The sequence below is a fragment of the Kitasatospora sp. Ki12 genome (assembly GCF_054601375.1).
In genome coordinates, this window is the sequence record NZ_BAAIHT010000004.1 from 1 (window position 1) to 337,118 (window position 337,118).

Annotated in this window: 315 protein-coding genes, 5 tRNA genes and 4 pseudogenes; 190 read left to right on the forward strand and 134 right to left on the reverse strand. The window is 73.7% G+C overall.

What is annotated here, in order from left to right; translation table 11 throughout:
• On the reverse strand, positions 1–256 hold a 256-nt coding region (locus ACYP53_RS39500), incomplete at its 3' end, for a hypothetical protein (RefSeq protein WP_459650983.1).
• Here ACYP53_RS39500 and ACYP53_RS39505 point away from each other — a divergent pair.
• From ACYP53_RS39505 to ACYP53_RS39530, 6 genes and pseudogenes are all read left to right on the forward strand, one after another.
• Complete coding sequence (locus tag ACYP53_RS39505; protein WP_459650984.1) at positions 257–421, forward strand: SRPBCC family protein; 165 nt, start codon at positions 257–259, stop codon at positions 419–421. It begins immediately after the preceding gene.
• 56 nt (positions 422–477) lie between these two features.
• Positions 478–1,827: a carotenoid oxygenase family protein gene (locus tag ACYP53_RS39510; RefSeq protein WP_459650985.1), complete on the forward strand. Its 1,350-nt coding sequence runs from the start codon at positions 478–480 to the stop codon at positions 1,825–1,827.
• A 264-nt stretch (positions 1,828–2,091) separates the two neighbouring features.
• On the forward strand, positions 2,092–3,357 hold the full coding sequence (locus ACYP53_RS39515; protein WP_459651203.1) for an NAD(P)/FAD-dependent oxidoreductase: 1,266 nt from the start codon (positions 2,092–2,094) through the stop codon (positions 3,355–3,357).
• Positions 3,358–3,642: 285 nt separating this feature from the next.
• Positions 3,643–4,179, forward strand: a pseudogene (locus tag ACYP53_RS39520) (sigma-70 family RNA polymerase sigma factor); the annotation flags it as partial.
• A 131-nt stretch (positions 4,180–4,310) separates the two neighbouring features.
• Positions 4,311–5,312, forward strand: a complete 1,002-nt coding sequence (locus ACYP53_RS39525; RefSeq protein WP_459650986.1) for a MerR family transcriptional regulator — start codon at positions 4,311–4,313, stop codon at positions 5,310–5,312.
• Between the two features lie 96 nt (positions 5,313–5,408).
• Positions 5,409–6,911, forward strand: a complete 1,503-nt coding sequence (locus tag ACYP53_RS39530) for an SDR family oxidoreductase (RefSeq protein WP_459650987.1) — start codon at positions 5,409–5,411, stop codon at positions 6,909–6,911.
• Here ACYP53_RS39530 and ACYP53_RS39535 read toward each other — a convergent pair.
• Both ACYP53_RS39535 and ACYP53_RS39540 read right to left on the reverse strand, forming a co-directional pair.
• Positions 6,874–7,176: a hypothetical protein gene (locus ACYP53_RS39535; RefSeq protein ID WP_189924448.1), complete on the reverse strand. Its 303-nt coding sequence runs from the start codon at positions 7,174–7,176 to the stop codon at positions 6,874–6,876. The genes ACYP53_RS39530 and ACYP53_RS39535 overlap by 38 nt on opposite strands.
• 241 nt (positions 7,177–7,417) lie before the next feature.
• On the reverse strand, positions 7,418–7,801 hold the full coding sequence (locus ACYP53_RS39540) for a hypothetical protein (RefSeq protein ID WP_459650988.1): 384 nt from the start codon (positions 7,799–7,801) through the stop codon (positions 7,418–7,420).
• A gap of 240 nt (positions 7,802–8,041) precedes the next feature.
• Here ACYP53_RS39540 and ACYP53_RS39545 point away from each other — a divergent pair, with 240 nt between their 5' ends.
• The 6 genes from ACYP53_RS39545 to ACYP53_RS39570 all read left to right on the forward strand — a co-directional run bounded on the left by ACYP53_RS39545 (position 8,042) and on the right by ACYP53_RS39570 (position 16,058).
• Positions 8,042–8,884, forward strand: a complete 843-nt coding sequence (locus ACYP53_RS39545; protein ID WP_459650989.1) for a GNAT family N-acetyltransferase — start codon at positions 8,042–8,044, stop codon at positions 8,882–8,884.
• Between the two features lie 118 nt (positions 8,885–9,002).
• Positions 9,003–9,227, forward strand: coding sequence for a translation initiation factor IF-1 (gene infA, locus ACYP53_RS39550; protein ID WP_189924455.1), 225 nt, complete (start codon positions 9,003–9,005; stop codon positions 9,225–9,227).
• Between the two features lie 151 nt (positions 9,228–9,378).
• Positions 9,379–10,431 carry an alpha/beta fold hydrolase gene (locus ACYP53_RS39555; RefSeq protein ID WP_459650990.1) on the forward strand — a complete coding sequence of 351 codons (1,053 nt, stop codon included), beginning with the start codon at positions 9,379–9,381 and terminating at the stop codon, positions 10,429–10,431.
• 283 nt (positions 10,432–10,714) lie between these two features.
• Complete coding sequence (locus ACYP53_RS39560; RefSeq protein ID WP_189924459.1) at positions 10,715–11,893, forward strand: hypothetical protein; 1,179 nt, start codon at positions 10,715–10,717, stop codon at positions 11,891–11,893.
• 66 nt (positions 11,894–11,959) lie between these two features.
• On the forward strand, positions 11,960–14,908 hold the full coding sequence (locus ACYP53_RS39565; protein ID WP_459650991.1) for a protein kinase domain-containing protein: 2,949 nt from the start codon (positions 11,960–11,962) through the stop codon (positions 14,906–14,908).
• Positions 14,909–15,032: 124 nt separating this feature from the next.
• Entirely contained in the window at positions 15,033–16,058 is a 1,026-nt protein-coding gene (locus tag ACYP53_RS39570) for a DUF4232 domain-containing protein (protein WP_459650992.1), read from the forward strand.
• Between the two features lie 51 nt (positions 16,059–16,109).
• Here ACYP53_RS39570 and ACYP53_RS39575 read toward each other — a convergent pair whose 3' ends face one another.
• Positions 16,110–18,176, reverse strand: coding sequence for a WD40 repeat domain-containing protein (locus tag ACYP53_RS39575; protein WP_459650993.1), 2,067 nt, complete (start codon positions 18,174–18,176; stop codon positions 16,110–16,112).
• Between the two features lie 308 nt (positions 18,177–18,484).
• Here ACYP53_RS39575 and ACYP53_RS39580 point away from each other — a divergent pair, with 308 nt between their 5' ends.
• From ACYP53_RS39580 to ACYP53_RS39595, 4 genes are all read left to right on the forward strand, one after another.
• Entirely contained in the window at positions 18,485–19,663 is a 1,179-nt protein-coding gene (locus ACYP53_RS39580) for an RNA-guided endonuclease InsQ/TnpB family protein (RefSeq protein WP_459650994.1), read from the forward strand.
• A 544-nt stretch (positions 19,664–20,207) separates the two neighbouring features.
• Complete coding sequence (locus ACYP53_RS39585) at positions 20,208–21,002, forward strand: glycoside hydrolase family 25 protein (protein ID WP_459650995.1); 795 nt, start codon at positions 20,208–20,210, stop codon at positions 21,000–21,002.
• 51 nt (positions 21,003–21,053) lie between these two features.
• A complete protein-coding gene (locus ACYP53_RS39590; protein WP_189924472.1) occupies positions 21,054–21,620 on the forward strand; it encodes a C40 family peptidase in 567 nt (188 codons plus the stop codon).
• 339 nt (positions 21,621–21,959) lie between these two features.
• Positions 21,960–22,310, forward strand: a complete 351-nt coding sequence (locus ACYP53_RS39595; RefSeq protein WP_189924474.1) for a hypothetical protein — start codon at positions 21,960–21,962, stop codon at positions 22,308–22,310.
• Positions 22,311–22,463: 153 nt separating this feature from the next.
• Here ACYP53_RS39595 and ACYP53_RS39600 read toward each other — a convergent pair whose 3' ends face one another.
• Positions 22,464–23,468, reverse strand: coding sequence for a helix-turn-helix domain-containing protein (locus tag ACYP53_RS39600; protein ID WP_459650996.1), 1,005 nt, complete (start codon positions 23,466–23,468; stop codon positions 22,464–22,466).
• 134 nt (positions 23,469–23,602) lie between these two features.
• Between ACYP53_RS39600 and ACYP53_RS39605 the strand changes: the two genes are divergently transcribed.
• Positions 23,603–23,674, forward strand: a tRNA-Glu gene (locus ACYP53_RS39605).
• Between the two features lie 100 nt (positions 23,675–23,774).
• Here the strand turns inward: ACYP53_RS39605 and ACYP53_RS39610 are convergent.
• The 3 genes from ACYP53_RS39610 to ACYP53_RS39620 all read right to left on the reverse strand — a co-directional run bounded on the left by ACYP53_RS39610 (position 23,775) and on the right by ACYP53_RS39620 (position 26,803).
• Positions 23,775–24,776 carry a tyrosinase family protein gene (locus tag ACYP53_RS39610; protein ID WP_459650997.1) on the reverse strand — a complete coding sequence of 334 codons (1,002 nt, stop codon included), beginning with the start codon at positions 24,774–24,776 and terminating at the stop codon, positions 23,775–23,777.
• 1 nt (position 24,777) lies between these two features.
• Complete coding sequence (locus tag ACYP53_RS39615; RefSeq protein WP_459650998.1) at positions 24,778–25,191, reverse strand: hypothetical protein; 414 nt, start codon at positions 25,189–25,191, stop codon at positions 24,778–24,780.
• Between the two features lie 205 nt (positions 25,192–25,396).
• A complete protein-coding gene (locus tag ACYP53_RS39620; RefSeq protein WP_459650999.1) occupies positions 25,397–26,803 on the reverse strand; it encodes an aminotransferase-like domain-containing protein in 1,407 nt (468 codons plus the stop codon).
• Here ACYP53_RS39620 and ACYP53_RS39625 point away from each other — a divergent pair.
• A complete protein-coding gene (locus ACYP53_RS39625; protein WP_459651000.1) occupies positions 26,802–28,082 on the forward strand; it encodes an aminotransferase class V-fold PLP-dependent enzyme in 1,281 nt (426 codons plus the stop codon). The two genes, ACYP53_RS39620 and ACYP53_RS39625, sit on opposite strands and share 2 nt — an antisense overlap.
• Positions 28,079–29,365 (forward strand): MFS transporter, encoded by a 1,287-nt coding sequence (locus tag ACYP53_RS39630; RefSeq protein WP_459651001.1) that lies wholly within the window; start codon positions 28,079–28,081, stop codon positions 29,363–29,365. Before ACYP53_RS39625 ends, ACYP53_RS39630 begins: the two co-directional genes overlap by 4 nt.
• Before the next feature lie 185 nt (positions 29,366–29,550).
• Here ACYP53_RS39630 and ACYP53_RS39635 read toward each other — a convergent pair whose 3' ends face one another.
• Together ACYP53_RS39635 and ACYP53_RS39640 are read right to left on the reverse strand one after the other, a co-directional pair.
• Positions 29,551–30,744, reverse strand: coding sequence for a serine hydrolase domain-containing protein (locus ACYP53_RS39635; protein ID WP_459651002.1), 1,194 nt, complete (start codon positions 30,742–30,744; stop codon positions 29,551–29,553).
• Positions 30,745–30,928: 184 nt separating this feature from the next.
• Entirely contained in the window at positions 30,929–31,693 is a 765-nt protein-coding gene (locus tag ACYP53_RS39640) for a GntR family transcriptional regulator (protein ID WP_459651003.1), read from the reverse strand.
• A 243-nt stretch (positions 31,694–31,936) separates the two neighbouring features.
• Here ACYP53_RS39640 and ACYP53_RS39645 point away from each other — a divergent pair, with 243 nt between their 5' ends.
• Positions 31,937–33,502, forward strand: coding sequence for an alkaline phosphatase family protein (locus ACYP53_RS39645; protein ID WP_459651004.1), 1,566 nt, complete (start codon positions 31,937–31,939; stop codon positions 33,500–33,502).
• Positions 33,503–33,587: 85 nt separating this feature from the next.
• Here ACYP53_RS39645 and ACYP53_RS39650 read toward each other — a convergent pair whose 3' ends face one another.
• The 5 genes from ACYP53_RS39650 to ACYP53_RS39670 all read right to left on the reverse strand — a co-directional run bounded on the left by ACYP53_RS39650 (position 33,588) and on the right by ACYP53_RS39670 (position 36,636).
• Positions 33,588–33,800, reverse strand: a complete 213-nt coding sequence (locus tag ACYP53_RS39650; protein ID WP_459651005.1) for a hypothetical protein — start codon at positions 33,798–33,800, stop codon at positions 33,588–33,590.
• A gap of 150 nt (positions 33,801–33,950) precedes the next feature.
• Positions 33,951–34,367, reverse strand: a complete 417-nt coding sequence (locus ACYP53_RS39655) for a hypothetical protein (protein WP_459651006.1) — start codon at positions 34,365–34,367, stop codon at positions 33,951–33,953.
• Entirely contained in the window at positions 34,364–35,113 is a 750-nt protein-coding gene (locus tag ACYP53_RS39660) for a Type 1 glutamine amidotransferase-like domain-containing protein (protein ID WP_459651007.1), read from the reverse strand. The genes ACYP53_RS39655 and ACYP53_RS39660 overlap by 4 nt, the downstream gene beginning before the upstream one ends.
• Before the next feature lie 27 nt (positions 35,114–35,140).
• Positions 35,141–36,001: an MFS transporter gene (locus ACYP53_RS39665; protein WP_459651008.1), complete on the reverse strand. Its 861-nt coding sequence runs from the start codon at positions 35,999–36,001 to the stop codon at positions 35,141–35,143.
• A gap of 11 nt (positions 36,002–36,012) precedes the next feature.
• Positions 36,013–36,636: a YqcI/YcgG family protein gene (locus tag ACYP53_RS39670; protein ID WP_459651009.1), complete on the reverse strand. Its 624-nt coding sequence runs from the start codon at positions 36,634–36,636 to the stop codon at positions 36,013–36,015.
• A 1,541-nt stretch (positions 36,637–38,177) separates the two neighbouring features.
• Between ACYP53_RS39670 and ACYP53_RS39675 the strand changes: the two genes are divergently transcribed.
• Entirely contained in the window at positions 38,178–38,921 is a 744-nt protein-coding gene (locus ACYP53_RS39675; protein ID WP_459651010.1) for a hypothetical protein, read from the forward strand.
• 31 nt (positions 38,922–38,952) lie between these two features.
• Here the strand turns inward: ACYP53_RS39675 and ligA are convergent, their stop codons facing one another.
• On the reverse strand, positions 38,953–41,046 hold the full coding sequence (ligA, locus tag ACYP53_RS39680) for an NAD-dependent DNA ligase LigA (RefSeq protein WP_459651204.1): 2,094 nt from the start codon (positions 41,044–41,046) through the stop codon (positions 38,953–38,955).
• Positions 41,047–41,380: 334 nt separating this feature from the next.
• On the opposite strand from ligA, the gene ACYP53_RS39685 reads away from it, so the two are divergent.
• Positions 41,381–41,866, forward strand: a complete 486-nt coding sequence (locus ACYP53_RS39685) for a hypothetical protein (RefSeq protein ID WP_459651011.1) — start codon at positions 41,381–41,383, stop codon at positions 41,864–41,866.
• 111 nt (positions 41,867–41,977) lie between these two features.
• Here the strand turns inward: ACYP53_RS39685 and ACYP53_RS39690 are convergent, their stop codons facing one another.
• Complete coding sequence (locus tag ACYP53_RS39690) at positions 41,978–42,181, reverse strand: hypothetical protein (RefSeq protein WP_373313956.1); 204 nt, start codon at positions 42,179–42,181, stop codon at positions 41,978–41,980.
• A gap of 228 nt (positions 42,182–42,409) precedes the next feature.
• On the opposite strand from ACYP53_RS39690, the gene ACYP53_RS39695 reads away from it, so the two are divergent.
• Both ACYP53_RS39695 and ACYP53_RS39700 read left to right on the forward strand, forming a co-directional pair.
• Entirely contained in the window at positions 42,410–43,024 is a 615-nt protein-coding gene (locus ACYP53_RS39695) for a TetR/AcrR family transcriptional regulator (RefSeq protein WP_229929278.1), read from the forward strand.
• Positions 43,021–43,974: an SDR family oxidoreductase gene (locus ACYP53_RS39700; RefSeq protein WP_459651012.1), complete on the forward strand. Its 954-nt coding sequence runs from the start codon at positions 43,021–43,023 to the stop codon at positions 43,972–43,974. Before ACYP53_RS39695 ends, ACYP53_RS39700 begins: the two co-directional genes overlap by 4 nt.
• 74 nt (positions 43,975–44,048) lie before the next feature.
• Here ACYP53_RS39700 and ACYP53_RS39705 read toward each other — a convergent pair whose 3' ends face one another.
• From ACYP53_RS39705 to ACYP53_RS39715, 3 genes are all read right to left on the reverse strand, one after another.
• The gene (locus ACYP53_RS39705) at positions 44,049–45,206 is read right to left on the reverse strand and encodes an RNA-guided endonuclease InsQ/TnpB family protein (RefSeq protein ID WP_459651013.1); all 1,158 of its coding nucleotides are present in this window, start codon (positions 45,204–45,206) and stop codon (positions 44,049–44,051) included.
• A gap of 182 nt (positions 45,207–45,388) precedes the next feature.
• Positions 45,389–46,207, reverse strand: coding sequence for a methyltransferase domain-containing protein (locus ACYP53_RS39710; RefSeq protein WP_459651014.1), 819 nt, complete (start codon positions 46,205–46,207; stop codon positions 45,389–45,391).
• A gap of 144 nt (positions 46,208–46,351) precedes the next feature.
• Positions 46,352–48,052, reverse strand: coding sequence for an FAD-dependent monooxygenase (locus tag ACYP53_RS39715; protein ID WP_459651015.1), 1,701 nt, complete (start codon positions 48,050–48,052; stop codon positions 46,352–46,354).
• 348 nt (positions 48,053–48,400) lie between these two features.
• Between ACYP53_RS39715 and ACYP53_RS39720 the strand changes: the two genes are divergently transcribed.
• Together ACYP53_RS39720 and ACYP53_RS39725 are read left to right on the forward strand one after the other, a co-directional pair.
• A complete protein-coding gene (locus tag ACYP53_RS39720; RefSeq protein ID WP_189926282.1) occupies positions 48,401–49,432 on the forward strand; it encodes a glycosyltransferase family 2 protein in 1,032 nt (343 codons plus the stop codon).
• A gap of 70 nt (positions 49,433–49,502) precedes the next feature.
• Positions 49,503–49,901: a nuclear transport factor 2 family protein gene (locus tag ACYP53_RS39725; RefSeq protein ID WP_459651016.1), complete on the forward strand. Its 399-nt coding sequence runs from the start codon at positions 49,503–49,505 to the stop codon at positions 49,899–49,901.
• A gap of 19 nt (positions 49,902–49,920) precedes the next feature.
• Here the strand turns inward: ACYP53_RS39725 and ACYP53_RS39730 are convergent, their stop codons facing one another.
• Positions 49,921–50,643, reverse strand: coding sequence for a TetR/AcrR family transcriptional regulator (locus tag ACYP53_RS39730; RefSeq protein WP_459651017.1), 723 nt, complete (start codon positions 50,641–50,643; stop codon positions 49,921–49,923).
• Positions 50,644–50,696: 53 nt separating this feature from the next.
• On the opposite strand from ACYP53_RS39730, the gene ACYP53_RS39735 reads away from it, so the two are divergent.
• Positions 50,697–52,286 carry an FAD-dependent monooxygenase gene (locus ACYP53_RS39735; protein WP_459651018.1) on the forward strand — a complete coding sequence of 530 codons (1,590 nt, stop codon included), beginning with the start codon at positions 50,697–50,699 and terminating at the stop codon, positions 52,284–52,286.
• Positions 52,287–52,344: 58 nt separating this feature from the next.
• On the opposite strand, the gene ACYP53_RS39740 is transcribed toward ACYP53_RS39735, so the two are convergent.
• Positions 52,345–52,617, reverse strand: coding sequence for a hypothetical protein (locus ACYP53_RS39740; RefSeq protein ID WP_189926274.1), 273 nt, complete (start codon positions 52,615–52,617; stop codon positions 52,345–52,347).
• A gap of 95 nt (positions 52,618–52,712) precedes the next feature.
• Here ACYP53_RS39740 and ACYP53_RS39745 point away from each other — a divergent pair, with 95 nt between their 5' ends.
• The gene (locus tag ACYP53_RS39745) at positions 52,713–53,387 is read left to right on the forward strand and encodes a hypothetical protein (RefSeq protein ID WP_459651019.1); all 675 of its coding nucleotides are present in this window, start codon (positions 52,713–52,715) and stop codon (positions 53,385–53,387) included.
• 724 nt (positions 53,388–54,111) lie between these two features.
• Here ACYP53_RS39745 and ACYP53_RS39750 read toward each other — a convergent pair.
• Entirely contained in the window at positions 54,112–54,594 is a 483-nt protein-coding gene (locus ACYP53_RS39750) for a PH domain-containing protein (protein ID WP_189926271.1), read from the reverse strand.
• Between the two features lie 337 nt (positions 54,595–54,931).
• Between ACYP53_RS39750 and ACYP53_RS39755 the strand changes: the two genes are divergently transcribed.
• The 5 genes from ACYP53_RS39755 to ACYP53_RS39775 all read left to right on the forward strand — a co-directional run bounded on the left by ACYP53_RS39755 (position 54,932) and on the right by ACYP53_RS39775 (position 60,522).
• Positions 54,932–56,335, forward strand: coding sequence for a hypothetical protein (locus tag ACYP53_RS39755; protein ID WP_459651020.1), 1,404 nt, complete (start codon positions 54,932–54,934; stop codon positions 56,333–56,335).
• Between the two features lie 766 nt (positions 56,336–57,101).
• Positions 57,102–57,782 (forward strand): hypothetical protein, encoded by a 681-nt coding sequence (locus ACYP53_RS39760; RefSeq protein WP_229929276.1) that lies wholly within the window; start codon positions 57,102–57,104, stop codon positions 57,780–57,782.
• 293 nt (positions 57,783–58,075) lie between these two features.
• Positions 58,076–59,038, forward strand: coding sequence for a hypothetical protein (locus ACYP53_RS39765; RefSeq protein WP_459651021.1), 963 nt, complete (start codon positions 58,076–58,078; stop codon positions 59,036–59,038).
• A gap of 211 nt (positions 59,039–59,249) precedes the next feature.
• Positions 59,250–60,260: an aldo/keto reductase gene (locus tag ACYP53_RS39770; RefSeq protein WP_189926262.1), complete on the forward strand. Its 1,011-nt coding sequence runs from the start codon at positions 59,250–59,252 to the stop codon at positions 60,258–60,260.
• Complete coding sequence (locus ACYP53_RS39775; RefSeq protein ID WP_459651205.1) at positions 60,205–60,522, forward strand: SRPBCC family protein; 318 nt, start codon at positions 60,205–60,207, stop codon at positions 60,520–60,522. The genes ACYP53_RS39770 and ACYP53_RS39775 overlap by 56 nt, the downstream gene beginning before the upstream one ends.
• Before the next feature lie 29 nt (positions 60,523–60,551).
• On the opposite strand, the gene ACYP53_RS39780 is transcribed toward ACYP53_RS39775, so the two are convergent.
• Complete coding sequence (locus tag ACYP53_RS39780) at positions 60,552–61,226, reverse strand: response regulator transcription factor (protein WP_189926314.1); 675 nt, start codon at positions 61,224–61,226, stop codon at positions 60,552–60,554.
• Positions 61,227–61,297: 71 nt separating this feature from the next.
• Positions 61,298–62,560, reverse strand: a complete 1,263-nt coding sequence (locus tag ACYP53_RS39785) for a sensor histidine kinase (protein WP_189926260.1) — start codon at positions 62,558–62,560, stop codon at positions 61,298–61,300.
• Positions 62,561–62,914: 354 nt separating this feature from the next.
• Between ACYP53_RS39785 and ACYP53_RS39790 the strand changes: the two genes are divergently transcribed.
• Entirely contained in the window at positions 62,915–65,110 is a 2,196-nt protein-coding gene (locus ACYP53_RS39790; RefSeq protein ID WP_459651022.1) for an MMPL family transporter, read from the forward strand.
• A gap of 90 nt (positions 65,111–65,200) precedes the next feature.
• On the opposite strand, the gene ACYP53_RS39795 is transcribed toward ACYP53_RS39790, so the two are convergent.
• Positions 65,201–65,653 carry an iron chaperone gene (locus ACYP53_RS39795; protein ID WP_189926256.1) on the reverse strand — a complete coding sequence of 151 codons (453 nt, stop codon included), beginning with the start codon at positions 65,651–65,653 and terminating at the stop codon, positions 65,201–65,203.
• A 220-nt stretch (positions 65,654–65,873) separates the two neighbouring features.
• Between ACYP53_RS39795 and ACYP53_RS39800 the strand changes: the two genes are divergently transcribed.
• Positions 65,874–66,284, forward strand: a complete 411-nt coding sequence (locus ACYP53_RS39800; RefSeq protein WP_189926254.1) for a PPOX class F420-dependent oxidoreductase — start codon at positions 65,874–65,876, stop codon at positions 66,282–66,284.
• A 59-nt stretch (positions 66,285–66,343) separates the two neighbouring features.
• On the opposite strand, the gene ACYP53_RS39805 is transcribed toward ACYP53_RS39800, so the two are convergent.
• Positions 66,344–67,288, reverse strand: coding sequence for an AraC family transcriptional regulator (locus ACYP53_RS39805; RefSeq protein ID WP_459651023.1), 945 nt, complete (start codon positions 67,286–67,288; stop codon positions 66,344–66,346).
• A gap of 182 nt (positions 67,289–67,470) precedes the next feature.
• Here ACYP53_RS39805 and ACYP53_RS39810 point away from each other — a divergent pair, with 182 nt between their 5' ends.
• Positions 67,471–68,391, forward strand: a complete 921-nt coding sequence (locus ACYP53_RS39810; protein WP_459651024.1) for an MBL fold metallo-hydrolase — start codon at positions 67,471–67,473, stop codon at positions 68,389–68,391.
• Between the two features lie 78 nt (positions 68,392–68,469).
• On the opposite strand, the gene ACYP53_RS39815 is transcribed toward ACYP53_RS39810, so the two are convergent.
• The 3 genes from ACYP53_RS39815 to ACYP53_RS39825 form a co-directional block, all read right to left on the reverse strand.
• The gene (locus ACYP53_RS39815) at positions 68,470–69,084 is read right to left on the reverse strand and encodes an FMN reductase (RefSeq protein WP_459651025.1); all 615 of its coding nucleotides are present in this window, start codon (positions 69,082–69,084) and stop codon (positions 68,470–68,472) included.
• On the reverse strand, positions 69,081–70,199 hold the full coding sequence (locus ACYP53_RS39820; RefSeq protein ID WP_459651026.1) for an LLM class flavin-dependent oxidoreductase: 1,119 nt from the start codon (positions 70,197–70,199) through the stop codon (positions 69,081–69,083). The genes ACYP53_RS39815 and ACYP53_RS39820 overlap by 4 nt, the downstream gene beginning before the upstream one ends.
• 145 nt (positions 70,200–70,344) lie before the next feature.
• A complete protein-coding gene (locus ACYP53_RS39825; RefSeq protein WP_459651027.1) occupies positions 70,345–70,941 on the reverse strand; it encodes a Dps family protein in 597 nt (198 codons plus the stop codon).
• Between the two features lie 293 nt (positions 70,942–71,234).
• Between ACYP53_RS39825 and ACYP53_RS39830 the strand changes: the two genes are divergently transcribed.
• From ACYP53_RS39830 to ACYP53_RS39855, 6 genes are all read left to right on the forward strand, one after another.
• Positions 71,235–72,422, forward strand: a complete 1,188-nt coding sequence (locus ACYP53_RS39830) for a low temperature requirement protein A (RefSeq protein ID WP_459651028.1) — start codon at positions 71,235–71,237, stop codon at positions 72,420–72,422.
• A 360-nt stretch (positions 72,423–72,782) separates the two neighbouring features.
• On the forward strand, positions 72,783–74,669 hold the full coding sequence (locus ACYP53_RS39835) for an amidohydrolase (protein ID WP_459651029.1): 1,887 nt from the start codon (positions 72,783–72,785) through the stop codon (positions 74,667–74,669).
• 129 nt (positions 74,670–74,798) lie between these two features.
• Positions 74,799–75,461, forward strand: a complete 663-nt coding sequence (locus tag ACYP53_RS39840; protein WP_459651030.1) for a hydrolase — start codon at positions 74,799–74,801, stop codon at positions 75,459–75,461.
• A 53-nt stretch (positions 75,462–75,514) separates the two neighbouring features.
• Positions 75,515–76,039, forward strand: coding sequence for a DoxX family protein (locus ACYP53_RS39845; protein WP_459651031.1), 525 nt, complete (start codon positions 75,515–75,517; stop codon positions 76,037–76,039).
• On the forward strand, positions 76,020–76,757 hold the full coding sequence (locus ACYP53_RS39850; RefSeq protein ID WP_459651032.1) for a YoaK family protein: 738 nt from the start codon (positions 76,020–76,022) through the stop codon (positions 76,755–76,757). The genes ACYP53_RS39845 and ACYP53_RS39850 overlap by 20 nt, the downstream gene beginning before the upstream one ends.
• Positions 76,758–76,892: 135 nt before the next feature.
• The gene (locus ACYP53_RS39855; RefSeq protein WP_459651033.1) at positions 76,893–77,168 is read left to right on the forward strand and encodes a hypothetical protein; all 276 of its coding nucleotides are present in this window, start codon (positions 76,893–76,895) and stop codon (positions 77,166–77,168) included.
• A 100-nt stretch (positions 77,169–77,268) separates the two neighbouring features.
• On the opposite strand, the gene ACYP53_RS39860 is transcribed toward ACYP53_RS39855, so the two are convergent.
• From ACYP53_RS39860 to ACYP53_RS39915, 12 genes are all read right to left on the reverse strand, one after another.
• A complete protein-coding gene (locus ACYP53_RS39860) occupies positions 77,269–77,673 on the reverse strand; it encodes an Orn/Lys/Arg family decarboxylase (RefSeq protein ID WP_459651034.1) in 405 nt (134 codons plus the stop codon).
• Positions 77,639–79,315 carry an ATP-binding cassette domain-containing protein gene (locus ACYP53_RS39865; RefSeq protein WP_459651035.1) on the reverse strand — a complete coding sequence of 559 codons (1,677 nt, stop codon included), beginning with the start codon at positions 79,313–79,315 and terminating at the stop codon, positions 77,639–77,641. The genes ACYP53_RS39860 and ACYP53_RS39865 overlap by 35 nt, the downstream gene beginning before the upstream one ends.
• Positions 79,312–81,099 (reverse strand): ABC transporter ATP-binding protein/permease, encoded by a 1,788-nt coding sequence (locus ACYP53_RS39870; RefSeq protein ID WP_459651036.1) that lies wholly within the window; start codon positions 81,097–81,099, stop codon positions 79,312–79,314. Before ACYP53_RS39870 ends, ACYP53_RS39865 begins: the two co-directional genes overlap by 4 nt.
• Positions 81,096–82,349 (reverse strand): cytochrome d ubiquinol oxidase subunit II, encoded by a 1,254-nt coding sequence (locus tag ACYP53_RS39875; protein WP_459651037.1) that lies wholly within the window; start codon positions 82,347–82,349, stop codon positions 81,096–81,098. The genes ACYP53_RS39870 and ACYP53_RS39875 overlap by 4 nt, the downstream gene beginning before the upstream one ends.
• Positions 82,342–83,706, reverse strand: a complete 1,365-nt coding sequence (locus ACYP53_RS39880) for a cytochrome ubiquinol oxidase subunit I (RefSeq protein ID WP_459651038.1) — start codon at positions 83,704–83,706, stop codon at positions 82,342–82,344. The genes ACYP53_RS39875 and ACYP53_RS39880 overlap by 8 nt, the downstream gene beginning before the upstream one ends.
• Before the next feature lie 136 nt (positions 83,707–83,842).
• Complete coding sequence (locus ACYP53_RS39885; protein WP_459651039.1) at positions 83,843–84,268, reverse strand: SsgA family sporulation/cell division regulator; 426 nt, start codon at positions 84,266–84,268, stop codon at positions 83,843–83,845.
• A gap of 112 nt (positions 84,269–84,380) precedes the next feature.
• Positions 84,381–85,373: a helix-turn-helix domain-containing protein gene (locus ACYP53_RS39890; protein WP_459651040.1), complete on the reverse strand. Its 993-nt coding sequence runs from the start codon at positions 85,371–85,373 to the stop codon at positions 84,381–84,383.
• 109 nt (positions 85,374–85,482) lie between these two features.
• Positions 85,483–86,298, reverse strand: coding sequence for a carbohydrate ABC transporter permease (locus ACYP53_RS39895; protein WP_459651041.1), 816 nt, complete (start codon positions 86,296–86,298; stop codon positions 85,483–85,485).
• Complete coding sequence (locus ACYP53_RS39900) at positions 86,295–87,203, reverse strand: carbohydrate ABC transporter permease (RefSeq protein WP_459651042.1); 909 nt, start codon at positions 87,201–87,203, stop codon at positions 86,295–86,297. Before ACYP53_RS39900 ends, ACYP53_RS39895 begins: the two co-directional genes overlap by 4 nt.
• The gene (locus ACYP53_RS39905; RefSeq protein WP_459651043.1) at positions 87,196–88,443 is read right to left on the reverse strand and encodes an ABC transporter substrate-binding protein; all 1,248 of its coding nucleotides are present in this window, start codon (positions 88,441–88,443) and stop codon (positions 87,196–87,198) included. The genes ACYP53_RS39900 and ACYP53_RS39905 overlap by 8 nt, the downstream gene beginning before the upstream one ends.
• Before the next feature lie 127 nt (positions 88,444–88,570).
• On the reverse strand, positions 88,571–89,335 hold the full coding sequence (locus tag ACYP53_RS39910) for an alpha/beta fold hydrolase (RefSeq protein ID WP_459651044.1): 765 nt from the start codon (positions 89,333–89,335) through the stop codon (positions 88,571–88,573).
• A gap of 91 nt (positions 89,336–89,426) precedes the next feature.
• Positions 89,427–92,174, reverse strand: a complete 2,748-nt coding sequence (locus ACYP53_RS39915; protein WP_459651045.1) for an ATP-binding protein — start codon at positions 92,172–92,174, stop codon at positions 89,427–89,429.
• A 365-nt stretch (positions 92,175–92,539) separates the two neighbouring features.
• Between ACYP53_RS39915 and ACYP53_RS39920 the strand changes: the two genes are divergently transcribed.
• From ACYP53_RS39920 to ACYP53_RS39930, 3 genes are all read left to right on the forward strand, one after another.
• Complete coding sequence (locus tag ACYP53_RS39920; RefSeq protein WP_459651046.1) at positions 92,540–93,376, forward strand: alpha/beta fold hydrolase; 837 nt, start codon at positions 92,540–92,542, stop codon at positions 93,374–93,376.
• 195 nt (positions 93,377–93,571) lie between these two features.
• On the forward strand, positions 93,572–94,171 hold the full coding sequence (locus ACYP53_RS39925) for a TetR/AcrR family transcriptional regulator (RefSeq protein ID WP_189926243.1): 600 nt from the start codon (positions 93,572–93,574) through the stop codon (positions 94,169–94,171).
• Between the two features lie 46 nt (positions 94,172–94,217).
• Positions 94,218–94,991: a VC0807 family protein gene (locus ACYP53_RS39930; protein WP_459651047.1), complete on the forward strand. Its 774-nt coding sequence runs from the start codon at positions 94,218–94,220 to the stop codon at positions 94,989–94,991.
• A gap of 299 nt (positions 94,992–95,290) precedes the next feature.
• On the opposite strand, the gene ACYP53_RS39935 is transcribed toward ACYP53_RS39930, so the two are convergent.
• Positions 95,291–95,560, reverse strand: a complete 270-nt coding sequence (locus tag ACYP53_RS39935) for a hypothetical protein (RefSeq protein ID WP_189925807.1) — start codon at positions 95,558–95,560, stop codon at positions 95,291–95,293.
• Between the two features lie 349 nt (positions 95,561–95,909).
• Here ACYP53_RS39935 and ACYP53_RS39940 point away from each other — a divergent pair, with 349 nt between their 5' ends.
• A complete protein-coding gene (locus tag ACYP53_RS39940) occupies positions 95,910–96,497 on the forward strand; it encodes a DUF4262 domain-containing protein (protein ID WP_189925809.1) in 588 nt (195 codons plus the stop codon).
• A 67-nt stretch (positions 96,498–96,564) separates the two neighbouring features.
• Here ACYP53_RS39940 and ACYP53_RS39945 read toward each other — a convergent pair whose 3' ends face one another.
• The 4 genes from ACYP53_RS39945 to ACYP53_RS39960 form a co-directional block, all read right to left on the reverse strand.
• A complete protein-coding gene (locus ACYP53_RS39945; protein WP_189925811.1) occupies positions 96,565–96,780 on the reverse strand; it encodes a cold-shock protein in 216 nt (71 codons plus the stop codon).
• Positions 96,781–96,958: 178 nt separating this feature from the next.
• Positions 96,959–97,324 (reverse strand): peptidoglycan-binding domain-containing protein, encoded by a 366-nt coding sequence (locus ACYP53_RS39950; protein ID WP_189925818.1) that lies wholly within the window; start codon positions 97,322–97,324, stop codon positions 96,959–96,961.
• A 153-nt stretch (positions 97,325–97,477) separates the two neighbouring features.
• A complete protein-coding gene (locus ACYP53_RS39955; RefSeq protein ID WP_459651048.1) occupies positions 97,478–98,134 on the reverse strand; it encodes a GOLPH3/VPS74 family protein in 657 nt (218 codons plus the stop codon).
• Positions 98,135–98,176: 42 nt separating this feature from the next.
• Positions 98,177–98,968, reverse strand: coding sequence for a GntR family transcriptional regulator (locus ACYP53_RS39960; protein WP_459651049.1), 792 nt, complete (start codon positions 98,966–98,968; stop codon positions 98,177–98,179).
• A gap of 46 nt (positions 98,969–99,014) precedes the next feature.
• Here ACYP53_RS39960 and ACYP53_RS39965 point away from each other — a divergent pair, with 46 nt between their 5' ends.
• Together ACYP53_RS39965 and ACYP53_RS39970 are read left to right on the forward strand one after the other, a co-directional pair.
• Positions 99,015–99,437, forward strand: coding sequence for a VOC family protein (locus ACYP53_RS39965; protein ID WP_189925825.1), 423 nt, complete (start codon positions 99,015–99,017; stop codon positions 99,435–99,437).
• Positions 99,434–100,195, forward strand: a complete 762-nt coding sequence (locus ACYP53_RS39970) for an SDR family NAD(P)-dependent oxidoreductase (RefSeq protein ID WP_459651050.1) — start codon at positions 99,434–99,436, stop codon at positions 100,193–100,195. Before ACYP53_RS39965 ends, ACYP53_RS39970 begins: the two co-directional genes overlap by 4 nt.
• Positions 100,196–100,219: 24 nt before the next feature.
• On the opposite strand, the gene ACYP53_RS39975 is transcribed toward ACYP53_RS39970, so the two are convergent.
• The 3 genes from ACYP53_RS39975 to ACYP53_RS39985 form a co-directional block, all read right to left on the reverse strand.
• Positions 100,220–101,158, reverse strand: coding sequence for an NAD(+)/NADH kinase (locus tag ACYP53_RS39975; RefSeq protein WP_459651051.1), 939 nt, complete (start codon positions 101,156–101,158; stop codon positions 100,220–100,222).
• Positions 101,155–102,222: an SPFH domain-containing protein gene (locus tag ACYP53_RS39980; protein WP_459651052.1), complete on the reverse strand. Its 1,068-nt coding sequence runs from the start codon at positions 102,220–102,222 to the stop codon at positions 101,155–101,157. The genes ACYP53_RS39975 and ACYP53_RS39980 overlap by 4 nt, the downstream gene beginning before the upstream one ends.
• 97 nt (positions 102,223–102,319) lie before the next feature.
• Positions 102,320–102,739, reverse strand: coding sequence for a MarR family winged helix-turn-helix transcriptional regulator (locus ACYP53_RS39985; protein WP_189925833.1), 420 nt, complete (start codon positions 102,737–102,739; stop codon positions 102,320–102,322).
• A 99-nt stretch (positions 102,740–102,838) separates the two neighbouring features.
• Here ACYP53_RS39985 and ACYP53_RS39990 point away from each other — a divergent pair, with 99 nt between their 5' ends.
• The 4 genes from ACYP53_RS39990 to ACYP53_RS40005 all read left to right on the forward strand — a co-directional run bounded on the left by ACYP53_RS39990 (position 102,839) and on the right by ACYP53_RS40005 (position 105,908).
• Positions 102,839–103,690: an SDR family oxidoreductase gene (locus ACYP53_RS39990; protein WP_459651053.1), complete on the forward strand. Its 852-nt coding sequence runs from the start codon at positions 102,839–102,841 to the stop codon at positions 103,688–103,690.
• Between the two features lie 196 nt (positions 103,691–103,886).
• Positions 103,887–104,297 (forward strand): RidA family protein, encoded by a 411-nt coding sequence (locus ACYP53_RS39995; protein WP_459651054.1) that lies wholly within the window; start codon positions 103,887–103,889, stop codon positions 104,295–104,297.
• A gap of 208 nt (positions 104,298–104,505) precedes the next feature.
• A complete protein-coding gene (locus ACYP53_RS40000) occupies positions 104,506–105,270 on the forward strand; it encodes a VOC family protein (protein WP_229929241.1) in 765 nt (254 codons plus the stop codon).
• 98 nt (positions 105,271–105,368) lie between these two features.
• Positions 105,369–105,908, forward strand: coding sequence for a hypothetical protein (locus ACYP53_RS40005; protein WP_459651055.1), 540 nt, complete (start codon positions 105,369–105,371; stop codon positions 105,906–105,908).
• 55 nt (positions 105,909–105,963) lie between these two features.
• Here ACYP53_RS40005 and ACYP53_RS40010 read toward each other — a convergent pair whose 3' ends face one another.
• Positions 105,964–106,425: a MarR family winged helix-turn-helix transcriptional regulator gene (locus ACYP53_RS40010; protein WP_189925841.1), complete on the reverse strand. Its 462-nt coding sequence runs from the start codon at positions 106,423–106,425 to the stop codon at positions 105,964–105,966.
• A gap of 64 nt (positions 106,426–106,489) precedes the next feature.
• Between ACYP53_RS40010 and ACYP53_RS40015 the strand changes: the two genes are divergently transcribed.
• A complete protein-coding gene (locus tag ACYP53_RS40015; RefSeq protein WP_189925843.1) occupies positions 106,490–106,858 on the forward strand; it encodes a VOC family protein in 369 nt (122 codons plus the stop codon).
• 265 nt (positions 106,859–107,123) lie between these two features.
• Positions 107,124–108,215, forward strand: a complete 1,092-nt coding sequence (locus tag ACYP53_RS40020) for a VWA domain-containing protein (RefSeq protein ID WP_459651056.1) — start codon at positions 107,124–107,126, stop codon at positions 108,213–108,215.
• Positions 108,216–108,288: 73 nt separating this feature from the next.
• On the opposite strand, the gene ACYP53_RS40025 is transcribed toward ACYP53_RS40020, so the two are convergent.
• Both ACYP53_RS40025 and ACYP53_RS40030 read right to left on the reverse strand, forming a co-directional pair.
• Positions 108,289–109,161 (reverse strand): DUF3592 domain-containing protein, encoded by an 873-nt coding sequence (locus ACYP53_RS40025; protein WP_459651057.1) that lies wholly within the window; start codon positions 109,159–109,161, stop codon positions 108,289–108,291.
• A 103-nt stretch (positions 109,162–109,264) separates the two neighbouring features.
• A complete protein-coding gene (locus tag ACYP53_RS40030) occupies positions 109,265–110,365 on the reverse strand; it encodes a hypothetical protein (RefSeq protein ID WP_459651058.1) in 1,101 nt (366 codons plus the stop codon).
• A gap of 196 nt (positions 110,366–110,561) precedes the next feature.
• On the opposite strand from ACYP53_RS40030, the gene ACYP53_RS40035 reads away from it, so the two are divergent.
• Complete coding sequence (locus tag ACYP53_RS40035) at positions 110,562–111,005, forward strand: VOC family protein (RefSeq protein WP_189925851.1); 444 nt, start codon at positions 110,562–110,564, stop codon at positions 111,003–111,005.
• Between the two features lie 91 nt (positions 111,006–111,096).
• A complete protein-coding gene (locus tag ACYP53_RS40040; RefSeq protein ID WP_459651059.1) occupies positions 111,097–111,921 on the forward strand; it encodes an alpha/beta fold hydrolase in 825 nt (274 codons plus the stop codon).
• A 63-nt stretch (positions 111,922–111,984) separates the two neighbouring features.
• Here ACYP53_RS40040 and ACYP53_RS40045 read toward each other — a convergent pair whose 3' ends face one another.
• Positions 111,985–112,518: a nuclear transport factor 2 family protein gene (locus ACYP53_RS40045; protein WP_459651060.1), complete on the reverse strand. Its 534-nt coding sequence runs from the start codon at positions 112,516–112,518 to the stop codon at positions 111,985–111,987.
• 131 nt (positions 112,519–112,649) lie between these two features.
• Here ACYP53_RS40045 and ACYP53_RS40050 point away from each other — a divergent pair, with 131 nt between their 5' ends.
• Positions 112,650–113,516: a LysR family transcriptional regulator gene (locus ACYP53_RS40050; RefSeq protein ID WP_459651061.1), complete on the forward strand. Its 867-nt coding sequence runs from the start codon at positions 112,650–112,652 to the stop codon at positions 113,514–113,516.
• Positions 113,517–113,537: 21 nt separating this feature from the next.
• Here the strand turns inward: ACYP53_RS40050 and ACYP53_RS40055 are convergent, their stop codons facing one another.
• Positions 113,538–114,047 (reverse strand): SRPBCC family protein, encoded by a 510-nt coding sequence (locus ACYP53_RS40055; RefSeq protein ID WP_459651062.1) that lies wholly within the window; start codon positions 114,045–114,047, stop codon positions 113,538–113,540.
• Between the two features lie 63 nt (positions 114,048–114,110).
• On the opposite strand from ACYP53_RS40055, the gene ACYP53_RS40060 reads away from it, so the two are divergent.
• Positions 114,111–114,719 (forward strand): TetR/AcrR family transcriptional regulator, encoded by a 609-nt coding sequence (locus ACYP53_RS40060; RefSeq protein WP_459651063.1) that lies wholly within the window; start codon positions 114,111–114,113, stop codon positions 114,717–114,719.
• A 221-nt stretch (positions 114,720–114,940) separates the two neighbouring features.
• On the forward strand, positions 114,941–115,447 hold the full coding sequence (locus ACYP53_RS40065; RefSeq protein WP_459651064.1) for a hypothetical protein: 507 nt from the start codon (positions 114,941–114,943) through the stop codon (positions 115,445–115,447).
• Between the two features lie 13 nt (positions 115,448–115,460).
• Here the strand turns inward: ACYP53_RS40065 and ACYP53_RS40070 are convergent, their stop codons facing one another.
• A complete protein-coding gene (locus ACYP53_RS40070) occupies positions 115,461–116,036 on the reverse strand; it encodes a hypothetical protein (RefSeq protein WP_229929242.1) in 576 nt (191 codons plus the stop codon).
• Between the two features lie 164 nt (positions 116,037–116,200).
• On the opposite strand from ACYP53_RS40070, the gene ACYP53_RS40075 reads away from it, so the two are divergent.
• The 5 genes from ACYP53_RS40075 (at position 116,201) to ACYP53_RS40095 (ending at position 119,265) form a co-directional block, all read left to right on the forward strand.
• Entirely contained in the window at positions 116,201–116,779 is a 579-nt protein-coding gene (locus tag ACYP53_RS40075; RefSeq protein WP_459651065.1) for a maleylpyruvate isomerase N-terminal domain-containing protein, read from the forward strand.
• A complete protein-coding gene (locus ACYP53_RS40080; protein WP_459651066.1) occupies positions 116,776–117,057 on the forward strand; it encodes an SCP2 sterol-binding domain-containing protein in 282 nt (93 codons plus the stop codon). Before ACYP53_RS40075 ends, ACYP53_RS40080 begins: the two co-directional genes overlap by 4 nt.
• A 173-nt stretch (positions 117,058–117,230) precedes the next feature.
• Entirely contained in the window at positions 117,231–117,890 is a 660-nt protein-coding gene (locus ACYP53_RS40085) for a lysophospholipid acyltransferase family protein (RefSeq protein WP_459651067.1), read from the forward strand.
• Positions 117,891–118,022: 132 nt separating this feature from the next.
• On the forward strand, positions 118,023–118,661 hold the full coding sequence (locus ACYP53_RS40090; RefSeq protein WP_189925869.1) for a ClpP family protease: 639 nt from the start codon (positions 118,023–118,025) through the stop codon (positions 118,659–118,661).
• Position 118,662: 1 nt separating this feature from the next.
• Positions 118,663–119,265, forward strand: a complete 603-nt coding sequence (locus ACYP53_RS40095; RefSeq protein WP_189925871.1) for a ClpP family protease — start codon at positions 118,663–118,665, stop codon at positions 119,263–119,265.
• 112 nt (positions 119,266–119,377) lie between these two features.
• Here the strand turns inward: ACYP53_RS40095 and ACYP53_RS40100 are convergent, their stop codons facing one another.
• The 5 genes from ACYP53_RS40100 to ACYP53_RS40120 form a co-directional block, all read right to left on the reverse strand.
• Positions 119,378–119,833 (reverse strand): helix-turn-helix domain-containing protein, encoded by a 456-nt coding sequence (locus ACYP53_RS40100; RefSeq protein ID WP_459651068.1) that lies wholly within the window; start codon positions 119,831–119,833, stop codon positions 119,378–119,380.
• A 176-nt stretch (positions 119,834–120,009) separates the two neighbouring features.
• Positions 120,010–120,807, reverse strand: a complete 798-nt coding sequence (locus ACYP53_RS40105; RefSeq protein WP_459651069.1) for a DUF1963 domain-containing protein — start codon at positions 120,805–120,807, stop codon at positions 120,010–120,012.
• 89 nt (positions 120,808–120,896) lie between these two features.
• On the reverse strand, positions 120,897–122,396 hold the full coding sequence (locus ACYP53_RS40110) for an FAD-binding oxidoreductase (RefSeq protein WP_459651070.1): 1,500 nt from the start codon (positions 122,394–122,396) through the stop codon (positions 120,897–120,899).
• Positions 122,397–122,570: 174 nt separating this feature from the next.
• Entirely contained in the window at positions 122,571–123,299 is a 729-nt protein-coding gene (locus ACYP53_RS40115; protein WP_189925879.1) for a DUF2278 family protein, read from the reverse strand.
• Positions 123,300–123,484: 185 nt separating this feature from the next.
• The gene (locus ACYP53_RS40120; protein WP_459651071.1) at positions 123,485–124,744 is read right to left on the reverse strand and encodes an MFS transporter; all 1,260 of its coding nucleotides are present in this window, start codon (positions 124,742–124,744) and stop codon (positions 123,485–123,487) included.
• Positions 124,745–124,818: 74 nt separating this feature from the next.
• Between ACYP53_RS40120 and ACYP53_RS40125 the strand changes: the two genes are divergently transcribed.
• Entirely contained in the window at positions 124,819–125,415 is a 597-nt protein-coding gene (locus tag ACYP53_RS40125) for a MarR family winged helix-turn-helix transcriptional regulator (RefSeq protein WP_459651072.1), read from the forward strand.
• Positions 125,416–125,530: 115 nt separating this feature from the next.
• On the opposite strand, the gene ACYP53_RS40130 is transcribed toward ACYP53_RS40125, so the two are convergent.
• Complete coding sequence (locus ACYP53_RS40130) at positions 125,531–125,794, reverse strand: hypothetical protein (protein ID WP_459651073.1); 264 nt, start codon at positions 125,792–125,794, stop codon at positions 125,531–125,533.
• A gap of 243 nt (positions 125,795–126,037) precedes the next feature.
• Here ACYP53_RS40130 and ACYP53_RS40135 point away from each other — a divergent pair, with 243 nt between their 5' ends.
• The 9 genes from ACYP53_RS40135 (at position 126,038) to ACYP53_RS40175 (ending at position 135,458) form a co-directional block, all read left to right on the forward strand.
• Positions 126,038–126,388, forward strand: coding sequence for a PadR family transcriptional regulator (locus ACYP53_RS40135; RefSeq protein WP_459651074.1), 351 nt, complete (start codon positions 126,038–126,040; stop codon positions 126,386–126,388).
• Positions 126,385–127,314, forward strand: coding sequence for a hypothetical protein (locus ACYP53_RS40140; protein WP_459651075.1), 930 nt, complete (start codon positions 126,385–126,387; stop codon positions 127,312–127,314). Before ACYP53_RS40135 ends, ACYP53_RS40140 begins: the two co-directional genes overlap by 4 nt.
• Before the next feature lie 263 nt (positions 127,315–127,577).
• Positions 127,578–128,531, forward strand: coding sequence for a carbohydrate ABC transporter permease (locus ACYP53_RS40145; protein ID WP_189925889.1), 954 nt, complete (start codon positions 127,578–127,580; stop codon positions 128,529–128,531).
• A gap of 122 nt (positions 128,532–128,653) precedes the next feature.
• The gene (locus ACYP53_RS40150) at positions 128,654–129,970 is read left to right on the forward strand and encodes an extracellular solute-binding protein (protein ID WP_459651076.1); all 1,317 of its coding nucleotides are present in this window, start codon (positions 128,654–128,656) and stop codon (positions 129,968–129,970) included.
• Positions 129,971–129,977: 7 nt separating this feature from the next.
• Positions 129,978–130,859 (forward strand): carbohydrate ABC transporter permease, encoded by an 882-nt coding sequence (locus ACYP53_RS40155; protein ID WP_189925893.1) that lies wholly within the window; start codon positions 129,978–129,980, stop codon positions 130,857–130,859.
• A complete protein-coding gene (locus tag ACYP53_RS40160) occupies positions 130,852–131,595 on the forward strand; it encodes an HAD family hydrolase (RefSeq protein WP_459651077.1) in 744 nt (247 codons plus the stop codon). Before ACYP53_RS40155 ends, ACYP53_RS40160 begins: the two co-directional genes overlap by 8 nt.
• Positions 131,596–131,610: 15 nt before the next feature.
• Positions 131,611–132,885 (forward strand): MBL fold metallo-hydrolase, encoded by a 1,275-nt coding sequence (locus ACYP53_RS40165; RefSeq protein ID WP_459651078.1) that lies wholly within the window; start codon positions 131,611–131,613, stop codon positions 132,883–132,885.
• Between the two features lie 268 nt (positions 132,886–133,153).
• Positions 133,154–134,845 (forward strand): Ig domain-containing protein, encoded by a 1,692-nt coding sequence (locus ACYP53_RS40170; protein WP_459651206.1) that lies wholly within the window; start codon positions 133,154–133,156, stop codon positions 134,843–134,845.
• 178 nt (positions 134,846–135,023) lie between these two features.
• Positions 135,024–135,458: a hypothetical protein gene (locus ACYP53_RS40175; RefSeq protein WP_189925899.1), complete on the forward strand. Its 435-nt coding sequence runs from the start codon at positions 135,024–135,026 to the stop codon at positions 135,456–135,458.
• Positions 135,459–135,494: 36 nt separating this feature from the next.
• On the opposite strand, the gene ACYP53_RS40180 is transcribed toward ACYP53_RS40175, so the two are convergent.
• Positions 135,495–136,307, reverse strand: a complete 813-nt coding sequence (locus tag ACYP53_RS40180; RefSeq protein WP_459651079.1) for an NAD-dependent epimerase/dehydratase family protein — start codon at positions 136,305–136,307, stop codon at positions 135,495–135,497.
• 356 nt (positions 136,308–136,663) lie between these two features.
• On the opposite strand from ACYP53_RS40180, the gene ACYP53_RS40185 reads away from it, so the two are divergent.
• Both ACYP53_RS40185 and ACYP53_RS40190 read left to right on the forward strand, forming a co-directional pair.
• Positions 136,664–137,221, forward strand: a complete 558-nt coding sequence (locus ACYP53_RS40185) for an RICIN domain-containing protein (RefSeq protein ID WP_229929244.1) — start codon at positions 136,664–136,666, stop codon at positions 137,219–137,221.
• A gap of 329 nt (positions 137,222–137,550) precedes the next feature.
• A complete protein-coding gene (locus ACYP53_RS40190) occupies positions 137,551–138,108 on the forward strand; it encodes a YceI family protein (protein ID WP_459651080.1) in 558 nt (185 codons plus the stop codon).
• Positions 138,109–138,241: 133 nt separating this feature from the next.
• On the opposite strand, the gene ACYP53_RS40195 is transcribed toward ACYP53_RS40190, so the two are convergent.
• The 4 genes from ACYP53_RS40195 to ACYP53_RS40210 all read right to left on the reverse strand — a co-directional run bounded on the left by ACYP53_RS40195 (position 138,242) and on the right by ACYP53_RS40210 (position 142,799).
• On the reverse strand, positions 138,242–139,063 hold the full coding sequence (locus ACYP53_RS40195; RefSeq protein WP_459651081.1) for a hypothetical protein: 822 nt from the start codon (positions 139,061–139,063) through the stop codon (positions 138,242–138,244).
• A 63-nt stretch (positions 139,064–139,126) separates the two neighbouring features.
• Positions 139,127–139,957: a hypothetical protein gene (locus ACYP53_RS40200; RefSeq protein WP_459651082.1), complete on the reverse strand. Its 831-nt coding sequence runs from the start codon at positions 139,955–139,957 to the stop codon at positions 139,127–139,129.
• A 414-nt stretch (positions 139,958–140,371) separates the two neighbouring features.
• On the reverse strand, positions 140,372–141,625 hold the full coding sequence (locus ACYP53_RS40205; protein WP_459651083.1) for an RNA-guided endonuclease InsQ/TnpB family protein: 1,254 nt from the start codon (positions 141,623–141,625) through the stop codon (positions 140,372–140,374).
• Between the two features lie 580 nt (positions 141,626–142,205).
• Positions 142,206–142,799 carry an isochorismatase family protein gene (locus ACYP53_RS40210; protein ID WP_189925913.1) on the reverse strand — a complete coding sequence of 198 codons (594 nt, stop codon included), beginning with the start codon at positions 142,797–142,799 and terminating at the stop codon, positions 142,206–142,208.
• A 349-nt stretch (positions 142,800–143,148) separates the two neighbouring features.
• Between ACYP53_RS40210 and ACYP53_RS40215 the strand changes: the two genes are divergently transcribed.
• Positions 143,149–143,820 (forward strand): DUF4097 family beta strand repeat-containing protein, encoded by a 672-nt coding sequence (locus tag ACYP53_RS40215; RefSeq protein WP_459651084.1) that lies wholly within the window; start codon positions 143,149–143,151, stop codon positions 143,818–143,820.
• Between the two features lie 38 nt (positions 143,821–143,858).
• Entirely contained in the window at positions 143,859–144,983 is a 1,125-nt protein-coding gene (locus ACYP53_RS40220; protein WP_189925916.1) for a serine hydrolase domain-containing protein, read from the forward strand.
• An 87-nt stretch (positions 144,984–145,070) separates the two neighbouring features.
• On the opposite strand, the gene ACYP53_RS40225 is transcribed toward ACYP53_RS40220, so the two are convergent.
• A complete protein-coding gene (locus tag ACYP53_RS40225; RefSeq protein ID WP_189925918.1) occupies positions 145,071–145,601 on the reverse strand; it encodes a MarR family winged helix-turn-helix transcriptional regulator in 531 nt (176 codons plus the stop codon).
• A 107-nt stretch (positions 145,602–145,708) separates the two neighbouring features.
• Here ACYP53_RS40225 and ACYP53_RS40230 point away from each other — a divergent pair, with 107 nt between their 5' ends.
• Positions 145,709–146,599: an NAD-dependent epimerase/dehydratase family protein gene (locus ACYP53_RS40230; RefSeq protein ID WP_189925920.1), complete on the forward strand. Its 891-nt coding sequence runs from the start codon at positions 145,709–145,711 to the stop codon at positions 146,597–146,599.
• A 474-nt stretch (positions 146,600–147,073) separates the two neighbouring features.
• Here ACYP53_RS40230 and ACYP53_RS40235 read toward each other — a convergent pair whose 3' ends face one another.
• The gene (locus ACYP53_RS40235) at positions 147,074–148,000 is read right to left on the reverse strand and encodes an AraC family transcriptional regulator (RefSeq protein ID WP_189923428.1); all 927 of its coding nucleotides are present in this window, start codon (positions 147,998–148,000) and stop codon (positions 147,074–147,076) included.
• A gap of 97 nt (positions 148,001–148,097) precedes the next feature.
• On the opposite strand from ACYP53_RS40235, the gene ACYP53_RS40240 reads away from it, so the two are divergent.
• The 6 genes from ACYP53_RS40240 (at position 148,098) to ACYP53_RS40265 (ending at position 153,376) form a co-directional block, all read left to right on the forward strand.
• On the forward strand, positions 148,098–148,970 hold the full coding sequence (locus tag ACYP53_RS40240; protein WP_189923247.1) for an NAD(P)H-binding protein: 873 nt from the start codon (positions 148,098–148,100) through the stop codon (positions 148,968–148,970).
• Between the two features lie 108 nt (positions 148,971–149,078).
• Positions 149,079–149,846 (forward strand): protein kinase domain-containing protein, encoded by a 768-nt coding sequence (locus ACYP53_RS40245; RefSeq protein ID WP_459651085.1) that lies wholly within the window; start codon positions 149,079–149,081, stop codon positions 149,844–149,846.
• Between the two features lie 64 nt (positions 149,847–149,910).
• Entirely contained in the window at positions 149,911–150,924 is a 1,014-nt protein-coding gene (locus ACYP53_RS40250) for a hypothetical protein (RefSeq protein ID WP_459651086.1), read from the forward strand.
• 271 nt (positions 150,925–151,195) lie between these two features.
• On the forward strand, positions 151,196–151,942 hold the full coding sequence (locus tag ACYP53_RS40255) for a DUF4232 domain-containing protein (protein WP_459651087.1): 747 nt from the start codon (positions 151,196–151,198) through the stop codon (positions 151,940–151,942).
• A 188-nt stretch (positions 151,943–152,130) separates the two neighbouring features.
• Positions 152,131–152,667 (forward strand): hypothetical protein, encoded by a 537-nt coding sequence (locus ACYP53_RS40260; protein WP_459651088.1) that lies wholly within the window; start codon positions 152,131–152,133, stop codon positions 152,665–152,667.
• Positions 152,668–152,866: 199 nt separating this feature from the next.
• A complete protein-coding gene (locus ACYP53_RS40265; protein ID WP_189923257.1) occupies positions 152,867–153,376 on the forward strand; it encodes a transglycosylase SLT domain-containing protein in 510 nt (169 codons plus the stop codon).
• A gap of 103 nt (positions 153,377–153,479) precedes the next feature.
• On the opposite strand, the gene ACYP53_RS40270 is transcribed toward ACYP53_RS40265, so the two are convergent.
• Complete coding sequence (locus ACYP53_RS40270) at positions 153,480–154,067, reverse strand: TetR/AcrR family transcriptional regulator (RefSeq protein WP_308437632.1); 588 nt, start codon at positions 154,065–154,067, stop codon at positions 153,480–153,482.
• Between the two features lie 119 nt (positions 154,068–154,186).
• Here ACYP53_RS40270 and ACYP53_RS40275 point away from each other — a divergent pair, with 119 nt between their 5' ends.
• Positions 154,187–155,149, forward strand: coding sequence for an NmrA/HSCARG family protein (locus ACYP53_RS40275; protein ID WP_459651089.1), 963 nt, complete (start codon positions 154,187–154,189; stop codon positions 155,147–155,149).
• Positions 155,146–156,027: a TIGR03620 family F420-dependent LLM class oxidoreductase gene (locus tag ACYP53_RS40280; protein ID WP_459651090.1), complete on the forward strand. Its 882-nt coding sequence runs from the start codon at positions 155,146–155,148 to the stop codon at positions 156,025–156,027. Before ACYP53_RS40275 ends, ACYP53_RS40280 begins: the two co-directional genes overlap by 4 nt.
• An 83-nt stretch (positions 156,028–156,110) precedes the next feature.
• On the opposite strand, the gene ACYP53_RS40285 is transcribed toward ACYP53_RS40280, so the two are convergent.
• The 3 genes from ACYP53_RS40285 to ACYP53_RS40295 all read right to left on the reverse strand — a co-directional run bounded on the left by ACYP53_RS40285 (position 156,111) and on the right by ACYP53_RS40295 (position 158,686).
• The gene (locus tag ACYP53_RS40285; RefSeq protein ID WP_459651091.1) at positions 156,111–156,311 is read right to left on the reverse strand and encodes a hypothetical protein; all 201 of its coding nucleotides are present in this window, start codon (positions 156,309–156,311) and stop codon (positions 156,111–156,113) included.
• A 108-nt stretch (positions 156,312–156,419) separates the two neighbouring features.
• On the reverse strand, positions 156,420–157,598 hold the full coding sequence (locus ACYP53_RS40290; protein WP_459651092.1) for an ATP-binding protein: 1,179 nt from the start codon (positions 157,596–157,598) through the stop codon (positions 156,420–156,422).
• A 380-nt stretch (positions 157,599–157,978) separates the two neighbouring features.
• Positions 157,979–158,686, reverse strand: coding sequence for an SDR family oxidoreductase (locus ACYP53_RS40295; RefSeq protein ID WP_459651207.1), 708 nt, complete (start codon positions 158,684–158,686; stop codon positions 157,979–157,981).
• A 385-nt stretch (positions 158,687–159,071) separates the two neighbouring features.
• Here ACYP53_RS40295 and ACYP53_RS40300 point away from each other — a divergent pair.
• From ACYP53_RS40300 to ACYP53_RS40320, 5 genes are all read left to right on the forward strand, one after another.
• A tRNA-Gln gene (locus tag ACYP53_RS40300) sits at positions 159,072–159,143 on the forward strand.
• Between the two features lie 10 nt (positions 159,144–159,153).
• Positions 159,154–159,238 (forward strand) — tRNA-Ser (locus tag ACYP53_RS40305).
• A gap of 21 nt (positions 159,239–159,259) precedes the next feature.
• A tRNA-Ser gene (locus tag ACYP53_RS40310) sits at positions 159,260–159,354 on the forward strand.
• A 1-nt stretch (position 159,355) separates the two neighbouring features.
• A tRNA-Tyr gene (locus tag ACYP53_RS40315) sits at positions 159,356–159,435 on the forward strand.
• Positions 159,436–159,611: 176 nt separating this feature from the next.
• The gene (locus ACYP53_RS40320) at positions 159,612–160,136 is read left to right on the forward strand and encodes a hypothetical protein (protein ID WP_459651093.1); all 525 of its coding nucleotides are present in this window, start codon (positions 159,612–159,614) and stop codon (positions 160,134–160,136) included.
• 36 nt (positions 160,137–160,172) lie between these two features.
• On the opposite strand, the gene ACYP53_RS40325 is transcribed toward ACYP53_RS40320, so the two are convergent.
• Positions 160,173–162,287 (reverse strand): NACHT domain-containing protein, encoded by a 2,115-nt coding sequence (locus ACYP53_RS40325; protein ID WP_459651094.1) that lies wholly within the window; start codon positions 162,285–162,287, stop codon positions 160,173–160,175.
• A gap of 733 nt (positions 162,288–163,020) precedes the next feature.
• Between ACYP53_RS40325 and ACYP53_RS40330 the strand changes: the two genes are divergently transcribed.
• The 4 genes from ACYP53_RS40330 (at position 163,021) to ACYP53_RS40345 (ending at position 165,993) form a co-directional block, all read left to right on the forward strand.
• Positions 163,021–163,422 carry a DoxX-like family protein gene (locus tag ACYP53_RS40330; RefSeq protein ID WP_459651095.1) on the forward strand — a complete coding sequence of 134 codons (402 nt, stop codon included), beginning with the start codon at positions 163,021–163,023 and terminating at the stop codon, positions 163,420–163,422.
• Positions 163,419–164,336, forward strand: coding sequence for a DUF3419 family protein (locus tag ACYP53_RS40335; RefSeq protein WP_459651096.1), 918 nt, complete (start codon positions 163,419–163,421; stop codon positions 164,334–164,336). Before ACYP53_RS40330 ends, ACYP53_RS40335 begins: the two co-directional genes overlap by 4 nt.
• Positions 164,337–164,452: 116 nt before the next feature.
• Positions 164,453–165,232, forward strand: coding sequence for a DUF2071 domain-containing protein (locus tag ACYP53_RS40340; RefSeq protein ID WP_229929080.1), 780 nt, complete (start codon positions 164,453–164,455; stop codon positions 165,230–165,232).
• Entirely contained in the window at positions 165,229–165,993 is a 765-nt protein-coding gene (locus ACYP53_RS40345; RefSeq protein WP_459651097.1) for a class I SAM-dependent methyltransferase, read from the forward strand. The genes ACYP53_RS40340 and ACYP53_RS40345 overlap by 4 nt, the downstream gene beginning before the upstream one ends.
• Before the next feature lie 68 nt (positions 165,994–166,061).
• On the opposite strand, the gene ACYP53_RS40350 is transcribed toward ACYP53_RS40345, so the two are convergent.
• Positions 166,062–166,427 (reverse strand): hypothetical protein, encoded by a 366-nt coding sequence (locus ACYP53_RS40350; RefSeq protein ID WP_459651098.1) that lies wholly within the window; start codon positions 166,425–166,427, stop codon positions 166,062–166,064.
• Positions 166,428–166,653: 226 nt separating this feature from the next.
• Here ACYP53_RS40350 and ACYP53_RS40355 point away from each other — a divergent pair.
• A pseudogene (locus ACYP53_RS40355) lies at positions 166,654–167,078 on the forward strand (glycosyltransferase family 2 protein); the annotation flags it as partial.
• Between the two features lie 4 nt (positions 167,079–167,082).
• Here the strand turns inward: ACYP53_RS40355 and ACYP53_RS40360 are convergent.
• The 3 genes from ACYP53_RS40360 to ACYP53_RS40370 form a co-directional block, all read right to left on the reverse strand.
• Entirely contained in the window at positions 167,083–167,784 is a 702-nt protein-coding gene (locus tag ACYP53_RS40360) for a hypothetical protein (protein WP_459651099.1), read from the reverse strand.
• 220 nt (positions 167,785–168,004) lie between these two features.
• Positions 168,005–170,575 carry an FtsX-like permease family protein gene (locus tag ACYP53_RS40365; RefSeq protein ID WP_459651100.1) on the reverse strand — a complete coding sequence of 857 codons (2,571 nt, stop codon included), beginning with the start codon at positions 170,573–170,575 and terminating at the stop codon, positions 168,005–168,007.
• Entirely contained in the window at positions 170,572–171,306 is a 735-nt protein-coding gene (locus ACYP53_RS40370; RefSeq protein ID WP_459651101.1) for an ABC transporter ATP-binding protein, read from the reverse strand. The genes ACYP53_RS40365 and ACYP53_RS40370 overlap by 4 nt, the downstream gene beginning before the upstream one ends.
• A gap of 86 nt (positions 171,307–171,392) precedes the next feature.
• On the opposite strand from ACYP53_RS40370, the gene ACYP53_RS40375 reads away from it, so the two are divergent.
• On the forward strand, positions 171,393–172,007 hold the full coding sequence (locus ACYP53_RS40375; RefSeq protein WP_189923273.1) for a response regulator transcription factor: 615 nt from the start codon (positions 171,393–171,395) through the stop codon (positions 172,005–172,007).
• Between the two features lie 34 nt (positions 172,008–172,041).
• Here ACYP53_RS40375 and ACYP53_RS40380 read toward each other — a convergent pair whose 3' ends face one another.
• A complete protein-coding gene (locus tag ACYP53_RS40380) occupies positions 172,042–174,246 on the reverse strand; it encodes a sensor histidine kinase (RefSeq protein WP_459651102.1) in 2,205 nt (734 codons plus the stop codon).
• Between the two features lie 205 nt (positions 174,247–174,451).
• A complete protein-coding gene (locus tag ACYP53_RS40385) occupies positions 174,452–174,844 on the reverse strand; it encodes a nuclear transport factor 2 family protein (protein WP_459651103.1) in 393 nt (130 codons plus the stop codon).
• Between the two features lie 147 nt (positions 174,845–174,991).
• On the opposite strand from ACYP53_RS40385, the gene ACYP53_RS40390 reads away from it, so the two are divergent.
• The 3 genes from ACYP53_RS40390 (at position 174,992) to ACYP53_RS40400 (ending at position 177,158) form a co-directional block, all read left to right on the forward strand.
• Positions 174,992–175,447, forward strand: coding sequence for a MarR family winged helix-turn-helix transcriptional regulator (locus tag ACYP53_RS40390; RefSeq protein ID WP_459651104.1), 456 nt, complete (start codon positions 174,992–174,994; stop codon positions 175,445–175,447).
• A gap of 229 nt (positions 175,448–175,676) precedes the next feature.
• Positions 175,677–175,976, forward strand: a complete 300-nt coding sequence (locus ACYP53_RS40395; protein WP_189923281.1) for a DUF4193 domain-containing protein — start codon at positions 175,677–175,679, stop codon at positions 175,974–175,976.
• 213 nt (positions 175,977–176,189) lie between these two features.
• Positions 176,190–177,158: an SDR family NAD(P)-dependent oxidoreductase gene (locus ACYP53_RS40400; protein ID WP_459651105.1), complete on the forward strand. Its 969-nt coding sequence runs from the start codon at positions 176,190–176,192 to the stop codon at positions 177,156–177,158.
• Positions 177,159–177,736: 578 nt separating this feature from the next.
• Here ACYP53_RS40400 and ACYP53_RS40405 read toward each other — a convergent pair.
• Positions 177,737–178,639, reverse strand: a complete 903-nt coding sequence (locus ACYP53_RS40405; RefSeq protein WP_189923286.1) for an NAD(P)H-binding protein — start codon at positions 178,637–178,639, stop codon at positions 177,737–177,739.
• Positions 178,640–178,707: 68 nt separating this feature from the next.
• Here ACYP53_RS40405 and ACYP53_RS40410 point away from each other — a divergent pair, with 68 nt between their 5' ends.
• From ACYP53_RS40410 to ACYP53_RS40435, 6 genes are all read left to right on the forward strand, one after another.
• On the forward strand, positions 178,708–179,517 hold the full coding sequence (locus tag ACYP53_RS40410) for a LysR family transcriptional regulator (protein WP_189923288.1): 810 nt from the start codon (positions 178,708–178,710) through the stop codon (positions 179,515–179,517).
• Between the two features lie 223 nt (positions 179,518–179,740).
• On the forward strand, positions 179,741–180,226 hold the full coding sequence (locus ACYP53_RS40415; protein WP_459651106.1) for a rhodanese-like domain-containing protein: 486 nt from the start codon (positions 179,741–179,743) through the stop codon (positions 180,224–180,226).
• Between the two features lie 284 nt (positions 180,227–180,510).
• The gene (locus ACYP53_RS40420; RefSeq protein WP_189923292.1) at positions 180,511–180,714 is read left to right on the forward strand and encodes a cold-shock protein; all 204 of its coding nucleotides are present in this window, start codon (positions 180,511–180,513) and stop codon (positions 180,712–180,714) included.
• A 334-nt stretch (positions 180,715–181,048) separates the two neighbouring features.
• Positions 181,049–181,807: a S1 family peptidase gene (locus ACYP53_RS40425; RefSeq protein WP_459651107.1), complete on the forward strand. Its 759-nt coding sequence runs from the start codon at positions 181,049–181,051 to the stop codon at positions 181,805–181,807.
• Between the two features lie 65 nt (positions 181,808–181,872).
• The gene (locus ACYP53_RS40430; RefSeq protein ID WP_459651108.1) at positions 181,873–182,445 is read left to right on the forward strand and encodes a MepB family protein; all 573 of its coding nucleotides are present in this window, start codon (positions 181,873–181,875) and stop codon (positions 182,443–182,445) included.
• A gap of 94 nt (positions 182,446–182,539) precedes the next feature.
• On the forward strand, positions 182,540–183,712 hold the full coding sequence (locus tag ACYP53_RS40435) for a DUF6183 family protein (RefSeq protein WP_459651109.1): 1,173 nt from the start codon (positions 182,540–182,542) through the stop codon (positions 183,710–183,712).
• 111 nt (positions 183,713–183,823) lie between these two features.
• Here the strand turns inward: ACYP53_RS40435 and ACYP53_RS40440 are convergent, their stop codons facing one another.
• Entirely contained in the window at positions 183,824–184,813 is a 990-nt protein-coding gene (locus tag ACYP53_RS40440) for an alpha/beta fold hydrolase (protein WP_459651110.1), read from the reverse strand.
• Positions 184,814–184,992: 179 nt separating this feature from the next.
• On the opposite strand from ACYP53_RS40440, the gene ACYP53_RS40445 reads away from it, so the two are divergent.
• Positions 184,993–185,589 carry a helix-turn-helix domain-containing protein gene (locus ACYP53_RS40445; RefSeq protein WP_459651208.1) on the forward strand — a complete coding sequence of 199 codons (597 nt, stop codon included), beginning with the start codon at positions 184,993–184,995 and terminating at the stop codon, positions 185,587–185,589.
• A gap of 75 nt (positions 185,590–185,664) precedes the next feature.
• On the opposite strand, the gene ACYP53_RS40450 is transcribed toward ACYP53_RS40445, so the two are convergent.
• Positions 185,665–186,243, reverse strand: a complete 579-nt coding sequence (locus ACYP53_RS40450; protein WP_459651111.1) for a TetR/AcrR family transcriptional regulator — start codon at positions 186,241–186,243, stop codon at positions 185,665–185,667.
• A gap of 85 nt (positions 186,244–186,328) precedes the next feature.
• Here ACYP53_RS40450 and ACYP53_RS40455 point away from each other — a divergent pair, with 85 nt between their 5' ends.
• Positions 186,329–187,210: an SDR family oxidoreductase gene (locus ACYP53_RS40455; protein ID WP_459651112.1), complete on the forward strand. Its 882-nt coding sequence runs from the start codon at positions 186,329–186,331 to the stop codon at positions 187,208–187,210.
• 107 nt (positions 187,211–187,317) lie between these two features.
• Positions 187,318–188,175, forward strand: a complete 858-nt coding sequence (locus ACYP53_RS40460; RefSeq protein WP_459651113.1) for an SDR family oxidoreductase — start codon at positions 187,318–187,320, stop codon at positions 188,173–188,175.
• 148 nt (positions 188,176–188,323) lie between these two features.
• Here the strand turns inward: ACYP53_RS40460 and ACYP53_RS40465 are convergent, their stop codons facing one another.
• Complete coding sequence (locus ACYP53_RS40465) at positions 188,324–188,701, reverse strand: ArsR/SmtB family transcription factor (protein ID WP_268256652.1); 378 nt, start codon at positions 188,699–188,701, stop codon at positions 188,324–188,326.
• Positions 188,698–189,159 carry an SRPBCC family protein gene (locus tag ACYP53_RS40470; RefSeq protein ID WP_189923309.1) on the reverse strand — a complete coding sequence of 154 codons (462 nt, stop codon included), beginning with the start codon at positions 189,157–189,159 and terminating at the stop codon, positions 188,698–188,700. Before ACYP53_RS40470 ends, ACYP53_RS40465 begins: the two co-directional genes overlap by 4 nt.
• Before the next feature lie 189 nt (positions 189,160–189,348).
• Here ACYP53_RS40470 and ACYP53_RS40475 point away from each other — a divergent pair, with 189 nt between their 5' ends.
• The 3 genes from ACYP53_RS40475 to ACYP53_RS40485 all read left to right on the forward strand — a co-directional run bounded on the left by ACYP53_RS40475 (position 189,349) and on the right by ACYP53_RS40485 (position 191,825).
• Positions 189,349–190,506, forward strand: coding sequence for a toll/interleukin-1 receptor domain-containing protein (locus tag ACYP53_RS40475; RefSeq protein ID WP_459651114.1), 1,158 nt, complete (start codon positions 189,349–189,351; stop codon positions 190,504–190,506).
• Between the two features lie 395 nt (positions 190,507–190,901).
• A complete protein-coding gene (locus ACYP53_RS40480; RefSeq protein WP_189923314.1) occupies positions 190,902–191,393 on the forward strand; it encodes a DUF5994 family protein in 492 nt (163 codons plus the stop codon).
• A gap of 180 nt (positions 191,394–191,573) precedes the next feature.
• Entirely contained in the window at positions 191,574–191,825 is a 252-nt protein-coding gene (locus ACYP53_RS40485; protein ID WP_189923316.1) for a hypothetical protein, read from the forward strand.
• Positions 191,826–191,909: 84 nt separating this feature from the next.
• Here the strand turns inward: ACYP53_RS40485 and ACYP53_RS40490 are convergent, their stop codons facing one another.
• The 4 genes from ACYP53_RS40490 to ACYP53_RS40505 all read right to left on the reverse strand — a co-directional run bounded on the left by ACYP53_RS40490 (position 191,910) and on the right by ACYP53_RS40505 (position 195,454).
• Positions 191,910–192,281, reverse strand: a complete 372-nt coding sequence (locus ACYP53_RS40490; protein ID WP_189923318.1) for a thiol-disulfide oxidoreductase DCC family protein — start codon at positions 192,279–192,281, stop codon at positions 191,910–191,912.
• Between the two features lie 34 nt (positions 192,282–192,315).
• Entirely contained in the window at positions 192,316–193,452 is a 1,137-nt protein-coding gene (locus ACYP53_RS40495) for an HTTM domain-containing protein (RefSeq protein WP_459651115.1), read from the reverse strand.
• Positions 193,442–194,146, reverse strand: coding sequence for a DUF5819 family protein (locus tag ACYP53_RS40500; RefSeq protein WP_308437634.1), 705 nt, complete (start codon positions 194,144–194,146; stop codon positions 193,442–193,444). The genes ACYP53_RS40495 and ACYP53_RS40500 overlap by 11 nt, the downstream gene beginning before the upstream one ends.
• A gap of 201 nt (positions 194,147–194,347) precedes the next feature.
• Positions 194,348–195,454: an ice-binding family protein gene (locus tag ACYP53_RS40505; protein ID WP_308437635.1), complete on the reverse strand. Its 1,107-nt coding sequence runs from the start codon at positions 195,452–195,454 to the stop codon at positions 194,348–194,350.
• A gap of 470 nt (positions 195,455–195,924) precedes the next feature.
• On the opposite strand from ACYP53_RS40505, the gene ACYP53_RS40510 reads away from it, so the two are divergent.
• Positions 195,925–196,089, forward strand: coding sequence for a hypothetical protein (locus tag ACYP53_RS40510; protein WP_189923323.1), 165 nt, complete (start codon positions 195,925–195,927; stop codon positions 196,087–196,089).
• Between the two features lie 115 nt (positions 196,090–196,204).
• Here the strand turns inward: ACYP53_RS40510 and ACYP53_RS40515 are convergent, their stop codons facing one another.
• Positions 196,205–196,567, reverse strand: coding sequence for a hypothetical protein (locus tag ACYP53_RS40515; protein WP_189923325.1), 363 nt, complete (start codon positions 196,565–196,567; stop codon positions 196,205–196,207).
• Positions 196,568–196,809: 242 nt separating this feature from the next.
• On the opposite strand from ACYP53_RS40515, the gene ACYP53_RS40520 reads away from it, so the two are divergent.
• Entirely contained in the window at positions 196,810–199,542 is a 2,733-nt protein-coding gene (locus tag ACYP53_RS40520) for an AAA family ATPase (RefSeq protein WP_459651116.1), read from the forward strand.
• A gap of 53 nt (positions 199,543–199,595) precedes the next feature.
• Here ACYP53_RS40520 and ACYP53_RS40525 read toward each other — a convergent pair whose 3' ends face one another.
• Positions 199,596–201,122, reverse strand: coding sequence for a hypothetical protein (locus ACYP53_RS40525; protein ID WP_459651117.1), 1,527 nt, complete (start codon positions 201,120–201,122; stop codon positions 199,596–199,598).
• Between the two features lie 356 nt (positions 201,123–201,478).
• Here ACYP53_RS40525 and ACYP53_RS40530 point away from each other — a divergent pair, with 356 nt between their 5' ends.
• Both ACYP53_RS40530 and ACYP53_RS40535 read left to right on the forward strand, forming a co-directional pair.
• Positions 201,479–202,342 (forward strand): DUF4328 domain-containing protein, encoded by an 864-nt coding sequence (locus tag ACYP53_RS40530; protein ID WP_459651118.1) that lies wholly within the window; start codon positions 201,479–201,481, stop codon positions 202,340–202,342.
• Positions 202,343–202,765: 423 nt separating this feature from the next.
• On the forward strand, positions 202,766–203,125 hold the full coding sequence (locus ACYP53_RS40535) for a hypothetical protein (protein WP_459651119.1): 360 nt from the start codon (positions 202,766–202,768) through the stop codon (positions 203,123–203,125).
• Between the two features lie 68 nt (positions 203,126–203,193).
• Here the strand turns inward: ACYP53_RS40535 and ACYP53_RS40540 are convergent, their stop codons facing one another.
• The 3 genes from ACYP53_RS40540 to ACYP53_RS40550 all read right to left on the reverse strand — a co-directional run bounded on the left by ACYP53_RS40540 (position 203,194) and on the right by ACYP53_RS40550 (position 205,158).
• Positions 203,194–204,036, reverse strand: coding sequence for an alpha/beta fold hydrolase (locus ACYP53_RS40540; protein ID WP_459651120.1), 843 nt, complete (start codon positions 204,034–204,036; stop codon positions 203,194–203,196).
• Between the two features lie 5 nt (positions 204,037–204,041).
• On the reverse strand, positions 204,042–204,683 hold the full coding sequence (locus tag ACYP53_RS40545; protein WP_459651121.1) for a dihydrofolate reductase family protein: 642 nt from the start codon (positions 204,681–204,683) through the stop codon (positions 204,042–204,044).
• A gap of 151 nt (positions 204,684–204,834) precedes the next feature.
• Positions 204,835–205,158: a hypothetical protein gene (locus ACYP53_RS40550; protein ID WP_459651122.1), complete on the reverse strand. Its 324-nt coding sequence runs from the start codon at positions 205,156–205,158 to the stop codon at positions 204,835–204,837.
• Positions 205,159–205,301: 143 nt separating this feature from the next.
• On the opposite strand from ACYP53_RS40550, the gene ACYP53_RS40555 reads away from it, so the two are divergent.
• From ACYP53_RS40555 to ACYP53_RS40575, 5 genes are all read left to right on the forward strand, one after another.
• Complete coding sequence (locus ACYP53_RS40555) at positions 205,302–205,943, forward strand: DedA family protein (RefSeq protein ID WP_459651123.1); 642 nt, start codon at positions 205,302–205,304, stop codon at positions 205,941–205,943.
• A 116-nt stretch (positions 205,944–206,059) separates the two neighbouring features.
• On the forward strand, positions 206,060–209,398 hold the full coding sequence (locus ACYP53_RS40560; RefSeq protein WP_459651124.1) for a hypothetical protein: 3,339 nt from the start codon (positions 206,060–206,062) through the stop codon (positions 209,396–209,398).
• 216 nt (positions 209,399–209,614) lie between these two features.
• Positions 209,615–209,770, forward strand: a complete 156-nt coding sequence (locus ACYP53_RS40565; RefSeq protein WP_459651125.1) for a hypothetical protein — start codon at positions 209,615–209,617, stop codon at positions 209,768–209,770.
• A gap of 288 nt (positions 209,771–210,058) precedes the next feature.
• Positions 210,059–211,807: a serine/threonine-protein kinase gene (locus ACYP53_RS40570; protein ID WP_459651126.1), complete on the forward strand. Its 1,749-nt coding sequence runs from the start codon at positions 210,059–210,061 to the stop codon at positions 211,805–211,807.
• 135 nt (positions 211,808–211,942) lie between these two features.
• On the forward strand, positions 211,943–213,610 hold the full coding sequence (locus ACYP53_RS40575) for an immunity 49 family protein (RefSeq protein WP_459651127.1): 1,668 nt from the start codon (positions 211,943–211,945) through the stop codon (positions 213,608–213,610).
• A 111-nt stretch (positions 213,611–213,721) separates the two neighbouring features.
• Here ACYP53_RS40575 and ACYP53_RS40580 read toward each other — a convergent pair whose 3' ends face one another.
• On the reverse strand, positions 213,722–214,870 hold the full coding sequence (locus tag ACYP53_RS40580; RefSeq protein ID WP_459651128.1) for a nucleotide disphospho-sugar-binding domain-containing protein: 1,149 nt from the start codon (positions 214,868–214,870) through the stop codon (positions 213,722–213,724).
• Between the two features lie 453 nt (positions 214,871–215,323).
• Positions 215,324–215,956, reverse strand: a complete 633-nt coding sequence (locus ACYP53_RS40585; protein WP_459651129.1) for a CGNR zinc finger domain-containing protein — start codon at positions 215,954–215,956, stop codon at positions 215,324–215,326.
• A 153-nt stretch (positions 215,957–216,109) separates the two neighbouring features.
• Here ACYP53_RS40585 and ACYP53_RS40590 point away from each other — a divergent pair, with 153 nt between their 5' ends.
• From ACYP53_RS40590 to ACYP53_RS40605, 4 genes are all read left to right on the forward strand, one after another.
• Positions 216,110–217,177 carry an alcohol dehydrogenase catalytic domain-containing protein gene (locus ACYP53_RS40590; RefSeq protein WP_189923374.1) on the forward strand — a complete coding sequence of 356 codons (1,068 nt, stop codon included), beginning with the start codon at positions 216,110–216,112 and terminating at the stop codon, positions 217,175–217,177.
• 85 nt (positions 217,178–217,262) lie between these two features.
• Positions 217,263–218,264, forward strand: a complete 1,002-nt coding sequence (locus ACYP53_RS40595; RefSeq protein ID WP_459651130.1) for an alpha/beta hydrolase — start codon at positions 217,263–217,265, stop codon at positions 218,262–218,264.
• A gap of 50 nt (positions 218,265–218,314) precedes the next feature.
• Complete coding sequence (locus ACYP53_RS40600; protein ID WP_189923378.1) at positions 218,315–218,665, forward strand: hypothetical protein; 351 nt, start codon at positions 218,315–218,317, stop codon at positions 218,663–218,665.
• A 417-nt stretch (positions 218,666–219,082) separates the two neighbouring features.
• Entirely contained in the window at positions 219,083–219,676 is a 594-nt protein-coding gene (locus ACYP53_RS40605) for a DUF6461 domain-containing protein (RefSeq protein WP_459651131.1), read from the forward strand.
• Between the two features lie 40 nt (positions 219,677–219,716).
• Here the strand turns inward: ACYP53_RS40605 and ACYP53_RS40610 are convergent, their stop codons facing one another.
• The gene (locus ACYP53_RS40610; protein ID WP_459651132.1) at positions 219,717–221,111 is read right to left on the reverse strand and encodes an alpha/beta fold hydrolase; all 1,395 of its coding nucleotides are present in this window, start codon (positions 221,109–221,111) and stop codon (positions 219,717–219,719) included.
• Positions 221,112–221,354: 243 nt separating this feature from the next.
• Complete coding sequence (locus ACYP53_RS40615) at positions 221,355–221,963, reverse strand: hypothetical protein (RefSeq protein WP_189923384.1); 609 nt, start codon at positions 221,961–221,963, stop codon at positions 221,355–221,357.
• 484 nt (positions 221,964–222,447) lie between these two features.
• Here ACYP53_RS40615 and ACYP53_RS40620 point away from each other — a divergent pair, with 484 nt between their 5' ends.
• The 3 genes from ACYP53_RS40620 (at position 222,448) to ACYP53_RS40630 (ending at position 224,278) form a co-directional block, all read left to right on the forward strand.
• Positions 222,448–223,437 carry a DUF2278 family protein gene (locus tag ACYP53_RS40620; RefSeq protein WP_459651133.1) on the forward strand — a complete coding sequence of 330 codons (990 nt, stop codon included), beginning with the start codon at positions 222,448–222,450 and terminating at the stop codon, positions 223,435–223,437.
• 12 nt (positions 223,438–223,449) lie between these two features.
• A complete protein-coding gene (locus ACYP53_RS40625; RefSeq protein ID WP_459651134.1) occupies positions 223,450–223,656 on the forward strand; it encodes a hypothetical protein in 207 nt (68 codons plus the stop codon).
• 184 nt (positions 223,657–223,840) lie between these two features.
• Positions 223,841–224,278 carry a hypothetical protein gene (locus ACYP53_RS40630; RefSeq protein WP_459651135.1) on the forward strand — a complete coding sequence of 146 codons (438 nt, stop codon included), beginning with the start codon at positions 223,841–223,843 and terminating at the stop codon, positions 224,276–224,278.
• A 93-nt stretch (positions 224,279–224,371) separates the two neighbouring features.
• On the opposite strand, the gene ACYP53_RS40635 is transcribed toward ACYP53_RS40630, so the two are convergent.
• On the reverse strand, positions 224,372–224,782 hold the full coding sequence (locus ACYP53_RS40635; RefSeq protein ID WP_189923391.1) for a hypothetical protein: 411 nt from the start codon (positions 224,780–224,782) through the stop codon (positions 224,372–224,374).
• Positions 224,783–225,412: 630 nt separating this feature from the next.
• On the opposite strand from ACYP53_RS40635, the gene ACYP53_RS40640 reads away from it, so the two are divergent.
• Positions 225,413–229,306 carry a hypothetical protein gene (locus ACYP53_RS40640; protein ID WP_459651136.1) on the forward strand — a complete coding sequence of 1,298 codons (3,894 nt, stop codon included), beginning with the start codon at positions 225,413–225,415 and terminating at the stop codon, positions 229,304–229,306.
• A gap of 148 nt (positions 229,307–229,454) precedes the next feature.
• Here the strand turns inward: ACYP53_RS40640 and ACYP53_RS40645 are convergent, their stop codons facing one another.
• The 4 genes from ACYP53_RS40645 to ACYP53_RS40660 form a co-directional block, all read right to left on the reverse strand.
• Entirely contained in the window at positions 229,455–230,090 is a 636-nt protein-coding gene (locus ACYP53_RS40645; protein WP_459651137.1) for a hypothetical protein, read from the reverse strand.
• Positions 230,090–234,655, reverse strand: a complete 4,566-nt coding sequence (locus ACYP53_RS40650) for a polymorphic toxin-type HINT domain-containing protein (protein ID WP_459651138.1) — start codon at positions 234,653–234,655, stop codon at positions 230,090–230,092. The genes ACYP53_RS40645 and ACYP53_RS40650 overlap by 1 nt, the downstream gene beginning before the upstream one ends.
• 270 nt (positions 234,656–234,925) lie before the next feature.
• The gene (locus ACYP53_RS40655) at positions 234,926–236,830 is read right to left on the reverse strand and encodes a trypsin-like serine protease (RefSeq protein ID WP_459651139.1); all 1,905 of its coding nucleotides are present in this window, start codon (positions 236,828–236,830) and stop codon (positions 234,926–234,928) included.
• Positions 236,831–237,443: 613 nt separating this feature from the next.
• Positions 237,444–237,827 carry a winged helix-turn-helix transcriptional regulator gene (locus tag ACYP53_RS40660; RefSeq protein WP_459651140.1) on the reverse strand — a complete coding sequence of 128 codons (384 nt, stop codon included), beginning with the start codon at positions 237,825–237,827 and terminating at the stop codon, positions 237,444–237,446.
• A gap of 87 nt (positions 237,828–237,914) precedes the next feature.
• Between ACYP53_RS40660 and ACYP53_RS40665 the strand changes: the two genes are divergently transcribed.
• Positions 237,915–238,841 carry an NADP-dependent oxidoreductase gene (locus ACYP53_RS40665; RefSeq protein WP_459651141.1) on the forward strand — a complete coding sequence of 309 codons (927 nt, stop codon included), beginning with the start codon at positions 237,915–237,917 and terminating at the stop codon, positions 238,839–238,841.
• 118 nt (positions 238,842–238,959) lie between these two features.
• Here the strand turns inward: ACYP53_RS40665 and ACYP53_RS40670 are convergent, their stop codons facing one another.
• On the reverse strand, positions 238,960–239,865 hold the full coding sequence (locus ACYP53_RS40670; RefSeq protein ID WP_459651142.1) for a WD40 repeat domain-containing protein: 906 nt from the start codon (positions 239,863–239,865) through the stop codon (positions 238,960–238,962).
• Positions 239,866–240,370: 505 nt separating this feature from the next.
• A complete protein-coding gene (locus ACYP53_RS40675) occupies positions 240,371–241,045 on the reverse strand; it encodes a hypothetical protein (protein ID WP_459651143.1) in 675 nt (224 codons plus the stop codon).
• Positions 241,046–241,251: 206 nt separating this feature from the next.
• Between ACYP53_RS40675 and ACYP53_RS40680 the strand changes: the two genes are divergently transcribed.
• Entirely contained in the window at positions 241,252–241,926 is a 675-nt protein-coding gene (locus ACYP53_RS40680) for a hypothetical protein (protein ID WP_459651144.1), read from the forward strand.
• A gap of 48 nt (positions 241,927–241,974) precedes the next feature.
• Here ACYP53_RS40680 and ACYP53_RS40685 read toward each other — a convergent pair whose 3' ends face one another.
• Positions 241,975–242,952: a GlxA family transcriptional regulator gene (locus ACYP53_RS40685; RefSeq protein ID WP_459651145.1), complete on the reverse strand. Its 978-nt coding sequence runs from the start codon at positions 242,950–242,952 to the stop codon at positions 241,975–241,977.
• A 71-nt stretch (positions 242,953–243,023) separates the two neighbouring features.
• Here ACYP53_RS40685 and ACYP53_RS40690 point away from each other — a divergent pair, with 71 nt between their 5' ends.
• From ACYP53_RS40690 to ACYP53_RS40700, 3 genes are all read left to right on the forward strand, one after another.
• Entirely contained in the window at positions 243,024–243,701 is a 678-nt protein-coding gene (locus ACYP53_RS40690; protein ID WP_459651146.1) for an HD domain-containing protein, read from the forward strand.
• Between the two features lie 85 nt (positions 243,702–243,786).
• Positions 243,787–247,461 carry a hypothetical protein gene (locus ACYP53_RS40695; protein WP_459651147.1) on the forward strand — a complete coding sequence of 1,225 codons (3,675 nt, stop codon included), beginning with the start codon at positions 243,787–243,789 and terminating at the stop codon, positions 247,459–247,461.
• 10 nt (positions 247,462–247,471) lie between these two features.
• Positions 247,472–248,194: an LURP-one-related/scramblase family protein gene (locus tag ACYP53_RS40700; RefSeq protein ID WP_189923414.1), complete on the forward strand. Its 723-nt coding sequence runs from the start codon at positions 247,472–247,474 to the stop codon at positions 248,192–248,194.
• A 124-nt stretch (positions 248,195–248,318) separates the two neighbouring features.
• Here the strand turns inward: ACYP53_RS40700 and ACYP53_RS40705 are convergent, their stop codons facing one another.
• Positions 248,319–248,564 carry a hypothetical protein gene (locus tag ACYP53_RS40705; RefSeq protein WP_459651148.1) on the reverse strand — a complete coding sequence of 82 codons (246 nt, stop codon included), beginning with the start codon at positions 248,562–248,564 and terminating at the stop codon, positions 248,319–248,321.
• Positions 248,565–248,767: 203 nt separating this feature from the next.
• Between ACYP53_RS40705 and ACYP53_RS40710 the strand changes: the two genes are divergently transcribed.
• Positions 248,768–249,172, forward strand: coding sequence for a hypothetical protein (locus ACYP53_RS40710; RefSeq protein WP_189923418.1), 405 nt, complete (start codon positions 248,768–248,770; stop codon positions 249,170–249,172).
• A gap of 117 nt (positions 249,173–249,289) precedes the next feature.
• Positions 249,290–250,072 carry a hypothetical protein gene (locus ACYP53_RS40715; protein ID WP_459651149.1) on the forward strand — a complete coding sequence of 261 codons (783 nt, stop codon included), beginning with the start codon at positions 249,290–249,292 and terminating at the stop codon, positions 250,070–250,072.
• Between the two features lie 228 nt (positions 250,073–250,300).
• On the opposite strand, the gene ACYP53_RS40720 is transcribed toward ACYP53_RS40715, so the two are convergent.
• Positions 250,301–251,245, reverse strand: coding sequence for a LysR family transcriptional regulator (locus tag ACYP53_RS40720; RefSeq protein ID WP_459651150.1), 945 nt, complete (start codon positions 251,243–251,245; stop codon positions 250,301–250,303).
• A 115-nt stretch (positions 251,246–251,360) separates the two neighbouring features.
• Between ACYP53_RS40720 and ACYP53_RS40725 the strand changes: the two genes are divergently transcribed.
• Together ACYP53_RS40725 and ACYP53_RS40730 are read left to right on the forward strand one after the other, a co-directional pair.
• Complete coding sequence (locus tag ACYP53_RS40725; protein ID WP_459651151.1) at positions 251,361–252,173, forward strand: inositol monophosphatase family protein; 813 nt, start codon at positions 251,361–251,363, stop codon at positions 252,171–252,173.
• Between the two features lie 48 nt (positions 252,174–252,221).
• On the forward strand, positions 252,222–252,866 hold the full coding sequence (locus ACYP53_RS40730) for an NADPH-dependent F420 reductase (RefSeq protein ID WP_459651152.1): 645 nt from the start codon (positions 252,222–252,224) through the stop codon (positions 252,864–252,866).
• Positions 252,867–252,939: 73 nt separating this feature from the next.
• Here ACYP53_RS40730 and ACYP53_RS40735 read toward each other — a convergent pair whose 3' ends face one another.
• Positions 252,940–253,512 carry a dihydrofolate reductase family protein gene (locus ACYP53_RS40735; protein ID WP_459649666.1) on the reverse strand — a complete coding sequence of 191 codons (573 nt, stop codon included), beginning with the start codon at positions 253,510–253,512 and terminating at the stop codon, positions 252,940–252,942.
• Between the two features lie 165 nt (positions 253,513–253,677).
• Between ACYP53_RS40735 and ACYP53_RS40740 the strand changes: the two genes are divergently transcribed.
• Complete coding sequence (locus ACYP53_RS40740; RefSeq protein ID WP_459651153.1) at positions 253,678–254,349, forward strand: winged helix-turn-helix transcriptional regulator; 672 nt, start codon at positions 253,678–253,680, stop codon at positions 254,347–254,349.
• A gap of 50 nt (positions 254,350–254,399) precedes the next feature.
• Here the strand turns inward: ACYP53_RS40740 and ACYP53_RS40745 are convergent, their stop codons facing one another.
• Positions 254,400–255,050, reverse strand: coding sequence for a response regulator (locus ACYP53_RS40745; protein ID WP_459651154.1), 651 nt, complete (start codon positions 255,048–255,050; stop codon positions 254,400–254,402).
• The gene (locus ACYP53_RS40750; RefSeq protein ID WP_459651155.1) at positions 255,047–256,276 is read right to left on the reverse strand and encodes a sensor histidine kinase; all 1,230 of its coding nucleotides are present in this window, start codon (positions 256,274–256,276) and stop codon (positions 255,047–255,049) included. Before ACYP53_RS40750 ends, ACYP53_RS40745 begins: the two co-directional genes overlap by 4 nt.
• Before the next feature lie 153 nt (positions 256,277–256,429).
• Here ACYP53_RS40750 and ACYP53_RS40755 point away from each other — a divergent pair, with 153 nt between their 5' ends.
• From ACYP53_RS40755 to ACYP53_RS40790, 8 genes are all read left to right on the forward strand, one after another.
• Positions 256,430–256,882 (forward strand): hypothetical protein, encoded by a 453-nt coding sequence (locus ACYP53_RS40755; protein ID WP_459651156.1) that lies wholly within the window; start codon positions 256,430–256,432, stop codon positions 256,880–256,882.
• A 60-nt stretch (positions 256,883–256,942) separates the two neighbouring features.
• Positions 256,943–259,135: an MMPL family transporter gene (locus ACYP53_RS40760; RefSeq protein ID WP_459651157.1), complete on the forward strand. Its 2,193-nt coding sequence runs from the start codon at positions 256,943–256,945 to the stop codon at positions 259,133–259,135.
• A 108-nt stretch (positions 259,136–259,243) separates the two neighbouring features.
• Positions 259,244–260,359: a glycosyltransferase gene (locus ACYP53_RS40765; RefSeq protein WP_459651158.1), complete on the forward strand. Its 1,116-nt coding sequence runs from the start codon at positions 259,244–259,246 to the stop codon at positions 260,357–260,359.
• A gap of 440 nt (positions 260,360–260,799) precedes the next feature.
• Positions 260,800–261,936, forward strand: coding sequence for an eCIS core domain-containing protein (locus ACYP53_RS40770; RefSeq protein ID WP_189922756.1), 1,137 nt, complete (start codon positions 260,800–260,802; stop codon positions 261,934–261,936).
• A 46-nt stretch (positions 261,937–261,982) separates the two neighbouring features.
• Complete coding sequence (locus tag ACYP53_RS40775) at positions 261,983–262,594, forward strand: hypothetical protein (protein WP_189922758.1); 612 nt, start codon at positions 261,983–261,985, stop codon at positions 262,592–262,594.
• Between the two features lie 100 nt (positions 262,595–262,694).
• Positions 262,695–263,186, forward strand: a complete 492-nt coding sequence (locus ACYP53_RS40780; protein ID WP_189922760.1) for a DUF2975 domain-containing protein — start codon at positions 262,695–262,697, stop codon at positions 263,184–263,186.
• Entirely contained in the window at positions 263,186–263,407 is a 222-nt protein-coding gene (locus tag ACYP53_RS40785) for a helix-turn-helix domain-containing protein (protein ID WP_336004421.1), read from the forward strand. The genes ACYP53_RS40780 and ACYP53_RS40785 overlap by 1 nt, the downstream gene beginning before the upstream one ends.
• Before the next feature lie 206 nt (positions 263,408–263,613).
• The gene (locus ACYP53_RS40790; RefSeq protein WP_268256644.1) at positions 263,614–263,748 is read left to right on the forward strand and encodes a hypothetical protein; all 135 of its coding nucleotides are present in this window, start codon (positions 263,614–263,616) and stop codon (positions 263,746–263,748) included.
• 36 nt (positions 263,749–263,784) lie between these two features.
• On the opposite strand, the gene ACYP53_RS40795 is transcribed toward ACYP53_RS40790, so the two are convergent.
• Both ACYP53_RS40795 and ACYP53_RS40800 read right to left on the reverse strand, forming a co-directional pair.
• Positions 263,785–264,150, reverse strand: coding sequence for a nuclear transport factor 2 family protein (locus ACYP53_RS40795; RefSeq protein WP_189922764.1), 366 nt, complete (start codon positions 264,148–264,150; stop codon positions 263,785–263,787).
• 129 nt (positions 264,151–264,279) lie between these two features.
• On the reverse strand, positions 264,280–264,873 hold the full coding sequence (locus ACYP53_RS40800) for a TetR/AcrR family transcriptional regulator (RefSeq protein WP_229929051.1): 594 nt from the start codon (positions 264,871–264,873) through the stop codon (positions 264,280–264,282).
• A gap of 104 nt (positions 264,874–264,977) precedes the next feature.
• On the opposite strand from ACYP53_RS40800, the gene ACYP53_RS40805 reads away from it, so the two are divergent.
• Entirely contained in the window at positions 264,978–266,213 is a 1,236-nt protein-coding gene (locus ACYP53_RS40805) for an alpha/beta hydrolase family protein (RefSeq protein ID WP_189922767.1), read from the forward strand.
• Here the strand turns inward: ACYP53_RS40805 and ACYP53_RS40810 are convergent.
• The 3 genes from ACYP53_RS40810 to ACYP53_RS40820 form a co-directional block, all read right to left on the reverse strand.
• Positions 266,159–268,492, reverse strand: coding sequence for an alpha-N-acetylglucosaminidase (locus tag ACYP53_RS40810; RefSeq protein WP_459651159.1), 2,334 nt, complete (start codon positions 268,490–268,492; stop codon positions 266,159–266,161). The two genes, ACYP53_RS40805 and ACYP53_RS40810, sit on opposite strands and share 55 nt — an antisense overlap.
• A 118-nt stretch (positions 268,493–268,610) precedes the next feature.
• The gene (locus ACYP53_RS40815; protein ID WP_189922769.1) at positions 268,611–268,760 is read right to left on the reverse strand and encodes a hypothetical protein; all 150 of its coding nucleotides are present in this window, start codon (positions 268,758–268,760) and stop codon (positions 268,611–268,613) included.
• 107 nt (positions 268,761–268,867) lie between these two features.
• The gene (locus tag ACYP53_RS40820) at positions 268,868–269,956 is read right to left on the reverse strand and encodes a glycoside hydrolase family 16 protein (RefSeq protein ID WP_459651160.1); all 1,089 of its coding nucleotides are present in this window, start codon (positions 269,954–269,956) and stop codon (positions 268,868–268,870) included.
• A gap of 515 nt (positions 269,957–270,471) precedes the next feature.
• Here ACYP53_RS40820 and ACYP53_RS40825 point away from each other — a divergent pair.
• Positions 270,472–270,945: a DIP1984 family protein gene (locus ACYP53_RS40825; RefSeq protein ID WP_459651161.1), complete on the forward strand. Its 474-nt coding sequence runs from the start codon at positions 270,472–270,474 to the stop codon at positions 270,943–270,945.
• A 561-nt stretch (positions 270,946–271,506) separates the two neighbouring features.
• On the opposite strand, the gene ACYP53_RS40830 is transcribed toward ACYP53_RS40825, so the two are convergent.
• The gene (locus ACYP53_RS40830; RefSeq protein WP_459651162.1) at positions 271,507–272,076 is read right to left on the reverse strand and encodes an NADPH-dependent FMN reductase; all 570 of its coding nucleotides are present in this window, start codon (positions 272,074–272,076) and stop codon (positions 271,507–271,509) included.
• A 177-nt stretch (positions 272,077–272,253) separates the two neighbouring features.
• Between ACYP53_RS40830 and ACYP53_RS40835 the strand changes: the two genes are divergently transcribed.
• The 3 genes from ACYP53_RS40835 (at position 272,254) to ACYP53_RS40845 (ending at position 275,174) form a co-directional block, all read left to right on the forward strand.
• The gene (locus tag ACYP53_RS40835; protein ID WP_459651163.1) at positions 272,254–273,147 is read left to right on the forward strand and encodes a pirin family protein; all 894 of its coding nucleotides are present in this window, start codon (positions 272,254–272,256) and stop codon (positions 273,145–273,147) included.
• A complete protein-coding gene (locus ACYP53_RS40840; RefSeq protein WP_459651164.1) occupies positions 273,144–274,397 on the forward strand; it encodes an MFS transporter in 1,254 nt (417 codons plus the stop codon). Before ACYP53_RS40835 ends, ACYP53_RS40840 begins: the two co-directional genes overlap by 4 nt.
• A gap of 102 nt (positions 274,398–274,499) precedes the next feature.
• Positions 274,500–275,174 carry a TetR/AcrR family transcriptional regulator gene (locus tag ACYP53_RS40845; protein ID WP_459651165.1) on the forward strand — a complete coding sequence of 225 codons (675 nt, stop codon included), beginning with the start codon at positions 274,500–274,502 and terminating at the stop codon, positions 275,172–275,174.
• Here the strand turns inward: ACYP53_RS40845 and ACYP53_RS40850 are convergent.
• Complete coding sequence (locus ACYP53_RS40850) at positions 275,125–276,621, reverse strand: amino acid permease (RefSeq protein ID WP_459651166.1); 1,497 nt, start codon at positions 276,619–276,621, stop codon at positions 275,125–275,127. The genes ACYP53_RS40845 and ACYP53_RS40850 overlap by 50 nt on opposite strands.
• A 167-nt stretch (positions 276,622–276,788) precedes the next feature.
• On the opposite strand from ACYP53_RS40850, the gene ACYP53_RS40855 reads away from it, so the two are divergent.
• Both ACYP53_RS40855 and ACYP53_RS40860 read left to right on the forward strand, forming a co-directional pair.
• Positions 276,789–277,121 (forward strand): metalloregulator ArsR/SmtB family transcription factor, encoded by a 333-nt coding sequence (locus ACYP53_RS40855; protein WP_189922786.1) that lies wholly within the window; start codon positions 276,789–276,791, stop codon positions 277,119–277,121.
• Positions 277,118–277,864 carry a DUF2071 domain-containing protein gene (locus tag ACYP53_RS40860; RefSeq protein ID WP_459651167.1) on the forward strand — a complete coding sequence of 249 codons (747 nt, stop codon included), beginning with the start codon at positions 277,118–277,120 and terminating at the stop codon, positions 277,862–277,864. Before ACYP53_RS40855 ends, ACYP53_RS40860 begins: the two co-directional genes overlap by 4 nt.
• 66 nt (positions 277,865–277,930) lie before the next feature.
• Here the strand turns inward: ACYP53_RS40860 and ACYP53_RS40865 are convergent, their stop codons facing one another.
• Positions 277,931–278,611, reverse strand: a complete 681-nt coding sequence (locus ACYP53_RS40865) for an HAD family hydrolase (protein WP_459651168.1) — start codon at positions 278,609–278,611, stop codon at positions 277,931–277,933.
• A gap of 210 nt (positions 278,612–278,821) precedes the next feature.
• On the opposite strand from ACYP53_RS40865, the gene ACYP53_RS40870 reads away from it, so the two are divergent.
• From ACYP53_RS40870 to ACYP53_RS40905, 8 genes are all read left to right on the forward strand, one after another.
• The gene (locus tag ACYP53_RS40870) at positions 278,822–279,133 is read left to right on the forward strand and encodes a hypothetical protein (RefSeq protein ID WP_459651209.1); all 312 of its coding nucleotides are present in this window, start codon (positions 278,822–278,824) and stop codon (positions 279,131–279,133) included.
• 204 nt (positions 279,134–279,337) lie between these two features.
• Positions 279,338–279,838, forward strand: coding sequence for a hypothetical protein (locus ACYP53_RS40875; RefSeq protein WP_459651169.1), 501 nt, complete (start codon positions 279,338–279,340; stop codon positions 279,836–279,838).
• A gap of 146 nt (positions 279,839–279,984) precedes the next feature.
• Complete coding sequence (locus ACYP53_RS40880) at positions 279,985–280,200, forward strand: hypothetical protein (protein ID WP_459651170.1); 216 nt, start codon at positions 279,985–279,987, stop codon at positions 280,198–280,200.
• A gap of 304 nt (positions 280,201–280,504) precedes the next feature.
• Positions 280,505–280,846: a hypothetical protein gene (locus ACYP53_RS40885; RefSeq protein ID WP_459651171.1), complete on the forward strand. Its 342-nt coding sequence runs from the start codon at positions 280,505–280,507 to the stop codon at positions 280,844–280,846.
• A 133-nt stretch (positions 280,847–280,979) separates the two neighbouring features.
• Positions 280,980–281,963 carry a prolyl aminopeptidase gene (pip, locus tag ACYP53_RS40890; RefSeq protein WP_459651172.1) on the forward strand — a complete coding sequence of 328 codons (984 nt, stop codon included), beginning with the start codon at positions 280,980–280,982 and terminating at the stop codon, positions 281,961–281,963.
• 55 nt (positions 281,964–282,018) lie between these two features.
• Entirely contained in the window at positions 282,019–282,708 is a 690-nt protein-coding gene (locus ACYP53_RS40895; protein WP_459651173.1) for an SMI1/KNR4 family protein, read from the forward strand.
• 524 nt (positions 282,709–283,232) lie between these two features.
• Positions 283,233–284,021: a hypothetical protein gene (locus tag ACYP53_RS40900; protein ID WP_459651174.1), complete on the forward strand. Its 789-nt coding sequence runs from the start codon at positions 283,233–283,235 to the stop codon at positions 284,019–284,021.
• A gap of 192 nt (positions 284,022–284,213) precedes the next feature.
• The gene (locus ACYP53_RS40905; protein ID WP_459651175.1) at positions 284,214–284,696 is read left to right on the forward strand and encodes a nuclear transport factor 2 family protein; all 483 of its coding nucleotides are present in this window, start codon (positions 284,214–284,216) and stop codon (positions 284,694–284,696) included.
• A gap of 107 nt (positions 284,697–284,803) precedes the next feature.
• Here ACYP53_RS40905 and ACYP53_RS40910 read toward each other — a convergent pair whose 3' ends face one another.
• Positions 284,804–285,208, reverse strand: a complete 405-nt coding sequence (locus ACYP53_RS40910; RefSeq protein ID WP_189922812.1) for a DoxX family protein — start codon at positions 285,206–285,208, stop codon at positions 284,804–284,806.
• A 168-nt stretch (positions 285,209–285,376) separates the two neighbouring features.
• Between ACYP53_RS40910 and ACYP53_RS40915 the strand changes: the two genes are divergently transcribed.
• The 6 genes from ACYP53_RS40915 to ACYP53_RS40940 all read left to right on the forward strand — a co-directional run bounded on the left by ACYP53_RS40915 (position 285,377) and on the right by ACYP53_RS40940 (position 290,714).
• A complete protein-coding gene (locus ACYP53_RS40915; RefSeq protein ID WP_459651176.1) occupies positions 285,377–285,898 on the forward strand; it encodes a hypothetical protein in 522 nt (173 codons plus the stop codon).
• Between the two features lie 408 nt (positions 285,899–286,306).
• The gene (locus ACYP53_RS40920) at positions 286,307–286,906 is read left to right on the forward strand and encodes a hypothetical protein (RefSeq protein ID WP_459651177.1); all 600 of its coding nucleotides are present in this window, start codon (positions 286,307–286,309) and stop codon (positions 286,904–286,906) included.
• A gap of 67 nt (positions 286,907–286,973) precedes the next feature.
• Entirely contained in the window at positions 286,974–287,390 is a 417-nt protein-coding gene (locus ACYP53_RS40925; protein WP_189922818.1) for a hypothetical protein, read from the forward strand.
• A gap of 11 nt (positions 287,391–287,401) precedes the next feature.
• On the forward strand, positions 287,402–287,800 hold the full coding sequence (locus tag ACYP53_RS40930; RefSeq protein WP_189922820.1) for a hypothetical protein: 399 nt from the start codon (positions 287,402–287,404) through the stop codon (positions 287,798–287,800).
• A gap of 1,241 nt (positions 287,801–289,041) precedes the next feature.
• Positions 289,042–289,758, forward strand: a complete 717-nt coding sequence (locus ACYP53_RS40935; RefSeq protein ID WP_459651178.1) for a hypothetical protein — start codon at positions 289,042–289,044, stop codon at positions 289,756–289,758.
• A 293-nt stretch (positions 289,759–290,051) separates the two neighbouring features.
• Positions 290,052–290,714 carry a hypothetical protein gene (locus ACYP53_RS40940; RefSeq protein WP_459651179.1) on the forward strand — a complete coding sequence of 221 codons (663 nt, stop codon included), beginning with the start codon at positions 290,052–290,054 and terminating at the stop codon, positions 290,712–290,714.
• Positions 290,715–290,808: 94 nt separating this feature from the next.
• Here ACYP53_RS40940 and ACYP53_RS40945 read toward each other — a convergent pair whose 3' ends face one another.
• Together ACYP53_RS40945 and ACYP53_RS40950 are read right to left on the reverse strand one after the other, a co-directional pair.
• The gene (locus ACYP53_RS40945) at positions 290,809–291,057 is read right to left on the reverse strand and encodes a hypothetical protein (protein WP_189922826.1); all 249 of its coding nucleotides are present in this window, start codon (positions 291,055–291,057) and stop codon (positions 290,809–290,811) included.
• The gene (locus tag ACYP53_RS40950) at positions 291,032–291,721 is read right to left on the reverse strand and encodes a type III effector protein (protein ID WP_189922828.1); all 690 of its coding nucleotides are present in this window, start codon (positions 291,719–291,721) and stop codon (positions 291,032–291,034) included. The genes ACYP53_RS40945 and ACYP53_RS40950 overlap by 26 nt, the downstream gene beginning before the upstream one ends.
• A gap of 109 nt (positions 291,722–291,830) precedes the next feature.
• Here ACYP53_RS40950 and ACYP53_RS40955 point away from each other — a divergent pair, with 109 nt between their 5' ends.
• The 7 genes and pseudogenes from ACYP53_RS40955 to ACYP53_RS40985 all read left to right on the forward strand — a co-directional run.
• Positions 291,831–292,265, forward strand: coding sequence for an Hsp20/alpha crystallin family protein (locus ACYP53_RS40955; RefSeq protein WP_354644735.1), 435 nt, complete (start codon positions 291,831–291,833; stop codon positions 292,263–292,265).
• A 123-nt stretch (positions 292,266–292,388) separates the two neighbouring features.
• Positions 292,389–292,682 (forward strand): STAS domain-containing protein, encoded by a 294-nt coding sequence (locus tag ACYP53_RS40960; protein WP_459651180.1) that lies wholly within the window; start codon positions 292,389–292,391, stop codon positions 292,680–292,682.
• Positions 292,683–292,728: 46 nt separating this feature from the next.
• Entirely contained in the window at positions 292,729–293,133 is a 405-nt protein-coding gene (locus ACYP53_RS40965) for a DUF2267 domain-containing protein (RefSeq protein WP_459651181.1), read from the forward strand.
• Positions 293,134–293,192: 59 nt separating this feature from the next.
• A complete protein-coding gene (locus tag ACYP53_RS40970) occupies positions 293,193–293,591 on the forward strand; it encodes a DUF2267 domain-containing protein (protein ID WP_459651182.1) in 399 nt (132 codons plus the stop codon).
• Between the two features lie 716 nt (positions 293,592–294,307).
• Positions 294,308–294,664 carry a MerR family transcriptional regulator gene (locus ACYP53_RS40975; protein ID WP_189922845.1) on the forward strand — a complete coding sequence of 119 codons (357 nt, stop codon included), beginning with the start codon at positions 294,308–294,310 and terminating at the stop codon, positions 294,662–294,664.
• Positions 294,665–294,949: 285 nt separating this feature from the next.
• Positions 294,950–295,783, forward strand: a complete 834-nt coding sequence (locus tag ACYP53_RS40980; protein WP_459651183.1) for a YhjD/YihY/BrkB family envelope integrity protein — start codon at positions 294,950–294,952, stop codon at positions 295,781–295,783.
• Positions 295,784–296,084: 301 nt separating this feature from the next.
• Positions 296,085–296,798 (forward strand): annotated as a pseudogene (locus tag ACYP53_RS40985) (reverse transcriptase domain-containing protein); the annotation flags it as partial.
• 252 nt (positions 296,799–297,050) lie between these two features.
• Here the strand turns inward: ACYP53_RS40985 and ACYP53_RS40990 are convergent.
• The gene (locus tag ACYP53_RS40990) at positions 297,051–297,467 is read right to left on the reverse strand and encodes a peptidase inhibitor family I36 protein (RefSeq protein ID WP_189922847.1); all 417 of its coding nucleotides are present in this window, start codon (positions 297,465–297,467) and stop codon (positions 297,051–297,053) included.
• A gap of 1,482 nt (positions 297,468–298,949) precedes the next feature.
• On the opposite strand from ACYP53_RS40990, the gene ACYP53_RS40995 reads away from it, so the two are divergent.
• The 3 genes from ACYP53_RS40995 to ACYP53_RS41005 all read left to right on the forward strand — a co-directional run bounded on the left by ACYP53_RS40995 (position 298,950) and on the right by ACYP53_RS41005 (position 301,220).
• Positions 298,950–299,660 carry a helix-turn-helix transcriptional regulator gene (locus ACYP53_RS40995; protein WP_459651184.1) on the forward strand — a complete coding sequence of 237 codons (711 nt, stop codon included), beginning with the start codon at positions 298,950–298,952 and terminating at the stop codon, positions 299,658–299,660.
• A 260-nt stretch (positions 299,661–299,920) separates the two neighbouring features.
• Positions 299,921–300,304, forward strand: a complete 384-nt coding sequence (locus ACYP53_RS41000; protein WP_229929053.1) for a peptidase inhibitor family I36 protein — start codon at positions 299,921–299,923, stop codon at positions 300,302–300,304.
• Positions 300,305–300,311: 7 nt separating this feature from the next.
• Positions 300,312–301,220, forward strand: coding sequence for a hypothetical protein (locus ACYP53_RS41005; protein ID WP_459651185.1), 909 nt, complete (start codon positions 300,312–300,314; stop codon positions 301,218–301,220).
• Between the two features lie 220 nt (positions 301,221–301,440).
• Here the strand turns inward: ACYP53_RS41005 and ACYP53_RS41010 are convergent, their stop codons facing one another.
• Entirely contained in the window at positions 301,441–302,349 is a 909-nt protein-coding gene (locus ACYP53_RS41010; protein ID WP_459651186.1) for a hypothetical protein, read from the reverse strand.
• 98 nt (positions 302,350–302,447) lie between these two features.
• Positions 302,448–302,807 carry a hypothetical protein gene (locus tag ACYP53_RS41015; RefSeq protein WP_459651187.1) on the reverse strand — a complete coding sequence of 120 codons (360 nt, stop codon included), beginning with the start codon at positions 302,805–302,807 and terminating at the stop codon, positions 302,448–302,450.
• A gap of 585 nt (positions 302,808–303,392) precedes the next feature.
• On the opposite strand from ACYP53_RS41015, the gene ACYP53_RS41020 reads away from it, so the two are divergent.
• The gene (locus ACYP53_RS41020) at positions 303,393–305,882 is read left to right on the forward strand and encodes an OmpL47-type beta-barrel domain-containing protein (protein ID WP_459651188.1); all 2,490 of its coding nucleotides are present in this window, start codon (positions 303,393–303,395) and stop codon (positions 305,880–305,882) included.
• A 257-nt stretch (positions 305,883–306,139) separates the two neighbouring features.
• Positions 306,140–306,232: pseudogene (locus ACYP53_RS41025) on the forward strand (APH(3'') family aminoglycoside O-phosphotransferase); the annotation flags it as partial.
• Between the two features lie 185 nt (positions 306,233–306,417).
• Here the strand turns inward: ACYP53_RS41025 and ACYP53_RS41030 are convergent.
• Positions 306,418–308,115 carry a rhamnogalacturonan lyase B N-terminal domain-containing protein gene (locus ACYP53_RS41030; RefSeq protein ID WP_459651189.1) on the reverse strand — a complete coding sequence of 566 codons (1,698 nt, stop codon included), beginning with the start codon at positions 308,113–308,115 and terminating at the stop codon, positions 306,418–306,420.
• Between the two features lie 427 nt (positions 308,116–308,542).
• Here ACYP53_RS41030 and ACYP53_RS41035 point away from each other — a divergent pair, with 427 nt between their 5' ends.
• A complete protein-coding gene (locus ACYP53_RS41035) occupies positions 308,543–308,806 on the forward strand; it encodes a hypothetical protein (RefSeq protein WP_459651190.1) in 264 nt (87 codons plus the stop codon).
• A 318-nt stretch (positions 308,807–309,124) separates the two neighbouring features.
• On the opposite strand, the gene ACYP53_RS41040 is transcribed toward ACYP53_RS41035, so the two are convergent.
• Entirely contained in the window at positions 309,125–309,589 is a 465-nt protein-coding gene (locus tag ACYP53_RS41040) for a hypothetical protein (RefSeq protein ID WP_459651191.1), read from the reverse strand.
• A 296-nt stretch (positions 309,590–309,885) separates the two neighbouring features.
• Here ACYP53_RS41040 and ACYP53_RS41045 point away from each other — a divergent pair, with 296 nt between their 5' ends.
• Positions 309,886–310,113 (forward strand): hypothetical protein, encoded by a 228-nt coding sequence (locus ACYP53_RS41045; RefSeq protein ID WP_189922889.1) that lies wholly within the window; start codon positions 309,886–309,888, stop codon positions 310,111–310,113.
• Between the two features lie 48 nt (positions 310,114–310,161).
• On the opposite strand, the gene ACYP53_RS41050 is transcribed toward ACYP53_RS41045, so the two are convergent.
• Complete coding sequence (locus ACYP53_RS41050) at positions 310,162–310,575, reverse strand: hypothetical protein (protein WP_189922891.1); 414 nt, start codon at positions 310,573–310,575, stop codon at positions 310,162–310,164.
• A gap of 135 nt (positions 310,576–310,710) precedes the next feature.
• On the opposite strand from ACYP53_RS41050, the gene ACYP53_RS41055 reads away from it, so the two are divergent.
• Entirely contained in the window at positions 310,711–313,143 is a 2,433-nt protein-coding gene (locus ACYP53_RS41055; protein WP_459651192.1) for a hypothetical protein, read from the forward strand.
• Between the two features lie 485 nt (positions 313,144–313,628).
• Complete coding sequence (locus ACYP53_RS41060; protein WP_459651193.1) at positions 313,629–316,853, forward strand: BTAD domain-containing putative transcriptional regulator; 3,225 nt, start codon at positions 313,629–313,631, stop codon at positions 316,851–316,853.
• Between the two features lie 32 nt (positions 316,854–316,885).
• Here the strand turns inward: ACYP53_RS41060 and ACYP53_RS41065 are convergent, their stop codons facing one another.
• The 3 genes from ACYP53_RS41065 to ACYP53_RS41075 all read right to left on the reverse strand — a co-directional run bounded on the left by ACYP53_RS41065 (position 316,886) and on the right by ACYP53_RS41075 (position 319,825).
• Positions 316,886–318,511: an alpha/beta hydrolase gene (locus ACYP53_RS41065; protein ID WP_189922897.1), complete on the reverse strand. Its 1,626-nt coding sequence runs from the start codon at positions 318,509–318,511 to the stop codon at positions 316,886–316,888.
• Between the two features lie 628 nt (positions 318,512–319,139).
• Entirely contained in the window at positions 319,140–319,313 is a 174-nt protein-coding gene (locus tag ACYP53_RS41070; RefSeq protein WP_189922899.1) for a hypothetical protein, read from the reverse strand.
• 8 nt (positions 319,314–319,321) lie between these two features.
• Complete coding sequence (locus ACYP53_RS41075) at positions 319,322–319,825, reverse strand: hypothetical protein (protein ID WP_459651194.1); 504 nt, start codon at positions 319,823–319,825, stop codon at positions 319,322–319,324.
• A gap of 701 nt (positions 319,826–320,526) precedes the next feature.
• Between ACYP53_RS41075 and ACYP53_RS41080 the strand changes: the two genes are divergently transcribed.
• Positions 320,527–321,891, forward strand: a complete 1,365-nt coding sequence (locus ACYP53_RS41080; protein WP_459651195.1) for a thioester domain-containing protein — start codon at positions 320,527–320,529, stop codon at positions 321,889–321,891.
• 2,379 nt (positions 321,892–324,270) lie between these two features.
• Here the strand turns inward: ACYP53_RS41080 and recD2 are convergent.
• Both recD2 and ACYP53_RS41090 read right to left on the reverse strand, forming a co-directional pair.
• The gene (gene recD2, locus ACYP53_RS41085; protein WP_459651196.1) at positions 324,271–326,580 is read right to left on the reverse strand and encodes an SF1B family DNA helicase RecD2; all 2,310 of its coding nucleotides are present in this window, start codon (positions 326,578–326,580) and stop codon (positions 324,271–324,273) included.
• A gap of 118 nt (positions 326,581–326,698) precedes the next feature.
• The gene (locus ACYP53_RS41090; protein ID WP_459651197.1) at positions 326,699–326,884 is read right to left on the reverse strand and encodes a hypothetical protein; all 186 of its coding nucleotides are present in this window, start codon (positions 326,882–326,884) and stop codon (positions 326,699–326,701) included.
• A 1,040-nt stretch (positions 326,885–327,924) separates the two neighbouring features.
• On the opposite strand from ACYP53_RS41090, the gene ACYP53_RS41095 reads away from it, so the two are divergent.
• Positions 327,925–328,248, forward strand: coding sequence for a CU044_2847 family protein (locus ACYP53_RS41095; RefSeq protein WP_459651198.1), 324 nt, complete (start codon positions 327,925–327,927; stop codon positions 328,246–328,248).
• A 2-nt stretch (positions 328,249–328,250) separates the two neighbouring features.
• The gene (locus ACYP53_RS41100; protein ID WP_459651199.1) at positions 328,251–331,802 is read left to right on the forward strand and encodes an nSTAND1 domain-containing NTPase; all 3,552 of its coding nucleotides are present in this window, start codon (positions 328,251–328,253) and stop codon (positions 331,800–331,802) included.
• Positions 331,803–332,246: 444 nt separating this feature from the next.
• On the opposite strand, the gene ACYP53_RS41105 is transcribed toward ACYP53_RS41100, so the two are convergent.
• Complete coding sequence (locus ACYP53_RS41105) at positions 332,247–332,582, reverse strand: hypothetical protein (protein ID WP_459651200.1); 336 nt, start codon at positions 332,580–332,582, stop codon at positions 332,247–332,249.
• 517 nt (positions 332,583–333,099) lie between these two features.
• On the opposite strand from ACYP53_RS41105, the gene ACYP53_RS41110 reads away from it, so the two are divergent.
• Both ACYP53_RS41110 and casA read left to right on the forward strand, forming a co-directional pair.
• On the forward strand, positions 333,100–335,994 hold the full coding sequence (locus ACYP53_RS41110; RefSeq protein WP_459651201.1) for a CRISPR-associated endonuclease Cas3'': 2,895 nt from the start codon (positions 333,100–333,102) through the stop codon (positions 335,992–335,994).
• 475 nt (positions 335,995–336,469) lie between these two features.
• Positions 336,470–337,118 (forward strand): type I-E CRISPR-associated protein Cse1/CasA (casA, locus tag ACYP53_RS41115; RefSeq protein ID WP_459651202.1); only part of this gene is annotated, 649 nt, incomplete at its 3' end.

The window sequence follows — 337,118 nt, forward strand, 5'->3', positions numbered from 1 at the left end:
CCGCCCCCGTCATCGCCCGCCTGTCCACCGTCATCGACGCGCCCCTGGACACCGTCTGGGCCCTGCACACCGGCATCGGCGACTGGCCCGTCTGGAACACCGACATCGACCAGGCCCGCCTCCACAGCCCGCTCGCCGAGGGCGCCGTCTTCACCTGGCGCACCCACGGGCTGACCATCACCTCGACCGTCCGCGAGCTGGTGCCCGCGCCCGGATCGTCTGGGGCGGCCCCGCCAACGGCATCGACGGCGTCCACGTGTGGACCTTCGAGCAGACCGGCGACCAGGTCACCGTCCACACCGAGGAGTCCTGGAGCGGCGAGCCCGTCGACGCCATGCCGGAGGAACTCGGCCAGGCCCTGCGCACCTCCCTGGAGAGCTGGCTCACCTGCCTCAAGAACCGCGCCGAGAAGCGCGCCTGACCGCCGAGCCACCCAAGCCACCCGAGCCACCCCACCGAGACAGCGAGGACCCGACCATGACCGCCGCCAAGCCCTACCTGACCGGCCACTACACCCCGGCCGTCGACGAGATCACCGCCACCGGGCTGACCGTCGAGGGCACCCTGCCCCCGGAGCTCACCGGCCGGCTCGTCCGCAACAGCCACAACCCCAAGCCCGGCATCACGCCCACCCACTGGTTCAAGGGCAGCGGCATGGTCCACGGCATCCGGCTGCGCGACGGACGCGCCGAGTGGTACCGCAACCGCTGGGTGCGCACCCCCGCCCTGGACGGCGCCCCCTACCTCACCGAACACGGCCCCGACCTGACCGCCAGCACCGCCGGCACCCACGTCATCGAGCACGCCGGACGCCTGCTCGCGCTCAGCGAGGCCAACCTGCCCTTCGAGCTCACCCCCGAACTGGAGACCGTCGGCGCCTACGACTTCGCCGGCACGCTGCGCACCGCGATGACCGCCCACCCCAAGGTCGACCCCGCCACCGGCGAACTGCACTTCTTCGGCTCCTCGCCCCTCCCGCCCTACCTCACCCACCACGTCGCCGACGCGAGCGGCGCGATCGTCCACAGCGCCGAGGTCCCCGGCGCGAGCGCCGCCCTCAAGCACGACTTCGCGATCACCCGCCACCACGTGGTGTTCGTCGAGGGCTCCGTCACCTTCGACCCCGCCGAACACTCCGGCATCCCGTACGGCTGGGACGACGAGCAGCCCGCCCGGATCGGCGTGATGCCGCGCGGCGCGGACGGCGCCGGACGGATCCGCTGGTACCCGGTCGAGCCCGGCTCCCTGCTGCACGCCGCCAACGCCTACGAGGACGAGCGGGGCCGGATCGTCCTGGAGGGCCCGGCCGTCGACCGGGAGGGCTTCGTCCTGTCCTGGAACTGGTGGGTCGGCGCCCCCGGCCGCGGCACCGAGCCCACCACCGCCTCGCGCACCCGCCGTTGGGTGATCGACCCGGCGGCCGGCACCGTCGCCGAGTACACCGTGGACGACCTCGCCACCGAGTTCCCCACCATCAACGAGGACCTGCTCGGCGCCGAGCACCGCTACCAGTACGCCGTCTCCTTCCCCGACTCCGACGGCCTCGGCGGCTACGGCGTCGTCAAGTACGACCGCACCACCGGGGAACGCCGCATCCACGAGGTCGGCGACGCCCGGATGCCCAGCGAGGCCGTCTTCGTCCCCGCCGCCGGCGCCACCCGCGAGGACGACGGCTACCTGCTCACCGTCGTCTCCGACCTCAAGCAGGACGCCTCCCGGCTGCTCGTCCTGGACGCCTCCGGCCTCGGACAGCTGGCCGCCGTCCACCTGCCGCGCCGCGTCACGGCCGGCATCCACGGCTCCTGGATCCCGGACACCGCCCACTGAACCCCGGCCCGGCCGCCGTACGGGCCCTGCCCGGCCTCCCGGCGCACGGAACCGGGAGGCCCGTCCAATCCGCCGCCCCGCCCGCTCCGAACAACGGACGCGGCCCCCACGGGCGTTGCCCAGCCGCACGCGCACCGCACCGCACCGCACCGGGCCGATCGGAAGGGACCCCCGTTGACCGCCGCCCCCACCGCCGCCACCCCCGCACCCCCGAGCGGACGACCCGCCCCCCGGCGCGCCCCGCGCACCCCCGGCCGCCGCCGGATCGCCGTCGTCGGCGCGGGCGTGGCCGGCCTCACCGCGGCCTGGGAACTGCGGCGCGCCGGCGCCGAGGTCGAACTCTTCGAAGCCGGCGGACGGCTCGGCGGCCACGCCCGCACCCAGCACGTCACCACCCCCGACGGCCGCGAACTCGCCCTGGACACCGGCTTCCTGATCCACGACGAGCACACCTGCCCCCACCTGGTACGGCTCCTGCGCGACCTCGCCGTCCCCACCCGGGACGCCGACGCGGCCATCGCCGTGCACTGCGAGGGCTGCGGCCTCGAGTACGCCGGCACCGACGGACCGGCCGGACTCCTCGCCCGTCCCGAACCGCTGCTGCGCCCCCGCTACCTGCGCCTGCTCGCCGACATCCCGCGCTTCCGCGCCCGCGCCCGCCGCCTGCTCACCCACCCCGGCGCCGGCGACCCCACCCTGCGCGACTTCCTCCTCGACGAATGCTTCTCCGGCTACTTCGCCCACCACTACCTGGCCCCCCTCGTCGCCGCCGCCCGCCCCTGCACCGCCCCCGACCCGGCCGGCGACCACCCCGCCCGCCACCTGTTCACCCTCCTCGACCGGCACGGCCTGCTCTCGGACTCCCGCCCGCCCGCCTGGCGCACCGTCACCGGCGGATCCGCCGCGTACGTGCGGCGCATCGCCGACCGCCTCACCGCCGTCCACCGCCACACCCCCGTCCGGGCGGTCCACCGCCACCTCGACGGCATCACCCTCACCACCGCGGACGGCCGCCGCGCCGAGGCCGACGCCGTCGTCGTCGCCACCCACGCCGGCCAGGCCCTGGACCTGCTCGCCGACCCCACCCGCGCCGAACGCGAGGTCCTCGCCGCCTTCCGCTACACCCGCACCCCGACCGTCCTGCACCGCGACACCTCCGTCCTGCCCGGCACCCGGTGGGCCCGCGGCTCCTGGAACTACCGCATGCCCCACTGCACCGCCCCGGCCGGCACCGCGCGGATCAGCCATCACCTCAACCGGCTGCTGCGCCTGGACACCGCCGAGGACTACCTGGTCACCCGCAACGAGGCGCCCCACGACCCCGTCCCCGAGCACCTGGTGATCTCCCGCGCCGTCCACGAGCACCCCGTCCACACCGCCGAGACCGTCGCCGCCCAGCGCCGGCTGCCCGGACTCAGCACCGGACGCACCGCGTTCGCCGGAGCCCACCACGGCTGGGGCTCCCCCGAGGACGGCTGCCGCTCCGGCCTGGCCGCCGCCCGCGCCCTGCTCGGCGCCGGCGCCCCCTGACACCCGCCGGTACGACCTGACGCCCGCCGGTACGACCTGACGCCCGCCGGGCCCCGGCCACTGGCACAAAACGCTGCGCAAACGCTGCGAGTACCCGGACGGGCCGGCCCTGCGCGACGGTCGGAGGGTGCCGGCGACGATCGACCGGGCACCCGGCGGGCCCGCCCCCGAGGCGCCCGCCCCCCACGCACCCGGCGCCGGGCCGCCAACCCCCGAGGCACCCGGCGCCGGGCCGCCGACCCCGAGGCACCCGCCGACCGGGGAAGCGCCGACCGGCGGGCCGGGCTGCGCGCGCTGGTGGCCCGGACCGCCCGCGGCGACGAACGGGCCTTCGAGGACCTCTACGGCGCCACCGCCGCGGCCGTCCTCGCCCTGGTCCTGCGCGTGCTGCGGGACCGCGCCCAGGCCGAGGAGGTGACCCAGGAGGTGTTCTGGCAGGTGTGGCGGGAGGCGCCGCGCTACCGCCCCGAGCGCGGCGAGGTCCTGCCCTGGCTGCTCACCCTGGCCCACCGGCGAGCCGTCGACCGGGTCCGCTCCGCCCGCGCCGCCGCCGACCGCGACCGCGCCGCCGCCCTGCGCGCCTACACCCCGGACTTCGACCAGGTCGCCGACCAGGCCATCGACCGGGTCGAGGGCCGGCGGGAACGCGACCGGCTCCGGCGCGCCCTGGCCACGCTGAGCGAGGTCCAGCGCGAGTGCCTGCTCCTGGTCTACGTCGGCGGCTGCACCCAGGCCCAGGCCGCCGCCCGGACCGGGGCGCCGCTGGGCACCGTCAAGACCCGCATCCGCGACGCCCTGCGCCACCTGCGCGGCCACCTCGGCGACGGCCCCGACGGCCCCGGTGCCCCCGACGGCCCTGGTGCCCCCAGCGGCTCCGGTGCCCCCGGCGTCCGGGCGTGGCGGTCCGCGCGTCCGCCCGGCACCGCGCCCCGCCCCGCCGTAGGCTCGCCGCCGTGACCGCCCCCGCCGCCGCGGCCGCCGCCGCCCTGACCACCGGCGCCCTCGCCCGACGGCTCGGTGTCTCGCCCACCACCGTCCGCTCCTGGGAGAGCCGCTACGGCATCGGCCCGGCCCACCGCGACCCCGGACGCCACCGCCGGTGGGGGCCGCAGGACGTGGCCGTGCTGGAGGAGATGTGCCGCCTCACCGCCCGCGGCGTCGCCCCCGCCGAAGCCGCGCGCGCCGCCCTGGCCACCCGTACCGGACCGGCCGGCGGTACGGCGGCCCCGCTCCCGCGCCAGGCCCCGGCCGTGCCCGCCCCCGGCGGCAACACCCTGCCGGTGGGCACCGTCCGCCCCGAGTGCCGGGGACTGGCCCGCGCCGCCGTACGCCTCGACGCGCCCGAGATGGCCCGCATCCTGCGCCGCTCCATCGACGACCTCGGCGCGGTCACCGCCTGGGCCGAGGTCATGACCCCGGCCCTGCGGGCGGCCGGCCGCAAGTGGGCCGCCGAGGGCGAACGCTGCGTCGAGGTGGAACACCTGCTCTCCTGGCACGTCGCCGCCGCCCTGCGCCGGGCCGCCGACCGGGCCGCCGACCGGACCCGCGACGGGGCCGGGGACCCGGACGACGTGCCGCCGGGACCGGCCGCGCTGCTGGCCGGCATGCCCACCGAACTGCACTCCCTGCCGCTGGAGGCGGTCGCCGCGGGGCTGGCCGAACGCGGGCTGCCGTTCCGGATGTTCGGCGCCGCCCTGCCCACCGAGGCGCTCCTGGAGGCGGTGCGCCGCACCGGCCCGCCTGCCGTCCTACTCTGGTCCCAGGTCGCCCGCACCGCCGACCGGGCGCTGGCCCACCGCGTCGCCCGCACCACCTGGGGCCCGCACGGCGCGCGCACCGGCCCCGTCGTGCTGGCCGCCGGCCCCGGCTGGGCCGGCCCCCGCCGCCCGCCCGGCACCCTGAGACCCCGTGACCTGGCCACCGCCCTCGACCAGTTGGAGCGACTGCTGCGCTGACCGGCCCGCCCCGGCCCGGCCACGGTCCGGCGGTGTCGAAAGGACACCGAGAGGACGTCGAGAGGACAGCGAGAGGACGTCGAAAGGAGACGGACGATGGACGAGCGACCCCCGACCGGGCGGCACTGCCTGGTCACCGGAGCCACCGGCTACATCGGCGGCCGCCTGGTACCCGAACTCCTCGCCGCCGGGCACCGGGTGCGCTGCCTGGCCCGCGACCCCGGACGGCTGCGCGACCAGCCGTGGCGCGCCGGCGTCGAGGCGGTGGCCGGCGACGTCACCCGGCCCGGGACCCTGGCCGGCGCCTTCGACGGCGTCGACGTCGCGTACTACCTCGTCCACTCGCTCGGCACCGGCCCGCACTTCGACACCACCGACCGGCACGCCGCCCGCGCCTTCGCCCGGGCCGCCGCCGCGGCCGGGGTGGCCCGCATCGTCTACCTCAGCGGGCTGCTGCCCGCCGGCGTCCCCGAACCCGAACTCTCCGCGCACCTGCGCTCGCGCGCCGAGGTCGGCCGCGTCCTGCGCTCCACCGGGGTGCCCACCACCGAACTGCGGGCCGCGGTCATCATCGGCTCCGGCTCCGCCTCCTTCGAGATGCTCCGCTACCTCACCGAGCGCCTGCCCGTCATGGTCACCCCCCGCTGGGTCGACACCCGCATCCAGCCCATCGCCGTCCGCGACGTACTGGCCTACCTGGTCGGCGCCGCCGGTCTGCCGCCCCAGGCCGACCGGCCCTTCGACATCGGCGGACCGGACGTCCTCACCTACCGCCTGATGATGCACCGCTACGCCGAGGCGGCCGGCCTGCACCGGCGGCTGATCCTGCCCGTGCCCGTCCTGACCCCGGCCCTGTCCAGCCACTGGGTCGGCCTGGTCACCCCCGTCCCCGGCCCGCTCGCCCGCCCGCTGGTGGAATCCCTGCGCCACGAGGTGGTCTGCCACGAGCACGACATCGCCCGCTGGATCCCCGACCCGCCCGGCGGCCTCACCGGCTTCGACCGCGCCGTCGAACTCGCCCTGCGCCGCGTCCGGGACGCCCGCGTCGACACCCGCTGGTCCTCCGCCTCCCTGCCCGGCGCCCCCAGCGACCCGCTGCCCACCGACCCCGACTGGGCCGGCGGCAGCCTCTACCAGGACTTGCGCGAACGGCATGTGGCCGCCGACCCGGCGGCCCTGTGGCGGGTCGTCGAGGGCATCGGCGGTGACAACGGCTGGTACTCCCTGCCCTTCGCCTGGGCCCTGCGCGGCACCCTCGACCGCCTGGCCGGCGGCGTCGGCCTGCGCCGCGGCCGCCGCGACCGCCACCGCCTGCGGGTCGGCGACGCCCTCGACTTCTGGCGGGTGGAGGAGATCGAACCCGGCCGCCTGCTGCGCCTGCGGGCCGAGATGCGGCTGCCCGGCCTGGCCTGGCTCGAACTGCGGGTCGCCCCCGACGGGGACGGCGGCGCGCGCTACCGCCAGCGCGCCCTGTTCCACCCGCACGGCCTGGCCGGACACGCCTACTGGTGGGCGATGGCGCCCTTCCACGGCCCGGTGTTCGGCGCCATGGCGCGCAACATCACCGACCGCGCCCGCCGACCGGGCCCGCCTCCCTGACCGCGCCGGCCTCTTCGGCGGGGCCGCTGCCCTCGGCGGGGCCGGCCGGCTCCAGGGCCACGTCGAGCACATCCACCATCCGGCGCAGCTTCTGCTGCACCCGCACCGCCTCCGGCCGCGGCACCCGCACCACCGCCCGGGCCGGGGCCGGCGCCGCGGTGCTGAAGGCGAGGTCCAGCACGCGGTGGTTGTTGAGGGTGGAGGCGAGCCGCGCCAGCGTCCCCGTGGTGGGGCGCAGGGTGACGGTGAGCCGGGCGTGTTCCATGGCGACGGTCCTGTCTGTGGGTGGGACTGGCGGGCCGGAAAAGCAGAAAGACCCCTCGCGGAGTGCGAGAGGTCTGCGTGCGGGCGGTGGGCCGGGGAGGGTCACTCCTCCCGGCACGGTGCCGGCACGCCGCGGCTGATAATCAGCTGCTGCTGCATGCCCCGCATGCTGGCAGAAACCCGCGGGGGTGGGACGGGCCGTCTCACCCTGCGGGACACCGGGGGCGATACCGCAGTCGCGCTCAGTCGTAGACGTGCCCGGGCGACACGCGCCGGGGCAGGGGCAGTCGCCAGTCGCCCTCCCGGGCGGTGAGGACCCGACGGGCCGAGGCCCGCATCCCGTCCCAGCGCGCCTCGGCGGCCAGGGCGTCGGCCCACCGGCCGGTGGCCGTCCCGCCGAAGAGCCGGTGGATGGTCCTGACGTCCTCCAGGACCTCCGGTGCGAGGGTTCCCCGCTCCGCCATGGCCTCGGCCAGTTGCAGGACGAGCTCGATGTCATCGGTCAGGGCGGCGGTCCGCACCCGGTGCTCACGGGCCCAGGCCAGCTGGTCGGCGGGGTCGGCCGCGAGGACGGCCAGCAACCGCCTCGTCCAGCGCTGCCCGAGGTCGTTGTCGTCAGGGTTCATCGGAGCAGGGTCGCACCGGACCGTCCCGGCCCGCCCGCCCGGGGCTCCGGCGGTGAAACCGGTTGGTCCGGTCGGCTCCGGGCTGCTACGGTCTGCGAAGCCGTGATGACGACGCGAGGAGGTGAGACCCATGAAGGCGGTAACCGCGTGGGTGCTCCCCCTCTTCACCACGGCGGGCGATTGACGTTCATGTCGCCCGGGAGAGCGCCTCGTACCAGGCACTCCCGAAAGGCAACACCCATGAACGTCTCGCACCCCGCCCCGGACCACTCCGCCCAGGGCCATTCCACCCCGGACCTTTCCCTCCCGGCCGCCGACGGCCGCGCGCTCGTGGTCACCCGGATCTCGGACACCCAGTGGCAGGCCGTGGAGGACGACCGCGTGGTCGGCAGCGGCGACACCTCGCGCCGGCCCGACGGACGGCTGTTCGTCAGCGTCGACGCCTGGCAGGGCCCGGTCTTCGACCGCATCGCCCGCACCATGCTGACCGACCTGCCCGAACCGCTGCACACCGTCACCGACGAGGCCGACCAGGAGGCGACCGCCGCCTGGCAGCGCGTCGGCTTCGCGGTCGTACGCCGCGAGTGGGGCTACACCGTGCCCACCGACCCGCGCACCACCGGCCTCGGCCCGGTACGGCCCCCGGCGGGCGTGACCGTCCTGGCGCCCGGCGAGGCGCGGGAGGAGCCGCTGCGCGACCTGGACCGGGCCATCCACCGGGAGGTCGAGGCCGGCGCCGGCTGGTCGGCGATGCCCGCCCAGATCCTGCCCCGCCCGGCGGGCACCACCGTGGTCCACCCCGTGAAGTACACCGTGGCCCACGAGGACGGCCGCTACGTCGGGCTGCTGCGGACCGCGCCGCTGCCGCGCCGGCCGCGGATCGGCCTGCTCGCCGTGCGCGCCGACCACCAGCGCCGCGGCATCGCCCGCGCACTGCTGGCCCACGCACTGGACTCGCTGCACCGCGACGGCGTCACCACGGCCTGGGCCGAGGTGGCGGAGACCAACGCGGCCGCCACCGCCCTGTTCGAGGGCATCGGCGCCCGCCGCGCGGGCAGCACCCTCGAACTCGTCCGACACTGACGCCAACCGGCACCACCACGGACACCACGGACACCACCGGCGCCACCCGGCGCCACCGACAGCACCGCCACCACGGCGCCGCCCCGGCGCCCCATCACCGAACGGAGAGGTGAGAGACATGGCCAAGACAGCAGACGGCATCGAAGTCGAAGGCACCGTCACCGAGTGCCTGCGCAACGCCACCTTCAGGGTGGAACTGTCCAACGGGCACATCGTGCTCGCCCACATCAGCGGCAAGGTCCGCAAGAACCACATCAAGATCCTCCCGCACGACCGGGTGCTCGTGGAGCTCAGCCCCTACGACCTCACCCGCGGCCGGATCCGCTACCGCTACCGCTCATAGCGGTTCTCGGTACGGTCATCCTTCCGTGACTCCGTCCGGTGACTCAGCGTCATGTGACTGATGTGCGTGAGCGCTTCGCGGCTCACAGTGGGTGGGGCCGGCCGCCGGATCCCGGCGCCGGCCGACACCACCGCACCACGGAGGAACGAGCATGATCGACAGGCGCACCTTCACCAAGGCCGTCGGGTTCGGGGCGGGCGCGAGCGCCCTGTCCCTGGCGGCCCTGCCCCAGACCGCCCCGGCCGCGCCCGCAGCACCCGCCCCGGGAGCCGCCGGGTCCGCCGGGTCCGCCGGGCGGACCGGGTTCGCCCGGACGGCGCAGGTCCGCGCCGGGGTGCTGGACGTCGGCTACGCCGAGGACGGCCCGGCGGACGGTCCCGTGGTCATCTGCCTGCACGGCTGGCCGTACGACATCCACAGCTACGTGGACGTGGCACCGCTGCTCGCCGCGCAGGGCTACCGGGTGATCGTGCCCTACCTGCGCGGGCACGGCACGACGCGCTTCCTGTCCGCCCGCACGCCCCGCAACGCCCAGCAGGCGGCGGTCGCGTTGGACGTCGTCGCGCTGATGGACGCGCTGGGGATCGAACGGGCGGTGCTGGCCGGCTTCGACTGGGGCTCGCGCACCGCCGACATCGTCGCCGCGCTGTGGCCCGAGCGGGTCAAGGCGCTGGTGTCGGTCAGCGGATACCTGATCACCGACGTGGCGAAGCAGCGGGAGCCGCTGGCGGCCGCCGCCGAGCACACCTGGTGGTACCAGTTCTACTTCGCCACCGAGCGCGGCCGCCTGGCCATGGAGGACCGGGACAAGCGGCGCGCCCTGTGCCGCCTGGTCTGGGAGAACGTCTCACCGACCTGGGCCTTCGACGACGCCGTGTTCGAGCGCACCGCCGTCGCCTTCGACAACCCCGACTACCCGGCGATCGTCATCCACAACTACCGCTGGCGGCTGGGCCTTGCCGAGGGCGAGCACCGCTACGACCGGCTGGAGCAGCGGCTCGCCGCCCGGCCCCGGATCGCCGTGCCCACCGTCACCCTCGACCCCGGGCGCGACCCCTTCACCGCCCCCGGAGACGGCACCGGCTACCGCCAGTACTTCACCGGCCCCTACCTCCACCGCACCCTCGCGGACGTCGGCCACAACCTGCCGCAGGAGGCGCCGGACGCCTTCGTCCGGGCCGTCCTGGACGCCGACCGCCTCTGACGGCCCGGCCTGCCGGGGGTCTGCCGACGGGTCAGCCGGGGGTCGGCGCTTCGCGGACCCGGCCGGGAGCTACCGTCCGCGGCGTCGACGGCCCCGGGCTCCCCGCGACACCACGCGGGGGGCCCGGAGCCGTTCACCTGTTCATCCTCCCGACCGCTCGCCCGCGAACTTCCCGATCGCGTAACGGGACTGACGTATCGTCCGGGACACCCGGCGCGACACCCCCCGAGGTCGCTAGCCTCTACACCGGAACAAGGGGCGGGCGAACGGCGTGGGGTGGGGCGTGGCGAGCGACCTGGCGGCGTTGCGCCGCATGGAACGCCATCTGCGGGGCCGCCCCGAGCGGGCCGACTTCCTGCTCGACCTCTCCAACATCGTCCGCGAACGCGGCCTGGGCGGCGGCACCCCCCGGGCGCTGGACCGGCTGCGCCTGGTCCTGGCGGCGCTGCGCGCCTTCGAACAGGACCGGGAGGTCACCGTCCACGCCATCGCCGACGACAGCCTGCTGCGCCCCGAGTACGACGCGCTCTACCCCGACCCCGCCGAGCCCGCCCTGCTGCGGCAATGGCGCGACCACGGCCTGATCACCTCCCGCGAGAGCGCCGACCCCGACCTGCTCGACCACGCCCGGTCGCTCGGCACCCCCGTCATCAGCAGCGACCTCTACACCGGCCACCGCGGCCGCCACCCCTGGATCCAGGGCGACCGCGAGCGGTTCCTCGCCCCCGCATGGGGCGGCGGCCGCCCGGTGCGCCTGGTCCGCCGCGACATGCGGGTGTTCGCCGACCGGGTCGTCTCCCGGGAACGCGAGATCGACGACCTGCGGGCGAGCAACCTGCTGGTCCGCGGCCGGCCCCGCGCCGAGATCCTGGAACGCTCCTGGCGGTGCCCGGTCGACGGCTGCCACCCCGCCCCCGCCGTGCGGCGCGACAAGGTGGTCTGCCGCGCGCACGGCACCCTGCTGAAGGACACCGGCCCCCGGCGTCGCCGCGCCCAGCTCAAGGTCCTGGTCGACGGGGAGTGCCGCGCCTGGGAGAACCTCACCGAGGACGACCGCACCGAATTCGTCCTCGGCCGGGCCAACCTCGCCCGCATCGAGGACCGGCACCTCGACGAGGACCGGCGCCTGGCCGTCTCCCGCCGGCACCTGCTGATCGTCTCCCGCCGCGGCACGCTGCGGGCACTCGACACCAGCGGCAAGGCCGTCAGCAGGATCCGCACGATCCGCCCCGGACAGGACCCCACCCCCTGGAAACCGCTCCCGCACCTGCGGGAAGCCTGCGAACAGCGGCCCCGCGAACGGCTGTTCCACGCCTTCGGCCCGGACGACGAGATCGAGGTCCAACCCGGGATCGTCCTGCGCCGCAGCGGCCAGCGCTGGCCCGGCGAACGCGCCGAGGGCGTGCGCGCCAAACCGCCCAGGCGCCCGCCGGACGGCGACGAGCCGACGCGCCAGGGCTGACGCGCCGGGCGCGCTGGGACCGACGGACCACCGGGAACGCCCGCGACGCCTCCGGGCGGTGCTCCGGTGAGGAACAGTGAGGGGATCACGGTGGAGTACCTGGAGGACGACGATCCCGAGACGATCGGCCCGTACCGGCTCTTCGGCCGGCTCGGCCGGGGCGGCTGGGGCAACGTCTACTACGCCCGGCGCACCGGCCACGACGTACGGTTCGGGCGCGGCGTGGCGCTCAAGACCATCCGCCCCGACCGGCTCGCGCGCGACCCCGAGCTCTTCCGCCGCCGCTTCGACCGCGAGGTCGTGGCCGCCCGCGCGGTCGACAGCGCCTACACCGCCGAGGTGGTCGACGCCGACACCGGCGCCGCCGAACCCTGGTTCGCCACCTGCTACATCCGCGGCGTCGACCTGGCCACCGCCCTGGAGGTCTGCGGCGGCCCGCTGCCACTGCGCACCTGGCGGGTGCTCGCCACCGGCCTGGTCAACGCGCTGGACGCCATCCACGCGGCCGGCCTGGTCCACCGCGACCTCAAACTCGGCAACGTCCTGCTGGCCGGCGCCGGACCGCGGGTCATCGACTTCGGCATCGCCCGCCACCTCGACCCCGCCGACGAGACCGTGCTGACAGGTACCCAGGTTCCCGCGACGATCACCTTCGCCGCGCCCGAGCAACTGCTCTACCAGGAGGTCGGCCCGGCCTGCGACGTCTTCGCGCTGGGCCTGGTCCTCGCCTCCGTCGCCCTCAACGGCAACCCCTTCGGCCCGGGGATCCCCAGGCAGATCGCCTCCAACATCCTCAACGGACGGCCGCGGCTGGACGGGCTGCCGCCGGAGGTGGACCGGGTGGTCCGCCCCTGCCTGGAACCGCACCCGGACGACCGCCCCAGGCTCGCCGACCTCGCGGCCCTGCTGCCGGACGCCCCGCCCAAGGCACGCGACTGGTTCCCGCCGGCGCTCTGGGCGGCGGTCGAGGAACGCTCCGGCCTGGCCGTCGACCTGGAGGAACCCCTGCGCCGCCGCCCGGCAGCGGCGGCGGCGCAGCCACGGCCCGGTGCGGCGTCCGGGGCCGAGCCGACCCGGGTCGACCCGCTCGCCGAAGCGCCGATCGAAGCGCCGACCGAATCGCTCGCCGCGTTCGGCGCCCGGCTGCGGCTGGAACACGACCTGGGGCCCACACCGACCACCGCGCAGGGCGGCCAGGGCACCACCCTGCCGCCGCCCCGGCCTTCCGCGCCTTCCGCGCCTTCCGTCCCTCCCGCGCCTCCCGTGCTTCCCCGGCGGCCGGAGGAGCGGCAGCCGCCCGGATCGGAGCAGACGGCCGTCCTGTCCCGGCCCACCCCCGCCGCTTCGCCCGCGCCCACGCCGCCGCTCCGGAGCGGCGTTCCCGGTGCCAAGTACCGGGCCGGCGCGCGGGCCGGGGACCCCGAGGCCATGCACCGGCTCGCCGCCAGCCACCGCAGCGCTCGGGACTGGGGCGCGGCCTTGTGGTGGTACCGGAAGGCCGCCGAGGCGGGCCGGGCCGGGGCGGCCGGCGAGGCCGCCGGGATGATCGAACGCCACCTCCCCGAGCGCCGCGAGCAACTCCTCGCCTTCCACCGGATGGCGGCCGAGGCCGGGGACACCGCGTCGATGATGCGGCTGGGCGAACTGCTGCGGGAGGGCGAGGGAGTGACCGGGCCGATGGAGGCCATCGCCTGGTACGAGCGCGCGGCGGCCCGCCGGCACGAGGGCGCATCCGGGGCAGCGGCCAGGGTCCGCGCCGCCCTGGTCGAACGGTTCGGCCCGCTGACCGAGGAACAGCTGGCGGTGCTGCGGCGCCACGAACTCGCCGCGGCCGAACGGAAGGTCACGGCGATGCTGGCGCTCGGCACCTGGCACCAGGGCCGCAAGCGCGACGAGCAGGCCCTCGGCTGGTTCCTGCGGGCCGCCGCCGAGGGCAGCCCGCACGGCATGACGATGGCCGCCAACCTGCTCAACCGGGATCCCGCCCGGCAGACCGAGGCGGCCGAGTGGTACCACCGGGCGGCCCGGCTCGGCAGCGTGGACGCCGCGCTGTGGGTGGGCCGCCGGACCCGCGACGAGGGCCGGCTCCCCGAGGCCCTGGAACAGCTGCGCCCGGCCGCGGAGAAGGGCCATGTGCCGTCCCTGAAGGACATGGGGGAGATCCTGGAACGGCTCGGCCGGCCGCGGGAGGCACTGGAGCACTACGCCCGGGCCGGCACGAAGGGGGACGTCCAGGCCAAGAAGGAGGCCCGCCGGGTCCGCCGCGCCCTGGGCCTGGCGGACACCACGCCGCAGGACCCCGCGCCGCAGGACCCCGCGCCGGCGGAACCCTCGCCCGCGCCCGTACCGCCGGCTGCGCCCCTGCCCGTACCCCCGCCCCCGCCCGTACCGCCGGCTGCGCCCCTGCCCGTACCGCCTGCGCCCGTACCGCCCCTGCCCGTACCGCCTGCGCCCGTACCGCCCGCGCCGCGGGCCGAGGCGGAGGCCCACGAGCGGGAGGGCCGGACGGCGGAGGCGCTGGAGGCCTTCACCCGGGCCGAGGTCGCGGGCGACCCGGACGCCAAGCACGACGTGGCCCGGCTCTGCCTGCTGCTGCGCGAGGACTCCACCGACCGGCTCGAACGCCGGCGCCTGCGCAAGCGCGCGCTCAAGCGCTACCGCGACCTCGCCGAGGCGGGGGACCTCGGGGCGGTGGCGGTCCTGGTCGACCTCGACGCCGTCAACGCGCACCACTGGCTGCTGCTGGCCGCCATGGCCGGGGAGGTCACCGCCATGCGCCGGGTGGCCCGGATCCGCCTGGAGGACCGCGACCACTGGACCGCCCTCGCCTGGCTGCGGCGGGCCGCCGAAGCCGGCGACACCGGGGCCTGGACGGAGGGCGCCGAGATCCACGAACAGCGCGGCGGTCACCGCCAGGCGCTCGCCTGGTACCGCTGGGCGCAGGAGCACGGCGACATCGACGCGCAGCGGCAGATCGCCCGCCTGGAGGCCGCGCACCCGGAGGCCGCGGACTGAGACGGAACGGCGGGGCGCGGCGGGGCGGGGCGAACCGGGCACGGGCGGGACCATTGCAGAGCTGTTGCACGGGGAGTGGCCCGGCTCACAGCCGTTCGGGTGCGGAGCATGATCGACTCGTCCGATGCACCAGTTCGAGAAGTCCAGCCGTCCGCTGACGGGCCGTCGGCCGGGAGCGGCCGCCGCGGCGGTCGCCGCCGTCCTGCTCACCGGCTGCGGGTCCCAGGTCACCGGGGCGGGCGGCACCCTGGCGCCGTCCGGCAGCGCCGGGCCGTGCGGGGTGGCGCTGCCGTCGCCCACCGCCGGCGCCCAGGTGCCGTCCGCGCTCGCCCGGGACGGGGTGCGGATCACCGCCGTCAACGCGGCCTGCGCGGAGTACGAGGTGACCAACCGGGGCACCGAACCGTCCGACGTCACGGTGCAGTTCGGCCTGTTCTCCCCGGCCGGCGCCGTGAAGGACTACGTGACGGAGACCGTCGCCGCGGTCGCCCCCGGGGCCACCGTGAAGCAGCGGCTCGACCTGAACGGGACCACGCCGACGGCCGGGCCGGGGTCCGGCGCGGCGTTCCCGCCGATCGAACCGGTCCAGCCGACGCGTCCGGGCACCGGCCCGGCCGCGCCGGGCGCCGCACCGCAGCTGAAGATCACCAAGGTCCGCAGCGTGCCCACCGCCGAGGCCCCGCGGCCCGACGGCCCCTGCCCCGCCTCCGGCCTGCGGCTGTACGCCGACGAGGGCGACGCCGCGATGGGCCTGCGCGTGCTCGGCCTGCACCTGCGCAACTGCGGCACGGCCACGGTCGACCTCGACGGCTACCCGACCCTGCAACTCCTCGACCTGGAGCACCGGCCCGTCGACGGGGTGCGGCTGCTGTCCGGCGGCGCCGAGATCGCCACCGGCACCGGCGCCGACAACCCGCCGCAGAAGATCGCGCTGCGCCCGGGCGAGGGCGCCCGCGCCACCCTGGTGTGGCGCAACACCACCCTGGACGGCGCCCCGGAGAACGTCCCCTACGTCAGGGTCCGCGCCACCCCGGACGCGGCCCCCGTGACGGTCACCCCCGAACTCGACCTGGGCACCACCGGCCGCCTGGGCATCGGCGCCTGGGCCCGGGAGTCCGGCGACCCGCGCCCCGCGACCAGGCCGTCCTGACACCCCGCCGTCCTGACACCCCGCTGTCCTGACACCCCGCCGGCCCACCGCTCAGCCGCAGCCCGGACGGTAGGGGACGGCGGGCAGCAGCCGGGACCACTCCTCGCGGGGCAGCGGCGCGCGCAGCACGGCGCAGGCCCGGGCGGCGGCGGTGCCCGGGGCGAGGGTCCACAGCGCGGCGGCGCCGTCGTCGCCGCCGACCAGGGCGCGCCCGTCGGGCAGGAAGGCCAGGGCCTCCAGCGACTGCCCCGGGCCGGTGACGGTGGCCGGGGCGGAGGCGGCGGCCGGGTTCCACAGCCGCAGCCGGCCGCCGCGGCCGACGCCGGCCACGGCGCGGCCGTCGGGGGTGAAGGCGAGGGCCTGGACGGTGTCGTCGCCCACCGGGTGCTCGCCGACGTCCAGCCGCCGGCCGGTGCGGGTGTCCCAGACGTGGACGAGCCGGTCGTTGCCGGTGGTGGCGAGCTGCCGGCCGTCCGCGCTGACGGCGATCCGGCGCACCAGGTCGTCGTGCCGGAACGGGCTCTGCCGCACCTCGTCGGCCGGGTCGGCGACGGCGAGCAGGTGGACGTACTGGGAGTCGTGGGCGAAGGCCAGTTCGGCGCCGTCGCCGAGGAAGGCGAGCGACAGGACGCGGTCCTTGTCGTCGTGCCGGCGCGGGCGCAGCGGTGAGCCGTCCGGGGCGCCGGTGAGCAGCCGTCCGTCCGCGGTGGCCGCCGCCAGGAGCGAGCCGTCGGGGCTGAGGGCGACGGCCGTGGGCTCGTCGCCGATGCCGGCCGAGGCGCGCGGCGACCCGTCCACGGCGCTGTACACGCGCAGGGAGCCGTCGGCGCCGGCGCTCACCAGGGTGCGGCCGGCCCGGTCGAAGGCCAGGGCGGTGACGGCCCTGCCGGTCGGCGCGGTGACGGTGACCAGGCGGGGCGCCGGTCCGGCCACGTCCCACAGCGCGGTGCGGCCGTCGGCGGTGGCGACCGCCGCCCGGTCCCCGGCCGAGGCGACGGCGGTGACCGGCGGACGGTCCGGGCCCGGTGCCAGGTCGGTGCCGCGCCGCAGGTCCCAGACCAGCACGCTGCCGGACGGCGAGCTGATCCCGGCCGAGGTGACGACGGTGCGGTTGTCGCCGCCGACGGCGACACCGAGGACGAAGGTGGGGTGGCCGCGCAGCTCGGCGGTGACCCGCCGGGTGGGCAGGTCCCAGACCAGGGCGCTGCGGTCGGCGCCGCCGGAGACCAGGGCGGTGCCGTCGGGGGTGAGGCCGAGCGCGTTGACCGAGCCGAGGTGACGGGCCGGCAGGTCGGTGACCGGCCAGTCCTGCAGCTCGTCCTCCTCCCCGGTGGCCGCGCTCCCGGCGCTACCGATGTCGCCGCCCGCCGCGCCGCCCGCCGGGGGCCGCCACAGCCGGATGCCGCCCTGCTCGTCGCCGACCGCCAGCAGCCCCCCGTCGGCCGCGAAGGCCAGCGAGCGCGGGGACGGCGAACGCCCCGAGAACACCACCGGCGCCCCGCCGTCCGCCCGCGCCGGCGCGTCCAGGTCCCGCACCAGCACCGTGCCGTCGGTGGCCGCCGAGGCGATCCGGTGCCCCGCGCCGAAGCCGAGGCCCTGGATCACCCCGGCGTGGTCGACCAGGGTGCGCACCGGCGGGGCGGCGCCCGCGTCGGTGCGCCACACCCACACCCGCCCCGGCAGGTCGGCGTCGCTGGTGCCCGCCGCGAGCAGCGCGCCGTCCCGGCTGAACGCCAGCCGCTTGGCGACGGTGGACGCGCCGGTGGCGCTCGGCGGCATCACCGGGGAGGGCAGCCGCTGCCGGTCGGCCACCCGCCACAGCAGCACCCGCCGCTGCGGGTCACGGGTGAGCGCGGCCGCCAGCAGCCGCCCGTCCGGGCTGAACTCCACGTCCTGCACGGGATGGCCCACCTCTCCCTGCAGTTCGGCGACCAGGGCGGTGGTGGCGGTGTCCCACAGCGCCACCCGGCCCCGCGAGTCGCCGGTGGCGACCAGCCGGCCGTCGGGGCTGAGCGCCAGCGCGTTGACGCCCCACCGGAAACCGGGGATCCGCCCGGCCAGGTACTGGGTCTGGGTGCTCAGCACCGCGTCGTCCGCGCTGCGGCGCAGCTCCGGCACCCCGGCCGCGGCGACCCGGCGGATGACAACGAGGACTCGGCAGATCCGGAGAGCCCGACGAAGGCTGATCCGTTGTGCTCCGTCAGCCCTTTGGCCGAGCAGATCTGCCCAGGTCCAGTTTGGGCCATGAGACCGACCTTCCTCCTCCGCGTTGGTGGCCGCGAGCCCGGTATGGACACCGGCGGCGGGTAGCCGGCTCGATCGGGGCGGTCGCCGGTGCCCAGCACCTGACCAGAGCGGCGGAGACCGCCGCGTTGTCAGAGCTGCGCGCTAGGTTGACCACGACGATCGGAGGGAGGTGTTCCACGATGTTGTCCGGTCGTAAGTATCGGCTTGAACTCGATCAGGCACAGGCTGAGTTGTGTGAGACCTTCGGCAACATCTGCCGCGACGTGTGGAATACCGCTCTTGAACAGCGTCGGGAGTACCGACGCCGTGGGGCATGGATGAACTACGTCCCGCAAGCTGCCGAGTTGGTCGACGCGAAGAAGGACTTCCCCTGGCTCAAGGATGCCCCCTCGCACGTGTTGCAGCAGACCCTTCGCGATCTGGACCGAGCGTGCCGGGAACATGGCATATTCAAGGTCAGGTGGCGTTCCAGGACCCGCTGGTCTCCGTCGTTCCGCTTCCCGGCCGGGAACCTGATCACTGTGGAGCGGATCGGCCGTAAGTGGGGCCGCGCGAAGCTGCCGAAGCTCGGATGGGTTCGGTTTCGCTGGTCCCGCCCGCTCGGCGGCGAGGTCCGTTCGGCCACGGTCACTCGCCAGAGGCAGCACTGGTTTGTCTCCTTTCTGGTGGAAACTGGCACGACCACCCCGGAGCAACACGCCATGCCGAACACGGCCGTGGGCGTGGACCGTGGCGTGAAGGTCGCGGTGACGACCAGCGACGGAGACTTCCGCGACCGGGCATATGCCACCCCCGGTGAGGCCGCCAGACTGCGTCGGCTGCAGCAGCGACTTGCGCGCTCCAGGCGAGGCAGCAACCGCCGCAAAGCCGTGTTGGCGAAGATCAACGTCATCACCGGGCGCGTCCGCAACCGGCGTGTCGAGTTCTGCGCACATACCGCATCCGAGCTGGCCACCCGAAATGCGGTTGTGGTGTTGGAAGACCTCCGCATCCGGTCGATGACCGCCTCAGCGGTTGGCACAGCGGAACAGCCTGGCAGGAACGTCCGAGCCAAAGCCGGGCTGAACCGGGCCATCCTCGACAAGGGATGGCACATGCTCGAACTCGCGCTGCGCAACGCGGCGCGCACCACCGGAACCAGCGTGGTTCTAGTCAACCCCGCGTACACGTCACAGACCTGCAACGCCTGCAAGCACGTGGACTCGAAGTCGCGTAAGAGCCAAGCCGACTTCCGATGCACCGCCTGTGGACACCAGGAGCACGCTGACGTGAACGCCGCGAAGAACATCCTCAACGCCGCAGGGCATGCGGTGTCAGGGCGTGGAGACCTCGGCTTTGGCCGGTCTGTGAAGCGCTAACCACCGGCGCCGCACGTGCGACCGGAATCCCGGCCCCTCGGGGCCGGGAGGAAGCCAAGTGGGACTTGTCGTAGTGCACCCGGTGGGCCAGCTCGGACTGCGAGAAACCCGCCGCCCGGCGTCGCTCGCGCAGCGCCGTCCCGAAACCCGGCTCCGGCCCGGGCGCGCCGTCCTCCGCCGGGCCCGGCGGCCGCTGCCCCGGCCCCTGCTGTCCCGGGCCTTGTTGCCCTGGCACCCGCCCGCGCTTGCCCTCCGTGTCCACCCGCCGCCCCCGATCCGGTCGTGTCCCAACCGTCCAACGAGCCCGCCCGGGGCGGGTCACGGGGTGTCGCGGCGACCCCTCGTACGAGTGGAACGGCAGGTCAGCGGGGTTGTCGAGATGCCCGCACCGGGCGACAACAGGCAACCGGTGCAAGGCCGGCGGCCGCTGGACGAAGCTCTCGGTGGCAGCAGATCCGACCGGACCGCCACCACCCCGGGGACGACGCACCGTCACCACCCCCGTCGTCACCACCCCCCAGCCGCACGCAGAGGAGAACCGCCGATGAACCCCGTCCCCCGCCGCACGATCCGGGGCCTGCTCCGGGGCACGGCCCGGGCGGCCGCCGTGACCGCCCTCGCCCTGTCCGCCCTCGGCGCGACGGCACTCGGCCCGGCCGCGAGCGCCGACGCCGGCCCGCAGGCGTACTCCGTACGCGGCTTCGACAGCTCCCACCACAGCCACGACACCGGCCACGGCGACCAGGCCTACGACTGGCCGGCCATCGCCCGCGGCGGCCAGTCCTTCGTCTACCTCAAGGCCACCGACGGCCTCACCTTCGACGACGGCTGGTTCACCCGCGACCTCGCCGGCGCCCGCTCGGTGAACCTCATCCACGGCGCCTACCACTTCTTCCGCCCCGACGGCGACGGCACCGCCCAGGCCGACCACTTCCTCGACGTCACCCGCCGCGCCGGCCACACCGGCACCAAGGCGGGCGAACTGCCACCCGCCCTCGACCTGGAACAGTGCACCCGCGACGGCCACCGCCTCCAGCTCGCCCAGGTCAAGGCCTTCCTGAAGCGGGTCGAACAGGCCACCGGCACCGCGCCGATCGTCTACACCCGCCGCGACATCGTCGACGACTGCCTCGGCGGCACCAAGGAACTGAGCGGCCACCACACCTGGCTCGCCCGCTACGGCACCACCGAACCCCGCCCGCTGCCCGGCGCCACCGGCTGGGACTTCTGGCAGTACAGCGAGCAGGCCACGGTGCCCGGCACCGCCGGCCACCCGATGGACGCCGACGTCTTCCACGGCGACCGCGCCGCGCTGCGCCGCCTCGCCCACCTGAACTGACCGAACCCCCGCCCGCAAGAACCGCGATTCCCTCGGAAAGGAAACACCGTCATGAACCGCATCCGCCGCTGGACCGTCCCCGCCCTCGCCGCCACCGCCCTGCTCGGCTCGCTCACCCTCACCGCGCCCGCCGTCGCCGCGACCGGCACCGACACCGTCGCCCAGGCGCAGGACCAGCGGGCCGCCGCGCCGAAGATCACCCGCGCCGAGGAGATCCGCCGGGCCACGCGCTGGCTGACCGCCGACGCCGGCAAGCCCGTCCCGTACAGCCAGCACAAGACCTGGAAGGACGGCTACCGCCAGGACTGCTCCGGCTACGCCTCGATGGCGCTCAACCTGCCCAAGCCGGCGCCCAACACCGTCGCGCTGAAGAACAACGGCTGGACCAAGCCCATCAAGATGTCCGAGCTGCGCCAGGGCGACCTGGTCATCAAGGCGAACAGCAACGACCCCGACCACCGCCACGTCGTCGTCTTCGACCACTGGGACAGCGGCAAGCACTCCTACCAGGCCTACGAGCAGGCCGGCCACGTCGGCACCCGGCACACCTCGCACAGCTACGGCCTCAAGGACGGCGACGGCTACCACGCCTACCGCCCGGTCAACCTGGCCGACTGACCCACCGCCACCACCGAGCGGGGGAGGGGGAGGGCCCCGGACGGCACCGCGCCGTCCGGGGCCCCGGCGCGTTCCTGACCTCGGAATTCCCGGTGGAAGGAACGCCTTTTCCGGGCCGTACGATTCAGCTCCCGGTAAAACCGTCCTCAAATGCCGCTCATGCACCGGCTGGGGTCCGCACGGGGGTCGCACGGGTTCCGCTCTCCGCGCGTTGCGCCGTTCCGCGATCGTTGAAAACCTTTGGGACGTACCCGGTCGAGGGGAATTTCCGGGGATTTCAAAGTGCGGGGCGAATTCGGTCGTCCCGGGCTTCGGGGAAATGCTGAGAGGGGAATAGAAATGCGCAGGATCATGCGGAACTCGGTCGTTTCCGTCGCCATCGCCGCCGCCGCGGTGGTGGGCCTGGCGACGACGGCCAGCGCGCAGAACTACGTCATCACGGGCGCCTACGGCTACTACGACCCCAACAAGCACATGTTCGGCATCGGCGACACCGAGGCCGACGGCCAGTACCCGTACGTGCAGTGGAAGATCAACGGCGTCAGCCAGGGGGACCTCGTCAACTACAACGGCAACGGCAGCTGGCGGGACGTCACCATCTCCTCCGGCAAGTGGGGCCAGAGCCTGGCGTGGCGGATCTGCCGCTCGGGCGGCGGCGGTTGCTCGCCCTGGCTCTACGAGACCGCCTGACCCGTCCCGACCCGCGTCGCGGCAGGACCGGCGGCCCGGCACGCTCCCCCGTGGCGTGCCGGGCCGCCGGTGTCCAGGTGGACGATGCCAGTGCGCGGGCCGGCCGTGTTGGCGCTGCGTCGACAGGTCGTTGGCAGTGCGTCGACGGGTCGGTCATCCGTCCGTGCCGCCGGCCAGTGCCAGGCGGCGGTACTCGCCGGGCGGCAGGCCGTACGCGGTGCGGAAGGCGCGGCTGAAGTCGGAGGGGCCGGGGATGCCGCAGCGGGCGGCGACGGCGTGGACCGGCAGGGTGCGCAGCGCGGGGTCGGCCAGGTCGCGGTGCGCCCGCTCCAGCCGCCGGCGGCGGATCCAGGCGGCGACCGTCTCGCCCTCGGAGTGCTGGGTGAACAGGCGGTGCAGGTAGCTGACGGAGATGTGGTGGGCGGCGGCGATCGCGGCGGGTGTCAGTTCGGGGTCGTGGAGGTTGCGCCGGATGAAGGCGTGGACGTTCTCCACGAGGGCGCGCCGGCGGGTGTCGTCGGGCAGCGCGGTCTCGGTGTCGAGCTCCCGGGCCAGCCAGGCGGCGATCAGGTCGACCACGACCGTGCCCAGGCGGGGCGCTTCGGCGGGTCCGAGGAGGGCGGCCTGCCGGTCCAGGCCGACGAGGAAGTCCGCGAGCAGCGCGCCGGTGCCCTCCCGGCCGGAGAACCCCCGGCCCAGGACGGTGCGCAGCCGCTGCGGCGGGATCGGCAGCAGGGCGGTGGGGAAGTCGACGCCGACGGCCTCGACTCGGCGTTCGGCCCGGTCGGGGGCGGAGGAGGGTGCGGAGGCGGGGGAGGCGAAGGCCCGCAGGTCGAAGGGGTCCGAGCCGTCGAGCAGGTGCAGGTCGCCGGCGGCGAAGGCCTCCGTGGGGTGCCGGGTGTCGCGGCTCAGGGCCATGTCGCCGTCGAGCAGCAGCGTCAGGTGGTGCACCCCGGCGTCCGAGCGCCGGGCCATGCGCTCGGTCCGCCAGAACCGCGCGGAGGGGAACGAGGTGCGCAGGAGGGTCACCGGACCGAGCTCCAGGCGCCGCATCTCGGCGCGGAAGTCGTCGGCGTGGGCGCTGGCCACCTCGCTGGCCCGGGTGCGCCCGATCAGTTCCCGCCAGTGGTCGAACCGTTCCCTCGCGGTCGCGTTCACCGCCGCTCCTTCGTGTTCCGCCCCGCCGGCGGCGGGGGAGTCCTGCCGATTTTCCTCTCCCGATCATCAGCTGGTAACTTCTTCCTCGTCGGCGGGACAGGATCGCGGAAGCGGTCGAAGACCCGGCCGGACAGGCGTCGGTGGTGCAGCGGTAGCACGCCCACTTTCAGTGGGAGGGGTTCGTTCGATTCGGGCCCGGCGCTCCAACGGGCAGGGGCGGAAGTCGTTTTCGACTTCCGCCCCTGCTGCTTTTCCGGTGACCGCTTTTCGGTCCCGCTGTTTCGCCGCTTTCTCGGTGACGCTCCCTCAGGGCAGCCGGTCGTAGGTGTAGACCGCGGAGATGTCGAGGACGGAGCCCGGGGTCGCGGTGGCGCCGAGCGGGGAGACGATCGGGTCGCCGATCCGCTCGCCCTGGTAGGTGGCCGCGGGGGCGCTCATGCCGGGCGCGTAGACCCGGCCGTAGCGGGTCATCCAGCCTTCCCAGATCCGGTCGACGTTGCAGTGGTGGAGGAAGAACACCGGGTCGTTGGGGGAGGTGCCGGGCGCCATGTCGCCGCCGATCCAGACGTGGACCTGGTTGTGCGCGTGGACCGGGCGGGCGAGGTCGCGCGGGATCCAGCCCTCCAGCAGGTTGCGGAAGCCCTGCGAGGAGCTGTCGAAGGCGGTGGTGTCGTAGCGGTCGGCCGGATCGGTGCCGGCGGCCGGGGGCTTGTGGGCGAGCACCGTCTTGACCTCGTCGGTGGTCGGCAGGGTGGGCCAGTCCCGGGCGAAGGAGCGGCGCAGGCCGCGCGGCGGGACGGTCTGGACCGGCATCCCGTTGAGGTCGCTCTCGATGCGGACGGTGAAGGACGTCGGATCGGCCGGGCGATGGGCGAACGGGCCGGTGTGCACCGGATCGCCGTCCCCGCCGAGGTAGTCCGCGGTGAAGACGGTGGCGGTGGTGGGCGAGCCGAGGTCGCCGTCGGCCGCCCAGTCCCAGTAGGGCAGGGCGAAGTCCGGCTTGCCCAGGACCTGTTGGATCCTGGTCTCCAGCAGGGCGAGCATCACGCGGTGCCAGGGCAGGAAGATCGGTCCTCGGTGGGCGGCGTTGCGCTTGCGCGGGCTGCCGCCCGGCGGGATGGGGGTCATCATCGTCCAGCAGTGCCAGATGACGAACTGGTCGTAGGTGAACACCGGGGCGGGCGGCCCGGGGACGCCGAGCTGCTCGGTGGTGAAGGCGGTGCGCTCCTGCTTGAGCGCGAGGACACCGGCGAGGTAGTCGTCGCGCGCGGTCGCGTCGTCGAGGATGTTCCTCCGGAGGACGGGCATCTCAGCCGCCCTGTCCGGTGTGGTCCGGCCCGGTGTGGCCTTGTCCGGGGTTCTGTCCGGTCTGGTCCTGTCCGGGGTGGTCCGGCCCGAACCGGCCGGGGAAGGAGCGGATCAGTGCCTTGACGGTGTCCACCGCGGAGAAGAACTGGTAGGCGGGCAGGCCGTGGCAGGTCAGCACGCCGTCGTCGTCCACGTCGAGCCCGGCCGGCAGCGGACGGTCGTCCACGGTGATGTCGTAGGTGGTGACGATCCTGATCCGGTGGCCCTCGTACTCGGCGGTGCGTACGGAGGTGGAGCGGCCCGGGTGGCCCGTGTCCATGTGGCCGTGCGCGGGCTTGATGCCCGCCAGGTAGGTGCCGAAGGTGTGCGGGTCGGCGGCGGTGGCCAGGTCCGCCGGGGTGATGCTCGGGTCCATGACTGCGTCCCGGGGTCGCGGTGGCGGCGCGCCGCCGGGCTGCGGGCGCCGTCCGTCTTCCAGCGTCGCGCCGCGCGGCGGCCCGTGCAGCTCGGGCTGCCGGGCGGGTACGCAGCGCGACGGGGAAGGCCGGTGAACGGCGGCGGCGCGTACGCACGGTGACTGCGGGACGGGGGCCGGGGCACGTACGGGCAGCGCTGTCGGCTCAGCCGGCGCGGGTGGCGGCGGCCAGGCGAGCGGCGGCCTCGGCGAGGTCGGCGGGCTCGGCCGCGGCGGCGAAGCCGAGCCGCAGGTGGGCGGCGGGCGCCTCGGCCGGGAAGTGCGGCCGGCCGGGGTTGACGGACACCCGGTGGGCCGGTGCCGCGTTCGCGACCTCCGTCTCGGTCAGGTGGGCGGGCAGCCGCAGCCACAGGTGCAGGCCGCCCTCCGGGATCCGGTGCAGGTCCCAGTCGGGCAGCTCCCGGGCCAGCGCGTCGGCCAGGACGGCGCAGCGGTGCCGCAGAGAGGTGGCCAGGGTGCGCAGGTGGCGGTCCCACGCGGGGGTGCTGAGCAGTTCGACGGCCGCCTCCTGGAGGGGGCGGGCGATGAAGAAGTCGTCGACGCGCCGCATTCCGAGCAGCCGCCGCATGACCGGGCCCCGGGCGGTGACGGCGCCGATCCGCAGGCTGGGCGAGGCGGGCTTGGTGAGCGAGTTGAGGTGGATGACGGTGCCGTCGCGGTCGTCGGCGGCCAGCGGGCGCGGCACGGGCCGGCCGTGGCCGAGCAGGCGGGCGAAGTCGTCCTCGACGAGGAAGGCTCCGGCGGCGCGCGCCACGTCGACGACCTGTCGGCGCCGTTCGGGGGCGAGGACGGTGCCGGTGGGGTTGTGGAAGGTGGGCTGGCAGTAGAGCAGGCGGGCGCCGGTCATGGCGAAGGCGTCGGCGAGCAGGTCCGGGCGCAGCCCGTGCTCGTCCATCGGGACGGGCACCGGCCGCAGTCCGGCGGCGCGGGCGGCGGCCAGCGCGCCGGGGTAGGTCGGGGACTCGACCAGCACCGGGTCGCCGGGCGCGGCGACGGCGCGGAACAGCATGGACAGCGCCCCCTGTCCGCCGCCGGTCACCAGGACGTCCTCGGGGCCGACGTCGCCGCCGACCTGCCGGGCGAAGAGTGTGCGCAGCGTCGAGAGCCCGGCCGCCGGGGCGCGGTGCCAGGCGTCCGGGCGGCGGGCGGCCCGGGCCAGGGCGCCGCCGAGCAGCCGGGTGGGCTGGAGGCTCTCGTGCAGGTAGCCGCCGGACAGGGCGACGGTGCCGGCCGGCAGGCGTTCGGGCTGCTCGTCGGGCGTCTCCGGCGGGACGTGCCGGCCGGCCAGGGCCACCGCCTGCCAGGAGGTGTCCGGCTCGCCGCCGGCGACGGGGCTCGGCCGGCGCGCGGAGACGTAGGTGCCGCTGCCGGGGCGGGTGACGACGGCGCCCTCGGCGGCGAGCAGGGCGATGGCGCGGGAGACCGTGACCGGGCCGACGCCGTGACGCGCGATCAGGTCCCGGCTGCTGGGCAGGCGGTCGCCGGGGGACAGGCGGGCGACCTCCGCGCGGAGGAGCGCCACCAACGTCTCGATACTGCTACCGTCAGACATGAAGGATGACAATAGCGCTTTCGTCGACAGTCCGGAACCGCTCCTCGGTTCAGAACCGCCCCTCGACGCCGGCGGCCCGGATCGGCCCCTCGACCTCGCCGCCCTGCGGGCCGACACCCCCGGGTGCGAGACGGTGATCCACTTCAACAACGCCGGCTGCGGACTGATGGCCCGTCCGGTGCTCCAGGCGATGCTCGACCACCTGCACCTGGAAGCGGCCATCGGCGGCTACGAGGCCCACGCCGCCCGCACCACCGAGATCGCCGACTTCCACGCCTCGCTCGCCGAACTCCTGCACACCCGCCCCGGCAACATCGCCTTCGCCGCCAGCGCCACCCACGCCTACACCAAGGCCCTCTCCGCGATCGACTTCCGCCCCGGCGACACCATCCTCACCACCCGCAACGACTTCGTCTCCAACCAGATCGCCTTCCTCTCCCTGCGCAAGCGCCACGGCGTTCGGATCGTCCACGCCCCCGACCACCCCGACGGCAGCGGCGTCGACGTCGACGCCATGGCCGCCCTGATGCGCGCCCACCGCCCGCGCCTGGTCGCCGCCACCCACGTGCCCACCAACTCCGGGCTCGTCCAGCCGGTCGCCGAGATCGGGCGCCACTGCCGCGAACTCGACCTGCTCTACCTCGTCGACGCCTGCCAGTCGGTCGGCCAGTACCCCGTCGACGTCGAGGAGATCGGCTGCGACCTGCTCACCGCCACCTGCCGCAAGTTCCTGCGCGGCCCGCGCGGCTCCGGCTTCCTGTACGTCTCCGACCGGGTGCTCGCGGCCGGCCACGAACCCCTGCACATCGACATGCACGGCGCCCGCTGGGTCGCCCCCGGCCACTACCGCCCGGTCGACACCGCCGCCCGCTTCGAGGAGTGGGAGTTCCCGTACGCAACCGTGCTCGGCTGCGCCGCCGCCGTCCGCTACGCCCTGCGGGTCGGACCACGGGCCGTCGCCCGGCGGACCCCGGCCCTGGCCGCGCGGCTGCGCGAGCAACTGGCCGCCCTGCCCGGCGTCCGCACCCTCGACGGCGGGCCCGCCCCGGCCGCGCTGGTCACCTTCGCCATCGAGGGCTGGCAGGCGCGGCCGTTCAAGGCCGCGCTGGACGCCCGCGGCGTCAACTCGGCCCTGAGCTACCGGGAGTTCGCCCAGTACGACTTCGCCGACAAGGAGGTGGAGTGGTGCCTGCGGCTGTCGCCGCACTACTACAACACCGAGGAGGAGGTCGACGCGGTGGCCGCGGCCGTCGCCGAGCTCGCCGGGAGCGCCCGGTGACCGAGACCTCCACCCCGACCGGCGCGCCCGTCGTCACCGAGGCCCCGCCGCCGGGCCTGTGGCGCAACGCGGACTTCCTGCGGTTCTGGCTGGGCGAGACCGTCTCGCTGCTCGGCACCCAGGTCACCAACCTCGCGCTCCCGCTCACCGCCATCGGCGCCTTCGGCGCGAGCGACGAACAGGTCGGCCTGCTGCGCTTCCTCCAGCTCGTCCCCTACCTCGGGCTCGCCCTGCTGATCGGCGTCTGGACCGACCGCGCCCGGCGCCGGCCGGTCATGCTCGGCGCCAACCTGGTCCGGCTGCTCCTGCTCGCCCTCGTCCCGCTGCTGTACTGGTGGCACGCGCTCACCCTGCCCGTGCTGATGGCGATCGCCTGCACGGTCGGCATCGCCTCGGTGGTGTTCGACGTCAGCTGGATGTCGTACGTGCCGGTGCTGGTCAGGAGCCGCGAGCACTACGTCGAGGCCAGCGCGAAGATGGGCGCCAGCTCCTCCGCCGCCGACGTGGCCGGGCCCGGACTGGCGGGCGTCCTGGTGTCGGCGCTCGGCGCCCCGGTGGCCCTGGTCGTCGACGCCTGCTCCTACGCGGTGTCCGTCCTGTCGCTGCTGCTGATCCGCACACCCGAGCCGCGCCCCGAACCGGTGGCCGAACGGCACCTGTGGCGCGAACTGCGCGAGGGCCTCGGCTGGGTGCTCAAGGACCGGGTGCTCCGGGCCCTCGCCCTGATCGGCTTCTGCTGCAACTTCTCGATGATCACGGTGTGGACGATGTTCCTGCTCTACGGCACCCACGACCTGCACCTCGGCTCGACCGCCCTCGGCGGCGTCCTCGCGACGGCCTCCGTCGGCGGCCTGATCGGCGCCCTGGTCTCGCGCCGGGTGATCGCGCGCTTCCCGCTCGGCCGGGTCTACCTTGTCGCCCAGACCGCCCTGCTGCTCGGCCCGGCCCTGATCCCGGCCGCCGCCGGACCGCGACCGGTGATGGTCGCGCTGTTCGTCCTGTCCTTCTTCACCACCTACCTGGGCCTCGGCGTGGCCGGGGTCGTCATCGTCAGCCTCCGCCAGGCCGTCACCCCGCAGGCGATGATGGGCCGGATGACCGCGGCCTTCCGCACCCTGCTGTACGGCGGCGGCGCGCTCGGCGGGCTGTCGGCCGGCGTGCTCACCGGCTGGCTGGGCGCCCGGGGCGCCCTGACGGTGGCCGCCGCCGGCTCCGCGGCCGTCGTGGTCGGCCTGGTGCTCTCGCCGGTCAGCCGGCTGCGGGCCCTGCCGACCGGGCCCTGAGCGGTCTCCGCACGGTCCCGGGGCGGCCGGTCGTGCACCGGCCGCCCCGGGACGGTGCTCAGGCCGGCCGGTCCAGGCAGAGCTCGGACAGCTGCCCGCCCAGGTAGGCGCCGGCGTGGACGTGCATCCGGCGCAGGTAGGTGCCGGTCCCGACAGTTGACGCCCGCGGCTCCGGGCCCCCGGCCTCAGTCGGTCAGCAGCGCGCAGACGAAGTCCTCCTCGACGTCCCGCAGGTGCGCCAGCAGGTCCGGGTTGCCGCGCTGGTTGACCTGCGTGGTGACGGAGACGGTCAGGCTGCGGCGGCCGTCCGGGGTGCCCGCGCCGAGCTGGGTGTAGCCCGCGGTGTTGCCCGTGTGCCCGTACACCACGCCGCACCGGGTGCGGTACTCGAAGATCGCCAGTCCGGCGCGGTTGGCCCCCGGGCCGGCCGGCTCGGAGGCGCCCGCGACGAAGTCCCGTTGCTGGCGGCGGGTCGCGTCGTCGATCAGCGGGCCGCCCGCGTACCCGGCCGCGAACGCGCTGAAGTCCCTCGGGGTGGACACCAGGCCGCCCGACGCCCAGGAGCCCGAGGCGCCGAACCGGGTGCTGACGTCCTCCGGCGGGTCGGGCGGCTGGACGTCGTAGCCGTGCAGGTACGGCGCGGGCAGCTGGTAGCCGGAGGGCAGGCTGGTCCGGGTGAGCCCGAGCGGCCGGTAGACCTGCGAGTCCAGCAGGTCCTCGTAGCGCTGGCCGGTCGCGGCCTCGGCCATCAGGGCGACGGCGATGTTGTCGGAGTTGGAGTACTGGTAGCGGGAGCCGGGGGCGAACTCCAGCTCCCGGTCGGCGACGAAGTCCAGCAGGTGCCGGGAGTCGAACACATGGTGCGGGTCGGCGCGGATCACGTCGAGGAAGTCCGGCGCCGCGCTGTAGTCCGGCAGCCCGCTGGTGTGGTTCAGCAGCTGGCGCAGGGTCACCGCGCCCCAGGCGGCGGGCAGCGCGGGCAGCCGGCCGGCGACCGTGTCGTCCAGCCCGAGCAGCCCGCAGTCGACCAGGCGCAGCGCGACCGCGCCGCTGAACGCCTTCGCCGCGCTGGCCAGGCGCATGTGGTCGTCGGTGCGGGGCGGACGGCCGGTGCCGGCCTCGGCGACCCCGGCCCGGAACACCCGCACCCGCTCGCCCTCGCGCAGCACCGCGATCGCGCCGGGCGGCCCGTCCGGACGGTCGACCAGCTCCTGCAGCCGGGCACGCAGCGCGAGGTCACCGTCGTCGTGGGGCGTGGCCGCGGCTGCCGATGCCGCGGCGGGCCCGGCGGGCGCCAGCGCCAGCGCGGCGGCGAGCAGGACGGCGGCCGCGCGGCCGGGGCGGTGGGGGTGCGGGGACGGGCGGGGGTGCAGGGACACGGCGGGGCCTCCGGACGACGGCTCGGGGTGCTCAGGGTGACTCGGCGGCGGGCGTCGGACCGCCGCTCCGGCCGCAAAGGATCACCCGCCGGCAGCCCAGGGAAACCGTCGCGGGCCCGCCATGACCCACCCAGCCGAGCACCCCGCCCCGAGCACCCCGTCCGGGCCGGCCCGCCGCGGGTCCTCAGGCGGGCGGGGCGCCCAGGGCCAGGGTGAAGCTGAAGCGGTCGCCGCGGTACAGGGTGCGGACCTGTTCCAGCGGGCGGCCGTCGGCGTCCAGGCTGCGGCGGTGGAGCAGGAGCATCGGCAGGGCGGGCGGGGTGCCGATGAGCAGGGCCTCGCGCGGGGTGGCGAGCACGGTCTCGATGCGTTCCTCGGCGGCCCCCAGGTGCACGCCGTGGTCGCGCAGGTAGCCGTAGAAGGAGCCCTCGGGGTCGAAGTCGCCCGCCAGGTCGGGCACCCGGGCGACGGGCACGTAGGTGGACTCCAGCCCGACCCGCTCCTCGTCGGCGCGCAGCACGCGCTCCAGGTGCCACAGCGGCTCGCCCTCGGCCACGTCCAGGCGCCCGGCCATCGCCGGGTCGGCGGGCAGGCGGTCCAGGCCGATCAGGGTGCGGCCGGGGCGCAGGCCCTGGCGGGTGACGCCCTCGGTGTAGCTGGTGAGGGAGAGCGGCTGCTCGATCTTGGGCCCGGCGACGACCGTGCCCCGGCCCTGGCGGCGCAGCCGGCCCTCCAGGAGCAGTTCGCGCAGCGCCTGGCGGACGGTGGCCCGGGCGACGCCGTGACGCTGGGCCAGGTCGGCCTCGGTGGGCAGGCGCCCGCCCGGGCCCAGGTCGCCGATGAGGTCCTCGAGCCGGGACTTGACCAGGTAGTACTTCGGCACCCGGCCGTGCTCGGGGACGCCGGCGCGGGCGGGCTCGGGGCCGGCCGGGGGGATGGGGTGGATCACCGGGCAAGCCTACCGAGCGGGCCCGGACGGGAAGCGGGCGCGGAGGGAGCGGACCCGGAGGTGTGGGCGGGAAGCGGGCCCGGGGGAGCGGACCCAAAGGTCACGGAACGATAACCAGTCTGGACTGAATTTCGGCGGTTGTTCATACAACCGTGGATTCGCCGAGGGCCCGTCCTCGCCCGGCCGCCCCATCCTCGGTGCCGGTGCAACTGCACCGCGCCGCCGCCCCGTTGGGAGCCCCCCTTGCGTACCTCCCGGTCCGCCCGCACCGTCGCCCTCGCCACCGCGACCGCCGCCGCCACCGCCGCCGCGCTGATCCCGCTGTCCTCCGCGGCCGCCTCCGCGGCCACCGCCACCGCCACCGCTGACGCCACCGCCACCGCCGACGGCTCGTACCAGGGCCTGCCGAACGGCACCAAGCGGGCCAAGACCCTGGTCATCGGCGTCGACGGCACCCGCTACGACAAGCTGCTCACCGCCGACGCGCCCAACCTCAAGGCCCTGATGGCCGGCGGCCTGACCGCCACCAGCAACCTCTACGCCAACCCGCTGGCACCCACCCTGTCCGGCCCCGGCTGGTCGACCATCGCCACCGGCGCCTGGCCCGACAAGCACCAGGTCAAGGACAACGCCTTCACCGGCGCCCGCTTCGACCTGTTCCCCGACTTCGCCACCCGCCTGGAGAACGCCGACCCCACCAACTCCACGCTGGTCATCGGCTCCTGGAACCCGATCACCGCCAACGTCTTCAACGGCCGCGCCGACCTGCGCATCCCGGAGAGCGAGAACGACACCAAGACCGCCACCGACGCCGCCGACTACCTCGCCCACGGCAACCCGGACACCACCTTCCTGCACTTCGACGAGGTCGACGAGGCCGGCCACGCCCACGGCGGCACCAGCCCCGAGTACGCGGCCGCCATCCACTCCGTCGACGCCCTCGTCGGCCAGGTCGTCCAGGCCGTCAAGTCCCGCCCCACGTACGGCTCCGAGGACTGGCTGATCGTCGTCACCACCGACCACGGCCACACCGACGCCGGCGGCCACGGCGGCAACAGCGCCAACGAGCGGCAGACCTTCCTGATCGCCGACGGCACCGGCTACACCCCCGGCTCGCGCCGCTACGACGTCAAGCCGGTCGACATCGCCCCCACCGTCCTCAAGCACCAGGGCGTCCCCGTCGACCCCGCCTGGAAGCTCGACGGGCAGCCGATCGACGAGATCACCCCCGACGCCTTCGACGCGCTGCGCCCGAGCCTGCAGACCCGCGTCGACGAGACCGGCATCCCCGCCGCCGTGAAGGGCTGGACGCACACCCCGCCGGCCGGCTGGAGCATCGACAACTCCCGGATGCCCAGCGGCGGCGTCACCGAGTGGCGCGGCTGGGCCTTCGCCACCGACGAGTTCTGGACCGCCACCCAGCTCGGCCAGTCCCGCGAGACCAACGTGCGCGCCCGCAACGTGTTCGCCGTCGCCGACTCCGACGAGTGGGACGACAAGGCCCACGGCGCCGGTCAGTTCGACTCCACCCTGGTCAGCCCGGCCTACCCGGTGACCGGCCGCAGCCGCGGCACGCTCTCCTTCGCGACGAACTACAAGATCGACGGCCCGCAGACCGGCGACCTGTACGTGGTCTTCGACAACGGCGCCCCGCAGCTGGTGAAGTCCTACCGCAGCGACCTCAACACCGTCGAGCAGCTGCCCGTCACCATCCCGGCGGCCGCCGCCACCGCCCGCTTCCAGTTCCGCTACACCGGCACCAACAGCGCCTTCTGGACCGTCGACCAGGTCGCCTTCACCACCTCCTGACACCGGTCACCGCCCACGGGCACGACGGGGCCCCGCACCGGCGTCCGGTGCGGGGCCCCGTCGTCGAGCGTGTGGTGCGGCGGCCCTACAGCAGGCCGTACTCGACGGTCGTCGCGTCCGTGCCGGCGGTCAGCAGCAGGCCGTACTCCGTCGCGGACGCGTCCGAGCCCGCCGCGAAGTACGTCGGCGCGTTCTGCGCGGCGGAGGCGGTGCCGACGCCGCTGCCCCCGGCACCGGCGGACAGCAGAATGGCGACGAGCAGACCGGTGCCGAGCATGGCGGAAGTGCGGAGCTTCATCGGTTCCCCCGTGGATGAGTTGGGCTCAGGATGCGCGAAGCCTATTGTCTGCCAAGGGAGTTGACCACTCATTACTCGGCGGTCGGGGTTCGGGTGTGTCCCATCGGCGGGCAATGGGCAGTGTGGGACGACCGGGTGGTCACCGGTGCATCATCCGGTCTTCACCGCTATCCAGCCCGCGAAGTTCATCCATCTCCAGAAGCAGTCGACCCGCTGGAACCCGGCCTGCCCCAGGAGCTCCACGTTCTCGTGTTCCAGTCCGATCATGTCGTAGTACAGCAGGTGCCGGGCGTAGCGGCCGTCGCTCGGAATGGGTGCACCGACGATCTCGGCGTCTACGAGCTGGTCGATGAGTTCTTCCGCGGCCTCTGCCGTCAGGCCGGCCGTCTCGGCGAGGTACCCCACTGCGGTGCCGCGTTCGGTGGGGGCGGACAACATGGCGATCAGCCCGGTGAGGAAGCCGGGTGCGTCGAGGATCTCCGTACCACTGGGCGGGACATGGCCGATCCGCAGCGTGGTACCGAGCTTGCGGGCCTCCAGGTAGGGCTTGAGCTGCAGTAGGTTCATGGTCGTTCGGCCTCCAGGCGGCGGGATGCGGGAAGGCTCGCGGGGAATCGCGTTTCAACGGCGTCGGGAGCGGCCGACCGTACGGCGTCGACGCCCCGGGCTACCTGGTAGAGCGCGGAGTCCGGGGTTCTTGAGACGATGTCCGCGAGGCGTCCGTCCGCGAACAGTGCGGCGACGCCGTCGTCCAGGGCCCAGCCCTCCGGCAGTGCCCCGCTTGCCACGGCGGAGAGATATGCCGCTCTGCGTTCGGCCTCGCTGTCGTAGTGCGGGCACATGCTGCCGGGCAGGATCCCCAGGCCCCCGGTGAGCGGGGCGAGAGGACCGAAGGAGTCGGTGAGGCAGGCCTCGAACCAGCAGGCGGCCCCCGCACTGATTCCGCAGAGCAACGTCCCGTTCGCGTAGGCCTCACGCAGGATGTCGTCCACGCCGTGCTCCCGCCACACGGCGAGCATGTTCGCGGTGTTGCCTCCCCCGACGTACACGATGTCCTGGCCGAGCAGGAACGCGCGGAGGTCGTGGTGCGTACGTCGGAACAAGGGCAGATGGGCCGGTTCGCAGTCGTCGCGTTCGCCGAACGCGGCGTGGAAGCGTCGGACGTAGCCGTCGGAGTCGCCACTCGCGGTGGGCAGGAAGCAGATCTTCGGCCGCTTGCTTCTCGCGTGGCTCAGAACGAAGTCGTCGAGCAGGGTGTCCGGATCATCAGAGAATCCGCCGCCGAGCAGCACGATCTTCCGGGGTGTGGTCATTGAAGTGCTCTTCCTCCGCAAGAGGGGTCAGGAGGTTTTCTCCGCCGGTTGTGCGTGCGGCGCCTCCGGCGTGTTCGTGAGGCGCCGCACTCGGGGTACGAACGCGAGGATCGCGGGCACGGTCAGGGCCAACAGGACGCTCGCCTCGAGCAGGGTCACGTTCCGGCCGACGGCCGCGGCCGCGCTGCCGGCCAGCAGATATCCGAACGGGCGAAGGGCGGAGGATCCGAGGCGGTCGAAGGCGGCCACCCGTCCGAGCCGGTCCGGTGGTGTCTCCCGCTGGAGCGTGGTCTCCCAGAACGTGTCCGCCGCGGCAAAGCCCGCCCCGGCGAGCGCCGTGGCGACCAGGAGCAGCGGCAGTACGCCGGTTTGAGACAGCGCGGCCAGGGCCGGGGCCGCAGCCAGCATGGACAGTTGCACGGCCACCAGGGGGCGTGTCGGCGTGAACCGCAGGGACAGCAGGCCGCCGATGAGCGATCCGGCACCGAAGGCCGTCACCAGCGCCCCCCAGGCTCCCGCACCGCCCAGCGAGGATCTCGCGGTCACTGGTCCCAGCGTGAAGAACACCGCAAAGCCTGCCTGGAAGACCAGGAACTGAGCGATACCCGCCACCATCCACGAACGGGACCGCACCTCGTGCCGGCCGTCGGGGAGTTCCCCCATGACACTTCGCGGGACCCCGCCCACCTTGGGATCGCCCCCGCTGTGATGGCGCATGGGGAGCAGGAGAAGTGCTGAGACGAGGAAAGTCGCGGAATCGATGAGCAGGGACCAGCCGGGGCCGGCGTACACGACGAGGAGACCGGCTATGGCGGGTCCCAGCAGGCCGGCTCCGTTGCCCACCAGACCGAGCAGGGCGTTCGCGCGTTGAAGCTCGTCGGCCGGCACGGTTGCCGGAGTCAGGCCCGTCGCCGCCGGGGCGAAGAACCCCGAACGCCGCCGACGGATTCCCACCAGCGAACCGGCGGATCTCCCAGAGCGGCAGGCTTCACGAATCGGTGAGCCTCACAGGGGGAGAGCGTGATCGAGACGTCGCAAGGACGGCCGTGCCGCGCGTACAGCTCCCTGATCCGTGAGCGCACCGCACCGGATATGAGGCCGTCGCTTCCGGGGCTGACTGCCCGTTCGAAAGCGCTGTCGGGCTGGAGGAGAAGGAAAGTGAAGGGTTCCCCGAAAGTGTGGCGCGCATGATCTGGCGAATAGCAGGACGCCATGGCGATCACAAACATCCGCTCGCCGGCGAAACTGAAATACCAGCCTTCACGCTCCGGCGACCTCGCATCGCCACGACCGCGCGGGTCCCGGGCGGCCAGCCCCTCCACGATCTGACGGGTGGTGTAGGCCAGCCCGTTCACAGTGGCGCCGAAGGAGGAGGGGAGGGACATGAGGACGCCGTCGAGAGCCTCGCGCCGACACGCCTCCGCGAAGCCGGCCAGCGCCCGGCTCCAGGGATCCATCGCGTCGGCGAGGGTGCTGCCGTTCCAGTCGGGTGCCGCCCAGATCGTCGAGCGCTGGGCGAACACGCAGTGGGTCTGCTGGAGGATGCGCTTGAACGATGAGAATCCGGCGCCGTCGAAGGGCGACCAGTCACGGTCGAGTCGGAGGCCCCGTGGGATCGCCGCTCGGCCTGCAGGCATGGTCGGTGGGCGGACTTGACCCGCCCCCCGAAGAGCCTGGAGATGAGGGGAAACCTCTTGCAGGAGGGAGGTGACTGAGGAATTCCTGAGTTGAATACGCTGCCAGCGAGTCAGTTGTCGCACGCCGGCATAGATGTCGACCAGTTGCGTGATGCGTGACGCGCCGGAAAGAAGCTGTCGAGCAATCTGAGGAGTTCACAACGAAGGGAAGGAAGCTGCGACAGGGTGTAGTGCAAAGAACTTCCCTAACGCTGACACGGCTTTCTCGGCCCGGGCGATGGCGGAATCGTCATGCGGCATTGAGCAGGCCGTGGAAACCGTGTCTTCGAGAAGGCTTGCGGCGGCCCTCATACCGATGCCAGGTGGAGGCGTTGCCATACTCTTCACATCCCCCACCTGATGCCGGACGGATCGCTGACCGGCAAGGCGACCGGTAATCGTGATGACCTGCGGCGCCGCGCGCCTTCGTCGCCAGTGCTCGTGCGCCGGACCGGCGCTCCCGAGACAAGGCAGAAGAGAGGATCCGAGAAGAGGCACGGACCCGCGACGGTGACGACGCCGGGCGATCGGGGGATGGCCGCGTCCGTGACGGACGACCGCCGAGTGTCGTCGACCGCGTACACGGCCGCGCGCACCGAGCAAGGAGAGCCGCTTCCGCACGTCTCCGTCGACTGGGCGGGAAGCATGGTGGGCCGGGGCGGCGCAACGGCCAGTGCCGTCTGCAGCCTCCTGAGCTTCCCAGCGGCAGCGCCGACGGAAGACCGCTCGACAGCCTCCACCGCCGCCCCGCCTCCCAGACAGGCATCCGCAGGCATGATCCCCCCTTCCTGTGACAGGAGTTGAGCTTCTGTCAGAACGAGGCCACTGTCAACACGTGACGCGTGACGGGTGACGGGTGACATTTCACTGCTCGTCTGACGGTCTGCGACTGCGGCCCGGACGGAGGAGGCTCCTCACGGCCCGGCTGGACGGCCTGGCCGCTCGTCGACCAGGGGTGCCTCGACGCGCGGGACGACGTCGCCGGGTATCGCTGCACAGGGCGTGTCCCCGCAGCGGCCATGTCTCGTTGGGCGGCAGCTCTCCGAGTCGGAAGCGGATCGATGGCTTCCTGCCGGTATCGTCTTCTGGCTGGATGCTCACGGTGACTGAGTGTTCGAGGCCACACGCCTGCGATTCGCCGGCCCCGCATCCGACATCTGGTCGAAGGCGCGGGCGGGGCCGGAACCGGTGGGCGCTCGCCGGCAAGGCTCCCGTGCGGCACGTCCACGGTGGAGGGCGGGGCGCGGTACCCGCCCGCACGGTCGTGTGACAGAACCGCGACGGACCTGTGCTTCTGGTCGTTCCGAGGCCGCCCCTACCATGATGCATCGTCAATTCCGCTACATGCCGCAGGAATTCATGTCGATCATCGATCGGAAGTGGGGACTGTGCCGGGGAGTCGGAGTGTCGAGGAGTCGGAACGGCAGATCGCGTCGTGGGACGACCGGGTGGTCGCCGGGATGTGCATCGTCGCCTGCGGCGCGTCGGCTGTGGCGGGGGTGTTCGGAGTCTCGCTCGCCTGGCAGATGCCGTTCCTGTTCCTCGCGATCTACGTGATCATGCGGGCGCTGGTGCCGCTGCGGAAGTCGAAGGACGAGCTCGCCCGGATGCGCGACGAGCTCCGGTCCCTGCGCGAGAGCGTCGACCGGTCGGCGCCGAGCCGGATCGAGCACTACCCCAACGCCGCCGCCTTCTACGGGGCGGCGACCGCCTACCTGCTCCAGCGCGGGGTGCGCAACCTCGACACCTGGTACGTCCGGACCGGCACCCCGGACGACTTCAGCCAGTCGACCCAGGAGTTCGCCGACTACTTCGGCCGAGTGCTGGACTGGGCCCGCGCCGGCGGCTCGGTGCGGCGGCTGTTCTGCTCCGGCTCGTCCACCGAGTTCGCCGACTGGACCGCCCGGCACCGGGCCGAGACCCGGGACCTGACCCGCTACGAGATCAGGGACGTGCGCTGGTCCATCCGGGCGGACCTGCTGAGCATGGCCATCATGGACGACCGGGCGGTCTTCCTGGCCTTCACCGTCGGCGCCCGGGTCTCCGGCATGCGCCTGGAGGGCCCGGAGGCGGCGAAGTACTTCAAGGAGTACTTCGACCGCCACTGGGAGAACGCCGACGTCGTGCGCTGACGCCGGCGTTCGGCCCGCTTGCCCGGGGCCGTCAGGCCTGGGGCAGGTGGGCGGCGACCAGGGCGGCGAACTCGTCGGGGGTGAGGATGCGGATGCCGAGGTCTTCGGCCTTGGCGCGCTTGGAGCCGGCCTTCTCTCCGGCGACGAGGAGGGTGGTGCGCTTGGAGACGGAGGAGGAGGCCTTGCCGCCGGCGCGCTCGATGAGCTCGTTCACCTCGTTGCGGGAGAGCGTGGCGAGGGGGCCGGTCATGCTGCCGGTGACGACGACGGCTTCGCCTGCGAGCGGGCCGGTGCCCTCTATGGTCGGCTCCTCGGCGCTGGCGGGGGCGGGTGCCTGCGGCGCGGTGACGGCGGTGCCCACGCCGCGGTCGGCGAGGCGGTCCAACAGGGGTGAGAGGTCGGCGAGTTCGGCGACGATGACGCGGGCCTTCTCGGTGCCGATGCCGTCGACCTGCGCCAGCGTCTCGGCGTCGGCGGCGCGGATCGCGGCCATCGAACCGAAGTGGGCCGTGATCCGGCGGGACATGGTGCGCCCGGTGCCGCGCACGCCGAGCGCGCAGAAGACCCGGTTGAGCGGGCGGCTGCGGGCGGTCTCGATCGCGGCGAGCAGGTTGTCGGTGCTGGTGTCGCCCATGCGCTCCAGGGCGAGCAGCTGCTCACGGGTGAGGGCCCACAGGTCGGCGAGGTCGCTCACCAGGCCGGCTTCGACCAACTGGACGGCGCGGGTGCCGCCCAGGCCCTCGATGTCCAGCTGGTCGCGGCCGACGGCGTAGCTGATGGACGCCACGAGCTGGCAGTTACGGCCCCGGACGCAGCGCCAGCGCTGCTCCTCCCGGTCGATGGCGTCGCCGCAGCGCGGGCAGACCTCGGGGAAGGCGATCGGCCGCTCCTCGCCGGTGCGTTCGTCGACCAGCGGCGCCTCGACGCGCGGGATGACGTCACCGGCCCGGTAGACGAAGACCCGGTCGCCGAGCATCAGGCCGCGCCGGGTGATGTCGGCGGGGTTGTGGAGCGTGGCGTAGGTGACGGTGACCCCGTCGATGACGACCGGCTCCAGGACGGCGCGCGGGGCGATGATGCCGGTGCGCCCGACGTTCCACTCCACGTCGAGCAGCCGGGTGACCTTGTGCTCGGCGGCGAGCTTGCGGGCCACGGCCCAGCGCGGCGCGCGCGAGCCGGAGCCGGCCTCCCGCTGGTCGGCCGCGGAGTCGGCCTTGACCACCACGCCGTCGATGCCGAACGGCAGCTCGGAGCGGAGCGCGGCGATCTCGTCGACCCGCTGCTGGGCCTCCTCCAGCGTCGCGCAGCGCAGCGGGTGGGCGGCCGTGGTGGCGGCGGTGTTGGCCCCCAGGGCGGCCAGGCGCTCCAGCAGGGCGCTGTGGGTGAGGCCTTCGCCTTCGCCGGGCCCGTCGCCGATTCCCCCGTCGGGGCTTTCGTCGAGGCCGACCGCGCCGTAGCCGAAGAAGGTCAGCTCGACCCGGTAGGGGCGGTCCTTGGCGCGCAGAGTGCCGGCCGCGCCGTTGCGGGGGTTGGCGAACGGGACGGCGCCGTGGGCGGTGCGCACCTCGTTGGCGTGCTCGAACTGCTCGCGGGTGAGCAGGACTTCACCGCGCAGCTCGACGTCGACCGGCTCGGCGAGCACGGCGGGCAGGCCCAGGACGGCGTCGGCGGCGTGGCTGATGTCCTCGCCGGCCAGGCCGTCGCCGCGGGTGATCAGCTGGTGCAGCCGCCCGGCGCGGTAGCGGGCGGCCACCGCCAGCCCGTCCAGCTTGGGCTCCACGCACCAGGCGTCCACCGGGCGGCCCAGGCGGCGCTCCAGCCCGGCCGCCCAGTCCGCGAGCTCCTCGGCCGAGAAGACGTTGTCCAGCGACAGCATCGGCACGCTGTGCGGCACGTCGCCCCCGACCGCGCCGCCGGCGACCTTCCCGGTGGGGGAGTCCGGCAGCACCTCCTGCGGGTGCGCCTGCTCGTAGGCCGCGACGTCGCGCAGCAGGGCGTCGTACTCGTCGTCGCCCAGCGGGGTGGCGCCGTCGGTGTAGTAGGCGGCGGCGGCCCGTACGGCGGTGGCAACGGCATCGGCGTAGTCGCCGGGGGTGAGCAGAGCGGCGTCGTTCATAGGCAGCATCATCGCCACTGGCACTGACATTCGACCGGTCGGACCGCGCCGGGGTCACGTCGGGGGCCGCGCCGGTCGGGTCCGCCGGGGCGGGCCGGGCGTACCACCGGCGCGCGGGCGGGCGCGCCCCGCTTCCGTCGGGGTGGCGGTGCGCGCGGTCTGCCCCCGGCCGGGGGCGGCCGGCGTTGACGGCCGGTCACGCCGGGGTGGAGCGTGGCCGGTGACGGGGCGCCGCCCGCCGGGCCGGTCCGGTCCGGCCCGTGACGATCAGCGCCCCGTCCTCGTCCTCTCCCCTCTCTCCTGTTCGCGTCCGTGGTCCCGCCCCGAGCATCGAGGAGTCCCCATGCGCTCCAGCGCGTCCGTCCGAAGAACCCCCGTCCTGGCCGCCTGCGTGCTCGCGGCGGCCGCCCTGCTGTGGCCGGCGGCGACCGCGGGTGCGGCCGCCGCCGCGAACCCGCCGTTCGGGACGCAGACCAAGATCGGCCTGTACGCCCCCGTCCCGGCGGGCTGGGCGGCGATCGCCCAGGACCAGGCGGCCGGTCAGAAGACCATCGAGTACCTCGGCGGAGCGCCCTACCTGGCCCGGGTCGGCGTCCTGGCCAACACCACCGTGCCCGCCGGCTGGGTGCTGGTGGGGGTGTCCCTCGACGCCCGGACCTCCTCCGTCGCCTACCTCGGTGGCGCGCCGCACGGCGCCGTGGTCAGGACCGACGTCGGCTGCACGATGCCCGGCGGCCGGGTCTACGGCTACCCCGTGCCGGCCGGCTGGACGATCGCGGGCAGGGGCACCGACTCCTCCTGCTCGTGGCAGGACCTGCGCTTCCCCTGAGACCCGCCCGGGTCCGGTCCGGCGGTCCGGTTCGGCGGCCTGGCTCAGCGGTCCGGCTCAACGGCCTGGCTCGGCGGTCCGGTGGCGGCACCACCGCCGGACCGCCTCCGCTCAGGGGAGGTAGCGCTCCAGTGCGGCGGCGCCCTTCTGCTCGATCTCCTGGCGCGCCCACTCCAGACGCCCGGGGGTGACGTCGCGGCCCGACGCCATCACGAGGTCCTCGGGGTCGAAGGGGCGCTCGCCCCCGCTGTAGAGCTGCCGCCGCATCCCGGACGCCGACTCCGGCACGCCGCCCTCGGTCATCGGTTCGCGCATGTCCATCACCTCATCGCCTGGTGGCCCGTACGCACGGTCCTTCGATGGTCGTTCCGACGGCCGGACCATGACGGGTGGAGTACGACCAAGTTACTCCGTCCGGGTGAATGTGCCTCCTGTTCGCGATGTGTCGCCCGCCGTGTGTCCTCCGGCCGGGGCGGGTGGCCGGAGGGCGGCTCCGCCTGCTTTAATAAATGAACAGGCATTTATTAATGGGAGGTGGTGGCGATGGCCGGACGCCCCCGCGGGGTCGACGACCTGGCGATCCTGCGCGCGACGGCGCGGGTCATGGGGCAGGTGGGGCCCGCCGGGCTCACCCTGGCCGTGGTGGCGCGCGAGGCCGGCGTCGTGCCGGGCACCCTCGTGCAGCGGTTCGGCTCCAAGCGGGGCCTGCTCCTGGCCCTCGCCGACCGGTCCGTCCAGGACGCCGACGAGCTGATCCGACGGGTGCGCCGCGCCCACGACAGCGCTGTCGAGGCCCTGGCGGCACTGCTGACGGAGACGGTGGCGGTGATGGCCACGCCGGAGGCGTTCGCCAACCACCTGGCCTTCCTGTGCGCGGACCTCGCCGACCCGCAGCTCCACGAGCGCGCCCTGGCCGTCCACCGCGCCCAGGCCCGGGCGGTCGCCGAGCTGCTGGCGCAGGCCGCCGACGCCGGCGAACTGCGTGCCGGGACCGACGTCGCCGCGCTGACCCGCACCGTGCAGGCGGTCACCGTCGGAGCGGGCCTGACCTGGGCCCTGGAGCGCGAAGGCGCCCTCGGCGAGCGGCTGCGCGGCGAACTCGACGCGGTGCTCCGCCCCCACCTCCCGCCCGCCGACACCCCGGAGGAACAGCGATGACTGACGTGACGACCGACGCGACCACTGACGCGACCGCCGACAAGTACCGCCCGCTGGCCGGGAAGGTGGCCCTGGTCGCCGGCGGCACCCGGGGCGGAGGGCGGGGCATCGCCGTCGCGCTCGGCGCCGCCGGTGCCACGGTGTACGTCACCGGCCGCAGCAGCGCCGGCGGCCGCTCCGAGCTGGACCGCCCGGAGACCATCGAGGGCACCGCCGAGCAGGTCACCGCCGCCGGCGGCCGGGGCATCCCCGTCCGCACCGACCACAGCCGCCCCGAGGAGGTCCGGGACCTGGTGGGCAGGATCGCGGCCGAACAGGACGGACGGCTCGACCTCCTGGTCAACTCCGTCTGGGGCGGGGACCCGCTCACCGACTGGGAACACCCCCTGTGGGAACAGGACCTCGACACCGGCCTGCGGCTGCTGCGGCAGGCGGTGGAGACCCACGTGATCACCAGCCGGTACGCGCTGCCGCTCATGGTCGCCCGCGGGAGCGGCCTGGTCGTGGAGGTCACCGACGGCAACACCGCCCGCTACCGCGGCTCCTTCTTCTACGACCTGGCGAAGTCGGCGGTCATCCGCCTCGCCGTCGCCCAGGCCGCCGAACTCCGGCCGCACGGCGTCGCCGCCGTCGCGCTCACGCCCGGATTCCTGCGCTCGGAGGCGTTGCTGGAGCACTTCGGCGTCACCGAGGACGACTGGCGCAAGGGCGCCGAACAGGACCCGAACTTCGCCCACTCCGAGAGCCCCGCCTACCTGGGCCGGGCGGTGGCCGCACTGGCCGCGGACCCGGACGTCATGGCCAAGACCGGGCGGGCACTGGCGACCTGGGGCCTGTACCGGGAGTACGGGTTCACCGACGCCGACGGCAGCCGGCCGGACTTCGCCGCGCACTGGGCCGCGAACCTGGAGGAGCAGTACGGGCCCCTGGGCGAACCGCTGTCAACTTGACCCGGCCCTGAAGGACCAGGCTTGGAGGTAGGGCGTGGCTGGCTGCCACGTGGCCTCCTCCGTCCGGACACCCCTTATGGGGTGGCTGGGACGCGTGACTCACGCCCCGAGGTCCACGCGGTCTCGCCCCTGCGGGCGATGTTGTGGGACGCGTTGTCGTCCGCGTGCAGCAGGGTGCCGCAGGCGCGGCACGCGAACGTTGCCTGATCGACACGGTTCTTCCGGTCGATGTGGTGGCACTGGGAGCATTCCTGGCTGGTGTACGCCGGATCGACGTACACCAGCGGAACCCCGGCGCGCTTCGCCTTGTACTCCACGAAGGTGGCGAGCTGGTGGAAGCTCCACGAGTGCAGAGTGGTCCGCTGGTCCTTGCGGAGCCGTACCCGGCTGCGGATGCCCGTGAGGTCCTCCAGGGCGATCCCGCGTCCGGTGCGTTCAGCGGTCGTGACGATGGTCTTGGAGACGACGTGGTTGACGTTGGCCGTGTGCCGGGCTTCCTTGCGGGCGCGCTTCTTCAGCAGGCGCTTCGCGGACTTGGTTCCCTTGGCCTGCAACTTCTTCCGCAGGTCGAGCTGCCGCTCGCGGTGCCGGTTCAGGCCGCGCCCGGCCGCCCGGTAGCCGGTGGAGGTGGTGGCGATGTTGGCGATGCCCAGGTCCACACCGACGAACCCGGCAGGCTCGTACACCTGCGGCTCGGGGATGTCGCAGGTGGCGATCAGGTAGAACACGCCGTCACGTTCGATCAGGTCGCTCTCGCCCTTGCGGTCCTCGCGGAGCATCGTGAGCGCGTCCGGCGAGCACACGAACCGCACACCCTTGAGCCGCCCGGCGACGGTCCAGATCGACACCGTCCGCTGGTCGTACTGCCAGGACAGGCACCGGTCGTCGTACGGCTGCGCGGCATCCAGCCGGAAGGCGACGGGCCTGGACTCGGCCCTGGCCCGGCGCTTCGAACCCGGCTTGCCCAGATTCCCGGCCTTGAGGTTGCCCTTGAGCGTGGTGTAAGCATCGCGGACCTTCTTGATGACGTGCTGCGCGGCCTGCGCCCCCAGTCCGCGCGCCTTCAACTCGGCGTAGGTGTGCTTGCGCAACTCGTACTCACGCGGAACCCCGCGCTCGAACGCCACCACTGATACCCAGTTCGCCGACTTGTTGACCGTGCGCAGGGTCGCCCGGAGCGCGGCGGCCTGGTCGGCCTCCGGCATCAGCTTCACCTGCGTCACGAGCTTCACACCACCGACGCTACAGCGGGGGTCTGACAACGCACTTGGCTCCGGCGCTCCGCCCCTCCTGGCCAAGGACGCGATTCCTCCCGGGCGTAAACGCCCGGGGCTCCTCGCAAGATCATGCTGACGCCTGCTCGGGCGCCCGGTCTGGCGCCTGGTCGGGGCAGGTGGGCGGGCCCGCCGGGTGGTCAGCGGGGCCGGTGGGCGACGGCGGCGAACATCGTCACCGACAGGTGGAACGCGCCCCGCCCGGCGGCCTCGTCGAGACCGGCCAGGAGCCGGTCGCGCTGCTCCTCGGTGATCAGGTCCTTGGCGCGGGCCGCGGCGGCGATCCCCTGCACGATCGGCCGGCTGACGGTGCGCGGGTCGTGCAGCAGGACGTCGGAGCCGAGCCTGTCGACGCTCAGACCGGCCCCGGCCAGCCAGCCCGTCAGCCGGCGCCCGGCGTCCGGCGTCGCGGCGGCGGCCCGGACGGCGGTGGACAGTGCGGGGCGGATCTCCGGGTCGGCCGGGTGCAGGATGAAGGTGGCCCAGTCGGTGTCGAGCAGGGCGACCCGGCCGCCCGGGCGCAGCACCCGGGCGATCTCGGCGACGGCCCGCGCCGGGTCGTCCAGGTGCTGGAGGACGCGCTCGCACCAGACCACGTCGACGCCGGCGTCGGGCAGCGGCAGCGCGAGCGCGTCGCCGTCCAGGAACCGGGCCGGGCTGCCGGCCTCGGCGGCGCGCCGTTCGGCCACGGCGCGCAGTCCCGGGTGGGGTTCGACGCCGGTCGCGCCGCCGTCCGGGGCCACCGCGTCGGCGAGCACCCGGGTCTCCGAGCCGGTGCCGCAGCCGACGTCCAGCGCCCGCTCGCCGGGGCGCGCGGCCAGCCGCTCGTGCGCCCACGCGCGCAGCCGCCGCACACCCGGATTGGCGGCCTGGACGTCCAGCGCGGCGGTCAGCCGGTCGGTGGCCGCGGGGTCGACGTTGGCCGTGTGGAAGGCCGAGGTGGGGCGCGGGTCGCTCATGGCGCCCAACTATAGGCAGCGGTTCGGGCACCACCGGTCGCCGGTTGCGGGGCGTGGTGGCCGACTGACCGTCAACTCTGCTGTTTGGTATGGCGGTTGTCGCTCCAGGGCGGGAGGTGACGCAACGTCAGGGTCGGTGGGCGGTCAGGCCGGGGCGAAGGTGCGGCGCAGGTGGGCCACCAGGCGGGCCGGGTCGGCGGCGGCCAGGCGGGCGGCGAGGTAGCCGTCGGGCCGGATGAGCAGGGCCTCGCCGTCGCCGGGCCGGTAGGCGGCGCGGTAGGCGGCGCCGGTGTCGCGGAGGACGGGCAGGCGTAGGCCGTCCGGAGCGCCGGGGGAGTGGGCGGAGTCAGGGGACTCCGCGGGGAGCACGGCGTACGCGTCGAGCAGGCCGTGGGCGGCGGCGTGGGCGGCCGCCGCGCAGGCGTGCAGGGTCGGCGCGTCGGTGGCGGGGCCCGCGGCCAGCAGCAGGACGTGGTGGGTGCCGCGCAGCAGTTCGTGCAGGCGCTGCGGGTAGGCGGTCAGGGGTCGGGTGAGGCCGGGGCAGTCGGGGGCGCGGTCGCCGGGGGCCGGGTCGGTGCCCGGGGCGGGCTCGGTCAGCGGGCCGTCGCGGTAGCCGACCAGGAGCTGGGCCTCGCGCAGCAGCGGGGTGGCCGGGTCCGCGGGGTCGGTGTCGAAGCCCGCGCGGGCGTGGCGCACGGTGCGGGAGACGACCTCCTCGCCGACCGGGTGGCGTTCGGCGTGGTAGCTGTCGAGCAGGTCCGCGGTGGCGGCGCCGTGCACGGTGAGGGCGAGCTTCCAGGCGAGGTTCCAGGCGTCCTGGATGCCGGTGTTCATGCCCTGGGCGCCGGTCGGCGGGTGGATGTGGGCGGCGTCGCCGGCCAGCAGCAGCCGGCCGGCGCGGTAGTGCTCGGCGAGGCGGTGGCTGATCCGGAAGACCGAGGACCAGCGCAGCGCGGACGCGGTGACGGGCCGGGGCGACAGCCGGTCCAGGGCCTGCTGGAGGTGCCGCAGTTCGGGGGCGCGGCCGCCCTCCAGGCCGTGCGCGACCCCGCGCACCGGGTCGGCGTCGGTGGCGAGTTCGGGCGGGACCGTCATGGACACCCGGTAGCGGCGCCGCCCCGGCAGCGGCACGCACACCAGCGTCTCCCCGGGGGTGCCGGCGGTTCCGTCGGCGGTGCCGCGGGCTCCGTCGCGGGCTCCGCGGGCCCCGTCGCGCGTTCCGCCGCGGGTGGCCCGCACCGCGTAGCCGGGCGGCAGGTCCCAGTCCAGCTCGACGTCCCCGAGCATGAACTGCTCGGGGAAGGCGGAGCCGCCGAAGCCGATCCCGGCGGCGTGGCGCACCGTGCTGTGGGCGCCGTCGCAGCCCACCACCCAGCGGGCGGACAGCTCGCGCGGACCCCCGGGGGTGGCCAGGGTGACGCGCACGCCGTCCGCGTCCTGCGTCAGGCCGAGCACCTCGGTGCCGCGCTCCACGACGGCGCCGCGGCCGGCCAGGTGCTCGGCGAGCAGCCGTTCGGTGGCGTTCTGGGGCAGCGCGGCGAAGCGGTACGGCACCTCGGCGGGCAGGTCGAGTCCGAGCGTCGGTCCGGGGGCGCCGTCGACGAAGGAGAGCTGGCCGAGCAGGGGCACCGCCTCGTCCAGGACCCGGCGCACCAGCCCCATGGCGTCCCAGACCTCCAGGGTGCGGGGCTGGATCCCGACCGCCTTGGCGTACGGCTGCGGGGCGTCCAGCCGGTCGACGATCCGGCACCGCACGCCGCGGCGGCACAGCTCGGCGGCGGCGGTCAGGCCCACCGGTCCGGCCCCCACGACCAGGACGTCGGTGTCGGTTTCGGTGTCGCCCATGCCCGCTCCTCGGCCGACCGGCACCGGCGGTGCCGCCGTACTCCCAGGCTGCCCTCCGCTGCCCCGTACCGCCCGGCGGGGAATGGCGTACGGTGTCGGCTTCAGAGGGTGGTGTCAACGGTCGGCGTCAAGGGTTCGCGGGCTGCTCCCTCGTCCGGGGCGCTAGTGTTTGCGACCGGCTGACCCCGGGCACGCCTGCTCCATTGATCCGCAGCTTCCACCTCACCACCCGTTAACCCAGCAGCCTTGTGCGGTCCCTACATTCGGGCCACTGCCGGTGGTCGGCCGCCGTCGGTGCGTGCCCGTCCGGTCCGCCCGGCCCGTCCGCACCTGAGCGAAAGGCCCCCGATGGCCCCCCGCCTGTCCGTCGTCGTCCCGATCTACAACGTCGAGCGCTACCTCCGGGAGTGCCTGGACTCGATCGCGGCCCAGACCTTCGAGGACTTCGAATGCGTCCTGGTCGACGACGGCTCGACCGACGACGGCCCCGTCATCGCCAAGGAGTACGCCGCCCGGGACCGGCGCTTCCGGCTGGTCCAGCAGGAGAACAAGGGCCTCGGCGCCGCCCGTAACACCGGCTGGCGCCACCTCACCCCCGGCACCGAGTACCTGGCCTTCGTCGACAGCGACGACACCCTGCCCGCGCACGCCTACCAGCTGATGATCAGCACGCTGGACGAGACCGGATCCGACTTCTGCACCGGCAACGCGCTGCGCCTGCGCACCACCGGCCTCACCCCCTCGCACGGCCACCGCCGCGCCTTCCGCGAGACCCGGCTGCGCACCCACGTCAGCGAACTGCCCGCCCTGGTCACCGACCGCACCGCCTGGAACAAGGTCTACCGGCGCTCCTTCTTCGACACCGCCGGCATCCTCTACCCCGAGGGCATCCTGTACGAGGACGCCCCGGTCAGCGTGCCCCACCACTTCCTCGCCGAACGGGTGGACGTGCTCTCCGAGCCCGTCTACCACTGGCGGGTGCGCGAGGACGGCAACCTGTCCATCACCCAGAAGAAGACCGACCCGCGCGGCCTGGTCGACCGGGTCCGCTCGATGGAGCTCGTCCGGGAATGGCTGCTCGCCCGCCCCGAGCCGGTGTTCGCCGACCACCTGAGCGCCTACGACCGCAACTGCCTGGTCGAAGAGATCCCGATGTTCTTCTGGTCCGTCCCGGACGGCGACCGCGCCTACCGCGAGGCCTACCAGCAGCACGTCAGCCGGCTGCTGACGGCCATCGGCCCCCAGCGGATCGCCGGGCTGAGCAGCCAGCTGCGGCTCAAGTACCGCCTGACACTGGCCGACCGGATGCACCGCTTCGTCGCCGTCCAGCGCCTGCACCGCCTCGCCCGCCGCACCCGCCAGGCCGCCGCCCGCGGCTGAGCCCGGGGCCGGGGAGCGGCGAGGACCCGGGAGACGGGCCGGGGCGGGCGGGGCGGCGCATCATGGAGGCATGACCGACCACGACGACTTCCTGCGCTGGGTCGGGACCGACCTGCGCGCGGCGGAGGTGGCCCTGCACAACGGTGACGCGGGCCCGCGCCGGGCCCTGTGGTCCCGCAGGGAACCGGTGAGCCTGTTCGGGGCGTGGCGCAACGCCACCGGCCGGCAGGAGGTCGACGACCTCTTCACTTTCCTGGAGGAGAGCTTCTCCCACGGCACCTCGTACGCCTTCGACCTGCTGGCGGCCGACGTGGTGGGCGACATGGCCCACACCGTCGCCCTGGAGCACGTCACGGTGTCCGTCGACGGGCGCCCGCGCAGCTACACGCTGCGGGCCACCCAGGTCTACCGCCGCGAGGACGGGCAGTGGCGGGTGGTGCACCGCCACGGGGACACCGTGACGCCCTGAGGCGCTTTGAGGACGGGCCCTAACGGGAGGCGAGGCCGTCGATCATCAGGCCGAGGGTGAAGTCGAAGCGGTCGTGGCCCTCGCCCGCGGTGAGTTCGGCGGCGAGGCGGGTGGTGTGGGGGAAGGCCGCGGCGGGCAGCGCGGTGACGCGGCGCAGCAGTTCGTCGCGGTCGACGACCCAGGCGGTGTCCTCGTGCGCCGCGCGCTGGTGCGCGATCGACAGTTCGAGGCAGTAGGCGGCCACGTACAGCAGGAGGGCGTCGACGGCCCAGGCGGCGGCCTGCGGGGCGACGCCGCCGGTGAGCAGGATCGCCAGCAGGCCCTCGCCGACGCGCAGGATCTCGACGTCGGTGGGCGCCGCGGCGAGCGTGGCGCGGGAGATGCCGGGATACCGGAGGTACTGGTCGCGCATCCCGGCGCACACGTCGCGCAGCTGTTCGCGCCAGGCCGCCGGGTCGGGTTCGGGCAGGGCGAGTTCGGCGAACAGCCGTCCGATGAGCAGCTCGTCGAGGTCGGCCTTGTTGACCACGTGGGCGTAGAGCGAGGCGGGGCCGGTGTCGAGCTCGCCGGCCAGTCGACGCATGGTCAGTGCCTCGTAGCCCTCGGTGGCGATGACGCCGAGCGCGGTGTCGACGACCTGTTCCACGGTGATCGGGGCCTTGCGGCGGCGTGGCCTGGGGGCGGTTCCGGCCTCGGGGTTCGGTGGCTGGTGGCGGGCCTCGCGTCGCTCTCTCGGGTTCACCCGGCCATCATAGCTCGATGCGAACGCCGTTCGTTTATGGAACACTGTTCGTTATGGATGTGGGCCAGGACGTGGAGCAGGGTGTGGACGTGGCGGAGACGAACGCGGACGTGACGGTGGTCGGGGCCGGACCGGTGGGCCTCGTGCTCGCCGCGGAACTGGCGCTCTGCGGCGTACGGGTGCAGATGCTCGAACGGCTGACCGAGCCGGAGACGGGGATGAAGGCGGGCGGGATCAACGTGCCGACGGCCGAGGCGCTCGACCGCCGAGGCCTGCTGCCGGCCGCCGAACGGGTGCAGCGGGACCTGCTGGAGCGGTTCGGGCCCCTCGTCCGCACCCCCGAGGACCGCCAAGGCGACCGGCCGGCGCGCGAGTCGCGCTTCACCGGGCACTTCGCCGGGATGGTCCTCGACCCCGCCCTGGTCGACTGGTCCGACCCCGACCTCGCCGCCCACACCGCCGTCGACGGAGCGCGGATGGTGCCGCAGCGCGAACTGGAGGAACTGCTCGCCGCCCACGTCGCGCGGCTCGGCGTACCGGTGCGCCGCGGGGTGGAGGTCACCGGGCTCCGGGACACCGGCGACGGCGTGCTCGTCGACACCACCGCCGGCCCGCTGCGCACCGGCTGGCTGGTCGGCTGCGACGGCGGACGCAGCACCGTGCGCCGCCTCGCGGGCATCGGCTTCCCCGGCACCGACCCCGAACTCACCGGGCGCATGGCCGTCGCCGACATCGCCGAACCGCACAAACTCGCCGACGGATGGACCTGGACGACCGGCGGGGCCTACCGCTGCGGGCCGCAGCCCGGCCGGGTGGTCACCGTCGAGTTCGACGGCGCCCCCGCCGACCGCTCGACACCCGTCACCCTCGACGAGGTGCAGGCCAGCCTGCGCCGGGTCTCGGGCACCGACGTCACCCTGACCGCGCTGCGCGCCCCCGCGAGCCGCTGGAGCGACAACGCCCGCCAGGCCGCGGCCTACCGCGCCGGCCGGGTGCTGCTGGCCGGCGACGCCGCGCACGTGCACTCGCCGTTCGGCGGCCAGGGGCTCAACCTCGGCGTCGGCGACGCGATGAACCTCGGCTGGAAGCTCGGCGCAGTGGTCGCCGGGTGGGCGCCCGAAGGACTGCTCGACACCTACGACGCCGAACGCCGCCCCCTCGGCGCCTGGGTGCTGGACTGGACCCGGGCCCAGACCGGGGTGCTGCGCGGGGACGCCAAGTCGGCCGCGCTGCGCGAGGTCCTCGCCGACCTGCTGGCCACCCGGGACGGCGCGACCCACGCGGTCAAGAAGATCTCCGGCGTCACCCAGCGCCTCGACCTGCCCGGCGACCACCCGCTGACCGGCCGCGCCGCCCCCGACCTGCCGCTCGCCGACGGCTCCCGCCTGGCCGACCACGGCCACGACGGCGGCTTCCTGCTCCTCGACCGCACCCCGGACGGCGCCTTCGCCCGCCTCGCCGCGCCCTGGTCCGGGCGGGTGCGCGCCGTGACCGACAGCGGCCGGGCGACGCCGACGGGGGTGCTGGTCCGCCCGGACGGCGTGGTCGCGTGGGCCTGCGACAGTGCCGACACCGCCGGCCTCGAAGACGCGCTGCGCTGCTGGGCCGGTGCGCCCTCATCCCTGTACCAGCCGGCAGGCTGACCCCCCGGCCCGCCCGTCGGCCTCAGCCCGCCCGTCGGCCTCAGCCGGCCCGTCGGCCTCAGCCGGCGCCCGGCCGGACGGCCTGTGGCCCGGCGCCGTCGAGCGCGGCGAGCAGGCGGGCGCGGACGTCGGCGGCGGCCTCGCGGGTTACCTGGTCCGCGCTCTCCAGCTGCGGGGCGATCAGTTCCACGGCCGCGGCCAGGAGCGGGAGGGGCACCTCCACGGTCCGCAGGTGGAGGAGCTGCGACGCCGCCCGCTCACCGGGTGTGGCGGTGGTGGGGGCGCTGGGAATCAGGGCGGTGATGCCTCGGGGGAGCTGACTGCCGGTCACCCGTCCATTCTCCCGCGTCCGGACCGTGGTGATCACCACGGCTGTCCGTCGGAGGAGGTTTCCCCCGGGCGGCCCGAGGCGGAAGGATGGCCGTCATGAGTGCGATCATCAGCTTGGACCTGGCCGGCTTCGTCCCGCGAGAGGACGAGGACGGCGCCGGGAGCGCGGACCGGGTGTGGGACGACGAGCGGGGAGTCGTCCTGTCCGTCCACGACTTCGCGATCGTCCCGGACCTGGTGGCCCCGCTCGACGCGGGCGAGCGGCTGCTGCGCGAACTGGCCCGCTACACCGCGCGGAGCGGGGCCGCCCTGATCGAGGCCGAGGTGCGCGAACTGGGCGGCGTGCCGGGACTGTGGCAGCTCATCAAGATCCCCAGGCCGTCCGGCCCCGGGCAGATCTTCGTCGGAGCATGGACGGTGCCGCGCGACCGGTGCAGCGTCGTCCTGAAGGTGCAGGCCGCCGAGGGAGCGGTCAGCGGCATGCGGGAGGCGGTCGTCGCCGACCGGGTCGGCTTCGACACCTACTTCCGCCCCCACCCCTACGACCCGCAACTGAGCGCCCCGCTCCCGTACCACGTCGCCGACCTCCCCGAATGGGACGCCCACTTCCCCACCCACCCGCTGACCCTGGTACGGCAGACCCTCGCCCGGGTCGGCGCGACCGCCGTCCTGGACGACCGCTTCCGTGCCCTGCCCCCCTTCACCGGCCCCGCACCCGACGGCACGGCCCCGGCCGAGGCACCGCGCCGCCGGTGGTGGCAGAAGCGCTGACCGGACGTCGGCCCCGTCAGCCCTGTCGGCCCCGTCGGCCCCGTGGTGCCCGGCCGGGCCGGGGGCAACAGTCGCACCCGGTTACCGCGTTGGCTGGGCAGTGGGCAGTGGGCAGTGGGCAGTGGGCAGTGGGCGGCGGGCCAGTACACGGACGCGCAGGGCCCGGGATCGACGGGGGAGCCGTCGCCGGGCAGCGTGCGCCGGCACCAGCCACACCGGACGGCGGCCGGCACGCCGGCCATGGGCACGCCGTCCACCGGAGGGTCGTCCACGGGCACGCCATCCAGCAGCTGCCGGCTGCGCCACAGGCTCAGCCCGGTGACGGCGCGGACGGCCTTGAGCGCTTCCGCGCCGCCGGGGGAGGGGGTGGGCAGCAGGACGGTGAACTGCGGGTCCTCCACGGGATCCTCCCCGTCGGGTCGGCGCCGTGTCCGCCGCTCGCCGCCGGTCAAGCCTCCCGGCGGGACGGCGGCCATCGGTTCTCGCGGCCCGTCCCCTGACCGGCCGGGGGCGACGGCACCCGGCCGGGCCGCCGGTCCCACCGCGTCAATCCCGAGCGATCCGAAGGAGCGGACCCATGCGCGTCGTCGGCAAGACGGGCGTCCTGGTGGCCACCTACCGCCGCCGCTCCGGCGCCTGACGACCCGCCGGAGCCGCGCGGTCCGCGCAGCCCGCGCAGGGAGTCGGCCCGTCCGACTTTCCGTGCGGCGGCCAGTGGGTCCGGTTACACGGGGGCGGCGTGCGCGCAGTCCGCGCAGCCCGTCCGGTGGGCGGCGAGCACGGCCTCGATCCGGGCCCGCGTCCGCTCCAGCCGGGCGGCTCCGTCGGTCGTCGCGTAGCCGGCCAGGCTGTCCAGGACGATCCGTTCGCCGCCCTCCGTCGTGAGGGCCAGGGTGGTCGAGGGGGCGGCGGACCCGGCGCGGGCCGGCTCGACCGAGGCGATGTCGCACCAGGGGATCCGCCGGGTGCGTTCCAGCGAGCGGTTGGTGATCCCACCGTCGTCGACGACCACCCCCAGCCGCGGCGACCGGTAGATCATCACCACCGAGGGCACCCCGATCGCCACACCGAGGATCCTGGCGCCCCACGCCCCGATGGTGAGCTCGACGACCGCGAGGAGGAGGAAGACCGCCCCGACCACGGTCAGGATGACACGCTGCCAGAAGCCGGTGGGGATGCGGATCACAGAGCCGGGGCCATCAGTCACCTCGCGATGCTGGCACCGGCGCCGCCCGGCCGTCAACCGTCGCACCATCAACCGTCATACCGTCCTACCGTCATGCCGTCATGCCGTCACATCGTGCGGACGCCGACCGGCCCGTCCCGCGGCGTACGACAGGCGCCGCACGCCTGACGACCCGCCGGGCCCGCGCACAGGAAGTCGGCCCGTCCGACTTCCCGCGCGCGGACCCGGCGGGCCGGCCGGAACCCGGAGCGGGGGAGGGGCGTTCGGGTGGGAGAACGCCGCGTCCCCGGCTCGGAAGGAACCGTGTGACCACCATGTGCGAAGCCCCGTCCGACCACGCCCCGCAGGGGCTGCTCGGATGAGGCGGGAACCGGTCACCGCCGAGACGGTCGCCCGCTGCCGGGAGGCGGCGCGCACCGACCCGGCCACGGGGCTGCCCGCGCTGGCACGGGCGCTGCGGGGCCTGGCGGTCCGCCCCGGAGTCCGCCCCGGGCGGGCCGTCCGCCTCATGGAGGAGGCCGCCGACATCTACCGCGCCCTGGTCGCCGACGGCGCGGTCGAACACCTGGGCCCCGCCTCCTCCGCCGTGTCCTCCCTCGCCCACGCGTACTCCCGCACCGGCGCCCACGACCTCGCCCTCGCCGCCCGGTACGAGGCGTCCGACCTGGCCCGGCGCGCCGAGGAGGCCCGGCCGGTGGCGGACCTCGGCCGGGCCGCCGTCCTGCGCGCCGAACTCTCCCACGCCCTCGCCGAGGCAGGACGGTTCGACGAGGCCGTGGACGCCGCCCGCGCGGTGGCCGACCGCTCCCGGGCCGTGACCGGGGAAGGCGGAAGCGACCTGATGTGGCGGCTGCTCGACCTCACGGTGCTGCTCCGCCTCGCCGGCCGCGCCGAGGAAGCCATGGCCGTCGAACACGCGGCCCTCGAAGGCGAGTTCCTTGAAGGCGAGGCCGTCGTCCGCCGGCGCGGCGGGCAGGCGCGGCGCGCCCCCAGCCCCGTCACGGCCCTGCGGACGGCCGGTGCCGCGCTGTGGTTTGACGACCTCGGCCACCCCGCGCGGGTCCACCCCCTGCTCGCGGAGGCCGCACGGGCCGCCGAGAACCTGCCCGCCCGGGGGGAGAGCGGCGACTTCGGTTTCCACGAAGCCGTCCGGGCCGCGCTGTTCGCCCGTTCCGGGGGACGGGACGAGCAGGCGGCGGCCGACTCGCCGGAACCGCTCGGCGTCGACCCGGGCCAACGCCTCCAGCCGCTGCTGGGTGTGAGCATCCACCACTGGTCGTTCGGCCCGCGCACCTCCTTCGAGGCGGGACTGGGCGCCCTCGTCGGGGCCGTCGAGGCCATCACCGGCAGGTCCGAGCGCACCGCCGCCGCGCGCACGCCGCTGCCGCAGGACCGTGACCTGCTCGCCGCCCTCGGCACCCTCACCCGGCGGTGCGACCTGCGCCGCGCCGTCCTGGGCGAGCGCCCGCACACCTACACCCGCACCACGATCCCCCGGCTGCGGCGCAGCGTCGACATCGAACGGCGCCTCCACGCGACGGACCCCGCGGCCGGTGCCCGTCGCCTGGTCAGGGCCCTCACCGACCTGGCCATGGCAGAGCTCGTCGACAACGACAACGCCGCCGCGGCCGGCACCCTGCACGAGGCCCACGCGCTCTCCGCGACCGCCCCGGACGTCCTCCCGCAGCGGAGTCCGGCGGAGCACGTGGCCGAGGGCCGGGGCCGTCAGACGCCGAGGCTCGACCACGACGCCCCCGTGTAACCGGGCCCACTGGCCGTCGCACGGAAAGTCGGACGGGCCGACTTCCTGCGCAGGCCGTGCGAACCGCGCAGCTCCGGCGGGTCGTCAGGCGCCGGAGCGGCTGCGCCTCGCCCAGCCGGGCGTCCGCCGGGTCGAGGGTGGGGGAGGGCTCGCCCGCCAACTCCCAGTAGCCGGATGGCGGGCGGGCGGTTCGCGCCGGCGGTGGGAGCGCGAGTGCGCCGCGACGAAGCAGTCGAGCGCCGTTCCCCCCGACGGCGGGCGGTGCCCCGCCGCGAGGGCCGGGGCGGCCGGCGCGTACGCCTCGCGCAGACCGTCGCAGAGCAACTCCGGCCTGGCGATGGCCGGTCGGTGCACGGCCGGGCACCCGGTCGTCCGCCGCACGGGTCAGTTCGTGCTTCCGGTCGGCGCCGACGCCAGCGGGGGCCGGGTGGACCGGGAGGTCCGGAGGTGGCCGGGGCAGTGGACGGGTTCCTGGCCGCCGCACGGACGCACGGACGCACGGCACGCCGGTGCGGCTGGTCGACATGCCGCAGGGCGTCCACGGCTTCGACCGCGACGAGCCGACCGAGGGGGCCCGTGCCGTCCGCGGGCATGAGGCGATCGCGGCTTCGTCCCGGGTGTTCTGCCCTGCCGATCGGCAGGGCAGAACACCCGGGAGAGCAGGACTTTTATGCCGATCGGCACATGTGCGGGAGGGGGCGCGACGGCCACTCTTGGGGCATCGAGACGGCGGCCGCCCGGGCCGCCGGGAGGAGGGAAGCCCACCATGTTCCGCATCCGTACCAGTGCCCGCGTCAGCGTCCGTGCCGCCCGGGGTGCCGCCGCTGCCGGGCTGGCCCTCGCGGCGCTCACGGCGCTCACGGGGATCGCCCCGGCCTCGGCCACCGACACCTCCGGTACCTCCGGCCCTTCCGCACAGCAGGACGGGCGTCCGGGGCGTCCGGCGAGCGTCAGCGGCACCGCCCGGATCTCGTACGCCTTCTCCCCGAACGACGAGATCTGGTTCACCGTCGACGCCCAGGCGGTCCCGTACACCCACCGCTTCCCGGGCACCAAGGCGGCCGAGGGGCTGCCCACCGACGCCCGGGGCTCGGTCCGCTACTCGCACCGCGACAGCAGCACGGGGAAGACCTACAGCGCCGAGGCGGAGGTGGACTGCCTGAGCACCGGCGGCCCGGTCGCCACGCTGACGGCCGTCGTCACCAGGTCGGACGTGGGCAACGTCGGCGAGCGAATAGGCCTGAGCGTCTACCAGGGCGGTGGGCGCGAAGGCGGCCGGCTCGGGTTCTCCTGGGGCGTGGGCAACCTGGACGTGGGCGCCGACGGCAAGCTGTACCAGCCGGTGGTCGGCACCTGCATGGCGCCGGCCCCGTTCGCCCCGGTCCTGCGGGGCGGCTTCACCGTCCACCACACCGAGCTGGAGGTGCCGAAGACGGCCGGCCAGTAGGGGGCGCGGCCTGCCCCGCCCTGCCCGCCTGCTCGGTGCGCCGCCGACGCGCCGTCCGGCACGGTCTCGTCTCGGGCCTGTCCGCTCGGTGCGCCCGGTGCGCCGCCGTGCCGTCGTCGGGGCGCATCCTGGCCCGGGCGCGGCGGGGGCCGCCGTGCGACGGTGAATGCAGGACCGGATGCGGGACCGGACACAGGACCGCGGCTCCGGGCGGGTGTGCCGTCACCGTGTGCCGTCATCGGTGTGACGGGCCCGGTCGGCCGCGAGTCCGCGCGGTCATCGGAGGATGCACCATGCGCGCGAGGGACAGGACATCGGGAGAGCCGGACGATGGGCACGGCGCCGAGCCCGAGCCCGCGGCCGGGCCCGGAGCGGAACGCCCGGAGTCGGCCGGCCGGGCGGGCGGGAGGGCGCCCGGGCGGGCGGGCGGGCGGCGGGCCCGGCGGGCGGCCGAGTGGGGGCAGGCCAGGTACTCCGGCTCCTGGGCCGAGAACCTGTGGCGCCGGCTGGACGCGGTGGACTTCCTCAGCCAGGCCATGGTGCTGGCCGCCACGCTGCTGCTGTGCGCGGTCCCGTTCCTGCTCGTCGTGTCCGCCCTGGCCGGGCGGTCGGCGGTGGCCGGGCTGACCCGGCGGCTGGGTCTGAGCCCGCAGGCGGCCGCCGACATCGGGCACCTGTTCGCCTCCTCCGCGACGACCTCGTCGGCGGTCACCGGCCTGTCGTGGGTCTTCTTCGTCCTGGGCGGCCTGGCCACCGCCGTCTCGATCCAGCAGCTGTACCAGCGGGTGTTCCAGCTGCCCGGGCAGCCCTGGGACCGGCTGCGGGCGCTGGTCTGGCTGGCCCTGGTGGTGGGCTGGATCGCCCTGGGCACCGTCGCAGGGCGCCGGTTCCACGCGAACCTGCCGGTGCTGTGGTGGATCACCACCGTCGTCGCGTGCGTCGGCTTCTGGTGGTTCACCATGTGGTTCCTGCTGGCCGGGCGGGTCGCCTGGCGCCGGCTGGTGCCGTGCGCGGTCGCCACCGCCGCGTTCTGGACCGGCATGCTGGTCGTCTTCCACTTCACCTTCTCCGACATGGTCGTCGGCAACGAGGACGAGTACGGGCCGATCGGGGTGGTCTTCTCCCTGATGTCGTTCTTCATCGCGATCGGCGTGGTGATCATCCTGGGCGCGTCCACGGGCATGATGTGGCGCGACCGAGGCATGTCCTTCAGGGCGGCGCTCCGGAGGCTGAGCCGGCCACGCGGGGCGCGGTAGCCCCCGGCCCTCAGCCCTCAGCCCTCAGCTCACCCCTTGCTCCCGGCTTCCCCTCCCGCCCCTCCGCTCCCCTCCGTCTGCCTCCGGGCGCTTATAGTCGGCCTTTGCATTAGTCTGCGCATGCAAGTACTGTCGTGTGCAAGCAAGGCTGCGCAAAGGCGTGGGGGGAGACGCCGAGCGGCTCACCACACCGCACGAAAGGGAGCTCCTAATGAGCCTCCACCACCTGCTTCCCGGCCGGCTCGGCTTCGGTACCGCTCCGCTCGGCAACATGTTCCGCGCGATCCCCGACGTCGAGGCCCTCGCCACCGTCGAGGCCGCCTGGGACCACGGGATCCGCTACTACGACACCGCCCCCTTCTACGGGGCCGGCCTCGCCGAGGAGCGTCTGGGCGAGGTGCTCTCCGCCAAGCCCCGCGACTCCTACGTGCTGTCCACCAAGGTCGGCCGGGTCGTCCTCGACGAGCACGAGACCGCCGCCCGCGAACTCGGCGAGAAGGGCGGCCTGTTCGAGCACGGCAACCCGAACAGGATGATCCACGAGTGGACCGCCGAGGCCACCGAGCGCTCCGTCGAGGACAGCCTCAAACGGCTGGGCACCGACCGCCTGGACATCGTCTGGGTCCACGACATCGCCCAGGACTTCCACGGCGACGCGTGGCTGCAGAAGTTCGAGGAGGCCCGCACCGGCGCCTTCCGCGTCCTGTCCCGGCTGCGCGAGGAGGGCGTCATCAAGGCCTGGGGCCTGGGCGTCAACAAGACCGAGCCGATCGAGCTGACCCTGGCCCTGGACGAGCCGCGCCCCGACGGCTTCCTGCTCGCCGGCCGCTACACCCTCCTCGACCACGAGCACGCCCTGCAGCGCCTGCTGCCGACGGCCCGGGAGCAGGGCGTCGACATGGTCGTCGGCGGCCCCTACAGCTCCGGCGTCCTCGCCGGCGGCGCCCACTTCGAGTACCAGCAGGCCCCGGCGCACATCGTCGAGCGGGTCGGCAGGATCAAGGCCCTGGCCGCGCGGCACGGCGTCTCCACCAAGGCCGCCGCGCTGCAGTTCTCCCTCGCCCACCCGGCCGCCGTCGCGGTCGTCCCCGGCGCCACCCGTCCGAGCCGGATCGCCGAGGACACCGCCGCGCTGAACGAGGCCGTCCCGGCCGCGTTCTGGCAGGATCTGCGCGCGGCCGGCCTGGTCAGCCCGGCCGCCCCGCTCCCCGACGGCGCCTGAGCACCGCCCCGCCCTCACCCGCGGAAGAACCCGGGAGACCGGGCGCGACTACGGCTACGCCATCCTCCGGGCCCCGTTCCCGGTGGCGGGCTACGTCTCCACCCTGCGGGTCCACACCGTCCCCGGCCGCGGCGGCGTCGCCGAGGTCCAGTGGTCCGGCCGCTTCAACCCCGAGGGCGCCACCGAGCAGGAGGCCGTCGACCCGTTCACCGGCATCTACGCCGACGGCCTCGACGCCCTGCACGAGACGCTGTCCGCCTGACCGCGCGGACTGCGGCCGCAGGGGCCCCGCTACCCGCCTCCCGTGCGGGCGGTGACCAGGCCGGACTCGTAGGCGGCGATGACCGCCTGGGCGCGGTCCCGGACGTCGAGCTTGCCGAAGATGCTGGTGATGTAGTTCTTCACCGTCGACAGGCTGATGTCCAGAGCCTGGGCGATCTCGGTGTTGTCGAGGCCGGTGGCCATCAGCCGCCACACCTCGACCTCCCGGGGCGTCAGCCCGCCGGTGTCGGTGACCGGCGGCGGGGCGCCGAGCGGGGCCCGGACGTAGGTGGAGATCAGCCGGGTGAGCAGGCGAGGGGCGACCACCGCCTCGCCGGCGTGGACGGTGCGGATCGCCGCGCCCAGCTCCTCGGGCGAGACGTCCTTGGGCAGGAACCCGTGGGCGCCGGCGCGCAGCGCGGCCACCACGTACTCGTCCATGTCGAAGGTGCTGAGGGCGAGGACCCGGCAGGAGGGGAGGGCGCGGGCCAGCTCCAGGGTCGCGTCGACCCCGTCGAGCACGGGCATCCGGATGTCCATCACCACGACGTCGGGGCGCAGCAGGCGGGCGGCGGTGACGGCCTGCTCCCCGTTCTCGGCCTCGCCCACCACTTCGATGGACGGGTCGGGGGACAGGATCAGGGACAGGCCGCGCCGCACCAGCGGCTGGTCGTCCGCGATGAGGACCCGGATGCCCGGTGCCACCCCGCCCGCCGGGCCACCGTCCTTCCGGCCGTCCCCGCCCGCCGGGCCACCGTCGTTCCGGCTGTACGCGCTCACCGGGCCGCCGCCGTTCCGTGCTGGACGGCCGCGTCGGCCGTCTCCTCCGGTGCCAGCGGCAGGTCGGCCAGGACGGCGAAGCCGCCCTCCGGGCGCGGTCCGGTCCGCAGGGTGCCGCCGTGCAGGGCGACGCGCTCGCGCATGCCGATCAGGCCGTACCCGCTGCGGCCGCCGGCCGGCGCCGCCTCCTGCGGCGCGGTGGCGCCCGTGCCCGCCGTACCCCCGTCGTCGCGCACCTCGACGGTGACCCGGTCCGGACCGTACGTCAGGGTGACGGCCGCGCGGGCGGGCCCGGCGTGCTTGCGGGCGTTGGTGAGGCCCTCCTGGACGATCCGGAACACGGTGAGGCCGACGGTGGGCGGCAGCGGGCGGCGGGGCCCGTGGACGCCGAAGTCGGTCGGCAGGCCGGCCACCCGGGACTCGTCCACCAGCCGCCCGAGGTCCTCGGCCCCGGGCTGGGGCGAGGGCGGGGCGGTGTCCGGTTCGTCGCCGACCCGCAGGACGTCCAGGAGCTGGCGCATCTCCCGCAGGGCCAGTCGCCCGGAGGACTCCAGGGTGACCAGGGCCTCCCGGACCACCTCCGGGTGGGCGAGGTTGGCCCGGGCGCCGCCGGCCATCAGCTGCATGGTGGTGATGTGGTGCGCCACGATGTCGTGCAACTCCCGTGCGATGCGCCGGCGTTCGTCGGCCACCGCGCGGTCGGCCAGCAGTGTGCGGTTGGCCGCCACCTCCCGCTGCCAGCGCGCCACGGCGAGCCCGGCGCCGGCCACGAGCAGGGCGGAGACGGGGGCGCTGACGGCCGCCTGCCAGGCGGGCATCCGCAGGTGGCTCTGGCTCAGCAGGGTCAGCACCGACGTCACCGCCGAGGCCGCCGCCGTCTCCGGGACGGTGCGGGCCCTGGCCACCGAGTACAGGGCGACCACCAGCGCGGCGCCGAAGTGGGGGCTCGCCGGCGCGGACAGGTCGGCCGCCGACTGGAGCGCCAGGACGCCGGCCAGCGTCGCGACCGGGCGGCTGCGCCGGGCGAGCAGCGGCAGGGCCGACAGCGTGACCAGGAGGAAGCCCGTCAGGCTCGCCCCGTGGTCACCGGCCTCCCCGGTGAACACCAGGTAGCCGAGCAGGTCGATGGTGCAGGCGCCGACGGCCAGCAGCGCGTCGGCGCGCGTCCACGGCGCACCCTCGGCGTCCGCCGGGTCCTCCGGGGCCGTCGCCTCCGCCCCGAGTGCCGCGTCCGCCACGGGATGCTGACGCCCGCCCATGTCCGTTCCCCTCTGTGCCCGGCTCCGCGCCGCGCCCCACCGATGAGCCCGGATGAGCCCCGATGAGCCCCGATCAGGCCCCGATCAACCGTCATCGGCCCTGAACAGGCCTGATGACTCCATTCTGGCATCGGCCCGCCCCGCCCCGGCATGGTCCCCGCGGCCGATCGCAGCGGCCCGGACCAGGACCACGGTCCCGGGTCCGGGCCCCGGCCGAGGAGCAGGGGCCCCGGTGCGGATCGTCCGTCGCAGGGACGTCCGCGGCCCACCCCGGGTGATGGTCTGGAACCCGGCCGGGAACCCCCGGAGCCGAGACCGACCTTGCGGACGCTCGCGTCCACCGCCGGAGGAAACGTGATCCGCGCACTGACCGGATACTCCACCAGGAACCCGTGGAAGGTGATCGCCCTCTGGGTGGTCCTGGGGATGTCCCTGGCCGTGCTGAGCCCGATGCTGCTCTCCCGCGTCACCCAGTCCCAGAGCGGGGACTTCCTGCCCAGGAGCTACGACTCGGCCGCCGCGCTGCGGATCGCCGAGGAGAACTTCGGGATGAGGCCCGACGCCACCACGGTCACGGTGCTGGTCGCCAGGACCGACGGCCAGGCGCTCACCGCCGCCGACCAGCAGCGGGTCGAGGCCGAGGCGGCGAAGCTCGCCCAGCGCCGGGTGGCCATGCCCAGGAAGGACGACGCGCCGGCCTTCCTCGTCCCCGACCGGTCCCAGACCCCCCGGGTCGCCCCGGCCATGGTGGCGCCCGACCGGAGCTTCGAACTGCTCTCCGTCGAACTGACCGGCAGCGCCGCGGACGAGGGCGTCCAGGGCGTCTACCGGACGTTCCGGGACGCCACCCGGGTCCAGTTCGCCGAGGCCGGGATGCGCACCGGGTTCACCGGGGGACTGGCCGACGCCGTGGACACCGCCGACTCCCACCACACCGCCGCGACGGTCGGCAACGCGCTCGTCATGGGGCTGATCGTCCTGCTCAACGTGCTGGTGTTCCGCAGCGTGGCGGCGGCCCTGCTGCCGCTGCTCGCCGTCGCCGTGATCGGCGGCGCGGCCGGCGGAGCCGTGGCCGTCGCCGCGACGCTGACCGGCCTCAAGCTCGACGCCGGCACCCCCGGGCTGGTCTCCGTCGTCCTGCTCGGCATCGGCGTCGACTACCTGCTCTTCCTGCTCTTCCGCTTCCGCGAACACCTGCGGGCCCGGCCCGAGCAGCCCGCCCGCGAGGCCGCCGCCCAGGTGACCGCCCGGGTCGGCACCGCGATCACCTCGGCCGCGCTGACCATCGTCGCCGCCTTCGCCACCCTGGGCGTGGCCAGCTTCGGCCAGTTCCGCTCGCTCGGCCCGGCCATCGCCGTCGCCGTCCTGGTCATGCTGCTGGGCAGCCTCACCCTGATGCCCGCCCTGCTCGCCGCCTGCGGCCGCGGCATGTTCTGGCCCTCCCGCAGCCTGCGCCGCCGGCCGCGCGAGGGCTTCGCCGCCCGCTTCGGCGCGCTCGTCGCCCGCCGGCCGCTGCCGATGCTGCTCGCCGCCGTCGCCCTGCTCGGCGCCCTGGCCGCCGGGATGACCGGGATCCGGATGGACTACGGCCGGGGCGGCGCCGACGACCGGACCCCGGCCGCCGCCACCGCCGCCGAGATCTCCCGCACCCTGCCGGCCGGCGTCTCCGACCCGACGAGCGTCTACGTCGTCACCACGGACGGCACCACCCTCACCCCCGGCCGGCTCGACGGCCTCTCCCACGCCCTCGCCCAGGTCGACGGCGTCGGCAAGACGGGCGCCACCGTCCTCGACGGGGACCGGCGCGCCGCCCGGATCGACCTCTACCTGACCGCCGACCCGCAGAGTCAGCGGGCCCGCGACCTGGCCTCCGGCCCGGTCCGTGCCGCGGTCGCCGCCCACACGCCCGCCGGGACCAGCACCCACGTGGGCGGCACGGCGGCGATCTTCGCGGACATCTCCACCGCCGTCGACCACGACCTGGCGATCGTCTTCCCGGTCGCGGCCGCCCTGATCGCCCTGATCCTGCTGCTGCTCCTGCGCAGCCTGCTCGCCCCGCTGGTCCTGATGCTCTCGGTCGGGCTCGGCTTCGCCGCCACCCTCGGCGCCGCGACCCTGCTGTTCCAGCACGGGCTGGGCGAACCGGGCGTCAGCTTCACCCTCCCGCTGGTGCTGTTCCTGTTCGTCGTGGCACTGGGCACCGACTACAACATCCTGATCACCGACCGGATCCGCGAGGAGATGCACCGCCCCGGCCCGCCCCGCGCCGCCGTCGCCCGCGCCGTGCGGCACACCATGCCCGCCGTCGCCACGGCCGGCCTGGTCCTCGCCGGGTCCTTCGCGACGCTCGCCGCCACCCCGGGCAGCGAACAGGTCGCCTTCGCGCTGACGCTCGGCATCCTGCTCTCCGCCGTCGTCCTGTCCCTGGTCCTGGTGCCCGCCGTCGCCGCCCTGCTCGGCCGCGCCCTCTGGTGGCCGCTCCGCCCGGCCCGCCACCACCACCGGGCCGAACCGACGGCCCCGGAGCCGTACCGCGTCCCGGTGCCCTGACCCGGCGAACGGGGGGCGGGCCCTGCGCCCGCCCCGCCGCCGGGGCGGCCGAACCCGCCCCGGCGGCAGGGCCGTTCAGCCCGAGGCCGTTCAGGCGACGGCGCGCTTGACCAGGTCGGCGATGCGCTCCTCCACGTCCGCCGTGATCTCGGCCAGCGCGAAGTAGGTCGGCCACATCGGGCCCTCGTCCAGCCGCGCCTGGTCGCTGAAACCCAGCATGGCGTAGCGGGACTTGAACTTCTCGGCGCTCTGGAAGAAGCAGACGACCTTGCCGTCCAGCGCGTAGGCGGGCATCCCGTACCAGAGCTTGGGTTCGAGAACCGGGGCGGCGGCGGTCACCACGGCGTGCACCCGCTCCGCCGGCACCCGGTCGCCGTCCTGCATCTCGGCGATCTTCGCCAGTACGTCCCGCAGCGCCTCGGCGGCCTTCTCCTCCTTGGAGGCCTTGCGCGCGGCGGCCTTCAACTCCTGCGCGTGGTCCTTCATCGCGGCCCGCTCCTCGGCGGAGAAGCCCTCGTGCCTGGTGCCCGTGCTGCCGGTCATGGTCCACCCCTGTCGTCCTGAGTCCCGATCGGCCCCGGCCTGCGCGGCCGGCCCCGATCGCCGTGGTCACATCGTGCCCCACCCGCCCCACGCGCCGCTTCCGTATCGACCACGGAAGCACCACGGATCACGGACCCGGGATCACGAACTCCGCACCCCGCACCCCGGATCACTGACCCCGGATCACGGACCCCGACTCCGGGGCGGATAGCCTCGCCCGATGACAGCCACCCTGAACGACGCCGTCCGCGCCCTGCTCGACGCGCCCATTCCCGCCGTCCTCGCCACCCTCAACCCGGACGGCGGCCCGCAGACCTCGGTGGTCTGGGTCGGCCGCGACGGGGACGACGTGCTCCTGTCCACCGCCGCGGGCCGCCGCAAGGAACGCAACCTGCACCGCGACCCCCGCGCCAGCCTCACCGTCTACGACCCCGCCGACCCGCTGCGCTACGTCGAGATCCGCGGCCTCGCCACCGTCACCGAGGACGCCGGCCGCGCCTTCGCGGCCGCCCTCGCCGAGCAGTACGAGGGCCCCGGCGCCGGCCAGGAGTACCTCGACCTGCCCCCCGAGGTCACCCGCGTCGTCGTCCGGATCACCCCCACCCGCGTGATCGGCACCGCGGCGGCCTGACCCCCCGCCACCGGAGGCACCGTCACCACCCCGCCCGCCGTGCACCGCCAGCCCCCCGGTCAGGCGACCAGGGCGGCGCGGGTGGTGCGGTAGCGGCCCGGGGTGGTGCCGAACTGGCGGGCGAAGGCGTGCGAGAGCGCGTACGGGCTGGCGTAGCCGACCTTGCGGGCGACGGCCTCCAGCGGCTCGGCGGTGCTGCGCAGCAGGCCCGCGGCCCGGGTCATCCGCCACCAGGTGAGGTAGGCCATCGGCGGGCGGCCGGTGAGGGCGGTGAAGCGGCGGGTGAGGGTGGCGCGGGAGACTCCGGCGCGGGCGGCCAGGGTCTCGGCCGTCCAGGGGTGGGCCGGGTCCTCGTGGACGGCGGCGAGGGCGGTGGCCACCACCGGGTCGGTCAGGGCGGCGCCCCAGCCGTCGGCGCCGCGCCGGGTGGTCCAGGCCCGGACCAGGTAGACCAGCAGCAGGTCGATCAGTCCGGGTACGGCGAGTTCGCCGCCGGGGCGTTCGGCGGCCAGTTCGGCGCTCAACAGGTCGACGGCGGCGCGCAGTTCGGGATGCTCGCCGGTCCGGGTGGGCAGGTGGACGACCTGGGGCAGCTCGCGCATGAGCGGGTGGCCGAGCCCGTGGTCGAGGCGGTACTTGCCGCACAGCAGGTCGGCCGTGCCCGAGGCGCCCACGTCCACGGCCGCGTCGACGGCGGCGGCCGGGCGCCGGTGCGCGCCGAGCAGGGCGTCGAGGTCGGGCAGGCGCGCCGCCCGGGAGGCCGTCAGCTCCCCGTCGGACAGGGCGTGCCCGCTGCCGTGCGGCAGCAGCACCGCGTCGCCGACCGTCAGGCGCAGCGGTTCGCCGCCGTCGGCGAGCAGCCAGCAGCCGCCGGCGAGCACCACGTGGAAGCCGGCGCCCGCGTAGGAGGGGATCCGGGCGCCCCAACGCCCCGTCACCCGCAGCCGGTTGGAGGAGGGCCGGCCCGCCCGTACGGCGGCGATCGCGTCGCTGACCACGTCCATCCGGCCATCGTAGCCCTCCGGTACGACGACGCCGGAGCGCTGCCGCCGTACCGGGCCCAACGCCGCGGGTGAGCCGTTCGCGTATCCAGACGAGCTGTCGGCGCATTGGACGGCTCACTTCCGCCTCCTACGATCAAGGAGCGGACAGCGAAGCGACGGACGAGCGAGTGGGAGGACGAACCGTGGAGCGGATCGTGCTGGGGGACGTGGAGATCATCCGGGTCGTGGAGTACCAGGGGCCGTTCGTGCCGGCCGAGAGGATCGTGCCCGGCCTGGCGGAGTCGGCCTGGACCGGCGCCGGCGCCGACGGCGCCCCGGCCCTGGCGCCCGAGCACTACGACCCGGACTCCGGCGCCTACATCGGGGCGCTGCAGACCTGGGTGGTGCGCAGCGGCGGCCGGACGGTACTGGTGGACACCGGCGTGGGCAACGGCCGCGAGCGGCCCTCGACCCCGATGTTCCACCGCCGCGAGGGGCGCTTCCCGGAGCTGCTGGCGGCGGCTGGGGTGCGGCCGGAGGAGGTGGACGTGGTGGTCAACACCCACCTGCACGCCGACCACGTGGGGTGGAACACCACGGAGCGGGACGGCGGTTGGGTGCCGATGTTCCCGAACGCGGAGTACTACCTGCCGGCGGCGGACCGGGCCTTCTTCGACCCGGCCGCCGAGCACCCGGCCCGCGACGGCGGAGCGGTGGACCCGCAGCGCTGGGCGGAGTGGGACCTGGTCTTCGAGGACAGCGTGGCCCCGGTGCTGGCGGCCGGGCAGGCGGTGGAGTGGTCGGGCTCGCTGCGCCTGGACTCGGCGCTGGTGCTGGAGGAGGCGCCGGGCCACACCCCGGGCTCGTCGGTGCTGCGGGTCGACTCCGGCGGTGAACGGGCGGTGTTCGTGGGGGACTTGATGCACTCGCCGGTCCAGCTGGCGCACCCCTCGTGCAGCAGCTGCTTCTGCCTGGACCAGGCGCAGGCGGCGGCGAGCCGGCTGCGGATCCTGGAACGGGCGGCGGCGGAGCGGGAGTTGGTGATCCCGGCGCACTTCGCGGGGGCGGGGGCGGCACGGGTCAGCCGGCGGGGCGCGGGGTTCGCCGCCGACTGGGTGCGGTGAGGAAGCTCCGCCCCGCCCCTCCCGCGCCGGGAGGAGGCGGGGCGCGGGCCGGCCGTGACGGCCGGGGGCCGAGTGCGCTCAGTCCAGGCGCAGATCGGAGAGGTGCGACCTGGACCCGGTGAGGTCCTCCCCGGGCCGGAGGCCGGCCGCCCCGGCGGCCAGGACCGAGGCCATCTCCCGGCCCGCCCGGTGGATGCGTGCGGGCAGGTCCTCGGTGTGCGCGTCGCCGGCCGAACCCCAGTCCTCCGACGCCGCGTACACGCCGGTCGGGACGACCACGGTCCGCAGGTAGGCGAAGAGCGGGCGCAGCGCGTGGTCCAGGACGAGGGAGTGGCGGGCGGTGCCTCCGGTCGCTCCGATCAGGACCGGCTTGCCGGCGAGGGCGCCCGGATCGATCAGGTCGAAGAAGGACTTGAACAGTCCGCTGTAGGAGGCGCTGAACACCGGTGTCACGGTGACCAGGCCGTCGGCGCCCGTCACCGCTTCGATCGCGCGGGCCAGCTGCGGTGGGGGGAATCCGGTGACGAGGTGGTTGGCGACGGCGACGGCCAGGGCGCGCAACTCGACGACGTCCACCTCCGTCCCGTGCCCTCGGCCGGCGAGCTCCTCGCGGACCGTGTCGGTGAGACGGTCCGTCAGCAGGCGGGTGGACGAGGGGGCGCTCAGCCCCGCGGACACGGCGACGAGCCTCATGCGGCCACCCCTTCCCCGGAGGCGGCGGAGGCCCCGGAGGCCCCGGAAGCGGCGGCGAGCAGGGACCGGTGGGTCGGCGCCCCGGGTACGTCGGCCGGCCGGCCCTTCGCGAACTCCTCGCGCAGCACCGGGACGACCTCCTCACCCAGCAGGTCGAGCTGCTCCAGGACGGTCTTCAGCGGCAGTCCCGCGTGGTCCATGAGGAACAGCTGGCGCTGGTAGTCACCGGCGTACTCGCGGAACGACAGGGTCTTCTCGACGACCTGCTGCGGTGAGCCGACGGTCAGCGGGGTCTGGTCGGTGAACTCCTCCAGCGAGGGCCCGTGCCCGTACACCGGCGCGACGTCGAAGTACGGCCGGAACTCGCGCACCGCGTCCTGGGAGTTCTTCCGCATGAAGACCTGGCCGCCCAGGCCCACGATCGCCTGCTCCGGCGTGCCGTGCCCGTAGTGGGCGTAGCGCGTCCGGTACAGCTCGACCATGCGCTTGGTGTGGTCGGCGGGCCAGAAGATGTTGTTGTGGAAGAAGCCGTCGCCGTGGAACGCGGCCAGCTCGGCTATCTCGGGGCTGCGGATCGAGCCGTGCCAGACGAAGGGCGGTACGCCGTCCAGCGGGCGCGGGGTGGAGGTGAAGCCCTGCAGCGGGGTGCGGAACTTCCCCTCCCAGTCCACCACCTCCTCGCGCCACATCCGGTGCAGCAGGCCGTAGTGCTCGACGGCGAGGTCGAGGCCCTTGCGGATGTCCTGGCCGAACCACGGGTACACCGGGCCGGTGTTGCCGCGGCCCAGCATCAGGTCGACGCGGCCGTCGGCCAGGTGCTGGAGCATGGCGAAGTCCTCGGCGATCTTCACCGGGTCGCCGGTGGTGATGAGGGTGGTGGCGGTGGAGAGGACCAGCCGGTCCGTCCTGGCCGCGATGTAGCCGAGCATCGTGGTCGGCGAGGACGGCACGAACGGCGGGTTGTGGTGCTCGCCGGTCGCGAAGACGTCGAGGCCGACCTCCTCGGCCTTCAGTGCGATGGCGACCATGGCCTTGACGCGCTCGTGCTCGGTCGGGGTGCGCCCGGTGGTGGGGTCGGGTGTGACGTCTCCGACGCTGAAGATTCCGAACTGCATGGGTTCCTCCGGATGACGGGTGGTTCGGTGGCTCTCGAACGGTAGGAGTCCGCCGCGCGGCCGGGATGACGGTGCGGCCACGGGACGTGGTGGTCCCACGCACCGGGGCCGCGGTTCGGGGCCGCGGCCCGGGCGCGGGCGTGCCTCAGGCGCGGACCAGCGGGGTGTCGACCAGGTGCTCGGCCAGGAACCACGCCTGCCGTTCGCCGGCCCGGATCACCTGGGAGACCAGCAGGTCGTTGGTGCCGTCGTCACCGAGCTCCGCGGTCCGGGCGGCGGCGTCGTGGGCGTCGATGAGGATGGTCTCGTGGGCCGCCAGCAGCCGGGACAGCATGGCGGGCACCTCCTCCACCCCGTCCGGGGGCCGCGGGATCGAGGTGATCTCGGCGACGTGCCGGGGGTCGCCCACCGCCACGCCGCCCAGCGACTGGACGCGTTCGGCGATGGTGTCGATGATTGCGAGCTGTTCGCCCGCGTGCTTGTCCAGGACCAGGTGCAGCTGGTAGAAGGTCGCGCCGCGCATCAGCCAGTGGTGCTTCTTGTAGAGGCCGTAGAGGATCTGGGTGTCCGCGAGGGCCCTGTTCAGGCGCTGGCAGGAGTACATCCGCGTCTCGAAGGACAGGGCGACCGGGAACTGCTTGACGGTCCCGAACTCCTGGATCACCTCGCCCTTCTGGTGCAGCCAGGGCTGGCTGCTGTGGCTGTGGCTGCTGCCGTGGGCGGACGGGGGGTTGGCGGTCATGACGGCCTCCTGGGGTGCCGGGTCGTGCGTACTGCGGCGACGCTAGGCGCCCGGTCGGGGCACCGCTTGACCCGCAGCGCATGCGCCGCTGCCCGCCAGCGCACGGGGGCCGCCGCCCGCCAGCGCACGGGGGCCGCCGCCCGTACCGGGTGTTCGCTCCCGGTCAAGTCCCCGTGCACGGGCGGACTCGGGCCGCTCCCCGGCAGCCCTAGCGTCGCGGGGACCGGCCGCGCCCGGAGCGCCGGCACAACGGCACGCGCCGGCACAACGGCGCCGGCACCACGAGGAGAGCCATGAGGACCAACGAGCGGACGCCCCCGGGCGCCGGGCGCCGCCGCACCATGGTGGGCCGCAACCCCGGCGAGCCGCACCGGTCCGCCACCTCGCTGGAGCTGTTCTTCGACCTGTGCTTCGTCGTCGCGGTGGCGCAGGCCTCCGCGAGCCTGCACGGCGCGCTGACCGGAGGGGACCCGGCCGGCGGTGTGCTGCGCTTCGCGCTGGTCTTCTTCACCATCTGGTGGGCCTGGATGAACTTCACCTGGTTCGCCTCCGCCTACGACCCGGACGGCGTCACCTACCGGCTGACGGTGCTGGTGCAGATCACCGGATCGCTGGTCCTCGCCGCCGGCGTGCGCCGCGCGTTCGAGGACGGGGACCTGTACGTCATCACGCTCGGGTACGTCGTGCTGCGGACGGCGCTGGCCGCCCTGTGGGTGCGTGCCGCACTGTCCGATCCCGCCCGGCGCAGGACCGCACTGCGCTTCGCCGCCGGGGTGACGGCCTGTCAGATCGGCTGGGTGGGGCTGCTCGTCGTCCCGGCGCCGCTGCGGCTGCCGGGCATCGCGGTGATGATTCTGGCCGAGGTGTCCGTTCCGGTGTGGGCGCAGTCCGCCGGGATGACGCCCTGGCACCCGCACCACATCGCCGAGCGCTACGAACAGTTCACCCTCATCGTGCTCGGCGAGTCCGTCGCGGCCGCCACCCTCGCCGTGCGCAGCGCCTTCGACCGGCACCAGGGCACCGGTTCGCTGTACGCGCTGGCGGCCGGCGGCCTGCTGACGGCCTACGCCATGTGGTGGCTGTACTTCGCCCGGTCGGCGCGCACGCTGCTCGCCACGACGCACCGGGCCCACCGCAGGAGGTTCCCCTGGGCCTACGGCCACTACCTGGTCTTCGCCTCGGCGACGGCCGAGGGCGCGGGCCTGGCCGCGTACGCCGATCACCTCACGCGCCACCCCGCGGGCCCGTCGGTCGCCGCCGGCGCCGCGGTCACCGTTCCGGCGGCCGTCTTCCTGGTCGCGGTCTGGACGGTGCACCTGCGGCCGCACCAGAGGAGCACGGCCGAGCGGATCTCGTTCCCCCTCACCGCGGCCGGTGTCCTGGCGGCCGCCGCGTCCCCGGCACCCGCGCTGCTGGCCGGTGTGCTGCTGGCGGGCCTGGTCGTGGTGGTCACGGTACGGGAGCGCGCCGCGCGGCCGTGACACCGCCGACCGCCGGAGGCGACCGTGATCTCCCGCCCACACACCGGAGTCGACCTCGCGACAGGACACGGACAGGGGCAGTACACGGTCGGAACGCAGTCAGTGCACTGCCGGGAAACACGGACACTTCGGCCCGAAATAGCCTGACGGAACAGCAGTCGACGTCCGCTGGGGCCGGGCCCGTGCGCCGCACGGAAGACCGGCCCGGAACGCGGACCGGTTCGGCCCGGGCGCAGTGACCGCGCATTTGCGGGTGAGCCCCCGGCCGCCGCCGTCGACGCACAAGGAAGCCGGTGCAGACGCATTCGGAGCCGTTCATCCCTGGTTCATCGCCGTTCATCCCGAAGGAGGTCGTCGAAGGTGTCCACGATGCCGGTCGGTGGGCTGGTCCCCCGCGCCACCGACAACGCCGCGGACCTGGTGGTCCGCAACGCCAAGATCCACACCGGAGACCCGGTCCGTCCCCAGGCCGGGGCGATCGCCATCCGGGACGGTGTCATCACCGTCGTCGGTGACGACAACGACGTCGCCCCCCACGTCGGTCCGGACACGAAGGTGGTCGACGCCCTCGGCCGCCGGATGGTCCCGGGCCTCAACGACGCACACCTGCACGTCATCCGGGGCGGTCTCAACTACGTACTGGAGTTGCGCTGGGACGGTGTCCCCACCCTGCGCCAGGGCCTGGCCATGCTGCGCGAGCAGGCAGCCCGCACCCCCAAGGGCCAGTGGGTCCGGGTGGTGGGCGGATGGTCGGCCGAACAGTTCGCCGAACGGCGACTGCCGACCGTCGCCGAACTGAACGCCACCGCCCCCGACACCCCGGTGTTCGTCCTGCACCTGTACCAGTCGGCGGTGCTCAACCGGGCGGCCCTCAAGGCCGCCGGATTCACCCGGGACACCCCCGACCCCAAGGGCGGCCAGATCGTACGGGGCCGGGACGGCGAGCCCACCGGGATGCTGCTGGCCGCCCCCAGCGCCCTGATCCTCTACGCGACCCTGGCCAAGGCCCCGGTGCTGGAGGGCGAGGACAGGAAGACCTCCACCCGTCACTTCCTGCGGGAACTGAACAGGTTCGGCCTCACGTCGGCGATCGACGCGGCCGGAGGGTTCCAGAACTTCCCCGACAACTACAGCACGGTCGTCGAACTGGCGAAGGCCGGCCGACTCTCGCTGCGCATCGCCTACCACCTCTTCCCGCAGACCGCCGGGCAGGAGATCGACGACCTCACCCGCTGGATCGAGATGGCCCGCCCCGAGGACGGGGACGAATGGCTCCGCCTCAACGGCGCCGGCGAGAACCTCACCTGGGCGGCCGCGGACTTCGAGAACTTCGCCCAGCCGCGCCCGGACCACCCCCCCTACGAGGCCGAATTCGAGAAGGCCGTACGCCTGCTCATGGAGAACGGCTGGGGATTCCGGCTGCACGCCACCTACGACGAGACCATCCGCCGGGACCTCGCGGTGTTCGAGAAGCTCGCCGCGGAAGGACTCTTCCCGGCCGGCAACCGGTGGCTGTTCGACCACGCGGAGACCGTCTCCGCAGACAGCCTCGACCGCATCGCCGCCCTCGGCGGCGCCATGTCCGTGCAGAACCGGCTGTCCTTCCAGGGCGAGGCGTTCCTGGCCCGCTACGGCCCCGGCGCCGCCGCCGACGCCCCGCCGATCCGGGCCATGCTGGAGCGCGGCCTGACCGTCGGCGCCGGCACCGACGCCACCCGGGTCTCCACCTACAACCCGTGGGTGGCCCTGCACTGGCTCATCACCGGCCGCACCGTCGGCGACCTGGTCCTGCGCCCCCCGCACAACCGGGTCGACCGCCGGACCGCACTGGCGATGTTCACCGAGGCGGGTGCCGCACTGACCGGGGAGGAGCACGTCAAGGGCGTCCTGCGCCCGGGCTTCCTCGGCGACCTGGCCGTCCTGTCCGAGGACTACTTCACCGTGCCCGAGCAGGAGATCGCCCACATCGAGTCCCTGCTGACGGTCGTCGGCGGCCGGATCGTCTACGCGACCGCCGAGTACGAGGGCCTGGACGAGGAACTGCCGCCGGTCAGCCCCGAGTGGAGCCCGGTAGCGCACTTCGGCGGCTACCAGGCCATGCCCGGCACGGGCCTGTCGGGCGCCCGCCAGGCGGAGTTGCTCGGCCAGGCCGTCGCCGAGTCGGAACAGCACCGCCAGTGGCGCGTCCGACGCGGCCAGGCCTCGGAGGCGGCGGGCGAGTTCTTCGACCCCTGCTTCTCCCTCTGACCTCCCGGGCGGGGTCCGGTCACGAGCCGCCCCGTCCGGGACACCGACCGACCCGCGCCACCCGGCGCGCGATCGCCACCGACAGCGGACACCCGTCCGCGATGACGACACACCTGGAAAGGCAGTCCCATGGTCAACATCTCCGCAGTCACCGCGGCCCCCAGCCCCGACCTGCTCACCCCCGACAACTGCGCGGTGCTGTTCATCGACCACCAGCCGCAGATGTTCTTCGGCACCGGCAGCGGAGACCGCACCGCGATCATCAACGCGACCGCCGGCCTGGCGAAGGCCGCCAAGGCCTTCGACGTGCCGGTCGTGCTGAGCACCGTGGCCGCCGAGTCCTTCTCCGGCCCGATCATCCCGCAGCTGTCCGGGGTCTTCCCCGGCCAGAAGGTCGTCGACCGCACCACCATGAACGCCTGGGAGGACGTCGACTTCGTGGAGGCCGTCAAGGCGACCGGCCGCCAGAAGCTCGTCATCGCCGGCCTGTGGACCGAGGTGTGCGTCGTGCTGCCCGTGCTCTCCGCCATCGCCCAGGGCTACGACGTCTACGTGGTGACCGACGCGTCCGGCGGCGTCAGTCCGCAGGCCCACGAACACGCCGTCCAGCGCATGGTCCGGGGCGGCGCCGTCCCGGTGACCTGGGTGCAGGTGCTGCTGGAGCTCCAGCGTGACTGGGCCCGCAGCGAGACCTACACGTCGGTCATGGACATCGTGCAGGAGCACGGCGGTACCTACGGCCTCGGCGTGGTCTACGCCCAGGCCTTCATCGGGGACCACGCCGCCGGCTGATCACATCCCCAGCAGAACGGGGCAAGGACCGAGTCAGGAACAGGCGGGAATCGATGAACGCTGGACTGCTGGTCCTACGGGTGGTGGTGGGACTCCTCATCGCCGGCCACGGGATCCAGAAGGTGAGCTTCCGGCTCGGAGGCCACGGCCTGGCGGGCGGCACCGAGGAGTTCCGCCACGACGGGTTCCGCGGCGGCCGGTTGACCGCGATCGCCGCGGGAGCCGGCCAGATCGGTTCCGGCCTGTTCCTGACCGCCGGACTGCTCACCCCCCTGGCGGCGATGGTGGCCATGGGGGTGATGACCGTCGCGGGCACCGTGAAACGGCCCAACGGCCTGTGGGTGCAGAACGACGGCTATGAGTACCCGCTGGTCCTCGTCGCCGTCGCGGCGGCACTGGCCCTCACCGGGCCCGGCCGGTGGTCGCTCGACCACGCCCTGGGCGTCACGTCCTGGCCGCTGTGGGTCGTCCTGCCCGCGATCGTGCTCGGCCCGGTGAGCGGATTCCTCACCCGCGCCGTACTGCACCGTCCGCCCACCACAACGGAGAGGAAGCGGCATGCGCAGGCTGCTGAATGACGCCGCACGTACGCTCGTACCGACCGGAGAGGACCGCCACGGCCCGCTGCCGCCCCTGATGCTGACCCTGACGGCGGTCACCGGACTGGTCGACGCGGTGAGCTATCTCGCGCTCGGGCACGTCTTCGTCGCCAACATGACGGGCAACGTGGTGTTCATGGGGTTCGCCCTGTCCGGCGCCGCGAAACTGTCCGTGCTCGCCTCGGTCGTCGCACTGGTGGCGTTCCTCGTCGGCGCGTTCACCGGGGGCAGGCTCGGCAGCCGGTTCGCGACGCACCGCGGAGAGCTGCTGAAGACGGCCACCGCCCTGCAGGCCGTGCTGGTCGCGGTCACCGTGGCCGCCGCCGCGCTCACCGACGGCCGGGTCACCACGGGCGTCCAGTACACCCTGATCGTGTTCCTCGGGATCGCCATGGGCCTGCAGAACGCGGTCGCCCGGCGCCTCGCCGTCCCGGACCTCACCACGACCGTACTGACCCTGACCCTGACCGGGCTGGCCGCGGACTCCACCCCGGCCGGCGGCCGGGCGCCGCGCCCCGGCCGCCGCATCCTGTCCGCGCTGGCGATGCTCCTCGGCGCCTTCGCCGGGGCCCAACTGGTGCTGCACGGCCACCTCCTGCTCACCCTGGGCCTGATCCTGCTGCTCCTCGCCCTCGTCGCCGCGGCCACCCACCGCCTCTCGGCCGGCGACCCGGCCTGGACCCGGCCACCGTCCTGACCGTGTGCGCCGGTTCAGCAGTATCTTGCGAGGAACCCCGGGCGTTTGCGCCCGGGAGGAATCGCATCCCTGGCCCGGAGACGCGGAGTGCCGGAGCCAACTGTGTTGTCAGACCGGCGCTGTAGGGTCGGCGACATGAAGCTCGTAACGCGGGTGAAGCTCGTTGCGGAGGCCGGGCAGGCCGACGTGCTGCGTTCCACCCCGCGCACGGTCAACGAGGCCGCGAACTGGGTGTCGGCGGTGGCGTTCGAGCGCGGTGTGCCGCGTGAGTACGAGCTGCGCAAGCACACCTACGCCGAGTTGAAGGCGCGCGGTCTGGGGGCGCAGGCCGCCCAGCACACCATCAAGAAGACCCGCGACGCCTGCACCGCGCTGAAGGCGAACGTCCGCGCCGGGAACCGCGGGGCGTGAGTCACGCGTCCCAGCCACCGCGACATAGGTGGCTCAGACGTGGGAGGCCACGCGGCAGCCAGCCGCGCCCTACCTCCAAGCCCGGTCCTTCAGGGCCGGGTCACGTTGACGCCTCCGGTCGGCGGACGCACTCGACCAGGTAGTCCCCGGTGGCGACGGTGACGCCGTGCGCCTCGCTGCGGAAGCCGGGGAAGGCCCTGTCGAAGGACTCCGGAGCGCGCAGGCAGCGCAGGAGCGGCCCGTCGGGGGCACCGGTCGACTCACCGGGCATCAGCACCGGGATGCCCGGAGGCGTCACCGTGACCATGGCGGCCGCGACCCGGTCGGCGGCCGCGCTCAGGCGTACGCGTTCGGTGCCCCCTCGGATCAGCCGCTGGTAGCAGCGCCGGGGAGGTTCCACCGGCTCGGGGAGCTGCTGGAAGCACAGTCCCGTCCGGCCGGGGCACGTCAACGGCGGTATGCGCCCCGCTTCACCCGAAGGAGGTAGCGCCTGACGGCGTTCCATGGGGTGAGGGGTCCAGCCGCAGGGTGTGGGTGGCGGCGAAGGGCAGCAGGTCGTCGTGCCGGTCCGGCAAGGCGATCACCAGGGCGCTGTCCGGCAGGGCGCGGCGCACACCCGTCAGCATCCGCACCGCCGTACGGTCGTCGAGGCCGGCCGTCGGTTCGTCGAGCAGGAGCACCGCGGGTGCCCGCAGCAGTGCTCTCGCGATCACCAGGCGGCGCCGCTGGCCCTGCGAGAGCGCACCGCCCAGCGGGCCCGTCGGGGTGTCGAGGGGCAGTTGCTCCAGGGCCGCGGCCGCGAGCGCGGCCCGGAGGGCGTCGTCGTCCGCGCCCGGGGCGGCCTGGCGCAGGTTCTCGGCGACGGTCGCGTCGGCGATCCAGTCCTCCGCCTCGACGAGGGTGAGCGCATCGGCGAGCGCACGGGCGGGCAGGGAGTCGACGGGTACGCCGTCGAGCAGCACCGACCGGGGTGCGGTGGGGCGGACGCGTCCCGCCAGTGTCTCCAACAGGGTGCTCTTGCCACTGCCGTTGGGCCCGGTGACCAGGACGACGGCGCCGGGACCGATCGCCGCGGACCAGCGGGTGCGGGCGTCGCCGACGCCCACGGGCACGTGGCGGGCCACCAGGGTCGTTCCCCCGACGCCGGTGGGCGGCGGCGTCGACGCGGCCGGCGGCCCGTCCGGGAGGGCACGGTTCGCCAGATCCTTCAGCCGCAGGGCGGCGTCGGAGGCGAGGCCGTGGTCGCGGAGCACCTGGGGGAGCGTCTCCATCAGCTCGTACGCGGCCGCGACGAGCAGCACCTCGCCGATGGCGTCGGCAGCCGGCTGGGTGAAGGCGGGACCGGACAGCGCCAGGACCAGGACGGTCGTCTGGCCGGCCACGGCGAGCAGCCGCAGGAGCAGCCTGGACCGGCGCATCACCGACTCCGCCTCAGCCTCGGCCCGCCGGGCCCGGCCGACCGCGTCCGCGACCCGGTCGCGGACGGGCCCGACCGCGTCCAGGCAGCGCAGTTCCGCCAGCGCGGAGCGCGCGCTGAGCAGCCCGGTGCGGGCGGCGGCCCACGCTTGTGCCGCTGTCCGCCGGTGGCCGCGGGTCCGTCGTTCGCCGGCCACGGCCGTGGCCGTGGAGAGCGCGAGCAGCAGCAGTTCGGCCGCACCCGACGGCGGACTCGCCGCCGTCAGCAGAGCGACGACGACGGCGGCGGTCAGGCCGATCCCGGCCAGCGGCGGGACGACCCGGGCGGCCGAGCCGCCCACCGCGCCGACGTCGCCGGTGAGCCGGGCCATCAGGGCGCCGTCCCGGTGGTCGCGCAGTTCGCGCGCCGGCACGGTGGTCGCGGCGCGGACCAGCCGTGAGCGCAGCGAGACGGTCGCGCCGAGCAGAGCGCCGTGGCTGACCAGGCGCTCCCCGTAGCGCAGACCGGTGCGGCCCAGGGCGAGCGCGCGGACGGTCCCCGAGGGGTACATCCACGACCAGGTGGTGTTCGCCTGCGCGGTGACCACCGCGCAGGAGGCCAGGAACCAGCCGGACACCCCCAGCAAACCGGCGGCACACAGTTCGGCGGTACCCGCGAGCAGCACGGCGAACAGCAGGTCGCGGCGCGCCCGCCGGTCCGCCGAGGTCCACAGCAGCCCGAACGCGGTCACAGTGCCTCCCTGATGCGGGACACCCGTCCCCGGCTCAACCGCACGACGTCGTCGGCGATGTCGAGCAGCGCCGGGCTGTGCGTCGTCAGCAGCACGGTGCGGGTGCGCGCGAGCGTGCGGACGGCGCCGATGACCCGGGCCTCGCCGTCCGGGTCCAGATGGGCGGTGGGTTCGTCCAGGCACAGCAGCGGGGCGTCGCGCAGCAGGGCCCGGACCAGCACCAGTTGCTGCGTCTGCCCGGAGGACAGGCCCAGGCCCCGCTCCCCGATCCGGGTCGCCAGCCCCCGGGGCAGTGCGGCCAGCAGGTCCTCGAAGCCCAGTGCCGCGAAGGCCGCGGTCAGCTCGTCGTCGTCGGCGTCGCGCCGGGCCAGCAGCAGGTTGTCGCGCAGCGTGCCCGGGAGGAGGTAGGAGGGCTGCCCGGCCCATGCCGTCCCGGCCGGCGAGGCGGGCAGGGCCACGGAACGGACGGAGTGCAGGCACCGCCCGCGGTCCGGTGCGCGCAGACCCGCCGCCACGGAGAGCAGGGTGGTCTTCCCGGCGCCGCTGGGCCCGCCGACGGCCACGACCGCACCCGGTGGCACGGTCAGCGTGACGTCGTCCAGAGCCACGTCGTGGCGGCCCGGGTACCGGACCGTCACCCCCTCCAGGACCACACCGGCCGGGCGCGGCGGGCGCGGCGGGCTCGAAGGGCCGGCGGGCACACGGGCCGCGCGCCCGCCGGCCGGTACGGCCGGTACGGCCGGAGCCCGCTCGATGATCCCCGCGATCAGCTCGGCCGCCGCAGACGCCTCGGCACGGGCGTGGTAGCCGCGTGCGAGCTCCCGGGCGGGCGCGAAGTACGCCGGGGTCAGCACTAGGACGAACAGTGCGGTGCCCAGGCTCATGGTGGACGGGACCACCGGCAGGTCGAGGTACCCGAGCAGGGCGAGCCCGCAGTAGGTGGCGACGACCGCCATCGCCACGGTGATGAGCAGCTCGATCCAGGCGGTCGAGAGGAAGGCCACCCGCAGGACGGCGTTGGTGCGCCCGGCCAGTTCCCGGTCGGCCGCCTCGGTCGCGCGCACCGCTTCCTCACCGGCTCCGAGGCCGATGAGCGTGGGCAGTCCGCGCAGCTGGTCCAGCAGGTGGGTGCTCAGCTGCCGGGTGGAGGTGAGCTGGGCGTGCACGGCGGCGCGGGTACCCATGCCGATCACCTTGAGGTTGAACGGCAGCAGCGGGGTCGCCAGCACCAGCATCAGCGCGACGGCCCAACTGCCGGCGAGGACGGCGGCCAGGACGATGCCGCTTCCCAGCAGCATCGTCCGCCGGGCCGGGACGTACGTCGTCAGCCACGGGCCGAGCCGGCCCACCTCGTTCTCCAGCGCCTCGCCGAGAGCGGCGTCGGGCACCTCCTCCGGTGGCGTGCCCGTGGACGGGAGCGCGGCCAGGAGCAGACGGGCGCGCAGGTGGTCCCGGACGGCGGCCGCCCCGCCGTCGGCGACCCGGTCGGCCGCCGTGAGCAGGACCGCGCGCAGCAGCAGTCCGGCGGCGACCAGGGCCGCACCGGAGAGCACCGGAGCCAGGGCCACACCCCCGTGCGGGGACCGCAGGGCGGCCTGGGCCGCCCGGCCCAGGCCCGCCGCCCACAGCACATGGCCCGCGGCCGCCAGCCCGCGCAGCGTACCGGCTCGCCGGAACGCCGGTTCGGCGGCCGCCGCCCATCGGGCGAGCAGCCCCGCTGCCCGGCGGGCGCCGTCCTCGTCGTCGCGGCCGAGCCGGGCGAGGTGGTCGGGGATGTCGTTCACTTGTCGGCGGCCCGGAGGTCGAAGTCGCCGGCGGCCGCCGAGCGGCGGTCGGACCGGATCCACACGGCGAGCGCGGTCACGGCGAACACGGCGACACCGGCCGGGCCGATCCACACCCGCACGCCGCCGAAGACGTCCTGCGAGACGGCGGCCGCCGCCACGGCCAGGAAGGTCAGGAGTACCCGCCGGACGACGACGACCGCCCACCGGCCGTCACCCGCGGCCGCCGCAGCCGCGGAGCCGGGCGGACCGGCCGGGACGGAGGCGGCCGGTGGCCGGGAGAACTTCCCGCGGAAGATCCACCACGCGTAGACGTTGTAGGCCAGGACGACCGGCATGCACCCGCCGACCCCGATGAGCAGGAACAGCTGCGAGCCGTGCGGGCCGGCGGCCGCGTGCACGGTCAGGTCGGGCGGGACGACGACGGGCGCGGTGGCGGCGACGAGCGCGAGCAGGCCCGCGGCCTCCGCACCGGCCACGGCGGCGAACGGACGCCAGTCGGGTCGGCGCCCGAAGCCGTGCCAGGCGATCGCCGCGCAGACCGCGGCCGCGGCCACCGCGAGGCCGAACAGGGCCGCGCGCAGCGGCTGGTCGAAGCGCAGGGGCTGCGGGTCGGCGAACCGGAGCCCGAATCCCAGGACCAGGCCGGCCGCCGCGACCGCCAGGACCAGCGGTCGGCCCAGCCGGCCCGCCCATGAGTGGGCGGTCCCCGTGGTCTTGTCCTGCAGCCAGGCGGCCCCTGCCAGCAGGTAGAGGGCCACCAGCCCCAGGGCGCACAGCACGCTGTAGGGCGTCAACCAGTCCCAGGCGCCCCCGGTGAACGCCCCGCCGGAGTGGGGCGGCCCGGACAGCACGGCCCCGGCCACGAGGCCCTGGCACACCGTGGCCACCAGCGAGGCGAGCCCGAAGACGAGGCCCCAGCCGCGCCGGTAGCCGGGGACGGCGCTCTGCAGCTCGATGGCGGTGCCGCGCAGCACGACGGCGAGCAGCATGACGACGAGCGGCAGGTAGACGCCGGGCAGCACGGTGGAGTAGACGTCGGGCAGGCCCGCCCACAGCGCGACACCCGCCAGGACGATCCAGCTCTCGTTGGCGTCCCAGGCGGTCGCGATCAGCTCGTTGTACTCCTTGCGCCGCCGGTCGCTGCGGTCGAACAGGCTCAGGATGCCGATGCCCAGGTCGTAGCCGTCGAGCAGGACGTAGGCGCCGAGTGCGAGCAGGACCAGGGCGTATGACGCGTACTCAAGCATGGCTGATCTCCGTGGAGTGGGCGGTGGTGCCCGCGTCGGTCACCAGGTGCTCGGGGCCGGTCCGTACCGTGCGGACGATGTAGCGGATCCACAGCCCGAGCAGCAGCGCGTAGACGGCGACGAAGCCGGTGAGGCTGGCGACCGCCGCGCCGAGGGAGAGGTGGGAGACGGCGTCGCTGGTGCGGATCAGGCCGTAGACGACCCAGGGCTGCCGGCCGGCCTCCGCCGTGATCCAGCCGCCGCTGATGGCCACGACGCCGGCCGGCGTCATCCACACCATCAGCCGCAGGAACCGCCGGGCCGTGTACAGCCTGCCGCGCAGCCGCAGCACCAGTCCGGCGAAGGCCATGGCGAACATCGCCAGGGCGGTGAAGTACATCGCCCGGAAGCCGTAGAAGGCGGCCCACATGTCGGGGCGCTCGTCCTCGGGCGTCTGCAGCAGTCCGGGGACGTGCGCCTGCCCGGACAGGTCCTTGCCGATGACGGCGCCCAGGTGCGGGATCCCGACCTGGACCCTGTTCTCGCCCTTGCCGGTGTCGGGCACCACGAACAGGTTGTAGCCGTTGTTGTCGCTCTTCCAGTTGCCTTCGAAGGCCTCCAGTTTCGCCGGCTGGTGCGCACCCATGAACGCGGCGGTGGCGTCGCCCACGTACAGCTGTACGGGCATCAGGATCGCCAGCACTCCCAGGGCGATGGACAGGGTGCGGCGCGCGAAGGGCAGCGCCCGCCGCTTGACCAGGTACCAGGCGGCGATGCCGCCGATGAACCAGCCGGCGCTGATCAGCACCGCGAGCAGGATGTGCGGGTACCGGTAGGAGAACGCCGGATTGAACAGCACGTGCCACCAGTTGCGCGCCCGGAACTGGCCGTCGACCTCGGTGAAGCCGGCCGGGTCCTGCATCCAGCTGTTGGCGGACAGGATCCAGGTCGTGGATAGCAGGGTGCCGACGACGAGCATCCAGCAGGCGAGCGCCATGGTCCGGGGGCGTACCCGGCCGTCGCCGTAGAGCATGATGCCGATGAACCCGGCCTCCAGGAAGAAGGCCGTGATGACCTCCATACCGATCGTGACACCGAGGATCGGGCCGACCGCGTGGGCGTACCGTCCCCAGTTGAGGCCGAACTCGAAGGTCATGACGGTTCCGGCGACCACGCCGAGGCCGAATCCGACCGCGAATATCTTCTTCCAGAAACGGAACATCTGGAGGTACAGCGGATTCCCGGTCCTGAGGTGGAGCGTGTACGTCACGGCCAGGAAGACGGAGAGTCCGACGGTCAGTGCGGGAAAACTCATGTGGAAGACCGCGGTGACGGCGAACTGCCATCGCGATATCTCCACCACTGCGGGCGATCCCACGGTGTCTCCTCTCGGTCGAACGACTCCTGGGGGCACCGTAGGACCGGTCGGCCGGCGCCCGTTGCCCCTCGGCGCACGGCCCGTGTCCCGACAGCGCAACGCACCGCGGGCCACGGGCCCGCGGGGGCGGACCGGTTCAGTCCCACCGGCCGGTGAGCTCGGCGAGGGCCCGGTCGATGTCGATGTGAAGGCTCTCCGTCCCCGGCGGCACGAGCGCGTTCGTCCGCCGCAGGAACGCCGCGACGGCCGACTCCGCGATGTCGATCAGCGCCGTGCCGGTGGGGGACCTCAGGACGACGCGCACGGAGCGCGGACGGCAGCGGGGCAAGGGTGCCACCAGCACGTCCCCGGTGCCGGCGGGTCCGCGCAGGCCCTCGGTGAGCAGCGAGCGGGCGAACACCCATTCCACCGGGCCGGCCGAGGGCGCGCCCAGGGAGAGGCGGACGGCGTAGGGGTCGGCCGGGTCGTAGCGCAGTTCCGCGGGCAGTGGGGTCGGCGGCTCGTCCGGGACGCTGACGTGCACGGACACCGGGCAGCTGACCGGGGAGGGAGGCTGGATCATTTCATTCCCCAACAAAGACGGTAGGGCCGGATTTCCTTGGTGTGACCCTAAAATCCCGCGGTGCGGGAATATTGTCGCGGAATGCATGGAATGTGGTACGAGAAAGAACCCGCTACAGTGCCGTGCCCCGGGTGCCGCGCCATTCGCGGGGCGCCATCCCGTAGGTGGCCCGGAACGCCCGGCTGAAATGCGCGGCACTGGTGAAACCCCAGCGGTGCGCCACCGCGGCGATCGTGGTGCCGTTCCCGCGCGCCAGCTCGCGCCGGCACTCCTCCAGGCGGCGCCGCTGGATCCACCGGCCGACGGTGGCGTCCTCGTTCTCGAACAGCTTGTGCAGGTAGCGCAGCGATATGTGGTGGGCGCGGGCGATGATCTGCGGGGTCAGCTCGGGGTCCGCGAGATGCCGGTCGATGAACGCCTGGACCCGCAGCAGCAGCGCCCGGTTCCCGCCGGGCGTGTCCGCGCCGGAGCGGCCGAGGATCTCGTCGGCCAGCACGCCGAGCAGGTCCACGACGTTCCGGGCCATCAGCTCGCTGGCACGTGGCGGGTAGGTTCCCACGCCGTCCACGAGCCCGGCCAGGAAGGGCGAGAGCAGACCGCCGAGGGGCGTGTAGGGGCAGAGCGGGAAGCCCGTGACATGAGCCATGTCGGACTCGCTCAGGCCCAGGACGTCTCTCGGCAGGACGAGAGACTTCGTCCGGAAGGACTGGGGGAGGTTCAGCAGGCCGGGACGCGCCATGTCGTAGACGTAGATGTCGCCCGGTCCGAGGAGCGTTTCCCGGCCGCCCTGCTCCAGGCGGGCTACTCCTCTGTCCAGCTGCTTGACGACCACGTACTCGTCTTCGCCGCTCTGCGCGACGTGCCGGCGCGTTCGCAGGACGGACAGGCTGTCGCCGTCCACGGTGACGGCCTGGAGCCGGCCGAGCCGTGTCGCACGGATCGTGCCGGAATACACCTCGTCGGGGACGGTGATGTCCACGGTGCCGAACGTCTGGGACAGGGCGTCGCGCCAGTACTGCCGCCGGTGGTCGACGGGCAGCGAATCGGTGGTGTGGAAGCCGCCGGGGGCGGCGCTTCGTTCCTGGACCAGGGTGTCAGGTGCCATCAGATCCGTCCCTTTTCGACCGGTGCGCCTTCGCGTACACCGTGCCAGGGACCCGGGTGGCGGCACATCGCGTGAATCCGCTAGATCGCAGGTGGGGCCGGGGGCGGCCTCATTCGACGGTGCCGCCGGAGGCGCCGGCGGTGACGTGGCGCTGGGCGACGACGAGCAGGACGGCGGCGGGGACGGAGGCCAGGACCGCGGTGGCCATGATGGCGTTCCACTGGTTCGTGTGGGCGCCGATGTACCGGTAGATGCCCAGGGTGATCGGCCGGACGTCGTCCGTGGTGGTCAGGGTGAGGGCGAAGAGGAAGTCGCTCCAGCTGAAGAGGAAGGTGAAGACGCCCGCCGTGATCAGCGCGTTGCGGCTCATCGGGAGCACCACGGAGCGGAAGACGCGCAGGCTCCCGGCGCCGTCCACCCGCGCGGCCTCGACGACCTCCCCGGGAATGCCCAGCATGAACGCGCGCAGGACGATGATCGCGAAGGGGACCCCGGCGGTGGAGTCGGCGAGGATCAGCCCGGCGTAGGAGTTCAGGAGCCCCAGGTCGACGTAGGCGCCGTAGAGCGCGTCGGCCACCACGATGCCCGGCACCGTCTGGGTGACCAGGATGCCGAAGAGCACGAGGCCGGCTCCGCGGACGCGCGACCGGGCCAGCGCGTAGGCCGCCGGCGCGGCGAGTCCGAGGCTGAGGGCGACGCTGCCGAGGGCCACGATGAGGCTGGTGAGGAGGTTGTGTCCCTGGTCGCGCAGCGCGGTGGCGTACCCGCCGAGGTCGGGGCGGGAGGGGAACCAGCCCCCCCGCAGGATGGTGCCCGCCGGCTGGAGGGAGGCGTTCACCATCCAGTAGACGGGGAACAGCATCAGCGCGACCAGGACGATCCCGACGACGGTGGACACCCGGCCGCGGCCCGGTGCGCGCCTCACCCGGCCTCCTCCCGGACGCCGCGGGCGCGCCGGCCGGCGCGCAGGTACCCGAGCGCGAAGGCGAGCGAGATGAGGACGAGGATGTTGCCCATCGCGGCTCCGCGCCCGAACTCGAGCTGCCGGAAGGACAGTTCGTAGGCCCGGGTGGCGAGGGTCTCGGTGGCGTCGGCCGGTCCTCCGCCCGTCACCACGAGGATGATGTCCACCACCTTGACCGTGTAGACCGCGCCCAGCACCAGCACGACGCCCACCACGGGCCGCAGCAGGGGCCAGGTGACGTGGCGGAACGACCGCACCGGGCCCGCGCCGTCCAGCGCCGCCGCCTCGTACAGGTACGGGGGGATGTCCTGGAGGCCGCCGTACAGGATCGCGGTGTTGAAGGGGATCCCGACCCAGACGTTGACGAGGATCACCGACACCAGCGCCTGCGAGGTGCCGGTGAGCCAGGGGACCCCGGACGACGAGAGGTGCAGGCCGCGCAGCACCGCGTTGACGACCCCGGTGTCGGGGTCGAGCATCCACCTCCACGTCGCCCCGGAGACGACCAGCGGCAGCAGCCACGGCAGCAGCAGCAGCGAGCGCAGGACGCCGCCGAGCGGGAAGCGGCGCCGGAAGAACAGGGCGAGGCCCAGGCCGGCGACGAACTGCCCGCACAGCGAGCCGGCGGTGAACAGGACCGTCGTCAGCAGGGCCCTGGGGAACAGGTCCGAGGACAGGACCTCGGCGTAGTTGCGCAGCCCCACGAACGGCGCGGAACCGGTGTAGAACGTCGTGGCCGTGTACCGCTGGAAGCTCGTCACGACGTTCTTGACGACCGGGTAGCCGAAGAACAGCAGCAGGTACACCGCGGCCGGCGCCAGGAACAGCCACCGGGCCGCCCGCTCCCGGGAGCGCGGGTCAGCCACCGGTCGCGATCCGCTGCGCGTGCCTGAGGGCTTCCTCCGGTGTCTGCTCGCCCGTCAGCGCGGACTGGATCGCGGTGTAGATGCCGGTCGCCGCCTGGGGCCACCGGGCGCCGAGTTCGCCGGTACGGGCCCGGGCCGTCGCCGCGCTCTCGACGAAGACGGCCATCGACGGGACCTGCCGGGCGTACCGGGCGGCCACCTCGGTGCGCGAGGGCACGGTGGAGTGCTGCTGGGCCAGGGTGAGCATGGTCGAGGGGCTGTTCAGGCAGGCGAGCACCCGGGCGGCCTTGTCCTGGCGGGCCTTGGAGGCGTTCTGCGGGACCGTCCACACCTCACCGCCGAGGGGTGTGACGGGGGTCTGTCCCGCCCGGGGGACGGGGACGGGGGCCACCGCCCAGTGCAGGGCCTTGTCCTGGTCCAGGGCGGGGATCCGCCAGGGGCCGTTGATCATCATGGCGGCCCGGCCGGCCGCGAACTGGTCGTGGACGTCGGCCTGGGTCCAGTTCAGCACCGACTTCGACATGGATCCGCTCTTCACCAGGTCGACCCAGAGCTGGAGCGCCTGTGCCGCCTGCGGGGTGTCCAGCTGCTTCTCGTCGCCGCCGTTGGACCACAGGAAGGGCAGGAACTGCCAGGTGCCCTCGAAGGTGGCGTTCGCGTCGAGCGCCAGGCCGTAGCGCCCGGGGCGGGTCAGCCGGGCCGCGGCCGCCTTCAGCTCGTCCCAGGTCCTCGGCACCGCGACACCGGCCTGGGCGAGCATGTCCTCGTTGTAGAAGAGGGCGACCGTGCTGACGTAGGGCGCCAGCCCGTACACCTTCCCGTCGTAGGTGCCGGTCGACAGGATGCCCGGGGCGAAGCCGCCGGAGTCGATGCCGTACCGGTCCAGCGGGGTCAGCGCGCCGGTTTGCGCGATCTGCTGCAGGTCGGGGTTGTCCAGCATCAGCAGGTCGGGGAGGGTCCGTGACGACGCCTGCCGCAGGACCTGGGGGATGAGTGAGGCCCCCGGGACGCTGGTCTGCTCGACCCGCACCCCGGCGGCCCTGCCGCAGTCGGAGAGCGTCCCGGCCCACTGGGTGTGCTCGGGTTCGTCGGTGTAGTAGTCGAGCGCGGTGATGGAGGTGACCTCGCCCGGGGCGGGCCCGGTCGTGCCCCCGCACCCGGCGGCGGTCAGCAGCAGGGCGGTGGTTCCGGCCAGGAGGGCGGTGGTCCGTCGCGCCGGGGGACCGGCCGGTGAGCTCATGCTGGTGCCTTTGCCGAGGGGCGGGACGTCTGCGGGCCGGGCCGGCCGGTGTCACGAGGGCGGGCGGACCCCGGGGCGCCGTCGGGACGGTCCGTACCGGCATCTTCCGTCATGGGGTTCCACGCGCTCAGAAGGCGTGCCGGGGCACGGCGCCGGCGTCGCGGCCGCTGCCCCGTTCAGCGGCCTCCCGGATCATCGCCGCCACGCCGGCGGGCTGCGACAGCAGCACGGCGTGCGAGCCGTCCAGCACGTGTTCGGTGGCGGCCATGCGCTGGGCCATGAAGCGCTGGGCGGTGGGGCTGAGCAGCCGGTCGGCGGTCGCGATGGCGTACCAGGACGGCTTGGAGGCCCAGGCGGGCGGGCCCGATCTGGAGGTCAGCGCCCGCTGGGCGATCGGGCGCTGGGCCACGGACATCACGTCCGCCACGTGGGGCGGCAGGTCGGCGGCGTACACCTGCGGGAAGCGGTCCCGGCGGATGTAGAGCTCCTCGTCCGGGCCGCCGGGGGCGTGGGCGGGGAGGGCGGCGGCGACGGTCGCGTCGGCCACCGGCACGGGGGCGAAGCGCCGCGTGATGTCCAGGACGCACTCGCCGGCGTCGAGGCCGAACCCGGCGACGTAGCACAGCGCCACGACGTCGTCGGCGTCGGTGGCGGCGTGGGTGATGACCGCGCCGCCGTAGTCGTGGCCGACCAGGACGACGGGCCCGCCGATGTCGCGCACCACGCCCCGGACGTGGGCGGCGTCCTGCGCCAGGCCGCGCAGCGGGTTCGCCGGGGCGCGCACGGTCAGCCCGGCGGCATGGAGGTGGCCGATGACCCCGGCCCAGGACGAGGCGTCGGTGAACGCCCCGTGCACGAGCACGACGGCCGGCGGCGGGGGGACAGGTGGCATGGCGGTGCCCTCCGATCGGGTCGGTTCCCAGCCAAGCGGGTCCGGACGCGAGGGGCATCGCGCGAACGTACCAACCACCCGCGGGCGGGGCTCAGTCGTCGGGCAGGGCCGTGACCAGGTTGGCGAGCTGGACCCGGGAGTTCACCGCCAGCTTGCGGAAGACGGCGGTCAGGTGGGTGTTCACGGTGTGCGGGGAGACGACCAGGGCGTCGGCGGCCGACCGGTTGGTGTGGCCCTCGGCGATCAGGCGCGCGACCTTCCGCTCCGAGGCGGTGAGGGACTCCCATCCCTGGACGGGGCGCCGCGCGGTCGCCGCCCCGCGGCCGCCGGCCCCCGCGGCGTCCAGGTCGCGCTGGAGGCGTGCCGCCGCCGCGTGGGCGCCCGTCTCGGTGTACGTGTTCCGGGCACGCGTCAGGGCCTCCAGCGCCCGGGGCCCGCGGTCCGCCGCCAGCAGCGCGTGTCCGAGGTCGGCGTGGGCGGCGGCCCGGACCAGCGGGCGGGGGCTCGCCGCGAGGAGTTCCACGGAGTGTTCGAGCAGGGCGGGATCGTTCCGCACGAGCCCGAGGGCCTGCGCCGCGATGCCCGTGGCGGTGGGCACGGCGGGATTGCGTTCGGCGTGGGCCCCGGCCTGTGCCGCCAGGTCCTCGGCGAGCTCGCGGTCCGCGCCGCGCAGGGCCGCGCGGACCGCGGCGTCGACCCAGTCGCGCAACAGCCGCCAGCGCATGAAGGGACCTTCCCGCTGGACCTGGCGGATCCGGTCGACGGCGAGCCCGGTGTCCCCGTCGGCCTCCGCGTGGACGGCTTCCAGGAAGCGCACCGCGGCCGTGTTGCCCTGGTTCGGTTTGACCGCCAGCCGCTCCCGCGCGGCGGCCAGGTGCTCCCGGGCCGCTTCCCGGTCGCCGCGCAGCAGGGCGATCCGGGAGCGGATCACCCGGCCGTTCACCTGCTGGACGGGTGCCCGCACGTCGTCCTCCAGGCGCTCCATGGTGGCGAAGTCGGCGTCGGCGTCGTCGAGCCGGCCGATCCCCAGGTCGTGCTGGCCCTGGGCCCACAGCAGCATCGCCTGACGCGTCGGCCCGGCGTCGTCCGCGGCCCGCAGGAGCAGTCGCCGCCCGGCCGCGAAGTCGTCCATGTGCAGGTGCGCGACGATCTCCTCGGGCAGGAAGGCGGGATCGACGGCGCGCAGCGCGGTGAAGCGCTCCAGCGCGACCGCGTTCTCACCCGCGTTCTGCGCGATCTCGCCGAGCCCGGACAGCGCCAGGACGTGCGCCTCCCGGTCACCGGTCGCGGTGGCGGCGCGCAGCGCGTCCTCGCCGGCCTCGCGCGCCGCGACGAGGTCCTCGCCCCGGGACAGGGCCAGCGCCCGCAGGGCGGACAGCCTCGCCCCCACCTCCGGGGCGACGCCCCCGAGCGCGAGGGCCGACTCGGTCCGGCGGAGCAGCTCCCCGGCCAGGTCCAGGTTCCACAGCGCCCCGCCGAGGGCGGCCTGCAGCCGGCCGACCACCGCCAGCGGCGGCCGGCCGGCCAGCAGCCGGTCGCCGGCCGCCAGCGCTTCCCGGTTCCGGCCGGCCCGGGTCAGGGCGAGGATCGCCTGTTCACCCGTGTCGAACCGCAGCGGCCGTGCGGAGGGGACCAGGTCCAGGGCGCGCGTCATGAGGTCGGCCGCCAGGCCCGGCGTGACCGGAAGCACGTCCTCGGCGGCCCGCCGCAGCAGCGCCACGCACTCCTCGTCCCCGGGCAGGGCGCCCCTGAGGATGTGCGGCACCGCGTCGACCGGCCGGCGGCCCGTGGCGACGAGGTGGCCGGCGGCCTCCCGGTGCAGGGCCTTGCGGGCCGACGGCGGGATGTCGACGTAGACGGCCTGGCGCAGCAGGTCGTGCCGGAAGACCAGCTCCTCGCCGTCGTCGTCCAGGAGTCCGGCGCGCACCGCCTCCTCCAGCGCCGGGACCAGCGCGGCGGGCGGCCGGCCGGACAGCGCGGCCGCGTCGTGGAAGCCGAACCTGCGTCCCAGTACGGCCCCCATCTGCAGGAAGCGCAGGGTGTCGGGCCGCAGGGACCCGAGCCTGCCGCGCACGCCCACCACGAGCGTGGCGGGCACCGGGTCGCCCGGGGCCCCGGCGCCGCCCAGTCCGGCGAGCATCTCGACCGCGAGGAACGGGTTCCCCCCGGCGCCGTCGAGCAGCTCCCGCACCCGTTCGTCGACGGCCGGCCCCAGGGTGTCGTCGGCCAGTCGGCCGATGGCGGCGCCGGACAGCGGCCCCAGGGGCACGGTGACCGTCGGGAGCTGGCCGGCCGCGGCCGCGACGATCTCCTCGGCCGGCCCGGCGGGGTCCGGCCGTCCGGCCAGCAGCCACAGGACCGGCGAGGTCCGCAGGCGTACGGGCAGCTGCTGCAGGGCGAACCGGCTCAGCGGGTCGGCCCACTGCACGTCGTCCAGGGCGATCAGCACCGGCGTGCGGCCGGCTCGGTCCTCGATCGCCTCCGCGAGGCGCTCCACCAGCCAGATCCGCTGGTCCTGGTTCCGGGCGAGAGCGGCGAAGGCCTCGCCGGACAGCAGCGGCCGGTCGCCGTGCAGGACGCTGGTCGCCAACGAGGACAGCGGCACGATGTGGTGCAGCTCGTCGGCCTTGCCGAGGCCGACCGAGAATCCCGCCGTCCTGGCCCGGGCGACGGCCTCGGTGAGCAGCGTGGTCTTGCCGATGCCCGGTTCCCCCCGGAGCAGGGCCAGGGCGCCGCTCCCGGTGCGGGCCACCGAGGTGATCAGCGCCCGGAGTCCTTCGAGTTCGGCTTCCCGCCCCCGCAGACCGCAACGGGTCAGCGGTTCGTCCGGCCCCGCCACTTCTGCCCCTTCCCGCAGTGGACCGACGGTGGGCGCACGGTCCCGTCGGCGGGGAACCGCACGGGGCGGGGGCGCGGCCCCACGGGTCGCGGTCCCAGGGGTCGCGGTCCCAGGGGTCGCGGTCCCACGGGTCGCGGTTCCCGGTGGGAACACCGTGCGTGGCCGCCCCGCCCAGGTCAAGCCTCCCTCTTCGGGCGGTTTCGCACCCCCGCGCGGCGGTGCGCCGGGACGCTTCCCCTCCTGACGCTTCCAGGCAAGAAGCGATGCGCTGGGGGACAACAGGCGGCGGGACGTCCGTCCTAGCGTGACGACATCCAGTGCCGCGCATCCGCCGCGTCAGCCACTCCGGACGAAGGAACGACACCATGCCGTACATCACCGTGGGCCAGGAGAACTCCACCCCCATCGACCTCTACTACGAGGACCACGGCACCGGGCAGCCGGTCGTCCTGATCCACGGTTTCCCGCTGGACGGGCACTCCTGGGAGCGGCAGAGCGCCGTGCTGCTCGACGCCGGCTACCGCGTCATCACCTACGACCGCCGGGGCTTCGGCCAGTCGTCCCAGCCGACGACCGGCTACGACTACGACACCTTCGCGGCCGACCTGAACACCGTGCTGGAGACCCTGGACCTGCGGGACGCGGTGCTGGTCGGCTTCTCGATGGGCACCGGCGAGGTCGCCCGGTACGTGTCCGCCTACGGCTCGGCCCGGGTCGCCAAGGTCGCGTTCCTGGCCTCGCTGGAGCCCTGCCTGCTCAAGTCCGACGACAACCCGGACGGGGTCGCGCCGAAGGAGTTCTTCGACGGCATCGTCGCGGCGGTGAAGGCGGACCGCTACGCGTACTACACCGAGTTCTACAAGGACTTCTACAACCTGGACGAGAACCTGGGCACCCGGATCAGCGAGGAGGCCGTGCGCAACAGCTGGAGCGTCGCGGCGGGCGGCGGCTTCTTCGCCGCGGCGGCCGCGCCATCGACCTGGTACACCGACTTCCGGGCCGACATCCCGGCCGTCGACGTGCCGGCCCTGATCCTGCACGGGACGGGCGACCGCATCCTGCCCGTCGACAACACCGCCCGGCCGTTCCACCGGGCGCTGCCCGCCGCCGACTACGTGGAGATCGAGGGCGCCCCGCACGGCCTGCTGTGGACCCACGCGGAGGAGGTCAACACGGCGCTCCTCGCCTTCCTGGCGAAGTGACCTCCCGGCCGCGGCCCCGCCCGCCGGGCCCGCGGACCGAGGCCCCGGGCGGCCGCTGACCGGCTGCCCGGGGCCTCCCCGCGCCTCAGCCCACTTTTTGCTCGCCCAAGCAAGTTCTTGCTTGGGCGAGCAAAACGCTCTACAGTTTTGCTCGGGCAAGCAAGAAACTGCTTGAGCGAGCAAGGAGGCGTGGGGATGGGGCGGACGTTCACCGAATCGGGGCGCCGGGCGCAGATCGTCCGGGCCGCCATCGAGGTGGTCGCCGAACTGGGGTACGCGAAGGCCTCGTTCAGCCGGATCGCGAAGCAGGCCGGGCTGAGCAGCACCGGGATGATCTCGTACCACTTCGCCGGCAAGGACGACCTGATGCACGAGGTCGTCGCCGAGGTGACCAGGGTGACCGGCGCGTTCATGGCGCCCAGGGTGGGCGCGGCCGAGGGCGCGCGCGCCCGGCTGCGGGTGTTCATCGAGTCCAACATCGAGCTGCTCGCGCTCTGGCCCGGGCACCTGAAGGCGCTGATCGAGGTGCTGCCCAACCTCGGCGGGGACGACCCGGCGACGGTCGGCTACCAGGCCTCTATGCAGGCGCTGATGGAGGGCCAGGAGCAGGCGGTCCGCGCGGCGCAGGAGGCGGGCGAGTTCCGGGAGTTCGACGCCCGGCTGATGCTCGTCGCGCTGCGCGGGGCGATCGACGCCGTGGTGATGCGCTGGGTGGGCGACCCGGACTTCGACGTCGCCGAGGCCGGCCGCGAGCTGGCCGACATCTTCGACCGGGCGACCCGGGCCGAATCGTAGCGGGGCCGCCCGGCGGCGGGGCGCACAGGACAGGGGAGAGGCAGTCATGCGAGGGGCGAGTGTGATGGGGGAGACCATGGGCGAGCAGGCCGGGCGGGTCGCGGGACAGGACACCGGGCGGGAGAGCGGTCAGGAGAACGGTCAGGAGCGCGGTCTCGACACCGGGCCGCAGGGCGGGGCCGCGCCGGGCGAGCGGCAGAAGGCCCGCGCCGCCAAGCGGGCGCTGGTGAAGTCGCTGGTCTTCGAACTGGCGCTGCCGCTCGGCGGGTTCTACCTGCTGCACGGCCTGGGGATGAGCCAGTGGGCGGCGCTGCTGATCAGCGGTCTGCTGCTGGTGCCGTGGCTGGTGCTGGGGATGGTGCGCAGCCGCCGGATCGAGGCGATGCCGGCCTTCACCCTGCTGATGGTCGCCGTCGGCGCGCTGATGTCGATGGTCAGCGGCAGCCCCCGGGTGCTGCTGGTGCGCGACAGCTGGGTGTTCGGCGCGCTCGGGATCTGGGTGCTGGGCACCTTGGCGACGCGGCGCCCGTTCATGCTGACCGCGGCGCGCTCGATCGTCGCCGCCAAGGTCGGTGAGGCGGGAGCCGCGGAGTGGGTGGGGCGCTGGGACCACGACGCGGTCTTCCGCCGCCACCTGCGCCTGCTCACCGCCGTGTGGGGCCTCGGGTTCGCCGTGGACGCCGGGATCCGGGTCACGCTGGCCTGCACCCTGCCGGTGGACCTGGTGCCGCTGGTGAACTCGCTGCAGTGGCTGGCCGTGCTGGGCGGGCTGTTCGGCTTCCACTACTGGTACGTCAGCCGCCACGGCCTGAAGGTCTGACACCACGGCCTGAGGGTCTGACACCACGGCGGCCACGATCGCCACGACCGCCACGGCACCCCCCGCTACGGGGGTACGGGGGGCTGGACGGGGGCGGGGACGGCGGGAGGCGGCGCGCGGATTCACCCCAGGGGGTGCCGCGCGCCGCCTCCCGCCGTTGTCCCGGTGGACGCGGCGGCCGCGTCGTCACGCCGGCCCCGTCCACCACGCCCGCGGTCCGTCCGCCCGGCGCCCGCACGGGCCGGGTCCGGTCCGGTGGGGCGGCGGCCGGTCCCGGGCCGTCGGCGGTGCGGGCTCCGTCAGTCGTTGTTCCAGCTGGCGCCCGAGCCCACGAAGGAGCCGGAGACGCCGTTCTCGTCCGCCCAGATGAAGAACTCGGCGTGGGCGATCCCGTCGGGGGAGACGGAGGATTCGAGCGCCCCGACACCGGCACCGTTCTGGTTCGCGACGAACGCGCCCTTGCCGTAGTCCGCGCTCAGGCCCTCCTGGGCCGAGGCCAGGCCGGCACAGCCCATCACGAGCGGGGCGGTGAGAGCGGCAACGGTCAGGACACGCTTGAAAGCACGCATGGAAATCTCCTCCACGGAGTTCAGGGGTTGGAAGGGGCGGCGCCGAATCGGCCCGCCGCGACTTCAGACAGCCACGCGCCGCGACCCCCCGCAAGTGCTGCCGCCGCCCGCCGGACCTCACGACTCGTCAGACACACCGAGCTGACCTGCGGGAATGCCGATCGTATGCTGACTTCCCGGGATCAGTCGGGCGGAGCAGGCCGGGGGGTCCTTCCACGCACCGGGGGCGGGCCGCCCGAACCGGCGCCGCGCCGGGCCGCGCGGAGCCCGTACCGGGTGGTCCGTCCGGGCACCCCGCGGCCGCCGCGCGCGAGCGTGGACACCGCCCCTGATCTGCTTGGATGTCCCGGTGACCGACTCGACCGCACCCCCCGTCTGCCCCTGCGTGCTCTGCGACCCCGCGGCCTCCGCGACCATCCTCGCCCGCCGGCGGCTGGCCAGGCACTGGTCCGCCGAGACGGCGCACGTCCGCGAGTACGGCTGGCACGTGGTCGGCGTGGGCGGGGGAGGGGAGGTCCCGGACTGGGCGTTCACCGTCGGCCTGTGGCACTCCTACCGGATGCCGGAGGTCGCCATGTTCGGCCTGGAGGTGCGCGGGCTGATGCACTGGGTCGGCGAGGCCGCCGCCCGGCTGCGGGACGGGGCGCCGACGGAGCCCGGCACGCTGCTGCCCGGCGTCATCGAGGACTACGAGGTCCGGCTCGAACCGGTGGACGGCAGCTGGCACCGCCCCCTGTTCGGCACGGCCGTCGGCTTCTACCGGCGCACCCCGGTCCCCGTCGTCCAGCTGGTCTGGCCCGACCGGGAGCGCCGCTGGCCCTCGGACGAGCACGCCACCCCGGGCTGCCGCGCCCAGCCCAGCCTGTGGCTGCCGGTCGGCGAACACCCGCCGGGCGTCTGGACCGAGGAGGCCGCGGAGGCCGCGGCGGCCGGATGAGCGGTGGGCCGGAAGGCGGGCCGGCGCCCGGCGGCGGGCCCGCCGGGCACCGCCGCCGGGCCGGCGCCTACTGGTCCTCGACGCGCACCTTGTCGGCCTGCATGCCCTTCTGGCCCTGGACGGCCTCGAAGCTGACCTTCTGCCCCTCCACCAGGGACTTGAAGCCTTGGCTCTCGATCGCGCGGAAGTGGACGAACAGGTCGGGGCCGGACTCCGGGGTGATGAACCCGTACCCCTTCTCGTCGTTGAACCACTTGACCGTGCCATTCTGACGATCCGTCATGTGCTGTCCCCTGGTTGATGCGAACCGTTGTCGACCGAGATCATTTCACGTTGCGTGAGGAATCGAGCGCCAAACGTCACACGCGTCACGGGAGCGGGTCGGGGGGTGGATCGGGGACGCGCCGGGGACGCGCCGGGGGGCGGGGCATCCGGCGATACCCCGCCCCCCGGCGTCGTTCCTAGTGGCAGTTGGGGTAGGTGTTCACAGAGCTCCACCAGTCCAGCGCGCCCCAGGTCTGCGGGCCGACGTCGCCGTCCACCTGGAGGTACCCCATACAGGCCTGGAAGTAGCGGACGGAGTCCAGGGTGGCCTGGCCGAACACCCCGTCGACGGTGATCTTGGCGCGGGTGTCGGGGTTGATCGAGTAGTTCAGCTCGCACTGGAGCTCCCGTACGGCGTCGCCGGTGGCGCCGTACTTCAGCAGCGGCTCGCTGGTGCTCCAGTCGCCGCAGCGCGACCCCGCGGCGTTGGCGGTGCCGGCGGTGGCGACGGTGCCGGCGAGGAGCAGGCCGGTGGCGGCCAGCCCGATGACGATCTTGCGCAAGGTGGTTCCCTCCCGTTGGCGTGCGCCGTAACGGCGGCGCAGCGTGTGCCTCGACACTAGTCAGGGCGCATGCCCCAGAGGGGTATCCAATTGAGCGCCGTTTCCGTGGGCCAATCGACAGACGGCCTCGGGGTGTTCGGGGCCTCGGGGCGGTCAGCCGCCGCCCAGGCCGCCCTGGGCGGCGATCATGGTCAGCCCCAGCCCGTGTACCGCCCGGGCCAGCCCCGGCGTCCGGTCGTCGAGCCGGCCGGTGAGCGCGGCGATCCGCTCGGCGTGGGCGCCGCGGTCGTGGCGCGAGAGCACCAGCCGCAGGTGCCCGTGGGCGGCCAGTGCCGCCAGGACCGCGTCGGCGAACGGCACCGCGGCGACCGGGGTGTCACCGCGTACGAGCGCGGCCACCCGTGCCTGGAGGTCCAGGGCCTCGCGCGGGTCCTCCATCGCCACCGTCCGCCGCGGCGCGACCGGGCCGTAGGGGTCGCGGTCCGCCATGGTCACCACGCCGAGCACCGCGAGCCGCTCCTCGACGGCCTCCAGGGTGTCCTCGCGGCCGCGCCTGATCCACGTCTTCCAGCCGTGCGGGCGGGCGTCGCCCAGCTCGGCGAGCAGCGCGTCCAGGACCGGGTCCCCGGTGGCGGCGCCGGAGGCGACCCGCACCCGGCCCGCCCCGTCCTCCGCGACGGCGCCCCGGTGGGCGAGCTCGGCCAGGGCGGCGGCGCGCACCAGGAACCCGGCGCGGGCGCGGTCCTGCAGGGACTGGGCCCGGGTGTCGAAGGCCAGCAGATAGGTGTCCAGATGCAGTCCTCGGCTCATGGCACCGACGATAGGGCGCCACGCGGGGCCGCCGCTCAGCGCTCACCCCGCGGCGGTCGTGCCGTCCGGGTCCGTGCCGGCCGGGCCTGTGCCGGCCGTGTCCGTGCCGTCCGTGTCCGTGCCGTCCGTGTCCGTGCCGTCCGTGTCCGTGCCGTCCGGGTCGGGGAGGAGGGCGAGCAGGCTGCGGCGGGCGGTGTCGACGTGTTCGGCGGCGAGCCGGTCGAGGTGGTGCTCGTCGCCGCCCGCCCGCAGCAGCCGGGCGAGTTCGCGGTGTTCGGCGACGACCAGCGCGCGGTACTGGCCGCGGGCGAGCGAGACCCGCTGCAGCTGGAACAGGAACACCTGGGACCGTACGGCCTGCCAGGCCGCGGTGAGCCGGCCATTGCCGGCGGCCCGGTAGATCCGGTCGTGGAAGGCCATGTCCAGGGCGAGCAGGCGCGGCACCCCGGCGCCGGCGGCCAGTTCGGCGGCCATCTCGTCGACGAGCCGGTCGAGTTCGTCGAGGTCCCGCGGTGTCGCCCGGCGCAGCGCGGTGACGGCGGCGAGCCGGTCGAGGGCGGCGCGCACCCGGTAGACCTCCTCCACGTCGGCGGCGGTCGCCGCCACGACGGTGGTCGGCCGGTGCCAGCCGGTGCGGATCAGCCCTTCGCGCTGCAGCCGGGCGAGCCCTTCGCGCACGGCCCCGCGGCTGACGCCCAGTGACTCGGCGAGCTCGACCTCCCGCAGCGGGGCGCCGGGCGGGAAGCGTCCGGCGAAGACGGCGTCGCGGACCCGGTCGGCGACCTCGTCGGCCAGTCCGCGCCGGACCGCCTTCGGCAGGGGTTCATCGTCCATGTCCGAATGTTGACATCAGGTCGTGCCGGGGATCAAGGTGAGGGACATGACCCGTCCTGCCTTTCATCTCGCCGTCCCCGTCGACGACTTGGTCCGTGCCCGCGCGTTCTACGGCGGTGTGCTCGGGCTCCCGGAGGGCCGGTCGGCCGACGGCTGGGTCGACTGGGACTTCCACGGCCACCAGCTGGTGACGCACCTGGTCGCCGGTCCCCGGCCGGACGCCGCCGGACACGGCACCGTGGACGGCCACGCCGTGCCGGTGCCGCACTTCGGGCTGGTGCTGGACGTCGACGCCTTCCACGCCCTGGCCGGGCGGCTGGCCGACGCCGGTACCGGGTTCGTCATCGCGCCGACCCTGCGCTTCGCCGGGCAGCCGGCCGAGCAGTGGACGATGTTCCTGCACGACCCGGCCGGCAACGCCCTGGAGTTCAAGGCGTTCCGGGACGAGACCCGGCTGTTCGCCCGGTGAGGGGCGTCCTGGTCACCGGGGCCTCCCGGGGCATCGGCCGGGCCGTGGCGCGGGCCTTCGCCGCCCGCGGCGACCGCGTCGCCGTGCACTACGCCTCCAGCCGGGCCCAGGCCGAGCGGACCCTGGCCGAACTGCCCGGCGAGGGGCACGTCCTGGTGGACGGAGACCTCGGCGACCCGGCCGCGGCCGAGCGCATCGCCCAGGCGGCGGAGGAACGGCTCGGCGGGGTGGACGTCCTGGTCAACAACGCCGCCGTGGCCACCTCGGCGGCCAACGCCCACCCGGTGGCCGAGGTGTCGTACGAGGACTGGCAGCGGGTCTGGCGCGAGATGGTCGACGTCAACCTGCTCGGCGCGGCGAACCTCAGCTACTGCGTGGCCCGGCGCCTGATCGCCCGCGGCGCCCCCGGCCGGATCGTCCACATCGGCTCGCGCGGCGCCTTCCGCGGCGAGCCGGACCACCCCGCGTACGGCGCGAGCAAGGCCGCGCTGCACGCCCTCGGCCAGTCCCTGGCCGTCGCCCTGGCCCCGCACGGGATCTCGGTGACCTCGGTGGCCCCGGGCTTCACCGCCACCGACCGGGTCGCCGACCGGCTGACCGGCGCGTCGGGGCTGGCCCTGCGCGAGCAGAGCCCGTTCGGCCGGGTCGGCACCCCGGAGGAGGTCGCCGCGGCCGTGCTCTACCTGGCCTCCCCCGAGGCGACCTGGGCCTCCGGCACCGTCCTGGACCTCAACGGGGCCTCCCACCTGCGCCTTTGACGATCCATCAGATCAGCGCCGGGCTCAGCCCAGCAGGCGCAGCCGGGTCGCGGAGACGCCGAGGCGCACGCTCTGGCCCCAGGTGAGGTCCAGGGCGTCCGCCTCGATCCCGTCGCCGAACGCGACCAGGCGCTCGGACTCGACGGTGAGCACCAGCCGCTGCCCGGCCTCCAGCAGGCCGTGCACCCGGCTGGTCCCGGTGGTGGGGGAGGGCCAGGCCTCGCGGACGAACCAGGCCAGCGCCGACGCGTCCGGGCCGGGCAGGGCGGGCAGGCAGGCCGGGCCGCCGCGCTCCAGCCAGGCCGAGCGGCACCAGCCGGTGGCGCCGGTGCCGGTGGAGACCAGGACGCCCGAGGAGGCCTGGGCCTCCACCGGCCCGGTGGCGTCGGGACCCTCAGAGGCATCGGGGGTGCCGGCGGTGCCCAGTCGGTAGCGCGCCGTCTGGTGGCCGGCCTGCCCGACGTACACCTCGTTCAGCGCGAGCAGCCGCTGGCCGTCGTCCGCGACGGCCTCGACCATCGTCCGCTCCTCCAGCGCCCCCGCGCCGCCCGCCGCCGCGGCCCGCAGCAGCGCCGGCAGGGCCTCCACCCGGTGCCGCACCAGCACACCGGGGTTGCGGCCCGGGTCGGCGTCCACGCCGACCACCGGCTGACCGTCCAGGTACTTGGCGACGTTGGCCACCAGACCGTCCTGGCCGACCACGGCCACCACGTCCCCGGGCTCGAACAGGAAACGCGGCAGGTCCGACCGCTCGACCCGGCTGCGCCGCCAGTCCAGCGGCACGGCCGCCGCCGCCCCGGCGAGCGCCGCCGCCTGCCGGTGGTGGCGCCCCTCCACCTCCCGCGCCGAACGCCCCCGGGAGGCGAGGAAGAACGCGGCCTGCCCGGGCGTGCCGTGCCGGGCCACCAGCTCCTCGTACTCGGTGCGCCGGTGCACCAGCACCACCCGCGGGGCGAGGCTCACCGCTGCGCCCCGGGAGCCTGTGCCCCGGGAGCCTGCGCCCCGGAAGCCTGACCCCCGGGGGCCTGCGCCCCCGGGCCGCCGAGGCGGGCCAGCAGGCCGGTGAGCACGTCCGGGGTGAGCGTCACGCTGTCGATCCGCGGCAGGTGCTCGGCCAGCCGCATCAGCGCCAGCGCCCGCAGCACCGCCGGATCGGCCTGCTGGTGGGCCGTCAGCCAGGCGGCCTCCGCCGCCGCCCGGGCCTCGCCCAGCTCACGGGCGGCCTGCGCGTCGGCGCCGGCCAGCCGGGTGCGGCGCTGCGCCTCGGCGTCGGTGCGCACCCGGTCGGCGACGGCCTCCTCCTCCGCCTGGAGCCGCTGGTTGGCGCCCTGCTGGGCGAGCAACTGCTCCTCGCGGCGGGCGAGTTCGATGCGGTTGGCGAGCTCGTTCTCGGCGATGCCGCGCTCGTGCTCGACGGCCACCGCGCGGCGCTCGAAGGTCGCCCGGTCGGCCTCCTGCTGGACCAGTTCGCGGGCGGGGGTGCGCAGCGCCCGCTCGACCTCCGGCTCGGGCCGCAGCGCCACCACCCGGACGGCGATCACGGCCAGGCCGGTCTCGGTGATCCGGGGCTCGTCGGCGAGGCCCTCGGCCATCCGGGCGCGCACCGCGCTCACCCCGTCGGCGAGGGCGTCGGCGAGCGGGGTGCGGGCGAGCAGGCCGAGCGCGTGCTGCTGGGCGGTCTCGGTGAGCAGGGTGGCGAGCTGGTCGAGCGGGGCCGCGCGCCAGGCGCCGGTGTCCGGGTCGATCCCGAAGTCGACGCGGGTGGCGGCGGTGGCCGGGTCGGTGACCCGGTAGGTGAGCGTCGCCTGGACGGTGACGTCCTGGAAGTCGGAGGTGCGGGCGTGGAAGAGCATGGCGAGCTCGCGGTCGTCCACCGGGACCTCGGAGATCGCGGCGGTCAGCGGCCGGAACCAGAACGCCAGCCCGGTCCCGTCGTGGGCGACCTTCCCGCGCCGCAGGTGGCGGATGTGCGCGGTGGGGACGGCGCGCAGGTGGCGCCGCCCGAATCGTCTGGTGATGTCGGCCATCGGAGAACCCCTTTTCGTCATGACGACGATATGAGGCGACCCCCTTTTTCGTCAAGATGACGAAAAAGGGGGTGCGGGGTCGGCGGGCCTGCCGCGCTCAGGCCTCCAGGACCAGCCGCAGGAGCTCGCACAGGGCCTCGCGCTGCGGTGCGGTGAGCCGGGCCAGCGGGTCGGCGGCGAAGGGCGTCCGGGCGCGCAGGTCCGCAGCGACGGCGCGCCCGGCCTCGGTGGCGGCGACACGCTTGATCCGCCGGTCGTTCTCGTCGAGGCTGCGCTCGACCAGGCCGCGCGCCTCCAGCCGGTCGATGATCACGGTCACGTTGGACGGCTCCGCGTGCAGCCGTTCGGCGACGCGGCGCATCGGCACCGGGCTCTCGGCCGCGAGCAGCGCCTTGGCCTGCAGTGGGGTCAGGTCGTGGGCCGCGGCGGCGGCCTCGGACTCCTGGGTGTAGCGGCGGTTGACGGCCGCGAAGAGGCCGACGACCTCCCCGGTGAGCTCATCCGATGGGTTGGACATGGGGCCAGCGTAACGAGGTGCTTGACAGGGTGGAATGTCGGCTCGCATAGTTATGGTTCATATTGGTTATGAAGCATAAGCATGTGAGGGGTCACCGCGATGAGCACCGAGCGCACCGAGAACACCATGGGTGCCAAGACCGTCCTGATCACCGGCACGTCCACCGGCATCGGCCTGGCGACCGCCGTCGCCGCCGCCCGCGCCGGCTGGCACGTGATCGCCACGATGCGCGACACCGCCAAGGCCGGCGCCCTGCTGGCGGCGGCCGAACAGGCCGGCACCACCGTCGAGGTCCGGGCGCTGGACGTCACCGACCCCGCCTCCGTCGCCGCCTGCCTGGCCGGCCTCGACCGGCTCGACGCGCTGGTCAACAACGCCGGCGCCGGCCACGTCGGCACCCTCGAACAGGAGAGCGTCGAGGAGGTGCGCGCCGTCATGGAGGTCAACTTCTTCGGCGTCCTGCACGTCACCAAGGCCGCCCTGCCCCTGCTGCGGGCGAGCCGGGGCCGGGTGCTGACCGTCACCAGCGTCGGCGGCGTCATCGGCCAGCCCTTCAACGAGGCCTACTGCGCCGCCAAGTTCGCCGTCGAAGGCTTCATGGAGTCCCTCGCCCCGGTCGCGGCCACCACGGGCGTGACCGTCGCCGTCGTCGAACCGGGCGCGGTGGCCAGCGAGTTCGTCGCCAACGTCGGCCTGCCGGACGACGCCCTGGAGCAGGCCGGACCGTACGCCCCGGCCCTCGCCGCCTACCTGGAGCGCACCCGCGGCGCCTTCGCCAACGCCCAGAGCCCGCAGGACGTGGCCGGCCTCATCGTCGACGGCCTCACCGCCGAACACCCCGCCTTCCGGCTGCTCACCTCCGAGGCCGCGCGCGCCTTCGCCGGCGCCAAGCTCAAGGACCTCGACGGATCGGCCGTCCAGACCCTGACCGGCGCCTGGGTCGCCGGCTAGGGCCGGTCCTGCGGATCGCGCCTGGGCTGCGGCGCGCTCGCGTAGGCGGGCGGCGGTGACCGTCACCTGAGCTGTGCCGAGGCGGACTTGCATGCCCTCGGGAATGAATCCCAGGGTCGCGTGGCTGTCGATCAAGCCGAGGTGATCACAGCTGCCCGGCTCCGTGTGTGTGCGGTTTTGAGGGAGTGTCAGCAGTATGTCCGTTGCACAGCCTGCCGTGGAGCGTGTGCGCGTCTCCGCGGAACCCGACTGGTACGAGTCGGCCGGTATCTCGCTCGGCGTCCGGGTCGGGAACTTGGTCTTCACGTCAGGGCAGGCGCCGATCGATGCCCAGGGGGCCACGGTCGGCGCCGGGGACTTCGAGACGCAAGCCCGTCAGGCGCTCGCGAATCTGTCGACGGTCCTCACGAACGCGGGCTCCAGCCTCGCCGACGTCGTCAAGGCGACCGTGTTCGTCACGGACATCGCGCAGCAGGACATCTTCGCGAAGTTGCGCGCGGAACACTTCCCGGACAAGCCCCACCTCGCGGAGTCGTTCGTAGAGGTCTCCTCACTCGCGAACCCTGAGTGGATGATCGAGATCGAGGCCATCGGACTCGTCCGGTGACGCGGGGTACTCACGAGCAACATGATCGGCCGGACGGAACCCAGACGGCTCCAGCGGATATGCGCCCAGGGCCCGGCGGTCGCGCCCGCGAGGCGCCGGGCTGAGGGGGCGTCAGCCCGCTAGGCTCGCCACCGACCACCTGACCTGCGGAAACGTCGAACGGCCACCGCAGTGTCAGGACACCGCGTCGAGAGGCAGTGCGTTGAAGGTGACCGAGATCCGCCCTGGTTCCCCGTGCTGGGCACAGCTGAGCGCCCGCGACCTCCCCGCCGCCCAGCGGTTCTACGGGGAACTGTTCGGCTGGACCGCCGAGACCGACCCGGACCCGCAGTACGGCGGCTACACCACCTTCTCCCACGACGGCGCACCCGCCGCGGCCGTGGCCCCGCTGATGAACCCGCAGCAGCCGGTGATGTGGCTGATGTCCTTCGCGGCCGACGACGTCGACCAGGCCTGCGCGGCCGCCAAGGCGGCGGGCGCCCAGGTGTGGATGGAGCCGATGGAGGTCGGCGACCTCGGACGCTGGGCCCTGCTCAGCGACCCGACCGGCGCGCCGTTCGCCGTCTGGCAGGCCCGCCGCTTCGACGGCTTCGGCGTGGTCGACGAGCCGAACGCCTTCGGCTGGACCGACCTGTCCACCCGGGACAAGGACGCCGCGCTCGCCTTCTACCCGGGCGTCTTCGGCTGGCGGGTCTGGCCGGACGACACCTACCCGATGGTCGGCCTCGGCGAGCGGATGTTCGGCGGCGTGATGGCAATGGACGCCTCCGTGCCGCCGGAGGTCCCCTCCCACTGGAGCCCCTTCTTCCTGGTCGCCGACGTGGACGCGGCCGCGGCGACCGCGGGCCGCCTCGGGGCCGAGGTCCTGCACGGACCCGTCGACGTGGAGATGGAGAACGGCCCACGGATCGCCGTGATCCGCGACCCGCAGGGCGCCACCTTCGGCGTCTTCGCCCCCCGCGCCGACGGCTGACCCGGCCCACCGCCCGGCCGGTACGGTTCCCAGCACCCAGGCCGGGCCCCGGGACCCGTCCTGCGGGCCCCGGCCGCCCGGCGGGTAGGGTCCGGACCATGTACGCAGACACCGCCGCCCCCTGGTACCGGATGGCCGACCTCCTCCCCGAGGCCGCCGCGCAGCACGTCAAGGACTGCTGGGACACCGGGGAGCAGGAGAGCGGGCTCGGTCTGCTGGTCGAGGGCCTGCTCGCCCGCCAGGTCCCGGTCGGCGGGGCGGACCGGGCGCTGCTCTCGGTGCTCGCCGAGCAGTGGGGCCTGCGCGAGCGGCTCACCCCCGGCATCCTGCGCTGCCTGGGCGACGGCGGGCCCGCCCCGGTGCGGCTGCTCGACGACGACGCCGACGGGGCCGAGCCGGTGACCGGCCTGGGCGGGCCCGAGCTCGCGGGCCTGGTGCTGGCGCCGTGGATCGGCTGCAACCGCTGCGGCCGGCTCCTGCTGCGCGCCCACACCTGGGAGCCCTGGGACGACTTCTCCCACCGCGCCGAGCACTACGTGATCGCCACGCCGGGCCGCGACCGGGTGCTGCGGGTCCTGCCCGCCGACGCCGCCGGCGAGGCCTTCGCCGAACTCCTCGACGGCTGCCCCGGGGTCTGACCGGGAATCCGGTCCGGCGGCCGGGGGCGCGGCGAGGCCGCGACTTCCGGAGCGGTCACGTCGCCGACGCGGGCGGTCGGGTCAGTGCGGCGGTGCACGTGGTGAGCAGGCGCCGCATCTGATCCTGTTGGCCGGCGTCCAGATCGGCCAGCATGGCCTGCTCGACGCGGCGGACCGCCGCGCTGGCCGTCTCGAGCTGGCGGCGCCCGAGGGCGGTCAGCTCGGTGGGCAGGGCCCTGCCCACGGGTGCCCGCGCCGGGCGGATGACGAGTCCCTGGCGTTCGAGGGCCTGCAGGAGCACGTTCATCGACTGCCGGGTGACGAAGGCGCCGCGGGCGAGCTCGGAGTTCGACAGACCCGGTCGCTGGGCGAGCAGCTCCAGGCAGGAGTAGTGGGTGATCGTCATGCCGAGCGGACTCAGCACGGCCTCCAGGGCTGAGTGCAGGGCGCTCGAGGCCGCCTTCAGCATGTAGCCCAGCGATGTGTCCAGCTCGATTCCGGGTTCACCTTGACTCATGTCAGAAGTCTGACATACGGTGATGCATGTCAGAAGACTGACATGCGACGAGGAGGCAAGGATCGTGGCCGTCACCGGACCCGACTTCATTTCACTGCAGGTGCGCGACCTGGAGCGCTCCGCCGTTTTCTACGAGCGCTACCTGGGGCTGAAGCGCTCCGACGCGGGACCGCCGCACGCCGTCGTGTTCGACACCAAGCCGATCGCGTTCGCCGTCCGCGACGTCGTCGCGGGCGTCGACCTGGACGCGATCGCGCAGCCGGGCCAGGGGATGGCGCTGTGGCTGCACGCACCCGACGCGCAGGACATCCACGACGCCCTCGCCGCCGCCGGCACGACGATCGTCTCGGCGCCCGTCGACGGGCCGTTCGGCCGCACGTTCACGTTCGCGGACCCCGACGGCTACCAGGTGACCCTCCACGACCGCGGCTGAGCCGGGCGGAAACCCGTCCCGGAATCCCGTCCCGGAACCCCTTCCGGAACCCCCTTCCGGAATCCCGTCCCGGCATCCCCTTCCGACGCCCCCTGGATTGCCGGCGAAATCCTTTCCCCGTCCGGGGTCCCGCCTGACCACCCCTCACGAAGCCCCAGGTCAGGGCCGATTGTCAGTGCCTCACCGTAGTGTGGAACCAACGTCGGAGGGGGCGCCGGAAAGGCGCCGAAAAGGCGTTGGAAAACACGCCGGAAAAGGGTGGGGCATGTCTGCGAACAGGATCAAGCACAAGGTCAACCACGTCTCGCTCGTGGTCGACAATTCCGGTTCGATGCGCCAGCACGCGGAGCAGCTCGTCCGCGTCGTCGACGAGTTCGTGAAGGGCCTCCAGGAGGAGTCCGACCGGCTCGGCCACGAGACCCGCATCAGCCTCTACGCCTTCGACCACAAGGTGCAGAACCTCGTCTGGGACATGGACGTCAAGCACCTGCCGTCCCTGCGGGGCCTGTACAAGGTCGAGGGCGGGGCGACGGCGCTGATCGAGGCGGCCGTGAAGTCCGTCGACGACCTGAAGAACATCTGGGAGGGGTACGGGGAGCACTCCTTCCTCCAGGTCGTCGTCACCGACGGCGAGGAGAACGCCTCCGGCTGGGCGCAGAGCGGCCGGATGCACACCACCATGAGCGCCGGCTCGGGCAAGGCCGTCCTGAAGGACTGGATGGGCCGCATCAAGGGCGCCATGGACGGCCTCCCCGACCACTGGACCTCGGCCATCCTCGTCCCCAACTCCCTGGCCAAGCGCACCGCCCAGGAGTACGGCTTCCCCGCCGGCAACATCGCGATCTGGGACGCCGACTCCAGCAAGGGCGTCGAGGAGGCCATCGGCACCGTCAAGAAGGCCGCCACCAGCTTCCTGCGCGGCCGCGAGCAGGGCGTGCGCGGCACCCGCAACCTCTTCACCATGGGCCAGGACCTCAACACCGCCGAGGTGAAGGCCAACCTGGAGGCCCTGGACACCGGCAAGTACGTCCTGGTCCCGGTCGACGAGCAGGCGCCGATCCGCGACTTCGTCACCCGCACCGGACACACCTACACGACCGGCTGCGCCTACTACGAGCTGTCCAAGCGCGAGAAGATCCAGGGCGGCAAGCAGCTCGCCGTGGCGGAGAAGGACCCGGCCACCGGCCGGATGACGGGCAAGGTGTTCTCGGGCCCGGCGGCCCGCAGCCTCCTCGGCCTGCCCGCCGCCGAGGCCACCGTCAAGCCCGGCGACAACCCGGCCTACACCGTGTTCGTCCAGTCGACCTCCGTCAACCGGAAGCTGGTGCCGGGCACCAAGCTGCTGGTCATGCTCTAGCCGGGTCAGGGCGGGCCCCGCCGGCTGCGGCGGGCCCGCCCCGGTTCACCAGTCCCGGTTCACCTGTTCCGGGTCAGAGCAGGACGACGCCGACGACGGCCGCCGCCGTGACGACGACCAGGGTCACCACGGTGACCGCGATGTCCGACCGCGCGGAGCGCTGCCTGGCCGCGTGGTCCAGGACGAACCCGGCCGGGTCGTCCTGCGGGTAGTGGACCGTCACCTCCCGGCCGTACGCCCCGGCCGGATCCGCCACCCCCGACCCGCAGTGGGCGGTGACATCCACGCCCTCGCGGGTGGTGAACGCCACGACCGGCGTGATGGTCCTGGAGACGCCGCCCTCCGCGTCGGAGCTGACGTCCGTGAGCACCGCGACGATCCGGCCCGGCACGTCGGCCATCGCCGCCAGCCTCTCCCGGCGGCGCCGGACGTCGCGCACGTGCCCGGGCAGGTAGCAGACGCCGATCAGGGCCCACGGCCCGCAGACGCCGATCAGCGCCCACGGCCAGTCCCAGTCGATCGAGGCGACGACCACCAGCCCGACGTAGATCAGGAAGAGCGCCGTGGTCGGCCAGCCGAGCCCACGGCCGCCCGCCGCCTCCGGGTCATCGCTGAACCGGTAGGCGTGCGGCCTCCCGCGCGGGTAGTGGACCCCGATCTCCCGGCCCGTCCACGCGGCGGTGATCGTCTCGCCGCGCTCGCCGTCGTTCGTCACGACGACCTCCTCACCGGTGGACGGCTCGCGGTACGAGACCACCACCGATATCCCGCCCCGCCCCGAGCCGCCGTTCCGGGGCGCCCGCACCTCCTCGATCCGCCCCCGCACCCGCACCGACCGCTGCGCCCGGGTCACCCCGGCCAGCGACCGCCCGTAGCCCACCAGCACCACCACACCCAACACCGCGAACCCAAGCGCCAGATATGCGTGCCAATCCGTCCAATCCACGCGCCCTCCTCCTGATCGTTACCGGGACCGAATCCACGGCGGCGAACGGCCCCGACGGCCCCGGGGCGCCGTGACCGCCCGGAGCCGTACGCACGGGGCGCCCTCAGCGGGCCGGGCTGCGCCGCACGACCACGCCCTGCCCGTCCGCCTCCAGCGAGGCCGAGCCGCCCACGCCGGTCACGCTGACCCGGATCGTCAGGGAGCCGGTCACCCGGTCCGCGGAGAGCTGCCAGGTCTGCGGCGAGTCGACGCCGAGCGTGGTTCCGGCCTCCTCGACCAGCGCGGGCACCCGGTCGAAGGGCAGCGACCGCGGGTCGAACGCCGGGGCGTCCACGCCGGCGGGGGAGAACACCACCGTCAGCAGCTGCTCCCGCACGACGACGGTGAGCGCCTGCTTGCCGTCCCCGCCCTCGGTGAGCGACTCGACGGCCTCCCGCAGCGCGCCCCGGTCCAGCATCGACCGGCCCGGGCCGAAGGAGACCGTGCCGGTGGCCGAGGTCGTGACCACGCTCGTGCTCGAGCTCGACGAGGTGACGGAGACGGACTGCTCGGGGGGAGCCGGCTGCGCGTCGGCACTTCCCCCGAACAGCTCGGCGCGGAAGAACAGCACCACGGCGGCCGCGCCCAGCAGCAGACCGAGGAGCGTGACGAAGCCCCAGGCGCAGCCCTCCGCCCGGTCGCCCGCCACGGCCGGCCCGGGCGCCGAGTCGATGGCGGCGCCGGCGGCCCGCTCCTCCCAGGCGGGGGTCGGCCGCTTCACGATCCGCAGCCGCCACGGCCGGTCGGGCGGGTACTGGACCACCAGGACCCGGCCCGGGCGGTAGTCGGGCAGCTCGGAGACGTGGACGCCCTCGGATATCCGGATGCGGAAGGCGGAGGCGTCCTCCGGCGCGACGGTGAGGTCGAAGCGCACCGGGACGTCCGTCTCCTCGCCCTGCTTGGCCTCCATGCCCTCGATCAGCGCGAGCGCCGTGCGGGGCGCCAGGGCCGCCTCCCGGGCCCGGCGCGGCGCACCGGCGAGGAAGAACAGCAGGCCGTAGACCGCGAGCAGGGCCAGCGCCCCGACGATCAGCGGCGGCTTCCCGAGGGCGCAGCCGACGATGAAGGCGGTGAGCGACACCCCGATCACACCACCCGTCAGGAATCCCCGGGCGAGGTCGACGGGAGTGGCGCCTGTGGGCGGCGCGACCGTGGTGGTTGTCATACGGGTGATTCTGTCGGTCCTGGGCGGCGGCCGAACAGGGGTCGGTGTGTGGTCGGTGGATTTCCCCGGCCTCCCGTATTTCTGACGATCCATCAGATACTGCTGCGCCCCGCCGAGAGGCTGCGGCGCTGAGACCCGCGGTGCGGTCCCCGCGTCGTACCCGGCCGGTGTCACCGGCACCCACTACGGTCCTGGCATGGCAGCCAGAATCGACCTGACCCTCGACTGCGCGAACGCGACCCTCCTCGCCGCGTTCTGGAAGACGGCCCTCGGGTACGTGGACGAGCCGCCGCCCCCGCCGTTCCGGACCCGCGAGGAGTGGCTCGCGCAGTTCGACCTCCCGGAGGACGAGGGCGCGGACGACGGCGCCTGGCTCTGCGACCCCGACGGCGCCGGGCCCCGGCTGTCGATCCTCAAGGTCCCCGAGCCGAAGACCGCGAAGAACCGGCTCCACCTCGACATCCGGGTGCCCGGCCACGGCAGCCCGGCCGAGCGGTGGGCGCGGATCAGGGCGGAGGCCCAGCGGCTGGTGGCGGCGGGCGGCGCCGTCCTGGCCGAGTTCGACGGGCACCACGTCGTGATGGCCGACCCGGAGGGCAACGAGTTCTGCGTCGCGGCCGGCCCGGCGCCCGGGCCCTGACGGCACTTTTCAGGCCCTCGCGGACCCGGTGTCAGCGGCCTGACAGCGCCCCGCCGGTGGGATGCGGGCGCCCGGGGGCACGCTGGTGCCCATGAGCGAACTGCGCACACCCTCCCGCGACGGCCGGCCCGTCACCGCCCTGGACGACGGCGCCGGACCGGCCCTGCTGGTGGTCCACCCCGGCGGCGGGGACGCGACGTCCTGGGACGGCGTCACCGCCCACCTCACCGGCGACCACCGCGTCGTCAGGATCCACCGGCGCCTCTACGCCCCCGGCGCGGCCCCCGTCCTGCCGCACACGATGGCCGTCGAGGCGGCCGACGTCCTCGCCGTCGCCGGCCTGCTGGAGCCGCCGGTGGTCCTCGTCGGCCACTCCTCGGGCGCCGTGGCCGCACTGGAGGCCGCCCGGCTCGCCCCGACGGCCTTCGCCGGACTCGTCCTCTACGAACCGCCGCTGCCCACCCGGGAGTTGGTCGCCGGAGCGGCGGGAGCGCGGGCCCGGGCGGCGATCGAGGCCGGCGACCCGGTCGAGGCGATGCGGATCCACCTGCGGGACATCGTGCGCGTCCCCGGACACCTGGTCGACGGCATGCTCGCCGACCCGCACCTGCGGTCCCTGGTGTGCGCCCACGCGGCGGCGCAGATCGCGGACGACGAGGCCCTCGACGCCCTCGGCGTCGGCACCGGCCGCTACGCCGCGCTCGCCGTCCCGACCACCCTGATCGAGGGCGACCTCAGCCCCGCCCACCTGCGCGAGCGCCTCGCCGACCTGGCCGCCGTCCTGCCCGACGCCCGGACCGTCACCCTCACCGGCCAGGGCCACGCCGCCCACCTCACCGCCCCGCACACCCCGGCCGCCGCCGTCCGCGACGCGGCGGCCGGGATCCTCGCCCCGGGTGCGGCAGGAGGCCGGTGACCTGCGGGAAGGTGCGGGCGGGTCGTCCGCGTGGAAGGTGCGGCCGGGCGGTCAGGCAGGCGGTCAGGCGCCGAAGATCGCCGTCGGGTCGCCGGTGAACCAGGTGTTGTCGATGCGCATCCGCCGGATGAGCCAGCGGTCGCCGTCGCGCACCAGGTCGACGGTGTAGGGGTTCTTGAGCAGGGCGTGGGTGGCCGGGGCGGCGGTGAGCAGGTGCTGGGCCTCGACCAGCGCGGTGAGGCGGGCGGTGTCCCCGTCGACCCGCACACGCGGGTTGGTGACCTGGTGGGTGGTGTCGACCCGGCCGGTGAACATGGCCAGGATGGCGTCGACGATGGCGTCCCGGCCGGTCATCAGGGGCGGCTCGGCGCCCCAACGGGCGGCCGCCGGACGGAAGTCCAGCTCCGCGTCGGCGGTGAAGGCCGAGGCGAAGAGCGCGCGGTCCTTCAGGTCCTGGCCGAGGGCGAACCGGTAGAGGGCGTCGGTGATCTCGGCGCGGTCGCGCAGTTCGGCGACGACCGCGGCGGTGTCGTCGGGCTTCGCGGCCAGGGCCTGCGGGAGGTGGGCCGGGGCGGCCTGCGGGGCGTGGGTCGTCATGGTGTTCTCCGTGGGACGGGATCGAGCGGGAGGGTCGGTTGCGACGTCCCCCACTCTGCTGCCGTGCTCGTTGGCGAACAACGCCGCTCTGCGCAATGATCGTGAACTCGGGCTTAACGACGGGGTGGCGTGTGATCGAGCGGTACGAGGTGGAGTCGTTTCTGGCCCTCGCGGAGGAACTGCATTTCGGGCGCACCGCCGAGCGGCTGCGGGTGTCCACCGCACGGGTCAGCCAGACCATCCGCAAGCTGGAGCGGCGGGTGGGGGCGGCACTGTTCGAGCGCACCAGCCGCCGCGTCGAACTCACCCCGCTCGGGCGTAAGTTGGCGGAGGAACTGAGGCCGGCCTGGGCGGCCGTCGGCGCGGCACTGCAAGGAGCCGTCGACGCCGGGCGGGGCCTGTCCGGCAGCCTGCGGGTCGCCTACGTCGGCGCCGCCGCCGGACAACTCCTCATCGGGGTCAACGAGTTGTTCCGGGAGCGGGCCCCCGACTGCGAGGTGCGGCTCAAGGAGGCCCGGCCGACGGAGGCGGTCCGCTGGCTGCGGGACGGCGACGCCGACCTGTGCCTCGGCCCCCTCCCGGTGCACGAGCCCGACATCGTCTGCGGCCCCGTCCTGGTACGCGAGGCGCGGATGCTCGCCGTCCCCGCCGGCCACCCCCTCGACCGCCCGGGCGGCGCCTCGGCCGAGGACCTGGCGGGCGTGCCGGTGGTACGGCTGCCGGAGGGCATGGCCGTGCCGCCGCGCCGGGCGGACCGGGTGCCAGGCCCGGCGGCCGAGAGCGTCCAGGAGGCACTCACCCACGTCGGGGCCGGGCAGGGGGTCCTGCCCGTCGGCGCCCACGCCCGGCGCTACTACCCGCGCCCCGACGTCGCCTACGTCCCCCTCGACGGCGCGCCGCCGCTCGAATGGGGCCTGGTCTGGCCGCGCGGGCACGCCACCGCCCGCGTCCGGGCCTTCGCCGAGGCCGCGGCCTACCTGGCCGGCGACGAGCGGTAGGGGCCTGTCTGGGGTGTTCCGTCAGGCGCTCTGCCCGACGGCGGCGCGGAGCCGGCCGAGGGTGACGCGCATGCCGTCGCGGTTGCGTTCGGCGCGCAGGGCGGCAGGGGTCCCGGTGCAGAGCAGTCCGAGCGTCTCGGCGATCCGTCGGCGCCAGCCGTGCCGGCGGTGGTCGTGCCAGTACTCGGTGACCAGCGTCCCCTCGGCCGTCGGCGCCATCCGGTAGCCCCAGCGGGCGATCGGGAGGCCGAAACCGGTGACGTCGAAGGCGAACTCCCGGCCGGGGTCGGCGATGACGATCCGGCAGCCGGTGAACCAGACCCAGCCGCCCCGCCGGTTGAAGCCCGTGAAGCGGCGGCCGCGGCGCCACGTCCAGATCACCTCCGGGCTCCACTCCTTCATCCGGCGGACGTCCGCGACGGCCGCGTAGACGACGTCCGGCGGGACGGGCATCTCCAGGGACTCCGCCAGGTCCCAGATCCGGGCGGTCGGTGCCGAACGGGCGTGCGGCGCGGGCTCTTCGGGCTTCATACGGGTCAGGCTAACACGCAAACGCAACGCACCGTTGCGTTGTGCCGGTGTTAGCCTGGCCCCATGTCCAAGGAGCAGCAGGAGGCGCGGCGCGGCACCGGCCCGCGCAGGTCGCAGGAGATCTTCGATGCCACCCTCGACCTGCTCGCGGAGCGGGGGTACGAAGGGCTGACCATCGAAGGGGTCGCCGAGCGCTCCGGGGTCAACAAGACCACCATCTACCGCTGGTGGTCCTCCAAGGGGGCCCTGCTCGGCGCCGCGCTGATCGGCGGCCGCCACCTCGACCTCGTCCCGCCCGACACCGGCAGCCTCCGCGGCGACCTGGAGGCCCTGCTGCGATCCCTGACGGCCCTGCTCACCGTGTCGCCGGCCGCCGAGGTCGCCGTCGCCACGCTGGGAGCGGTCACCCACAGCGGCGAACTGGCGGGCCACGTCCGCGAGTTCTTCGCCGACCGGCTCGCCCGCGAACAGCCGGTCTTCGAACGCGCCGTCGCCCGCGGCGAACTCCCCCCGGACGCGGACCCGATGCTCCTGGTCGACCTCCTGGCCGGAGCCGCCTGGATCCGGATCGTGTTCCGCCGCCTCCCGGTCGAGGAGGACTTCGTGACGCGCGCCGTCGCCACCGTCCTGAGCGGAGCGGCCCCGGCGCTCCGGACGGCGGCCGGCTCCTGAACGTCCGGACTGCCTGACGGTCCAGAAGCGACCCCGCGAGCGACCGCGCCCGCGGGACGGCGGCGCAGCGGGAACCGGAGCTCCGGGTCACGGGGTGTGGCTGACCCAGCCCTTGGTGACGGTGGTGTTCGGCGGGCAGTACAGGAGGACGTCGACGAACTCGGTCCTGGACCCGGGCACGGGTGGTCGCCACGGAAGCCGCCGCTGCTCGTTGAACCGTCGTGGCGAGCGAGACGGACGACGGCGGGGCCCGGGGGCCGGTGGTGTGGGCGCTGGCCGTCCGCGAGATGAGGCAGGGGCCGCCGGTCGCGGAACTGATCGTGGAGGTCGGCGCCGGCCTCCACGCCGATCTGCTGGAGGCCGCGGTCGACAGCGGCTTCACGGTCGCCGCCGGCGAACCCCCGGAGACCACCGGCGCCGTAGAGGTCGCCGACGGCCGGGTGCGACGGCTCGTCCTGGTCGGCGGCCGTCAGGGCTGGGAGCCGGGCTCACCGGTCGAGGCGTCACCCGGCTGGCTGGCGGCGGCCGGGCAGCGGGGCCGGGCCGTGGTGACCATCCTGCCGCCGCACACCCGGCCGCCCGTACCCGGACCTGTACCCGGACCGGCCGAGCAGGACGCCGAGGCGCGCATCGAGGCGCGCATCGAGGAGTTCACCCGCCGGCTCGAACGGGAGCAGCGGGAGGGCCGGGTGCTGCACGGCACGGTGGCGGTCCACGGCACGCGGTGACCCCCGTACGGCCCTACCCGACGTCCGCGAGCACCGGCTCCGACCCCGGGCAGCACGGGGTGTCCTCGTCGGCGACCACGGTGAGGCAGCCTCCGCAGAGCCACGCCGTCTCCGGATCCACGGGCTCGGACGCGGACACCGCGTTGTCGCGCACCGTCAGCTGCCAGGTGTCCCAGGGCTCCTCGCCCTGCGCGTCGATTACGCCGTTGAGCACGTGGTCGAAGGTGAAGGCCTCGAACCCGGCCTCGCCCCGGGCGTGCCCGCCGGGCTTCAGGAAGTGGTCGACCAGGTAGGCCATCCACTCGGGGGCGCCGTAGAACTTCTCCTGGCCGTTCCATTCGATCGCGGCCCCGTCATCCGTGGGCTCCCACTTGCACCACAGGCCGGGCTGGCCCGCCGGGGGCTCGTTGAACGCGCGGATGTCCGCGTCGTGGCCCTGTCCCGCGAAGCCGGTGCCGTCGACGTAGTAGGGGCCGTTGGCACGGTCCATGCGCCTGGTGCCGGCGAACTTTCGCAGGTAGGCGATCTCCTGCTCGTTGAGCGGCGGATCGACGGCGATCCGGCCGGTGAATTCCGTGGTGTAGCCCATGCCGGGCATCGTAGCGACGCCCTCCGACACCCCAGGCCGCCCAGCCGGAGTGCCCAGCCGGAGGGCCCAGCCGGGCCGCCCAACCGGGCCGGCGGGCGTCGGCGCGGACCCGGCCCGTCGCGGGTCTGGACAGCGGGTACGGGAGTCGGCCAGTGTGCACGACCATGAATCTCCCTCTCCCCGAGCCCGGCGCCGCCGCCCCGGACGCCGCCGCCCCGGACGCCGCCGCCCTGGACGCCGCCGCTCGCACCGCGCTCTTCGCGGCCGTCACCGCGGTCGGCGACGAGGCCGTCGCCCTGCTCGCAGGCTGTCGCGGCGACACCCCGATAGCCGGCGCCGAGTGGACGGTCGCGGAGGCCGCCGCCCACCTGGCGATGGCCAACGAGCTGATGGCCGCTCTGGCCGCCGGCGAGCAACGGCCGTACGGGGACGGCACCGTGGCCTCGCTGGCGGCGGCGAACGCGGCCTCGCTGGCCGCCCGGCCGGAGCGGGACCCGGCCGTGCTCGCCGAGCAGATCGCCCGGTGGGCACGGGAGTTCACGGCGGCCGCCGGCCCGCGGGCCGGCACCGAGCCGGTGCGCACCCCGCTCGGCCCGATGGACCTGGACACCCTCGGCGCCTACCTGCTGACCCACATGCTGGGCCACCTCTACGACATCGCCGTCAGGGCCGGCCGCATCCGATCGACCGCCACCGCGTCGCGCTGGCGATGCCGTTCCTGCGCACGGCCATGCCCCGGGTGACCGACGCCCGCGCCGCGGCCGGCCACAACGCCTGCTACCGGCTGCGGGTGCGCGGCCTGGGCGGGTTCGCGGTGACCTTCACGGACGGCGCCGCCACGGTGAGCCAGGAACCGCCGCGCCGCCCGGACTGCACGATCCTCACCGAGCCGGTGGCGTTCTTCCTCATCGCGCTGGGCCGCTCCACCGCCGTCGGCTCCCTCCTCCGCGGCAAGGTCCTCGCCTGGGGCCGCCGGCCGTGGCTGGCCCCGGCCTTCCCGGGGCTGTTCGCCGCCCCCTGAGCCGGGCGCCTTGAGCCGGGCGTCCTGAGCCGGGCGCCCCTGAACACAGCAGCCGACCGGCCCGTACCCGGCCCGGATTGAGTACGGCCACTCAGGCGGCCGCCGGCGGCGCTGCGCCACGATGGCGGGACGGAGAGCGGGACCAGCCCGCCGAACGCCCGGAGGGACCCGTCATGCTCAGCCGGATCGCCGGCACCCTGGTGCCCGTCCTCGGCCGCCTGTCCGTCACCTCCGAGGTGGCGGGCCCGGTCGCCCCGGGCAGCATCGTCGCGGCCAACCACAGCTCGCTCGCCGACCCGGGCGTGGTGCTGGCCGCACTGCGCCGCCTGGGCACCGAACCGGTCGTGATGGCGACCGCCGGCCTGTGGCGGGTGCCCGTGCTCGGCCGGGTGCTGCGCACCGGCGGGCACATCCCCGTCCACCGCGGCACGGCCCGGGCGGCCGGCGCCCTCGACTCGGCCGCCGCGGCGCTCGCGGCCGGCCGGGTCGTCCTGATCTACGGCGAGGGCGGCCTGCCGAAGCACCGGGACTCCCGCGACACCGAACCCGGCGCCTTCCGCACCGGCCTGGCCCGGCTCGCCGCGGCCAGCGGCGCCCCGGTGGTCCCGCTCGGCCAGTGCGGCGCCCGCCGCCTGAGCTCGGGCGGCGCCGCCAAACAGCTCGCCGGCTTCGCCACCGCCCCGCTGCGCCGCCCCGCCCTGCACGTCCACCTCGGCGCCCCGCTCCACCTGGCCGGCGACACCGGCGAGGCGACGGCCACCGCCCGCCACGCCGTCACCGCCGCCTGGCGCACCGCGGAACGCCACTGCGGCGGGTGCGACCAGCAGCGTTGACGGCATGACGGGCGGGTTCCCGGGGTGCTCTGCCCGTGGCGAATCTGCGGGGGGCAGAGAAACCGGGGCCGGGGGTCCTCCGGGGGCAAGAGTGGGAGTCGACGGCACCACCGCCCCGACGAGGAGGCCCCGATGACTGCCCGCACCACGCTCCCGCCCCGCGCGGGGGAGGGCGACACCCCGCCCAGCGCCTTCGACGACCAGCTCGCGGCGCAGCTGCTCGCGCAGCGGATCGTCCTGCTCGGCACCCAGGTCGACGACGTGTCGGCCAACCGGGTGTGCGCGCAGCTGCTGCTGCTGTCGGCGGAGGACCCGCACACCGACATCTGCCTCTACATCAACAGCCCCGGCGGGTCGGTCACCGCGGGCCTCGCGATCTACGACACCATGCGGCTCGTCCCCAACGACGTGTCCACGCTGGCGATGGGGTTCGCCGCCAGCATGGGCCAGTTCCTGCTCACCGTGGGGGCGCGCGGCAAGCGGTTCGCGCTGCCGAACGCGCGGATCATGATGCACCAGCCGTCGGCGGGCATCGGCGGCACCGCCGCGGACATCGTGATCCAGGCGGAGAACCTGCAGTTCACCAAGGAGGCCATCGAGCGGATCACCGCCGAGCACACCGGGCAGAGCGAGGAGACCATCGCGCGCGACGGCGACCGGGACCGCTGGTTCACGGCCGAACAGGCCAGGGAGTACGGGATCGTGGACCGGGTGGTGGAGTCGCTCGCCGACATCCGCCCGGCCTCGACGCGTCGACGGATGGGGCTGTGACATGGGGTCGTACACGGTTCCCTACGTCATCGAGCGCACCGCGCAGGGCGAGCGCTCCTACGACGTCTTCAGCCGGCTGCTGAACGAGCGGATCATCTTCCTCGGCACCGAGATCGACGACGGCGTCGCCAACGTGGTCATCGCCCAACTCCTGCACCTGGAGTCGGAGAACCCGGAGCGGGAGATCTCGATCTACCTCAACTCGCCCGGCGGATCGTTCACTTCACTGATGGCGATCTACGACACGATGACCTTCGTGCAGGCCCCGATCTCCACCTTCTGCGTCGGCCAGGCGGCGTCGACGGCCGCCGTGCTGCTGGCCGGCGGGGACCCCGGGCGGCGCTTCGTGCTCCAGCACGCCCGGGTGCTGCTCGGCCAGCCCGCCAGCGGCGGCCGGCAGGGGACGGTCTCCGACCTCAGCCTCGCGGCCAAGGAGATGGTCCGCATCCGCTCGCAGGTGGAGGAGGTCCTGTCCCGGCACACCCGGCACGACGTGGCCACGCTGCGCGCGGACATGGACCGGGACAAGGTGCTGAGCGCCGAGGAGGCCGTCGCCTACGGGATCGCCGACGAGGTGCTGAGCCGGCGGCTCCCCTTCGCCTGAGCCTGAGCCTGAGCCTGAGCCTGAGCCTGAGCGCGCGCCCGTGGCGGATGGCCGGGCCGGCGGCCGGTACCACGGGGGTGTACCGGCCGCCGGCCCGGTCAGGCGGCGAAGCTCAGGCGGCGAGGCAGAGCCCGTCGTACCGTGCCGTGGGCGCCGTGCCGCTGCGGCGCACCTGGCCGGCCCGGCCCGCCCGGCCGACCTGGCTCCGGCCGTACCGGGCCAGTTCGTCCTGGGCGAGCGAGATCAGGTCGCCGAGGCCGAGGCCGAGCGCCCGGGCGGCGGCCGCGAGCACCTCGGAGGAGGCCTCCTTGCGCCCGCGCTCCAGCTCCGACAGGTACGGCATCGAGATCCGGGCCTCCTCCGCGACGTCCTTCAGCGTGCGCTCCTGGGCGAGCCGCTCGCGCCGCAGCGCGTCGCCGACGAGGTCGCGCCACAGGGGCTCGCGCGGGGCGGGTGCCGGCGGGGCGGCGGCCGGCCGCTGCTGGGGGCGGGCCCCGCCGTCCGCGGGCGGAACGGCCTGCGGGCGAAGGGGGATGACGCGGGCTTCGTTCGGCGCTTGAGTGCTCACTCCTTCAGCCTAGGGATCCGGGGCGCCGGGGGAAGGGAGCGGCGTTCTGCCCTGGGAGAAGCCGCGCGGGCGGAAGGCACCGCGCGCCGCCTCGATACGCACCGGGATCAGGCCACCAACTCCCTTGCCGTACCCGGAAAAGGACGGCCGGCCCGGCGCGCAGCCGGCCGCCGGTTTCAGCAGCAGAGGCCGGTCGCCACGGCCTTGCCGAAGTCGCCCGCCGCGAGCGCCCCGGCGGGGATGGTGAAGTACACCGTCCCGGCGTCGCCCCAGCCCCATCCGAGGTCGGTGTCCTCGGCGAGCTGGAGCAGGTGGACGGCGGGGCCGTCGTCGTCGCGGGTGGTCACCCGCACCGTGTACGAGGTGTCGGGCCAGCCGAAGGCGCGGTGGTGGCCGGTGGTGTTCCCGTTGAGGTCGTCCATCTCGCCGAGGATGAGCGAGGGCGCGCCCCAGTGCCGGTCCTCGTCGTACGTGAGGTCGTCGTCCTCGACGTCCCAGCAGTCGGGGAGCATGGTCACCTCGGCCGCGTGGACGGGCCGTGCCGGGTAGCGGCGGGCGGGCTCGGGGGCGGTCACGGCGACCGCCCGCGCGGGATCGGCGGGAACCACCCGCCCGGCACCGGGACCGTACATGTCCAGCTCGCGGTACTCCTCGTACGGCACGTCCGGGTCGAGGTAGAAGAAGTTCAGCAGGCCCGGCCGGACGGGCAGTCGCTCCCCGAGCCACCCGGCGAGCGCGTCGGTGTCGAGCACGGCGTGCAGGGACAGCGGGACGCCCGTCGACTCCGGCCACGGGGTGCCCGGTTCGAGCAGCGCGGGCCCGCCGAGCCGGGACCGGCCGGCGGCGGGCGCCTCCTGCGAGGCCGGGACCAGCCGGAAGCCGGGCCGGGCCAGTGCCGCGAACTGCCGCCCGGCCTCCGGGCCGAGCCGCTCCCCGCACAGTCGGCGCATGACGGCCGGATCGTCGAATTCCATGAGGCGATCCTCTCAACCCGCCCCGTCCGACTCCGCACGGCCCCGCCCCGCACGGCCCCGCCCTTGTCCGGAGGCGGCCTCAGGCCGGCTCAGGCGGCCGTCACGGACTGGGGGAAGGCGAAGACGCCGTCCGGGTCGTAGCGGCGGGCCACCTCCTTCAGCCGGGGCAGGTTCGCGCCGTAGTAGGCGCGGCCCCAGTCGGGCAGGGTGTCGTCGATGTAGTTGACGTACGCGCCGCGCGCGCCGAGCCCGGCCAGCCCGTCGCGGATCGCGTCCACGGTGGCGCGCGCCCGGTCCTCGCTGAGCGGCGTGGCGCTCGCGTAGACCTGGGCGCTGGCGAGGGAGTCGCGGTGCGGGAAGGCGGTGTCGTCCGGGGCGGGTCGGCCGACCGCGCCGCCCAGCGAGTCGAGCAGCAGGTCGACACCGCTGCGCCCGGCCATCAGCCCGGTGACCTTCGCCGGGTCCAGCGGCGCCGGGCCCAGCATCCGGGAGACGGCGACGAAGCCCGCCCGGGGCAGGACGCCGCCCTCCCAGGTGGGGTGGCACTGGGCGATGGTGTCGTTCGAGCAGCCCGCCATGAACCTCATCGCGCCCAGGTAGTCCTTGGCGGTGACGGTGCGCGAGCCCGGGGTGGTGCCGGCCGCCCGCACCAGCCGGTCGAGCAGCGGGTTCACGCCGCCCGGGTCGCCCACCCAGCAGCCGACGACCCGGCAGGACGGCGGGCTGCCGCCGGAGACCTGGCAGCTGGCCCACAGCTCGTACGGGGCCCCGGCCACCCACTGCTGCCAGGCCCCGAGCACCTGGGTCACCGAGCCGGCCGGGAAGGCGAGCACGAAGACCGTCAGGCCGGGCGCGGGCGCGGTGGCGAAGGCGAACCGGGTGACCACGCCGAAGTTGCCGCCACCGCCGCCGCGCAGCGCCCAGTACAGGCCGGGCTCCTCGGTGGGCGAGGCGGTGAGCGCGCGCGAGTCGGCGGTCACCAGCTCGGCCGAGGCCAGCCGGTCGCAGGTGAGCCCGTACGCGCGGGCCAGCACGCCGATGCCGCCGCCCAGGGTCAGGCCGCTGATCCCGACGGTCGGGCAGCTGCCGCCCGGGAGCAGCCGGCCCGCCTGGGCGAGCGCCGCGTACACCTCGATCAGCCGGGCGCCGGCCCCGACCTCGGCGGTGCCGTCGGGGCGCACCACGACGTCGGCCATGCCGCGCAGGTCGATCACCAGGCCCCGGTCGGGGACGCTGTAGCCCAGGTAGCCGTGGCCGCCGCTGCGGGCCGCGATCGGGATCCCGTGGCCGCGCGCCACGTCCAGGCAGGCCCGGACGTCGTCGGCCGACACGCACCGGGCGACCGCGGCCGGCAGCTGACCGTCGTTCAGCTTGTTGTACCCGAGCCGGGCGGTTCCGTAGCCGGGGTCGGCGGGGAGCACCAGCCGGCCGCCCAGCCGCTGCCGCAGCGCCTGCCAGTCGGGGGGCGCGTCCGCCCAGACGCGGTCGCGGGGCGGGAAGGCGGTCAGGGCGCGGGCGGGAGCGGCGCGGACGGCCAGCGCGGTGGCGGCCCCGAGGGTGGCCAGGAAACGGCGTCGGTCGATGGTCATGGCGAGCCCTTCTGCCGGCGGCCGGCGCACGGACCGCCGTCCTGCCGTCCTGCCGATCGTCACGCAGCCGTGCCCCGGGGGCCCGCCGGACTGCGCCTTCCGGCGCCCGGCCGTGGTGTCGCCGCGGGGCCTCCAGCCTCGCCCGCGCTCAACGGGTCGGGGCGGCCGCCGGGTTCAGCGGGGGTGGCCGGCGTCGTCCGTGGTCAGGACCTGGGTGTCGAACTTGATCTGCCAGACCACCACTCGCCCGTCGGAGTGCTCGCACACCACGGCGCCGTCCTGCCAGATCCCGTTGTCCGGGTACCAGGGGCTGTCGACCGGGTCGCCCTGGTTGAGGTGGACGTCGTGGACGCCGAGCCCGTGGTCGAAGCGCTGCCCGAAGACGTAGATCCGGCTCGCGGCCCGGACGTGCGGGAGCAGGACGTCCAGCGCGTTGTCGCCGTTGCTGCGCACCCAGGGGAAGGCGCGGGCCGTGCGCTCCGGCAGCCGGGCGGCCAGCCGGTCGGCGAGGTCCGGGCCGAACGCGGGGGAGCCGGGCGCGGGGCGGGTCACGGCGAGGCGGACCCTGCGGAACAGCGCGGCGGCCGCGGCGAGCCAGGCCGTGTCCTGGAGCATGGGGCTGCGCGCGTAGTCGAGCGCGCCGGAGGCCGGGGTGGAGGCCAGCGGGTGGAACCCGTCGGGCAGGGCCCGGACGGCGGCGATGTGCTCCACCGTCAGGTCGTCGACCACCCGGTAGGCGACGCCCGTGTCGCGCGGCGCGTCGACGTCGAGGGCCGAGGCGCAGGGGCCGTCGGGCGTGGCGAGGGTGAGGTGGCCGTGGTACCAGTGCCCGAAGTCGTGGGACGGGTCGCGGGTGAAGGAGTGGAAGGTGCCGGCGGCCACACCGTAGCGGGGGAGGGGCATGCCACCAGCATCCGGCGCGGGGTCGGGCCCGCCAGCCGCCGACGGCCGCGCGTGTGACGCCGGTGCCGTCGGGCGGGCCTCTGCTCGACGGGGTTCTGCCCGACAGGTCTCCGCCCCCGCCTGGCCGGTCGTGGTGTGGACGACCGGCCAGGCGGGGGCGGAGGGGGAGGGCCTTGCGTCCGGGCTCAGGCCGCGGTGGTCAGGTCGTCCTGCCGGGCTCCGGGGCGGACGGCCCGGGCCGGGAGGCGGCGCTCCAGGCGGAGCAGGAGGCCGGCGCCGGCCAGTCCGGTGGCGGCCAGGACGAGCCAGGGCAGTCGGCTGTCGAGCGTCAGCAGGCCGGTGAGCAGCGAGGGGGCGAGGGCGGCGGACAGCGACCAGGAGAGCTGGTAGGCGGCCATGTAGCGGCCGCGGACGGCGGCCGGGGCGGTGTCGGTGACCAGGGCCGCGGCGGCGGGGTTGTGGACGATCTCGCCGAGGGTGATCACGACGACCACGGCCAGCAGTCCGGCGGTGGTGAAGCCTCCGGCGGCGGGCACCAGCAGGGCCTGGGCGAGGAACCCGGCGGCGAACAGCGCGGCGCCGGTGGCGGCGGCCCGGTTGCGGGTGGTGAAGCGGCGCACGGCGAGGCCGGCGGGGACGCCGAGGGCGGCGCAGAGCACGGTGTTGACGGCGAAGGCGAGGCCGGCCAGCGAGGCGGAGGCGTGCAGGACGCTCGTCACGTACACCGGGAGCAGGACCGCGAGCGCGGCGTAGCCGAGGGAGATCAGCAGGTTGGCGGTGGCCAGGCCGAGGAAGGGCCGGTCGGCCAGGACCGCGCGGTAGCCGATCTGTCCGGTGCCGCTCGGGGCCGGGCCGGCGGCGGCCTCGGCGCGGCCGTCCGGGACGCGGCGGACCAGGGCGGCGGCGGCCAGGAAGCTGACGGCGTTGAGCAGGGCGGCGACGGTGTAGCCGCCGTCGCCGGCCAGGCCGACCAGCAGGGCGGCGAGCATGCTGCCGGCGCCGAGGCCGGCGTTGGCGAGGCTGCGGCCGAGGGCGTTGACGCGCTCCAGGGCGGTGCCGGAGGCGAGTTCGCCGATCCTGGCCTGCTGGACGGCCGGGTAGCCGCGGGTCGCCACGGCGGTGACCAGGGTGACGGCGACGAAGGCGGGCAGCGACGAGGCGAAGGGGTAGACGGCGAACCCGGCGGCCCGGACCAGGTGGAGGGCGATCTGCATGCGGCGGGCGCCGAAGCGGTCCACGGCGGTGCCGACCAGGGGCAGCGCGACCATCGCGAGCAGGCCGGTGGCGGTGAGGACCAGTCCGATGACGGTCAGCGGCAGGCCGGTGACGTGGCGGAAGAAGACCAGGCTGAACGGCACGTACATGCCGTTGCCGAGGGCGTCGATGGCCAGGGCCGTCATCAGGCTGCGTTCGCCGGGGAAGCCCGGGCTCCTTTTCGAAAGCATGTGAGTAACTTAGCAGTAAGCTAATTGCTGTCAAGCTTCTTTCCGGCAAGTGACCCTGTGCCACACTTGACCGCATGACCGACAGCGCCGACCCCACCCCGAGCCCGCACCCCGCCCCGGGCTTCCACACCGCCCAGGGTTTCCACCCCGCCCCGGACCCGCACCGCGTCACCGTCACCCCGGACGCGGTGGACGCGATCGCCGCCCAGTGGCGCCGGGAGCGGCCCGACCTGACGGAGTGCCTGCACGCCATGGAGACCTTCGGGCGGATCTTCCGGCTCTCCCGCGGCATGGGCGACCGGATGGAGCGCGCGTACGCCCCGTTCGGCATCGGCCGCGGCGAGTTCGACGTGCTGGCCACCCTGCGCCGCTCCGGTGAGCCGTTCTCGCTCTCGCCGCGCGAGCTGACCGCCACCCTGATGCTGACCACCGGCGGCATGACCGGCCGTCTGGACAAACTGGAGCGGGCCGGCCTGGTCACCCGTTCCCCCGACCCGAACGACCGCCGCGGCCTGCGGATCAACCTCACCCCCGAGGGCCGGTCCACCATCGACGGAGCGGTGAGCGCCGGACTCGCCGCCCAGCGCCGCGTCGTGGACGCCCTCGGCCCCGAGCGGGCCGCCCAGCTCAACGACCTGCTGCGCGACCTGCTGGGCGCGATCGACGACTGAACCCGCTTCCCCCGCACCCGGGCGTCGCCCGAACCGCCCCCGCGCCTGAGCGACTTCAGGGTCGCCCGGCTCGGGGGCAGTCGCGTCGGGGGCACCCGGGTCGGGGTCGTCCGGGTCAGGCCACCCAGAGGTCGTCCAGCCAGGTGTTGCCCCATTGGTTGACGGCTCGCACGCACGAGAACTGCGAGTACCGGTGGCTGTCGACGGCCTCCTGCCCGTGCTTGTAGCAGTCCGGTTCCGAGAACCGGCCGAGGTTGACACCGCCGCCCCCGGTGGGGCCCGAGGTGGCGCTCGCGGCGCCGGCGGACAGAACGGTCGCGGACGCGGCGAGGACGCCCATCGCGACCAGGCGGGCCATGCGGGTCCCGGGCTTCATCATCGTCTTCCTCCTCCGGCGGCCGTCCTCGCCGCCATTCGCGGGCCGCCGCGCGGTGGCGGCGCCTCTGCTCCCATCCTCGCCGCGGCGGGTGCCCGCGGGCCACGACGTTGCCCCGACGTTGACCCGACACTTGGCGGGGCGCGACGCCGGAGCCGGCCTCGGTCCGCGACGTTCCAGCGGTCGTTGACGACGGGTCAGCCGCCCCTTGCCAGACACTACGGTGACCGTACTATGGTGATCGGCATGACGAAGAAACGCTCCATGCAGGAGCCAACCTTCCTCCTGCTGACCGCCCTCGCCGACCAGCCGCGGCACGGCTACGCCCTCGGCGACGAGGTCGCCGCGATCTCCGGCGGCCGGGTACGGCTCGGCGCCGGCACCCTGTACGGCACCCTCGACCGGCTGCTGGCCGAGGGGCTGATCAGGGTCGAGAGGGAGGAGACCGTCGACGGGCGCCCCCGGCGCGTCTTCGCCCTCACCCCGGCCGGCACCCAGGCCCTCACCGACGAGAGCGAGCGGCTGCGGGCCGCCCTCCGCGAAGCCGACCGGCGCCTGGCGACCACCCGCAACCGACTCGCCGGAGGCACGGCATGACCCCGGACCGGACCACCCTGAACACCCGGCTGCTGCGCCGGGCCCTCACCCTCTACCCGGCCTCCTACGGCACCCACGGGCTGGCCGAACTCGCCGACCACGCCGAACGCCGCGTCCGCGCCGCGCGCCCGCTGGCCGGGTTACGCGAGGTCGCCGACGTGGCGGGACACGGCGCCCGGGTCCGGCTCGGCCTGGTCTCCCACCGGCCGATGGGCCGGGCGCTGGCCACCGCCGCCCCGCTCGCCGCGGTACTGGCCGGCACCTACGCCGCCTGGCACCTCTGGTACACCGTCCAGCTGGTCCTCGGCCCCGGGGCCGAGGAGCTGGGGCCCTCCGATGCCCGGGCGGTCGCCGTCACCGCGCTGGCGGTCACCCCGGCGGCGCTGATGGCGGTCGCGGTGCTGGCCGGACGCTGGACGGCGGCGAGGGCCCTGGCCCTGGTCACCGTGGTGGCCACGCCGTTGCTCGCGACCCTGCACAGCACCGAACTGCGCGACTCCCAGACCGTACTGCTCGCGTTCAACGCCCTGGTCCTGCTGGTCGCCCCGCCGGACCGCACGTCGCACCCGCGCCCGGTCGCGCCGTGGGCGGTGGCCGTCTCGATCACCGTCGCGGAGGTCACCCTGACGCTGGCCGACGGCTACTTCGGAGAGCGGGCCGCCCACACCGGTTTCGATTTCGCCGCCCCGGTGGCCGTCGGCGTGGCCATCGCCTGCACCGCGCGCACGGTGGGGCGTGCGGCCCTGGCCACGGCGGTCCTGGCCGGGCCGCCGCTGCTCTGGCCCGTGCTGGTGGACGTCCAAGCGGACGCCCTGCCGTTCGTCCTGCGGCCGGTGGTGCTGTTCGCCGCCGGGTACGCGATCGCGTTCGCCGCGGTGCGGCTGTCGGACCGGTCCGCCCACCGGGCCGACCCGCAGCACCCCTGAGCGTCCCGGCTCCACGTGCAGGCCCCTTCCGCAGGCCCCTTCCGCCGGCGGAAGGGGCCTGCGGTTTCTGTGGGCCGGCACGTGTCCTGACGGTGCGACAGGTTGCTCGCCGGGAGGCGGGCGCGGGTCGGCGGGGGGCGAGTCGGTTGTACGAGTGCCAAGCCTTTCAGGATATCTCAAGTAGCCAATAAGCGCGGTGAACGTAGTCAATTGTTCATCAATACTTGGTCCTGCGGAAACCGATGCTCGCCACAGTTCTCGGCGTGACCGCAACGACCACCGCCCGGCCGCTCGCCGTGCCGGGCCGTCCCGCCCGCCGCCGGAACCAGGCCCGTGACTTCCGCACCACCCGATGGGGCTGGGCCTACTCGGCCCCGGCGGTGCTGATCTTCGCCACCTTCGTCATCGTTCCGACCGGCTACACGTTCTACGTCTCGCTCTGGAAGTGGAACGCGCTCAATCCGGCGATGTCCACCTTCAAGGGAGTGGGCAACTACCAGCGCCTGTTCGCCGCCACCCAGCCGACCTTCCTGTCCAGCGTGTGGCACTCGCTGTACTTCAGCGGGGCGATGGTGATCGGCGGGACCGCCGTCTCGCTGGCCATGGCGCTGCTGCTGCAGCGCGGCGGCGTGCTGCTGAACGCCTCCCGGGTGGCGCTGTTCGTGCCGCACGCCACCCCGGTGATCGCCACCTCGATGATCTGGGTCTGGATCTTCAACCCGCGCTTCGGGCTGGCCGACTGGGTGCTGCACAGCCTCCACCTGCCGACCTCGGACTGGCTGCAGTCGTCCGGCTCCTCGATGCCGGCGGTGATCATCTACAGCCTGTGGCACGAGGTCGGCTTCACCACCGTGGTCTTCCTCGGCGGGCTCGCCACCCTGCCGAACGAGCTGAGCGAGGCGGCCCGGGTGGACGGCTGCTCGGCCTGGCAGGAGTTCTGGTACATCACCTGGCACCAGCTGCGGCCGGTCACCACCTTCGTGGTCGCGATCACCGCGATCACCTCGCTGCAGGCGTTCACCCAGTTCTACGCGCTGTCCGGCGGCGGTCCGGTCTACGCCACCACGACCCTGAGCTACCTGGTCTACCAGGAGGCCTTCGTGCTGAGCGACACCGGCTACGGAGCCGCGCTGGCCGTGGTCCTGTTCGCCGTCACCGTGCTGTTCACCCTGGTCCGCCGGCGCACCGCCGCCGGTTCGGAGTCCTCGCTCGTCTGAGCCCCGCCGTCCGTCCCCGCCCGTGCGAGCTCCCGCCGCGCGTCCCCACGCGCGTGAGCTCCGCCGCTCGTCCCCGCCCGACCCGTACTGCCCCACACAGAACAAGAAACGGACACCCTCCCATGCGCGTGCGCACCGCCGCCGTCGCCGCCGTCGCGGCCCTCAGCCTCTCCGCCTGCGCCGGGGGCGGCACCCCCGCCGGCTCCAGCTCCGCGGCCGCCCCCTCGGGCCACGAACTGGCCGTCCCCACCACCCCGGTGACCATCACCTTCGAGGAGGCGATGACCATCGGCACGCTGAAGCCGGCGATGGACAAGCTGGTCGCGGACTTCCAGGCCAAGTACCCGAACATCACCGTCAAGCTCCAGGGCGACCCGGACTACGCGACGATGTACACCAAGGAGAAGGCCGAGGTCCAGGCGGGCAACGCGCCGACCATCGGCCAGGTCTACGAGAGCTGGGCGTCCTACTTCCAGTCCGGCGGCGCGATCACCCCGATCAGCGAACTGGCGGGCACCGACACCCCGCCGCAGCTGGCCGGCTTCTACAAGGGCGTCCAGAAGGACCTGGCGCTGGGCGACGGCAAGAACTGGATGTGGCCGTTCAACAAGAGCGTGCTGATCCTGTTCTACAACGCCGACATGCTCAAGGCGGCCGGCCAGAGCGAGCCGAAGACCTGGGACGACTACGCCACCGCGATGAAGGCGGTCTCCACCAACGGCGTCACCGGCTCGACCATCGACCCGGGTACGGCCGCCGGCGCCGCCTTCGGCACCCAGTGGTTCGAGATCCTGACCAAGGCCGACGGCGGCGCCCTGTACGACGCGGACGGCACCCCGCACCTGAACGACGCCGGCGCGGTCAAGGCGATGACCTACCTGAAGTCGCTCAAGGACGCGCACGCGCTGGCCACCGGCAAGAACTACCCGGGCGAGACCGCGCTCGGCGCGCTCAAGGGCGCCTTCGACATCTCCTCCGCGGCCGGCTACGGCTTCGAGAAGAAGACCGTCGGCGACAAGCTCACCCTCGGCATCTCCGCCCTGCCGTCCGGCCCGCAGGGCGCGGTCAACGAGCTGACCGGCACCAACATGGTGGTCTTCAAGAACGCCACCGCCGACCAGAAGGCCGCCGCCTGGGCGTTCATGAAGTTCATCACCGGCCCGGAGGAGCAGGCCGGCTGGGCCGCCGCCTCCGGCTACCTGCCGGTCACCCCGCAGGCGCTGCCGCAGATGCAGGACTTCATCGCCCAGAACCCCTACGAGACCGCCGCGGTCTCCCAGCTCGACACCGCCTTCGCGCTGCCCCCGTACAACTGGATCTTCAAGTGCCAGGGCTACGAGGCGACCGCGATCCAGGACGTGCTGGACAACGGGGCGGCGCCCGCCGACGCCCTGAAGACCGCGCAGGACGCCTGCGCCACCGCCAAGACCCAGGGCTGATGATCCGATGAAGACCGCCTCCCGCAAGGGAAGGAGGCCGGCCTTCGGTGGAGCCGGCCGAGCCGGGCACTACGCCCGGCTCGCGCTGGCCCTGCTGATCGGCGCCGCGTTCGTCTTCCCCTTCTACTGGACCGTCGTGATCTCCCTCGGGAAGCCCGGCGAGTTCAGCAACTTCCCGCCGGCGCTGTGGCCGCACTGGCAGTGGTCCAACTGGTCGCGCGCCTGGAACGCGGCGCCGTGGGTGCGCCTGTTCGCCAACACGGTGCTGATCGCCTCCGGCACGGTGCTGCTCTGCCTGGTCACCTCGCTGCTGGCCGGCTTCGCCTTCGGCGTGCTGCGCTTCCCCGGACGCAAGGCGCTGACCCTGCTGGTGCTCTCGGTGCTGATGATGCCCGGCACGGTGCTGATCATCCCGGACTACGTACTGGCCAACGACCTGCACCTGCTGAACACCTACTGGATCCAGATCATCCCCTGGGGCGCCAGCGTCTTCGGGATCTTCCTGGTCCGGCAGTTCTTCCTGGCGATCCCGCAGGAGATCCTGGACGCGGCCGCGCTGGACGGCGCCTCCCGGCTGCGGGTGCTGCGCTCGATCGGCATGCCGATGGTCCGCCCGGCGCTGCTCATCATCGCCGTCAACGTCTTCCTCGGCTCGTGGAACTCCTTCCTGTGGCCGGTCATCATGACCAGCAGCACCATGGACTCCTCGAACACCGTGCAGCCGGTCGAGGTCGGCCTGTCGATCTTCTCCTCCGCCGAGGGCACCGACTTCCCCGGCCTGGCCGCGGCGGTCACCTTCACCACACTGCCCGTGATGGTGTTCTTCCTGGTGCTGCAGCGGCAGTTCATCCGCGGCGCCCTGTCCGCCGCCGGAGGCGTCCGTGGCTGAGCGTCAACAACCCGTCATCGTCTCCGACTTCGACGGCACGGTGTACCGCAGCGACGACCCGATCCGCTTCTACGCGCGCCAGGTCGCCGGAGCCCTGGACCGCGCCGAGGCGGTACGGTTCCTGGACGTCTTCGAGCGCTACCTGGCCGAGGGCACCGCCGCCGCCGACGGCAGCGAGGACCCGGCCGAGGCCGCACTGCTGCGCGCCGCCGAGGACGGCTGGAGCGTGGTCCAGGCGCTCGCCGACGGCCACCGCATCGACCCCGCCACCGTGCAGCGGGCCTTCCTGGCCAGCCGGGTCCACATGCTCGACGAGGCCTGCTCGCTGGACCCGGTCGAACCGCTCATCGACCTGTACGCGCAGCTGCGCGGCGAGGTGCGGATCGTCCTCGCCACCAACAGCCCCGCCGAGGGACTGGCCCCGCTGCTGGCCCGGATGGGCCTGGCCGACGCCTTCGACGAGGTCGTCCCCGGCGCCGCCAAGCCGGCCGGCCTGAGCCGGTGGATCGGGGCGAACCTGGCCGACCGCCCGGCCGAACTGCTCCTCTCGATCGGCGACCACTACCGCAACGACATCGAACCGGCCGCCGCGGTCGGCGCCGCCACCGGCTACATCGACCGGTTCGGCCGCGCCGACGGCCCCGCCACCGCGACCGCAGACCGCGCCGAGGACCTGCTGCCCGCCCTGACCGCTTGGGCGCACCGGGCCACCTCCCGCACCGCACCATCCATTTAGGAAGAGACGTTTCTTTTGAGCACTGTTGAATTCTGGGGCGGCGTAGGCGTCATCGGCTCCAGCAAGATCATCGTCACCGACGGCGGCCACCGGGTCATGCTCGACTTCGGCATGGACGTGCCCGCCGGAGCCGACCTGTTCCGCGCCCCGGTCGCGGTGCGGCCCGAGCGCCACCTCGCGCAGCGCCTGCGGATGGGCGCCGCGCCGCGGATCGGCGGCGTCTACGACCCGGCCCTGCTGGACGACGGCGACCCGCTGGCCGCCGAGGTGATGCCGACCGCGCTGTTCCTGACCCACGGCCACATCGACCACTGCGGCCTGGCCGGCTTCGTCCGCCCCGAGGTCCCGGTGCACGCCTCGCCCGAGACCGTCGCGCTGCTGACCGCGCTCGCCGAGGCCGGCGACGGCCTGCCCGGCGGCGACCCGCTCTGGCACCCGGTGGCGGCGGAAACCCCGGTGACGGTGGGCCCGATGACGGTCGAGCGGATCGACGTCGACCACGACACCCCGGGAGCCAGTGGCTACCTGGTCACCACCAGCGACGGCGTCCTCGCCTTCACCGGCGACATCCGCTTCCACGGGCGGGCCCCCGAGCGCTCCTGGCACTTCGCCGACCGCGCCGCCGGCTGCGACCTGCTGATCACCGAGGGCACCGCGCTGGGCCTGGGCCTGCCGGCCGGCCCGCCGCGCAACGAGGACGACGTGGCCGGCGACTTCGCCGCCGCGCTCACAGAGGCCGGCCAGGACCTGCTGCTGCTCGGCCTCTACCCCCGGGACCTGGAGCGAGTCGAAGAGTTCCTGAAGATCGCCGGCGCGGCCGGACGCCGCATCGTCTGGGGCGACCGGGTCGCGGCCTTCCTGCGCGCCACCGGCATCGAAGGCGTGCTGTCCTGGAGCGAACTCGGCCTTGCGGCCCTGCGCGCCGAACCCGGCGCCTTCGTCTACCAGCCGGACATGGGCACCCTGAGCGACATCGCCGAGCTGGCCGACCTGCCGATCGGGCCCGGCACGGTCTGGCTGCACGCCAACGGCGAGCCGCTCGGCCCGTTCGAGTCGCGCTGGCAGCTGTTCACCGAGTGGCTGGACGGGCTGGGCGTGCCGCTGCGCCGGATCGGTTCCTTCGGCCACGCCACCGCCGACGACCTGCACGCCCTGGTGCACCGGGTGGCGCCGAAGACAGTGGTGCCGATCCACACCCAGGCGCCCGACCTGCTGCACCCGACCGGCACCACCACCCGGCTGATCCCGCGGTTCGCCCAGAAGTACCGGATGGACGGCCGCGAGGCCTGACCGACCGTCATCTCCCGGTGCCACCCCGGTTCGTAGCCACCAGACGGCGAACCGGGGTGGTGCCGGGAGGTTGCGACCGGTCGCAACCGGCGGGCCGACCTCCGGCCGGACTTCCGCTCCCCGTACGGGACCCGGAGCCGGAAAGCCGCGCGCGTGAGCCGAGCGCGCAGGCCATGCACGTCTGTTCCTCCTCCCCACACAAGGAGTTTGACGCATGCTCAGGATCGACAGGGGCACCAGGATCCACAGCGGTGCCCGACCGGTCGCCATGGCGGCGGCCGCCGTCGTGCTGGCCGCGGTGACCGGCAGCGGTGTGCTGCCCGCGGCCGCCGCCACGGGCAGCACCGCCGCCCCGGCCACCGCCGCCCCGGCCGCCGGCCCGGCGAAGCACCGGGTGCTGTTCGACGCGAGCCACGCCGAGACCGCCGGAAACGCGGACTGGGTGATCAGCACCGGCCAGCCCGACCCGCTGGCGGAGAACGCCGACCCGCAGACCGAGACGGACTGGACCGGGGCGATCTCGGCCTGGGGCGTCGCCCTGCAGAAGACCGGCAACTACAGCCTGAAGACGCTGCCGGCCGGGAACACCATCACCTACGGCACGGGCGGGGCGCTGGACCTGGCGAACTTCGACGAGTTCGTGCTGCCGGAGCCGAACATCCGGCTCACCGACGCCGAGAAGACCGCGCTGATGCTGTTCGTGCAGAACGGCGGCGGCCTCTTCCTGATCTCCGACCACACCAAGAGCGACCGCAACAACGACGGCTGGGACTCCCCGGCCATCATCAACGACCTGCTGACCACCAACTCGGTGAACAGCAACGACCCGTTCGGGTTCTCGGTCGACCTGCTGAACATCCAGACCGACAACCCGCGGGCGATCAGCGTCAGCACCGACCCGGTGCTCAACGGCCCCTTCGGGACGGTGACCGGCTCGATCCTGCGCAACGGCACCACCTTCACCCTCAACCCCGCCGACAACCCGTCGGTCAAGGGCCTGGTCTACCGGACCGGCTCCAGCGGCAACACCGGCGCCTTCTTCGCGACCAGCGGCTTCGGCAAGGGCCGGGTGGCCATCTGGGGCGACAGCTCGACCGTCGACGACGGCACCGGCTCGCCGGGCAACACGCTCTTCGACGGCTGGGACGACCCCGCGGGCACCGACGCGGCGCTGGCACTGAACGCGACCCAGTGGCTGGCCGGCGGCGGCACCGGAGGCACCAGCGGCACGGTCAGCGTGACCAACCCGGGCGCCCAGTCGACGGCGGCGGGCTCCGCCGCCTCGCTGCAGCCGACCGCGAACGACACCGCGGGCGGCACCCTGACCTGGTCGGCCGGCGGCCTGCCGGCCGGACTGTCGATCAACGCCGCGACCGGGCTGATCAGCGGCACCCCGACCACCGCCGGGACCTCCTCGGTCACCGTCACCGCCACCGACTCCACCGGCGTCAGCGGCACCGCCGCCTTCACCTGGACGGTGACCCCGACCGGCGGCACCGGCTGCACGGCGGCCCAACTGCTCGGCAACCCCGGCTTCGAGACCGGCACCGCCGCGCCCTGGACCGCCTCCAGCGGCGTGGTCAGCAACTCCGGCAGCGAGAGCGCGCACACCGGCAACTGGAACGCCTGGCTGGACGGCTACGGCTCGCCCACCACCGACACCCTCTCCCAGACCGTCACTCTGCCGGCCGGCTGCACCAGCTACAAGCTGACCTACTGGCTGCACATCGACACCGCGGAGACCACCACCACGACGGCCTACGACAAGCTGGTCCTCACCGCCAACGGCACCACCCTGGCCGGCTACTCCAACCTCGACCACAACACCGGCTACACCCAGAAGACCGTCGACCTGTCGGCCTACGCCGGTACGTCGGTCACCCTGACCTTCACCGGCACCGAGGGCTCCCAGAAGCAGACCTCGTTCGTCATCGACGACACCGCCCTGAACGTCAGCTGACGCCGAGCGACGCGGGCCTCCGGGACCCGTCCCGGAGGCCCGCGTCCCGCTGTCGACGGCCTTCGCCCCCGGTCCGTCCCCCCACTCCGTTCCCCCCCCGGTCCGGCGGGCCGGGCTGCGGGCCCCTACGCTGGCGCCGGGCATCCGGCCCGCCGCGCACAGACCCCGGGGGGACCGCGTGATACGCGTACAGCAGCGCAGCCACACCCTGATCGCCTGGCCCTGGAGCGTCATGCGCTGGGCGCAGGTGCCCGAAGGGCTCGACTTCACCCTGTACGACGTCGTCCAGCCGACGGTCCGCGGCGTCGACGTCCCCGGCACCCCGCAGGACGCCGCCCGCTGGAAGACGGCCCACGACGCCTACCAGGACCTGCTGCGCCACGCCGAGAGCACCGTGCGCCACGCCCACGGGGTGCGCAGCAGGCCCGGGTTGATGGTGGACGTCCGCACGGTGCGCCTGCGCCGCTACGACCTGCTGCCCGGCCGAAAGGCCCGCTCCCGGCGGCTGTTCGCCGAGTGCCGGGCCCTGATGCGGGCGGCCGAGGAGGCCTACCGGCCGGTCCTCGAGGAGATCGAGGCCCGCCTCGCGCACACCCCCGACGGCCCGGCCTGAGGCGGTCCTTGTCCCTTACCCTGTCCTCGCCTCCGTTCAGCGACCGGTCTGGGTGAACCGGCCGCCGAGGTAGCGGAACTCCGGGTCGTCGGCCGGGAGTTCGCCGAGCTCGGCGAGCAGTTCGGCGGCGTAGTCCTCGGCGTCGTCCAGCGGCTGGTAGCCGAGCGCCCGGGCCGAGGAGAGGTCCCACCAGGCCCTGGTGTTGGCGGAGATGCCGTACGCCACGGTGTGGCCGTCCACCGGACCGGTGAGCGCGGCGTGCACCAGCCGGGCGCAGTCGCCCGGGCTCAGCCAGGTGCCGAGCATCCGGACGCCGCGGGGCTCGGGGGTGAAGGAGCCGATCCGCAGCGAGACCGTCTCCAGGCCGTGCCGGTCGGCGTACAGCGAGGCCAGGTTCTCGCCGAAGCACTTGGAGAGCCCGTAGTAGGTGTCGGGCCGCTGCGGGGTGTCCACCGGCACGGTGCCGCCGTCGGCGGGCCGCTCGGTGAAGCCCACCGCGTGGTTGCTGCTGGCGTTCACGATCCGCCGCACGCCCGCCGCCCGGGCGGCGTCGTAGAGCCGGTAGGTGCCGTCGATGTTGGCGGCCAGGATGTCGGCGAACGGCGCCTCCCCGGGGATCCCCGCCAGGTGCACCACGGCGTCGACGCCCTCCATCGCCGCCGCGAGCGCCTCCGCGTCCCGCAGCTCGGCGGTGATCGCCCCGGGCTCGCCCGGCACCGGCAGCCGGTCGAAGGACCGCAGCCGGTACCCGTAGGCGGGCAGCAACTCCCGCAGGCAGGTCCCGATCCGGCCGGCAGCACCGGTGAGCAGGACCAGAGCGGGCTGGTCGGGCTTCTGTCGCGTCTCCATGGATGTCCCCCGCGGGCTCGTCGAACGGTCAGGCCGGATCCGGCGTCGTGTGACGATACCTGACGGATCACCAGTTCTCACTCAGGTATCCCGAGCCCCGTACGTTCCCACCCGCACCACCGCCGCCGGCGGCCGGCGGTGGGGGCGGCCGGGTGGAAGTGTCGGGCGAACGTCGGGTCAACGTCGTGGCCGGGGGTGTCCGGCGGCGGTGAGGATGAGCCCTGTCAGCCGGTCGGTCGGCTGGCACGGCGAGCGTCGTGAGACCCGTACCGCCGGAACGCCCGTGGGGCTCGGGCCCCGGATCGCGCACGGTGCTCCGTCCGTTCGTCCGTTCCCTCATGTCACGAGGAGCTCCCATGCGTAAGCAGATCTGCACCGGCCTCGGAATCCTGGCCCTGGTCACGGCCGCCCTCGGCGCGGGAGCCGGGTCGGCCTCGGCCGCCACCGGTGGCCCGAGCGCGAAGCCCGCCGCGGTCCGCGGCCTGGCCGCCCTGAACTACGTGGGCCAGTACCGGTTCCACAGCAACTACAACGGCAAGTGCCTGGACGCGGACCTGAACACCATCGGCGCCAACGGCACCAAGGTCCAGCTCTGGGACTGCAACGGCTGGACCAACCAGAACTGGACGATCTGGACGGACGGCAACATCGACTACATCCAGAGCAACTACAGCGGCCGCTACCTCGACGCGGACCTCAACACGATCGGCGCCAACGGCACCAAGGTCCAGCTGTGGGACTTCAACGGCTGGACCAACCAGCGCTGGAACGCCGCCAGTTACGGGTGGGTCAACGGCTACAACGGCCGGGTCCTGGACGCTGACCTGAACACCATCGGTGCCAACGGCACCAAGGTCCAGCTCTGGGACAGCAACAGCTGGAGCAACCAGGGCTGGTGGCTCGAGGCGATCTGACCCTCCCGGGCCGCTCCGGGCGGCCTGCCCCACCAGGACCTGCCCGGAGGCGGTGGCGCCGGCTCACCCCGAGCCGGTGCCACCGCCGCTTCGGTGCCGCCGCCGCTTCGGCGCCGACGGGCACGGTTGGGCGGGGCCCGGGGCCCGGGGTCCGGGCTCGGGCAGCGGGCAGACAAGATCACGATTCAGGCCGGCGGCGGGCCGGTCGGGGTGGACTCGGCCGGCGTTCCGCGCGTTCGGCGGCGGTGGGGGCGGGCCGAGGCCTAGCGTGGCGGGGGAACGATCCGGGCGGCGGGCCGTCGTCGGGATCCCGACCTTACGGAGGCACCTTGACCACGTCCACCGACCTCGCCGAGCTCACCGGGGACTACGTCCTCGACCCCGCCCACACCCGGATCGGCTTTGTCGCCCGCCACGCGATGGTGACCAAGGTCCGCGGCGCGTTCCACCAGTTCGAGGGCACCGCCCACCTGGACGGGTCCGATCCGGCCGGCTCCACCGGCCAGGTGGTGATCAAGAGCGAGAGCATCGACACCGGCGTCGAGCAGCGCGACCAGCACCTGCGCGCCAACGACTTCCTCGACGCCCCCAACTTCCCCGAGATCACCTTCCGCAGCACCAAGGTCGAGTCGCTCTCCGACACCGAGTACCGCGTCACCGGCGACCTCACCATCAAGGACACCACCAAGCCGGTCTCCATCGACTTCGAGTACACCGGCAACGCCGTCGACCCGTACGGCAACCTGCGGGTGGGGCTGGAGGGTTCGGTGACCATCTCCCGCAAGGAGTTCGGCGTGACCTGGAACGCGGCGCTGGAGGGCGGCGGCGTCCTGGTCGGCGACAAGGTCGTCCTGGAGTTCGACATCTCCGCGATCAAGCAGGGTTAGCGGCGTCCCGCGGGTGCGGGGCCGCCGGTCCGCGGCCCCGCACCCGCGGGGTTCCGGGGCACCGCCCCGCCCGGCCCGACTCGCGGGCGACCTTGCGGGGCGACCTCGTGGGCACGGCCCGGACCGGGCGGTCTCAGGCGCAGCGGTAGGTGAAGGAGGCGCCGGCGCTGCGGGTGCCGGGGGCGATGAGCCGCAGGGTGGCGGTGGCCTGGAGCGAGCCCTGGCCCTCGAAGCTCCAGCGCAGCACCAGGTCGGTGCGGTGCGCGCCGGAGCGCACGTCCTGGACGAGCTCGTCCGAGGTGGTGCCGTCGCTGCGCAGCCAGCGGTAACGCAGGGTGCCGGAACCGCCGTTGGTCTCCACGGCGGCGGTGACCACCGCGGTGCCCGCGCAGCCGGGGCCCGCCGGATCGGTGGTCACGGTGACGCCGGTGACGGCCAGGGCCGGGGTGCGCAGGTGGCGCCAGAACAGGAAGGCCGCGAGGGCCAGGAGGACGGCGACCAGCGGTACCAGCCACCGCCGCACCCGGCGGGGCGGCCGGGGCCGCCCGCTCTCCGGCACCGTCTCGCCGTGCCAGGCGGCGGCGGCCCGGGGCGGGACGCCGGGGCCGAAGCGGCGCAACTCGCCCGGGGCGAGGGGGCGTTCCTCCGGCGGGGCGGAGCCGGCGGATACGGATACGGATGCGGATGCGGACGCGGCGGCGGATGTGGCGGGGCCGGTTGTCGGCGCGGGGTCGGTGAGGGTGGTGGTCTCCCCGCTCGGCGCCGCACCGCCCCAGACGCGCGGGTCGAGGAAGGTCGCGCTCTCCGCCTCCTCGGCCTCCTCGGGCGCTGCCGCCCCGCGGGGCAGCCGGACGGTCTCCTCTCCCGGGCGCGGGCCCGGGTTCGCGCCGGCGCCGAGCACGACGGTCTCCGCCGCGCCCGGCGCGGGCGCGGAGTCGGGGCGGGGCGTGGACATGTGGCTTCTCCAGGGCAGGGCGGGACGGGAACAGGCGTCAGGGCAAGCGGAGTTGACGGTCCGTCAGCGCGGCGGGTCGCAGAGGAAGGCGGCCGTCTCGGCGGACGTCTTGCCCGGCTTGGCCGCGGCCGGGGTGGTGCCGACCCGTACGCCCCAGGTGGTGAAGTTGTCGGCCGAGCCGAAGTCGTGGGCGCGGGTGACGGTGGCGGTGCCGTTCTGGACCGGCACGGTGTCGGTCGCGACGGTGACCGCGCGGCCGCCCGAGCTGTGGTACCAGCTGAACGTCAGCGTCCCGCTGCCGGTGCCCTGGGCGGTCACCGTGACCGTGGCAGTCAGGCTCCAACGTCCGCTACACGTCAGTGAGTTCAGGTTGACCGAGCTCACCGTCAGGGTGGCGGGGGCGACCGTCGGGCTCGGGCTGGGGCTGGGGCTCGGGCTCGGCGGGGCGGTGGTGGCGGCCGGTACGGCGGGGGCGGACGGTGCCGGGGGCCGGCCGGGGGAGGAGGGGGCCGGGCCCGCCGGTGCGGTGGAGGCCCCGGTGGTCGGCGCGCCGGGGGAGGTCGGGGTGGCGCCGGGCGTGCTCGGGGTGGCCGTGGGCGTGGCCGTCGGGGCGGACGGCGTCGGGCCGGCCGTGGTGCTGTCGCCGCTCGGGGTGGGGGAGGTGCCGCCGCCGGTCGGCTGCGGCGGGCCGAGGGAGGTGGTGGCCTCCGGGGAGGCGGCGCCGACGACGGTGTGGCCGCCGCCGTCGGTGGCTCCCGCGACCGCCAGGCCGGCCAGTGTGGCCAGGGTGAGGGCACCGGCGGCGACACCGGTCAGCGCCTTGCCCCGGTTGCGGAGGAGCGCGCCGCGGCCGGCCGGGTCCCGGCGCGGGACCCCCGGGGCCGGGTCCGCCACGGCACCGAGCGCGCCACCGAGCGCGCCGGTCGCGGCCTGCGAACCGAGCGCGCCCTGGGCCCCGAGGGAGGTGTGGGCCAGCGAGGTGGAGCCGCCGGCCGCGCCGGCACCGGGCAGCAGGCCCGCCAGCAGGGCGAGCAGAGCCAGCAGGTCGAGGCGGCCCCGCTCCTCCCAGCGCGGCCCGTAGCCGGTCGTCGCGACCGCCTCCAGCTCGCGGACGAACGCGGCCGCGCTGTCGGGACGGGCCCCGGGGTCCTTCGCCAGACCCGCCAGGATCAGCGGCCGGACGAGGTCGGGCGCCAGGTCGGCGGGGATCGGCGCCTCGGCGTGCTGGACGGCGAGCTCGGCGATCGTGACGCCGTCGTAGGGGCGGGCACCGGTGAGGCACTCGAAGAACTTGACATCCTCCCCGTCCTAGCGGACGGGGATTCCTCCCGCGCCCGTGGCACGGATGCCCGTGCGTGGCTGGTCGCCGAGGTGGGTTCCCCGTTCGACGGGCCGTGCCTGGCGTGGGATCGCCACGCCTGGTCTTGCCGGCCCTCCAGGGGCGTTTAACCTGTCCGCCTGCCCGGCGGCCAGGATGTTGCGAGCAGCATTGAGGTCCCGGTCATGCAGCACGCCACACGCACCACAGGCCCACTCGCGGATCGCGAGGGGTTTGGGGCCGTCACGGTGCCCGCATTCCGAGCAGAGCTGGGAGGACGGGAACGCGCGGGGCACGATGCCGACGGCGCGCCCGTACCGGGCCGCTTTCTCTTCGAGCAGGCGCCGGAAGGTGGACCATCCGGCGTCGTGGACGGACTTGGCGAGTCGGCCCCGGGCGAGGCCGCGCACATTCAGATCCTCCAGGTACACCGCTTGGGTTTCGCCGATCAACTTGGTGGTCTGTTTGTGCAGCCAGTCCATGCGGGTGTCGGCCACCTTGGCGTACGCCCTGGCGACCTTGCGCCGGGCCTTGGCCCGGTTCTTGCTGCCCTTGGCCTTGCGGGACAGTTCCCGCTGCGCGGCCTTGAGCTTCTTCTCCGCCTTGCGCAGGAAGCGCGGGTTGTCGATGACGCGGCCGTCGGAGAGGACGGCGTAGGTGGTCAGTCCGAGGTCGATGCCGACCTCGGCATCGACCTCGGGCAGGTGCTCGGGCTCCACATCCACGACGAAGCTGACGTGGTACCTGCCGGCCGGGTCGAGAATCACCGTCGCCGACGACGGGTCCGCGGGCAGTGCCCGCGACCACTTCACCCGCACGTCGCCGATCTTCGCCAGGTTCAGCTTCCCGTTGCCCCGGATGCGGAACCCGTTGCGGGTGTAGCGCAGCGTTTGCCGAGCGTCGCGCTTCGACTTGAACCGGGGCAGGCCGACCGGGCGCCCCTGCCGGTTGCCGGACACCGAGTCGAAGAAGTTCCGGTACGCGGTGTCCAGATCCCGAAGGGACTGGATCAACGGATCGACGCCGACCGAAGCGAGCCACGCCCGTTCAGCGGTCTTCTTCGCCCCGGTGATCACCAGCTTCTGCAGATCCGCGCTCTTGGGGTACGGCCGCCCGGCCTTCCGGGCCTCCTTCCGTACCGCGAGAGCGTCGTTGTACACCACCCGGGCACACCCGAACGTCCGGGCCAGCAAAGCGCGCTGACCAGCCGTCGGGTAGATGCGATACGAGTACCGAAGGTGCACACGACCAACCTACCGAAAGGCACTGACAACGCCTCACATCAGAACCTTCGGAGATCACTCCGCGGCTACGCGGCTCCGAACCAAGCCCCCGTTCCTCCCCGGCCCGAAGGCCGGGGCATCCTGGGAGATCCAAGGCGAAGGTGGCGGCGTAGACGGTCCCCGGCCGGGGACACCGGGCGGCCCGCCCACTGCTCGGGCGGCATGTAGGCGGGGGTGCCGGAGACGTCGTGCTCGTCGCCGTCCTCGACCGGCGGTATGGGAGCGTCCGCGGTCGGCGGTGCGGGGGAGTCCTCGCCCCCGCCGGGTCTGTCGCCCTGCTGCGTCCGGTCGTCCATGTGTCCGGTGCTCCCTGCTCCTGTCGTGCCCGCCGTCCCCGGCCGCCGGCCGCGCCGATGCGGACGCGCCGTGCCTGCCGGCGCGGCACCCTACGGCACGACGACCGACGACGAGGACGCACCCCGTGGACAGCGGGTTCCCGGCCCCCGGGGGCGGGCGGTCGCGGCACCGGTGCTTCGCACAGCGTGCCAACCATTCGGCGGCGCCCCGGCCCGGCCGGGTAGCAGGGCAGTGGGGCAGCCGGTCAGGCGAGGACGACGGGGTTGCCGGTGAGGTGGACGCCGGCCTGGCGCAGTTCGTGGAGGGCCGCGGTGGTGGTGTCGGTGGCGACGCCGGCGGTGTAGTCGAGCAGGACGCGGACGGTGAAGCCGGCCCGTGCGCCGTCGAGGGCGGTGGCCTTGACGCAGTGGTCGGTGGCGATGCCGACGACGTCGAGGTCGCTGACGTCCCGGGCGCGCAGCCAGTCGGCGAGCGGGGTGCCGGCCGCGGTGAAGCCTTCGAAGCCGCTCTTGGAGGCGGAGTGGGCGCCCTTGTAGAAGACCTCGTCGACGGCCTCGGACGCGGCGGTGGGGGCGAAGTGCGGGTGGAACTCGCTGCCGTCGCTGCCGGCGACGCAGTGCACGGGGAAGGAGTCGCGGAAGTCCGGGTGGTCGGAGAAGTGTCCGCCGGGGTCGAGGTGGTGGTCGCGGGTGGCGACGATGTGCGCGTACTTGCTGCCGGCGCCGCGCCGGGCGAGGCCGGCGATGGCGCGGGCCCGGTCGGCTCCGCCCTTGACCGGGACGCTGCCGCCCTCGCAGAAGTCCTTCTGTACGTCGACGACGATCAGTGCGCGGCGCATGGTGTGGCCCTTTCCGGCGGGGGATCCGTGTCCCTGATCCCGTGTCCCTGATCCGTGCCCGCCGACGGCAGGGCGGTCGCGTTCCGGGGGCGCGGTTCACCCGGCCGCCGGGTCCCGGGGCGCGCCGCGTCGCCTCCGTTGCCTCCGCGTAGCGTTCACCGTCAGTCCATTGCAATGGAACGGTAGCTGTCGTTGCGTTAGATTTACGCTCGCTGCAACGATTTAAGGCAGATGACCTGCTGTGATGTCACTTTCGCGCAATGAGTTGCTTGTTGAGATTTGGAAAGCAACGTAGCTTTTCCGTTGTCAGAAACGCGAAGCGCAAGTCCGCAGGAGCAGGAGAGAGACCATGCAGAAGTTCGACACCACCGCCCCGATCACCGCGGCCCTGGACCTCCCGGCGGGCCTGATCCGGTTCGTCGCCGACGAGCGGAGCGACACCACGGTCGAGGTCCTCCCGGCGGACGCCTCGAAGAACCGCGACGTGAAGGCGGCCGAGCAGATCCGGGTCGCCTACGCCGACGGCCTGCTGCGGATCGAGGCCCCGGCGGCGAAGAACCGGATCCTCGGCGACTCCGGGCGGGTCGAGGTGACCGTCCGACTGCCCGCCGGCTCCCGCGTCGAGGCGAAGGCCGCCCTCGCCGAACTGCACGGCACCGGCCGCCTCGGCGACGTCACCTTCGAAGGCGCGCAGGCCACGGTCACGCTCGAGGAGACCGCGGGCGCCCGCCTCACCGTCCAGGCCGGCGACATCCACCTCGGCCGCCTGAACGGCCCGGCGCAGCTCAGCACCCGGAAGGGGAACCTGCGGATCGACGAGGCCACCGGCGGCACCCTGGCGCTGCGCACCGAGCACGGCGACATCTCGGTCGTCGCCGCCCGCGGCGTCTCGGCCACCCTCGACGCCGGCACCTCCTACGGCCGGGTCCGCAACGCCCTGACCAACACCGAGGGCGTCGCCGTCGGCCTGGCCGTCACCGCGACCACCGCCTACGGCGACATCACCGCCCGCAGCCTCTGAGCACCACCGCGCACACCCACCACGAGACAGGAATCATCATGAGCGAGTCCCTGAACACCGTCGAGCGCCCCGTCGGCCCCGACCGTCCCGAACTGCAGCGGGCCATCGAGGAGTTCGTCGCCGCCGGCTTCGCCGGGATACAGCTGCGGGTCAACGACGAGCACGGCGAATGGACCGGCAGCGCCGGGGTGCGCGACCTCGGCGAGAGCGCCAAGCCGGCGACGGACGGGCGGTTCTGGGCGGGCAGCGTCGTCAAGACCTTCACCGCGACCGCGGTGCTGCAACTGGTGGCCGAGGAACGGATCGGCCTGGACAGCCCGGTGGCCGAGCACCTGCCCGAACTCGGGCTGGACGAGCGGATCACGGTGCGGATGCTGCTGCGGCACACCAGCGGGCTGTTCAACTACACCGGCGAGTACTACGAGGACGGGACGGTCGTGCCGGGCATCCCCGCCACCGGCAAGGACTGGGTGGACAACCGGCTGCGCGCCTACCGGCCGCAGGAGCTGGTCGAGTTGGCGCTGTCCAAGCCGGCGCGGTTCGAACCGGGAGCGGGCTTCAGCTACTCCAACACCAACTACACGCTGGCCGCGCTGCTGATCGAGCGGGTCGCCGGCCGCCCGTACGGCGAGGAGATGGGCCGGCGGATCCTGGAGCCGCTCGGACTGCGGGACACCGTCCTGGCGGGCGATGTCACGGACCTGCCCGAGCCGCACGCCCACGGCTACTACCGCTACCAGGACGGCGACGAGTGGAAGGCCGTCGACGTCTCCCGCCAGAACCTCTCCATGCTGCTCGGCGCCGGCGGCATGATCTCGACCACCCGGGACCTCCACACCTTCGTCTCCGCGCTGAACGCCGGCACGCTCCTGCCGGCGCCGCTGCTGGCCGAGATGCGCACGCCGCACGGCGAACTCGGTTACGGCTTCGGGCTGTTCGTGCAGGACCTGGGCCCGGACCGCGGCACCGTCTACCACCACAACGGCGGCGCGCCGGGCGGCTACGGGGCGCTGATGTACAGCTCGCCGGACGGCCGAAGGACCCTGACCGCCGGACTGACCACCGGGGACGCCGAGATGAACCCCGCGGAGGTGTTCCCGGTGGCCCTGGACAGGCTCGTCAAGGCTGTGTTCACCGTCCACGGCCCGGCGGCCGGCGCGTAGCGGACGGCCCTGCGGCCCCGCCCGGAGCCCGCGTCCGGCGGGGGCGCCGCCCTGAGGCTGCTGTCCGGAGGCTGCTGCCCGGCGGGGTCATCGACCGGCGGGGTCCCCGGTGTGGTCGCCGAGGGTGAGCAGGACGCGGCGCAGCAGGCCGGCGAGCTGGTCGCGTTCGTCGGCGGTGAGCCCGGCGAGCTGGTGCTCCTCGCCGGTGAGGTGGTGCTCGACGAGGCGGTTGGCCAGTTCCCGGCCGGTGTCGGTCAGGGAGATCAGCACCCGGCGGCGGTGGGCGGGGTCGACGGCCCGCTCGACCAGGCCCTTCTGTTCGAGGTGGTCGATGCGGTTGGTGAGCGCCGCGGAGCTGACCATCGCGGCCGAGCTGAGCTCGCCGGCGGTGAGGACGTGCGGGGCGCCGGAGCGCAGCAGGGTGGCCAGGACGTCGAACTCCCAGGGTTCGATGCCGTGGACGGTCAGGTTCTCCTTGATCCCGCGCTCCAGCAGGCGCGAGGCGCGGGAGATGCGGCCGATCACGGCCATGGGGGAGGTGTCCAGGTCGGGGCGGACCGCACGCCACTGTGCGGTGATGCGGTCGACACCGTCGTGCTGCGGCTGCTGTTCCGTCATGCCCCGGAGTCTAACATTTCGATGTGGAAATGTTTGACATCGCGGATCGAGCTTGCCTATAATTTCGACATCGAAATTTTCGACACCTTCGACATGGGGGAACCGTCATGAAGGTCCTGCTCACCGGCGCCACCGGCTACATCGGCTCCGCCGTCACCGAACACCTCGTCGCCGCCGGCCACCAGGTCGTCGCGCTCACCCGCAGCGCCGAGCCCCAGCCCGGCCGGGCCTGGCACGCCCAGCTGGTCGGCGACACCGCCGACCCGGCCTCGCTGGCCGGCGCCGTCACCCCGGACATCGAGGCCGTGATCCACCTGGCGCCCCCGAGCGGCGACGCCGACGTCGACACCGCCGTCATCGAAGCCCTCGCCACCCCACTGCGCGGCACCGGCCGCCCCCTCGTCTACACCAGCGGCGTCTGGGTGCTCGGCGCCACCGGCGAGGCCCAGGAGGTCGGCGAGCAGGCCCCGACCAACCCGATCGACATCGTCGGCTACCGCCCGCGGATCGAGCAGCGGGTCCTGGCCGAGGCCGGCGAGGGCGTGCGCGCGGTCGTCGTCCGGCCCGGCATCGTGTACGGCCGCGGCGGCGGCATCCCCGCCATCCTGGTCGACCGGGCCCGCACGCAGGGGGCACCCGAGTACTACGGCGAGAAGGACGTGCGCTGGCCCACCGTCCACGTCGACGACCTCGCCGACCTGTTCGTCACCGCCGTCGAGCGGGCCGAGGCCGGCACCGTCTGGCACGGCGTCGGCGAATCCGCCGTCCCGGTCCGCGACCTCGCCCGGGCCGCCGGCCACGCCGCCGGAGTACCCGCCGACCCGCACCCGGTGCCGGTGGACCAGGCCGCCGAGGTCTTCGGCCCGCTCTTCGCCGACGCGCTCGCCCTCGACCAGAGCGTCAGCGGCGCCGCCGCCCGTACCGCCCTCGACTGGCAGCCGACCCGGCCGGGCGTGGTCGCCGAGCTGGAGTCGGGCTCCTACCGGCAGGCCGACTGACCACCCGTACCCCCACCGCACCCCCCACCCGGTCGGCCCGGGGGCACACCAGCCCCCGGGCCGGCGCGGGGCGCGCGGGCCCGCACGGGGGTGTCGGGCAGGGACGGGAAGAGCAGGCCGGCGAGTGGCACCCCGGGTGGCCGGAGCCCGTCGGCCGGACGGCTGCCTTGCCCCCCACGACGGCGTCGCCCACCGGCACGACGGCCGCTGCGCCCACGGTTTGCGGGCGGAGGGCAGCCTCCTCTAGGCGAAGTCGAGGAGGCGGCCCCCCGGGTTTCCTCAGGGTGCGGCGAGCGTAACCCGGGCCACTGACAACAGCCCCGGCCGTCGGCCCGGCGCACGAAGCTCGACGGGGGCGCGGTGACCGTTCTCGACGTGGCGTGAGGCGTCGACCGTGAGCCCCCGGCCCACCTCGGCCGGGGGCTCACGTCGTCGTGGGCCGCGCCGATGTCCTCCGGTCGTCTGCCGGTCGGGTCAGGCGGAGGCGCTGCGGTAGCGTCCCGGGGCGAGGCCGTGGTGGCGCTTGAAGGCGTGTGAGAAGGCGAACTCCGAGGTGTAGCCGACCCGGGCGGCGAGCACGCCGAGCGGCAGGTCGGAGTCGCGCAGCAGGCGGGTGGCCAGCGCCATCCGCCACCAGGTGACGTACCCGAGGGGCGGCCGACCGACCGCGGCGGTGAAGCGGCGGGCGAAGGCCGCGCGGGAGAGGCCGGCCTCGGCCGCCAGCGTCCCGACCGTCCAGCTCCGGCCCGGTTCGGCGTGGACGGCCTGCAGGGCGCGTCCCAGCGCGGGATCGGCCAGGGCCGCCGCCCAGCCGTGCTCCGGCCCGTCCGCCGACCGCTCGGACCAGGCCCGCAGGATGAACATCAGCAGCGTGTCGAGCAGTGCAGGGACGACGGCGGCCGCGCCCGGGCGCGGGGACTCCAGCTCGCCGGCGAGGAGTCCGACGGCCGCGCGGAGCTCCGGGTGCCGGCCGGGCCGGGCGGCCAGGTGCAGGACGTCCGGGACGTCCCGGAGCAGCGGGTGGGCGTGTACCGGGTCGAGCTGGTACGCACCGCAGAGGGTGACGGTGTCCGGCTCCGCCCGCGCTCCCGTCTCCGCTCCCGTGTACGGACCCGTGTACGGCCCCGCCAGCGGCTCGCAGCGCGGCTCGGCGAGCGGTGTGCCGGGGTGGTCGGCGAGGGCGTGCCCGTGGCCGCGCGGCAGGAACAGCACGTCCCCCGCGGCCAGTCGGAGCGGCTCGCCGCTGTCCGGGACCAGCCAGCAGGAGCCGCGCAGGATCACCTGGAAGCCCGCCCCCGGCGCCCCCGGGAAGCGCTGGCCCCACGGCGCCCGCCAGGCCACCCGGGCCGAGCGCGGTTCCCCCGTCCGCAGCGTCGCGACCACGTCGCTCAATACGTCCACGCTCAATACGTCCACCCGCACGAAGGTAGACGATCACGCAGGAACGGAAGACCCGTACGCATGGGCCGCCCGGGCCTGCGAACCTACGGTCGTAGGCATGACGGACACACGAACTGACGCATCGCCCGAGGTCCTCGTGACCGGCGCCTCGGGGACGGTCGGCCGCCACCTGGTGCCCCGGCTCACGGCCGCCGCGGTGCGGGTACGGGCCCTGACCAGGGACCCGGAGCGGGCAAAGGAGCAGGCGGGGGAGCTCGTCCGGGGGGACCTGCGCGACCCGGAGTCGGTGGCGGCGGCCGCGCGGGGCGCGACGGCGGCGTTCCTCGTCTGGCCGTTCCCGACCGTCGACGGCGCGGAGGAGACGGTGGCGGCACTGGCCGGACAGGTCGGCCGGGTGGTGTACCTGTCCTCGGCGGCCGTCCGGGACGTCCCAGGGGCCGGGCCGCAGTCGCCGGGGCGGCCGGACGGCGAGATCGAGGCGATGCTCGTCCGCAGCCGTGTGCGGCACACCGTGCTGCGGCCGTACGGCTTCGCCGCCAACGCGCTGCGCTGGGCCGCGGAGATCCGCGCCGAGGGAGTGGTGCGGGACTACGGCGGGGCGGCCGGGCTCAATCCCGTCGACGAGCGGGACATCGCCGAGGTCGCCGCCCGGGTCCTCACCGGGGACGGCCACGACGGCGCCCGCTACGTCCTCACCGGGCCGGAGGCGCTCACCCGGGCCGAACAGGTCCGGATCATCGGCGAGGCGGCGGGACGGCCGACCCGCTGGGAGGAGATCCCGCGCGGGGCCGCCCGGGAACGGATGCTGGCCGACGGGTGGCCGGCCTCGATCGCCGACGGGGCGCTCGACTTCCTGCACGCCCGGATCGGCGATCCGGAGCCGGTCACCGACACCGTCCGCCGGGTCACCGGGCGCCGGCCCCGTGGCTTCCGGGACTGGGCGGCCGAGCACGCGGCGCGGTTCCGCTGAGAGGCGGGCACGTCGCGGGTACGTCCGGGTGCCGCACACTGGTCGCCGCGGTTCCGTACGGACTCCCGGAGGAGGGGGCCAAGGGGCCGAGTCGGCGAGGGGCCGGGAGTGGCTGGGGGCGGCGTGGAGATCGGCAGCGTGGTCGGCGGGCGGTACCGGATCGAGGTCGGCGGGGCGGGGGAGGTCCGGTACGCGCGGGACACCGCGTCGGGACGGCCGGTGGCGGTGAAGACGCCCGCCCGGGCGCCGGGACCGGCCGTCCGGCTGCGCCACCCGGGGATCGTCACGGTGCTCGACGCGGGCGAGCACGAGGGCCGGCCCTTCCTCGTCATGGAGCGGCTCGACGGGTACACGCTGGACGGCCACCTGCTGGACGGCGGCTACCGGGCGGCCCAGGTCGCCGAGTTCGGGGCCCAGGTCGCGGAGGCCCTGGCGGTCGCGCACCGGGCCGGGATGACGCACGGCGGGATCGACCCCGCCCGCCTGCTGCTCACCCCGGCCGGAGTCGTGAAGATCCTCGGCTTCGGCACCCTCGCCCCGGCCCGGACGCCCGACCTGTCCGCGCTCGGCGCCACACTGCACCAGCTGCTCGCACACCCGGCGCCGCCCGGCCCACCGGACGGGCTCGGCGCGCTGCTCTCGGAACTGCGGGACGCACCGCCCGAGTCGGACCCGCGGCTGACCGAGGAGTTCGCCGCCCGCTTGCGCCGGCTGGCGCAGGAACCGGCCGAGCCGGAGCCGACCGAGGCGGCTGAGGCGGCCGAGCCGGCTGAGCGGCCCTGGCAGCAGCGGCTGCTGCTGGAGTGGGTGCCGGCCGTGGTGATCTGTGCCGGGCTGCTCGCGGTGACGGCGTACGCGATCGCGGTGACCGTCTGACGGACCGCCCGCCCCGCCGCCGCGCCCCCGCCGGGCGTCGGTGGGGTCGCCTACCCTCTCCGGCATGAGCACGGAACAGCAGGCGGACGCGGTGAACGAACTGAAGGAACTGGACGAGCTGGCCGGTCGGCTGGGCCACCCGCAACCCCCGGTGCGCGGTGCCGCGCTCCACGCCCTGGCCGGACTGGGGCCGGCCGCCGCGCCCGCCGTACGGGCCGTCCTGCCGCTGCTCGGCGACCGGGGAGCGTCCACCTCGGCCGAGCGGGCCGTGCGGGCGATGGGGGAGGAGGCCGTCCCGGAGCTGCTGGCCGTCCGGGCGGCGGGCCCGGGCCGGCTGCGCCGCCACGCCCTGCACGCCCTCGCCGTGCTCGGCGCCTGCGACCGGCTGGCGGAGGGTGACCGGTCGGCGCTGGAACGCCTGGTGCGGATCAAGCTGATCACCGACCGGTGCCCGGAGCCGGACTGGGACTTCCACTGGATCGCGCTGCCGGGCGACACGTACGAGGGCGCGTTCGAGGTGCTGGGGCTGCACGACCGGATCCCCGCCACCCTGGCGATGGGCCAGTCCGGCCGGATCCACGACGAGGCGGTCGTGCCGGGCCCGGACGGCACCGCGCTGACGGTGCACCGGGTGTTCGTCACGCCCGAGATCGCGGGCTGGCGGCTGCTGTTCGGCACGGTCCTCGTGAGCTGCCCGGACACGGGAGCGCTGGAGCAACTCGCCGAACGCTGCGGCCGGGCGCTCTACTTCGGCCGGGACGGCTACGAGGACGAGCACACCTGGGCGATCGCCGAGCGCGGCCGCGGCATCGTCCGCTCCTACTCGACGTACCGCGAACCCGCCTGGACGGGCGAGCCGCTCCCCTGGGAGGAGCCGCAGACGGCCGACCCGCGGTGGGAGCCCGGCCTGTACGAGCCCAACGCGTCGCTGGAATTGGATGCCCAGGCAGTGGCGGCCACGCTCGCCGTCGACCCCGACGACATCGACGCCGACACCCCGATGACCGGGCACGGCTGGTTCGCGCTGACCGCGCCCGGCGTCGGGCACGGGGTCTTCCCCGGGGCGCTCTCCCTCTGACCGGCGGGCGCCGGGTGCCCGCGCCGCCACGGCCTGGGTGCCCGCGCCCGCCACAGCGTCCCACGGCGCCACCACGGCCGGGTGCCCGCGCGCCGTTGTCCGCGGACAGGGGGAGCCCTGCGTCAAGTCCACCGCACCCGACCGAATGTCACAGTCCCATCCCTGTCATGTCCTGACGATTGTGACGCCCCGTCTGCCACCGGATCCCGCCCTCCGGCCGTCCTGTGCTGTGTCCGAACAGTCAGCACGCAACCGCCACCGGGGAGCCACCATGTCCGTCCGCCACCGTCGTTCGCTGCTCGCCTCCGCCGCCCTCGTCGTCGGGGCGGGGCTCGCGCTGACCGCGTGCGGGCCCGACAACGCCGACCCGGCCGGCGGCTCGGCGGCCCCCGCGCCCGCGACGGCGGCCGCCACGCCCTCGGCGGGTGCCCCGGCCCCCGCCGCTCCCACCGCGAACACCCCGGCCACCGCGGGGACTTCGCACACCGCCGCGCCCGCCCCGCACACGCCGTCCGGCGCGAGCCCGTCCGGCGGCACCCGCCCCGACGGCGGGGGCGCCGGCTCCACCGCCCGCCCGTGCGACATCCAGAACCTCGCGATCAACGCGGCGGCCCGCGCCGGGGCCCCCAACCAGTGGGTGATAGAGGTGCACAACACCGGTGCGGCCGCCTGCAGCCTGAGCTCCTCCCCGGGGGTCGACCTGGGCAACTCCACCGCCCGCGACCAGAGCAAGAACATCAAGCCGATCCTCGCCAGCGGCACGCTGCGCGTTCCGGTCGCGGCGGGCCAGAAGGCCTACGCGGTGATCGACCTCGACCCGAGCGGCGCCACCACCGGAACCGCCCCCGGCATCAACGAAATCAACGTGCTGGTCGACGACGAGGGCACCAACATGCCCCTCGCGAACACCCGCAACTTCCCGCTGCCCGGCGGCGCACACGTCCTCAACCCGCAGATGGGGCTTTACCGCCCCACCGTCGCCGAGGCCGTCACCTCCATGGCCGGCGCCGGCAAGTAGGCCCCGCCGCACGGCCGTCGCGTTCCGGCCCCGGGGTCCCGGTTCCGGGGTTCCAGCTCCGGGGGTCCCGGCTCCGGGTCCCGGCCCCCGGGCCGGTCGGACGGGCGGTCAGCCCCCTGTGCTGTACTACGTGCTCGTCCCGTCGTCCCTTCGTGCACGCCGTGCATCGCCTCCGGAGCCACCACCCGATGAGCCCCACCTGCCCGACGTGCGCCGCGGCGGACGAAACCGTCGCCGTACGGAAAGCCCTGCTGGACTCCGACCGCCCCCTCGACCCGCCGACGCGGGAACTGCTGTCGCTGCCACCCGAGCCCGGGGGCACGACCGGAGCCGCGATCACCCTCTTCGTCCTCGCCGGCCTCCTCGCCCTGCTGGGCCTGCACACGCTCCTCTCCGGCGACGGCGGCGGCAGCTCCGACCCCGCCTACCGGATCGGCTACCGCTACGGCGTGTTCCTCGTCGCCGCGATCCTGCTGGGGATCTGGCTCGCCGTCCAGTCCGGCCACCGGAGCCGCCGCGGCGACACGGCGGACCAGTGGCCCCGGACCTACGAGCAGTGGCAGCAGCTCCAACAGGTGTGGCGGGAAACCTGGTTGTGCCGCCGCTGCCGCGTCGCCTTCCTCCCCGCCACCTCGCCCGCGATACCCCTGGAGCGGTTCCCCCAGTGGACGGAGGCCGTCGCCCGCCAAGGCGACCGCCCCGGCACCCCGACCACCTCGGACTGACCACACCACCGGGCCCCCGGCGGCGGGCGTCGGCCTCGGCGACGGGTTTTACTGTGACGATCCGTCACCTCGACCGGTAGCACCGGCCCATGGGTGGTGACGGTCCGCGCTCGCGCGTTGACCGTTTGTCTACCAACGCTGCCTAGCGTCCTTCCTCGTAACGGCCCGACCCCGGGCCGTCGTCGAAGGGAGAACTCCCGTGCTGAGCAAGACCCGTGCCCTGCTGACCGGTTCGGTCGCCGTCCTGGCCCTCTGCCTCACCTCGACCACCTTCACCGCCGAGGCCGCAGGCGACCAGAGCGGCATCGACGCCTGCGCCCGCGAAGCCCAGTTGGCGGGCTTCGCGAAGGACAAGTCCGGCGAGGGCCGCAACGACGACGCGATCTACGCCGTGGCGATCGCCATGGCCGAGTCCGGCTGCGACCGCCTGGCCGTCCACACCAACCTGCCCACCGACCCCGACCCGGGCACCAAGGACCTCGGCGCCTGGCAGATCAACGAGCGCTGGTACCCCGAGGTCCACTACCACGACGCCGAGGTCGTCACCGCCGAGAACTGGCAGGACATGGGCTGGTCGGCCCGCAAGGCCTACAGGATCGACAACGACGGCACCGGCCGCGGCTGGGCCTCCTGGGCGGCCTGGAACCTGGGCACCTACCAGAAGTACCTCGGCCCGGCGCGCGAGGCCGTCTACCGCGTCTGGAGCTGACCCCCGCGGCGGGTGACCACCTCGGACACCCGCACCGCCGGCACCCGCGTCACCTCTCCCCAGCCGGGCAGCCGGGGAGAGGTGACGCGGGCCCGGCGGACCGTCAGCGCGCGCGTACGCCGTCGATGGCGATCGTGAGCAGGAGGTCGGCCTCGGCCGGGCCGTCGCTGTCCTGTTCGGTGGCCAGGGCGATGGCTCCGACGAGTCTCAGCAGCCGGGTGGTGGTGATCCCGGGGCGGACGGCGTCCGCCGCCCGGGCGCGCGCGAGGAGGGCGTCTCCGGCGTCGGTGATCATGTCGTGGCAGGTCTCGCCCAGTGCCGGGTCCGCGTCGCGCATCAGGGACGCCCCCAGGCCCCGGTTGGCGACGGCGTGTGCGCCGACGGCGCGCAGCCAGGTGGACAGGGCGTGGCCGGGGTCGGGGTCGGTGAGCAGATCGCGGGCCCTCGCGCACAGGGCTTCCACCCGGTCCTTGAAGACCGCCTCCAGGAGCGCCTGCCGGGAGGGGAAGTGGCGGTGCAGGGTGGCCGAGCCGACTCCGGCGCGGCGGGCGACTTCCTCCAGGGAGGCGTCGGCGCCGTGCTCGGCGATGAGGGCCCCGGCGGCGGCCACGATCTTCTCGGCGTTGCGGCGGGCGTCGGCGCGCATCGGCCGCATCGGCCGGTTCGGCGGGGTGGCGGCGTCCTTGGGCACGGGCGTTCCTGACGGCTTGAAAAACGGGGTGGTCCTCCATATCGTAGCGAACGAGAAACGGAGGGACACCCCACTTATGGGGCGGCTCCCCTTCCGCACGGAAGCGATGGAGAAGAGACGTGGAACCGCCGCAGAAGACCGTCGTGGTGACGGGAGCGACCGGCCCGCAGGGCACGGCCGTGACGCGTCACCTGCTCCGCGACGGCTGGCAGGTGCGCGCACTGACGCGCGACCCGAACGGGCCCGGTGCCGTGGCGCTGGCACGGGCCGGAGCGCGGGTGGTGCGGGCACGGATGGAGGACGTCGACTCCCTGACCGCCGCGGCCGAGGGCGCCTGGGGCCTGTTCAGCGTCCAGCCCACCGTCGGCTCGCCCGGCACCGCACCGGACTTCACCGCCGAGGACGAGGTGCGCTGGGGCATGAACGTCGCCGAGGCCGCGCACGCCGCCGGCGTCGGGCACCTGGTCTTCACCTCGGTCGCCGGAGCGGACCGCCACCCCGAGGAGAAGGTCCCGGCGAACCTGGTCAGCAAGTGGCGGATCGAGCGGCACATCGCTGCGCTCGGCCTGCCCGCGACGATCCTGCGGCCGGTCTCCTTCATGGAGAACTTCATCGGCGGATACGCGCTGCGGGACGGGACGTTGTCCACCGGGCTCGCACCGGACGTCCCCCAGCAGGTCATGGCCGTCGACGACGTCGGCGCCGTCACCGCGCTGGCGTTCTCCCGGCCGCAGGAGTGGATCGGCCGGGCGGTCGCCCTGGCCGGGGACGAACTCACGCCGGTCCGGATCGCCGCGGCCATCGGGGAGGCGCTCGGCATACCGCTGCCCTACGTCCGGATCCCGATCGACGCGATCCGGGCCCTGAGCGAGGACTTCGCCTACGCCAACGAGTGGCTCAACACGCTCGGCTACCGCGCCGACCTCCCCGCCACCCGGAGGATCCACCCCGCCGTGATGGACTTCGGCACCTGGCTGGAGCGCACCGGCGCGTCCCGGATCGCGGCGTTCCTGGACTCCGCCAGAGACTCTGCCCCGGGCTCCGCCCCGGACTCCGCGCGCGCCGCGGGGCAGGAAGCGTGAGCGCCCGCCCCCACGGCCTCGGGCGGATCGGGATCTGGGCGGGGGACCTCGACCACCTCCCCGCCGCCGGGGTCCGGGAGGCCGCCGCCGCGGTCGAGGACCTCGGCTACGGCACCCTGTGGTTCGCCGAGACCACCGGACGGGAGGCCGTCGCGCAGGCCGCGATCCTCCTGACGGCGACCCGGCACCTCACCGTGGCCGCCGGCATGACCGACATCTACGCCCGCGACCCCGTCACGGCCGCCGCCGCGCAGCGCACCCTGGACGAGGCGTTCCCCGGACGGTTCCTGCTCGGCCTGTGGGACAGCCACCCGAGCCTCGCCGAGGACGTCCGCGGCCACCGCTTCGGGCCGCCCGTGGCCACCATGCGCTCCTACCTCGACGCACTGGACACCGCCCCGTTCGGGCCACCCGGCACGGCCTCCTCGCCCAGCCGCGTACTCGCCGCGCTGACACCCGACATGCTCGCCCTCGCCGCCGAACGCGCGCGGGGCGCAACGATGTTGGGTATGCCGGTCGAGTACACCCGCACCGCCAGGACCGTCCTCGGGAACGAGGCCCTGCTGGCCGTCACCCAGCTGTGCGTGCTCGGCCACGACCGCGCGGACAGCGCCGACCTGGCCCGCACCGCGGCCGCGGCCGCCCTGCCGAACCGTCGCGAACTGCTGCGAGGGCTCGGGCACGAGGACCCGGACGCGCTCGACGGCCGGCTGGTCGACGCACTGGTGGCCCACGGCCGCGCCGAGGACATCGCCCACCGCGTCCTGGAGCACCTCGACGCCGGAGCCGACCACGTCAGCCTCCACCTCGTCACCACCACGCCCGACTCCCCGCCCGTACGGCAGTGGGAGCGGCTCGCCCGGCGCCTCCCCGTCTGACCGGGCCCCCGGGAACGACATGCGCTGGGAGACACGGGCGACGGCTCCCCCGGCCGTACCGGGGGAGCCGTCGCCACTTCCCGTCAGTGCCCCTGGTTCTGCCTGTCCGTCACCGGGTGCACGGGAGCGGCGGTGTCGGCGGCCGCGTGGGTCTCGTGGGCGGCGGCGGATACCGGCGCCTGCGGTGCGGCGGCGTGCGACGGTGCCGCGAGGCCGAGCGCGGCGGATGCCACGACGGCGCTCATGACGGTCATCTTCGCGAGCCCGCCGGTCATCTCCGGCATGTGATACCTCCCCCGTTCATCACCCGCCCCACCGGCGGGAGTTGATGCTCTCAGCAAAGCACCGGCCGGAGGCGGTGGACAACCCTCCGGGCCGGCGGTGTGCCGCCGTCAGCGGCGGGTGGCCGTCGGGATCCGGGTGAGGACGGCCGTCGCCTGTGCCGGTTCGGCGCGGAGCCAGGCGGCCAGGTGCTCCCGGACGGCCTCGGCGACGCAGGCGCGGACGGGCGTGTTGCCCAGCCGCTCGCGCATGCAGCCCTCGAACTCGGGGCGGTCGAGCTTCACCGAGACGACCGCCGTCAGGCCCGCGCCGAGTCGGGCGGGGGTGAGGTCGGGGTCGGACGGGGCGAGCAGCCGCTGCTCGCGGGCGTGGGCGGTGAGTGCGGCCGCCAGGCCGTCGCGGAGGCCGAGTTCGTGGGTGCCGCCGGCGGTCGGCCGGCTGTTGGCGTAGCTCGTGACCCGTTCCCCGGGGGAGTCGCACCAGCGCAGGGCGACCTCGACGGTGCCCTCCATGCCGGGGCACTCGCGCTCGAAGGCGATCACGTCCGGGTGGAGCGGGCCGCCCTGCTCGGCGAGGTGGTCCCGCAGCCCGCCCGGGAAGCGGAAGCGGACGGCCCGGGGCGCCGCGGGGTCGCGGTCGTCGGTCAGGGTGATGTCCAAGTCCCGGTTCAGGAAGGCCAGTTCCCTGAAGTGCTCGGCCAGCGCGTCGAACGAGAACTCCAGCGTCTCGAAGATCCCGGCATCGGGCCGGAAGGTGATCGTGGTCCCGCTGCCCTCGGCCGGTCCGGTGCGGGCGGGCGCCGCGATGGCCACGCCCCGCTCGTACTCCAGCACCCAGCGGGCGCCGCCACGCCGCACCTCGGCCGTCAGCCGGCCCGACAGCGCGTTGACGACGGCCAGTCCCACGCCGGAGTAACCACCGGACAGCGAGCGCCGGTTGACCGGCTGGACCCCGCAGCCGAGCACGGTCAACCACTGCTCCAGCGAAGGGCCGTCGCCGGGGCCGTCGCCGGGTCCACCGGGGCCGGTGTGGCCCGCGCGCCCGACCGGCAGGCCCGCGCCGTCGTCGGCGACGCGGACGCCGCCGTCGGCGGTGAGGGTGATCTCGACCCGGGCGGCGGTGCCCGCGAGGACCTCCTCCAGCGCCCGCTCGGCGGCCTCGAACACCAGGTGGTGCAGGCCGCGTCGACCGACCGATCCGACGTACATCCCGGGCCGTTTCCGAACGGCGTCCAGGCCCTCCAGAACCACGATCATGCCGGCGTCGTACGCCGTGGATTCCTCGCTCATGATGCCCCCTCCGAGGGTGTCCGACAGAGCTCGCCCAGCCTAGGGGATTTCCGAGAAAACACCAGGTCAGAGCCGGTTTGCCGAAGCCGTCGACGGGCCCTCTGAGGCGCGATCGGAAGCGCCCGGCCGCCCACCGTGCCGCCCGGCCGCCGCACCGCCGCCAAGGCCCGCCGAGGGCCGCCCACGGCACTGTTCCGGGCGGCCGCGGGGTCACGGATTCCAGGAATTTCCGCGCCGCCCGGTGCGGGCCGCGGACGGCGGGTGAACCGTCCGGCGCCGCCTACCGGACGCCGGATTCAGGGTGTTCGGTCAGGCGGCTCGCATGGACTCGGCGGGTCGTCCCGGTGAGTGGGTGAAGGCGCGCTCGGCCGGGGTGGTTCCTACAGCTGCTCGAAGTGGAAGGAGCGGACGAAGCAGTCCCGCGGCTGGTTGATCGCGAACAGGACGCAGTCGAGAACGGACTGCGCGGTCAGCGGGTCGCTTGCGGTCCGGGAAGCGTGATCCCAGGCGGGGGCGAGCGGGTCGCCGTCCGTGAAGTCCGGGGGGTAGAGCGAGATGACGCGGATGCCCTCGGGGCGCAGCCGGTGGGAGAGGACGTCGGCGAAGCCGGCCTGGGCGGCTTTGGCGGCGTAGAACGCGGGGTGTGCCTGGGAGCGGTGGTCCCGGGGTTCCGCGGCCGAGGAGACCAGGTTGACCACGTCCGCTCCGGCGGAAGCGCGCAGCAGCGGCAGGAGGTGCTTGACCGTCAGCAGTGTGCCGGTGGCTCCGGAGGCGACGGTGTCGGTGATCGCGTCGTCCTCCGCGTCCCCGAGATCGGGGCCCGCCAGGTAACGGGCACCGTTGTTGACCAGCACGTCCACCCGGTCGGTGCGGGAGGCCACTCCGGCGGAGAAGGCCCGGACGGAAGCCGGATCGGCCAGATCGCAGGCGAACGCCTCGGCCGGCGCGCCGCTGTCGGCCGCCACCTCGTCGGCCACCTTCCGAGCCGTCGCCAGAGAACGCGCGGACACGAACACGCGCGCACCCAGCCGACCCGCCTGAAGCGCCAATGCCCGCCCGAAACCGCGCCCGGCCCCGGTCACCACCATCGTGCGCCCGGTGAGATCCACGGGAACACCTCCCCCTGTTCAGCGTGATGATCGGCGTCATCCTACGGCGTGGGCCGTAGGCCGGAGATCGGGACGATGCGCCGCGGGTTGGAGGACGAGGCGCTCGAACCGCCCGGCCGCTAAAACCGGTTGTCCCCGCCGTCGTTGCTCCGGCACAGTGGGCACATCGCGCCGCACAGGCCCTGGAGAAGGAAGGGGCAACGACCGTGAACAGCAGCGTCACCCGCGTTCAGTCGTATCAGTGCTCCTCGCGTTCCCAGAGTAGCGGGACGTCCTCGTAGCGCGCTGACCGGCGTTCCTGCCGGGCCGCCCCGGGGAGCGTTCCCCGCGCGGGCGGCCCTTTTTCGTGTGTGCCGCCCCACCGTGCCGGATGGTGCAACAGGCAGCACACCTGACTCTGGATCAGGCGATCGGGGTTCGAATCCTCGTCCGGCAGCGCAGCACATGGAGAGTTGGCCGAGTGGTAAGGCAGCGGCTTGCTAAGCCGTCGTCGGGTGAAAGCCCGCGCGCGTTCGATCCGCGCACTCTCCGCGCAGTACTGAGCAGTTCGTTGGAGGAGCCAGCCGACAGGCGGCGCCGGCCTCGGTCTTGAAAACCGTTGGGGTGCGCGAGCATCCGTGTGGGTTCGACCCCCACCTCCTCCGCCAAGGGCGAGCCGGGCACAGGAGAGCCCAAGGGTCTGTAACACCCCCGCTTCGGCTGTGGCGGTTCGAATCCGCCCTCGCCCACTCTCGCTCGGGATGCCCCGGGCCGGCTCGTCGTACCGTCCTTAGTGATCATCAACTCTCCTTTGCGGAAAGGCCCTTGAGTCGGTGATGCGTTTACGGTCGGACGGGGCATGCTCTGTGGGCGTGCTGCCCGGTGTGCGGCGGGCGCGGTGCCGATGGGTGATGGGGGAGTGGTGATGGATCCGATCTCAGCAGCCGCGCTGGCGGCTCTGGCAGGGGGCGTCGGGGGTGAGGCCGGCCGACAGGCGTGGACGGCGTTGAGTGCGCTGATCCACCGCCCGTTCCACCGCGGTGAGGCCGGTGCGGTCGGTGAGGCCGGTGCGGACGGTGCGCTCGTCGTGAGTTCCGGTGAGGCCGAACTCAGGGCGTTGGCGCAGGATCCCCGGGAGTTGGAGCGGGCGCAGCGGTTGAGCACGGCCCTTGCCGTGCGCGCCGCGCTCAACGCGGAGTTCCGCGTCGCCCTGGAGCACTGGTGGCAGCAGGCGCAGTCGGTGCGCACGAGTGAGGGCACGGTGACGAACCGGGTCAGTGGGGGCACGCAGTACGGTCCTGTCGTCCAGGGCAGGGACTTCTCCAACCTCACCATCACCACCCACGCCTCGGCCGGCCCCCGCGAGGTGCCCGCCGACGTGCACGGGCCGACGCGCCCTGCCCCGGACGGGGAGCCACCTTCCGCTGCGGCCGGCCTGCAAGGGGACTGAACCGGCGCCACCGACGGGAACCGGCCTACGACCGGCTCACGCCCTCCCGGCGAGGCGACGCTGCAGTTCGGCGTGGCGCAGCTGGTAGGTGGCGCCGACCTGCCGCAGCACTCCCCGCCGGTGTGCGTCCGCGAGGAACGGCATCAACCGCCATGGCACCTGGCCGCGTAGGGCGAGCCACCATCGGGCGAGTGTGAACGATCCGTACCTGGCCTGGAGGAAGCCCCAGGCCAGGCCGGTCGCCAGCCCGTCGGCCACTCCGGTCAGGGCCCCGCGCCACGGTTCCAGGAGCGATCCGATGACGAGCGCGGCGGCGAGGCCGATGGCGAGGCCGCCCGCCAGAGCGGTGGTCCAGAAGGTGACGCGGTCCTGGTCCAGGACGGTCTGCGGGTCCGCCACGACCGTCGCCTCGGCCGGCTTGGCCTCCAGTCCCGCGCCGAAGGAACCGCCGGCGGCACCCACCGCGCCTGCCAGCAGCCCGTTGAGCAGACCGGCCTGCAGGGTGACGGCGATCCCGAGGGCGAGACCGCCACCCAGACCGGTGAGGATGCCGAGCGGTGACCAGCGCAGGCCTCGCGCCGGCAGGCGGCTGCGGCCCATGGTGACCACGCAGACCGCGGCGACGGCGAAGCCGACGCTGTTGACCAACGGTGCAGAGTCCCCCATTTCAGGCCTGCCGACGAACGCCCCGACGAAGGACGCCGCGACACCGCCCGCCAGACCGGCCCGGAAGCCGCCGAGGAACCCGGGTACCAGGCCCAGTGCGAGCCCGCTGACGAGGTACCCCGCCGGGCTGTCGACCCCGAGCGCGGCGCGCATGCCGAGGCCGAACGCGGACCCGAGGAGGCTGCCGATCAGCCCGCCTGCCAGCCCGCGGTTGAAGCTCCGGGTGGGCGGACTCCACCGGCGGCCCGTCATCGCGACGGCGACGCCGACGATCATGCCGACCCCGAGCCAGGCGCCGAACGGCATCACCACACCGGCCGGCACGGCCACGAGTCCCACGACGGCTCCTGCTAGAACCCTCGGTGCCGCGTCGGGGAGGTCCCACCATCTGAGGTCGGTGGTGCCCTGCTGGCGGTGCTCCAGGTCACGGGCGAGATAGGTCAGGAAGTGGGCCGCCTGCCCGCGCGTCCAGCTGTGCTTCGACCGTGGAGACCCGGCCGTTCGGGCGGCCGGGGACGGGGTCCGGTGCCGCGCGTAGGCGGCGGGGATGAAGGAGTCCAGCAGGTGCTCCCGGATCGCGGCGGGCGTGGGAAACCGTGAGCGGTCCAGGAGTTCGTCCGGAGTGGGGACCCGTTCGGGGCCCTGCGCTGAATCCGACGGGCGGTCGGCCGGCCCGGGGCCGGGCCCGTTGTCCTCGGCCGCGTCCGGTGCGGGGTTGTAGGCGACCCGGGCCAGGTACGCCATCAGCGGCGTGGTGAGCAACTGGCCCAGAGGATGGGGGTCATGCCCGGTGGCCAACGCGGCGAACACCTCCTGCCAGCGGGCTTCGTTGGTCGGCCCGCCGGCGGAGTCCCGGAGGTACGACGCGACGGTGTCCAGGTCCAGCGGCTCGAGCTCGACGCCCGCCGCGCCGATCACCCGTACCTCGGGCCCGGTGTGCGGCCGGACGGTGGCGGTGAAAGGAGCGGTGCGCGAGCTGAGGACCATTCCGAGATCCGGGAGGAGGCCGAGGGTGTCGTTGATCCGGGCGATCGCCTGACCGCGGACGCCGTCGGGGATCTCGTCCAAGCCGTCCAGCACCAGCATGATCCAGCCGGCGTCCAGGAGCTCTCGTCCCCTGCTGGCTCCCGACCGGCCGGGATCGCCGAGCCACGGGTAGTCGATGCCCAGCCGCTGTTCCAGCCACAGATCCAGTTCCTCCCGTCCCGGGTCCCACGAGGCGAGTGGTACGAGTACGGGCACCGGGTCCCCGGGGCGGCGGCGTGCGAGCAGGTCCAGCACGAGCCGCACCAGCAGCACGCTCTTGCCGGAACCCGGTTCCCCGAGCACGACCAGGCGGCCCGTGGGCACCCGGGTCAGCACCCCCACCAACTCGCCGCCGCCCCCGGACAGCGCTTCCGGCCCGGACGCCCAGGCGGACGGCGAGGCCGATGCCCAGCCGATGCCCGTCGTGGCCAGTTGGACCAGCGAACGCCAGGGCTCCATGAGCCGAGGTTCGGCGGGCCGCCACCGGACCGGCAGCGGATACGGATCGTTCAGCCGCCGTAGCGCCGCCTCCTCCCTCCACTGGCGTCTGACGGCGGAAGCGAGGTCGTCCGCGGCCCGGGCCAGGGCTTCGTCCCCAGCCGTTCTGGCCGGCGGCTCAACGAACGTGTTGATCGTGACGTCGCCCGCGAAATCCCGCCCTAGGACGACAGGCCCGCTGACCCCCGCGACCTTGTTGTCGACGTTCCCGTCGCCCGTTCGTCCCTCGCCCCGCGCATCCCGCTCCACGAACGTCCCCCTTTCACCCGAGAGCCCCTGCCGCGCCTCGCACCCGCCCGCTTGCCGCACGTCGCGCACGCGGGCTGACGAGTACGGATCAGGCTACCCAGTCGCACCCAACTCTGTGAGTCCTACGCGTACTTGGCGACCACCTGGGACCCTCGGGGTGGTGCGGCCCGGTGCCGATGGGCTCTCGTACGTCCAGGAGGCCCTGCGCCCGCAGGCCGGACGCCCTGGCACGGGGCCGCCCCCACGTCCGTCGCCGGGGTGGCGCGGCCCTGCTCGGTGGTGGCCCCGGCGGGTAGGGGAGGAGCCGAGTTGAACGTGTTCAAAGTCGTGCGCCATGATGATGCCGAGCAGGCACCTCCCGGCCGTGAACAGCGGTGCGGGGCGGTCCCGGGCTGCCCTGACGCGGTCGCGTGACCCCGTCGGGCGGCAGGAGGAAGGGGGAGACATGACGCCGTGGCAGGACAGGGCGGCCGCCGCAGCGGTGGCGCTGATGTGGGGCTACGAAGGGCTCTGGTGCAAGATCTGGCCGGGCCGGGCGGACCAGCGGGCCATCGTGGAGTCGGTGCCGCTGCTGCCCGGGTGGGCGGTGACACCACTGCTGCTCGCCATCGGGGCGGCCGAGGTGGCCCTCGGCCTCTGGGTGCTGACCGGCCGCCGCGCCCGCCTCGCCGCGGTCGTGCAGACCGTCCTGGTGGCCGGGTTCAACACCGGCGGCCTGCTGTTCGGCGCCGACGAGATCCCCGAACCCGGACGGCTGGTCGTCCAGGACCTCGCCTTCCTGGCACTGATCTGGACCGTCGCCGCCAGCCGGCACACCCCCGCCACCCGTACGGTGAGGACCGCGTGAGCACCACGACCCCCTGGGCCGACCACCGGCTGCTGAGCCTGCGCCCCCGCCGCCCCGCCGTGCTGTTCGGCCGGATGTACGAGGACCCCGGCGTCGAGCTCGCCGCCTTCCCGCCGCCCGGCGCCCGCGTCCTGTGCGTCGCCTCCGCCGGGGACACCGCCGCCGCGCTGGCCGCCGCCGGCCACCAGGTCACCGCGGTCGACCTCAACCCGGCCCAACTCGCCTACGCCCACGCCCGCCTGACCGCCGGTGCGCCCGCCGCGACCGGTACGGCGGAACGGCTGCTCGCCCTCGGCCGGTCCGCCGCCGCGACCGTCCTGCCGGCCTGGCGCCCGGCGGCGCTGGAACGGTTCCTGCGCCTCGACGACCCGGCGGCGCAGGCCCGCCACTGGCGCCGCCACCTCGACGGCCCGGGCCTGCGGCTGCTGCTCGGCGCCGCCCTCCGTCCGGCCGGCACGCTCGCGGGCGGCCTGCGCCCGGCGTTCCGGGCCGTGCTGCCGCACCGCTTCGACACCGTGCTGCGGGCCCGGCTGGCCCGCGGCTTCGCCCGCCACCCCAACGCCGACAACCCCTGGGCCTGGCGGCTCCTGCTCGGGCGCGAACTGCCCGGCGGCGACGTACCGCCCGGCAGAACGGCCCCGCCCGGGCCACCCGTCCGGCTGCTCCACGGCGACGTCCTCGAACACCTCGAACGCTCCCCGGCCGCGGCCTACGACGCGGTGACGCTCTCCAACGTCCTGGACGGCCCCGACCCGGCCTTCGCCCGCCGGCTGCTCGCCGCCGTGCGCCACGCCGTCCGGCCCGGAGGGGTCGCGGTGCTGCGCAGCGTCCGCGAACCGGGACCAGCCGGCCCGGGAGCCGCCGCCGAGGACCGCTGCCCGCTGTGGGGCGTCATCCGGCTTGTCCACCTCTGAGCCCGCGCCCCGCGAACCCGCGCCCAGCGCCCCGCGCCCCTGAACCGCGCCCCGCGAACCCGCGCCGCGAACGCCCACCCCCACCCCAACCCCCGCACAGACCAACGGAGTCGACCGTGCGACACCTCCTCCAGCGCCACCCCGTCCCGATCCGCACCCACTTCGCGCACTCCCTCGTCCTCACCTACGCGCTGCCGCCCCGGCTGCTCGCCCCGCTGGTACCGCCCGGGCTCGCCCTGGACACCTACACCGACCCGACCGGAACCGAGCACGGCTTCGTCGCGGCCGCCGTGGTCGACACCCGGGCGCTGCGCCCGGCCGCGCTGCCGGCCCGGTTCGGCCGCGACTTCATCCTCACCGGCTACCGGGTCTTCACACGCTTCCCCACCCCCGCCGGGCGGACCATGCGCGGGCTGCGGATCCTGCGCTCGGACACCGACAGCCGGCTGATGACCGCCGGCGGCAACCTCCTGACCCGCTACCACTACCGCCACGCCCGGATCGGCACCCGGACGGTCGGCGACACCCTGGAGTTCAAGGTCCTCAGCGGCGACGGCCGCGCCGACCTGCATGTGCGCGCCGACCTGGGGAGCGCCCCGGCCGCCCTGCCGCCGGGCAGCCCCTTCGCGGACGCCCGGGCGGCCCGGCGGTTCGCCGGCCCGCTGCCCTACACCTTCGAGTACGAGCCGCAGACCCGCTCGGTCGTCGTGGTCAAGGCCACCCGAACCGACTGGCAGCCCGTCCCGGTGGCGGTCGAGGTCCCCCGGCTGACCTTCTTCGACCACGGCCCGCTGGCCGGCAGCCGGCCCGTGCTCGCCAACGCCTTCCACGTCGCCGACGTCGACTACGGCTGGCAGCGCGGCAGCCGCCGCACCCTGGACGGGGCCGCCCGGTGACCACCGCCCCGGCGCCCCGGCGCCCCTCCGGCGTCCGCGAGGTGGTCCGTTACAACTGGCCCCTGTACGCGGCCGGCGTCCTCACCGCGGCCGGCGGCTGGGCGGCGGCCCGCCACCTGCCCCGGCCGGCCGCCGTGCTCGCCCGGGCCGGGGCCGCCACCGCGGCCGCCCACCTCGCCGTCAGCACCCTCGCCACCTGGTGCGTCTACGACCGCTCAGAGCTCTACACCTACGACTGGCTGCCCGCGCTGCTGCCCGACGGCCCCGGCACGCACCTGGTGATCTCCGCCGGGCTGGACGAGGCCAGCCCCCGGATCTCCACCCGCCACCCGGCGGCCCGCCAGCACATCGCCGACCTGTACGACCCGGCGCTCACCACGGAGGGCTCGATCCGGCGGGCCCGGCGCCGCGTCCCGCCCGCCCCCGGCACCGTGCCGGCCCGTCCGGGCGCGCTGCCCGCCCGGACGTCCTCGCTGGACACCGTGTTCGCCGTCTTCGCCGCCCACGAGCTGCGCCGACCCGCGGACCGCCGCGCGCTGTTCACCGAGGTGGCCCGCACGCTGCGCCCGGGCGGCACCCTGCTGCTGGTCGAGCACCTGCGTGACGCCGCCAACATCGCCGCCTACGGCCCCGGGGCCTGGCACTTCCTGCCCCGGTCGGTGTGGCTGCGCCACGCGGCCGAGGCCGGACTGCGCCCGGCCGCCGAACACCGGATCGCCGGACTGGTCACCGCCGTCGCCTTCCGCGGCGCCGGGGGATGAGCGGGGCCCGCGCCTGCCGGACGTCATGCCCGGCTCCCGCCGGCCGGCGGGAGCACGGTGGCGGGCACTCAGGCTCCGGTCAGCCAGTTCTCTTCGACACCGCCGAGAACGAACCCGTTCTCGAAGCGCACCCGGTACCTGACCCGGGCGCTGCCCCCGGGGAGGGCCGCCCCGTGCCGGATGACCTGCTGACGGAGCCCGTCGATCAGGAGGGCCGTGTGGCCCGTGAACTGGCCGGGGCCGACCTGCTGGTCGAAGGCGGCGAGGTACTCCTGGGCCATGCCGCCGGCCTCCTGCGCCGAGCCCGTGACGACGCCCTCCAGGCCCTCGGCCAGGAACAGCGGGCCGGGGAGGCCGAGCCCGGCCGCCGCGGCGTCCGAGGTGACCTGCGCGTCCCTGGTCAGCTTCACCTTCGCGCCGATCGCGTACGGCATGGATGCGCCCCCTTGTTCGATTCCGGCCGTCCCCAGCGCGAGCGTAGCCGAGACGCCGTGGCAGGAAACGGCGTTCGGCGCGATCAGGCCCCCACGGCCCACGGCCCGGCAGCCGGGCCCGACGCCGCCCCACGGCCGCCCGGGAGGGGGAGAAGGGGTGTGACAGCGGGCCGGGCACAGGCGCTGAACAGGGTGCGGCCGCCCACCCCGCGATCCGCCGCGATCGGTGGTCGGCTTCAACCCGGACCGCCGGCTCTTCGACCTCGCCGAGTGCGTGCCCACCGTGCCGGGCGCGGCCGGCGCCTTCCGCCGCTCGGCGCTGCCGGCGGCCGGCGGCGTGGGCGAGGAGACGCTCGCCGAGGACACCGACCTCACCATGGCGCTCTGCCGGGCCGGCCGGCGGGTCGTCTACGAGGAGAAGGCCAAGGCGTGGACCGAGGCCCCGTCCAGACGCTGATGGGCGCCTACGCGTTCCGGCTGGACGGGGAACGGCTCGGACGGCTGTGGAGCCTGCCGCTGCAGCAGTTCGTCCACCGGCAACTGATGTACCTGGTGGTGGTCCAGTCCGTCTTCACCGCCCTCGCCGGCTCCCGGCCGCGCCGGCAGCGGATGCAGCGGTGCGGCACGCTCCGGGTGCCGGCGGGCGGCTGAGCCGTCAGCGGCCGGTGGCGGAACGGTACGTCGTCACCGCGGCCGCGAGCACGGCTTCCGAATCCGACGACGGCTTCCGGTCGGCGATCCGCTGCACCAGGATGATCACATCGCCGATCCGGACGAAGGCGGTCTCGTCGATGAACGGTTGCGGGTCGTCGGGGAAGGTCGACGTGAGGTGGAGCAGCAGGCCGTCGTCGGCCGGTACCCCGGCCGGTGTGACGGACACGGTCTGGCGGAGCGGCGTCCCGTCCACGACGGTGGTGGTGAAGGAGGCGCAGCGCCGGGCGGCCTCGCGGATGGCGGCCATGACCGCGGCCGCCTGTCCGGGCTGGTACCGGTCGAGCGCTTCCTGGCCGAACCACCCGGAGTCGTCGTCGCCGTCGTCGGCCGGAGTCCGTTCCACCCCCACCGCGACGTCCTCCGCCGGTGGGGCGTGAGCCGTCATGAAGGAGTCGACACCGAGTTCGGAGCACGGCATCGCCGCGATGGGGACCGCCGAGGGGGTGTGCGGAGCGCCGGTGGTCGTCGAGTCGGCCTCCGCCGTGTTCAGCCGGAAACCGCGGGGGAGCCGGTCCTGGGTCAGCAGGCCGTCCCGCAGCCGGTCCGAAGGCACGTGGCGGGAGGCCGCGGGGCTGTCCGGACGGGCCCGCGGGTCGGCTGCGCAGGCCGACACGCCGAGAACCGCGAGAACGAGCCCGGTCACCACGCGATGACGTGTGCGCACTGATCCACCCCCCAGGATTCATGATCGCGCCGTACTCTCCCACACGGGCCCACACGGGCGCTCACGGACCCTCACGAACGACGGCGCCTCCGCCCGAGCGGGCCGGGGCATCCCGGTTTCCGCGCGTGTCGGCTACGGGGCCGGGCCCACGCGGGCCCGGCCCCGTAGCCGGGGCCGGGCCGCCGGGGTGCGGGGTTGTTCACGCCCGGCCGCGGAGGCCGCGCAGGGTGGTGCGGGCGGGGAGCCAGGTGCCGAGGGCGGCGAGGGCGGCGGTGCCGGCGAGGACCAGGGCGAGGGTGGTGGCCGGTACGGCGGGTCCGGCGGTGCCGCGGGTGATGCCCTGGGCGTAGGTGGTGAGCACCGCGGCGGCGATGGCGAGGCCGAGCGCGGTGGCGACGGCGACGGAGGCCGCGGTCTCCCAGCCGAGCATTCGCCGGATCTGGCGGCGGGTGGCGCCGGTGAGCCGCAGGGCCGCGAACTCGGGGCGGCGGTCGCTGATGCTCATGGCCAGGGTGTTGAGGACGGCGATGGCGACGAAGGCGATGATCAGCCCGAGGGTGACGTAGCCGATCTGGGCGCTGACCCGGGTCTGCGAGGCCTGGACGGCGGCGGCGCGCTCCAGCACCCCCAGGCCGGGGTCGCCGTGCAGGGCGGCGGTGAGGGCCTGCCGGGTGGGCGCGGCCCCGCTGCCGTCGCCCCGGACGAGCAGTTCGTCGTCGAGCGGCACGTCGACGTGGGCGGCGACCAGGGAGTGCGCGAGGGTGAGGTCGCCGAAGCCGAGGCCGCGGCCGTAGAGGGCGACGACCGTCACCTCGGCCGGGGTGCCGTCGGCGAGGACCAGGCGCACCCGCTGGCCGAGCCGGTAGCCCAGCCCGTCGGCGGCCGCCGCCGTACCGTCCGTCAGACGGCCGAGGTCGCCGGCGGTGACGCCGAGGTCGAGGGTGTCGGACAGGCGCTCGGGCGTGACCGCCTGGACGCTGCGCTTGGTCAGCCCGTCGCGGACCTGGGTGTGGAGCACCCGGGTCACGGTCCGTACGCCCGGGACGGCGGCGAGCGCCTGGGCGGCGGTGCCCGGCACGCGCGGCCCGACGACGAAGTCGGCGGTGTTCCCGCGCTCGCGCTGCGCGTCCGCCGCGTGGTCGACGGTGGTCTGGGTGAACAGGATGGTGCAGGCCATCGCGACCAGCAGGGTCAGCGGGGTGACGACCGAGGCCAGCCGGTGCGCCCCGGCGCGCAGGTTGTGGGCGGCGAGGTAGCCGCCGACCCGGGACGCCCGCAGCGGCAGGCCGAGGACGGCGACACCGGCACGGGCCACCAGCGGGCCGAGCAGGGCGAGCGCCGTGCACCACAGCAGGACGGCGACGAAGCAGGCCGGGGTCGAGGCCTGGTCGGAGTGCAGGACGGTGAGCAGGGCGGTGAGCGTGACGGCGCCGGCGGTGGCGAGGACGCCGAGGGCGATCCGGGTCCGGGCCAGCCGCGGGGGCTTGAGTTCGGCTTCGCCGAGGGCCTCGACCGGCTTGACGGCGGTGGCGCGCCGGGCGGAGAGGCGGGCGGCTGCCCAGCCGGCCAGCAGGGTGGCGGCCGCGGCGGCGACGACGGGGAAGGGGGAGAGGACGACGGGCAGGTTGGCCGGGATGACGTCCAGGGCCACGAAGCGGCCGTGCAGCCAGTCGCCCAGCGGCAGGCCGGCGGCGGCGCCGAGGGTTCCGGCCGCCAGGCCGATGGCGAGCGCCTCGCCGCCGATCATCTTGCGGACCTGCCGGCCGGTCGCGGCCACGGCCCGCAGGACGGCGATCTCCCGCTGCCGCTGCTGGATCGACAGGCCGAAGGTGCCGACGACGACCAGCAGGGCGACCAGCAGCGAGGTGCCGGCCAGGACGGCGCCCATGCTGACCAGGCGGACCTGAGCGTTGGCGGCGTCGGGGAACTCGACCCGGCCGCGGTCGTCGCCGGTGCGGACCACGGGCGCCGGGACGCTCTGGCCGGGTGCCGGGGCGGTCCCGCTGGGCGCCGGGACGCTCTGGCCGGGGGCAGGGGCGGTCCCGCCGGGCGCCGGGACGGTCCGGGTTCCGGCGAGCAGCGCCCGGACGTCGTCGGCGGCCGACGGCGCGGCCGGGAAGACGCCGATCGCGCCGACCAGGCCGTCGTGGCCGGCGAGCCGGCGGGCCCGGTCGGGGGCGAAGTAGACGGCGGCCTGGCTGTCGAAGCCCTGGGCGGTGACGCCGACCACGTGGACGGTCAGCGTGCCCGAGGCCGTGCGGGCGGGGGTGGTGGAGCCCGGCGACAGGCGGAGCCCGGCGGCGGTGGCCGCGTCGACCACGACCTCGTCCGGGCCGGAGGGCGCGCGGCCGGCGGCGAGGGTGAGCCCGCTCAGCGGCGCGGACTCCCAACCGTGGCCCCAGGAGCCGCCGGTGGGCCCGCCGGGCAGCAGCACCGGGAAGGTCACCTCGGTGGCGACGGCCCGGACCGAGGGCAGGGCGGCGATGCGGTCGGCGAGGGCGGCCGGCACCCAGGCGTGGTCGGCGACCGGCTTGCTCTTCTCCTTGACCTTCCCCTTGCCCTTGTCCTCGACGGCGTGCACGTCCTGGTCCCCGGACACGACGATCGGCGCGGCCGCGTAGCGTTCGGGCCGGACGGTGCCGGTGAGGCCGGTGACCAGGAGGGTCCCGCACCCGCAGACCAGGGCGGCCGCGCAGAACAGGGCGACGAAGGCGCCCGCGAAGCCGGCCGCGCGGTGCCGGAGGGTGGTGAGGGCGAGGCTCAGCATCATCGGTTCCACGCTCCCAGGCGGATCATGCGGTCGGCGACCTTGGCGGCGGTCGGTCCGGACATGGTGTCGGCGACCCGGCCGTCGGCCAGGAAGAGGACCTCGTCGGCGTAGGACGCGGCGACGGGGTCGTGGGTGACCATGACGATGGTCTGGCCGAGCTCGTCGACGGTCTGGCGCAGCAGCGTCAGCACCTCACGGGCGGTCATGGTGTCCAGCGCGCCGGTGGGCTCGTCCGCGAACACCACCTCGGGGTCCGAGATCAGCGCCCGGGCGATCGCCACCCGCTGCTGCTGGCCGCCGGACAGCTGCCCGGGCCGGTGCCCGGCACGCTCCCGCAGCCCCACCCGGTGCACGAGTTCGGCCAGCCGGCCGGCGTCGGCGCGCCGGCCGGCCAGCCGCAGCGGCAGGGCGACGTTCTGCTCGACGGTCAGCGAGGAGATCAGGTTGAACGCCTGGAACACGAACCCCGCGCGCTCCCGGCGCAGTTCGGTCAGCTTGTGCTCACTCAGCCGCGACAGGTCGGTGCCGCCGAGACGGACCGTCCCGGACGACGGGCGGTCCAGGCCGGCCGCGCAGTGCAGGAAGGTGCTCTTGCCCGAACCGGACGGCCCCATCACGGCGGTGAAGCCGCCCTTGGGCAGGTGCACCGTCACCTCGCGCAGCGCGGCCACCGCGCCCCGCCCCTTGCCGTAGACCTTGCTCACGGCGTCCAGAGTGATCGCTTCGTTCATGCCCCCAAGCCTGCCGACCTGCGAACTCCCGTCCCAGGGAGAGGATCACGGGCCACCCGTGACATCGTCACGGGTAGGGTCGGAACATGATCAAACTCCTGTTGGCCGAGGACCAGCACGTGGTGCGCGGCGCCCTGGTGGCACTCCTGGAACTGGAACCCGACCTCCGGGTCGTCGCACAGGCGGACTCGGCCGACGACGTGGTGCCCCGCGCACTGGTCTTCACCCCCGACGTCGCGGTCCTCGACATCGAGATGCCGGGCCGGACGGACGGCCTGCAGGCCGCCGCCGCGCTCAAGGAGAAGCTGCCGCACTGCCGGACGCTGATGCTGACCTCCCTCGGCCGCCCCGGGCTGCTGCGCCGGGCCCTGGACGCGAAGGTCGACGGCTTCCTGCTGAAGACCGCCCCGCCGGCGGACCTGGTCGCGGCCATCCGCCAGGTCGCCGCCGGCGGACGGGTGCTGGACCCGTCGCTGGCCGTGGCGGCCTGGGACCTGGCGGACAATCCGCTCACGCCGCGCGAGAACGACGTGCTGCGGGAGCTGGCCGAGGGCGCCGAACCGCCCGAGATCGCCGCGCGGCTGCACCTGTCGACGGGGACGGTGCGCAACGTGCTCACCGCCGTCGTCGGCAAACTGAACGCCCGCAACCGGACGGACGCGGTGCGCATCGCGCGGGAGGCGGGCTGGCTGACGGCGTAGGCCGGCCGGGGCCGGGGCTGACCGTACGGTCGGTTCAGGGGCAGTGCAGCGGCAGCTCGGCCCGGAGCAGGTACCAGCCGTCGTCCGGGCCGGCGGTCAGGGTGCCGCCCGCCTCGGCGAGGCGGACCGTCAGCCCGCCGATCCCGGAGCCGGGTGCGGTGACGCCCTCGCGGACGCCGTCGTTCTCCACCTCCAGGCGCGCCACGTCGCCGGTGACGGAGGTGGCGATCCGCGCATGGCGGGCGTGGCTGTGCCGCAGGATGTTGGTCACGGCCTCGCGCAGGGCCACGCCCAGCACGGCCCCCGCCTCGCCCGGCACCGGGACGTCCTCCAGCTCCACGGTGATGGCGGCCGCCTCCAGGACCGCCGCCGCCGACGTGAGTTCGGCGGCGAAGGACAGCCGGGGGCTCTCCTCGGCCACCGCCCCCAGCTCGCTCTGCCCCCGTTCGGCCAGCCGCACGATGTCCGCGAGCTCGGCACGGCAGCGCTCACCGGCCGCCTCGGCGGCGTCCCCGGCGCCACCCCCGGCGGCGTCCCCGATGCCACCCCCGGCGACGTCCGCGAGCCGTCGCGCGAGCTCGGCCTTGAGCACGATCGCGGCCAGACCGTGCCCGAGCAGGTCGTGCAGGTCCCGGGCGGCGCGCAGGCGCTCGGTGACCACGGCGGCGCGGGCCAGCCCGGCACCCGCCCGCTGGAACTCCCGCACCAGCCTGACCAGCCGCAGCACCGCGTACACCACCACACAGGTGATCATCACGCTGACCGTGGTCGACAGCGTCGACGGCAGGGACACCGGAGCGCCCCCGCCGATCACCCCGGCGGCCACCACCAGCACGGCGGCCGCGGCCGCCCCGGCGCGCAGCGGCAGGGCGACCGGCAGTGAGCCGGCCAGGATGCCGGCCGCCCCGATCCAGTTCCGGCCCAGCCAGGGCAGCGGCACCAGGGCGAGGACCGCCGAGGCGAGCAGGGCGGAGCGGAGGTGCCGGGTCACGCCGTGGACCGAGACGCGGACCTGGACGGCGCAGAACGCCAGCACACACGCCACGCCGAGTCCCAGGCCGGTCACCGTCGCCGGAACGAACAGCAGCACCCTGGCGCCGAAGGCGGCGAGGAGGAAGTAGTAGAGGCCGAGCGCGGTCCGCAGCTCGGACGGGTCGGCGGCGGCCCGCGGGGCGGCCGTGGCGGCGACGGACGCCTCCACGGCGAAGCGCCCGTCCGGCTCCAGACCCGCCGTCAGCCGGCCGCCCACGACCCGGACCCGGTCCGCGAGGTCGTCCAGGAGGTCCGCGCCGAGCGCGGCCGTCGGCATGCCGTCGCTGACCACGCGCAGCACCACCCGCCCGGCCCGCTCACCGGTGCTGACCTCGCAGCGGCGGGCGTCCCCGACCCGGACGGCCGCCGTGACCGACTCGCGCAGCACCGTCGCGAGCACGGTCCCGGCCGGTCCCAGCGGCTCGCGGTGCCCGATCCGGATGTCGGCCGCGACGCCGGCGGAGGCCAGCAGCGCCCGGGCACTGGCCGCCTCCGGGGCCAGCGAGAGGCTGCGCAGCTCGGCGGTGGTGGCCCGGGCGGCCGCGAGCGTCCCGCGGGCCACGGCGATCAGCGGGTCCAGGACCGACGGGTCCGCCCGCACGGCCAGGCCCCGGATCCGGGCGAGCCCTTCGGACAGCTCGCTGCGCAGGCTCGACGCGATGCGCAGCCGCTCGTCGGTGACCGCGGAGGCCGCCAGCGTGAGCCGCGCGGCGTGGACGCCTGCCGCCAGCAGCGCGAGCCGGGTGACGGTGTACAGCATGACGCCGCCGAGCGCGACCATCAGCAGCAGGTCGACGGCGTCCCGGACGGACGCGGACCGCACCGCCGCGGCCAGGACGGCGGCCCCCACGAACGGCGGCAGCAGCAGCCGGCGCAGCGGCCGGCGGCGTTCCAGCAGCAGGGAGGCGGCGGGCAGGCAGAGCAGGCCGACCGAGACCCCGAGCGGACCGACCGCGAGGAAGGCCACCGCCAGCTCCGCGACCGTCCAGCCCGCCCGTACGGGCCCGCCACCCGGACCGGGCCGGGTGTGCCGCGACTGCAGCACCACCAGGGCGAGGCAGGCCGCCACGACCGCGGCCCCCGCACCCGGCTGCGCCGGTACGCGCGCCAGCCCCTTCAAGAGGTGCACCGCCACCAGGGCGGCTCCGACCGCCACCACCAACGCCCGCGCCGGCCACGGCCGGACGTCCCTTCCCGTTTCCCCCACAGCGAGGCATCGTACGCACCGCCCGTCCCGTCCGGACCTCCTGGTCAGGGGCGTCACCGGCACCCTCGCCGCCGGCCATGCCGTCGCGCGCGGGCGCCCGCGCGCCCGTCGTGCGCTCCCGCGCGCGGGCCACCGTGCGGCACCGGGGCGCGCGGGAAGTCGGCGGGGCCGACTTCCCGCGCAGGGCGCGCTTCGTGCCGGGGGTTCAGCGGGCGCTGCCGAGGTTCCGGTCGTGCTCGGCGCCTTCGAGCATGAGGGTGGTCTCCTCGATGCGGCGGAAGCGGCCGTCGGGGGCGAACTCGGCGAAGACGTAGACCTCGATGCGGGCGGTGGACCCGTCGGTCTTGACGATGGTCATGGTGTGGCGGTCGGCGTAGCGGTCGCCGGAGGCGAGCTCGTCGTGGACCTCGACGGAGCCGTCGGCGACGACGGTGCGCAGGTGGGCGATGTGGGCCAGGAACTCGGCGCGGTCGGCCCACTCTCCGTCGGTGCGCTGGCGGTAGTCGGGCGCGAAGTGCCGGTCGGCGGCCTCGTCCAGGTCGAGGCCCGGGGTGAGCAGCAGGTCGGTGAGGGCGGCGCGGACGTCGGTGTGGTTCACGGGGATTCCTTCGGAGGCGTGCGGGAGCGCTCGGAGACGCTTGGAAACGCTCGGGAGCGGCCCGCGGTGGATGATGAAGATGCGTGCCTGAAGCACGCTTATGACTGTACCAGGAAAAGCGTGCGCCGAGCACGCTAATCTGCAGGGGTGAAGAACCCGACCGGACACGACATCGCCGACGCCCTCGGGCTGCTCCTGCGCCGCAGCACCCGAGCCCGCGTCTACACCCGCCTGACCGAAGGACTGGGGGAGGCGGTCGACGAACTCACTTACCCGGTCCTCAGCGGCCTGGCCCGCACCGGCCCGTACAGCGCCGCCGACCTGGGCCGCGAGATCGGACTCGACCGCACCACCGTCACCCGCCGCGCCGACCGCCTCGAACAGGCCGGCCTCCTGCGGCGCCAGCCCGACCCGGCCGACGGCCGCGCCACCCTGCTCGCCCTCAGCGACGACGGCCGCACCGCCGTCGAGGCCACCCGGCAGCGGCTCGCCACCGGCATCGAGGAGTCGCTCGCCACCTGGCCGCAGGCCGACGCCCAGGCCTTCGCCCGCCTGCTGCGCCGCTTCGTCGACGAGGGGCCCTTCGCCGCCGGCCAGGACTGACCGTCACCGGCCCGGCCGGGCCTGGGTCAGGACCGCCTCGCCCCCGGGTTTCGGCCGGCCCCGGCCCGGACGAGACGATCGCCACCCGTCCGTCGCGCGGCGGTCGGGCCCGACAGATGGGATGGTGGTGCGCCACGGGCGGGACGACCACGCGTCGGCCGGCACCGTGCGGACCGGCGGGCGGTACGACCCGTCCGCCGGAAGCGACCCTTGAGGAGAAGACAGCACAGTGGCAACCGACTACGACGCCCCCCGCGACACCGGCGACGAGAGCAACGACGAAAGCATCGAGGCACTGAAGGGCCGGCGCGACGACAAGCAGAGTTCCACCGTCGACGTGGAGCCCGAGGCCGTCGAAGGGCTGGAGCTCCCGGGTGCCGACCTGTCCGGGGAGGAGCTCACCGTCCGGGTCGTGCCCCTGCAGGCGGACGAGTTCACCTGCATGACCTGCTTCCTGGTCCACCACCGCGCGCAACTCGCCGGTGAGGACAAGAACGGTCAGCCCATCTGCCGCGAGTGCGCGTCCTGACCGTCGTGCGGGTCTGACGTCCCGCCGGACCGGCGGCCCGAACCCGTTCGGGCCGCCGGCCGGGCCGCCGGCCGTCCGACAGGGCTGCAGGCGGGCTGCCAGCGGTCTGTGGGCCGCCTGTGGGCGGGATGCCGGTGGCCGCTGGAACCGTGGGCCGCGAGTCGCCCGGCGAGCAGCCGCGGCTTTCGCCACCAGCAAGGGAGCCCCGTCACCGTGCCATCCGCATCCTCCACCCCGCCCTGGAACGTCCACCGGCTGCCGCGTGCCGACGGCAGCGTCTTCCTGGTCACCGGCGGCAACGCCGGCATCGGGTACTTCGTCGCCGAGCAGCTCTCGGCGACCGGGGCGACCGTCGTCCTCGGCAGCCGCAACCCCGCGAAGGCCGAGGACGCCACGGCCTCGATCCGCGCGCGCGTGCCCGGAGCGCGGGTGCGGGCCGTCCGGCTGGACCTCGCCGACCTCCCGTCGCTGCGGACCGTCGCGGAATCACTGCGGGTGGAACGCCTCGACGCGGTGGTCCACAACGCCGGCGTCGCGCTCGACGACCCGCCGCGCACGGAGACCCGCGACGGCCACGAGCTGATGTTCGGCACGAACCACCTCGGGCACTTCGCCCTGACCCGGTGGCTGATGCCGCTGCTGACGGCCGCTCCGGCGGCCCGGATCGTCACCACGGGCAGCTTCGCGGCCAAGTCCGAGCGCCTCGACCCGGACGACCTGCAGTCCCGCGACGACTACCGGCCCAAGCGCGCCTACGGGCGCTCCAAGCTGGCCCAGATGTACTTCGGCCTCGAACTCGACCGCCGCCTGCGCGCCGCCGGCAGCACGGTGACGAGCGTGGTGGTCCACCCCGGCGGCGCGCTGGACTCCCTCACCCCCGCACGGCCGCCGGTCCACGTCCGGACCACCGGCGCCCGGCTGGGCGCGGCCCCCGCGGCCCTCCTGGTCCAGGGCAAGCACGCCGGCGCCTGGCCCGCCGTCCGGGCCGTGCTCGACCCGGCCGTACGCGGGGGCCAGCTCTGGGGACCACGCGCCTTCGGCCTGCGCGGCACCCCCCGGCGCGAACCGCTCTGGCCCCACCTCGCCGACACCTCCGTCGCGGCCCGCCTCTGGGACGCCAGCCGAGACCTGACCGGCGTCGACCCCGCGCCCCTCCCCGGACAGCCGGTCAGGAGCGGGTGATGCCGTGTCACGGGCCCGGCCCGCGGGCCGTCCGTGAACGCGGACGAGGTCCGGTACCCGAGTGGGTACCGGACCTCGTCCGACTGTGGAGCGCCAGGCCCGGGTCGCACGGACTCTCCCTACTGAAAGTAGGGCGTGCTCTGGTAGCACCGCTGACGCCTGACGAGGAATCATCTCCCTCGCGACGAGAAGAAGACTAGCAGGTCAGCGGCCTGCCGTCGAAAACGATCACGAGGCCCGCGGTACGGGGGCGATCGCGTGGACGGGGGCCGGTCTTCGGGCGCGGCCCAGGGGTCAGGGGGCGGGGCGAAAGCCGGAGCCGCGGCTTCCGGATGGCATGCTCGCGGCCGAAAAATCCCAGGTCACAGCACTGTTCACCACACCACCCGGGGTCTAGCATTCCCGACACGGCGACCCCACCGCAGTCGGGCCGCCGAGCAGAGCAGCCGCGTCCTCCCCCCAATGGCGCGGCTGGCCTCCCACACGGCCGGGGCCCCGCGGACCAACCCCCTGCTCCCCGGGACCCCGGCCGGCTGCGCCCCCCTGCCCGGTACGGCGCCGGCGTACGGCCCTGGCGTTCAGGCCCGGAGCGCCGGAGTGAGCACCTCCTCGCACCACTGGCGGAAGGTGGTCGGGCTCGCGGTCCGCGGGGTCCGCTCCACCCCGGCGTCGAGGCCGTCCTCCTTGGCGCGCATCATGTCGACGTAGCCCTCCACGAGCGCCTCCGTGGCACCCCGTCCGGTGAGCGCGGCGCGGAAGTCGTCGAGCGGCCGGCGCTCGTAGCGGACCGGGCGGCCGAGAACCTCGGACAGGACGCGCGCCATGTCGTCCGCCGAAAGGTCCTCGGGGCCCAGCACCGGGACCTCGCCCGCTCCCGTCCAGGACCGGTCGAGCAGCAGGCCGGCGGCGGCCGCCGCGATGTCCCCGGTGGCGGCCAGGGGCGCCCTGCGGTCGGCGGAGACGATGTCGGTGAACACGCCGTCGTCACGGATCGTCGCCGCCTGCCGCAGCAGGTTGTCCATGAAGCTCGGGCAGGCGAGGGCCCGGTAGGCCGTGCCCGTACCCGCGATGAGGTCGTCCATGGCCAGCGACGCCGTCACGAGCCCGGCGCGGCCGGCGACGGGGGTGCCGCGGCCGAGCGCCGAGACGCCGACGACGTGTCCGACGCCGTGGGCCGTGACGGCCTTCGCGGCGGCGCGGGTGAAGTCGAGGTACAGGGCGTCCAGGCTCGGCGGCCGCGGCGTCGGCGGGACCACCCAGAAGACGGCGTCCGCGCCGGCGAAGGCCCGGTCGACGACCTCCGCGTCGCCGTGCGAGCCGGTGACGACGTCGACGTCGCCCCGGGCGCGGACCGCGTCCGGAAGCTTCTCCGGGTCGCGCACGACGACGCGCAGCTCTTCGCCGCGGGCGGGGGCCAGGTCGAGCAGGATGTCGAGGAGCCGGCCGCCGATCTGGCCGGTGGGAGTGGTGATGACGATCATGTTTCGAGTCTCCGGGCGGCCCGCCCGCGGCGTCCAATGCCCTTTCCGGCCGTTGATACCTTCTCGGCATGGATCTCGACCTGCGCAAGCTCCGCTACTTCGTCGCGGTGGTCGAACACCGGCACTTCGGCCGGGCGGCGGAACAGCTCTACATCACCCAGCCGGTACTCAGCCGCCAGATCAGGGCCATCGAGCAGGAGTTGGACTGCACCTTGCTCGAACGGACCACGCGCCGGGTGGAGTTGACCCCCGCGGGCAAGCAGCTCTACCAGGAGGCGCAGGGGATCCTCGCGGCCGTCGCCGCGGCGGTGCAGCGCGTGCACGACGCCGACCGGGGCACCCGGCGGCTCGTCGTCGCCTTCTCGCCCGGACTCCACGTGGCCGACGCGATCCGGGCGTTCGCGCAGCGCCACCCCGACGTCGAGACCGACGTCGTCCCGGCGCGCTGGTGGGAGCCGGACGCGTCGCTGCGCGACGGCCGGTCCCAGGTCGGCTACCTGCGGCGGCCGTTCGACGAATCGGGGCTGCACACCATCCCGATCGGCCAGGACCCCAGGGTCGCCTGCATGCCCGCGGCGCACCCGCTGGCGCGCCGGGACGAGCTCACCTCCGCGGACCTCGACGGCGAGCGGATGCTCGACGTGCCGAGGCGGCGGACCTCCTCGCTCGAGGAGAAGTTCGAGCTCATCGCCTCCGGGCAGGGCATCGCGCTGGTCCCGCGGAGCGTCGCGCGCTCCTACTCCCGCCCCGACCTGGCCCACCGTCCCGTCACCGACGCCCCCGCGATCGAGACCTGCCTGGCCGTCCTCGCGGACCGGCGGGAGAGGCTGGTGCGCGACTTCCTGGAGATCGCCACGGCCACGCTGCGGCGCACCTGAACGGGTAGGGGGTCCGGGGAGGGCGCGGGGGAGTGCCCGGCCAGGGGCGCTCCGGCGAGGGGCGCTCCGGCACTCCGGGCGGCTGGCGGGATCTTGGCGGCCTCAGGCGTTTACGCCACTCGTGGGGCGGCCCCGGGGGCCGGAGGATGGAGTCGTCGCCGGCCGGGGGAACCCGGCCCGGCCCACCGGAACCCGTCCCGACCAGCACGAACGCGAGGCCCCCATGTCTGCCACCGCTGCCACCGAGACCGTCGGCGCCGTCCTGAGCGTGCCCGCCGCGGCCCCGGCCGAGGCCGCCGCCCACTTCGCCGCCCGTCTTGCCTTCGAGGCGGACGTCTCGGACGTCCACGCCGACCTGGCGTCCGGCGCACCCGGCGTCGTGGTGGTCGACACCCGCGGCGATGCCGCCTGGGACCAGGGCCGCATCCCCGGCGCCCTCCACATCCCCACCGCGCGGATCGCCGAGCTGGCACCGGAGCTCATCGACCCGGCCCTGACCGTGGTCACCTACTGCTGGGGCCCCGGCTGCAACGGCGCGACCCGCGCGGCGCTGGCCTTCGCCCGCCTCGGCTACCGGGTCAAGGAGATGCTCGGCGGCTTCGAGTACTGGGTGCGCGAGGGCTTCGCCTACGACTCCGCGGCCGGCACCGAGCAGCGCCCGATCGACGACCTGACCGCCCCGCGCTCGGGCATCTCCTGCGCGTGCTGACGGGCACCGCGCGGCCGGGCGGCGTGATCCGTCCGGCGCGATCCGTTCGGCCACCGCGGTAACCGTCCGAACTAATCGGAATGAATATCACATTAATGAATGACTCCGAGGAACTCCGACGCCTCGATGATCGACCATGAGCCAGTGCATCGTGCTACGGTTTTTGGAGTCGCAGTTGTGGTACCCATGAACTATGTGTGCCTGACGGGAATGCTTTCCTCCAGGCACATTATTTGTTTTCCGGCGTCTCCGGATGGGGCCTCTGCCTACAGAAGGAGAACGTCATGGCACAGGGAACCGTGAAGTGGTTCAACGCCGAAAAGGGCTTCGGCTTCATCGAGCAGGACGGCGGCGGCCCCGACGTCTTCGCCCACTACTCGAACATCGCGGCCCAGGGCTTCCGTGAGCTCCAGGAGGGCCAGCGGGTCTCCTTCGACGTCACGCAGGGCCAGAAGGGCCCGCAGGCGGAGAACATCACCCCCGCCTGATTCGCCGGCGCGCATGCGCGAACCGGGGTCCGCACCTGAGGGTGCGGGCCCCGGTTTCGTGCTTTCCGGGATCGGCGGTCGCCCCCTGTGGGTCGGTCTCCCACCCTCGCGCACCCGTTCCGGGCACACGCCGCGTTCCGTCGCGACGTTCCAGGAAGGGGCGAATCCGCAGGTCAGGGGGCATGACGCTGTTCCAGCGTCCCGGATCGCCGGGCGGAGCTGGCGGGCGGGACGGGGCCCGGGACAGTCTGTGGACCGACGGCGGGTCGGCACCGAACCCGGCCCCGCCACCCGGCACCCGACCCCAGGGGGAAGACCCTTCATGCGACCCTTCATGCGCACCTCGAACCGACGCCCGACCACCGTCCTGCTGGCCGCCGCCGGACTGGTGGCCGTCGCCGCCGCCCCGGCCGCCGCCGTCCACGGCGGATCGGACACCACGACCAAGGCCCACCCGTTCGTCGTGGCCCTGGAGACCGCCGCGGGCGAGCAGTGGTGCACCGGCGCGCTGATCGCGCCGACCAGGGTGCTGACCGCGGGTCACTGCGTCGCCGAGGCCGACGACCCGGCCTCGCTGCGGGTGATCGCCGGGCGGACCGACCTGACCGGCTCCGGCGGCCAGGTCCGCCGGGTGAAGGGGTACCGGGTGGACCCGCGCTACACCTCCGGCCTGCAGCACGACTCCGCCGTCCTCACCCTGGACCGTCCGCTGCCGCAGAAGCCGGTCCGGGTGGCGCGGCAGGGGGACGAGGCGCTGTACCGGGACGGCCGCACGGCCACGCTGCTGGGGTTCGGCCGTACCGGCCCGGACGGCCGCCCCGGTACGCACCTCAAGCAGGCGGTGCTGACGCAGGCCCCGCCGGCCTCCTGCGACCCGTACACCTTTCCCGAGGACTCGCCGCTGCTCAAGGTCTGCGGCCTGCCGCGGGCCGGCACGACGGACAGCGTCTGCAAGGGCGACTCGGGCGGGCCGCTGATGGTCGGCGGCGTCGTGATCGGCGTGGTCTCCACCGGCAACAAGTACTGCGACACCCAGTACCCGGTCTCGGTGTTCACCCGGGCCACCGACGTCCCCGAGGAGCTGCTGTCCTAGTCCTGGGGCCGAGTCGTTCCGATCACTCCGATCGCTCCGATCACCACCCGTGACAGAGTGGGCGCATGACCACGGACCGCGAGAACTCAGCCGATCTCCGCCCGGAACCCGGGCCGGGGAACGCCCCGGTCCACGGAGATCTCGTCGCGGCGAAGGCACTCGTCTACGACCGCTGCGGATTCTCCTGCTCGCAGCCGGTGCCCGAATCCGAGAGTGCCGATTACGCCGCCCACGAGTTCACCCTCGACGGCCTCGCCGTCCGGTTTCGCGCGGCCAGGACGACCCCCACCAAGGCCGGCCAGTTCGTCACCGTCTGGAAGAGGTCCCCGGCCGGGCCCATCCAGCCCTTCGATGTCACGGACCCCGTCGACCTCTTCGTCATCAGCACCCGCGACGGTCACGGCTTCGGCCAGTTCGTCTTTCCCATGGACGCGCTCCGCCGGCACGGCGTCGTATCGGCGGACGGTTCGGGTGGGAAGCGGGCCCTTCGCGTCTACCCGCCCTGGGTGACCCCTCCCAACCGCCAGGCCGGCCGTACGCAGGCGTGGCAGCTGGACTTCTTCCTGCGCCTGCACCCGGACAGGCCCGTCGACCTGGCCCGCGCCCGGGAGCTCTACCACCCGCAGGACAGCGTCTAGCCGGGGACAGCAGGCCGGACGGCGGTGCGTGCCCCTGCCCGCCGCCGCCCGGCCGGGGCACGCCCCACCCGGCAGGTCGGGAGACAATCACGCCATGGGCAAGGACATCACCCGAACAGTGGACGCCCTGTGCGAGGACGACGACGCGGAGGTCTTCGTCCTCCGCGCCGAGGTCGAGTCACGGGTCGCCGCCGGGGAGTTCGACTGGGTCGGCGGCCTCGCGGGGGAGCTGGCCGCCCGGGTCGGCGCGGGGGAGGACGGCAAGGGGCACTGCGGCACGGTCGCCTACTGGGCCCTCCACGCCCTGGCGGCCCACCCGGAGCCGGGAAGCCTGCGCGCCCTCGTGCGCGTCATGGAATCACCGCACCACGGCGGCGTCGACCAGGCCGCCTCCCCGGGCTTCCTGGCCGCGGTCGTGGCCGGCGGCCACCGCATCGAGACCATCGCCGACGTGGTGTTCGGCCGGGTGTCCGAGGCCGCCTTCGCGCGTGAGTTCGCGGCGTGCCTCCTCCAGGAGTCGGTGCTCGTCCAGGGCGAGGTGGACGGCCACCCGGCCCTGCGCGCCTTCGCCGACACCCTCCTGGCCGAGGACCACCCCCTCGCCGTCCTGCCGCTGAGCCTCCTGCCCGAGGAGCACGGGCTCCGGCGCCCACCGGAAGCCGCGGACGACTGGACCTGGATGGTTCCCCCCGTCTGGCGGGAGACGGCCGACCCGCACGAGCCGCTGATCACGCCGTCGACGCGCCGGCGGGCGGCCGCCCTCGATCCCACCGAGACCGGCGTCCCGGCCACGGCCGACGCCATGGGCGCGGCCGTCGAACACTGGCTCGCCCACTCCAACGGCACGGTCGCCGCCCAGGAGTTCCGGCTGATGGACCCGGTGGCGTGGGAGGACTTCCCTGCGGTCTTCGAGCTCCTGCCGCTCACCCCCTGGCCCGCGGACGGGGCCCGGGCGACGCTCCACCCGTCGGACGCCGACCTCGTGCTGCGGATCCTGCTCACTGCCGCGGTCCGCGCACCGGCCTACGGCCGGGCCCGTTACGGCGCGTACGGAAGACTGGCCGCCTGGCGCTCCCTCGGCGGCCTGACCGGAAGCCCCGCGGACGCCCCCGTCGCCGAGGTCGCCGAACTCGTCCGGCGGACAAGCTGGTTCCGCATCGGCACCTCGTCCCCGTGGTTCCACGACGTCGCCTGGGACCTCGCCGTCGCGGCCCTCAGGCCCGGGGGCCGGGAGGTCGCGGTCCTGGCCGCCACCGACACCGACTGACCGGACACGACCGGCCGAGGGTCCGTCAGCAGTCAGGGCAGCCGGGAACGGGGTGGATCGTCGGCACGGGCTGGTTTCCGCGGAGCCAGTCGGTGAGCCGCGCCCGCCGGTTCAGTCCTGGAGGGTGGCGAGCCAGGTGGTCAGCAGGTGGTTGACCTCGTCGGGGCGTTCCTGCTGGATCCAGTGGCCGCAGCCGTCCAGGATGTGGGTGGAGGTCAGGGCGGGGAGGGTGGCCGGGTGGGCGGCGATCGCGTCGGCCATCCAGGTCGTGGAGGCGTCGAGGGCGCCGCCGATGAACAGGGAGGGCTGTGTGATCGGGGCTCCGTTGTACGGGGCGAGGTCCTGCCAGTCGCGGTCCATGGTGCGGTAGCGGTTGAGGGCCCCGGTCATGCCGGTGCGCTCGAACTCCCCGGCGTACACGTCGAGGTCGTCCTCGGTCAGCCAGGCGGGCAGTCTGCCGGCGGGGAAGCGGTCGCGCAGCCGGCCGCCGGCGCGGGTCACGAAATGCGGGTCGGGCTCGTCCTGGGCGGGCATGGTGTCGGCGGACATGGCGGCGTAGAAGCCGGCGAGCCAGCCCCGGAGGTCGGGTTCCATCTCCGCTTCGGCCCGGCCGGGTTCCTGGAAGTAGGAGACGTAGAACTCCTGGTCGCCGCCCATCCGCGCGAAGACGTCGGTGGGGCGGGGGCCGCCGGGCGGCGTGTAGGGGACGCTCAGCAGTGCGACGGCGCGGAAGACTTCGGGGTGGAGCAGGGCGGAGGCCGCCGCGATGGGGGAGCCCCAGTCGTGTCCGACGACCACGGCCGTCTCCTCGCCCAGGGCGCGGACCAGGGCGACGTTGTCCGCCACCAGGTCGAGCATCCGGTAGGCGTGCGTCGCGGCCGGCTTGGAGGAGCGGCCGTAGCCGCGCACGTCGAGCGCGACGGCCCGGTACCCGGCCGCGGCGAGGGCCGGGAGCTGGCGGCGCCAGGAGTACCAGGACTCGGGGAAGCCGTGGACGAGCAGGACCAGCGGTCCGGTGCCCTGCTCGACCAGGTGCAGGCGCCCGGCGGGTGCCTCGACGGTGCGGTGGCGCGGGTCGGCGGACGGTGCGGGGTGGTGCATCGTTTCTCCTCGGTTCACGGGCGGCCGCGGTTACCCGCCGATCATGCGGCGCGGCGGCCGCGCGACGCGAACACCCTTGTCATTCTGGCAAACTGGCAGGACAGGGCGGTGGAGGCGGCACGGCCGGAGGGAGCGGGGCGACGGTGACGGACGACGGCACTGCCGACGCGCTGGCGGCCATGGGCCCCCGGCTGCGGACCGCGCGCGAGCGGCACGGCGCCACCCTCACCGGCGTCAGCCGCGCGACCGGCGTCTCGCTGAGCACGCTGTCGCGGATCGAGACCGGCCGGCGCAAGCCGACCCTGGAGGTGCTGCTGCGGCTCGCGAAGGCGTACGGCGTCTCCCTGGACGAGCTGGCCGGCACCGCACCCGCCGCGGCGGCCGGCAGCGGACCCGCCACGGCGGCCGGACCGCGCGCCCCGGTGCCGCGGCGTTCCGGCGACGGCAAGGAGGTGCTGCCGCTGACCCGGTACGTCGGGGGCCTGCACGCGCACAAGCACGTCCTGCCCGCCGTCGACGCGCCGCCGGCGCGGCCGCGGCAGGTCTCCCACGACGGGTACGAATGGCTGTGCGTCCTGTACGGGCGGCTGTGGCTGGCGCTCGGCGAGCAGGACCTCGTGCTGAGCGCCGGGGAGGTGGCCGAGTTCGACACCCGCACCGCCCACGGGGTCGCGAACGCCGGACCCGGCGGACCGGTCGAATACCTGATCATGTTCGGGCCGCAGGGGGAGCGCCTGCGACCGCGCACCCCGGCCCCCGGCGGCGGGGCCCGGTAGGGCGGAGCACGGCGTCCGGGCCCCGCGACGGTGCCGGCCACGGTGCCCGCGGCTTCACGCCTCGGCGGCGTCCGGTCAGCCCAGTGACGCGCTCGCCGCGCGCAGTTCGTCCAGGGCCGCCAGGGCGTACCCGGCGAGCTCGTTCTCGGCGCCGCGGTCGTCCCCGGCCCATGCGGCGTACCCGCGTTTGAAGGCGAGGACGCCCAGCTCGCCGGCGAGGGCCGCGGTCGGGTCGGGTACGCCGCGGGCGACCAGAGCGGTCGTCATCGCGGCCGCGAGACCGACGGTCTTGAGGGTGTCGCGCTCCTGGAGCTCGGTGCTGGCGGCGACGGCCGCCTTCAGGCGGGGGGCGAGCTCGCGGCTCCCGGGGCCCATCGCGGCCGAGGCGCGCTCAAGGCCGGCGGCGACCGCCTCGAGCGGGCTGGCGTCACCGGGCGCGTCGGCGATCCCCTCGGCCAGCAGCCGGCTCAGCGTCTCCTGCCCGGCGACCAGCAGCTCGCGCTTGTCGGGGAAGTGCCGGAAGAAGGTGCTCTTGGTGACCCCGGCACGCTCGGCGATCTGCGCGACCGTCGTGGCGTCGTACCCCTGCTCCGTGAACAGGTCGACCGCGGCCACGACGAGGCGCTCACGCGCACCTGGTTCCCATCGACTCATGGGTTCAGCATATGTGATGGGACTCTTGTCCCATCGCTCTGCTACAGTGATGGGACAAGAGTCCCATCACTTCTGGGAGGGTTCCATGCGCGTCTTCGTCACCGGCGGCACCGGTCTGATCGGTACCGCCGTCGTCGCCGAACTCCTCGGCGCGGGCCACACCGTCCTCGCGCTCGCCCGCTCCGAGGCCTCCGCGCAGGCCGCCGAGGCGGCCGGCGCCGAGCCGCTGCGGGGAGGCCTCGCCGATCCGGACGTCCTGCGCTCCGGCGCCGCCCGGGCCGACGGGGTGATCCACCTCGCCTTCGGCAACGACTTCAGCAGCCCAGAGGCCCTCGCCCGGAACATCGCCGAGGAGACCGCCGCCCTCACCGCCCTCGGCGAGGAACTCGTCGGCAGCGGCCGTCCCCTGGTCACCGTCTCGGGTACGCCCCGGGTGGCGGGCCGTGCCTCCACCGAGGCCGACCCGGTGCCGACCGACGGGCCGGTCGGCGGCCGCGGTCGCACGGTCACGGCGGTCCTGGGCCTGGCCTCGCGCGGGGTCCGGAGCACGTCCGTACGCCTGCCGCGCACGGTGCACAACGAGGGCACGGGCGGGTTCGCCGGTCTGCTGACCGACATCGCACGCCGGAGCGGGGTCTCCGGCTACCCCGGCGACGGCACCCAGCGCTGGCCCGCCGTCCACGCGCTCGACGCGGCCGTCCTCTTCCGGCTCGCCCTGGAACGGGCGGAGGCCGGTACCGCCTGGCACGCCGTGGCCGACGAGGGGGACGCGGTACGGGACATCGCGGCCGTCATCGGCCGACGGCTGGGCCTGCCGGTCGAGCCGGTGCCGCAGGAGACCTACGGCCCGCTCGGCCCGATCTTCACGGCCGACCAGCCCTCGTCCAGCACCCGCACCCGGCAGGTGCTCGGCTGGGAGCCGCAGCACCCCGGCCTCCTGGCGGACCTGGAGAACATCCGGCCCTGACCGGCCATCGGCGACCGGCGCTCACGTCGGAAGCCCTCACCCGCGTCACCCGCGACCGACCGCGCAGATACGGCAGTTCACGTCCACAGCAAGCAGGAGGTTCCCTCATGGTGGCAGTCGTCCTAGGCGCCCGCGGAAACGTCGGCCGTCACGTGGCCGACGGCCTGCTGGCCGCCGGTGAGCAGGTCCGAGCGGTCAACCGGACCCCGGCCGCGGGCACGGCGCCCGGGTGCGAAGCGGTCGTCGCCGACCTGGCGCGTCCCGAGACGCTGCCCGCGGCGTTCGACGGCGGCGACAAGCTGTTCCTGTACGGCATGCTCGACCCCCAGAAGCCCTACGACATCGAGAAGGTCACCGCGGCGGCCGCGGCCGCGGGGATCCGGCAGGTGGTGCTGCTCTCGTCGGTGGCGGTCGTCCTGGACCCCGACGCCGGCCACCCGGTCGCCCGCCTGAACCGCACGATCGAGCAGGCCGTCCAACGGTCCGGCATGGACTGGACGTTCCTCAGGCCGGGGACGTTCGCGGCCAACACCCGCACCTGGTGGGCCGAATCGATCCGCACCGACGGCGTCGTCCGCCTGCCCTATCCGCTCGCGCAGTCGGCGCCGGTGCACGAGAAGGACATCGCGGCGCTGGCGGTGACCGCCCTGACCGAACCGGGCCACTCGCACCAGGCCTACACCGTCCACGGGGCCGAGTCCCTGACCCTGCGACGCCAGGTCGAGCACATCGGCGAGGCCGTCGGCCGGCACATCCGGGTGGAACGCGTCTCCGAGGAGCAGGCCCGCGCGGACGTCGCCAGAACCATGCACCCGGTCGTGGCCGAGGCGATCGTGAGCCAGTGGGCCGCCGCCGCCGCCGACGGCGTCGCGGCCGCGACCTCCGTCATCGCCGAGAAGATCACCGGCGCTCCGGCCCACACCTACGCCCAGTGGGCCGCCGACCACGCCGACGACTTCCGCTGAGCCCGTCCTGCCGACCAGCCGTACGGGGCCGGGGGCCCCGGGGGCCGAGGGGCGAACCCCTCGGCCCTCAGGATGTCCGCCATGGCGGTACCTCTCTCTCGTGCGGGCGCCCGCTTCCGGGCGCGTTCGTCCGTCCGTGCCCGTGGGCTCAGTCGTCCGGGTCGTGCTCGTCCCGGTCGTGCTGGATGGCCTCGGCGATCCGCTTGATGCGGTGCAGCCGGGCGTCCCAGGCGGCGCCGACCGACGACAACTGGGCGACGGCGCGGGCGAGTTGGGCCTCGTCGACCTCGTAGCGGCGTTCGCGTCCGGACGGCGTGTCGTGGACGAGCCCGACGCGGCCCAGCACGCCGAGGTGCTTGGCGACCGCCTGCCGGGTGACCGGCAGCTGCTCGCTCAGGGTGGTCGCCGTCCCGCCGTCGCCGGTCAGGAGCAGGTCGAGCATCCGGCGCCGGATGGGGTCTCCCACCGCCGACCAGAGCTCGTCGTCGACGGCGACGCTCCCGGGCGCGTTGCGGGCCGCGTTCACGCGCGCGACACCACTCGGGCGACGTGGGTGACGAGGCGGGGCAGGAAGTGGTCCCAGCCGCTGGCGTGGTCGCGGTAGGCCTCCTCCAGGACGGCCGCCTCCCAGCCCCTCTCCCGGAACCCCGTCTCGGTGAACCGCAGCAGGGTGCCGCCGTCCGAGGGGACCAGGTCGAAGGTGACCAGGAGCGAGTTGCCCGGCGCCGCGGCCCGGCCCTCGTCGTAGACCCAGCGGAAGCTGAACCGCCGGGGCGGGTCGGCCTCCACCACCGTGAGCGGTTCGACCTTCACGTCCGGCGTCCCCACGCCGAACGAGATGACCCCGGTGGCCCCCGGGACCGGCTTGAGGTCCGCCTCGTCCGGCCACCACTCCCGCAGGTGTTCGGGCGTGCTGATGACCTCGTAGACCACCTCGGGCGTGGCCTCGACGCGGATCTCCCGCGCGATGCTGCCGTACTCCATGCCGCTCTCCTCCTTGCGCAACCTTTGGTTGCGTACAACGGTAGGCCTCCCCGCCGCGATGCGCAACCTTTGGTTGCTCTAGGAGGGTGCCCTGGGGTCTCGGGGGCCCTGAATGGCGCCCAACTTCCGTACCCCGGTGCTATGTTCGATGTGTCCGTCCCGCGTCCGCAGGAACCCCGGGGGCCGTCCATGACCGACACCGGCGGTGACGCCGACGCCGACCGCGGCGGCGAGCAGGCCACCCGCGCCCTGCTCGCCGAGTACGCCGCCGGCACCCGCGAGTTCGACGGCAGGACGTTCACCGGGCTGCGGCTCGGCCGCGAGAACCTCAGCGACGCCGTCTTCGTCAACTGCGAGTTCGACGACTGCGTCCTCGCCCTCGGCGCCTTCGACCGCTGCGAGTTCCGCGGCTGCCGCCTGCGCCGCATCAACGCCATCCAGGCGAGCTTCACCGAGGCCCGGTTCCTGCACTGCGACCTCGAACAGGCGGCCTTCGGCACCGCCGACTTCTTCAAGGCCACCTTCCGCGGCGGAACGTTCGGCGGCAACTACCGCGAGGCGTTCTTCGTCCAGGCCGTCTTCGACGAGGTCACCTTCCGCGGTGCCCGCTTCGACGGCGCCCACTTCGGATTCAACGTCTTCGCCGACGCCAAGCTGCTCTCCAGCACCCTGGACCCGGTGGCCGTCAACGGGCTCTGCCGGATCGACGAGCGCACCATCGCCGCCTCCTTCATCCTCACCAGCCGGGCCCTGGACCACGCCCGCGACCGACTGCGGGACGACCAGGCCGTCCGGGAGCTGACCCGCGACCTCGCCGGCCTGGAACGGTTCCTCGTACAGGCCGGGGCCGACCCGGCCACCGTACGCGCCTACCGCGACACCGCCCGCGGTGCCCGCGAGCCGGCCCGGCCCAGCGTCTTCATCAGCTACAGCGCCGCCGACGAGTCCTTCGCCGCCGAGCTGCGCGACCAGCTGGAGGCCAACGGCGTGGACACCTGGTTCGCGCCGCACGACATCCGCGGCGGACGCACGATCCTGGAGCAGGTCACCGAGGAGATCCAGCGGCGCGGACGGATGATCCTCGTGCTCTCCGAGGCCAGCATGGCCAGCAACTGGGTGGCCACCGAGATCGGCCGGGCCGTACGGGCGGAACGGGAGAGCGGGACCCGCAAGCTCTTCCCGATCCGCATCGTCGCCCACGAGCGGCTGCTGCGCTGGGAGCTGTTCGACGCCGACGCCGGCTACGACGTGGCCCGCGCCATCCGCGAGTACTACATCCCGGACTTCCGCGACGACGGCCTCGCCCTGTCCCAGGCCGTCAGCCGGCTCGTCCGCGACCTGCGGTAGGGCCGAGAGTCCGCGGCAGGGCCGAGGAACCGGCGTTCCTCTCCGAGGTGTCCAGCGTTCCGGTGCAGCAGTCCCTCCGGCACTCGCAGGGGGCGCCCAGTGCCTTCCCCGCCACATGTCCGTCCGACTGTCCGGAGAGGTCCGCATGTGTCCTGAGCTGCGACGGAGCGTCCTGTCGCCAAGGCTCTGAACGGCTGTGGCCGGAGGTGGACGCAACCGAAACCGCCACCACGGTGGAGGCTGTGCTCCGCCTTCTCCCGGCCGGTCGGATCGGCCGGATCGGCGCGGTGCGGGCGGAGTACCGTGGGGATATCGGGGCGGCCCGGCTGCCGCTCCCCGAGGGTCGGGCCTGGCTCGGTGGGGCCGGGCGGGCGTCCACGGACAGGTGGCGAGCCATGTCGGACGAAACCGGTGCTGCGTTCCCGGGATTCCTGCCGGACCGGTTCCGGCAGGCCGCGAAGCCGGGGACGCTCCTGTTGCGTCTGGAGACCACCCGGTCCCGGGAGGGTGTGCTCGACGGTGCGTGGTGGCCGCGTTCACGGGATGTCGGAGCCGAACTTCCGGGTCTGGTCAGGGCGTTGACCGAACACCTCGGGCCCGTGGTGGGCGTCGGGCTGGACGCTGAAGCCTGGGACGACGTGCCGGCGCGGCTGGTCGTGGACGGCCGGTCGGTGCACATCGACCGGTACCCGGTCGGTGATGACACGGTGATCGTCACGCGGGGCGACCGCGATCACTTCAGCCTGCTGGTCGTCCCTCCGCAGGCGAGTCAGGAGGCGGCCCTGGCCGCGATGGCACGCGCGGTCGAGGCCGACGGGACCGACTCGGCGCGGCAGATCCTCGTCGCCACCGGCATCGGTCCCGAGCCACCGGGCGAAGCGTCCTGAGGGAACCTGCCTGCGAAGCGGCTGCGAGTACTGACGACGATCCGTTCCGGGCGGACTGCAGGCCCTCGGCGGCGGTTGCCCGGCTGCTCGGCCGTGGCCGGGCGGATCCACCGGTCGCTGTCGATCCGTCCCGCCCATAGAGTCGTTCCGGGGGCGTGATCGTCGGCACGGGAGACCAGGATGCGGCGCTACCGATGGGTTCTGGAGACACAGGACGACGACGGCCGCTGGTCCCGGCAGGACGGCGCTCCCCTGCGGGATCCGCTGGAGTACGACGGGCCGCCCCAGCAGGCGGCCAACCACCTGCGGGACGTGTTCGTGCGCACGCTCTCCCGGCCCGCGCCCGGCCCTCGGGCGATCAGGATCCGACTCTGGGACGGGGCCGACATCGCCGACCGGCCCCAGGCCGAGGCCGAATGGTCACGCGAGTGACACACCCGGCCGTGGGGGCGGGGGACCGTGCCGCGGACGTCGAAGAAGCCGGGGCAGCTTTGTCGTGTCCTGCATAAGAGGTGCTCAGAGCGTGCAGGTGTGCTCCCAAGGCCCAGGGATCCGATGCCGGTTCCTGGCGACGATCCAGTAGGCCCCGGCCGCCATCCGGGTGATTCCGGGCAGCGACAGCAGGCGTCCGGCGGCACGGGCGCCGGCGTTGCCGGTCCGGGCCCAGGCCGCGAAGGCGGCGGCACCGCCGTGGCATCGGTCGCCCTGGACGAACCACATCCGGGCCCTGGCCTGGTCCTCGGTCAGTCCGTAGGCCGTCAGATCGGCGCCCTGCCAGGGTTGGACCACGCCGGCCAGGGCCAGGCGCGGCATGAGGAAGCGGACGGCTGCGCGGCAGAAGCCGCAGCTGCCGTCGTAGATGATCACTGGCGACATGGTGTCGGACATGCTCCGCCGTCCCTTGTCTTGCGGGGCCGGCCTTTCAGCCGGCCGATCCGGTCTGCGGCGGTACGGGCGTGGCTTCCGCCGTGGACAACGTCCCCACCCTGTCTTCGGTTGTTCGTCGCAGGGTGCTCCGGCACGTGTGTCCCAGGGCCGTCCAGAAGCGGTCCGGCAGGAACACGGCATCCGCGATGATCATTGCTCCGGAGAAGACCGGGAGTCCCAGGAGGACCGCGATGCCCACGTGCATGCCGAGCAGCATGGTGAGCACGAGGTACTTGTACCTGCCGAACAGGACGAACGGAAAGGCCACTTGCAGGAGTACGGTCGCGTAGCTCGCGACGGCGACCAGCATCGGACGGCTGTCCACCAGGAGCGACAGCGCGGGCCACGGCCGGAACAGGTCGAGGTTCAGGACGTAGTGGAGGGCGGTTCCGCTTCCCCAGGAGCCGCCCTGCACCTTGTACAGCCCTGCGGATCCGTAGAGGAAGCAGACCTGAGCCGCGATGACGAACATGCCGCAGTTGTGCAGCACCGTGGTCAAGAGCCGGCGCGCGTACCCGAGTTGTCCCACCAGGTGGTCCGCTCCGCGGCTTCCCGCCGATCGCGCGGCCGTGCCCGCGGATGCTCGGATCCGGGCTCTGCGCGCATCGAGGGACCAGCGTCGGCCGCACGCGGTGAAGGGCAGGTACAGGGCCATCAGCAGGATGAGGTTGTCGCCTCCGTCCGTCATGAAGACGGCCCTGGCATGGAAGGAGGTGACCACGATCGCGAACAGGACGGACACTGCTCGGGTGTGCCAGCCGAGCATGAACACCGCGGAGGTGGCCAGAGCCAGCGCGTAGCAGGCCTCGAAGTACGTCTGGCTGTCGGACAGGGTCAGGATGCTGGACCATTCCGTCTGGTGGAACAGCTCGGTGGCCAGTGCGGGCGTCCACGGCGAACCGGGACCCCAGATCTCGTCGCGGTGCGGGAACTCCCTCAGCAGGATGGCGAGGTAGAGCAGCCCGTACCCGATACGCAGCACCGCCGCCGCGTGGAGGGAGACCGGCGGCCTGGTCAGGACGGTGCGCGGCGCTGCGAGGCGACCGAGCAGCCGCTGGGCGTGCGTGCCCGAGGGCTGTGGGGCCGGGTGGTGCGGTGTGGGCGCCACCCGGGGTGCTTGCTCAGTTTCCATCGGATGCCACCTTCCACCAGGGCAGGTACCTGGTCTGGGCCGGTGTGTTCGGACGGGGGCCGTCGGCGGCGATCGGCCGTGTGATCACCCGCAGCTCGATGTCCTCGAACGCGTCGTGCCGGTAGGCGGACACGCGGTCCACGGCGATGTTGCGCAGGTACTTCTGCAGCATCAGGGCCCGTTCCGAGTTCGATCGGTCATCGGCTCCGTGCGATGCGGCATAGGCGTCCCAGGCGCGGCGCAGCATGTTCTGGGAGGTGCGGCTCGGGAAGGCGTTGTGGTTGACGGCGGAATCGTCGACGGCGGTCAGGTCGAACCAGTCGCTGACCTGCTGGGTGCCGTCGGCGGAGACGTGGAGGGTCCTCGCGGAAACCTGTTGGGTGACCGATTGCGGATCCGGGGCGAAGAGTCGCCAGTTCTGCTCGAACAGCGGGTGGATCCAGGCATTGATCTGTTTGCGGTAGCGCTGCGACACTTCGTTCGCAGGGGCGACGTACAGAAACACCATGACCACGTGGACGAGAGCGACCGCCAGACACAGGGCCGCAGCGATCCTCACGGCCGCCCGCAGCGGGAGCGGCAGGTCCGAGAATCCCGGGGGCACGCCGGCTGCCCCGGCCGTAGGTCGCACGTGCGGCCCCTTGCCGGCGGCGGCCGTGTCGTGGGCCGGCCCGCGGCACGGGTCCTCGTCCACATCCTGTGGCCCAACGGTGCCAGGCGCGGTGCCGCGCCCAGTCGTTTCCATCTTCGTTGCTCCCCTCGCAGACAGGCTGCTGTGATCCTCGGGATGCCTGCCCGGCGCCGGCCCCGAACGGCACACGACGATCCGCGGGGGATTCGTCGTGTGCCGCTGGAGGTCACCTTCACCGAGCCGGCGACCGCCTCGCAGTCACCGTCACGGGCACGGGATCGGCGGACACGGGATCGGCGGGCAGTCGTCCCCGCCGGTCGTGCCGCCGGTCGTGCCGCCGGTGGTGCCGCCCGTCGTGCCGCCGGTGGTCCCGCCGGTGGTGCCGCCCGTCGTGCCGCCGGTGGTCCCGCCGGTGGTGCCGCCGGTGGTGCCACCCGTCGTGCCGCCGGTGGTCCCGCCGGTGGTGCCGCCCGTCGTGCCACCCGTCGTGCCGCCGGTGGTCCCGCCGGTGGTGCCGCCCGTCGTGCCACCCGTCGTGCCGCCGGTGGTCCCGCCGGTCGTGCCACCCGTCGTGCCGCCGGCGCACGTCTCACGGGTGATCGTGTTGGTGTCCAGCGTCACCGACCCGTTCCGGGCCAGGGCCCGACCGTCGATGGTCGTCCCCGTGGTCACGGTGATCGACGTGAGGGCCAGGATGTTGCCCACGAAGGTGGAGTTGGTGCCGAGCGTGGCGGAGCTTCCGATCTGCCAGAAGACATTGCAGGGTGCGGCGCCGTTGATCAGGTTCACCCGGCTGGCGGAAGCGGTCGTCAGGGTCGATCCGACCTGGAACACCCAGACGGCGTTCGGGTCGCCACCCGCGTCCAGGGTGAGCGTTCCGGTGAGCCCGATGGAGGAGGAGGCGTTGTAGACGCCCGGGACCAGCGTCAGGCCGCCGAGGTCTCCCGGCGAGGTGAGGCTGGCGTCCATGGCCTGGCTCGCGGCGTTGTTGTAGGCCACGGTCAGGTCGCTCTGGGCCTGCAGGGCGACCGCGTCCGCCGAGTGGATGGTGCCGTTCACCGTGCCGGGCGGAAATCCGCTGACGGCTGTCCCGGGGCTCACCCCGAGGTCTCCGGTGATCACGGAAGGACCGGTGTTGCTGACCGACTGACCGCCCAGGACCGCGAAGCTGCTCGCGGTGCCCAGGGAAATGGGTGAAGCGACAGCTTGTGCCCGTGCGGGCGTCAACGCCACGGCGGCACTGGTGATCAATGCCACCGCCGCGATCCAACCGGACAGCGTTCGCCAGTAAGGCGAACTGGAGAATTTCAATGTCATCTGATACCAATCTCTGGTGTGAAACACGTGACGGGCATTTGGCGCCCTGCACAATCGCGTCGAGAGGCTTCTGACTCGGAGGCGTCAGCAGGATCTCGCAGGTCCTGGAGGCTCTTTTCGGCGATCGCTTAGCAAGAGAGTGGAGCGCAGGATTCCGGCGCTCAACGTCAGGACACGACCGACTCGGTTGACTTCAGTAGAACGGCAGATGCGCAGGGAAATGTCATAAAAACATATTGGCGTAGCCGAATATCCTCGGCTGTCCGAGCCGGTGAGGACCCGGGTGCCGACGGCGGTAGCGGGCTGTGCCCGCACGGATGAGCCTTTCCTCGGCAGGGGTCTTCCGGTCTCACGGCGCGGTTGTCATTCACCCGATCTTGATGCGGCACCGTCGAACCCGCCGGTGCCGCCCTCGGGCCGCATCCCGCCACCCGGTGGTATTGGTGAAGGCCGGCGGGCGGGGCGCAGACTGGAAGTGCACCGGCAATCCGCCCGGGCCTGCCCGCGCCGCAGGGAGGCATGTGATGGCCCTGTTCCTCTTGGTCGTCATCGTGGCGATGGTGCTGGGCATCGTCGGCGTCGTGGTGCACGGGATGCTGTACCTGCTCGCCATCGGCGTCCTTCTCCTCGTCGCCGACGTGGTCTTCCTCGCCGTGCGCTCCGCACGCAGCCGGCGCGCCGTGCGGTGACATCGCGCCCCACCGCGGATGCCGACCCGCAAGCTCATCCCGATCCGCATCGTCGCCCACGAGCGGCTGCTGCGCCGGGAGCTGTTCGACGCCGACGCCGGCTACGGGTGGCGGCTCAGCCGGCGGAGCCGAGCAGGAAGCCGAGCCCGGCGACCGCCCCGGCGTAGGCCAGCACCAGCAGCAGGCTGCAGAAGACCAGCAGCCAGCCGGTGGCGATGCCGAGGAGGGCCAGACCGCGGTCGCGGCCGCCCAGGAGCTTGCCGCGGCGGCGGCCCAGGTGCCCGGCCGGGATGGCCACGACCCCGGACACGAACATGGCGAACGTGTAGTAGCCGCCGTACAGCAGCCAGAACACCGGCGTCGCGAAGACGGCGACGATCAGGCCGACACCGACGGCGGCCGACCAGGCGCTGACCCGGGCGGGCGTGTTGCCGGGCCCGGCCGGCGACACGGCTGCCGGCTGAGAACTGCTGGGCATGACGCGTTTCCCCTTCAAGATCGGTGAGCCACTCTACGAGGGCCGCCGCCCCGCTCCGCCGGGGGCCGCGAAGGACGTGCCTGACCTGGGCGTATGCCCGGCTGCGCCTGATGAGAGGATCACCGGGGCGGCGTCCGGCCGCCCCCGTACGGCGCCGCGCGGCCCGTACGGACGACGATCGGCACAGACGATCAGAACAGGCGATCGACAGAGACGATCAGCACACGGGGGCAGGGGCACAGGTGCGGGGGCGCGACACGGAGCGGGACCGGATCGGGCGGCTGCTGGCGGACGCCCGGCAGGGGACCGGCGGCGCGCTGCTGCTGCACGGCGAGGCCGGCATCGGCAAGACCGCCCTGCTCGACTGGGCCGCCGGGCAGGCCGACGGCGCGCGGGTGCTGAGCGTCGAGGGCATCGAGTCGGAGACGGAGCTCGCCTACGGCGGCCTGCACCAGTTGTTCCTGCCCGTCCTGGACCTCGTCGACGCCCTGCCGGGCCCGCAGGCCGCCGCCCTGCGGGCGGTCTTCGGGCTGACCGCCGACAGCGTCCGCGACGGCTTCACCGTCGGCCTCGCCGTCCTCACGCTGCTGTCGGAGGCCGCCGCCGACGGCCCGCTGCTCTGCCTGGTCGACGACGCCCAGTGGGTCGACCAGCCCTCGGTGGACATGCTGACCTTCGCCGCCCGCCGGCTCCGCGCGGAGGGCGTCGTGATGCTCTTCGCGGTCCGCGACGGGGCGCCGGGCGCCACCGTGAAGGGGATCCCCGGGCTGCTCGTCGAGGGGCTGGAACGCACCGCCGCCGCCGAACTGCTCCCGGGCCTGCCCCCGTACGTCGCGGACCGGGTGATCGAGGAGGCCGGCGGCAACCCGCTGGCCCTGATCGAGCTGTCGGCCTCGCTCACCCCCGCCCAGCGCGCCGGGCGGATGGGCCCGCTGGCGCTGCCCGAGACGGCCGCCGGGCGGCCGAGCCGCATCCAGGACGGATTCCTGGAGCAGATCCGGCGGCTGCCGGACGCCGCCCAGCTGGTGCTGCTGGTGGCCGCCGCCGACGACACCGGCAGCCTCGCCGTGGTGCTGCGGGCCGCCCGGGAGCTGGGCACGGCCGTGGAACACCTCGAACCCGCCGAACGGGCCGGGTTCGTGGTCCTGACCGGGGAACTGGTGCGCTTCCGGCACCCGCTGGTGCGCTACGCCGCCTACCGGAGCGCCCCGCTGGCCCGGCGGATCGCCGCGCACCGGGCGCTCGCCGAGGCCCTGGGCGCGGTCGGCCAGGCCCACCGGCGGGCCTGGCACCTGGCCGCCGCGTCGACCGGACCGGACGAGCGGGTCGCCGAGGAGCTGGAGCGGGTCGCCGAGTGGGCCGGCAACCGGCAGGCGATGGCGTCCGCGTCCGCCGCGTACGAACGCGCGGCCCAGCTCACCGCGGACCCGGACCGGCGGGCCCGCCGCCTGGTCCAGGCCGCGCAGAAGGCTGCCGACGCCGGCCAGGACGAACGGTGCGGCGCCCTGGCCGACCAGGTGCCGCTGCCGCTGGCGGACCCCGGGGTGGCGGCGAACTTCGCGCGCGCCCGGGCGGTGGTCGAACTCGGCTACCGCAGCCCGGAGCGGGCCGCCCGGATCCTGCTCGACAGCGCCGACCGGACGGGTGCCGCCGGTTCGGCCGGTGCCGCCCCGGGCGACGTCGCCCCGGCCGCTGCCGCGCCGCCGGACACCACGGCCTCCCTGCTGACCGACGCCGTCCACGCGGCCTGGTCCGGCGGGAACGCCGCGCTGATCGAGGAGATCGCCTCCCGCGCCCCCGACCTGCCCGTCCTGGCCGTGCCCGCCCGGCTGTTCGGCGGGGACGTGCCCGGCGCGCTCGACGCGCTGCGGCGGCTCGTGGCGAGCAGCCGGGACGACGGCACCGGCGTGATGGACCGGCTGATGACCGGGATCTACTGCCGGCTGACGGGGGACCACCAGACCGCGCGACAGGCCGCCGCCGCAGCGGTCGCCCACTGCCGGGAGCAGGGCGTCAGCGGCTGGCTGCCCACCACGCTGGACCTGCTGGTCCGCACGGAGCTGGCGCTCGGCCACCACGACGAGGCGACGGCCCGGGGCACCGAGGCGCTCGGGCTGGCCGAGTACTACGACCTCGCCCACCGGGCCGCCCACCTGCGCGCCGCCCTGGCCACGGCGGCGGCCGTCCGGGGCGAGGAGGAGCAGGTCCGGGCGCTGACCGACGAGGCCCTGGCCTACGCCCGGCCGCGCGGCGTCGGCCGGGCCACGGCGGACGCCCTGTGGGCGCTGGGCCTGCTCGAACTCGGCCTGGGCCGGGCGGAAGCGGCCCTGGAACAGCTGGAGGCGGCCCGGCGCGAGGTGGCCCATCCGCTGCTCTCGCTGCCCCTGCTGCCGGACCTGGTCGAGGCGGCCGTCCGGGCCGGCCGCCCGGAGCGGGCGGCGGACGCCGCCCGGCAGCTCGACGAGTGGGCCACCGCACTGGGACGACCCGCGCTCGGCGCCCTGGCCGCCCGCTGCCGGGCGCTCACCGGCCCCGACAGCGCGGCCGAGGAACACTTCACCGAGGCCCGGGCCCTGCACGAGGGCGGCAGCGCGTTCGACCGGGCCCGCACCGCACTGCTGCACGGGGAGTGGCTGCGCCGCCTGCGCCGCCAGATCGACGCCCGGGAGCGGCTGCGCGCCGCCCGGGAGGACTTCGAACGGCTCGGCGCCCGGCCCTGGGCCGACCGGGCCAGGGCGGAGCTGGGCGCCGCCGGGGGAGAGACCGTGCTGACCACCCGCCAGGACGGGCCGATCAGCCTGCTCAGCCCGCAGGAGCGCGAGGTGGTCCGGCTGGCCGCGGCCGGGGCGAGCAACCGGGAGATCGCCGCGCAGCTGTTCCTCAGCCCCCGTACGGTCGGGCACCACCTGTACCGGGCCTTCCCCAAGCTGGGCGTCGGCTCCCGCACCGAACTGGCCGCTCTGCTGGCGTCCTGAGGCGGGAGCCGACTCCGTGCCGCCGCTTCCGGTCTCACGAGGCGCCTCCGGCCTCACTGCGCAGGCGCCGACTCCGGCACCGACCAGACCAGCCGGGTCTGGGCGACCCGGTAGCCGGCCCGGGCGAAGGCGGCCGCCATCGGCGCGTTGTCGGTGTCCGTGGTGGCCGTGATCAGCTCGGCCCCCGCCTCCACCTGCACCCGGGTGATCTCGGCCAGCACGTCGTCCACGTACCCCTGGCCGCGCAGCTCGGGGACCACGCCGAGGTAGCCGACGTTGCGGTTGTACGGCGTCGCCGACGGCAGCGCCAGCCCGGCGACCGCGCCGTCGGGGGTGCGGGCCAGCCGCCACCACGAGCGCTCCCCGGGGCAGCCGAGGTAGAAGTCGACCTCCTCCTGGGCGGCTGCCTCGGCCCCCATCAGCGCGACGTTGCGGCGGGTCTCGGCGTCCAGGCTGCCGACCGCGATCCGGCGGAACACGTCGAGGAACTCCTCGTCCGTGCCCTCGGTGAAGACCAGCCGTCCGCTGCCGGCGGGCAGCCCGGCCTCCGGGGTCCACTCCAGGCGCAGCCGTTCCACCACGTCGGTGAGCCCGGCGGCCAGCGCGGCGTCGCGGCGCCAGTCGGCGGCCGCGACCACGGCCGGGTCCTCGCGCCAGCCCGTCGGCAGCGTCAGGTTGTAGAGCGGGGGCCTGGCCGCGCCCTGCTCGGCGAAGGCCCGCAGGCCGGCGCCGATCAGCTCGGCCCCGACCGCCGCCCGGTCGGCGACCGACGGGTCGACGTGCAGGCAGTCCAGGGCGACGGGGTGTTCGCTGCTCGCCTGCCCCCACCACAGGGCGCGGGCCACCACCCGGCCGTCCTGCTCGGCGATCCAGGTCCACTCCGGGCGGTACATGCCCTCCCCGAGCTCCTCCAGGTAGCGGTCGGCGTCGATCCAGCCGACCGGCTCGTCCACCGTCACGGCGGTGACCCGGTCGAGGTCGGCTTCGGTGGTGGGGCGGAACAGCATCCGGGACTCCTTGGTGTACGTGGTGACGGTGGCGCCAGAGGTGAAGACCCGGGAGTCGGTCAGCGTGAACCCGGTGGGGAGGAAGGGCGCCCGGAACAGCGGGATGCCGGAGCCGGCCACCACCGGGTAGCGCTTGACGACCAGTTCGTCGATCTCGCCGAGCAGCTGACCGGCGAGGTCCGCCCCGCCGCACAGCCAGATGCCCGCGCCGTCCTGCCGCTTGAGGCCGCGGACGAACGCCACCGGGTCGCCGGAGACGATCTCCACCGCCGGGTCCAGCGGGGCCAGGGTGCGGGAGAAGACGTACTGGGCGAGGTGCGGGTAGGGGCTGGTGACGCCGGCCGCGAGGCCGTGCCCGTAGGTGCCGCGGCCCATCAGCACCGTGTCGAACCGCTTGTTGGCGACGCCGTCCAGGCCCAGCGGCCCACGGCCGTGGGCCGGAAAGGTCTCGGGGTACTCGGCCACCAGCGCGGCGGCGAGATCGCCCTCGAAGGGGAAGAAGTCGAACTGGCCGTCGGGGCCCGCGATGAAACCGTCGAGGGTGGTGCCGACGTAATAGGTGAGCTGGCGCAAAGTCCTGCTTTCGTTCTGCTGTGGGGTGACGTCACCGACGCTACGGCGACGGCCGTACACCGGGCATCGGTCATCCCGACGTAATGCGGCCGGTCACCGGTCACCGGCCATCGGCCCGCTGGTCATGGGCGCCCGCGACCTGCTCGCCGCCCGGGTAGCCGTCGACCGGGTAGCCGTCGACCGGCTTGTCGGAGCGATCTGTCGGTTATCTGGCGATACCGCCGCTGAGCTGGGAATTCTCGCTGGCAGCCGAGGTCGCGGATCCCCTAGAGTCGGCGCGCCCGCCCCGGTCGGGGTGGTGGCGTACCGGCGTGCGTGGTCGAGCACGCGTGGCGATTCCAGGAGTTGACGGTCTGATGGTGTGTGTGGCGTGCGGGGCACGCCCGGTGGGGACGGACAGCGGCCGCTGCTTCGGCTGCGCGGAAGCGGCTCCCGGATGGGCGGCGGCGCTGCGCCCGGCGAACGGCCTGGCCGCGGCGGTCTACGTCCTGCTGGGGTTGAACGCCGTCCTGGCGGCCGTGGTGGTCGCGGTCGACGTCTGGTCGAACGTGCTCCTGGGCCGGGTGCTGGACGGGTCGGACGACGTCGGCCTCGACGACTTCGACGCCGTGAAAGCCGTGGCGGACACGGTGAACGGGATCTTCCTCCCGCTGGCGCTCGCCACCGCCGTGGTGTTCATCGTCTGGTTCTACCGGATCCGCGAGAACGCCGACCTGCTGACGCCGAACGGGCACCGCCACGGACGCGGCTGGACCATCGGGGCCTGGTTCACCCCCGTCGTCCTGCTCTGGTTCCCCTGGCAGCTGATGGTGGACTGCTGGCGGGCGAGCGCGCCGCTGGACGCCGAGGGACGGCGACGCACACCGTCGGAGAAGGTGCTCGCCCTGTGGTGGTCCACCTGGATCGGCTCGATCGTCGTCGGCCGGATCGCGAGCACCATGGTGCGCCACGTCGACCTGACGGTCATCGACAACCTGGAGAGCCTGCGCGACACCATCCGGGTCGAGGCCGCCGGATCGGCGCTGCGCCTGGTGGCGGCGGTGGCGGCGATCCAGGTGGTCAACCGGCTGACCGCCATGCAGCAGGCACGCCGGGCCGACATCAACCCGCTCGCCGCCAGAGCCGCCCAGGAAGCCCGGGCCCGGGCCCAGACCCTGGCGTCCCCTCCGGCCGCCACACCCGCACCCGCCGACGCGCCGCAGGCCCAGTCTCCCGCCTGACAGCCCACGGGCCGGCCGAGGAACGAATTCCTCGGCCGGGCCCGGAGGAAACCCCGGACGGTCCCCGCGGGCTGTTGTCAGGCGTGGGCGTGGGGGACGGGTTCGCCGGCGAGAGCGTCGGTCAGGGCCCGGGCGCTGCGCGACCACCTGGTGCCGGACGAACGGGAGCAGCCGGCGACGGCAGGCTGCCCGGATGAGCCGCTGCCCGTTGTCCCCGCCCGTCGACCGCCTGATCGGGCGGCAGAGGCCTCTGCCGCCCGTGTCGGAAGTGTCGGGTCAACGTCGGGTCAACGTCGTGGTCGGCCGGTACGTCCTGCCGTGACGATGGACACCGGGCGGGCCGGAGCGTCCGAGTGCGGCTCCGGGGCCCGCTCACGGCACTCCCAGTCCTCGCGATCATCCGTCCAACACCAGGAGACCCCCGTGATCAGGAAGCACACCGCCGTCCGCCTCGCCGCCGTCATCGCCGCCACCACCGCCGGCCTGGGCCTCAGCACCGGGATGGCATCGGCCAGCACCACCTACCCGGCCAACGTCCCCGGCTGTGCCGGGGGCATGGTGGTCTCGTTCTACAGCGGGCACGACCACGTGCAGGGCTACGTGACCTCCACCATGGGTGACCTCTGCAGCGTAGAGCTCCGGCAATCGAACGGCGGGCACTCGGGCGCGTCGACCCGGGGTGGCACGGTCTGGACCGCAGAGCTCCTGGACGCCGGAATCACCTCGTACGTCGTCGTGTGCAACGGGGACACCGGCCGCTGCGCCACCAGCGCCTCGTACTGACGGACGTCGCCGGTCCGCGGTGGTTCCGTCCTGGGGCGGGACCACCGCGGGACGACCGGTGCCACCCGCTACCCGAGGGTGAGCATCGCCTCGGCGACCTCGCCGACCGCCGTGGCGGGGATCGCGGTGGCGCCCTCCTCGAGGACGAGCAGCCGGGCCCCGGGGATCTCGCGGGCGATGGCTTCGCCGTTGCCGACGGGGAAGAAGCGGTCGCGGCGGCCGTGGACGACGAGGGTGGGGACGCCGATCCCGGGCAGGCGCTCGCGCCAACGGGGCGCGCAGTCGAGCCGGGAGAACACCAGGCCCAGCTGGTTGGCCAGCTGGACCGGGGGCGCGGTGCCGGGGGTGCGGTCCCAGACGCGCCCGGCGACGGCGCGCGCGGCGGCGGGGTCGTCGCCGAGGATCTCCGCGCCGGCGGCGGCGAACTCCGCGACCGCCGCGCGGTCGGCCCAGTCGGGCAGCGGCCGCGCGAACAGCCGGCCCATCGTCGCCGGGTCGTGGTCGGGGAGGTCGTCGTCGGGCGGGCCGGGGGCGACCGCGCGGGTGCCGACCAGGGTGAGCGCGGAGAACGCGCCCGGATGGTCGAGCGCGGCCACCTGGGCGACCATCCCGCCGACGCCGATCCCCGCGAGGTGCGCGGGCCCGCGGCCGAGCGCGCCGGCCAGGGCCGCCGCGTCGGCGGCGAGGCCGCGCAGGGTGTAGGCGGGCGCCTGCGGATCCGCCGTCGTCGACTCCCCGCTGTCGCGCAGGTCGTAGCGCACCACGCGGCGCCCGCCGGCGGCGAGGCGTTCGCAGAGCGCGTCGGGCCAGGAGAGCATCGTCGTCCCGCCCGCGAGCAGGACCAGCGGCGCGTCGTCGTCGCCGAACGACTCGATGCCCAGGGCGGTCCCGTCGACGTCGACCGTGGTCATCGGGATCACCGGCCGTCGTCGGGCCCGAGACCGCGGTCGGGCGCGCTCATGTCGCCCGTCCTCGGTGTGCCGTCGGCGAGGGCGTAGCGCAGGTACACGGTGCCCTGCGAACCGGCTGCCGGCGGTTCGAGGAGCGTGAGGTTCGTGGGCACCGCGCCGCCCTCGAACACCTTCTTCCCGACGCCGAGCACGATCGGGTGCACCCAGAGGTCGAGGCGGTCGAAGAGCTTCTCCCGCAGGAGGCTCTGCACCAGGTCCAGGCTCCCGACGACCTTCACGTTCTCGTGCCGGTCGCGGATCCCGCGCACCGCCTCGGCCAGGTCCGGGCCGAGCTGGGTGGACCCGGCCCACGGGAGCTCGGGCGTGCCGCGGGAGGCCACGTACTTCGGGACGCGGTTGAAGAGCTCGGCGATCTCGCCCTCCTTCTGGTGCGGCCAGTAGGAGGCGAAGATGTCGTACGTCCGCCGGCCGAGCAGGAGGGCGTCCGTGCCCTCGTACGCGGCGAGGATCTGCGCCCCGGTGGTCTCGTTCAGCAGGGGCGCCTGCCAGCCGCCGTACGGGAACCCCACCGGGTCCTCGTCGGGCCCGCCGGGTGCCTGCCCGACGAGGTCGAGGGTCGCGAACATCTCGATGTGGATGAGTCCCATGTCTGTGCTCCCGATGAGTCGGTCGTCCCGGCCGTTCCGGGCGCCTCGGTCGTTCCGGTCGTTCCGGTCGAGATGTAGACCTCCCGGCGCCGGAAAACTCATCGCCACGCCGACACCCGGTTTTCCGCGACCGGGGGCCGTATGCCTCGGCTCAGGTGAGGGCGATGACCAGCAGGACGGCCGCGAGCAGGAGGACGACCGTCAGCGCCGGAGCGCCGGGGCGCCCGCCGGGTTCGGAGGTGACGGCGATCCACGAGACGAGGGGGACCGCCAGCGAGAGGGCGATCGCCAGCCAGGTCACGGTACCCATGGGAACCCCGGCGACCTCGGCCCCGAAGACGGTCGTGAACATCACCGCCAGCCAGGCCGTCGCGGTCAGCACGGCCCAGGCCGCGCGGGCGGTCCACCGCTCGGCCGGGTCGGCCGCGCGGAAGTTGGTGCGGGTCGTCGTCCAGATCCGGGTCATGTTCGCCACCGGAGCATCCTGTCGGACGACACCGCCGGGTACCAGGCCGCGGAGACGGGTGCGACGGTCGGGTCCCCGCCCGACAGGGCCGGCACGGGAAGAAGCACTACATTGGGGCGAAAAGGGGCACGATCGCCGACGGGGTGTGGCCGATGCACTCGATCACCGACTGGCTGCGCGGCCTGTCCGGCCCGGTCGTGTACGCGGTCATCGGCGGCATGGTCTTCACCGAGGACGCCCTGTTCTTCAGCTTCTTCATCCCCGGCGAGACCGCCGCCGTCCTCGGCGGCTTCCTCGCCCACCAGGGCAGGGTCTCCCTGGCCTGGATGGTCCTGGTCGTGGTCTGCGCGGCCGTCCTCGGCGACTCCGCCGGCTACGAGATCGGCCGGCACCTCGGCCCGGCGATCCTGCGCACCCGCCCGCTGCGGCGCCACGCCAAGCAGGTCGACACGGCGCAGGACCTGATCCGCCGGCGCGGGCCGGCCGCCGTCTTCGTCGGCCGCTTCATCGCCTTCTTCCGCCCGCTGGTGCCCTCGCTGGCCGGGATGTCCCGGATGCCGTACCGCCGGTTCCTGTTCTACAACGCCCTCGGCGGGCTCGCCTGGGGCGTCGGCTTCACCCTGCTCGGCTACTTCGCCGGGGCCGCCTACACCAGGGTGGAGGGCACGGTCGGCCGGGTCGCCGCCATCGCGATCGCCGTGCTCGTCGCCGTCGCCCTGCTGGTCTGGTACCTGCGGCGGCACCGCTCGCGGCGCCGTGAGCCGTCGGACGACGGCGACGGCCGCAACCCCTGAACAGCTGCTCCTCGAATGAACGGCCTGCTCCTGAGCGGCTGCTCCTCGATGCGGGGGAGGCAGCCCGGAGAAAACCGGGTGCGGGGCCGCAGCCCCGACGGGCAGAATCGCCGGCGATGCTTCAGTTCACCGCCGACCGGCTGCTGGCCGATGTCGAGTCCCTGCCCCATGCCCTGCGCCTGCGCGAGGTCGCCCGCACCGCCCACCGCCTCGCGGAAAAGGGCCGACTCTCCCCCCTGATCGACGACTTGGCCGCCGGCGGCCCGTACGAGCAGCGGATCGCCGCGCTCGCGGCCCTGACCGGGAAGCAACTCCCTTATCTGTCACACAGGTTGACCGACCCCGATCCGGTGGTGCGCCGCTACGCCCACCGGGCCGTACGTGAACTCCCGGTGCCGGACGAGGTGGTGGAGCGGGCCGTCCGCACCGCCCCGACCGCCGTCCGGGACGAGCTGATCCGCGCCGTCCTGAAGGCCGGCCGGACGGCGGTGGCCGAGCGCCTGGTGCCCGTCGCCCGGCAGCGGTGGGGGTGCGCCGAGGCGGGGCGGCTGCTGCCGGTCTGCTCACCCGCGTTCGTGGCACGTGAACTGCCCGGCCTGGCCCATGCCGTCACCTTCACCCGCTCGCTCGGGGAACGTCACCCGGCAGCGGTGCTGGACGAGGCGGAGCGCCGGCTCGGCGAACTGCCCCGCGTGGAGCGGGCGGGGTTCTGGCGGCGGAACGCCGTCGGGCTGGGCGCCGCCGCCGGCCGGCTGCCCGGGAGGGCGCTGGATCTGCTGGAGCGCCACCCCGCCACCCAGTACCGGCCGACCTTCCCCGCGCCGCTGCGCGACCGGCTCGCGGCCCTGGCCGCCCACGACCCGGAGCGGACCGCCCGGCTGCTGGTGGCTGCCGGCCGGGACCGGCACGATCCGGCGCCGCGGCCCGCGCTCGCCCGCCGGCTGGCGGCGGCCCCGCTGCTGCTCCTCACCGAACTGGCCCACCGCAGCCCCGCCGACCACGCGGCGCTGTCGCGCGGACTGCCGCCGGCCACCCGGGTGGCGCTGCACGACGCCGTGGTGGCCGTGTCGAAGACCTACCCCCGCGGGTACTCCGGCGAGGTGCTGGCCACCCTGCCCGCGCCGGAGCGGATCGCCCGGGCCCGGGCCCGGCTGGCCGAGGACCCGGAGGCGCTGAACCTGCTCGTCCAGCTCCCGGCCGCCGAGGCGCTGCCCCGGCTGCTGGCGGAGACCAGGACGGCGGAGTCCTGGGACCGGGGCTACGCCTGGGGCCAGGTGGTGGAGCGGGCCGGGCTGTCCGGCGCGCCGAGCGCGGTCACCGAAGCCCTGGTCCTGCTCCAAGGCCTGCGGAACGAACAGGACATGGTGCGGGCCGAGGCCCTGGCAGCGGTCGCCGCCGTACCGCCGAAGCTCTTCGAGGCCGACGCGGCCGGACCCCTGGCGCGTCTCACCGAGGACGCGCTGACCGCGCGCGACTGCTCGCCGTACACCCGGACCCAACTCGCCCTGCTGGCCTGCTCCGTACTGGCCGAGCACGCCGGCGGCACCGCCCGGGACCTGGTCGACTGGGCCGTCCGCACGATCGAGAAACTCGCCCGGGCCGCGCCGACCGCCCTGACCGCCCAGACCGCCCCGCCCGCTCCGGTCTTCCCGCGGGAGCGGCAGGCGGCGGTGGCGGCCGAGCTGCGGCCGGCACTGGAACGGTCGGCCGCACTGCTGCTCGCGTTCGTCGACGGACTGCACCCCGCCGCACGTCGACTCCCGCTGATCACACGCCTGTTGGAGCGGGTGCCGGCCGACGGCCAGGAGTACGGACGGGCGGTGACCCACCTGCTCGCCGACCCCGCCACCCGCGGGCAGCGGGTCGCCCGCCTGATCGAGGCCGAGCCCGCCGCCGTCCCGCTCCCGGCCGTGCGGGCGGTCCTGACCCGGGACCGCACCGACCTGCTCACCCCGCTGCTCACCGCATTGCTCACCCCGCTGCTCGCTCCCGGGAACAGCGCGCCGCTCGACCTCACCGCCGCCGACCGCTGGACGGACCGTCAAGTTCGGGCCGCCGCAGCGGCACTGGCCCGCACGGCGGACGACACCACGGCGACGCCCGCGCAGCGGACCACCGCCCTCCGGGCCGCCGCGCACCTGCCCGGCCACGGCCGGGAACTGCTGCTGCGCTACGCCGGCCACACCGACACGGTGCTCTCCGAGGCCGCCCTCGCCGCCCTGCCGTGGACGGCCCGGCCCGCCGAGGCGCTGCCCGTACTGCTCGGCCACGCCGCCGACGAGCGCGCCCGGGTCGCGGTGTACGCGGCCGCCCGCGCCGCCCGGTTCACCCCGGCCGACGAGCTCGGCCCGGCCCTGGCCCGGATCGTGACCGACCCCACGACCAAGGTGACCAGCCGCAAGCAGGCCGTCCGGATCGCCGCCGCCCACCTGCCGCTGCCCGAGGCGACCGCGCTGCTGGAGACGGCCTACCGGGCCCCCGAGCAGCATCAGGACGTACGGCGGGTGGTGGTGGAGCAGGCGAGTGCCCGGCCCGCCGACCTCCCGCTCTGGGACGTGCTGACGGAGGTCGCCGAGGGCACCTCCGAGCTGCGGACGGTGCTCGCCGGGGAGCTCCGCCCGGACGGACTGCCGGTGGACGACCGCCGCCGCTACGCGGAACTGGTCGGCCGGCTGGCCCTCGCCGAGGACACCCTGGTCGCGGCCCTGGGCGCGGGCAAGCTCGCGGTGTGGGGCCGGTACGCCCCGCAGGCGGTGGCCGCGCTGGTCCCCGTGGTCACGGACCTGGCCGAGCGGGAGCGGTGGCGCCCGGCCGCCCGGGCGGTGAGCGCGATCGCCTGGTCGGACGCGCCGCACCCGTTCGGCGGCCTCGCCCCGGGGAGCCTGCTGGAACAGACCCTGAGCCACCTGATCGAGGCCGTCCGCACCGGCGGGCCGGCGGACGACGAGGGCCGGGACGAGGGCCGGGACGAGGCGGCCCGGCAGCGGATCGCGGAGTTCAGCGGCACGCACTTCTACCTCACGGAAGTGACGGCCGAGAGCCGGGCGAGGGCCCGTGCCCTGGCCGCCCTGCTGATGACCGAGCCGTCCCTGGTCCCGCAGGCCGTCCCCCGGTTGTGCCACGCCGTCGACCTGGACTCCGCGACCCTCGGCGAGGACCTCGTCGAGCTGGCGGCCGTGCTGACGGACCGCCCGATCCTCGCCGACAAGGCCGCCGAGGCGCTGCGCCCGGACGACGACCGCACGCCGCCGGGGGAGCACACACTGGCGGCCGTCCGCCGGTTGACGGAGGACGGCGGCCTGGCCGCCGGGCTGTTCGCGGCCAGGCTGGTGGCCCTGTACGGCCCCGGCCGGCAGTGGTCGGCACCGTGGCGGGCGGCCCTGCTCGCCCTGCGCCGGCATCCGCGGCCCGACGTCCGCGACCGCGCCCTGAGCATCTGGACCGCGCGGGAGTGACGTTCCGCCAGGCCCGCCACCTCCGCTGCGTCGTCTCCGTTCGCAGGCTCCTGGTGGCTGGCATGGGCGCTGGCCGGACTCGCCGAGGCGCTGGCACGGCAGGGGCGCGTCGACGACGCCACCGCACTCGCCCGCGAAGCCGAGGCCCTGTCCGGCGCCGCGGTCCACCCGGGGCCACGGGCCCGGGCCCACGCGCTGCTGGGCACGGCTCAGGTGGTGGCCCGCGCGGGGCTTGTCGACCGCGCCGCATCGATCGCCCGGTCCATCGCCGACCCGGACCGGCAGGCCGAGGCGCTCGCGGCCGTGGCCCGCCACGCCGACCCGGACCGGGCCCGCCCGCTGGCCGTCCGGGCACTACGACTGGGCAGCTGACACCGGACGGCCGACCTCCTCGCCGCACTCGCGCCCGACGCACTGACCACCATCGCCGACGACCTCCTCCGTGCCCACGCGCGGACCGCCCCCGACGGAGTGGACCCTCACCCTCAGGTTTAGCGTGAGCCTTTCCGCCCGGGCCGGCTCCGGTCGCTGTCCGGTGATCGTCGTCCCGGCCGGGGGGCGAGGCCGGGCGGGCCGTGGGAGCTCCCGGGGGATACCGCTAGGCTCTGGGCGGCTTCGGGGCGCCGTGCCCGGGAGGGCGAGTGGGGGAGTGGTGCGGCGATGCAGCCGTTGCTGGCCGAGGATCCGTCGGTCATCGGGTCGTACCGGCTGCTGGGGCGGCTGGGCGCGGGCGGGATGGGCTGCGTCTACCTGGGGCGGACGGCCGGGGGCCGGACCGTCGCGGTGAAGGTCGTGCGGCCGGAGCTGGCGGCGGACGCCGAGTTCCGGGCCCGGTTCCGGCGCGAGGTGGCGGCGGCGCGGCGGGTCGGGAGCGAGTGGACGGCGCCGGTGCTCGATTCGGACACCGAATCGCCCGAGCCCTGGGTGGCCACCGGCTACGTCGCCGGGCCCTCGCTGGCCGAGGCGGTGGCACAGTTCGGACCGCTGTCCGAGCACGGGGTGCGGGCGCTGGCGGCCGGGCTCGCGGAGGCGCTGGAGGCCATCCACGGGCTGGGGCTGATCCACCGTGACCTCAAACCGTCGAACGTGATGCTGTCGCCGGACGGCCCGGTGCTGATCGACTTCGGGATCGCGCGGGCGATGGACAGCCTCGCCACGTCCTCGCTCACCAGCACCGGGGTCGTGGTGGGATCGCCGGGGTACATGTCGCCGGAGCAGGTCCAGGACCGGCCGCTCGGTCCCGCCTCGGACGTGTTCCAGCTCGGCGCGGTGCTGGCGTTCGCGGCCACCGGACGGTCGCCGTTCGGCGCGGACAGCGCGGCCGCCCTGCTCTACAAGGTGGCGCACGGCGAGCCGGAGCTGAGCGGCCTGCGGGGCGAGCCGCGAGCGGTGGCGCAGGCCTGCCTGGCCAAGGACCCGGCCGCCCGGCCCGGCCCGCGGGAGGTCGCGGCCAGGCTCGCCCCCGGCGGGGCCGCCGAGCTGGTCGCGGCCGGCTGGCTCGCCGCGCCGCTGATGGCGCAGATCAGCCGCAGGACGGTGGAACTGCTCAACCTGGACGCGGCACCGGAGCGGACGGAGGGCCCGGCACAGGCCCCGCCGGTGCCTGAGCCGGAGCCGGTGCCGACGAGGACGGTGCTGACGAGGACGGAAGCGACAGCGGAGCCGGTGCCGGAGCCGGTGCCGGATCCGAAGACGACGGTGCTGGTGCCGGAGCCCGCGCCCGCCCCGACGCGGGGCAAGCGCGGCAACGCGCTGGTCGCCGCCGCCGCGGTCGTGCTGGCCGCGGCGGCGGTCACGGCGGCCGCGCTGCTGCACCCCGGCGCGGGGAAGGCCGCTTCGGGGCGGGCCGTCCCGGGGAACAGCCCGTCCGTCCCCGCGGTCACGCCGACTGCCCCGATCGCGGCGGCGACCGCCCCGAGCACCGCGGCGACCCCCGGCCGGCCGGTGCCCGCCGAGTGCCGGAACATCGACACCGGAAAGCTGGAGCAGCTCTTCGGCAAGGGGACGCGCGCGCCCGAGGGGAGCACCAAGTCCTACGGCGCCGGTACCGCGAACGCGTTCTCCTCGCAGTCCTGCACCCTCTGGTTCGCCGGCGGTGCCAGGGCCAGTACCTACGTCGGCTTCGAGACCCTGACCTTCGGGACTCCCGAGCAGGCCCGGCAGTTCTACGCGGACTGGGAGAAGAGCGACACCGGGACGGCGTCCAGGCCGCCCGTCGCGCTCGGCGAGAAGGCCTTCCAGTCGACGAAGGACGACACCGCCCTGTCCGAACGGGACTACCGCCTGGCCACGGTCACCGCCAACCGGGTCGTCAGGGCGTACGTCCCGCACGACACGGGTTTCCGGGACGACGCCGTGGCCGCCACGACCAGTGACGTGATGAAGGAGCTGCTCACCGGTCTGCAGTAGCCCGTACGCCCCGTACGCCCCGTACGCCCCGTCCGTCCTGGCCGCCCCCCCCGCCTGCCCCGACCACCCCGCGGGCCCCGATGTCCGACCCACTGCCTAGGCTGGGGCCAGGCCGATGACCAAGGGGGCAGGACTGTGCGGATCGAACGTCACCAGGTGGACGGGGCGCGGGTGGCGAAGGCCCGCGAGGACTTCGTGAACCGGATCGGGAGGCAGGTCCACTCCTACTCCCGCGCCGGTCTGATGACCACCACCGAGTGGCAGCTGATCACCGACTCCTTCCTCGACTACCTCGGGGCCCTCTCCACCACCCGGCCCGACCTGGACTGCGCCGAGGCCAAGGCCGTCCTCAAGGACGCCGCCGAGGCCGCCGTCGGCGCCGTCTCCTTCGCCGCCTACCACCCGCACGACAGCTTCCACGTCTTCCTCGACTACCCGAACTTCGGGATGAGCTACGACCCCGAGTACGGGCAGGAGCGCGACCCCCGCAACCGGGTCACCGCCGGGGACTGGCTCGACGCCTTCTGCCTCGCGATCCTCTCCGACAAGGTCTCCGCCCACGGTGAGGCCTTCTGCTGGGCCCGGCAGCTGATGCCCGACGGGCCGGTCACCTCCACCCTCGAACTCGCCGACGGCTTCGGGGCCCACTTCTTCGAGGAGGAGGAATTCCCCACGGCCTCCGCCGCCGAACCGCAGCCCGGCCTGCGCGCGCTGCGCGCCCTCACCGACGGGGACCGCGAGGCCTTCGACGCCGCGCTGCTCGCGCTCCTCCAGGACGGCCCGCACGGCACCGGACCGGCCAGCCTCCTGCCGCTGGTCCCGATCGCGCTCGCCGCCCTCGCGTACCGCACCCACGGCTGGTCCCCGGCGGTCGACACCGACTACCTCCCGCACGCCCTGGTCACCGGCTTCGAGGCCCCCGGCCCGCGCGTCCGCGGCCTCGGCCGCGACCCGCGCCCCGACGCCGTGGCCCGGCTCGCCGCCGGGCCCGTCGACCTCGACCGGACGAGCCCGGCCCGGCCGCTCAGCCCGGACAGCGAGGCGCGGTTCGAGCGGCGCACCCTGGAGGCCCTCACGCCGAAGGAGGGCGAGCCGCTGGACGCCTGGGAGCTCACCTGCGCCCTGCGCCACCAGACCCACCTCCTCGCGGCGCGCGCCTCGGAATCCTCCGACGCCACCGACGCCCAGCTCGCCAACCTGCGGCTCGGCTCCCGGCTGGGGGCCGCCGTGTACCGGGCCGCCCTCGCCGAGCCGGGCACCGAGGCCGAGGTGACGATCGACGGCCGGACACTGCGCTTCCCCGCCAGCCGGGACACGGACTTCGGCCCGGCCTTCTGGGAGACGGCCCTCTCCTACGCGCTGATCACCGGCAGCTCCGAGGACCTCGAACCGCTCCTCCTGGCCGGCCCCACGATCGCCGCCGAGGACCGCTCGCCGTTCGCCGCCCCGTACCGCACCGCCCTGCACGACCACCTCCGCGGCGCCGACCCGCTCCCGGCCACCGAGCGGGCCCTGAAGGAGGTGGAACGCATCGGGGACCGGACCTTCCTCCCGCCCCCGGTCGTCCTCTTCTCGCAGCTCGTCGAGGGCGACGAGACCAGCTTCAACCTCGCCCTGCTGGACGCCCTGGAAGCCCACCGCGACCACCACTCCGTCGCCGACCGCGCCACCGACACCGAGGCCCCGCTCAACCTCGGCATCCTCGCCCTCGCCTGCCACGCCCGCCGCACCCGCGGCTGGACCGTCCACGTCCGCTCGCCCTACCTCCCGCCGCGCCTGCTGGAGGCGGCCCGGCCCGCGTGACGCACCGGGTCCGCGTGACGCCGCCGGGGCCGTGTGACGCCGCCGGGCCCGCCTGACGCGCCGTCCGCGTCGTCCGCACGGTCCGGCCGCGTCCACCCGTCCTCGTACCGGCTACCGGCGCGTCACCCGGTCCGCGCCCGCGCCGGGAGAGACCAGCGATTCGAAGTCCGCCACCAGGTCGGCGGGGGACGGGAGGGCGTCGATCTCGGCCTTCACGGCCGCGGCCGACTTCCGCAGGCCGTCGTCCGTGACCAGCCGGTCGAGCAGGGCGGTGTCGACGGCGTCCAGGCTGGAGGTCAGTGCGAAGCCGTTGGCCCGGCCGGCGGCGGCGTTGGCGAAGTTGTCGGCGCCCTGGGGGAGGATCAGCTGGGGGACGCCCAGCGCCGCCGCGGTCAGCATGCTCCCCGAGCCGCCGTGGTGGACGACGCCGTCGCTGGCCTGGAGCAGCTGGCTCAGCGGCACCCACGGCAGCGGCCGGACGTTGCCGGGCAGCGTACCGAGCGGCGTGAGGTCCTCGTCGCCGACGGCGAGCAGGACCTCGGCGTCGAGCGCCCCGGCCTGCTCGATCAGCCGGGAGACGGGCGCGATGCCCTCCCACTCGGTGAACACCGTGCCCAGCGTCACCGCGATCCGCGGCTTGGCGCCGCGCCCGACCAGGTCGGCGGGGATCGTCCCGCCGCCGTTGTACGGCACGTACCGCACCCGCCAGCCCCCGCCGTCCCCGCCGAGCGAAGCCGGCACGACGTCCACGACGGCGGCCGGCGCGGTCGCCTCGACCCCGTGCGCGCGGTAGTCGGCGGCGAGCAGCCGGCGCAGGCGGGCGGCCACCCCGCCCGAGGTCACCCCGAAGTTGTGCGCCACGGCGGGTATGCCGAGCTTGGCGGCCACCAGCGGCGCGGCGCCCTGGAAGGACTCGTGCACGACGACGTCCGGCCGCCAGTCCCGCGCGACCTTCAGCAGCCCGTCGACGGTCGACCGGCCGAACTCGGCGAAACCGAGCGCGCCCAGTTCGTTGGTCTCCTCCTCCGTCCGCTCCGCGTCGGCGAAACGGACGTCCTCCGGCAGGGCCCGGGCGAAGGCCTCCCTGAGGGTGCCGCCGTCGCCGACCTCGACGACGGGCAGTCCGGTGTTGCGCAGGACCGCGACCGGCTCCTGGCCGGCGAACAGGACGTCGTGCCCGGCCGCCCGCAGGGCCAGGGCGGTGGGTATCACGGGAAAGATGTGGCCGACCGCCCCGGGGGCGGTGAACAGGACTCGCACAGTGGTCCTCCTGATGCGGATGGGTGTGCTCGGTTGGTCGGGGGACCCGGCCCTCCGTCCACCGGTCTCCGCCGGGTACGGGACGTCCCGCGCGCCGGGAGCCGTGCCGCGCGCGGGAGGGCCGGGTCCGCCTCGATGTCGGCTGTGGCCACGTCGCCCCTGGTGAGCCGGTGACCGCCCCTCGGACGGCCACTGTGCGCAAGAGCCTGTCATCGCCCGCCCTGACCAGGCACTTGTGCTTTCTGACAGATCTTCACCGCGGGGACGGCCGGCTTTCCTTTCGCTCGACCCGGGCCGCGTCCCTTGAAATGCCGTCCTGTCTGTGTTCCAACGGTCGTGGGGTGGGCGGAAGTTACCCGGCCTGAGGAGGCCGCCACCGGTCCGGCAGGCGGACAGGGCAGGCAGGCGGACAGACAGGCAGGCGGACGGGGGTGGGGCGGTCGGGGCGCCCGGTCAGGCGCCGTCGCCGGGGGCTTGCAGCCTCGCCCGGTAGGCGCGCTTCTTGACGAGGGCGCCGCAGGTCTTCATCGAGCACCAGCGGCGGGCGCCCGCACGGGAGGTGTCGACGAAGGGGACGCCGCAGTCGGGGTTCCCGCAGATGCGGACGCGGCTGCGGTGCTCCGACGCGCAGAGGGCGATCAGGTCCCGGGCGACCATCGAGAGCACCGCCGCGATCGAGTCGCCGTGCCAGCGCACGGTGGCCGCGTCGGGGGCGAGTTCGGGCATCGAGGGCGGCTCGGCGGCGGCGCGGTTGACGAGTGCGATGTCCGCGGGGGAGGGCGGGACGGCGTCCGCCAGGGCGCGGCCGGTGCGCTGGATCGCCTCGCGCAGGTGCCTGGCGTGGTCCAGGTCGGCCTCGGCGCAGGGCGGCGCGGCCGTCGTGCAGGCGCTCTGCACGGCCCAGCGGCTCAAGTCCTCGGGCCGGGCCAGCCGTTCGAAGGGCGTGCCGGTGCCGCGGTCGGCCAGGGTACCGGCGAAGGCGAAGCACAGCCGGGCGTCGTCGAAGCGGAAGTCGGCCTTGGCGCGCTGACGCCCCTCGCGGCCGCCGTCCTTGCCGTTCGTGTCCTCTGCTGCGCCGTCTTCCATGTCCACCACTTTATGCGGTTGACATGATTCCGGGCAAACGGCTAGCTTCCAGGTCCACCGCTTGAACCGGTGGACTTTTGAGCGGGCAGTCCGCTTCCCGCAACTCGTCCCCGCTTCCCGCAACGTCTCTCCGCAGCACGAGGAGGCCGCGCCATGCGCGCCGCAGTCATCGAGGAACTCCACAAGCCGCTCGTCCTCCGCGACGTGCCCGAGCCCGCCTGCCCGCCGGACGGCGCGATCGTGCGCGTCGGGGCGAACGGCATCTGCCGGACCGACTGGGCCCTGTGGGCCGGGCAGTTCTGGACGGGCGGACCGCGGGTCGAGGCCCCGTTCGTCCTCGGCCACGAGTTCGCCGGCACCGTCGTGGAGGTCGGCCGCGAGGTGCGGGGGTGGAAGGAGGGCGACCGCGTCATCTTCCCGATGAACCCCGGCGAGGGCTCGTGCGAGATGTGCCGCAGCGGCAACCAGCACGTCTGCGAGCACGTGGACGCGCTCGTGCCCGGGGTCTCCTACTGGGGCGCCTTCGCCGAGTACGTCATGGTCCGCTTCGCCGACGTCAACCTGGTCGAAGTGCCGGAGGGCGTCGGCTTCGTGGACGTCGCCGCGCTGGCCTGCCGCTACATGACGGCCTTCCACGGGATCGTCGACCAGGCGCGGGTCCGCGGCGGCGAATGGGTCGCGGTGTACGGCGCCGGCGGCGGCATGGGCCTGTCGACGGTGGAGATCGCCGCGGCGACCGGCGCCAACGTCATCGCGATCGACATCACCCAGGACAAACTGGACGCCGCCCGCGCGCTCGGCGCCGTCCACACCGTCGACGCGGCCGCGACCGACCCCGCCGAGGCCGTGAAGGACCTCACCGGCGGCGGCGCGCACGTGTCGGTCGACGCCGTGGGCATCGCCGCCGCCTGCCGCAACTCCGTACTCTCCCTGCGCACCCGCGGCCGCCACCTCCAACTCGGGCACACCACCGCCGCCGAGCAGGGGGACGTCCCGCTGCCGGTCGACGTCATGATGGTCAAGGAGCTGGAGTTCCTGAGCGCCTTCGGCATGCAGGGCCAGCGCTTCGGCACGATGCTGAACATGATCGCCGCCGGCCGCCTCAGCCCCGGCCGCATCGTCTCGCGCACCGTCGGCCTCCACGAGGCGAGCGAGGTCCTGGAGTCCCTGGAGACGTACGGGCCCACCGGCGTCGTCGTCATCGACGCCTTCCGCCCCTGAACCGTCCGAACCGGTTCGACCCGTCGGACCGTCCGAACCGTCTCCCCTGAGAGCAGGCACACCCATGCCCGATTCCCGCCGACCCATGGACCAGGAACTGAGCCTGGCCCTCGACGCGGTCCCCATGACCCCCAACGGCGCGTTCGACCTGACCGACCTCGCCGCGACGCGCGCGGCCTTCCGCGCCCAGGCCGAATCCGCCGCCGACAGCCAGCCCGCCGACCCGTCGGTCGCCATCGAGGAACACCTCGTGAGCCGGACGGACGGCCCCGACGTACCGGTCCGCCTGCTGCGGCCCAAGACCGCGCCCGGGCCGCTGCCGGTGCTGCTCTGGTTCCACGGCGGCGGGCAGGTCCTCGGCTTCGCCGCCCAGGACGACCCCTGGCTCACCCGGCTGAGCGCGGCCCTCGGCTGCGCCGTCGCCGCGGTCGACTACCGGCTCGCCCCGGAGACACCCGCCCCCGGCGCCGCCGAGGACGGCTTCACCGCCTACCGGTGGCTCGGCCGCGAGGCGGACGCCCAGGGCCTGGACGTCACCCGCATCGGCATCGCCGGCCAGAGCGGCGGCGGAGGCATCGCGGCGGCCACCGCCCTCCTGGTCCGCGACCGCGGCGGCGCGCAGCCCCTGTTCCAGTCACTGACGTATCCCATGCTCGACGACCGCAACCGGACCGCGTCGAGCCACGAGATCACCGACATCGGCATCTGGGACCGCTCGACCAACCTCCTGGCCTGGCAGGCGATCCTGGGCGAGCGCGCCGGCACCGACGACGTCTGCCCGTACGCGGCCCCCGCCCGCGCCGCCGACCTCGGCTCCCTGCCGCCCACCTTCATCACCGTCGGCGACCTCGACTGCTTCCGGGACGAGGACCTCGAGTACGCCGCCCGCCTGCGCGCCCAGGGCGTCCCGGTCGAACTCCACCTCTACCCCGGCGCCTACCACGCCTTCGACCTCATCGCCCCCGGCTCCCGGCTGGCCGCCACCTTCCACCGGACCTGGACCGACTACCTCGCCCGCCAGTTCCGCACCGCACCGCACCCCGGCGGGGCCCTTCACAAGGGCCGATTTCTCGCCCGGAACGGGTGAGTTGGTTCGTTCCGTACCCGCCGGGTCCCGTTGTGGTGGATGATCGCGACGTGAGTACGTGGTGGGAGACGCGCCGCAGCGTCCGGCTGGCGGAACTGGCATACGCGCTGGAGTTCTTCGGCGCCGACCCGGTGGAGGACCCCGGTGTCGGCGAACTCGCCCACGCCGCCCAGGCCCTGGCCGGGGAGTACCGCGCCAGCGACCGGGGCCAGGCGATACACCGCGCCGGCGACCTGCTGGACCAGGCCGCCACCGCCCTCCACGCCGCCGACCGCCTGCGCGGCACCCCGATCCCCGTCGTCAACCACCACCTGCGCCACGCCGCCACGTCCCTGGCCCACGCCCACGCCTGCCTGCGCGCCCGGGCCCTCCCCCCCGCCGAACCGGTCCCGCCCGCCTGATCCACCGCGCCCACGCCGTCAGCGCGCGTCGGCTGCGGGGGCCGGGGGTTCCGCCTCACCCGGGATGGTGCGGGCCCGTGGCCTGCGCTTGAGTACGGGTACTCAGGCGCTGCTCCGGGCCCCGCGCCTACGGTGATGGGACGGGAGTCAGGACGGAGGGGCGGAGTGTTCGACAAGGGGTTGGCGAAGGGCTGCCTGGGGGGCGTGCTGGGTCTCGTCGGCCTGGCCGGGGGCGTGTTCCTGCTCCACCTGGTCGCGTGGTGGTTGATCAGTTTCGAGTGAGCGCACCCGTCCAAGCCCGGAGCCGGGCGCTCGCTTCCCGTGCCGGAGCGGGAGACGGCTTGTCGGTGCTGGTGCCTAGAGTGGCCGCGGATGCGTAGTGATCATCACCTGCGGGTGGGGGAAGGGGTCTGTGCCATGGGTGACGGTGTTCAGTGGCTGTTGGACCACGACGACTGGTGCCACAGCGTCTTCTTCGGCCGTGGCCTCGCGCCGGAGGAGCTCGCCCTGCGGATGGGCGGTGTGCCGGGGTCCGTCGGGTCGCCGATCACGGGTGCGGAGGCCTGGCGCGTCGTCATGGACGACGGGACGGACGACGAGGATCTGGTGCGCGTCGGTGCGTACGGGGAGTGGTCCTTCGCCCTGGAGTACGGGATTCCCACCGGGGCGGAGCGGTTGGCGGACATCTCGCGGGGCGGGGTGGAGGTCGTCCGGCTGGATCCTCAGCCCGACCATCCGCCGAAGCAGTTCGCCTACGCCAGGGACGGGGTGGAGATATGTTCCTTCGGTCTCGGCGAGGAGGTCTGGCGGTGGGGCCAGCAGCCGGACTTCCTGCTGGCCGATCTGGTGCGGGCCGGCGTGCTCCTCCCGGACGGCGAGTCCGCCCGTTCGGACGAGGAGGGCCTCGGGGACGAGGACCGCGCCACCCTGGGGATGCTCGAGTCCCGGTTCGGCCTCGCCCTGCCCCGCGACGTGGAGGAGCGGCCTCTTCCGGCCTTCGTGATCCGGTGACCACCCGCCCCTGAGGCCGTCGGGCCGCCACCGGCTCCCGCTACTTCAGCAGGAAGTCGTACACCGCCTGCCGCCCGGCCGGGTTCGCCGCCCGGTTCTGCACCGAGTGCGCCGCCCCGGGCACGATCACGATCTGCGGGTCGTGTGCCAACTCGGCCTGCTCGTACAGAACTTCGTACGGTGTGGCCAGGTCCCGGTCGCCGCCGAGCAGCAGCACCGGCACGTCGGGCAGCTTGCGGTGCGCCGGCGGGGCCGGTGGCACCGGTTCGCGCGGCCAGTCCAGGCAGACCAGCAGGCTGCCGAGCCCGGTCGCGGTGGCCGCGTCGTACGGCCAGGTCTGCTCGGTGGTCAGCCGCTGCCGGGTGCGCTCCAGTGCCGCCGCCCGGCCCGCGACCGGGGTGTCGGTGGTGCCCCACGGGAAGCGGGAGTCGGCGCAGACGGTGGCGGAGTGCAGACCCTGGCTGAGCTCCTCGGCCGGGGCGGCGTCGACCTCCCGGTGGACGAGCTCGAAGAAGTCCTGGAGCTTCGCGGGCTGCCCGGCGGCGGCCTCGTGCAGGATCTCCGGGACCCCGCCGTAGTCCGGGTCGATGAACTCGTAGCCGGTGAGCGCGCTCAGGATCTGGGCCCCGTCGCCGTACCGCCGGACGGTGGCGGCGAGGTCGGCGGCCGGGTCGGTCGTGCAGCCGGTGGCCTGGCAGGCGGCGCGCAGCACCCGGGCGGTGGCGGGCAGCGCGGCCAGGTCGAGGGGGTCCATGCCCTGCCGCGGCGCCACCGAGTCGAGCACCAGCCGGGCCACGCGCGCCGGGTGGGCGAGGGCGTACCGCTCGGCGACGAAGGTGCCGTAGGAGACGCCGTCGATGGTGAGGCGGCGGTCGCCGAGGGCGCGGCGCAGCAGGTCGATGTCGGCGACGGTGTCCGCCGTGCTGTAGTGGCGGGCGTTCGGGCCGAGGGCCGCGGCGCAGTCGGCGATGGACTGCTTGCGCGGCACGGCGAGGTCGGAGGAGCCCATGTCCTCCTGCAGGCCCGGGCACTGGAGCGCGCCCCGGCCGGTGCCGCGCTGGTCGAACATCACCAGGCGGTAGTCCTTGAGGACGGGCTCCAGCTTGCCCGCCATCCGCCTCATCCCCGGGACGCTGGGCTGGCCGGGGCCGCCGGCGAGGAACAGCAGGTCGCCCTTGGGCGCGTCGGCGTTCCCGGTCATCGCCACGTCGAGCCGGAGGGTGCCGGGGGTGGCGCCGCTGTGGTCGAACGGGACGGTGAGGGTCCCGCAGGTGAACTCCGGTGCGTCCGGGCAGGGCGCCTGCCCGGTGATCCCGCCGCGGTGCCGGGCCGCTTCGGCCGGCGCCGCGAGGGCGGGCGTGCTGGCCAGGGCGGTGCCGGCGACCATCGCGACGGCGCCCAGCAGGGCGGCGATGCGGCCACGCGTGCTCGTCATGTTCGTCCTTCCGTCGCGCCGCGTCCGTGCTGACGCGGCCACGGAAGCAGCCTGCCCCCGGGATGCTTCGACGACGAGCGTCCGGGCGGGATTCGGCCGGGGAACGAACCGTCAGGACCCGGACGGCCCCGTCCGCCCGCCGCGCCGGATCGCCACCGCCTGGGTGCGCACGCGAAGGAACGGTCGGCCGGTACCGTGACCGACCGGCCGTTCCGGCTTCGTGCGGGCATCGCCCAGCCGGGCTCAGCCCATCGTGCAGGCGAGCTGCGCCTTCACCGCGTTGCGGAGGTCCTCCTGGGCACGGCAGTCGGCGTTGTAGACGTCCTCCCACTTGGGGCTGATGACGTGGGCGTTCACGATCTCGGTGATGATGTTGACGTTCCCCTGGGCGACGATGGTGTTGTGGGCCACCGTCACCTGTGACGTCGGCGCCGTCTGGGCGCCGATGACGCCGCCCTCGCCGTAGATCAGGTTGGTGATCTTGGTGTAGACGGTGACCTCCTTGCCCTGGATGTTGTTGCCGACGATGGCAACCGTCCAGTCCTTGTAGTTGCGCTGCCAGGCGTAGTTGGTCCTCTGGTTCAGGGCGGACACGGCGGCGTACCCGAGCTTGGCGACCCAGTAGTGCTTGATCAGCGGGCGCCCGCCCGGGTGGTCCCGGGGGTGCACCGGCTCGCCCGACTGCACGTCGCCGTACAGGTCCTGGTTCCCGCTGCTCAGGCGGTCGGCCGCCGAGCTCGGCTGGGGCGCCGCGCCGGCCGGCGCGGCGACGGCGCCGCTGACGGCGAGGGCCGCCGCCCCGGCGACCACGGCCGTCTTCCACTTTCCGGCGAAACGCAGACTGGATGCCATCCTGGTACTCCTCGATCCCGCATGTCGACAAACACGGGCGCACCCTCGCGCCCGCCACCGGGGAACACCCGGCACCCCGACTCTCGCCGACCCGCACCCGGGCACACATCAGTCATTTGACGGCGAGACATGACGTACGGCCCGTCCCGCCGTTGCCGCGATCCGGCTCCAGCTCCGGCTCTCCGGCTCCGGCTTCGCCCGTGATCAACCCCGGGCACCGGTACGAGCGGATCACGCGGTTCCCCTCCCCGGATCGGCTCCGCCGACCTGCCGGACCTGCCGGGGCTCGCCTCTGGCCCGTCCGCGCTCCGCGTTCGGGGCTGGTGTCCGGGGGCGGCGGCGCGGTCCGGGCGCGTTCGGCGTGCGGTCGGACGGCAGGCGGGTGAACACCGCGTGGTTCTCCGTCCCTCCCGGCGGCCGATCGGCGATAACGGGAGGCAGCCCGGGCCGCCGCCGCCCGCGCGTTCAGCCGAGAGGATGACAGATGCCCCTGATCAACTACGGTGTGCTCGCCGCCAGAGTCGTCGAGAGCAAGCGCGAGGCAGGGAACTCGACGCCGCACTACCAGATCCACGCGCGCGACGACGGCGGCACCGACTACCGGATCGCCGTGAACGTCAGGTCCCAGGGCACGCCGCCGAATCTGCTGTACGTCGCCATCGACGACTTCCACCATCCGCTGACGCAGCTGCTCCCGCCGGCCGGCAGCGGCTGGCACCCGGAGCCGTCCCGGCCCGGCACGGTCAGCCTCGACTTCATCCGCGGGAACCTCTTCGACCCGGCCACCATGCGTGTCCTCCCGCCCGACGTTCCAGGCCTCGACAACGACCTGGAGGACCTCCTCGACCACTACGTCCAGCGGGCCATCGCCGACCAGAGCATCGGCCTGTACGTCTTCGGCCAGCGCTGGCCCACCGACGCCAGTGACAAGGTGTTCGGCTTCCACCCCGGAAACGGCGTCCACGACATCCACATGAACCAGGGCAACGACGCGGGGCACGCCGGCGACGACGGGGTCTGGCAGGACGGCGGCCTGCTGCTGCACGTGGCCCCGGAGAACCGCTGGGTCGCGATCTTCCTGGCCTTCCAGTCCCAGGCGTGGCACACCGACGACACCACCGGCCACGCCCTCGCCCCCACCCGGCCCACCACCCCGCACCAGGAGCCGGTACGGATCTCGGCCGCGCTGGTCAACCCGCTCGCCCCGGCGACCGGGACGGTGACCGTGGTCAACACCTCGGCCGCGCCGATCAACCTCCAGGGCTGGCACCTCAGCGACCAGCAGAACCTGCTCCCGCTGCCCGACACCGAGCTCCAGCCGGGCGCCTCCACGACCCTCCCGGTCGCGAACGGCTTCCGACTGGGCGAGGACGGCGGCGTGATCACCCTCCTCGACCCGGCCGGCCTCAAGGTGCACGGCGTCGCCTACACCGGGAGGCAGGCGTCCGCCCCGGGCCAGACCCTCACGTTCTGAGGGCGCGCGGAGGTGCTCGCGGGCCTCGCCGTCGTCGTGGCCGGCCTCGCGGTCCACCTGCACCGGCGGTCCGGCAGCCGGACCGAGACCGTCGAGGGGTTGCGGGCCGAGCAGGAGCTGAGGGCCCGGCTGCAGGCCGCCCGCTCCTCCTACAGCTCGATCGCCATGCACAGCACCCACGGCCTGACCGTCGACGAGCTGGAGAGGTGCCGCAGGTAGGGCCCGCCGCCGCCCCGCCCGAACCGGCCCGCGCCACCGAGGCCCACACCCCGGACCGCGCGAGTCCCGGGGGCGGGTCCCCGGCGCCGGGGCAGGCGGCGATCCGGTGGAAGGCGCGCGTAGTAGCGGAAGGCGCGGCCGATCGTTCCTCCGGGGAAGGCGTTCCCGTCCCGATGGAGGATCCGTGCCGAAGTTGCCCACCGCCCTCGCCGCCGCGCTCCTCAGCGCCGCCGTCGTGGTGCCGGCCGTCGTGGTGCCCGCCGTTCCCGCCCGTGCGGCCGCGACGACGCCCGAGGCCCAGGTGAACACCTTCTTCCGGGAGTACCGCCGGGCCGTCCTCGACACGAAGGACCGGTCGCCCGCCGAGGTCCGCGCCCACTACCTGACAGCGGACCTGAACAAGAAGCTCGACGCCTGGGCCGAGGCGAACGACGCCGACCCGGTGTTCCGCGCCCAGAACGTGCCGCGTGACTGGTCCACCCGCTACGAGGGCAGCGGCGCCGGCCACACCACGATCGTCCTCACGGAGCGCTGGGGCGGCGGACAGTCGCAGGACGTCTGGTACTCGGTGGACCTGGGCACCCTCGTGATCAGCGACCTGGAGGACCCGCCGGCGAAGTGACCATCCTGCGCGGCACCTCTGCTCCGGCGGGTCCGGCAGGTCCGGCAGGTCCGGCGGGTCCGGGACCGGGGGCGGATCGTCCGCCGGAGGGCCTCAGCTCTTGACGTACCACGGGGTGACGAACCCCTTGTGGGTGCGGTCGCGGGACCAGGTCGTCACACCGTCGGAGCCGAGGGCGTTGATGGTGAAGTTGAGGTCGTTGAGCTTCTTGGTGAACGTCACCTTGCCGGTGAAGTAGCCGCCCAGGGAGTTCCAGCCGCTGTTGGTGGTGCGGAACCAGACGGCGTGGTCGGTGCCGATCACGAAGTCCACCCAGTCGCCGCTGTTCAGCGGCCAGAGGCTCTCGCCGTCGCCGTAGGCGCCGCCGCAGTAGAAGCTGCCGTTGTCGAAGCCGTGCGTGCTGGTGCAGACCCGGGGGAGGTCGCCGGCCTGCGCGGGGGTGGCGGTCAGGACAGCGGTGGCGAGCAGGGTGAGGGTGGCGAGTGCGGCTGCGGGCTTGTTCATGGATACCTCGGGGGGCGGGGCGGGCAGGGGACGGCCGGGCCGTGGCGGAAGGCCGGCGGTCGTTCACGCCAGGGCTTCGGCCCCATCCTCGCGCAGCTGCCGACTCATGATCAATCTGGTCCGGTGAGAGTCATCTCTCCTCGCCCGCAAGGGAGTTGTCCGGTTCCCGGGTGAACCTTCCGCCCGCATCAGCCGTTCCCGCGTCCTTGTCCTTGTCCTTGTCCTTGTCCTTGTCCTTGCCGCTGCCCGGCGGCCCTGGAATCCTTCAGCCGTTCCGCGGCGCTGTTCCGCGAGCTCGGCGACCTTCACAACGAGACCAAGGCGCTGACCAATCACCAGCAGACGCTGCGGCAGGGGCCGCCCGGACCAGCGCGGCGCGGCCCCGGCAGCGGGGTGGTCCGGAATATTCCCGTCGCATTCGCCGGGTCCTCATGGCACTCTCACCTTCGCCAGAGGCGGTGATCGATCCGTGTGCGCGGGTCGCTAGACTCCGGCTGCCCTGAGCTCCCGTGAATGGTCATCGGAGTCGGGTACGTGTCCTGAGATGGGGGAAGCATGAACATTCTGCCGTCAGGCAGAAACATGCGACACAGGCGGAGACGGGCAGGCATAGCCGCCCCGGGGGTCCTGTTGTTCGCAGTCCTGGCCAGCATCGTGGGCCAGGTCAACCCGGCGGCCGCGGCGGTGAACCCGCCCTCGGCCGCGCCGTCCGCGAGCGCTCCGGCCGGCCCGAGCGCGGACCCTTCCGGCGCCCCGAGTGCGGCGCCCGCCCCCGGCCCGACGGCCGCGCCCAAGGCGGACCCGAAGGCCGAGCACGAGGCCGCCGTCCGCGACCTCCAGCAGGCCGACCCGACCGGCCCCTGCCCGGCGAGCCTGACCCCGGGCACCGTCGTCACCTGCGCGATCGACCCGAACAAGGCCGCCTCCTTCTCGATCAGCGTCACGCAGCCCAAGGACGTGCTCTTCGTCCAGACCGTCGCGGTCTACTCGCCGGTCTACCCCCAGGTGACGGCGCCGGACGGCACCGCGGTGACCTGTGACAGCGCCTCCGGCGGGCTGCGCTGTGCCACCAACCAGGCCGGCACCTACACGCTGCTGGTCAAGAACACCGACTTCCGGGCGAACGGCGTCTCGCTGTCGTACGTCCCGGTGCTCTCCACCCCCGCCTGCACGGCGGTGACCGCGGCCGACCGCAACCTCGGCGCGCGCAAGACCTTCGCCGCCACGCTGGCCGCGGGCTCGGCGGGCGACTGCTACCAGCTGAACCTCGCCACCGGCGACACGCTGCGCACCTACCTCGACGGCGTGTACACCGAGCGCATCTTCGACGCCACCGGCACCGAACTGTGCACCGACGGGCGCTACGCGGGCACCCAGGTGCTCTGCAAGCTCACCGGGAGCGCGCCCTACCGCGTGCTGGTGCAGGGGAGCTGGGGCAACGCCCAGGCCTACAGGCTCGCGCTGGAGCGGCTCTCGCAGCCGGAGGGCTGCCTCACCGTCGAGCCGCAGCCGTACGGCGCCGTCCCGGACCTGACGTCGACGGCGCGCTGCCGCCTCCTCCACGTCACCAAGTCGGGCCTGTACTCCTTCGCTCCGGTCGCGGCCGACAACTCCAACCTCGCCGGCGAGCTCTACACGGCCGACGGCACGCAGCTGTTCGGCAACTGCTGGCAGCGCGTCAACTGCAGCCTGGAGCCCGGTGACTACACCTGGGTGGTCGAGGCGCGCGACTTCGACTCCCCGGCGTTCGGCATGGTCTTCCGCGCGGACGCGGAGACCCGCGGCTGCACCGTGACCAAGGACGACGGCCTGGTGTCCGGCGCGGTCACCGGGACCCTCGGCGCGCCCGGCCAGGCGGCCTGCCTGACCCTGCCGACGGCCACCGCGAACGGCGTCTACCTGCTCAACCGCAAGCCCACCGACGGTGCCAACGCCTTCGCCGCCGTCTACGACGCGGCCGGCGTCAAGCAGTGCGACAACAACGCCGCCGCTTCGGCCGTCTGCAAGCTCACCGGGACGGCGCCGTTCCGCGCGGTCCTGAGCGGCGAGGCGAACAAGGCCTTCCAGCTGGTGATCCACCGGACCGGTCTGACGGCCGGCTGCGCGGCCTTCCCGCGGAGCCCCTTCGACGGCACCTGGGGCGCCGAGGTCACCGTGACCGGCGACGCCCCGGCGGCCTGTCTCGGACTGCCGGCCGACCAGCACGCCACCGCCGAGCAGTTCGACTACACCAACACCCAGAACCGGGTCAACGGCTCGGTGCAGGTCGTCGACCCGCAGGGCACCGTGGTCTGCCAGACCAGTGTGAGCTCCGCCTTCACGTGCGCCCTCGCCGCCGGTGTCCCGTACACCGCGCTGCTGACCCACAACGCCTGGGGCGACACCTACAAGATGGTGCGGCGCGACATCTCGCCCACCGCGAACTGCCTCACCCCCACGTCGACCGCGGTCGGCGGACAGGCCGTCCTGACGGACCTCTCCTCGACGCTGGACGCCCGGTGCCTCCGGGTCGGCGCCGACGCCGGGGACAAGATGTGGCTGGCCGCGCGGGCGTCCGGCGGCGCGGTGGAGGTGCAGGTCGTCGACGCCAACGGCAAGTACGTCTGCACCCAGTGGGGCACGTCCTGCCGCCTGACCGGTTCGAGCTCCTACACCATGGTCGTGCTCGCGGCCGGCTACAACGGCACCCCGATCCACGTCGGCGTGGACACCTGGAAGGTCGGCACGGCGGGCGGCTGGGCGCCGGAGTGCGCCGCGAACCCGCTGTCGGTGCAGGGATTCCCGGCGCGCAACGGTCTGTTCACCGACTCCTCGTCCGCGTACTGCGCGGTGATGGACATGAAGCCGTCGCAGTCGCTGAACCTCTTCGGCATCACCAGCAGCACCAACGGCTGGCAGCCGTACATCAGCCTGCTGAGCCCGGTGAAGTGGGAAACCAACGACCTGAGCTACCAGTGCTCCAACAACTACGGCCAGTTCGGGGCCCGCTGCCAGAGCACCAGCAGTGCCGACGCCGGCCAGGCCCTGCTGCTGGTCAGCGCGGCCGGTGCGGCGACGCCCGTCGAGTACAGCCTCCAGGCCTCCTGCGAGTGGGGCACCTGCACCGGCAACGGCAACGGCACGCCGCTGACGGTGGCCAGGGTCAGCCCCGCCACCGGCGCCGCCGGGACGCAGGTCCAGGCGGAGCTGCGCGGCAGCGGCCTCTCGCTGGCCACCCCGCTCACCCTCCGCGGCACCTCCGTCCAGCCGGCCATGAAGCCGCTGTCGGCCAGCGCCGACGGCACCTCCCTGCACGTCCTGGTCGACACCAACGGCCTGGCGCCGGGCACGTACGACATCCAGGCCTACGGCTCGCAGACGCTGCTCGCCAACGCCTTCACCGTCACCGCCGCCCAGCCGCCGGTCAAGGGCAGGTTCGTGCCCGTCCCGCCGTCGCGCATCCTGAACACCGTCATGGGTGTCGGTGCGCCGGCCGGCCGGGTCGGCCAGGGCGGCGTGGTCACGCTGCAGGTGGCGGGTGTCGGCGGGATCCCGGCCACCGGCGTCACCGCGGTCGTGATGAACGTGACGGCCGTCAACCCGACGGCCGACAGCGCCATCTCGGTGTACCCGAGCGGCCAGGCGGTGCCCGACCTGCCGACCGTGAGCTTCGCGGCCGGCCGGAACGTGCCGAACCTGGTGACCGTGCCGCTGTCCAACGGCAAGGTGGACCTGCGCAACGCCAAGGGTGAGGTCGACCTCGGCGTCGACGTCGCCGGCTACTACACCGACGGCGGCCAGGGCTCCCTGCTGAGCCCGGTCAACCCGACGCGCATCCTGAACACCGTCATGGGTGTCGGCGCGCCGGCCGGCCGGGTCGGCCAGGGCGGCGTCGTTCCGCTGCAGGTGACCGGCGTCGCCGGGGTGCCGTCCAGCGGCGTGACGGCGGTCGTGATGAGCGTGACGGCCGTCAACCCCTCGCGGACCGGCTACGTCACGGTGTACCCGGACGGCCAGGGCGTGCCCGACGCGTCGAACCTCAACTTCACCGCGGGCCAGAACGTCTCCAACCTGGTGACCGTCCCGGTGAGCGCGAACGGCAAGGTCGACCTGGCCAACGCCTGGGGCGAGGTCGACCTCGGCGTCGACGTCGTCGGCTACTACTCCGACAAGGGCGCCACCTACACGGCGTCCAACCTCGTGCGGCTGATGGACACCCGTACCGGAGAGGGCGCCCGCAGCGGTGCCCTCGGCGGGGCGGGCGACGTGGTCAGCGTCAAGGTGGCCGGGGTCGAGGGCGTGCCCGCGACCGGTGTCACCGAGGTGCTGATGAACGTCACCGTCGTGTGGCCCACCAGCACCAGCTTCCTGACGGTCTTCCCGCACGGGACGGCCCGCCCGGACGCGTCGAACATCAACTACCGGCCCGGCGAGGTCGTCTCCGCGCTGGTGATGGTCCCGGTGGTCGACGGGCGCGTGTCCTTCGCCAACCAGTGGGGGAGCACGCACGTGGTCGCCGACCTGATCGGCTACTTCTCGGCCTGACCCCACCGGTACCACCAGTTCCACAGCCTGACGGGCATGCAGGGCCGGGTGCCGACAGTGTGGTCGGGCACCAGGCTCTGCCACTCCAGAGAACGACGGCGCGCAGCCGGTGCATCGTGCACCGGCCGCGCGCCGTCGCCTTGTGGTGTCAGGCCATCAGATGCTGATAGCCATCTACCACGAGTTCCCCGTACTCGAATTGCCTCCCGAGGGCCACGTACCGGTCGTACTGCTTCCGGGTGATCTGTGGGGCGTAGGTAAGCGCGCGCAGGAGGAAGCGGAACGCCAGGTCGGGGCAGACATGGCCAGCTGCGTGGCTGAGTGCGGGTACCGCCCCGGGGATGGACTTCCAGGACGAGTCCTGTGCCAGCTCCAGGAGACCGGGAGCGACGATCATGATCTCGTCCAGAACAGCCCCGGTCAGGTACTGGTACGGGCTGGGCGCCACCTCCTCCGAAGGGTCGATGCCCTCCGCTCGGAGTCGCTCCCGGCACATCCGGATGATTCCGAGGAGCCAGTCCCGCGGGTCGATCCCCTCGCTCCTGAAGTTCAGGCGGCGCTCGCTCCCCACCGCCCAGAGCGTTTCGAACACCCAGGTCGGCACGGCCGGAGCGGCGAGTCGGAGCGCGTCGACGAGGAGCGCCTCGACCAGGTGCGGCGGCATGCCGGCGGTGTAGTACGCGAGTGCCTGCGCCTCGGTGGCCCAATCGTCTCGCCAGCTGTGATGGAACACCTGTCCCAGGTGAGGCAGCCCGAACTCGTGCCCGCCGTATCTCTCAGTCATCACGCCCCCGGCGCCAGCGGGAAGATGGAACCGACGATCCACTTCTTGCCATTGTGCTTCGGCGCCCTCAGTAGCCGCACCTTGACCTTGGTCCCGGCATCGACGGCGTTGAGACTGCCACCCGGGGGATAGACCTTGCCCAGCGAGGGCAGGCGCTCGCCCTTCCTGATGACATCGACATTGATGATGATCTCCAGAAAGTCTGGCTGGCCCTCCCGTCCCCAGATGCCAATTGCCCTCGTGCTCTTGTCGAGGGCCGATCGCAGTGCGTCCCCAGCGATGCTGAGGTCGGTGAACACCCCGTTCGGGTCGACGGCGGTGGTCAGCGCTGCCGCCTCGGCGGGCGTGACCCCTGCGGTCTCGCCGTTGGGGCCGTAGTCGCCCTTGGCCACGTGCTTCTTGAGGGTGTGAGCGCGGGGGTCCGCATTCCGTCCCAGTTCGTCACCCCACAGGTCGAAGCAGTTGTGGACGAGGATGCCGCTGCCCGTGTTCTGCGGCCCGCGCACGTAGAAGGTGTGTGTGCCGTCGACGGTGAGGTCGTATACCGCCTTGGTGGCGCTCGTCCGTTCGTGAAGAGCGGTCACTCGGTTGCGTGACCCGTCGCTGCCGATCAGGGCGTCGCCGACGTGCAGGTCGGAGACCTCGCGCCAGCCGGTCTGGTCGACGTAGAAGCGGTGTCCAACCGTGCTGGTGATCCGGTCCCCGCGCTCGGTGTCGATGTCGACCAGGCGGGTGGTGGGGTGCCCGAAAGTGCTGGTCACCGGTTGGGCCCCAGTGGAACCCGTGGCGGGATCAGTAGCCAACACGCGGTCATCTGCCCTCACCGTCTCGATGGCCCGGCCGCTGCCGTCGGCCATGATCACGATTGTGCCGGCCGGGAAGCTGTTGTTCTGACACGACGTGCGAACCCCGTCCGCGATCTCGGCCTCGAACTCAGCCTGCTGGACCATGCCGCGCTCGACGTTGGCTTCCTTGCGCAGTGCGTCGAGCGCCGCTTCGGTGCCGACCCCGTCCTTCAGGGTGGAGCGGAACTTCGCGACCAGGTCGGCCGTGGCGGTGAACTTGGCGAGGGCTGCCTTGCTGTAGCCGTCGAGGGTCGCCTGGACGGCGAGCTTGGCCTCGTCGATCGCGATGCCGGTCTCGAGCGCGTAGCGGAACGCGACGATGGACTTGACGCTGGCGAGGAGCTTCTCGTAGGGGATGAAGTTGGCTGCGGCCAGGACGCAGGATTTGTTGAAGCCGAAGTCGTGGTAGCAGTTGACGAAGTCGCTGGAGAGTATCTTCCAGAGGTCTTCGACTCCATGGTTCTTCGGCTTGTAGTACTTAAGGTAGTCGGCGTAGGTCAGTTCGACGGTCTGGTCGAACTGGACGTCCATCTTCTCGCTGCCGACGACGGTGGTGTTCCAGACGGTGTACTTCCCGGCGCAGGCGGCGATGGTGAGGTTCGGATCGGGGCAGGTCTTCAGGATGTAGGTGGTGGTGCCGGTGACCTTGGTAGTGACCGTGACGGTACAGACCGGCTTTCCCGAGGCGTCGTTGTGCCACACGCTGGTGTCCATGGGCTGCTGGACGGTGCCGTATATCGACAGCATCATGTCGCCCGCCGCACAGCGGTCCAGGTCGTCCTTGACGTGCTCCGGCTTCGTGTCAGGCTCGGCGGAGGCTTCGATGTAGGAGATCCGACCCTGGTCGTCGACGACGGCGGTGCCGTCCTGCAGTCTCCCTTCGGTGCTCTCGTCCTTCTGCTTCGTCATGACCAGCTCGGCGGCCTGCTTGGCAGCCGAGATCGCTTCGTCCCTGCTCTTGGCAGCGGCGGCGGCCGAGGCCTTGGCCTGGTCGGAGGCGGTCTTGGCGTCGGCCGCGTACCTGTTGGCCTGGGCGGCGTAGCCGGTGGCCATGAGCGCCGACATGGTCGCGCTGCGGGCTGATACCTGGGCGGCTGCGGCGGAGGCCTGGGCCTGCTTTGCGTACTGGGCTGCCTGGGCGGCGGAGGCCTGGGCGGCCTGCGCGGACTGGGCAGCCTGGCCGGCGTAGCCCTGGGCCTGCTGGGCGGACTGGCCGGCCTGGTTGGCGTACTGGGCGGCCTGGTCGGCGGCGCCGCGGGCGGTGGCGTAGGACTGGGCGGCCTGGGCCGCGTATTGGCGTGCCTGGGCGACCTGGCCGTCGATGGTGGCGAGGTAGGAGGCGATGGTGGCCACGTGGGTGGCGGTCATCGCGTCGCGCTGCTGGGCCTTCGGCAGGCCGGTCTGCAGGAACGGGACGAGGCGGTCGGTGGGGCCGGAGAGCACGGCCTGGGCCGCGGCCTTGACCTCGGGACCACCACCGGCCAGGGCCTGGGTGACGAGGACGCGGTTGTCGTCGTCGCGTGCCTTGTACTGGCCGGTGGTCAGGAAGGCGCGGACGTCGTCGATGGTGCCGTCCAGGGCCTTGCCCGCCGCGGCCTTCACGCCGGGTCCGCCGTTGGCCATGATCTGGGAGAGGGCGACGCGGTCGTCGTCGTCCTTCCCCGGGTACTGGCCGGTGGCCAGGAACGCCCGCACCTGCTCTGCGGTGCCGACCGCCGCGGTCTCGGCGGCGAGGCGCTTCTCGAGCTTGCCGGGGCTCTGGGCGATGGCCATGACGCTGGTGAGGTCGTCGCGGTCGCGGGCGGTCGTCAGGTCGGTCGCCAGGAAGTCCCGGACGTCGTTGTCGTCGCCCTCGAGCGCTGTCTGGGCGGCGGCCTTGGTCCACGGGCCTGCGGTGTCCAGCAGCCGGAACGCGGCCTGCCGCCCCTTCAAGATCGCCGTCTTCGGATCGATGCCTGCGGCTGTGGCGTCCTTGATCAGCTGATCGGTGTCGGCACCGAGCTGGGTGGCCTTGCCGTTCTCCCAGGCCGCGGCCTTGGCCTTCTGGTCGGCCTCGCGGGAAGCCTCCTCGGCGGCGGCCATCTCGGTGGCCTGCTGCGCGGCCAGGCGTTCGGCATCGGAGGCACGGGCGATGTCGGTGACCTTGTGGGCCTGCGTGGCGGAGTTCGCCGCCGAGTTGGCGTCCGCGTCGGCCGCTTCGGCGGCCGTCTGCGCGAGGCCGGCCGCAGTCGACGCGTCACCGGCGTGCTTGGCCGTTTCCTCGGCCGCCGTTGCCGCCGCTTCGGCGTGGGCGGCGGCGTCGTTGGCGGCGCGCTGGGCGTCACCGGCCGCGGCAGCGGCCTGGTTCGCGATCGCGAGGGTGGCGTTGGCGGCGCGAGTGGCCTCCGCGGCCGCGCTTCTGGCGCGGGCGGCGGCGTTGCGGGCACGGGCGGCGGCGCCGTCGGAGACACCGGAGTAACCGGCCGCCTCCGCGGCGGCTTCTGCGGCGGCCTGGGCGTTGATGCCCGAGGCGGCGGCGGCCTGCGCGGCAAGTCCGGCCTGGAGAGCGGCCCGTCCCGCCCACGCGCTGGCCTCCCCCGCGAAGCGGGCATCAGAGGCGGCGTTGCGCGCGGTCACGGCGGCGTTGCGCGCGGTCTCCGCCTGCCCGGCGTTGCCCGCGGCACCGGCCGCGGCGGCCAGCGCCCGCGTCGCGGCGAAGCCGGCCTTGGTGGCAGCCGACGCGGCGTCGGCCGCGGCGTTGGCGGCCTGCCGGGAAGCCTCGTTCGCGGCCTTCGCCGCGGTGGAGGCCGTCTGCGCGGCCGCCGCCGCCCGGCCGGCGGCATCGGCCGCGCGGCCGGCGGCGTTGGACGCCTGCCCGGCCGAACCCTGCGCGGCCTTGGTCTCGTTCGCGGCCCGCTCGGAGGCCTCCTTCGCCAGCCGGGTGGCGTCCAGTGCCTTGCCGGCCGCGTCCTTTGCGGTCTGGGCCTGCTGCCCGGCCTGGGTGGAGGCGTTGGTCGTCAGGTCCGCCAGCTGGGAGACCGTCAGGGTCTCCTGATCGTGGGAGGCGGCGGTCTGGTAGCCGTACTGGAGGAACAGCTGGACGTCCTCCATCGAACCGTCCAGGGCGGCGCCGGCGGCCTTCTTCACCTCCGGACCGCCGGAGGCCATCAGCTGGGAGAGGTGGACGCGGTCGTCGTCGTTCCTGGCCTTGAACTGGCCCTCGTTGAGGAACGCCGTGACGTCCGCGAGGGAACCGTCCATGGCCTTGCCCGCGGCGTCCTTCACACCAGGCCCGCCGGCCGCCATGATCTGCGACAGGAGGACTCGTTGGTCGTCCTCGAAGGCCTTCTTGACGCCTTTGTCGAGGAAGGCCTTCAGGTCGGCCGCGGAGCCCTTGAGCGCGGCCGTGCCGGCCTCGCGGACACCGGGTCCGGACTTGGCGACCAGTTCCTCGATCTTCGCCCGCAGGTCCTGGTCGGCCGCAGCCGCCTGACCGGTCGCCAGGAACTTCTTCAGGTCGTCGTCGGAGCCGGTCAGCGCGCTCTCCGCGGCCTGGCGGACCGTGGGGCCGCCGGCCTGCCAGGCTGCAACCGTCTTGACCCGGTCGGGGTTGGGCCCGGTCGCCAGCGGTGTGTTCGCCGCTGCGGCCGGGACAGTGAGCAGCCCTGTGAGAAGGCCGCCGGCCACGAGCCCGGTGGCCAGTCGCCACCGTGGGACCCGTGAGGTCCAGAATTCCCTCATCGGAATTCGCGTTCCTGTCTGTGTCGGGGCACCGCAGTGCCGGCCCGGGCCGGCCTGGAATTCGGCGGCCCTGGGCGTTGATGGGGTACGTGGCGCGGTTCGACGCGGCACGCGCCGAATGGCCTGCCGCCCCGCCCGGTGGGGCGGGCGGCTGGTGGTGATCCGGCACGGCCGGGTGACCGACCAGTCGAGTGGGGCTTGCTGCAGGGGCGCCGGCCGGGGCCGAGGGCCCGCACCAGGGTGCGGGCTGGCTGTGAGCCGACGCTGGGGTCAGCCGGCCGGGGTGGCGGTGATGTTCTGGATGGCGCTGCTGGTGACGGCGTAGAAGGTGGTCCAGCTGCCGTCGGCCTTCTTGTCGGCGGTCCAGATCTGCTGGTCGCTGCCGATGGCGAACAGGCGGATGGTGTCGCCGATGGTGGTGGCGGCGACCTGCTTGACGCCGCTGGCGTTGGGGACCGGGTCGAAGGTGGTCCAGGGGCCGTTGTCGGTGCTGTCGGTGGTCCAGATGTGGTTGTCGGCGCCGACGGCGAACAGGCGCACGGTGGTGCCGACGGTGGTGGCGGTGATGTTCTGGATGGCGCTGCTGGGGATGGCGGCGAAGGTGGTCCAGGTACCGGCGGTGTAGTCGCCGGTGGTGGTCCAGATCTGCTGGTCGCCGCCGATGGCGAACAGGCGCACGGTGTTGCCGACGGTGGTGGCGGTCACCTGCTGGATGCCGCTGCTGGGCAGGGCGTCGAAGGCGGTCCAGGTACCGGCGGTGTAGTCGCCGGTGGCGGTCCAGATGCGCTGGTCGCCGCCGATGGCGAACAGCCGGACCTTGTCGCCCATGGCGACGGCGCTCACCTGCTGGATGCCGCTGTTCCCGGGCACCGCGTCGAAGGCGCTCCAGGCGCCGGTGGTGCCGTCCTTGGTGGCGGTCCAGATGCGCTGGTCGCCGCCGATGGCGAACAGCCGGACCTTGTCGCCCATGGTGACGGCGCTGACCTGGCGGATGCCGCTGTTGTTCGGCACGGCCTCGAAGGTGCCCCACACGTTGGTGGTGTAGGAGCCCTCGTTGGTCCAGATCTGGGTGTCACCGCCGACCGCGAACAGCCGGCTCCCCGGACGCGACGCCTTCACCTGCCGCACCCACTCGGCGAGGCCGTCGACGCGGCTGCTGGTGGCGCCGGTACGGGTCTCGGTGGCCGGGGTGCCCAGGCAGGTGCCCTGCCAGGAACGGGAGGCGACAGCGGCGACCTCGGTCTTGCCGCCGGCGTCGCGCAGCAGCGGGGCCCCGGCGTCACCGGCGCAGACCGGCGCCTGGCCGGCGGCCGGCGCGGTGTCGACGGTGGTGGCCGCGACGGTGGTGGCGGTGTGGGTGCTCGCGTGGGGCTTCAGCGGCGCCCACTCGGTGGCGGTGCGCCCGAAGCCGGCCACCCGCAGGTTCTCCCCGCTCGTGGGGGCGGCGGCGGCCAGGGCGGCGGGGGTCACGCCGTCGATGGGGGTGGTCAGACGGGCCATCACCACGTCACGGTCGGACCGGGTGACGAGTTCTGCCACGTCGGCGGTGTGGCCGCTGACGGTGGCGGTGGTCCCGACCGCCGGGACACCCGAGGCCCCGCCGAAGCAGCCGGCCGCCGTCAGGAGCCAGTAACGGTCCACCAGGGTCGCGGTGCAGGAACGCGCTTCGCTGTGGCCCGGCTGACCGGCCGTCACCGTGCCGACCGCCGGGAAGTCGGTGTTGGCCGGGGCGGCCGGCCCGCCGGTGGCGGTGAGCTCCAGCAGCGTCGTGGCGCCGCCCGAGGTGCCGCCCTCACCGATCGGGGTCCAGACGTTCTTGGCGACGTCGACGGTCGAGGTGGTGCCGTCGGTGCTGACCGTGGCCTTGATGGCGTGGTCGTCACCCTTGATGTTGTAGATCTTCGGGATCTCCAGGGCCAGGTACCCGGTCGGCCCGGTGATCTTGAAGCAGACCTCGCTCGGGTTCGCCGCCCGGCTGAACAGCTGCACCTGCCCGGGCCCCGCGGCACAGTCCACGAGCACGATGTGCCCGTCACCCGACTTCAGCGTGATGTTCCGCTCCGCCAGCACCTTCGCCGCGTCCGGGTAGGCGAACCCCTCCACCGCCGCCGGAGCGGCAGCCTCTGCGGCCGTCGCCGCCACCGGCATCGAACCGGCCACCACCGGTATCGCCACAGCCACACTGAGTGACAGTGCGAGTCTTTCAACAGTGCGCATTCAAACTCCCGGTAAATACCCGTGGGGGGTGCCAACCGCCCGCTTGCCAGTAAAGAGAAAACCAAGCGGACGCTACCGACCAGGCATCTCGGCGTCAAAGTTCTGCCACATCCGCAGCTGGGCCCGTGACCTGCACTCAATTCCCCGCGCCACAAGGCGCTGGAAGCGCAGATGGCATATCAGACCTGACGGGCAATCCGAACCAAAACGTGTCGTCCAAGCACCATCAATCGACCATCACGGTTCAATGACACTTCTTCCGTGCGCGGAGATCCCGGCACCCGCCAGTGCGAAACGGCAACAAGGAGCCAAGAACCACGTCCTCCGCGCCGTCGTAGCCGAACCCGCCGTCCTGCGCCGAACACGGGAGCCGGGGGCCGGCCCCGCACCGTCCCGGCCTGTCCGGGCCGTCGGCTGCTGGTGACTGCCCCCTGCCGGACTGCCCCCGGCTCGGCCGCGCCCGTTTGCGGGCGCGTCAGCGCCGTCGGCGTCCGCTGCCGGCTACGTCCGCGGTCGGTGTGGAAGCCGACAGCGGTCTATGCGGTCGCAGTCCTGGCGGAGGCCTCGGCCGCTACGGCCGACCCGGTTCGGGAGCGGCGTCGAGCGCGTCGAGCGCGTCGAGGACCGCGTCGCCGTTCGCCCGCGCCCACTCGGTCAGCATGTGGATCGGATCGATCAGCGTCGCCCCGAGCGGGGTGAGTTCGTACTCGACGCGGGGCGGCACCTCGGGGTAGGCGTGGCGGCGGACGAGTCCGTGGGCCTCGAGCCGTCGGAGGGTCTGGGTGAGCACCTTGCGGGAGATGCCGCCGATCAGCTCGACCAGCTCGCCGTGGCGCACCGGGCCCTTGCTGAGGCCGTAGAGCACGACCGCCGTCCACTTGTCGGAGATCAGCTCGACCGTCAGACGCGCCGGGCAGTCGGCGAGAAAGGGATCGCCGGGACCGAATCCGCTCATGGCGCCTACGGTACCTGCCGGTTCCTGTCGGGAACCTAGCGTGGGTCCTCTCCTCCCCTCCCGATCCCTTTCCGAGTCAGGAGAGTCATGCGAGTCATCACCCAGCAGTCGCTCGGCGGTCCCGAGGTGCTCACCGTCGTGGACGCGTCCGAGCCCCGGCCCCTGCCGAGCGAGGTCCTCGTCCGCGTCAAGGCGATCGGGCTGAACCCGCTGGAGGCGCGTCTGCGCGCCGGCGAGTTCCCGCTGCTCGGCCGGCCGCCGTTCGTCCTCGGCTGGGACGTCAGCGGAGTGGTCGAGGAGGCGCAGACGTGGCGGTTCAGGCCCGGTGACGAGGTGTTCGGGATGCCGCTGTTCCCGCGGGCGGCGAGCGCGTACGCCGAGCTCGTGTCGGCGCCGGCGTTGCACCTGGTCCGCAAGCCGGCGTCGCTGTCGCACGTCGAGGCGTCGGCGCTGCCGGTCGTCGGGCTGACGGCGTGGCAGGGCCTGGTCGACCTCGGCGGCGTGACCGAGGGCGACCGCGTCCTGGTCCACGGCGGTGGCGGCGGGGTCGGCCACGTCGCGGTCCAGATCGCGAAGGCGCTCGGCGCGTACGTGATCGCGACCGCCAGCGGGGGCAAGCGGACGTTCGTCGAGGGGTTCGGCGCCGACGAGGTGATCGACTACACGGCGGTGGACTTCACCGAGGCGGTCCGCGACGTCGACGTCGTGCTCGACACGATCGGCGGCGACACCGTCGAGCGGTCGCTCGACGTGCTCCGCCCCGGCGGTCACCTGGTGACGGCGGTCGCGGAGGAGGACGCGGAGCTCATCGCCATGTACGAGGCGGCCGGCATGCGCTTCAGCGGCATTGGGGTCGACCCTGATCCGGTCGCCCTGCGAGGTCTCGTCGAACTCGTCGAACAGGGCAGGCTCCGGGTCCACGTGCAGGAGACGTTCCCGTTCGAGCGCGTCGCCGACGCGCACCGGCTGCTCGACGGCAGTCACCTCCAGGGCAAGCTCGTCCTCACCGTCTGATCCCGTCGTGGGGCCTCGCGCGAGCGGGGCCCCAGCGGGACCCGCACGTCCTGGAGACGGCACGTCAGACCGCACGGGGTGGGGACGAGGTCGTCCCCGCGCCCCGCCCGGGGTGTGCTCACGCAGGCCCGGCGGGCCATTCCTCGCCGGTGGCGCCGTCGAGGCGGCGTACTCCGTTCTCGTCCGCACCGAACAGGGCGACCCGGCCGCCCACCCGGACGGCGCCCACCGCCAGACAGGCGTCCTCCTCCCAGCCGTCGACCGGCTCGCCCACGGGCTGTCCGGTGAGCGCGTCGTACCGGTGGAGGCGGTCCGAGGCCACCGCCAGCACCGTCCGGTCGCCCACCTGGTAGGCGCACAGGCCCAGTGTGTTCTCGGGGTGCGCCATCATCGCGCCGAGCGGTGTCCAGGTCTCGGGGTCCCAGATCCGTACCGAGTGGTCCGTGGCGCCAGTGGCCAGCAGGATCCGGCCGTCCGCGGCGTACGGGACGAGGTGGTTGATCGGCCCGTTGTGCGCCTTGACCGGACCGCCCGCCGGCCGGCCGGTCGCCGGGTCCCAGGCCCGCAGCAGCCCGTCGGCGTCCCCGCCGACCAGCAGGGCCGTGCCGTCCGCCGTGGTGAACGCGGTCAGCGACCACACCTCCCTGCGACCGGTGCCGCGCATCCGCGGCCCCGCCGCCTCCCCGGTCACCGCGACCCGCTCCACACGGCCGTCGCTCCACCCGAGCAGCAGGTTCCGCCGCCCGTCGGCGCCGCGGTGGGGAAACGCCGCCGACATCCGCGGCCACGTCCGGCCCCACGGCTTGCGCCGCTTGCCCCAGGTGTCGGGACAGACCCGCTCGCCCGTCGTCAGGTCGAACTGGAACACCGTCCCGCGCAGTCCCCGGAACTGATCCAGGACCACCAGCACGGGCCGTTCGCCGTCGTCGTCGACGTGAGCCCCGCGGAGCTGGCCGCTGATGAAGCGTTCGTCGAGCGCGAACTCCCGTACCAGGGAACCGTCTTCGGCATCGAATGCCGTCAAGCCCCGACCCTGGGTCGAGCCCGCCCGGATGACCGCCGGTCGCCCGTCGAGCGCGACACCGAGCAGGCGCCCCCCCAGGCCGGCGGACGGGCCGTCCCAGGCCGTGAAAGGGGCCGCCGTACGCATTCCCGCCGAACCTCACTGTCCTCAAGGGAGAGAGGCCGACACCCTCCGCGGGCCGGCCTCCGAGCCGGCGATGCTACCAGCCGGGAGCCGGCCGGCAGCGGTCGCCCGCGTCGTCGCGTCCGGGGCGATCACAGCCGCTCGTGCGGTGGTTTGACGACCGGTCGGGTGAGCTGTGTCACCTGCCCCGCTGTGCGTCGTCGGGCGAGAATGCGAGGCATGACCTTATGGCCGTTGCTGGACGCCGTGGCCGGGTTGGTGACGCTCGCCCTGGAGGCCGGCGCGGCCTTCCTGTGGTTCCTCGCGACCGGCCTGAAGCAATGGGCGAACGGGGGCCCGACTCCACGGCCGGTCGGGCCGCAGGCCTCGTCGCGGGCGCGGGCTACCGGGTCTTCGGCTCTGTGTGGTACCTGGCGGAGACGGACCAGGCGATGAGGGGGCCGTGGGCCTCCCGTGCCTGTTCCAGGGTCATGCCCGCAGGGTCGGTCGAGACCTGTCGGCGCAGAGTGTGCCGGTCCTTCCGGGCCGGCCGTCCGGCGGTCATCAAACGGCCGCCGGGGATGTCCCAGTCGACGTGGGCGTGTCCCTGCCCGTCGAGAACGTAGTGCGGGCCGGGGCTGTCCGGCTCCGGCACGGGCGCGAAGTGGTCCCCGTACAGCAGCCGGGGCGGGAGCCGTCCGATCAGCTCGGGAACCGCGCGCTCCACGGGCGCCGACGGCGCGAAGTACGCGACGACCTTGACCTCCCCCGTCAGCGCGGGGCCCCGGCCGGCGTCAGGGATGACGACGATCCGTGAGGCCCGCCAGCAGGTGTCGATGGTCCGGCTGAAGACGGGCCGCAACTCGTACGTCCGCGCGATCGCCTCCAGCCGCGCCCGCAGCTGCTCCTCGGCATCCCGACAGGCCTGCCGGACGGCCTGCGAGCGGACTTTCCGGCGTGCCCGCCACGTGGCGGGCACGCCGGAGCCGAACGCCGCCTGCAGGAGCACCAGCACGATGACGGCGGCGCCGCCCAGGAAATGCTTCACCCTCGTCGGCCCGCGGCGCTTCTCGCTCATCCGGCCATGCTCACAGAACCGGCCCGCCCGGCACCTGAGTACGCGTACTCAGGTGCGCGGGCCGGCTCTCCGCCGCTACCGGACCTCGCCGGGACCGGGTAGTGGCAGGACCGGGAGAGGTCCCTGATCGACTCGATCGCCGCGTGCGGCGGCAGACCGTATCGTTGCCCGCGATCACCACCGGAACGCGCACAACGGGGGCACACATGACCGTTCACCGGCCAGGACTGCCGGCGGACCTTCCGCCGGCCGAGGAGCTGTGGGCACGCTGGGCGCTGCTCGCCGCCCTGGAGGCGACCACCGAGGACGAGGAGCGCCCGCCGCGCCACCGGACCGGCCGGTGGATCGATCGGGAGGGTCTGCACTGGGACGACTGCGGCTGCACCTGGTGGGTCATGTCCGCGGCGGGCGACGGCCGGTTCGTGCTGTACGGCGAGGACGAGGCGAGCGGCGTCAAGTGGCACGAGCCGGCGATCGACGTGCTGGCGGGCGGCCCGGACTGGCTGCCCTACGAGGAACTGCGGTCCCGGCTCGAGGGGAACGAGATCGGCTGCGTCTACTGGTACGCGAACGGTGTCTGGGCCCGGGCGCCGTACCCGGACGGCCTCGCCGACGACGGCCTGGACTGCGGTATGAGCTCCTTCATCGACCGCGGCGAGGTCCTGGGCGAACTGACGGACCACCTGGACGACACGGTCGACGGGCCGAGCGCGGACAGCCTCCTGGCCGACGCGGAAGCCTACCGGCTGCAGCCGCGCGAACTGCTGGAACGGCTGGGCGAGACCAACCGCGACGACGACCCGCTGGACCCGCCGGCCATCGTCCGGGCACTGGCCCGCGCGGGCCTGACGGGGGAGTTCGCGGCGACCGACACCCTCTGACGAGCAGGACGGCGCCGGCTCCGGCTGCCCCTGCCACCACGAGGTGCCCTACCCGGCGGGGGGCCGGAGGGCGTCGTCTGGCGCGGTGACGCGGAAGGTGGCCCGGTAGTCCGCGGGGGACGTGCCGACGCGGCGGTGGAAGGCGGCCCGGAAGGCGGCCGGGCTGCCCAAACCGCTGAGGCGGGCGATCTGTTCGACGGGGCCGGCGGTCGTCTCCAGGAGTTCGCGGGCCCAGTCGATTCGGGCGTCGGTCAGCCAGGCCATCGGCGAGGTGCCCGTCTCCTGCTGGAAGCGGCGGATGAACGTCCGGCGGGACATGTGCGCGCGGTGGGCCAGCTCGTCCACGCTCTGGCGGTGGGCGAGGTTGTCGAGCATCCAGGCGCGGACCGGGGCGAGGTCCTCGCCGCGGGCGGCCGGCCGGAAGCGATCGATGAACTGCGCCTGGCCGCCCGAACGTCGGGGCGGGGCGACGAGCAGCCGGGCGCGGGTGTTGGCGGCCGCGGCGCCGTAGTCCCCGCGGATGATGTGCAGGCACAGGTCGACGCCCGCGGTCACCCCCGCGGAGGTGAGGACGTCGCCGTCGTCGACGTAGAGCAGGTTCGGCCGGACGTCGATCCGGGGGTACCGGCGTTGCAGCTCGGCGGCGTCCCGCCAGTGGGTTGTGGCGGGGCGCCCGTCCAGCAGCCCGGCGGCCGCCAGGGCGAACGCCCCCGTGCAGATCGACACCAGCCGCGCTCCGCGCTCGTGCGCCGTGCGGATCGCCGACAGCGCCGTGGCGGGAAGCGGGCTGTCCGGATCCTCGTAGCCGGGGACGACCACGGTGTCGGCGTCGCGCAGCGCCTCCAGCCCGGCGGACGTGCCCACCGTGAACCCGCCGCTGAGAACCGGCCCGGCGGACGGGTCGGTGCAGACGGTGACCCGGTAGTGCGGGTCCGACCCGAAGGCCTGCGCCGGGATGCCGAGGTCGAGCGGAAGGACCCCGGGAAGCGCCAGCACCGCGACCCGGTGCCCATCGACGGCCGACATGGCACAATCCTAGCGGTGAACGGCCCCCGTGCCACTGTCGGCGGCCCGGCCGCGATTCGTAGCCTGCGCCCATGGAACTCTCGCCGATGGAACGCTCGCCGATGGAACGCTCGCCCGTGGAACTCTCACTCGACCTGCCGACCGGCCCCCTGGCCGAGGCCGTCCTCGCCGCCGCGCGAGCCTCGGAGACCGCGCCGATCCTCAACCACAGCGTGCGCAGCTTCCTCTTCGCCCAGCTCCTGGCCGCCCACGACGGATGCCTGGACGACGCCGCCTACGACCGCGACCTGCTGTTCGCCGCCACCGTCCTGCACGACCTGGGCACCGGCAGCCTGGCCAAGGGCGAGGCCCGGTTCGAGGTGGAGGGCGCGGACCTGGCGGCGGATCTGCTGCGCCGGCACGACGTCCCCGAGGCGGACGTCGACCGCGTGTGGGAGGCCATCGCCCTGCACACCTCACCCGGCATCGCCGAGCGCCGCGGCCTGCTGTGCCACCTCACCCGCGAGGGCGTGGGCGCCGACTTCGGGCGCGGCGCGGAGATCGTCGCCCCGTGGGAGAAGCGGATCCACGCCGCCCACCCCCGCCTGGCCATGGTCCGCTCGCTCGTCGACGCGATCGTGGAGCGGGCCGCCCGGTCGGACGCCGCGGCTCCCCGCTACTCGCTCGGCGGCGAACTCCTCCGCGAACGCCGGGCCGACGGCGTGACCGGCCTGGAACTCGCCACCACCGGCACGCCCTGGGGGGAGTGAGCCGCCCCGGCGGGAGGCCTCCCGCCCCGAGGCCTCGCACAAAAACCGGTGGGGGGTGCCCGCCGCGCCCGGCCAGAATGACCGCATGCCGCACGAAGCCGATCAGCTGCTCGCCGACCTCGACCCGCTCTCCCACCCGGAGCGTCAACGGCTCGTCGCCCGCAGGGCCAGGGAACTCGCCGCCGACGGCGGGCTCCCGGGGCTCCTGCTCGGCCTGGAGCGCTCCGGCGTGTACGGCCGACGGCTGGCCGCGCTCGCCGCGTCGGCCGGCCGGGCCACCGGCCACCTCACCGAGCGGCTGACCGACCCCGACCCGGTGGTCCGCGGGTACGCCCTGCGCGCCGCCCGCACCCAGGGCATCCCGGACGAGGCGATCGAGGCGGCCTTCACCGGCGCCTCCTGCACCCTGCGCCGACAGCTGACCCGGGTCGTCCGGCACGGCCGCCGGCACCGGCTCGCCGAGCGGCTGGTGGGACGCCTGCGCGCCGAGTGGGGCGATGCCGAGGCCGCCCGGCTGCTCTCCGCCTGCGGCCCCGCCTTCGTCGGCCGGACCCTGCCCGAACTCGCGCACGCCGCACCGCTCGCGCCCCTCGCCGCACGCTTCCCGGACGAGGTCCTGGACCACCTGGAGCGGGTCCTCGCCAAGCACCCCGAGACGCTGCGGCTCGGGCACTGGCCCGCCCTCGCCGACGTCCTCGGCGCCGTCGTGCGGGCCCGCCCCGCACGGGTCCTCGACCTGCTGGAGCGGTTCGGCCCGGACCTCCCGCTGCGCCGGGAGCACCTGCCGCCGCTGGCCGCCACCGACGCCGAACGCACCGTCCGGCTCCTCGCCGACCCGCGGCGCGGCACGGTCGGGCCGTACACCACGCCGCCCACCGGCGGCACGCTGCGCCGGCTGGTGCGCGCCGACCCGCCCTCGCTCCCCGCCCTGGGCCGCCACTGGCTGGCCGCGCCCCGCTGCCTCGCCGCCCTGCTGTGCGCCCTTCCCCCGGGCCGGCGCGACGCGTTCCTCGACCTCGTGTACGCCGGCGCCCTCCCACGAGAGGGCGAACTCTCCCTCCTCCTACCGCTGTTCCCGCACGCGCGCCGCCACGCCGAGGCCCGGCGGCAGGTCGCCGCACGCCGCGCGAAGGGCCGCCCCTGGGCCCAGATCGCCCCCGCCCTGGCCCACCTGCCCGCCGAGGAGGCCCAGCCGGAGCTGCGAGCCGCCCTCGCCCGCCCGGACGCCGACGACCGCTGCGCCGCCTGGACGGCCCTGTTCGCGGGCGCGGCCGCCTCCGGCGACCGGGCCGCCGTCCAGGACACGCTCGGCCTGCTGCCGCGGCTGCGCAACGAGCAGGACCCGGTGCGCTGCGCGGCGCTGACCGCGCTCGCCCAGGTGCCCGCCCGGCTGCTGACCCGGGAGGCGGTGCCCGTCCTCGACGCCGCCGTCCAGGACGCCGTCGACGCCCGTGACTGCTCGTACGCCACCCGCACCGCCCTGCAGCGACTGGTCGCCGAGGTCCTGCGCGAGCACGCCGTCACCGGCGGCGCCGAGCTGGTCGAGTGGGCACTGCGGAGCCTGCGCCGCATCGCCGGGCAGACCGGCACGGTCGAACTCGGCCGGCTGGAGCACCGGCTGCGGCGCGGCCAGGAGCACGCCGTGTTCGAGACCCTGCGGCCGTGGCTGGACGCCATGGCCGACACCGCGGAGTACTGGCTGCTGTTCACCCTGGCCCGTTCACTCGGCCGACGGGCCCGCGGCGTCCCGGAACTGCAGGAACTCCTCCTGCACGCCCTTCAGTTCGGGTCGGACGGCGCCTTCGTCACGGCCGCCGCCCTGTGGCTGGACGACCCGCGCACCCGCGACACCCGGGTCGCTGAGATCCTCGAACTCGAGCCCTCCGCCGCCCTCCTGCGGCCGGTGCGGGACGTGCTGGCCGAGCGGCGCACCGACCTGCTCGACCCGCTGCTCGCCCCCGTGCCGCCGTACGGGCGGTTCCTCAAGCGGCCGCAGCGGGCGCCCCTGCCGCCGACCGGGTCGGCGAGGCGCTGGACGCCGCGCCAGTGGCGGGCCGCCGCCCGCCTCGCCGCCGCGGCGGCGAACGACCCCTCCCTGCCACTGCACGGGCGTGCCGCGGCCGTCCACGCCGCCGCCGCGATCCCCGAGTACGGCGAGGCGGTCGTCCGCGCCCACCTGCACTCCACCGAGGCGGCGCTCAGCGAGGCGGCGCTCAGCGAGGCGGTGCTCACCGACACCGCGCCCACCGAGACCGCGCCCAGCGAGACCGTGCTCGTCGAGGCGGCGCTCGCCGCCCTGGCCCGGACGGACCGGCCCGCCGACGCGCTGGGCGACCTGCTCGCCCACGCGGGCGGCGACCGCGCCCGGGTCGCGGTGTACGCGGCCACCCGGGCCGCCCGGTTCGCCCCGCCCGGCGAACTCGCCCAGCGGCTCGGCGAGTTGCTGTCCAGGACGCAGGGCAGCAAGGTGACCAGCCGCAAGGAGGCCGTACGGCTGGCCGCCGAGCACCTCCCGCCGCGGACCGCCGCCGACCTGCTGGTCACCGCGTACCGCGTCGAAGGCCAGCACCGCGACGTCCGCGCCGCGGTGGTCGCCTTCGCGACCGGCCTGCTGGACGCCGAACCCGTCTGGGACCTGCTCGCCGAGGCCGCCGGGCAGGCCCCGCCACCCGTGCGCCGCGCCGTACTGCGGGCCCACCCGGCGCACCTCCCGGAGGTCCACCGGGCCCGCTACGCCCGCCTGGTGGCCTCCGTCGCCGCCTCGCCGGACCCGGAAGTCGCCACGCCCGCCCTCGCCGAGCTGCCGCGGTGGGCCGCCTGGGCGCCGGAGACCGCGGACGTTGCCCGACGAACCGTCACCGACCTTGCGAACCGGGGCAGTTGGCTGGAGGCTGCGGGCGCCGTCCGCGCACTCGCCGCCTCCGGGCTGCCGCACCCGCTCGGCGGCGCCGCCCCCGGCAGCCTGCTGCACCGCACCCTCGCCGAACTCGCCGCCGCCACACGGACGGACGACCACGACGCCGGGAGCGACCCCGACGCCGGGGACGACCGTGACCTGCCGGCCCGCCGGAGGCTGGCCCACCTCGCCGACCTCCCCGCGGACGACCGCCACCGGCCGCTGCTCGCCGGCGCCGCCGACCTGCTCGCGGCCGAACCCGACCTGACGGGCATCAGGACGGCCGCGCTGCGCCGGCTGGTGGACCCCACGGCCGGGCCGCAGGCGCTGGCGGCCGCGCTCGGCACGCTCGCCGACGCCCACCAGGGCCGGCCGGCGGCGGCCGCGCTCACCGCGGCGGCGCTGCTGCGCGAGCACACCTCGGGCCCGCTGCCGCCGCCCGGGACCACCGACGCGCTGGCGCGCACCGCCCGCCGGGACGGGGACACCGGCGCGGCCGCCGGACTGTTCGCCACGGCGCTGACCGAGGTGTTCGGCGACCGCCTCGGCTGGCCCCAGGAGTGGCGGGCCCTCCTGCGCGAACTGCGCCGCCACCCTCGGCGGACGTCCGCGAGCGCGCCCTCGCGGCCGTCGTGCACCGGGAGTGACCCGATCGCCGGCTCCGCCCCCGCCGCGCGCCACGACCTGAGGACGCATCGGATGCACGGCGGAGCGGATGTGACATCAGCCACATCCGCTCCGCCGAGCACCGGCCGGGTGTCGATCACAAACCCCGGACCTGCACGTCAAATTCACAAATCGACGTCCCGGACGAACCCGGGGGCCGCTCGAAACGACCTGGCTCCCCAAGCGGATTGGGCCTAGCCTGCCCGCCATGTCCCAGAACACGAACACCCCCGGTTTCCCCGGGCAGCCGGCCGCTCCGGCCGGCGACTCCGCCAAGGTGCAGCGCCAGGTACAGCAGCAGGCGGGCGTCGGACCGGTCTCCGGTGGCGGCGGCACCCTCTTCTCCGAGCCCGTCCTGGTGGTGAATCAGAAGGCCAAGCTGATCGAGCTGACCAACGAGTACGCGGTCTTCGACCAGCAGGGCGCCACGCTGGGATCGGTGGTCCAGGTCGGCCAGGGCGCGCTGCGCAAGGTCCTGCGGCTGCTCACCTCCCTCGACCAGTACCTCACCCACAAGCTGGAGATCCGTGACGCGCACGGCACCCCGGTGCTGCTGCTGACCCGTCCGGCGAAGCTCATCAAGTCGCGGGTGATCGTGCAGCGTCCGGACGGCCAGGAGGTCGGCCAGATCATCCAGCAGAACGCCATCGGGAAGATCAATTTCGCGCTGGAGGTCGGCGGCCAGAAGGTCGGCGCCATCAAGGCGGAGAACTGGCGGGCCTGGAACTTCTCCATCGTCGACCAGACGGACACCGAGGTCGCCCGGATCACCAAGACCTGGGAAGGCCTGGCGAAGACGATGTTCACCACGGCCGACAACTACGTGCTCCAGATCCACCGCCCGCTCGCCGACCCGCTGCTCAGCCTCGTCGTCGCGACCGCGCTGACCGTGGACACCGCGCTGAAGCAGGACGCCCGCGGCCTCGGCTAGCCGCGAACCGTACGTCGCCCGGAGCCCCGCCCCCCGCCCCCGCTCAGGCGGCTTCCAGGGGGTGGGGCTCCCGGCGACGGGGTGGCCACCGCCGCGGGCCGGCCGCGGTCCCCGTGGCGCCCGATCAGTAGTAGGCGTACGCGGCGCCCGCCGTCACGTCGGCGTTCGTGGTGGTGGGCCGCGAGTCGGCCCCGTAGGCGGCGTAGCCCGCGGTCACGGCGGCGCCGGCGAGCGCCAGGGCGGCGAGCCGGGCCAGGTACGTCCGGCGCAGGCTCATGCCCCGCCGTCGCCCGGGGACACGCCGGGCGTCCTCGACGGCGAACCCGGCCGGCTCGGCAAGCGGGCTCTGAGACGTGGTGTCGTCGCTCATCGGTCTCTCCGTAGGTGAGTCGGGCTCGAATGCAGCCGGAGCATAGTGCCACCAAGGCAATTGGGCATCGGCCGGCCTGGATCCGGCCGCTGCCGAGCGGGTGCCCGCGTCCGACGCGGTGCGCCCCGCGGCCGGCACGGGCCCGGGTAGCATGTGGCGCCACGGCCGGAGCAGGGGTGCGGCCACGGGGGATGGGGGGCGGCGTGACGGAGTCAGAGCGTTTCGGGTGTGAGGCGTGCTGTGCCGAGGACGCCTCGGCGGCACGGGCGCACCATCAGAGCTACACCGGGGTCCGGCTGGAGACGATGATCCAGGACGACTCGCACTTCATCGTCTCCGTCCAGCGCTGCGGCCTCTGTTCGCAGGCCTTCGTGAGCGTCTTCACCGAGTACGTCGACTGGGCCGGCTCGCGGGACGCGCAGTACCGGACCGTGCTGCCGATCACGGACACCGAGGCGGACGACCTGACGGCGGGCCGGCTGAGCCCGCACCGGGCCGGAGCCCTGGGGCACGGCCGCCGCCATCTGCAGAGCGACTGGCCGAGCTCGGCCGACGAGCCGTCCGTGTACTGGAGCAGCGGCGTCTTCGAGGTACGCGAGGGCTACTGACCCGGCCGGGCTCCGCCTGCCACCCTTCGGAGCGGCGAAACGCGCTGGCAGGAAGGCCTTTCCCGCCCGTAGCATCCGAGCCCCGGTCCCGTCCGTCACCCCGAAGGGAGCACGCCCATGTCCGTGGACGCCGGCCTGTACCTGCGCTGGCCCCAGGGCCAAGCTCCGTCCGCCGAGGAGTTGGCCGAACAGTTCGGCATCACCTCCCGGAACGGGTCGGGCATCGTCGGCAAGATCGTCTCGGCCGACGGCCACAGCAGGATGTGGATCACCGTCTCCACCGACCCGAGGGACCTCGTCGACCCCTCCCGGACCTTCGAGCACGCCTACGACCACTGGCTCAGCCTTTCCCCCTCCAAGAGCGCCCCGTACCCCGAGGACACGTTCGCCGTGCTCCGCGCCCAGTGCCGGCAGACCGTCACCCGGCTGCGCCGCACCGGGCTGGTGGAGAGCGCCTTCTACGTCGACGCCGACAGTCTGACCAGCTACTGGACCGACACCCGGTCAGCCCTCGGCCCCGAGCCCCTCCCGGCCGTCGAGCTGGACCTCTGGTGGGCCGCCGAGACCCCCACCACCTCCACCCTCCCGGCCGCCCTCACCCCGAACCTGCACCCGGCCCCGGCCGACCCCGCCCGGACCACCGTCCTCATCCCCGCACTCGCCGAGGCCTCCGGCATCCTGTGGGACATCGCCCACCGCGCCGGCGAACTGCCCGTCCGGCACACGGCCCGTTTCACCGGCCACCACGTCACGCCCGAGGAGCTCGACGCCTTCTCCGACCGGCTCGCCGCCGAACTGGCCAGGCCCGGCGAACAGATCGACGTCGCCCTGTGGGCCAACGGCCGCCTGTGCCGCTACGAGGTGGCCAACCAGCCGGTGACCGACCTCCGGGTGTGCTGACCCCGACCCAAGAGGAGCCGACCCGGGACCCCTCCCGTCAACCACGGCGGACACGGGACCGTCGACCCGGTGCAGACGAAACCGGTTGACGGGGTCGGAAGAATGCCCGGCATGGGTACAGACATCAGCGGCTTCCTCGAATACCGGGCGCCGCAGGACGATCAGTGGACACGTGATGTTCACGGGAACGGGAGTCGGCTGCCGTAGGCCTTTCCCCGGGTGCATCCGTCACCGCCCGGTCCGGTCGGTGAGGGGCTGTTGAGGTCCGGTCGGTGGGGCGAACAGGGCCTGGACGGTTTCGGTGGCCAGGTCTCGCAGCCAGGTGTGGGCGCGGTCGTCGTCGTAGCGCTGGTGCCACAGCAGGTACAGGGGGACGTCGGGCAGCGGGAGTGGTGGTGGCAGGGTGGCCAGGCCGAGGTGTTCCCGGGCCGCGCGGGTGACCGCGTCGGGGAGGGTGACGACCAGGTCGGTGTCGAGGGCGAGTTGCAGTGCGAAGGCGGCGGTGGGCCCGGCGGCGACGACGCGTCGTTCGAGGCCGCGGGTGGTCAGGGCGTCGTCGATCGGGTCGCGCAGGCTTCCGCGTCGCGAGACGGTGAGGTGTTCGGCGGCCGCGTAGCGCTCGGTGCTCGGCGGACCTTCGGTGAGGGGGTGGCCCGGCCGGACGGCGACGACCAGCCGGTCCCTGCCGACGAGGCGGTGGCGGATGTCGGGGAGCGCCGGAGCGCTGGAGGCCGATTCGAGGTCGACCTCGCCCCGGCGCAACTCGGCGTCGTCCGTCCCGGGTTCGGCGGACAGGCGCAGCCGGACGCCGGGGGCCCGCTGGTGGACGGCGGTGATCAGGGCGGTGCCGCAGGCGGCGGTCAGGGCGTCGTGCCAGCGCACGGTGAACACCCGGTCCAGAGCCGCGAGGTCGAGTTCCTGCTGTGCGGACAGGAGTTGGTGGGCCTGCTGTACGAGGGCGTGGACCTGGGCGCGCATGGCGAGTGCGCGGGTGGTGGGGACCATGCTGCGGCCGGTGCGGACCAGGATCTGGTCTCCGGTGGCCTTGCGGATGCGGCCCAGGGAGCGGCTCATCGCCGGTGCGGTGACGTGGAGGCGTGCCGCGGCGCCGGCGACGCTGCCCTCTTCCAGCAGTGCGTCCAGGGCCGTGAGCAGGTTCAGATCCAGTTGCATGTCGGTAACTCTACAAGTGCATAGCATGCACTTGTTGTTAATGATCGGGGCCCCTACCTTCGAAGTGCGGGCGAGAGACAAGCCGCCCGCACCCATCGAACCCAGGGAGCCCGCCATGAGCACAGCCATGCCTTTCGCCGCCGACACGACGCTCCTGTCCGAGGTGACCGCCGCGGTGAGGACCGCTGGCCTCACGCTGCGCGACCGCCACACCTCGCACGCCCGGGGCGTGAGTCTGGACGAGGTCGTCGCCGAGATCCACGCCAACGACGACGCGGTGCTGGACGTGCTGCGGGAGCCGCTGCTGCGGGCGCGGCCCGGATCGCGGTGGGCCGAGGACGAGTTGGCCGGCGGTGCGCTCCCGTCGGGGGAGTGGTGGGTCGTCGACCCCGCCGAGGGCAACATCAACCACGTCCACGGCATGGAGGACTGGGCCGTCACCGCCACCCTGGTCCGCGACAACCTGCCGGTGCTCACCGTCGTCCACCTGCCGCTGACCGGCGACACCTACACCGCCGTCGCCGGCGGCGGTGCCCGCCTCAACGACCGGCCCCTGACGGTGTCCGCCAAGACCGACCTGGGTGCCGCGCTCATCGGCACCGGCCAGGCCAGGCCCGGCGAGGACGAGCGCACCTTCCGGCGGATCGGCGACTCGGTCACCGCCATGCTCGTCAACGGCCTGGTCGTGCGCGTGTCCGTTCCCGCCACGATGCAGCTCATCCACGTCGCCGCCGGACGCATGGACGCCTTCTGGCAGTTCTCCGACGTCCGCTCCGGCCTGGTCGCCGGCGCCCTGCTGGTCTCCGAGGCCGGAGGCACCGTCACCGACCTGGCGGGCGAGCCCTGGCACACGGGCAGCCGCGACTTCCTGGCCGCCGCCCCCGGCATCCACACCGCCGCCCGCAAGGTCCTGTCGACCATCGCCTGACCGGGCCCCTCCGCGCCACCCACCCGATACCGCAAGGAGCATCACCTCATGACCAGCATCGGCATCCTGGGCGCCGGCCGCGTCGGCGCCAATCTCGCCGGCAAGCTCTCCGCGGCCGGACACCGTGTCACCCTCGGTGTCCGGAACCCGGAGGACACCGCAGCGCCCGCCGCCGGCATCGCCCCGCAGATCGCCTTCGCCGACCAGCGCACCACCGCCCGCACCGCGGACATCGTGATCAACGCGACGCCCGGCGACAGCTCCCTGGACCGCCTGGTCGGCCTGCGCGCCGAGCTCTCCGGAAAACTCCTCGTCGACGTCTCCAACGCCACCCGCGACACCGATGACGGCCTGCCCGGCGACCTCTGCTATCCCGGCAGCAGCCTCGCCGAGAAGCTCCAGGCCGCGCTCCCCGACACCCGTGTGGTCAAGACCCTCAACACCATGCTGTTCATGGTCATGACCGCTCCCGAAGCCCTGGCCGTCCCACCGACCGCCTATCTCTCCGGCGACGACCGGAACGCGAAGGAGACCGTCACCCGCCTGCTCGGCGACCTGGGCTGGCAGCCCGGATGGATCGAGGACCTCGGCGGCATCACCACGGCCCGCGCCACCGAGGCCATGGTCCTCGTGGTCCCCCACGTCCTGCGCCGACACGGCTTCAGGCCCTTCGCCGTCTCCCTCGCCTCCTGACCCGTCAACACCGGGCTCGGACCAAGACCAGGCGCCGGACGAGTACGAGGTCCGGGGGAGCGCGGGGACCTTGTCAGCGGAGGACGTCGAGGACCTGCTTCTGCAGGCCGTTGCTGTAGACCTCGTGCTCGACCAGCTTCAGCTTCTGGGCGTCCTTGTCCGTGGTGCTGAAGAGTCGCTTGCCGGCGCCGAGGAGCAGGGGGAAGACGAGCAGGTGGTAGCGGTCGACCAGGCCGGCGTCGGAGAGGGCCTGGTTGAGGGCGGCGCTGCCGTGGACGATGATCGGGCCGCCTTCGGTCTCCTTCAGTGCGGCGACCTCGTCGAGCGAGCGCAGGATGGTGGTCTCGCCCCAGTTCGACACCAGGTCGTCGTCGGTGAGGGTGGTGGAGACGACGTACTTGGGCAGGGTCTTGTAGCGGGCGAAGTCCGCCATGTCCGGCCACACCTGGCTGAAGGCCTGGTAGCTGGTGCGGCCCAGCAGCATCGCGCCGGCCTCCTCCTGCTCGCGGCCCTTGATCTCGAACGCCTCGGGGACGAACTCGATGTCCTTGAAGGTCCAGCCGGAGTTCCGGTAGCCGGGCTCACCGCCGGGGGAGTCGACGACGCCGTCGAGGGAGATGAAAGCGGAGCTGATCAGGGTGCGCATCGGTGGTTCCTCGGTGTCTCGTAGCTGGTTCTCGTGGCGCCGGCCCGGTGCGGCCTGCCGCGGACGGCGCGCTTCCGGCCGTCGTTGTGATCACCATAGCCACCACGCTTTCAAAAAACAACCAGTCAGTTTTGATTCGAAAGCACCAGGGGTAGACTGACCGGCATGGCAACGAAACGGAGCTACAACGACGCGTGCGGGACCGGCCACGCGCTCGATCTCGTCGGCGAGCGATGGGCACTCCTCGTGGTCCGCGAACTGCTGCTGGGCCCCAAGCGGTACGGCCAACTGCGCGCGGACCTGCCCGGCATCAGCACCAACGTGCTCGCCCAGCGCCTCGCCGAACTGGAGGCATCCGGCATCGTGCGCAAGCACCGCCTCCCCGCCCCCGCCGCCGCAGAGGCCTACGAGCTCACCGACTGGGGCCTCGAACTCGAACCCGTCGTACGGGCGCTGGGCCGCTGGGCCGTACGCTCACCGGCCCACGACCGCACCGCCCACCTGAGCCCCACCTCGTTCGTCCTCTCCCTGCGCACCAACTTCGACCCGGCCCGCGCCCAGGACGTGCACGGGCGCTACGAGCTCCACCTCGGCGACGAGGTCTTCCGGGTCCTCATCGCCGACGGCACCCTGCGCGCCGAACGCGGCCACCAGCAGCAACCCGAAGCCGTCATCACCGCGCGGCCATCCGCGCTCGCACGCGTCGTGTACGGAGGACGCCCCCTGGCCGACGCGATCGCGGCGGGGGACGTCCAGGTCGAAGGTGACACCGCCTCCGTCGCGCGCCTGGGCGCTGTGCTCAGCCTCCCCGCTCCCGTCGACCCGGCCTCCCGCTGACCCGGCCTCGTGACGACCCGGCCTCCCGCTGACCCGGCCGGGACGGTCGGTCAGCGGGCGGCCAGGTCCTGCTGGATCGCCAGCACCGCCAGCCGTACCCGGTTGGGGCTGCCGGTCTTGGTCATCAGGTTCGACACATGGGTCTTCACCGTGGTGATCCCGATGTGCATCCGTTCGCCGATCTCGGTGTTGGACAGCCCCTCCGCGACCAGCCGGAGCACCTCCTGCTCGCGGTCCGTGAAGTGCACCGCGTCGCGCCGGCGGTCGCCCTCGCTGTCCCAGGCCGAGGAGGCCCGGGACACCACCCTGCGCAGCACACTCGGGCTGTACGGGCTCTCTCCCTGGACCGCCCGGCGGATCGCGTCCAGCACCGAGGCCGGGGACACGTCCTTGGCCAGGAAGCCGCAGGCGCCCGCGCCGAGTGCGGGGTAGAGCCGATCGTCGTCGTCGAAGGTGGTCAGCACCACCACCCGGGTGGCGGGTCGCGCCTGAAGGATCCGGCGTGTCGCCGTGATGCCGTCCATCCCGGGCATGTGCAGGTCCATCAGGACCACGTCCGGGTGCAGCCGCTCGGCCAGCCGCAGCGCCTCCGCGCCGTTCACCGCCTCGCCGGCCACCGTGATGTCCGCCGTGGACTCGCAGAGCATCCGCACCCCCGCCCGCACCAGCTGCTGGTCGTCGGCGATGAGCACGCTGATCACAGCCGGCTCCGGTCCGCCGGGGTCGGGGAGGTCGGCGCGGGCAGGCTGGCAGTGAGGCGCCAACCGCCGGGGACCCTGCCCACGTCGATGGCGCCTCCGACCAGCGCGACCCGTTCGCGCATGCCGAGCAACCCGTAGCCGGTGCCGTCGTGCTGCGGCAGGTCCGGTCCGCCAGGCCCGCCAGGCCCGTGCCGTTGGGGCAGGTCGTTCTCCAGGTCCAGCCGCAAGGTCCCCTCCTCCATCCCGACCCGGAGCCGTACCGCGGCGGACGGTCCGGCGTGCTTGGTCACGTTCGCCAGCCCCTCCTGGACCAGCCGCAGCACGGTCAGGCTCCGGATCGCGTCCAACTCCGAGATCCGCGGGCCGATCTCGGCCTCGATCCGCAGCCCGGCCTGCCGGGACCGCTCGACCACCCCCTGCACCGCGGCCGGCAGGCCGGTGGTCTCCGCGAGCAGCGGCGCCAGGTGCCGGGGTGGCAGGTCGTGGTCGGCGGGCTCGCGCAGCGCGGTGAGCAGCCGCCGCAGGTCGGTGAGCGCGGTGGTGGCGCTGGCGTGCACGTCGTCCAGCACCTCGGCGAGCCGCTGGTCGGTCCGCGGCAGGACGTGCCGCGCCACGCCCACCCGGAGCACGGTGGAGGCCAGATGGTGCGCCACCATGTCGTGCAACTCCCGGGCGATCGCGGCCCGTTCGCCCATCCGGGCACCCCACTCGGCGAGGTCCCGGCTGTGCTCGGCCTCGCGGGCACGCTCCTGGGCGGTGCGGGCCGCCGACTCCGCCGAGCGGATGTAGCCGGCCAGCAGCACCGGCACGCTGACGATCACCGCCGCCCGGTAGAGGGCGGATCCGATGCCGTCGACGGTGTGGCCGGCGGAGACCAGCTGAGCGGCCAGCAGCGCCGCCGCGGCCACCGTCGTCGGTCGGCCCCACCGGCGCACCGCCAGTTCGAACAGCGCGGCGCTGGCGCCGACCTTGACCTCGACCAGCACGGCCGGCGCGGACAGCTCGGCCAGCGCCAGCATCCCGGCCTGGCCGAGCGCCACGGGCAGCAGCCGGAAACCGCCGACCGAGGCCAGCACCAGCACGGCCAGGCCGACGGACCAGTCCGCCGCCCCCAGCTCGGCCGGCCTGCGCAGGAGCAGCAGATAGCCCAGGCCGAAGGCCACCAGTGCCAGCCGCATCGGCCCGAACCGGCGGTTGAAGAGACGTCTGATCCACTCCCGCGCCACAGGTGGGACTGTACGGTGACCGGCGCCTTTCATGATCCTCCCCGAGGGGGAGGGCGGTCTCCTCCTTCAGGCCGCCCCGTCCGGCCCTTCAGGCCGCTTGGTCCGACCGGTCGCCCGAAGCCCGTGAGCCCGCCCCGCCGGAAGTCTGGGCACATGACCAAGGCTCATACTGTCGGCGCCCCGTCGAATATGGCGCTCCTCCCGGTGACGGCCCACGGCGGACAGGCCGGGAACGGACAGGTTCGCGGGCGGCGACCGTTCGCCGGATACGTCTTCGCCCTGTCCGCCCTGGTGGTGACGGTCTGGGCGGTGACGGTCGGCGTCCACGCCGAGCCGGGCCGCCGGGTGCTCTGGGTCGGCTTCGACGTCCTGGAGGCCGCCGCGATGGCGCTGGCCGCCTGGCTGGCCCTGAGGCGCGACTCCCGGGTGGGGCTGGCCGCCGCAGGGATCGCCGTCTTCATGGTGACCGACCTGTGGTTCGACGTCGGCACCGCGCCCTCGGACTACCTGCCGGCGGCCCTGCTGACCGCCGTGACGCTGGAACTCCCGTACGCGGCGGGCTGCCTGGCCTACGCCCTGCGGGTGCACCGCCGCGCGGCGGGCTGACCGGCCGTCCCCCTGGCTCTCTCCACTCTCCACTCCCCATTTCTCTGAAGGAGCGCTCAATTGATCGCGTCGATCGGGAGATTCGCCGCCGCGAACCGGCGGTGGGTCCTCATGGCCGCGGCCCTGTTCACCCTGCTGGCCGGCGGCTGGGGCACCGGCGTGTTCGGTGCCATCACGGGCGGGGCCGGGTTCGACGACCCGGCCAGCCAGTCCGCCCAGGCCGACAGGGTGCTCGCCGGACCTCTGGGCCGTCGGGCCGACGACGTGGTGGTGATGTACCGCAGCGCCGACCGTCCGGTCACCGACCCGTCCCTCGCCGGACCGATCCAGGCGGCGGTGGCCGCCGTGCCCCGCACCGACCTGGCCCGGGTGGACACCTACTGGTCCACCGGCGACAACCCGGACTTCCTCAGCAAGGACGGTCACGCCACCTATGTGGCACTGCAGTTCACGTCCTCGGACGAGCAGGAGCGGGTCAGGGCCCTGCAGGCGATCGAGGACCGCTTCGAGGTCCCGGGGACGGACGTCCGGTTCGGCGGCGTCACCGCGATGACGGAGCAGGTCAACGGGCTGACGGGGAAGGACATCGGGCGGGCCGAGATGCTCTCGGTGCCGTTGTTGCTGGTGCTGCTCGTCCTCGTCTTCCGCAGTGCCGTCGCCGCCTCCCTCCCGCTGGCCGTCGGCGCGGTGGTGGCGCTCGGGTCCTTCGCGGTACTGCGCGTGCTCACCCTCTTCGCCGCCGTCTCGAGCAGCGTGATCAACGTGATCACCATCCTCGGGCTCGGACTCGCCATCGACTACGCGCTGTTCATGGTCAACCGGTTCCGGGAGGAACTCGCCGCCGGAGCGTCCGTGGACGCCGCCGTCGAGCGCACCAGCGCCACCGCGGGCCGTACGGTGGCCTTCTCCGGCCTCGCGGTCGCCATCTCTTTTGCCGGCCTGACGCTCTTCCCGTCCCGCTTCCTGAGCTCGATGGGCTACGCGGCCGTCTCCGTGGTCGCCTTCGCGGTGATCGGCTCGCTGACCCTGCTCCCCGCGCTGCTCCGGGTCACCGGCCGCCGGATCGACTCGTGGCGGGTGCCGATGCCGTGGGACCGGCGAGGCGCGGCACCCGGGCCGGAGAGCCGGGGCCGGTGGTACCGCACGGCCAAGGCCGTGATGCGCCGTCCGCTGCTGACCACGCTCGCGGTGGTCGCCCTGCTGGTCGGCCTGGGGGCGCCGTTCCTGGGCGTCAACTGGGCGCGCCCCGGCGACTGGGTGCTGCCCGGCGGCTCGGACGCCCGGGTCGTCAGCCGGCAGTTCGCCACGGACTTCCGGCAGGACCCGACCAGGACCGTCACGGCCGTCGTCACGCTGCCGGGCCCCGCGAGCGGCGAGGCCGGCGCGCTCGGCGAGTACGCCGCCCGGTTGAACGCGGTACCCGGCGTGCGGGGCGCCGCGGTGACCGGCACCCACGGGAACCTGGCCCGGATCACCGCGTACTACTCGATGGACCCGATGTCCGAGGAAGCCCGCACCATGGTGGACGGCCTGCGGGCACAGGCACCGCCGGCGGCCGCCGCCACCCGGTTCACCGGGATGCCGGTCTCCCGGGTGGACATCGTCGACATGATCGGCTCCCGGGCGCCGTGGATGGCCCTGTTCGTCGCGGCGGTGTCCTCCCTGGTGCTCTTCCTGGCCTTCGGCTCGGTGACCATCCCGCTGAAGTCGGTCCTGCTGAACCTGCTGTCGCTCTCGGCGGCGTTCGGCGCGATCAAGCTGATCTTCCAGGACGGGTACCTGAAGGACCTGCTCGGCTTCACCCCGATCGGCGCGATCGACGCCGACTTCCCGGTGCTGATCGTGGCGATCGCGTTCGGCCTGGCCATGGACTACGAGGTCTTCCTGCTCTCCCGGATCAAGGAGAGCTACGACCGCACCGGCGATCCGGGCGAGTCCGTCGCGCTCGGCCTGCAGCGGACCGGAAAGATCATCACAAGTGCCGCTCTCCTGCTGGTGGTCGTCGTCTGCGGCTTCCTGACCTCGTCCATCGCCTTCATGCAGATGATCGGCGTCGGCCTGGTGATCGCCATCGTGGTGGACGCGACCCTGGTCCGGGCCGTACTCGTTCCGGCGACGATGAAACTGCTGGGACACCGGGCCTGGTGGGCACCGGCCCCGCTGCGGCGGATCCGGCGGCGCGCCGGCCGGCTCGGAGCACATCGCACGGCCGGTGACAAGTCCCTTGGCAGAAAGGCTGATTACCGCGCATGACCGCCGGAACCGAATTGACCTCAAGTCAACTCGAGGGGTGAGACTGAGCGTGTCCGATCAACGACGCCCAGGCCCGGAGGCCGCAGGCGTCACGGCAAGGAGACGACCATGCGCATACTCTTCACCGGCCCGGCCGCGGCCGGCCATCTCTTCCCGATGGTGCCCGTCGCCCAGGCCCTGCGCGGGGCCGGCCACGAGGTCCTGTTCGCCGGTTCGCAGCCGCTGGACTCCCTGCTGCCCACCGGGTTCCCGGTCGTCGAGATCGGCGACGGCCGGACGCTGCGCGAGTTGCTCTTCGACACCGAGGCGCAGTTGAGCTACGGCGGCGACGGCGCCTCCCAGGAGGAGCTCCTGGAGAAGGCCGCCCGCGCCTTCGCGCATGCGGCCCGGCCGACCGTGGCCGGACTGCTGGACGTGGCCGAGGGCTGGGGCGCCGACGTGCTGGTGCACGCCGCCTTCCAGGGCGCCGCCCCGCTGGTGGCCGCCATGCTCAAGATCCCGCTGGTGCTGCAGAACTACGGCATCCCGAGCGGACGGGAGATGGTCGCCCGCTTCGCCGAGCACCTGGCCGACGTCTACGAGCAGTACGGCGTGGCGGGGCCGGCCGACTCCACCGCGCTCAACGTCGGCCCGCTCGGCGGCGACCCGGACGGCGTGCGCACCCGCTACCTCCCCTACAACGGCGCGGGCCTCGTCCCGGCCGACCTCCTGCGTCCCGCCGACCGGCGCCGGGTCCTGATCACCCTGGGCAGCGTGGTCGCCACCCTCGACGGCGTCGGCTCGGTGACCCGCCTCGTCGAGTCCGCCGCCGAGGTCGACGCCGAGTTCCTGCTCGCCGTCGGTGACGCGGACCTCGCCCCCCTCGGCACCCTGCCCGCCAACGTCCGTGCCGTGCCGTGGATCCCGCTCGCGGAACTCGTCCGGAACACCGACGCCGTCGTCCACCACGGTGGTGCGGGCACCACCCTCACCACCCTCCAGGCGGGCCTGCCTCAGCTCCTGCTGCCCCAGGGCGCCGACAACTACCTGGTCGCCGACGCCCTCACCGAGGCCGGCAACGCCCTGCGCTCCACCTCCGAGACCGTCGACCCGGAGGTCCTCGAGCGCCTGCTCACCGACCCCGGCCTGCGCGCGGCCGCCCGCACCCAGCAGGCCGCCAACGATGCTCTGCCCACCCCGGCCGCCCTCGTCCCCATGCTCGAGTCCCTCGGCACCACCGGCTGAGCGGTCACCGCAACCAACGGTAGCCACAGCCGTCTCGCGCACCACGGTGAGGCGGCTGCAGCCACGAGTGCCATCCGGCAGTTCACCGGACAGGCGGGGTCCTCGACGGCAAGCCCGCTCAGCAGCTCGGCAAGCGGGCTCCGAGAGGTGGTGTCGGCCGCTCATCCATTCAGCCGTACGGGAGTTGGGATCGAGCCCAGCCGGAGCACGGTGCTGCCGAGGCAGTCGGGCATCCGCAGGCCGGTGTGGATCCGGCCGATGTCGAGCAGTTCGACATCACCTCCCGGGTCCGGACGGACCGGCCGCCCGGCAACCTCCGGGTTCCCCGGAGCTTGCCCCGACACTGCCCCTCGGGTCCTTGCGCGGGCCCCGGGGCCCGGCATAGACCGGCATGGACAGACCGCGAACCGCGGCTCGAACGGCCCGTCCAGGAGGTGGATGTGCACGCGCATGACCAGAAACCGAAGGGCGGGCCCGAGCGGCGTGACCGCGGCCGCCCGACCGAACAGCGGCGGTTCGCGCCCGCGGATCCCCGCTCGATCGGCGCGCTGCAGCGCACGATAGGCAATGCGGCCGTCGTCCAACTGCTCAGGCAGCAGCGGGAGTCGGATGCACCGGTGCAGCGTTCGACGGTCCACCAGGTGCTGCGCTCGCCGGGCCGGCCGATGGCCGAGGACGTGCGGGCGGAGATGGAGGCCCGCCTGGGCGCCGACTTCAGCGGTGTGCGGATCCACGACGACTCCGCCGCGGCCCGCTCGGCCGCCGAGATCAGTGCCCGCGCCTACACCTCCGGCGAGCACGTCGTGCTCGGCCACGGCGGCGCCGACAAGCACACGCTGGCCCACGAGTTGACCCACGTCATCCAGCAGCGCTCGGGCCCCGTGGCCGGCACCGACCACGGCGACGGGCTGTCCGTCAGCGACCCCGGCGACCGTTTCGAGCGCGCCGCCGAGGCGAACGCCGTCCGGGCGCTGAGCGGGCCGGTGCCCGACGCCGTCCAGCGGGCCGCCGTGCGGTCGCCGTCCGCCGAGCAGGAGCCGGTGGTGCAGCGCGCCTTCACCGGCGCCCCGTACGTCACCTACGGCGGGGTGAACGGGAACGGCGTCGGCACCACGATGCACGCCGAACTCTGGCCCGGGCAGCTCGGAACGGGCTCCGTGCCCAAGGAGCAGCCGTCCTGGTGGCCCAAGACCGGCGCGACCGGCACGTGGTTCAAGAACTACATGGTGCAGGGGCACCTGCTCAACCACAACGTCGGCGGCCCCGGCGTCATGAAGAACATGACGCCGATCACCGCGTCCGCGAACTCGGCGCACCACTCCAAGGTCGAGAAGGACGTCAAGGACGAGGTGCTGAACCAGGGCAACGTGGTCGAGTACTACGTGGAAGCCCAGTACGGCACCCACCCCGCCGCGAAGGACTTCGACACGGGGGACGCCAACGTGGATGCCGACATCGACGCCAACTACGCCGCCAAACTCGCCGGCAAGCTCCACGCCGAGTACACCGTCTACGACACCACCGGCAAGGAACTGCGCGGCGACGCGTGGGAGATCGAGAACAACCGGAAGAAGTGACCACACCCGCTGGCGCCGCTGAAGACGCCGAAGGAGACGTACGTACGTGATCAACCCCCGTGCCCGGCTGACCGCGATGATCGCCGACCTGGACCGCAACCCCCGGGTGGAGCTCCTGGAGGCCACCGTCGCGCCGCCGACCCCGCCGGCGGACATCGAGCTCGCCACCCGCCTGGCCGGCGGCCGTCTCCCGGACGGTGTCGAGGCCTTCTACCGCGAGGTCGGCGCGGTCCGCCTGACCTGGCGGCACACCGTCCCCGAGGTCCTGAACGACGACCTCTCCGACCAGGGCCTGATCGACCTGCTGCCGTTGCGCGAGGTCTTCGGCGACTGGGAGGGCATCACCTGGCACTCGGCGGACGACCAGCAGTTCCGCGCCGTCAAACCCTTCGACAGGTTCGTCCCCGAGGCCTGCGCGGCGTTCGTCCCACCCCTCGGCTCCGTCCACTACCACTACCTCGGCGAGGAGTTGTACGACACCGGGTACCCGTTCGACGCGTACCTGGAACGGCTGATCGCCTCCCGCGGCTTCTGGTACTGGCCGCAGACGCTCTGCCGGGGCCTGGAGGACAGCGCGGAGGTCACCGCCTTCCGTCGCGCGATGCCGCTCGTCTTCCCCGACTACGACGACACGCTGTTCCACCCGGCGCGGCGCTGAGCCCATGCGGCGCTGAACTCGCGCAGCGCGAGACCGGGCCATTTGCTCTGCCTATCGATAGTCGATAGATTCCCATCGCAACTCGATGGAAGAGTAGGTCATGGGAAAGCTGACAGTGCGCGCGCTGCGCGCCGTGCTCGTGGTGGTGCTCACCGGCACCGTGTTCGTCCAGGCGCTGATGGTGTGGACGCTGGCCAGCGGGAACGACCCGGAGGACGGGTCGCTCCCGCTGACCCCGCTGCGCGTGATCACGGTCCTGGGCATCGGGGCGGCCCAGGTCACCCTCGTCTGTGTCTGGCGACTGGTGACGATGGTGCGGCGCGGAACCGTGTTCTCCCACGCCGCCTTCCGGTACGTGGACGTCATCATCGGCGCGATCGTCGCGGCCTCCCTCATGTGGTTCACGGTCACGGCCGTCAACGCGCCCGGCCAGCGGGACGACCCGGGCGTCACCCTCATCATGGGCGGGATCGGCCTGGCCATCCTGGGAGTCGCGCTCATCGTGCTCGTGCTGCGGACGCTGCTCGCCCAGGCCGTCGCCCGCGACGTCGAAGCGGCCCAGCTCCAGGCGGAGTTGGACGAGGTGATCTGATGCCCATCGCCGTCGACATCGACGTGATGCTGGCCAGGCGGAAGATGTCCGTGGGCGAACTCGCGGACCGCGTGGGGATCACACCCGCCAACCTGGCCGTACTCAAGAACGGCCGGGCCAAGGCGGTGCGCTTCGCGACACTCGCCGCGCTCTGCGAGGTGCTCGACTGCCAGCCGGGCGACCTGCTCCGCTGGGAGGCCGAGGACGCCGCGGGCGAATGAACCGGCCGCCCTGTCGTCCCTGTCGTCCCGGCCGTCCCAGGCTGTTGCGGGGAGGTTGACGCCGGCGCCGCGGGGCGGTCCGATGGATCCGGCGGCAGGGAGGGTGCGCGGTGACCGATGAGCACAGCGACGACGAGGGTCGGCCCGCGGACGTAGGGGCCGGGGGAGAGACCGGGGGAGACGGCGATCGGCGGGACCGTCCGCCCGTGCCGCACCGTCCGGGGTTCGAGGACACGTTCTGGCTGGTGCTGCTCGCGCTGATCGTGCTGGTCCTCTTCGTGGCCGGTTTCCTGTCCGACGCCGGGCCCGCGAGCCCGGGCGGGTCCACCGGCTGGCACTGAGCGCCCCGCCCCGGGTTGCCCGGGGCGGGGCGCTGCTCAGCTCTCCGGCCCGTACGCCCCGAAGCCCCGGTGGACCAGGCCGTCACGGAAGGTCAGGGCCTCCGAGACGGCCACCCCGCGCTCGTTGCGGTAGTCGATCACGATGGTGTCGACCGAGACCCGTACCGACTCCAGGGTGAAGCGGAGATCGGGCAGCAGCGCCAGGGCTTTGCTCCAGTACGCGCGCAGCGCCTCCTTGCCGCGCACCTCCCCGGAGGGTTCTCCCAGGACGGTGACCACCCGGGGGGAGGAGAAGACGACGTCGTCCGTGTAGTGGGCGAGGACGCCCTCCAGGTCGCGGGCGTTCCACGCCGCCACCCATTCCCCGGCGAACCGCTGTGCGAAGGCATGATCGACAGTCATGCCCCCATGCTGCCCGCCACCAGGCCGCCTCCGGAAGGCCCGCGCCGGGATCCGGTGCGCGGTGCGCGGTGCCCGGGGGCCTTCGGGCAGGCCGGTGACCTCATTCCGTCCGGGTGCCCGGGCCGGGGCTCAGTCCGTGCCCGGTGCGCCCGTGCTGTCGAGCAGCCGGTCCACCAGGAGTTCCGGGTAGCCGGAGGCCGGGGGCTCGATGCCGAAGATCGCCCGCAGGTAGAGCGGTGCGACGAGCTGGTCGAGGATGGATTCCAGGGGCGGTGGGGTCTCGCCGCGGGCGGTGGCCCGCTCGCGGATGCGCTCGACGGCGTGGAGCCGGCGCCGGAAGTGCTGTGCGCGGTCGGCCTGCGCGTCGGGGCCGCTCGGCATGGACAGGGCGACGGCGCGGACGAGGAGGCGGCCCTCGGTCGTGCGGATGCTGGCCACCCCCGCGCGCACCCAGGCGATGAGGTCGCCGCGCAGGGTGCCGGTGTCGTCGAGCGGCCAGTCCCGTTCCAGGCGGGTGGTGACCACGTCGGCCAGGAGCGCCTCCCGGCTGCCCCAACGCCGGTAGACGCTGGTGTGGTTCACCCCGGCGTGCTGGGCGATCGCGGGGATGGTGAGCTCCGCGCCCCCGGAGGCCGACAGCAGGTCGATGACCGCCTGGTGGACGGCCGAGCGGACCTCTTCGGGGCTCTTGCGGCTGCGCGTGGTCGGTTGTTTCGAAGTCACTCCCACATCGTAAGCACAGATGTTTGCTTAGTGGCGCCCGGAGGGTCTAGAGTCCTGCCGTAAGCACAGATCTGTGCTTGATGTCTCCGAGGAGAGTGCGTGCGATGAAGCAGCTGCTGTTCCCGAACAACCCCCAGTTCTGGTACGAGACCCTGCGCTCGATGAGTCACATCGCCTACGGCGGCGCCGACTTCGGCGAGGTCGTGTCCACCGGCGAGCGCATCGTGGAAGGCGACTACGACAGCTGGCACGACGAGTGGCTGGCCACCGCCGACCGGGTCGCCGACCAGGCCCGGCGGGCCCTGGCGGCAGGCCACCGGGTGAGCGCCCGGGACGGCTTCCTCCGGGCGTCCAACTACTACCGCTCGGCCGAGTTCTTCCTGCACGGCCACCCCTGCGACCCCCGCCACGACCACGCCTACGACCGCAGCGTGGAGTGCTTCCGGGCGGCCGCCGCCCTGTACACCCCGTGCGTCGAGCCGGTCCGCATCCCCTACGAGGGCACCACCCTGCCCGGCTACCTCTACCGCGCCGACACCACCGGCACGCCCCGGCCGACCCTGATCATGCACTCCGGCTTCGACGGCACCGCCGAGGAACTGCACTTCAGCGGCGCGCTGGCGGCCGTCGAGCGCGGCTACACCGTGCTGACCTTCGACGGCCCCGGACAGCCCGGGCCCCGCCACCACCAGGGCCTCGTCTTCCGTCCGGACTGGGAGAAGGTCATCACCCCCGTGATCGACTTCGCCGAGACCGTTCCAGAGGTCGACACCGGCCGGATCGCGCTGCTGGGCTCCAGCATGGGCGGCCTCCTCGCCCCACGGGCCGCGGCCTTCGAACACCGGCTGGCCGCGCTGATCGCCGTCGACGGCGTCTACGACCTCGGCCGGATATCCGTGCGCAACATCCCCGGCGGCCGCGCGGAGGCCGAACGGCTCCTGCGCGCCGACTCCGCCCCCGAACTCGACGCCGCCCTCGAACAGATCATGGCCGCCGACGCGACCGCACGATGGGCGATCAACCACGGCATGTACGTCATGGGCGTCGACACCCCCCGCGCCTTCAACGCCTCCTACCTCGACTACACCCTCGACCACGGCATCGCCGAACGGATCCAGTGCCCCACCCTGGTCTGCGACGCCGCCGAGGACGAGTTCTTCGAGGGCCAGCCGCAGCAGCTCTACGACCACCTGACCTGCCCCAAGACGCTGATGCTGTTCACCGCCGAGGAGGGCGCCGGCGCCCACTGCCACCCCGGCGCCATGCGCCTGGCCCTCGCCCGCGTCTACGACTGGCTCGACGACACCCTCTCCGCCGCCCCCACCGCCACCGGAGCCTGAGGCCGCCCCGCGGACACCGGGCCCGGGACCGCCTCCGCCACCGGGACCGCCTCCGCCACCTCCCGGGCCAGCGCGACCGGATCCCCGGCGGGCACGGTGGGGTACGCGGTGGTCTGCCGGGCCCAGGCGTCGTCCACGGCGAACCAGTCGATCGCCGCGGGGGAGGCCCCGGTGGACAACGCCGTGTCCAGCGAGGCGAAGTAGGCACTCCAGCGCCGGGCGTACAGCCCGGACACCAGCCCGGCCCAGTCCCGGTTCGCGTAGTCGTGCAGGCCGTTGTCGTCGCTCGCGGCCCGCGGACCCCAGGTCGTCAGGAGCGACCGGACGTCGTACTCCAGCCGGTCACGCTCCGCCGCGTCGGCCCCCCAGGCCCGGGCGGCGGCGATCCACGGCCCCACCATGGACCGCGCGTCCGCCCCGGAGACCCGGTCCACCAGCGCCAGGTCGTGGTTCCACTCCGTCACCAGTACCCGGAACAGCGGCAGGTCCCGGGCGCCGTAGGCAGCGGAGATCCGCGGGAGCAGGGCCCGCGCACGGTTGTCCAGCACCTGCCGGGAGAAGGTCACCAGATCGAACCGGTAGGCGTCCGAACCCCTCAACGCCGGTGCGACCAGCAGGAGTTCGTCGAGAGCGGAGCGGACCAGGGCCGGGTCGTAGCGCATCGCGTCCGGGCTCCACTGCGCACCCTTGGACACCGACAGGCTCGGCCGCGCGGCGAACAGGCTGTCCTGCGCCTCGCTCCACGCGCCGGACGGCATGCCGTACGGGCCCCGCCGCAGCGCGGCCCAGGCAGCCGCCGCGTGCCGGTCGGCCCCGCCGTAGCGGCGCGTGGCGTAGTCGTCGAACCAGACGGTCCGGTCGACCGCCGCCGGCTCCCAGGCGAGCAGGCTGAACAGCGCCAACGCCGCCGGATCCGTCCCCGTCGCCTCCGGCAGGTACGCGATGCCCCGCAGCGCGCTGCCGGACTTCGCCCGCCACTGCCGGAAACGCCGCACCCACACCGCCGTGTTCGCCCCGGGCGAGGTGTGCCCGCCGAAGTTCGGGATCGTGCCGAACGCGTAGGGCGTGCCCTGCCACTGGGACTCGCGGTCCAGGCCGTCGTAACGGTCGGCGAGCCCGTCCAGGACCAGCATCCGGCCGCAGTCCACCCCGGACAGCAGCGCCCGCGACGGATTGCCCTCCCAGCCCAGGAGCGCCCACACGGCCCCGGGATGCGCCGCCCGCAGCGCGCGCTGCACCGCACCGGCCGCCGCGCCCACGTCGACCGGCCCGGCGGTGCCGCCCTCGTGCAGCAGGTCCATCTTGTACATCGAACTGTCGCCGAAGGCCGCACGCTGCGCCCGGTAGTAGGCGGCGGCCAGCCCGGCGAAGACGGGGCCGGTCGGGTCGAGCCAGTCGGGACGGGCGAAGCCCACCCAGTTCCCCTGCGGCACCACCCGGGCACCGGCGTTCCGCGCCGCGAAGCCGGCCGGGACGGTGCCGAAGTAGCCCGGCAGCACCGGGGTCATGCCGAGAGCGCGGAGGTGGTCGGTGATCCGCCTGCCCATCGCCACCCGGGCGTCGATCAGCTGCTCGGAGACCGGCCCGGCGAAGGCGCTCATGTTCTGCAGCAGCCACCAGCTCTGGTGCGCCGGGCCCGGGATCCACGAGCGCAGCTCCGCCGCGCCGTAGCCGAACTCCTGGAGCGCCCGGTAGTACGGGTACTCGGCGCCGGTCTGGACGAAGACCTCGTTGATCCCGTGGAGGGCGAGGACGTCGAGCTCGCGCCGGTGGGCGGCGAAGTCACGGTAGGCGCCGGAGTAGCCCGCGTCGGTGTCGTTCAGCGCGTAGCGGTGCGGCACCACGGCCGACCGCCTGACCGGGGTGCCCACCGCGGGGAGTACGGCGGGGAGCGCCCCGAGCGAGTCCCCGGGCAGGCCGATGTCGACCCGGGCCACGTGCTCCAGGTACCAGCCCACACCGGCGAGCAGCGTCGCCGGCGTGGTCCCGGACACCGTGACGGCCCCCCGGGTACCGGAGACCGAGAAGGCGTCACCCCCCGCCCCCCGGGCGACCGGGACCAGGGTGATCTGCCTCTGCTGGGCGGGAAGGAGCCGCCCGAGCGCCGCGGCGGCCGGAGCGGTGTCGAAGGCGGGCGCGGCCCGGGCGACCGTCGTCGTGGCCACCACCCCGGCCAGGGCGAGCACACCGGCCAGCGCCATGCGTCCCAGCCCCTCCACGCAGATCGAGCGGAACTCCCCGCGCCGGACGCGCGCGGGGCGGCTGGGAGCGGAGGGCATGGTGTCCTCATCGGGGGGAGGGGCCGGGGGAGCACGCCCATCGGACCACACCCCCGCGCGACGAACCCGCCGCGAACCAGCGCCGAACGGGTCGCCTTCGCGGCCGCCCGATCCGGCGCTACCCGGTCAGGCCCTTCTCGAACTCGCCCAGTGCCATGGCTCCCAGGACGGCCAGGAGGGTGAGGACGGCCAGCGCGATCCCGCAGCCGGTGGCCCACCGCGGCTCGTCCGCGGGCGGAGGGGGCGTGGGGGTCGGGTCCGTGTCCATGCGGGTCACGATAGGGACCGGCCGGCCGGGACTTCATGGGCGGAGGTACTCAACCACCGCCTGAGTACGGCGGGCCGACGGGTCGGCGGGTCGGGCTGGTCAGGGGGTCAGTGGAGCGGGAACGGGAACGCGGGGACCGGCGGCCGGGGGAAGTTCGCCGGGCGCTGCCAGGCCCGCACGTAGTCGACCAGCAGGTGCCCCTGGCTGCCGGGGGCCGGGGGGATCTTGGAGTAGACGAAGTTGTCGAGGAGGACGTTCACCCGGCCGGGCGAGGTCCTGGTGCTGTAGTAGACCATCCGGCCGTCGATCCACCAGGTCGTCCCCCACGGCTCGATGTCGACGCCGTAGGTGTGGAAGCCCGTGGCCGGGTCGAACGCGGGCCGGTGCACGGTGCCGGCGAGTCCGGGCCACGAGAGCCCGGACGGGATGAACCCGGACGGGACGAACCCGCCGCCTCCGGCCGGGTTGTGCTGGCTGAGGTGGAGCCGCGAATGGTCGTCCGAGTAGAACTCGAAGGCGTCGGTCTCGCCGTGGGCCGGGATGTCGACGCCGGGCGCGGACCAGGTCCACAGGGCCGGCCAGAAGCCCTTCGGTGCCGGGAGCTTCGCCCGGATCTCGGTGTAGCCGTACTGGAAGGCGTAGGACGGCGAGGTGTTGATCATGCAGCTGGACCAGGCGTAGTGCTTTCCGGCGGCGCTGGTGATGTCGTCCGGCTTCGCCGTGATGTCCAGCATCCCGCCGGAGACGGAGCAGTTCGCCGGCTGGTCGAACTCGAGCTGCTGGTTGTCCGGGTTCCCCGTCCCCAGGGGGCTGGCGGACCAGTCGGCCTCCGCCTCGGACTGGAACGACCACTTCTTCGGGTCCAGTGACGTGCCGTTGAACTCGTCGGCGAACGTCGGGTCCCAGGGGCCCGCCGGCCCGGCCGGTGCCGGGCCCGACATCGGCCGGGGGAGGCCGGGCGAGGGCGTGGCGGGGTGCCCGGGTATCCCGGTGCCGGGCGTCGGCAGCGAGGGGAAGGAGGGCCCGCCGTTCGGGAACGGCCACGACCCGTTCCCCGGTGAGGGCCACGGCCAGGGCTGGACCGCGGGCCGGGGCTGGCCCGCGGCGCCGCGGTCCGCCGCCGGGGCCGGCGGCGACACGAGCACGCACATCGCCGCGCCGGTCACGGCCGCGGCGGCGAACTTCAGGGGTTTCACGGAGGGAGCCGCCGTTCTGCGACAGGTCACCGCCGGGGAACGGGTCCGCCCGGGGCACGGGATCGCCCACGGGCAGCGGCGGGACGGTGGGACGGTGGAGACGAGGGCCCCGGGAGGCGCCCCGGTGGCCCGGTGCGGTGCGGCCCGGTGCGGTGCGAAGGCCGCGTACCAGGTGGTGCTGACTGGCGGTGATTCGTGCCGTGAGCGGAAGGCACGCTCACGGCACGAATCTGGCACCCGCCCCCGGGCCCCGCCCGTCGTGTGGTCCAGCCGGGTGACCCACCGACAACCACGGCGCGCCGGCGCGCTGATGACCGGTCGTCCGGTCGACGGCGAGGGCCGGCTGTCCGCCGGAGACCGGACCCGCGGCGGACAGGTCCGCTGGATCCGCAGGGGAGGACCTGGCCCGCCTCCCGCCGCGACGGTCCGGCCGACCCCCACCCCGCCGACCGCGCCGTCGGACACCGATGTGCATACTTACCGGACGATCAGGAGCACGTAGAGGTGATGGCGCGGTGAAACTGGCTGAGGCGCTCGCGCAGCGCGCGGCTGCGGTGCGGCAGGTGGAGCAGTTGCGGGCGCGGGTCGTCGGCAGCGCCCGCTACCAGGAGGGCGAGGAACCGGCCGAGAACGCGGCGGAGGTCCTGGCCCAGACCGGGGAAGTGCTGGACGAGCTGGAGCGGCTGATCCGGCAGATCAACCGGACCAACTCCACCACGATCGTCGAGGGTGGTGGCACCCTCACCGACGCCCTCGCCCGCCGGGACGTCCTGCGGCTGCGCCACTCGGTGACCACGTCGGCCGCCGACGCCGCCTCCGGCCGCGACCAGCGCGGAGCCGTACGGCAGTTGCGGTCCGAGCTCAGGATCCTTTCCGCTCTGCCGGTGGCCGAACTCCGCGCCCGGGCAGATGAGCTGGCCAAGGAGATCCGCGAGGTGGACACGCTGATCCAGCGCACCAACTGGGAGATCGACCTGGTCGAGGACTGACCCCACGAGCAGGGTGTGGGAAAAGCAGGTAGTCGTCACGGAGGCGTGCACACACCGTGGCCGGCGGTTCATCCGGCCCTGGCGCGTGGAGAGCAACGCAGGGGTTCGATTCCTCACTCAACAATGCAGCTCAGCATCGCGTACAGGTGACAGAGCACATCGCACAGCTCACCACCATGTGCAGATCCGGACGGCGAGGGCGGGATCGGGGCGCCCACACCCGGTGCGAGGGCCGTGCACACCGCACGGCCCTCGCACCTTTTTCCCGGCGGAGGCGAATCAGGCCGGATGACCCGCAGCCGCGGGTGTGGTGAAGCCCCGCCGGGCAGGTGCCCGGCGGGGCTTCGGACCGCGTGGGGGCGGTGGATTTCGGGGTGCGGGTGTCGGGGTGCGGATACCGCGGATACCGGGGTAGGGGTGCGGTGTCGGGCCGGGGCAGTGCCGGGGCGTGGCGCGGGGCCGGGCCGGGGCACCGAGGCGGCCCGTCGGACGCCGGTCGATCGGGGCGTGGGCGCCGGTCGACCGGGGTGCGGGCGGGTGTCGGGCGATCGGGTGCGGGTGTCAGGCGCGGGCGTCGATCTTGCCCTGGAGGGCGGTGAGCAGGTCCTTGAGGATGCCGGCGGTGGTCTCGTCGGTCAGTTCGCCCTGGTCGTCGAAGCGCTCGTGGGAGCGGAAGGCGACGAGTTCGGGCTTGACGACGACATCGCTGTCGGTCCAGACGAAGACCTGACGCAGGGCCAGCTGGGCGCGGACGGAACCGAAGTTGGTGGGGGCGGCGCCCATGATCGCGGTGGGCTTGCGGTGCAGCGGCAGGCCCTCGGTCTTGGTCCAGTCGGTGCTCAGCCAGTCCAGGGCGTTCTTCAGGACGCCGGGGATGGAGTAGTTGAACTCCGGGGTGGCGATGAGCAGTCCGTCGGCCTCGGCCACCTTGCGGCGCAGCTCCTCGACCACGGCCGGGCGCTTGCCCGGGTGGTCGAGGTCGTAGTCGTACGGCGGGATCTCGCGCAGGCCGTCGTAGATCTCGATCTCCATGCCGGCCGGGTCGACCTTGCGGGCGGCGCGCAGCAGCGCGGTGTTGTGCGAGTCGGCGCGCAGCGAACCGGAGATGGCGAAGACCTTGGACGCGCTCATGACGGTGCTCCTTGCTTGCGGTGCGGGTGTGGGTGCGGGTGGCGGCCTGCCCGGTGCGGGCCCGGTGCCGGGCCGCCGGTCGTTCCGACGCCGAGAAATCTAAACGGTTCAGTTCAATGCGTCAACCAGACAGTTCAGTCTTGACTCTGAACTGAGTCGTGTAGTTCAGTTTTCGGCATGACGACGACTCAGCCCGCCGCGGCCCAGGCCGCCCCCGTCCGCTCGACCACCACCGTCATCGACCCCGTGCACACCTTCGAGGGCGCCGGCTTCCCCGTCCGACGCCCGTTCCCGGTGGCCGAGCTCCCGATGCTCGACCCGTTCCTGATGGTCGACCAGACCGGTCCGCTGCTGCTCGCCCCCGGCGAGGCCAAGGGCGCCCCCGCCCACCCGCACCGCGGCTTCGAGGCGGTCTCCTACCTCATCGAGGGCTCGATGGACTGGGCCGACTCGACCGGCCGGCGCGGCACCAGCGTCGCCGGTGAGGTCGAATGGCTCACCGCCGGCGCCGGCATCGTCCACTCCAACGAGCCGACCGCCGAACTGCTCGCCCACGGCGGCCGCCAGCACATGCTCCAGATCTGGGTGAACCTGCCCGCCCGGCTGAAGGACCTCCCCGCCCGCAGCCAGAACCAGGGACCCGACACCATCCCGGTGGTGCACACCGAGGACGGCAGCCGGATCAAGGTGATCGCGGGCCGCAGCCACGGCGTGGCCGGACCCTTCGAGACCCACCTGCCGGTCCTGCTCGCGCACGCCGTACTGCCCGCCGGCGGGCAGGCCGAGTTCACCGTGCCGGTCGGCCACAACGCCGCCGTCTACGTGCTCTCCGGCGCCGTCGAACTGCCCGACGCGCCGCTGGCGGACGGCCAGCTCGCGGTGCTGGCGCACGACGGCGAGCGGATCGCCGTCGCCGCGCCGGACGGCCCGGCCGAGGTGCTGGTCCTGGCCGGCGAGCCCATCGGCGAGCCGGTGGCCCGCGGCGGCCCGTTCGTGATGAACACCGCAGCCGAGCTCCGGCAGGCCCAACTCGACTTCTCGAACGGGAAGTTCGGGCGGATCCCGGAGTGAGCCCGGGAACGCTGGACACGGCGGCAGGGGCGGGCGCGCCCCCAACGGAACCCTCAACGGGACCCCCGGCGGAGCCGCCGGCGGGGCCCCCGACGGGCAGCACCGGCCGGGGCGTACAGGGGTCGCTCCGGACCGGCCTGCTGCTCGCGGCGGTCGCCGCCCCGGGGGCGGCCGGACTCTCCAGCCCGAGCCTCGTCCTGCCCGCCATCGCCCGGGAACTGCACACCGGCCCCGGCTCCGCCGCCTGGCTGATGAGCGGCTACGGGCTCGGCATGATGCTCGGCACCCCGCTGCTCACCGGCACCGCCGGGCGGCGCGGCCCCCGGGCGCTGCTGCTCGCCTCCACGGGGGCGCTGCTGCTCGGCGTGCTGCTCACACTCGCCGCCGGGACGGCCCTCGGCCCGCTGGTCGCCGGGCGCGCTCTGCAGGCGGTCGGCGCGGCCGGGTTCAACGTGGCCGCCTTCCAACTGGCCGCGCGCCAAGCGGACGGACGCGCCTCCGGGATCGTCGCGATCGGCAGCGCGGCGGGCGGCACCGCCGGACTGTTCATCGGCGCGGCGGTGGCGGCCGGGCTGGGCTGGCGGGCCTGCCTGGTGCTGCCGGTGCTGACCCTGGCGGTGCTGCCCGCCGCACTGCGCGGGTGCGCCGGACCGGCCGCGGGCCCGACGGTCGGGACCGTACCGGAGCCGGAGCCGGCGTCTGAGTCGGCGCGGGGTGCGGGTGCGGGCGTGGTGGCGGCGTGCCGCTCGTTCCTCGGCCTGGACGCCCTGGCGGTGCCGCGCTTCCGGGCCGTCGCGGCGGTGATGCTGGTCCTGGCGACCGTCAACTTCGGCCTGGTCTACGGCGCACCGCGGCGGGCCGCCGCGTTGACCGGCTGGAGCGCCGTCCAGACCGGCGCCGTCGGCTCGCTCGCCACCCTGACCGGCGCGCTGCTCTCCTGGTCGCTGGTACGCGCCGCGCCCCGACTGGGCCTGCGGCGGACCGCCGGCCTGCTGCTCGGCGTCTCGTTCGCCGCACTCGCGCTCGCCGCGTTCGGCCCCTGGGCGCCGCTGGTGCTGCTGGGCGCCGGGGCCAGCGCCTGCGTCAACGCGGGCGGCCAGGGCGTCCTGACCGGCGCCGCCGCCGAGGCCGTGGAGCCGCGGCGACGGGCGGAGGCGATCGGGCTGTTCAACCTGGTGTTCCTGCTCGGTGCGGCGCTCGGCCCGCAGCTGGCGGCGTTCGGCGGGCGGCTCGCCGGGCTGGGCCCGTAGCCGCCGCGCCGGGACACCGCCGCGCCTCCGCGCCAACCGAACCGTTCAGTTTCCTATACTGGCCCGTACCGTCTCCCCCCGAGCACCCGAGGAGAACCCCCGATGGCCGCCGAAAGCCCCCAGCCGACCGACGAGTTCGGCATCCCGATCATCCCGGGGCCGACCGACGCCGCCCAGCGACGCCGACAGGCGATCATCGACGCCGCGCTCGCCGAGTTCCTGAAAGAGGGCTACTCCGCCGCCTCGATGGACGCCATCACCGCCCGCTCCGGCGTCTCCAAGGCGACCATCTACAAGCACTTCGGCAACAAGGAACGGCTCTTCCTCGCGGTGATCGGCGGCATACTGCCCACCACCTACGAGGACCTCAAGCCGTGGAACTCCACCATCGCCGAGGCCGACGACCTGCGCTCCGCGCTGATCACGCTCACCCTCGACTGGACGCGCATCCTGCTGCGCCCCGACATCATGTCGCTGCGCCGCCTGGTGATCGGCGAGATCGACCGCTTCCCCCAGCTGGGCCAGCTCTGGTACCGGGTCAGCTACGACATGAACAACGGCCCGCTGATCGAGGCCTTCGCCGAACTGGACCGCCGCGGCGTGCTCGCCGTGGAGGACCCGGCGCTGGCCGTGCAGCAGCTGGTCGCCTGCACGGTGGGCGTGCCGCAGCTGGTACGGACGTTCCGCCCGGAGGCCGAACTGGACGAGGCCGGGATGCACCGGATGATCAGCTCCGGGGTCGACCTGTTCCTGGCGCGGTACGCGCGGGAGCGGTGACCGCGGCGGCAGTGCCCACTGTGGCAGTGACCGCGGCAACGGCGGGCCCGGCGGCGGTTCCGGCGCCCGGCCCGCGCCGCCGCCGCTGCCGCACCCCGGCCACCAGCAGCAGCACCGCCGTCCACGCGCCGGTGCAGAGCACCTGGCTGCGGCTGCCCGGGTCCACCAGCATGAACACCAGCACCCCGGCCATCGCCGCCAGCGCCAGGTACCCCAGGTACGGGAAGCCCCGCATCGGGGCCGCCCGCCCCGGCCCGCGCTCCGGCCCGTCCGTGTGCTGCCGACGGCCGTGCAGCCGCAGGTGGGAAGCGGCGATCAGGATCCAGACCACCAGGATCGCCGTCCCGATCGAGTTCAGCAGGAACGGGAAGACGGTCCGCGGCCACACCAGGCTGAGCACCACCGACGCGAAGCCGAACGCGGCCGAGGCGAGCACGGCGCGGCCGGTCCCGGCCGAGCCGTCCCCGCCGCGACCGGCCGACCGGCCGCCGCGGGTCAGCAGGCGCGGGGCGTCGCCGCGGGCGGCGAGGGCGTGCAGCATCCGCGAGGAGCCGTAGATGTTGGCGTTCATCGCCGACAGCAGGGCCACCAGCACGACGGCGTTCATCAGCTGCGCCGCGCCCGGCACCCCGATCCGGCCGATCGCCGCCGCGTACGGGCCGCCGGCGACCGCCGGATCGTCCCACGGCACCACGGCGACGATCACCGCCATCGAGCCGATGTAGAACAGCGCCACCCGCCACAGCACCGTGCGCACCGCCCGGCGCACCGCGGCCACCGGGTCCGCGCACTCGGCGGCGGCGATGGTCACCGTCTCCAGCCCGCCGTACGCGAACACCGCCGCGATGGTGCCCACCGCGACCCCGTGCCAGCCGTGCGGCAGCAGGCCGCCGTGCGCCGTCAGGTGCTCACCGGCCGGAGCCCGGCCGGTGAGCACGGCGGCGGCGCCGAGCAGGATGAACGCGCAGATCGCGGCCGCCTTCACCCCGGCGAACCAGAACTCCAGCTCACCGAAGTGCCGCACCCCCGCCAGGTTCGTCCCGGTGAACAGCGCCATGAACACCGCCACCCACACCCAGGCCGGCACCTGCGGCAGCCAGCCCGCCACGATCCGGGACGCCCCGATCGCCTCCGCGGCCACGCTCACCACCAGCAGCGCCCAGTACATCCAGCCGGCCAGCAGCCCGGCCCACGGCCCCCAGGCGCGGGTGGCGTGCGCGGAGAACGACCCGGAGCCGGGGCGGGCGGCGGACATCTCGCCGAGCATCCGCATGACCAGCACCGTGAGCACCCCGGCCACCACGTACGACACCACGATCCCGGGCCCCGCCGCGGCGATCCCGACGCCGGAGCCGACGAACAGCCCGGCTCCGATCGCACCGCCCAGCGCGATCATGGCGATGTGGCGCTGTCTCAGTCCACGACCGACCGACCGGTCCTCTGACATCACGGCTCCCCCCGTTGTGATCCAACCGGGGGAGATCCTGGCCCCGACCACCCGTCGTGATCAAGTCCTCCGGCCGGTCCGACCGAAGCGTGGACACCCGCCGACCGCTGTCACGCCGTCCACCCGCCACCTTGTTAGATGCTTAGCTAAAGTGCTAAATAGATGGCATGACAGAAGCCCAGGACGAGGCCGGAGCCTTCCGCGCCCTCGCCGATCCGACCAGGCGCCAGATCCTCGAAGACCTCCGGGACGGCGAACTCGCGGCCGGTGACATCGCCGCCAGGTTCGCCATCAGCGCGCCCTCCGTCTCCCGGCACCTCGGCGTGCTCAAGGGAGCCGGACTGATCACCGAGCGGCGGGAGGGCAACCGGATCATCTACGCGCTGGCCGAGGAACGCCTGGCCACCTGCGTCGGCCGCTTCCTCAGCGCCGTCTGCCCCGAACAGATCGTGCTCCGCCACACCAAATGGCGCCCCGGCCCGCAGAGCGAGGGATCATGAGGCAACCGCACCTGTCCACCGTCATCGAGCGACGGCTCCTGGTCAACTACCGGGTCGCCCCCGACGCCGCGGCCCGCCTGCTCCCCGGCCCGCTGCGCCCGCAACTGGTCCACGGCCACGCGGTCGCGGGCATCTGCCTGCTGCGCCTGGGAAGCGCCCGGCCCACCTGGGCGCCCGGCTCGTTCGGCCTGCGGAGCGAGAACGCGGCACACCGGATCGCCGTCGAGTGGGACGGCCCGGACGGCGTCGAGACCGGCGTCTACATCCCGCGGCGCGACACCGCCTCGCGGCTCAACGCCTGGGCGGGCGGCCGCCTCTTCCCCGGCGAGCACGGCCGGGCCGACTTCCAGGTGGACGAGACCGCCGATCGGCTGCGCGTCGCACTCGCCACCCGGGACGGCGACACCCGGGTGGATGTCACCGTCGAACTCTCCGACGAACTACGGGGCAGCGAACTCTTCGCCGACCTCGCCGAAGCCTCACGGTTCTTCCGATCCGGGGCCAAGGGCTACTCGGCCACCAGCTCCGGCCGCCACCTCGACGGCATCGAACTGCGCACCGACGCCTGGCAGATGGAAGCCGGCCGGGTCCGCTCCGCCGCCTCCACCTTCTTCGACGACCCGGACCGCTTCCCCCCGGGAAGCGCGACCCTGGACAGCGCCCTGGTCATGCGCGGCCTCCCCGCCACCTGGCGGCCACTCCCGGCCCTGACCCCCGGACAGGCCGCGCAACCCGCCCACTGAAGCGCCCGGTCACCCCGCACCCCCCGGGGGCAGTCCGCGTCCGGGACGCAGACCGTCCCGCCCGTGTCAGAAGAGGTCCGGCAACTCCGCCAGGGACGCGACGGACGGCACCTCCGTGGTGGCCGATCCCCGGCAGACCGCGCGCCCCGCGTACCCGAGCCGGATCGCGGCGGCGACCAGGGCCGGATCGTCGTCGACGAACAGGCACTGCGCCGGCGCGAGCCCCAGCGCGGTGCTGGCATGGTGGTACATGCGCGGGTCCGGCTTGTTGCAGCCGAGTACGGCGGAGATCGCGTACGCCTCGAAGAACCGCCCGATCCCCAGCCCCGCGTGAAGGTCCGGCAGATTGGGCCAGGCATCCGACACCACCGCCATCCGCACGCCCCGTCGGCCGAGCTCCTCCAGGGTGCCCACGACCTCCGGGTACGTCTCCAGGAGCGTGGCCGGCGGCACCTCGCGGCGCAGGTCGGCGAGGAGTTCCGGGCCCGGCTCCACCCCCACCTCACGCAGCATCAGCCGGTGGTAGTCGTCGGGCTCGGGCTCGGGCGAGGAGGCGGCGAGGAAGCGGTCGCCTGCGGCGACGGCTGCCGCGAACTGTTCCGACGTGATCGAGGGCACGTGGGCGAGAACGGTCTGCTCGAAGTCCGCCCGCGGGTTCCACCGGCCGCCGATCGGCCGCATCAGCACGCCGCCCGAGTCGAAGAGAACGGCGCGGAGGTCTTCCTGAGAAGAGGGCTGTGTCGTCATTCGGCTCAGTCTGCTCAACGGACGCCCGCTGGTCGACCCTTGAACGATCAGCTGGTCCGAGCCGGACCATCTCGTGTGGAGAGTCTGCGGTGGAAGATCAGGGGGGACGGCGCCGGCGAAGCTGATCCCGTATGTGAGGATCAGGCCTGTGCACCCGTGGATGGTGCTTGCCTGCGAGATCACCCGCAGGGGGAGTGAGAGGTGCTGGAGATGTTCGCCGGGGGAACCGCGCGGTTGCTGGTCACGAACGACGGTGAAGCGCCGCTGGAGTTGACTGTGGAGCCCTGGGCGGACACGTACCAGATCCAGCCGCAGCAGACCTGCGTCGTTGTCACCCACTCACCGGCGGCGGACGGTTCCTGGTCCGGGACGTTGAGTGGGGACGAGCCTTTCCAGGTCGCGCACCGGCCGGATTCGGTGACCGTGTGGGCCAACGGCCGTTGCTTCCACCTCGCTGACACGGCGGGCCATGCGATCGACGCGGCCGACTGGCAGTGCCCGGCTCAGGGCACGGCCACCTGAAGGTGCGCGCGGGCGACCGGTGCGTCGGCGGCGGTGACGCCTACCACTCGGTAGTCTATGGCCACAACCACTGGGCCGACTGGGGGAGTTCAGCACATGCGGCGATCGAGTCGGTTCGCGAGCACGGTACTCCTCCTCGTGGCCGGCCTCGCGACCGCGTGCACCGGTGAGGGCAGCCAGCCCCAAGGCGGAGACGGGCCATGGATGTTGAACGGCCTCGTGGCCACGTCCGCCGGGGCGCCGATCCAGCGCAGCATCGACGCCCCGCCCTCCCAGGGGACCGCGAAGATCCTGGGGATCGCCGGGATCGCGGACACCGACGTGATCCTCTCCGTGAAGGACGGAGTATGCCAGGTGGCGCTCCTGCCGGCCGCACTGACCGAGCCGACCACGACGGCTCCGGCATCCGTCGGGTCACCGCGGCCTGCCGGTCACAACTCCTCGGATGCCCATGAGGAGTTCCCCGGAACGGTTCTCGACGGAAAATACACTGCGGCATCCGCCCGGCTGGAACCTTTTCAGTTCGCGACCGTCGGCTGCTCCGAAGAGGCAATGGCGGTCACAGTGGAAGGGATCGGCGAATCGCTGCCGGTGAAAAAGGCGGGTGATTCGCTGCGGCTCTGGCGAGAAGGCCAGAACGCCGTGATTGCCGTCGGCCTCCCTGAGGCCGTCCGTGGGCCGGCCCCGAAACAGAGCACCTCCTGACCGCACGTGAGGGTGCCCGCCTGTATGGCGGGCACCCTCACGCTGTCTGCCGTGTCGGTCGTCGGGGCGGGCGGGAGAGGCTCAGGTGGCGGCTCGGAGGCTTCGTCGGTCGGGCGGTGCTGCTCGCGGGCGGGCTCGATCACCGTGTGCCCGATCTCGTGCAGCAGTGCGGCGATCTCTGCCGCGTCGACGTAGGCGTCCTCTGCGGCGAGAACGTGCACACCGACCGCGCCGCCACCGCCCTGCGCGACCACCCCGTCGTCGCCGTCGCCGCCGTCCCCGACGACACCCTCGGCACCCGCTTGATCGCCCTGGTCGTCCCGCAGAACGCGGACGGCGGGCAGCCGACCCCCTGGACCTGATCACCCACTGCCTCACCCGCCTCTCACCACGGGAGACCCCCGGCGAATTCCGCCTCGTCGCCACCCTGAACCGCTCACCCGCCGGCAAACTCCGCAAGGAGGCACTGGCCCGCGGCACCGCCAACCCGAGCGGCTCGGCCACGAGCCGGCGCGCCGATGTCCCCGCCCTCGGCGTCCTCAAGGTCGCCACCGCCGACCGGCTCCAGCGCCCACTGCGCCCGCATTCGCCGGCTTCAAACCGCTCGCCCCGGATCGAGGCCTGCCCGAAGAACTGCCCGAGCGGACGCGTGCAGCCTACGACAGGGTGAAGGGAGGCATCCACAGCCCGACCTGGATCGGCTGGGCGGAGCTGGAGGCAGTGGACTGGGACGAACCGGCCGAACGCGCGGACGAACGGGTCCACATGTACGGTCCCGGCCCGAACGGGACCCTCGTCCTGCGCGCGAAGTCCTGTACCGACCACGCCGGCCGTGTCGAGGGCGACGAGTGGACGGTCGGCGACTGGCTCTACCGCATCGAACGGCTGACCCGGCGTGACGCCATCCCGTCGGACGGTCCGTGGGCACCGGTGTTCACGGTGATGCGCACCCTGGCAGAGCTGCACGGCTCCAAGAACGTGAGGCTCACCGTGTGGTTCGACTCCTGACACCACGACCGCGACTCCGTGGCACTCCTGACGGCCGGTCGGTAGATTCCTCCGGGTGCGTCCGATGCGCCCTGCCGCGGGCCGGGCCGGGCCCACATCCGCGAACGTGAACCACCTCGCCGAAGGAGTGCACGTGACCCACCCGAACACAGCACCGCAGCCCTACGACGACGGCATGCTCGACGTCGGCGACGGCCACCAGGTGTACTGGCAGGTCCGCGGCACGCCCGGAGGCAAGCCCGCGGTCGTCGTCCACGGCGGCCCGGGCGGCGGCTTCGCCCGGGGCGGATACCGGAGCTTCGACCCGGCCGGCTACCAACTGGTGCTCTTCGACCAGCGCGGCTGCGGCGACAGCACCCCGCACGCCGGCGACCCGGCCACCGACCTGCGGCACAACACCACCCAGCACCTGATCGCCGACATGGAGAGGCTGCGCGAGCACCTGGGCATCGAACGCTGGCTGCTCTACGGCTACTCCTGGGGCTCGGCACTCAGCCTGGCCTACGCCCAACAGCACCCGGAGCGGGTGTCCGAGATCATCCTGGCGGCCGTCTTCGGCGGCCGCCGCCGCGACATCGACTGGCTCTACCGCCAGGCCGGACGCTTCTACCCGGACGAGTGGGAGCGGTTCGTCGCCGGGGTACCCGGCGCCTCACCCGACGGCGACGTCCTCGACCTCCTCGGAGGCTACGCCCGGCTGATGGAGGACCCGGACCCGGAGGTCCGGGACAAGGCCTCGCTGGACTGGTCGGCCTGGGAGGACGCCCTGCTGTCCCACGAGACACAGGGCAAGGCCGGGGTGTTCACCGACCTCCCCGCACGCGAGCGGACGGGCCTCACCCGCCTCTGCGCGCACTACTTCTCCAACGGGCTCTTCCTCGAGGACGGCGCGCTCGTCCGCGGGGCCGCCCGGCTGGCCGGGATCCCCGGCGTACTGGTGCACGGCCGCATGGACCTCAACGGGCCGCTCGAAGCCGTCCGGGAACTGACCAGGGCCTGGCCGCAGGCCGAGGTGAAAGTCGCCGAGGACGCCGGGCACCTCGACAGCGAGACCAAGGTCCAGCACATCCGCGACGCGATCGCCCGCTTCGCCCCCCGCTCCCAACCCGCCGCCTGAGCCCACCCCCACGCCCCGGCCCCGACGACCACCGCGACCCGCTAGCGTGGCCGGCGTGATCACCGCCGACACCCTGCTCACCCGCCTGCACGCGCTCGCCGACCGGGTGCCCTTCGACCTCGCGCTGCGCCCGGGCGCCGCACCCGGGGTCCCGTGGGGCCTTCCGCTGCCCGCCGTCGAGCGTGAACTGCTCGGCGCCATCGGCGGGTTCACCGTTCCGCCGGTGGAGTTCGCGCTCACCGGGCATCCGCGCCAGGGGAGCGGGCAGGGGCTGCCGCAACGGCGCTGGGTGGTCTCCGACGACGGCGGTGGCGGGCTGACCTGGGTCGACGTCGCGGCCGACGGAGGGTGGGGCCAGGTGCTGATGCGGTACCGGGAGGGAGGGCTGTACGTCCAGGCCGGTTCGCTCGCCGAGTGGCTGGACCGGCTGGTCACCACCGCGGAGGAACTGGTGGACGACCCCGGCTTCGACGAGGGGGTCCAGCCGTACGCCGACGACTTCTGGGACGCCCTGTACCCGGACGGCCCCGACCTGCCGCTGCCCGTCGCGGCGGCACTCCGCACCCCCGGCGCGGACCCGGTGGTGGCCGAACTGGCCGCCAGGGTCCCGGACACCGCACCGGTCGCCGACCTGCGCGGCGCCCCGCCGGGGAGCCGGGCCCGCTTCGACCGGGTCTGCGGACCGTACCGCCTGGAACGTGCGGCCGGCGGGGCCGTGTTCGCCGCCGTCCCCCGGGAGGACTGACAGCCCGGTCGGCGTGGGGCGCCCGCCGCCGGGCAGTGCCGACGGCGGGTCCTGGCGGTACCAGGGGTCAGTTGTACTTCTGCAGGTACCAGCTCTGGTAGTCCTTCTGGTTGCAGTCGACGGACCGGAAGCCGAGCTCGCTGTCCGTCGATGCAGCGGCCGGTGTGCTGGTTCATCAGGGAGTAGATCCCCGCTTCCTGGAGCTCGGAGGCGTGGACGGCGCTGGGGGAGACGGGGGAGACGGGGGAGGTCGGCGAGGCGGCGGAGGCGCGGGCGAATCTCCACGCCGGGGCAGGACCGCTCCGACGCGTGCGCTGGTACGTGTTCCGTCCGTGGTCGGACTGTGTCGCTGGTGGGAACGTCCGGTAGGAGTTCCCGTGTCGATCGTTCCGTGGCCAAAATGTGCCTATTCAGTAATCTTGGCTGGTTATCGTCCCCGCTCAGGATCTGGCGATGGGCCAGGCCCGCAGCGGGCGGCCACGGTGCCGCGCCGCGCTCCCGCGTACCTCCTGGATCAGGCTCCAATGCGTCTCTCTCCTCCCGCCGTCAAGCTGCTCTCCGCCATCGCTCTGCCGCTCGTCCTGACGGCCTGCGGGCCTACCTCCACCAAGTCCGCCGCCCCCGCCGCCCAGACGGCCGCCTCCTCGCCCGCCGCGACGAAAGCCGACGCCTCCTCGCCCGCCGCGACGAAAGCCGACGCCTCCTCGCCGGCCGCGACGAAGGCCGCGGGCCCGAACGCCGGCCTACTGACAGGCACCCAGCTGAAGGCCCTGCTGGCGCCCGCCACGTTCTTCCCGTCCGGCTTCGACGTCGACTCGGCCGGCTCGCGCGACACCGGCGACACCTACACCCAGCCGACCGCCGCCGACGTGCCCACTCCGGACTGCACCCGGCTGGGCGGCACGTCCTGGACCGGCATCACCGGGATCACCGGTGTGTCGTTCGCCCAGAACGACTACGTCAACAAGAACACCTCCGCAGAGATCGCCCAGGAGATCGACGTCTACCAGGGCGCCACCGCCCAGACCGTGATCGGCGCGCTGGGCAAGCTCGCCCTGGCCTGCCCGTCCTTCGCCGACGCCCAGACCAGCAGCAAGACCAAGGTCACCGAGACGCCGCTCGCCGGCCTGGGCGACGAGGCGTACACCATCACGGTGACCGACTCGGCCTGGCAGAACGGTGACACCCTGATCGCGGCCCGGGTCGGCACCTCCGTGGTGACCGTGCTCGCCAACGACGGCAGCGACAACGGCGCGGCCACCGCCAAGAAGCTGAGCAGCCAGCTGGTCTCCGGGCTCAAGGCCAAGGCCTGATCCCTGGACCCGCCCCGGGCGGCGATCAGCGCACCTTGAAGGCCCTGCCCAGAGCCGGGAAGGGCCTTCAAGGCCGGGGCGGCGCGGCCAACGAAAAGGCGAACTCCCGAAGGCGGCGTGGGGCGGTGTCCTGCCAGGGCTGATACGGAAAACCCGTTGCCCTGGGGCCCGTTGGCGCTGATAGAAAGGGACATGGACGACGAAATCATTCCCCCGGTCGAGCGGATGCTCGCGGAACGCGCCTGCGAGCGCATCATCGTGGACTTCATCCACCGCCTCGACCTCGGCGACCCGGGCTCGGTGGCCGAGCTGTTCACCGCGGACGGCTTCTGGCACTGGCCCCACGGGGACCGGCGCGTCGAGGGACGCGAGGCCCTGCGCCGCTACTTCGCCTCCCGCCCGGCGGACAGGCTGTCACGTCGCCTGATGACGAACATCCTGGTCACGGTGGAGTCCGGGTCGAGGGCGCGGGCCGTCTCGTACCTGACGACGTACCGGGTCGACGGCTACGCGGGCGGAATGATCGAGCCCAGGCTCCCGGCCAATGTCGGCCACTACGAGGACACCTTCCACAAGATCGACGGCGCCTGGCTCCTCGCCGGCCGCACCGTCTTCCTCCCCTTCGGCGCCGGCACCGAGCGACTGTCCGCCCCGGATGCGTCACGTGTCTCATGACGCACCCTTGCGGTCCGGCGACCGAAGGCGACCGAAGGGGCGCCGGACCGCGGTGATCGGTCAGGGCCAGGTCCTCACGCGGCCGGCGGGCCCTGCGGGCGCCCCCGTCAGCGCCGGAGGCCGAGCAGCCCGGCCGTCCCGGTGCGCTGGTTCCAGGCGATGACGGCCAGCGGCACCATGAAGAGGAACGGGGTCCCGGCGTTCTCGCCGTGCATCGCGGTGAGCTGGGTGACGAACGCGAACGCCAGGAAGACGATGAGCGCCGTCGCGGCCGGCCCGGCCAGCCGGCGGACCAGCAGGCCGACCGCCCCGGCGAGCTCCACCAGCCCGGTCAGGTACATGAACCAGTGGCCCCAGCCGATGGCGTCGAAGACGGTGGTGGCGGCGGGCAGCGCGAGCAGCTTGGGCAGCGCGCTGGCCAGGGCGAAGAAAAGCGCGAGCAGGATCCGCAGCGTCCAGACCGTCCGGACGGCGGCCTGGCTGGACTTCACGGCGGTGGCGGTGCTGGACATCTCAGGTCTCCCCGGCTCGGTTGGCGTTGCTTTCCCTGCTTTGACCGCCGCCGCCACCCGAACTCATCGGTCCGGAGAGAGGGAATTTTCCCGGGCGCCGTCGGAGGAGGAAGAGGAGGGAGGGAAATCCGCTGGCGGGCGGCGGGCGGAGCCCAGCAGGATGCCGCCATGACGACGAGCGGAGCCCCCGGAACGGCGGCCGAAGCGGTGCGCGAACTGCGGGGGATCGCCCACGAGTGGGTCGACGGCCGCCACGCCGAGCCGCAGACGCTGATCCGGGCCGCTCTGCGCGCCCTGGTCGCCGGTGTGGACACGCCGTCTCTGTGGCTGCTCGCCTGGCTGCTCAGCGGCGAGGAGGACCAGGCCCCGGGCCTGTTCGACCGGGTGATGGACGAGCTCGGGTTCGGCCTGCGCCCGCTCGGGGAGTACGGGGACTACTGGCAGGGCCGGCTGGCGCTCGCCCGCTGGTGGGCCGCCGAGATCGTCGGCGGATGGCTCGACCCCTTCGAGGGGGCCGGGTTCATCATCGAGAACGTGGCCGAGGCGTACGGGGAGTGCGAGGAACTGGCGCCCATGGTCGACGCGGTGGTGGCGTCCATGGGCCGTCCCGACTCGCAGCCGCCCGCGGAGGAGGCCGCCGAGCGCCTGACCCGGGCCGCCCGTGAACTCCTGACCCGCATCCCGTCGTAGGGCCTGCCCGCCGCGAGGCCGAGCGGCGTCCTGCAGGCGCGAGGCCGGGCCCGGGACGGGACGCGGAAGGGGTCCGGCACCTGGGCAGGTGCCGGACCCCTTCCGACAGTGGAGCGCCAGGCCCGGATCGCACGGACTCTTCCTACTGAAAGTAGGACGTGCTCTGGTAGCACCGCTGACGCCTGACGAGGACTCACTGTCCCTCGCGACAAGAAGAATATTAGCAGCTCACCGACCGTGCACCGCCCACGGTGACCGGCGCCCCGGCCGGGGCGCTCCACCCCGCCGCCCCGCCCGGCGGGGCCAGCGAGTGTCAGGCCAACGTCCGGTCAACGTCGTTCCCCGGCTCCCTCGTGACCGGCACCCTGGTGTGCGGACGAAGAAGGGGCGCACCGCGGAGCCGTCCTGGTGTCGACCCCACGGACCCTGCCGAACCCGCCGACCCCCGGAAAGGCCGCCATGCCCGTGAAGACCGCCATACCCGCAAAGCCCGCCGAGGCTGCCAAGCCCGCCAAGCGCAGGAACCTCGTGGTCGGGGCGCTGATCGGCGCCTCCCTCCTCGCCGGGATCGCGGACACCGCGGCGGCGAGTCCGGCCGCCGCGGCCTCGTGCTCCTACACCGGCCGCTACGGGACGCAGGACATCCGCACCTCGCAGGGCGAGTACGTCGGCTTCGTGGAACTCCTCTACGCCCCGGCCTGCCGCAGCGTCGAGGCGCACTTCCACGTCGACTCCACCTTCACGTCCCACCACTCGGGCTGGAACGTGGACCTCTCGCTCTACAACAACAAGGCCGCGCCCGTCGCCGTCAGGAACGTCTCCAGCGGGAACTCGTCCTTCCCGGACTACACGACTCCGCCGTCCTCCATCGACGGGTACCCGAGCATGCAGTTCACCGCGTTCCTGGGCTGGGTCTACAACACGTGCTCGATCGACGAGGGCTCCGCCTGGTGGGACTTCCGCACCGGAACGCCGTCCCCGAACACCTGGGGAAGCTACCGGTGCTGACCGGGCCGTCGCCCACGGTCTTCAGTCCATCGCCCGAACGCCGCAAACCTACTCACCTGGGGGAACGATGAAACGCGCACTCCACGCACTCACCCGCTCCGCTACCGCGCTGGCGCTCGCGACCGGCGGCGTCATCGCGCTCGGCGCGGGCACGGCCCACGCCGGCACCAACTGCTCCGACTACCTGTGGAGCAACTACGCCACCGAGTACCGGGTCTGCCTCACCTACAACGACCCGACCCACGCCACGGTCTCCTGGTCGGTGAACACCAGCTACTCGAAGACCGACGAGCGTTTCCACCTCAAGGTCGTCAGCAACTGCACCGATCAGGACATCTGGACCGACTGGAACGACTGGTCGCAGGGCAGCCGGAACAACGGCGGCGCGAGCATCGGCTGCGGCATGGGCATCATCGGCGGGGTCGAGATCGAGCTCTACCCGACCGAGTCCGGCAACTACAGCGGCCCCACCGCCTCGGCCTGAGGGGACCCGCCGTGAAGAAGACCACCACCGGCCTCGCCGTCCTCGGCCTGGCCGCCGCCGGTGTCGTGGGCCTGGGCGCGGGCACCGCGCACGCCGACCCGCCGCTCTGCTCCACATGGGGCGGCAGCCGCTACGGCGCGCCGTACCAGGTCTGCGTCACCTACTCCGGCCCCCAGGACGCCCTGATCCACTGGACCGTCAACGCCAGCCGCACCAGCACCGACGAGCGTTTCTGGCTCCGCGTCGCCAGTGCCTGCGGCGACCGCCTCGACACCGACTGGAACGACTACCAGGACAACGGCATGAACGTCGGCGACGCCTGGGTCCACTGCGCCTCGGGCGGCTTCGAGGCGTCCCTCTACCCGACCGAATCCGGCCTCCGGGACGGCCCCGTCGTCCGCGCCGGGTAGCACCCCCCGCCCCGCCGCCCCGTGCCCCCGCCCCTCCGCCCGGAGAGCCGGGGGCACGGGGCCAGCCGTGTCCGGGCTCGGCCGCCGTCGCGCGGGTCCGCTTCGGCCGCTCGCCGGCTCCGCTGCTCCCCGGCTCCGCCGGCCGGGTCCGGCCCGCCGGTCCGGACGTCCACGGGTCATGACGGACGCCCGCGGAACCGCCAGTTGTGCACCTCGATGTCTGACGTGGACCCCACCCGGCGCCGGATCACACTCTCGCACCACAGGCCCGCCGGCCGGGCGCGGAGGAACTCCGGTGACGATCGAGGGTGGGGCGACGTCCGCCGGCGGCACCGTCCTCACGGCCTGGTCGGCGTGGAAGTAGGTAGGTCGGCAACCACGACAGATGGTCAGCTCGGGGCACCGCGGCACGCCGCACGGGGCCGGGGTCGATATGCGGAACTCGGCAACCCGGATTGGACACGGCGGCCAGGACGGACCTGGCATCCTGTGGGTTTTCGCCTCCCTGTCGATGTGCGCCTTCGATTCGAAGGTGCATTATGGACGGCATGCCAGCAACGCAACGAGAAGCCAAGCGGCCACAGTTCGAACTTCGCTGGGGTGGAATGCACTTGACCATCCAGCGCATCCCTCCGTGGCTCATCACGGCGACGGCAGCAGGAGGTACGGTCTTCACGGCCTGGTGGGCACGGAAGTGAGTCAGGGGCCGACGGCGAAGGCTCCGAAGGCGGCCGCTGTCTTTCCCCGGTTCTTCGGTGGCCATCACGGGGCTGCCTGGTGAGTCTCGGACCGGCATCCCCTTGCGGGTCTTCCATCCGATCAGGGCAACTTCCGAAGGGGCTTGTGCAGGACGGTAGGCCTCCAGCCGAACACGAGCGGGGTGCCGTATTGCGCATCGCTGCCTGCGCCCCGGCGACGCGTTCCTTGATCGACAATGCCTCCGTCTCGGTGGCGAAAGCGAACTGATTGAGCATCATCCGGTTGGCCGGGTCGAGTGGGTTCCGGTAATCGAACGTCTGCATATCGCCGCCGACCCCCTGCCGGTGTGGGGCTGCAGCAGGTGGGCGACGACCCGGGCGGCTCGGGTGTCGACGGTCGTTTGATCTGACAGGCATATCGTCCGCTCAATACGGCCGAACGGGTTGCCTGTACGCGGTCGTGGACACCCGCCGGCCGCTCCTCAGTAGCTTGGTGCGTGCACGCCCCGGTGGGTGGGCGCGGGTTCGGGAGGAGTGCACACCATGCGCAGATTGTCGATCATCGTGGCGGCGGTCGCGGGGGCCGTCGCCCTCGCCCTGGGGAGCAGCGCCGTGGCGGGACCGCCGGGGCCGCGGCTCGCCGCGCGCTACCTGAACATCCACCAGTGCGTGTACTACGGCCCCGGCGGGCACTACACCAACCTGCTGCCGAACACCGCCGAGACGCCCTTCAACACCGGGACGAACGTCTCCAGCACGCCGGACACGGCGCTCTCCTGCGGTCCGGGGGGCGGGGGCTGGAAGCCGGCGCCGGCCAACTCGGCGGTGAAGGCGTTCGACCTCGCCGCCGGCCGCTACCTGAACGTCCACCAGTGCGTGTACTTCTCGGCCGGCCAGCACTACACGGCCGTCCTGCCGAACACCCCGAACGTCAACTTCAACACCGGCACCAACGTCTCCGACACGCCCGACACCGCGCTGCGGTGCAGCCCGGGCGGGGGCGGCTGGACGCTGACGCTCGCCAACTCCGCCGTCAAGTCCTTCGACCTGGCCGGCAGCCGCTTCCTCAACCTGCACCAGTGCGTGTGGACATCGGCCGGCATGTACTACATGGGCGTGCTGCCGAACACCCCGAACGCCAACTTCAACACCGGCACCAACGCGGCCGGCACGGCCGACGCCGCTCTCAACTGCCGCCCCGGCGGCGGTGGTTGGTCGCTCGACCCGCTGGACTCGGCCCTCCGCCCGCTGGGCGGCTGAGCCGGGAGGGTACGCGCGGGGCCGCGGTCCGCGGGGCCGGTCGCGCTCGCCCACCGCCCGGACGTCGCCGTGGTCGAGGTCCGCCTTCCCCCGGCCTTCACCGACGAGGGCATCAGGGCCCCACACCCCACCCGCGACCGCCGCCGTCGCCGCCGTCGTCGCCGTTCAAGGAGGGCGACCCCTGGGTCTGACGCCCCGCCGGGCGGCCGGAGCCCGGGCCGCCGCCCCGCTGCGCGGCTTGTCGGTGCCGTGGTCTACGTTCCCGGACATCCACGATTTCGGGAAGTGATCGAATGTCCTACGACGATGACGAGTGCGAGTACGGGTTCATGCCCGCGCTGACCACGGTCCTGGCCGATCCGCCAGAGGGTGTGCGGGCCCTCGACGGCTGGCGGATCGAGCGGCTCGGTCTGATCCGGGGAGCCGCGGGCGACGGCACCGTCTACGACCCGCTGGGGCCGGAGGGCGGGGGTTTCCCGATGCGGCCCGGCGGTACGCCGGTCTACCTGATCGCCCGCGAGGACGCACCCGGCGCCCCGGTTGCCGTCCTGGTGCACCCCGGCGAGACCGTCCCGGTCCGGACGCAGGACTGGGGCGACCGCGTGGCGACCCCGTCCGGCCTGGCCGTGGTGCACGCGAATCCCAGTACGACCTGGATCGAGCCGGGCGCCGGGATGCTCAAGCGCGCCTGGGCCGCCTTGCACGCCCGCGCCGCCGAGGGCGACAGCTGGAGGCTGGAGAACCTCCGCGAGATTCTCCAGCGTGCCTCGGTCGACCCGGCCGACTGGCCGGTGGAGCCGGTCGAGGGCGACTTCGCCAACGACTGGCTGATGATCCCGGACGAGGACGGCACCGGCACCGTGCTGGGCGTCCTGGCCGACCCGGACGGCTCCAACACGACCGATTGCCTGGACGCCGAGGGCAACACGGTGGCGATCCTGCTCACCCTTGAGTAGGACGATCCTGCTCACCCCGACTGCCCCGCGCCGGTGCGCGAAGCCCGCGTCGCCCTGACGGGCCGTCGGGTTGGACCGGGGGCTCCCGGCCTCGTCAGGCCGGCCCGTCGTTCGAGGGTGTGGTGGGGGAGCTGCCCGGACCGGGGGCGGGCAGCGGCCAGGCGGGGTGGGCGAGGTGGCGGTGCAGGGCGTCGAGCCGGGCGAGGTGGGCGTCGAGGGCGGCGTTGACGGTGCTCGTGGTGGTGGTCACTCGCCCTTCGAGGTCGTGGATCCGGTTCAGGAGGTCCTGCCAGCGCCTTTCGGCGGTGGCGGCCGGGTCAGGAGCGTCGGCGGTCGCTGTCATCGCGGAGCAGGGTGGTGTGGTGGGTGAGGGCGTCGAGGCGGGTGGCGAGATCGTCCTGGCCGGTGCCGAGGTGGGGGCGGACGGCGGCGAGGGGCGCTATGAGGTCGGCGGGGTCGGCGCTGCCGAGGGCGGTGGTGAGTGCGGCCTGGGCGGTCCGGGCACCGGCCGGCAGGCCGGGCACGGCGGTGATCCGGGCGGCGAGGACCCGTAGCTCGGCGGCGTTGTCGCGGGCCCAGGCGGTGACGGTGCGGTCGGCGGCGCGGCGGTCGCGGACGGCCTTGACGCGTTCGGCACCGGTACCGGCCCCCGTCGTGCTGCTGGCGGGCTTGAGGCGGAGGTAGCGGTTCTCCGCGGCCTGGCGGCTGGCGACGCCCATGGGGCGGGCGAGGTCGGCCCAGGTGGCGCCGGCCTCCCGGGCGGTCTCCACCAGGCCGGCTTCCCAGCCGGCGAGCTCGGCGCGCAGCTCGCGCAGCAGCACCAGGGCGGCCAGGGCCTGCTCGGGGCCTTCCTGGGCATCAGGGGCGGCCGGGGGCCGGGACGCGGGGTTCCGGGCGGTGCGGACGGCGTCGTCGATGGCGGCCAGCGCCGCCGCGGCCGCCAGGAACGAGGCGGGCTCGACCGGCAGGGGAGAGTCGGCGGCGGCTCTGCGGGACTTCTCACTCATGCGGTCACTCTATAGGCGACACGGCTACTTGTCATCGGACGGATGACGCGCTAGAAAGGTGTCAGACGAAGCGCACTGGCACCCGTTCGATCAGTGGAGGTGTTTCGCGATGCTGCTGCGCACTGACCCGTTCCGCGAGCTGGACCGTCTGACCCAGCAGTTCCTGGGCAACACGGGAACCTGGTCGCGTCCGGCACCGATGCCGCTGGACGCCTACCGGGCCGGCGACGAGTACGTCATCTGCTTCGACCTGCCCGGAGTGGACCCGGAAGCGATCGACATCGACGTCGAGCGGAACATGGTGACCGTCAAGGCCGAGCGCCGGCCCCGCCAGGAAGGCGAGGGCGTGAAGTGGGAGCTGTCCGAGCGCCCGCTCGGCGTGTTCTCCCGCCAGGTCATGCTCTCCGACACCCTCGACCCCGCCGGGATCACCGCCGACTACGACGCCGGCGTGCTGACCCTGAAGATCCCGGTCGCCGAGAAGGCCAAGCCCCGCAAGGTCGCGATCAGCCACAGCGGCGACCGCAAGCAGATCCGGGCCTGACCGGCCCCCGACGCCGTTCCGGCCGCCCCTGATCTCTCCCCCTCGGTCGAAGGGGCGGCCGGAACACCCCCGGGCAGGCCGCCCTCGCCCGGACCGGCCTGCCCCCAGCGACGCGCAGACGCCATGAACGGCCAGAGCGACCAGCCCTTCACCGTACGGGCGAACGGCGAGATCGACCTCGACACCGCCCCCGTGCTGCGCCGCGCCCTGGCCGCCGCGCTCGAGTCGCACCGGGAGGTGGTGCTCGATCTGTCGGAGGTGACGTTCATGGACTGCGCGGGCCTGGGCACCCTCGTCCAAGCCCGCAACCAGGCCGACCGCAGCGGGGGGCGCCTGGTCCTGCGCGGGGCCGGGCGCCGTGTGGTCCGGCTGCTCAAGCTCACCGGTCTGCACCGGCGCCTGGCCGTCGACCCCTGACCGGGCACCGTTCGCACCGGCTCCTCGGGATGGAGGGAGAACCGCGATGACGCTTCGATGGGAGGCGTTCCTGGACGAGGTCCGGGAACGCGGCGAATACGACACACCCCAGGAGGCCGAACGGGCCGCCCGGGTCGTCCTGGCCCTGCTCGGCGCCCATCTGGTCGGCGGCGTGCGCGCCGAACTGGCCGCCCGCCTGCCGGAGACCATGGCCCTGGTCCTGCTCAACCCCTTGCAGGCCGCCGAGCCGCTCAGCCCCGAGCGCTTCGTGCGCGCGACCGCGGCCTGGATCGAGGGCGCCACCGAAGCCACGGCCCTGTGGGACATCGGCGCCGTCCTGTCCACGGTGGCCGACGCCGCCGGCGACGACCTCACCGGGCGTGTCCTGCTCCAGCTGCCGCCCGGCTACGACCTCCTGTTCGGCCGGCCCCAGCCCGGCCACCGCCCCTGAACCCGTCCGCGCCGCCCGCCGCGACCGCCCGGTCGGCCCCGCCCCGGAAGGCCACCGCCATGACCCGGTACCGCCTCCTTCTCCAGCAGGTCCGCACCCTCGGCCGCTACACCACCGACGAGGAGGCCGAACGCGTCCTGCACGCCGTCCTGGCCGTCCTCGGCAGCCAGCTCACCGGTGACGAACGCTGCGACCTCGCCGCGGCCCTGCCCGAGCGGGCCCGCGCGGTCCTCGCCTCGCAGATTCCGCTGCCCGAGCCGGTCGCCGCCCCGGCCTTCGTCGAAGCCGTCGCCCACGTCCTGAACACCAGCCTCAGCGGCGCCCGCTGGGACACCTCCTCCGTCCTCGCCGCCCTCGCCGACCTGGCCGGCGACCGGCTGACCGACCGGCTTCTCGCGGACCTGCCCCGCGGCTACGCCCTCCTGTTCGGCCGAGCCGACCTCATCACCGCGGCGTGACCCGGAACCGGATACGGGCCGTCACCGGCACTGCGGGCGCCAGCCCTTCCATACCCGCCTCCCTGTGCGGTGTCGCTCGTTTCCTCGGGTGCGCGGCGGCGGCTCGGGGGGGTTGCCGCCGCCGCGCGCAGCGGGAGGCTACCTCACTCGCCGGCACCGCAAAATCTATGCGCGCCGGAGTAGACATTGCCCGTGGGCGGGTCTAACGTTTCTCTCGTAGACAGCAGTCGGCGATACCGGCCAGACACGAACTGGCCGGGGTTGTTGGACAGAAGTTCGCAGTTCGGTCCGGCAGCGGAGTTCCGAAGCCAGCAGGTGCAGGACGGCGACGGGGCTGGCTGCCGGGCCGGGCGGCCCGCAGGCATCAGGGGCCGCCACCAGCGGTACCCGTAGTACGCAGTTCAGCAGGTGCACTACCAGCAGTACCAGCAGTACGAAACCGACAGTTCAGTACAGAGGATGAACGGAGGGCGCAAGCGCCATCAGGATCGCCCGGCCCGTGAACACTCACCCGGGCGGACACCGCAGACCCCAACGCAAGGACGGTGGTTTCCGGTCACGCATACGCGATCCCCGCACACCCCCTACCCCGGGGTATTGCGGAAGTAGAAGGACCGGCCCAGGCCGGTAGATGGTGTTGTTCCCCTTCGGGGCCCCGGAGCCGACACGGCCCCGGGGCCCCTCGACGCGTTCTCCCCGAGAACCAGAGAGGTGCAGTGACTACAACGGCCAGCCCCGACACACCCGACACAACCGACAAGCTCGACGACGACGACTACCCCGCCTACACCATGGGCCGCGCCGCCGAGATGACCGGCACCACCCCGGGCTTCCTCCGAGCCCTCGGCGAACACCGCCTCATCACCCCCCTGCGCTCCGAAGGCGGCCACCGCCGCTACTCCCGCTACCAACTGCGCATCGCCATGCGCGCCCGCGACCTCGTCGACCAGGGCACCCCCATCGAGGCCGCCTGCCGCATCGTCATCCTCGAAGACCAACTCGAAGAAGCCCTGCGCCTCAACGAACGACTCCGCCGCTCCCGGCACGACCAGGAGCCCACCGCGGACACCTGACCGGACCGGCAACCCGGCCCACAGCCGCGGGCGGAGCCTATGGACAGGTTCTGCGGGCTCCGTCGCGGCGATGGCCGGCCCGTACATCCTGCTCGCTGCCGTGAAACGGCAGGCGTGCCGACAGAGCAACCGACCCCGTTCCCCGAGCGACACCGACAGCGCGTCGACCCACAACCCCTCGAAAGGTGCCCTCACCCCACCTGCCACCGCTGCGGCCGGAAACCGGCCGGCCGCTCGCCGCGCCGCCGGCACGGCGACGGCGTCGACCGTGGTACTCAACACCCCATGCCGATGAAGCCTCCCGACCCCGAGGGCCGTCCGTCCCTGTTCGGACGGCTGCGCCGCAGGGTCGGCCGTTCGTCGGCCGGACGCGGATGGAGACGGGGCAGCGCCCTCGAGCTGTGGCAGCGGTCGCTGGGCTTCGCGGCGCTCGGCTTCCTCACCCTCGTGCCGCTGCTGATCGTCATCTCAGCGGCCGACCCGGCGAACGGGCAGGGCTTCGCACAATGGCTGGGCGAAGGACTCGGCGTGGCGGCGCCCTCCAGGAACAAGATCGAGCAGCTGATCGCCCTGCCCGGCCAGACACTGCGGACCACCACGGCGTTCAGCCTCGCCGCACTCGCCGTCTTCGGACTGTCGTTCGGGGCAGCGGTGCAGACCACCTACGAGAAGGTCTGGGGCCTGCCACCGGGCCGCTGGTGGGCCAGGTGGCGGCACGTCGTGTGGCTCGCCGCCCTCATCGGCCTTCTCCTGCTGTCCGCGATCACCACCTTGTGGCGTCGGACCCCGCTCGGCGGCGGCGCCGCGGCGCTGAGCGCCATCCTGTTTCTCTGGTGGTCGCAGCGGTTGCTGCTCGGCGGAAGGGTCCGCTGGAGCGCCCTGCTGCCCGGCGCCGTGGCCACGACCGTCGGCCTTCTCGGCCTGAGGGTCTTCTCCCGGCTCGTCTTCTCGCCGCTGATCGCCACCAACACCCTCGCCTACGGACCGATCGGCACCGTCCTGGTCATCCAGTCCTGGCTGGTCGGCGTCGGCGCCGTCGTGTACGGCGGCGCACTGGCCGGCCGGCTGCTCCACGGCGAATACCCCCGCGTGGTAGGTGCGCTGAAACGACGAAGGTGAGGCCGGGCCGTCCCAGAGAGCACCCCACCCCACCGGGAGTCCGGTCCGTCAGAGGCCGTCCAAGGCCTGACCGCCGTCATCCCGCAGCACCTCCCCGCCCGGCCGTCGATCCACCACGATCCGGGTTGGGAATGCGTCCGGCACCGAATCGCCGTCCGGGAGGCCATGGGGAAGGTCTGCGGCGTACCCATGGCGAGGCCACCGGGGCACAGTCGGGCTCCTCCTTCGCTGATGCGAATCGCAGTGAACACGGGAACCACCCGAGTCCGGTTCCCTGGCCGCCGGCAGCCAGCCGGCTGGCGTGGACGGGCTGACCGTCGCAGACGTCGAGCGACAGATCGGGGTCTTCGGGTTCCTGCACAACCTGCGAGCCGAGTTGAAGGACGGCTCGTTCCGGCCGTTGCCTGTTCGGGAGCGCGAGATCCCGAAGCAGGGCGGTTCCGGAAAGGTCCGCAGGCTGGGGATTCCCACCGTTGCGGACCGGGTGGTGCAGGCCGCGCTGAAGCTCGTGCTGGAGCCGATTTTCGAGGCCGACTTCAAGCCGGTCTCCTACGGCTTCCGGCCTTTGCGGAGGGCGCATGACGCTATCTCCGAGATCCATCTGTTCGGCACCGAGCGGTACCAGTGGGTGCTGGATGCCGATATCGAGGCGTGCTTCGACTCGATATCGCGCTCGGCCTTGATCGACCGGGTGCGGAGGCGGATCAAGGACAAGCGCGTGCTGACGCTGGTCAAGGCGTTTCTCAAGGCCGGGGTGATGACCGAACACGGCCGACACGAGGACTCCGACACCGGTACTCCGCAAGGCGGCATCCTGTCACCGCTATCGGCGAACATTGCACTGTCCGAGCTCGATGAGCACGTGATGGGGCCGTGGCAGCCGGGTGGGACGATGTCGAGCGAGAAGCGGCGCGAGCGGCGGCGTCAGAAAGGACTGCCGAACTGGCGGTTGGTGCGTTATGCCGACGATTTCGTCGTCATGGTGCACGGTGTCAGGGAGGACGTCGAGACGCTGCGCGAGCAGATCGCCTCACCGACCGTGCGCCGGCCGTGGTGGGCGGTGTCCCCGGCGGGCGCTCCACCCCGCCGTCCCGCCCGGTGGAGCCCGCCGAGGCTGCTTCACCCTCGGGCGGCTCGACCCGAAAGTCCACACGCCGGCCTGACTCTCTATCAGGTCCTGGGTCTCCTCCAGGACCTGCTGAAGGCCTGGACCGGCGCGGAGTGGCGTCTTCCCGTGGCCGTGCCGGCCGTGGGGCCGGTGCGGGGGCTACGAGAAGAACTGCAGGGAGGATGCCTTGTCGTTCCAGGAGCTGTCGAGGTTGCCGTACCCCCACGATCGGATCGCCAGCTGTCCGCCCGCGTAGTCCGCGTGTTCGTAGAGCACCGCCGGCAGGTTGGTGTTGTTGTAGTACGAGCTGGCTGCATCATTGAAGTTATAGGCACCCAGGTAGGACACGTTCGAGCGGGTGACCAGCATCGGGGCGCTGCCGCCCCCGTTGTAGTTGGCGTCCCGGTAGAGGCACAGTCGGCCCGACGGGCAGCTGCCGGTGCCCTGCCCGTTCGTGAGGTAGGTGTCGGCGGCCAGGTCCGCCGTCTGTACCGTCGGGACGGCGTACGCCGGCACCGTCAGCAGTCCGGCCGCCAGGGCCGCCACCCCGGCGGCACGTACGAATCGCGACTTCATGGGAACTCCTCGACGTTCGTGGATCGTGAGCGGATCGAGCCTTCGGACATTTCCACTTCGTCGGCGAAACCATGGGCGACGTCACCCGAACGGCAACTCACAGTATTCGTTCGCAAGCCAGGAATGGTCAATGTCCCGGAAGTGGATGCGCCTCGGACGACGGCGCACCCGGCACAGCGCGCGCGGCCCAATGCGCCTCAGCCGCCCACGGCTCCTTGGCGCTGCCCGGGAAGCGCTCATGTGACGGCCGTTTGATCTGACAGGCATATCGTCCGCTCAATACGGCCGAACGGGTTACCGGTACGCGGTCATGGATACCAACCGGCCGCTCCTCGTAGCTTGGTGCGTGCACGCCCCGGCGGGTGGGCGCGGGTTTCGGGAGGAGTGCGTCATGCGCAGATTGTCGATCATCGTGGCGGCGGTCACGGGGGCCGTCGCCCTCACCCCGGGGAGCAGCGCCGTGGCGGGGCCGCGACGGGGACCGACTCGTCGCGGCCCCGCCGCAACGTGCAGGCGAGCGGCCCGGGAAGACCGCCCGGTGCGAGATCGCTCCGGCCGCCCTCGACGGGCAGGTCCGGGCGTCACCGGCCCCAGCACCCGCCGCTGCTCCCGCTGCTCCCGCTGCTCCCGCGGCGCCCGCAGTGTTCGGCGGTGGGCGGGACCAAGCGGTGATAGCGCCCGGTCCTCGGCGGCGCGGGGTTCGTCTCGCCTTCGCGGAGGGGAGGGGCTTCCGGCCGCCCCGGGCAACGGGGAAGGGGCCAGGTGAGCGGCCTCCGGCCGTCCGAATGGCCCACGGGAACGGCGCTCAATTGGATACCCCTCGGAGGCATACCTGCTGCCTAGTCTCGGAGCACACGATGCGCCGCCGGTACGGCGCGCACGCCAACGGGAGGGAAACACCATGCGCGAGATCAGCATCGGACTGGCCGTCAGATCACCCTCCCCTCGCGCCGTTTCGCGATCAACGCTGCCTGGTCGGAGCTGTCAGTGACCACGGTCGACCGGCCCGTTCAAGTCGGGCACGCCGTCCCCGCGGAGCCGGGAACCTTGAGGGCCATGGCCCGGACCCGGCCCGTTGTCCGCCGCGGCCGGGTCATGGGCCGCCGGCGGAGCCGCGGTTGCGGCTGTCCCGCCAAGGTCGCGGCGGTCTCGATCCCTTGCCGGATCGCGTCGCACACCGCGGCCAGGCGGCGTGGGACGGAGCGGGGCCGCCGGGTGGGACGGAGCGGGGGTGTTCGCCCTCGTGGGCTTCGGGCATCGTTGCGGACGGCGAATCACGCTCATCCGACGACGCGCTCGCCGTGGCGAGTCCGATCACGACCTCCGGCATCGCGTCCGCGGCGGTGGGCGTTCCCCACGTTCCCCACGTTCGTCATGGGGCGACGGGCAACGAGGCGCCTCGCCAGGAGCGTCCGGCCGCGCGCGGGGATCCACACCGTTCAGCTGCCCCTGTCGGGTACGGGCGTCGTCACCGTGGACGGCATGGCCCTGCCGTCCCCGCGGAGTACCGCCGGCCCGGGCAGCCGGGTCTCGATGACGTGGAACGGCGAGGCACGGAACTACGTCCTCACCATTCCGGGCTGGGTCGTCGCGCAGGCCCTGGAAGCACACAGGGGTAAGTCCTCCATCGCTTCGGGGAGCTCCGACCCCGTGCTCGACGAGCAGGACCCGCTGGCCGGCGCGTGGATCGAACTCGTCCGGGGATTCAACGAGTTCCTCGCATCGCCGTCGACTCGCCGCTCTCCGCTGGGAGCACGGCACGTCGAACAGCTCCCGATCGACGGCCCACCGGACGCCCGACACCACACTCAGAGCGGCACCCTGACGGCCGGCGACTCGGCCGCCGCCCTGCCACCCGCCGTACGCCGGGCCAAGGCGTTCTGTGAGGAACACGTGCACGAGGCCGTCTCGGTGGCGGACATCGCCCTCGCCGCGCGCGCCAGTCTGCCGAGCCTGAGAGAGGGTTTCCGCACGCACCTGAACACCACGCCCCGGGCGTATCTGCGCCAGCTGCGGCTCGACCACGCCCATCGCGACCTCCTCGCCATCGCCGGCGGCCAGGCGCAGGGCACGGTGACCGACGTGGCCTGCCGCTGGGGCTTCACCCACCTCGGCCGCTTCAGCGCGGCGTACCGCAAGTCCTTCGGACAGCCGCCGTCCGAGACGCTGCGCCGAAGCCGTCGAGCAACCTGAGCGACCCAGCGACCGAGCAACCTGAGCGACCCAGCGACCGAGCGACCCGAGCGGCCGCCCGTCCGGGTGTGTAAGAGCCTCCGCCCCGCTCCGCTATCCACAAGACGGGAAAACCCGCCACCACGAAAGCGGATAGCGGCGTGATCACGATCCGGAGAGGCTCTTCCCCGGAACGCGGCGGCCGGAAGCAATCGACCGGCCGTCGGCACCAGCACACGAATCCGAGCCAGCGCTCACACCACCCTGGAAGGGACACCTCCGTGACCATCAAGTCGCGCATCGCCAAGGCCGCCGCCGCGACCGCCGTCGCCGGCGCCGCCCTGTTCACCCTGGTCGGCACCGCCCCCGCCGCCCAGGCCGCGCCGTCCGGCTGCAACGCGGGCGGCCTCTGCGTGTACTGGAACGCCAACTACGGCGGCGGCGTCCAGACCGTCTACCAGGACAACAACGACCTCAGCCAGTACACCAACTTCGCGCACAGCCAGGGCGGTTCGGCGTTCAACAACGGCAACAGCTGCAACGTCGTCGTCTACGCCGACAAGAACGCCCAGGGCCAGGGCTGGATCCTCTACCGCGGCCAGGGCTGGACCCTGATCGGGGACAACCTGCCCACGATCCTCTCCAACCGCTGGTGCACGGTCTGATCCAGTGATGAAGACCAGGACCACCCTCGCCCTCGCGGCGGTCCTCCTGGGCCTCGGTGCCGCCGGATGCTCCTCGTCCGGCGGCACCACCCCGCCCGGGGCCCTGCCGCGTCCCTTCGGCGGCGTCACCCACTACGACGAGCGGCAGCGCGCCGCCCTGCACGACGCCGAAGAAGTCCTCGTCACCGGATGCATGCGAGAGCGCGGCTTCGCCTACCGCCCCCAGGGCCTCGTCACCGGCGACCACCGCGTCGACGCCAACCCGTACGGGCTGCTCAGCGGCGACCAGGCCGCCGACGACGGCTTCGGCGTGATCAGCACGGCGCTGAACCTGAAGCAGGCCGCCGACCCCAACCAGGACCACGACGCCGACCAGGCATGGAAGGCCGCCCTGCTGGGGACGGACGCGCACCAGGTCACCGTCGACCTGCCCGACCACCAGCAGTTCTACTACAACAGCGACTCCTGCCTCACCCAGGCCCGCGACACCCTCTACGGCCCCGACTACTTCCGGCTGTTCAACACCTTCCAGGTGCTCAGCAACAAGGTCGTCAGCGGGGTCCAGGCCGACGGCCGGTACACCACCGCCGAAGGCCACTGGCGTGACTGCATGTCCTCAGCCCACCAGAGCGCCGCCCGCCTGGCGGACCCGGTGGCCGTGATCGACCAACGGGTGAAACAGGACGGCGGCGACCCGGCGAAGACCCACGACCTCATCGGCGGCGAGCTCTCCCTCGCGAAGACCTCGGCCCGCTGCCAGGACCAGGCCGGCCTCGCCGCCACCGTGGAACAGATCCAGTCCGACGTCGAGAAGACCGTGCTCGGCACCGACCAGCCCCTCCTCGACCAACTCCGCGGCCTGCGCCGGCAAGCCCTCGCCCGCGCGAGCCACCCGTCCCCGACCGGTACCCGCTGACGGCAGCACCCCCGCCCGTCCCCACCGGCAACCGACCAGCGGAACCCCCAGCAGCGGACCACCCGCCGCCCCTACCGGCCACCCCGCACCCGAGAGGCGAATCCGCCCGGCCCAGCCCAGCCCAGCGCCCGAACCCGGGCCCGGAAACCGCCCCCGTCCCGGGCCACCCGGGCCCGGAAACCGCCCCCGTCCCAGGCCACCCGGGCCATCCGGGCCTGCGCTACCCGGCCGCGCCCTCCGCGACGGCCTTCTGCGCGTCGGCGACGTGCCGGCTGACGCCCTGCGCGAACGTCGCCAGCTCCTGCGGGTGCGCCGCGATGTACTGCCGGTCGTAGGCGGCCTGGACGGCGACCGCGATCCCCATGAAGTTGGTGGACCGCTTGCAGGCGTCGTCGGCGGCCGCGGTGGCGAGCTCGGCCGGGGTGTGGGCGGCGGACGCCGCGGCGCCGTGCGTGCGGTCGCGCCAGCGCGGGTCCATGTAGGCGTCCGCCGGGGTGGCGTAGGTGAAGCCGTGGTCCTTCATGCAGCTGCTCCACTGCCGGTCGGCGGCCACGACGCGAGGGTCCGTCAGGGGCTCCTTCGGCCCGCCGCCGGGCAGGGCGGAGGGGTCGGAGCTCAGGAGCACCGCTCCGCCGACGGCGTCCAGGCCCTCCTGGAGGCAGCCGCCCTTGGGGACGGCCCGGCCCTGGAAGTCCGTGACGGGGGTGCCGGCCGCGTCCCGCCCGGTGAGTACCTGCATGGTGGCGGCGGAGGTCGGCTGCCCGGTGCCGGTGGCCACGACGGCGTCGTATCCGGTGGTCGCGACGCGGTCGGGGGCGAAGTACCCGTAGAGCTGGGACCGGACGTCCCGGTCGGCGGGTTCGGCGCGGGCCGGGTCCGGGCCGGGAGGCTCCGTGATGCCCAGCCGTCGCAGGCAGAGGGCGCTCGTCAGGTAGGCGGCCCGTTCCACGGTCCGGGTCTGCGCCGTGGTGGGGAGGTAGACGTCGATCGGGCGCACCACCTGGCCGACGCCGGTGATGGTGGGGATCTCGCCCAGCTGCGGGGGAGCGGTGCGGGTGCCGCCCGTGCCGCAGCCCGCGAGGGCCGTCAGCAGGACGAGCGTCAGGGCCGAGGTCGTGGAGCGCTTCATTTCCGTCCTCCGGGAGCGGGCGCGGCGGAGCGGCACCCGCCACGGGCGACCGCGGGTCGGTGGCGGGTGCCGGATTCACGGACCGGTGGGGCCGGGGATCACGTCCAGTTCGGGTTGTCGATCTCCAGCGCGTAGGTGATCACGCCGCCGAGGTAGCCGGTGGACTGACCGGGCTTCAGCTTGATGACGCCGCTGGAGTTGTAGAAGGCGGCCCAGTTCCAGTTGGTCGACTCGTAGATGACGTGGTCGATCTGGCCGATCCCGAACAGGCTGCTGGTGTTCTTGTAGCCGATGGAGCCCGCGGCGCAGAAGTTGCCGTTGCCGCTGGTGGTGACCGTGAGCCCGTTCGTCGGGCAGCCCACTCCGCCGATGGCGTTCGCCGGTGCCGCCACGGCCACCCCGGCCAGGGCGAGGCCGGCGGTGGCGGTGAGGGTGAGGAGCTTCCTGCCGATCTGCATGGGGAATCCTTCGGTCGAGTATCGGGATGTCGAGGCGCCGGTGTGATCGCGGCCCATGGAGAGAATGGCCGTCGGACGCAACGGCGGCGCGAGCCGCCCGGCCGGAGCCGGACAGCCGCGAAACCACCCCGAAGTTGTACGGAACACGACATGTTCACCGCCGTCGGCTCCCGGCCCACCAGGGGAAGGGGGACGATCGAATTGCGCTTCACCGCGTACGGCCCGGCCCGTCATCGTCTTCGAGGAGCTCTCGCCCCTGGTGCCGGCCGTCTCGGGGCTGGGAAGTGCGCGGGCCGGTGGTGGCATGACGAAGCCGATGCCCTGCGTGATCATGAACGACCGGGCGTTGGGAGCGTTGTGGTCGAGGAAGTCCAGGGTGGAGAGCCACAGATCGTGGGCGGCCCAACGCCGTAGCCTCACGGCCTTGGTCTTCGGGCGTTCGGGGCCCGTTCACTCGGGGAGGCCAGCCCGGTCCGGCCGTTCGATCGTCTTCCGTCCCCGTTCGGGCTCCGCCTGGATGCCCGGGGCCGGGGGCCGCCCCACGGTGTGAGCGTTGGGCGGGTGCGATGCGGAGAGTGAGGGCGGATGAGACACGAACGAAGCGGCGGACGGTGGCGCGGCCGGGCCGGACGGGCCGTGGCGGTGCTCGGCCTGGCGCTGCTGGGAGCCGGTACCGGGTTCGGCACGGCACCGCCGCCGGCGGAGGCGGCCGTCCGTGCGACCCGCACCACCACGGTCGTCCTGAACAACAACAGCGACCTGCCGCTGGTGCTGACCGGGGACAACCTCGACCACGGCTGCTGGACCCACGAGCCGCCCGCCCGGATCGAGCCCGGCGCGAGCGGCAGCTGGAAGTCGGAGTCCTGTGGCGTCGCCACCGGCACCGAGGGAACCGCCTTCTTCCGGATCGACAACGGCAAGGGCCCCGACCTGCGCATCCACTGGGACAACCCGTTCATCGGATCCAACAGCTACAGCGAGACGGTCCCCGCCGGGTACACGATGCCCCGCGACGGCGGTGGCGGCGGCGACGCCACCGCCACCTACACCTTCGACTGCAACTCGCGGATGTGCGACGGGATCCCCGACGACTGGAAGCTCCACGGGGTGACCCTCGACCCCGGCGACGGCAGCGGGCCGCAGTTCATCGACCTGCCCGCGATGGGCGCCGACGTGAACCGGCCGGACATCTTCGTCCACGTCGACTGGATGATCAACACCGCCCACAGCCACCAGCTCGACCCGCAGGCGGCCAAGCTCCTCGTCGACGCCTTCGCCAACGCGCCGTACCAGCGCAGGGGAGCTGCCGGCCCGGGGATCAACCTGCACATCGACGCCGGCCCCAGCAGCGTCATGAACCAAGCCACCGGGCAGACCTGGGGACCGCTGAGCCGGGCCCGGCCGGTCACGCACGCCACCAACCTGGGCAGCTGCGACGGAGACGGCAGCTGTGAGAACGGCAGCAAGTACCAGTGGAACGACTTCTACGACATCAAACGCGCCCCCGGCGGCTTCGTCAGCTCCGGACGCGCGTCGGTGTTCCACTACGCCCTGGCCGCCCACCAGCTCGCCCTCGGCAGCACGGCCATCGGCAAGGCCCCCACCGGCACCACGGACTTCGTGCTGGCCCTCGGGTCGCAGACCAACCAGGTCGGTGACACGAACACCCAGGCCACCGACCTGATGCACGAGCTCGGCCACAACCTGAGCCTGCAGCACGGCGGGAACGAGGAGATCAACTTCAAACCGCAGTACTTCAGCGTGATGAACTACCTCTACTCCGGCGACGGCCTGCCGCTCGGCAACAACCGGTACCTCGACTACTCGCGGGTGGCCACCACCCTCGACGAGAACATGCTGGACGAGAGCTTCGTGCCGCCCACCGGCAGCCGGCGTTACGACATCAAACGCAACTGCGGCGGCTCGTTCATCGCCGCGGCCGTCGGCAAGGCCGGCTACATCGACTGGAACTGCAACGGCAGCCAGGACCCGGGGCGGGTCCCGGTCGACGTGAACAAGGACGGCGTGAAGAGCTCCGTGCTCAACGGCTACGACGACTGGGCGCACCTGAAGCTGACCGGCGGATCGATCGGGGCGTCCAACACGCCCGGGCTTCCCGAGCCGGAGGAGATCCACGAACCCGACGCGCGGGTCTTCCAGCAGATCCAGCCGGTGGACACCGTCGCGCCCGTCACCACCGCCACCGCCGACCCGCCTCCGAACGGCGCCGGCTGGAACAACGGGGACGTCGCCGTCAGCCTGAGCGCCACCGACGACCTCAGCGGGGTCGCACGGACCGAGTACAACCTGGACAGCGGAGGCTGGACCAGTTACACCGGCCCGGTGCCGATCACCACCGCAGGCGTCCACACGCTGTCCTACCGCTCCGTCGACCGCGCGCAGAACACCGAGGACGCCAGGGATCTCATGGTGCGGATCGACCGGACACCGCCGGTCACCACGGCCGCCCTCGGCTCGACCCCCAACCCGGCCGGCTGGATCACCGCCGACGGGCACGTCACCCTGACCGCGCTGGACGAACCGGGCGGCTCGGGCGTCGCCAGCGTCAGTTACCGGACGAGCGGCGCCCAGACCACCCCGGAGACCACCGTGCCCGGCGACACGGCCGCTCTGACGATCACCCAGGAGGGCGAGACCGTCATCACCTTCCACGCCACCGACCGGGCGGGGAACCAGGAGACCGAGAAGACATACACCGTCCGGCTCGACCGGACCCCGCCGAAGTCGGCCTTCACCACCGCGTCCGAGACGATCTTCGTGGCCGTCCCGGCGGGCGGGCCGCACGACGACCAGTACGTCACCGGCACCGCCGGTGACAACGCCTCCGGCGTCGACCACGTGGACGTCGTCTTCACCTCGAAGGTGCCCGGCCCGACGCTGGTGCAGCGCGCCGAGCTCAGCTGCACGGACGGCACGCACCGGCACTGCACCTGGCGGGTACGGCCGCCGTCCGGCCTCGGTATCTACCGGGTGACGTCCGCCGCCACGGACGTGGCCGGCAACGTCGAGACACCGCCGGGGCGAGGCATCAACGTGATCGTCGTCCGGACGTAGGATCCGGGGATCACGCGGCGCGGGCCCCCGGCGGTAGCCGCCGGGGGCTTGCCCGAACTCCCGCTTGAACGTCTTCGCGACGGCTACTCCGAGCCGTATCCGGTCCGGGCCGCCACCGTCGTCAGCGGCGCGTCCGACTCGCGCAGCAGCCGGGCCGTCGCGGCATACGGGAAGCAGGTGGTCGCCGGGGTGCTGCGGACGGTCCGGGCGGCCGCGGCGCGCCCGCCCGTCGTCGGCACCGGCGCGGACGCCTTCGAACGGACGTGGCGTTCGCCGAGAGGTACGGCATCACCCTGGACGACGAACGTCTGCGCTTCTACCTTCACCTCGACCCGCTCATCTGGGGCTGACTCCCCAGCCCGGAACCCCTCGATCGCGGACCGGCCCGTTACCCGGCGAAGCCCGCCGAGACACACACGCTGCCGGCGAACCCGTCGTCGTCGGCGGCACCGGGCAGTGCCCGCCTCCCCGGGGGTGCGCGGAGGCGTCCGGTGGAGCCGCCCGTGGCTAGGGGCGGCTCCACCGGATGTCGGGCTCAGGTGAGCAGTTCGACGCAGTCGTAGGCGAAGCCGGGGCTGAGGAATCGCGAGCCGCTGCTGCCGGAGACGACGGTGACGGTGAGCGTGTTGGTGCCGGGCCGCAGGGCGGAGGCGGGGACGGTGAAGGCGTAGGTGTGGTTGTTGCCGCGGTAGGAGCCGACCGTGAGCGAGCGGGTGCTCGGTTCGGGGCTGGGCGGGAGGACGGGTGAGGTCCAGTCGTTGAGCCGGATCCGGGGGCGGGCGTTGAGGAAGGCGGTGGTGATGCCGATGTTGAGGGTGCGCGGGGCGTCGGCCTGCTCTGCCGTCAGGTCGAAGGTGACCTTCCGGCCGTCGTTGACGTCCCGCCACTGGTAGGCGGGGAAGTCGGCGTCCGTGGACCGGCCCACGGTGAAGTCGCCGGTCCACGGCTCGGCGCGCACGTCCGAGGGGTGTGCGTGGGTGACCAGGCCGGCATTGCGGAAGCCGGCCGGGGTGCCGTCCCAGCGGCCGATGCGCCAGATCGCCGGAGCCCGGCCCGGGTCGTCGGCGGGGGTGAGGGTGATGGTGTGCAGGGCGGTGGTGCTTCCGGGCCGGACGGTCACGGTGCCGGTGCGGACGGCGAGTTCGCCCTGGTAGACCGTCCAGGTGTAGTCGCCGGGCAGCATCCGGCGGGCGGCGTACGCGCCGGTGCCCGGGGCGGCGCTCGCCCAGTACTGCGCGTCGGCGTTGGCGAACCCGACGGTGTAGGCGAGGGACGGGTCGCGGCCCGAAATGCCCACCCCGGCCACGGCTCCGCGGCCGCTGTCGCCGACCCAGCCTTCCAGGCCGAGCCCGTCCACCCAGGAGGTGTCGACGCGCTCGTGCCACAGCTCCGACGAGGGCGCGCCGCCGTCGGTGAAGGCGAGCACGTACGGCCCCTGGAGGCCGAAGCGCTTCGGCTCGGTCTGGTTCTCGCCGTAGTAGAGGATCTCGTACAGGCCCGCGCCGTTCTCGTAGGAGTGCCGCATCAGGGAGCGGTAGAACGGTCCGCCGGACGCCTTCTCGTGGTTGCTGCGCACCATCCACAGGCCCACGCCGGGCTTGCTCCAGCCCACGTACCGGTAGTCGATGACCCGTTGGTTGGAGTAGTGCTTGGACCGGGTGGTGCCGTCGGGCCGGCGGCGCACGTCCTGGGCCTCGATGAGGACGTCCTGGGTGGAGTCCCAGGAGTCGGGGTTGTCATTGGGGAAGAGGCCTGGGGGGACGCGCACGATGTAGCGGGTGACGGTGATCGAGTCGTCCGCCTTGTCGGTCCACAGGTAGACGTTGTTCTCGCCCTGGCGTGCGGCGTAGTAGTGGCGCAGGGTGCCGTGGACGACGCTGACCAGGATGGTCCCGCCGTGCTGGGCGATGCCCACCGTGGACGGGCCGAGGCCGGATTCGACCTGGGAGTTCTGCCCGTTGTAGCCCTGGTACTCGGTGCCCCGGTAGACCAGGGAGGTCAGGTCGCCGGTGCTCCTGCTGACCCGGAAGACCAGGTCGGCGCCGGTGCGCACGGTGTACTCGCGGCCGTCGTCGGTGTAGCCGAACATGCCGCTCGCCGTGCCGCCCGCCGGGGTGGCGGCCTGTGCGCCGGACAGGCCGCCACCGGCGCCGGCCGCCGCCCCGCCCAGGGCGATGCCCGCCGCTCCGGCCCGGGCCAGGAACCGGCGGCGGCTCTGAGGATGCTTGCTCATGCTGCGATCGTTCCTCTTCGGTCGACGGCTGTCACAGGTTCGGGTAGATGGGGAAGCTACAGGTGGGCACCGCACCGCTGCCAGAGGGCAGGGCAGGGCAGGGCAGGGCAGGGCAGGGCAGGGCAGGGCAGGGCGTTGACGGTGACGCCGCTGCCGCTGACGATCCGCCCGTCGAAGCGCTCAGCCCCGGGCAGCCCCGTCCGGCGCACCGCCTCCGTTGACTCACCAGCGGCTGAGCCATCCAGGCTCAGGCACCAACTCCCTTGGCCGGTTCAGTCGTTGCCCGCGCCGTGGTTCAGCCGCAGGTCGACCCGCCCCGCGGTCGCGCGCATCCGTCTGCGCCTTGTCCGAGCCCGATGTCGGTGCTTGACTTTGCCTCAGTGGAGCCTGTCACGGGACGGGCCGCGAACTACGGGGGATGATCAATATGCCCGACTGGACTGGTGGGTTGGCCCACGCCGTCGCCGCTGCCGGCCTGACCACGGCGGCGCTCGTCGGTGTCGGTGCCACGGCCGTCAGCGACGGCACCGACGCCCCTGACGGCCGGCGGCACCCGGCCAGCGTGGTCGGTACCGACGCGCAGGGGCACTACCTGGGTGCGGGTGCCCCCATCTGGAAGTCGGAGACGTCCGGGGCGGGCCAGTCCCACCACCTGAGGCCGCAGCGGACCAACGCGAACCCCGACACCTGACCACTCGTCGGGGCGGCCGGCACCGGCCGCCCCGACGGGCACCGCCGGCGTCGGTGACCCGGCCGGCGAAGCAGCGGCGCGACGACCACACCGCCTTCCGGACCCGAGACCTGGCGGGTCGCGTGACCGAGCTCCTGCTGCCGGGCGGCAGCGGGGCCGACCGGATCGTGGAACGGGCCCGCGAGGCCCGCCCCGGGGATCCGGCGCGGGCTCGCATGGTGCTCGCCGCCGACCGCGAACCGCGCACCCGGGTGGGCACGTTTGCGTACGGCCGTCACCCCCCGGAGCGAGGCCGAGGCCCCGGCCCCGGGATCCGGGTCAGTGGACGGGGCGGACCTGGAGGGCGTTGATGCCCCAGTGGATCGACGGGTCCGAGGTGTGCACGGTGAACTGGAAGTCCCGGCCCGGACGGGCGGGGATGTCCACCGAGCCGACGCCGACGGAGTCCACCGGGCACTGCGCCGTGAAGTCGGCCGGAGCCGGACCGCCGACGTGCACCTGCACCGAACCGCCGCCCTGACAGCCGACGGTGACGGCGATCGGCAGCGTCTCGATCACCGAGGCCGTCACCGCGCCGCCGTTCCCGATCCAGTCGGGGATCGAGAACATGGTGTCCTCGTCCGAAGCCGGCGGCAGGATCCGGCCCGTCCCCGGCTGGCCGAAGGGCTCGTCCGGTGCCGGTGCCGGATCGGCGGGCCGCGCCGACGCCGTCCCGGCGAACGCCAGCGTCACCCCCAGCACCCCGGCCGCTGCGGCGAGCGTGCGCGTCTTCGTCCGCTTCATCGTGGTCCCCCCTGCCGTGTTCACCTGTCGTACCGGTGTTCGGTACACGAAGTTGATCCTAGAACGCGGCACCGACAGCGCGCACGGGAGGCCGCCGTGCCGACCAGGACCACCACCAGCTGTGGAAACGAGCGCCAGCGTCGCTCCCACGCCCGGCCCTCCCCGCCTTCTCCCACACCCCGGCGCAGGTCGCCAGGTGCGCCGCGGTCTGCCCGTCTTCGGTGCGAGGGACGGTGCCGTTCGATGAACGCCCGCAGACGGTGCCGCTCCTCGCCGGTGCCGGCGGTGTATGCGAGGTGGGCGGCGAGCCGGTACACCCCGCGCCGCCGGCGGACAGCTCCGGGGCGGGGACGAGGTCGAGCGGGCCACAGGCCTCGCCCCGGGCGCCGGAAAGACCCCAGGCCCGGCAGGGAGCGATCCTCGCCGAGGCCCTGCGCGACGAGTACTTCAAGGACGGCGGCCGCCGCGCCGGCGGACTCGACGTCGAGCTCAACGACGTCGCACGGATGGACGTCGAGCTGTAGCCTTCGCGGCCGGAGGCCGCTGGCGTCCGGCTGTTGTGACTGAGCGCTTCAGCTGGCGGATGAGTGCCCTGGGTGACGAGTCGGTTCGCCGGAGACCAGCCACCGCCAGCGTCGGCGCTCCGTGACCAGAGTCGCGGCGGCCAGCAGGGTCACGGGGCCGGCCGCCCACACAGGCCAGGCCAGCCATGAGGAAGCCACGGCCGAGGCGAGTTGGAGCAGCACCAGAAGGATCGTGACCCAGCCCGGTACTGCGATGATCACCTGTGCTTTGTCACCTGGAGTGGAGAAGCACGTGGGAAGGCCGACCAGGAGTACCACGGACAGAGCGGCAAGCAGCCAGGAGTGGCCGGCCAGCACCCAGGGCGTCGCCACCCATGCGACGAGTTCCACCGCGAAGCGCAGAACGGACGCGGCGCGGTCGTCCGGTCGGGCCGAAGTCGATTCCCCCGCAGTATTGATCACCTGTGGACGGTTTCACCGCCCGCACCCAACGGTCAAGTGTCTGAGCGCCGTTGCTCGCCTCGGCACCGTTCGAGGTGCTGCCTGCGCTGTCGGCGCGTGCGCCACAGCGGCCGCCATCCTGCTGATCCAGCACAGGTGACGGACCTGCGTGCCAACGCCGCCCGCTTGGAGATCGGGCCTGCGGGCGACCGGTACGCCACCGCGCTGAACAACGAGGACGGGCCCCGCCACCTCGACCTGCGCGCCATCGGCAACAGCATCCAGCTGACCGCGTCGCCCACCGACTGCGAGGGCACCGCCGACGTCTGGCAGGTGCGGCTGCGCGACGACGACAACGGGCAGAAGACGGCCCGCACCGTCGGCGACTGGGGCAACACGCAGCAGCAGGAGCCGGCCGACTGGCGGCAGCCGGCCAACGTCGTACTGATCACCAGCCTGCCGATCGCCGGCTGCAGCCTCGCCGTCAGCATCGTCGTCGGACTGGAGAGCACCGTACCGCTGCTGATGGTCGCCGCGGTGGCCACCGGCACCGGCTCCCTCGCCGCGCACCGCTTCCTCAAGTCGCAGATGCACTACGAACCGGTCGCGTCCGGCTTCTGCGACCGCCGTGCGCGGGCCCTGTGCCCGGCGTCGCCCCGGCGCTACAGTTCCCGCACCGCAGCGGGGCTTGCGGACGGACGCGGGTGGGAGGCGGCGGGGATGGGCTCGGGGGTCCTGGCGAAGCTCGGCGGAGGGATCGGCGGGCGGACGGCCGCACTGGTCGCCGCCGGAGGACTGACGGCGGCCGGCGCCGGCGCCGGCGTCTGGTGGGCCGTCCACGGCCCCGCGCTCCACGTGGTGCAGCGCAGTGCGCAGGTCGTGGTGGCGGGCGGCGGCGAACAGACCGCGGTGGCCGGCTGCGCCAAGCACGAGACCGCGCTCAGCGGCGGGTACGCCGTCGACGGCGACGGGTTCGCCACCACCAGCGAGTTCCTCGGCGGCTCCGACTGGCTGGTGTCCGCGTACAACCCCGGGGGCACCTCCGTCACCCTCACCGCCTACGTGCTGTGCGTCAACGCATCGGTGGAGTTCGCTCCGCGCGGCGAGTACACCATGCAGGCGCACGCCTTCCAGGACCGCAGCAGCGACAAGATCGGGGGCGGCGACCTGACCGAGCAGGGCCCGTTCGCCGGGCTGACCGCGAAGTCGATGGCACAGCCCTACTGCGACGGCGGCGGACTCGTCCAGCTCGGCGTGGAGTTCCGGGCCACCCGCCTGGTCACCGGACGGGCGGTGGCACCCGTACCACTGGCCGAACTGGACTCGGCCTCCGCCGACACCGGCTCCAGTGCCCCCAGTTACTGGGCCGCCAAGACCAACCCCGGGACCGCGCTCAGCACCCGACCGTTCCCGCTGGGCGACAGTGACGGCGCGGAGCGCATGACCCGGATCGTCGATCCGCAGCCGCCCGAGGCCAACTACGCGGTCGGTGTCCGGCCGATCTGCGCCAAACTGCCCTCCGCCACCATCGTGACCGGCGCGGTGGACGTTCCCGCCGGCGGAACCGCCGCGGCCGCCGTCGCCTGCCCCAAGGGCCGCTTCGTCGTGGGCGGCGGGTACAGCTTCCGGGAGAAGGCAGTCGGTGGCGCCCAGCGCTTCCACGGCGACGGCTGGCTGTACGCCCCGGCCTCCGGGCCCACCCCCGGCGTCAGCGGGCACGCCGTCAAGGACTGGCAGATCACCGGCCGCAACCGGCAGCAGGCCGGCGCCCAGTACGAGGACTCGGTGTGGATCGAGCACAGCGACCGCGAAACCTCCACCGGCAACGTCTACTTCGACAGCCACCCGCACGGCGCCGACGACCAGCTCCTGCGCGGCACCACCGCACCGGACAGCCAGCACATGGTCGCCGCCGCCGTCTGCGCCACCATCGACGCCGAACCCACCGAGCCGGGCGCGGTCCACGTCGCCACCGGGCTGCCGCAACGGCCGCCCGCCGTGGACGTCCCAGGGGGGATCGCCTCACCCGCCGTCGTACCGACGGTCCCGCCCTCCGCCTCGCCGTCGACCCCGCCGTCGACCTCGCCCTCGCAGTCCGGGTCGCCGCAGTCGCCCTCGCCCAGCCCCTCCGCCGTGCCGAGCACCGCGTCCGGTCGGCCCAGCAGCCACGGCCCGACCGGAGCCCCGCAGACCACCCCGTCCGATCGGCCCGGCAGCCAGAGCCCGACCGGAGCCCCGCCGACCGCCCCGAGCAGCCCGCCCACCGCGAACCCCGAACCGCAGCCACCGGCCGTCACCATCGAGCAGCCCGCCTCCGGCGGCACCCTGCGGCGTGGCTGCGAGGAGCACTTCAGCGGCACCGCCCACACCCGGCCCGGCAACCAGCCGATCACCGACCCGCAGGCCACCACCTGGCAGCTGATCGGGCCCAACGGACCGCTCACCCTCGGCCACGGCACCACCGCCACCTTCACCGTCCCGCTGCTCGCCGACGGCACCTATCCGCTCGTCCTCACCGCCCGCGACTCCGCCAACGGCCTCACCGGCCGGACCCAGACCAACGTCCGCATCACCGGCTGCCTGCGCTGAGCCGCCCGCACCGAGCCGCCCCGCTGCCGCCGTGATCTGCCACGGCCGCCCCCAGCCCACCGCCACGCTGCGCCTGGAGGTCACCCGCCGGCGGTGGGTGGGCGTGTTCTCTACAGTCCGGGTGTCTCATGAGGCACAGGGCCTGGGCGCGGATGGGTCGACCTGCGGGTGCCTGTTGGGCTGTGGGACATTGCGATGCCACCGTCCTGGTGTCACGAATGAACGGCGCACCAGGTTGACGACTGGTCTTCCGCCGCTCATCAACTCCGACCAGCACGCCGTCAGGCGGGCTCGGATGCGCTACGCGTTCGTCACTGGACGGGACGTTCTACACGCCGTCCCGTGGTGCGGCCATGAGGCCTCGCTCGGATCGTGCCCTGCCGTCCGGGTCTGGTGGGACATCGGGATAATGATCTTGGATGCTGGCTGGTGCTGGGCGAGGGGCGGGCGGGGTGCGGATCAACGTTCTGGGGCCGCTTCAGGTTGTGCGGGGTGGGGACGGGGCGGACTTCGAGGTCGGCGGGGCGCGGCTTCGGCTGCTGCTGGTCCGGCTGGCTCTCGACCCCGGGCGCGTGGTCACCCGTGAGCGTCTGGTGGACGACCTCTGGGGAGACACCCCGCCGGAGGAGCCCGCCGGCGCCCTGCAGTCCCTGGTTTCCCGGCTCCGCCGGGCGCTGGGGGCCGACCGGACCGTGATCGGTTCGCACCCCGCCGGGTATCTGCTGGACCGGCCCCGGGCGAGCGTGGACGCCTGGGACTTCGAGCAGCGGGTGGCCGCAGGGCGGGCGGCGCTGACGGCGGGCCGGTCCGCCGAGGCGGTCGCGCTGCTGGACGGGGCACTGGAACTGTGGCGCGGGGCACCGTTCACGGACGCCGCGAGCGCCGGGTTCACCTCCGCGCCGGCGGCCCGGCTGACGGAGCTGCGGCTGGCGGCGCTCGAGGACCGGGCAGACGCCCTGCTCGCGCTCGGCAGCACCGAAGCGCTGCCGCGGCTGGTCGCCGAGCTCACCGGGCTCTGCGTCGCGCATCCGCTGCGCGAGCGGGCCGCCGTCAGGCTGATGCGCGCGCTCCACGCGGACGGGCAGCAGGCGGCGGCGCTGAAGGTGTACGAACGTACCCGGCGGGCACTGGCCGAGGAACTGGGCGCCGACCCGTCCGCCGAACTGCGCGACGCCCACCTGCAGGTGCTGTCCGGCGCAGGGTCGCCGGCGCCCAGGCCGGCCCCAGCTCCCACAGGGTTCCCGGCCGGGCGTGCGGCACTGCCCACTTGGCTCACCGCTCTGGTCGGCCGCGACGAGGCGCTGGCGGCGGTTGGGGAGCGCCTGCACCGGTCCCGCCTGGTGACGCTCACCGGGCCGGGCGGTGTCGGAAAGACCCGGTTGGCGATTGCGGCCGCGACGGCCGCCCCGCCCGCGACGGACGTACGGCTCGCCGAACTCGCGGGCGTCGACGGGCCGGACGCAGTGACCCAGGCCGTACTGACCGCTGTCTGCCGCCCGGCGGAGGCCGGCGTGCTGGCCGGCGGCCTGCCCGCCGGCGAGCAGGCCGGGGACCCCGTCGACCGGATCGTCCGGGCCCTGGAGGGCCGAGAGGTCCTGCTCGTCCTGGACAACTGCGAGCACCTGATCGAGGACGCGGCCCGGTTGACCCATCGACTGCTGGCCGCCGCGCCCCGGCTCACCGTGCTGGCCACCAGCCGCGAACCGCTCGCAATCACCGGCGAGGCGCTATGGCCGGTGACACCGCTCGCCGTGCCCGAGCCCGGCTCCACCGCCCAGGAAGCGCTCGCGCACCCGGCCGTCGACCTCTTCGCGGAACGGGCTGCTGCAGCCTGCCCCAGCTTCACGCTGGACCACGACACCGTCGAGCCGGTCGTCCGGATCTGCCGGGAGCTGGACGGCCTGCCGCTGGCCCTCGAACTGGCGGCGGCCCGGCTGCGGGCCCTGAGCCCCGGACAGGTCGCGGCGCGGCTGCACGACCGGCTCCGGCTGCTGGACCGCGGCCCACGCACCGCTCCCGACCGGCACCGCACTCTGCGCGCCGTCATCGACTGGAGCTGGGAACTGCTCGACGAGGACGAACGCGCCCTGCTGCGACGGCTATCCGTGTTCGCCGGCGGAGCGACCCTCCCCGACACACACCTGGTCTGCGCCGACAACTGGCCGGGCGGGCCGGCGCCCGACCCGACGGCCGTGGAGGACCTGCTGGCGTCCCTGGTCGACAAGTCCCTGGTCGCGGCCGTCGGCCGGGAGACCGGCACGGTGCGCTACCGGCTGCTGGAGACGGTCCGCGCCTATGCCGCCGAACGGCTCGCCGAGGCCGGCGAGGACGACCGAACCGGCGCCGCCCACCTGCGCTGTTTCGTCGAGCTCGCCGAGAACGCCGAACCCCGGCTGCGCACGGACGGCCAGACCGGCTGGCTGGCCCGGCTCGACGCGGAGCAGGGCAACCTGGACGCGGCACTGCGCCGGGCGGTCGCCGTCGGCCCACCAGAACACGCGCTGCGGCTGACGGCCGCCCGGGCCTGGCCCTGGTTGATGCGCGGTCAGGGTCGTGAGGCCGGTGAGTGGACGGCGGCCGTTCTCGCTGCCCACGGCTGCATTCCGCCGCCCAACCTGGAGCAGGCACACGCCCTGTGCGTGGTCCTGGCCCAGCTCACCGCCCCGCTCCGGGAGAGCGGCGAGTCCGCGATCCCACCGGAGGCGATGGGCGCGGCACTGGTCACGGCACAGCAGGCCGACCACCCGGTTGCCCTGGCCGCCGCGCTGCTGCTCGCCATGGCGGGACCGCCGGAAGCAGTGGGCGCGACCGCGCAGCGGTACGCCGAGCACCCCGACCGGTGGATGCGGGCCGCCGCCCATCTGGTGCTCGGCCGGATCGAGTTGGGCGCGGGCCGGATCGGGCACGCCGAACACTGCCTGCGGACCGCGGTGGACGGCTTCCGCGCCCTGGGTGACCGCTGGGGGACGGCCATGGCGCTGGTCACGCTCGCCGCGCTGCTGTCCGTCACCGGCGCGGCCGACGAGGCCCTCGCGGCGCTGACGGAAGCCGGTGAGCGGGATGCCGAGATGGGCGGCTCCGGCGAGGCGCCGCTGTCACCGCTGCTGTCTGGCCGCCTGCGGGCGCGCTGCGGCCAACCGGCCGCGGCCCGGGCCGACCTGGAGCGAGCGCTGGCCGAAGCAGAACGGGCCCGGGACCCGCACCTGCAGGCCGCGGCCCGCTACGCGCTCGGTGAACTCGCGCGCCGCACCGGGGACTTGGGGGAATCGCTGCACGGCCAGCAGGAGACGCTGCGGCGCCTGGAGCAACTGCCGACGACCGGCCCCGGCGCCCCCGCGCGCCTGCACCTGCTCGCCCTGCTGCACACCAGCCTGGCCCGCACCCAGCAGCGGCGCGGCGCGCCGGACGCGGCCGGCCCGCTGCACCGCCGGGCCCTGGAGCTGGCCGCCAGGAGCGACGACCAACCAGTGCGGGCGGACGTGCTGGAGGGGTTCGCCGAGTACTGCCTCGACCTCGGCGAGGCAGCGCGCGGTGCGGCGGCACTGGGCGCCGCGTACGGCCTGCGCGGGACCCACGACGCGGGCGATCCGGAGCTGCGGGCCGTCCTGGACGGCTGCGCCGAGGCTCTCGGGGAGGCCGGCTTCCGGTCCGCCTGGGAGCGCGGTCGGGCGTTGTCGCGGCCGGAGTCGCTGGCTCTGGAGGCGGGCTGACCGCCCCCCGGGGGGGCTGGCCGGATGTGCGATCAGCCGCTGAACGGCGGCTTGGTGGGTGCGCAGACCGTACCGGGAGCGGGCAGGACGCCGTCGATCAGGTAGCGGGTCTCGTGCTCGGCGGCGCAGTCGCTGGGGTTGGCCAGCACGGTGTGGCCGTAGCCGTCGACGGTCAGCAGCCGCGCGCGGGCGAGCGAGCGGGCCATCGCGCGGGACCCCTCGTACGGCATGGCCGGGTCACCGGTGTTGGCGACGACGAGGACCGACCGGGCGGTCGGCCGGTTCCACGGGCCGTCGTAGCGGTCGCGGTCCCGGACGGGCCAGTCGGCGCAGCGCTCATCGGCCCAGGCGAAGTACGGGCCCACCTCACCGGAGCGGGCCCGGGCGGACGCGGCCAGAGCGGGGTAGTCGGCCCGGGCGGTCGGGTTGGCGCTGTCCGAGCAGACCACCGCGAGCGCCTGGTCCGGAGACTGGTGGGGGACGGGCGGCAGCGGGGTGCCCGGCGCGGAGAGGGTCTCGGTGGCGGTCCAGAACGTCTGGAGCCTGGTGCCGAGCTGGCTCCAGTCGATGGGCAGCTTCGCGACGGGGTTGGTGGCGTACAGGTAGGTGATCGTCGTCTCCACGGTCGAGCCGGCGGTGACGGTCGCCCCGTCGACCACGACCGGCCGGGTGCGCAGCCGCTGGAGCAGCTCGCCGTACCTGGCCCGGGTGGCGGCGGCCGTTCCGGCGGAGAAGGCGCAGGTCCGGGGGCCGGCCTGGCCGCACTGGTCGAGGAAGGCGTCCAGGACGCGGCCGGCGGCCACGTCGCTGCCGTTGCGCAGCAGGGTGCCCGTGGTGGCGGCCTGCCCACCGTGACCGGTCGACCAGGCCACCGGGTCCGGGGCACTGTCGAGGACCATCGCGCGGACCCGGCCGGGGAACAGGTTGGAGTAGGTGGCGCCGAGGTAGCTGCCGTACGAGGTGCCCAGGTAGCTGAGCTGCCGGTCGCCGACCGCGCGGCGGAGCAGGTCCATGTCCCGGGCCACGTTGGCGGTGGAGATGTGCGACAGCAGGGCGGGATTGCGGGCCGCGCACTGCCGGGCGAGGCGCTGGTAGGCCTCGGCCCAGGCCTTCTGCTGGTCCGCGCCCTCGGGGTAGCCGGCGGCCGTGCCCGCCAGCAGGGCCTGCTCGTCCGCCGGGTCGTCGAAGCACTGGACGGGAGCGCTGCCACCGGTGCCGCGCGGGTCGAAGCTGACGATGTCGAAGCGCTGGCGCACCTCTTCGGGGAACTGCCCGAGCATCATAGGCAGGGCCACGGTGCCGGCTACGGCCGGGCCGCCGGGATTGTAGAACAGTGAGCCGATCCGGTGGGCTCGGTCCTGCGCCAGGTGCCGGATGACAGCGAGGTCGATCCCGGCGCCGCGCGGGTCGTGGTGATCCAGCGGGACGCGGGCGGTCGCGCACTCGAAGCCGTCCGCGCACGCCGCCCAGGCGAGTCGGGGCACCGGGACGGTGTCCGGCGCGGCCACCGCGGTCGTCGGGCACACCGCGGCCAGCAGCGCGGCCGCGGCGGCACCGGCGACGAGCCGCCAGGCTGCCTCCCGCCGATTCGCGGTGCGGGAGGCCCTGGGTCGGCGCGGTCCTGCGGCCGGGCCGGTGGGAGGGGAGGTGCGAGTCACGCGGGTGCCCTTTCGTCGACGGTCCGGGCAGTCGTAGGCGCTCCTCGGTTGCGGCGCACCGCCCGGCACATGTGACAGTTCCGCACCCCGCTGGCAGACCGCTGGCATTCCGCTGGCAGCAGCTCAGGCGCCGTCCGGCAGGGAGGCGGGAGGCGCACCGCCAATATGGCCTCTGGCCTGGTGCCGTGCGGCGAGGGCTACGAGGAGCGGCCACATCGTGTACCAGGGGACGAGGGGGCGTACCCACGGACCGCAGACGGCCGTTGCGGCAAGGGTGAGCAGGCCGAGTGCGGCGAAGGCGGCCGGGCAGGAGAAGAGCCAGCGGGCTGGAGGCTGTTCGACGGCCTGGGTGTGGGGGTCCGCTGTCACGGCGCGCACGGGTGCCCGGGGGCGGGGGCGGGGGCGGGGGCGGGCGACGGGGCAGGGGTACGGGTCATCAGGGCTCCGGAGCGGGGCGGCGGCGGACCGGGTCGGTGGCCCGGCAGCGGGCTCATGATGTGAGGGAGTGTCCGGGGCCGGCCGCCGGCTGGTCGGCCGGCCCCACTTGGCTGGTCTGGGCGGAGCCCGGGTACGCCGCCCGCCGTCGGACGGGACGTACCGGGCTGCGCGGGCTTGGTGGCGGCGGGGTTCAGCCGCTGAGGGCCATCCAGCACAGGGTGGCCACGCCCAGGGCGGCGTTGACGGCGATGAGCGCGGCCGTCCACGCGGTGCCGGAGCGGCCTTCGCTCTCACGCCGGGTGACGATCGCACCGGTCACCACGACGATGTCGAGCACGGCGAGTGATGCCAGAAGTTCACGCATACCGGGCCTCAGCAGATGTGGAGGGAGACGAGGCCGGAGACGCCGGAGCCGACGGCGAGCGCGGACGACAACGCCCCCGCGGCCTCCGCCGATATCGCGATCCCGACGACGGTGATGCCCCCGGCCAGCGCCGCCGCGCCGAAGACCGGCGCGCCGATGGTGTAGACGGCGGTCATCGCCGCCGTGTGGCAGAAGCCGTGCTGCTGAGGGCCGGTGTCGGCACGCAGGACGAGGGTGCCGTCCACGTCGGCCAGCTCCACGGTGACCGCGTCCGCCGTGTAGACCGGAACGGACTGGCCCGGCCGCAGGCCGTCCTGGCGCGCGGCGTCGACGGCGGCGAGGATCTGCTCGGTGACGGCTTGCCGCGCTGGGTCGGCCTGGGCGACGGCGACGGCGCCGTTGTCGCGGGGAAGCGCCACGGCGGCCGAGGCATTTCCGGCGGCGGCCAGGAGCGAGCAGGTGACGACCACGGCGAGCGCGGTCGAGAACGGGCGAAGAACCCGGGAATTCATTGGTCCCTCCGATGAATTACTGCCGGCTGGGCAGTGAGGCCCCGAGTGGGCCTCCTGAATCTATCTGTCGCAGGAAAGGCAATCGGGCAGGCCGCAGTAGGCCGCAGCTTCCTGCAGATTCCGGTGCAGCTTCCTGAAATCCGGCGCGGGACGCCGGTCGTACGCATCCGGGCATGCCGGGATTCGCCGCCGATGGCGGGATCGCGTGAAGTGCTTCCCCCGCCCGGCCGGCCCGAGGACGGGGTCCGTTCCTGGCGGATTCCTGCGGAGCCGCCGGTGCCGGCCTCGTCGATGCCCAGGCGCGGTGCCTGGCAGTGCCGGCTTGCGGACCGGGAGACGGGCGGCCGAGCCGAAGCGATCTTGCTTCCGGGACTGTGGCACACGGCACGACGGAAAAGGAAGTGGCTCTGCGGCCTTTCTCGGAAGACGGGACTTAGGTCCCAGCCCGGGGAATCTTTGGTCCTTCACCGAAGGGGCTCGAAGTCACCACTGCCGGCGGCGATATCAGACGTTTCGCAAAAGGCCGGCATCGAATCGCCGGTGTCAGCCCGGGCAGGCCATACGACAGCTCTATGGGGTAATCGATCGGCCGCCCCTGCCCCGGCTCAGCCGTGGCGTGAAGGGTGAGGTCGGACAGCAGTGCTGTGCCGATGGGAAACGGGCTGTTCAGCCCGGACACTGATACAGGAGAAGACCCGGCAGTGAAGTGGAATCGCGCAACGAAAACGGCAGCCGTCGCACTGGCGACCGGGTTGCTGGCCGGCGGCGGGCTGGCGCCGGCGGTGGCCGCCGCGGCAACCGAAGGCTCGAAGGGGCCGGCCGCAACGGCCGCTGGCACCCTCATCACGGCTGCTGAGCTCGCCGAAAGCGACTACATCCGCTTCAGCGGCGACGAGGACGACGGTGTGCCCGGCGGTCTGATCGAGGTGAGGACCGCCGAGGGGGGAACGTTCCTCGTGTACTGCCTGGACGCCAAGACCGACGTGCGGGAGGGCTCGCTCTACCAGGAGACCGCTCCATCCGGTGCGACCACACTGAAGGGCAACCCCGATGCGGGGAAGGTCAACTGGATCCTCCAGCACAGCTACCCCAACGTCACCGAGGGCGAGCTCGGCAAGCTGGTCGGCGGCGAGCTGTCCAAGGACGCGGCGGCCGGCGCGACCCAGGCCGCCATCTGGCGCATCACCAACCACGTCGCCGGCGTGCCGTTCGACTCGGTCGGGGCCAAGCTCGCCGACTACCTGACCTCACACGCCGCCGACATCCCGGAACCGGCCGCCGCGCTCTCCCTGTCCCCCGACACGGTGACCGGAAAGGCCGGAACGGTTCTCGGCCCGATCGTGATCACCTCCAGCGGTGATCCGGTCGCCGCATCCCTCGACCCGGCAGCGGTCACGGCTGGTGCGACGCTCACCGACCAGGAAGGAAACGTCCTCTCCGACGGCCACGGCGCACTGACCCGCCCCGCGAAGAACGGTGGGCAACTGTTCCTGAAGGTCCCGGCCGACGCCACGCCGGGCCAGGCGACCGTCACCGCGACCGCCGCCGTCGCCGCCCCGCCGGGCCGAGCGCTCACCAGCCCGGACAGCCAGGACCTCCTCGTGGTGGGCGGTGACGCTCGGGTCCCCGTCAGCGCGACCGCGAAGGCGGTGTGGACCGCGGCTGATCCCACGCCACCGCCCACCGAGAACCCCGAAGACCCCAGCGATCCCGGAAACGGCGAGTCCGAGGAACCCGGAAACGGGAACAAGCCGGAAGAGCCGGGCAACGGCGGGAACGATCCGGCGCCGTCCCCCGACCCCACCGCGTCCAGCTCACCGCACCCGTCCCAGACTTCCGTCCCCACCGGCACACCGAGCCACGAAGCCGGCTCCGGCCCCACCGGCGCCACGGGCCCCACCGGCACGACCGCCGAGCCGGCCGGACCCTCCACCACCCCGGCTGACGGGGAACTCGCCCACACCGGTGCGAGCGGCACCGTCACCGCCGCTGCCGCGGCGGCCGTAGCTCTAGTCGCCGGAGCAGTTCTGGTCCTGGCCGGCCTCGCCCGGCGACGACGCCACTGACCGCGACCGGCCCGCGGGTTGCCGATCGCGGCGACGGTATCCACGACGCGCGGAGTGCGCGGCCGCGGACGAGTGCCATGCCGCCGGGCCGGAGCAATCGCTCCTCCCCTCCATAGGGTGCCCGCGCCGACGGTCCCGACCCGGCCGATTGCTCGACAGCCGCCCGGCCGGTGCCGCTGATGTCGAACAGGTCCGCCGTCAGAGTCGCTCGCAGCGGGCGGCGGACCTGCGCTCCCTACCCGGCGAGCGTGAAGCCCACCAGGCCCATGCGGCGTCGGCGCGGGGGGCGGAGGAAGACGTTCAGGTCGGCCGGACCCCAGCACATCGCCCGGACAGACCCAGGCCGCCCGCCGCGGCCGGGGCGCTTCGGCGCTGGGGAGCGAGGCGGATTCAACCCGGGCGAGAGCGGTGGCGAGCACGGCGTCGGGCAGATCGTCGTCCGGCGCCCCGAAGACGACGTTGCAAGTTAGCAGTTCAGTGTCGTCCGTTGTTCTCATGGAGATGCCGGGCATCATTTAGTGGTAGTGCGTATAAAAGTGCAGGCCAGTGGGATATCTTGCGACAGCATTGAATGGCGTCACTCGACACGGAATCATGACATTGAGTGAGAAGTGCCGGTGCATTCTAGCGAGAATCCTGCAAGAGGGTTCGACGTGCCTTTTTGTTGCGATTTTCTGCTTTTCTGGCAGGCCCTGCCGCAGCTGAGTGTCTCTCTGAGTCGGGGCTCAGGACGGGCTGGGGGAGCCACCCCCCCCATGCGCCGGGGAACCACGACGCGGCCTACACCGAGGACATCACCCACCAGGAGTCACCCCGTGCGCTGGGGAACCACCCCGTGCTGCAGTCCACCGGCGGCGTGCTCGTGGAGCCACCCCCGTGGCGCTGGGGAACCACTTCCTACCCCGGCGAAGGACGAACTGGCGCACGGAGCCACCCCCGTGCGCTGGGGAACTACTGGCAGCTGCAGGCCTGGCAGAGACGCCCGGTGGAGCCACCCCCGTGCGCTGGGGAACTACTGGCAGCTGCAGGCCTGGCAGAGACGCCCGGTGGAGCCACCCCCGTGCGCTGGGGAACTACCGCCAATCCATGCACCCCCCTCCCTGTGTTCGAGAGCCACCCCCGTGCGCTGGGGAACTACCCTTCCTGATCAGGGATGTTACGGCGATGGTGCACCCCGGTGTTTTGGTTTGGGGCCCGGGTGAGGCCCGCAGCTGAGGCTGATGGCTGACGTTCTGTAGGAGCCAACCGCCCCCGTTCGGCGGGGAGCCACCTCGCACTACGCCCAGCCTTACCAATTCTCCCTGGAGCAACCCAAAAGCGCTGGGGACATGCGCTTGGTCCGCCAGTCAGCCACGCGACGGTGAGCTACCCCCCATGCGCTGGGGAATTATCAGGTGATCGAGGAGAGCGTCGGCGCAGGCGTGCGAGTCACCCCCCGTGCGCAGGGGAACTACTCCGCCTGACTCAAGACCCACCACGCCGCCGCCGAGTCACCCCTGTGCCCTGGGGACTACATCATCAGGACTCGGAACGCCTGCACTGGAAGGGAGCCAACCCCGCGCGCTGGGGAACTACTTCCAGAATCTCAGAACGCCCAGCGCGGCTTTGGAGCCACCCCCGAGTGAACTGCTGGGACTCTTCGCGATCAACGTCGACGGCTACGAGCCACCCTGAGTGCCGGGGTACTTCCCTTTCTCGTAAGGGACGTTACTGCGGTGCTCCTACGAAGGGAAACTGCTCTGCGACCGCGGTGTAGCGCCTCCCTCGGAAGGAGTCACCCCCGGGCGTGGGGACTGCGGGCCAGTCCCGCCGCAGACCGTGCGGGTTCAGGAGCTATCCCCGTACGCGTGGGGACCACTCCCAGGCAGCCATGGACAGATCCGGCGACGCCGAAGCACCCCCGTACGCGTCGGGACCGCACGAGCGGGGCCTCCGAGGGGCTGCTGGAGAAGGAAGCACCCCCGTACGGGTGGGGACCGCCCTTTCCCACCAGGGATGTTATCGCCGCAACGAGCGCGTCGCCCACCACGGTCGCTCCGGCTGGGTCTTCGTCCAGGACGGGCCCTTCGCCACCGGTTTCGAGGCCCATGCCGTCGAGCAGGCCGTTCTCCGGTACCTGCGCGAGGCCGGCCACGACCCGTACCCGCCGGGACGTCATGCCGAACGGCTGGACCGAGACTTCGACGCGGACCTCGTCACACCCACCGTGCTCGCGGCGATCGTGGAGACCAGCTTCGCCGACCTCGCCGGGACGGTGACGCCGATACCGGGGCGGACCATCCTGCGGCCCGATCGCGGGAGCGTTCGGTCGGGCCCCTCCGATTCCCCGCGGCGGCCGGCTGGTAGGGCTGACCGCAGGCGGCTGCACGGGGTGACTGGTCAGTACAGCGGGGCCTGGCCATCCGCGGCGCGCAGCTGCCCGGGGCCGGGCCCGTCTCCGGCGAGGGCGTCGCGAACACGGACGGCCAGACGGGTGTTGCGGCCGAGTTCGGGGGTGTTGAGGGCCTTCATCAGCGCGGCGTGCTGGCCGACCAGGACGACCATCCGCTTGCCGCGGGTGACCGCGGTGTAGAGCAGATTCTGCCGCAGCATGATCGTGCTGGAGTCCTTGAGCAGCGGGACGACGACGAACGGGTACTCGCTGCCCTGGGAGCGGTGGACGGTGATCGCGTACGAGTGGAGCAGGGTGTCGAGTTCGTCGAACCCGTAGTCCGCGCTGTCGCCGTCCTCGAGCTGGATCCGGATGGTACGCCCGGTGGTGTCGACTGCGGTGACGGTGGCCGCGCTCCCGTTGAAGACACCGTTGGCGCCCTTGCGGGGGTTGTTGCGCACGGGCATGACGCGGTCGCCCACCCGGAAGGGACGGCGCTCGCTCCAGTGAACCGGCTCGCCGTCGCGCCCGGGGTTGATGATGTCCTGGAGACGCAGACCGAGCTCCAGGGTGCCCACGGCCCCCTTGTTCGCGGGGCACAGCACCTGGATGTCGCTGTGAGGGACCTGGTACCTCTCGGGCAGGCGGCGGGTAACGATGTCGACGACCTCGTCCGCCAGAGTGCCGAGCTCCTTCACCTCGATGAAGTAGAAGTCGCCGCCGTTGCGCAGGCTCTCGCCGGCCCGGATGCGGTGGGCGTTCGTCGTGATGCTGCTGCCCATGGCCTGGCGGAAGATGTGCGTCAGGGCGACGCGGGGCACAGCCTCGACACGCAGCAGATCGGCCAGGACTCGGCCGGGCCCGACGCTTGGAAGCTGGTCGACGTCGCCGGCGAGCAAGAGGTGCGCCCCGGCGGGGATCTTCTCCAGCAGCCGGTCGAAGAGCCGCACGTCCAGCATGGATGCCTCGTCGATGACGAACAGGTCGGCTTCGAGGGGATCGTGGGCATCGAAGAGGCTCACCTGCGCCGCTGGGTCGGCCCGGGGCGGATAGATGAGCCGGTGAACGGTGGTGGCCTGGCGTCCGGTCAGGTCGTTGAGGCGCTTGGCGGCCTTGCCGGTCGGCGCCGCGAGGCTGACCTTGGCGCCGAATGCCTCGGCCAGTTCGACGACCGCCCGAACGGTGAAGGACTTGCCGCAGCCGGGCCCGCCGGTCAGGACGCTGACCGGCTCGGTCAGGGCCATCCTCACGGCCGCCTCCTGGTCCGGGTGCAGCTCCATCGTGCTGTCCAGCAGCGGGAGGGGCCCACCGCGCCACCGGCACCGTGCGGCCAGTTCGCTCCTGGCTCGCGACAGCCGACCGAGGCGGTGGGCGACGGACTCCTCGATGGCGTGGAGCCGGCGCCCGAAGACCGCAGGCCCCCGGTCGCGCCGCCGCTCCGCACCGCCCTGGTCCCGGTCGGTTTGGGGGAGCGGCTCGATCACGACGTGCCGCTCAGCGCGCAGGACGTCGAGCTGCTCAGGCAGCAGGTGGCGCAGCGAGCCGCCCAGCGAACGGTCCGCCTCGTCCAGGAGTTCCTCCTGGCGCAGGAAGCAGTGCCCCTGCTGCCCGGCTACCTCCTCCAGGACGTGCACGATCGCGGCCTGGAGCCGCTCGGCGCCGTGCTCGGGCAGGCCCAGGGAGAGCGCGACACGATCAGCGGTGCGAAAGCCAACCCGGTGCACCTCGGTGAGGCGATAGGGGTGCTCGCACACGATCTCCAGTACCTCGCACGCTCCAGTGGCCTCGTGCACCACGTCCCGGAAGTGGTGCACGATCCGGGGGGCGTGCCGGGCTGAGACGCCAGCGTTCTGGAGTAGCACCATGATCTGGCGGATCTCCTGGTGCTGCTGCCAGGCGTCGAGGATGTCGGCGTAGCGCTTGGTGCCGATCAGGTGGACCTCCAGCAACCGCTCGGGGGTCTCGTCGATGACATCGAGCGTGTGCTCTCCGAACTCGTCGACGATGGCCTCGGCCAGCCGTCTGCCGATGCCCTTCACCAAACCCGAAGCAAGGTAGGCGCGGATCGCGTGGCAGCTGGACGGCGCGACGTGCTGGCACGTGGTGGCGTGCAGTTGCTCCCCGTAGCTCGGATGCATCGAGCGGGTGCCTTGAAGTCGCAGGGTCTCGCCGGGTTGGACGTCGAGGAGACAGTCCCCGGAGGCGCTGATGGTCTGCCCCTCGGCCACGCTCAATCGAACGATGGTGAAGCCGTCCCTGCGCACGTAGACCACGCGCTCGACAACGCCTTCGACGACGTCGCGCTGCTGTTCGTCCACCTCGCGCTCCCCGCTGCCTGCACGATCACCGGGCTTGATCGGCACGACCGTAGCCGGGTCGGCGGGTGCCGATCCACTGGATCGTCAACTTCGCTCCACCAGGCCGGTTGCAACCTCGTCAGTCCCGCGGGAGGGAACGGCGAAGCCAGCAGACGGAGGGAAGGAAGCGGATGCTGCCGGCCTTGCGGGTCTTCGCTTTCGCCCTCTTCTTGCGCTGCTCCGCGAGCTGGTCCTTGCAGGCCGCGGCGGCACGCTGGTAGGCGGCGACGAAGCCGGGGTGGTTGAGGCGGTGCTCGGCCAGCATGATTGCGATCACAAGTGAGCAGTTCGGTGTCGCTGTGATTTCTCATAAAGGTGTCAAGAGAAGCTGGGTGGTTAGTCGCGTGTCTGCAGGCGACAGTCTCAAGTCTGGGCCTTGGGGAGCCAGAAGCGGCGTGACATGATGTGAGAACTGCCAGTGCGTGCGGGGACTACCTGGGCATTCGGTGGCGCTTGCCAGTGAGGTCCGAGCCACCCCCGTATATGTGGGGACCATCCTGGGCCGGTTCGTCGCCGTGCTCCTCAGCGAGCCACCCCCGAATGCATGGGAACCGCATGGCCTCGGCAACCCGGTACCAGAAATCACCCCCACGTGTGAGGACTACCGGTGTCGGAGGCGAAGACGCGGGCCATGACGAGGCACCCTCATATACGGGGATTGCCGCGACCGCACCGGCTGGGCCAGCCTTTGCACCGAGCCGCCCCCCTAATGCGGAGGGACCACAGCTGGGGAACTACCACCTGCACGTGACCGCCAGAGCCACCCCCGTAGGCATGGGGACCCCGTGGTGCCGTAGGACTGGAGGGCTTTCCGCTCCGAGTCACCCCCATATACGCTGGGGAACTACACGTCCTTGATCTTGCGGGCGTACAGGCTCCGGGAGCCACCCCCCTCATGCGCCGGGGAACTACCCTTTCTCAGCAGAGATGTTACTGCGGCCCCGGGCGATAGTGGGTATCACCCCCGTCGCATGGGGACTGCGCGGCGCCAGACCGTGGATTCGGATAAGGAGACGCCCGGACACCCGAAGGTACCCCCTGTGGGCGTGGGACTGCCGCCCGAAATGCCGCCTCGGCCAGCCCGGCAGGTCGAGCCTCCCTGACAGGGTGGTACAGGGGCGGCCCCGACACCAACAGGCAGACGGTCCTTGAGCCATCACAGATTGACTGTGATCGAGGTAGTTGGACGATTCGGGGGAGGGGAGGCGGGCCAGGGCCGTACTCTGGGTCGGCCTGCAGACGGGACTCGCAGGCTGACAGATCCAATAGGCCGTTCATTCGGGCGGCTCGACATCGGGGGGACCGATGGAACAGTTGCTTGCGGTGGAGTTGGGGGACAGCGTCGGGTCCGTCGCCGTTTTCGAGGTGGACAGCCGTCCGGCAGGCTCCGACCTCGAACTTGCTGCCGCTGGCAGCGGTGTGGTCGCACGCGCGAAGGTCACGCTCGACGAAGCGCTTGAACAGGTGAGGCCGGCATTGGCCAGCGTGGTGCGGACGGTGCGGTCTCTCAGCCCTGACGAGGTCGAGTTGGAGTTCGGCCTCAAAGTGGGCGGTGACACGAGCGTGATCATCGCCAAGGGCACCGCAGAGGTGAACTTCGCCGTGCGTCTGAGGTGGAGTCAGTCCTGAGGGTGGTGCACGTCAATAGGGAAGGGTTCGTCGTCCGCATCCGGCGAGTGGGGAGCGAGGACTCGGTCGGGGTCGGGTTCGTCGTTGGTGACCGCCGCATCATCACCTGCGCCCACGTGGTCAACGCGGCCATCAACCGCGACAAGTCGGCTGCGGACCGTCCCGCGGACGGCGTACGGATCCACATCGACTTCCCCCTGGTCGGGGACTCCGAAGGCGCCCCCCTGCGCAGTTGCAAGATCGAGGAATGGGACCCCCCTCCCGGGCAGGGATCGGCCGGTCGTGACATCGCGGGGCTTGCCCTGGTGGGCGGCGACACCCTGCCCGTGGGAGCCGGACCCGCACGGCTGGTCGACCACAGCACGGTGCGGGATGCCAAAGCCAGCGTCTTCGGGTATCCCGGCAATCCGCCGGGCCGGACCAACGGTGGATGGAGCCGATGCGTTCTGCGAGGGGCAACCGGCGGCGGACTGATCCAGTTTGACACCGAGATGGAGGCCGCGCTGCGTACACAGCCCGGCTATAGCGGCTCGCCGGCTGTGATCACGGATGAGTTCGGCGATGCCGTGGTCGGCATGATCGCCGTTGCGGGCCGGGACGGGACGGCGGGTGATGCCTATGCGGTCCCGTCGATCCAACTGGCCGCCGCATGGCCTCAAGAGCTGGGCAGCAGTATGTTGCCGCCTTGCCCCTATCGAGGGCTCCAGTCCTTCACCGCCGCAGACGCTCAACGCGGGCTGTTCGTGGGACGCGAGGAGGAGGTGTCGCGCCTTCGTACGATGGTCAGGGCGAAGCCGCTGGTGGCCGTGGTGGGGCCGTCCGGGGTGGGGAAGTCCTCGGTGGTGTCAGCGGGTCTGTGGCCGACGCTGGTCAACGACGGTTGGCTAGTGGCGTCCTTCCGACCTGGCATCGCACCGTTCGACGCCGTGGCTCGTGCACTTCTCGAACTCGAGAGGCCGGCCCGACCGCATTTTTCGCTCGACGACCTGATAGCTCGTTCAGACCAGTTGCGGCGCGAAGGCTTCTGGCGTGTGGCCTCGCAAGTCGCCCTCCTCACCGGCCGACGTATAGCGCTGCTCGGAGACCAGTTCGAAGAGGTCTTCACCAACCGGACCAGCGGCAGTGGACACGTCGAGTTCTTGGACCAGATGCTTCCACCGCTCGACGGCCCGGAAGCCGTGGGGGACGTGCGCCTGATCTGCACCCTACGTGCTGACTTCCTTCCCGATCTCCTAGCGCTTTCCGACATCGGGCCCCGCCTCCAGGACCGCCAGCTGAACATCTCGCCACTCGGCAGGGAGGCGCTGTCACGCGTGATCGTCGAGCCGGCCAGGACCGCCGACGTCACTTACGTTCCCGGCCTGGCCGAAACAATCGCGCGTGACGCCAGCGGCGGGCCAGGAGGGCTTCCCCTGCTGGAGTTCGCGCTGACAGAACTATGGCCGCTCCAGCGCAACAGGCAGATGAGCTTCGACTCCTACCACCAACTCGGCGGGGTGTCCGGCGCCCTGAACCAGCACGCCGAAACGGTGTACTCCTCCGTCCGGGAGAGCTTCGACGAATCGAGAATCCGCCGCGTACTCATGGCAATGACGCGGGCCCGCGGAGGAGCGAGCAGCGCCGTCCGGGTGGTCGCCCAACGCGAGCGCCTCGGCGCCGACTGGGAGGTCGCCCAGGCACTCGCCCAGGCAGAACACCGACTCGTCGTCATCGGCCCCGACGGTTCGGGCTCCGCAGAGATCGCCCACGAGGCACTCATCCGAGAATGGTCGAGGCTCGCCAGTTGGGTAGACGAAGACGCGGAATTCCAGCGATGGCTGGCCGTCATGGAGGAACGAGCCGCAGAAGCGGACCTCCTGTCCGAGGCCCGAGTAACGGAGGCGCAACGCTGGCTGGCCGAGCGGGGCACCGACATCCCCGAGGAGATCACCCACCTGGTGACGCGCAGCCAGTCAGCCATCATCGCCCGCCGCGCGACCGAAGAACGACTGACCAAGTCGGAGCAACGCACCCAGCAACTTGTCGAGGAGTACAGACAACTCCAGGAGATGACCTGGAAGAACACAAACCTGGCCCGCATTGCAGCGATGCTGCAGGGCAAACGCGACCTGGAAGCCACGACCTCCCTCGTACTGACCGAAGCGGCACCTGCCGTCGCAGCGCCCTACGGCTCCTTCTACCTTGCTCTAGAAGTCAGCCGCAGTGCCAGGGAGATGATCGTCGGCTACGACGAGGAGCAGAACTCCGTCCTGCGGCTCATCGCACGCTACGGGCACCGCCCAGGCCGCAGTGAGCCGGTGGCGAGCAGGGAATTTGCGGCCGTCAACGAAGCTGCCGCTTCGAGGTCCATGGTCCTGTGGGACGCTCCTCCGGGAGCCCTAACCCGCTCGGCGGAACTGGGACCAGCAGCGGCGCACGTCGCAGTGCTCCCGATCAAGCATGAAGGCTCACTGCTTGGCGTCCTCGAGGTCGCGGCCGCCCAGCCGTTCAGCGCTGTCGCCCTGGAGTTCCTGAACAAGATCGCTGACTTGGCCGGGACCACTGTCCACGCCATCAGCGTCAACACCAAGACCGAGGGCCTGCTGATGGAGTCCCAGCGGCTCACCGCCGAACTCTCCATTCGCTCTGCCGAGTTGGAGGTGCGCCAGGAGGAGCTGGAGCGCACCAACGAGGACTTGCAGGAGAAGGCCGAGCAGCTTGCCCAGCAGAACCTTTTCATCGAGGTCAAGAACAGAGAGATCGAGGACGCTCGGAAGGTTCTGGAGGAGCGCGCCGAGCAACTCGCCATTGCCTCCCGACACAAGAGCACATTCCTGGCCAACATGTCCCATGAGATGCGCACCCCGCTCAACTCGCTGCTGATCCTGGCCAAGCTGCTCTCCGACAACAACGAGGGCAACCTTTCGCCCAGACAGGTCGAGTTCGCCGACACCATCCACGGCTCGGGCCTGGATTTGCTCCAGCTGACCGACGACATCCTCGACCTGTCCAAGGCTGAGGCAGGAAAGGGAGACATTCACCCGTCCCGGATCGCGCTCGTCCAGCTCGTCGACTACGTCGAGGCCACCTTCCAGCCCGTCGCCCTGGACAAGAACCTGGACTTCGCGGTGCGGGTCTCGCCCGCTCTGCCCGCCATTCTGCACACCGACGAGCAGCGGCTCCAGCAGGTGCTGCGCAACCTGATCTCCAACGCGTTGAAGTTCACCGACACGGGCCTCGTACAGCTCACGGTCGCCCCGGATGGGCCAGACATGCCGCAGGGCATCCGCCGGCGCCTGCTCCGATCCGGCTCAATCACTGATTTTGACGAGCCGCTGATTGCCTTTGAGGTAGCCGACACCGGCATTGGCATCCCCGTTGAACGGCTGGGGGACATCTTTGAGGCATTCACGCAGGGAGTCCACAGCAACAACCGCAGGTACGGAGGAACGGGCTTGGGACTGTCGATCAGCCGTGAAAGCGCTCGGCTGATCGGTGGAGAGATTCACGTGGAGAGCACAGTAGGCGCGGGCTCCACATTCACCCTCTACCTTCCGCCGGGCAAAGCCCGCTGACCGGCCTGGACACCCCTGAGCCTTCCTGGCAAGCCAGGTCCCGCAGCAGTGTGAGCGGGCCGCCAGCGAAGGGGCCGAGGAGGCGGCCCAGCAGTGCCAGGTGCTCCCAGTACAGGGAACCACCCCCGTGCTGAAGCCACCGGCGGCGTGCTGGTGGAGTCACCTCCGTACGCGTGGGGACCGCAGCTCCTGGCGACGGCGGTAGGCGCTGGCCTGGGAAGCACCCCCGTACGCGTGGGGATCGCGGGGACAGCAGCAGAGCCGTCTCGTACCAGTCCGAAGCACCCCCGCGTGGGGACCGCGTGTCAGCGATCAGGGTGAAGCCGATCCCCGGAGAAGCACCCCCGTATGCGTGGGGACCGCCCTTTCCCACCAGGATGTTACCGCCGCGGCGGGCGCTGGTGGTCCGGTTCAGGGCATCCGTGTAAGGCCGGAGTCGAGACGTCAAGCCGGCTGGACACCGCCCGCGCACGCGACATGGCCGACGGCGGCTGGGACGACCACAACCCCGACGTCATCTCCCTCTGCAGCCACGGTGCATGCCTGCAAGGCCAGCACCGCCTCGAAGCCGTCGTCATCAGCCAGACCACCCGCTCGTTCCTCATCGTCCGCAACGTTGCGGTGCTCCGCGATCTCACATGCGATGTCCGGGAAGCCGTCGAAGCCCACCGGCTCCGGCCGTAGGCCAGCCATCAGGGCCCTGGCGATCGAACGGAGCCGGTCCAAGGGAAGCTTGCCGGCGTGGCAGCGCTGCCCCCGTGCGCCGGAGAACTGCTGCATGTCGCGCGTGTAAGGCCGAACGAGGAAGGAACCACCCCCGCCCGCTGGGGAACTAGTCGTAGGTGCTGGACGACCATACGGCGGGGCCGGAGTCACCCCCGAGCGTCGGGGAGCACTCCCGGTAGACGAGACAACGGGCCCCATTCCACGAGCCACCCCCGTGTGCCGGGGAACTACGGCTTGAGGGCGGCCACGATGCTCTGGGCCGGGGATCCACCCCCCGCGGGGGACGGTTGTTACTTCGATCGAACTCCGGACGGTTGGCATGAGGAGGCCTTGCGGGACCTCGCGCTCTGGCTGCGTGCTTGCCTTGCCTCGTGACCAGCAGGGTGTTGGTGCGAAGGCAGGAACGAACCCGACGGAGACGGTACGCCGCTTACCGGTGACCCGTGAAACACAGGGCTGGCCCGTCGCTTGATCAGGTGAACTCGGCAGAGAAGCCCGCCTGTTCGCGCATCGGGCCGGTTAGGCAGAACGCCAAGCGCTGTCACCGGTCGGACAGGAGCGTCCGGCCGGGGTGCGCGATGCCGGGGAGCGGGACGTGGACGTGCTGCAGGAGAGCGGTTTCGAGGGGATCGACCTGTGTCCCTGGGGGAAGTTCTGCGGCAGGCTCAACCTGCCTTACCCGCTGCTGTTCCACCTGCTGGACACCGCGGCTGCCGCGCTCGAGCTGTGGGACCGGTTCCTGACTCCTTCGCAGCGCAAGGTGATCGCCGAGGGCCTCGGGGTGACCCGGGCGCAGGCACGGCGATTGGTCGCGTTCTTCGCGGGCCTGCACGACATCGGCAAGCTGATCCCCTCCTTCGCCGCGTGCGAGCCCGTGGCGTGGGCGGCCGTCAGTGACGCCCTCCAGCAGGACGCCGGCCGCTACGAGCGGCTCGGTCACGAACGCGCCTCCATGCACCTGGGCGTCCACCTGCTCGCCGACCTCGGCTACGCCGCCGGCGGCAACAACACCCCGTCCGTCAGGATCGCCCAGATCTTCGGCGGCCACCGCGGACGCTTCCTGCAGCTCGACCTCGCAGGCGCCGCCCGCCTGTCCCGCGTCACCGCCGGCCTGGGCGGCGCACGCTGGCAGGACCTGCGCCGCCGCTACACCGCCCAGCTGCGCCACCTCACCGGCGCCACCGCGGTCCCAACCCGCGTGTCGGTACCCGCCGCCGTCCTGATCTGCGGCCTCACCCAGAGCGCAGACCGGCTCGTCAGCCGGCGCGACTTCTGGCTGCCGCTGGCGGAACTGCCCGCCTCTGGCACTGCCGAGCACTTCGCCCGCGCCCGAACCGCCCTGCGCAGCGCCGTCCATTCCATGGCCGAGGCGGACACGCTCAGGGACGCCGGGCTGCTGCGCACCCGCCTCGCGGATGTGCCGTTCGCCCGGGCCCACGGACACGAGCGGCCCAACGACCTGCAGGCGTCCCTGATCGGCCAGCTGCCCGCCGCGGCCGGGAGCCGGGGGGCGGGAATCCTGGTGGCCACCGACATGCCCGGCGGCGGCAAGACCGTCCTCGCGCTGGAAGCCACCCGCATCCTCAACGCTGCGTGCGGGACCCGGGGCTGGGCGATCCTGCTGCCCACCACCGCCACCACCGACGCCACCTGGGCCCTCGCCGACGCCTACGTGAGCGCCCACCAGCCCGAACACGCCCCGCTCACCCTCGTCCACAGCCACGCCTTCCTCAACCCGGCCTACAACGACCGCGCCCTGGCGCCGGGCGGCGCCCGCACCAGCGACGGCCACCGGGACGATGACGGCGCCGACGGCCGCGGCCGGCCCGAGGAAAAGGTCACCGTCCCCGACCCCTGGCTGCGCGGCGCCGAACAGGCACTCCTCGCCCAGTTCACCGTCGCCACCCACGACCAGGCCCTCATGGCCGCCCTTCCCGTGCGCCACAGCGCCATGCGGATGCTCGCCCTGTCCGGCAAGACGGTCGTCATCGACGAGGCCCACATCCTCGCCCCCTACAGCCGCATCCTCCTTGAGCGCCTGCTGTCCTGGCTCGGCGCCTACCGCACCCCCGTCGTGCTGCTCTCGGCAACCATGCCCGCCGCCACTACCGACCACCTGGTGCGGGCCTACCTCACCGGCGCTGGCCACCGCCAAGCAGCCCTGGCCGCACGCTCCTTCGCCGCGCCCTACCCCGGCTGGACCTTCACCGACGCCGCGACCGCCACCGTCACCACCGCCCACGCCACCGCCTGCGCCGCACATGCCGCCGCGCACCGCCGCGACGTGCACCTGGCCGTACGCCCGGTCCTCCACCGCCGCCTGGAACACACCGGCCGTCCCACGCAGGCGGGGGAGCGGCTGCACCTCGTGGAGGAACTTCTGGCGCCCACCGCCGAGCACGGCGGCTGCGCGGGCATCGCCTGCGCCACCGTCGCCGACGCCCAGGACACCTACCTGCACCTCAAACACCGCCGGCCCGACCTCACCCGCCCCGGCCGGGAGAGCGAACTCGTGCTGCTGCACGCCCGCTTCCCCGGAGCCGTCCGCGAAGCCGCCACCCGCCGCGTCCTGAACGCCCTCGGGCGCGGCGGCCCGCGGCCCGAACGGCTGATCGTCGTGTCGACGAGCGGCCTGGACATCTCCTTCGACATCGACTTCGACACCCTGGTCGCCGACCTCGCCTCCATCGCCCGGCTCCTGCAACTCGCCGGCCGCCTCAGGCGTTTCGAGACGGCCCCCGGCCGCACCGCTCTCGCCCGCCGGCCCGGCCGCGCGCCGCTGACCGTGCTGCAGCCCGTCGACGCCACCGGCACCACACTCGTGCCCGGCCACTGGAGCCGCCACGAGCACCCGGACCTCCTGCACGCCACCGCCGCGCTCCTGCACACCCGCGGCCACACGCGGGTCACCATGCCCGACGACGTCCAGCACCTCGTCGAACAGATCCACGCCACCGGGCCAATTGCCGCCGACACGGGCGGCTTCGGGCACCTCCTCGCCGGCCACCGCGCCCGGACGGGCATCGACGAACACCACGCCGCCCGCCACGCCATCCCCGCCCCGGCCTACGTCTCCTCCCTCGCCGACCTGCACCGCCAGCCGCTCACCAGCGCCACCGCCGCCACCCGCCTGGGCGCCATGCCCGTACGCGCCCTCGCCGTCCACTGCACCCCCGGCCACCCGCCCACCCTCGACGCCGCCGGCCACCACCCACTGCCCGGCACCACACAGCTGCGCTCCCGCGACGTACGCACCGTCCTCCAGCACACCTTCCCCGTCCCGCCCGCCTGGGTCACCCCCAGACCCGCGCAGCACCCCGCCGTACCCGAGACGTGGAAACGCCACGCCCTGCTCGCGGGCGTCGTCCTCATCCCGCACCACGCAGACGCCACCCCTGCCTGCTTCGGACGCCACCTGCTGCGCCTGGACGGCGAACTCGGCCTGGTCCACACGGAGCAGGACTGACGCACAGCCCTGCATCTGGATGAAAATCGCACTTGCTCTCACGCTTTGTCATCGGACGGGTTCGTGTGGTTACCATGTGTGCCGCGGGGAGGAACCCGACCCGGTTCCCGCCCAGGGCCGCGCACACCCAGCCGTCCAACGCGCACGGACGGCGTGCCGCCCCGGCTCCCATCCCCACCTCCAGCGGACAAGCCCCGGCCGGCCGGCAGGCCGGACGTAGGTCGAATCCCGGACCCCATTCCACGGCTGCCATCCCGGACAGGCCCCGGTCTCCGGGCAGCGCCACCACCCACCATCCCAGCGCCCCGGCACCTTCCATACCAGGACCGGACGCCGCCCCCGCCCTGCCGGCCAAGCCCGCCGCCGGCATGCGCGGCGCAGGCCCAGATGCACCGACAAATCACCGACACAGCAACCGAGTTGACCCATGCCCGAACACATCGGCTACCGCGTCGACGAACAACCCTGCATCCCCGTGACAACTCTGGAAGGCCGTCACGCCACGGTCGGCCTGCGCCAGCTCTTCCTCGACGCCCACCTCCTGCACGACCTCGCCCTGCCCATCCCCCCGGCCGCCTCCGCACTGATGCGTATCGCAGCCGCCATCACTGCCCGCATCACCGGCCTCGACGACACCGAAAGCGGCACCGACCACTGGACGCACCACCGCCGCACCCTCCTCGAAACCCCCACAGGCTTCGAGGAGAACGCCGTCCACACCTACTTCGACCGCTGCACCTGGGACCTGCTCCACACCCACCCGCTCCGCCCCTTCCTGCAGGACCCCTCCCTGCCCGCCCAGTGCAAGGAACGCGCCGGCGTCAACGCCCTCACCTACGGCCGCCCCGCCGGCAACAACTTCGCCTGGTTCTCGGCCCACAACGACACCGACCCCCAGCCCCTGCCCTGCGACCAGGCCCTGTGGCACCTGCTCATCCACCACTACTACGGCCCGGCCGGCCGCTGCTCCACTCGCACCCTGCCCGGCCGCAAAGGCACCGCCGACCTCACCGCCGGACCCCTGCGCTCCACCGTCTCCTACCACCACCCGCCCCACGACCTCTACACCACGCTCCTGCTCAACGTCCCCCGCCCCACCAGCCCTAACCAGGCCCCGGACCTGT

Excerpts from the sequence above, each read along its gene's own strand:
- ACYP53_RS39510 (WP_459650985.1), top strand. The coding sequence starts at position 478 with ATGACCGCCGCCAAGCCCTACCTGACCGGCCACTACACCCCGGCCGTC.
- ACYP53_RS39530 (WP_459650987.1), top strand. The coding sequence starts at position 5,409 with ATGGACGAGCGACCCCCGACCGGGCGGCACTGCCTGGTCACCGGAGCC.
- ACYP53_RS39535 (WP_189924448.1), bottom strand. The coding sequence starts at position 7,176 with ATGGAACACGCCCGGCTCACCGTCACCCTGCGCCCCACCACGGGGACG.
- ACYP53_RS39540 (WP_459650988.1), bottom strand. The coding sequence starts at position 7,801 with ATGAACCCTGACGACAACGACCTCGGGCAGCGCTGGACGAGGCGGTTG.
- ACYP53_RS39545 (WP_459650989.1), top strand. The coding sequence starts at position 8,042 with ATGAACGTCTCGCACCCCGCCCCGGACCACTCCGCCCAGGGCCATTCC.
- infA (WP_189924455.1), top strand. The coding sequence starts at position 9,003 with ATGGCCAAGACAGCAGACGGCATCGAAGTCGAAGGCACCGTCACCGAG.
- ACYP53_RS39555 (WP_459650990.1), top strand. The coding sequence starts at position 9,379 with ATGATCGACAGGCGCACCTTCACCAAGGCCGTCGGGTTCGGGGCGGGC.
- ACYP53_RS39570 (WP_459650992.1), top strand. The coding sequence starts at position 15,033 with ATGCACCAGTTCGAGAAGTCCAGCCGTCCGCTGACGGGCCGTCGGCCG.
- ACYP53_RS39580 (WP_459650994.1), top strand. The coding sequence starts at position 18,485 with ATGTTGTCCGGTCGTAAGTATCGGCTTGAACTCGATCAGGCACAGGCT.
- ACYP53_RS39585 (WP_459650995.1), top strand. The coding sequence starts at position 20,208 with ATGAACCCCGTCCCCCGCCGCACGATCCGGGGCCTGCTCCGGGGCACG.
- ACYP53_RS39590 (WP_189924472.1), top strand. The coding sequence starts at position 21,054 with ATGAACCGCATCCGCCGCTGGACCGTCCCCGCCCTCGCCGCCACCGCC.
- ACYP53_RS39595 (WP_189924474.1), top strand. The coding sequence starts at position 21,960 with ATGCGCAGGATCATGCGGAACTCGGTCGTTTCCGTCGCCATCGCCGCC.
- ACYP53_RS39610 (WP_459650997.1), bottom strand. The coding sequence starts at position 24,776 with ATGCCCGTCCTCCGGAGGAACATCCTCGACGACGCGACCGCGCGCGAC.
- ACYP53_RS39615 (WP_459650998.1), bottom strand. The coding sequence starts at position 25,191 with ATGGACCCGAGCATCACCCCGGCGGACCTGGCCACCGCCGCCGACCCG.
- ACYP53_RS39625 (WP_459651000.1), top strand. The coding sequence starts at position 26,802 with ATGAAGGATGACAATAGCGCTTTCGTCGACAGTCCGGAACCGCTCCTC.
- ACYP53_RS39620 (WP_459650999.1), bottom strand. The coding sequence starts at position 26,803 with ATGTCTGACGGTAGCAGTATCGAGACGTTGGTGGCGCTCCTCCGCGCG.
- ACYP53_RS39650 (WP_459651005.1), bottom strand. The coding sequence starts at position 33,800 with ATGAAGCTCCGCACTTCCGCCATGCTCGGCACCGGTCTGCTCGTCGCC.
- ACYP53_RS39655 (WP_459651006.1), bottom strand. The coding sequence starts at position 34,367 with ATGAACCTACTGCAGCTCAAGCCCTACCTGGAGGCCCGCAAGCTCGGT.
- ACYP53_RS39660 (WP_459651007.1), bottom strand. The coding sequence starts at position 35,113 with ATGACCACACCCCGGAAGATCGTGCTGCTCGGCGGCGGATTCTCTGAT.
- ligA (WP_459651204.1), bottom strand. The coding sequence starts at position 41,046 with ATGCTGCCTATGAACGACGCCGCTCTGCTCACCCCCGGCGACTACGCC.
- ACYP53_RS39685 (WP_459651011.1), top strand. The coding sequence starts at position 41,381 with ATGCGCTCCAGCGCGTCCGTCCGAAGAACCCCCGTCCTGGCCGCCTGC.
- ACYP53_RS39690 (WP_373313956.1), bottom strand. The coding sequence starts at position 42,181 with ATGCGCGAACCGATGACCGAGGGCGGCGTGCCGGAGTCGGCGTCCGGG.
- ACYP53_RS39695 (WP_229929278.1), top strand. The coding sequence starts at position 42,410 with ATGGCCGGACGCCCCCGCGGGGTCGACGACCTGGCGATCCTGCGCGCG.
- ACYP53_RS39700 (WP_459651012.1), top strand. The coding sequence starts at position 43,021 with ATGACTGACGTGACGACCGACGCGACCACTGACGCGACCGCCGACAAG.
- ACYP53_RS39710 (WP_459651014.1), bottom strand. The coding sequence starts at position 46,207 with ATGAGCGACCCGCGCCCCACCTCGGCCTTCCACACGGCCAACGTCGAC.
- ACYP53_RS39715 (WP_459651015.1), bottom strand. The coding sequence starts at position 48,052 with ATGGGCGACACCGAAACCGACACCGACGTCCTGGTCGTGGGGGCCGGA.
- ACYP53_RS39720 (WP_189926282.1), top strand. The coding sequence starts at position 48,401 with ATGGCCCCCCGCCTGTCCGTCGTCGTCCCGATCTACAACGTCGAGCGC.
- ACYP53_RS39725 (WP_459651016.1), top strand. The coding sequence starts at position 49,503 with ATGACCGACCACGACGACTTCCTGCGCTGGGTCGGGACCGACCTGCGC.
- ACYP53_RS39735 (WP_459651018.1), top strand. The coding sequence starts at position 50,697 with ATGGATGTGGGCCAGGACGTGGAGCAGGGTGTGGACGTGGCGGAGACG.
- ACYP53_RS39745 (WP_459651019.1), top strand. The coding sequence starts at position 52,713 with ATGAGTGCGATCATCAGCTTGGACCTGGCCGGCTTCGTCCCGCGAGAG.
- ACYP53_RS39755 (WP_459651020.1), top strand. The coding sequence starts at position 54,932 with ATGAGGCGGGAACCGGTCACCGCCGAGACGGTCGCCCGCTGCCGGGAG.
- ACYP53_RS39760 (WP_229929276.1), top strand. The coding sequence starts at position 57,102 with ATGTTCCGCATCCGTACCAGTGCCCGCGTCAGCGTCCGTGCCGCCCGG.
- ACYP53_RS39765 (WP_459651021.1), top strand. The coding sequence starts at position 58,076 with ATGCGCGCGAGGGACAGGACATCGGGAGAGCCGGACGATGGGCACGGC.
- ACYP53_RS39770 (WP_189926262.1), top strand. The coding sequence starts at position 59,250 with ATGAGCCTCCACCACCTGCTTCCCGGCCGGCTCGGCTTCGGTACCGCT.
- ACYP53_RS39785 (WP_189926260.1), bottom strand. The coding sequence starts at position 62,560 with ATGGGCGGGCGTCAGCATCCCGTGGCGGACGCGGCACTCGGGGCGGAG.
- ACYP53_RS39795 (WP_189926256.1), bottom strand. The coding sequence starts at position 65,653 with ATGACCGGCAGCACGGGCACCAGGCACGAGGGCTTCTCCGCCGAGGAG.
- ACYP53_RS39800 (WP_189926254.1), top strand. The coding sequence starts at position 65,874 with ATGACAGCCACCCTGAACGACGCCGTCCGCGCCCTGCTCGACGCGCCC.
- ACYP53_RS39805 (WP_459651023.1), bottom strand. The coding sequence starts at position 67,288 with ATGGACGTGGTCAGCGACGCGATCGCCGCCGTACGGGCGGGCCGGCCC.
- ACYP53_RS39815 (WP_459651025.1), bottom strand. The coding sequence starts at position 69,084 with ATGAGGCTCGTCGCCGTGTCCGCGGGGCTGAGCGCCCCCTCGTCCACC.
- ACYP53_RS39820 (WP_459651026.1), bottom strand. The coding sequence starts at position 70,199 with ATGCAGTTCGGAATCTTCAGCGTCGGAGACGTCACACCCGACCCCACC.
- ACYP53_RS39825 (WP_459651027.1), bottom strand. The coding sequence starts at position 70,941 with ATGACCGCCAACCCCCCGTCCGCCCACGGCAGCAGCCACAGCCACAGC.
- ACYP53_RS39830 (WP_459651028.1), top strand. The coding sequence starts at position 71,235 with ATGAGGACCAACGAGCGGACGCCCCCGGGCGCCGGGCGCCGCCGCACC.
- ACYP53_RS39840 (WP_459651030.1), top strand. The coding sequence starts at position 74,799 with ATGGTCAACATCTCCGCAGTCACCGCGGCCCCCAGCCCCGACCTGCTC.
- ACYP53_RS39845 (WP_459651031.1), top strand. The coding sequence starts at position 75,515 with ATGAACGCTGGACTGCTGGTCCTACGGGTGGTGGTGGGACTCCTCATC.
- ACYP53_RS39850 (WP_459651032.1), top strand. The coding sequence starts at position 76,020 with ATGCGCAGGCTGCTGAATGACGCCGCACGTACGCTCGTACCGACCGGA.
- ACYP53_RS39855 (WP_459651033.1), top strand. The coding sequence starts at position 76,893 with ATGAAGCTCGTAACGCGGGTGAAGCTCGTTGCGGAGGCCGGGCAGGCC.
- ACYP53_RS39860 (WP_459651034.1), bottom strand. The coding sequence starts at position 77,673 with ATGGAACGCCGTCAGGCGCTACCTCCTTCGGGTGAAGCGGGGCGCATA.
- ACYP53_RS39875 (WP_459651037.1), bottom strand. The coding sequence starts at position 82,349 with ATGCTTGAGTACGCGTCATACGCCCTGGTCCTGCTCGCACTCGGCGCC.
- ACYP53_RS39885 (WP_459651039.1), bottom strand. The coding sequence starts at position 84,268 with ATGATCCAGCCTCCCTCCCCGGTCAGCTGCCCGGTGTCCGTGCACGTC.
- ACYP53_RS39890 (WP_459651040.1), bottom strand. The coding sequence starts at position 85,373 with ATGGCACCTGACACCCTGGTCCAGGAACGAAGCGCCGCCCCCGGCGGC.
- ACYP53_RS39905 (WP_459651043.1), bottom strand. The coding sequence starts at position 88,443 with ATGAGCTCACCGGCCGGTCCCCCGGCGCGACGGACCACCGCCCTCCTG.
- ACYP53_RS39910 (WP_459651044.1), bottom strand. The coding sequence starts at position 89,335 with ATGCCACCTGTCCCCCCGCCGCCGGCCGTCGTGCTCGTGCACGGGGCG.
- ACYP53_RS39920 (WP_459651046.1), top strand. The coding sequence starts at position 92,540 with ATGCCGTACATCACCGTGGGCCAGGAGAACTCCACCCCCATCGACCTC.
- ACYP53_RS39925 (WP_189926243.1), top strand. The coding sequence starts at position 93,572 with ATGGGGCGGACGTTCACCGAATCGGGGCGCCGGGCGCAGATCGTCCGG.
- ACYP53_RS39930 (WP_459651047.1), top strand. The coding sequence starts at position 94,218 with ATGCGAGGGGCGAGTGTGATGGGGGAGACCATGGGCGAGCAGGCCGGG.
- ACYP53_RS39935 (WP_189925807.1), bottom strand. The coding sequence starts at position 95,560 with ATGCGTGCTTTCAAGCGTGTCCTGACCGTTGCCGCTCTCACCGCCCCG.
- ACYP53_RS39945 (WP_189925811.1), bottom strand. The coding sequence starts at position 96,780 with ATGACGGATCGTCAGAATGGCACGGTCAAGTGGTTCAACGACGAGAAG.
- ACYP53_RS39955 (WP_459651048.1), bottom strand. The coding sequence starts at position 98,134 with ATGAGCCGAGGACTGCATCTGGACACCTATCTGCTGGCCTTCGACACC.
- ACYP53_RS39960 (WP_459651049.1), bottom strand. The coding sequence starts at position 98,968 with ATGGACGATGAACCCCTGCCGAAGGCGGTCCGGCGCGGACTGGCCGAC.
- ACYP53_RS39965 (WP_189925825.1), top strand. The coding sequence starts at position 99,015 with ATGACCCGTCCTGCCTTTCATCTCGCCGTCCCCGTCGACGACTTGGTC.
- ACYP53_RS39980 (WP_459651052.1), bottom strand. The coding sequence starts at position 102,222 with ATGGCCGACATCACCAGACGATTCGGGCGGCGCCACCTGCGCGCCGTC.
- ACYP53_RS39985 (WP_189925833.1), bottom strand. The coding sequence starts at position 102,739 with ATGTCCAACCCATCGGATGAGCTCACCGGGGAGGTCGTCGGCCTCTTC.
- ACYP53_RS39990 (WP_459651053.1), top strand. The coding sequence starts at position 102,839 with ATGAGCACCGAGCGCACCGAGAACACCATGGGTGCCAAGACCGTCCTG.
- ACYP53_RS39995 (WP_459651054.1), top strand. The coding sequence starts at position 103,887 with ATGTCCGTTGCACAGCCTGCCGTGGAGCGTGTGCGCGTCTCCGCGGAA.
- ACYP53_RS40005 (WP_459651055.1), top strand. The coding sequence starts at position 105,369 with ATGTACGCAGACACCGCCGCCCCCTGGTACCGGATGGCCGACCTCCTC.
- ACYP53_RS40010 (WP_189925841.1), bottom strand. The coding sequence starts at position 106,425 with ATGAGTCAAGGTGAACCCGGAATCGAGCTGGACACATCGCTGGGCTAC.
- ACYP53_RS40020 (WP_459651056.1), top strand. The coding sequence starts at position 107,124 with ATGTCTGCGAACAGGATCAAGCACAAGGTCAACCACGTCTCGCTCGTG.
- ACYP53_RS40030 (WP_459651058.1), bottom strand. The coding sequence starts at position 110,365 with ATGACAACCACCACGGTCGCGCCGCCCACAGGCGCCACTCCCGTCGAC.
- ACYP53_RS40035 (WP_189925851.1), top strand. The coding sequence starts at position 110,562 with ATGGCAGCCAGAATCGACCTGACCCTCGACTGCGCGAACGCGACCCTC.
- ACYP53_RS40040 (WP_459651059.1), top strand. The coding sequence starts at position 111,097 with ATGAGCGAACTGCGCACACCCTCCCGCGACGGCCGGCCCGTCACCGCC.
- ACYP53_RS40045 (WP_459651060.1), bottom strand. The coding sequence starts at position 112,518 with ATGACGACCCACGCCCCGCAGGCCGCCCCGGCCCACCTCCCGCAGGCC.
- ACYP53_RS40055 (WP_459651062.1), bottom strand. The coding sequence starts at position 114,047 with ATGAAGCCCGAAGAGCCCGCGCCGCACGCCCGTTCGGCACCGACCGCC.
- ACYP53_RS40060 (WP_459651063.1), top strand. The coding sequence starts at position 114,111 with ATGTCCAAGGAGCAGCAGGAGGCGCGGCGCGGCACCGGCCCGCGCAGG.
- ACYP53_RS40070 (WP_229929242.1), bottom strand. The coding sequence starts at position 116,036 with ATGGGCTACACCACGGAATTCACCGGCCGGATCGCCGTCGATCCGCCG.
- ACYP53_RS40075 (WP_459651065.1), top strand. The coding sequence starts at position 116,201 with ATGAATCTCCCTCTCCCCGAGCCCGGCGCCGCCGCCCCGGACGCCGCC.
- ACYP53_RS40085 (WP_459651067.1), top strand. The coding sequence starts at position 117,231 with ATGCTCAGCCGGATCGCCGGCACCCTGGTGCCCGTCCTCGGCCGCCTG.
- ACYP53_RS40090 (WP_189925869.1), top strand. The coding sequence starts at position 118,023 with ATGACTGCCCGCACCACGCTCCCGCCCCGCGCGGGGGAGGGCGACACC.
- ACYP53_RS40095 (WP_189925871.1), top strand. The coding sequence starts at position 118,663 with ATGGGGTCGTACACGGTTCCCTACGTCATCGAGCGCACCGCGCAGGGC.
- ACYP53_RS40105 (WP_459651069.1), bottom strand. The coding sequence starts at position 120,807 with ATGGAATTCGACGATCCGGCCGTCATGCGCCGACTGTGCGGGGAGCGG.
- ACYP53_RS40110 (WP_459651070.1), bottom strand. The coding sequence starts at position 122,396 with ATGACCATCGACCGACGCCGTTTCCTGGCCACCCTCGGGGCCGCCACC.
- ACYP53_RS40115 (WP_189925879.1), bottom strand. The coding sequence starts at position 123,299 with ATGCCCCTCCCCCGCTACGGTGTGGCCGCCGGCACCTTCCACTCCTTC.
- ACYP53_RS40120 (WP_459651071.1), bottom strand. The coding sequence starts at position 124,744 with ATGCTTTCGAAAAGGAGCCCGGGCTTCCCCGGCGAACGCAGCCTGATG.
- ACYP53_RS40125 (WP_459651072.1), top strand. The coding sequence starts at position 124,819 with ATGACCGACAGCGCCGACCCCACCCCGAGCCCGCACCCCGCCCCGGGC.
- ACYP53_RS40130 (WP_459651073.1), bottom strand. The coding sequence starts at position 125,794 with ATGATGAAGCCCGGGACCCGCATGGCCCGCCTGGTCGCGATGGGCGTC.
- ACYP53_RS40135 (WP_459651074.1), top strand. The coding sequence starts at position 126,038 with ATGACGAAGAAACGCTCCATGCAGGAGCCAACCTTCCTCCTGCTGACC.
- ACYP53_RS40140 (WP_459651075.1), top strand. The coding sequence starts at position 126,385 with ATGACCCCGGACCGGACCACCCTGAACACCCGGCTGCTGCGCCGGGCC.
- ACYP53_RS40150 (WP_459651076.1), top strand. The coding sequence starts at position 128,654 with ATGCGCGTGCGCACCGCCGCCGTCGCCGCCGTCGCGGCCCTCAGCCTC.
- ACYP53_RS40155 (WP_189925893.1), top strand. The coding sequence starts at position 129,978 with ATGAAGACCGCCTCCCGCAAGGGAAGGAGGCCGGCCTTCGGTGGAGCC.
- ACYP53_RS40170 (WP_459651206.1), top strand. The coding sequence starts at position 133,154 with ATGGCGGCGGCCGCCGTCGTGCTGGCCGCGGTGACCGGCAGCGGTGTG.
- ACYP53_RS40180 (WP_459651079.1), bottom strand. The coding sequence starts at position 136,307 with ATGGAGACGCGACAGAAGCCCGACCAGCCCGCTCTGGTCCTGCTCACC.
- ACYP53_RS40185 (WP_229929244.1), top strand. The coding sequence starts at position 136,664 with ATGCGTAAGCAGATCTGCACCGGCCTCGGAATCCTGGCCCTGGTCACG.
- ACYP53_RS40195 (WP_459651081.1), bottom strand. The coding sequence starts at position 139,063 with ATGTCCACGCCCCGCCCCGACTCCGCGCCCGCGCCGGGCGCGGCGGAG.
- ACYP53_RS40210 (WP_189925913.1), bottom strand. The coding sequence starts at position 142,799 with ATGCGCCGCGCACTGATCGTCGTCGACGTACAGAAGGACTTCTGCGAG.
- ACYP53_RS40215 (WP_459651084.1), top strand. The coding sequence starts at position 143,149 with ATGCAGAAGTTCGACACCACCGCCCCGATCACCGCGGCCCTGGACCTC.
- ACYP53_RS40220 (WP_189925916.1), top strand. The coding sequence starts at position 143,859 with ATGAGCGAGTCCCTGAACACCGTCGAGCGCCCCGTCGGCCCCGACCGT.
- ACYP53_RS40225 (WP_189925918.1), bottom strand. The coding sequence starts at position 145,601 with ATGACGGAACAGCAGCCGCAGCACGACGGTGTCGACCGCATCACCGCA.
- ACYP53_RS40230 (WP_189925920.1), top strand. The coding sequence starts at position 145,709 with ATGAAGGTCCTGCTCACCGGCGCCACCGGCTACATCGGCTCCGCCGTC.
- ACYP53_RS40240 (WP_189923247.1), top strand. The coding sequence starts at position 148,098 with ATGACGGACACACGAACTGACGCATCGCCCGAGGTCCTCGTGACCGGC.
- ACYP53_RS40250 (WP_459651086.1), top strand. The coding sequence starts at position 149,911 with ATGAGCACGGAACAGCAGGCGGACGCGGTGAACGAACTGAAGGAACTG.
- ACYP53_RS40255 (WP_459651087.1), top strand. The coding sequence starts at position 151,196 with ATGTCCGTCCGCCACCGTCGTTCGCTGCTCGCCTCCGCCGCCCTCGTC.
- ACYP53_RS40260 (WP_459651088.1), top strand. The coding sequence starts at position 152,131 with ATGAGCCCCACCTGCCCGACGTGCGCCGCGGCGGACGAAACCGTCGCC.
- ACYP53_RS40285 (WP_459651091.1), bottom strand. The coding sequence starts at position 156,311 with ATGCCGGAGATGACCGGCGGGCTCGCGAAGATGACCGTCATGAGCGCC.
- ACYP53_RS40290 (WP_459651092.1), bottom strand. The coding sequence starts at position 157,598 with ATGAGCGAGGAATCCACGGCGTACGACGCCGGCATGATCGTGGTTCTG.
- ACYP53_RS40295 (WP_459651207.1), bottom strand. The coding sequence starts at position 158,686 with ATGGTGGTGACCGGGGCCGGGCGCGGTTTCGGGCGGGCATTGGCGCTT.
- ACYP53_RS40320 (WP_459651093.1), top strand. The coding sequence starts at position 159,612 with ATGGATCCGATCTCAGCAGCCGCGCTGGCGGCTCTGGCAGGGGGCGTC.
- ACYP53_RS40325 (WP_459651094.1), bottom strand. The coding sequence starts at position 162,287 with ATGGAGCCCTGGCGTTCGCTGGTCCAACTGGCCACGACGGGCATCGGC.
- ACYP53_RS40330 (WP_459651095.1), top strand. The coding sequence starts at position 163,021 with ATGACGCCGTGGCAGGACAGGGCGGCCGCCGCAGCGGTGGCGCTGATG.
- ACYP53_RS40350 (WP_459651098.1), bottom strand. The coding sequence starts at position 166,427 with ATGCCGTACGCGATCGGCGCGAAGGTGAAGCTGACCAGGGACGCGCAG.
- ACYP53_RS40365 (WP_459651100.1), bottom strand. The coding sequence starts at position 170,575 with ATGATGCTGAGCCTCGCCCTCACCACCCTCCGGCACCGCGCGGCCGGC.
- ACYP53_RS40370 (WP_459651101.1), bottom strand. The coding sequence starts at position 171,306 with ATGAACGAAGCGATCACTCTGGACGCCGTGAGCAAGGTCTACGGCAAG.
- ACYP53_RS40375 (WP_189923273.1), top strand. The coding sequence starts at position 171,393 with ATGATCAAACTCCTGTTGGCCGAGGACCAGCACGTGGTGCGCGGCGCC.
- ACYP53_RS40405 (WP_189923286.1), bottom strand. The coding sequence starts at position 178,639 with ATGATCGTCATCACCACTCCCACCGGCCAGATCGGCGGCCGGCTCCTC.
- ACYP53_RS40410 (WP_189923288.1), top strand. The coding sequence starts at position 178,708 with ATGGATCTCGACCTGCGCAAGCTCCGCTACTTCGTCGCGGTGGTCGAA.
- ACYP53_RS40415 (WP_459651106.1), top strand. The coding sequence starts at position 179,741 with ATGTCTGCCACCGCTGCCACCGAGACCGTCGGCGCCGTCCTGAGCGTG.
- ACYP53_RS40420 (WP_189923292.1), top strand. The coding sequence starts at position 180,511 with ATGGCACAGGGAACCGTGAAGTGGTTCAACGCCGAAAAGGGCTTCGGC.
- ACYP53_RS40425 (WP_459651107.1), top strand. The coding sequence starts at position 181,049 with ATGCGCACCTCGAACCGACGCCCGACCACCGTCCTGCTGGCCGCCGCC.
- ACYP53_RS40430 (WP_459651108.1), top strand. The coding sequence starts at position 181,873 with ATGACCACGGACCGCGAGAACTCAGCCGATCTCCGCCCGGAACCCGGG.
- ACYP53_RS40435 (WP_459651109.1), top strand. The coding sequence starts at position 182,540 with ATGGGCAAGGACATCACCCGAACAGTGGACGCCCTGTGCGAGGACGAC.
- ACYP53_RS40440 (WP_459651110.1), bottom strand. The coding sequence starts at position 184,813 with ATGCACCACCCCGCACCGTCCGCCGACCCGCGCCACCGCACCGTCGAG.
- ACYP53_RS40445 (WP_459651208.1), top strand. The coding sequence starts at position 184,993 with ATGGGCCCCCGGCTGCGGACCGCGCGCGAGCGGCACGGCGCCACCCTC.
- ACYP53_RS40450 (WP_459651111.1), bottom strand. The coding sequence starts at position 186,243 with ATGAGTCGATGGGAACCAGGTGCGCGTGAGCGCCTCGTCGTGGCCGCG.
- ACYP53_RS40455 (WP_459651112.1), top strand. The coding sequence starts at position 186,329 with ATGCGCGTCTTCGTCACCGGCGGCACCGGTCTGATCGGTACCGCCGTC.
- ACYP53_RS40460 (WP_459651113.1), top strand. The coding sequence starts at position 187,318 with ATGGTGGCAGTCGTCCTAGGCGCCCGCGGAAACGTCGGCCGTCACGTG.
- ACYP53_RS40470 (WP_189923309.1), bottom strand. The coding sequence starts at position 189,159 with ATGGAGTACGGCAGCATCGCGCGGGAGATCCGCGTCGAGGCCACGCCC.
- ACYP53_RS40475 (WP_459651114.1), top strand. The coding sequence starts at position 189,349 with ATGACCGACACCGGCGGTGACGCCGACGCCGACCGCGGCGGCGAGCAG.
- ACYP53_RS40480 (WP_189923314.1), top strand. The coding sequence starts at position 190,902 with ATGTCGGACGAAACCGGTGCTGCGTTCCCGGGATTCCTGCCGGACCGG.
- ACYP53_RS40485 (WP_189923316.1), top strand. The coding sequence starts at position 191,574 with ATGCGGCGCTACCGATGGGTTCTGGAGACACAGGACGACGACGGCCGC.
- ACYP53_RS40490 (WP_189923318.1), bottom strand. The coding sequence starts at position 192,281 with ATGTCCGACACCATGTCGCCAGTGATCATCTACGACGGCAGCTGCGGC.
- ACYP53_RS40495 (WP_459651115.1), bottom strand. The coding sequence starts at position 193,452 with ATGGAAACTGAGCAAGCACCCCGGGTGGCGCCCACACCGCACCACCCG.
- ACYP53_RS40510 (WP_189923323.1), top strand. The coding sequence starts at position 195,925 with ATGGCCCTGTTCCTCTTGGTCGTCATCGTGGCGATGGTGCTGGGCATC.
- ACYP53_RS40515 (WP_189923325.1), bottom strand. The coding sequence starts at position 196,567 with ATGCCCAGCAGTTCTCAGCCGGCAGCCGTGTCGCCGGCCGGGCCCGGC.
- ACYP53_RS40530 (WP_459651118.1), top strand. The coding sequence starts at position 201,479 with ATGGTGTGTGTGGCGTGCGGGGCACGCCCGGTGGGGACGGACAGCGGC.
- ACYP53_RS40540 (WP_459651120.1), bottom strand. The coding sequence starts at position 204,036 with ATGACCACGGTCGACGTCGACGGGACCGCCCTGGGCATCGAGTCGTTC.
- ACYP53_RS40545 (WP_459651121.1), bottom strand. The coding sequence starts at position 204,683 with ATGGGACTCATCCACATCGAGATGTTCGCGACCCTCGACCTCGTCGGG.
- ACYP53_RS40555 (WP_459651123.1), top strand. The coding sequence starts at position 205,302 with ATGCACTCGATCACCGACTGGCTGCGCGGCCTGTCCGGCCCGGTCGTG.
- ACYP53_RS40560 (WP_459651124.1), top strand. The coding sequence starts at position 206,060 with ATGCTTCAGTTCACCGCCGACCGGCTGCTGGCCGATGTCGAGTCCCTG.
- ACYP53_RS40570 (WP_459651126.1), top strand. The coding sequence starts at position 210,059 with ATGCAGCCGTTGCTGGCCGAGGATCCGTCGGTCATCGGGTCGTACCGG.
- ACYP53_RS40585 (WP_459651129.1), bottom strand. The coding sequence starts at position 215,956 with ATGGAAGACGGCGCAGCAGAGGACACGAACGGCAAGGACGGCGGCCGC.
- ACYP53_RS40590 (WP_189923374.1), top strand. The coding sequence starts at position 216,110 with ATGCGCGCCGCAGTCATCGAGGAACTCCACAAGCCGCTCGTCCTCCGC.
- ACYP53_RS40595 (WP_459651130.1), top strand. The coding sequence starts at position 217,263 with ATGGACCAGGAACTGAGCCTGGCCCTCGACGCGGTCCCCATGACCCCC.
- ACYP53_RS40605 (WP_459651131.1), top strand. The coding sequence starts at position 219,083 with ATGGGTGACGGTGTTCAGTGGCTGTTGGACCACGACGACTGGTGCCAC.
- ACYP53_RS40610 (WP_459651132.1), bottom strand. The coding sequence starts at position 221,111 with ATGACGAGCACGCGTGGCCGCATCGCCGCCCTGCTGGGCGCCGTCGCG.
- ACYP53_RS40615 (WP_189923384.1), bottom strand. The coding sequence starts at position 221,963 with ATGGCATCCAGTCTGCGTTTCGCCGGAAAGTGGAAGACGGCCGTGGTC.
- ACYP53_RS40620 (WP_459651133.1), top strand. The coding sequence starts at position 222,448 with ATGCCCCTGATCAACTACGGTGTGCTCGCCGCCAGAGTCGTCGAGAGC.
- ACYP53_RS40635 (WP_189923391.1), bottom strand. The coding sequence starts at position 224,782 with ATGAACAAGCCCGCAGCCGCACTCGCCACCCTCACCCTGCTCGCCACC.
- ACYP53_RS40645 (WP_459651137.1), bottom strand. The coding sequence starts at position 230,090 with ATGACTGAGAGATACGGCGGGCACGAGTTCGGGCTGCCTCACCTGGGA.
- ACYP53_RS40650 (WP_459651138.1), bottom strand. The coding sequence starts at position 234,655 with ATGAGGGAATTCTGGACCTCACGGGTCCCACGGTGGCGACTGGCCACC.
- ACYP53_RS40660 (WP_459651140.1), bottom strand. The coding sequence starts at position 237,827 with ATGAGCGGATTCGGTCCCGGCGATCCCTTTCTCGCCGACTGCCCGGCG.
- ACYP53_RS40665 (WP_459651141.1), top strand. The coding sequence starts at position 237,915 with ATGCGAGTCATCACCCAGCAGTCGCTCGGCGGTCCCGAGGTGCTCACC.
- ACYP53_RS40675 (WP_459651143.1), bottom strand. The coding sequence starts at position 241,045 with ATGAGCGAGAAGCGCCGCGGGCCGACGAGGGTGAAGCATTTCCTGGGC.
- ACYP53_RS40680 (WP_459651144.1), top strand. The coding sequence starts at position 241,252 with ATGACCGTTCACCGGCCAGGACTGCCGGCGGACCTTCCGCCGGCCGAG.
- ACYP53_RS40685 (WP_459651145.1), bottom strand. The coding sequence starts at position 242,952 with ATGTCGGCCGTCGATGGGCACCGGGTCGCGGTGCTGGCGCTTCCCGGG.
- ACYP53_RS40690 (WP_459651146.1), top strand. The coding sequence starts at position 243,024 with ATGGAACTCTCGCCGATGGAACGCTCGCCGATGGAACGCTCGCCCGTG.
- ACYP53_RS40695 (WP_459651147.1), top strand. The coding sequence starts at position 243,787 with ATGCCGCACGAAGCCGATCAGCTGCTCGCCGACCTCGACCCGCTCTCC.
- ACYP53_RS40700 (WP_189923414.1), top strand. The coding sequence starts at position 247,472 with ATGTCCCAGAACACGAACACCCCCGGTTTCCCCGGGCAGCCGGCCGCT.
- ACYP53_RS40705 (WP_459651148.1), bottom strand. The coding sequence starts at position 248,564 with ATGAGCGACGACACCACGTCTCAGAGCCCGCTTGCCGAGCCGGCCGGG.
- ACYP53_RS40715 (WP_459651149.1), top strand. The coding sequence starts at position 249,290 with ATGTCCGTGGACGCCGGCCTGTACCTGCGCTGGCCCCAGGGCCAAGCT.
- ACYP53_RS40720 (WP_459651150.1), bottom strand. The coding sequence starts at position 251,245 with ATGCAACTGGATCTGAACCTGCTCACGGCCCTGGACGCACTGCTGGAA.
- ACYP53_RS40725 (WP_459651151.1), top strand. The coding sequence starts at position 251,361 with ATGAGCACAGCCATGCCTTTCGCCGCCGACACGACGCTCCTGTCCGAG.
- ACYP53_RS40730 (WP_459651152.1), top strand. The coding sequence starts at position 252,222 with ATGACCAGCATCGGCATCCTGGGCGCCGGCCGCGTCGGCGCCAATCTC.
- ACYP53_RS40735 (WP_459649666.1), bottom strand. The coding sequence starts at position 253,512 with ATGCGCACCCTGATCAGCTCCGCTTTCATCTCCCTCGACGGCGTCGTC.
- ACYP53_RS40740 (WP_459651153.1), top strand. The coding sequence starts at position 253,678 with ATGGCAACGAAACGGAGCTACAACGACGCGTGCGGGACCGGCCACGCG.
- ACYP53_RS40755 (WP_459651156.1), top strand. The coding sequence starts at position 256,430 with ATGACCAAGGCTCATACTGTCGGCGCCCCGTCGAATATGGCGCTCCTC.
- ACYP53_RS40765 (WP_459651158.1), top strand. The coding sequence starts at position 259,244 with ATGCGCATACTCTTCACCGGCCCGGCCGCGGCCGGCCATCTCTTCCCG.
- ACYP53_RS40780 (WP_189922760.1), top strand. The coding sequence starts at position 262,695 with ATGGGAAAGCTGACAGTGCGCGCGCTGCGCGCCGTGCTCGTGGTGGTG.
- ACYP53_RS40785 (WP_336004421.1), top strand. The coding sequence starts at position 263,186 with ATGCCCATCGCCGTCGACATCGACGTGATGCTGGCCAGGCGGAAGATG.
- ACYP53_RS40795 (WP_189922764.1), bottom strand. The coding sequence starts at position 264,150 with ATGACTGTCGATCATGCCTTCGCACAGCGGTTCGCCGGGGAATGGGTG.
- ACYP53_RS40805 (WP_189922767.1), top strand. The coding sequence starts at position 264,978 with ATGAAGCAGCTGCTGTTCCCGAACAACCCCCAGTTCTGGTACGAGACC.
- ACYP53_RS40810 (WP_459651159.1), bottom strand. The coding sequence starts at position 268,492 with ATGCCCTCCGCTCCCAGCCGCCCCGCGCGCGTCCGGCGCGGGGAGTTC.
- ACYP53_RS40815 (WP_189922769.1), bottom strand. The coding sequence starts at position 268,760 with ATGGACACGGACCCGACCCCCACGCCCCCTCCGCCCGCGGACGAGCCG.
- ACYP53_RS40830 (WP_459651162.1), bottom strand. The coding sequence starts at position 272,076 with ATGAGCGCGTCCAAGGTCTTCGCCATCTCCGGTTCGCTGCGCGCCGAC.
- ACYP53_RS40835 (WP_459651163.1), top strand. The coding sequence starts at position 272,254 with ATGACGACGACTCAGCCCGCCGCGGCCCAGGCCGCCCCCGTCCGCTCG.
- ACYP53_RS40845 (WP_459651165.1), top strand. The coding sequence starts at position 274,500 with ATGGCCGCCGAAAGCCCCCAGCCGACCGACGAGTTCGGCATCCCGATC.
- ACYP53_RS40850 (WP_459651166.1), bottom strand. The coding sequence starts at position 276,621 with ATGTCAGAGGACCGGTCGGTCGGTCGTGGACTGAGACAGCGCCACATC.
- ACYP53_RS40855 (WP_189922786.1), top strand. The coding sequence starts at position 276,789 with ATGACAGAAGCCCAGGACGAGGCCGGAGCCTTCCGCGCCCTCGCCGAT.
- ACYP53_RS40860 (WP_459651167.1), top strand. The coding sequence starts at position 277,118 with ATGAGGCAACCGCACCTGTCCACCGTCATCGAGCGACGGCTCCTGGTC.
- ACYP53_RS40865 (WP_459651168.1), bottom strand. The coding sequence starts at position 278,611 with ATGACGACACAGCCCTCTTCTCAGGAAGACCTCCGCGCCGTTCTCTTC.
- ACYP53_RS40870 (WP_459651209.1), top strand. The coding sequence starts at position 278,822 with ATGTTCGCCGGGGGAACCGCGCGGTTGCTGGTCACGAACGACGGTGAA.
- ACYP53_RS40875 (WP_459651169.1), top strand. The coding sequence starts at position 279,338 with ATGTTGAACGGCCTCGTGGCCACGTCCGCCGGGGCGCCGATCCAGCGC.
- ACYP53_RS40900 (WP_459651174.1), top strand. The coding sequence starts at position 283,233 with ATGCGTCTCTCTCCTCCCGCCGTCAAGCTGCTCTCCGCCATCGCTCTG.
- ACYP53_RS40905 (WP_459651175.1), top strand. The coding sequence starts at position 284,214 with ATGGACGACGAAATCATTCCCCCGGTCGAGCGGATGCTCGCGGAACGC.
- ACYP53_RS40910 (WP_189922812.1), bottom strand. The coding sequence starts at position 285,208 with ATGTCCAGCACCGCCACCGCCGTGAAGTCCAGCCAGGCCGCCGTCCGG.
- ACYP53_RS40915 (WP_459651176.1), top strand. The coding sequence starts at position 285,377 with ATGACGACGAGCGGAGCCCCCGGAACGGCGGCCGAAGCGGTGCGCGAA.
- ACYP53_RS40925 (WP_189922818.1), top strand. The coding sequence starts at position 286,974 with ATGAAACGCGCACTCCACGCACTCACCCGCTCCGCTACCGCGCTGGCG.
- ACYP53_RS40935 (WP_459651178.1), top strand. The coding sequence starts at position 289,042 with ATGCGCAGATTGTCGATCATCGTGGCGGCGGTCGCGGGGGCCGTCGCC.
- ACYP53_RS40940 (WP_459651179.1), top strand. The coding sequence starts at position 290,052 with ATGTCCTACGACGATGACGAGTGCGAGTACGGGTTCATGCCCGCGCTG.
- ACYP53_RS40945 (WP_189922826.1), bottom strand. The coding sequence starts at position 291,057 with ATGACAGCGACCGCCGACGCTCCTGACCCGGCCGCCACCGCCGAAAGG.
- ACYP53_RS40950 (WP_189922828.1), bottom strand. The coding sequence starts at position 291,721 with ATGAGTGAGAAGTCCCGCAGAGCCGCCGCCGACTCTCCCCTGCCGGTC.
- ACYP53_RS40955 (WP_354644735.1), top strand. The coding sequence starts at position 291,831 with ATGCTGCTGCGCACTGACCCGTTCCGCGAGCTGGACCGTCTGACCCAG.
- ACYP53_RS40960 (WP_459651180.1), top strand. The coding sequence starts at position 292,389 with ATGAACGGCCAGAGCGACCAGCCCTTCACCGTACGGGCGAACGGCGAG.
- ACYP53_RS40965 (WP_459651181.1), top strand. The coding sequence starts at position 292,729 with ATGACGCTTCGATGGGAGGCGTTCCTGGACGAGGTCCGGGAACGCGGC.
- ACYP53_RS40970 (WP_459651182.1), top strand. The coding sequence starts at position 293,193 with ATGACCCGGTACCGCCTCCTTCTCCAGCAGGTCCGCACCCTCGGCCGC.
- ACYP53_RS40980 (WP_459651183.1), top strand. The coding sequence starts at position 294,950 with ATGCCGATGAAGCCTCCCGACCCCGAGGGCCGTCCGTCCCTGTTCGGA.
- ACYP53_RS40990 (WP_189922847.1), bottom strand. The coding sequence starts at position 297,467 with ATGAAGTCGCGATTCGTACGTGCCGCCGGGGTGGCGGCCCTGGCGGCC.
- ACYP53_RS40995 (WP_459651184.1), top strand. The coding sequence starts at position 298,950 with ATGGCCCTGCCGTCCCCGCGGAGTACCGCCGGCCCGGGCAGCCGGGTC.
- ACYP53_RS41005 (WP_459651185.1), top strand. The coding sequence starts at position 300,312 with ATGAAGACCAGGACCACCCTCGCCCTCGCGGCGGTCCTCCTGGGCCTC.
- ACYP53_RS41010 (WP_459651186.1), bottom strand. The coding sequence starts at position 302,349 with ATGAAGCGCTCCACGACCTCGGCCCTGACGCTCGTCCTGCTGACGGCC.
- ACYP53_RS41015 (WP_459651187.1), bottom strand. The coding sequence starts at position 302,807 with ATGCAGATCGGCAGGAAGCTCCTCACCCTCACCGCCACCGCCGGCCTC.
- ACYP53_RS41020 (WP_459651188.1), top strand. The coding sequence starts at position 303,393 with ATGAGACACGAACGAAGCGGCGGACGGTGGCGCGGCCGGGCCGGACGG.
- ACYP53_RS41030 (WP_459651189.1), bottom strand. The coding sequence starts at position 308,115 with ATGAGCAAGCATCCTCAGAGCCGCCGCCGGTTCCTGGCCCGGGCCGGA.
- ACYP53_RS41035 (WP_459651190.1), top strand. The coding sequence starts at position 308,543 with ATGCCCGACTGGACTGGTGGGTTGGCCCACGCCGTCGCCGCTGCCGGC.
- ACYP53_RS41040 (WP_459651191.1), bottom strand. The coding sequence starts at position 309,589 with ATGAAGCGGACGAAGACGCGCACGCTCGCCGCAGCGGCCGGGGTGCTG.
- ACYP53_RS41070 (WP_189922899.1), bottom strand. The coding sequence starts at position 319,313 with ATGCGTGAACTTCTGGCATCACTCGCCGTGCTCGACATCGTCGTGGTG.
- ACYP53_RS41075 (WP_459651194.1), bottom strand. The coding sequence starts at position 319,825 with ATGAATTCCCGGGTTCTTCGCCCGTTCTCGACCGCGCTCGCCGTGGTC.
- ACYP53_RS41090 (WP_459651197.1), bottom strand. The coding sequence starts at position 326,884 with ATGCTGGCCGAGCACCGCCTCAACCACCCCGGCTTCGTCGCCGCCTAC.
- ACYP53_RS41095 (WP_459651198.1), top strand. The coding sequence starts at position 327,925 with ATGGAACAGTTGCTTGCGGTGGAGTTGGGGGACAGCGTCGGGTCCGTC.
- ACYP53_RS41105 (WP_459651200.1), bottom strand. The coding sequence starts at position 332,582 with ATGCAGCAGTTCTCCGGCGCACGGGGGCAGCGCTGCCACGCCGGCAAG.